The organism is Enterobacter cloacae complex sp. 277I4 (assembly GCF_050031465.1).
Classification (GTDB): Bacteria; Pseudomonadota; Gammaproteobacteria; order Enterobacterales; family Enterobacteriaceae; genus Enterobacter; species Enterobacter cloacae.
The window spans coordinates 632,108-1,093,480 of the sequence record NZ_JBLGWC010000001.1 but is presented as its reverse complement, the minus strand read 5'-3'; the positions used below and the strand labels follow the sequence as shown (position 1 = coordinate 1,093,480).

Annotated in this window: 401 protein-coding genes, 8 tRNA genes, 3 rRNA genes, 4 pseudogenes, 1 riboswitch and 1 other annotated feature (2 of these 418 only partly in view); of the genes and pseudogenes, 170 read left to right on the top strand and 246 right to left on the bottom strand. The window is 54.1% G+C overall.

Features of this window, described 5'->3' with window-relative positions:
• Positions 1 to 216, top strand: the 3' portion of a protein-coding gene (locus ACQG19_RS05090; protein ID WP_013095805.1) for a DUF2755 family protein. It extends 87 nt beyond the left edge of the window; 216 of the gene's 303 nt are visible here — the last part of the coding sequence; the start codon falls outside the window, past its left edge; it ends in the stop codon at positions 214 to 216.
• Here the strand turns inward: ACQG19_RS05090 and ACQG19_RS05085 are convergent.
• From ACQG19_RS05085 to ACQG19_RS05075, 3 genes are all read right to left on the bottom strand, one after another.
• Positions 213 to 1,310: a DUF1615 domain-containing protein gene (locus ACQG19_RS05085; protein ID WP_045292978.1), complete on the bottom strand. Its 1,098-nt coding sequence runs from the start codon at positions 1,308 to 1,310 to the stop codon at positions 213 to 215. The two genes, ACQG19_RS05090 and ACQG19_RS05085, sit on opposite strands and share 4 nt — an antisense overlap.
• A gap of 14 nt (positions 1,311 to 1,324) precedes the next feature.
• Entirely contained in the window at positions 1,325 to 2,545 is a 1,221-nt protein-coding gene (gene sbmA / locus ACQG19_RS05080; RefSeq protein WP_013095803.1) for a peptide antibiotic transporter SbmA, read from the bottom strand.
• Positions 2,546 to 2,660: 115 nt separating this feature from the next.
• Complete coding sequence (locus tag ACQG19_RS05075; RefSeq protein WP_222169009.1) at positions 2,661 to 3,194, bottom strand: isochorismatase family protein; 534 nt, start codon at positions 3,192 to 3,194, stop codon at positions 2,661 to 2,663.
• A gap of 204 nt (positions 3,195 to 3,398) precedes the next feature.
• Between ACQG19_RS05075 and ampH the strand changes: the two genes are divergently transcribed.
• Positions 3,399 to 4,565 (top strand): D-alanyl-D-alanine-carboxypeptidase/endopeptidase AmpH, encoded by a 1,167-nt coding sequence (gene ampH / locus ACQG19_RS05070; protein WP_222169008.1) that lies wholly within the window; start codon positions 3,399 to 3,401, stop codon positions 4,563 to 4,565.
• Here ampH and ACQG19_RS05065 read toward each other — a convergent pair.
• Positions 4,562 to 5,185, bottom strand: coding sequence for a helix-turn-helix domain-containing protein (locus ACQG19_RS05065; RefSeq protein WP_100168803.1), 624 nt, complete (start codon positions 5,183 to 5,185; stop codon positions 4,562 to 4,564). The genes ampH and ACQG19_RS05065 overlap by 4 nt on opposite strands.
• 87 nt (positions 5,186 to 5,272) lie before the next feature.
• Positions 5,273 to 8,047: an autotransporter outer membrane beta-barrel domain-containing protein gene (locus ACQG19_RS05060; protein WP_246932702.1), complete on the bottom strand. Its 2,775-nt coding sequence runs from the start codon at positions 8,045 to 8,047 to the stop codon at positions 5,273 to 5,275.
• Positions 8,048 to 8,499: 452 nt separating this feature from the next.
• Between ACQG19_RS05060 and hemB the strand changes: the two genes are divergently transcribed.
• Together hemB and ACQG19_RS05050 are read left to right on the top strand one after the other, a co-directional pair.
• The gene (gene hemB / locus ACQG19_RS05055) at positions 8,500 to 9,474 is read left to right on the top strand and encodes a porphobilinogen synthase (protein ID WP_013095798.1); all 975 of its coding nucleotides are present in this window, start codon (positions 8,500 to 8,502) and stop codon (positions 9,472 to 9,474) included.
• Between the two features lie 127 nt (positions 9,475 to 9,601).
• Entirely contained in the window at positions 9,602 to 11,302 is a 1,701-nt protein-coding gene (locus ACQG19_RS05050) for a lysophospholipid acyltransferase family protein (RefSeq protein ID WP_040023332.1), read from the top strand.
• A 105-nt stretch (positions 11,303 to 11,407) separates the two neighbouring features.
• On the opposite strand, the gene tauD is transcribed toward ACQG19_RS05050, so the two are convergent.
• Genes tauD through tauA form a run of 4 tightly spaced genes read right to left on the bottom strand, consistent with a single transcriptional unit; the run spans position 11,408 to position 14,817 of the window.
• Positions 11,408 to 12,256 carry a taurine dioxygenase gene (tauD, locus tag ACQG19_RS05045; RefSeq protein ID WP_062935291.1) on the bottom strand — a complete coding sequence of 283 codons (849 nt, stop codon included), beginning with the start codon at positions 12,254 to 12,256 and terminating at the stop codon, positions 11,408 to 11,410.
• The gene (gene tauC, locus ACQG19_RS05040) at positions 12,253 to 13,080 is read right to left on the bottom strand and encodes a taurine ABC transporter permease TauC (protein WP_020686348.1); all 828 of its coding nucleotides are present in this window, start codon (positions 13,078 to 13,080) and stop codon (positions 12,253 to 12,255) included. Before tauC ends, tauD begins: the two co-directional genes overlap by 4 nt.
• On the bottom strand, positions 13,077 to 13,844 hold the full coding sequence (gene tauB, locus ACQG19_RS05035) for a taurine ABC transporter ATP-binding subunit (protein ID WP_013095794.1): 768 nt from the start codon (positions 13,842 to 13,844) through the stop codon (positions 13,077 to 13,079). Before tauB ends, tauC begins: the two co-directional genes overlap by 4 nt.
• 10 nt (positions 13,845 to 13,854) lie before the next feature.
• Positions 13,855 to 14,817, bottom strand: a complete 963-nt coding sequence (gene tauA / locus ACQG19_RS05030) for a taurine ABC transporter substrate-binding protein (protein ID WP_246932701.1) — start codon at positions 14,815 to 14,817, stop codon at positions 13,855 to 13,857.
• 241 nt (positions 14,818 to 15,058) lie between these two features.
• On the opposite strand from tauA, the gene ACQG19_RS05025 reads away from it, so the two are divergent.
• The 6 genes from ACQG19_RS05025 (at position 15,059) to fbpC (ending at position 22,856) form a co-directional block, all read left to right on the top strand.
• Positions 15,059 to 15,688, top strand: a complete 630-nt coding sequence (locus tag ACQG19_RS05025) for a response regulator transcription factor (protein WP_013095792.1) — start codon at positions 15,059 to 15,061, stop codon at positions 15,686 to 15,688.
• Positions 15,688 to 17,229, top strand: coding sequence for an MASE1 domain-containing sensor histidine kinase (locus ACQG19_RS05020; protein ID WP_038982880.1), 1,542 nt, complete (start codon positions 15,688 to 15,690; stop codon positions 17,227 to 17,229). Before ACQG19_RS05025 ends, ACQG19_RS05020 begins: the two co-directional genes overlap by 1 nt.
• A gap of 85 nt (positions 17,230 to 17,314) precedes the next feature.
• Positions 17,315 to 18,616, top strand: coding sequence for an MFS transporter family glucose-6-phosphate receptor UhpC (gene uhpC, locus ACQG19_RS05015; protein ID WP_100168805.1), 1,302 nt, complete (start codon positions 17,315 to 17,317; stop codon positions 18,614 to 18,616).
• A gap of 13 nt (positions 18,617 to 18,629) precedes the next feature.
• Complete coding sequence (locus ACQG19_RS05010; RefSeq protein ID WP_013095789.1) at positions 18,630 to 19,661, top strand: ABC transporter substrate-binding protein; 1,032 nt, start codon at positions 18,630 to 18,632, stop codon at positions 19,659 to 19,661.
• A 65-nt stretch (positions 19,662 to 19,726) separates the two neighbouring features.
• Positions 19,727 to 21,805 (top strand): ABC transporter permease, encoded by a 2,079-nt coding sequence (locus tag ACQG19_RS05005; RefSeq protein WP_151347684.1) that lies wholly within the window; start codon positions 19,727 to 19,729, stop codon positions 21,803 to 21,805.
• 4 nt (positions 21,806 to 21,809) lie between these two features.
• Positions 21,810 to 22,856, top strand: coding sequence for a ferric ABC transporter ATP-binding protein (gene fbpC / locus ACQG19_RS05000; RefSeq protein WP_038982882.1), 1,047 nt, complete (start codon positions 21,810 to 21,812; stop codon positions 22,854 to 22,856).
• A gap of 46 nt (positions 22,857 to 22,902) precedes the next feature.
• Here fbpC and ACQG19_RS04995 read toward each other — a convergent pair whose 3' ends face one another.
• From ACQG19_RS04995 to ACQG19_RS04930, 14 genes are all read right to left on the bottom strand, one after another.
• The gene (locus tag ACQG19_RS04995) at positions 22,903 to 23,349 is read right to left on the bottom strand and encodes a hypothetical protein (protein ID WP_222169003.1); all 447 of its coding nucleotides are present in this window, start codon (positions 23,347 to 23,349) and stop codon (positions 22,903 to 22,905) included.
• A 233-nt stretch (positions 23,350 to 23,582) separates the two neighbouring features.
• Complete coding sequence (locus tag ACQG19_RS04990) at positions 23,583 to 24,023, bottom strand: hypothetical protein (RefSeq protein WP_072193804.1); 441 nt, start codon at positions 24,021 to 24,023, stop codon at positions 23,583 to 23,585.
• Between the two features lie 7 nt (positions 24,024 to 24,030).
• Entirely contained in the window at positions 24,031 to 24,768 is a 738-nt protein-coding gene (locus ACQG19_RS04985; RefSeq protein WP_038418769.1) for a winged helix-turn-helix domain-containing protein, read from the bottom strand.
• Between the two features lie 163 nt (positions 24,769 to 24,931).
• Positions 24,932 to 25,732 carry an EAL domain-containing protein gene (locus ACQG19_RS04980; protein WP_038420889.1) on the bottom strand — a complete coding sequence of 267 codons (801 nt, stop codon included), beginning with the start codon at positions 25,730 to 25,732 and terminating at the stop codon, positions 24,932 to 24,934.
• A 5-nt stretch (positions 25,733 to 25,737) separates the two neighbouring features.
• Positions 25,738 to 26,598: a hypothetical protein gene (locus ACQG19_RS04975; RefSeq protein ID WP_246932699.1), complete on the bottom strand. Its 861-nt coding sequence runs from the start codon at positions 26,596 to 26,598 to the stop codon at positions 25,738 to 25,740.
• A gap of 11 nt (positions 26,599 to 26,609) precedes the next feature.
• Positions 26,610 to 27,086: a fimbrial protein gene (locus ACQG19_RS04970; RefSeq protein ID WP_013095780.1), complete on the bottom strand. Its 477-nt coding sequence runs from the start codon at positions 27,084 to 27,086 to the stop codon at positions 26,610 to 26,612.
• Complete coding sequence (locus ACQG19_RS04965; protein ID WP_222169002.1) at positions 27,079 to 27,660, bottom strand: fimbrial protein; 582 nt, start codon at positions 27,658 to 27,660, stop codon at positions 27,079 to 27,081. Before ACQG19_RS04965 ends, ACQG19_RS04970 begins: the two co-directional genes overlap by 8 nt.
• A 16-nt stretch (positions 27,661 to 27,676) precedes the next feature.
• Positions 27,677 to 28,423, bottom strand: a complete 747-nt coding sequence (locus tag ACQG19_RS04960; protein ID WP_013095778.1) for a fimbria/pilus periplasmic chaperone — start codon at positions 28,421 to 28,423, stop codon at positions 27,677 to 27,679.
• Between the two features lie 31 nt (positions 28,424 to 28,454).
• The gene (locus tag ACQG19_RS04955; RefSeq protein WP_062729908.1) at positions 28,455 to 30,938 is read right to left on the bottom strand and encodes an outer membrane usher protein; all 2,484 of its coding nucleotides are present in this window, start codon (positions 30,936 to 30,938) and stop codon (positions 28,455 to 28,457) included.
• A 1-nt stretch (position 30,939) separates the two neighbouring features.
• Positions 30,940 to 31,491: a fimbrial protein gene (locus tag ACQG19_RS04950; RefSeq protein ID WP_048970425.1), complete on the bottom strand. Its 552-nt coding sequence runs from the start codon at positions 31,489 to 31,491 to the stop codon at positions 30,940 to 30,942.
• An 88-nt stretch (positions 31,492 to 31,579) separates the two neighbouring features.
• Positions 31,580 to 32,095 carry a fimbrial protein gene (locus ACQG19_RS04945; protein ID WP_013095775.1) on the bottom strand — a complete coding sequence of 172 codons (516 nt, stop codon included), beginning with the start codon at positions 32,093 to 32,095 and terminating at the stop codon, positions 31,580 to 31,582.
• Positions 32,096 to 32,690: 595 nt separating this feature from the next.
• The gene (mmuM, locus tag ACQG19_RS04940) at positions 32,691 to 33,623 is read right to left on the bottom strand and encodes a homocysteine S-methyltransferase (RefSeq protein WP_013095773.1); all 933 of its coding nucleotides are present in this window, start codon (positions 33,621 to 33,623) and stop codon (positions 32,691 to 32,693) included.
• The gene (mmuP, locus tag ACQG19_RS04935; protein WP_013095772.1) at positions 33,610 to 35,010 is read right to left on the bottom strand and encodes an S-methylmethionine permease; all 1,401 of its coding nucleotides are present in this window, start codon (positions 35,008 to 35,010) and stop codon (positions 33,610 to 33,612) included. The genes mmuM and mmuP overlap by 14 nt, the downstream gene beginning before the upstream one ends.
• Before the next feature lie 237 nt (positions 35,011 to 35,247).
• Entirely contained in the window at positions 35,248 to 36,156 is a 909-nt protein-coding gene (locus ACQG19_RS04930; RefSeq protein ID WP_013095771.1) for a LysR substrate-binding domain-containing protein, read from the bottom strand.
• A gap of 127 nt (positions 36,157 to 36,283) precedes the next feature.
• Here ACQG19_RS04930 and ACQG19_RS04925 point away from each other — a divergent pair, with 127 nt between their 5' ends.
• The 4 genes from ACQG19_RS04925 (at position 36,284) to ACQG19_RS04910 (ending at position 41,797) form a co-directional block, all read left to right on the top strand.
• On the top strand, positions 36,284 to 37,471 hold the full coding sequence (locus ACQG19_RS04925) for an MFS transporter (RefSeq protein WP_038418763.1): 1,188 nt from the start codon (positions 36,284 to 36,286) through the stop codon (positions 37,469 to 37,471).
• Positions 37,472 to 37,482: 11 nt separating this feature from the next.
• A complete protein-coding gene (locus ACQG19_RS04920) occupies positions 37,483 to 38,664 on the top strand; it encodes an amidohydrolase (protein WP_029882448.1) in 1,182 nt (393 codons plus the stop codon).
• Between the two features lie 118 nt (positions 38,665 to 38,782).
• Complete coding sequence (locus ACQG19_RS04915) at positions 38,783 to 39,892, top strand: AI-2E family transporter (protein ID WP_013095768.1); 1,110 nt, start codon at positions 38,783 to 38,785, stop codon at positions 39,890 to 39,892.
• Between the two features lie 120 nt (positions 39,893 to 40,012).
• Positions 40,013 to 41,797: a diguanylate cyclase gene (locus ACQG19_RS04910; RefSeq protein WP_058684255.1), complete on the top strand. Its 1,785-nt coding sequence runs from the start codon at positions 40,013 to 40,015 to the stop codon at positions 41,795 to 41,797.
• 23 nt (positions 41,798 to 41,820) lie between these two features.
• On the opposite strand, the gene ACQG19_RS04905 is transcribed toward ACQG19_RS04910, so the two are convergent.
• Together ACQG19_RS04905 and ACQG19_RS04900 are read right to left on the bottom strand one after the other, a co-directional pair.
• Positions 41,821 to 42,339: a hypothetical protein gene (locus tag ACQG19_RS04905; protein WP_426725825.1), complete on the bottom strand. Its 519-nt coding sequence runs from the start codon at positions 42,337 to 42,339 to the stop codon at positions 41,821 to 41,823.
• 16 nt (positions 42,340 to 42,355) lie between these two features.
• Positions 42,356 to 43,255 (bottom strand): LysR family transcriptional regulator, encoded by a 900-nt coding sequence (locus tag ACQG19_RS04900; protein ID WP_050860436.1) that lies wholly within the window; start codon positions 43,253 to 43,255, stop codon positions 42,356 to 42,358.
• Between the two features lie 99 nt (positions 43,256 to 43,354).
• Here ACQG19_RS04900 and ACQG19_RS04895 point away from each other — a divergent pair, with 99 nt between their 5' ends.
• The 3 genes from ACQG19_RS04895 (at position 43,355) to ACQG19_RS04885 (ending at position 46,278) form a co-directional block, all read left to right on the top strand.
• Positions 43,355 to 44,149 carry an SDR family NAD(P)-dependent oxidoreductase gene (locus ACQG19_RS04895; RefSeq protein ID WP_057071505.1) on the top strand — a complete coding sequence of 265 codons (795 nt, stop codon included), beginning with the start codon at positions 43,355 to 43,357 and terminating at the stop codon, positions 44,147 to 44,149.
• Positions 44,150 to 44,173: 24 nt separating this feature from the next.
• Positions 44,174 to 45,388 carry a major royal jelly family protein gene (locus tag ACQG19_RS04890; protein ID WP_246932695.1) on the top strand — a complete coding sequence of 405 codons (1,215 nt, stop codon included), beginning with the start codon at positions 44,174 to 44,176 and terminating at the stop codon, positions 45,386 to 45,388.
• 218 nt (positions 45,389 to 45,606) lie between these two features.
• Entirely contained in the window at positions 45,607 to 46,278 is a 672-nt protein-coding gene (locus ACQG19_RS04885; RefSeq protein ID WP_058661767.1) for a hypothetical protein, read from the top strand.
• A 183-nt stretch (positions 46,279 to 46,461) separates the two neighbouring features.
• Here ACQG19_RS04885 and ACQG19_RS04880 read toward each other — a convergent pair whose 3' ends face one another.
• Positions 46,462 to 46,854, bottom strand: a complete 393-nt coding sequence (locus ACQG19_RS04880; protein ID WP_227440341.1) for a hypothetical protein — start codon at positions 46,852 to 46,854, stop codon at positions 46,462 to 46,464.
• A 341-nt stretch (positions 46,855 to 47,195) separates the two neighbouring features.
• Between ACQG19_RS04880 and ACQG19_RS04875 the strand changes: the two genes are divergently transcribed.
• The 3 genes from ACQG19_RS04875 to ACQG19_RS04865 all read left to right on the top strand — a co-directional run bounded on the left by ACQG19_RS04875 (position 47,196) and on the right by ACQG19_RS04865 (position 49,254).
• Positions 47,196 to 47,453, top strand: coding sequence for a YjhX family toxin (locus tag ACQG19_RS04875; protein ID WP_058661769.1), 258 nt, complete (start codon positions 47,196 to 47,198; stop codon positions 47,451 to 47,453).
• Between the two features lie 10 nt (positions 47,454 to 47,463).
• A complete protein-coding gene (locus ACQG19_RS04870) occupies positions 47,464 to 48,210 on the top strand; it encodes an SAM-dependent methyltransferase (protein ID WP_058661770.1) in 747 nt (248 codons plus the stop codon).
• A gap of 234 nt (positions 48,211 to 48,444) precedes the next feature.
• The gene (locus ACQG19_RS04865) at positions 48,445 to 49,254 is read left to right on the top strand and encodes a DUF4225 domain-containing protein (RefSeq protein ID WP_058661772.1); all 810 of its coding nucleotides are present in this window, start codon (positions 48,445 to 48,447) and stop codon (positions 49,252 to 49,254) included.
• Here ACQG19_RS04865 and ACQG19_RS04860 read toward each other — a convergent pair.
• The 19 genes and pseudogenes from ACQG19_RS04860 to proB all read right to left on the bottom strand — a co-directional run bounded on the left by ACQG19_RS04860 (position 49,251) and on the right by proB (position 65,077).
• The gene (locus ACQG19_RS04860; protein WP_047023471.1) at positions 49,251 to 49,565 is read right to left on the bottom strand and encodes a hypothetical protein; all 315 of its coding nucleotides are present in this window, start codon (positions 49,563 to 49,565) and stop codon (positions 49,251 to 49,253) included. The genes ACQG19_RS04865 and ACQG19_RS04860 overlap by 4 nt on opposite strands.
• Before the next feature lie 874 nt (positions 49,566 to 50,439).
• On the bottom strand, positions 50,440 to 52,275 hold the full coding sequence (locus tag ACQG19_RS04855) for a retron Ec67 family RNA-directed DNA polymerase/endonuclease (RefSeq protein WP_061715902.1): 1,836 nt from the start codon (positions 52,273 to 52,275) through the stop codon (positions 50,440 to 50,442).
• 735 nt (positions 52,276 to 53,010) lie between these two features.
• The gene (locus ACQG19_RS04850; RefSeq protein WP_073961610.1) at positions 53,011 to 53,502 is read right to left on the bottom strand and encodes a helix-turn-helix domain-containing protein; all 492 of its coding nucleotides are present in this window, start codon (positions 53,500 to 53,502) and stop codon (positions 53,011 to 53,013) included.
• A gap of 34 nt (positions 53,503 to 53,536) precedes the next feature.
• On the bottom strand, positions 53,537 to 54,322 hold the full coding sequence (locus tag ACQG19_RS04845) for a hypothetical protein (protein WP_061715903.1): 786 nt from the start codon (positions 54,320 to 54,322) through the stop codon (positions 53,537 to 53,539).
• Positions 54,319 to 54,492: a hypothetical protein gene (locus ACQG19_RS04840; RefSeq protein WP_014830800.1), complete on the bottom strand. Its 174-nt coding sequence runs from the start codon at positions 54,490 to 54,492 to the stop codon at positions 54,319 to 54,321. The genes ACQG19_RS04845 and ACQG19_RS04840 overlap by 4 nt, the downstream gene beginning before the upstream one ends.
• A 413-nt stretch (positions 54,493 to 54,905) precedes the next feature.
• Complete coding sequence (locus tag ACQG19_RS04835; RefSeq protein WP_426725824.1) at positions 54,906 to 56,669, bottom strand: DNA primase family protein; 1,764 nt, start codon at positions 56,667 to 56,669, stop codon at positions 54,906 to 54,908.
• Complete coding sequence (locus tag ACQG19_RS04830) at positions 56,666 to 56,980, bottom strand: DUF4222 domain-containing protein (protein WP_061715905.1); 315 nt, start codon at positions 56,978 to 56,980, stop codon at positions 56,666 to 56,668. Before ACQG19_RS04830 ends, ACQG19_RS04835 begins: the two co-directional genes overlap by 4 nt.
• Positions 56,981 to 56,990: 10 nt before the next feature.
• The gene (locus tag ACQG19_RS04825) at positions 56,991 to 57,194 is read right to left on the bottom strand and encodes a hypothetical protein (RefSeq protein WP_020686326.1); all 204 of its coding nucleotides are present in this window, start codon (positions 57,192 to 57,194) and stop codon (positions 56,991 to 56,993) included.
• Positions 57,195 to 57,309: 115 nt separating this feature from the next.
• Complete coding sequence (locus ACQG19_RS04820) at positions 57,310 to 58,185, bottom strand: tyrosine-type recombinase/integrase (protein ID WP_061715906.1); 876 nt, start codon at positions 58,183 to 58,185, stop codon at positions 57,310 to 57,312.
• Positions 58,178 to 58,423: a host cell division inhibitor Icd-like protein gene (locus ACQG19_RS04815; protein WP_073961631.1), complete on the bottom strand. Its 246-nt coding sequence runs from the start codon at positions 58,421 to 58,423 to the stop codon at positions 58,178 to 58,180. The genes ACQG19_RS04820 and ACQG19_RS04815 overlap by 8 nt, the downstream gene beginning before the upstream one ends.
• Positions 58,424 to 58,470: 47 nt before the next feature.
• Positions 58,471 to 58,560 (bottom strand): annotated as a pseudogene (locus ACQG19_RS04810) (hypothetical protein); the annotation flags it as partial.
• Between the two features lie 322 nt (positions 58,561 to 58,882).
• Complete coding sequence (locus ACQG19_RS04805) at positions 58,883 to 59,491, bottom strand: BRO-N domain-containing protein (RefSeq protein ID WP_061715908.1); 609 nt, start codon at positions 59,489 to 59,491, stop codon at positions 58,883 to 58,885.
• A 21-nt stretch (positions 59,492 to 59,512) separates the two neighbouring features.
• Complete coding sequence (locus ACQG19_RS04800) at positions 59,513 to 59,725, bottom strand: helix-turn-helix transcriptional regulator (protein WP_073961611.1); 213 nt, start codon at positions 59,723 to 59,725, stop codon at positions 59,513 to 59,515.
• 209 nt (positions 59,726 to 59,934) lie between these two features.
• Complete coding sequence (locus ACQG19_RS04795; protein ID WP_228513412.1) at positions 59,935 to 60,618, bottom strand: hypothetical protein; 684 nt, start codon at positions 60,616 to 60,618, stop codon at positions 59,935 to 59,937.
• 9 nt (positions 60,619 to 60,627) lie between these two features.
• Positions 60,628 to 60,999: a hypothetical protein gene (locus tag ACQG19_RS04790; RefSeq protein ID WP_006809974.1), complete on the bottom strand. Its 372-nt coding sequence runs from the start codon at positions 60,997 to 60,999 to the stop codon at positions 60,628 to 60,630.
• Positions 61,000 to 61,140: 141 nt separating this feature from the next.
• Complete coding sequence (locus ACQG19_RS04785; RefSeq protein WP_045143171.1) at positions 61,141 to 62,355, bottom strand: tyrosine-type recombinase/integrase; 1,215 nt, start codon at positions 62,353 to 62,355, stop codon at positions 61,141 to 61,143.
• Between the two features lie 166 nt (positions 62,356 to 62,521).
• Positions 62,522 to 62,597 (bottom strand) — tRNA-Thr (locus ACQG19_RS04780).
• Positions 62,598 to 62,708: 111 nt separating this feature from the next.
• Entirely contained in the window at positions 62,709 to 63,962 is a 1,254-nt protein-coding gene (gene proA / locus ACQG19_RS04775; protein WP_246932691.1) for a glutamate-5-semialdehyde dehydrogenase, read from the bottom strand.
• Positions 63,963 to 63,973: 11 nt separating this feature from the next.
• A complete protein-coding gene (proB, locus tag ACQG19_RS04770) occupies positions 63,974 to 65,077 on the bottom strand; it encodes a glutamate 5-kinase (RefSeq protein ID WP_013095745.1) in 1,104 nt (367 codons plus the stop codon).
• Between the two features lie 304 nt (positions 65,078 to 65,381).
• On the opposite strand from proB, the gene phoE reads away from it, so the two are divergent.
• Positions 65,382 to 66,434 carry a phosphoporin PhoE gene (phoE, locus tag ACQG19_RS04765; protein WP_013095744.1) on the top strand — a complete coding sequence of 351 codons (1,053 nt, stop codon included), beginning with the start codon at positions 65,382 to 65,384 and terminating at the stop codon, positions 66,432 to 66,434.
• Positions 66,435 to 66,535: 101 nt separating this feature from the next.
• On the opposite strand, the gene crl is transcribed toward phoE, so the two are convergent.
• The 3 genes from crl to gpt form a co-directional block, all read right to left on the bottom strand.
• A complete protein-coding gene (gene crl, locus ACQG19_RS04760) occupies positions 66,536 to 66,937 on the bottom strand; it encodes a sigma factor-binding protein Crl (protein WP_023620943.1) in 402 nt (133 codons plus the stop codon).
• 57 nt (positions 66,938 to 66,994) lie between these two features.
• On the bottom strand, positions 66,995 to 68,239 hold the full coding sequence (frsA, locus tag ACQG19_RS04755) for an esterase FrsA (RefSeq protein ID WP_023620942.1): 1,245 nt from the start codon (positions 68,237 to 68,239) through the stop codon (positions 66,995 to 66,997).
• 104 nt (positions 68,240 to 68,343) lie between these two features.
• Complete coding sequence (gpt, locus tag ACQG19_RS04750) at positions 68,344 to 68,802, bottom strand: xanthine phosphoribosyltransferase (protein ID WP_246932689.1); 459 nt, start codon at positions 68,800 to 68,802, stop codon at positions 68,344 to 68,346.
• Between the two features lie 260 nt (positions 68,803 to 69,062).
• On the opposite strand from gpt, the gene pepD reads away from it, so the two are divergent.
• Positions 69,063 to 70,520 carry a cytosol nonspecific dipeptidase gene (gene pepD / locus ACQG19_RS04745; protein WP_246932687.1) on the top strand — a complete coding sequence of 486 codons (1,458 nt, stop codon included), beginning with the start codon at positions 69,063 to 69,065 and terminating at the stop codon, positions 70,518 to 70,520.
• Between the two features lie 52 nt (positions 70,521 to 70,572).
• Here the strand turns inward: pepD and ACQG19_RS04740 are convergent, their stop codons facing one another.
• Positions 70,573 to 71,748, bottom strand: coding sequence for an IS4 family transposase (locus ACQG19_RS04740; protein ID WP_038418736.1), 1,176 nt, complete (start codon positions 71,746 to 71,748; stop codon positions 70,573 to 70,575).
• Positions 71,749 to 71,869: 121 nt separating this feature from the next.
• Complete coding sequence (dinB, locus tag ACQG19_RS04735; RefSeq protein ID WP_246932824.1) at positions 71,870 to 72,928, bottom strand: DNA polymerase IV; 1,059 nt, start codon at positions 72,926 to 72,928, stop codon at positions 71,870 to 71,872.
• A gap of 157 nt (positions 72,929 to 73,085) precedes the next feature.
• Between dinB and ACQG19_RS04730 the strand changes: the two genes are divergently transcribed.
• Positions 73,086 to 73,949, top strand: a complete 864-nt coding sequence (locus tag ACQG19_RS04730) for a glycerophosphodiester phosphodiesterase family protein (protein ID WP_222169259.1) — start codon at positions 73,086 to 73,088, stop codon at positions 73,947 to 73,949.
• A gap of 48 nt (positions 73,950 to 73,997) precedes the next feature.
• On the opposite strand, the gene nqrM is transcribed toward ACQG19_RS04730, so the two are convergent.
• Genes nqrM through ACQG19_RS04695 form a run of 7 tightly spaced genes read right to left on the bottom strand, consistent with a single transcriptional unit; the run spans position 73,998 to position 80,040 of the window.
• Positions 73,998 to 74,204: a (Na+)-NQR maturation NqrM gene (nqrM, locus tag ACQG19_RS04725; RefSeq protein WP_020686315.1), complete on the bottom strand. Its 207-nt coding sequence runs from the start codon at positions 74,202 to 74,204 to the stop codon at positions 73,998 to 74,000.
• Complete coding sequence (nqrF, locus tag ACQG19_RS04720) at positions 74,204 to 75,427, bottom strand: NADH:ubiquinone reductase (Na(+)-transporting) subunit F (protein WP_014830784.1); 1,224 nt, start codon at positions 75,425 to 75,427, stop codon at positions 74,204 to 74,206. Before nqrF ends, nqrM begins: the two co-directional genes overlap by 1 nt.
• Before the next feature lie 10 nt (positions 75,428 to 75,437).
• The gene (gene nqrE / locus ACQG19_RS04715; protein ID WP_013095734.1) at positions 75,438 to 76,034 is read right to left on the bottom strand and encodes an NADH:ubiquinone reductase (Na(+)-transporting) subunit E; all 597 of its coding nucleotides are present in this window, start codon (positions 76,032 to 76,034) and stop codon (positions 75,438 to 75,440) included.
• 6 nt (positions 76,035 to 76,040) lie between these two features.
• Entirely contained in the window at positions 76,041 to 76,679 is a 639-nt protein-coding gene (locus tag ACQG19_RS04710; protein ID WP_013095733.1) for an NADH:ubiquinone reductase (Na(+)-transporting) subunit D, read from the bottom strand.
• Complete coding sequence (locus ACQG19_RS04705) at positions 76,672 to 77,466, bottom strand: Na(+)-translocating NADH-quinone reductase subunit C (RefSeq protein ID WP_013095732.1); 795 nt, start codon at positions 77,464 to 77,466, stop codon at positions 76,672 to 76,674. Before ACQG19_RS04705 ends, ACQG19_RS04710 begins: the two co-directional genes overlap by 8 nt.
• Positions 77,459 to 78,694 carry an NADH:ubiquinone reductase (Na(+)-transporting) subunit B gene (locus ACQG19_RS04700; protein ID WP_013095731.1) on the bottom strand — a complete coding sequence of 412 codons (1,236 nt, stop codon included), beginning with the start codon at positions 78,692 to 78,694 and terminating at the stop codon, positions 77,459 to 77,461. The genes ACQG19_RS04705 and ACQG19_RS04700 overlap by 8 nt, the downstream gene beginning before the upstream one ends.
• Before the next feature lie 2 nt (positions 78,695 to 78,696).
• Positions 78,697 to 80,040: a Na(+)-translocating NADH-quinone reductase subunit A gene (locus tag ACQG19_RS04695; protein ID WP_246932825.1), complete on the bottom strand. Its 1,344-nt coding sequence runs from the start codon at positions 80,038 to 80,040 to the stop codon at positions 78,697 to 78,699.
• A 298-nt stretch (positions 80,041 to 80,338) separates the two neighbouring features.
• Between ACQG19_RS04695 and dpaA the strand changes: the two genes are divergently transcribed.
• Positions 80,339 to 81,079 carry a peptidoglycan meso-diaminopimelic acid protein amidase gene (dpaA, locus tag ACQG19_RS04690; protein WP_013095729.1) on the top strand — a complete coding sequence of 247 codons (741 nt, stop codon included), beginning with the start codon at positions 80,339 to 80,341 and terminating at the stop codon, positions 81,077 to 81,079.
• Here the strand turns inward: dpaA and ACQG19_RS04685 are convergent.
• Both ACQG19_RS04685 and lpcA read right to left on the bottom strand, forming a co-directional pair.
• Positions 81,050 to 81,817 carry a class II glutamine amidotransferase gene (locus ACQG19_RS04685; RefSeq protein WP_246932827.1) on the bottom strand — a complete coding sequence of 256 codons (768 nt, stop codon included), beginning with the start codon at positions 81,815 to 81,817 and terminating at the stop codon, positions 81,050 to 81,052. The two genes, dpaA and ACQG19_RS04685, sit on opposite strands and share 30 nt — an antisense overlap.
• 53 nt (positions 81,818 to 81,870) lie before the next feature.
• Positions 81,871 to 82,449 carry a D-sedoheptulose 7-phosphate isomerase gene (lpcA, locus tag ACQG19_RS04680; protein WP_013095727.1) on the bottom strand — a complete coding sequence of 193 codons (579 nt, stop codon included), beginning with the start codon at positions 82,447 to 82,449 and terminating at the stop codon, positions 81,871 to 81,873.
• Between the two features lie 239 nt (positions 82,450 to 82,688).
• Between lpcA and fadE the strand changes: the two genes are divergently transcribed.
• Both fadE and ACQG19_RS04670 read left to right on the top strand, forming a co-directional pair.
• Entirely contained in the window at positions 82,689 to 85,133 is a 2,445-nt protein-coding gene (gene fadE, locus ACQG19_RS04675; protein ID WP_029882430.1) for an acyl-CoA dehydrogenase FadE, read from the top strand.
• 107 nt (positions 85,134 to 85,240) lie between these two features.
• Positions 85,241 to 86,011, top strand: a complete 771-nt coding sequence (locus tag ACQG19_RS04670; RefSeq protein WP_029882429.1) for an amidohydrolase — start codon at positions 85,241 to 85,243, stop codon at positions 86,009 to 86,011.
• A 51-nt stretch (positions 86,012 to 86,062) separates the two neighbouring features.
• Here the strand turns inward: ACQG19_RS04670 and ACQG19_RS04665 are convergent, their stop codons facing one another.
• From ACQG19_RS04665 to ACQG19_RS04635, 7 genes are read right to left on the bottom strand one after another with little or no spacing between them, the layout of a single operon-like run.
• Positions 86,063 to 87,664, bottom strand: a complete 1,602-nt coding sequence (locus ACQG19_RS04665; RefSeq protein WP_045901791.1) for a gamma-glutamyltransferase family protein — start codon at positions 87,662 to 87,664, stop codon at positions 86,063 to 86,065.
• Between the two features lie 9 nt (positions 87,665 to 87,673).
• On the bottom strand, positions 87,674 to 88,549 hold the full coding sequence (locus tag ACQG19_RS04660; RefSeq protein ID WP_013095723.1) for an ABC transporter permease: 876 nt from the start codon (positions 88,547 to 88,549) through the stop codon (positions 87,674 to 87,676).
• A gap of 2 nt (positions 88,550 to 88,551) precedes the next feature.
• Positions 88,552 to 89,493 (bottom strand): ABC transporter permease, encoded by a 942-nt coding sequence (locus tag ACQG19_RS04655; RefSeq protein ID WP_013095722.1) that lies wholly within the window; start codon positions 89,491 to 89,493, stop codon positions 88,552 to 88,554.
• An 18-nt stretch (positions 89,494 to 89,511) separates the two neighbouring features.
• Complete coding sequence (locus tag ACQG19_RS04650; RefSeq protein WP_013095721.1) at positions 89,512 to 91,026, bottom strand: ABC transporter substrate-binding protein; 1,515 nt, start codon at positions 91,024 to 91,026, stop codon at positions 89,512 to 89,514.
• A 2-nt stretch (positions 91,027 to 91,028) separates the two neighbouring features.
• Positions 91,029 to 92,111 carry an ABC transporter ATP-binding protein gene (locus tag ACQG19_RS04645; protein WP_029882426.1) on the bottom strand — a complete coding sequence of 361 codons (1,083 nt, stop codon included), beginning with the start codon at positions 92,109 to 92,111 and terminating at the stop codon, positions 91,029 to 91,031.
• On the bottom strand, positions 92,108 to 93,121 hold the full coding sequence (locus tag ACQG19_RS04640) for an ABC transporter ATP-binding protein (protein ID WP_020686305.1): 1,014 nt from the start codon (positions 93,119 to 93,121) through the stop codon (positions 92,108 to 92,110). Before ACQG19_RS04640 ends, ACQG19_RS04645 begins: the two co-directional genes overlap by 4 nt.
• Positions 93,118 to 93,837: a FadR/GntR family transcriptional regulator gene (locus tag ACQG19_RS04635; protein WP_246932830.1), complete on the bottom strand. Its 720-nt coding sequence runs from the start codon at positions 93,835 to 93,837 to the stop codon at positions 93,118 to 93,120. Before ACQG19_RS04635 ends, ACQG19_RS04640 begins: the two co-directional genes overlap by 4 nt.
• A gap of 811 nt (positions 93,838 to 94,648) precedes the next feature.
• On the opposite strand from ACQG19_RS04635, the gene ACQG19_RS04630 reads away from it, so the two are divergent.
• The 5 genes from ACQG19_RS04630 (at position 94,649) to ACQG19_RS04610 (ending at position 101,685) form a co-directional block, all read left to right on the top strand.
• Entirely contained in the window at positions 94,649 to 95,311 is a 663-nt protein-coding gene (locus ACQG19_RS04630) for a helix-turn-helix transcriptional regulator (RefSeq protein WP_038418730.1), read from the top strand.
• 155 nt (positions 95,312 to 95,466) lie between these two features.
• Positions 95,467 to 96,102, top strand: a complete 636-nt coding sequence (locus ACQG19_RS04625) for a hypothetical protein (RefSeq protein ID WP_426725823.1) — start codon at positions 95,467 to 95,469, stop codon at positions 96,100 to 96,102.
• Positions 96,103 to 96,360: 258 nt separating this feature from the next.
• Entirely contained in the window at positions 96,361 to 98,610 is a 2,250-nt protein-coding gene (locus ACQG19_RS04620) for a type I secretion system permease/ATPase (RefSeq protein ID WP_128311708.1), read from the top strand.
• The gene (locus ACQG19_RS04615; protein ID WP_013095714.1) at positions 98,607 to 99,959 is read left to right on the top strand and encodes an HlyD family type I secretion periplasmic adaptor subunit; all 1,353 of its coding nucleotides are present in this window, start codon (positions 98,607 to 98,609) and stop codon (positions 99,957 to 99,959) included. The genes ACQG19_RS04620 and ACQG19_RS04615 overlap by 4 nt, the downstream gene beginning before the upstream one ends.
• 4 nt (positions 99,960 to 99,963) lie before the next feature.
• A complete protein-coding gene (locus ACQG19_RS04610) occupies positions 99,964 to 101,685 on the top strand; it encodes a TolC family protein (RefSeq protein ID WP_246932832.1) in 1,722 nt (573 codons plus the stop codon).
• Positions 101,686 to 101,758: 73 nt separating this feature from the next.
• On the opposite strand, the gene ACQG19_RS04605 is transcribed toward ACQG19_RS04610, so the two are convergent.
• The 20 genes from ACQG19_RS04605 to ACQG19_RS04510 form a co-directional block, all read right to left on the bottom strand.
• Positions 101,759 to 102,712, bottom strand: a complete 954-nt coding sequence (locus ACQG19_RS04605; RefSeq protein ID WP_370882416.1) for a hypothetical protein — start codon at positions 102,710 to 102,712, stop codon at positions 101,759 to 101,761.
• A gap of 58 nt (positions 102,713 to 102,770) precedes the next feature.
• Positions 102,771 to 103,703: an ACP S-malonyltransferase gene (locus ACQG19_RS04600; RefSeq protein WP_047352045.1), complete on the bottom strand. Its 933-nt coding sequence runs from the start codon at positions 103,701 to 103,703 to the stop codon at positions 102,771 to 102,773.
• Positions 103,704 to 103,713: 10 nt separating this feature from the next.
• A complete protein-coding gene (locus ACQG19_RS04595; RefSeq protein ID WP_246932833.1) occupies positions 103,714 to 105,102 on the bottom strand; it encodes a hypothetical protein in 1,389 nt (462 codons plus the stop codon).
• Positions 105,099 to 105,887 carry an outer membrane lipoprotein-sorting protein gene (locus ACQG19_RS04590; RefSeq protein ID WP_246932835.1) on the bottom strand — a complete coding sequence of 263 codons (789 nt, stop codon included), beginning with the start codon at positions 105,885 to 105,887 and terminating at the stop codon, positions 105,099 to 105,101. The genes ACQG19_RS04595 and ACQG19_RS04590 overlap by 4 nt, the downstream gene beginning before the upstream one ends.
• A gap of 9 nt (positions 105,888 to 105,896) precedes the next feature.
• Complete coding sequence (locus ACQG19_RS04585) at positions 105,897 to 107,207, bottom strand: ABC transporter permease (RefSeq protein ID WP_029882416.1); 1,311 nt, start codon at positions 107,205 to 107,207, stop codon at positions 105,897 to 105,899.
• The gene (locus ACQG19_RS04580) at positions 107,208 to 107,855 is read right to left on the bottom strand and encodes a hypothetical protein (RefSeq protein WP_161657442.1); all 648 of its coding nucleotides are present in this window, start codon (positions 107,853 to 107,855) and stop codon (positions 107,208 to 107,210) included.
• Positions 107,839 to 108,546 carry an ABC transporter ATP-binding protein gene (locus ACQG19_RS04575; RefSeq protein WP_014830757.1) on the bottom strand — a complete coding sequence of 236 codons (708 nt, stop codon included), beginning with the start codon at positions 108,544 to 108,546 and terminating at the stop codon, positions 107,839 to 107,841. Before ACQG19_RS04575 ends, ACQG19_RS04580 begins: the two co-directional genes overlap by 17 nt.
• Positions 108,547 to 108,556: 10 nt before the next feature.
• Complete coding sequence (locus ACQG19_RS04570) at positions 108,557 to 109,507, bottom strand: ATP-binding protein (RefSeq protein ID WP_045295526.1); 951 nt, start codon at positions 109,505 to 109,507, stop codon at positions 108,557 to 108,559.
• Between the two features lie 18 nt (positions 109,508 to 109,525).
• Positions 109,526 to 110,743, bottom strand: coding sequence for a beta-ketoacyl synthase (locus ACQG19_RS04565; RefSeq protein ID WP_029882413.1), 1,218 nt, complete (start codon positions 110,741 to 110,743; stop codon positions 109,526 to 109,528).
• Between the two features lie 4 nt (positions 110,744 to 110,747).
• A complete protein-coding gene (locus ACQG19_RS04560; RefSeq protein ID WP_222169255.1) occupies positions 110,748 to 113,306 on the bottom strand; it encodes a beta-ketoacyl-[acyl-carrier-protein] synthase family protein in 2,559 nt (852 codons plus the stop codon).
• Positions 113,307 to 113,399: 93 nt separating this feature from the next.
• Positions 113,400 to 114,560, bottom strand: a complete 1,161-nt coding sequence (locus tag ACQG19_RS04555; RefSeq protein ID WP_222169254.1) for an aminomethyltransferase family protein — start codon at positions 114,558 to 114,560, stop codon at positions 113,400 to 113,402.
• A gap of 29 nt (positions 114,561 to 114,589) precedes the next feature.
• Positions 114,590 to 114,871: an acyl carrier protein gene (locus ACQG19_RS04550; protein ID WP_013095701.1), complete on the bottom strand. Its 282-nt coding sequence runs from the start codon at positions 114,869 to 114,871 to the stop codon at positions 114,590 to 114,592.
• Between the two features lie 21 nt (positions 114,872 to 114,892).
• Positions 114,893 to 115,441, bottom strand: coding sequence for a 3-hydroxyacyl-ACP dehydratase FabZ family protein (locus tag ACQG19_RS04545; RefSeq protein WP_013095700.1), 549 nt, complete (start codon positions 115,439 to 115,441; stop codon positions 114,893 to 114,895).
• Positions 115,442 to 115,444: 3 nt separating this feature from the next.
• Positions 115,445 to 116,200 (bottom strand): SDR family oxidoreductase, encoded by a 756-nt coding sequence (locus tag ACQG19_RS04540; protein WP_045295521.1) that lies wholly within the window; start codon positions 116,198 to 116,200, stop codon positions 115,445 to 115,447.
• A 20-nt stretch (positions 116,201 to 116,220) separates the two neighbouring features.
• Positions 116,221 to 116,589, bottom strand: coding sequence for a holo-ACP synthase (acpS, locus tag ACQG19_RS04535; RefSeq protein ID WP_246932837.1), 369 nt, complete (start codon positions 116,587 to 116,589; stop codon positions 116,221 to 116,223).
• Positions 116,590 to 116,605: 16 nt separating this feature from the next.
• Complete coding sequence (locus ACQG19_RS04530; protein ID WP_261313034.1) at positions 116,606 to 118,186, bottom strand: ShlB/FhaC/HecB family hemolysin secretion/activation protein; 1,581 nt, start codon at positions 118,184 to 118,186, stop codon at positions 116,606 to 116,608.
• A 126-nt stretch (positions 118,187 to 118,312) separates the two neighbouring features.
• The gene (locus ACQG19_RS04525) at positions 118,313 to 122,185 is read right to left on the bottom strand and encodes a filamentous hemagglutinin N-terminal domain-containing protein (RefSeq protein WP_246932841.1); all 3,873 of its coding nucleotides are present in this window, start codon (positions 122,183 to 122,185) and stop codon (positions 118,313 to 118,315) included.
• A 296-nt stretch (positions 122,186 to 122,481) separates the two neighbouring features.
• Positions 122,482 to 124,629, bottom strand: a complete 2,148-nt coding sequence (locus ACQG19_RS04520) for a polysaccharide biosynthesis tyrosine autokinase (protein WP_246932843.1) — start codon at positions 124,627 to 124,629, stop codon at positions 122,482 to 122,484.
• A gap of 17 nt (positions 124,630 to 124,646) precedes the next feature.
• Positions 124,647 to 125,096, bottom strand: a complete 450-nt coding sequence (locus ACQG19_RS04515; RefSeq protein WP_246932845.1) for a protein tyrosine phosphatase — start codon at positions 125,094 to 125,096, stop codon at positions 124,647 to 124,649.
• Between the two features lies 1 nt (position 125,097).
• On the bottom strand, positions 125,098 to 126,237 hold the full coding sequence (locus ACQG19_RS04510) for a polysaccharide export protein (RefSeq protein WP_139152677.1): 1,140 nt from the start codon (positions 126,235 to 126,237) through the stop codon (positions 125,098 to 125,100).
• Positions 126,238 to 126,601: 364 nt separating this feature from the next.
• Here ACQG19_RS04510 and ACQG19_RS04505 point away from each other — a divergent pair, with 364 nt between their 5' ends.
• Positions 126,602 to 127,297 (top strand): helix-turn-helix transcriptional regulator, encoded by a 696-nt coding sequence (locus tag ACQG19_RS04505; protein WP_426725822.1) that lies wholly within the window; start codon positions 126,602 to 126,604, stop codon positions 127,295 to 127,297.
• Positions 127,298 to 127,406: 109 nt separating this feature from the next.
• On the opposite strand, the gene ACQG19_RS04500 is transcribed toward ACQG19_RS04505, so the two are convergent.
• The 3 genes from ACQG19_RS04500 to ACQG19_RS04490 all read right to left on the bottom strand — a co-directional run bounded on the left by ACQG19_RS04500 (position 127,407) and on the right by ACQG19_RS04490 (position 146,281).
• Complete coding sequence (locus tag ACQG19_RS04500) at positions 127,407 to 128,348, bottom strand: OmpA family protein (protein WP_023622340.1); 942 nt, start codon at positions 128,346 to 128,348, stop codon at positions 127,407 to 127,409.
• A gap of 99 nt (positions 128,349 to 128,447) precedes the next feature.
• Complete coding sequence (locus ACQG19_RS04495) at positions 128,448 to 143,807, bottom strand: Ig-like domain-containing protein (protein WP_426725990.1); 15,360 nt, start codon at positions 143,805 to 143,807, stop codon at positions 128,448 to 128,450.
• Positions 143,804 to 146,281, bottom strand: coding sequence for an Ig-like domain-containing protein (locus ACQG19_RS04490; protein WP_426725821.1), 2,478 nt, complete (start codon positions 146,279 to 146,281; stop codon positions 143,804 to 143,806). The genes ACQG19_RS04495 and ACQG19_RS04490 overlap by 4 nt, the downstream gene beginning before the upstream one ends.
• A gap of 667 nt (positions 146,282 to 146,948) precedes the next feature.
• On the opposite strand from ACQG19_RS04490, the gene ACQG19_RS04485 reads away from it, so the two are divergent.
• Positions 146,949 to 148,157, top strand: coding sequence for a tyrosine-type recombinase/integrase (locus tag ACQG19_RS04485; protein ID WP_060615163.1), 1,209 nt, complete (start codon positions 146,949 to 146,951; stop codon positions 148,155 to 148,157).
• A gap of 22 nt (positions 148,158 to 148,179) precedes the next feature.
• Entirely contained in the window at positions 148,180 to 148,689 is a 510-nt protein-coding gene (locus ACQG19_RS04480) for a hypothetical protein (RefSeq protein ID WP_163455359.1), read from the top strand.
• Between the two features lie 51 nt (positions 148,690 to 148,740).
• On the opposite strand, the gene ACQG19_RS04475 is transcribed toward ACQG19_RS04480, so the two are convergent.
• From ACQG19_RS04475 to ACQG19_RS04465, 3 genes are all read right to left on the bottom strand, one after another.
• Positions 148,741 to 149,439, bottom strand: coding sequence for an inovirus Gp2 family protein (locus tag ACQG19_RS04475; RefSeq protein WP_001614376.1), 699 nt, complete (start codon positions 149,437 to 149,439; stop codon positions 148,741 to 148,743).
• Between the two features lie 298 nt (positions 149,440 to 149,737).
• The gene (locus tag ACQG19_RS04470; RefSeq protein ID WP_060615164.1) at positions 149,738 to 151,264 is read right to left on the bottom strand and encodes a YfjI family protein; all 1,527 of its coding nucleotides are present in this window, start codon (positions 151,262 to 151,264) and stop codon (positions 149,738 to 149,740) included.
• Positions 151,265 to 151,288: 24 nt separating this feature from the next.
• Positions 151,289 to 151,513 (bottom strand): helix-turn-helix transcriptional regulator, encoded by a 225-nt coding sequence (locus ACQG19_RS04465; RefSeq protein ID WP_001614372.1) that lies wholly within the window; start codon positions 151,511 to 151,513, stop codon positions 151,289 to 151,291.
• Positions 151,514 to 151,616: 103 nt separating this feature from the next.
• Between ACQG19_RS04465 and ACQG19_RS04460 the strand changes: the two genes are divergently transcribed.
• Complete coding sequence (locus ACQG19_RS04460; RefSeq protein WP_246932897.1) at positions 151,617 to 153,464, top strand: hypothetical protein; 1,848 nt, start codon at positions 151,617 to 151,619, stop codon at positions 153,462 to 153,464.
• Positions 153,465 to 154,315: 851 nt separating this feature from the next.
• Here the strand turns inward: ACQG19_RS04460 and ACQG19_RS04455 are convergent.
• The 6 genes and pseudogenes from ACQG19_RS04455 to ACQG19_RS04430 all read right to left on the bottom strand — a co-directional run.
• Positions 154,316 to 154,648, bottom strand: a pseudogene (locus ACQG19_RS04455) (transposase); the annotation flags it as partial.
• 360 nt (positions 154,649 to 155,008) lie between these two features.
• A complete protein-coding gene (locus tag ACQG19_RS04450; RefSeq protein ID WP_001614367.1) occupies positions 155,009 to 158,047 on the bottom strand; it encodes a type III restriction-modification system endonuclease in 3,039 nt (1,012 codons plus the stop codon).
• Between the two features lies 1 nt (position 158,048).
• Positions 158,049 to 159,989: a site-specific DNA-methyltransferase gene (locus ACQG19_RS04445; RefSeq protein WP_001614366.1), complete on the bottom strand. Its 1,941-nt coding sequence runs from the start codon at positions 159,987 to 159,989 to the stop codon at positions 158,049 to 158,051.
• Between the two features lie 50 nt (positions 159,990 to 160,039).
• On the bottom strand, positions 160,040 to 160,894 hold the full coding sequence (locus ACQG19_RS04440; protein WP_001614365.1) for a DUF4391 domain-containing protein: 855 nt from the start codon (positions 160,892 to 160,894) through the stop codon (positions 160,040 to 160,042).
• Positions 160,887 to 164,153, bottom strand: a complete 3,267-nt coding sequence (locus tag ACQG19_RS04435) for a helicase-related protein (protein ID WP_246932896.1) — start codon at positions 164,151 to 164,153, stop codon at positions 160,887 to 160,889. The genes ACQG19_RS04440 and ACQG19_RS04435 overlap by 8 nt, the downstream gene beginning before the upstream one ends.
• A 14-nt stretch (positions 164,154 to 164,167) precedes the next feature.
• Positions 164,168 to 164,332: a helix-turn-helix domain-containing protein gene (locus tag ACQG19_RS04430; protein WP_425531660.1), complete on the bottom strand. Its 165-nt coding sequence runs from the start codon at positions 164,330 to 164,332 to the stop codon at positions 164,168 to 164,170.
• A 303-nt stretch (positions 164,333 to 164,635) separates the two neighbouring features.
• On the opposite strand from ACQG19_RS04430, the pseudogene ACQG19_RS04425 reads away from it, so the two are divergent.
• The 16 genes and pseudogenes from ACQG19_RS04425 to ACQG19_RS04350 all read left to right on the top strand — a co-directional run.
• Positions 164,636 to 164,927: pseudogene (locus ACQG19_RS04425) on the top strand (group II intron reverse transcriptase/maturase); the annotation flags it as partial.
• Positions 164,928 to 165,375: 448 nt separating this feature from the next.
• Positions 165,376 to 166,251 (top strand): GTPase family protein, encoded by an 876-nt coding sequence (locus ACQG19_RS04420; protein ID WP_001614360.1) that lies wholly within the window; start codon positions 165,376 to 165,378, stop codon positions 166,249 to 166,251.
• Between the two features lie 260 nt (positions 166,252 to 166,511).
• The gene (locus ACQG19_RS04415) at positions 166,512 to 167,225 is read left to right on the top strand and encodes a WYL domain-containing protein (RefSeq protein ID WP_040207089.1); all 714 of its coding nucleotides are present in this window, start codon (positions 166,512 to 166,514) and stop codon (positions 167,223 to 167,225) included.
• Complete coding sequence (locus ACQG19_RS04410) at positions 167,222 to 167,857, top strand: hypothetical protein (protein WP_000772020.1); 636 nt, start codon at positions 167,222 to 167,224, stop codon at positions 167,855 to 167,857. The genes ACQG19_RS04415 and ACQG19_RS04410 overlap by 4 nt, the downstream gene beginning before the upstream one ends.
• A 35-nt stretch (positions 167,858 to 167,892) precedes the next feature.
• Positions 167,893 to 168,345 carry a YfjS/YafY family lipoprotein gene (locus ACQG19_RS04405; RefSeq protein ID WP_246932894.1) on the top strand — a complete coding sequence of 151 codons (453 nt, stop codon included), beginning with the start codon at positions 167,893 to 167,895 and terminating at the stop codon, positions 168,343 to 168,345.
• Entirely contained in the window at positions 168,342 to 168,791 is a 450-nt protein-coding gene (locus ACQG19_RS04400) for an IrmA family protein (RefSeq protein WP_040220400.1), read from the top strand. Before ACQG19_RS04405 ends, ACQG19_RS04400 begins: the two co-directional genes overlap by 4 nt.
• 76 nt (positions 168,792 to 168,867) lie before the next feature.
• Positions 168,868 to 169,101, top strand: coding sequence for a DUF905 domain-containing protein (locus tag ACQG19_RS04395; protein ID WP_001114682.1), 234 nt, complete (start codon positions 168,868 to 168,870; stop codon positions 169,099 to 169,101).
• Positions 169,102 to 169,220: 119 nt separating this feature from the next.
• Positions 169,221 to 170,039, top strand: a complete 819-nt coding sequence (locus ACQG19_RS04390) for a DUF932 domain-containing protein (protein WP_172700835.1) — start codon at positions 169,221 to 169,223, stop codon at positions 170,037 to 170,039.
• Positions 170,040 to 170,306: 267 nt separating this feature from the next.
• Positions 170,307 to 170,777 carry an antirestriction protein gene (locus ACQG19_RS04385; RefSeq protein ID WP_060615265.1) on the top strand — a complete coding sequence of 157 codons (471 nt, stop codon included), beginning with the start codon at positions 170,307 to 170,309 and terminating at the stop codon, positions 170,775 to 170,777.
• Between the two features lie 11 nt (positions 170,778 to 170,788).
• Complete coding sequence (gene radC, locus ACQG19_RS04380) at positions 170,789 to 171,268, top strand: RadC family protein (RefSeq protein ID WP_000437750.1); 480 nt, start codon at positions 170,789 to 170,791, stop codon at positions 171,266 to 171,268.
• Positions 171,269 to 171,288: 20 nt separating this feature from the next.
• Positions 171,289 to 171,510, top strand: coding sequence for a DUF987 domain-containing protein (locus ACQG19_RS04375; protein WP_000691981.1), 222 nt, complete (start codon positions 171,289 to 171,291; stop codon positions 171,508 to 171,510).
• A 23-nt stretch (positions 171,511 to 171,533) separates the two neighbouring features.
• Positions 171,534 to 171,893 (top strand): type IV toxin-antitoxin system YeeU family antitoxin, encoded by a 360-nt coding sequence (locus tag ACQG19_RS04370; RefSeq protein WP_000066236.1) that lies wholly within the window; start codon positions 171,534 to 171,536, stop codon positions 171,891 to 171,893.
• A 50-nt stretch (positions 171,894 to 171,943) separates the two neighbouring features.
• Positions 171,944 to 172,321: a TA system toxin CbtA family protein gene (locus ACQG19_RS04365; protein ID WP_426725820.1), complete on the top strand. Its 378-nt coding sequence runs from the start codon at positions 171,944 to 171,946 to the stop codon at positions 172,319 to 172,321.
• Positions 172,318 to 172,809, top strand: coding sequence for a DUF5983 family protein (locus tag ACQG19_RS04360; RefSeq protein ID WP_060615263.1), 492 nt, complete (start codon positions 172,318 to 172,320; stop codon positions 172,807 to 172,809). The genes ACQG19_RS04365 and ACQG19_RS04360 overlap by 4 nt, the downstream gene beginning before the upstream one ends.
• Before the next feature lie 31 nt (positions 172,810 to 172,840).
• Positions 172,841 to 173,044 (top strand): DUF957 domain-containing protein, encoded by a 204-nt coding sequence (locus ACQG19_RS04355; RefSeq protein ID WP_060615262.1) that lies wholly within the window; start codon positions 172,841 to 172,843, stop codon positions 173,042 to 173,044.
• Between the two features lie 80 nt (positions 173,045 to 173,124).
• The gene (locus ACQG19_RS04350; protein WP_060615261.1) at positions 173,125 to 173,976 is read left to right on the top strand and encodes a DUF4942 domain-containing protein; all 852 of its coding nucleotides are present in this window, start codon (positions 173,125 to 173,127) and stop codon (positions 173,974 to 173,976) included.
• 121 nt (positions 173,977 to 174,097) lie between these two features.
• Here ACQG19_RS04350 and ACQG19_RS04345 read toward each other — a convergent pair.
• A tRNA-Asp gene (locus ACQG19_RS04345) sits at positions 174,098 to 174,174 on the bottom strand.
• Between the two features lie 130 nt (positions 174,175 to 174,304).
• Positions 174,305 to 175,036 (bottom strand): DNA polymerase III subunit epsilon, encoded by a 732-nt coding sequence (gene dnaQ, locus ACQG19_RS04340; protein ID WP_013095690.1) that lies wholly within the window; start codon positions 175,034 to 175,036, stop codon positions 174,305 to 174,307.
• 64 nt (positions 175,037 to 175,100) lie between these two features.
• Here dnaQ and rnhA point away from each other — a divergent pair, with 64 nt between their 5' ends.
• Positions 175,101 to 175,568: a ribonuclease HI gene (gene rnhA, locus ACQG19_RS04335; protein WP_013095689.1), complete on the top strand. Its 468-nt coding sequence runs from the start codon at positions 175,101 to 175,103 to the stop codon at positions 175,566 to 175,568.
• Here rnhA and ACQG19_RS04330 read toward each other — a convergent pair whose 3' ends face one another.
• Positions 175,569 to 176,285 (bottom strand): class I SAM-dependent methyltransferase, encoded by a 717-nt coding sequence (locus tag ACQG19_RS04330; RefSeq protein ID WP_013095688.1) that lies wholly within the window; start codon positions 176,283 to 176,285, stop codon positions 175,569 to 175,571.
• A 32-nt stretch (positions 176,286 to 176,317) separates the two neighbouring features.
• On the opposite strand from ACQG19_RS04330, the gene gloB reads away from it, so the two are divergent.
• Complete coding sequence (gene gloB, locus ACQG19_RS04325) at positions 176,318 to 177,076, top strand: hydroxyacylglutathione hydrolase (RefSeq protein WP_029882852.1); 759 nt, start codon at positions 176,318 to 176,320, stop codon at positions 177,074 to 177,076.
• Positions 177,077 to 177,144: 68 nt separating this feature from the next.
• Positions 177,145 to 178,509 carry a murein transglycosylase D gene (gene mltD / locus ACQG19_RS04320; RefSeq protein WP_013095686.1) on the top strand — a complete coding sequence of 455 codons (1,365 nt, stop codon included), beginning with the start codon at positions 177,145 to 177,147 and terminating at the stop codon, positions 178,507 to 178,509.
• A 50-nt stretch (positions 178,510 to 178,559) separates the two neighbouring features.
• On the opposite strand, the gene ACQG19_RS04315 is transcribed toward mltD, so the two are convergent.
• From ACQG19_RS04315 to ACQG19_RS04305, 3 genes are all read right to left on the bottom strand, one after another.
• Positions 178,560 to 179,333 carry a class I SAM-dependent methyltransferase gene (locus ACQG19_RS04315; RefSeq protein WP_246932892.1) on the bottom strand — a complete coding sequence of 258 codons (774 nt, stop codon included), beginning with the start codon at positions 179,331 to 179,333 and terminating at the stop codon, positions 178,560 to 178,562.
• Positions 179,334 to 179,409: 76 nt separating this feature from the next.
• Positions 179,410 to 180,207 (bottom strand): endonuclease/exonuclease/phosphatase family protein, encoded by a 798-nt coding sequence (locus ACQG19_RS04310; protein ID WP_013095684.1) that lies wholly within the window; start codon positions 180,205 to 180,207, stop codon positions 179,410 to 179,412.
• A gap of 137 nt (positions 180,208 to 180,344) precedes the next feature.
• Positions 180,345 to 181,520 carry an MFS transporter gene (locus ACQG19_RS04305; RefSeq protein ID WP_029882849.1) on the bottom strand — a complete coding sequence of 392 codons (1,176 nt, stop codon included), beginning with the start codon at positions 181,518 to 181,520 and terminating at the stop codon, positions 180,345 to 180,347.
• Positions 181,521 to 181,624: 104 nt separating this feature from the next.
• Between ACQG19_RS04305 and yafC the strand changes: the two genes are divergently transcribed.
• The gene (gene yafC, locus ACQG19_RS04300; RefSeq protein ID WP_013095682.1) at positions 181,625 to 182,530 is read left to right on the top strand and encodes a DNA-binding transcriptional regulator YafC; all 906 of its coding nucleotides are present in this window, start codon (positions 181,625 to 181,627) and stop codon (positions 182,528 to 182,530) included.
• Positions 182,531 to 182,559: 29 nt separating this feature from the next.
• Here the strand turns inward: yafC and dkgB are convergent, their stop codons facing one another.
• The 8 genes from dkgB to gmhB form a co-directional block, all read right to left on the bottom strand.
• On the bottom strand, positions 182,560 to 183,363 hold the full coding sequence (gene dkgB / locus ACQG19_RS04295) for a 2,5-didehydrogluconate reductase DkgB (RefSeq protein ID WP_013095681.1): 804 nt from the start codon (positions 183,361 to 183,363) through the stop codon (positions 182,560 to 182,562).
• A gap of 163 nt (positions 183,364 to 183,526) precedes the next feature.
• Positions 183,527 to 183,603 (bottom strand) — tRNA-Asp (locus ACQG19_RS04290).
• A 55-nt stretch (positions 183,604 to 183,658) separates the two neighbouring features.
• Positions 183,659 to 183,774 (bottom strand): 5S ribosomal RNA (rrf, locus tag ACQG19_RS04285).
• 187 nt (positions 183,775 to 183,961) lie between these two features.
• Positions 183,962 to 186,864, bottom strand: a 23S ribosomal RNA gene (locus ACQG19_RS04280).
• Between the two features lie 170 nt (positions 186,865 to 187,034).
• Positions 187,035 to 187,110: transfer RNA gene (locus ACQG19_RS04275), tRNA-Ala, on the bottom strand.
• 107 nt (positions 187,111 to 187,217) lie between these two features.
• A tRNA-Ile gene (locus tag ACQG19_RS04270) sits at positions 187,218 to 187,294 on the bottom strand.
• A 69-nt stretch (positions 187,295 to 187,363) separates the two neighbouring features.
• Positions 187,364 to 188,903: ribosomal RNA gene (locus ACQG19_RS04265) — 16S ribosomal RNA — on the bottom strand.
• The 16S, 23S and 5S rRNA genes sit together here with 3 tRNA genes alongside, the layout of an rRNA operon.
• Positions 188,904 to 189,275: 372 nt before the next feature.
• Entirely contained in the window at positions 189,276 to 189,842 is a 567-nt protein-coding gene (gene gmhB, locus ACQG19_RS04260; RefSeq protein ID WP_246932931.1) for a D-glycero-beta-D-manno-heptose 1,7-bisphosphate 7-phosphatase, read from the bottom strand.
• Positions 189,843 to 190,030: 188 nt separating this feature from the next.
• Here gmhB and metN point away from each other — a divergent pair, with 188 nt between their 5' ends.
• From metN to proS, 6 genes are all read left to right on the top strand, one after another.
• Positions 190,031 to 191,062, top strand: a complete 1,032-nt coding sequence (metN, locus tag ACQG19_RS04255; protein WP_023621751.1) for a methionine ABC transporter ATP-binding protein MetN — start codon at positions 190,031 to 190,033, stop codon at positions 191,060 to 191,062.
• Positions 191,055 to 191,708 (top strand): methionine ABC transporter permease MetI, encoded by a 654-nt coding sequence (locus ACQG19_RS04250; RefSeq protein ID WP_003856130.1) that lies wholly within the window; start codon positions 191,055 to 191,057, stop codon positions 191,706 to 191,708. Before metN ends, ACQG19_RS04250 begins: the two co-directional genes overlap by 8 nt.
• Positions 191,709 to 191,749: 41 nt before the next feature.
• Positions 191,750 to 192,565 carry a methionine ABC transporter substrate-binding lipoprotein MetQ gene (gene metQ / locus ACQG19_RS04245; RefSeq protein ID WP_013095678.1) on the top strand — a complete coding sequence of 272 codons (816 nt, stop codon included), beginning with the start codon at positions 191,750 to 191,752 and terminating at the stop codon, positions 192,563 to 192,565.
• 106 nt (positions 192,566 to 192,671) lie between these two features.
• Positions 192,672 to 193,076, top strand: a complete 405-nt coding sequence (rcsF, locus tag ACQG19_RS04240) for an Rcs stress response system protein RcsF (protein WP_023621752.1) — start codon at positions 192,672 to 192,674, stop codon at positions 193,074 to 193,076.
• Entirely contained in the window at positions 193,073 to 193,780 is a 708-nt protein-coding gene (gene tsaA / locus ACQG19_RS04235) for a tRNA (N6-threonylcarbamoyladenosine(37)-N6)-methyltransferase TrmO (protein WP_020688560.1), read from the top strand. The genes rcsF and tsaA overlap by 4 nt, the downstream gene beginning before the upstream one ends.
• 112 nt (positions 193,781 to 193,892) lie before the next feature.
• The gene (gene proS / locus ACQG19_RS04230) at positions 193,893 to 195,611 is read left to right on the top strand and encodes a proline--tRNA ligase (protein WP_222169219.1); all 1,719 of its coding nucleotides are present in this window, start codon (positions 193,893 to 193,895) and stop codon (positions 195,609 to 195,611) included.
• Positions 195,612 to 195,659: 48 nt separating this feature from the next.
• On the opposite strand, the gene nlpE is transcribed toward proS, so the two are convergent.
• From nlpE to ACQG19_RS04215, 3 genes are read right to left on the bottom strand one after another with little or no spacing between them, the layout of a single operon-like run.
• Positions 195,660 to 196,358: an envelope stress response activation lipoprotein NlpE gene (nlpE, locus tag ACQG19_RS04225; protein WP_013095674.1), complete on the bottom strand. Its 699-nt coding sequence runs from the start codon at positions 196,356 to 196,358 to the stop codon at positions 195,660 to 195,662.
• Positions 196,359 to 196,391: 33 nt separating this feature from the next.
• The gene (arfB, locus tag ACQG19_RS04220) at positions 196,392 to 196,814 is read right to left on the bottom strand and encodes an alternative ribosome rescue aminoacyl-tRNA hydrolase ArfB (RefSeq protein WP_020688557.1); all 423 of its coding nucleotides are present in this window, start codon (positions 196,812 to 196,814) and stop codon (positions 196,392 to 196,394) included.
• On the bottom strand, positions 196,811 to 197,356 hold the full coding sequence (locus tag ACQG19_RS04215; protein WP_040022781.1) for a YaeQ family protein: 546 nt from the start codon (positions 197,354 to 197,356) through the stop codon (positions 196,811 to 196,813). The genes arfB and ACQG19_RS04215 overlap by 4 nt, the downstream gene beginning before the upstream one ends.
• Before the next feature lie 196 nt (positions 197,357 to 197,552).
• On the opposite strand from ACQG19_RS04215, the gene ACQG19_RS04210 reads away from it, so the two are divergent.
• Together ACQG19_RS04210 and rof are read left to right on the top strand one after the other, a co-directional pair.
• Entirely contained in the window at positions 197,553 to 197,753 is a 201-nt protein-coding gene (locus ACQG19_RS04210) for a YaeP family protein (protein ID WP_008501889.1), read from the top strand.
• Entirely contained in the window at positions 197,740 to 198,000 is a 261-nt protein-coding gene (gene rof / locus ACQG19_RS04205) for a Rho-binding antiterminator (RefSeq protein WP_014830722.1), read from the top strand. The genes ACQG19_RS04210 and rof overlap by 14 nt, the downstream gene beginning before the upstream one ends.
• A gap of 28 nt (positions 198,001 to 198,028) precedes the next feature.
• Here rof and tilS read toward each other — a convergent pair whose 3' ends face one another.
• From tilS to rpsB, 20 genes are all read right to left on the bottom strand, one after another.
• Entirely contained in the window at positions 198,029 to 199,315 is a 1,287-nt protein-coding gene (tilS, locus tag ACQG19_RS04200) for a tRNA lysidine(34) synthetase TilS (protein ID WP_139937164.1), read from the bottom strand.
• Positions 199,316 to 199,373: 58 nt separating this feature from the next.
• Positions 199,374 to 199,763, bottom strand: a complete 390-nt coding sequence (locus ACQG19_RS04195; protein ID WP_013095668.1) for a VOC family protein — start codon at positions 199,761 to 199,763, stop codon at positions 199,374 to 199,376.
• Positions 199,764 to 199,828: 65 nt separating this feature from the next.
• Entirely contained in the window at positions 199,829 to 201,961 is a 2,133-nt protein-coding gene (locus ACQG19_RS04190; RefSeq protein ID WP_029883819.1) for a lysine decarboxylase LdcC, read from the bottom strand.
• A gap of 100 nt (positions 201,962 to 202,061) precedes the next feature.
• Entirely contained in the window at positions 202,062 to 203,021 is a 960-nt protein-coding gene (gene accA / locus ACQG19_RS04185) for an acetyl-CoA carboxylase carboxyl transferase subunit alpha (RefSeq protein WP_013095666.1), read from the bottom strand.
• Positions 203,022 to 203,033: 12 nt separating this feature from the next.
• Positions 203,034 to 206,516 (bottom strand): DNA polymerase III subunit alpha, encoded by a 3,483-nt coding sequence (dnaE, locus tag ACQG19_RS04180; protein ID WP_246932929.1) that lies wholly within the window; start codon positions 206,514 to 206,516, stop codon positions 203,034 to 203,036.
• 38 nt (positions 206,517 to 206,554) lie between these two features.
• A complete protein-coding gene (rnhB, locus tag ACQG19_RS04175) occupies positions 206,555 to 207,151 on the bottom strand; it encodes a ribonuclease HII (protein WP_222169220.1) in 597 nt (198 codons plus the stop codon).
• Positions 207,148 to 208,296, bottom strand: a complete 1,149-nt coding sequence (gene lpxB / locus ACQG19_RS04170; protein ID WP_222169221.1) for a lipid-A-disaccharide synthase — start codon at positions 208,294 to 208,296, stop codon at positions 207,148 to 207,150. Before lpxB ends, rnhB begins: the two co-directional genes overlap by 4 nt.
• Entirely contained in the window at positions 208,296 to 209,084 is a 789-nt protein-coding gene (gene lpxA / locus ACQG19_RS04165; RefSeq protein ID WP_013095662.1) for an acyl-ACP--UDP-N-acetylglucosamine O-acyltransferase, read from the bottom strand. The genes lpxB and lpxA overlap by 1 nt, the downstream gene beginning before the upstream one ends.
• Positions 209,085 to 209,087: 3 nt before the next feature.
• Positions 209,088 to 209,543: a 3-hydroxyacyl-ACP dehydratase FabZ gene (gene fabZ / locus ACQG19_RS04160; protein ID WP_010426706.1), complete on the bottom strand. Its 456-nt coding sequence runs from the start codon at positions 209,541 to 209,543 to the stop codon at positions 209,088 to 209,090.
• Positions 209,544 to 209,647: 104 nt separating this feature from the next.
• Entirely contained in the window at positions 209,648 to 210,673 is a 1,026-nt protein-coding gene (gene lpxD / locus ACQG19_RS04155) for a UDP-3-O-(3-hydroxymyristoyl)glucosamine N-acyltransferase (RefSeq protein WP_013095661.1), read from the bottom strand.
• 3 nt (positions 210,674 to 210,676) lie between these two features.
• Positions 210,677 to 211,171 carry a molecular chaperone Skp gene (gene skp / locus ACQG19_RS04150; RefSeq protein ID WP_013095660.1) on the bottom strand — a complete coding sequence of 165 codons (495 nt, stop codon included), beginning with the start codon at positions 211,169 to 211,171 and terminating at the stop codon, positions 210,677 to 210,679.
• Between the two features lie 122 nt (positions 211,172 to 211,293).
• Complete coding sequence (bamA, locus tag ACQG19_RS04145) at positions 211,294 to 213,711, bottom strand: outer membrane protein assembly factor BamA (protein ID WP_013095659.1); 2,418 nt, start codon at positions 213,709 to 213,711, stop codon at positions 211,294 to 211,296.
• Positions 213,712 to 213,742: 31 nt separating this feature from the next.
• Positions 213,743 to 215,095 (bottom strand): sigma E protease regulator RseP, encoded by a 1,353-nt coding sequence (gene rseP / locus ACQG19_RS04140; RefSeq protein WP_014830712.1) that lies wholly within the window; start codon positions 215,093 to 215,095, stop codon positions 213,743 to 213,745.
• An 11-nt stretch (positions 215,096 to 215,106) separates the two neighbouring features.
• Positions 215,107 to 215,964: a phosphatidate cytidylyltransferase gene (cdsA, locus tag ACQG19_RS04135; RefSeq protein ID WP_013095657.1), complete on the bottom strand. Its 858-nt coding sequence runs from the start codon at positions 215,962 to 215,964 to the stop codon at positions 215,107 to 215,109.
• A 12-nt stretch (positions 215,965 to 215,976) separates the two neighbouring features.
• On the bottom strand, positions 215,977 to 216,735 hold the full coding sequence (gene ispU / locus ACQG19_RS04130) for a (2E,6E)-farnesyl-diphosphate-specific ditrans,polycis-undecaprenyl-diphosphate synthase (protein ID WP_028028110.1): 759 nt from the start codon (positions 216,733 to 216,735) through the stop codon (positions 215,977 to 215,979).
• Positions 216,736 to 216,921: 186 nt separating this feature from the next.
• Positions 216,922 to 218,121, bottom strand: coding sequence for a 1-deoxy-D-xylulose-5-phosphate reductoisomerase (gene ispC / locus ACQG19_RS04125; protein WP_040022771.1), 1,200 nt, complete (start codon positions 218,119 to 218,121; stop codon positions 216,922 to 216,924).
• A 95-nt stretch (positions 218,122 to 218,216) separates the two neighbouring features.
• A complete protein-coding gene (gene frr, locus ACQG19_RS04120; protein ID WP_008501909.1) occupies positions 218,217 to 218,774 on the bottom strand; it encodes a ribosome recycling factor in 558 nt (185 codons plus the stop codon).
• Between the two features lie 167 nt (positions 218,775 to 218,941).
• A complete protein-coding gene (pyrH, locus tag ACQG19_RS04115; RefSeq protein ID WP_003856194.1) occupies positions 218,942 to 219,667 on the bottom strand; it encodes a UMP kinase in 726 nt (241 codons plus the stop codon).
• 151 nt (positions 219,668 to 219,818) lie between these two features.
• Positions 219,819 to 220,670 carry a translation elongation factor Ts gene (gene tsf / locus ACQG19_RS04110; protein WP_008501911.1) on the bottom strand — a complete coding sequence of 284 codons (852 nt, stop codon included), beginning with the start codon at positions 220,668 to 220,670 and terminating at the stop codon, positions 219,819 to 219,821.
• Positions 220,671 to 220,787: 117 nt separating this feature from the next.
• Positions 220,788 to 221,513, bottom strand: a complete 726-nt coding sequence (rpsB, locus tag ACQG19_RS04105; RefSeq protein WP_013095653.1) for a 30S ribosomal protein S2 — start codon at positions 221,511 to 221,513, stop codon at positions 220,788 to 220,790.
• Between the two features lie 321 nt (positions 221,514 to 221,834).
• Between rpsB and map the strand changes: the two genes are divergently transcribed.
• From map to ACQG19_RS04080, 5 genes are all read left to right on the top strand, one after another.
• Positions 221,835 to 222,629 carry a type I methionyl aminopeptidase gene (gene map / locus ACQG19_RS04100; RefSeq protein ID WP_013095652.1) on the top strand — a complete coding sequence of 265 codons (795 nt, stop codon included), beginning with the start codon at positions 221,835 to 221,837 and terminating at the stop codon, positions 222,627 to 222,629.
• 63 nt (positions 222,630 to 222,692) lie between these two features.
• Positions 222,693 to 225,368, top strand: coding sequence for a bifunctional uridylyltransferase/uridylyl-removing protein GlnD (gene glnD / locus ACQG19_RS04095; RefSeq protein ID WP_013095651.1), 2,676 nt, complete (start codon positions 222,693 to 222,695; stop codon positions 225,366 to 225,368).
• A 32-nt stretch (positions 225,369 to 225,400) separates the two neighbouring features.
• A complete protein-coding gene (dapD, locus tag ACQG19_RS04090; protein WP_013095650.1) occupies positions 225,401 to 226,225 on the top strand; it encodes a 2,3,4,5-tetrahydropyridine-2,6-dicarboxylate N-succinyltransferase in 825 nt (274 codons plus the stop codon).
• A gap of 111 nt (positions 226,226 to 226,336) precedes the next feature.
• Positions 226,337 to 226,726 carry a DUF3461 family protein gene (locus tag ACQG19_RS04085; RefSeq protein WP_008501916.1) on the top strand — a complete coding sequence of 130 codons (390 nt, stop codon included), beginning with the start codon at positions 226,337 to 226,339 and terminating at the stop codon, positions 226,724 to 226,726.
• A gap of 125 nt (positions 226,727 to 226,851) precedes the next feature.
• On the top strand, positions 226,852 to 228,027 hold the full coding sequence (locus tag ACQG19_RS04080) for an IS4 family transposase (protein WP_044157718.1): 1,176 nt from the start codon (positions 226,852 to 226,854) through the stop codon (positions 228,025 to 228,027).
• 91 nt (positions 228,028 to 228,118) lie between these two features.
• Here ACQG19_RS04080 and cdaR read toward each other — a convergent pair whose 3' ends face one another.
• The 3 genes from cdaR to dgt form a co-directional block, all read right to left on the bottom strand.
• Positions 228,119 to 229,276, bottom strand: a complete 1,158-nt coding sequence (cdaR, locus tag ACQG19_RS04075) for a DNA-binding transcriptional regulator CdaR (RefSeq protein ID WP_013095649.1) — start codon at positions 229,274 to 229,276, stop codon at positions 228,119 to 228,121.
• Between the two features lie 153 nt (positions 229,277 to 229,429).
• Positions 229,430 to 230,866, bottom strand: coding sequence for a serine endoprotease DegP (gene degP / locus ACQG19_RS04070; protein WP_013095648.1), 1,437 nt, complete (start codon positions 230,864 to 230,866; stop codon positions 229,430 to 229,432).
• Between the two features lie 131 nt (positions 230,867 to 230,997).
• A complete protein-coding gene (gene dgt, locus ACQG19_RS04065) occupies positions 230,998 to 232,512 on the bottom strand; it encodes a dGTPase (RefSeq protein ID WP_013095647.1) in 1,515 nt (504 codons plus the stop codon).
• Positions 232,513 to 232,594: 82 nt separating this feature from the next.
• Here dgt and mtnN point away from each other — a divergent pair, with 82 nt between their 5' ends.
• From mtnN to ACQG19_RS04050, 3 genes are read left to right on the top strand one after another with little or no spacing between them, the layout of a single operon-like run.
• On the top strand, positions 232,595 to 233,293 hold the full coding sequence (gene mtnN, locus ACQG19_RS04060) for a 5'-methylthioadenosine/S-adenosylhomocysteine nucleosidase (protein ID WP_222169222.1): 699 nt from the start codon (positions 232,595 to 232,597) through the stop codon (positions 233,291 to 233,293).
• A complete protein-coding gene (btuF, locus tag ACQG19_RS04055) occupies positions 233,286 to 234,086 on the top strand; it encodes a vitamin B12 ABC transporter substrate-binding protein BtuF (protein ID WP_023620756.1) in 801 nt (266 codons plus the stop codon). Before mtnN ends, btuF begins: the two co-directional genes overlap by 8 nt.
• Before the next feature lie 27 nt (positions 234,087 to 234,113).
• Positions 234,114 to 234,737 carry a TRIC cation channel family protein gene (locus ACQG19_RS04050; RefSeq protein ID WP_013095644.1) on the top strand — a complete coding sequence of 208 codons (624 nt, stop codon included), beginning with the start codon at positions 234,114 to 234,116 and terminating at the stop codon, positions 234,735 to 234,737.
• Positions 234,738 to 234,830: 93 nt separating this feature from the next.
• Here ACQG19_RS04050 and erpA read toward each other — a convergent pair whose 3' ends face one another.
• A complete protein-coding gene (gene erpA, locus ACQG19_RS04045; protein WP_013095643.1) occupies positions 234,831 to 235,175 on the bottom strand; it encodes an iron-sulfur cluster insertion protein ErpA in 345 nt (114 codons plus the stop codon).
• A gap of 85 nt (positions 235,176 to 235,260) precedes the next feature.
• Positions 235,261 to 236,661, bottom strand: a complete 1,401-nt coding sequence (gene clcA, locus ACQG19_RS04040; RefSeq protein WP_023620753.1) for a H(+)/Cl(-) exchange transporter ClcA — start codon at positions 236,659 to 236,661, stop codon at positions 235,261 to 235,263.
• Positions 236,662 to 236,838: 177 nt separating this feature from the next.
• Here clcA and hemL point away from each other — a divergent pair, with 177 nt between their 5' ends.
• Positions 236,839 to 238,119 carry a glutamate-1-semialdehyde 2,1-aminomutase gene (gene hemL, locus ACQG19_RS04035; protein ID WP_246932882.1) on the top strand — a complete coding sequence of 427 codons (1,281 nt, stop codon included), beginning with the start codon at positions 236,839 to 236,841 and terminating at the stop codon, positions 238,117 to 238,119.
• 94 nt (positions 238,120 to 238,213) lie between these two features.
• Here hemL and fhuB read toward each other — a convergent pair whose 3' ends face one another.
• The 6 genes from fhuB to hrpB all read right to left on the bottom strand — a co-directional run bounded on the left by fhuB (position 238,214) and on the right by hrpB (position 249,471).
• On the bottom strand, positions 238,214 to 240,196 hold the full coding sequence (gene fhuB, locus ACQG19_RS04030; RefSeq protein ID WP_013095640.1) for a Fe(3+)-hydroxamate ABC transporter permease FhuB: 1,983 nt from the start codon (positions 240,194 to 240,196) through the stop codon (positions 238,214 to 238,216).
• Positions 240,193 to 241,083, bottom strand: a complete 891-nt coding sequence (gene fhuD, locus ACQG19_RS04025) for a Fe(3+)-hydroxamate ABC transporter substrate-binding protein FhuD (protein ID WP_058679361.1) — start codon at positions 241,081 to 241,083, stop codon at positions 240,193 to 240,195. Before fhuD ends, fhuB begins: the two co-directional genes overlap by 4 nt.
• The gene (fhuC, locus tag ACQG19_RS04020; protein WP_023620747.1) at positions 241,083 to 241,880 is read right to left on the bottom strand and encodes a Fe3+-hydroxamate ABC transporter ATP-binding protein FhuC; all 798 of its coding nucleotides are present in this window, start codon (positions 241,878 to 241,880) and stop codon (positions 241,083 to 241,085) included. The genes fhuD and fhuC overlap by 1 nt, the downstream gene beginning before the upstream one ends.
• A gap of 50 nt (positions 241,881 to 241,930) precedes the next feature.
• Positions 241,931 to 244,141, bottom strand: coding sequence for a ferrichrome porin FhuA (fhuA, locus tag ACQG19_RS04015; RefSeq protein ID WP_038981238.1), 2,211 nt, complete (start codon positions 244,139 to 244,141; stop codon positions 241,931 to 241,933).
• 231 nt (positions 244,142 to 244,372) lie between these two features.
• Positions 244,373 to 246,898 (bottom strand): bifunctional glycosyl transferase/transpeptidase, encoded by a 2,526-nt coding sequence (gene mrcB, locus ACQG19_RS04010; protein WP_013095636.1) that lies wholly within the window; start codon positions 246,896 to 246,898, stop codon positions 244,373 to 244,375.
• A gap of 143 nt (positions 246,899 to 247,041) precedes the next feature.
• Positions 247,042 to 249,471 carry an ATP-dependent helicase HrpB gene (gene hrpB / locus ACQG19_RS04005; RefSeq protein ID WP_222169224.1) on the bottom strand — a complete coding sequence of 810 codons (2,430 nt, stop codon included), beginning with the start codon at positions 249,469 to 249,471 and terminating at the stop codon, positions 247,042 to 247,044.
• A 73-nt stretch (positions 249,472 to 249,544) separates the two neighbouring features.
• On the opposite strand from hrpB, the gene thpR reads away from it, so the two are divergent.
• The 16 genes from thpR to ACQG19_RS03925 all read left to right on the top strand — a co-directional run bounded on the left by thpR (position 249,545) and on the right by ACQG19_RS03925 (position 263,829).
• Positions 249,545 to 250,099, top strand: coding sequence for an RNA 2',3'-cyclic phosphodiesterase (gene thpR, locus ACQG19_RS04000; RefSeq protein ID WP_040022753.1), 555 nt, complete (start codon positions 249,545 to 249,547; stop codon positions 250,097 to 250,099).
• Positions 250,089 to 250,793 (top strand): DNA/RNA nuclease SfsA, encoded by a 705-nt coding sequence (gene sfsA / locus ACQG19_RS03995; protein ID WP_013095633.1) that lies wholly within the window; start codon positions 250,089 to 250,091, stop codon positions 250,791 to 250,793. The genes thpR and sfsA overlap by 11 nt, the downstream gene beginning before the upstream one ends.
• Before the next feature lie 176 nt (positions 250,794 to 250,969).
• On the top strand, positions 250,970 to 251,425 hold the full coding sequence (gene dksA, locus ACQG19_RS03990) for an RNA polymerase-binding protein DksA (protein ID WP_013095632.1): 456 nt from the start codon (positions 250,970 to 250,972) through the stop codon (positions 251,423 to 251,425).
• A gap of 59 nt (positions 251,426 to 251,484) precedes the next feature.
• Positions 251,485 to 252,375, top strand: a complete 891-nt coding sequence (gluQRS, locus tag ACQG19_RS03985; protein WP_040022751.1) for a tRNA glutamyl-Q(34) synthetase GluQRS — start codon at positions 251,485 to 251,487, stop codon at positions 252,373 to 252,375.
• Positions 252,376 to 252,417: 42 nt separating this feature from the next.
• Positions 252,418 to 253,815, top strand: a complete 1,398-nt coding sequence (pcnB, locus tag ACQG19_RS03980) for a polynucleotide adenylyltransferase PcnB (protein WP_246932890.1) — start codon at positions 252,418 to 252,420, stop codon at positions 253,813 to 253,815.
• Positions 253,812 to 254,291 (top strand): 2-amino-4-hydroxy-6-hydroxymethyldihydropteridine diphosphokinase, encoded by a 480-nt coding sequence (folK, locus tag ACQG19_RS03975; RefSeq protein ID WP_047352019.1) that lies wholly within the window; start codon positions 253,812 to 253,814, stop codon positions 254,289 to 254,291. Before pcnB ends, folK begins: the two co-directional genes overlap by 4 nt.
• 122 nt (positions 254,292 to 254,413) lie before the next feature.
• Positions 254,414 to 255,205, top strand: a complete 792-nt coding sequence (panB, locus tag ACQG19_RS03970) for a 3-methyl-2-oxobutanoate hydroxymethyltransferase (RefSeq protein ID WP_038418704.1) — start codon at positions 254,414 to 254,416, stop codon at positions 255,203 to 255,205.
• Between the two features lie 11 nt (positions 255,206 to 255,216).
• A complete protein-coding gene (gene panC / locus ACQG19_RS03965; protein ID WP_246932884.1) occupies positions 255,217 to 256,068 on the top strand; it encodes a pantoate--beta-alanine ligase in 852 nt (283 codons plus the stop codon).
• 56 nt (positions 256,069 to 256,124) lie between these two features.
• The gene (gene panD / locus ACQG19_RS03960; protein WP_003856284.1) at positions 256,125 to 256,505 is read left to right on the top strand and encodes an aspartate 1-decarboxylase; all 381 of its coding nucleotides are present in this window, start codon (positions 256,125 to 256,127) and stop codon (positions 256,503 to 256,505) included.
• A 395-nt stretch (positions 256,506 to 256,900) separates the two neighbouring features.
• Positions 256,901 to 257,488 (top strand): fimbrial protein, encoded by a 588-nt coding sequence (locus ACQG19_RS03955; protein WP_013095626.1) that lies wholly within the window; start codon positions 256,901 to 256,903, stop codon positions 257,486 to 257,488.
• Positions 257,489 to 257,550: 62 nt separating this feature from the next.
• Positions 257,551 to 258,288 carry a fimbrial chaperone gene (locus tag ACQG19_RS03950; protein ID WP_148790721.1) on the top strand — a complete coding sequence of 246 codons (738 nt, stop codon included), beginning with the start codon at positions 257,551 to 257,553 and terminating at the stop codon, positions 258,286 to 258,288.
• A 65-nt stretch (positions 258,289 to 258,353) separates the two neighbouring features.
• The gene (locus ACQG19_RS03945; protein WP_222169226.1) at positions 258,354 to 260,933 is read left to right on the top strand and encodes an outer membrane usher protein; all 2,580 of its coding nucleotides are present in this window, start codon (positions 258,354 to 258,356) and stop codon (positions 260,931 to 260,933) included.
• 13 nt (positions 260,934 to 260,946) lie between these two features.
• A complete protein-coding gene (locus ACQG19_RS03940; protein ID WP_047023393.1) occupies positions 260,947 to 261,525 on the top strand; it encodes a fimbrial protein in 579 nt (192 codons plus the stop codon).
• Between the two features lie 24 nt (positions 261,526 to 261,549).
• On the top strand, positions 261,550 to 262,092 hold the full coding sequence (locus ACQG19_RS03935) for a fimbrial protein (protein ID WP_052123593.1): 543 nt from the start codon (positions 261,550 to 261,552) through the stop codon (positions 262,090 to 262,092).
• A 29-nt stretch (positions 262,093 to 262,121) separates the two neighbouring features.
• Positions 262,122 to 262,727 (top strand): fimbrial-like protein, encoded by a 606-nt coding sequence (locus ACQG19_RS03930; RefSeq protein ID WP_222169227.1) that lies wholly within the window; start codon positions 262,122 to 262,124, stop codon positions 262,725 to 262,727.
• Between the two features lie 25 nt (positions 262,728 to 262,752).
• Positions 262,753 to 263,829, top strand: a complete 1,077-nt coding sequence (locus tag ACQG19_RS03925) for a fimbrial protein StkG (protein ID WP_246932886.1) — start codon at positions 262,753 to 262,755, stop codon at positions 263,827 to 263,829.
• A 1-nt stretch (position 263,830) separates the two neighbouring features.
• Here ACQG19_RS03925 and ACQG19_RS03920 read toward each other — a convergent pair whose 3' ends face one another.
• From ACQG19_RS03920 to ACQG19_RS03905, 4 genes are all read right to left on the bottom strand, one after another.
• Positions 263,831 to 265,078 carry a polysaccharide deacetylase family protein gene (locus ACQG19_RS03920; protein ID WP_426725819.1) on the bottom strand — a complete coding sequence of 416 codons (1,248 nt, stop codon included), beginning with the start codon at positions 265,076 to 265,078 and terminating at the stop codon, positions 263,831 to 263,833.
• A gap of 63 nt (positions 265,079 to 265,141) precedes the next feature.
• Positions 265,142 to 265,582 carry a PTS sugar transporter subunit IIA gene (locus tag ACQG19_RS03915; protein WP_246932888.1) on the bottom strand — a complete coding sequence of 147 codons (441 nt, stop codon included), beginning with the start codon at positions 265,580 to 265,582 and terminating at the stop codon, positions 265,142 to 265,144.
• A 104-nt stretch (positions 265,583 to 265,686) separates the two neighbouring features.
• Positions 265,687 to 266,457 carry an ABC transporter permease gene (locus tag ACQG19_RS03910; protein ID WP_426725818.1) on the bottom strand — a complete coding sequence of 257 codons (771 nt, stop codon included), beginning with the start codon at positions 266,455 to 266,457 and terminating at the stop codon, positions 265,687 to 265,689.
• Positions 266,454 to 267,380 carry an ABC transporter ATP-binding protein gene (locus ACQG19_RS03905; protein ID WP_013095616.1) on the bottom strand — a complete coding sequence of 309 codons (927 nt, stop codon included), beginning with the start codon at positions 267,378 to 267,380 and terminating at the stop codon, positions 266,454 to 266,456. The genes ACQG19_RS03910 and ACQG19_RS03905 overlap by 4 nt, the downstream gene beginning before the upstream one ends.
• Positions 267,381 to 267,487: 107 nt before the next feature.
• On the opposite strand from ACQG19_RS03905, the gene can reads away from it, so the two are divergent.
• Positions 267,488 to 268,150, top strand: coding sequence for a carbonate dehydratase (can, locus tag ACQG19_RS03900; protein WP_013095615.1), 663 nt, complete (start codon positions 267,488 to 267,490; stop codon positions 268,148 to 268,150).
• Between the two features lie 59 nt (positions 268,151 to 268,209).
• Here can and hpt read toward each other — a convergent pair whose 3' ends face one another.
• The gene (gene hpt, locus ACQG19_RS03895) at positions 268,210 to 268,746 is read right to left on the bottom strand and encodes a hypoxanthine phosphoribosyltransferase (protein WP_013095614.1); all 537 of its coding nucleotides are present in this window, start codon (positions 268,744 to 268,746) and stop codon (positions 268,210 to 268,212) included.
• Between the two features lie 208 nt (positions 268,747 to 268,954).
• Here hpt and ACQG19_RS03890 point away from each other — a divergent pair, with 208 nt between their 5' ends.
• Together ACQG19_RS03890 and ACQG19_RS03885 are read left to right on the top strand one after the other, a co-directional pair.
• Complete coding sequence (locus ACQG19_RS03890; protein ID WP_013095613.1) at positions 268,955 to 271,345, top strand: glucose/quinate/shikimate family membrane-bound PQQ-dependent dehydrogenase; 2,391 nt, start codon at positions 268,955 to 268,957, stop codon at positions 271,343 to 271,345.
• A gap of 136 nt (positions 271,346 to 271,481) precedes the next feature.
• The gene (locus ACQG19_RS03885) at positions 271,482 to 272,657 is read left to right on the top strand and encodes an IS4 family transposase (RefSeq protein WP_054442369.1); all 1,176 of its coding nucleotides are present in this window, start codon (positions 271,482 to 271,484) and stop codon (positions 272,655 to 272,657) included.
• A gap of 108 nt (positions 272,658 to 272,765) precedes the next feature.
• Here ACQG19_RS03885 and cueO read toward each other — a convergent pair whose 3' ends face one another.
• The gene (gene cueO, locus ACQG19_RS03880) at positions 272,766 to 274,325 is read right to left on the bottom strand and encodes a multicopper oxidase CueO (protein WP_222169087.1); all 1,560 of its coding nucleotides are present in this window, start codon (positions 274,323 to 274,325) and stop codon (positions 272,766 to 272,768) included.
• A 145-nt stretch (positions 274,326 to 274,470) separates the two neighbouring features.
• Between cueO and ACQG19_RS03875 the strand changes: the two genes are divergently transcribed.
• The 3 genes from ACQG19_RS03875 to speD all read left to right on the top strand — a co-directional run bounded on the left by ACQG19_RS03875 (position 274,471) and on the right by speD (position 276,597).
• Positions 274,471 to 274,818, top strand: a complete 348-nt coding sequence (locus ACQG19_RS03875; RefSeq protein WP_014830675.1) for a YacC family pilotin-like protein — start codon at positions 274,471 to 274,473, stop codon at positions 274,816 to 274,818.
• Between the two features lie 114 nt (positions 274,819 to 274,932).
• Complete coding sequence (gene speE / locus ACQG19_RS03870; RefSeq protein WP_013095610.1) at positions 274,933 to 275,802, top strand: polyamine aminopropyltransferase; 870 nt, start codon at positions 274,933 to 274,935, stop codon at positions 275,800 to 275,802.
• The gene (gene speD / locus ACQG19_RS03865; RefSeq protein WP_013095609.1) at positions 275,803 to 276,597 is read left to right on the top strand and encodes an adenosylmethionine decarboxylase; all 795 of its coding nucleotides are present in this window, start codon (positions 275,803 to 275,805) and stop codon (positions 276,595 to 276,597) included.
• 67 nt (positions 276,598 to 276,664) lie between these two features.
• Here speD and ACQG19_RS03860 read toward each other — a convergent pair whose 3' ends face one another.
• A complete protein-coding gene (locus ACQG19_RS03860) occupies positions 276,665 to 277,285 on the bottom strand; it encodes a LuxR C-terminal-related transcriptional regulator (RefSeq protein WP_013095608.1) in 621 nt (206 codons plus the stop codon).
• Positions 277,286 to 277,595: 310 nt separating this feature from the next.
• Here ACQG19_RS03860 and ACQG19_RS03855 point away from each other — a divergent pair, with 310 nt between their 5' ends.
• From ACQG19_RS03855 to ACQG19_RS03840, 4 genes are all read left to right on the top strand, one after another.
• Positions 277,596 to 278,261: a DUF2589 domain-containing protein gene (locus tag ACQG19_RS03855; protein ID WP_040022115.1), complete on the top strand. Its 666-nt coding sequence runs from the start codon at positions 277,596 to 277,598 to the stop codon at positions 278,259 to 278,261.
• A 79-nt stretch (positions 278,262 to 278,340) separates the two neighbouring features.
• Positions 278,341 to 279,048: a DUF2589 domain-containing protein gene (locus ACQG19_RS03850; protein WP_013095606.1), complete on the top strand. Its 708-nt coding sequence runs from the start codon at positions 278,341 to 278,343 to the stop codon at positions 279,046 to 279,048.
• Complete coding sequence (locus ACQG19_RS03845; protein WP_013095605.1) at positions 279,041 to 279,490, top strand: lysozyme; 450 nt, start codon at positions 279,041 to 279,043, stop codon at positions 279,488 to 279,490. Before ACQG19_RS03850 ends, ACQG19_RS03845 begins: the two co-directional genes overlap by 8 nt.
• An 18-nt stretch (positions 279,491 to 279,508) precedes the next feature.
• Complete coding sequence (locus ACQG19_RS03840; protein ID WP_095440133.1) at positions 279,509 to 280,480, top strand: hypothetical protein; 972 nt, start codon at positions 279,509 to 279,511, stop codon at positions 280,478 to 280,480.
• Positions 280,481 to 280,527: 47 nt separating this feature from the next.
• Here the strand turns inward: ACQG19_RS03840 and yacL are convergent, their stop codons facing one another.
• Both yacL and acnB read right to left on the bottom strand, forming a co-directional pair.
• Positions 280,528 to 280,890, bottom strand: coding sequence for a protein YacL (gene yacL, locus ACQG19_RS03835; RefSeq protein ID WP_013095603.1), 363 nt, complete (start codon positions 280,888 to 280,890; stop codon positions 280,528 to 280,530).
• A 189-nt stretch (positions 280,891 to 281,079) separates the two neighbouring features.
• Positions 281,080 to 283,677, bottom strand: a complete 2,598-nt coding sequence (gene acnB / locus ACQG19_RS03830) for a bifunctional aconitate hydratase 2/2-methylisocitrate dehydratase (protein ID WP_013095602.1) — start codon at positions 283,675 to 283,677, stop codon at positions 281,080 to 281,082.
• Between the two features lie 891 nt (positions 283,678 to 284,568).
• On the opposite strand from acnB, the gene ACQG19_RS03825 reads away from it, so the two are divergent.
• Positions 284,569 to 286,113 (top strand): DUF3300 domain-containing protein, encoded by a 1,545-nt coding sequence (locus tag ACQG19_RS03825; RefSeq protein ID WP_246932378.1) that lies wholly within the window; start codon positions 284,569 to 284,571, stop codon positions 286,111 to 286,113.
• A gap of 10 nt (positions 286,114 to 286,123) precedes the next feature.
• On the top strand, positions 286,124 to 286,915 hold the full coding sequence (locus ACQG19_RS03820; RefSeq protein ID WP_222169084.1) for a DUF2950 family protein: 792 nt from the start codon (positions 286,124 to 286,126) through the stop codon (positions 286,913 to 286,915).
• Between the two features lie 52 nt (positions 286,916 to 286,967).
• Here the strand turns inward: ACQG19_RS03820 and lpdA are convergent, their stop codons facing one another.
• From lpdA to pdhR, 4 genes are all read right to left on the bottom strand, one after another.
• Complete coding sequence (gene lpdA, locus ACQG19_RS03815) at positions 286,968 to 288,392, bottom strand: dihydrolipoyl dehydrogenase (RefSeq protein ID WP_014830669.1); 1,425 nt, start codon at positions 288,390 to 288,392, stop codon at positions 286,968 to 286,970.
• 197 nt (positions 288,393 to 288,589) lie between these two features.
• Complete coding sequence (gene aceF, locus ACQG19_RS03810) at positions 288,590 to 290,482, bottom strand: pyruvate dehydrogenase complex dihydrolipoyllysine-residue acetyltransferase (RefSeq protein WP_013095598.1); 1,893 nt, start codon at positions 290,480 to 290,482, stop codon at positions 288,590 to 288,592.
• Positions 290,483 to 290,496: 14 nt separating this feature from the next.
• The gene (gene aceE / locus ACQG19_RS03805; RefSeq protein ID WP_013095597.1) at positions 290,497 to 293,160 is read right to left on the bottom strand and encodes a pyruvate dehydrogenase (acetyl-transferring), homodimeric type; all 2,664 of its coding nucleotides are present in this window, start codon (positions 293,158 to 293,160) and stop codon (positions 290,497 to 290,499) included.
• Between the two features lie 123 nt (positions 293,161 to 293,283).
• Entirely contained in the window at positions 293,284 to 294,048 is a 765-nt protein-coding gene (gene pdhR / locus ACQG19_RS03800) for a pyruvate dehydrogenase complex transcriptional repressor PdhR (protein ID WP_013095596.1), read from the bottom strand.
• A 537-nt stretch (positions 294,049 to 294,585) separates the two neighbouring features.
• Here pdhR and aroP point away from each other — a divergent pair.
• From aroP to ACQG19_RS03785, 3 genes are all read left to right on the top strand, one after another.
• Positions 294,586 to 295,956, top strand: coding sequence for an aromatic amino acid transporter AroP (aroP, locus tag ACQG19_RS03795; protein WP_013095594.1), 1,371 nt, complete (start codon positions 294,586 to 294,588; stop codon positions 295,954 to 295,956).
• 166 nt (positions 295,957 to 296,122) lie between these two features.
• A complete protein-coding gene (locus ACQG19_RS03790; RefSeq protein WP_020688510.1) occupies positions 296,123 to 297,535 on the top strand; it encodes a glycoside-pentoside-hexuronide (GPH):cation symporter in 1,413 nt (470 codons plus the stop codon).
• Positions 297,528 to 298,478: a glycoside hydrolase family 43 protein gene (locus tag ACQG19_RS03785; protein ID WP_023619996.1), complete on the top strand. Its 951-nt coding sequence runs from the start codon at positions 297,528 to 297,530 to the stop codon at positions 298,476 to 298,478. Before ACQG19_RS03790 ends, ACQG19_RS03785 begins: the two co-directional genes overlap by 8 nt.
• An 18-nt stretch (positions 298,479 to 298,496) precedes the next feature.
• Here the strand turns inward: ACQG19_RS03785 and ampE are convergent, their stop codons facing one another.
• Both ampE and ampD read right to left on the bottom strand, forming a co-directional pair.
• Complete coding sequence (ampE, locus tag ACQG19_RS03780) at positions 298,497 to 299,351, bottom strand: beta-lactamase regulator AmpE (protein ID WP_013095591.1); 855 nt, start codon at positions 299,349 to 299,351, stop codon at positions 298,497 to 298,499.
• 9 nt (positions 299,352 to 299,360) lie between these two features.
• Positions 299,361 to 299,912 (bottom strand): 1,6-anhydro-N-acetylmuramyl-L-alanine amidase AmpD, encoded by a 552-nt coding sequence (ampD, locus tag ACQG19_RS03775; protein ID WP_038981220.1) that lies wholly within the window; start codon positions 299,910 to 299,912, stop codon positions 299,361 to 299,363.
• Between the two features lie 87 nt (positions 299,913 to 299,999).
• On the opposite strand from ampD, the gene nadC reads away from it, so the two are divergent.
• The 4 genes from nadC to hofC all read left to right on the top strand — a co-directional run bounded on the left by nadC (position 300,000) and on the right by hofC (position 304,076).
• Entirely contained in the window at positions 300,000 to 300,893 is an 894-nt protein-coding gene (gene nadC / locus ACQG19_RS03770; RefSeq protein ID WP_246932377.1) for a carboxylating nicotinate-nucleotide diphosphorylase, read from the top strand.
• A 176-nt stretch (positions 300,894 to 301,069) separates the two neighbouring features.
• Positions 301,070 to 301,507, top strand: a complete 438-nt coding sequence (gene ppdD / locus ACQG19_RS03765; protein ID WP_023620000.1) for a prepilin peptidase-dependent pilin — start codon at positions 301,070 to 301,072, stop codon at positions 301,505 to 301,507.
• A 12-nt stretch (positions 301,508 to 301,519) separates the two neighbouring features.
• Positions 301,520 to 302,902, top strand: a complete 1,383-nt coding sequence (gspE, locus tag ACQG19_RS03760) for a type II secretion system protein GspE (protein ID WP_094916207.1) — start codon at positions 301,520 to 301,522, stop codon at positions 302,900 to 302,902.
• Positions 302,892 to 304,076, top strand: a complete 1,185-nt coding sequence (gene hofC, locus ACQG19_RS03755) for a protein transport protein HofC (protein ID WP_246932374.1) — start codon at positions 302,892 to 302,894, stop codon at positions 304,074 to 304,076. Before gspE ends, hofC begins: the two co-directional genes overlap by 11 nt.
• Before the next feature lie 32 nt (positions 304,077 to 304,108).
• Here the strand turns inward: hofC and ACQG19_RS03750 are convergent, their stop codons facing one another.
• Positions 304,109 to 305,152 carry a GMP reductase gene (locus tag ACQG19_RS03750; RefSeq protein WP_013095585.1) on the bottom strand — a complete coding sequence of 348 codons (1,044 nt, stop codon included), beginning with the start codon at positions 305,150 to 305,152 and terminating at the stop codon, positions 304,109 to 304,111.
• A 228-nt stretch (positions 305,153 to 305,380) separates the two neighbouring features.
• Between ACQG19_RS03750 and coaE the strand changes: the two genes are divergently transcribed.
• The 3 genes from coaE to yacG are packed head-to-tail and all read left to right on the top strand — an operon-like array spanning position 305,381 to position 306,948.
• On the top strand, positions 305,381 to 306,001 hold the full coding sequence (gene coaE, locus ACQG19_RS03745; protein WP_014830656.1) for a dephospho-CoA kinase: 621 nt from the start codon (positions 305,381 to 305,383) through the stop codon (positions 305,999 to 306,001).
• The gene (zapD, locus tag ACQG19_RS03740; protein WP_047352027.1) at positions 306,001 to 306,744 is read left to right on the top strand and encodes a cell division protein ZapD; all 744 of its coding nucleotides are present in this window, start codon (positions 306,001 to 306,003) and stop codon (positions 306,742 to 306,744) included. Before coaE ends, zapD begins: the two co-directional genes overlap by 1 nt.
• A gap of 9 nt (positions 306,745 to 306,753) precedes the next feature.
• Positions 306,754 to 306,948: a DNA gyrase inhibitor YacG gene (yacG, locus tag ACQG19_RS03735; RefSeq protein ID WP_003856332.1), complete on the top strand. Its 195-nt coding sequence runs from the start codon at positions 306,754 to 306,756 to the stop codon at positions 306,946 to 306,948.
• Positions 306,949 to 306,982: 34 nt separating this feature from the next.
• Here the strand turns inward: yacG and mutT are convergent, their stop codons facing one another.
• From mutT to leuO, 23 genes are all read right to left on the bottom strand, one after another.
• Positions 306,983 to 307,375 (bottom strand): 8-oxo-dGTP diphosphatase MutT, encoded by a 393-nt coding sequence (gene mutT, locus ACQG19_RS03730; RefSeq protein ID WP_047352028.1) that lies wholly within the window; start codon positions 307,373 to 307,375, stop codon positions 306,983 to 306,985.
• 56 nt (positions 307,376 to 307,431) lie between these two features.
• The gene (secA, locus tag ACQG19_RS03725) at positions 307,432 to 310,137 is read right to left on the bottom strand and encodes a preprotein translocase subunit SecA (RefSeq protein WP_013095581.1); all 2,706 of its coding nucleotides are present in this window, start codon (positions 310,135 to 310,137) and stop codon (positions 307,432 to 307,434) included.
• 59 nt (positions 310,138 to 310,196) lie between these two features.
• Entirely contained in the window at positions 310,197 to 310,700 is a 504-nt protein-coding gene (gene secM / locus ACQG19_RS03720; RefSeq protein WP_214553940.1) for a secA translation cis-regulator SecM, read from the bottom strand.
• Between the two features lie 279 nt (positions 310,701 to 310,979).
• Positions 310,980 to 311,897, bottom strand: coding sequence for a UDP-3-O-acyl-N-acetylglucosamine deacetylase (gene lpxC, locus ACQG19_RS03715; protein WP_013095578.1), 918 nt, complete (start codon positions 311,895 to 311,897; stop codon positions 310,980 to 310,982).
• A gap of 101 nt (positions 311,898 to 311,998) precedes the next feature.
• Positions 311,999 to 313,150 carry a cell division protein FtsZ gene (gene ftsZ / locus ACQG19_RS03710; protein ID WP_008501978.1) on the bottom strand — a complete coding sequence of 384 codons (1,152 nt, stop codon included), beginning with the start codon at positions 313,148 to 313,150 and terminating at the stop codon, positions 311,999 to 312,001.
• Between the two features lie 63 nt (positions 313,151 to 313,213).
• Positions 313,214 to 314,470 carry a cell division protein FtsA gene (gene ftsA / locus ACQG19_RS03705; RefSeq protein ID WP_006173845.1) on the bottom strand — a complete coding sequence of 419 codons (1,257 nt, stop codon included), beginning with the start codon at positions 314,468 to 314,470 and terminating at the stop codon, positions 313,214 to 313,216.
• Positions 314,467 to 315,309: a cell division protein FtsQ gene (ftsQ, locus tag ACQG19_RS03700; RefSeq protein ID WP_013095577.1), complete on the bottom strand. Its 843-nt coding sequence runs from the start codon at positions 315,307 to 315,309 to the stop codon at positions 314,467 to 314,469. Before ftsQ ends, ftsA begins: the two co-directional genes overlap by 4 nt.
• A gap of 1 nt (position 315,310) precedes the next feature.
• Positions 315,311 to 316,231, bottom strand: a complete 921-nt coding sequence (locus ACQG19_RS03695) for a D-alanine--D-alanine ligase (RefSeq protein WP_057071073.1) — start codon at positions 316,229 to 316,231, stop codon at positions 315,311 to 315,313.
• The gene (gene murC / locus ACQG19_RS03690) at positions 316,224 to 317,699 is read right to left on the bottom strand and encodes a UDP-N-acetylmuramate--L-alanine ligase (protein ID WP_095440124.1); all 1,476 of its coding nucleotides are present in this window, start codon (positions 317,697 to 317,699) and stop codon (positions 316,224 to 316,226) included. Before murC ends, ACQG19_RS03695 begins: the two co-directional genes overlap by 8 nt.
• 58 nt (positions 317,700 to 317,757) lie before the next feature.
• Complete coding sequence (gene murG / locus ACQG19_RS03685; protein ID WP_038981204.1) at positions 317,758 to 318,822, bottom strand: undecaprenyldiphospho-muramoylpentapeptide beta-N-acetylglucosaminyltransferase; 1,065 nt, start codon at positions 318,820 to 318,822, stop codon at positions 317,758 to 317,760.
• Positions 318,819 to 320,063 carry a cell division protein FtsW gene (gene ftsW / locus ACQG19_RS03680; protein WP_013095573.1) on the bottom strand — a complete coding sequence of 415 codons (1,245 nt, stop codon included), beginning with the start codon at positions 320,061 to 320,063 and terminating at the stop codon, positions 318,819 to 318,821. The genes murG and ftsW overlap by 4 nt, the downstream gene beginning before the upstream one ends.
• The gene (murD, locus tag ACQG19_RS03675; RefSeq protein ID WP_023620010.1) at positions 320,063 to 321,379 is read right to left on the bottom strand and encodes a UDP-N-acetylmuramoyl-L-alanine--D-glutamate ligase; all 1,317 of its coding nucleotides are present in this window, start codon (positions 321,377 to 321,379) and stop codon (positions 320,063 to 320,065) included. Before murD ends, ftsW begins: the two co-directional genes overlap by 1 nt.
• Before the next feature lie 2 nt (positions 321,380 to 321,381).
• The gene (gene mraY / locus ACQG19_RS03670; protein WP_008501985.1) at positions 321,382 to 322,464 is read right to left on the bottom strand and encodes a phospho-N-acetylmuramoyl-pentapeptide-transferase; all 1,083 of its coding nucleotides are present in this window, start codon (positions 322,462 to 322,464) and stop codon (positions 321,382 to 321,384) included.
• Positions 322,458 to 323,816: a UDP-N-acetylmuramoyl-tripeptide--D-alanyl-D-alanine ligase gene (gene murF, locus ACQG19_RS03665; protein ID WP_246932373.1), complete on the bottom strand. Its 1,359-nt coding sequence runs from the start codon at positions 323,814 to 323,816 to the stop codon at positions 322,458 to 322,460. Before murF ends, mraY begins: the two co-directional genes overlap by 7 nt.
• Positions 323,813 to 325,300 (bottom strand): UDP-N-acetylmuramoyl-L-alanyl-D-glutamate--2,6-diaminopimelate ligase, encoded by a 1,488-nt coding sequence (gene murE, locus ACQG19_RS03660; protein ID WP_246932371.1) that lies wholly within the window; start codon positions 325,298 to 325,300, stop codon positions 323,813 to 323,815. The genes murF and murE overlap by 4 nt, the downstream gene beginning before the upstream one ends.
• Positions 325,287 to 327,053, bottom strand: a complete 1,767-nt coding sequence (locus ACQG19_RS03655) for a peptidoglycan glycosyltransferase FtsI (RefSeq protein WP_023620014.1) — start codon at positions 327,051 to 327,053, stop codon at positions 325,287 to 325,289. The genes murE and ACQG19_RS03655 overlap by 14 nt, the downstream gene beginning before the upstream one ends.
• A gap of 15 nt (positions 327,054 to 327,068) precedes the next feature.
• Complete coding sequence (gene ftsL, locus ACQG19_RS03650; RefSeq protein WP_008501989.1) at positions 327,069 to 327,434, bottom strand: cell division protein FtsL; 366 nt, start codon at positions 327,432 to 327,434, stop codon at positions 327,069 to 327,071.
• On the bottom strand, positions 327,431 to 328,372 hold the full coding sequence (gene rsmH / locus ACQG19_RS03645; RefSeq protein ID WP_013095568.1) for a 16S rRNA (cytosine(1402)-N(4))-methyltransferase RsmH: 942 nt from the start codon (positions 328,370 to 328,372) through the stop codon (positions 327,431 to 327,433). Before rsmH ends, ftsL begins: the two co-directional genes overlap by 4 nt.
• A 2-nt stretch (positions 328,373 to 328,374) precedes the next feature.
• Entirely contained in the window at positions 328,375 to 328,833 is a 459-nt protein-coding gene (gene mraZ / locus ACQG19_RS03640) for a division/cell wall cluster transcriptional repressor MraZ (RefSeq protein ID WP_014830641.1), read from the bottom strand.
• Between the two features lie 604 nt (positions 328,834 to 329,437).
• A complete protein-coding gene (cra, locus tag ACQG19_RS03635) occupies positions 329,438 to 330,442 on the bottom strand; it encodes a catabolite repressor/activator (RefSeq protein ID WP_013095565.1) in 1,005 nt (334 codons plus the stop codon).
• Positions 330,443 to 330,621: 179 nt separating this feature from the next.
• The gene (gene ilvN, locus ACQG19_RS03630; RefSeq protein ID WP_008501994.1) at positions 330,622 to 331,113 is read right to left on the bottom strand and encodes an acetolactate synthase small subunit; all 492 of its coding nucleotides are present in this window, start codon (positions 331,111 to 331,113) and stop codon (positions 330,622 to 330,624) included.
• Position 331,114: 1 nt separating this feature from the next.
• The gene (gene ilvI / locus ACQG19_RS03625; RefSeq protein ID WP_013095564.1) at positions 331,115 to 332,839 is read right to left on the bottom strand and encodes an acetolactate synthase 3 large subunit; all 1,725 of its coding nucleotides are present in this window, start codon (positions 332,837 to 332,839) and stop codon (positions 331,115 to 331,117) included.
• Between the two features lie 379 nt (positions 332,840 to 333,218).
• On the bottom strand, positions 333,219 to 334,163 hold the full coding sequence (gene leuO / locus ACQG19_RS03620) for a transcriptional regulator LeuO (protein ID WP_013095563.1): 945 nt from the start codon (positions 334,161 to 334,163) through the stop codon (positions 333,219 to 333,221).
• A 636-nt stretch (positions 334,164 to 334,799) separates the two neighbouring features.
• On the opposite strand from leuO, the gene leuL reads away from it, so the two are divergent.
• The 5 genes from leuL to leuD all read left to right on the top strand — a co-directional run bounded on the left by leuL (position 334,800) and on the right by leuD (position 339,659).
• Positions 334,800 to 334,886: a leu operon leader peptide gene (leuL, locus tag ACQG19_RS03615; protein ID WP_071830037.1), complete on the top strand. Its 87-nt coding sequence runs from the start codon at positions 334,800 to 334,802 to the stop codon at positions 334,884 to 334,886.
• Between the two features lie 91 nt (positions 334,887 to 334,977).
• Positions 334,978 to 336,549, top strand: a complete 1,572-nt coding sequence (leuA, locus tag ACQG19_RS03610; protein WP_013095562.1) for a 2-isopropylmalate synthase — start codon at positions 334,978 to 334,980, stop codon at positions 336,547 to 336,549.
• Positions 336,549 to 337,640, top strand: a complete 1,092-nt coding sequence (gene leuB / locus ACQG19_RS03605) for a 3-isopropylmalate dehydrogenase (RefSeq protein WP_013095561.1) — start codon at positions 336,549 to 336,551, stop codon at positions 337,638 to 337,640. Before leuA ends, leuB begins: the two co-directional genes overlap by 1 nt.
• 2 nt (positions 337,641 to 337,642) lie before the next feature.
• Positions 337,643 to 339,043, top strand: a complete 1,401-nt coding sequence (gene leuC, locus ACQG19_RS03600) for a 3-isopropylmalate dehydratase large subunit (protein WP_045292743.1) — start codon at positions 337,643 to 337,645, stop codon at positions 339,041 to 339,043.
• 10 nt (positions 339,044 to 339,053) lie between these two features.
• The gene (leuD, locus tag ACQG19_RS03595; RefSeq protein ID WP_013095559.1) at positions 339,054 to 339,659 is read left to right on the top strand and encodes a 3-isopropylmalate dehydratase small subunit; all 606 of its coding nucleotides are present in this window, start codon (positions 339,054 to 339,056) and stop codon (positions 339,657 to 339,659) included.
• 91 nt (positions 339,660 to 339,750) lie between these two features.
• On the opposite strand, the gene ACQG19_RS03590 is transcribed toward leuD, so the two are convergent.
• The 3 genes from ACQG19_RS03590 to sgrT all read right to left on the bottom strand — a co-directional run bounded on the left by ACQG19_RS03590 (position 339,751) and on the right by sgrT (position 341,571).
• Positions 339,751 to 339,903: a Hok/Gef family protein gene (locus tag ACQG19_RS03590; RefSeq protein WP_010427008.1), complete on the bottom strand. Its 153-nt coding sequence runs from the start codon at positions 339,901 to 339,903 to the stop codon at positions 339,751 to 339,753.
• Positions 339,904 to 340,119: 216 nt separating this feature from the next.
• Positions 340,120 to 341,298 (bottom strand): sugar efflux transporter, encoded by a 1,179-nt coding sequence (locus ACQG19_RS03585; protein WP_013095558.1) that lies wholly within the window; start codon positions 341,296 to 341,298, stop codon positions 340,120 to 340,122.
• Positions 341,299 to 341,418: 120 nt separating this feature from the next.
• Positions 341,419 to 341,571, bottom strand: coding sequence for a glucose uptake inhibitor SgrT (gene sgrT, locus ACQG19_RS03580; protein WP_013095557.1), 153 nt, complete (start codon positions 341,569 to 341,571; stop codon positions 341,419 to 341,421).
• 88 nt (positions 341,572 to 341,659) lie between these two features.
• Here sgrT and sgrR point away from each other — a divergent pair, with 88 nt between their 5' ends.
• The 4 genes from sgrR (at position 341,660) to thiQ (ending at position 346,738) form a co-directional block, all read left to right on the top strand.
• Entirely contained in the window at positions 341,660 to 343,315 is a 1,656-nt protein-coding gene (sgrR, locus tag ACQG19_RS03575; RefSeq protein WP_246932370.1) for an HTH-type transcriptional regulator SgrR, read from the top strand.
• 36 nt (positions 343,316 to 343,351) lie between these two features.
• Positions 343,352 to 343,452, top strand: a riboswitch (TPP riboswitch).
• 31 nt (positions 343,453 to 343,483) lie between these two features.
• Entirely contained in the window at positions 343,484 to 344,467 is a 984-nt protein-coding gene (gene thiB, locus ACQG19_RS03570; RefSeq protein WP_013095555.1) for a thiamine ABC transporter substrate binding subunit, read from the top strand.
• Entirely contained in the window at positions 344,443 to 346,053 is a 1,611-nt protein-coding gene (thiP, locus tag ACQG19_RS03565; RefSeq protein WP_045292748.1) for a thiamine/thiamine pyrophosphate ABC transporter permease ThiP, read from the top strand. The genes thiB and thiP overlap by 25 nt, the downstream gene beginning before the upstream one ends.
• Positions 346,037 to 346,738, top strand: a complete 702-nt coding sequence (gene thiQ, locus ACQG19_RS03560) for a thiamine ABC transporter ATP-binding protein ThiQ (RefSeq protein WP_038981187.1) — start codon at positions 346,037 to 346,039, stop codon at positions 346,736 to 346,738. The genes thiP and thiQ overlap by 17 nt, the downstream gene beginning before the upstream one ends.
• Here the strand turns inward: thiQ and ACQG19_RS03555 are convergent.
• Complete coding sequence (locus ACQG19_RS03555; protein ID WP_013095552.1) at positions 346,728 to 347,495, bottom strand: DedA family protein; 768 nt, start codon at positions 347,493 to 347,495, stop codon at positions 346,728 to 346,730. The genes thiQ and ACQG19_RS03555 overlap by 11 nt on opposite strands.
• 128 nt (positions 347,496 to 347,623) lie before the next feature.
• Positions 347,624 to 348,469 carry an arabinose operon transcriptional regulator AraC gene (araC, locus tag ACQG19_RS03550; RefSeq protein WP_097533934.1) on the bottom strand — a complete coding sequence of 282 codons (846 nt, stop codon included), beginning with the start codon at positions 348,467 to 348,469 and terminating at the stop codon, positions 347,624 to 347,626.
• A gap of 336 nt (positions 348,470 to 348,805) precedes the next feature.
• Here araC and araB point away from each other — a divergent pair, with 336 nt between their 5' ends.
• From araB to rluA, 6 genes are all read left to right on the top strand, one after another.
• Positions 348,806 to 350,515 (top strand): ribulokinase, encoded by a 1,710-nt coding sequence (araB, locus tag ACQG19_RS03545; RefSeq protein ID WP_246932368.1) that lies wholly within the window; start codon positions 348,806 to 348,808, stop codon positions 350,513 to 350,515.
• Between the two features lie 10 nt (positions 350,516 to 350,525).
• A complete protein-coding gene (araA, locus tag ACQG19_RS03540; RefSeq protein ID WP_020688483.1) occupies positions 350,526 to 352,028 on the top strand; it encodes an L-arabinose isomerase in 1,503 nt (500 codons plus the stop codon).
• Between the two features lie 86 nt (positions 352,029 to 352,114).
• Positions 352,115 to 352,810, top strand: coding sequence for an L-ribulose-5-phosphate 4-epimerase (gene araD, locus ACQG19_RS03535; protein ID WP_246932366.1), 696 nt, complete (start codon positions 352,115 to 352,117; stop codon positions 352,808 to 352,810).
• A gap of 74 nt (positions 352,811 to 352,884) precedes the next feature.
• Positions 352,885 to 355,242 carry a DNA polymerase II gene (gene polB / locus ACQG19_RS03530; protein WP_246932364.1) on the top strand — a complete coding sequence of 786 codons (2,358 nt, stop codon included), beginning with the start codon at positions 352,885 to 352,887 and terminating at the stop codon, positions 355,240 to 355,242.
• 128 nt (positions 355,243 to 355,370) lie between these two features.
• Complete coding sequence (gene rapA / locus ACQG19_RS03525; RefSeq protein ID WP_222169071.1) at positions 355,371 to 358,277, top strand: RNA polymerase-associated protein RapA; 2,907 nt, start codon at positions 355,371 to 355,373, stop codon at positions 358,275 to 358,277.
• Positions 358,278 to 358,289: 12 nt separating this feature from the next.
• On the top strand, positions 358,290 to 358,949 hold the full coding sequence (rluA, locus tag ACQG19_RS03520; protein ID WP_194500962.1) for a bifunctional tRNA pseudouridine(32) synthase/23S rRNA pseudouridine(746) synthase RluA: 660 nt from the start codon (positions 358,290 to 358,292) through the stop codon (positions 358,947 to 358,949).
• A gap of 31 nt (positions 358,950 to 358,980) precedes the next feature.
• Here rluA and djlA read toward each other — a convergent pair whose 3' ends face one another.
• The gene (djlA, locus tag ACQG19_RS03515; protein WP_013095544.1) at positions 358,981 to 359,799 is read right to left on the bottom strand and encodes a co-chaperone DjlA; all 819 of its coding nucleotides are present in this window, start codon (positions 359,797 to 359,799) and stop codon (positions 358,981 to 358,983) included.
• Positions 359,800 to 360,038: 239 nt separating this feature from the next.
• On the opposite strand from djlA, the gene lptD reads away from it, so the two are divergent.
• The 6 genes from lptD to apaH are packed head-to-tail and all read left to right on the top strand — an operon-like array spanning position 360,039 to position 366,768.
• Entirely contained in the window at positions 360,039 to 362,390 is a 2,352-nt protein-coding gene (lptD, locus tag ACQG19_RS03510; RefSeq protein ID WP_013095543.1) for an LPS assembly protein LptD, read from the top strand.
• A gap of 53 nt (positions 362,391 to 362,443) precedes the next feature.
• Complete coding sequence (surA, locus tag ACQG19_RS03505) at positions 362,444 to 363,730, top strand: peptidylprolyl isomerase SurA (protein ID WP_013095542.1); 1,287 nt, start codon at positions 362,444 to 362,446, stop codon at positions 363,728 to 363,730.
• Positions 363,730 to 364,716, top strand: a complete 987-nt coding sequence (pdxA, locus tag ACQG19_RS03500; protein WP_057071063.1) for a 4-hydroxythreonine-4-phosphate dehydrogenase PdxA — start codon at positions 363,730 to 363,732, stop codon at positions 364,714 to 364,716. Before surA ends, pdxA begins: the two co-directional genes overlap by 1 nt.
• Entirely contained in the window at positions 364,713 to 365,534 is an 822-nt protein-coding gene (gene rsmA, locus ACQG19_RS03495; protein WP_013095540.1) for a 16S rRNA (adenine(1518)-N(6)/adenine(1519)-N(6))-dimethyltransferase RsmA, read from the top strand. Before pdxA ends, rsmA begins: the two co-directional genes overlap by 4 nt.
• Positions 365,535 to 365,537: 3 nt before the next feature.
• A complete protein-coding gene (apaG, locus tag ACQG19_RS03490; protein ID WP_013095539.1) occupies positions 365,538 to 365,915 on the top strand; it encodes a Co2+/Mg2+ efflux protein ApaG in 378 nt (125 codons plus the stop codon).
• A 4-nt stretch (positions 365,916 to 365,919) separates the two neighbouring features.
• Complete coding sequence (gene apaH / locus ACQG19_RS03485) at positions 365,920 to 366,768, top strand: bis(5'-nucleosyl)-tetraphosphatase (symmetrical) ApaH (RefSeq protein ID WP_020688477.1); 849 nt, start codon at positions 365,920 to 365,922, stop codon at positions 366,766 to 366,768.
• A gap of 39 nt (positions 366,769 to 366,807) precedes the next feature.
• Here the strand turns inward: apaH and folA are convergent, their stop codons facing one another.
• The 4 genes from folA to ACQG19_RS03465 all read right to left on the bottom strand — a co-directional run bounded on the left by folA (position 366,808) and on the right by ACQG19_RS03465 (position 370,635).
• The gene (folA, locus tag ACQG19_RS03480) at positions 366,808 to 367,287 is read right to left on the bottom strand and encodes a type 3 dihydrofolate reductase (protein WP_008502023.1); all 480 of its coding nucleotides are present in this window, start codon (positions 367,285 to 367,287) and stop codon (positions 366,808 to 366,810) included.
• A gap of 114 nt (positions 367,288 to 367,401) precedes the next feature.
• On the bottom strand, positions 367,402 to 369,267 hold the full coding sequence (gene kefC / locus ACQG19_RS03475; protein WP_222169070.1) for a glutathione-regulated potassium-efflux system protein KefC: 1,866 nt from the start codon (positions 369,265 to 369,267) through the stop codon (positions 367,402 to 367,404).
• Positions 369,260 to 369,790 carry a glutathione-regulated potassium-efflux system oxidoreductase KefF gene (gene kefF, locus ACQG19_RS03470; protein ID WP_023620041.1) on the bottom strand — a complete coding sequence of 177 codons (531 nt, stop codon included), beginning with the start codon at positions 369,788 to 369,790 and terminating at the stop codon, positions 369,260 to 369,262. Before kefF ends, kefC begins: the two co-directional genes overlap by 8 nt.
• Before the next feature lie 353 nt (positions 369,791 to 370,143).
• On the bottom strand, positions 370,144 to 370,635 hold the full coding sequence (locus ACQG19_RS03465) for a hypothetical protein (protein ID WP_170942758.1): 492 nt from the start codon (positions 370,633 to 370,635) through the stop codon (positions 370,144 to 370,146).
• On the opposite strand from ACQG19_RS03465, the gene ACQG19_RS03460 reads away from it, so the two are divergent.
• A complete protein-coding gene (locus ACQG19_RS03460) occupies positions 370,526 to 373,069 on the top strand; it encodes an autotransporter outer membrane beta-barrel domain-containing protein (RefSeq protein ID WP_246932362.1) in 2,544 nt (847 codons plus the stop codon). The two genes, ACQG19_RS03465 and ACQG19_RS03460, sit on opposite strands and share 110 nt — an antisense overlap.
• Positions 373,070 to 373,116: 47 nt before the next feature.
• Here ACQG19_RS03460 and ACQG19_RS03455 read toward each other — a convergent pair whose 3' ends face one another.
• The 10 genes and pseudogenes from ACQG19_RS03455 to ACQG19_RS03410 form a co-directional block, all read right to left on the bottom strand.
• Positions 373,117 to 373,350 (bottom strand): YgdI/YgdR family lipoprotein, encoded by a 234-nt coding sequence (locus ACQG19_RS03455; RefSeq protein ID WP_013095533.1) that lies wholly within the window; start codon positions 373,348 to 373,350, stop codon positions 373,117 to 373,119.
• A 139-nt stretch (positions 373,351 to 373,489) separates the two neighbouring features.
• Positions 373,490 to 376,714, bottom strand: a complete 3,225-nt coding sequence (gene carB, locus ACQG19_RS03450) for a carbamoyl-phosphate synthase large subunit (protein WP_013095532.1) — start codon at positions 376,712 to 376,714, stop codon at positions 373,490 to 373,492.
• Positions 376,715 to 376,732: 18 nt separating this feature from the next.
• Positions 376,733 to 377,881, bottom strand: coding sequence for a glutamine-hydrolyzing carbamoyl-phosphate synthase small subunit (gene carA, locus ACQG19_RS03445; protein ID WP_023620045.1), 1,149 nt, complete (start codon positions 377,879 to 377,881; stop codon positions 376,733 to 376,735).
• A gap of 454 nt (positions 377,882 to 378,335) precedes the next feature.
• On the bottom strand, positions 378,336 to 379,157 hold the full coding sequence (gene dapB, locus ACQG19_RS03440; protein ID WP_062729709.1) for a 4-hydroxy-tetrahydrodipicolinate reductase: 822 nt from the start codon (positions 379,155 to 379,157) through the stop codon (positions 378,336 to 378,338).
• A 205-nt stretch (positions 379,158 to 379,362) separates the two neighbouring features.
• On the bottom strand, positions 379,363 to 380,313 hold the full coding sequence (gene ispH / locus ACQG19_RS03435; protein WP_013095529.1) for a 4-hydroxy-3-methylbut-2-enyl diphosphate reductase: 951 nt from the start codon (positions 380,311 to 380,313) through the stop codon (positions 379,363 to 379,365).
• Between the two features lies 1 nt (position 380,314).
• Complete coding sequence (fkpB, locus tag ACQG19_RS03430; RefSeq protein ID WP_013095528.1) at positions 380,315 to 380,764, bottom strand: FKBP-type peptidyl-prolyl cis-trans isomerase; 450 nt, start codon at positions 380,762 to 380,764, stop codon at positions 380,315 to 380,317.
• A 117-nt stretch (positions 380,765 to 380,881) separates the two neighbouring features.
• The gene (gene lspA, locus ACQG19_RS03425) at positions 380,882 to 381,382 is read right to left on the bottom strand and encodes a signal peptidase II (protein ID WP_013095527.1); all 501 of its coding nucleotides are present in this window, start codon (positions 381,380 to 381,382) and stop codon (positions 380,882 to 380,884) included.
• Complete coding sequence (gene ileS, locus ACQG19_RS03420; protein ID WP_246932360.1) at positions 381,382 to 384,198, bottom strand: isoleucine--tRNA ligase; 2,817 nt, start codon at positions 384,196 to 384,198, stop codon at positions 381,382 to 381,384. Before ileS ends, lspA begins: the two co-directional genes overlap by 1 nt.
• 45 nt (positions 384,199 to 384,243) lie before the next feature.
• A complete protein-coding gene (ribF, locus tag ACQG19_RS03415; protein ID WP_020688470.1) occupies positions 384,244 to 385,170 on the bottom strand; it encodes a bifunctional riboflavin kinase/FAD synthetase in 927 nt (308 codons plus the stop codon).
• Positions 385,171 to 385,177: 7 nt separating this feature from the next.
• Positions 385,178 to 385,396 (bottom strand): annotated as a pseudogene (locus ACQG19_RS03410) (DUF2575 domain-containing protein).
• A gap of 101 nt (positions 385,397 to 385,497) precedes the next feature.
• Between ACQG19_RS03410 and rpsT the strand changes: the two are divergent.
• Positions 385,498 to 385,761 (top strand): 30S ribosomal protein S20, encoded by a 264-nt coding sequence (rpsT, locus tag ACQG19_RS03405; protein ID WP_003856458.1) that lies wholly within the window; start codon positions 385,498 to 385,500, stop codon positions 385,759 to 385,761.
• A gap of 57 nt (positions 385,762 to 385,818) precedes the next feature.
• Here rpsT and nhaR read toward each other — a convergent pair whose 3' ends face one another.
• From nhaR to dnaK, 4 genes are all read right to left on the bottom strand, one after another.
• Positions 385,819 to 386,718 carry a transcriptional activator NhaR gene (gene nhaR / locus ACQG19_RS03400; RefSeq protein ID WP_020688469.1) on the bottom strand — a complete coding sequence of 300 codons (900 nt, stop codon included), beginning with the start codon at positions 386,716 to 386,718 and terminating at the stop codon, positions 385,819 to 385,821.
• Positions 386,719 to 386,774: 56 nt separating this feature from the next.
• Positions 386,775 to 387,950 carry a Na+/H+ antiporter NhaA gene (gene nhaA, locus ACQG19_RS03395; protein WP_038981162.1) on the bottom strand — a complete coding sequence of 392 codons (1,176 nt, stop codon included), beginning with the start codon at positions 387,948 to 387,950 and terminating at the stop codon, positions 386,775 to 386,777.
• A 173-nt stretch (positions 387,951 to 388,123) separates the two neighbouring features.
• A complete protein-coding gene (dnaJ, locus tag ACQG19_RS03390) occupies positions 388,124 to 389,269 on the bottom strand; it encodes a molecular chaperone DnaJ (protein ID WP_095440279.1) in 1,146 nt (381 codons plus the stop codon).
• Positions 389,270 to 389,356: 87 nt separating this feature from the next.
• Complete coding sequence (gene dnaK, locus ACQG19_RS03385; protein WP_013095521.1) at positions 389,357 to 391,270, bottom strand: molecular chaperone DnaK; 1,914 nt, start codon at positions 391,268 to 391,270, stop codon at positions 389,357 to 389,359.
• A gap of 297 nt (positions 391,271 to 391,567) precedes the next feature.
• On the opposite strand from dnaK, the gene satP reads away from it, so the two are divergent.
• Entirely contained in the window at positions 391,568 to 392,134 is a 567-nt protein-coding gene (satP, locus tag ACQG19_RS03380; RefSeq protein ID WP_013095518.1) for an acetate uptake transporter, read from the top strand.
• Here satP and ACQG19_RS03375 read toward each other — a convergent pair.
• The 3 genes from ACQG19_RS03375 to tal form a co-directional block, all read right to left on the bottom strand.
• Positions 392,111 to 393,433 (bottom strand): MFS transporter, encoded by a 1,323-nt coding sequence (locus ACQG19_RS03375; protein ID WP_013095517.1) that lies wholly within the window; start codon positions 393,431 to 393,433, stop codon positions 392,111 to 392,113. The genes satP and ACQG19_RS03375 overlap by 24 nt on opposite strands.
• 122 nt (positions 393,434 to 393,555) lie before the next feature.
• Complete coding sequence (mog, locus tag ACQG19_RS03370) at positions 393,556 to 394,143, bottom strand: molybdopterin adenylyltransferase (protein ID WP_013095516.1); 588 nt, start codon at positions 394,141 to 394,143, stop codon at positions 393,556 to 393,558.
• Between the two features lie 110 nt (positions 394,144 to 394,253).
• Positions 394,254 to 395,207, bottom strand: a complete 954-nt coding sequence (tal, locus tag ACQG19_RS03365; protein ID WP_013095515.1) for a transaldolase — start codon at positions 395,205 to 395,207, stop codon at positions 394,254 to 394,256.
• A 262-nt stretch (positions 395,208 to 395,469) separates the two neighbouring features.
• Between tal and ACQG19_RS03360 the strand changes: the two genes are divergently transcribed.
• Entirely contained in the window at positions 395,470 to 396,900 is a 1,431-nt protein-coding gene (locus tag ACQG19_RS03360) for an alanine/glycine:cation symporter family protein (RefSeq protein ID WP_020688464.1), read from the top strand.
• Positions 396,901 to 396,966: 66 nt separating this feature from the next.
• Positions 396,967 to 397,740: a peroxide stress protein YaaA gene (yaaA, locus tag ACQG19_RS03355; protein WP_246932357.1), complete on the top strand. Its 774-nt coding sequence runs from the start codon at positions 396,967 to 396,969 to the stop codon at positions 397,738 to 397,740.
• Between the two features lie 32 nt (positions 397,741 to 397,772).
• Here yaaA and ACQG19_RS03350 read toward each other — a convergent pair whose 3' ends face one another.
• The 7 genes from ACQG19_RS03350 to yjjY all read right to left on the bottom strand — a co-directional run bounded on the left by ACQG19_RS03350 (position 397,773) and on the right by yjjY (position 404,580).
• Complete coding sequence (locus tag ACQG19_RS03350; protein WP_013095512.1) at positions 397,773 to 398,066, bottom strand: DUF2502 domain-containing protein; 294 nt, start codon at positions 398,064 to 398,066, stop codon at positions 397,773 to 397,775.
• A 243-nt stretch (positions 398,067 to 398,309) separates the two neighbouring features.
• Positions 398,310 to 399,596 carry a threonine synthase gene (gene thrC / locus ACQG19_RS03345; RefSeq protein ID WP_040020120.1) on the bottom strand — a complete coding sequence of 429 codons (1,287 nt, stop codon included), beginning with the start codon at positions 399,594 to 399,596 and terminating at the stop codon, positions 398,310 to 398,312.
• A gap of 3 nt (positions 399,597 to 399,599) precedes the next feature.
• Positions 399,600 to 400,529, bottom strand: coding sequence for a homoserine kinase (gene thrB / locus ACQG19_RS03340; RefSeq protein WP_013095510.1), 930 nt, complete (start codon positions 400,527 to 400,529; stop codon positions 399,600 to 399,602).
• A 1-nt stretch (position 400,530) separates the two neighbouring features.
• Entirely contained in the window at positions 400,531 to 402,993 is a 2,463-nt protein-coding gene (gene thrA / locus ACQG19_RS03335; protein ID WP_013095509.1) for a bifunctional aspartate kinase/homoserine dehydrogenase I, read from the bottom strand.
• A 24-nt stretch (positions 402,994 to 403,017) separates the two neighbouring features.
• Positions 403,018 to 403,135: a sequence feature (Thr leader region), on the bottom strand.
• Positions 403,074 to 403,142, bottom strand: coding sequence for a thr operon leader peptide (gene thrL / locus ACQG19_RS03330; protein ID WP_015572623.1), 69 nt, complete (start codon positions 403,140 to 403,142; stop codon positions 403,074 to 403,076). (Overlaps the previous feature by 62 nt.)
• A gap of 211 nt (positions 403,143 to 403,353) precedes the next feature.
• Positions 403,354 to 404,040 carry a tRNA/rRNA methyltransferase gene (locus ACQG19_RS03325; protein ID WP_246932355.1) on the bottom strand — a complete coding sequence of 229 codons (687 nt, stop codon included), beginning with the start codon at positions 404,038 to 404,040 and terminating at the stop codon, positions 403,354 to 403,356.
• 399 nt (positions 404,041 to 404,439) lie between these two features.
• On the bottom strand, positions 404,440 to 404,580 hold the full coding sequence (yjjY, locus tag ACQG19_RS03320; protein WP_001541509.1) for a protein YjjY: 141 nt from the start codon (positions 404,578 to 404,580) through the stop codon (positions 404,440 to 404,442).
• Positions 404,581 to 404,675: 95 nt separating this feature from the next.
• On the opposite strand from yjjY, the gene arcA reads away from it, so the two are divergent.
• Entirely contained in the window at positions 404,676 to 405,392 is a 717-nt protein-coding gene (gene arcA / locus ACQG19_RS03315) for a two-component system response regulator ArcA (protein ID WP_003856501.1), read from the top strand.
• A 45-nt stretch (positions 405,393 to 405,437) separates the two neighbouring features.
• Here arcA and creA read toward each other — a convergent pair whose 3' ends face one another.
• On the bottom strand, positions 405,438 to 405,911 hold the full coding sequence (creA, locus tag ACQG19_RS03310) for a protein CreA (RefSeq protein ID WP_040020122.1): 474 nt from the start codon (positions 405,909 to 405,911) through the stop codon (positions 405,438 to 405,440).
• A 211-nt stretch (positions 405,912 to 406,122) separates the two neighbouring features.
• Here creA and robA point away from each other — a divergent pair, with 211 nt between their 5' ends.
• A complete protein-coding gene (gene robA / locus ACQG19_RS03305) occupies positions 406,123 to 406,992 on the top strand; it encodes an MDR efflux pump AcrAB transcriptional activator RobA (RefSeq protein WP_013095505.1) in 870 nt (289 codons plus the stop codon).
• Here robA and gpmB read toward each other — a convergent pair.
• Complete coding sequence (gpmB, locus tag ACQG19_RS03300; protein ID WP_013095504.1) at positions 406,989 to 407,636, bottom strand: 2,3-diphosphoglycerate-dependent phosphoglycerate mutase GpmB; 648 nt, start codon at positions 407,634 to 407,636, stop codon at positions 406,989 to 406,991. The two genes, robA and gpmB, sit on opposite strands and share 4 nt — an antisense overlap.
• Before the next feature lie 49 nt (positions 407,637 to 407,685).
• Here gpmB and yjjX point away from each other — a divergent pair, with 49 nt between their 5' ends.
• On the top strand, positions 407,686 to 408,201 hold the full coding sequence (gene yjjX / locus ACQG19_RS03295) for an inosine/xanthosine triphosphatase (protein WP_029882672.1): 516 nt from the start codon (positions 407,686 to 407,688) through the stop codon (positions 408,199 to 408,201).
• 27 nt (positions 408,202 to 408,228) lie between these two features.
• Here yjjX and trpR read toward each other — a convergent pair whose 3' ends face one another.
• Entirely contained in the window at positions 408,229 to 408,558 is a 330-nt protein-coding gene (gene trpR / locus ACQG19_RS03290) for a trp operon repressor (RefSeq protein WP_013095502.1), read from the bottom strand.
• Positions 408,559 to 408,613: 55 nt separating this feature from the next.
• Entirely contained in the window at positions 408,614 to 410,551 is a 1,938-nt protein-coding gene (sltY, locus tag ACQG19_RS03285; RefSeq protein ID WP_246932353.1) for a murein transglycosylase, read from the bottom strand.
• Between the two features lie 227 nt (positions 410,552 to 410,778).
• Between sltY and ettA the strand changes: the two genes are divergently transcribed.
• Positions 410,779 to 412,446: an energy-dependent translational throttle protein EttA gene (gene ettA / locus ACQG19_RS03280; protein ID WP_013095500.1), complete on the top strand. Its 1,668-nt coding sequence runs from the start codon at positions 410,779 to 410,781 to the stop codon at positions 412,444 to 412,446.
• Positions 412,447 to 412,537: 91 nt separating this feature from the next.
• Here ettA and ACQG19_RS03275 read toward each other — a convergent pair whose 3' ends face one another.
• Positions 412,538 to 413,437, bottom strand: coding sequence for a LysR family transcriptional regulator (locus ACQG19_RS03275; protein ID WP_047023421.1), 900 nt, complete (start codon positions 413,435 to 413,437; stop codon positions 412,538 to 412,540).
• 108 nt (positions 413,438 to 413,545) lie between these two features.
• Between ACQG19_RS03275 and ACQG19_RS03270 the strand changes: the two genes are divergently transcribed.
• The gene (locus ACQG19_RS03270) at positions 413,546 to 414,547 is read left to right on the top strand and encodes a zinc-binding alcohol dehydrogenase family protein (protein WP_129327055.1); all 1,002 of its coding nucleotides are present in this window, start codon (positions 413,546 to 413,548) and stop codon (positions 414,545 to 414,547) included.
• Positions 414,548 to 414,663: 116 nt separating this feature from the next.
• Here the strand turns inward: ACQG19_RS03270 and nadR are convergent, their stop codons facing one another.
• From nadR to serB, 3 genes are all read right to left on the bottom strand, one after another.
• Positions 414,664 to 415,896, bottom strand: a complete 1,233-nt coding sequence (gene nadR / locus ACQG19_RS03265) for a multifunctional transcriptional regulator/nicotinamide-nucleotide adenylyltransferase/ribosylnicotinamide kinase NadR (protein ID WP_013095497.1) — start codon at positions 415,894 to 415,896, stop codon at positions 414,664 to 414,666.
• A gap of 35 nt (positions 415,897 to 415,931) precedes the next feature.
• Positions 415,932 to 417,317, bottom strand: coding sequence for a DNA repair protein RadA (gene radA / locus ACQG19_RS03260; protein WP_013095496.1), 1,386 nt, complete (start codon positions 417,315 to 417,317; stop codon positions 415,932 to 415,934).
• A gap of 75 nt (positions 417,318 to 417,392) precedes the next feature.
• Positions 417,393 to 418,361, bottom strand: a complete 969-nt coding sequence (serB, locus tag ACQG19_RS03255; RefSeq protein ID WP_013095495.1) for a phosphoserine phosphatase — start codon at positions 418,359 to 418,361, stop codon at positions 417,393 to 417,395.
• Between the two features lie 117 nt (positions 418,362 to 418,478).
• On the opposite strand from serB, the gene ACQG19_RS03250 reads away from it, so the two are divergent.
• Positions 418,479 to 419,123, top strand: a complete 645-nt coding sequence (locus ACQG19_RS03250; RefSeq protein WP_013095494.1) for a YtjB family periplasmic protein — start codon at positions 418,479 to 418,481, stop codon at positions 419,121 to 419,123.
• A 39-nt stretch (positions 419,124 to 419,162) separates the two neighbouring features.
• Entirely contained in the window at positions 419,163 to 420,179 is a 1,017-nt protein-coding gene (lplA, locus tag ACQG19_RS03245; protein WP_057071048.1) for a lipoate--protein ligase LplA, read from the top strand.
• Positions 420,180 to 420,240: 61 nt separating this feature from the next.
• On the opposite strand, the gene deoD is transcribed toward lplA, so the two are convergent.
• The 4 genes from deoD to deoC form a co-directional block, all read right to left on the bottom strand.
• Positions 420,241 to 420,963 carry a purine-nucleoside phosphorylase gene (deoD, locus tag ACQG19_RS03240; protein WP_013095492.1) on the bottom strand — a complete coding sequence of 241 codons (723 nt, stop codon included), beginning with the start codon at positions 420,961 to 420,963 and terminating at the stop codon, positions 420,241 to 420,243.
• Positions 420,964 to 421,046: 83 nt separating this feature from the next.
• On the bottom strand, positions 421,047 to 422,270 hold the full coding sequence (gene deoB, locus ACQG19_RS03235; protein ID WP_013095491.1) for a phosphopentomutase: 1,224 nt from the start codon (positions 422,268 to 422,270) through the stop codon (positions 421,047 to 421,049).
• Between the two features lie 51 nt (positions 422,271 to 422,321).
• Positions 422,322 to 423,644 carry a thymidine phosphorylase gene (gene deoA / locus ACQG19_RS03230; protein WP_246932351.1) on the bottom strand — a complete coding sequence of 441 codons (1,323 nt, stop codon included), beginning with the start codon at positions 423,642 to 423,644 and terminating at the stop codon, positions 422,322 to 422,324.
• Positions 423,645 to 423,744: 100 nt separating this feature from the next.
• Entirely contained in the window at positions 423,745 to 424,524 is a 780-nt protein-coding gene (gene deoC, locus ACQG19_RS03225) for a deoxyribose-phosphate aldolase (RefSeq protein ID WP_013095489.1), read from the bottom strand.
• A gap of 262 nt (positions 424,525 to 424,786) precedes the next feature.
• Between deoC and ACQG19_RS03220 the strand changes: the two genes are divergently transcribed.
• Positions 424,787 to 426,334 (top strand): YjjI family glycine radical enzyme, encoded by a 1,548-nt coding sequence (locus ACQG19_RS03220; protein WP_246932349.1) that lies wholly within the window; start codon positions 424,787 to 424,789, stop codon positions 426,332 to 426,334.
• The gene (locus tag ACQG19_RS03215; protein ID WP_045902517.1) at positions 426,309 to 427,169 is read left to right on the top strand and encodes a YjjW family glycine radical enzyme activase; all 861 of its coding nucleotides are present in this window, start codon (positions 426,309 to 426,311) and stop codon (positions 427,167 to 427,169) included. The genes ACQG19_RS03220 and ACQG19_RS03215 overlap by 26 nt, the downstream gene beginning before the upstream one ends.
• On the opposite strand, the gene ACQG19_RS03210 is transcribed toward ACQG19_RS03215, so the two are convergent.
• From ACQG19_RS03210 to ACQG19_RS03175, 8 genes are all read right to left on the bottom strand, one after another.
• Complete coding sequence (locus ACQG19_RS03210; RefSeq protein ID WP_013095486.1) at positions 427,164 to 427,946, bottom strand: metal-dependent hydrolase; 783 nt, start codon at positions 427,944 to 427,946, stop codon at positions 427,164 to 427,166. The two genes, ACQG19_RS03215 and ACQG19_RS03210, sit on opposite strands and share 6 nt — an antisense overlap.
• Positions 427,943 to 428,995: a patatin-like phospholipase family protein gene (locus ACQG19_RS03205; protein WP_020684448.1), complete on the bottom strand. Its 1,053-nt coding sequence runs from the start codon at positions 428,993 to 428,995 to the stop codon at positions 427,943 to 427,945. Before ACQG19_RS03205 ends, ACQG19_RS03210 begins: the two co-directional genes overlap by 4 nt.
• Before the next feature lie 120 nt (positions 428,996 to 429,115).
• Positions 429,116 to 429,277 (bottom strand): DUF1328 domain-containing protein, encoded by a 162-nt coding sequence (locus ACQG19_RS03200; RefSeq protein WP_003856556.1) that lies wholly within the window; start codon positions 429,275 to 429,277, stop codon positions 429,116 to 429,118.
• 126 nt (positions 429,278 to 429,403) lie between these two features.
• Positions 429,404 to 430,021, bottom strand: coding sequence for a molecular chaperone OsmY (osmY, locus tag ACQG19_RS03195; RefSeq protein WP_013095484.1), 618 nt, complete (start codon positions 430,019 to 430,021; stop codon positions 429,404 to 429,406).
• A gap of 300 nt (positions 430,022 to 430,321) precedes the next feature.
• Positions 430,322 to 431,911 carry a peptide chain release factor 3 gene (gene prfC / locus ACQG19_RS03190; RefSeq protein WP_023621922.1) on the bottom strand — a complete coding sequence of 530 codons (1,590 nt, stop codon included), beginning with the start codon at positions 431,909 to 431,911 and terminating at the stop codon, positions 430,322 to 430,324.
• 92 nt (positions 431,912 to 432,003) lie between these two features.
• Positions 432,004 to 432,681, bottom strand: coding sequence for a pyrimidine 5'-nucleotidase (gene yjjG, locus ACQG19_RS03185; RefSeq protein ID WP_058683642.1), 678 nt, complete (start codon positions 432,679 to 432,681; stop codon positions 432,004 to 432,006).
• A gap of 20 nt (positions 432,682 to 432,701) precedes the next feature.
• Complete coding sequence (gene rimI, locus ACQG19_RS03180) at positions 432,702 to 433,145, bottom strand: ribosomal protein S18-alanine N-acetyltransferase (protein ID WP_013095481.1); 444 nt, start codon at positions 433,143 to 433,145, stop codon at positions 432,702 to 432,704.
• Entirely contained in the window at positions 433,114 to 433,527 is a 414-nt protein-coding gene (locus tag ACQG19_RS03175) for a DNA polymerase III subunit psi (protein WP_029882663.1), read from the bottom strand. The genes rimI and ACQG19_RS03175 overlap by 32 nt, the downstream gene beginning before the upstream one ends.
• 102 nt (positions 433,528 to 433,629) lie before the next feature.
• Here ACQG19_RS03175 and rsmC point away from each other — a divergent pair, with 102 nt between their 5' ends.
• From rsmC to ACQG19_RS03155, 4 genes are all read left to right on the top strand, one after another.
• Positions 433,630 to 434,658, top strand: coding sequence for a 16S rRNA (guanine(1207)-N(2))-methyltransferase RsmC (gene rsmC / locus ACQG19_RS03170; RefSeq protein WP_023621919.1), 1,029 nt, complete (start codon positions 433,630 to 433,632; stop codon positions 434,656 to 434,658).
• 151 nt (positions 434,659 to 434,809) lie between these two features.
• Positions 434,810 to 434,896, top strand: a tRNA-Leu gene (locus tag ACQG19_RS03165).
• A 28-nt stretch (positions 434,897 to 434,924) separates the two neighbouring features.
• Positions 434,925 to 435,011: transfer RNA gene (locus ACQG19_RS03160), tRNA-Leu, on the top strand.
• 31 nt (positions 435,012 to 435,042) lie between these two features.
• A tRNA-Leu gene (locus tag ACQG19_RS03155) sits at positions 435,043 to 435,129 on the top strand.
• Between the two features lie 42 nt (positions 435,130 to 435,171).
• Here ACQG19_RS03155 and ACQG19_RS03150 read toward each other — a convergent pair.
• Positions 435,172 to 435,441 (bottom strand): DUF1435 domain-containing protein, encoded by a 270-nt coding sequence (locus ACQG19_RS03150; RefSeq protein WP_058681502.1) that lies wholly within the window; start codon positions 435,439 to 435,441, stop codon positions 435,172 to 435,174.
• A gap of 216 nt (positions 435,442 to 435,657) precedes the next feature.
• Here ACQG19_RS03150 and ACQG19_RS03145 point away from each other — a divergent pair, with 216 nt between their 5' ends.
• On the top strand, positions 435,658 to 436,722 hold the full coding sequence (locus ACQG19_RS03145) for a GGDEF domain-containing protein (protein WP_058678925.1): 1,065 nt from the start codon (positions 435,658 to 435,660) through the stop codon (positions 436,720 to 436,722).
• Positions 436,723 to 436,814: 92 nt separating this feature from the next.
• The gene (fhuF, locus tag ACQG19_RS03140) at positions 436,815 to 437,603 is read left to right on the top strand and encodes a siderophore-iron reductase FhuF (RefSeq protein ID WP_222169061.1); all 789 of its coding nucleotides are present in this window, start codon (positions 436,815 to 436,817) and stop codon (positions 437,601 to 437,603) included.
• A 95-nt stretch (positions 437,604 to 437,698) separates the two neighbouring features.
• On the opposite strand, the gene ACQG19_RS03135 is transcribed toward fhuF, so the two are convergent.
• A complete protein-coding gene (locus tag ACQG19_RS03135; RefSeq protein ID WP_013095475.1) occupies positions 437,699 to 439,045 on the bottom strand; it encodes a PTS cellobiose transporter subunit IIC in 1,347 nt (448 codons plus the stop codon).
• Between the two features lie 328 nt (positions 439,046 to 439,373).
• Here ACQG19_RS03135 and ACQG19_RS03130 point away from each other — a divergent pair, with 328 nt between their 5' ends.
• The gene (locus tag ACQG19_RS03130) at positions 439,374 to 439,832 is read left to right on the top strand and encodes a YbaK/EbsC family protein (protein WP_013095474.1); all 459 of its coding nucleotides are present in this window, start codon (positions 439,374 to 439,376) and stop codon (positions 439,830 to 439,832) included.
• A gap of 42 nt (positions 439,833 to 439,874) precedes the next feature.
• Here the strand turns inward: ACQG19_RS03130 and bglJ are convergent, their stop codons facing one another.
• Both bglJ and ACQG19_RS03120 read right to left on the bottom strand, forming a co-directional pair.
• The gene (bglJ, locus tag ACQG19_RS03125) at positions 439,875 to 440,510 is read right to left on the bottom strand and encodes a DNA-binding transcriptional activator BglJ (RefSeq protein ID WP_013095473.1); all 636 of its coding nucleotides are present in this window, start codon (positions 440,508 to 440,510) and stop codon (positions 439,875 to 439,877) included.
• Positions 440,507 to 441,244 carry a helix-turn-helix transcriptional regulator gene (locus ACQG19_RS03120; protein ID WP_020688833.1) on the bottom strand — a complete coding sequence of 246 codons (738 nt, stop codon included), beginning with the start codon at positions 441,242 to 441,244 and terminating at the stop codon, positions 440,507 to 440,509. Before ACQG19_RS03120 ends, bglJ begins: the two co-directional genes overlap by 4 nt.
• Positions 441,245 to 441,656: 412 nt before the next feature.
• Here ACQG19_RS03120 and ACQG19_RS03115 point away from each other — a divergent pair, with 412 nt between their 5' ends.
• From ACQG19_RS03115 to ACQG19_RS03070, 10 genes are all read left to right on the top strand, one after another.
• Positions 441,657 to 442,433, top strand: coding sequence for a threonine/serine ThrE exporter family protein (locus ACQG19_RS03115; protein WP_029882175.1), 777 nt, complete (start codon positions 441,657 to 441,659; stop codon positions 442,431 to 442,433).
• Entirely contained in the window at positions 442,424 to 442,897 is a 474-nt protein-coding gene (locus ACQG19_RS03110; RefSeq protein WP_013095466.1) for a threonine/serine exporter, read from the top strand. The genes ACQG19_RS03115 and ACQG19_RS03110 overlap by 10 nt, the downstream gene beginning before the upstream one ends.
• 67 nt (positions 442,898 to 442,964) lie before the next feature.
• Complete coding sequence (locus ACQG19_RS03105) at positions 442,965 to 443,606, top strand: TetR family transcriptional regulator (protein WP_013095465.1); 642 nt, start codon at positions 442,965 to 442,967, stop codon at positions 443,604 to 443,606.
• Positions 443,607 to 443,647: 41 nt separating this feature from the next.
• Positions 443,648 to 444,100 carry a MarR family winged helix-turn-helix transcriptional regulator gene (locus ACQG19_RS03100; RefSeq protein WP_013095464.1) on the top strand — a complete coding sequence of 151 codons (453 nt, stop codon included), beginning with the start codon at positions 443,648 to 443,650 and terminating at the stop codon, positions 444,098 to 444,100.
• An 84-nt stretch (positions 444,101 to 444,184) separates the two neighbouring features.
• Positions 444,185 to 444,613, top strand: coding sequence for an organic hydroperoxide resistance protein (locus ACQG19_RS03095; protein WP_013095463.1), 429 nt, complete (start codon positions 444,185 to 444,187; stop codon positions 444,611 to 444,613).
• 148 nt (positions 444,614 to 444,761) lie between these two features.
• Complete coding sequence (dnaT, locus tag ACQG19_RS03090) at positions 444,762 to 445,307, top strand: primosomal protein DnaT (RefSeq protein WP_222169216.1); 546 nt, start codon at positions 444,762 to 444,764, stop codon at positions 445,305 to 445,307.
• The gene (gene dnaC, locus ACQG19_RS03085) at positions 445,304 to 446,041 is read left to right on the top strand and encodes a DNA replication protein DnaC (RefSeq protein ID WP_013095461.1); all 738 of its coding nucleotides are present in this window, start codon (positions 445,304 to 445,306) and stop codon (positions 446,039 to 446,041) included. The genes dnaT and dnaC overlap by 4 nt, the downstream gene beginning before the upstream one ends.
• Positions 446,042 to 446,124: 83 nt before the next feature.
• The gene (locus tag ACQG19_RS03080; RefSeq protein WP_013095460.1) at positions 446,125 to 446,607 is read left to right on the top strand and encodes a DUF2501 domain-containing protein; all 483 of its coding nucleotides are present in this window, start codon (positions 446,125 to 446,127) and stop codon (positions 446,605 to 446,607) included.
• A 270-nt stretch (positions 446,608 to 446,877) separates the two neighbouring features.
• Positions 446,878 to 449,169, top strand: a complete 2,292-nt coding sequence (opgB, locus tag ACQG19_RS03075) for a phosphatidylglycerol--membrane-oligosaccharide glycerophosphotransferase (protein WP_038420877.1) — start codon at positions 446,878 to 446,880, stop codon at positions 449,167 to 449,169.
• On the top strand, positions 449,169 to 449,687 hold the full coding sequence (locus ACQG19_RS03070; RefSeq protein WP_246932347.1) for a GNAT family N-acetyltransferase: 519 nt from the start codon (positions 449,169 to 449,171) through the stop codon (positions 449,685 to 449,687). The genes opgB and ACQG19_RS03070 overlap by 1 nt, the downstream gene beginning before the upstream one ends.
• A 72-nt stretch (positions 449,688 to 449,759) precedes the next feature.
• On the opposite strand, the gene tsr is transcribed toward ACQG19_RS03070, so the two are convergent.
• A complete protein-coding gene (gene tsr, locus ACQG19_RS03065) occupies positions 449,760 to 451,424 on the bottom strand; it encodes a methyl-accepting chemotaxis protein (protein ID WP_013095457.1) in 1,665 nt (554 codons plus the stop codon).
• 83 nt (positions 451,425 to 451,507) lie between these two features.
• Entirely contained in the window at positions 451,508 to 451,948 is a 441-nt protein-coding gene (gene hpaR, locus ACQG19_RS03060) for a homoprotocatechuate degradation operon regulator HpaR (RefSeq protein ID WP_013095456.1), read from the bottom strand.
• A 268-nt stretch (positions 451,949 to 452,216) separates the two neighbouring features.
• Between hpaR and hpaG the strand changes: the two genes are divergently transcribed.
• The 8 genes from hpaG (at position 452,217) to hpaA (ending at position 460,243) form a co-directional block, all read left to right on the top strand.
• On the top strand, positions 452,217 to 453,494 hold the full coding sequence (hpaG, locus tag ACQG19_RS03055) for a 4-hydroxyphenylacetate degradation bifunctional isomerase/decarboxylase (protein WP_013095455.1): 1,278 nt from the start codon (positions 452,217 to 452,219) through the stop codon (positions 453,492 to 453,494).
• Positions 453,491 to 454,957, top strand: coding sequence for a 5-carboxymethyl-2-hydroxymuconate semialdehyde dehydrogenase (gene hpaE / locus ACQG19_RS03050; protein ID WP_222169213.1), 1,467 nt, complete (start codon positions 453,491 to 453,493; stop codon positions 454,955 to 454,957). Before hpaG ends, hpaE begins: the two co-directional genes overlap by 4 nt.
• Before the next feature lies 1 nt (position 454,958).
• Positions 454,959 to 455,810: a 3,4-dihydroxyphenylacetate 2,3-dioxygenase gene (gene hpaD / locus ACQG19_RS03045; RefSeq protein ID WP_013095453.1), complete on the top strand. Its 852-nt coding sequence runs from the start codon at positions 454,959 to 454,961 to the stop codon at positions 455,808 to 455,810.
• 9 nt (positions 455,811 to 455,819) lie between these two features.
• Positions 455,820 to 456,200, top strand: coding sequence for a 5-carboxymethyl-2-hydroxymuconate Delta-isomerase (locus tag ACQG19_RS03040; protein ID WP_045295471.1), 381 nt, complete (start codon positions 455,820 to 455,822; stop codon positions 456,198 to 456,200).
• A gap of 122 nt (positions 456,201 to 456,322) precedes the next feature.
• Complete coding sequence (hpaH, locus tag ACQG19_RS03035; RefSeq protein WP_038981112.1) at positions 456,323 to 457,126, top strand: 2-oxo-hept-4-ene-1,7-dioate hydratase; 804 nt, start codon at positions 456,323 to 456,325, stop codon at positions 457,124 to 457,126.
• Positions 457,127 to 457,135: 9 nt separating this feature from the next.
• Positions 457,136 to 457,933 (top strand): 4-hydroxy-2-oxoheptanedioate aldolase, encoded by a 798-nt coding sequence (hpaI, locus tag ACQG19_RS03030; RefSeq protein WP_023620767.1) that lies wholly within the window; start codon positions 457,136 to 457,138, stop codon positions 457,931 to 457,933.
• Positions 457,934 to 457,954: 21 nt separating this feature from the next.
• Entirely contained in the window at positions 457,955 to 459,301 is a 1,347-nt protein-coding gene (hpaX, locus tag ACQG19_RS03025; protein ID WP_013095449.1) for a 4-hydroxyphenylacetate permease, read from the top strand.
• A 9-nt stretch (positions 459,302 to 459,310) separates the two neighbouring features.
• Complete coding sequence (hpaA, locus tag ACQG19_RS03020) at positions 459,311 to 460,243, top strand: 4-hydroxyphenylacetate catabolism regulatory protein HpaA (RefSeq protein ID WP_058678932.1); 933 nt, start codon at positions 459,311 to 459,313, stop codon at positions 460,241 to 460,243.
• A gap of 43 nt (positions 460,244 to 460,286) precedes the next feature.
• On the opposite strand, the gene ACQG19_RS03015 is transcribed toward hpaA, so the two are convergent.
• Positions 460,287 to 461,373 carry the 3' portion of an IS4 family transposase gene (locus ACQG19_RS03015; protein ID WP_054442369.1) on the bottom strand. Its footprint extends 89 nt past the window's final position, so the window shows 1,087 of its 1,176 coding nt (coding positions 90–1,176); the start codon falls outside the window, past its right edge; the stop codon is at positions 460,287 to 460,289.

Below are 461,373 nucleotides of genomic sequence, written 5' to 3'. Positions count from 1 at the left end.
GTCCTGTTCTGCTTCTGGGCAGGCTCTCAGCTTCTCAACATGCTGGTTCACGCGCCTGGCGTCTATGAACATCTGATGCAGGTGCAGGATAACGGACGCCCACGGGTTGAGATTGGTTTGGGTGTGAGCACCTTGTTTGGCCTTGTCCCCTTCCTCGCGGGTTGTCTGATTCTTGGTGTTGTCGCGTTAGTCGTACGCCTGCGTCGTCGCCATTAACGTCCCATACAACGAGCCCGACGATCGTCGACGCGTTTGGCGAACCATGCCGTTGTCAGGTTACGCGTGATTTTCGGGCTTTCCAGTTGAATACCCGGCAGGATTGCCCGCGGTAACGCTTTTCCACTCTTCTTCTCGGCCAGCGCGAAAACCTTGTTGTAGAGATCCGTCTTCTCGAACGCCAGGCTATCCCCTTTCTCCAGCTGACGGCGAATGTCGCTATCGCTCATGCCAAGCGTTGCTGACAGTTTGCGCACCGCCAGTTCCGTTGTCCCCGCCTTGCTGCTGCCGTAGGCGATGAGATCGCCGTCCAGCGCCAGTTTCACCCCGCTGGCACGGCTGACTGCACTCTGAAACGCCGCGTTTCGGCTGGCATACCAGCCCGCGTTAAAGTCAGCAAAGCGGTACAACGGCTCGCTGTAGCTCGCCGGATAGTTCAGCAGATGGTACGTGCCAAACCACAGTCCGCCACGCAGGGAGAAGACTTCCTGGCGCACCGTCCCGTCGATTTTCCACGGATAACCGTCCGTATGCTGCTCGGCAAACGCAATGCTGACCTGCATCGGGCCGCCGGTATGCACCGGGTTAAGCGAGCCGAACAGTTTCTGCCCCATCGGCACCATGTTGATGAAATCATCAAAAATGGCGCTCAGCTGTTTCTCGGTTTTCACCGTGTCCAGCCGATCGCTGTAGCTTTTGCCGTTTGGCGAGGTGATTTTAAGGGCGGTATGCACCAGGAACACCGGGATATGCATCGATTCCGCGCGACGGTCGATCTCTTTCCAGGCAATTTTGTTCAGCCCCGGCACCACCGGATCTGACTGGTACATCGACTCCTGCTGCGCCACTGCCAGCACCGAGCAGATATTCTCCTCGGTAGGGGCAATTTTCTGACTTTCAAAGGTCTTCGCTAACGCCTCGGCCCACGCATTGCGGTCTTTCACCGTAGAGGGCATTTTTTGCCGCACCACGCTCGCCACATCTACAGGTTTCTCACCTTTTTTAAGCGGGGCGGCCCCTTTTTCGGCACACCCCGCCAGCACGAGTGCGGCGAGTAAAGAGAGCGATAATGTACGCGGTACGGCAAAAGACATAGCAATTCCCTGTTTTAGCTAAATGTATTGGTGACTTCCTGCAGATCACGATCGTCCAGCTCGCGTTCAAAGCTGCGCAGACGTTTGTAGATAGACATCAGTTCCACCAGCGTGGTCCAGGAGCTAATCAGATACTGGAACGACCCGCGAACCTGACCAAATACGTTGGTGATCTGTGTCATCAGACCCAGCGTTATCGTACCCGCAACAATGGACGGGAACAGCAGGAACAAACCGAAAACGTTATCCACCTGCAGATACAAAATGCGCGCAATGTTGAAGTACATATAGTGGAAGTAAAGACGGAAATAGTTGCGACGCACGGCGCCAAACAGTTCACGTACGGTTGGCGGCGAGGCGCGGTTGGCGTCATCTTCACCATACACCAGCTCTTTACGATACGCCGCTTCAACGCGCTGATTTTTAAACTCCAGCCCAGGCAGCTTGATCCCCACCACGGCCAGCAACCCCGTTCCCATTAATGACCAGACAATAGCGGCAATCACCAGGCCATACGGCAGATGACCAACAATCGGCAGGTCCGGCACGTGCGCCGAGAGCGTCACCAGAACCGGCAGGAAGGCAATCAGGGTCATAATGGCATTGATAAAGCTCACGCCCATGTCTTCAAGGGTCGAGGCGAAACGCATGGTGTCTTCCTGCACACGCTGTGCGGCGCCTTCGATATGACGCAGGTGTTGCCAGTGCGCCATATAATGTTCGTTCATCGCGGTACGCCAGCGGAAGACGTAGTGGCTGACAAAGAAATTGTTCATGACGCCAATCACCACCGCAATAAGGGCAATACCGAGGAAGATGCCAACTTCATGGTAGAACTGATTGATAGTCACCTTATGCGGTGAACTCAGCGCACTCTGGATCAGATCGTAGAACGGGGCATACCAGGCGTTAACCGCCACCCCCACTTCCACCAGAAACCAGGTGACAAAGATGATCAGCGACGTGCCCAGAATCGACCAGTACTGCCAGCGATGTGGCGAATAGACAAACCAGAACAGGGCAAAAAGCCCTACGCAGACCATGTAGTAGGCATAAAACAGCAGATAGCTCAGCGACCAGAAACGCGCCGCGCTAATGGGAACCTCGCCCGTCGCGCCCGTGATGCGCGTCAACCACGCTCCGCCGCCGGCCTGCCAGAAAATGACAGCGATCAGTGCCCAAATAAATGCCGACAGGAAAAATGGCCCCGGCTTTGGGAAAAAAGACTTAAACATGATACATCCTTCTTGTTGTTATGGCTGTTGCTGTGCTCAACACATCACCACACGAAAATCTTGCCTGGGCCAGGTGCCTGGCGCAGGCAAAAAGGTCAGACCCGAGGGTTTATTATTAGTTCGTTTTCCAGTTTTCAAGAATTGTTTCGGTGCGTTTCACCGCGGGCGGGTTTGCGGGCGCAATGAAGTTGCGCCAGACGTCGTTGTAGTGGTTAATCAGAATGCGAGCTTCGGCCGCCGGGCGATTCGCGGTGGTATGCGCATCCTCCGCCACGGTGATGTGGTAGCCCCGGCTGACGCCATTCTTGAACGTGGCATCGACACAGTAATCAGTAGCACAACCGCAGATGACAAACTCCCGGATCCCCTGCTCGCGGAGCAGCGTTTCAAGCGAGGTGTTATAGAACGCATCGCAGGCCGTCTTGGTCACGTAGAGGGCATCAGCAGGCTGATGCAGTTCAGGCAACAAGGTAAACCCGTCACTGCCCTCTTCCAGACCGCCGGGCTCGGTATGCTGAATAAAAATCACCCGATCGGCTGCCTGCGTAAGCTGATTGATCAATGAAACACATTTTTCACGCTGATGACGAGGCGTTTCGAACACCCCCTGCTGCATATCGACAACCATAACCACACGCTTTCCGGACATACTCTTCTCCGCAAGATTGAGTAACACAGCCCTCTATCATAAGGCCGATGTCACAAAATGGGAGACTGACGGTAAGTAAATTCTTCTGATTTACTCGCAGTTACGTTTTTCTGGTTATCGTTATGTAATTCGGGGCATTGCACCGTACGGTTTAGTAGTATAAATACCCATTACTTTCCTCATTCACACTATGGATGCTTTTCGTTGAAACGTTGTCTGCTCTTTTTCGCCGTGCTGTGTGCGGTGAGCTTCTCAACCGCCCAGGCAGCCCAACCGCTGACGGCGCCCGTTCTGGCATCAGATATTGCCGATCGCTACGCGAACCTGATTTATTACGGCAGCGGCGCGACGGGAATGGCGATGGTCGTCATCGACGGTAATCAGCGCGTGTTTCGCAGTTTCGGTGAAACGCGTCCCGGTAATAATGTTCATCCGCAGCTGGATTCCGTCATCCGCATCGCGTCCCTGACCAAGCTGATGACCAGCGAAATGCTGGTGAAATTGCTGGACCAGGGCGTGGTGAAACTCGACGATCCGCTCAGCAAGTATGCTCCGCCGGGCGCACGTGTCCCGACGTATCAGGGAACGCCGATAAGGCTGGTCAACCTGGCAACGCATACCAGCGCCCTGCCTCGCGAGCAGCCAGGGGGTGCGGCGCATCGCGACGTTTTTGTCTGGCCAACGCGTGAACAGCGCTGGAACTACCTGAGCAAAGCCACGTTGAAGTCCGCGCCCGGTTCTCAGGCCTCTTACTCCAACCTGGCGTTTGACCTGCTGGCCGATGCGCTGTCGACGGCAGCGGGCAAACCGTATACGCAGCTGTTTGAAGAGCAGATCACGCGCCCGCTGGGCATGAAGGACACCACCTTCACCCCATCACCGGATCAGTGCCGCCGTCTGATGGTCGCCGAAAAAGGTGCCAGCCCGTGTAACAACACGCTGGCAGCCATCGGCAGCGGCGGGGTTTATTCCACCCCTGGCGACATGATGCGCTGGATGCAGCAGTTCCTCTCATCAGACTTCTACTCACGTAGCCATCAGGCCGACCGAATGCAGACGCTGATTTACCAGCGCAGCCAGTTGCACCGCGTGATCGGTATGGACGTGCCGGGCAAAGCCGACGCCCTCGGTCTGGGCTGGGTATATATGGCACCTAAAAATGGCCGTCCGGGCATTATTCAGAAAACGGGGGGTGGTGGAGGATTCATTACCTATATGGCAATGATCCCCCAGTCCAACGTGGGCGCTTTTGTGGTGGTCACCCGCTCGCCAAATACCCGTTTCGTCAATATGAGCGATGGCATCAATAACTTAGTGGCTGAGCTCAGCGCCAATAAAGCCCAGGTGCTTACCGCCTCCGTCCAGCCTTAATATTCCGTGGGCAAACGGTTGATGCTAACCAGTTTGCCCCGGCTCATATTGATGTAGTTACCCTGTCGAAGCGCAGCGAGCACCTCTGCCACAACCGAACGCGAAATGCGCGTGCTTTGTTGAATATGATTCATCACACCAATTTTTGAGCGCAGGGTTTCATCCCATTCGGCCATATTCAGCAGCATGGCGCGGATTTGGTGATAGGAGTTATTTCCTACCAGTTGCCTGTCCCGCTTTTCCAGAATGGATTTAATCCAGGACAGCCAGCAGAAAGCTTCTTTCCAGAGAGAACTTTGCTGAATAAGCTGCAGAGAGGTCGAAGCAGGTAAATAAAAGCCTGTGCACGGATTTTTGGCAACGACCCGATATTCCTTGCTGTAATCAAGCATGCCTGCAGTCAGCCCCAGAATAAAGGGCGCAGTAGCAATGCCAATCAGCAACTCGTCTGAACGGCGATAGATTTCAATTACGCCGGTCTGTAATACAAAGGTGCTGGGTTCATCATTATCATCATTTGAAATAACCTGCTGGGGAGCAGATTTAAATGGGGTACTGGCTACTTTCAAACACTGTTCGAGCCGGCTTAATTCAGAAAGTGGTTTCGCATTAACTTTCATGCAGACCTCTGGACATCCGTATTTGTCGGTTCAATATTATTTTTTTTAGATGACAAAGCGGGGGATATATTCCCCCGCTTTTATACTTTACCAGGTATATTTAACACCCAAATTGGCGCCCCAGTTCTGGTCAACGTCACCGCCGCCCAGGTAAGTGGCATCCGTGTACGCACTGAAGTTTTTGGTGAAGCTGAACTGTGTGCCCAGGCCCACACGCACCGCAGAGCCTTCAACGCCGTTATCAATGCTGTCGCCATTCACGTTCGCATTGTTATCAGCATCGTCATACACATATGCCAGTTTGACGTATGGCGTCAGAGCCTGATCGCCGCCGTAGTTGAAGGTATACCCTGCATCGACACCGAGTTCATAGCGCAGGCTGTCGTAAGACTGGCCATCAATTCGCATGTCGTTGCTCAAGCGGTAGTCGTCACCCGACTGGAACAGCCCAGACACTGCCGCATAAGGCGTGACGTAGCCGGACAGGTTTGGTTTCCAGTCATAACCAAGTTTCATACCGAAACCAACCGCATCTGTCGTGGTATTACCGTCCACGTACTGACCGTTACTCATGGTCGCGGAGAGATCGTTATTGAAGCGGGTGTAGCTCAGGGAGCTGTCGAGGAAGACATCGTTGGCAAACTTCGCAGAGGCATAGATCATCGCCGTCTGGCTATCCTGATCAACCTGACCGGTACGATCGCTGATATCCCCCTTCGCGAAACCTGCCGCGCCACCCACGATCCACTTCGCGTTGTTACCGTCAATCTGCGTATCCAGACCAACCATAATCCCGCTTACGTCCTGATCGTAGCTGATAACACCATTGTCAGCGTCAAAGTTGCCGCCGAAGTAGCTCACCCACGCCCCGCCGTTATCGGCCAGACCGTGACGGCTGTTAGTCAGACGGGTTCCAACGGTATCCTGCTGCAGATCCCAGATATTGGTATTCGCTGACGGAATGCTCAGCGCCATATTGGCGTAGTCAGTCAGCGCTTTCTGCTGCAGAACAACCGTGTCACCCTTCTGCTGCGCCTGGTAGGTATAGGCACCTAAATCGGCTTTGTTTGCTGCCGTAAAGCGGGCCGCAGTGTCTGCGTTATTGTCATAAACGCGGATGATCTCTTTGTTTTTATAATCAGCAACAGAACCGGCGCCGGTTGCATCATCGATACGCACGGTGTAGTTACCTGCCACATCACCGTTCACCGCCAGATGACCGTCTGAGTTAAGCGCCACGACGCCATAGTCGTAATCTGCTTTGCTCTTGTCGTTGGTGATAAAGCGGGCGTTGTTCAGATCGCTGTTCAGCACGTAGTCACGGCTGGCAACGTTCAGCACACCGCCATCGGTCAGCACCATGTTGTGCGTGTCCACCTGACCCAGGCCCAGTGCCAGTTCCGCACCGTTGTCGACGGTGATGGTGTTGGCATACAGTTCAGCCGTTTCTTCCGTCAGCGCGGCACGGCTATAGCTGTCCAGATACAGGCTGTCTGTCGCCACTGCACCGCTGTCGCCAATATTCAGGGTAGAGGCGTTGGTCAGGGTGATGGAATCCGCCAGCAGGCCAGAGTTTTCAACATAAACCTGCGACTGGTTATTCACTGCCAGCGTGTCGATATTAGACAGTTTGCGGGTATCCCACTCTGAACCGTTGTTCAGGGTGACGTTGAACAGACCGCTCTGGTAGACCTCTTCACCTGCAACGTGACCGTTGGTGTCGTAGGTGGAATCAGGCCAGATGCTGTTTGGCGACAAGGTTCTCCAGTCAACGCTGCTGTAACCCTCACCATACATCTGCGCGGTGCCGATCGCTTCAACGCTGGATTGTGCTGCGCCAACCCATTTGCTGCCGTTGGTCAGTGTGACATCCAGCTTATCGGTACCATCCCAGCCGTTGGTGGTTGGGTTATACACACCGTCTTCGGTGGTATCGGTTGCCGGGTCGCCATTCTCGTAGAAGTTATTGTCGAAGGTGCTGGAGAACAGGATATCGCCGGTAACGGTAGAGTGATCGAAGGTGGCGGTGGTTTGCATGGCGTTGTCAGACGCGCTGGCCGCGACGATCAGTGCCGCGTCATCTGCGCCGGTCGCGTTGGTTTCACCGTAGTCGCTCGGCTTCGCGGTTTGACCATAGAACCCGCTGGTACCCAGATCGCTGTATGCGCCAGAGGTCAGAACAGAGTCTTTGACCACCAGGGTGTTAGTAAAGACATTACTGCTATCCGCAACGCCTTCAACGCCGTCATACGGGGTATTGTCCAGCTCATGGTAACCCTGAGTCAGCGTAATACCTGCAACGTGGGAGTTGTTCTGGATAACAATATCCGATTCCACATCCAGCGTAATCGCATTACCCAGTCCATAGGTATCCAGATAGTGGGTTTCAGTGTTGTCACCATTCAGAACATCATACGCATAATGCTCATAGGTATCGTTAATGGTGGAGTGATCTACTGTCAGGCTAAAACGATCGTACTGCGTATGGGTCGTGCCGTCCGTATCAACCCCATCAGCACACGTGGTGGTCATGCACTTTGAGGTGATCATGCCATTAATGGTGCTGTTAGAAATGCTCAGCGCATTCGCTCTTCCATTGACACCATCGTCAAGGTAGTACGTCGAAATAACACCGTTCACCGTTGACTTATTAATCACCGGATAAATATCACCGTCGTGGGTGGCATCCGAGTAATCCCAGTCAGCGTAGCCATAATACCAGGGTGTTGATGCTGAATTATCATATCCGAAGGTATTATATGTGGCACCAGAAATATCTTTCGCATTGGCCTGAGAAGCGATAGCCAGGGTGCAGGCTAATGCAAGTTGTGATACAACCAGTTTCTTTTTCCATGTTTGCATTGGGTCATCCCTCCTCAGGGACGTAAGCAAGTTTGTCCATCAAATCATTTGGCAACATTGTATTGCGGAGGGAATTATGCATTTTCATTTCGAAAAGGTTCAATGAATGATTCCATTAAGTCCGTATCCAGACTAATAACATGAAAAAAAATGCAACGACATTAAAAATTATAAATAAACACTATAAAAACAGCGAATTAAAATCATCTGATATAAATATAGAAAATATAATAAAGAATAATAGATCATTATTAATGATATATTTACTTCAATTTAGAAATCGCACCAATATCTCGAGCGTGTGAAAAACAGGCTGACGCTGGTTATATATATTGACCATGTGAAACATCGCAAACCCCATTTCGCATTAACAAAAAGCCTACTTTCGTAAAACCCTCTCCCCCACTTTCATGTACACTAGCCTTCTTTGTTCCACAAACGTCAGGCATATCATGACCGATTTAATTGCTCGTCCCCGTCGTCTGCGCAAGTCACCTGCACTGCGCGCTATGTTTGAAGAGACAACACTGACCTTAAACGATCTGGTGTTGCCGATTTTTGTTGAAGAAGAGATCGATGACTACAAAGCCATCGACGCCATGCCAGGCGTGATGCGCATTCCGGAAAAATATCTGGCGCGTGAGATCGAACGTATCGCCAACGCGGGGATCCGCTCGGTGATGACCTTTGGCATCTCCCACCACACTGACGCTACCGGCAGCGATGCCTGGAAAGAGGACGGTCTGGTCGCCCGGATGTCGCGGATCTGCAAAGAGACCGTGCCGGAAATGATCGTCATGTCAGACACCTGTTTCTGTGAATATACCTCTCATGGCCACTGCGGTGTGCTGTGCGATCACGGTGTCGATAACGACGCCACTTTGCTGAATCTCGGCAAGCAGGCGGTGGTAGCTGCAGCAGCCGGTGCGGATTTCATCGCACCTTCCGCTGCCATGGACGGGCAGGTTCAGGCGATCCGCCAGGCGCTTGATGCGGCCGGATTCACCGATACCGCCATCATGTCCTACTCCACCAAGTTTGCATCTTCGTTCTACGGTCCGTTCCGTGAAGCGGCCGGTACAGCGCTGAAAGGCGATCGCAAAACCTATCAGATGAACCCGCTGAACCGCCGTGAAGCCATCCGTGAATCGCTGCTGGACGAAGCCCAGGGCGCAGATTGCCTGATGGTGAAACCGGCTGGCGCGTATCTGGATATCCTGCGCGACATTCGCGAGCGCACCGAACTGCCGCTGGGTGCATACCAGGTGAGCGGCGAGTACGCGATGATCAAATTCGCCGCGCAGGCGGGTGCGATCGACGAAGAGAAAGTGATCCTGGAAAGCCTGGGCGCGATCAAACGTGCCGGCGCGGATCTGATCTTCAGCTACTTTGCGCTGGATCTGGCCGAGAAGAAAATTCTGCGTTAATCCGCTTTAGCGCCGGGTGGCGGCTTCGCCTTACCCGGCCTCCTCTCTGCGCTAATCTTCACCAAACTGCAATACAACCGACATCTCTCCCTTCTACTGTCTGAGCAAGACGGCAGGAGGAGTAACCATGTTTAGTCTCGATAGCGTTCTCGACGACCTTTGGCCTCAGGCGAGGCCTGCACCCTGGCAAAAAAGTCTGTTAAAAAGACTGTTCTACGAAGAAGAATTCCAGCAATTTGCCGCGACACACCGCCATCTGAAAGGCCTGGATATGGTGGAGCAGGTTCTGGAGCACCTCGATATACTCTGCACCGTTTCCGCCCGCGATCTCGAACAAATTCCTGAACATGGCCCGCTGGTCATTATTGCCAACCACCCAACCGGAACGCTGGACGGGCTGGCGCTGATGTATGCCGTTTCCCGTGTACGGCGCGATGTGAAAGTCGTCACTAACCGGATGCTGACCCACCTTGAACCGCTTAGCTCACTGTTTATTCCGGTGGACAATATGGGCGGCAGAACGGCAAAAACGTCCCTGATGCAGATGGAACAGCATCTGCAAAACGCAGGGGTGCTGATCTTCTTCCCGGCGGGAGAAGTGTCCCGTCCTACGCGCAAAGGGATCCGCGATAAAAAATGGCACCCCGGCTTTATTAAACTCGCCAGTAAGCTGCGCGTACCGCTGCTGCCGGTGCATATTCAGGCACACAACAGCCTGCTCTTTTATGCCAGCACGCTGGTGTCCCCCACCGTATCGATGCTCTTGCTGATGCAGCAGATGTTCCGCCGCCGCCACAGCCAGCTACCGATAAAGATCGGCCAGCAGATAGCCTGGCATCACTGGTATAGCACAACCCTTTCATCGCGTGAGATGGCCGAGCAGTGCCGTCAGCACGTGATACGTCTTGGCAAGGGAGTGCCTGGCGTCTTTAAAACCCAATGCGCCATTGCCCGTCCGGAAGACCGGGCCACGCTGAAGCGCGAACTGGCCCTGGCCGAATGTCTGGGCAAAACCAGCGATGGCAAAACCATTTATCTATGGCAACGCAACGGGCAGGAAGAGGCTCCCCTGCTGCGCGAGCTGGGACGCCTGCGCGAGATCGCGTTTCGCGCCGTGGAGGAAGGGAGCGGTAAACGTCGGGACACCGACAGTTACGACGATGACTATCTGCACCTGATCCTGTGGGATGAAGACGATCTGGAGATCGTCGGCGCCTATCGCTTTATGCCCACTGCCAGACAGGTCGAGCAACGCGGTCTGGAAGGGCTTTATAGCTACAGTCTGTTCCACTACGACGATAAAATGCAGGACGTGCTGGAACACGGTATTGAACTGGGGCGCAGCTTTATTCAACCGCGCTACTGGGGTCGTCGCGGTCTGGACTATCTGTGGTCCGGTATTGGTGCCTATCTGGCACGTTATCCGCACTACCGCTACCTCTTTGGCCCGGTCTCGATTTCCGGTGGCTTACCGCCTGCCGCACGGGATCTGCTGGTGGCGTTTTACCGCCTCTGGTTCCCGGCGACACATCCCTTAGCCGCATCACGTCAGCCTTATCCGGCCTCCCTGCCGGACGTGTTGGCGCAGTTTGGCGGGGTCGATTACGTGGATGACCTGACGAAGCTGAAATCCTTGCTCGGTAATCTGGGGTGCGGTATTCCACCGCTCTACAAACAGTATTCCGAGCTGTGTGAACCCGGCGGCGTGCAGTTTATCGATTTTGGCAGCGATCCGGCGTTCAACAACTGCATCGACGGGCTGGTGCTGGTGGACTTGTGCTACCTCAAGGCAAACCGCTATCAGCGGTATATTGAGGCGCACCTTTAACTGTGCGGTTTTTTGTAGGCCGGGTAAGCGCAGCGCCACCCGGCAAGAACGGTGCACATTTGCCGGGTGGCGGCTACGCCTTACCCGGCCTACGGGAGCGATGGTTCAAGGACGGTAAAACGGCTTATCCCCCAAAATTGTCGCCCGCTGCATAATCCGACGCTGTGGCAGATAATCCGCATTCGCATAGTGCTGCGTCACGCGGTTATCCCAGATCGCCAGATCGTTCTCCTGCCAGCGCCAGCGCACCTGAAACTCCGGTTTGGTGATATGCGCAAACAGGAAACGTAACAGCGCCTCGCTCTCTTTTTCCGTCACGTCCACAATCCGCGTCGTGAATCCCTCATTCACAAACAACGCCTGCTTGCCGGTTACCGGATGGGTACGCACGACCGGGTGGAGCAGCGGCGGATGTTTCGCAACCGCCTCCTGCCAGCGCTGATGCTCCTCTTCTGTTTTGCGGTACTTGTACTCCTGGAATGATTTTTTAAAGTCATGCTCCGCCCGCAGGCCGCTCAGCAGGGTACGGAAGGGTGCGGACAGCGCCTCAAAGGCCGCAATGCCGCTGGCCCACAGCGTATCGCCGCCCGTCTCCGGCAGCAGCTTCGCCGAAAGAATCGCCCCTGCAGGTGGCGTCTCGATAAACGTCACATCCGTGTGCCAGTTGTCGTTGTCCGGCGGATTATCGTTATGCGTGTCGAGCACAATAATCTCCTCCACCCCTTCCGCATGCGGATAAACCGGATGGATATGCAGATCGCCAAAGCGCAGTGCCAGGGCGCGCTGCTGCTGCGGGGTGATTGCCTGTTCGCGCAGGAATACCACCTGATGGCGCAGCACCGCATGATAAAGCTGCTCAAACTGGTTATCGCTCAGCGGACGGGTCACATCCAGGCCCGACACCTGCGCACCAATATATGGCCCCAGCGGGGTAATGGTCAGACGTTCACTCATTGTATTTCTCCATGCCAGGGCGTCAGACGACGCTGCAGCGCACGCAGCCCCAGTTCTAATCCAAAGGCGATCACGGCGATAACCGCAATCCCGGCCAGTACCACGTCAGTCGCCAGAAACTCCCCCGCCGACTGCACCATAAACCCTAACCCTCGGGTGGCGGCGATCAGCTCTGCCGCCACCAGCGTTGACCAGCCCACGCCAAGGCCGATGCGTAATCCGGTTAAAATCTCCGGCAGTGCGCCCGGTAAAATCACAAACAGCAGCACCTGTGTCCGGCTGGCTCCCAGCGATTGCGCTGCGCGGATCCGCACCTGCTGAGCGCTTTTAACACCTGCTAGGGCCGACATGGCAACCGGGGCGAAAATCGCCAGATAAATCAGCAGGATTTTTGACGTTTCACCGATGCCGAACCAGATCACCATCAGCGGCAGATAGGCCAGCGGCGGCACCGGACGGTAAAGCTCAATCAGCGGGTCGAGGATGCCGCGCACCGTCGGGCTTAAGCCCATCGCGATCCCGACCGGAATGCCGATTATCACCGCCGCCAGTAGCGCCACCAGAATGCGCGCCAGGCTTGCACCTAAGTGCTGCCAGAGCGTAGCGTCCATAAAGCCCTGCGGCCCGGCAATGGTGATGAGTTTTGCCAGCACCTGCCCCGGCGGCGGCAGAAACAGCGGGCTGATCCATGCCTGCGCGGCAACCAGCCACCACACCGCCAGCAGCACCAGCAGCGTGCCGACACTGAGTGTTATCTGGCGCGAAAAAGGCCAGCGTAATGCCGGGCGCGCGCGTCGCGTTTTCTCGCTGAAGACGATGCTCATGAGAAGGCCTCCCGTTGTTCAAACACACGGCTTAAGACGTATTCACGCTGTTCAATAAACCGCGGATCGGATTTGATGCTGCGCACCGGCTCCCCCGCGACATAGCGACGGGCAAACTCAAGCGGCAGCCGCTCCAGCACGCGCCCCGGGCCTGGGGACAGCAGCACCAGCTCGGTCGCCATAAACACCGCCTCTTCGATATCGTGGGTGATCAGCAGCACCTGTTTACCCGTTTCATGCCACAGGCGTAAAAGCAGGGTTTGCATCTGCTCGCGGGTAAAGGCATCCAGCGCCCCGAACGGCTCATCCAACAGCAAAAGCTGCGGATTGGCCGCCAGCGCGCGGGCAATTCCAACCCGCTGACGCTGGCCGCCGGAAAGCTGCCAGATAAACCGTTTTTCAGCCCCTTCAAGACCGACCTTTTTGAGCATGTCCCGTGCTGTTGCCAGCCGTTGCTCGCGGCTTACACCCGCCAGTTGCAACCCAAACGCTACGTTTTCCTGCACGTTGCGCCAGGGAAGCAGACCTTCGTTCTGAAAGACCACCCCGCGCTCAGCGCCCGGGCCCTCCACTTTTTTCCCTTCCAGTTGAATGGAGCCATGCTGATATGGCACAAACCCGGCAATCAGATTCAGCAGCGTGGTTTTCCCGCACCCGGACGGGCCAAGCACAACCAGCAGCTCACCGCTCTCCAGCGTCAGGTTGATGTTCTCCAGGGCCGGTTTGCCACCGTAATCAGCAGACAGATTTGTAATAGTCAGCATCGCAGCCCCCCTATTTCACAAAGCGATCGGTCACGTACTGGCTATAGTCCGCCGCCACCGCCGGCACTTTGCCCTGCTCTTTCAGGAACGTGGCGGTATCGACAATCGCTTTGTTTACCGGCCCGGTCAGCTGTTTTACCTGCTGGGCAGGCGTGAGATAGGTATTCCCTTTCACCAGCCCCGGAACGTCTGCTTGCGGCACGCCACTCAGACGGGACAGTTTTTCGAGATTGGCAGGCTGCTTCAGCCATGCATCCGGGTTGCTGATATAGGGCTGCTGAGCGTCGATGGCGCTTTTGGCAAAGGCCTTCACGACCTCAGGATGTTTCTCGGCAAAATCTTTGCGCACCACCCACACGTCGAGCGTTGGCGCGCCCCACTGGCCCACTTTTTCGGAGTCCGTCAGCACGGTGCCGTCTTTTTCCAGCTCATTGACAGCCGGTGCCCAGACGTATGCGCCATCAATATCGCCGCGCTGCCAGGCCGCAATAATCGCCGGTGGCTGCAGATTTATGATTTGCACCTGGCCTGGCTTGATGCCCCAGTGTTTCAGCGCCGCCAGCAGGCTGTAGTGAGTGGTCGAAATGAACGGCACGGCGATGCGCTTGCCGATCAGGTCTTCCGGTTTGGTGATGTTTTTCTTCACCACCAGCGCTTCGGAGTTACCCAGCTGTGAAGCGAGGAGGAAAACTTCAATCGGCACCTGCTGGCTGGCCGCTACCGCCAGCGGGCTGGAGCCGATATTACCAATCTGCACGTCGCCGGACGCAAGCGCACGCACCACGGCCGCCCCGCTGTCGAACTTACGCCAGTCGACGTTTGCGCCGCTCTCTTTGGCAAAGGTGTTATCCGCCTGCGCGACTTTCGCAGGCTCTGCGGAGGTCTGATACGCGACGGTGACGTCCACCGCCTGCGCCTGAAATGCCCACAGCGCCAGCGCGCCGAGTAATGTAATTCGCGATGTAATTGCCATCCTGTCTGCTCCCCTTGTTGTTATGAGGGCAGTATTTCCGGCGCGGGAATTTTGATAAAGGAATTAAAACGAATCGCTAATAACGATTCGTTTTTAGAAAAAAAGCGGGAAAGGATAGTTAAAAAAGTGGGCTGTGGCTTTATTGCAATTTTGTTACATCGATTCCATAACCGCAGCCGCAGTATTGCCAGCCCGTCGGCAACGGGCATCATAGGTCAACGAATGAGCAAAAGGTGTCGAGATGATTAAAGTGGTGCTGGTGGACGATCACGTGGTGGTGCGTTCCGGTTTCGCCCAACTGTTAAATCTGGAAGAGGATTTAGTCGTAGAGGGTCAGTTCAGCAGCGCTGCAGAGGCGTGGCCCGTCCTGTCGCGTAACGATATCGACGTGGCGGTGATGGATGTTGCGATGCCGGACGAAAACGGTCTTAGCCTGCTCAAGCGCCTGCGCCAGCAGCGGCCAACGTTTCGCGCCATCATCCTGAGCATCTACGATACCCCGGCCTTTGTGCAAAGTGCTCTTGACGCGGGTGCAAGCGGCTATCTGACCAAGCGCTGCGGCCCGGAGGAACTGGTGCAGGCCGTGCGCACCGTCGGCATGGGCGGGCATTATCTGTGTGCCGATGCGGTAAAAGCGCTGCGCGGCGGCGAGCCGATGCCAAAAGTGCTTGAGGCACTCACCCCGCGCGAACGCGAAGTGTTTGAACTGCTGGTGAAAGGAGAAAGCGTGAAGGAGATCGCCTATACGCTTGCGCTGAGCCATAAAACAGTACACGTTCATCGTGCCAATGTACTGGGCAAGCTTCAGTGCAACAGCACCATCGACCTGGTGCACTTTGCGCTTGATAACCAACTGCTGACGGGTCACTGATGCGGCGCGCTGTCCGGCATCTGATCCTGTCCCTGTTCATTATGCTGGCCTGGGGAACCGGCTGGCTGATGCTGTGGACGCTGAGTTTCTACCTTACCCACAACGGCCAGCAGGCGGTGCTGTTTCTGCCGCAGGGGGTGTGGCTGGCGCTGATGATTTTACTTTCACGCCACTACTGGCCTGCATTAATTCTTCCCCCCCTTGCCGCCATTCTGTGGCTGCACGGCGAGCAACTCCTCACACGTTATATGATGCTAACTGTGCCGCTTATCGGCATAGTCAGCGCCTGGCTGGCGCAGCGGTACTGGCACCGTTTCCCGCTCTACTGGCAGCGGCTGTCGACCCTGATTGCGGCGGTGACAGTGAATGCCCTACTGCAAACCTTGCTCCTGTCGCCCTTTCTGGACAGCCCGGCCACGCTGCTTTTGCTCGGCTCATTTACGGGTGGCGTGCTGCTTACGCCGTTCGTCTATCTGGTCTTCGAATTTTTACGCCAGCAGCATCGTTACCATCTGCTGGGGCTGGACACCAGCAATCCGCCGCTGCGCACCTCGCTGATTATCTGGTGCAGCCTGTTTTTCATTATCGGCATCGGCACGCAGATGGTGCTCTCCCCGGCGCTGGAGCGGCTGCTGCTGATTATCGTGTTCCTGCCCAACGTGGTGATGGCGTGGAAATTCGGCTGGCAGGGTGGTGTCCTTTCCGGGCTGCTCGGCAGCATGATGATCACCATTGCCCGCCAGGTGGGCGTCGGATTTAGCGACCTTCTCGAACTGGAAATTTTTCTCTCTACCCAGTCGTTGCTGGGGATTGGCCTGGGAATCGCTATCAGCCGCCAGCAGCATCTGGCGATGAACCTCGAACGCTATCGCCATCGGCTTGAGAATGAACTTCAGGCCAGGCGGGCGCTGGCGGAGAAACTGATCCATTCCGAAGAGGACACCCGCAAGCTGCTGGCGCGCGAGCTTCATGATGAGATTGGCCAGAACATCACCGCTATCCAGATTCAGTCTCAGTTGATGAAGCGGACGAGCGATACGCCGCTCGCCATTGAGGCCGCTGGACAGATCAACGATCTCGCGCGGCGTATTCACCACTCCACACGCCAGCTTTTGCGCCAGCTTCGCCCCCCCGTGCTGGAAGAGCTGTCGCTCCACGAGGCTCTGCACCACCTGGTCAACGAGTTCGCCTTTGCTGAACGCGGGATCCGCTGCCACTTTGACTACCGGCTTCCCACGCCGCCGGAGAGCGAAACGCTGGTCTTTACGCTATATCGCCTGCTTCAGGAGCTGCTCAACAACGTCTGCAAACACGCCAACGCAAGCGAAGTCACAATTCTGCTCTGCCAGCGGCACGCGCGGCTGTACCTTGAGGTGCACGATAACGGTAGCGGCATTAGCCCGCAGCAGCAGCCCGGCTTTGGCATTCAGGGTATGCGCGAGCGCGTCTCTGCGCTCGGCGGCGAACTGACGCTGGAATCCCTTCCTGGGACGCGCGTAATTGTTAACCTGCCCACAAATTTGCAACAAACGCCGCTCTGACCAGGAAAAAGTCTTAGTCACTCCAGACTTTGTCTCATCCCATTTATGCCGCACTTCCCTACAGTCATCTCAAACGGAGAACGCCATGCACGCACTGTCTGCTGAAGAGGTTTCACAACGTTACCGGGCGCTGCGCCCCAGGCTGCTCCTTTGTATGGCGATTGGCTACGCCGCGTTTTACCTGACGCGAAAAAGTCTGAACTATGTTTTACCCGCGCTGCAGCTGGATCTGGGGCTGAGCAAGGGCGATATCGGGCTTATCGGTTCGCTGTTTTATCTCAGCTACGGGCTGTCCAAATTCGCCGCCGGGCTCTGGCACGACAGCCACGGACAGCGCGCGTTTATGGGCATCGGGCTGCTGGCTACGGGCGTGCTGAACGTGCTGTTCAGCTTTAGCGATGCGTTCCCGCTGCTTCTGTTTATCTGGACGCTGAACGGCTTCTTTCAGGGCTGGGGCTGGCCGCCCTGCGCCAGGCTGCTGACCCACTGGTATTCGCGTAACGAACGCGGCTTCTGGTGGGGCTGCTGGAATACCTCCATCAATATCGGTGGCGCGATTATTCCGTTGATTTGCGCCGTTGCCGCCCATCGATGGGGGTGGCAGGCGGCGATGCTGACACCGGGGATCATCAGCATCGTGCTCGGCCTGTGGCTGACCATACAACTGCGGGGTACACCGCAGGAAGAGGGTCTGCCCACGGTCGGGGAGTGGCGTAGCGATCCGCTGGAGCTGCGCCAGCAGCAGCAAAGCCCGCCGATGGGGTTATGGCAGATGTTGCGTACCACCATGCTGCAAAACCCGATGATCTGGCTGCTCGGGGCGTCGTATGTGCTGGTGTATCTCATCCGCATCGCCCTGAACGACTGGGGCAATATTTGGCTGGCAGAAAGCCACGGCGTGAACCTGCTTAGCGCCAACGCCACGGTGATGCTGTTCGAAGTGGGTGGGTTACTGGGCGCGTTATTTGCTGGATGGGGATCAGATCTGCTGTTCAGCGGCCAGCGTGCACCGATGATTTTGCTGTTCACGCTGGGGCTGATGGTGTCTGTCGCTGCGCTGTGGCTGGCACCGGTTCATCACTATGCCCTGCTGGCGATGTGTTTTTTTACGGTCGGATTTTTCGTCTTCGGTCCGCAGATGCTCATTGGCCTTGCCGCCGTTGAGTGTGGACACAAACAGGCGGCAGGCTCGATTACCGGCTTTCTCGGCGTATTTGCCTATCTGGGCGCCTCGCTGGCCGGGTGGCCGCTGTCGCAGGTGATTGAACGCTACGGCTGGTCAGGGATGTTCAGTTTGCTCTCGATTGCCGCCGTCCTGATGGGTTTATTACTGATGCCCTTGCTGATGGCGGGCATCACCGCTTCTCGCAGTCACATAACGTCATAAAAAGGGCTGAATAATGAAAACAACGCTTCTCTCTACCCTCATTGCTTCCGGGATCGCACTGGCTACCTTAACCGGTGCCGCACAGGCCAAAGGCCGTCTGGTGGTGTACTGCAGCGCCACTAACGAAATGTGCGAAGTGGAAACCAAAGCATTCGGTGAAAAGTACGATGTTAAAACCTCGTTTATCCGCAACGGTTCCGGCAGCACGCTGGCGAAGGTGGATGCCGAGAAGAAAAACCCGCAGGCCGATGTCTGGTACGGCGGCACGCTGGATCCGCAGTCCCAGGCCGGTGAGATGGGGTTACTCCAGCCCTATAAATCGGAAAACCTGGAACAGATCATGGAGAAATTCCGCGATCCGGCCAAGGTGAAGGGCAACCTCTCCTCTGCGGTCTATGTCGGGATCTTAGGCTTTGGCGTTAACACCCAGCGCCTGAAAGAGAAAAATCTGCCGGTGCCCAAATGCTGGAAGGATCTGACCAAACCGGAATACAAGGGCGAGATCCAGATTGCCGATCCACAAAGCTCCGGCACCGCCTATACCGCGCTGGCGACCTTCGTCCAGCTGTGGGGGGAAGATCAGGCCTTCGACTACCTGAAACAGCTGAACGGCAACGTGTCTCAGTACACCAAATCCGGCATTGCCCCGGCGCGTAACGCCGCACGTGGTGAAACCGCCATCGGCATCGGCTTCCTGCACGACTACTCGCTGGAAAAAGAGCAGGGTGCACCGCTGGAACTGATCTCTCCCTGCGAAGGCACCGGGTATGAAATTGGCGGTGTAAGCATTCTGAAGGGCGCGCGCAACGAAGAGAACGCGAAGCTGTTCGTGGACTGGGTGCTCTCCAAAGAAGCGCAGGAGCTGGCGTGGAAGAAGGGCAAATCCTACCAAATCCTGACCAACACCACAGCCGAGACCTCACCGAACTCGCTCAAGCTCGATGACCTCAAGCTCATCAGCTATGACATGGACAAGTACGGCTCCACGGACGTGCGTAAAGCGCTGATCAATAAATGGGTCAGCGACGTGAAGATGGGTAAATAAGCCCGCGAACAGTGGTCATCGCCCGGCATCATTCATTTGCCGGGCATCCAACACCCGGAAAATTTATGTCACAGACACATGCTCTTCATCCCGCCAAAAAACGGGATGCGGTATTCCTGTGGGTTTTACTCGGCTGGCTGGCCTTTGCCCTGCTGCCGAGCTGGAGCCTTGATTACGGCCTGCTGGAGTCGACCGGGGATGAGATCCTCGACGCCTACGGCTGGTCCCATTTCAACATCAGCTGGCTGTGGTACCTGCTGCCGAGCTTGCTGCTGGTACGCCCGTTTAACGAAGCAAAGCGCGAGCAGCGCAGCCGCCACTATCTTGACGCGGGCTGGGCACTGCTGTGTATGGCGTTCGTGGTCATCAGCGCCACCGTCGAAGGACGCGGTTTAGGCTATGCCACCATCGTGCTGTTTGTCGCCCTGGGCGCCATCATGACGCTGGCCCTCACCCGCCTGGAGTGGCTGGGCGGCGATCGTTTTGTCATCGGCTCGCTGATTACCATCGTAGCGTTGATCGGGATTTTTATCGTCTGGCCGAGCATCGCCATTTTCATTCCGATGTTCACCAACGACGCAGGTGAATTCGCCCCGCTGGCGTTCATGAATGTGCTGTCCCAGGCGCACATTATTCAGGTCATCATCAATTCGATTATGCTGTCGATTGCCGTCGGGATCGGCTGCACCTTCTTTGGGCTGGTGTTGGCGATATACACCACGCGCATCGCCAAACGCAGCGCCATCATTGGCCGTATCTTCTCGATTCTGCCCATCGTTACCCCGCCGTTCGTGGTGGGGTTGGGCGTTACACTTATGATGGGGCGCTCTGGCTATATTACGGAGCTGATGGTGGACTGGTTTGGGTTAACCAACACTAACTGGCTGTACGGCTTCACCGGCATCTGGTTGGCGCAGGTGCTGGCCTTCACGCCGATGGCCTTTATGATCCTCGACGGCGCAATCAAAACCATCCACCCGTCGCTGGAAGAGGCCTCGTACACCCTACGCGCCAGCCGCTGGCAGACCTTTAACGGCGTCTTCGTGCCGCTGCTGAAACCGGCGCTGGCAAATGCGTTCTTAATCGTGGTTGTACAGTCGCTGGCCGACTTCAGTAACCCGCTGGTGCTGGGCGGGAACTTCGACGTGCTGGCCACGCAGATTTACTTCTACATTACCGGCTCACAGTTGGATTATCAGGCGGCGAGTACCCTCGGAGCCTTCCTCCTGCTGTTCTCGCTGCTGGTGTTCTGCATTCAGTACATGTGGATCGGCAAGCGATCCTACGTAACCGTGTCCGGTAAATCGTACCGCGGAGACGTGCAGCCGCTGCCGGTGACGCTGGTGTGGAGCGTGATCGCCCTGCTGGCGGTGTGGATCGCCTTTAACGCCCTGCTCTACGGCAGCATTTTCTACGGCAGCTTTACCGTCAACTGGGGCGTGGATTACACCCTGACGCTGGATAACTTTATCAAGCTGTTCGGGCAGGGGATGAGCGACGGCGCGTGGCCTTCGCTGCTCGATACCCTGCTCTACGCCGGGATTGCCGCGCCGATCACCGCCGCCTTCGGCCTGCTGATTGCCTGGGTTGTAGTGCGCCAGCAGTTCCGGGGTAAAAAGACCATCGAGTTCACTACCATGCTGTGCTTTGCCGTACCGGGTACCGTGGCGGGCGTGTCGTACATTCTGGCCTTTAACAGCGCGCCGGTGTACCTCACGGGCACCGCCGCCATCGTGATTATTTCCATGGTAATGCGTAACGTGCCGGTGGGCATTCGCGCCGGGATCGCGGGATTAGGGCAGATCGACAAGTCGCTGGACGAGGCTTCGCTGAGCCTGCGTGCCGGAAGCCTGCGCACCATCACCCACATCCTGCTGCCGCTGCTGCGTCCGGCCATTTTATCGGCACTGATTTACAGCTTTGTGCGTGCCATTACCACCGTCAGCGCCATTGTGTTCCTCGTCACGCCGGATACCCGCGTGGCAACGGCCTACATTCTGAACCGTGTGGAAGACGGTGAATACGGCGTGGCGATTGCCTACGGCTCGATCCTGATTGTGGTCATGCTGGCGATCATTTTCCTCTTTGACTGGCTGATCGGCGAGGCGCGTATCTCCCGTTCTAAAGCCAAAAACCAGGCATAACACTATGACTGAGAAACATTTTGTTGAACTGCGCAACGTGACCAAACGCTTTGGCGCAAACACAGTAATTGAAAACATCAACCTGGCGATCCCGCAGGGACAAATGGTAACGCTGCTCGGCCCGTCCGGCTGCGGTAAAACTACCGTGCTGCGCCTGGTCGCCGGGCTGGAAAAACCGACCGAAGGACAGATTTACATTGATGGAGAGGATGTGACCCACCGCTCCATTCAGCAGCGCGATATCTGTATGGTGTTTCAGTCCTACGCGCTCTTCCCACATATGTCGCTGGGCGAGAACGTGGGCTACGGTCTGAAGATGCTGGGCGTTTCGCGTCCGGAGATAAAATCACGGGTCAAAGAAGCCCTGGCGATGGTTGACCTGGAGGGGTTTGAAGATCGCTACGTGGATCAGATTTCTGGCGGCCAGCAGCAGCGCGTGGCTCTGGCCCGCGCTCTGATCCTCAAACCCAAAGTGTTGCTATTTGATGAACCGCTGAGCAACCTCGATGCGAACCTCAGGCGCAGCATGCGGGACAAAATTCGCGAACTGCAAAAGCAGTTCAACATCACCTCGCTGTACGTGACGCACGATCAAAGCGAGGCGTTTGCGGTCTCCGACACCGTGCTGGTGATGAACAAGGGCAACATTATGCAGATTGGCTCGCCTCAGGATCTCTATCGACAGCCGGCGTCTCGCTTTATGGCGAGTTTTATGGGGGATGCCAACCTCTTCCCGGCGCGCTTCAGCGAGGATATCGTGGAAATCTACGGCTACCGTCTGCCGCGACCGCTGCATTTTGCTACGCAGGGCGAAGGTACGGTCGGTGTGCGTCCGGAGGCGATTACGCTAAGCCAGCGCGGCGAGGAGAGCCAGCGCTGCACTATCCGCCACGTCGCATATATGGGGCCGCAGTATGAGGTGATTGTCGACTGGCACGGGCAGGAGATTTTACTTCAGGTGAACGCCACGCGCCTGCAGCCGGACGTGGGCGATGCGTACTACCTTGAGATCCATCCGTACGGGATGTTTATGTTGGCGGAGGCTGCGTAATGAAATGCGAAACGGTGACGCGGGTTACCGTTTCGCGTCTTCGCTTTTAATACCATAACCAGGTTTCGGGTAACGTATAAGACCGTTGCAGTAACCCGTGGCGAAAAATATATAAACAAGCAATATAAAAATGCCTGACGTTAAGCCGCTGGCAAACTTTGTCTCTAAGCTTATAGACCTCCTTTTGAGAACAACAAAACATCGTTGCCATCTCTTCGATATCCTTTCCGCACAGAAACGCATTAATTAATGCAACCTCTCTTTCTTCTATTTTTATTCGCACCGGCGGTGACCATTTATCCGGCATTGCAATAGAGATTTTATTAAGGATCATCAGCGATATATTTTCTGGGCTGGCTTTCATATCAACAGTGTCTCCACAGGGTTTTACGCTGAAGGGCAAGCTCACGGGTTGATTCATACAAAGCATAATAGCCTTAGTTCGCTCAAACATAGCCGAGAGAAACCGCCACCCGTGCTCAAGGTCGTTCATCGGCATTCTGCTGTCTACCAGAACCACACACTCTCGATGTGAGGTTTCAAGTAGTGTAAGATCCTGAATATGTTTAAGAGAAATACAGTGTTTCAACCCATGAAAGAGATAACTATCCTGTGTTATCAGAACGTTTAATGGCATGAAATTTACACCCAAATGCATTTTAAAGACAAAAAGACTCCAGCCTCTCAACATTAAGAGGCGGAGATATAATTAAAAAAATAACGGCATCAGTCTGATTTAGCGCACACTAATACCGTACGCCGCAAATCGCTAATGCTCCATATTTCACCCTGTAACTTCCGCACCTTAAATAAAAAGACCTTTTGTGCTGAAGTGAGTTTTTCAGATAAAGAGTCAGGTAGTGTTTCACTAATATTCTTCTCTATCCCTTCTCTTTTAAATTCATTAAAAGAGTGACGGTTATCTCCAGAATAACGCAGTCGGGCATAGCGATCGACGATATAGCGCTGGTTGTTGTAGGTCACGACCCCATACTCGGTAATGTAGCTGAGCTCATCTGGAACGAAGTGAACGACGAGATGGATGTTGGCGACGATCTTGTCATGGTCTTTACCCAGCTCAAGATTCATATCTGCTGTGCAATCCAGCACGCGGGTATCCTTGGGCACATACAGCAACGCACCAATAAATACCGCGATCAACAACATAGCAAGGCTAGCCCACTTTAGTCGAGACGAAGTTTTTACATTCACTAAATTCCCCTTCACTATCGACCGTACATTTTGCGACAAAGATTTCAAGAAGCTCAGTTTTCTCATGCACTTTACTGTCATCGTAAAAAATATAGGCAGGCGTTGAACACTTCGTCAGCAATTTCATCCCGTTTCCTTCAGAGAAATAGTGTTCCACTCTCTTTGCATTCACTTTGCTGTGATAAAAGATCTTGCACTGCTGCACTTGTTTTAAAAGCGTGACATCCTCACGTTTGTCGAAAAAATTGAGATATAAAGCGATTGCTAATCCAATAATAATGAACAACACGCCGGTCCATTTAATCAACCGGGTCTTATGTACACTGGGCTCTTTTTCAGGTTTTGAAATCGCCTGCATCACCAAATAGTCTCTGGACTTTTCATTGACCTGAAGATTTTCCAGCGCCAACTCAAAGCCTTGTTTAGGGACAGTTTTGAGCACATCATGAATTCCAAACTCAGTGAAAATCTTACGCAATATACTGATATTATTATTCAAACTATTACTGGATGGGGTTAATCCAAAATCGCCCCAAACCTTCTGCAAAAGTTCTTCTCTGGTCATTAGCCGGTTATTATTCTCCAGGAGTACGAGAAGAAGCCTGCATGCCGGATTAGAAAGCACATGTTGCGTTTTTCCATCCGACACTGTCCTTTCAGCAACGTTGAAAGAGACATTATTGTTTAATATGAAATGCATAACACTGTCACCAGCTCCAATATTAATCCACACTCTTCATGGCGTTAATGCCGATAGCTAGTTTAGCGTATTGGAATAAAGTGACAAAATACCCGTTCAATTGCGTATCATACTGTCTAGAAATTTTTACTTACGTCATGACAAATTATAATCAACGACTCTCTTATTTCCTGTTTTTCATCTGAAAATGTAACCGTCTGGCGGCAAGATACTCCCGTAACTGCGACTGACTTAATGCGCAGGAAAAGAGATAGCCCTGCTGAATAACAATCCCCATATCGCGCAGCAGCTGTGATTGTTCTGGGGTTTCAACCCCTTCAGCAATGATGCCAAGACCCCGCGCTTTCGCCAGGCCAGCAACCATCGCTGCAATGGATGTTGACGCTTTATCAGAGGAAAGATGCTTAACGAAAAGCTGGTCCACCTTCACCCCGTCCACGCTAAATTGCTCAAGGTATTCCAGATTAGAGCAGCCGGTACCAAAATCATCCAGATAGATCTCGACCCCCGCCAGCTGCAACTTCAGAAAAGCGCCCGTAACCTCAGGCGTAGGCGGCAATGGTTGCTCTTCGGTGACCTCGACCACCAGACAATATTTTTCCAGAGGAATGGATGCCAGAAACGAGAGCGTATCAAACACAAAGCCGGGCTTCGCGACCTGTGAAGAGCTCACATTGAGCGAAAGATGAAGCCCAACAGGCAGCAATGCATCCAGTTCGTTAATATCTGCCGCAACCTTGCGCATCAGGTGTTGCATCATTTCAGGCAACAGACCATTCTCGTCAAATGCGCGGATAAGCGCCAGGGGTGAGGCATTCTCCTCAGAGAGTGACCAGCGCATTAATATTTCCAGCCCGTACAAACGCTGGGTCCGGCTGTTAATCAGCGGCTGATAATAGGGAACGATCTCCCCCATCATAAGCGCGCAGTAGAGATCGATATTGTTCAAGGGCAACGCAGTCATTTTCATCACTCCACCGTAATCAGCATCACAGTGGAGCCCGAAAACTCACCTGCCGCCACGCTGCCATTTGTATGAAGAACTGATTTCACAACGACATTTTCCTGTTCGGCGACGTCCAGAGTGAAGCCCGACGTGCCGAGTACGTTGTCATTCATATAAAGCTCGGAATAGAGACTGCCGTCGTCACGCAGCTGCACGTTGTCTGCGGAGTAGATATACAGCTTGAGCGTCTGTGATGTCGTACAGTTAATACTGACGTTTTCACTGACCTCATGCCCATCAAGCTCCTGACGCGTCAGCGTGCCGTGGTCGAGGGTCAGTACGTCCTGATTGAAATCGCAGGAACCGCTGGGCTGTGGAGCAACACCACAAATACTCCCAGGCATCATAGGGTGGCCCTGAAAAGCGCTTTGGTTGACGTTTGACGCGTTGTTACCAAGGTTTTTGCCCGCTGCGTAAAAAAAACCCACGCACTCTTCCCAATTGACAGCCACACCGCTGTGCCGCGTCGTGGACGAATAAGGGAACGTGAAAATGGTTTTAAACTGCTGACTTACCTCACCCATTGTCTCTGCGGTGATCAAAAACGGATAGGACCCCGCGTCCCAGGAACGCTCTATTCCTGGTCCTGAAGTCCCCGCAACATTATGTCTGTGTCCGATGATCAGAGTACAGGCCGAGAGCTGATAGCATGGATTTGGCGTTGCGTCATTTTCATCCCAGTCAGCAATCGTGAAAGTGTAGTCGTAGCAGGAGTTCGAGCCGCACGATTTGAGGGTGTCGATCCAACTCCAGATTGAGGCTGAAGCGGTGTAACTAAATGCCATGCCGAGAAACAGAAGAAGCGCAAAGAGCATTTTTTTCATGGAGTTTTCTCCTACTGATACTGAATTTTCAGCGTGGCTGACGCGCTAAACACGCCCGTTTCCACGGTTGATGCGCCATCTTTAATCGGCGCGGCCTGCAAAACGGGCACCTCCGGCCAGGTAAACGGCATCCAGGTATTTAGCGGCATCGATTCTCCGTTCATATACAATTTGATCCCCAGCCCTTCGCGGTCTGTGGCCAGATAGTCGTCGCTAAACGAGGCTGCCGCGCCTTCAAACTGCATCTCCAGATCGTTGGAGGTCAGATCTTCGCAGACCAGCGAATAGTCGATGGTTTTCATAAAGTTCTCACCGTCCAGCTGGCGCGCCTGCAGGTTGCTACCAAAATCCACGTGGACGGTTTCACCGTTGTTGATTTCACACACTCCCTCCACGACCACGCCGGTGACGTTTACCGTCAGGGATGACCAGGCCACTGGATTGGCCAGCAACAAAGCGATAAGCAGAGCAAAACGTGAACTAGTCATAATTAAGCCTGAAGTGGATCAGCGCCTGCCATGCCCCCGCCACCAGCGGTGCAGAGGTACGTTCCGGCGTGAGATAATAAAAAAGCGTGTTGTCATCTGACTCCAGCAACAGCGGATGCCCCTCATCGTTAAGACGAACCGAACGGTGCAGTCTGTCGGTCAGGTGTAGCCCTAACCCGCTGGCCCCGGTCACGCGGACCAGGCCCGGATTAAACAACTCTCCCGGCGCAACAAAGCTGACCGTGACCGAAGGCTGATCCCGACTCCAGAGCAAATCGCCGCTCCACGCATCGCGTACTGAGGTGGGTGATGGCATACAATCCTCCAGATGGATCTCCACCCGCACCGGCGTACCCTGGTCGCCTGGATTTTTAAGCGCACCCGTTGCCGTCGTCCCCATGTCCACCTCCTGCCACGCGGAGTCCATCTCCAGACGGCAGGCGCTTTCCGTCAGCGCACCGCGCACGTGCAGCAGCCCATAGTTGCCATCGACCAATTCGTCCGCGGCATTTAGCGATCCTGCCAGCAGCATCAGAGCGAGCCCGCTCCCCTTTTTCCAGTACGCGATAGTCATGCCACTCTCCCGACGGTTATTTTTTCTTTTCCTGCGGAACGGCTTTGCACTCGTTGCCGCCACAGCTGAAGATCAGCTTTGCGCGGCCACCGAAGTCGTTGACGTAAGTCAGCACTGGTGCGCTGCCGAGCGCAGCAGCAGAAGGTGTCAGCACCAGCTGACCTTTCGGCTCAACCATAATCGGCTTGAAGCCTGCCGCCGCTTTGCCAGTGAGCGTCGAAGACGCATTCACCAGCGAGATGTAATACGGCGTCGGATTATTCACGCGGTATTTATCCCCTACCCGCGTCAGGGTCAGCTGTTCCTGAAACGGCGTGGAATAATCGGCACGCTGCACTTCAATAGCGGCCGGGCGATAAAAGAGCTTGATGCGGGTCTGGAGCGCCAGTTGCAGCGTATTAGGCTTGCTGCTTTTGGGCGGGATCTCGCGCAGATTGAAATAGAACAGCGACTCCCTGTCCTGTGGCAGGCGCTGGATCCCCGCGGTGGATTGCACCTTGATCTGACTCTGCTCGCCTGGTTCAATGCGCTGAACCGGCGGCAGCAGCACCAGCGGATCGGTGATTTTTTTACCCTGAGCATCTTCCACCCATCCCTGCGCCAGATACGGCAGTGTTTTATTTTCATTGGTCAGGCGCAGGCTGACGGATTTTGCCGCGCCGTCAAAAATCACCCGAGTTCTGTCCAGCGATATGGCGGCTGTCGCCACGCCTGAAACCATCAGTGCCAGGCCCGTCAGGGCGGAAATTCGCACAATTGTCATCTTGATTAACTCATCTCGTTGTTCAGGCCGGTTATTCCGGCGCACAGGTTAAAAGCAAATTCTCCAGCACGGCTGGCAGCACGGCCGGCAGGTTTACCACGCAGCGGGCTTGTCCATCCCATTTGACGGTCATTTTGCCGTTTGGCTGAATGCCGCTTAGCCAGACGCTTCCTTCGTCATTCACCACCCCCGTTTCCTGGTTTTTCTCGTTCATCACCGAGGCCCCAAATGGCGGGAAGCTCCCGTCAGCCTTGCGGATAAAGGCCATCGCTTTACCACCTGCAATCACGTCAAACTGTCGATAGCCGATCGCCCCTTCGGTGAGCGTGGCCTGTGAGACCGATCGGGTGACGTCAGCGTTTTCATCAAGCTTGTCAACGTCAATGCGGATCGGATTGCGGTAGTAGCTGTTCACATCGCCAATCACCGCTTTCCCGAATCGGTTGGTTTTCACCGAGGCGCCGAATCCCTTCACGGGCACGCCGTCGACGCCTGCGGTATCCACCAGTACGCGGCTGCCGCCCCGCGCGTTCGAGCGGTGCGCTGCGCCCCCTTCGGTGGTCAGGGTCAGACCGCCGGTCACGTTCATGCCCAGCGCGGTATAACTGCCGGACTGATAGCTGGCGTTGGTCTGTACCTGCGCGCTATCGCCCTGCCAGGTGTAGTAGCCGTACGCCGTCGGGCCGCTGCGGGAAAGGCCGCTGCTGACCTGGAAGCTATTGTGTTCATCCACCCGGCCGTAATAGCTCACGCGATGTGTGTTATCGGTGCGGTTAATTGTGGCGCCATAGCTGAGCGAGGTGCCGTTACCTATCGGCAACGACACGGAAATGTATGCCCCGTCGTCTTTCAGGGAGTAGTACTCGCTGCGGTAGGCCGTAAGCGATACGCTCATGTTCTTGAATGGACCGAGATCGACATAGCGCGATAGCGACAGGCTTACGCGATCGTTATCCGCGCTGTTCCAGTAGGTCTGATGGCTGTAGTTGAGGTAAGCGCTCAGCCCGACATCACGGAAGCGTTTGTTAAACGACACCGTGTATTTTTCTTTCGGGCTGTGCGACGTGCCGCTGCCGTAGCGGGTATCGAGGTACTCCGACATACTCATAAAGTCGCGTTCGGAGAAACGATACCCGGCAAAGGTGACCTGGCTATCGTACTCGTCGAAGGTTTTTGAGTAGCTCACCCGGTAAGAGGTACCGGACAGCGTTCCTTCAGAAGGCAATACCGCCCGCGACTGCGTTACGTCGAAGGCCAGCGCGCCGAGGATGAAGAGATCGCGCCCGATCCCCACCGACAGGGCATTATAGTCACCGCCGATCACCGAGCCGCCGTACAGCGTCCAGCCGTTGGCCACGCCCCAGGAGATTTCTCCCGAGGTGAACATCGGCCCGATCATGCTGTGCCCCCACTCGGAGGGTTTACCCGCTGCCAGCTTGTAGCGCACCGCACCCGGGCGCGTCAGGTAGGGAACCGAAGCCGTCGTGACCTGAAAGACCTGCACGCTGCCGTCCAGCTCTTCCACCCTTACGTCGAGCGTGCCAGAGATGGCATCATTCAGTTCCTGAATACGAAATGCCCCGGCGGCCACCTGCGTTTCGTGTATTACGCGTCCCTGCTGGCTGATGGTCACTTTACCGCCTGAACGGGAGATCCCCGTCACTTCTGGCGCGTAGCCACGCAGGCTCGGCGGCAACATGCTGAGATCGGAATTCAGGCTAACGCCGCTAAAGCGGAAGGTATCGAAGATATCGGAGCTGAGGTAATCTTCCCCCACCGTCAGCTTCGCTTTCAGTGAAGGAATGGCGCGGTAGAGGTAGTAACGGCTAAAGGCGAAATCCTTGTCCGTTTTCCCGTCACGCTTGTACCAGCTGGTCTGCCAGTCGGCGCGGGCACGCCATGGTCCCAGGTTGGCCCCCAGGACCCCATTCCCGCTGATATTTTGGCTGTCTGAACCGGTTTTATTCTGCTGCGCCTGAACATTGAGGTTGTAGTCGGCAATCACACCAGGGATACCCTCATCCCAGCGCGAAGGCGGATCCCAGTTTGGCGCAGTGTACTCCAGCCACGCCTGTGGGATCGCCAGATAAAGCGTGTCCTTTGCAAGGTCGACGCGCATATCCAGCCCTTCGAGACTGGCTTTGTCCAGACACTCACCGTCGCGCAGCCAGCGAAGATCGTCCATGACGCTGGCCTTCAGGTTGAAGCGAGAGAGCTGCTCTGGCGTCAGGCAAATCAGGCTGTCCCGGCCGTTTTCACCCTCGGGATAGACCACAATTCGCTCTTCGCGCAGGATGTCTTTGTTCACCATGATGCTGAAGGTGTAGTCGCCGGGCATGACGTAGCCTCGACGCGAAAAGTGGCTAAGATCGATATTGCTCTTGTCCTGCGTGTCCAGCACGTCGGTATTGAACTGAATATCATCGTCGGCCCAGCTTTTCGCCACCGGCACGATTAAAGCCAAAATCAGCACGCTGAGCGTTGAGCGTCGGAATGTCCGTATCGTTTTTTTCATCTCAGTAGTAATCCATTCTGAAGCGGATCAGAGACTGGTAATCCCCGGCTTTAAGCGGCTGTCCGTTGCTGACAAGCTGAAGCGAATAATTCAGGTTCATACTGCCCGCCGTGACCTCTCTGGCGGGAAACGCCACACCAGGCGCGGCGATATTGCCGTCAATATCGCGGATCGCCAGTTCAATGCCCTGCGCGTCTCCATGTACTGAAAATCGCTCTGTGCCGATCATGGGCTCGAACGTTATCTGGTAGTACTCGGAGTCATATTTGCTGTTCCCGGGTGTTGGCAGCATCAGGCAATTAATTAAGCGAACGGTGAAGGCACGGGTGGGGCCGTAGCCTTTAGTCGCAATTTCCGACACGGGTGTATCGCCCATATCAATCGTTTGATCACGGCTATCGAGATCAATTGCACAGGGTGTGTAGAGCACCGCCCCCTGAATCAGGACGGCACCCTCCCCCTGGTTTGCAGCGAATAAAGGCAGGCAATAACCAGACAGGAGAAAAGGGAGTGTTTTAACTAATTTTGTTGTATTCGAAAATATATAACCCATAGCAAACCCTTTTCACTTATTCAGTCGGTATCGAATATCAGACGGCCTGCAAAGGCCGTCTGACGAATCATCGAAATAAGGTCAGGGCTTATTCGTAAGCCAGAGTCCAGTTAGTCACAGCGGTGAAATCACCTTCGGTTGGTGCTTCTCCACCGATGATGTATGCGGAATAGGTCAGAGTGTTGTCGCCATTAACCACGTTCTGTCCACTCGTGGCTTCACCCAGGGTGATAGTGTTGCTGTCGCCATCGGTCATCACGATGCCAACATCGGTTGCATTACCGGTTACGCCCAGTACTGCACCGTCAACGCTGGAATCCGCGCCGGAGAAGGTAGTGGTCACAGTGGTAGCGGTCTCAACAGAGCAGTTTTCCAGGTGAATGTAAAACGGAACCGGCGTAGAGGTACCGCCGTTCGCCACCGCGGAACTGGAAACCTGGCCGAGGCTAATGGTCTGATCTTCATCACCTGCCGCGATTGAACATGGCGCATCGATAACGGAACCGGTGAAGGTCACAACGCCGCTACCCTGGTCAGCCTGAGCACCGAAAGCAGCCATACCAGACGCCAGAACCAGTGCAGTAAAGAGTTTGTTCATTTTCATAAATATCGTCCTGTAAATTAAGTGAATGACACACACATAAGATTTGTGATGGCTGAATTTGGGCAATAGACGCCCCGCCCGAAAATTGGGCTTAATTAAATTATTCAGCAATCAAATAATCTCTTAAACATCATCATCAGCAAATTCAGTTGAACTTACGCATATCTCCCTGCGCTTCGCTGATGCAACAAATAATAACCCGACGATGAAAAAACAAAAGGCAAAATAAGCCATCAGATCAAAAACAAAAGACATTCTCAAATAAGAGATTTAATTAGAATAATAAAAATGAATTATACATCGATTAGTTTTTTATACTTCATTAAATGATAGTGATAGATTATCATTCTAAAGCTTAATCTTTTAACCCACACCAACAGTCATAAACACGAGATTATCAAAGTAGATTTGTTGCTGGAGTGTGAAAATTAATTACATAAACTCAAAAAGTATCTGTGTCAGGAGACAATATCATTCGCACGCGAACAGAAATTATCTAGTTGGGATAGGCATCTGAATTTGTCAGAAAGAAATAATGGGAAGGGTATAAAGAGAATTATTCCCGGCCTGCATAACTGCTGACCGGGAATCAGGATTATCGCTGCGCGTTAAGCTCAGCAATATCTTTCGGCGTGGTGCGACAGCATCCACCGATTAATCTGGCACCGGCCTCCAGCCACTGGGGCAAATACCCCGCCAGCGTCTCGCACGCTTCACCGTGATGGTGCCAGGTTTTGGTCACCGCATCATAATGCTCGCCCGAGTTCGGATAGACCACCAGCGGCAGTGCCGTCAGGCTGTGCAGGTGTTTCAGCGCCGCGGTGGTGTTTTCCAGCGCGATACAGTTGATGCCCAGCGCCACGACCTGCGAATTATCTTTCAGGGCCGCGACAACTTCCAGCAGCGGTGTCCCGTCGCTCAGGTGCTCGCTGTCGCGCAGGGTAAACGAGAACCATGCCCGGGCGCGGGGATACTCAGCCACAAGTGCTGCCAGCGCCTTGATCTCCTCAAAGGAGGGTAGCGTTTCGCAAGCCAGCAGATCCGCCCCCGCATCCAGCAACGCCTCAATGCGCGGACGATGAAACGCGGTAAACTCTTCGGCGCGACGCACATAATCTCCGCGATACTCAGAGCCATCCGCCAGATAGGCGCCATACGGCCCAACGGACCCCGCCACCAGCAGCGTGCCCGCATGCGGATTTTCCGCCAGATACGCTTCACGCGCCTTACGCGCCAGCTCCACGCTTTTGCCGATCAACGCGCGGGACTGCGCCTCATCCAGACCGCGCGCCGCAAAGCCCGCAGGCGTGGCCTGATAGCTGGCGGTGATCGCCACCTGCGCACCCGCACGGTAGTAGTCGAGGTGGACTTCACGGATAAGCTCCGGGTTTTCCATCAATACTTTGGCAGACCAGAGGTTGTCTGCCAGGTTGCACCCGCGCGCTTCCAGTTCAGTTGCCATTGCGCCATCCAGCACCACAAACGGCTGCTTTTCAAGGAGGGCGGTAAGCGGATTATTCTGCGACATGTTCAGGCTCCTGCGATGTCAGGTTTCGGGTCAGGTAGTAGGCACCATAACACAGGGCGACGAACGGCAGGCCACAATAAAGGGCAATGCGCTGGCTCGGATCAAACCACAGGCCGATACATGCCACCACGCAGAGGATAAACCCGAGCACCGGCACCAGCGGATACCACGGCGCGCGATAGTGCAGAGCAGACAGCGGCTGTCCGGACTGCAGATGACGACGACGGAAGACAAAGTGCGACGCGCAGATGCTGATCCATACCGCCACCACCGCAAAACCGGAAATGGCCGACAGCGCCACAAACACCGTGTCTGGCGCAACCACGCTTGAGAAGAGCGCCAGCACGCCACCGAGCATGGAAACGGAGAGCGCCGTCAGCGGCACGCCGTTTTTATTGACGCGGGCAAAGCAGCGCGGCAGCGTTTTCTCGTTAGAAAGCGACCACAGCATGCGCCCTGAGGCGTACAGTCCGGAGTTTGCCGCCGAGAGGATCGCTGTCAAAATCACAAAGTTAAAGATATCTGCCGCATACGGGATCCCGACTTTTTCAAACACCAGCACAAACGGGCTCTTTTCCACCCCGGCCTGCTGCATCGGGATCAGCGCCGCCAGCACAAACACGGTGCCGATAAAGAAGATGATCAACCGGGCAATGGTCGCGCGGATCGCCACCGGAATAACCTTATGCGGGTTTTCCGTTTCGCCCGCCGCAATGCCGATAAGCTCGGTGCCGGAGAAGGCAAAGTTCACCGCCACCATGGTCATCAGGATCGGCAGGCCACCATGCGGGAACCAGCCTTCAGCGGTAATGTTGCTCAGACCCGGCGCAGGCGAACCGTCCTGCATCGGAATAAAGCCAAAGATCGCTGCGCCGCCAAGAATAATAAAGGCGATGATGGTGATAACTTTCACCAGCGAGAACCAGAATTCGCCCTCGGCAAAGAAACGCGTGGAGATAACGTTAAGGCCAAAAATCACCACGCAGAAGACCACGCACCATACCCAGACGGGCACCTGTGGGAACCAGTACTGCATACAGAACCCGGCGGCGGTAAAGCTCGATCCTAGCGCCACCGTCCAGGTGAGCCAGTACAGCCACGCCACGGTATAGCCCGTCGCCGGGCCGAGGTAACGAGCGGCATAGACGTGAAACGCGCCGGTTTCCGGCATCGCCACCGACAGTTCGCCCAGACACTGCATCACCAGCCAGACCACCAGTGCGCCAATGAGATAGGCCAGCAGCGTGCCTGCTGCCCCGGTTGTCGAAATGATATAACCGGTATTAAAGAATAACCCTGTGCCAATCACGCCACCCAGCGAGAGCATAATCAGGTGGCGTGTTTTCATGGTGCGCTTTAGCTGCCCATTTTCTTGTTGTGTTTGCATATTACCTTCTATACGTATGGACATCTAAACATCCAAAGAAGGTGTGTTATACCGCGATTAACATAAAAAAGCTAGACGACCAGACGCAACCGGGCGCGTCGCGCACTGAGTCGGGGATGGGTTGTGAGGATCACATACAGAATCGGACGCCAGGCCATAAGCACCTCCGCAAGCAGATACTTACAGCATGGCGCGGACGGCTGTGATTCTGGCTCAGACAAAAGTTGTATCTTTCCCCTACCAGCTAAACCCTCTGCATGCTTCGCGCAGGCGAATCAAAAACTGGCGCGCGTTGGTGGTCATCGCCGACTTTTGCGACCACACCGCGCAATACTGCGCCGACGGCAGTTGGGTGATGGGCAACGCCACCAGCTTGTCATCAAGCTGTAGCGGCTGACACATCGCCCGCGCGACCACCGTCAGATAGTCCGCGTTAAGCACCATATTCAGCCCCGTGATGACGGAATCGGTGCGCAGTGGGGTGATATCCACCTGTCGATAAAAATGGCTGAGCTCATTTTGTAGCTGCTGGTAGTAGCCCATGGATGACTCCGGCAGTAGCCATTTAGCCTGACGCAGCGCCATCAGATCGCGGGCTTCTGCCAGTGGGTGCCCCTTGCGCGCGATGATGCAAAACGGCGAGGTAAACAGCGGTTCGATCATCACCCCTTCCGGCGGCGCCATCGGATCCACCGAGCCGATAGCCATATCTATTTCACCGTTTCGTACGCCAGGCAGGAGCGAGGAGAGCTGCCCCTCCTTCACCGTCAGCAAGACCTGGGGCAGCGTTTTCTTGAATGCCTCGGCCACATCGGGAAAGACGGTCAGCGCAATAAGCGAAGAGAACCCCACCGTCAGACGCCCGTGAGTAAAATGGTTAATCTGCTCCACTTCATCCGCCGCACGCCGCAGCTCTTCAAGCACCCACTCCGCCCGTTGGGAAAACGCCATTCCCGCCTCGGTAAGGGCAATCCCCTCTTTGCTGCGCAATAAAAGTTGGGTGCCTAAAGTTTGCTCAAGCTCACGCAATGTACGGCTCAATCCGGGCTGCGAAACGCCCAGTTCCCGTGCGGCCGAACGGATACTGCCGCTGCGAGCCACCTGACGAAAGGCCTGAAGATGGCCGAGTTTTGGCAGATATTTCATCGCTCGCCCTATAACAAAAAAGCATCACCTATAGCAAAATTATATCTTCCCGCCTGTCTGGTAAACCCCTAGATTCAGAGTGCACACAACCATTCTCATCACACTCTGACGTCAGGCGGAAAACACAATGAAAAGCCAGTCACAGATGATTTTTTTGCTTTTTATCGGCTATGTCGTGGTCTACATCGATAAAACCGTAATGGGTTTTGCCCTGCTGCCGATCGAAAAAGAGTTCGGGCTTACCACCGCGCAGCTGGGCTATATCACCGGGATCTTCTTTCTCGCCTACTCTCTCTTTCAGGTGCCTGCTGGCTGGCTAAACGACCGAATCGGCTACAAAACCATGCTGATCCTTTCTCTGTGTGCACTGGGGATCTTCGCCCTCTGCTTTGGCGCGCTGGGTATGAGCGTTGGCCTGCTGCTGGTGTTTCGCTTTCTCTCCGGCGTGGGGCATTCCGGCTATCCCTGCTCCTGCGCGAAAGCGGTGGTCAGCAATTTTACGCTGGAAAAACGCACCTTCGCCCAGTCGGTCCTGCTCTCCTCCGCCGGGCTGGCGATGACTGTCGGGCCGATTGTGGCCGTCTCGGCGCTGGAACACCTGGGCTGGCACGCCTCCTTTGTGGCATTAGGGATCGTTGCCTGCGCCATCGCCCTGTTGATCGCCTTGCGCGTGCCGTATCAGAAACCCGCGCCACGCCAGGCCGCGCATGGGCAACGCGAGGCGCTGTGGCGTAACCCCACGGTGCTGCTGCTGTTTTTCTCGGTGTTTTGCATCAATATCCCAAGCTATGGCCTGTTGGCCTGGCTGCCTAAGTTCTTTGTCCAGAGCATGGGCATGCCGATTGAGGTGTCCGGTTATATCGTGGCGGCTGGCGGCGCGGGGATCTGGCTTTCGTCGTTGTGCACCGGCTGGCTGGTCGGAAAATACTTCCACCACCGCGAGCCACAGGTGATTTTGATCTGCGCACTGGTGAGCGCTGCTGCCATTCTCGGCATCTTCCACACCGCCACGGCGGTGAGTGCCAGCATCCTGCTGTTTGTGGGGGAGATCTTCCTGATGGCCACCTTTGTGACCGCATTTACCCTGCCAATGAAACGCCTGCCGGAGAACATCATGGGCGCGGCCATCGGGCTGATAAACACCGGAGGGACGCTGGGGGGCTTCGTTTCACCTGTTGTTATTGGCTATCTCGTTGGAAAAAGCCACAGTTATGAAAGCGCATTTATTTTCTTGTCACTGGCAATGGTGTGCGCGGGCGTGGCGATAGTGCCATTGATAAAAAAACCTGCGCCCTCACTGCCGGTGACTGACTGAAGGAGACTGTCATGAAAAGTAGCACTGAAAACCTTATCCGCGACGTTCACGACGAGGTGATCCGCTGGCGCAGGCATATTCATGCCAACCCGGATCTCTCATTTCAGGAAAAGCCGACCGCAGATTTTATCGCCCGTGAACTGGCGAATCTGCCGGAGCTGACAATTAGCCGCCCGCTGGAGAACAGCGTGGTGGCGGTATTACAGGGTGAAAAACCCGGCCCGATGTGGGCACTGCGTGCTGATATCGACGCCCTGCCGCTGCAGGAAGAGAGCGGTGAAGCATTCAGCTCAACCAAACCCGGCGTAATGCACGCCTGCGGTCACGATGCCCACACCGCCATGCTGATGGGCGCGGCGAAAGTGCTTTGCCACCTGCGCAGCCAGCTGTGCGGCAGCATCAAGTTTATCTTCCAGCCTGCCGAAGAAGTGCCGCCGGGCGGCGCGCGCGAACTGGTGGAGAAAGGTGTGGTTGACGATGTCGAGAAGATCTTCGGTCTGCACGTTTTCCCGACCAGTCCTACCGGTAACATTACGCTGAAAGAAGGGGTCTATGTCGCCTCCAGCGATAATTTTGATATCACAATTTTCGGCCGGGGCGGACATGGCTCAATGCCGCAGTTCTGCATCGACCCGGTGGTAATCGGCGCTGAAGTTGTCACCGCGCTGCAAAACGTAGTGGCGCGTAATCTCGACCCGATTAACGCCCCGGTGCTGACCATCGCGACCTTCCAGGCCGGTGACAGCTATAACGTGATTCCGGACAGCGCCCGCCTGGCCGGAACGGTGCGTACTCATAATCAGCAGGTACGCGAGCAGGTACCGCAGCTGGTGCAGCGTATTGTCGAGGGCGTCGTCAGTGCCCACGGCGCGCGCTGTGAGATCCGCTGGCAGCAGGGTTACGCCGTTGGCAACAACCATGCCGACACCAATGCCATCGCCAAAGCGGCGATTGCAGCGCACTTCGAAGAAGGAACGTTGCAGCTTGCCGATCGGGCCCTGTTCGGCAGCGAGGATTTCTCCTCGTATCAGGAGAAAGTCCCGGGAACGTTTCTGTTCATCGGCTGCGGCAACGAGGAAAAAGGCGCGGTCTGGAACGTCCACAATCCACACTTTCGCATCGACGAGGCCGCGCTGGCAGTGGGGGTGAAAACGCACGTTGCGCTGGTGAGCCCGCTGTTTGAGGAGATTTGACCCCTCCCATCCTGACATTGCCCGGCGGCGCGTCGCCTGCGCAGGCCGGCGCAATGGTTGGTAAATCCGTCAATCAGTTCTATAGTCGTCACAGTTTCTTAGTAACCAGGACTGACTGATGCGCTTTAACGGACTGACCAAAGGTTTCTTTATCTTTATTCTCGCCCTCGTGACGTGGGCGTTTTTCGACGTGCTATCGCCCTACTTCTCCGCCATTCTGTGGGCCGCCATTCTGACCGTTATCTTTAACCCGGTAAAAAACAAGCTGCGCGCCGCGCTGGGAGATCGCAACGGGCTGGCCTCGCTGCTGACCATCGGCATTATCTGCCTGATTGTCTTTATCCCGTTGATGGTGATCTTCTCCTCGCTCGCCATAGAGCTGAACGTGGTGTACACCAAACTGCAGGAGAACAACACCCAGTTCCCGGAGGTGGTGGCGAGCATCTTTAACCATCTGCCGGACTGGGCCAGCGGTTTCCTCGCGGATCACAACCTGACCAACGCCGCGCAGATCCAGAAAAAACTCTCCGATGTCGCTCTGCAGGGCGGGCAGTATCTGGCGGGCAGCGCGTTTCTGATCGGCAAAGGGACGTTCGGCTTTGCCATTAGCTTCGGCATCATGCTGTATCTGCTGTTCTTCCTGCTGAAAGACGGGCCGTTCCTGGTGCGCCAGATCCTCGACTCCCTGCCTCTGTCCGATTTCGCCAAGCAGCACCTGTTCGCCAAGTTTGTCGGCGTCTCGCGGGCGACGGTAAAAGGCACGGCGGTTGTCGCGGTGGTTCAGGGCACGCTCGGCGGGATTGCGTTTGCCATTGCCGGTATCGACGGCAGCATCCTCTGGGGAGCGCTGATGGCCTTCCTCTCCCTGGTGCCTGCGGTGGGGTCGGCGATTGTCTGGGTTCCGGCTGCCATTTTCCTCTTCGCGACGCATCAGATCTGGCAGGGGCTGTTCATTGTCGGCTTCTTCGTGATTATCGTCGGGCTGGTGGACAATATCCTGCGCCCGCTGCTGGTAGGCAAAGACACCAAAATGCCGGACTACCTGATCCTGATCTCAACGCTTGGCGGCATGGAGCTGTACGGCATTAACGGCTTCGTGATTGGCCCGCTGATTGCCGCGCTGTTTATCGCCTGCTGGAACCTCTTCTCCGGTCGCGATCATGCGGGTAACGCCGAAGAGCTGGATGCCGCGTTTATTGAAGAAGGGAAAAATCCTCCAGATTTATAAACCGCTGACGATAACCTTCCCAACAGGCGGCGCTGTGCCGCCTTTTTTTTCGCCTTAAATCAAACGTTTTCTATAATTTGAAAGAACGCCATCCTTCTTTGGTCGTAAAAGGATCACCAGGTGCGAATCGCGACGATAACAAACTGGGCCTACGGTGCCACGGTCTGCCTGACCCTCGCTTCCGGCATCATCATGCTGATGGCGTCCAATGCTGACACCCTTGAGCGTCAGGCCGTTGAACAGCGGCAGAAATTTGATGCGCTCACGGAAGATATCGAAACCGATATCTGGGCGCAGTCTGATTTAGCCCGCCTGTACGTAATTAAAAAAGACCCGCAGATCCTCAGGGAATACAACCAGTCAGAGAACAAGCTGAAGAGTACCGAACTCCGGCTGGAAAAACTGCAGGATGTCGGCGCGTCAGATGATGAGCTGTCTCTGCTGCATGAAGGGATAAAAATCGTCGATGAACTACAGGACGAACAGCAGGCCGCCCTCACCCACACGGCGCAGGGAGAAGATGCGCAGGCCATCGCCCTGCTCTACGGTGCGCCCTATGAACAGGAGCTGGAACGCGCCCAGAATCAGATCGATCACTTCCGCCAGATACTCGACAAGCGGGTGATCGCTTCCGTTCAGGAGGCAACCAAAAAATCGAAAACGCTGCGGACAGTCTCTGAAATGATGGTTGGCCTGACCGCCCTGCTGTTCCTGTTTGTGCTTGGTTTTATCTTAAAACGGCGCGTACTGCGCCCGGTGGTACGCCTGAGCGATGTGGTGCATCGCCTGGCGTCGCAGGACTATGCCGTAGAAACACCCAATTTCAACCAGATCGATGAGATTGGCGATATGGCGCAGGCGATTCGTATCTTTCGTGAAAATGGCCTTGCGCGGCAACGTCTGGAAAAAGAGCGCGACGCCGACTGGGCCATCCGCGAGCTGCTGGCGCGCATGACCCAGCGGCTGCAGGGGTGTGAGAACTTTGCGGACGTGATTAACGTAGCGGAGCTGTTCGCCCCCAATATCGCGCCGGGAATTGCCGGGCGGCTCTATATCCTCGACCGCGATCCGTGGCAGATGCGCTGCGTCGCACAGTGGCTTTCGCCGCCAGGAGAGGATACGCCTTTTCATCCCGATGAGTGCTGGGCGGTCAGACGTGGGCAGAGCCATCCTCCGGTGAATGGCGAGCCGGATATCGCCTGCTACCATCTGCCGGCGTCGCACACGCATACGTCGCTCTGCGTTCCTATGATTGCCCAGGGCGAAGCCATTGGGTTGCTCTCCTTCCAGAACATCACTGCGGAAAATGCCCCTTCCCGCGCCTATCTGGAGCTGATGGCTGAAGCGCTCGGTCTGGCGCTGGCCAACCAACGTCTGCGCGATGCCCTGCTGGAAAAAGCCCTCTTCGATCCGCTCACCGGCTTGCGTAACCGCCATCATCTGGAAGATACCCTGCGCACCCAAATGGCGCAGGCGGTGCGCAATGAAGAGCCGGTAAGCTGCCTGATGATCGACATCGACCACTTCAAAAGCATCAATGACCGCTTTGGTCATGAAGCGGGCGATCAGGTCATCAAAAGCGTGGCCACCATCATACAACGCGCCGTACACGACAGCGGGCTGGCATTCCGCTATGGCGGCGAAGAGTTTCTGGTGTTGCTTTCCGGCGTCGATGAAGAGGCGGCGCAGGCGTGCGCCAAAGAGATTTATAACGGCGTGCATGAACTGTCGCTGCGCTATGGGCTTTCAGAGATTGGCCCTGTGGATGTGTCGATTGGCGTCGCCAGCTATCCGCAGCACGCTCAGAGCGATAACCTGCTGCGCGCTGCCGACGTGGCCTTATACCGGGCGAAAGAGCTGGGCCGTTCGCGTATTGTGAGCTTTGGGATGCTGGAGGCGGGCTGACGGTGATTTTCGCGCCCTGAGCTTCACCGATTCAGGCGCGCGTGATCCGCCCAGAGCACCACAATCCCCAGCGGATTACTCCGCTTTTCCACGTACAGGGTAGAGTTGGAATAGACGTTACCCTTCGGGTTACAGATGCGGATCTCTTTTTTTAACTCCGGCTCGTAGACTTCTGCCCCCGAGCAGCTGTGGCGGGTACTGGATTCATACCGGTAAGGTTTGCTCCATGAGGAATAGTCTCCCTCCAGTAGCCAGGCCGTTGTAAAAATCGCGAACATGGCAACCGGCAGGCTGCAAATGAAGAAGCCAAGGTATAGTTTTATCGCGCCAGCAACACGCTTGCCTTTGAGTCGTCCCTTTCTGATAAAAATAACCATCGGCACCAGCGCCAGCAGCAACGCCCCTCCGGCCAGATACTGCTCCCCGCGGATCGTAAGGTATGTCACGCGATAAACGTTAACTGACCAGACCACAAAACCAGATAGCAGGGCTATACCGCCCGCGATGAGTGGGAGCCAAAAGGTATAAGTCTCTTTTTTCATGGTGGACATATCCTTGTCATTTTTGGGTGGTGAGAAGATCAATCATCGCCCGGGTGGCCGCCGACTGGCGTCGATGTGGCGCGAAGAGCACGGAGAACGGCCGCGACCGTCCACGCAGGTGTGGCAGCACCTCAACTAACTGACCGCGCTGTATCCTGTCGCGGACGATAAATTCATAGCTCTGGCAGATCCCCATCCCCTGTTCCGCCAGCGAAACCACGCCGAGTACATCGTCTGAGATTTCGATAGTTGAACCCGGCAGCCAGTCAATATCACGTTCCTCATCACGAAACACCCAGGGGGCAATGCGCCCGGTACGCGGCATGATAAAGGGCAGACAGGTGTGACGATGCAACTCCTCCAGCGTCTGCGGGCTCCCCATGCGGTGCAGGTAATCAGGCGATGCGACCAGCAGCAGCGCCGCGTCCTCCAGCTTGCGTGCGACTAACCCACTGTCGGGCAACTGACCGAGGCGAATCGCCAGATCGAATCCCTCCGCAATCAGATCCACGTTGCGATTGGTGATGTTCAGCTCCACCTTTACGCGTGGATAGTGTTGGGCAAAGCGCGCCAGCAGCGGCGGCAGACGGTAGTGCCCATAGGTGGTTGGAACGCTCATTCGCACGCGACCGGTCAGATCGCCTTCCTGGCCCCGCCCCTCGCGTTCGGCGTCATCAAGCAGTGCAAACGCAGACCGCGCCTGCTCCAGATAAACGCGTCCGGCCTCCGTCAGCCCCACGCGGCGGGTCGTTCGCTGTAATAACTGCCGTCCAAGCCGCGCTTCCAGGCGGGAAACCGCGCGACTCAGGACAGAGGGTGTGGTGGAAAGGACAACCGCTGCGGCCGTAAAAGAGCCGTGTTCAACGACAGTAATGAAGACTTCAACGTCTCCGAGATAATCGAATTTGCGGCTCATTTTGCTCTTTCAGGAACAAATGTTTTTCAATCTGGCTAATTTATCCCCTCCGGAGTGATGAGTAAAGTGAGCTGCATTCATCACCAGAGGGTAAACACTATGGATCTTCAACTCACCGGTAAGACCGCGCTGGTTACGGGCGCAACCGCAGGCATTGGTTTGGCCATCGCCCGCACGCTCGCTCAAGAAGGGGTTGCCGTCACCCTTACCGGACGCGACCCGGCAAAGCTGCAAAAAGCCGCGGCCACCATCACCGACGCGACGCCTGACGCACAGGTCTCCACCGTTGTCGTTGACCTCGGTACCATGAATGGAGCAGAAACCCTGTTCGCCGCCTGCCCTGATACCGATATTCTGATTAATAACCTGGGGTTCTACGAAGCCAAAGCCTTCGCGGATATTAACGACGAAGACTGGCTGCGCATGTTCAACACCAATGTGATGTCCGGCGTCCGCCTCTCACGCCACTACTTCCCGCGCATGCTGGAACGGAACTGGGGACGGGTGATTTTTATATCCAGCGAAGTGGGTGCCTTTACGCCGCCAGACATGGTGCATTACGGCGTCAGCAAATCAGCGCAGCTTGCTGTTTCGCGCGGTATGGCCGAACTGACCCGGGGAACCGGCGTGACGGTTAACAGCGTGCTGCCGTCGGCGACGCGCTCGGACGGCATTATTGAGTACCTACGCCAGACCGCGCCTGCACCGGATATGACCGATCGGGAGATCGAAGCGCATTTCTTCCAGACCTACCGCCCCAGCTCGTTGATCGCAAGAATGATTGAGGCAGACGAGATCGCAGCGATGGTCGCTCTGTTAGCCAGCCCACTGGGCGCGGCATCCAACGGGGCGGCTGTACGCGTTGAGGGCGGCACGTTCCGTTCCATCCTTTAATGCTGAACTCACCGGAGCCTTTTCATGTTCATTCGCACCCGTAGTCTGTCCGCCATTGCGCTGGCAGCGCTGATCGCTTTCCCGAGTCTCGCCAGTGCGGCGACGCTCCAGCCCCTTGAACGCTGGCGCAGCTATGCTGGCGTGAGCTGGGATACCCCGCAGAATGGGCAAACGCCGACGCGCTTTTCCGGCTCGGTTAACGCGCCCATTGCCGGTATCCATTTTGATGCAAAGGGCCGGGCCTTTGTCAGTACTCCCCGGCTGGTTTCAGCCGCCGCCCCCGCCACGCTGAGCATTCTGGATACGACTGTTCAGTCCGGCCCTGCCCGCCTGACGGCGTTTCCGTCACGCGAGGGGAACGCGGTAAACACCGATCCCGCGCAGAACCTGCGCAACGTGCTTGGCTTTTATATTGATCGTCAAAACAGCTGGCTATGGGCGCTGGACATGGGGTTTGTCGCAGGCGAAGCGGAGTCGCCCGTGGGCTCGCAGAAACTGGTCGTGCTGGATCTCAACACAGGCCGCACCCTTAAACGTATCGCCCTGGATGGCGTGGCGGACCGCAAAGCCAGCTTCCTGAACGATGTGGTTGTCGATGAGAAACGCCGCGTCGCCTATATCTCCGACAGCGGCTCGCGGAGCGCACCGGAAAACCGCGTGGGCCTTATCGTCGTTGATTTCGCCACCGGCACGGCGCGACGCGTGCTCGACCGTCACCCTGCGCTACAGATTGAGCCGGGCGTCAACGTGGTTTCACACGGTGCGGAAGTCTGGCCGGGTAAACCCTTATTGATTGGCATCAACGGTATTGCGCTCTCCCCGGATGCGGACACGCTGTACTGGACGGTCACAACGGGAACCCATGCCTGGGCAGTGCCCACGGCATTGCTGAGGCAGGCAGGATCAACCGATGCGCAGATTGCCGCCAGTATCCAGGATCTTGGCGTGGTGGGCGGTAACACCGACGGTCTTGTAACCGATGCAAAGGGCAACCTTTATATCACGGATGTCACCCGCAACGGCATTGTCCGGTTTGATCCGAAGCACCACGCTATGTCGCTTATCGCCGCCAGCGAAGACGTTTACTGGCCAGACACACCGGCAATCCGTCCGGACGGGGATTTGATCTTTACCTCGAGTCGCCTCAATGACCATTTCGCGGGAGCCGTTAAACCCGGAGAGGAACGCTATGATTTGTGGCGTTTGCCTCTCGGTGCGTCACATAATACGGGCGAATAATAAAATACCCGTGGCTGGATAATCGCGAACGATTATTGATGCGGGTCAAAGGAATGTGGCTGATTGACTAAAGAACAAGGTCAGGGAGTCGATATTTATCTGGATAGTTGTCAGCCTGTGTCTGCAGGCTGGCAACTCTGCCGGGCAAGATAAACGGCCCTTTTCGGCTCAGGAACATCCACGCAGCCACCTAAATAAAATTATCTCATGGAGAGAAAATGAAAGTTCGTCTTCTAGCGATTGTATCTGCATCCTTAATTCTTGCGGGCTGTGCTGGCTCGGTAAAACCCGACACCGTGAAAGCGGCAAATGGCAGCGCAATTGATATTTATAGCGTATCAGCACTGCCGGAACTGAATGACAACCGTATCGCCGACAACACATTGCGCGAAGTGACCCCGACTCATGCTGCAGCCGGTATGGGGCTTGCCGTTCTCGGCGCGTTAACCGGTAACATTAACTCCGGTGACTTTGATAAAGAGAACTATAAAGGGACAGCGATCGAAACCCTGCAAAACCCGACGAACAGCTGGTTTGTTCCTAAAGCGAAACAAAATATCAGCAAGTGGCTGAACGAAAAAGGCAATGGCCACGTTTACAAGCAGCCGCTCTATATTGGTAAAGCAACCTGGGCGCTGATCTATAAAGACGCCACCGCGACCACGCCTCTCTATCAGCTGAAATATAAAGTCCTCTTCTATAAGCGCCCGGAAAGCGGAAATATGTTCTCTGCATTTACGGTAGCGGAATGCGCCCCTACGCCAGTTGAAGCGCCACTGAGCGAGTGGAGTGCAAATAATTACCAAAAAGTGACCAGCCAAACTGAAAGCTACATGAAAAGCTGCCTGCTTGAGCTGGACAACCAGCTGCCGCGTTTGCTGAAGCTGTGATGTGATGTGCTGTACGGCCCGCTTCGTGCGGGCTTGTATCGTAGTACGCTCATCCTGAAATACCATGAGGTTTCAGGATGAGAAAGATTAATACCATTAGCCTGACAACCCAGGCAATTAAAGGTGCCAAGAGTGGGCATACTTTTAATCAGTTGCAACGTGACAAAAAACGTTGTGAGACACCTACCGGCCTTTCATGATTTTATGCGCTTTCCATGCAAGGCTAATAGGTATGAGATACCAAACCGCAATAACGCCAAAAACTGCAACAGGTAAGTAATATAACAAAAGAGAGGATGCATAGAAGACGGGAAGGAAAATCAGCGGTGTTAGAATAAGAACCAGACAAATAACCCCGCCAGAAAAACGCTTGCTTAGATCATCCACTAATGTTGAAAGCGTTTCGTTGGCATTTTCATCTCTGCTCAGTACGCCTTTCAGACGAGATAATTGCTTATTAGTGAAACCACTATCTTGCAGGTCCTTTTCTGTCAGTTCACTGGCCACATGCCCGCCTTGTTCATGATTATTATGCTTATAAAGAATAACTTGAAGGTGAGCCTTTTTAAACAGCATCGTAACTCTCTGGCTAGCGTTTGTGCATTACGTTCTCGCGGCCTGACAGATTCATTGCCCGGTGTCATGCCTGCCGGGAATACAACATTCTGGCGCCGCGCCTCCCCTTCGTGATCACACTTTTTATCCCTGGCTATTCACTTACCAAAAAGCGGTGTTATCATTCGCCTCGTAAATACCTTTCAACTCTACCCGAGGCTTTGATGCTGGAGAATGTAATCATCTGATAATCAGCACCCCGACCTTTCAGGCCGGACTGATTATCAATGCGCCGAAATCGAATGCGGACACCGCTGTGTGTTTGCACGTTTTGCACATGATGATTAAACAGGTTTTCCAGTATGAATTTATCCCGTCAGGAACAACGTACCTTACACGTTCTCGCTAAAGGTGGACGTATTGTGCACGTCCGCGATGCATCTGGCCGCGTCACTTCCGTTGAATGCTACAGCCGGGAAGGGCTTCTGCTCACCGACTGCACACTCGCCGTCTTTAAAAAACTCAAAACCAAAAAGCTGATCAAATCCGTCAACGGTCAGCCCTACCGCATCAATACCACCGGGCTGAACAACGTTCGCGCCCAGTCTGATAATCGATAAGGAGAGGATTATGGATATCCCACGTATTTTTACTATCAGCGAAAGTGAACACCGCATTCACAACCCCTTCACGCCTGAAAAGTACGCCACGCTGGGCCGCGTGTTACGCATGAAGCAAGGCGCGCGCATTCTCGATCTCGGCAGCGGCTCGGGAGAGATGCTGTGTACCTGGGCACGTGACTATGGCATTACCGGTACCGGCATCGACATGAGCCCGCTCTTCACCGCTCAGGCAAAGCTGCGCGCAGAAGAGCTTGGCGTCAGTGAACGCGTTCATTTTATTCATAACGACGCGGCGGGCTATGTCGCGGATGAAAAATGCGACGTGGCGGCCTGCGTAGGGGCCACCTGGATTGCGGGCGGCGTCGCCGGGACGATCGAACTGCTGGCAAAGAGCCTTAAGCCAGGCGGACTGGTGCTTATCGGCGAACCGTACTGGCGTCAGGTACCTGCAACGGAAGAGATTGCCCAGGCCTGTGGCGTTTCATCGGTGGCCGATTTCCTCACCCTGCCCGACCTTGTCGCCTCTTTCGATGAACAGGGCTATGACCTGGTCGAAATGGTACTGGCAGACCAGGAAGGCTGGGATCGGTATGAAGCGGCTAAATGGCTGACCATGCGCCGCTGGCTGGAGGAGAACCCTGACGATAACTTTGCGCATGAGGTTCGGGCAGAGCTGACGAATGCGCCTAAACGCCATGTGACATATACGCGGGAGTATTTTGGCTGGGGCGTGTTTGCGTTAATCGCACGATAAAAAGGAGCAGGCGATATAACCCAGAGGTTATATCGCCTTTTTGCAGGGTGCGCACAATATTATGCCTGTCGTATTTAATTATCGTTAATTGTTCCCTTTATTCATCATCGTAATTACACGTGATTATTCTTTTACTGGCGTGAGATGAATACCAGGGGATCGTCTATTGAGAAAAACCGATGAGGCGAATATATTGCCCGTAAAACAGCCAGGCACATTAATGAAGGAAGCATGATGGATATTGCGCTGCTTAACAGGGGATGGAACAGAACCTGGTCAGATACGATGGTGAATCTGGAAGCCCGAAAGGTCATCGAAACTGCAAATCGACTGTCAGCTTACTATTTACAAGATGGTCTAACACGTATCAAGTTTGTTGAGGAAATAAAACAGGTCGTAGAAAAAGAGTTCGCGACAGCACGGCGGGCGAAAGCCGATGAAGAATGCATTGAGTGCATCCAAAATCTGCGTGCTGAAAAAGAGAATCTTCTTGAGCAAGAGCGCTTGTTAAGGACCAGGTCCGCTCAGCTTTATGCGAAAGTCGAGTTCGTCAGAGAAAATAACAAGATAGTCGGATATGTTATTTCAGCTGTGAATGTTGTGCTTTCAGGGATGGTTTTCTTTGGTGGTTTTATGATGTTATCCACTATGGGGCCAATTGGTATGCTGGCTGGGGCAGTCCTGATTGCCGATGGTATGAACGGATTAACGAAAGAAGTGCTCAACTTTGATCAGCCAGCAGGACATAAACCCTCGCAAGGTATCATTGCTGACTCCGCGATGCATACCGCCCAATTTATGGGATTTAATCCTAACACGGGCCTGGCTCTCTATAATGGTGTTTCTCTTGTAGCCAGTGTGTACAGCATTGTAGGACTCGCTCGAAAAACTGGAGCCTGGAGATTATTCCGCTGGCTTACACACGATTACTATCGCAAAGTCAGCACAATGAGCACTCCTACGCTAACAATGAAGATTGTCGGTTATGGTGTTAAAGCAAAAGTGATTTTCGACCTGGTGACAACAGAAAATGGAACCAGTTAATCCTTGATAGCTTTTCGGTAACGCCAGGATTTATAGGAAATTACCGGCGGCTGTGCAAAGGACATAATGGCAACCCCAAAGATCATCGCCAGCCCCCATGCAATTACTCTATCAGGTGAGCTGAAGACAATAAGTAGTAATAGGATAAAGGTACAAACAGCCACCACTCCCGCCAAGGTGACAAATCGTCTGGCGAGGTCATTTATGGCCTCTCCAAGCGTTCCTCCATATTTTTCAATATTGCTTTTTATCTTCTGCAATTCGGGCTGCGTAAACCCTGAACGTAACAAAGCCTCATCAGTCACTTTCATATCGTCTCGTCCCTTATCTCCCAGAAGTGTTTTCTCATCCGCTGATTGTGAAAATAATCATACTGACGAACTTTACAGCAATCCACATGATGTTTGTGCAATGTATTAGATTTCAGACAATAGAAGCCATAAAGCCCCGTTAGTGTTACAAGCAACAAGCGGAGCGTAGCGGCTGCATCAGTGTTCAGAAGGATCACTCCTTATCAGGGTGATCGTGTACCTTTCGGAGCGTGAGCGAAGCGCTGGCAGAGCCTGCGTATCGTGTGCAGGTACGTTTACCTGTTTGCGTGGCTCACAGGCCACACATCGAGCTTAAATACGTGTGATCAATCTGTTTCGGGATGGTTTAGAGACGTTGGCGACGTCATCAGCTTCGAGTTGATAGCGGTTCGTGGGGAGTGTTCACGCTTTCTACCTGTTCGAGCTTTTCAACTACAGGCCGCTAGGTACAAACATACCTGAATAGCCACTGTTAACCATAGCGGCAATTGTTGGTCACAGAATCCCTTAAAAAAAACCGTAACTTGAGAGCAAAAATCGTCTTAAACTGTTGTTTTTAATGGTTTTGTTGTGTGAGTGCCGATAATAGGAACCATACTAACCATTCAAGAAATTGATATTTATAATTTTTTTCTTTATTGACTTATGAGATACCCCCATAGATACCCCCAAACTAATTTCTCTAACCCAAGTTAATACCTAAAAGGAATCCAACTAGTTCTTGTATTCACAAAGAAGCACATTGTAATAAATTACAGTTGAATGTTCATTTGCCACTAACATTCTGATAATAGTTGCAAGCAAAGCTATAACGTTATTTAAGAGTTGACAATTTTGTATCACATCCCTCATACAAGATTCCAAATGCTTGTAATTACTTAATTAAGTTATAGTGATCTATCACTTTTTCTAACCGTTCCAGTAGACTAGTAAATCTCGAAAAATCAATATCATTTTTATGTGCATTGACTATGTGCGTTGCAAATGCCTCCTTGCTCAAATCATTGCTTGGATCACGATCAGCAACTGTATTAAAACATTTACCTTTATGTTGCTTAAGTCGATCAACATTGCTAAAGAAATACTCTATGTCAGTTTCAGGACACCCTTCAACTTGAGGTGTGAGCACTAGATATAAATTGCAAAAAATATGAACAAAATCGGATTGACGAATATCTGCAACACCCGCTGGAAAAATCTGTATACCCTCAACTCCATTCACGTAATTGATCAGATTCTTAGGCCCAGAGTCATTATCTACGAATATAATAACCGGATTAGACGGTTTAGGGGCTTTGTAATCATGAAAGTAATGTCTGTAATGTATAACAAAGTCCTTAAGGTAATCAGTGCCACCAAAAAGCTCTAACAAATATTTGGTACGTTCATTGTACTCGACGAACTGCGTTAATAACTTATACGGTGCTAGGGCGGTTTTTTCAATTGCTAATTTAGGGAATAACGCTGCTAATTTGTGAATGGCTGCTTTCAAATACACATTATCAGTTTTACCTTCTGTGAGAATAGTCGGTTTTTTATTACCATAGAACATACGATAAAACAGAAATTTACTAAATGTTTTTTCTCTCGAAGTATGTAAGTAACGTCTGCTTTTGGCATGACCATTTTTGAGAGCATCTTTTTTCAAATGATACTTCGGATTCAGCTTCTCGCTTTGTCGAAGCCGATTATAATGATCAACTTGGTCGATGAAATTTAACTTCCCTTCCAACCTATTTATATTGCCAACTACTTCAACACCATCGACAATCTCTTTAAACTGACCAGTTCTGAAGAGATGATTGCATTGAGCACGCACAAGACGCCAATACTCTTTCTTAGTGTTAGGTTTTTTATTTACGACTAACCCCGTCACTTCCTGCCGTGAATCTTTATATTGATTTCTAGTTTTAGTTTCATTAATTGAAAATCCTGAGCGCTTAATCTCACTTTTAATTACCTTACCGGCTACAAATGTATGATTATCGGATTTTGCTATTGACGAGGGTAAACTATCCTTCCTTGTGGAAAAGGTTATATCGTCTGCATACCTTGAATACGTACATGAATATTTTGATGCAACAGCAGCCAATTTAATGTCTAAAGCATGTGTTATCAAATTAGAAATAACTGGGGAACAAGGGCTACCCTGTGGTAGTTCATTATTATAACATGCAATCTTTGCAATCACTGTAGCTATTTCTGGCTCGAGTAAGAAATTCTTGTTTTTTATGAAAAAACCTCTTACTCTTCCGAAATTAAAACTACCGAAAAAGTTTTCTAAATCTATATTGAAAACGTGTTTCTTACCTAAATGCATCATTGCATTAGTTATTATAGAACGTTTCCTTTCAAAGCCATGCGACAATGAAGGCTGTTTAATTTCCGAACCAGAGCATTTTAATTTTAAAATTATGGAGTTTTTTGCTTTTTGCCTTGCTATCTCTGAGTTTGGAAATTTATCAATAATAATTTCATCTAAGCAATCTAGCAATAATTCAGAAAGAGATGCCTGTATATTTTTTAACATACCAGAGGGGGCACTAATAATTCTATTGCCACCATTTTTCTTTGGTATCTCGAATTGAACGTATTGAGTCTCGGGCTTAGTTTTATATAAGCAATAGGTTAATGCTGAAGGCTTAACGCCTAAAAGCTTAGCCAAATCCGGCTTTGTTTTTGCAGCTTTTAATAAATCCAATTTTTTCATGATATGTCACCATTGAAAATGGTTTATGGGCACTCTTACGCAAACTTGACAAGAATTCAAGAAACGCCAGGACAATGAGTTCCTGAAAGGCAATCCTATCGGACATTTTTTTCACTGATCGCGAAACGCGACCCAAAATCTGCCCATAAACCGTCTTTAACTTACCAAAATTTGAACAAGTTGCAATTTCTAATTTTATTCCAAACCCTATCAAAAATAGTAGCGTGATTAATATCGCATTATCTTAAATTAATTTTGCATTTTACGTTGAATAACCGATGTCAGTTTGAAGCAACTGTAACTTAGAGCGCGTTCTGCCAAAAATCCCCACTGGCGCTGACGGTGGGTGACAACTTTTGACAACTCAATCTGAACGCCAGCGTCCGGGCAAACCAGAACAGCGATCTGAAAGATGCTCGAGGATGGTTGCAAAGGGGGAGTGCTTAACACCTCCCCTTCACGAGTTCGTGTACCTGAAGTTTTCTGAAGCGGTAGCGGTTGACACTTTCCCCCTAGTTTTCCCTAGTAAGGCATAACAAACCATAACAGGCTGACACCTGCCCTGCTTCGCATCAGGATTAACAAAAGCTAACAGCCAAGGCTCAACAAATCTCAACGCCAGCCCTTTACACTTCTGCTGTAGCTGCTGTTCGTAGGCGTCAGGATCCGTTAGGTTGGGTTGACACTTTTCCCAGTTTCTCGCGAAAAAGTGTCAAGTTTGAGGGGCTGGGGGGTTTACAGTTTTTCGCCGTCCAGCAGGCAGAGTGACATTAAACCAGTTTTGTTCCAGTCATCCAGCGTATCGGGGTGCATTGTGGCAACGTAAGCCAACTCAGAACGAAGAAACCGTAAAGCGCCTGCTGCACGGTCTTTGCCATAGAAGCTGTGGGTTTCTTCATCCAGCCGGAAGAGAATCAGCAGTTGCTCTTCGGGCTCGTGCTGAACATCAAAACCCAGCTCAGCGGCTGCGGCCTCTATCCTCTGGCCAGCATCAATATCAGCCGGCAGCTTTTTCCCGCTGTCATGCCCCCATACCCATGCGGCGGCCTGCGCCCACGTCATTTCAGTCTGGTGTTCACCAGCACCAGCAGAATTTTGTTTAGCCTGCGATGCGTCAACATCCACTTTATCGCCTGAAATTACAATTTCACCGCGGGCTATCCAGCCGTAAACAGTTTGCCGGCTGACGCCCATATGCCTGGCGTAGGCTGATTTACTTAACAGCATCCTGTGTTTCCCTCCGGGCAGAAAAAAGCCGCCCTCAGGCGGCCTGCTTCTCTTCTGAATGTGTCTGCCGCTGGCTGCCTTTGAGCATCGCGCTGACATGTTCGCTTAACTGATCAAGGCCGGTCATGCGGGGGAGAACTTCTGATGGATCGTCGTTCTTCCCGTAAACGAGATTGTTATACCAGGTTCGGACAGCTGTAATTTGTGCGACGTCTTTCCTTACCGCGTCGACCAGCTCGGCAACCGCGCTAATCACCTGCCCGTTCTCTGATGCGATACGGGAGAAGCCGAGACGTTTTAGCTGTTCCGTATCGAGTCCCGAACACACTGCGTGCGCCCTCAGTAAGGCGTCCGCCAGATCCGGATGCTTTCCACTGTGCATCGACAGCAGCATTTTTTCCTGACTGCGGCGATCCAGTCGGGCGAATGCCTGGCGCATTTCACTGTCACGCATGAATCCCTGAACATCATCAGATGCCAGTGGATTAACCGGAGCGAGCTTATTCTTCAGGTAATCGAGAATGTTTGCGGCCTGCTCGCTTACAGCTGCCACCCCGCGGGTAAAGTCTTTGAGCGTGTCCGGGTTCCGGGCTTCACCTGCCCTGCGGTTTTTTGCCTGTTCGTTCAGATCCGGATCGTTGCGGATAACGTCCAGCAAATCCGCCTCAGCTTCGGCCTGCTGCGCCGTTGTCCTCAGGCTGGTGAGTTCGCCCGCCATACCACGGAATAAAGCGGCCATCTGAGTATTTGGCGCAACAACCTTACCGGCATAACCCGCCAGCTCGATACTGTGTTTCCCTATTTTGATTGAGTAGCTCACTGGCCAGCCTCCATTTTTGACAGCCCTGCATCAAATACCTTGCGTGCAACAGCATGGATTGACGGCGCGATCCCCATGCCCGACTTCTGGCGCTCCCTCTCCTGGATGGTTTTCAGAGCCTGAATCTGCTCCCCGTTCAGCAGAACGGGCTTAACGTTAACCTTGCTCATAATGCCCCCTGTTATAGCGACTGTTAAAGTTCCATTAATCGCAACAATCAATTTATTAGTTGCGATTTATGAAACGATATTAATGAAATAGCAGGGGTCCACAACGTGAAAAGAGTGGATGCGTTTTAAAGATTTTGCCCTCAAGGTGTTCATGGTGTTCATAAAGGCGATAAATTACATACAAAACAATAAATTAACCTATGAACACCGGTCTACATACAGGGTTTACAAGTGTTCATGGTGTTCATATTTCTGTTTATTTAATGAGCACAGAGTTAAAGTGACCTATGAACACTATGAATACCCTATGAATACCTTACACAAAGGTGTTCATAGTCAATCTTATTGATTTATTTGAACTTTACCAAATCAATGAACACTATGAACACCTTTCGCCATATTTAGCTAAACATTCATCTTTTTTCCTCAGGTAACGGGTGCGCCTGCGGCAGCCAGTCCTCCGCACTCTCTGAAAGTTCGACGTTCGTCACCACGCCGCGGGTCTTTCTCTCCTTGCGGTACTCGTGATTAAACTCCCGCATGGCGCTTTCCATTCCCTCAGAGAATTTATTCAGCGTCAGCGGCTTCTCGAAACCGTTCGCCTCAAGAAACGTCAGATAAGCGTGATAGAGGTAAATGCGGGGGCGATGAGGCGGATTACGATTGCCCACCAGCATTCCCACGCAATCAGCCAGGTGCTCCAGATGCGCACAGAAGGCGTACAGGGGATCCGTTTTCTGCTTCACCTCCAACGCTTCTTCGCTGTTCCGTTGCTCCAGCAGCAGCGCCCGCGCTTTTTCCGGGTTCGCAAAGTTCGCCAGCAGCCGGCGAACAATCACCGGAATTTCAGCGGATATCTTTTCTGCCAGTTCGGGATCCTTATCCTCTTCGCTGACGCGCCGGTTAAACTGGAAAATTACGCGGCGCCGGGAAACGCCGCCGGCACGCTCGGTGAAAATCATCGGCGTGTTGTTCGTGGCCACAACCACCGCCCGCAGAACGGCGGTGTACTGGTGCTCGTGTTTCGGGTCTATCTCCACGGCATCCCCGCCGGTTAACGCTTTTATCCCGGTGCCCTCTCCTGAATATTTGGGCTGGTCAGGAAGCGTTATCATGCTCTTGCCGACGAACTGCGCCCGCCCGCGCGCGCTGTCGAGCGCCGCCATGTTCCCGCTGGCGGTGTTATGCACGCCGGCCAGCATCGTCGCGATATGGGTGAAGACGCTTTTCCCGCTGCCGCCCTCCCCGGTTATCTCGAGGAACAGTTGCCAGTCGTACCGGTTCGCCAGCACCATAAAGAGCGCTGCAGCGATGCGCTGCATCTTAATTGCGTCTCTATCTGATGCGTAACTTAGCCACTTATGGAAGTTCGGCGCGTGGTCGCGGAGGTTTTCGCCCGGCACCGCCGGCGTATAGGTCACGCCGTTATGGTTGGTCAGCCAGTTATTCTGGCTGTGTTCGGAGAAAACGCCGGTTTCCATATCGTAGACGCCATTAGCAAAGGGGATCAGGCTGCGCCGCGGCTCCCCCATTACCGGGATAACGATTTTCAGGGCGTCGATAACGTTGTTGATCGCGCGCTTGCTGAAGTTGGTTTTGTTCTCGTTGTAGATAGCCACCATTTCGCGGCTCAGCTCGAGCAGTGACGTTTTCTCCCAGATGCCGGCGCGGTAGACGTACACACCTTCGCTGTTTTCGTTGATTGCAATGCCGGTGTAACGCGCCGCCAGTATGAGCGCCTTTTCGTTATCAGCCAGGTCGCGGAGGTTTACATCCGTCAGCGGTTTGCCGATCACCATGCTTTTGCCGGCTTCAGCATCGGCTTTGAGGCGAGGCAGCTGCGGCGTCCAGTCCTCCAGCAGCTGATAACCTTCAGAGTAGAATTGCGCGCGCTCCACGCCGGCCACCGCCAGCTTTGTGGCGAGAATGGTTATCTGCCGTTCGGTCAGATGCCCGCCGCGGCAAACCCGGGCATAGAGCCGGCCATCATCCACAATGCGGATATTCTCCAGCTCTGCCAGCTGCTTTTTATCCAGCACAACCGGCGGCACCGTGTCGCCAATCGGGTTCATTTCCTGCCATGCTTTGGCGAACGTCCAGGCATCAGCGCCGGCAAAGATGATTGACTCCTCCATGAGATCCGCCGGCTGCTTTTTAAGGTTTGGTGCATTCTTCATTTTCTGTTCCCTCGCTCCCTGATGATTTCCCGCATGACACGAATTCGCTCGATGCCCTGTACCCGCATAATCCGATCGATATCTTTTTCGCCGGTGACCGGCGCCGAAGAAACAAATTCAAATTCCCGCACCAGTCTTTCTGGCGTGCAAAAACACGGTGAGCTGTACCCCTCGCGGCAATATGTCACTCTGTCGAATCGGTAACTTTCGATAATTACGATGTTGCCCCGACTGTCCTTCCATTTATCGCCCGGCCTGATTTCAGGGTGAGCGCGGCCACCAGCAGCTAAGCCGGAATTTTTAATCGTCATATTTTTTACCTCACGCCGCTGGCGGGATTACCTGATAACCAATTTTCCTCAGAAAGCGCGCGGCACTCTCCACCGTAAAAATGATCTCGTCGTCCATAAGGGGGCGCATCGACTGAAGACCATTTGACGTGTCCACCAGATAGCGGCCGCCGGCCGGGAAACTGAAAACGTTTTTGCCGTCGGCCCGGCGAACCAGATCGTAAACAGGAGTCATAATTTCACCTCCCCGTCCCTTAATGACTGGCTGGCAAAACAATATCGCGCACTATTTAATTGCTCAGATACGTGATCGGCAAAAACGCCGAGACGGCAAAATTGGATAACCATTTTCATACAGATACCTCCATGGCCAGACGGGATTGAATGGCGGAGGCTTTACTGCCTAACTGGAGGTAAGTTCGGGTGATTGCCGGGTTACTGTGCCCTAGCATTTCAGAGGCGACCAGCAAACCCTGTTCGCCCCCGGCGGACATGAGATTAAAGGCGGCAATCTTGCGGCTGGAATAGGCACTCAGGCGCAGACGCGTGTTTACCACTCGGGTAAACCACACCATTACGTTGTGCAGTTTCTTCCAGATCGTCTGGCGGCTCACGCTACCTTCCAGAGACTGGCAACGATTACTTTCAATCTGGCTGCGGGAAAATACCAGGTCGTCACCGATAAGATTGCGCTCCATGCGTTCACGCAGTCGTTTGATGATGCCCGGCGGCAGCTGTTTGGTATCGTGCTTAACCTCAGCCTTTGCCACCAGCTCAAACACGATCGCCTGTTCCTCTTCCGTCATGCCGGCGGCCAGCTCGTCGCAGCTCACGCTATCCCAGTGCATGTACCCAATGTGATCGCCAGCAAGCCGGGCAGCGTCCTTACGATGCTGGCGAACAATCTCGATCCCCTTCCGGGTCGCTCTGGCTTCCGCTGCTTTGGTCTGCTTCGCTACGATGATTGTTGCAATGCCGGTTTCCCAGTTGATGCAGGAGTAACGGAAGTTGCACACGTCGCTGGTACGCCAGCCGGTAACGGTCGCAATATCCCACCAGAGTAAAACCCAGTCCGGCTGGGTCTGCTGGATGCGTTCGCGCAGTTTGCGCTGCTCTTCCCGTTCATAAACAGGGGTCATGGTGCGAGTGCCTTTCGTGGTAGTGGCTTTTACCACGTTGCCGCGCAGCTCGCGAGCTTTAGCTGTCAGGGTCTGGAGGTTAAACATGGCTACCTCCCAATTTCGCAACATCCAGTTCAAACGCGCCGCTGCTGTACTGATAAAGCGAACATTCAGAGCGAATTTTAGCGGCAAAGATAAGATCCCAGCGGGAATACCACTCGCGGGCTTCTTGCTCACTATCGGCAACAATGCGGATAACAATGGGAGGGCACGTTTGGCCTTTCGGCGTACCGAGGAAAAGCCAGGTGAATTTGGGTAGTTTTTGGGTTGGGGTAGTAGCCATGTGGCAGCCTCCATACAGTGGTCTAGATAACCACCACCGGAAACGCCAATTTCACTGGTGGTGGACTGAGCAGGGTTGGCGTAACCGGACTGTATGGACTCCGGCGCGGATTTCTCCGCCCCCACCCAGCCCACCATAATTTTGCTAGCAGAGCGGTTTTGAACCACAACGCGTGAAAATAGGTGAGACGGATCAACGGCACAAAGACGCTTGGCGCGTCATGTGTCGCCATACAGTCATTCAGGACGCCAATCCTGGCACCAGATTTTGCTGGTGCTTTTAAAGCATACCCTTCAGCGGAATAACAAGGCAAGGAGTTTTTGGGGTGAGCGAAGCCCTGCCCCAGATGGGCATAAATGTTCTTCATGGCATTAACCTTTTCGAATTGTTTAGTGAGCTGTCGCGACAAACTTATTTTGAGTGCTCAACATCGCAAGAGCACGCAAGTTATTCACGAACTCAATTTTTTTCATCCGTTAAAGGGCGAACTTCAGTAAACGGCTCATGATCATCTTCGCCTAACAGCTCGGGCTGATACTTACGCCATAGCTGGCTCTCCTCCCGCACAAGAGCCTCTTTTACTGCCTTACACTGCTGCAACTTATACCCGCGTTTGCTGGCCTCCTGCTGATAAGCAGCCATGCGCCGGCTGAAGTCGTTCAGGAACACGAACGGCACTCCATAGAAGCCAGTTTTACGAATTGAGGGAATGACCTCACGGAATACCCAATTACTGAACTGGTGCGCAAAGGTGCCGGGAGTAGTCGCCTTACGACTACGTGAGATCAGTTTGTAGAATCCTGACTCGCAGACAGTTCGCATAGTCTGCTTTCCACCAGGGGTGGGTATTAAACACTCCCCCTTTTCATCATCATCCAGACGTCGCAAAGCAACCTTGTGATCAGTTATTTCCAGAGCTGCGCATACATCTGCCGCGACAAACCATGGCTCACCCAATATCTTAACAATTCGTACTTTTGCATCCTCAAATTTAATGATCGAAATATCATCACTGCTGTTTTCAGGGTGAGCAAAACCCTGCCCGGCACGGGCATTTTTGATAGTCATATTAGTTTTCCCCGGGCTAAGTTACAGTTTTGGCTTTGTGGAAATTAACGCATCACGCTCTTCGATCCTCTGGCTTATCCATTCGTCAATTTCACTTTCAACAAATGCGATAGATCGGGCTCCAATTTTAACTGATTGTGGAAAGCGATTTTCTTTAAGGAGACGATAGATCCACGCTTTGCTATAGCCTGTTCGTTTCTGTACTTCTGCAAATCTAATTAATGAATAAGACATATATACCTCGTGTCGTCTAATGAAGTTCACGAGAATAATTTAATCAGAACTAGAACTATGATTGTGGAAACCGATATAAGATTGTTGGAAGGGATGATAGATAGCCTACAGGCCATAAAATCGTTTTTTTTAGTGCGTTTGGAAATGACTAAAGCATGAACGCGAGACTTTGGAAGTTGAGACCCGCGTTCACATTAACTTTGGAAATGCTAACCATCGCTTTCTGGAAATGTGACTTCCAAAGCCTCCTTTATGAGGTTTGTCATCTGTTTTTCCGTCACTACCATCCCTTGATATCCCAGAGTAGCCAGGTTCTGTGCAACCGCACGAGCAATTGCCAGTTTGTTCAGGCGCTCACCATTTCGATAGCTCTTACTTGATTTTTCGAGGGCGATAGCCATACCTGCAATCATCATCAATGCAGTGTTTTTACCGGGGAACTCCCCCCATTGATCTAGATAGACCTGATTTGTTTGTTCATTTACAGTTGGTTGCTGTAAGGGTAAAGGCCAGTTGAAATTATGTTCTGTAACCCATTTTTCAACCTCACTACGCACGAGCATACAATCACGTCGATCATGATCCATGTTATCGTAGTGGAAAATATCCCTTGCGGTTAGTTTTGAATTATCAATCGCATCCCAGAGAGATTCTTTATAAGCTTCATATTCGTGAGATTTTTCACCTGTAATATTTTCTCTTGGATTTGCGCCAACAATTAAACGTGCAGAGTCACTAAGAGAGATGCTATCTCTTGAAAGATATGGAATAAGCCAACTTGGTAAATTTTTCTTTAAACCAATGTTATATTCCAATAAATTATCATGCAGATTAAGGCCTAACGTTTTCTCAATCTCCGAACGATTAAATCCTATAAAATCAAATGAATTCATAGCATCACCTTAAAATGGAATATCATCATGAAAATTCAGATCTGAAGAGCTAGAGGTTTGCTCTTGGCCTTCTTGTGTCATAGATGGAGTCCATCCCTCGTAAGGAGGTTCATCCATAGTAGGGTTTGCCATAACACTGCTAAGCATTTCATAGGCACTAAAAGAAGGATCACCGAAGGTTGGTCGTCTGGTGATTCCACGAGAGTCTTGTATTAATAGACTCGGCGCGTATTCTTGTTCTTCGTCAAGTTTAATGATTATCCAGTTTGCGATTTGATCCCTTGTCATGTCAGGGAATTTTGCCTCAATTCGAGCAATCAATTCCCTAATGCTTATAAACTGCTGTTTTTTTGCTTTGAGCTCTACTGCTGGATTAAGCATACGCCACCTCGCGTCCTCTATCTGATGGCATTGCCAGCCCGCAGAGGTGCGCGGGTTTTCGGTGATCAGCCTAGACAATGCCTAATTATTGTTCGGCTACTGAAGTCTACTACTGTCAATTAGCACTGTCTATACATACAGTTAAGCGCTTTTTCCAAACGTTCCATGCACTACATTTTCGCCGTTTTCCAACGCTTCCATATAGTCGGCATACCACTGAAGCATTTCACGCCGGCCGTCTATGTACTGAGCGTGGTTGTACGTCCCTCGAATAGAGTTTTTATCGACGTGTGCCAGCTGCGTTTCTATCCACGCGGTGTTGTAGCCCTGTTCGTGCAGGATGGTACTCATAGTGTGCCGGAAACCGTGCCCGGTGACTTTTCCGTCATAGCCAATCCGCTTAAAGACTTGGTTTATGCTGGCTTCACTCATTGTTTTTCGCGGATCGTTACGGCCAGGGAACATAAGCGGGTAATTGCCTGTTAGCTCTTGGAGCTGGCCAATAAGCGTAAGAGCTTGACTGGACAACGGCACCACATGAGGGCGACGCATTTTCATGCGTGAGGCTGGTATTTCCCAGACCGCCTTACTGATATTGATTTCATCCCAAAATGCCCCGCGGAGTTCGCCGGTACGCAAGCCGGTGATAATCAGCAGACGAGCGGCCAAAACTACTAAAGCGCTTCCTGTATATCCTGACAACGCCTTGAAGAAATCAGGCAATTCTTTCGGTGTGAGGAAAGGATAATGATTGGACTCATGCCCTTGCATGGCGCTGGTGAGATCCGGAGCGGGGTTATACTCAGCACGGCCGGTGACTATTGCGTAACGGAAAACTTCCCCGCAGCGCTGCCTAACTTTTTTGGCCTTTTCTGTAGCGCCGCGCCCCTCAATGCGCCGCAGCACATTCAACAGTTCAAGCGGTTTGATATCAGCTATTGGTTTTTTGCCAATGTAAGGGAACACATCTTTGTTGAAAGCCTCCAGGATGTCTGAAGCATACCCAGCAGACCATTTTTTTAGTTTGCTGCTGTGCCACTCAAGGGCAATATCTTTGAAGGTGTTGTTTAACTGCGTTTCACGGGCGATCTTCTCTTCCCGTTTCGCTTCCATAGGATCGATACCCCCAGCGATACCCCTTTTGGCTTCTACACGTTTTGCCCGAGCATCGGCCAATGTGACTTCAGGATACACACCCAGCGCTAACAGCTTCTCTTTGCCGGCTACACGATACTTGAGCCGCCAGTATTTGCCGCCATTAGGTTTAATCAGGAGATACAAACCACCACCATCAGCCAGCTTGTAAGGCTTATCTTTAGGTTTGGCGGTGTCCACCTGCCGGGCGTTTAGTTTCACTTGGGGGTACCTCCTCTAGACCGAACAGCAAATACCCCCATAAGTACCCCCAAACGACCGTAGATTTCAGGGAACTTTAGTAGACGTAGAAATACTAAAAGGGGCTGCAAGTCGCAGAGTATAAGGGGTTTCAGTGAACTTTAGTAGACTTGGGGAGACGTTAGAATGGTGCCGATAATAGGAGTCGAACCTACGACCTTCGCATTACGAATGCGCTGCTCTACCAACTGAGCTATATCGGCCCTGAGAGGCCGGTTACGAGCGTAACCACGGGGCAAAAGGTTAGATCTATCCGGGTGATGCGTCAATGCCCTTTTGAATCAAACGGCTATTTTTGCATCACCCGTGATTATTTACGCACGAATCGTATCGTCGCCGATGCCGATCCACTTGTACGTAGTCAACGCTTCCAGGCCCATCGGACCCCGCGCGTGCAGTTTCTGCGTGCTCACGGCCACTTCCGCGCCCAGACCAAACTGTCCACCGTCGGTGAAGCGGGTTGATGCGTTCACGTACACGGCAGAAGAATCCACTTCGTTTATAAAGCGGTCGGCATTGCGCAGCGTGCGCGTCAGGATGGCGTCAGAGTGCTGAGTACCATGCTCACGGATGTGCGCGATAGCGTCGTCGAGATCGGCTACGATCTTCACGTTCAGATCCAAAGACAGGAACTCGTCGTCATACTGCTCCGCGTTTACCGGCACCACCGTTGCCGGGCCGTCTTTCAGCAGCGCCAGCGCCTTCTCGTCCGCGTGCAGCGTGACGCCACTCTCGGCCATCTGCTTGCTCAGGGCTGGCAGGAAGGTGTTCGCGATACCCTGATGCACCAGCAACGTTTCCACCGTATTACAGGTGCTTGGACGCTGGGTCTTGGCATTCACGATAACCTTCAGCGCCGGTGTAATTTCGGCGCTCTCGTCCACCACGATATGGCACACGCCGATACCACCGGTGATCACCGGGATCGTCGACTGCTCGCGGCACAGCTTGTGCAGGCCCGCGCCACCGCGTGGGATCAGCATGTCGATGTATTTGTCCATGCGCAGCATCTCGTTCACCAGCGCACGGTCCGGGCTTTCGATAGCCTGCACGGCACCTGCCGGTAAGCCGCACTCCTGCAGCGCCTGCTGGATGACCTTCACCGTCGCGGCGTTGGTGCGCCAGGTCTCTTTCCCGCCGCGCAGAATAGCGGCGTTACCGGTCTTCAGGCACAGGGAAGCGACATCCACCGTCACGTTCGGACGGGCTTCATAAATCACGCCGATAACGCCGAGCGGCACGCGACGGCGCTCCAGACGTAAACCGCTGTCGAGCAATCCGCCGTCAATCACCTGCCCGACCGGGTCGGCCAGATTACAAACCTGACGGACATCGTCGGCGATGCCTTTCAGGCGTGCCGGGGTCAGCGCCAGACGGTCAAGCATGGCTTCGCTCAGACCATTGCGGCGCGCTTCCAGCAGATCCTGTTCGTTGGCGAGGAGGATTTCCTGCGACTGCGATTCCAGATAATCAGCGATTTTTTCCAGCACGCGGTTTTTCTCGCGGCTGGAAAGGAGCGCCAGTTTGTAAGAGGCGGCCTTGGCGGCGGCACCCATTTGTTCCAGCATTTTCTGGCTCCTTAACGAATAATCATGTCGTCACGATGCACGGCAACCGGGCCATACTCGTAACCCAGAATGGCGTCGATCTGCTGCGAGTGGTGACCCGCAATACGGCGCAGAGCATCGCTGTTATAGCGGCTGACGCCGTGAGCGATGTCGCGACCTTCAAGGTTACGGATACGGATCACTTCACCACGGGAGAAGTTGCCTGTCACGTTTTTAATTCCTTTAGGAAGCAATGAACTCCCTCTTTCCAGAATCGCGGCGGTCGCCCCTTCATCCACGGTCAGTTCACCTGCCGGCGGCGCGCCGAAAATCCAGCGTTTGCGGTTTTCCAGCGGGGATTCCTGGGCGTGGAAGCGCGTGCCAACGGAAATGCCTTCCATCACGTCGCCAATGACGCCAGGACGGCTGCCCGCCGCAATGATGGTGTCGATCCCGGCGCGGCAGGCCACATCCGCCGCCTGCAGTTTAGTGCCCATGCCGCCCGTTCCCAGGCCAGAGACGCTGTCGCCGGCGATGGCGCGCAGCGCATCGTCAATGCCGTGGACATCGGTAATCAGCTCAGCTTCCGGGTTGGAGCGCGGGTCTGCGGTAAACAGCCCCTGCTGGTCGGTCAGGAGCAAGAGCTTGTCGGCACCGGCCAGGATCGCCGCCAGCGCAGAAAGGTTATCGTTGTCACCCACTTTGATTTCAGCGGTAGCCACGGCGTCGTTTTCGTTAATCACCGGGACGATATTGTTGTCCAGCAGCGCGCGCAGCGTATCGCGGGCGTTCAGGAAGCGTTCTCTGTCTTCCATATCCGCGCGCGTCAGCAGCATCTGCCCGACGTGAATGCCATAGATTGAGAACAACTGTTCCCAGAGTTGAATGAGTCGGCTTTGTCCCACGGCGGCCAGCAGCTGTTTAGAGGCGATCGTCGCGGGGAGTTCGGGGTAACCCAGATGTTCACGCCCGGCGGCAATCGCCCCGGAGGTCACAATAACAATACGATGCCCTGCGGCATGCAGCTGAGCGCACTGACGTACAAGCTCAACAATGTGGGCGCGATTTAGGCGGCGCGATCCGCCTGTTAAAACACTGGTGCCGAGTTTTACCACCAGCGTCTGGCTGTCACTCATGATTCTCTGCCGTTCAACGATAAGGGAAAGTGATGTCGAACGAACGTTTTAACAGGTGTCAGGCCCGTTGCCAACTGCCACAGCACATCGCGAAACACTTTGTTGCGCGGGATCAGGAAGCGTAGCGGCGGATTTTGACAATTTTATTACCGAAATAATAAATCACAGTTTTTTAAAATTAATCTTAATTTGTCATAAAAGTTTCATTCCGTAACGTTAAAACCCTTTCTGTTTTTTCACGGGACTTAAGCATGAGCTTATCGTCCAGCGAATTTTTAAGCGCGTTTATAAGACAGGATCGAAAATGAAAAAGAGCACTCTGGCATTAATGGTTATGGGCGTCGTGGCTTCCGCATCTGTTCACGCTGCCGAAGTTTATAATAAAAACGGCAACAAACTGGACGTGTACGGCAAAGTTAAAGCAATGCACTACATCAGCGATGACGATTCAAAAGATGGTGACCAGACATACGTGCGTTTCGGTTTTAAAGGTGAAACTCAGATTAACGATCAGCTGACGGGCTATGGCCGTTGGGAAGCGGAATTTGCGGGCAACAAAGCAGAGAGCGATTCCACTCAGAAAACACGTCTGGCATTCGCCGGTCTGAAGCTGAAAGACTTTGGTTCTCTGGATTACGGTCGTAACCTGGGCGCGCTGTATGACGTGGAAGCGTGGACCGATATGTTCCCTGAGTTTGGCGGCGACTCTTCCGCGCAGACCGATAACTTCATGACCAAGCGTGCAAGCGGTCTTGCCACTTACCGTAACACCGACTTCTTTGGCGCGGTTGATGGTCTGGATATGACCCTGCAATACCAGGGTAAAAACGAAAACCGCGACGTCAAAAAACAGAACGGTGACGGTTTTGGTACGTCTCTGACCTATGACTTTGGCGGCAGCGATTTCGCGGTAAGCGGCGCGTACACCAACTCTGACCGTACCAACGCGCAGAACCTGCTGACCCGCGGCGAAGGCAAAAAAGCCGAAGCCTGGGCAACCGGTCTGAAATATGATGCGAACGATATCTACCTGGCGGCGATGTACTCCGAAACCCGCAATATGACCCCAATTTCGGGCGGCTTTGCCAATAAAGCGCAGAACTTTGAAGTGGTCGCACAATATCAGTTCGATTTCGGTCTGCGTCCATCCCTGGGCTATGTCCAGTCTAAAGGCAAGGATATCGAAGGTATTGGCGATGAAGATCTGGTGAAATATATCGACGTCGGCGCGACCTATTATTTCAACAAAAATATGTCCGCGTTTGTTGATTATAAAATCAACCAGATTGATGACGATAACAAACTGGGCGTGAGCAGCGATGATATCGTTGCCCTGGGTATGACCTACCAGTTCTGAGTCGGCAGTAATAAAAAAACCGGCATTAAGCCGGTTTTTTTGTGCCCGGAGGCGCTGCGCTTACCGGGCCTACGGGATCATCACCCGGCATTATTTCATCTTTACGCCGTCAATTTCGCCTTTTCACTGGAAAAATCATCGGCAGGCTCAAGCTTCAGGTCCAGCGTGGCCAGTAAATCGCGCGCCTTGTCGTGGAACTCTTTCAGGGTATATTCCAGGCGGTCAATCACTTCCTGATCTTTGATGGTAGTGGCCTGCCAGTTGCCGTCTTTATTAAACAGGCCAAACTGGTAGCTATAGGTAAAACGTTTCTCTTCTGCTTCCATTTCCATCCACCAGCCCCAGAATTCACGTTTTTCGGGTGCAGGCTTCACGTTGACGCATACAGCCAGGCAGTCGAAAAAAAAGCGATTCTCTTCACACTGCTCTTCTCGAATATACGGGCCAAGAGCCATGAACTTCTTAATCAATCTACTTTTCGGGTGTCCACTCGGTAACGTCATTACGATCTCCTTTTGTGAAGCCACTGTTTTACCAAACCATCAAAATTTAGCAATCTCTTAACACAATCTCTGGGCGATCCAACGCGTAATCTCTTTTAATGCTTTGTCAAAATTCTGATACACCGGGCTGAAGGGAACTTCCAGCAATTTGCCATCCGCAGATGACGATGTGATTAAGCGTGACTCCTCTTCCGGGCTGAACGGATCGTTTTTCCAGAAGCCGGACAGCATCGGCGTTGGACACCGGCGTCCCAGCAGGCCCTGCGTTTTTAACGAATAGCGATTGAGTTCCACGCGCAGCGCTTCGTCTGAAGCATCATGCATGCCAAGGCGGCTGGCCAGCACGTCGAGGTACATTTCCGGCACGCTGCCCTGACGGGCAGGATCGCTGAGCAGAGCGTGAACCACCGGCCCAAGACAGGCTACGGCCTTCAGGCGTGACGCCTCAAGATAGGCCAGACGCACGGCCACGTTCGCCCCAAAGCGGAAACCAAACGCCGCGACGCGGGTGTGGTCGACCCAGGGAATGTTTTCCAGCGCTTTCAGCGCATGCTGGTGCAGAAGACTGGAATCCTGCGTCAGTTTCCATTTGGAGGAAAAACCGATAGAGGGCATATCAAGCGTCAGCATCGCGATCCCTTTTGGGGCGAAGTAACGCTCATACAGGCTGTAATAGTCGATTTGCAGCGAATCCAGCCCACCGCACATCAGCACGGTCGGAAACGGGCCGTCGCCTTCAGGCATATGCAGGAACCCAGTCACGGGCGCGCCGCCGGGGATGGTGAACTCAAGCTCGCGCATCCGGCCCGGCAAGCGTTGGGCAGCCTCTTCATAGGCACGGTTTGCCAGCGCCTGCGCCTGCTCTGCCAGCTCATCCCCTTTTAAGTGCGGATAGGCGGCAATGGCGTAAAGATTGGCTGCGTGCAGCCAGTGCTTGCCGCTGAGGGTGGCGTCCTCTTCCTGGCTGGCTTTTTGCTGCCAGAGCATCGCCTGTTTCGACCATTCGTAGATCCAGTTGCCGCCGCGGTAACCCACCACCGTATCGTAGAGTTCGCTGTCGGTACGCTCGGCTTCACTCATGACGATACGCGCCTGCACATCGAGGATTTCACGCGGATCAATACCACGCCAGATCCACATCAGGCGGTTAATCATGCGATACCAGTGAGGCACGTTTTTACCGTCTAATGCAGACTGGACGGCAGGCTGGTTCCCCGGATTGAAGCGACGCACCAGCGTCGAGGTTTCAGGGTGCTTGAAACGGGGTTTGAAGAGTGTCTCGGTGAGATTCGCCTGCGTCATTGCGTTGCCTCCATGGATACGTCATATAGTGTCCATTGTAACGCGTGGCAGAATAAAAAGAACAACGCCCGGCATAGCCGGGCGTGTAAAGTTACGTACGGAAATTAACGGCCGGAAATAGGCGGTACAAAGACCACGCCCATGTCCCATGGCTGTTCAATCCAGGTATCCTGTGGGATATCAATCACGTAATCATCCACCAGTGGGCGGCCCGCTGGTTTCGCGAAGATGGTGACGAAGTGCGCTTTTGGGTACATTTCGCGGATAGCCACCGCGGTACCGCCGGTATCCACCAGGTCATCAATAACGATGAAACCTTCACCGTCGCCTTCCGCGCGTTTCAGCACTTTCAGCTCACGCTGGTTGTCGTGGTCATAGCTGGAGATGCAGACGGTATCGACATGACGAATACCCATCTCACGCGCCAGCAGCGCCCCCGGTACCAGACCGCCACGGCTAACGGCAATAATGCCTTTCCACTGTTCAGAAGGCATCAGACGCGCGGCCAGTTTGCGTGCGTGGATCTGCAACATGTCCCAGGTGACGACGTATTTTTCGCTCATGTGAAGTGTCCCAGCCTGTTTTTATACGGCTTAAAAAGTGTTCGAGGGGGAAATAGGTTGCGCGAGATTATAGAGATCTGACGCACTAAAAACCAGTGTTTAGCGCCCTCTGCCTGAGTTTTTACATGCTTTATGCTACCAGCCATCGGAGAAAGTGGTATTCTCAGTTGCATCTCGCAAGCCTGACTTGTGGTAACTATTAACCTGCTAACCCTGTGACCTGCAACTCGCTTTGCAGGGCATCGACAAGGAGACTTATCGTGTCTGAACTGTCTCAATTATCTCCCCAGCCGCTGTGGGATATTTTTGCCAAAATCTGCTCCATTCCACACCCGTCTTACCATGAAGAACAGCTTGCCGAACATATTATGGGTTGGGCGAAGGAAAAAGGTCTGCACGCTGAACGCGACCAGGTTGGCAACATTCTGATCCGCAAACCGGCGACCGCAGGCATGGAAAACCGTAAACCGGTTGTGCTGCAGGCGCACCTGGACATGGTGCCACAGAAAAACAACGACACCGTTCACGACTTCACGAAAGACCCGATCCAGCCGTACATCGACGGCGACTGGGTGAAAGCGCGCGGTACCACGCTGGGTGCAGATAACGGTATCGGTATGGCCTCTGCGCTGGCGGTACTGGCGGACGACAGCGTTCAGCACGGTCCACTGGAAGTGCTGCTGACCATGACCGAAGAAGCGGGCATGGACGGTGCGTTCGGTCTGCAGGCGAACTGGCTGCAGGCGGATATTCTGATCAACACCGACTCCGAAGAAGAAGGCGAGGTCTACATGGGCTGCGCGGGCGGGATTGATTTTATCTCTACCCTGCCGCTCTCCCGTGAAGCGGTGCCAGCTGACTTCCAGACCTTCAAGCTGACGCTGAAAGGGCTGAAAGGCGGCCACTCCGGCGGTGATATTCACTTAGGCCTGGGCAACGCCAACAAACTGCTGGCACGCTTCCTGGCGGGCCACGCGGCTGAGCTGGACCTGCGTCTGGTCGATTTCAACGGCGGTACGCTGCGCAACGCAATCCCACGTGAAGCGTTCGCGACGGTAGCCGTTCCAGCTGCCAAAGCGGACGAGCTGAAAAAGCTCTCCAGCGTCTATCTGGATATCCTGAAAAACGAACTGTCCGCGAAAGAGAAGAACCTGACCGTGGTGCTGGAGTCCGTGTCCACGGATAAAGCCGCGCTGACCACCCAGTCTCGTGACACCTTTATTCAGCTGTTAAACGCGACGCCAAACGGCGTGATCCGCAACTCAGACGTCGCGAAAGGCGTGGTTGAAACCTCTCTGAACGTGGGCGTGGTCACCATGGGCGACGACAGCGCAGAGATCATCTGCCTGATCCGATCGCTTATCGACACAGGTAAAGAGTATGTGGTGAGCATGCTGGAATCTCTGGGCACGCTGGCCGGAGCGAAAACCTCTGCCAAAGGCAGCTACCCAGGCTGGCAGCCGGACGCAAGCTCTCCGGTGATGGCACTGGTGCGTGAAACATACCAGCGTCTGTTCAACAGCACCCCGAACATTCAGGTGATCCACGCGGGTCTGGAATGTGGTCTGTTCAAGAAGCCGTACCCGAACATGGATATGGTCTCCATTGGGCCAACCATTACCGGGCCGCACTCGCCGGATGAGCAGGTTCACATTGAAAGCGTGGGCCATTACTGGACCCTGCTGACTGAACTGCTGAAAGCGATTCCTGCTAAGTAATACCCTCACCCCAGCCCTCTCCCAAAGGGCTGAGGGATCCCCAGTAATATGGTCATGCCACCATGACCATATTACTGTACTCTTTTCCCAGCTTTTTCATCTCGTTAACTATATTCAGCCGTCTCACTTTCCCGGGCTCATGCCGGATGACTTCTTCTGCCAGACTCAGGTATGACAGCACCCGTCTGTGCCTGATGCTGCTTGCCTGATAGTGCCAGTGTAAACACTGCCTTTCTGCCCTGTAACCTGCCAGCCACATCACCAGGCTTGCCATTGCCGCGACCATATTCAGCACTTCCAGTCGCCCTTTTCCCTGACTCCGGCTCAGCCTCAGACCGAACCCGAAGCGTGGACTTTTGTCGTCCCGGAAGTTTTGTTCTATCTGCATTCTGCGGCTGTACAGGGCCATTATCTGGTGCGGCTCCAGTCCCTCTGCATTACTGAACAGCAGCCAGGGCTCCCGCGCGCTACTGCGGTGTTCCCGCTGTGTTTTCGGCATCCCCCCTTTTCCCTGACGCCCTGCGTCAGGGCGCTTATGCAGATAGAACCGGCCGTAACAGGGCGTTCGTGGTTTACGGGACAGGACACCGTAACCCACGCAGACCGGTTGTCCGGTAGCCTCAAGCTCACTGATTTTCATCCATTTTTTATCTCCGTCCAGCCGGAAGCTGATGCAGCCCCTGACCCTGCCGGTGAAGCTCCAGCCCAGCTGGCTGACATGCCGGAACCAGTCTGTCCGGAAGCCTGCATCCGTAATGATGGTGACGGCTTTATCTTTCGGGATGGCATCATGCAGGCGGTCAAGGAAGCGGCACTGTACATCGCTGTTCTGCGCCAGCTCTGCGGGGACAACCTCACTCATAAGCGGCAGTGAGCGACCATTACAGACCAGGCTTGCCCGCAGAAGATACCAGTTCCTGTCATGCCAGCCTGTCCAGTCGACAGCAATCACACAGAAGGGCATCAGGGAGGTGATGGTATGTGTGAGCAGGTGCTGAATACGGGGAATATCCCGGTGAAGGGCGGTATTACCCAGGGCACGGTCAACACGTTTAATTTTATTTTTGACGTGCGCTCTGCCGGGAAGAGTGCGACCAAGGCTGGTCAGGGTCAGATCCGCACCGTGCGTGAGGGCAACGGCCATGGAAACAAGGACATTAATCCGGAAGCTGTGAACATCCGGTAAAGACGCGGAGAAAAATTTCTGGCAGACTGTCTGTAAAGGCACGATGAAGTCTCTTCTGATTTGTTAGCGCAACCAGTAGATCACACTTCATCGTGCTTTTCATTTTTCTGGGGAACCCTCAGCCCAAAGGGAGAGGGTGAACAACGTCGCGCCACTGGCCTTTTTACAATCCCAATACCAGCTGACGTTCCAGCTGCGGATCCAGCAAGGTAACGTGTAACCCCACCAGCCTGACCCCTCGCCCGCCCCGACGTTCATCCCAGGCCCTTTTCGCCGTCGCGATGAGATCCTCTTTATTCAGGCGCGGCCAGACGTGCTCCTGAGTCGTCTGCTGAAAATCATTGAACTTAAGCTTCACGCCCTGACGGGCAATCAGCAGGTCCGGTTTGACCTTGATTAAGCGCCGTTCCAGCTCAGGATAGAGCTGCTCCGTAATGATGGTTTCGCATTCAGACCAGTCATCAATATCTTCAATCAGTGTACGTTCAACTCCAACCGACTTTCGCAGCCGCTCGCTGCTGACACTGCGCTCGTCTATCCCCTGACTGCGCTCCCACAGCACGCGGCCAAATTTTCCGAAGCGTTTAAGCAGCATGGCTAAATCGCTGCGCTGCACATCTTCGCAGGTTCGCAACCCCATGCTTTCCAGCTTTGCCGCAGAGACTTTGCCTACGCCCGGGATTTTGCCGAGCGGCAGCGTTTTTAAAAACGCCGGGACCTCTTCCGGGGTAATAACGTACTGGCCGTCGGGCTTGTTGAGATCGGACGCTATTTTGGCGAGGAACTTCACCGGTGCGACACCTGCCGACGCGGTCAGATTCAGCTCCTGGAAGATAGTCCGGCGGATCTCCTGCGCCATCAGCGTCGCGGAGCCGTGACAGTGCACGCTGTCGGTGACATCAAGATAAGCTTCGTCCAGCGACAGAGGTTCAATCAGTGAGGTGTAGCGAGAGAAGATTTCGCGGATATGCAGGGACGCTTCTTTGTACGCCTCAAAGCGACCGGGTAAAAGCGTGAGATGAGGACAAAGCTTAAGCGCCATGGCGGTAGGCATGGCGCTGCGCACGCCAAATTTGCGCGCAGGATAGTTGGCGGTGCTGATTACACCGCGCTGGACACGGCTACCGCCAATGGCAATAGGAATATCCCGCAGCGCCGGGTTGTCACGCATCTCCACTGCGGCAAAAAAACAGTCCATATCAACATGGATTATTTTGCGCATTACGACCACCACACATGTATTTATATACAGTATATCAAAATCTAAAAAATGCGACAGCAGATTTACCTTCTCTTATTTGTCATAAAAATATGATACAAAAAACAACACGTAACTTGTTGTATATATTAATTTTTTATGTGAATAAGGATATAAATTCATGAGAAAAATACTCGCGCTCTCTCTGCTGCTCGTGACGGGAACGAGCTTCGCTGGCCCACAGATCGTTGCCCACCGGGGCGGAACAGCCGACGCACCAGAAAACACAGTACAAGCGATCAAACTGGCCTTAGAGAATCAGGCTCAGGCAGTCTGGATAACCGTGCAGCTCAGTAAAGATGGCGTTCCGGTCCTGTATCGTCCTTCTGATTTAAAAGCGCTGACGAACAAAACAGGCAAAATCTCGGACTACACGCTTGCGGAGTTATCGGCAGTTGACGCTGGCTGGAGCTGGGGCGGTGAAACCCATCCGTGGCGTGGCAAAGGGGTGACGATCCCCACCCTGAAAAGCGTACTGGAAACCTGGCCACAAACCCGGTTTTATATTGATATCAAATCACCTGATGCCGATCCGGCCACGATGGGAAAAGCGCTTCTTGCGGTGCTTAATGAGACCCAGAGTCTGGGGCGGGTGAGGGTTTATTCTACTGAGGACCGTTATCTTGCCTCGCTTCCGGCAGCAATCCCACGCTTTGTTACCCGCAGTGAAACGCGCTCCCGGCTGGTAACGGTATCGCTGAGCCACCAGTGCCTGCCACCAGAGCAGACGATGCAGGAGTACTGGTACGCGCTAGAGCTGAACAGAACCGTTGACGTGGTTGAGAAATTTACCCTTGGTGAAGGGGTGTCCCGCTCAACCCTCACATGGGATAAAGAATCCATGGACTGTTTCCGCTCGCAGAGCAACAGTCACGTTATCTTGCTGGGGGTGAACACCGCCGAAGATTATAAAAAGGCAGAGGCGCTGCAGGCGGATGCGGTGATGGTCGACTCGCCCGCCGCCGCAAAAGCATGGGCTAAATAAGCCAGCAGGCCGCAATAATGCGGCCTGCTGTTATCGTTACGTCGCGATTTACAAAATTCGGCGCTGCTGCTCCCGCGCCATCCTTTTTTTACGGGCATCGCACGGTTCCGGGCAGTCGCAGACTTTTTCCATGCCAATGGACGAGATCCCACCGCAGCTGCCCTGAATGCTTTTGCGCTTGATGATCCAGCCTAACGACATGCCGAATATGACCAGTACAAAGACCGCGAAGGTTGCCAGAAACGTCAGCATCATCAGCCTCCAAAATCATCCAGCAGGATGTTCTCATCTTCCACGCCCAGATCTTTAAGCATTTTGATCACTGCGGCGTTCATCACTGGCGGACCACACATATAAAACTCGCAGTCTTCCGGCGCAGGATGCTGTTTGAGGTAGTTTTCATACAGCACGTTGTGGATGAAGCCCGTATGGCCGGTCCAGTTATCTTCCGGCTGCGGATCGGAGAGCGCCACATGGAAGGTGAAGTTAGGGTTTTCACGCGCCAGCTGTTCGAACTCATCGTCATAGAACATCTCACGCAGCGAACGCGCCCCGTACCAGAAGCTGATTTTACGCTGACTGCCAAGCCGCTTGAGCTGGTCGAAAATGTGCGAACGCATCGGCGCCATACCTGCACCACCGCCGATAAATACCATTTCGGCATCGGTCTCTTTCGCAAAGAACTCGCCAAACGGGCCAGAGATGGTCACCTTGTCACCCGGTTTTAATGACCAGATATACGATGACATGACGCCCGGCGGCGCATGCGGTACCGCTGGCGGCGGCGTGGCGATACGCACGTTAAGCATGATGATACCCTTCTCTTCCGGGTAGTTCGCCATGGAGTAAGCACGAAGCGCGGGCTCTTTAACCTCAGAGACAAAGCGGAAGAGGTTGAATTTATCCCAGTCGGCACGGTATTCATCAGGCACGTCGAAGTCAGCATAAGCTACGGTGTGCTCCGGACATTCAATCTGGATATAGCCCCCCGCCCGGAACGGAACGCTCTCTCCTTCAGGCACCCGCAGTTTAAGCTCTTTGATAAAGGTGGCTTTGTTATCGTTGGAGATAACTTCGCATTCCCATTTTTTAACGCCGAAAATCTCCTCCGGCAGTTCAATTTTCATGTTCTGGCGCACCGCGACCTGGCAGGCCAGACGGCAGCCCTCTTTCGCCTCACGCTTGGTGATGTGCGACAGCTCAGTGGGCAGAATATCGCCACCGCCCTCTTTCACCTTTACGCGGCACTGCCCGCAGGAGCCACCGCCGCCGCAGGCCGAAGAGACGAAGATGCCGTTGCCGGCAAGCGTATTCAGCAGTTTATCGCCGGCTGGTGTGCGGATCTGGTTTTGCGGTTCATCGTTGATATCGATAATGACATCGCCGGAATTCACCAGCTTCGCGCGCGCCACCAGAATCAACCCCGACAGCACCAGTACAATCAGCGTGAACATCGCCACGCCAAGCATAATTTCCATCAGTTAGCCCTTATAGCTGCACACCGGAGAAGGACATAAAGCCCAGCGCCATGAGACCGGTGGTGATAAAGGTGATCCCTAAGCCACGCAGGCCTGCAGGCACGTTGGCATATTTCATTTTTTCGCGGATCCCCGCCATGGTGACGATAGCCAGCATCCAGCCGATCCCGGAGCCGAAACCATACACAATTGATTCGCTGAAGTTGTAATCACGCTGAACCATAAACGAGACGCCACCGAAGATGGCGCAGTTCACCGCGATCAACGGCAGGAAGATCCCCAGCGCGTTGTAGAGTGACGGGAAATACTTATCAAGGATCATCTCAAGGATTTGCACCAGCGCCGCAATCACACCGATAAAGGTGATGAAGTTCAGGAAGCTGAGATCCACTCCCTCCACCAGCGCGCTGTCGCGCAGGACAAAGTTGTACACCAGGTTGTTGATCGGCACCGACAGGCCAAGCACCACGGTAACCGCTATGCCCAGGCCAAATGCTGTCGATACCTTTTTGGACACGGCAAGGAACGTACACATGCCGAGGAAGAACGCGAGCGCCATGTTTTCAACAAACACCGCGCGCACAAATAAACTCAGGTAATGAGCCATTGTCGGTTACTCCTTTTCCTGCTGTTCTGGCTTCAGGGTACGAATCAGCCAGATCAGCAAACCGATAATGAAAAATGCGCTTGGAGCCAGCAGGAACAGGCCGTTTGGCAGATACCAGCCGCCGTTCTGTACCGTGTCCAGCACCGTGATGCCAAACAGCTTACCGCTGCCAATCAACTCACGCAGGAACCCTACGGACAGCAGGATCACGCCGTAGCCGAGGCCGTTGCCGATGCCGTCCATAAAGCTCGCCAGCGGGGGCATTTTCATGGCATAGCCTTCTGCACGTCCCATAACGATACAGTTGGTGATAATCAGGCCCACAAATACCGAAAGCTGTTTCGATATTTCATAGGCAAAGGCTCGCAGCAGCTGATCGACCACGATCACCAGCGAGGCGATGATCGCCATCTGCACGATGATCCTCACGCTGTTGGGGATATGGTGGCGGATCATCGAGATAAACATGCTGGAAAACGCGGTTACCAGCGTTACTGCCAGCGTCATCACCACCGCCGTTTCCAGCTTGGTGGTCACCGCCAGGGCTGAACACACACCCAGCACCTGCAGCGTTATCGGGTTATTGGCTAAAAGTGGGCCAATCAGCACCTTTTTAACTTCTTTCAGTTCACCCGTATCAGCCATGGTTCAGCGCTCCTTCACGTACATTTTTCAGGAAAGGACCAAAACCGAGTTCGCCCATCCAGAAATCAAAACTGTGCTGCACCCCTTTGGAGGTGAGCGTGGCCCCGGATAGCCCGTCAACGGCATAGACATCGTCAGGACGCGCAGACCCTTTCATCACCTTCAGCGCAGGCGCTCCGCTGTCGTCGAGCACTTTCTTCCCAACAAACTGCGCGCGCCAGTTAGGGTTCTCTACTTCTCCACCGAGCCCCGGCGTTTCACCCTGGTCATAGTAGGTGATGCCTTTCACGGTGCGGCCATCCGTATCAAGCGCCACGAAGGCGTACATCATTGACCACAGGCCGTTGCCGTAGATGGGCAGCACCACTTCCTGCACCTGTTTTTGCTCATCACGTACGAGGTAGATTTCAGCCAGATTGCTGCGACGCTTAATGCCCGCCGGATCCTGAGATGCGTCCAGCGTCATGCTCATCTGCGGGTCTTTTAATGCCAGCGCCTGGTTATATTTCGCCGGATCTTTATCCAGCAGTTGACCCGTTTTTAAATCCACCAGACGCGCGGTGATGCGCTCAGCAAAGACGGCCGACACATCGTCTGCACTCATCCCTTCCTGCATCAGCCCGGCGACGGCCAGGATGTTGCGCTGTTTATCCAGCGCGCGCTGCTCCTGCTGTCGCGGCTTTAACCCCACGGCAGAACCAGCCACCACAATGGAACAGACCAGACACAGGACCAGCACCACCAGCAGCGTTTTGCCGATGCTGTCGTTATTTTTGATTTCAGCCACGTGCCTTCCTCCGCTTAATGTTGGCGCGCACGACCAGATAATCGAACAGTGGTGCAAACAGGTTGGCAAACAGAATGGCCAACATCATCCCTTCCGGATAGGCCGGGTTGACCACACGAATCAGGACACACATCACCCCGATGAGCACGCCATAGCTCCATTTCCCTCTGTCAGTAAAGGAAGCAGAAACCGGATCGGTGGCCATGAACATCATGCCGAAGGCGAAACCGCCCAGCACCAGATGCCAGTACCAGGGCATGGAGAACATCGGGTTGGTGGCGGAACCGATAAGATTGAACAGTGTGGCAGTCAGCACCATGCCGATCATGACACCGGCGACAATCCGCCAGGAGGCCACGCGACCAAACAGGATGATCGCCCCGCCAATCAAAATCATCAGCGTGGAGACCTCCCCAATGGAGCCCGGGATGTTGCCCATAAACGCATCAAACCAGGTGACGGGTTGGCCTGTCGCATTGTTCACCAGCGTTTCACCGCCGTGCGCTGCCCATTGTGAAAGCGGTGTCGCCCCAGAGAAGCCGTCCGCAGCGGTCCAGACCAGATCGCCGGAAATTTGTGCCGGATAGGCAAAGAACAAGAACGCACGCCCTGCCAGCGCAGGGTTGAGGAAGTTACGCCCGGTTCCCCCGAAGATCTCTTTCGCGATGACCACACCAAAGCTGATCCCCAGCGCGGCCTGCCAGAGCGGTAACGTTGGCGGGACAATCAGGGCAAACAGAATGGAAGTAACAAAGAAGCCTTCGTTGATCTCATGTTTACGAATAATGGCAAACAGCACTTCCCAGAACCCACCCACGATAAATACCGTGATGTAGATCGGCAGGAAGAACACCGCCCCCAGCGTCATCATGCTGATCCAGCCCGCGTCTGGGGCAAAACTTACGCCAAGCGACTGTGCCAGACGGTAATGCCAGTCAGACTGGATCACCTGCGCCAGTTGCTGAGCATCGTACAGATGATGCAGCGCCGGAATGGTCTGCAGCCCCACGTTGTACATGCCCCAGAACATTGCCGGGAAGACGGCAAACCAGACCAGAATCATCATTCGCTTCAGGTCGATGGCGTCACGAACGTGCGCCGCGCCTTTCGTCACCAGACCTGGCGTGTAGAAAATGGTCGTCGTCGCTTCATACAGCGGGTAGTACTTCTTCAGTTTACCCTCGGTAAAATGCGGCTCTATTTTTTCAAAGAGGTGTTTTAAGCCCATGGTTATCCTTCCTGCTCAATGCGGGTTAACACCTCGCGCAATACCGGTCCATATTCGTATTTTCCCGGACAGACATAGGTACAGAGCGCCAGATCTTCTTCGTCCAGCTCCAGGCAACCCAGCGCCTGGGCGCTGTCGGTGTCCCCGGCAAGCAGATCGCGCAGCAGCACGGTGGGCAGAATATCGAGCGGCATAACACGCTCGTAGTTGCCAATCGGCACCATGGCGCGCTCACCGCCGTTTGTGCTGGTGGAGAAGTTGAACAGCTTATGACGCAGGAAGTGGCCGAGCGTGGTGCGGGTGACGGAATACTTTTCTGCACCTGGCAGCACCCAGCCGAAGAGCTCTTTCTCACGCCCTTCCAGCACAATGCTCACCTGCAGATGGAAGCGCCCCAGATAGGCCTGCGGCCCAACGGCATGACGGCCGCTGAGTACCGAACCGGAAATCAGACGGTTTTCACCCGCTTTGGTTTCGTCGTCCAGCAGTTCATTGATATCCGCACCCAACAGCGTTGTCACCAGGCGCGGGTTTGCCGCCTGCGGCCCGCCAATCGCGATCACTCGCTCTGTGCAGAGCTTACCGGTGGTAAAGAGTTTGCCGATGGCAATCACGTCCTGATAGTTAAGGTGCCAGACCTGTTTTGTCAGGCTGACCGGCTCAAGGAAGTGAATATGCGTTCCCGCCAGACCCGCCGGATGCGGGCCTGCAAATTCATTGAACGTCACCTGTCCCTGTGGATGGCCGCCAAGTTTACCGGCACTGGCCTGGCACACGTGGACTTTCCCGGGCGTCAGCCGCGTGAGAACGGTCAGCCCGGCATCAAAGGCCTGGCGTTGTGCCAGAATAACCGGCTGCGGGTCTGCACTGAGTGGGTTGGTGTCGATTGCCGTAACGAAGATAGCGGCCGGAACCGTGCCAGGCACAGGCGTTTTGCTGAAAGGGCGTGTGCGAAATGCGGTCCACAAACCGGCGTCCAGCAGTTGCGCCTGAACGGTTTCACGGCTCAACGCCGCGAGGTCTGCGGCCTCATAATGGGCAAACTCACGCTGTTCATCCCCTTCAATGCGGATAACCACCGACTGCAACACGCGGCGTTCGCCACGGTTGATCGCCACAACGGTGCCGCTGGCAGGGGCGGTAAACATCACGCCGGGATTTTTTTTATCTTCGAAGAGCGCCTGCCCTTTAATGACGCGATCGTCCTGCTGGACCAGCATTGAGGGGCGCATCCCCACGTAATCGTTGCCCAGAATGGCAACATGGCGAACGCTTGCGCCTGCCGAAACGTGCTGTTCGGGCACGCCTGCGATGGGCAGGTCAAGTCCTTTTCTTATTTTAAACATGTGGTTAGCAAGTTTCCGTGAACAACTATTCTGAGGGCGTGAAGTGTACCATTTCCGGCGTTTTCCGGGCAGATAAAACGCCGCTGCAGGTGTCAAATTGCGAACTGATACGCAAAGTTCCTGGAGCCAGCGCGATTTTGATGGGTTATAAAGTAAAACTAATTTGTAAACTAACAGCTCCGCTCTTGCGAAAATCTATAGCGGTGCTAATGTGAGCGCTCCTAACAGATTAACCTGATTTCGGGTCTCTTTTGCCGTTCTGGCAAGTTGGTCTTAGTTTTATCAAGGAACTTGTAGTATGCGTAAAATCGCATTGTTCATTGCGATGCTCCTGATTCCGTGCGTGTCGTTTGCCGGGCTGCTCAGCAGCAACAGTTCAACCACGCCTGTGAGCAAAGAATATAAACAGCAGCTAATGGGATCCCCCGTTTATATTCAAATCTTCAAGGAAGAACGCACACTCGACCTGTTTGTGAAAATGGGTGAGACATATCAGCTGCTCGACAGCTACAAGATTTGTAACTACTCCGGTGGTCTGGGGCCAAAACAGCGTCAGGGCGATTTCAAAAGCCCGGAAGGGTTTTACAACGTTCAGCGTAACCAGCTAAAACCGGATAGCCGTTTCTATAAAGCGATTAATATCGGCTTCCCGAATGCCTTTGACCGTGCGCACGGTTACGAAGGTAAATATCTGATGATCCACGGTGCCTGTGTGTCCATCGGCTGTTACGCGATGACCGATTCCGGCATTGATGAGATTTTCCAGTTTGTCACGGGCGCACTGGTCTTTGGTCAGCCAAACGTTCAGGTCAGCATCTATCCGTTCCGCATGACCGATGCCAACATGGCGCGTCACAAGTACTCTTACTACGCGGATTTCTGGAAACAGCTAAAACCGGGCTATGACTATTTCGAGCAGACGCACAAGCCGCCTGTCGTCTCGGTTGTGGATGGCCGTTATGTGGTCAGCAAACCGCTGAGCCACGAAGTTGTCCACCCACAGCTGGCATCAAATTACACGGTCCCCGAGACAAAATAACACCCACTCGCCTGGCATAATCTTCTGCCAGGTCTCGTTGCCGGTCAGCGGCTGCGTGGCGATAACAGTGACCACATCATTTGGTGTGGTCTCTTTCTGAAAATCAATTTCCACATCCTGATCGAGCAGTTTTGCCACGCCAAACGGTGCACGGCGGGTGATCCAGAACAGGTTCGTCGAGCAGAACGCCATCACATAGCGCCCGTCAGACAACAGCATGTTAAACACGCCCTTCTCGCGCAGTTCAGACGCCAGCGACGCAATAAATTTAAATACCGCCGCCATGTTGCCAGGGGTGCGCGGATAACGCTCTGTCAGCTTATGCAACAGCCAGCAAAAGGCTTTTTCGCTGTCGGTTTCGCCAACCGGGCGAAAATTACCGGTCTCCAGCGACTTATAGCCCGTAAGTTGCCCGTTATGCGCGTAGGTCCAGTTACGGCCCCACAGCTCACGGGTAAACGGATGGGTGTTTTCGAGCGCCACTTCGCCGCGGTTTGCCTGACGAATATGGGCGATTACCGAACAGGATTTAATGGGGTAATCCTGCACCAGTTTGGCAATCGGTGAGTTAAAGCTGGGTTGTGGATCCTTGAACGTGCGACACCCTTTGCCTTCGTAGAAGGTGATACCCCAGCCGTCTTTATGCGGCCCGGTTCCCCCACCGCGCTGTACCAGCCCGGTGAAACTAAAGCAGATATCGGTTGGCACATTGGCGCTCATCCCGAGCAGTTCGCACATAGATTACCTCCACTCCACAACTGCGGGGGGCACCGGTGCCCCCCAGCGAAGCCTTACTTAACCATCTCTTTTTCGATCAGCTGGATCAGGATGTGGATCACTTTGATGTGAATTTCCTGAATGCGGTCAGCATAACCGAAGTGCGGAACACGGATTTCAACGTCCGCGGTACCGTCCATCTTACCGCCATCTTTGCCCGTCAGGGTGATGACTTTCATCCCTTTTTCACGCGCCGCCGCAATCGCTTTGATCACGTTACCAGAGTTGCCCGAAGTGGAGATACCCAGCAGCACGTCACCTTCACGACCAACCGCTTCAACGTAGCGGGAGAAGATGTAGTCGTAACCGAAATCGTTGCCCACGCAGGAGATATGGCTCACGTCGGAGATCGCAATCGCCGGGTAGCCCGGACGGTTTTCACGATAACGCCCGGTCAGCTCTTCTGCGAAGTGCATAGCGTCGCAGTGGGACCCCCCGTTACCGCAGGAGAGCACTTTGCCACCGGCTTTGAAACTGTCGGCCAGCAGGACCGCCGCGCGCTGAATAGCGTGAATATTGGCATCATCTTTCAGAAAGTTAGCCAGCGTTTCCGCCGCTTCGTTCAGTTCGTTACGAATAAGATCCTGGTACATGAGGATAATCCTTCAGTATTGATGAGATAACACAGTGGAGTGTACCGGATAGCAATAAAAGCGAGAAGCTAAAGGGATGCGAATCGTCTGACGTTTTGCGTTTTCGTGCCGGCAAACAAACGAACAATGTGAACCAGGTTGTAATTATTTTGTAAACACATTGCTAAAGGAAATAACATCAACTACAACCATATCATCACAAGTGGTCAGACCTCCTACAAGCAAGGGAGCTTTTCTTTATGATGATTTTGAGCATTCTCGCAACCGTTGTCCTGCTCGGTGTGCTGTTCTATCACCGTGTAAGTTTATTCCTGAGCAGCCTGATTCTTCTGGCCTGGACGGCTGCGCTTGGCGTCGCAGGTCTCTGGAATATCTGGCTTTTAGTGCCGCTGGCCATCATCCTTCTGCCGTTTAACTTTGCCCCGATGCGTAAGTCGATGATCTCCGCGCCGGTGTTCAAAGGTTTCCGCAAAGTGATGCCACCGATGTCGCGCACCGAGAAAGAAGCGATTGACGCCGGTACCACCTGGTGGGAAGGCGATCTGTTCCAGGGCAACCCGGACTGGAAAAAACTGCATAACTACCCGCAGCCGCGTCTGACAGCGGAAGAACAAGCCTTTATTGACGGCCCGGTAGAAGAAGCCTGCCGTATGGCCAATGACTTTGCCATCACCCATGAAATGGCCGACCTGCCGCCGGAGCTGTGGGCATACCTGAAAGAGCATCGCTTCTTCGCGATGATCATCAAAAAAGAGTACGGCGGTCTGGAATTCTCCGCGTACGCTCAGGCTCGCGTGCTGCAAAAACTGGCTGGCGTCTCCGGGATCCTGGCGATCACCGTGGGCGTACCTAACTCCTTAGGCCCGGGCGAACTGCTGCAGCATTACGGTACAAAAGAGCAGAAAGATCACTATCTGCCGCGTCTGGCACGCGGTCAGGAAATTCCATGCTTCGCACTGACCAGCCCGGAAGCGGGTTCCGATGCAGGCGCCATCCCGGATACCGGTGTGGTCTGCATGGGCGAATGGCAGGGCGAACAGGTGCTGGGTATGCGCCTGACCTGGAACAAACGTTACATTACGCTCGCGCCTGTCGCTACCGTGCTGGGCCTGGCGTTTAAACTCTCCGACCCGGAAAAACTGCTGGGTGGTGAAGAAGATCTGGGCATTACCTGTGCGCTGATCCCCACCTCTACCCCGGGCGTTGAAATTGGTCGTCGCCACTTCCCGCTGAACGTGCCGTTCCAGAACGGTCCGACCCGCGGTCAGGATATCTTTGTCCCGATTGATTACATCATCGGTGGGCCGAAAATGGCCGGTCAGGGCTGGCGTATGCTGGTGGAATGTCTGTCCGTTGGTCGCGGCATTACCCTGCCGTCGAACTCAACCGGCGGGCTGAAATCGGTGGCGATGGGGATTGGTGCCTACGCGCACATCCGTCGTCAGTTCAAAATCTCCATCGGCAAGATGGAAGGGATCGAAGAGCCGCTGGCGCGTATCGCAGGCAACGCCTACGTGATGGATGCCGCCGCGTCGTTAATTACCTACGGCATTATGCTGGGTGAAAAACCGGCCGTACTGTCCGCGATTGTGAAGTACCACTGCACCCACCGCGCACAACAGTCGATCATTGATGCAATGGATATCGCAGGTGGTAAAGGCATTATGCTCGGCGAAGGCAACTTCCTGGCGCGTGGCTATCAGGGCGCACCGATCGCCATCACCGTAGAAGGGGCAAACATCCTGACCCGCAGCATGATGATCTTCGGCCAGGGGGCGATTCGCTGCCATCCGTACGTGCTGGAAGAGATGGCCGCCGCGCAGAACAACGACGTGGATGCCTTCGACAAGCTGCTGTTCAAACATATCGGTCATGTAGGCAGCAATAAAGTGCGCAGCTTCTGGCTGGGTCTGACCCGCGGGCTGACCAGCGCCACGCCAACCCATGATGCAACAAAACGTTATTACCAGCATCTGAACCGGCTGAGCGCCAACCTGGCGCTGCTGTCCGACGTCTCCATGGCAGTGCTGGGCGGTAGCCTGAAGCGTCGCGAGCGCATCTCTGCCCGTCTGGGTGATGTGCTGAGCCAGCTCTACCTGGCTTCTGCGGTACTGAAACGCTACGACGACGAAGGCCGTCAGGAAGCGGATCTGCCGCTGGTGCACTGGGGCGTGCAGGATGCGCTGTATCAGGCCGAGCAGGCGATTGACGATCTGCTGGTGAACTTCCCTAACCGTCTGGTGGCAGGTGCCCTGCGCGTGGCGATCTTCCCGACCGGTCGTCATCATCTGGCGCCGTCTGACAAGCTGGATCATAAAGTGGCGAAGATCCTGCAGGTACCGAGCGCAACCCGCTCACGTATCGGCCGCGGTCAGTATCTGGCGCCAACGCCACATAACCCGGTGGGTCTGCTGGAAGAGGCGCTGCTGGACGTGATGGCCGCCGACCCGATTCACCAGAAGATCTGTAAACAGCTGGGCAAAAACCTGCCGTTTACCCGCCTGGATGAACTGGCGAAACAGGCACTGGCGGGTGGCATCATTGACAACAGCGAAGCCGCACTCCTGGTGAAAGCCGAAGAGAGCCGTCTGCGCAGCATTAACGTCGATGATTTCGAACCGGACGAGCTGGCGACACAGCCGGTAAAGCTGCCGGAGAAACACCGCAAACCTGAAGCCGCTTAACGCGTTTCATCCTGAAAAACCCCGCCACGTGCGGGGTTTTTTATTGCCATCTTTTCTCTTTATGTCGTGCTACAGTGTCAAAAAGGGTCGTTTGAGGAGTCTGAATTGTGCCTGGTCTGAAGATTTCTATTTTGCAGCAACCTTTAGTGTGGATGGATGGCCCTGCCAACCTGCGCCACTTTGATCGTCAACTGGAAGGCATTACCGGGCGCGATGTGATTGTCCTGCCGGAGATGTTCACCACGGGCTTCGCGATGGAAGCCGCACAACAGTCGATGCCGCAGGATGAGGTGGTCGCCTGGATGCACGCCAAAGCGCAGCAGACCAACGCGCTGATCGCCGGTAGCGCCGCCCTGCAAACGGAACGCGGCCCGGTGAACCGCTTCCTGCTGGTTGAGCCGGAGGGGAAGGTCCATTTTTACGATAAGCGCCACCTGTTCCGCATGGCCGATGAGCATCATCATTATCAAGCCGGCAACGAACGCGTGGTGTTTGAATGGCGCGGCTGGCGTATTCTGCCGCTGGTCTGCTACGACCTGCGCTTCCCGGTCTGGTCGCGCAACCGCAACGATTACGACCTGGCGCTGTATGTCGCCAACTGGCCTGCGCCGCGCTCCCTGCACTGGCAATCGCTGCTGGTGGCACGCGCAATTGAAAACCAGGCGTACGTGGTGGGGTGTAACCGCGTGGGAACAGACGGCAACGGACATCACTACCGGGGCGATAGCCGGGTGGTGAATCCGCAGGGCGAGATCATCGCCACCGCCGAACCGCATCAGGCGACGCGCATTGATGCCGAGCTGTCGTTGACGGCGCTGAAGGAGTATCGCGAGAAGTTCCCCGCATGGCAGGATGCGGATCCGTTTAGTATTGGGTGACATTTTCCCCTCACCCCAACCCTCTCCCAAAGGGAGAGGGAGGATAAAAGATCAACTCACCAGCGCCTGCCCGTCTTTGCGGCTCTCCGTCGCGGCCACGTAGTGCCCTTCCGGCATCCGGTAAATCACCTGCGCACCGCCAAAGTTATACTCCTGGAGCGGATCTTCCACGACGATGTGGTGGCCACGTTCACGCAGGGCAGCAATGGTGTTGCGATCGAACGTCGATTCGACGATCACCTCCCGGCCCTGCACCACGCGCCAGCGCGGGGCGTCGATTGCCGCCTGCGGGTTTTGCCCGTGCAGCATGATGCGCAGCGCCATCTGCATATGCCCTTGCGCCTGCATTGGCCCACCCATCACACCAAAAGACATCAGCGGCTGGCCGTTGCCGTCCATCGCAAAACCCGGAATGATGGTGTGGAACGGACGCTTGCTGCCCGCCAGCGCGTTCGGGTGCTTCGGATCCAGCACAAATCCGCAGCCGCGGTTTTGCAGGCTGATGCCGGTATCCGGCACCACAATTCCTGAACCAAAGCCCATATAGTTGGACTGGATAAACGAAACCATCATCCCGCTGGCATCTGCGGTGCTGATGTAGACCGTGCCGCTCTGCGTCGGCGAACCGTACTCAAAATCCGAGGCTTTATCAGGGTCGATAAGCGCCGCGCGCGATTTCAGATAATGGTCGCTCAGCAGCTCTTTAGCCGCAAACTCCATGTGCGCTTCATCCGCCACGTAGCGGTCGAGATCCGCCAGCGCCAGCTTCATCGCCTCAATGGATAAATGCAGGGATTGCACGGAGTCCGGATGATGGTGCTCAATGCCGCACTGCTCCAGAATGCCGAGCGCAATCAACGTGGCGATCCCCTGCCCGTTCGGCGGTAGCTCCTGCACCGAACCGCCGGCAAAGTCGCGCGACAACAGCTCCACCCAGTCCACACGATGGTTCGCCAGATCTTCAGCCGTCAGATGTGCGCCGTGCGCTTTGGCGAAGGCGGCAATTTTCTGCGCCAGCTCGCCCCGATAAAACGCCTCGCCGTTGGTTTTTGCAATCAGCTCCAGCGAGTTCGCCTGCGCCGGGTTACGGAAGATCTCCCCTACGCGCGGGGCGCGGCCTTCCGGTGCGAAGCAGGCGCTAAAGCCCGGCTGGTCTTTGAGTTTGTTATAACCGCGCTGCCAGAGATGGCCAATCAACGGTGAGACGGGGAAACCGTTACGCGCATACTCAATGGCAGGCTGCGCCAGCGTGGTCAGCGGCAGCGTGCCAAAACGTTCCGCCAGCGCCACCCAGCCCGATACCGCACCGGGCACGGTTACCGCATCCCAGCCGATTTCCGGCATCGCCGTTTTGCCAGCGAACAGATCCGCATGCCAGCTCGCAGGCGAGCGGCCAGAGGCGTTCAGGCCGTGGAGCTTTTCGCCATCCCAGACGATGGCGAAGGCATCGCTGCCAATCCCGTTACCGGTGGGTTCAACCACCGTCAGCGCCATCGCGGTGGCGACAGCCGCATCAACGGCGTTGCCGCCCAGCTGCAGCATCTTCATCCCCGCCTGCGCCGCCAGCGGCTGCGAGGTGGCAACCGCGTTATGGCCCATCATCGGCGGGCGTCGTGAAGCGTAACCGGACGTAAAATCAAGCGCTTTGGTCATCATGACTCCTTAGTCGTGGCGCGGATCGAGCGCATCGCGCAGCCCGTCGCCGAGTAAATTAAAGCCCTGCACGGCAAGGAAAATCGCCACGCCGGGAAAGACGGACATCCAGGGCGCCTGCTCAAGGAAGCCTTTGGCGGTGTTAAGCATTGAGCCCCAGGAGGGGTTTGGCGGCTGCTGCCCCAGACCCAGAAACGAGAGACTGGCTTCGGCGATAATCGCCGAGGCAATGGCCAGCGTGGCCTGCACCAGAATGGGTGACATGACGTTCGGCAGGACATATTTGATGATGATCCAGCGATCCGGCAGGCCAATTGCCCGCGCGCCGTCGATGTACTCTTCGTTGCGAATGGCGATCACCTGGCCGCGCGTGAGACGGGCGAAGATCGGCATCGCGGAAAGGCCAATGGCGATCATGGCGTTGGTCAGGCTTGGCCCTAAAAACGCCCCGAGGGCGATCGCCATGATCAGGAACGGACAGGCCAGCAGCGCTTCGATAACGCGTGAGATCACCCCATCCCACATCTTCTGAAAGTAACCAGCCACCAGCCCCAGCGGCACGCCGATGACCACGGCGATGACTACCGACATACACCCCGCCATCAGCGAGGTTCTGGCTCCCCAGATAATGCGGGATAAAATATCGCGCCCCAGCTCGTCGGTGCCGAACCAGTACATCGCCGAGGGCGCTTTGCGCACCGCGAGGAAATTCGCCTTCACCGGATCGAACGGCGCGATCCACGGTGCAAGCAGCGCCACCAGCACAAAGAAGCCCACAATCACCGCGCCGATCACCGCGCTTTTATTGGCGAGAAATTTCTTCAGCACCCGGTTCTGCGCGCGGGGCAGAACCGGCGCAACGGTTTGAGTTGTCAGTTCCGCCATGGTTAACCTCGCATTTTCGGATTGATGAGAACGTACAGCACATCGGCCAGCAGGTTCAGCAGCAGGAAGCCAATCGCCACGATCAGCACCACGCCCTGCACCACCGCGTAGTCGCGGTTAAACACCGAGTCGACGATCATTTTGCCAAATCCCGGAATGGTGAAGACCTGCTCGGTCAGCACCGCGCCGCCCAGCAGCTCGCCGAACAGCAGCGTGGTAAGCGTGATCACCGGTACCAGCGCGTTGCGAAACGCATGCTTGATAATGACGGCTTTTGGCAGCAGCCCTTTGGCCCGCGCGGTGCGGATGTAGTCAGCTTTGAGCACGGCGATCATGGAGGCGCGGGTATGGCGCATCAGCGTGGCCGCCAGCCCGGTGCCGAGCACGGCGGCAGGCAGCAGCAACGTCCGCAGGTTCTGCACCGGATCTTCACTAAACGGCACAAACCCGGACGCTGGCAGCCACTGCAGATTGACCGAAAAGACCAGTATCAGCAGGATCCCGAGCCAGAAGTGCGGTATCGAGATCCCGGAGATCGCCACAAAGTTCGCCCCGTGATCGACCCAGCTGTTTTTGTTCACCGCCGCGAGGATCCCCATGCTGATGCCGAACACCAGGGCGATGATCATCGCCAGCAGCGACAGCTCCAGCGTGACCGGCAGTTTGCTGGCGATAAGCTCGGTCACCGGTTCGTGCGTGCGTAAGGAGACCCCTAGATCGCCCTGCAGCGCGCGCGTCAGCCAGTGGAAATACTGCACCGGGATGGGCGCATCCAGATTGAGCTCAGCGCGCAGCTGGGCGATCACCGCCGGATCGCGCTCCTCGCCCGCCATGGCGATGAGCGGATCGCCGGGCAGCAGCTTCTGCAGCCCGAAAACCATCATACTCACCAGCAATAGCGTCGGAATGGCCAGCAGCAGACGTTTGCAAATCAGTTCCAGCATGGTCTCTCCTCGGGACGGTTATTTCGCCAGCGTCACACCGGCCAGACGCACGATGCCGTCCGGGTATGGCTTAAAGCCCTGTACGCTTTTGTTCAGGCCGAAAATGCGCGGCTCAAAGTAGAGGTAGGCAACAGGCATATCGGTTTGCAGCTGCTTCACTACCTTGTCGTACAGCGGCTGGCGAACGGCTTTATCGTTGCTGAGGCGCGCCTGGGTCAGCCACTCATCGACCTGCGCATTGCTGTAACGGCCGTCGTTAAGCGTCCCTTTGCTGTGGATAAAACCGTAGATGCTGCCATCCGGGTCCGGGCGTCCTGACCAGCCGGAGAAGCTCAGCTGGTAATCACCGCTCTGCTGGCGATCGAGCAGCGTGGCGAACTCGGTCATCTGCAGATTCAGGGTAAAGCCCGCCTCAGCCACCATCGCCTGCAATACCTGGCCGACCTGCTGCGAGGTTGGGTTGTTCGGCACCAGCAGATTCACGTTCAGCGGCGTCGCGACGCCTGCGGCTTTAAGCAGCGCTTTCGCCTTGTCGACGTCACGCGGGGGCACCGGCAGATTGACGTGATACGGGCTTACCGTCGAAAAGGGCTGGTTGGCAGGCGTATAGAGTCCTTCAAAGACCACCTGATTGAGCGCATCGCGGTCAATGGCCTGAGAGAACGCTTCACGCACGCGGGCGTCCTTGAACGGATCGTTCGCTGGCACCTTGCCATTATTGATATTGAAGGTGATGCCCTGATACCCGAGCCCCGTCACCTTCGCCAGCGCCAGCTTGCTGTCGGCTTCGACGGTTTTAACGTCGCTGGCAGCAATGCCCTCGGTCAGATCGAGATCGCCCGCGCGCAGGTTCGCCAGACGCACGGAGGCATCCGGGATCGGCAGGTAGATGATTTTGTCGAAGTGGTAAGCGTCTTTATTCCAGTAGTTGTCGAAACGAGTCAGAACAATGCGATCCTGGGAGACGCGGCTGTCGAACTTATAAGGACCGGAGCAGACGGGATGGGCGGCAAAGTCCGGCTTTTTCGCCGCTTCGGGGGCCATCATCGCCCCGGCGCGGTCGGTGAGCTGCATTAACAGGGCAGCATCGGGGGTTTTCAGGTGCAGGGCGATCTGCATCGGGCCGGTGACCTCAACGGACTCCACGGACGATATTTCACTTTTACGCAGAGAGCCTTTTAAGGTCAGCGCCCGGTCGAGGTTGTATTTTGCCGCTGCCGCATCGAATTTTTCGCCATCATGGAAGGTGACGCCCTCACGCAAATTGAAGGTCAGGGTTTTGCCATCCTCGCTCCAGGTCCACTCTTTCGCCAGACCTGGCACCACTTTCAGGTTTTCGTCCACATCCACCAGCCTGTCGCACAGGGAGGCAAAAACGAAGCGGCCATAATAGGTGCGCGCCAGATGCGGATCGAGCATGTCCGGGTCTGCACCCAGCCCTACTCGCAGCACGCTTTCTGCCTGGGCGGGCAGCGCCGCGCCGAGCAACATAACACTTCCCAGTACGGTCAAAAGAGAATTACGCATTGTCATTATCATGAGTTCCTTGAAGGAAGGGAGGAGTGAGAGGCCGCGTGTTCAAACAGCGCGCGGCGGCGCAGAAAGGCGGCAGACGGCGGTGCTATCTGGATAACACTGCGATCGCGGTTAATCTCCTGCCAGCGGTGGCAGGCAATCTGGCGTCCGCCTTCCAGCACCTGGTTAATGGGCTCGGCAAGGCGACATTCATCCGTGGCATACGGACAACGGGTATGGAATCGGCACCCGGACGGGGGATCGGCCGGGTTCGGTAAATCCCCTTGCAGCAACGGGGCTGCGCGTCGGGCGCCCGGCTGCATCTGCGGTGCAGAGGCGATGAGCGCCTGGGTGTAAGGATGGAGAGGCGCGTCAAAGATCTCGTCGACGCTGGCAAGCTCAACGATCTGCCCGAGATACATCACTGCCACGCGGTCGCTCATATGGCGGATGACCGCCAGGCCGTGGGCAACAATCACCATCGTTAGCCCCAGCTGATGCTTCAGGCTTTCCAGCAGATTGATCACCTGCGCCTGCACGGAAACATCCAGCGCCGAGACGGGCTCGTCACCCAGCAGCAGTTTTGGCCCGGAGGCCAGCGCACGCGCAATACCAATGCGCTGGCGTTGCCCACCTGAAAACTCGTGCGGAAAACGCGCCGCCCAGGCGGCAGGCAGACCCACGGTTTTAAGCAGTTCCGCAACGCGATAGTGACGATCGGCTTTTTTCATTTCCTGATGCAGCCACAGCGGCTCACCCACAATCTGCTCAACCGTCATGCGCGGGTTTAGCGACGCAAAAGGATCCTGAAAAATAATCTGTAATTCCCGGCGCAGCTGGTTGAGACGAGCTCCTGAGGCGTGTGTGATCTCTTCCCCCTGATAAAACACGCGTCCTTCGCTGGCAGCCAGCAAACGCAGCAGCAGACGGCCGAGCGTGGATTTGCCGGACCCGGACTCCCCGACAATCGCCAGCGTTTCGCCGGGCATCACGGAGAGGGAGACTCGATCCACCGCCGTCACAAAGCGGGCTGGAGTAAAAAGCTTCTTCGGGCCGGGGAAGCGCTTGCTCAGGTCACGGGCTTCAAGAATGGGCGTGGTCATGCGATCTCTCCCAGCGCAATGTGTTGTTCCAGCGGCACGCGGAAGCAGGCGACCAGATGGTCAGCCCCCTGCGCCGTGAGCGACGGTTTTTCGTTATGGCAGCGCGTTTGCGCGAAGGGGCAGCGGGTCGCAAAGCGGCAGCCTTTCGGCATGGATTCCGCCAGGGGAACCGCGCCGGGAATGGTGGCGAGCGGCCCTTTACGCGCGCCCGCGGACGGAATAGAGCCCATCAGACCAATGGTGTACGGGTGCTGCGGATCGGCAAAGATGGCCTCGACGCTCCCCTGCTCCACCACCTGCCCGGCATACATCACCGCCACCTGCTGCGCCACTTCCGCCACCACGCCTAAATCATGGGTGATCATCAGCACCGCCGTACCGGTCTCCTCTTTTAAGGTGTTGAGCAGCGCGAGGATTTGCGCCTGAATGGTGACGTCCAGCGCGGTGGTCGGCTCGTCGGCAATCAACAAACGCGGATGGTTAATCAGCGCCATCGCAATCATCACGCGCTGGCGCATGCCGCCAGAAAGCTGGTGCGGATACGCTTTCAGGCGCATCTCTGCCGCCGGGATCTGCACCTTCTCCAGGATTTGCAGCGCGGTATTCATCGCCTGCGCACGCGAAACGTTCTGATGGCGCATAACCGCTTCGCTGAGCTGGTCCCCAAGGGTAAAGGCGGGGTTGAGCGACGTCATCGGCTCCTGGAAAATCATCGCCAGCTCGTTACCACGGAGATCGGCATATTCCCGCGGGGAAAGCTTTCGCAGATCGTGGCGACGAAACTGCATATCGCCGCTGACAATCTGCGCGCTGGCGGGCAATAGCCCCATCAGCGCTAAGGAGGTGATACTTTTCCCGCAGCCGGACTCCCCCACCAGCGCCAGCGTTTCACCCGCTTTGACCGTCAGCGAGATACCGTCAAGCACGCTCACCGGCGATCCGGCGAACTTAACGTTGAGGTTTTGCAGGCGCAGTACCGGAGTGGCTTCCTTAAACGGAATCGTCGTCATAGCGTGATGTCGTCCTCAAGGTGGATCGCCTGTATCAGGGCGTTTTGCAGGCTAAGCAGATGTTCGCGCATGGCGGCCGCTGCTTCGTTGGGCTGGCGATGGATAATCGCGGACATGATTTTATGATGATGGTCGTTGTAGACATCGACCCGTTCGGGGGTTCGGGCAAGCTCACGCAAATGCTGCCAGCCTGGCTCACGCCTGACGGCATCAATGGCATCAAAAAGACCGAGCATCAGGCGATTGCCTGCGGCCTCCGCAATGGCGCGGTGAAAGGCGCTGTCCCACAGTTCATTCAGATCGCGGTCGTCCGGGCTGACCTTATCGATGCGTTCCAGCATGCGCTGCATGAGCGCGAGGTTTTCCCTGGTGGCACGCAGTGCCGCAAGCCGGGCTAAGCCGGGTTCGAGCTGTAGACGAGCTTCCATCACTTCCAGAAGGTTGGTTTGCTGAACCAATCCCTGAAGGGCCAGCGGTTCCACAGGCGCAGCAGGACCAATAAAGGTGCCTTTGCCCTGCTTACGCCAGATCCGCCCCTCTTCTTCCAGCACATCCAGCGCACGACGTATTTCACGTCGTCCTACGCCGAGAGTTTCCGACAGCTCACGTTCCGTGGGCAGCGGAAGGCCTGGTGTTGACTCGTGCTGGTGAATAAGACCGCGCAATTGTTCAAGCGCGGTGCTGGAATTTGCCAGAAACCGTGACGGTTTTTCCATATTGGTTCGCTCGCTTTCATCATGACTTTATTGTTATTAACGATAAGTTATTGATATGAGGCGCTACTTATCGTGCTAATGATTAAGCAATAAACGAACCAATTTTATATTGGTTCAAAATTTCGCAGTGTAAAGGGTAATAACCTGTTAATTTATAAGCAAAACATCAAAAACGAACTGGCACGTCAAACGTTACGCCAGCACATTAGCCACCCCGCTCACTGCACAAAAACAGTGCGTCAAACGCACCAAAAACGATCAAATGTTAAATAAATGCACTAGTTATGTATATTCTTTGTTAACTAAAGATTATGTAACCGATAAAACAGGCAAAGATGCCGCCGGTTGGTAACGCCGGGCACTGATATAACGGACGACGAGTCACAAGAAACAGGTAAATAATACGCTTTATAAACAGGACAACTATTTTCCCCGGCGATATTTAAATGCGTATTTTATTGCTCCACGCCGCTTACTTTAGTTAATAAAGTCCGTGCTTTTTCGGCTTATTAAACCGTGTCTTTCACCCGGTATTTCAGAAAGTAAACGACTCTGCCAAAAATTAACCAAAAAACAACAATTACAGCATTTTAGATAAAAATAAATGAATCTCACTCTCATTTAAGAACTTATACAACCCCTTGTTTTATATAAAATTATTTCTTAAATCGCATTCATAATAGTCAGTTCAGACTATTTAATTAAGATTATTGCCTGGTCCAGCATATGATTATTCCTAAAGAACGACGGCGTTTGTCAGACTCCGGCTTAATATCATTAACGTAAGAAAACATCGCGTGTGAGGTATAATATGTACTGTGCAACTAACAATCCTGGCTATTTATCTCATACGGGTGGACAACCTGTTTGTCATACCCCTGACATGCGTTGTTATGGTTGCGAAAAGCAATGCCGCTTTAATACGTCTGAAGATGGCCAAAACCGTGATTGCCACGCGCTTGAATATTATATCTGGCCTGATAATAATACCTTTTTGGTTGAAGGCATTCGTCATCACTTTGGCGAGGTAAATGATAAATATATTTCGCAGCCGGTTGTCATCATCGACTTCAGTCATAAAAACATCAATTATTTTTTATCTGAAAACTGGTTAGATCAGTTCAAAAACATGAGACTGATTCTTGTCACTGATAAAAAGATGACGGCAATTGCGCACTACTGGTTTTACAACGACACGTTAGAAACTACTATCAGTTCAATTATCTTTTATGACGATAGCGCAGAAGAAGTCTCGACGAAACTGAAAAAAACGTTCCTGGCAAAAACGATTAAACCGACAGGTAACAGACCCAAACTGAGTCAGAATGAATACAGCCTGTTTTCATTCCTCTTTAACGGATGGTCGCCAAAGAAAATCGCCTACCGGAACGGCACCAGTGTTAAAAACACCTACGCCATGAAGAACCGCATTGAACGCAAGCTGGGCGTGTCCATCACACGGCTTGCAAGTTAGTGTAAAACTGACAATACGCTCTGTCGAAAATTCCTGGACGAACAGAGCGTATTCTGACTGTCACTCGTGTTTTTCCGTAATGCATAATTTATCTGATTGTTGATATATTACATAATATTTTACATATATTATATGGACGCGTAGCGTTTGATCACATGAACATTATTACTATTAAACAAAATGAGAATGACAACTACACTATGCGTTGTTACGGATGTGTGCATAAATGCGCCTATGCTTCCATTCGCAGCACAAAGTGCGATGAATGTTCAGGAACAGAATTTTATATTTGGCCAGAAAATAACTCATTTCTGATAGAAGGCATTTTACAATACTTTGCTGATATTAATTCAAAAATAATTTCACAACCCATTGTCGTGATAGACTTTAATTACAAAAATATAAATTACTTCTTATCAAACAATTGGTTATCCCAGTTCAGAAACTCGCGCCTGATTCTGATCACCGACAAAAAAATGGCGGCCATTGCCCACTACTGGTTCTACAACGACACGGCAGACACGATCATCAGTACGGTCATTTTTCATGATGACCTGGCCGAGGATATCAAAATGAAGATCAGTCAGTCCTTTATGGGAAAAATAATACGGCCTTCAGAAAAAAGAGCCAAACTTAGCGCAAATGAATATGCACTCTTTTCTGAACTTTATAAGGGCCAACTGCCTAAAAAGATTACCATGAAAAATGCCACGAATGTCAAAAACATTTACGCCATGAAAATAAGAATTGAAACAAAGCTGGGCGTTCCCATTTCAAGGCTGGCGAGCTAATACGTCCACGTTAGAAAGAGACGTTAAAACATCAGCATAGCAAATATGACGTAGAATATTCTTAAAGGAATAGTTACTTTTCCTTATTGTGTGTAAGAGGGATAAAACCCTACACTACGATATTACCAGTGCTTGTATTTTTACATAATCCACCCGCGTCACCCGTTGTATTTACGGATGCCCATGGTCGTTTTTAAATAACATATTCTTTACTTTTTAATTCTAAGTGAGGAACGCAACTACAGGTCTGAATTCAAAATGAATACGCATCTCTCCACGGTAAAAATTAATTCAGAGCATACTCTTGATGATATTGAAGCCCCTGAAAAAGATTCTCTTCTGTGGGGCGTTGAATGGCTTTGTGGGCATCATTCTAAGTATGCCAGCAAAGAGGTGCTGTATGCAGGCCTGCCAAAAAGCGACAAGCTGGAGCCTGAAATGGCATTACGTATGCTTGAGCAGATGGGCATATCCGCCGGTTGGGTTAAGCGCGATCTGAATTCGCTTTCCTCCTGGCTGTTCCCTTTGCTTATTGCACGCAAAGACGGGACATACTGCATTCTTACCGCACGCAAGGGAAAGCGCGGGCAACATACGTATCAGATTGTGGTACCTGAAAACGACGGAACGCTCCTCGTTGCAGAGGCGGATTTACACGAGGCTTATGGCGGTTATGCCCTTGTGACGACGCCAAAACCCACGCTGGACGCGCGTGCTGAAGACCAGCTGTTACCGAAAGCCCAGGATGAAGGTCACTGGCTCTATTCGACGCTGTGGCGCTACCGGCATTACTTCTACAGCGCGGCACTGGCGGCGCTGCTGGCGAACATTCTTACGCTGGCCGGTACCTTCTTCACCATGAACGTCTATGACCGCGTGATCCCCACCCAGGCGTACGTCACCCTGTGGTCGCTGGCGATTGGCGTGGTGATTGCCATTATTTTTGAATTTGCCAGCCGACAAATCCGCGCCTATTTGATCGACATCGCCGGTAAAAAAGCAGATCTGATCCTCGGAGCGAAGCTGTTTCGCCAGGTGATGTCGATGCGCATGGAATACAAGCCGCAATCCTCCGGAACCTTTGCGAACCAGTTACGCGATTTTGAGGCCGTCCGCGACTTTATCACCTCTGCGACCCTCGCCACGCTGTCCGATTTGCCGTTCTGTCTGCTGTTCATGTTCATCATTTACATGATTGGCGGCCCACTGGCCGTTGTACCGCTGGTCGCCATGCCACTGATTTTGATTGTCAGCGTCATTATCCAGTGGCCACTGGGTCGCTACATGGAAGAAAACGTCCGGGAAATTTCGCTTAAGCAGGGTCTGCTGATCGAGAGCATCGAAGGGCTTGAGGCCTTAAAAGCCGCTCAGGGCGAAGGGGTGATGCAAAAGCGCTGGAATGATTTCAGCGCACTGGCTGCGGCGTCCTCGATGAAAACCCGCTATCTCTCCATGCTGACCACCAACTTTGTCTCTTTTGTGCAGCAAATCACCACCGTCTGCATCGTGGTGCTCGGCGTCTATTTAATCCACGCCGGAGAGCTAACCATGGGGGCCATGATTGGGGTGGTGATCCTCTCCAGCCGTTCGCTCGCGCCTCTGGCCTCTGTGGTCGGTCTGGCGCTGCGTTATCAGCACGCCAAAACCGCGCTGAAATCCCTTAACCAGCTGATGGAAACGCCGACCGAGCGCGATGCGCTGATCAATTATCTGCCGACGCCCAATTTCACCGGCAGCCTGCGTCTGAAAAAGGTGGGATTCACCTATCCAGTACCGGGAATGATGGTCGCGCCACGCATTCTGGACAACATCAATATCAACATCGAGGCCGGGGAACAGGTGGCCGTGCTGGGCAAAATTGGCAGCGGGAAGTCGACCCTGCTGCGCGTGATGGCGCGCCTGTACCAGCAGAGCAGCGGACAGCTTTTCATTGATGGTGTGGATGCGACACAGGTTGATCCCGCCGACTGGCGCGCTGCGGTGGGCTACGTCGGGCAGGACTGCCGCCTGTTTTACGGCACCCTGCGCCATAACATCATCATTGGCAACCCGGGCGTGAGCACGGAAGAGTTTCTGCGGGTGGTTCGCCTGACCGGGCTTGATCACGTGGCGGCCAGACATCCACTGGGTTTTGACATGCCTATCGGCGAAATGGGCAATTGCCTTTCCGGTGGACAAAAACAGCTCGTCGCCCTCGCCCGCTGCCTGTTGCTGCGACCAAAGATTTTGCTGATGGATGAACCCACCAGCTCAATGGATGCGATGACGGAAACCCTGTTCCTTCGTCGGCTCAAAGAAGCGACGCAAGGACAAACGCTGGTCATTGTGACCCACCGCATGTCCGTACTGAGCCTGGTAGAGCGTCTGATCGTCATGGAAGACGGACACGTAGTGAAAGACGGTCCCAAAGATCAGGTGATGGCCAGCCTGAATGAGAATGTCATGAAGAAAAAGCAAGCAATGCATTCAGTCGAAGAGAAGCAACAGAAACAAGGTGTGAATGAATGATGAACGAGGACGAAGTGAATCATAACGCCTCAAAGGGAGAGGCCGAAACGGATGCAGGCGTACCCTCAACGGCACTGGAAAACGTGAACGCTACGCAGAGAGCGGGCACCGGGCTGGCATTACACCCTGCACAGCCAACGGGGAAAGTGAAAGCCGACGATCTGAAATTCATGCACGACCTGCAGGGCGCGCTGATCGCACAGAAGACCCCTTTCAGCATGATCATGCTCTACACCATCACCCTGGTTGTGGTGGTGGCGCTGGTCTGGGCGCATTTCGCCCGGGTTGAGGAGATTACCCGTGGCGACGGGAAAGTGATCCCCGCCAGCCGCGAGCAGCTCATTCAAAGCCTGGAAGGCGGCATTCTCGAAGAGCTGAATGTGCAGGAAGGCGACATCGTCGAGAAAGGCCAGATTCTGCTGAAGATTGATCCGACTCGCGCCGGGGCCAGCTATGGCGAATCGTTGTCCAAAGTGCAGGGGCTGAAAGGCAGCATTGCCCGTCTCAGGGCGGAAGCCTACGACACGCCACTGACCTTCCCGCCGGATATCGCCGGGATTGAGTCAATCGTGCGTGATGAGACCCAGGCCTATAACGCCCGCCTGAAAACCCTGAATGAAAGCGTAGAGGCCTTAAAACGGAGCCTGACGCTGGCGCAAAACGAGGTCAGTCTGTCGGAGCCGCTGGCGCGCCGAGGGTTAATGTCGGATGTCGAAATCCTGCGCCTCAAGCGCCAGGCGAACGAATTCAGCCTGCAGATCACCGAGCGTACCAACCGCTTCCGCTCTGATGCCAACAGCGAACTGAACCGACTGGAATCCGAGCTGGCGCAGGCGGAAGAAATTCTGCGCGGACGCCAGGACGTAATGAACCGTACCACGGTGGTGGCGCCCGTGCGCGGCACCGTCAACAACATCCGGGTGACGACCCGTGGCGGCGTCATTCAGCAGGGGGCGGAGATCATGACCCTCATTCCGCTTGAAGATAACCTGCTGGTTGAAGCCAAAATCAAACCCTCTGATGTGGCCTTTATCCATCCGGGCCTGCCCGCCACGGTAAAAATTACCGCCTACGACTATGCCATTTATGGCGGATTAAACGGTGTCGTTGAACACCTCAGTTCAGACACCCTGATCGATGAAGAGAAAGCCCGTCAGGGGCGTGGAGATTCTACCTATTACCGGGTGTTCGTCCGCACCGACCGTGCCGCGTTACAGGTAAAAGACAAGTCGTTCCCGATCATGCCGGGAATGGTGGCAAACGTAGAAATCAGAACGGGGGAGAAGACCATTTTGTCTTACATCCTCAAACCGATACTGAAAGCGCGCGAAGCCTTCAGGGAGAGATAATTATATGGTTAAGGCACGTAAAGAGCGTCGTTGGGCAAGGGTAGCAACCGCAGTTGCACTCTGCTTGCCCTGCTCTTCTTTTGTCATTCCGCTGCACGCGGCTGACATTGCTCAGGCTAAAAGCAGCCTGGCGTCATTGCCGCCGATGCGCACACAGTCACAGCTCAACCGCGAAGTGCAGCCTGTGCAGCGGACGGTGTCGCACAGTGCGGCATCGCCACGTTCGCTGCCCGCCATGCGTACCCAGTCGCAATACGTCAGTACGCAAAAGGCGATGCCAACGCAAGCCACTGCGCGCCCTGAACGTTACGCCTCTGCACCGACAGCCAGGGAGTTTGCCCCCGCCCCGTCAAAACCGGCGGAAAGCCGGGCTACGCTGAAGAAAAACGCAGACTTCTTCCCGCCCGTCACCGAGTATTACAAACCGGACCCGGCGTACGCCGGGGTGCGTCGTGACGGCAGTGCGCGTCAAGCCATCAGCGGCATGTCGCAGGGCTACCGTGCCGGCAGTCAGGATTCGCTTGTTTTCCTGCGCAGCATGGTGGCCAGAGCGCTGGCGTATAGCCCGGAACTGCGGGCCGCCTCAGCAGAGGTGATGGCGTCTGACTACATGGTCGATCAGGTAAAAGGCCAGCGCATGCCCCAGGTACGTCTGGGCGTAACCTCGCCGCTGTCGACCGTGGGCGGCGATCGCCAGTCGTCATCCAACAATAGCCATATCGGCGACTCTAGTGGCACGGTCTCCGTTAATACACCGATTATTGACTGGGGAAGGATCAGTAACCAGGTGGACAACTCTCTGGAAACGGCAAAAGCAGCCCGTTATTCAAAAGAGTATTCCCGCGAACAGCTGGCCTACAACACCGTGTCCGAGCTGATGAACATGGGGCGTTACCAGCACAGTAAGGTTGTGGCGAAACAGTATGTTGGCCGCATGAAAGAGCTGGTCACCATGCTGTCGCAAATTACCCAGGCAGACCGCGGCAGAGAAAGTGAACTGGTGCAGGCCAAAGCAAAACTGATGTCGGCCCAGGCAAGTCTCGACAACATTGAGCATCAGCTGAGTGCCAGCAAAATTAAACTGGTGCGTCTGCTGGGGATCGAGCCTGAATTACCGGAAGGCATAAGCTGGCACGACACGGTCATCCCGGCGTCGGTGGCGCTTTCTGGGCTGGATAAGAACCCGATGATGCTGAACCTGCAGTCCAAAGTCCGGGCGGCGGAGTATGAGGCAGAAAGCATTAAATCGTCGGCCCTGCCGCAGGTGAATTGGGTCATCTCCAAAAGCACCGCCAAAGACAGCAACGGCAACGAAGCGGGTTGGTATACGGGTTTAAACGTCGAGTGGGAGGCGTTTAGCGGCGGCTCTCAGCGTGCCGCTGAGATGTCGGCACGGGCGAAAGCCAATATGGCGCAGCAGCAATATGAAGTGAGTTACAAAGATCTGGAGTATCAGATTAACTATCAGATTCAGGTACGTGACTCCTCTTTCCTGCGCGCCGATGATTACGATCGCCTGACAAGTGAAACGGATCGGGTGCGTCGTATGTTCTACGAACAGTGGTATCACCTTGGCAAACGCACCTTGCTCGACGTGCTGACGGCAGAAAACGATCATTTTAATAATCAGCTTTCTGCCATTAACAACCGCTACGACGGCTATATTTCCAACATTAACGTCATTGCCAGCGCCTCCATGCTGCTGTCATGGATGAAAATGAGCTAAGCGAAACAGACGTAATAAAAAGCCAGACCGTCAGTGATGAGGGTCTGGCTTTTTTATGTCTTTCAGAAGGCGACTACCAGGGGGTGTCCTCTCTGCTGATCTCCGCCCAGCGCAGATACATATCGCTCGACATCATAAAATCGGTATGCCATTTCCACCAGGTGTGCAGCGTGTAGTACACCAGACATGGCAGATAGCAAAGCAGGAAATAGACCTCAAACCAGACCTGCCATCCCGAAAGCGTAAGCAGCACGCCGATAACAGCCGACCAGACACATTCCACGCCCACCAGCATCACCAGCCGCAGCCATAATGGTTTCTCAGACAGCGTCCTCCACGGGATTGACGGGGAGAAATAGAGATCAATCTCGTTAAGGAACAGATGGCCCAGAAACACATAGCGTCGGGTAAAGCGCAAGAACAGCAGATTGATTCCCAGCACCACCACGCAGAGCACCACCATGGTAATGATGGCGGTTAAGGTGAAGTAGCGCCCATAGAGATCAAACTGCGCACTGTTGCGTAAGGGGCTGATGGTCAGGAGATTCATCACCACACTCATCACGACAGCAACGGCCACATACTGTGAAAGCTGCGTGTATTTTGCCTTGTCTCTGGCTGAGGCAACGACCTGCTGAATATAGACATGACGCAGTGCGGCAAAGATCCCCCAGATAATCAGCGGCGCCACGAAAACCATGATCAGCAGCGTGATGCCTGGCGTGGTCAGCGCAAGGAAGAGCCCCGTGATGCCCGCGAAAATCAGGATCGAGACGGCAAGCACAACGAACGGTTCGAAGATGATCGAATTCGTTTTCGGGCTCTCTTTGCCGACAAATACCGACAAATCAACATTCTTGACGACGCATTTATAGGCCCAGAAGGCCTTAAGGTCGGCAATGAAGCTATACCCGATCAGCGCGAAAATACCGCTCGCGACCCAGGCATCCTGCCGGGAAAAAGAGAAACCGGCATTTTTCCAGTAAAAGCCCAGCAGGATAAACGTCACGATATAGATAAAAAGCACGTTCCTTTTATCCTGATAGCGGATGAAGGTTAAATAATCTGGAATCATAGCTCGGCCATTACATCCCTAACACTTTTCTGCAGTGCAGGACACGCCCGGCAGAAAAACCGGAAAAATCATTTAGCATCTGTCCCAGATAGGGTTTGTTGCTCATCTCCAGGAACAGCGGCTGGTCTGGATGATGGATGAATCTGGCCATGGAATCGGCCCATTTCACCGTCTGCGTCAGATGCAGGGAGAGGTTCTCTTTGATATTGTCCGGCACCGTTTCGACTCTGGCGGTCACATTCATCAGCACGTCATAGGCTGGCGAGGTGAAGGGCTGTCCCGCCAGGAAGTCACGCATCAATTGCACGCCCTCAGCCATTAAACGGGTATGCCAGGCCCCGCTGACGCCGAGCTTGATCGGCTCATAGCCTTCATCGGCCAGCACTTTGGCAAAATCACTCAGCGCAGACGGGGTCCCGCCAATCACCTGCTGACGCGGGGTGTTGTCGCAGCTGATATCCAGCGCGATCCCGGAACGGGTGATGATGTCACTCAGCGTGGCAAAATCGGCCCCCTTCAGCGCCAGCATCGCGCCTTTCTGCTTTTTACTCACCGCATCCATGGTGCTGGCACGAAAATGCAGCGTACGGAACAGGGTCTCCAGCGAGATCGCGCCTGCCGCGTACAGGGCACTGTATTCGCCAACGCTATGGCCGCAGGCACCCACGACGCGCAGCGCCGGGAAGCGCTCGCGGCAGAGGCTATAAAGCGATACGTTGATCGCCGTAACGGCCAGCTGTTGTACCGTGGTCTGGATCAGCCTGTTCATCGGCCCCTTAAGGCAGAGTCGGCGCAGATCGAGGCCCGACACATCGCTGGCACAATCCCAGATCTGTTTCGTCGTTGCATTGAGATCCCACAGATCGCTGCCCATACCAATCACCGGGTTTCCCTGGCCGGAAAACAGCAGCACCACAGGCTGCGATGGATTATCAAGCGTCATAGTCATTTCCTTATAAGTAATACTTAAAGCCAACATAGCCACCGGCAACATCGCCGAAGAAAGCAAACTCAGAATTTGCGCTACCCAGTGCTGAATAGACGCCGGTATACGCTTCCAGCTGGTCATCAATAAAGGTCAGCGGTGCGCTGATGTGGAGCCCCGACAGGGTGCTTTTATCCATCAGATTGACGACAAAATAAGGCTGCACGGCGATCTGATGCGTGAGCTGCACGCTGGACCAGGCGTTGAGATAGTGTTTCCCCTGCAACATGCCTTTGTTGCCCGTATTGCTGATTTCAGACGCCATCAGGTACTTATAGGAATCAAACGCCCTGTCGAGCGGCGCATAACCTGTCGGCGTATTCAAAAAGGTCATCAGCTCGCGCTGTTTGCGCCATTCCGTGCGGGAGTAGCCTTCGCTCTGGTAATAATATTCCAGGCCGAAAACGTTAAAGGTATCAGTGGTATATTGCCCGCCCACCGCCAGCTCTACGCCATTTTTGTCCTCGGTCTCATACAGCGATGAAGGAAATGCATAGTTCTGGACTTCTGCACTTTTCTCCTCAGAGAGATGACGCCAGCGCTGCTCCCGGTGCCAGGCCATCCCGGCATTCAGGGTCAGCTGTGGGGTGTAGTGATAGCTGTCAGAGACGGCAACCGACTGCAAGTCTCCCAGCAGAATGCGCATCCCCGGCGTATGTTGACGGAAGGCATGTGAGGTATAGCTCAGAAGCCAGGCCTCGCTGCTGTTGCCACGCTGGTTCGCGGACCAGTTGCTGGAGGTCAGATAGTATTTATCGATCGTCGCCAGCTTCGGAATCATGGTCAGCGAGAGCGACTCATCCCGGTTGTCCATTGACAGCGTCGCGGCCCAGGACGAGGACTGATACGCAGTGCGAAGCGCGGGATCGTAAAGCCGCGTCGGTTTGAACCCGGCGTAGTAATGCGGAGTCAGATCGGAAGGTGAGCGCAGGAAAAAGAGACCCTGCTTCGCCTGAAGTTTTCCCACTTCAAGCTGCACGCTGTCTGAAACGGCGTAAACCAGTCTCAGACGCTCAATCAGCAGCTGAGAGCGGCTGTCGTCCTCTTCAAATGCCCCCACCTTACGCGGTGAGTACCAGGTGAGCCCGTAGAGAGACAAATCCAGATCCAGCGCATTATCAACGATCGCGCACTTGCTGGTGAGATTCACGCCCGCGTCATTGTAGATATTGTGTCTGGTATACGGATTTCGGCCGTTAATTCGCCAGTCTGAAATTTGTTTTTTGACCAGCGACACTTGCTCATACAGCGTGACAGTGCTGTTTTTTGCAAAGTCGGAACCGGACAGGCAGTCCGCCAGTGCGCTCACGGGCAGAGCGGAGAGTGCCAGGGTTAACCCCAGTAATGTGCGTTTCAATTGGCACCTCGCTGAATAGACTCGCGAGTAAAGTGGGATTCGGGCAAGGACTCCAGGCGAACATCGCTGTACTCCATCACGGAGTAGCTGTTGCCGTGACGGGCCTCCTTCACAATAATTTTCATCGGACGCATCTTCCCTAATACCATCTCAAAATCCTGGTACAGCACTTCTTTCATCAATTTATTATCCAGAGAGTAATACGACGCTTTAAAAGGACGGTTCTCCCCCTCTTTTTCAACGTAATAGATGACTTTTGGCCACGTGACGTCATCCGTTTTGCGCACCAACTCCAGCTTATAGCACTGCGTATCGCCGCATGCTTCCTCGCCCAGCAGCGTGGCGTGGTAGGCATACTCAAAATTGGTGACAATGACGTCGCCATTGGAAATTTGTCCAATCAGGCGCTGCTGGCGCGAAACGGGCACCGGTCGACGCAGTTCTGGCGTGTAGAACCAAAGATCGTACCAGTCAGAGAGCAGCACTTTGCCTTTGTCCCGCGGGGGATAAATAAAACGCGCCAGCGAACGGGCATCGGCTTTCATTCCCCCTTCGGGTTTCATAAAGCGCATGGAAATATCCAGCACCTGCTTATTGTCAGGCTGAGATGCGCCCGACTTATATTCATAAATGGTCAGGGTGTAGCGAAAAGGTTTATTCGGGGAACGAACCTCATCGGCACGACGAATAATCTCTGATGCTTCGTTATCCACCGGCGCTGATAATACCGCCGAGGAAAACAGGCACAGACAAAAGAGCAGTTTTGTGATGACAACGCGTTTCATATCGCTTCCTTACGAAAATTTAAAAGCATCTGAAATATTCAGCCGTGAAGCACGTAATGCAGGCAGCACAGAGGCGCCGGTTGCGGCCAGGATCGGTAATACGAGGGTTATCCAGGTCAGTGCTACGCTGTCGGTTTTAATAAAGGCCGTATAGCCCAGCGATTGCCCCGGTGACGGCGGCATCGCAATACCGTAAAGATTGATGGCAGAGGCAATGGCATAACCTGTCGCCAGACTGCCAAGGGCGCCGATAAGACCAATGAAAATCCCTTCCAGTAAAAACAGCCGGGTGACGTGCAGGGGTTTCAGGCCAATCGCCCTGAGGGTGGTTATTTCCCGGGTACGTTCGATAATATTCATGGTCATCGAATTGCCGATCATAAAGATCACGATCAATCCGACGATGAGCTTAATGAAGAAATAGATCCCGGATAATAAGCCTTCGACTTGCTGATAAAAGATCGAGGTCTCTTTCCAGTCTTTGACCAGCAGCGGTAAATGATGCTTCGCAATAAACTGGCGCAGTTTGGCGCTAAAGACGGCGGTATCGTCGTCCTTCAGCAGGATTAATACCTTACTGACGCTGTTGGTTCCCATGATGCGCTGTGCGGTATCAAGCGGGATTTTCATCGCCACATCATCGTAATCCTTAATACCGGACTCAAAGATGCCGCGAAGCTTCATCGATAACGCGCCCTGCCCGCCCTCGGTATTCACCACCAGCACATCCAGCCAGTCGTCGTAGTGGGCATTGAGCGTTTTCGCCAGCCCACTGCCCAGCGTGATTTCGTCGGTACGCACCCGGGAGAGATCGCTGCCGGAAATTAATTTATCAAACGATCCCAACTTTAACGCGGGCAGCGGCTCCACACCCAGGGCGGAAAAATAGCTGGACGTTTCGCTTTCATATTGCGAAATCACCCCGGTAAATTCCAGCTGACCGGACAGCGTCGAAATATGCGGTGCAAGATCCGGATCGTTGAGAATCGCCTTTTTCAGGGATGCATAATCGGCAATCAGGCTTTTGTTTTTATTCGACGTCTGGAAATAATTTTCATTATAAATTTGCACGTGACCAATATTGGTTCGAATCGTTTGCTCTTTCAAAATCCAGAAAGAGTAATCGATAAACCCGCCATACAGAAAAATCGACACGCCACCGAGCATAATGGCGGCAATGGTTGAATAAGATCGTCTCTTGTGGCGAAAGAGGTTTAAAAAAGCAAACTTCACATCCCGCGAGCGGAATAATACGCACCAGAGGACAAAAATCAGAATCAGTACAACAACACTATTCGCTAACACCATAACCCCGGACATTTAGTTCCCTTTCACCAGCGGTAACAAGACCTCTGTCACTTCGTTGATATCCCACTCTGGCGCGTCGCCAGAAGCCAGTGGTAATGCAGAGTTGGCGTGATGCAGTTCTGTTTGCGCCAGCAGCGCGTCTGCCTCGGCGGTACGGTTACAGCTCAACAGCGCGCGATAACGCATTTCGTCAATGTGCTTCATCAACCCGGCATTGAATACGTCAGGGCTTTTCGCCATCTGTTCCGTATCTTTTAACGTCACCACACAGCGGCCAATATCGGCTGGCAGGTACGCGTCCACACGGGCACGCATGTAGCGCACCCGTTGATTGCCCTCGTAGAGGTCCACCGCTTCATCGAGATAGAAAAAGCCCGTTTTGCCATACTCAGACGCCCGAATGACGTCATTGGTATTGAGGGCATGCTCCGCCTGGCGCAGCATGCCGTAGGCATAAAAAACCAGCGACAGCGCGTTATCATTGGCCTTGTATTCGGTAAACAACGCACGGGTGATATCGGCTAGCTTATCGGCCTGCGTCGGGAAGCCATTTTTTATCACCTGCTCAGCCACGGGGGCCGCGGCGGCTTTAACGCTCCCGGCATAGGCCATGCAGATCAGCAGCCAGCAGAGAATGAAGAAATTACGATTGTGAATCATGAACTAATACTCCGTCCTTAATTTCAACCACACGCCGCGCGCGCTCTTTCAGCTGGCTTGAGTGCGTCGAAATAATGAAAGTGGTGCGTGTCTCCCGGTTGATTTTCAGCAGCAGATCGAGAATGGCCTCACCGGTGACCAGGTCGAGGTTTCCGGTTGGCTCATCGGCAATCACGACCTGAGGGTCATGCGCCAGTGCACGGGCAATAGCCACACGCTGCTGTTGTCCACCCGAAAGCTGGCCCGGCTTACGTTCGGTATATCCCGCCAGTCCTACGCTCTCGATAAAATGCAGCGCCCGCTCTTTCGCCTCTTTTTTGCCAATGTGCCCATTCAACACCAGCGGGTAAAAAACGTTATCAAATACGCTCAGCACGGGGATGAGGTTAAAAAACTGAAATATGAACCCCAGATGCTTGCCACGAATTTCTGATAATTGTTCTTCCGGTAAATTGTTGAGTAATTTTCGTAAAAACATCACCGAACCAAATCCCGGCTTATCAATACCCGACAGGATATTTAACAGCGTACTTTTACCGCTGCCGGAGGGGCCGCACAGTGCCAGAAATTCGCCTTTCTCTATTTCAAGATTGATATTTTTCAGGGCATCGACTTTGCCTTCGCCCGAGCCATAACTCTTATAGATATTGTTCAGCGATATCATTGGGAGTTCTTTAATCATTCCGCTCATGGGGGTGTCGTTATTCCTTGCAATAGTCAATGTCGAAATAGCTGTAACCGAACTGTTTATCGGGAACGACAGTTCTTAATTTTCCCGCAAAATGAGGAGCCTGCTGGAGATACGCAAAGCTTAATGCTGGCGTCAGACAGCCACTGGCACCAAAGGTATCGACCAGATCTAGCGTCTTTTGCGGCGCAACGGTTGAGCGAGACAGCATCTCTTTACGCAGACCGGCAAACGCCACGCGATCAGCTGCCTGCATGTCCTCAAGGGTATCGGCCATCACGTATTGACCGCCGTTCACCCGGATTGCACTTTCATGCTGACTAAAGATGAAACAGCCCGCGCGCTCAACGGTTAAATTGACATCCTGGGCTTTCCCCCTGCGCTTCTCTCCCCACTTCAGCGCGATATCTTCGTCCGAAAACACCAGCACCGGGATCGCACGGTAGGCGGCGCAGATCACCACGTAATCAAACACATCCCAGCTCAGATAATCCTTTGCCAGACTCATGGCCTGGATGAAGGATTGCCTTTCACCCCGGATTTTGCACGTCGGTGAATTCACAGAGAATTTCTTCACCAGGTTTTTTGGCAGCGTATCAATCATTGAGATGTGTAATGCGCTGGAGATATTTTCAAACGGCCCGGATTCCCCCCAGGAGTCGACATAAATAAATGCCGTACGCTGCTTTAGCAGCTTCATTCGCTCTTTCGCCGGCAGCGCCATGAGCGCGTCATCCGCCGCTTGCTCCATCGCATCCAGGTATTTTTGATACTGAGGATTGCGGATCATCTCACCGGCATATAACTCCGGCTGCGTACCAAAACGTTTCAGACCCCAGCCGTTTGCATGGGTTGATTTGAGCGCTTTATTAAATAAATGCGACTCCCACGCGTTTAGCCAGCTGGGCTGATAGAAATAAAATTTATCTTCCGGCTCAATGAGCGAAAATGAGGATAAATACATGTTACTCTCCATGATCGTTCAACAGCCTGGATGACCCGTAGACATGACGGCGCCAATAATGGATCCATCCACGCCAACCCCGACTTTAAGCAGGTGGTTTTTGTGATGACCAATAACGCCACGGTCAATCAAAACATGCTGAGCAACGGCATCAATAATGGTGTCATTACCAACGGGGGAAATAAGCTCCTGCTGGGTGAGCGAATGATGACCAATAATTAAATCGACAATCCCAGAGCCGGTGGCGGTATAGCCAATCTGGCCTTTATAAGCCAGAACCGGAACCGGATGTCCTTCCGTCAACATCGCTATTGCTTTGGCTTCCGCTTTATCGCTGACGGATGAACCGTTACCGTGAGGGATAATCGCGCACAGTGCCTCAACGTCCAGTTCGGCTTTTTTCATTGTGGCCTGCATCACTTTTAAAATATTGGTGCTGAGCCATGAGCTGTCGTTGCTTCTGCCTGCGCTGATTTGGGTATAGGTTGTTTGCAACCGCACGCCGCCCTTCGCCTTTCTGGCGCGACGGTGGCGGGAATTTTCCAGCAGAATGGCGCTATAGCCTTCCGCAAAAAGCACCCCCTGGCTGTTTTCACCAAAGGGCTGAACAAGATGGCTATCCAGCATGGATTGCGTATCCAGAAACCAGATATCCTGCGTTTTAATTTTTGAGCAGTTCACCACCAGGACAATATCTACGCCGCCATGCTCGATGGCCTGGCAACCTAAATGCACGGCTGTCATGGATGAATTACTGGTGCAATTCATATTCGGGGGTAAATACTGCAGGTTATATTTACGCGCAAGGTGACCGGCAATACGATCCTGCGACATATTATCCACATGCAGCTGCATTAATGATTTTGAAAGATAAATATCTTCCACATCATTTTTGTTATAGAAACTCTTAAAGGCCATGCCATCGACCCGCGGGCCAATACCGGTTAAATAAACCCGGGCATTGCACCCGGCCAGCCATTGAACATCCAGGTCGGCCTGGTCGAGTGCATCGTCAATCAGACGATAAAGCAGATCTAATGCGCTATCATCCGTATGATCCAGCGTGGCAATATGTTTATTGCCATCGAACCCACATTTAATTGCCTCGTCGTCGGATTTAAACCAGGGCTTTCTTTCAACGCGTTTGCCCAGCTTCAGATTTTGAATAAGCTGAAGACTGTCTTCGGCAAACGGCAGACAAGAACTGAACCCCGAAATGATAGCGGCATTATCCACAATATTATCCTTTAATCACAAACGCGTAGTAGTTACCGCCTTCCGTCGCACCCACCAGCAATACGTGCTTCAGGGCAAGTTTTAACGGTTCACGAACGAAGTTAATTCGCTTATCGAAAAACTCGACGGTATGAGGAATAGCGGGAACCGCCTGCGTCTTAAAACAGTCAATGATGACGGCCAGGTTAAGCAGTCCGGCAGCAGACGCGACAAAGCCAAAGCAGGCGTTGTAGTTCACGACCGGTACGTCCGGTTTTGCCTGGGCGAAGGTGGCGTAAATCGCATCGATTTCAATGCGTGAGCTCTCATCGCTACCGTTGCTGGTACCACAGACCAGGTCGATCTCCTGCGCCGTTACGCCGGCATCCGCCAGCGCACGGGCGATAGCCAGCGCCATGGAGGAGGATTTCTCGTCCCGCTGAGAGGCATCAAAATAGCTGTTGCTACAGGCTTTACCGTAACCTGCCACTTCCGCCAGCACTTCTGCACCACGCGCGGCTGCACGCTGCGGATCTTCCAGCAGCAACATGCAAGCACCTTCGCCAGGAATGTAACCCTTCGGATCGTTACCGTAGATCTGATATTCCCTGGCGTCGGAGGTCATATGCAGCTTGCGGGTAACGGCGTCCATATAGAGTGACATGGACGGGAAATACTCGTCCGCGCCGCCCACCAGCACCTGCGGCTGCAGATCCTGACGCACGATTTCGTAGCCGTAGGTTAATGCGCCTAATGCCGCATTCTCGCCGGTCGCCAGCGTAGTGGTGTAGCCCTTGATCCCTTCCGAAATACCGCAGAACGTCGGGATGGAGTTCATCAACGATCCCGGGAATTCAGAGGTTCTGACTTTACGTGGGTCTGGCTTAAGGCTCTGCAGATATTTGTAGGTCGTCTCCTGCGGGCCACTGGACATTCCCATGACCATACCAAGCTCATCGCCATCACGCTTGATTTTACGCTTCGCCTGCTCCAGCGCTTCGGACAGGGCAATCAATGCGAACGTACCGCCACGCGTGGCCTTGCGAGGGTCAAAGCGGCGCAGATGTTTACGCGGTTCCAGCCCGGAAACCTGGAAGGTTTTAAAGTGTTCATTCGCTTCCGGCAGCGTTTCGGCCAGCGCGTTGAAATCGTCACCAAACAGCGCTTCGAACTGACGGGTGGTTTCCAGCACATCCAGTAACTCTTTTGCCTCTTCCAGCGTGTCTTCCGGGAAGGTGACGCCGCCCAGCTCAACGGTATGGTTCTGTTGCCATACGTTGTCGAGGATCTCGTGAACGGTGTGACCAATCGCGGAAACAGCACCCAGGCCGGTGATCGCCACGCGCTTTTCGTCGTAGGTACTGATCGGGATCGAACAAGGCTCCATGCTGATAATCATGCTGCAGTTGTTACCGCCGAAGGCATAATTGTTCTTCATGAAGAGGTTGATTTTCTGGTCACGGAAGTCGTTTGGTACGTAATCCAGATCGCAATTTGGACGCGCGTTGGTGAAGTTCAGCGTCGGCAGCACGCGGTTATCCGGCAGCGTGACCAGGCAGGCGATCAGTTCGACGATCCCCGCCGCGCCGATGTTATGACCAAAATAAGACTTGGTAGAGCTCACCAACAGTTTCTCATTGTTGGCAAACACCTTTTTCATCGCCAGCGTTTCGATACGGTCGTTGGCTTCTGTTCCGGTACCGTGGGCGTTGACGTATTCGATCTGATCCGGGGTGACGCCGGCATTTTCCATCGCCTTATGCATCACCTGTACCGCGCCGCTGGCGCGTGGATCCGGTCCGGTTTCGTGGAACGCATCGCAGGAGGTGGCATAAGAGAGAATTTCACCGTAAATGGTGGCGCCACGTGCGACAGCATGTTCGTACTCTTCAAGCACGATCGCCCCAGCCCCTTCACCGATGGACATACCCGAATTGCCGGAGAACGGCGTGCAGGCGTCCGGATGCATCACGTTCAGGGCATAAAAGCCCGCGAAGGTGGGCAGGTAGATAGGTTCTGTCCCGACGGCCAGCATGGTTTTGCTTTTGCCGTTCTGGATGTAGTCAAACGCCATGCCGACCGCGTTAGGGCTGGCCGTACAGGCGGTCGCGACCAGTTCAACACCGCCCTGTAACCCAAGCAGCGTGGAGACGCTGGAACAGCAGGAGGAGAAACCGCCAGAGAACAGCGCCTTACGCAGGGAAAAGTCTTCCATGCGTTGCTCAAACAGCGGCAGAAATGCCTCGGTCCCGGCAGATGACACGCCAACAATTAAACCGGTTTCTTTGAGGTGCGCTTTGTTCTCAGCCAGTCCCGCCTGATTGAGCGCATCTTTACCCACTTTGTAGGCCCAGAGTGCGGCATTATCCAGGGAGGCGATAACGTCGTCCGGTAATTCCGAATAGTCAATGTCATGCAAGACTTCAGCGGCTCTGGCGTTTTCAAACCATTTTGAAAAACGCACGCTGTCCGTGACGCCATTTTTTTTATTCAGTAAGGCGTTTCTGAAATCCTGCAGGTTTTCAGCCAGCGAAGAGAGAATACCGATCCCGGTAATGACAACCCGTTTTCTGTTTGTCTTCATAAATATATGTACCGCCATGTACAGGCAATGAGCAGCGAAAAGGATCCGTGGTGTTATTCCCACGGATTCGCTTCTCGCTGTTTCGATTAATAATTACAGTGCGCTTTTCGCTTTAGAGGCATCCACAAAACTGTGTTCAGTTGGATTAACCAGCATGCTCAGGTTATAAATAAATGGCATACCTTTGGTTTTCGCAGCTACCGTTTCAGAGCGCGTTTGAATAGCAAAGCCGCTAATATCAGACCATGCATATTCATTGTCGATCAGCGCCAGAGCAATAAAGCACTGCAGGGCTGGAGAATAGATAGCCTTAGCGACTTTCCCTACCACCTGACCCTCAACCAGTACGTTATCGCCGGATTCAATGCCCGAACATTCGCCCTCGACAATCATGCCGATCACCTTGCGTGCGCCTTCGCGGTGAGAGAGCTCTTCGGCCGCGTCTTTACCCACAAAGCCCTCTTTGTCGTACTGCACAGCCCATTGCAGCTGCAGCTCTACCGGATTGAGGTTGTACTCAGCCCACAGCGCGTCATCCCAGCCTGGGTTTTCGATACGTACAATTTTCTGGTAGTCCAGCCCACCGGTCTGCAGCAGGTATTTGCCGCCGTGCTCCAGCAGTTGCTGCCACTGATCCAGCAGCTGTTCCTGCTGGCCAACAACCATATAGGCGAATTCACCGTGTTTACCGCAGCGGAATACCATCAGCTCGTCGTCGGTATTCATGTACTCGTAGTAAGGCAGACCAATCACGTCGAAACCGTGGATTTCAGACATCAGCTCCCAGGAGTACGGCCCTTCTACCATGATCGCGCCCCAGTTCTGCTCGCGCATGTCAGCTATTTCAGGGGTTTCCTGGATATCCAGTTCGTCGGCTTTTTCCAGAAGGGCGTTCAGGCCAGCGATAATTTCCACCGCCGGAATGTTCTCGGACATGATGTAGTAGCCGTCGGATGAGCAGAGCACATACACATCACCGCGCACCGTACCGTCTTCATTCAGTACCAGCGAGTAGATCCCTTGCTCGTCACGGATAATTGAAACATCGGCAGAGACATAATAATTCACCAGTGCCCAGGCATCATCACCCATCACGCTGACAATGGACATATGTGAATAGTCCACCAGCAGGGCATTTTCACGTACGGCTTTATATTCCACCATCGGATCGTGATAGGCAGAAGGAACGTTGGCATTGTTGTAAATGCCCATTTTCGCATTGTTTTTTAAATGAAAATCATAAAGAGACTTCATAACGTGATCCTGTTATTCGCAATGATAAATTAAGCTTTTTTCTTCTGGATGATAAACGTCGCCAGATTGTTGATACTTCTCATATAAGAAGGATCATCGCTTTCGCTCACTTTGATATCGAAAACTTTATCCAGCATGACCACGATTTCCGTTGCATCAACGGAGTCCAGTTTTAAACCATTACCAAACAGGGCGGTATCATCATCAATTTGAGACTCATCGCGCTGAATATTTAAACGCTGAATAATCTCAGTTTTAATTGTCATCAGCACGTCCTTGCGCTGGTCAATTTCGTTTTTCATTGTAGACATGGTTTTAACTCTCTCAGGGGTTTACTTTGTTTCGCGGAAATTAATAATGGTGCCATGGCTAATTAACCGCTTACCGACGTTAGCCGTCACGGAATAATGCTTAAAGCCATGGGCATCAGAAAATGCCAGCTTGCTGGTCACTTCAATCGAATCACCTGGGTAGGCAATATCTTTAAATTTCAAATTCTGGGCCGCCAGAACACCGCGAACCTGCGCGCGGCGCGTGCGAATGATCTCCCGCATCTCGTCACGCTGAATGAGCGCATGAATATCGCGTAACGATTTCAGTTCCGTACCGTATGTCTGGTTGTAGATATCGCAAATATCGGTGAGGAACGAGAGGTACTCGCTGGCCTGACCAAAAATCTCAGAAATAATAACCCCAGGCATGATCGGATCGTCCGGGAAATGCCCGAGCAAATAGGGCTCGTTGTAGGTGATGTGTTTGGTCACCTTCACAAAGCCATTTTCGCCATATTTGAAGTCATCAATTCTGTCGACCATCAGCAGCGGCTGACGCCAGCCGCCCATTTCCAGAAAGATCTTCGAGGGGATAACGTATTTAGACATAAATCACCGCATCACCAGGCCGCCATCGATAACGATGGTTTGACCCACAATGTAGCTGGAGGCAGTGGAGCCCAGATAAACGACGGTATTGGCAACCTCGTCGCATTTACCCAGACGACGCAATGGAATAGATGCCGTTACGCCACGCACCACCGTGCGGGATACTTTTTTCACCATTTTGGATTCAATCATCCCCGGCGCGATGGCATTTACGCGCACGCCATACGGCGCCAGTTCCGCCGCCAGCGTGCGGGTGAATCCCAGGATTGCGCCCTTCGACGCGCTGTAGTTCGCCTGCCCGACGCTTGGGATAATGGCCGCAATGGACGCCACATTGATGATGGCCGGGTTTTCTGCGGAGCGCAGCAGCATTAAGGCTTCTTTCGTCAGACGGAAAATACTGAACAGGTTGGTGTCTACCACCTGGCTGAAGTCATCAAAGCTCATCGAGGCAAACAGGCTGTCTTTTACAATCCCGGCGTTGTTAACCAGCACATCAAGCTTGCCCGCTTCCTCGGTCAGGCGTGAACAGAGTGCAGTGACACTCTGCGCATCGGCGAGATCGCACTGAATGACAGTGAGCTTGCTTCCTGCCGGATGCGTTTCTTTCAGTTCCGTTAATTGCGTGGCATTGGATTTATACAGCGCATAAACATCGCAATTCTGGTCAAGGAATTTAGCGCAGATCGCCAGGCCAATATCACCACTGGCGCCGGTGACCAGAACCGTCTTTTCCTTAAGATCATTATATTGATACATAATATTCACAATTAGTTAGGTTAATAAAGTATGACAACGGCTGTCGCATAGTGCTGACAATGCGAAATACTGAGCGAGGCATTCGCCATCTGCTTTTCAATAAGCAGCTCTTTGACTCGCCCAGAGAAAATCAGATGGGGACAACCCAGTTCGTCATGGTTTATTTCAATATCCTTAAAGGTGATGCCGTCGCGATATCCACAGCCAAGCGCCTTAACAACCGCCTCTTTTGCGGCCCAGAAACCTGATGCGCGCTCATAGTTAGGATCTTCCCGGTTAATTTTTATATTTTCGTGCGGGGTAAAGACGCGCTGTAAAAAATCGCTTTGCCAGTTTGTTATCGCTCGCTGTATGCGCGAAACTTCCACAATGTCCGTGCCGATACGCATTTATCGTGCTTCCCTTTCAAAGCTGATAAGAAAGATTCAGATTAAAATTAAATTTATTCACGTCCATGCTGCCAGGATATTTAACCGGCATGGAGACTGATGAATCGTACGCCAGGCTTTTCACATTCCCCTGAATACCCAGGGTGCTGCCGACGATAATCTCTTCGCCATGGACACTGTCCCGTCTTATATGACCGGCATCTACGCCAACATAATAATTTGCGTTCATTCCTCGCACCGGGCGATAAAATGTATTTTGCAGGTAGTACCCGCTGTTCCCGGTCAGGCCAACGCTGTTTTCAAACCCGCGCACGCTCCAGCGATCGCCCATCGTCATTTGATCCTGCAGCGTCAGCTCACGCGGTGCGTATTGCGCCAAAAAAAAAGCGCTATAGGCGGTTTGAGAAAATTGTCGGGTATAGCGACTTTCCACATTCACCAGCTGACTGACGGGACTGACATTGCCATACACCATATCCGGCGTTTTTTCGGCGCCGAACCAGGTGACAAAACGCTGCCAGGATACCGTTGAATCCCATTGTGCATTTGCCAGCTGCTGCGTGTAATTCACGCCAAACCTGACGTTATCCATGTCACGCTTCTGTAAGACAAGTTCCTCGCCATTAAGGGTATAGCTGGCTTTTCGACGGATCAGCTCGGCATTCCCCGTCACCTTCCGGCTTTTATCCCGGTAGACCGTGCGCGTCGCCTTCACGCTGCCGTACTCACTCTTACCGGCGTAATCCACCGTGGTGTAATAGAGCGGTATCGCCTGACGTGACTTGCTGCTGCTATAAAACAGCGAATAGTTCCAGTAGCCTACCGGCAGGGCATAGTAACCACTTACACTCTGATACTGACCCGTTGTGCTCTTCGTTCCGGCGAGATAAAACAGATCGCTAAACCGGGCGATGTTATAGAGATAGCCCACCACAGAGGTCAGGTGTTCTCCTGTCGCTTTATCGCCCCAGTTGTTATAGCTCGCCCGCACGCTCCACTGTTTTTCCCGGTTGGTGCTGATGCGAATGGTGCTATACCCGTGCTTCGTACCCGGCTCGATATTGATCTTCACATCCACGCCGGGTTCTTGCTGCAGGTTTTCCAGACCCTGCTCGATATCGCGAATATTAAGGATGTCTTCTTTCGCAAACGGCAGCATCCATGGATTAATATCATTATGCTCGACAATAATTTTTTCTATTTTCCCCGCATTGACGTCAAGCTTCAGCGTGCCAGACGAAATATTCTGCGAAGGGATCGTAATGCGGGTCGTGATGTAACCGGCATCGATATAAAAATCCTGTAACGCGGCGGCGATTTTCACCACACCGATGCTGCCCACGCAGCGTCCGACGATCTCTTTTTTTATCGCCTTTTCGGTTTTACGTTTCAAAAAATCATTATCAAGAACAAGTGCTTTAAGGGTAAAACAGTTTTTCTCCTCAGGTAATTTGTCCAGTCTAAATACTTTACGTTCGGTGCTGGAGAAAACATCCTGCCGATACACCTTGTGTTCTTTGAAAGTATTTAGATCTGCATTTTGCTGCTGTTTAATCAGGGCATTAATATCGTCAACTGCAAACGCTTGAGACGACATTACCAGCAATGACAGTAAAAATTTAAATCGCAGTTCCATTCACTTTCTCAGAAAAAAAGGCAGCAGGGTCTCGTGCTGACTTTGCGCTATCAGACAATAGCTGCTGCCTTTTGTTACACCTTTAGATTACATACCAACAATCGTGCCGGTATTGGTCACTTTATTGGTAATCAGTTCCATACCGTATAAGCCACCAAATACTGCATCCTGACCGCTGTTTGTCACGTTATTCGCAGTGACACCCGCAACGCCATAAGTCAGCATATTGAGGTAGTTATAGATATTCCCTGCTGTTTTCACAGACAGCGTATAATCGCTCACAATATTACCGCGGTTGTTAATGTCGGCACCGGCATTAATCACGATATTCTGTGCAAGGATATTGCCGTTGGCATTATTGGTAACATGACGCTGAGTATCAATTTTCGCGCTGGCCACACCCACGATGTCTTTAAAGTTCTCAACACCGTTCAGGGCATTAATCGCCAGAGCGTTACCTGAAGAGATTGCATTGCGGTTAGTCAGTGCACCTTTCAGGATAGTGAAGTTCAGATCGCCTTTACCGCTGATCCAACCGTAGTTGGTGACGTTGTTATCAACCGTCAGATTGAGATTCTTATCTGACGCGATAACGCCGGTCGCCGTGTTGCTCTCCATGCTGCCATCGCTGTAGTTGTTCAGCGTACCCGCAGTGATATCCAGGTTGCCTGCACTGTAGGTAGTGGCATAGTTGTTATAGAACGTACCGGCCGCTTTGATGATGGCGTCAGCGCCGCTCACCAGCATAGCGCGGGTGTTGTCCAGCGTCCCTTTAGACAGCACGCTCAGCGCACCGTTATCAGCGATGATGCTACTGTTGTTGTTATAGACGTTTTGACCGGAAACAGCGACACCTTCACGGCCAATCATGCCACCCACATCGCCCGTCACACCGAAGGTTTCGCCATGATTACGTACGAAGTTGTTACCGTCACGGTTTTCAACATTCCCTGCCGCGTTCACGGAGAGCTTTTTGTCCGCCACGATCATGGCAGTGTTGTTGTAAACCGCACCTTTTGACTCGACGGTGACATTCTTACCGGCAATCAGACCGTTGTTGTTATCAACGGTGTTGGCAGCCAGTGTGATATCACCCGTCTGAGAAAGGACGGAACCACGGTTGCTGTCGAAATACCCCGTCAGCGCCAGATCGATATTGCCGTAAGCGGCAACCCGACCGTAGTCGTTGTTCAGACGGTTCGCTTTCAGCGCAATATCGCTACCGGACAGGAGCTGGCCGTAGTAGTTATCTACGGTGCCACCCGCATTGATAGTGATATCGCCAGTCTCAGAGCTGATTTCGCCGCGGCTGTTGCTCACATTCCCGGCCGCTGTCAGCGTGACATCACCCACCGCTTTGATTTTACGCGAGGCGTTATCAATGTTATTGGCACTTAACGCAATGTCACCATAGCTGATCATATTCAGATCGTTATAGATATTGCCTTTAGCGCTCATCGCCAGGCTGCTGTCAGCGACGATATTGCCACGGTTGTTAATATCATAGACCGCAGAGATCGTGACCTTATCACCCACCATATTGCTGTTGGAGTTGTTGGTCACACCACGCTGGCTGTTCACCACCAGATTCTCGCCCGCGGCGATATCTTTCAGGTTTTCAACCCCGGTCTGTGCAGACACGGTCAGAGACTTCTCAGCGGAGAGCGTATTACGGTTAGTTAAAGAACCGTTCAGAATATTGAGAATGGCATCACCGAGGCTGCTGATCCAGCCATAGTTGGTGAAGCTGTTCTTCACATTCATGGTCAGTTTTTTATCTGCCGCGATAACGCCAGTCGCGTTGTTATCTTCCAGCGCACCGTTGCTGTAGTTGCTCACGCTGTTGGCATCAATCAGCAGGTCGCCCATGCTGTAGATGGTTGCGTAGTTGTTCGTCAGAGTGCTTCCCGCTTTGATGGAGGCATCCCCGCCGCTGACCAGCAACGAACGCGCGTTATCAATGCTGCCTCGTGCCTGCATTGTAAGCGGGCCATTTTCAGCAATGATGCGGCTTTCGCCGTTATAGATATAGTTCCCGGACAGCGAGACACCTTCTTTACCAACCATACCGCCGTTCTGCTGCGGCATGCCGAAGTAGGTACCAAATGTGGATCCGAAATCGATACCGTAACGGTTTTCGATGTTATCGCCTGCAGTGACGCTCAATACCTTACTGGCAACGATGAACGCGGTATTGTTGTTCACCCCTGCGTTGGCATTAATGGTGACGTTTTGTCCCATAATGAAGCCACCGCGGTTGTTCAGGGCATTCGATGCCAGGGCAACATCCCCTTCTTCAGAGCTGAAGACGCCGATGTAGTTGGTGATGTTTCCACCCACTGCGGCACTCACACCGGTACGACCCGCAACACCGCCGTTGTCGTTACGCATAGAGGCCGCTTTGGCAATAACCTTGCTGTTTGAGTTCAGTTTGCCCGAGTAGTTATCAATCGCGCCGGCACTTTCAAGGGAGATATCGCCATTTGACGCCATCTGCCCACCGTTGTTATTGATGCTGTTCGCGGCAATCTGCACGCCCTTCTCAGCGATAATGCCTAACGAGTCATTGCTGGCGGTATCTGCGGTTTTGGTCGCGCCGTTGTTAATCGTACCTTTCGCGGCAATCTTGGTGAAACCGCCCGCAGAACGGATCATGCCCCGGTTGTTATCGACGTTACCGCCGCTCACCACGTTCACATCGCCCAGGGAGTCGACTAAACCGCTGTTGTTGTTCACAGCAGCAGATTCAAGACCCACATACCCGCCCTTGATCTGGCCGTTGCTGTTATTCAGGGTACCGGTTTTTAACGCCACGATACCGGCTTCAATACCGACAGTATTCCCTTTACCGTAGTTGGTTAAGGTGTTGCCGTTGGTATCCGCAGCCAGCATGCCTGCCGCCGCCATTTTGCCGTTGGTGTTATCAATGGCGCCGCTATTGACATAGAGGTCTCCCATTGTCGAAATGTTGCCTGAACGGCTGTTGTTGAGGCTGTTTTTATTGGTGTCCAGCGCGATGGTACCCACAGAGGTAATATCCCCGGTGACGTTGCTCAGTGCGCCGTTGGTTTTAATATTGATCTGACCAGAGGACTCAATGCGCGCAGTGTTGTTCAGCAACTGACCGTTAGCGTCAATATTTACGCCGTTGATGCCACCCGCAATAATGCCCTGGTTACGCACGCCGACCCCGCTTTCGGTGCTGACGAGGTTAATCTTATTGGCATACATACCGCCCAGCGCAGCAACGTCAATGCTGTTGGCATTACGCGTTCCGGCTGCGGTTACTGAACCGGTCACCTGACCTGCAGCGTTAACGTAGTTATTACCGGCGACAACGTTCAGCTCGTTAGCTGTGACTTTATCGGTCACGACAACATTGCGAGACAAAATTTCCGTCGGGCTGGCGTTATTCAGTTTACCCAGCGTAATGGTGCCACCGTTAACAGAATAACCGGCTAACTGATCGTTCTGAATATCCGGCGTACCGGTTGTCAGGGTCAGTTTACTGGTGTTAATGGCGCCGCCACCGTTAACGGTAATACCGTTCGGGTTAGCAATAATTAAATCGGCTTTATCACCGGCCACTTCCATCATGCCGTTAATCGCAGAGGCATTTTTAGACGTGACTTCGTTCAGGATGACTTTCGCCGTCCCGGACGTCAGGTTGCTGTTCCCCTGAATTTTACCCGCCAGAACGGTATTTGATTCAGTCATGCTGTTATTGAAGATAAGCCCATTCTTATCAACGTTTAAGTTGTCATAGACATTATGAGAAAGCCCCTTATCGTTGGCTTTATTAATGTTAATGACAGGCACATTCCCGGCAGTATAAACCACGCCGTTCTTGATGTTGATCTCTGCTGAGTGCGCAACAAATGGCAGAGCGAGTAGCACAGAAGCGGCAACAGGATGCCACTTCAACTCGAGTTGAAAGACTTTATTTTTATTACTATTCATTTAATCGACTCTTTATTTCGGAATTATTACATTTTTTCAAAATATAACATCACCACTCTAAATAACTACTTCACATCCGTTGATTACTGTTTATCCCCCCTTGTGGTTCCCTGATGGTTCATTAATTTAGATTTTAAGAGCATTACTTGATATTAATTCTGGCATTTTTATCTGGAATTAGCATTCAGACTGCATAACATAAAGGGAACTTTTAACCAGGAACAAGTCCACAGGCATTAGGAATATTATACATTCCCGGCCTGTCAAGACTTATTCCTTATAAGATGAGAGATGAATTACTCCTGATATGAGTAATCGCCATAGCTATAGGTGGCCGAAGCGCGTTTTTCAACGCCGTTGAATATGACCCCCTGGATGGCAATCCCGTTTTGATTGAATCGACGCAGCCCCGCTTCCACCTCCTGGACCGAGTTCTGTTCGAATCTGACGACCATCAGAGACGTTGAGGCAAATCGGCCAATAATCGCGGCATCCGTGACGCTCAGAATAGGCGGCGTATCGAGAATAATGACATCGTATTGCGCTGAACAGGCGTCAACGAGTGTCTGGAATTTCTCCGTCATAAACAGCTCGGCGGGGTTATTGACCATTCTTCCCCGTCCAATAAAATCGACGCCCTGGTACTCTGTCTCTTCTATCCCCTGGGACACCGCCACATTCGCTGAGAGATAATCGGCAAGCCCGGCATGGCCTTCCGCCTGGGAGAAGATGCTGTGCAAATATCCCCTTCTCAGATCGCAATCAACCAGCAGCACCCGTGAACCGGCCTGCGCCATCAGCACCGCCAGGTTTGAACTGACGAAGGATTTACCCACCCCCGGAGAGGTGCCTGAAATCATTAATATTTTATTTTCTGACTTCAGCATGGAGAAATGAAGGCTGGTCCGCAGCCCTCTTATCGCCTCGACCGCCAGCGAGGTTGGCGACGATTTCACTAACAGCTCATCAGACTGATAGGTGGTAATCGCCCGGCAGCGTCTGCTCTTTGTCAGTTCAGGTGCCAGCGGTACGACGGCGTGGACAGGGATGCCCCGTTTTTCCAGCTCCGCGGGTTGTTTGATCCCTTTAATTAACATGTTGCGTAGCAGAATCACACCGGAGGCGAACAGGAAGCCCAACAGCGCCGACAGGATGACAATCAACGTTTTTTTCGGTTTAATCGGCTTATGCTGCGTGACGGCATTGTCAATAATGCGAACATTGCCCAGCGTGCTGGCCTTATTGATATTGAGTTCATGCTGCTTATTCAACAGCACCATATAGATATCATTTCCCATCTGCACATCACGGGTCATGCTCAAAATTTCTTGCTGAGTCCGCGGCATCGTACTGATACGTTGATTGAGCTTCTCTTTCTCTTCCTGCAGTACCGCACGTTTTTCTGACAGCGCTTTATAAGCCGGATGCGAACGTTTATAGAGCTTTGATATTTCAGCTTCTTTAAAGGTTAATTCATTCAGTTGGGTATCAATGGACACCACATTGTCTAAAATGAATTTCGCTTCAAGGGATAAATCCACCGACTCATTATTCTTTCTGAAATCATTGAGTTTCGTTTCTGCCGTCACCAGATTGTTTTTGATTTGCAGTAATTGTTCGTTCACAAAGGCCAGACTCTTGCTGGCCTCTTCTGACTTACGCTCAACGTCCTGGGCAAGATAATTGTGGCTGATGGTTTCAAGGATTTTACTGATCATGACCGGATCGGTGCCGGTCATGCTCAGATGCAGCATCCCATTGCCACCGGATTTTCCATCCACGACGATATTGTTTTTGATCTCATCAATTACCGAATATTCATTGTGCTTACGTAAAATGAACACGGTGTCCTGGGTCAGTTCGGCACGTTCAATCATAAAATCAATGCCGTGCGCGTGAAGAGGAACACCCACTTTACCGTGCAAAACGGCCTCGCCGACCTGCAGGGTGTACTCACCCGCAGCAGTTATCGTCAGGATCAACGCTTCGTTCAGGAACTCCTCGGGCACAGTTAAGGTTGAAACCTCAATGTTACCCGTGGGTTTGCCAAACAGGCGCAGGAGCAGGCCATTCGCAAACGGATAGCGTTTTTCAGTCACGGAGATATCCAGCCCCAGATCGCGCACGGTTTTACCGATCACCATCCGCGATTTAATTAACGAAATTTCAGATTCTGAAGCGACCCCGGAACCTTCAGGCAGCATCGTAGAGAGCTTATTCAACAGCCCCGTAGATGCATTTCTCTCAACCTGAATTAACGCATCACTTTTATAGACCGGCGCTAAGGTGTAAGCAATAACGATACCGAACGCGATAAACAGTAATGTCGTCGCCGCTATCCAGACCTTACTGTAATATAAGACTTTGAGGAGTTGAACGATGTCAATATCCTCCTGCCGCGGAACATTATCGGTTTGCGAATTGCTAATCTGTTTGTCAAACATGCTCTAATCAGCCCTGATTATTTAACCTGCTGGAAAACCTTGCCCCATTCTTCGGCAGCGGAAAAAAGTTGTTGAAAAATAACACCTGAGATATCTCGACCCCGACGATAAGGATCAGGAATTTCCATTTGCTGGAGCCAATATCCGAATAAAAATGCCTTTCCCCGGGCTTCCATTGCCAGGCGGGTCACGGCTTCAATATGGTTTTGCTCCATGGCCAGAATCAAATCATATTCACGACACATCAGCGGTGTAAGTTGTTTGGCACAATGCCCCTCTAACGAGAGGCCATTCTCACGTGCAGTGTTAACCATTACGGGATCTGCCGCTTCCCCCGTTAACGCAGCAATCCCGGCGGAATCTACGATCATATTGGGCAAGCGTGAACGCAAAATGCGTTCCCCCACCGGGGAACGACAAATATTGCCTGTGCAGACGACAAGAATGGACTGATACCTGCCATTCATATCAATTACTCCAGTTTCTGATGAAGCGCGTCGTTTCAGTCAGGCTGTAGACACCACTAATGGTTGGCATTAATTGATTAATGACTCTGTTCCAGCGCGCAATCGGTGCGCTCGTCACATACACAATATCGTACGGCTTGAGCCTGAATTCGGTGCCAAGCACCAGCGCCGTCGCATCCCTGGCATCAAGCTGATAAATATTTGCCTGTTTTCCCTTTGACGCATCCGGTTTGTTTTCCGAACGGATCACAAAAATACCGCTGGCATCACTGGTTAATTGATTCATGCCCTCCGCATTACCCAACGCTTCGGTCAGCGTCATGCCTGAGCGATCCATTTTCATGGTGGTTTGCTTCACCACATCGCCCATGACAAAGACTTTTAAATCATCATTACGCGGGATATACAGAATATCGCCGGAATAGAGCAACCTGTTCTGCTGCAGATCGCCATACTGCATAAGCGCTTGCAGCGAAATGATTGATTTTTTACCCCCCTGGGTTAAAACAGCATTCCCCCAGTCTGCGTTTTCAGTCAGCCCACCCGCCAGATTAACCGCATCAATGATGGTCAATGGAACGTTAGTGATGGGCTGCTGCCCGGACTGATTAACTTCACCAGAGACATATACTTTCTGAGAGCGAAACGCGGCAATCCCCACATCGACCTGTGGGGACTCAATGTATTTCGCCAGGTGTTCGGTAATCAGCTCTCTGACTTCAGTGACCGTTTTATCCTTAACATGGATTTTCCCGATGTACGGATAAAAAATAGTGCCGTCTGAATGGACCCAGTTTCCCGTATCGCTGGCGCTACGATACTGGCCAGACGGGGTGGTAAGCTCAGGATGTTCCCACACCGTGACCATAATGATGTCCCCAACCCCAATACGGTACTCATACGCTTCGAGTCGTTTATTCAGCTCCGCATTGGCGTGGGCGACCACGACGTTTTCACGTAATTTCTCAATCAGCGCCGGCGTAACGGGGTAAACATTCACCTTTACGTCATTGATATTATCGGGGTCGGGCGTTTCGACAACCGTTTTTCCGTCGGTATCAATATGGCTTCCGGGGGTTATCTGACACCCTGCCAGTAAAAATAGCGTGGTGAAAATAAACAGAGCTGGCAATTTTCTCATACTTTTCTTTATGCCATTTCGGTGAAATGACATTTCCTTATAATTAATCAATCACCCATGGCGGTGCAGAGAGAATGAAGCGTGGCATTCCACAATTGATTAAATGATAAACCTTAAAAGTATGCATGTCCTGTAGACGTGGAGTAATCCTAACCCCTGACATCTCTTTCTTATCATTAATATAGAAAGCGGTCCAATCATCAGGCACGTAAACAATTCCCATTTATGCGGGGACTATTCTCACATATTAACCCTGAGACATCGTGTAAAATGAAAATATATACATACCGTATCATAAGATCGTTAGCATGCAAATCTTACACCAAAAAGAGGCGTGCAGAATACATTAACCAAAGGGATAAAAATGGATACGTCGCGGGTCATATTATCAAGATGTCATTTCAGCAACATCGGATTGCGCCATTTACTTTCCAATACGTTCAAAAAAGAAGAGATTCTCTCTTTTTATAATCAGCACCATTTTCATGACTGGGTAAAAGGTATGAAAAAAGAGAGTTTTTTTACCTTGTACCTGGTGCTTCCTGACTCTATTTATAGCAACATCATCTACTTTCAGTGGCTTATCTCACTAAAACAGAAAACAAACCTCCACGCCATTGAAGAGATCATTATCGCTTACCACTCGGATATCTTTCCGGAGCTTTTCGCCTGCATTTGCTCGCATTACAAACATCGTCTCGTGAATATCAATAATCTGACCAACGATGAAATCGTCAGGAAAATGCATACCCAGCGTCACCCCAGCAAAAGCGGGATCGTCAAAAAACATATCGAACTGACGCACATGGAGTTCTGTGTCCTGAAGTTAATGATCTCAGGCTACACGATTGATGACATCAGTACCTTATATAACATCAAGCCAAAAACCACCTATACCTACAGCAACAGCATAATGAAACAGTTGGGGTTTAACTCTTTAAAGAAAATCTATTCCTGCGGCGAAATCATTAAATCCTCGATTGACCATGACATTATCAAAGAAAAGAAAAAGTACTACAGCATTGCCCACATTAAGATGTACGAACCACAAACTGCTTAATCCCTCACCGCCTCTAACACGCCCCCGTGTCTCCATAACACCGTCAAATTATTCACAAAAAAAATACGGAAAGCGTCTCCGCAATCCGTATTTTTGTATCGATGCTGACTTAGTGGCTTTTCACTAAAATTTCTACGCGACGGCTATTGACGTTACATCCTGCCGCTTGCTGGCTGGCAGAGGTACCGCAGCCTTCAGCGCTTTGTGCTATTCCCTTACCCGTCGTGTTATTGATCAGTTCCGGTTTAATCCCTTTCTCGATCAGCAATGAACGAACGGTATCGGCACGTGCTTCAGACAGGCGCTGGTTAGCCTCACGGCTACCAATTGCGTCGGTATAACCCACAATCTGGATCTCACTGACGTTATTCGCCTTTTTGGTAAATTTCACCACCTCGTCCAGCTTATTGCGGGATTCAGCAAAAATCCCTGCCGCATTACTTGCCGCAAAGCGGAACAGGACTTGCTCCTGAATAAGCACCACACCGCTGTTATTAACGTAATCACAGGTTTTTACCTGCGATGCACGGTTAATAATTTTGGTCTGTTTATGCATCTTACTCAACAGAGCTTCAGCCCGGGAACGCTCTTCCAGGGCCGCCGTATTTCCTGACGTACCTGGATTAACCTGAATAAAATAGGTTTGCGCACTCTCGGCATTGAGCTGTTGCAGAGGATTTTGTTTCCCCTGATAAGCAGGGTGATCGTTGAACCAGGACTCCACCGCGTGCGCGCCTGGCGCGGCGCACAGGACAGTAAATTGCCCCGGCAGCAGTACCGACTGCAGCTCGCGGTCGACGTAGATCGTCGCGGGTACGCTCCCCTCAGGGTAATAAACCACAATTTGTGCCTGTTCCGGTGTCACATCCGCGACCGGACGGTAGGGCTGTGGTGCCGTCTTCCCTGAAGCGGTTTTGACGTCTGCCGGTATATCGATGACGTGCTTCACTCGTTCTGCTGAATATGCAGTGCTGGATATCAATACGCTGAGCGCGGCAGTAATCGCACACGCCAGGTTTATTTTTTTAAACTTATTAAGGGTTACTTTCATTTATCAAATTCCCGATTAACCCAGTGAATGACTGTGTAACAACGATTGGTAGATGCGTGCAGAAAGCCCGCCATCCGAAGATGGCGGGTATTTACTGGGTTACATCATGATTTGGTTATTCTGTAGCAGCGTCACCAAATCCGTTTGCACGTCAGCCAGCGTGACAACCTGCGTAAATCCATGCTGTCCGCCCTGACCGTCGATATCGACACTGATCACGGTGTCGTTACCTACCACATCTACTTTCAGGTAGTCCTCCAGACCTTTTGATTCCGCGTCCAGTTCCATCTTCCCGTTGTTCTCGAAGAAGGTTACCGGACCGCTGTAATCGACAAGGTCGCTGAGGTTGAGCGTATCGGCATCACTGTCTTTCTCCACGTTGCCCACTTTAAAGCCGTGAACCGTGTCGTGACCGTTGCCGCCAGTCGCATCGTTTTCCATCCCTTCCAGCACGTTGTACATCAATACATCGTTTCCACCGTTCATCAGGTAGAAGGTGTCATTTCCACCCTCTCCTGCAATCACGTTGCTAAACGAGTTATCCGTAATGGTGTCGTCCGTCTGGGTACCGACAATCTTCACGATGTCTTCCAGCTTACCGCCCGCAGAGGTGAATCCAGTCCACATGTTGACGGTTACCCCTTCGTTCAGTGCGCTGTAGTTCATCGTTGAGACATCCGGGCCTTTGATAACCAGCTGATGGTTAGCCAGCAGGGTTTCAAGGTCAACTTTGGTATCCGCGATGGTCAGCACCTGACTTGCGCCGAAACCGGAACCGCTGCCGTCACGGTCAATGCTCAGGATGGTGTCCTTACCGTTGTAGGTAACGGACAGATACTGAGCAATTGCATCACCCGCATCGATGGTAGCAACACCATTGATATAGTGCGCAGCACCGTCAGCATCACCTGCATAGCCGACCAACAGGCTGCTGATATCGATGATATCCGCTTTCCGGGTCGCTTCCACGGTACCGACAACAAAGCCATGGACCACATCGCTGCCATTACCGCCGGTGCCGTTGGTTCTACCATTCTCCTGGACCTGGTATTTCAACGTATCCTGACCACCGCCTTTCCCGTCATTGTCGAGATAGAAGGTGTCCGCACCCGCACGGCCTTCGAAGTAGTTGTTAGCCGCATTACCGGTAAAGGTGTCGTTTCCACTACCGCCAGCCAGACCTTCGACATTCACAAACTGTGCGCTACCGAAGCCCGTATTCTGCATACCGGTCTTATTCAGATCGATATTCAGAGGCGTGCTTCCCGCCAGTTTGTAGTCAACAATGTCCAGGCCACCGGTATTGTTCCACGACTTCACGCCGGAAACGGTTTCTGTACCACCTGCCCCGTTGTAGAGGTCATTGCCCAACGTTGCGAAGAAGGTGTCGTTATAACCCGTTCCCACGATACCTGTGGTATTGGTGCCACCCGATGCGCTGGCGTTTGCCACGTTATTTTCTGACTCGGTCGTCAGCACATACGCGTGGTTACCTTCCGCCGCGGTCAGGCCGCCCCAGGCCTTGTTCACGTTCTGAACGGCCTTGCCGTCTACCGTAGCAACCCCACCAACGTTAGATACGGCTCCCCCCGTAGAACGCAGAATGACCGCGCTGTACGACTTGGTCGCATCCAGATTGTAGAAGTCCACGATAGCGGTACTGTCGTTCGTCTGGTTACCTGACTGGGCGTTGATGATCTGGGTGGAAACCACCTGACCAGTCGCTTCATCAATCAGCTGTACGGTGTTACCGAACAGGGTGTTGATGCCGCCTTCGTCAAGAATACGCAGATGAATCGACGTACCGTGCGCCACCTCGTTCTTGTTCTCGATGTAGGTTGTCGTGCCACCGCTGGTAAAGGCCAGCAGATCGCGATCGCCATCCCAGTCGACGTCAATCGCGATTGCGCCAGTCACCTGCTGAGCCGTAGACGAACCACCGATGGTGCTCTTACCGACCTGCGTTAACAGGTTGGAGGTCGTGAAGCTCGTGTTACCGTTCACCGAGGTGTTGGTATACAGGTTGATTGGCCCTGTCGCCGCCGCATCGTTGATACCGCCAGAGGAAGACTCCATACCCGGCAGTTCGATGACGTCCGTCTTACCGTCGTGGTTCCAGTCCAGCGCCAGAGAGGCACCACCCGCCAACGTATCGTTGAAGGTATACATACCCGTCGGGTTGCCGATACCGTTATTGTCTCCATCATCGGACAGTAACTTGCCGTTGCCATCGTTGAAGTGAATACGGCTGGCATATTCCCCGGCGTTGTTGCCCGCACTCGAATCGGAGGTTGTGCTTTCGCTTCCTCGGCCCAGGAACAGGTCCAGATAACCATCGCCGTTGTAATCACCCCAGGTCATGGCCACACCGTTACCGATATCCGGGTCACTGTCGGAACCACGCTGGAAGACGTTGTCAACAATCTGCGTGACCTTCCAGTTGCCGTTGTTGGTACCGTTAACCACGACCAGACGCGCCTGGTTAGTACTGCGCGCAGCCGAACTGTCGGTCGCACCATTGGCATCGATACGCGAACCATCCGCAACGATGTTTTGACTGTGCATTACAAAGTCAACGATACCGTCGTTGTTGATGTCCACGCCGGACAGTTCCATATCCGGTTGCGACTGATCCAGACCAATTGGATCGTAGCCAGAATCTGCCGCATAGTCGGTCGCGAAGGTCCCGTCTTTGCTCATACCGACAACGGTACCATCGTTGTTCAGTACGATTTGCGAACCATAGCCACCGCGGATAGCACTGTCGTTAGGCGTCTGGTCACCGTTGATCATATCAACGTAACCGTCACCGTTCTTATCGATAGCAACAATACCGCCGTACCAGCTCCAGGTGTTCGCACTGCCGTCCGTGTTCGCATCACCGGCAAACTCGCCGGTCTGCGGAGCTCGTTCAAAGGCCCCCACCTGGTAGGCGGTATAGGTCGAACCGTTGTAGTAGAACATCTGCTGGCCGTCGTCATAGTTACTGTCAACGGTAAACAGATCCATCATGCCATCGCGGTTATAGTCGATGAATGTGGCGTTCTGCACATAGTTGTTCGAGCTGTAGCCCGTGCCGGAGTTACTCTGCAAGCGGGTTGTAGAGAAATCGCCCAGAGAAGACGACGACGTTGCCGTCGAATCCAGCATGGTCTGGTTAGAGTGAATACGCCATACGCCGTCTTCACTCAGGGTTACGGAAGTCGCTTTCTGATCCGGATCGCCGCCACCTGCACCGACACTTACCTTCGGTGTTGGAGAAACGACCAGTTCATTCGACGAATCATCCGCCGCGATCTGCACACCTGCAGCGTCGAACAGCACAGCCTTAACGTCATATGTCCCCACGTTCAGCGCATCAGCATCCGGGATTTGTACATACCAGGTGTTGTTACGCATATCGACCACAACCTGCCCGTTCTGGGAGCTGTAGGTCTTACCGTTTACGGTGACTTCAACGTATTCACCCTGCTGGATCTCAAAGCCCGTAGAGCCAGAAACGATTGGCGTTGTGTCCAGCGTATCCTGCTTATTCACGAGGAGATTCAGGTCGACAGTGATCGCAAAGTCACTGGACGGCGTCCCTTCGTTGCCGACGTTATCCGCCACAACCGCACGGAAGGTGTGGGTCATGTTGTCATCCAGCGGCGGCAGCTCGAAGCTCCAGGTGCCATCAGAGTTAACCGTCGCGGTGCCCAGCATGGTGTTGCTGCTCACATCATAGATGCGAACTTCATCACCGGCTTCCAGCGGCGTGCCCGTTACCTTACCGTTCAGGACAGGCTGACGGTCATCCGTCGAGGTGTTACCCGGCATGTTACCCGTTACCAGACCCACATCATCGGTGTAGCTGGTGATGCTCACGGTCTGAGTCGGCGCGTCCTGATCGATGGTCAGCGCGAACTCAGCAGAAGGTGCTGATTCGTTGCCTGCCACGTCCACTGCCACAACAGTAAACTTGTAGGTGTTGGCATTGACCAACCCATTTACGGCCATCGTCCAGGTATGGTTAGCGCGATCCAGCACGGCCAGGCCGAGCAGGATGCCATCCTGATAAACACGGATAGACTCTGTGGTTTCAAGATCGCCGCTCCAGCTACCCTGCAGGATCGGGGACGTATCGTCAGTACTGGTACCGCTGCCCAGGATCAGGCCGGTATTCGTACCCACATCGTCGTGATAGCCATCGATTGACAGGGCAACCGTAGACCCCTGCGTATCAACCGTGATATTCACCACACCTGTTGGTGCGCTGGTGTTACCCGCTTTATCCGTAACGGTTGTCGTGAAGGCGTGATCGCCATCCGCCAATGCCGTACCTGGCGTCCAGTCCCAGTTGCCAGTGCTGTCAACCGTGGTGCTGCCAATGACTTTGCCGCCATCAAGGATGTTGACCGTACTTCCCGCCTCAGCTTTACCGCTAAAGGTAGGTTTATTGTCATCGGTCACATCACCGTCTTGCAGATTACCCGTAATCGGTGACACATCATCCGCGATCAGGATATCCGTGGCAGGATTTGGGGCTGTTGCATCAACATCAATGCTATAGACCTGGCTCTTCTCACTTTCCTGACCGGCCGTGTTGGTCACCGTCACAGTAAAGTGATAGCTGCCATCTGCCAGTGCCGTACCCGGCGTGAAGCTCCAGTGACCATTCGCATCCAATGTTGTGGTGCCCACAACCTGGCTGCCGTTGTAGATTGTAACGGTATTACCCGCAACGCCGGACGCCGTACCGTGCAGTGTCGGTGTGGTGTCTTTGGTCAGGCCGCCATTACTCAGCTCGACGTTTGCGCTGCCCGCATCATCCGTAATGCCATCAATCACAGGCACACCCGGCGCAGAGGACAACGTGACATCGTAGCTCGTAGACGGTTTCGCGGTGTTACCCGTCGTATCCGTTTCCGTTACGGTCAGTTTGTTCAGGTCGGCATACAGCGCATCCGATACCGTCAGCGTCCATGTACCATTGGCATCGACCTTCGTCGTACCCAGTACTTTCGTCGCGCCGCTGGCATCCGTGGTGTAAACGGTAATCACGTTACCGATTTCAGCCCCGGTACCTTTAATGACAGGACGACTGTCATCCAGTACACCGCCGCTTTCCACTTTACCGGTGACGCTGCCATAGTTATCGATCACTTCCGTGATCGCCACTTTGCTCCCATCCGGCGCGGTGTAGTCGGTGGTCAGAATGAAGTCCGCAGACTTGTCACTGACGTTGCCGGCTTCATCCGTGGCCGTCACGTAGAAGGTGTTTTTGCCTTCCGGTAACTTGCTGCCCGGTTTGAAGTTCCATGCACCGTTGCTGTTCGCGGTGACTGAACCCAGCAGGGTGCCGTCAACGGTGTAAATATTGACGGTGCTGCCCGCTTCAGCCGTACCGTGCAGGATTGGCTGCGGATCGTCAGTGACATCGTTGCTGTTCAGATCGTCCTTGACCGTCCCCACCTGATCTTCCGCGTAATCGATACTCGGACGGTTCGGTGCTTTACTGTCAATTTCGAAGCTGAAGGTGCTGGAGGTATCCTCTTTACCCGTCAGATCTTTCGCGGTTGCCGTAATGTTATGTACGCCATCGCCCAGATCGCTGGTAGGCGTAAATACCCAGGTGCCACTGGCATCGGCCTTGACGCTGCCCAACACCACGTTGCCATCCATGATGGTGACAGTGCTGCCTGCTTTCGCCTTACCGCTGATTTCCGGACGTGCGTCGTCAGTGACGTCGTTCGCCTTCAGTTCACCCGTGACGCTGCCTTTATCATCCATTACGCGGACGATGGTGACCGGAACGCTGGAGGTATCAAGCGTGACGGTAACACCGGCATTTTCAGCCCCCAGGTTGCCTGCTGAATCTTCAGCACGCGCGGTGAAGGTGTATTCTCCATCCACCAGAGAACCGGTGGTGTAAGTCCAGTTACCGTTCGCGTCTGCAACCGCAGTACCGTTTTCCTGGCCGTTCACATAGATGTGAACAACGCTGCCTGGCTCTGCTTTACCGCTGATCGTCGGTGTCGCATCGTCAGTGGTATCGCCATTGGACAATGTACCGGTCTGTGGACCTTCGTTATCGCTCACGATAAAGCCTGTGACCTCACCCGGCGCGCTGGTATCTACCGTGATTGGGAAGCCGCCAGTCTGCGGGCTTACCTGACCAATGTCGTTAATCGCTTCCGCGACAAACGTATGAACGCCGTCCGCCAGTTTCGGCGTATTGAAGCTCCATTTGCCCTGGGCATCGGCCTTGGTTTCACCCAGCAGGGTGGTACCGTTCGGGCCGCCATAAATGCGAACCGTGACACCGGCTTCAGCCGTACCCGTCAACAACAAGGTGTTGTCGTTGGTTGTCGCATCCTTTTGTAATGGCCCGGTATGCGGCGCAACATCATCTTCCACACTGCTCAGGGTCGGTGGCAGCGGCTGACCGCCAGCATCGATCTGAATAATGTATTCCGGTGATGCCGCCGTGGTGTTACCCACGCTGTCGGTCTCTTTCACCGTCAGGTTGTACGTCCCGTCAGGCAGGGCTTTCGTGACCTGAAGTTCCCAGGTGCCGTCAGCCTGTACTTTCGCGGTGCCGATCACCTTGTCGCCGTTATAGACGGTGATGGTGTTACCCGGCTCTGCGCCCGTACCCTTGATCAACGGCGTGTTATCGTCCGTCTTACCACCCGAAGCAATCGATCCGGTGACGGAACCAAAATCATCCACCACATCGGTAATGCTCACTTTGCTCACGTCCGGGGCGGTGAAGTCCAGGGTCAGGACGAAGTCGTCCGATGCCACACTGGTGTTGCCCGCCTTGTCGGTGGTCGTCACGTGGAAGCGGTGCTCGCCTTCCGGCAGTTTCGCCACCGGTGAGAAGCTCCAGGTGCCGTCAGTTTTCGCCGTCACTTCGCCCAGCAGGCCGTTCTGATCGTAGATCTTCACGGTGCTGCCCGCTTCCGCCTTGCCGCTCAGGGTCGGGGTCGGATCGTCGGTGGTGCCGCCGTTCGCCAGGTTACCCTGCACGCTGCCCACGTCGTCCAGCGCCGCGTCGATGGTCGGTTTCACCGGTGCATCGGTGTCGATGGTCACGGTCCAGCTGCTGCTGGCTGACTCGTTGCCCATCGGGTCCTTCGCCGTGGCGGTGAAGGTGTGGTCCCCGCGGCCCAGGTCCACGCTCGGCGTGAAGCTCCAGGTGCCGTCCGCGCCCGCGGTGGTGGTGCCCAGCACGTTGCTGCCGTCCATGATGGTCACGGTGCTGCCCGCCTTCGCCGTGCCGCTGATTTGCGGACGGGTGTCGTCGGTGAGCGCGCCCTGCGACAGGCTGCCGGTCACGCTGCCGGTGTCATCGGTCACGGCGGTGATTTCCACCTTGCCCGGGACCACGTCAACGGTGATGACCACGTGCGAGCCTTCCGGCCCGGTGTTGCCCGACGGATCGGTGACGGTGGTGGTCAGGTCGTGTGCGCCGTTCGCCAGCGGCTGGTCCGGGGTGTAGCTCCAGGTGCCGTCCGGGTTCACCTTCGCGGTGCCGATGACCTGGCCGTTGTCGATGATGTTCACCGTGCTGCCCGGCTCGGCCTTACCGCTCAGGGTCGGGGTGTTGTCATCGGTGGTGTCGCCGCTCACGACCGGGCCCTGGTACGCACCGACGTTGTCGGTGACCAGCAGGTCAGAGGCCGCGTCCGGGGCTTTTGTATCGATAACGATACCGAAGCCGCCGGTTGGCTCACTGGTGCGCCCCACGCCGTCGGTGACGGTGGCGGTGAAGTTATGGCTGCCGTCTGCCAGCGCCGTACCCGGCGTGAAGCTCCAGCTGCCGTTGCCGGCCACGGTGGTGGTGCCAATCAGACGACCGTTGTCGTAGATACTGATGGTACCGCCCGCCACGCCGCTGCTGCCGCTCAGGGTCGGGGTGGTGTCGTTGGTGACATCGCCCTTCTGCAGGTAGTCCGCATGCGGGGCCACGTCGTCATAGACGGTGTCCAGCGTCGGTGCCTGCGGCGGTACGGTAGCCACGTTGATGATGTACTCGCCGGACGGACCGGAGACGTTGCCCACGCCGTCGGTCTCTTTCGCCGTCAGGGTGTACTTCCCGTCCGGCAGCGGCGTGGTCGGCTCCAGGGACCAGGTGCCGTCAGCCTGTACTTTCGCGGTGCCAATCACCTTGTCGCCGTTATACACGGTGATGGTGTTGCCCGGCTCTGCGCCCGTCCCCTTGATCAGCGGACGGTTGTCGTCGGTTTCTTCGCCGGAGGCAATCACGCCTGCGGTGTTCACGTCGTCATAGACTTCGGTGATCGCCAGCTTGCTCGCGTCAGGCGCGGTGTAGTCCAGGGTCAGGACAAAGTCGTCTGACGCAGAACTGGTGTTGCCCGCCTTGTCGGTGGCCGTCACGTGGAAGCGGTGCTCGCCTTCCGGCAGTTTCGCCACCGGTGAGAAGCTCCAGGTGCCGTCGGCTTTCGCCGTCACTTCGCCCAGCAGGCCGTTCTGATCGTAGATCTTCACGGTGCTGCCCGCTTCCGCCTTGCCGCTCAGGGTCGGGGTCGGATCGTCGGTGGTGCCGCCGTTCGCCAGGTTACCCTGCACGCTGCCCACGTCGTCCAGCGCCGCGTCGATGGTCGGTTTCACCGGTGCATCGGTGTCGATGGTCACGGTCCAGCTGCTGCTGGCTGACTCGTTGCCCATCGGGTCCTTCGCCGTGGCGGTGAAGGTGTGGTCCCCGCGGCCCAGGTCCACGCTCGGCGTGAAGCTCCAGGTGCCGTCCGCGCCCGCGGTGGTGGTGCCCAGCACGTTGCTGCCGTCCATGATGGTCACGGTGCTGCCCGCCTTCGCCGTGCCGCTGATTTGCGGACGGGTGTCGTCGGTGAGCGCGCCCTGCGACAGGCTGCCGGTCACGCTGCCGGTGTCATCGGTCACGGCGGTGATTTCCACCTTGCCCGGGACCACGTCAACGGTGATGACCACGTGCGAGCCTTCCGGCCCGGTGTTGCCCGACGGATCGGTGACGGTGGTGGTCAGGTCGTGTGCGCCGTTCGCCAGCGGCTGGTCCGGGGTGTAGCTCCAGGTGCCGTCCGGGTTCACCTTCGCGGTGCCGATGACCTGGCCGTTGTCGATGATGTTCACCGTGCTGCCCGGCTCGGCCTTACCGCTCAGGGTCGGGGTGTTGTCATCGGTGGTGTCGCCGCTCACGACCGGGCCCTGGTACGCACCGACGTTGTCGGTGACCAGCAGGTCAGAGGCCGCGTCCGGGGCTTTTGTATCGATAACGATACCGAAGCCGCCGGTTGGCTCACTGGTGCGGCCCACGCCGTCGGTGACGGTGGCGGTGAAGTTATGGCTGCCGTCTGCCAGCGCCGTACCCGGCGTGAAGCTCCAGCTGCCGTTGCTGCCCACGGAGGTGGTGCCAATCAGACGACCGTTGTCGTAGATACTGATGGTGCCGCCCGCCACGCCGCTGCTGCCGCTCAGGGTCGGGGTGGTGTCGTTGGTGACATCGCCCTTCTGCAGGTAGTCCGCATGCGGGGCCACGTCGTCATAGACGGTGTCCAGCGTCGGTGCCTGCGGCGGTACGGTAGCCACGTTGATGATGTACTCACCGGACGGACCGGAGACATTGCCCACGCCGTCGGTCTCTTTCGCCGTCAGGGTGTACTTCCCGTCCGGCAGCGGAGTGGTCGGCTCCAGGGACCAGGTGCCGTCGGCCTGTACTTTCGCGGTGCCAATCACCTTGTCGCCGTTGTAGACGGTGATGGTGTTGCCCGGCTCTGCGCCCGTCCCCTTGATCAGCGGACGGTTGTCGTCGGTTTCTTCGCCGGAGGCAATCACGCCTGCGGTGTTCACGTCGTCATAGACTTCGGTGATCGCCAGCTTGCTCGCATCCGGGGCGGTGTAGTCCAGGGTCAGGACGAAGTCGTCCGATGCCACACTGGTGTTGCCCGCCTTGTCGGTGGTCGTCACGTGGAAGCGGTGCTCGCCTTCCGGCAGTTTCGCCACCGGTGAGAAGCTCCAGGTGCCGTCAGTTTTCGCCGTCACTTCGCCCAGCAGGCCGTTCTGATCGTAGATCTTCACGGTGCTGCCCGCTTCCGCCTTGCCGCTCAGGGTCGGGGTCGGATCGTCGGTGGTGCCGCCGTTCGCCAGGTTACCCTGCACGCTGCCCACGTCGTCCAGCGCCGCGTCGATGGTCGGTTTCACCGGTGCATCGGTGTCGATGGTCACGGTCCAGCTGCTGCTGGCTGACTCGTTGCCCATCGGGTCCTTCGCCGTGGCGGTGAAGGTGTGGTCCCCGCGGCCCAGGTCCACGCTCGGCGTGAAGCTCCAGGTGCCGTCCGCGCCCGCGGTGGTGGTGCCCAGCACGTTGCTGCCGTCCATGATGGTCACGGTGCTGCCCGCCTTCGCCGTGCCGCTGATTTGCGGACGGGTGTCGTCGGTGAGCGCGCCCTGCGACAGGCTGCCGGTCACGCTGCCGGTGTCATCGGTCACGGCGGTGATTTCCACCTTGCCCGGGACCACGTCAACGGTGATGACCACGTGCGAGCCTTCCGGCCCGGTGTTGCCCGACGGATCGGTGACGGTGGTGGTCAGGTCGTGTGCGCCGTTCGCCAGCGGCTGGTCCGGGGTGTAGCTCCAGGTGCCGTCCGGGTTCACCTTCGCGGTGCCGATGACCTGGCCGTTGTCGATGATGTTCACCGTGCTGCCCGGCTCGGCCTTACCGCTCAGGGTCGGGGTGTTGTCATCGGTGGTGTCGCCGCTCACGACCGGGCCCTGGTACGCACCGACGTTGTCGGTGACCAGCAGGTCAGAGGCCGCGTCCGGGGCTTTTGTATCGATAACGATACCGAAGCCGCCGGTTGGCTCACTGGTGCGCCCCACGCCGTCGGTGACGGTGGCGGTGAAGTTATGGCTGCCGTCTGCCAGCGCCGTACCCGGCGTGAAGCTCCAGCTGCCGTTGCCGGCCACGGTGGTGGTGCCAATCAGACGACCGTTGTCGTAGATACTGATGGTACCGCCCGCCACGCCGCTGCTGCCGCTCAGGGTCGGGGTGGTGTCGTTGGTGACATCGCCCTTCTGCAGGTAGTCCGCATGCGGGGCCACGTCGTCATAGACGGTGTCCAGCGTCGGTGCCTGCGGCGGTACGGTGGCCACGTTGATGATGTACTCGCCGGACGGACCGGAGACGTTGCCCACGCCGTCGGTCTCTTTCGCCGTCAGGGTGTACTTCCCGTCCGGCAGCGGCGTGGTCGGCTCCAGGGACCAGGTGCCGTCAGCCTGCACTTTCGCGGTGCCAATCACCTTGTCGCCGTTGTAGACGGTGATGGTGTTGCCCGGCTCTGCGCCCGTCCCCTTGATCAGCGGACGGTTGTCGTCGGTTTCTTCGCCGGAGGCAATCACGCCTGCGGTGTTCACGTCGTCATAGACTTCGGTGATCGCCAGCTTGCTCGCGTCAGGCGCGGTGTAGTCCAGGGTCAGGACAAAGTCGTCTGACGCAGAACTGGTGTTGCCCGCCTTGTCGGTGGCCGTCACGTGGAAGCGGTGCTCGCCTTCCGGCAGTTTCGCCACCGGTGAGAAGCTCCAGGTGCCGTCAGCTTTCGCCGTCACTTCGCCCAGCAGACCGTTCTGATCGTAGATCTTCACGGTGCTGCCCGCTTCCGCCTTGCCGCTCAGGGTCGGGGTCGGATCGTCGGTGGTGCCGCCGTTCGCCAGGTTACCCTGCACGCTGCCCACGTCGTCCAGCGCCGCGTCGATGGTCGGTTTCACCGGTGCATCGGTGTCGATGGTCACGGTCCAGCTGCTGCTGGCTGACTCGTTGCCCATCGGGTCCTTCGCCGTGGCGGTGAAGGTGTGGTCCCCGCGGCCCAGGTCCACGCTCGGCGTGAAGCTCCAGGTGCCGTCCGCGCCCGCGGTGGTGGTGCCCAGCACGTTGCTGCCGTCCATGATGGTCACGGTGCTGCCCGCCTTCGCCGTGCCGCTGATTTGCGGACGGGTGTCGTCGGTGAGCGCGCCCTGCGACAGGCTGCCGGTCACGCTGCCGGTGTCATCGGTCACGGCGGTGATTTCCACCTTGCCCGGGACCACGTCAACGGTGATGACCACGTGCGAGCCTTCCGGCCCGGTGTTGCCCGACGGATCGGTGACGGTGGTGGTCAGGTCGTGTGCGCCGTTCGCCAGCGGCTGGTCCGGGGTGTAGCTCCAGGTGCCGTCCGGGTTCACCTTCGCGGTGCCGATGACCTGGCCGTTGTCGATGATGTTCACCGTGCTGCCCGGCTCGGCCTTACCGCTCAGGGTCGGGGTGTTGTCATCGGTGGTGTCGCCGCTCACGACCGGGCCCTGGTACGCACCGACGTTGTCGGTGACCAGCAGGTCAGAGGCCGCGTCCGGGGCTTTTGTATCGATAACGATACCGAAGCCGCCGGTTGGCTCACTGGTGCGGCCCACGCCGTCGGTGACGGTGGCGGTGAAGTTATGGCTGCCGTCTGCCAGCGCCGTACCCGGCGTGAAGCTCCAGCTGCCGTTGCTGCCCACGGAGGTGGTGCCAATCAGACGACCGTTGTCGTAGATACTGATGGTGCCGCCTGCCACGCCGCTGCTGCCGCTCAGGGTCGGGGTGGTGTCGTTGGTGACGTCGCCCTTCTGCAGGTAGTCCGCATGCGGGGCCACGTCGTCATAGACGGTGTCCAGCGTCGGTGCCTGCGGCGGTACGGTGGCCACGTTGATGATGTACTCACCGGACGGGCCGGAGACGTTGCCCACGCCGTCGGTCTCTTTCGCCGTCAGGGTGTACTTCCCGTCCGGCAGCGGCGTGGTCGGCTCCAGGGACCAGGTGCCGTCAGCCTGCACTTTCGCGGTGCCAATCACCTTGTCGCCGTTGTAGACGGTGATGGTGTTGCCCGGCTCTGCGCCCGTCCCCTTGATCAGCGGACGGTTGTCGTCGGTTTCCCCGCCGGAGGCAATCACGCCTGCGGTGTTCACGTCGTCGTAGACTTCGGTGATCGCCACTTTGCTGGCGTCAGGCGCGGTGTAGTCGGTGATCAGTACAAAATCATCTGATTCCGGACCCGTGTTACCGGCCTTATCGGTTGCGGTAGTGGTGATATGGTGCTCACCCTCTGGCAGCGCGGTGGTTGGCGTAAATTGCCAGCCGCCATTTTCGTCCACCACGGTAGAACCAATCAGCTCCCCGTTATCATAGATATCGACACGGCTGCCCGGCTCTGCGGAACCTTTAAAGGTTGGGTTCGCATCATCGGTGGTGCTGCCGCTGCTCAGATCGCCACGGCTGGAGCCGACGTCATCAGTCGCAACACCAATAACCGGTTTTTCCGGTGCCACGGTATCGACAGAGATATCAAAGGACGGAGAGGTCACGTCGTTTCCGGCCGGGTCTTTGGAAATCACGGTCAGGCTGTGATCGCCATCGGCCAGATCCTGTTCAGGAGTGAAGGTCCAGTTGCCGTCCGGATCCACCACAGTGGAGCCCAGTACATCGTCACCATCCATGATGGTCACGGTGCTGCCTGGCTTACCTTTACCGCTCAGTTCAGGACGTGCGTCATCGGTCACGGTGCCTGGCTTCAGGTTGCCCACGATCGGCCCCTGATCATCCACCACTTCACCCACGGTCACCTGGTTTGGATCCGGGTCGACGGTGAAGGAGATCCCCGGAGACGGTTCACTGGTATTGCCAGACGGATCGGTCACGGTGGTGGTGATCTCATGCTCGCCTTTAGCCAGAGGCTTATCTGGCGTGTAGGACCATTTACCTTCGTCATCAACGATGACGGAACCGATCTTCTCGTCGTTATCATAGATGTCCACCACGCTGCCCGGCTCGGCTTCGCCGCTCAGGGTCGGGGACTGATCGTCGGTGGTGTCGCCTGGACCTACCGGCCCCTGCTTGTCGCCCACGTTATCATTGATAACGATATTTTCTGCCGGAGACGGTGCCGCAGTGTCAATCACGATCGGGAAGCTGCCGCTGGTGCGCGCGTTGCCCGCTGCGTCAGTCGCAGTGACGGTGAAGGTGTGCTGACCATCCGCCAGCGCAGTATCCGGGGTGAACGACCACTTACCGCTGCTGTCCGCCTTGACGGTGCCAATCACTTTCCCGTTGTCGAGGATAGACACAACGTCGCCCGGTGCAGCGCTGCCGCTCAGGGTTGGGGTGGTGTCGTTGGTGGTTTCGCCTTTCTGCATTGGGCCGACGTGCGGCTCGGCGTTGTCCACAACGCTGTTGATGGACGGCTCGGTGCTGACCGGGATCAGAACGGTAATGTCGTAAGACGGTGCTTCACCCGCTACGCGGTTGCCTACTGCGTCCTGGGTTTCCAGCGTCAGCTGATTAAGCCCTTCCACCAGCGGTGTATCCAGTGCCAGCGTCCAGGTGCCTTCACTGTTGACCACGGCTGAGCCCAGCAGATGTTTGCCGTTAGCATCCGTGCTGTAAACAAAGACGGTGCTTCCCGCTTCACCAATACCATTGATAACCGGTTTGCTGTCATCGGTGATTTCACCGCTGGCCACGTTACCCTGACGGCCGCCGACATCATCCATTACGGACGTAATGTTCAGTACATCGCTGCTTGCCACTGGTGGGGTGTAGTCGGTCACCAGCACAAAATCATCCGATTCCGGACCGGTGTTGCCCGCTTCATCCGTTGCGGTGGTGGTGATATGGTGCTCACCTTCTGGCAGAGGTGTGGTTGGCGTGAACTGCCAGGCGCCGTTGTCGTCCGCAATCGTCGAACCAATATGCTCACCGTTGTCATAAATATCGACACGGCTGCCCGGCTCTGCAGAGCCGTTGAAGGTTGGGTTTGCGTCGTCGGTGGTGCCGCCGTTGCTCAGATCGCCACGAATTGTTCCCACATCATCCGTTGCGGATCCCAGTACAGGTTTTTCCGGGGCGGTCGCATCAACGGTAATATCAAAGGAAGGAGAGGTCACCTCGTTTCCGGCCGGGTCTTTGGAAATCACGGTCAGGCTGTGATCGCCATCGGCCAGATCCTGTTCAGGGGTGAAGGTCCAGTTGCCGTCCGGATCCACTACGGTGGAGCCCAGTACATCGTCGCCATCCATGATGGTTACGGTGCTGCCTGGCTTACCTTTACCGCTCAGTTCAGGGCGGACATCATCGGTCACGGTGCCTGGCTTCAGGTTGCCCACGATCGGCCCCTGGTCATCCACCACCTCACCCACGGTCACCTGGTTTGGATCCGGATCGACGGTGAAGGAGATCCCCGGAGACGGTTCACTGGTGTTGCCAGACGGATCGGTCACGGTAGTGGTGATCTCATGATCGCCTTTAGCCAGAGGCGTGTCTGGCGTATAGGACCATTTACCTTCGTCATCAACGATGACGGAACCGATCTTCTCGTCGTTATCGTAGATGTCCACCACGCTGCCCGGCTCAGCTTCGCCGCTCAGGGTCGGGGGACCATTGTCGGTGGTGTCGCCGACCCACCGGCCCCTGCTTATGCCACGTTATCATTGATAACGATATTTTCTGCCGGAGACGGTGCCGCAGTATCGATCACGATCGGGAAGCTGCCGCTGGTGCGCACGTTGCCCGCTGCGTCAGTCGCCGTGACGGTGAAGGTGTGCTTGCCATCCGCCAGCGCTGTATCCGGGGTGAACGCCCACTTCCCGTTGCTGTCCGCCGTGACGGTACCAATCACTTTCCCGTTGTCGAGGATAGACACAACGTCGCCCGGTGCAGCGCTGCCGCTCAGGGTTGGGGTGGTGTCGTTGGTGGATTCGCCTTTCTGCATTGGACCGACGTGCGGCTCGGCGTTGTCCACAACGCTGTTGATGGACGGTGCAGTACTCACCGGGATCAGCAGATTGATGTCGTAAGACGGCGCTTCACCGGCAACGCGGTTGCCCGCCGGGTCCTGCGTCTCCAGGGTCAGCTTGTTCAGGCCTTCCGTCAGTGGAGTTTCTGGTGTCAGGCTCCAGGTGCCATCACTGCCTACCACCGCTGTACCAATCAGGTGTTTGCCGGAAGAGTCGGTGGTGTAGACAAAGACGGTGTTCCCGGCTTCACCGATACCACTGATGAGCGGTTTGCTGTCATCGGTGATGTCACCGCTGGCTACATTGCCCTGACGATCGCCTACGTCATCCGCAACGGCGGTAATATTCAGAACATTTGCTGAAGCATCAGGCGCGGTAGTGTCAACTTCAAACTCCAGCGCTTCCGAGGGGTCGCTGGTATTGCCCGCCTTATCCGTCTGCGTAACGGTGATGCTGTGATCGCCTTCACCCAGCGGTTTCTCTGGTTTCAGCGTCCAGTTGCCTTTATCGTCAATAACGGTTGTGCCAAGCACCTCGTCACCATCATAAATGGTCACGGTGTCGCCCGGTTCGCCTTTACCGCTGAATACCGGACGGGTTTCATCCGTGACGTCACCGCCTTTCAGCTGGCCCGTAATCGGCCCGGTATTATCCTGGGCATCGGCCATATCCGGTTTGGCTGGCGGCGTGGTATCCACAATAATCTGAATCGGATCGGAAGGATCGCCTTCATTGCCGAGCGGATCTTCCTCAACGACCACGACATTATGTTCACCCTCGGCAAGTTCATCCTTAGGTGTAAATGACCATTTACCTTCGTCGTCGACGATAACCGAGCCGATCTCTTTATCATTGTCTTTGATAATGATGGTATTGCCCGGTGTTCCCTCTCCACTGAAAGAAGGCTGACTGTCATCCGTCAAATCGCCCGGTTTGAGCGGACCGGTTACCGGACCGGTATTGTCAATGACCTCAGGCGTTTCTGCTTTTCCCGGAGGTTCAGTCAATACAATAAAATCACGCTCATCAGACGGTTCGCTGACGTTACCCGCTTTATCCGTCTGGCTGACCGTGATGCTGTGGCTACCGTCAGTGAGGTTTTCGGACGGTTTGAAATACCAACGGCCATCCTCGTTAACGGTGGTTTCGCCGATCTTTTTACCGTTATCGTAAATTGCGATCGTTGCGCCAGCTTCACCGGTGCCGCTCATTTCCGGTTGAGGATCGTCGGTGTAAGCATCATCATGAATTTCACCGGTGGTTTTACCCACTTTGTCCATGATGTGTTCAATCGTCGGCGCTTTTGGCGCAACCGTATCAACGACGATGACAATCGGGTCTGATGGAGGACTCGCGTTGCCGTCAGGATCTTTTTCCACGACGGTCAGCTCGTGCTCGCCTTCGCCCAGTGGCTTATCAGGCGTATAGCTCCACTCGCCTTCATCATCGACGATAACGGAGCCGATCTCTTTGTCGTTATCGTAGATATGGATGGTGTCACCAGGCTTACCTTTACCGGTCAGCGTCGGCGTTGAGTCATCGGTTGTATCACCTGATTTTAACGGGCCTTTGATTGAGCCTTCATCATCCATTGTGGTGCCGATGCTCGGCTTATCAGGCGTGGAGTGGTTATCGCCGTCGTCTTTGTCCATCTCAGACAGCGCGAAAGCAGCCCCTACACCCGCCGCCGCAAGTGCAAACCATCCCAGCATGCCAAACAGCATGTCGTTGTCGTCATCCGGTGCCGTCAGAAGAGGCCCACCCGCGCCTAACGGTTCTCCGCCTAACGCCACAGGAGACATGCTGCCGTCAGCCATCAGATAGCCGGTGTCGTAGCTTTCGCCCGACAGAGGAACATAGGCGTAGAGTAATCCATCTTCCGCCATGCCCATCAGCACCGGGTTGTTAGGATCACCATTGAAGTAATCTTCAATAATTATGCTTGGCTGTGTATCGCCTTCCTGGATAATGTGCAGCGCCTTGTCTACGCGCTGCAGCGTAATATTTTCTGGAGCGAAGTCGTCGTTAATATTCTTCAATAAATATTTATTGCCGGGGATAAGTTTTACCTTAACCGTCCGGCCTGCATCTGCGGTCAACAACCGAGTTTTTCCGTCTCCGTTATTGACCGCTAAAATGACTTTATTGTCCGTCATACTTAAAGTCCTTGGTGAATTTCACTCACTAAATTGTGGATATATAAACATTTTTGTTGATACACCCTGAACTGCCTTACGTTGAAACCTTTCTGAGATAATTCATGTCCACAGGGTTCATCGACATGATGCTTAAAACTATCATGTCTGACCTCTTTATATGGGTAGGAAAAAACCACGCAACGCTCTACGCCGCATTAGGAATAGTTGACATCAAAAAGCTATTAATGAGTGAACAAAGAAGAAGGAGGGAAAGAATAATTAACGGTTAAGAACTTACACGAAAAGAATAATAAATCAAATTGATTATTTTAATAAAAATAACAGAATGAGATTTTTAATTAAAAATAAATTCAACAGGAACTCAGCCGTTCACCGCGTGACGACAGCAACGGGCCGGGTAGACGAGAGAAATTCAGGATTGAAGAAACGCAGAAATGAAAAAGGCCCACGTTATAAATAACGTGGGCCTGAATAGTGGCGGAACGGACGTCCGCTTGATATAAATCCGATTTTGTACGTTCCCATCAATAAAACCCGCACATATACAGTAAATCACACCATTCACCGTCCGATGTATGTTAGTCCCATCCAAAGAAAGCTTCAATTAATGGCATACCAGATGGCATACTGAAGGCATACTCAGATTTAAAGGAAGCCACCACTTATGGCCTTACTCACTGATACCAAAGCCCGTCATATCAAACCCAATGACAAACCGATTTCGCATGGTGGTGTCACTGGCCTAACACTACATCCATCTTCCACTAAAGGACGCGGAAAGTGGGTGCTACGCTACGTCAGCCCTGTAACTCAGAAACGACGTAATGCCGGTCTTGGCTCTTACCCCGAAGTCAGTATTGCTGAAGCGGCTAAACTCGCGCAAACCATGCGAGAACAATTATCGGCTGGAGATGACCCTCTTGAACTTAAAAAAGCGGAGACGACCAAAATCGTAATTCCGACTTTTGAAGAGGCTGCACGAAAAGTTCATACTGAGTTGCTTCCAGGATGGCGTAACAAAAAGCATGCCCGGCAGTGGATATCTACACTCGAACAGCATGTGTTTCCAGCTATGGGGACCGTTCCTCTTGATGCGATTACACCTGCCAATGTTGCGGATGTTTTGCGTCCTTCGTGGATGACTATCCCCGAAACCGCTGGACGGGTAAAACAACGTATTCATAAAGTAATGCAGTGGGCCTGGGCTCATGGGTTCTGCTCAGCCAATCCTGTTGATGTAGTCGACCACCTCCTTCCCCAGCAGGTCAGCGCCAGTATACGTACTGAACATCAGCCTGCTATGCCCTGGAAAGTCATACCGTTATACATCGCAAGCCGCGTTTACACTGAAGATCGTTACAACGTTACCCGAGGACTACTATTATTTGTCATACTGACAGCATGTCGTTCGGGTGAAGCTCGTGCGATGGAATGGTGCGAAATTGATTTTAAACGCCAGATCTGGACCATCCCACCAGGTCGAATGAAAGGCGGTGTCCGGCACAGAGTACCACTGTCAACTCAGGCGCTTGAGTTGCTTGAACAGATGAGAGGATTACATGAAACGCTGGTATTCCCTTCCCCCAGAAAACAAACCGTTCTCTCTGATATGGTTTTGACATCATTTTTACGCAAAACAAAGGCTATCAGCGATACCCAGGGACGATTTGCGGTCGCACATGGATTTCGCTCCAGTTTTCGTGACTGGTGTAGCGAACAGCATTACCCACATGATTTGGCTGAACGTGCACTGGCTCACACTATCAGGAACAAATCTGAAGCTGCCTACCATCGTACAGATTTGTTAAATGAACGAAGGCCTATGATGCAGGCATGGGGAGATTACGTTATGTCTGCGATCTCCAAGACCTGATAAACAAGCCTTGTCGCAGGGTATGTCTAAACACTCATATAATAGACTTGGGGGAATTTTGTTTACCATTCAGGCTGCACGTGAAGAGGCGAATAGATTTCGAGAACTACTCGAAAAATGCGATCCCTCAACAACATACCTCATCCCTCATGGCTTTCCTGTCATGAGCTGCAAACTTTGCTCAATGCTACTTTCCTTCCACTTTCTGAAATTATGGCCTGATCTGGAATTGAAAGGTGTTTCAGGAGCCACTGGTAAAAATGGCGCGATTACTCACTACTGGCTGGAAGTGGGTGATTACGTTATTGATATCACAGGGGATCAATATAATGTCATCAGCACCAGCAAACTAAACGAAGCTATCGTCAAAAACAGGCCTTTTTTGCCTGTTCACGTTGCTCACAGAAAGGATAGCTATCTCTATATTTTATTTAAAATTCAAGGGAGAGAACTCTTAACCTATGGTTTTCCTACAATCGGTAATGATTTTATTGATGAGATGGAATGCGATTATCGCCAGCTAGTCGGGTGAGGGCGAGCAATGCAGACCTGCGCTTATATCGGCAAGTCTGCAACTGAAGTTCTATTTGTCGCTCAAGGGGGGCTGTATTAGCTGGCTTGTGCCAAAGTTGCGATAACCGTCATGGAAGTCTTTACTGTATTCTTTGCTCAGATAGGCTACCCGTAGCAGAAAGTCATAATAATCAGCACTTAACGTTAACGCATCATCCCGAGTGAACCACGCGCTGTGATTCTTCGGAAAATGCGGGAGATAAGCATATTCAGGATAATCAAGCCCAATGGCGCTGCACCAGGCTTTCTGTATCCGGGTCCCCATATTATCAGCGTCAGGCTTTGTATAATCTCCCAGATAGGCATAGGCCTCTCTGTCAAACAGCAGAACCAGATGGTAGTGAGGATGTTCCCCGGTAACACGCTCTCTGGCCCAGATATAGCCGAGTGGCACAGGCTCACCAGGCCTGCCAAAACGCTTGTGTTCTTCCCTTAACCGGCTTTTAAGGGATTCCATAGCCCGAGTAATGGCTTTCTCATCATCCTTCTGAAAGCATATCGGCAAGTCCGGCTCTCCTGGCACATGGGACTGAGCAAACCTCAGGTCAGCGCGTAATGCGAATATCCGGTTATAGTTTTCCAGATAATTAGATATTACAGCCAGCGATCGACGAAGCATATGTCCTGATATTCTCGAATCATATTTACCTTCAGCTTCCTTCTGCAGGAATTCAAACTCTTTCTCAGTTAAACCATAAGGTGATTTCATAATAATACCTTTCAGCAAAATTCATTAGATATTGGGTAGCAAGCTGCTACCCAATTAAGCGTACAGGTTACCCTGCAGGGATTTATTATCTCTGCTGATACTCAGGTTTGATTATTGTGTTGGCATATACCGATATTTAGTGTATTGACGCAAGAGCACCTACCAGCAATGATAAATATATTACATATACCGACTAATCAATACGGATAATAATCCCACTATCAACAACGAAACCCGCAGCACACTAAGGGTTATGAGATCCATAACCACCTGATAAATCGTAAAAATCACTCTGAAGTTATTCTCTCAGCGGGATGCTACTGATAGCACTACCTCCCCCATGATATTCTGGTATACCTTTCAAAGCCTTGTGTTCTGTATCCAGTTCTGAAGGTGCTATTTCGGAAGCTAGGTATTTGACATAATGCGTTCCGCTTGCGTCTTCCCACAACTGGACTTTCCCTTCATCAGCAAGCTGTTCCAGAACAGGCTCAAGATCAGCTTTTTTTCTGAGCGAACGATGTATATCTTGCATCATGTCACGCCTTAAAAAATCATAAGACCCATTTTTAACAAGATGGTTTTCAAGCCAACTGAGTACTCTTTCAGAATGGGAAGGTCCCCTGACCACATCCATTTTTACAATAAAATGATTAAGGTGCCATTCCGATATTAACAATGCAGCTTCCAGAGTTTCCAGCGTAATAACGGTTGAGTCAGGAGTGATAAACAGCTGCATCACAGCAGCACTCCTCGCGGTATGTTCGCAGTACCGCGCAGCCCAGTCGTTATGATGGTACAGTTTTCCCCCCGGCTGCATCAGACGCTTTACGTCCCTACCAACATCACGCAACCGCTTCTTTGCGTCAGGAGCAAAAGTCATACAGATTCGGGGTTGATTTTTTTTTCTGCGTTCCATCCCGGCAAGTAAATGTTTTTTCTGAATGGCATAAAACTTTTCCAGATCGGACTCATCGCCAGAAACCAGCTCATCAATATCAATCTGTCTGGTGAGTAACGTAAGATCCATAGTTAACGTACGCGCATAAATTCCCGTTGCTCGTATTGCGTTACCCAGTGATTTCAGTGTGCAGTCATGTGGCTCCGGCTGTGTCATTAACAGCATACCAAGCCGGGGATCTTTAATATCTGTGATACCCGTTGACGCACGACTGACCCGATAATCATCACCACACCATAGCGTATTATTAATTGCGATCTTACGGCGCATGATGCTTTCATACAGAGCACTTCCCTCGTCAGAGGTGATACCCAGACTGGAGTATTGCCCCAGCTCTTTCAGAAGGGCTTCCGGCGTGGGATCCGTTACCGTCAGATGCACCCTTACAGGCTTAACCGGTTCATTTCTGAGACATTCATCCAGTTCATTTCTGGCCGTCTCCACTCCCTCTTTCTGGCGCACTGCTTTCTGAAGCGATTTCTTAAGGCTCTTACATTCTTCATCCCATAGCACGTATTGCCGTTCATATTTCTTCAGCATGACTAAAAACACCTCAGCCAACTCACGTTCAGTTTGATGAATTTGCGCCATGATGAGCCTGTATACCGTCGTTTTTTTGCTTCCGGACCTTGCCAGTATTATGTGAAAATGCGATACAGGAACGATAATATCATCATCAATTTCAACATCATACATATCCTGGCAGGCCAGAGCCATGCTCCCCAGGAGGGTTGCAAAGATAAGCTCAACCGCCGCGCTGGTTTTGCCGTAAATGAAAGAAATGATTTGTTGAAAAAAAGTCAAAATTGCTCTTGTGTTCAGATTAACATGATGATTTTCAGTTTTTTTATGGGTAAGTTTCATTGCATAGTCTCTTTTGAGAAAAAATTAAACGCTTCTGGAAGCGATCCACTCATCAACGGAAGTGGAACGCCATCCAACGGAAGCAGCACCAAGTCTCACGGGTTTTGGAAACGTTTCGTCGTAATACCTGGATTCGGGATTTAGCTTTTCATAGATAGTTGACCGGGACAGGCCAACTATCTTCGTCAGCTCTCTCATGCGCAGAATGCGCTGTTGTGGCTCTGGTTGTCTGGTGTAAACAGATGACATTTTCGATTCTCCTGTTGGATGTCTCTGGCTGTGGTCGCAATTTTCCACAGGAACTGAAATACTGTCCCCGTAAAAAAAACGAAACCAACCACAGGGAGTGACAATGCACACTTTTGCCAGTCTGATGTACGATGTTTACGAGTCCTTCGGCCTGTTCCAGAAAGGGGCTCGCCAAGCAGACATACGTGGATCCGCTAACTTTTCAGGTCACCAGCGTTTTTTCGATAACAATGATGACGAAGAGCTGATGGAAGAGAAACGCTATGATGAAATCATCAGACACCTTGATGAGGAGGGGGTGTTCAGTACGGAGCAAAGAAGGAAGATTTTTTATAAATATGAGCAACTTTATAATGCTCTGATGACTCGGCCTGTTTTTACTGAACTAAGTCGCAAACAAGTACAAATCCGCTACGCCCAGTATATACTCCCCAGGCTCATCGCACTTGATATCTATAAAACTTACAACTCTGAAAACAAAAATAGCTTCTATCACCACATACACATTTTCTTGCAAAAAGATTATTGCCCATGCTGGCAGGAGAAAAAAGAAGGGGCTTTTTCTGCTGTTCGGCAGTATCTGAAGAATTTAGTAAGAAAACAAATTTTCTCTCGTACAGACTCAGATAATCTGGCACCTCTTTTAAAAGTCATTGAAAATATCCGCACTGGTAACACACAGAAAAAAGGTGCGCTGGATACATCAATTATAGAATGCCTTGAGGCGTATTCTGGTATTGTCGACGATAAGACACTGAACAGCATCAGAGTCAACCTTGACAATATAAAAAAAGCCCATTACTCCCTGACCGTACTCCTGAATGCTGAGCGAAAACTCCCTGTCATTAATATCATCTCACGGTACTACAGAAACTATGTAGACAATGGAATAAAACCCGGCAATATATCAGCAATGTTATGCAGACTACTGTATGAACCAGAACCCCAAGATTTTATCCATCATGATACCATGATTAACTCAATTGCGAATTATTATCATAAGAGAATAAAACCGATCTCCCTGAATATAAACGAGGAATGTTTACAGAGTATCAGCGCATTAAAAAACATCGTTTTCAACTTCAATGATAAAACCATTATCTCCGAAGCACAGTTAACTGACATCGCTGTAAAATTAAAAAAAGAACCCCATAAACAGCTTGTTCAACCGTATTTTGAACTCTGGAAGCTTATAGATTTAATCAGTAAAGGGGAAACAGAGGAAGCCTATGAGAAAGTCAAAATTATTCCTCTGGATGATTTACCTGTAGGATACCTGGCATCTGCTTTTTTAGTTATCCATATTGCATTACGCATAAAGTTCGAGAGGAAAACCGTTAAAAAAGGTGTTTTCTCATCAGCTGTAACAACTATTCTTGAAAATCAGGGAATTTATACTGACTATATTCCCGTCAGTTGGGCTTATACAGAAACCCACAGTGACGGCTCTGATATGAAAAGCATCCATCTTTCTGAATCCATTTTATCAGATGCCAACAATCTGACCATCATGCGTTCGGTAAGGATGTATAATAACATGGTCAGGAGAATAAGTGACTGGAATGACCTTGAGCTGGAAGGTATTTATCCTGAGTCTGTTTACGGGCTTCTTGATAAAGTTGACACTATCCTGGGTAAGATACTCAACATTATCTTTGTTGAAAAAATTACTTCCTGCCAGGATTTAGCTTTCATTCTGAAAAATAAAAAAGTTCTGGCTCGAGGTGAACTGAATGATAGCCTTATCGGCATACTGATTAACTGTCCTCTTTTGGCGTGCGTACGGGACCTGGAGAGCTTAACAAAATATCTTCGCTGTCCGGGAGAGGAAATAAAAAATATAATTCTTTCAGTTGACAAAAAAAACTGGAATTTGACATATGGAGCCCTGAAGATTCTGGAGGAAGAAAGAAAGATACAGGCGGGGAAAACACAGGGAGGTGGAAAATAAGTGCATATTTTTGCATCTCCCCCGGCTACAGTGGCTACGCGTAGCCACTGTAGCCGGGGGGCTTACATTGAAAGTAACATTTTACAGTTCAGAAAAAGTAGGTAAATCAAGACCCAAGGCTACCTTGGCTTTTTTTGTGCTCTATCAATACCCGAACCAGGTCGCTGCTGCTCCCAGGCGAATAATTGGTTCGTAGCAATTCGTTTATTACTGGAATAATTCCAATAATTTATAAAACGCTTCGTTACCCACTCTATTTAGTCAGTCGAGGCTAGCACCACCCCATGATTATGCCGTGACAAACAACAATACCGGGTAATTTTAAGTGATTATATAAGGTTCATTTGTGCGGCAGAGAGGTTACGACTATAATGTAAGCAACCCCCAGAGCGTCAGTATCAGCAGGATAAACAGATTTAACTGCATCAAGATTTTTATTGCTGGATAATAATAGCTTTCACGAATTTGCAGAATATATTTTTGTAAGGATCTTTAACCTCCACTCTGACGATTCCGGTAGTCCTAACAGGATAAAAAATTATACCAACTCTGCGGTATGAAAAATTAATTGACTGAGCATTAATATATTGAACATGGATACACTCGTTTTATCATTAGTTGTAATGATAACAGGCTTGTTCTCGAAGAGTTATTAACTTTCCATGGAAAGCTCATTGCTTCATGCATTATATCCATCTCCAGCAAAAATTGATTTACTCAGGATTAACTTCAGCTATATCCTGGACTGCTCCACTTCCCTGAAAACTGCAAATACGTGCTGGACTGCTACTCTCCAGAGTATATCCAAGAGTTCGAAGAGCTGGTTCATCGTCAGTGTAAATAGACCCGCTTTAGTTCCATGCATTTTTTGAGATCCCAGCCAAATAATGGTGTTGTCGATATTCCTCCGGCGTCATATTGTTCAGTGATTCATGCGGGCGTTCACAGTTATATTCTGACAACCATTTTTCCGTGATTTCCCGCACTTCATTCAGCGTTCTGAACAGATAAAAATCGAGTATTTCCGTACGGCATGTCCGGTTAAAGCGCTCAATGAAAGCGTTCTGCGTCGGCTTACCCGGCTGGATAAATTCCAGTTTTACTGCATGTTTCTCTGCCCATTCAGCCAGCGCCAGAGAGATAAATTCCGGGCCGTTATCCATGCGAAGCATGGCCGGATAACCAGTAGTGTGGAAACCTGCTTGGAGCTATAACTTTCGTCGTAGGAATTAATGACCATTATTTGGCCAGCATCAACAGGCTGGCCATCTAAAGTAACAAGTCGTTTAGTTGCACGCTCTGGAAAGATAATATCCTTTGACTGCCTTTCTTCTTCAATGTCCTTTAGTACCTTAGCCAAGGAGGTTTTCAATGTTCCATTGGGCGCATACAAAGAGCACACGCCGTCAATGCTATTAATTCTGGTAAAGTCTAACTACTCCACCAGTTTATTGATGCTGTAACAGTTCTCCAGATCCAGTCCAAGTTTCATTTCGACTTCTTTTTCAAATCGTTCATTTCAAAAAACTGTGAATTAACACTGCTCACGCATACCTGCTTGAAAACTCGTCCATCGAATTAGATACCGTAAACTTCACCTCATCACCCAGTGCTTCAAAATGTGCATAACCACATTTTATTTTGGCATTTTCCTCCGGACGTCGTTCCACCGAGAAGAGCGTGCTTTTGGTTTCGACAACGAAATAGAGCTTTTCTTTTCCGTCCTTTTCGATCAGCACCGCCCAGTCGGGGTTGTAACCGCCTAATGGGGTATCGATTTTGAACCAACCAGGGAGTTTGGCGTAAAGTTTGATATCCTCGTTTCGCTCGAAGGCCGAGGCGAACTCCAATTCGATATCAGAGTCGTAAACCACGTGGTCGAAGACGGACTTCTCGGCTTTAACCATGTTGTCTTTCAAGTAGCCGAACAACTCGTTCTGTTGGAATAACTCCTGAGCATAGAACTGATCATCACCAATCTTTTGGTACTTGATGCCGTCGACAATAAACAGGCGCATCTGACTTTTGATAATGTTGGCAGACTGCTCAATAAACTTCTGCGGGTTGTTCTTGAATGATTCCAGGCGGCCACTTTTGTTGATAATGGCAACTATGGTGCGACGCGTCAGGTTGGTTTCATTCTGTAAATAAGTGATCAAATCGGGCAAATCGAACGCGCGGGATTCGTACACACTGGTTGTTTCCTGAACCTGTTGTGTATGCACTCCACTACGGTCTATTTCAGTCTTCGCCTTGCGGTAAGTGAAACGAGCCTTGCCCACCTGAAGGTTAACTTTGATCTCTTCGGCGCACTTTTCGATCAGCGCGTTGGTATCAAAGTCCACACGGAACGTGGTTTTGTATTTAATACGATCCCACAGAGCCTGGAACTCGGGACTCAGATAGACCGCTTTGTTCAAGGAAACCTTGGCTTTGTCATCACGGTTCTTGATGTTCAGGTTACCGGATACTTTTTTCAGTACCGACACAATCTGTGCTGCATGGGGCTGGAATGCCTCAGGCAACGCCAGAGTACCGTTCTTCAATGACGCCTTGAGGCTATCCTGCACTTTACCCTTGCTGTCAATGTGGCCTTCGCTCTGCAAGTGTTCCCACAACTGCTTCGACGCCTCGGCACCTAAGTATTCGTGATTGTGGTCGTCAACCGGTACCACGATATTGGCAAACAGGTGCTTCTCGACCACGCCAAACTTGATGCCTTCCTCGTTTTCTATTTCCTTCTGCAATTGCTCTGCAAATTGCTCGTAGGATTCATTAGCCATCACAGTGAGGGTATTCACCGCAAAGCCATGCACCCGCTCGCCATCCTGATTCACACAAATGCGCAAGCCACGACCGATCTCCTGACGTTTTTTAATGACCGATGTGGTTTCGTTCAGGGTGCAAATCTGGAACACGTTGGGGTTGTCCCAGCCTTCCTTGAGCGCTGAATGGGAAAAAATGAATTTCAGTTTGCAATCAAAACTCAACAACCATTCCTTGTCTTTCATAATGGTGTTGTAAGCACTGCCATCAGATTCGCTGCTTGCCGCCTTGCCATCTTTTCCAATTTTAGATTCTTTGAGCATTTCCTTGCCTGACGAATCTTTTTTCTTATCGATCGCAAAATAACCGTTATGCACGCCTTGTGCAGCTGTATCCAGATCGGCACCTTCAAATAACTGGCTGTACTTGGGTTTGCGAATGGCGCGATCGTATTCTTCCTCAAACATCAGGGCGAACTTACCCTTTTGCGGGTTACCGTCTTCGTCATACCAGCGGTAGTTGGCGACCTTGTCGATAAAAAACAGGCTCAGCACCTTAATGCCCTGTGGGCGCAGGCGCATTTCTTTATCGAGATGCTCTTCAATGGTTTTGCGGATCTGCAGGCGTTTAAATTCATCCGGATCAACTTCTCCCAAGGCCTGACCCAGTTTCAGAATATCGGGCTTACTGGTAAAGCTGATGTATTCATTGCCCTGTTCGCAGTAGATGTCATCAATAATGTAGCCGTCATATACATCGCGGCCACCGCTGTACCTGGCATCCAGCAAATCCGCTCCGCTGGTCACCGTGACTTCCTTGCGCTTAATGCTGCCATTCTTCAGGCGAGCATCAATTTCGATTTTGGCACTGATCGGGCTTTTTTTATTGTTCACACTGACCAGCTTGATAAAGGCCTTATTGTGGCCGTCCTTAACCTCAATGCCTGCCACTTCAATCTGCTTAACCAGTTTTTGCTCGTAGGCATCAACTGAATCAAGCTTGTAGAGCATATGGTGCTTTTCCACATGGGTAGCTGAATAACGCAGTGTACACATGGGATTAAGCGAGGCGATGGCCTCTTTACTCTTATCTGTGGTGTCAACACTCTGCGGCTCATCGACAATCACAATTGGGTTGGTTTGCTGGATAAATTCGATCGGCTTGGCACCGGTCATCCGGTCGTGTGCCCGGTGAATGATGTTGGCTTTGTTCTCTTGCTCCGGGTCGCTAAAGCTTTTCCGGAAGGCATCGATATTGATGACCATGATCTGAATGTCAGGGCTGGTCGCAAAGTTACGCACATCCGACAGCTTACTGGAATCGTAGGTGAAATAGTCGAAGGCAACGTTTTCGTACAGCTCTTTAAAATGAGTCGCCGTAATTTCCAGTGACTTCTGCACTCCTTCTTTAATGGCGATGGACGGCACCACGATAATAAACTTGGTAAAGCCATAGAGCCGGTTCATTTCGAAAACTGTACGCAGGTAAACATAGGTTTTACCCGTTCCGGTTTCCATTTCCACGGTTAAGTGAATGCCGTATTTCGAGTCAAATGACTCTGACGGCGCGAGGCCATTTTTCAGCTGTATTTTGCGGATATTGGCATGGATGTCTTCATCCAGCAGGCGTAGGCGGTTACCAATACCCAGGGTATCTTCCTGAATACCATGAAACAGCGAGCCTTCTTCCCAGGAATGCAGCGGTGCTACCGTAAAGTTGGTCTGGCAGATTTCCTGGCCGGCGAATACGCCCGTTACTGACTCAATCGCATCACGCTGATAATCCAGATTGGCATCGAACTGAATCTTCATGCTCATATTACAGGCTCCTTACGTCTTCAATTCCGGCCTGCTTGAGAATCTGTACCGCGTTGGTTTTTACCACGTCGTCGGCAAACCCGGCGTCTTTGAAAACCACCCGTATAATTTCTGGGTTGAGTTCGTCTTTGAGCTTGACAATCCCTTCCACCACATCGAGGGTAATATCATCCGACAGGCAAATCACGAGCGCGCCCATACCGATATCAAACACCTTATGGCCAGCCACACTGTGCTCGGCAATTGGCAAGGTCAGATCCAGACCGTACTTCAGCAGCACCTCGTAGAGCACATCCTCTTCTTTACGACCATGTTTAATATTGGATATCTGATCTTCCAGATCCTGCTCCGTAAGATCGAAATCCAGCTCCCAAGGTTTGATATTGGTGGAATCAAGTTTGAAGACTTTAAAGCCAAGGTCACCCTGATAATCTGGGTTTTCATCTTTAATTTGACACGCCGCTCGGCGAATGCGTTCTTTGCTGATATCCGAGATGGTTTTATAACCAGCTTTGAATGCCTCTGATTTTTCGTCAGTAATTTCCGGGAGTTGAACCATTACAAATCGATTCGCTTTACTTCTCCTTACATTCAATTCAATGCATGCATGCGCAAAAGCTGAAGATCCAGCAAAGAAATCAAGAACCAAATCACTCTCCCCTGTGAAAGTGTCAATCAGACGAGCAAGAACGGAAATGTCTTTTGGAAAGTCGAAAAACTCACCACCCATTAGTGCAGACAAACTCTTCGATGCAGCTCGTCTGTCTTTATATAGAAAAGTGCTAGGCGCCCATGTCTCCGTGTGATGCAAATATCTTTTGTACTGAATTCGGCTCTCTTTTGAGGATGGAAATATCAAAAGTCCTTCCCGATCTAGACGAGCCATTGCCTCTTGGTTATACCTCCAACCGTTTTTTGGTGGCTTATAACCTTTGTATTCAAATATCAGGTTCTCTCTATAATTCGGACTACTGATATTGTCGCCATAATAAACGCCGCCTTCATCCATTTTTGAATAATGTGAATGTTCCTTGGAAGGATCATTTTCACCCAAATCATTGAACCACTCTTTTAGTTCCTTAGATGCTTCGTCGTAATTGGAGCCGTGCTTTTTTAGCAGAGCTTTATGCTTTTCATATACCTGATCGAGTCCTTCTTTCCTCTCTCGCCATTTGACTTCTCTCGCTGATAGATAATTTTCATTTTTAACATAAACCAAAATATAGTCATGTACTACAGAGAATCTACGGGAGTCATTTTTCCGGCCGCCTTGCCATACAATGCTAGCGATAAAGTTTTCTTCGCCAAAAATCTCATCGGCAATTTTCCTTATATTGGCAAACTCATTGTCGTCAATACTGATAAAAATAACCCCATCATCCTTTAGTAGATTACGAGCAAGTTTCAGGCGTGGGTACATCATGTTCAGCCAGTCAGTGTGATAGCGCCCACTCGTCTCCGGATTGTTAGATAAGTTTCGCCCCTCACCATCCACCTGACCAGTGATCTCTTTGTAGTTTTTGATATTGTCTTTAAAGTTATCTTTATAAACAAAATCCTTGCCTGTGTTGTAGGGCGGATCGATATAGATCATTTTGACTTTTTTGTGATAGCTCTTTTGCAGTAGCTTGAGTACTTCGAGGTTATCGCCTTCGATAAAGAGATTTTGAGTATTATCCCAATCAACGGATTCTTCTTTACAGGGACGTAAGGTTCCAGCGCTTGGTGTTTGTGCCAGCATGCGGGCTTTGCTTTTGCCATTCCAGGTGAAGCTGTAGCGTTCTTCGCGACCATCGACATAGTCACCGAGCACTTCTTTCAGGGCATCGAAGTCGACTTTGCCTTCGATAAAGGCTTCTGGAAACAGCTCTTTGAGTTTACTGATATTATCAGCGACGATGTCCATGCTCTGTGAATCCATTTCTGGTATGACGTTTTTCACTGTGTTTCCTCTTAATTCTTTTGTTTTCGGCTTCTACTTTTTCAATTCGGTTAAAGCGTATTAGCGATCTGCCTGAGCCGCTGTTCCTGCTGTTTAATCTGGGTATTCAACACAACCTGCTGGCTGAACTCGGCCTGTTTTATCTGGGCGCGTAGTTTTTTAATGTCCTGCTCGATTTGACGGTAATGTTGCAATTGTTGCCGCTGCTGCTCTGCAGCTTCGCCATTCACTAAACCATCCACCAAACAAAAGCGCCCACTGACTTCAGCACACTGAAGCGCTTGTACACGGTACATAAAGGCTTGGTAGAACTGCCAGAAATTACTGTGCGGCAAGCTGGTAAAGTTCAGGCTGTTAAAAAACGCTTGTTCACTTTGAGTCTTGCAGCCCAACCCTAGCCAAGGTGATAGCTGTAACTCTTCAATGACCCACTTTGCTTGATCCGCTCTGTTTATGCGCTTGTCCGCCAGGCAGATAGCCAGTTGTTCTTTGTCGTGTTGTTTTTCGCGTACGTTTGAATCCGAATCGCCAGTGCCCTCTGTGCCTTTGTTTTCAGCGTGCACAAAGAAAATTACTAATGGGTAAGGTATCGCCCTGTTGATCAGCTGACCAATTCGTTCTGCGCTTTTGGTATTGCTTAATTCCACGTGCAGAAAGGCCAGCTCACCATAGTCGCGCAGGTCGTCACTAAAAGGCGCGATATTGATGGTGCTGGGCTTTAGGGTGTAGAGCCAACGGATTTTATCAACATCGTCCTTCAGAGCCTTTTTGTCTTTAGCGTCCAGGTCGGCGTGCTCCTGAAACATCTTTTTGAACAGGGGCTTATTGAGCACACAGCTATTGGGCACGTTCAAGCCTTCCAGAAAGGCTTCGAATTGTGGCAAGCCTAACCTCATATCAGACATCACGCTCTCCTTGACCTTCTGTTCCCTGAGTAACGGCTGTCAATATCAGGTAGGACACCACCATAAAGTCTTCAATGCCCTGACTGGAGGTGGCGGTAAGTACAGTACCGCCTTTGGCAAACAGGCTTTCAATGCCTTTTTCTTCGCTCTTCCCGGCAATGCTATCTACAGCGACAGCTAATAGGTGCTGAAAGTGGCTCATATCACACCCGTGGCGTGTCATGCGGTTAACTTCGGTGATGGCGGGTTGATCGGGCACTTTGTGCTTAAAGGCTTCACGCTTGAGCAGATCGAGTATCTTTTTACTTTGGGTGAAGTTCAGCTCAACTACAGTGCTGCCTTCGGCATCAGCGGTCACGTAGATCAGGAAGTAAGGTGCCAGCGGGTAATTATCATCTACCTGAACCGCTTCTTTACCGCTGCGGATATTCTTCAGGCAGAAGATGACGCCGGGTTTGATGCCATCGGCGACCATATCTTCGTCAATGCTGACGGCGGCATACAGGCCTAGCGGTGTTTGCTCCAGCGTTGCGAGACGGGCCTTATCGTTCATGTAGCCTGACAGATCCATGCGGAAGTCATTGAGGGTAAGGTCGGTAATGGATACACCGCCGCTCATGTCCTCCAGATCGACTACTGCGTCTTTGAGTTGCTGTAGTTGTCTGCGCCGATATTCAAGGTCATTCATGTCTTTGGCGTTTTCATCGATGACGTTCTCTTCGCCAGTTGCAGATATATCCAGCAACACCATACGCCCCGAGACACGCGCTTCCAGATTGATGTATTCATCCAGCTCCATGTTGGGCCAGAAGTTGATGAGCTGGATTTGCGTGTTTTTACTGCCAAGACGGTCGATACGGCCAAAACGCTGAATGATACGTACCGGATTCCAGTGAATGTCGTAGTTGATGAGCGTATCGCAATCCTGCAGGTTCTGACCCTCACTGATGCAGTCGGTGGCTATCAGTAAATCCAGTTCGGTAGTAGCGGTTGGGTCTACTTTGCCGCGCTCTTTGGATACCGGAGAGAAGGCGGTCAGAATATTGTTGAGGTCAGAACCTAAGCCCGTCATGGTGGTTTTATTGGTACCGCCGCCCGTCACCAATGCACTGTGAATGCCCAGTTCGGAATGCGCCCATTGCGCCAGATGGACATACAGGTATTGAGCCGTGTCGGCGAACGCGGTAAAGACGATCACCTTTTTATTGCCAGGATTTAGCGGATTAGCCACCTTGCTGGCAATGGTTTTTTTAAGCAGCTCTAGCTTTGCATCACGGCCTGCGTTCACACTTTGTGCTGTTTTGGCAATGTGGCTTAAAAACTCACGGTCGGCCTCCAGTTCCTGCCTAAAGCGGATGAGATCCATATCCTGCAGCAACACTTTGGTTTTGTTGCCCACCATGTAACTTTCCAGCTCCGTGGACTCCAGCTCAAAGTCGTGGATATCTTCGATATTCAGCTCGGACAGTTCTTCTGATTCGTGGGCATCAATTTTGGCCAGTAGTCGGTCGACTTGCTGAGCAAGCTTTGTGGCCGTAAGCGTGAACGAATGAATTGAGCTTTCCATTCGCTTGAGTAAATTGACGCGCATGAGGTGAATCAGGCTTTCTTCACGGTCTACCTGTTTGAACACGCCTTTACCTGCGCCTACGGCTTTATCGTAACGACGGGCGTATTCGGCTTTTTTAGCTTCGCGCACGAATTTCAGCGGAGAATAACCCGCTAGGGATAGCCGCCGGATGGTTTTGTTGACCTCTTTTAACGGCGGAAACTCGCCGGATGCGTCAATGTCGGCATAGATGTTTTTCGGTGGCAAGCGAGTTGGGAAGCGGCCGATATCTTCGGTGCCGTAGTACTTTTCTATGTGTTTGCGGGAACGGGCAATGGTAACGATATCGAGCAGTTTGAAGTAGTCAAAGCTCATAATGTCGAGCAAGGCTGCGGTGGTACGCTTTTCGACCGGCTCACTGACCCATTTGTTAAATTGCTTCTGGGCAAGCCGCAGAGTGGATTCAATATTTTTAATACCCTGTTCGGCAAAGGCATCGTCCCGACCTTCAGTAATGAAGGCGACCTGATTTTTCAGATCGTTCATGCGGTTGTTGACCGGCGTTGCCGACAACATCAGCACCTTGGTTTTTACGCCTGAGCGGATAATGTCGTTCATCAGGTGCTCATAGCGGCTTTTACCTTCCGCCTTGCTCGGTGTATTACGGAAGTTGTGGGATTCGTCGATGACCACCAGGTCGTAATTGGCCCAGTTCACTGTCTCCAGATTGATTTCGCCCGAGTAGCCTTTCGGTCGAGTCAGATCGGTATGGTTCAGTACGTCGTAATTAAAGCGGTCAGTTGCGAGCAGGTTGCGCTTATCGTTGACCGTGTACATGGTCCAGTTGTCACGAAGCTTTTTCGGGCATAGAACAAGCACCCGATCGTTACGCAGTTCGTAGTATTTGATCACAGCCAAGGCTTCAAAGGTTTTACCCAAACCCACGCTATCGGCAATGATGCAACCGTTGTGCTTTTCGAGCTTATCTATTGCACCCAGCACTCCGTCTTTCTGGAATTTGTAGAGTTTGCTCCAGACTAGGGTATCTTTAAAGCCGGTTTTACTGCGGATGATGTTGTCTTCGTCGATGTCTTCGAGGAAGTCTTTGAACAAATGATATAACGTGAGGAAATAGATAAAATTGGCCGATTGATCGACGGCGATTGCATCCAATTTGGCAATCAGATCATTCTTTATGTCACGAAGATTCTGTGCATCAGCCCAGACATTATCAAACCACGTCAAAAGCTGCCGGGTGCTCTCAAGGTCAGACAAGCCTATGTTCATGTGCAGGGAGTCGCAGCGCACGTCGCCGAGCCCAGTTGGACTGAGCGTGGCACTGCCGCTGATGGCAAAACTTTGCTCGGTAGCCCCAAGATGAATAATATTCTGCCCCGGCTGAGGTCTTACACTGGCTTTCACTTCAGCCTTGTTTGCCAGCCATTGCGAAAACTCACTGGCGATGCGTTTTTGTTGCAGCTGATTCAGCAGGCGAACGTCTGAATCAGAACCAACCAGGTTCTGCAGATTGGTCGAATCCCATTCGCTGAAAATAATCCTTGCAGACTCCAGCTGCTTCAACTCGTGCTTCAGCGAGGCAAAGCCATATAAGGTAAACAGGCTGGACAGAACAGAGAGCTTGGAACCAGAAAAGGTATGTTTTTTCAGTTCGATACCAACATGACCGCTAGTTTTGTTATCCAGTAACACCCCGAAATTCCCTATTATTGTCTGTCATTCTTTTGTTCTTCTATCCACTTTTCGATGTCTTCACGCTTGAAACGCCAGGATGTGCCCACTTTGAAGGCAGGTATTTTCACTGACATTACCATACGGTAAACAGCTCGCTCGTTGAGCTTGAGGTACGACGCGACATCCTTGACGGTCATTATTTGCACACTCATTTGCGTTATCCGCACTCTGTTGAGGGTAATGTTTCAGTGTCGAAATAGTACAAGGTTGCCATCATACGTTCAACATTATCACCCGTTGTCAAGCAGATAGAAGCCATCTAGGTCAGGGGGAATGACTAGGAATTACTCCCCAAGGGTAGCGTACGTCTACACACATCAAATTAGCTCCCGCACAGGGACATAGTAGAAATCTTGTGTATTGCAATTATGGATACTGTCATCGTCTAGGTAGTTCGCCAGCTTTGTAGTGTTTTACTGAATTTGGCCACCTGAGCAGAGGTGAAATGGGAGAGTGATTTTCATACGCTCTCGTATGGCTTCCGGCCTGAATGCAGTGTTCATCACGCGATCCGCACGGTGAAATTACAGCTCACTGACTGTGGGGAAACCCGGGGCGCTGGGTGATTGAAGACGACCTGTCCAGTTACTTCGACACCGTACACCATCGACTGCTGATAAAAGCCGTACGCCGCAGGATCAGTGACACACGTTTTATGGCCCTCCTGTGGAAAACCATCAAGGCGGGCACATCGAGGTCGGTCTCTTTCGGGCGGTAAGTGACGCCGCGCCTGCTGACGTTGCCACGAATATTCGCCAATACGCTGCCAGACTTCGGTATGAAAGCGCAGAATCAATGACCGGTAATCGGCCATGCTTTCGCGGTACGGCAGCGTCAACGTAAAGCAGAACACCACGAGTCGTGGGTAATGGTCAACGGCCTGTTGCAGAAAGGCTCGTGTATTTGTCGTGTCAGTCGAATTGCCGGAGACGATGGAGGGAGAATAAGGATTCATAACGGCGCTCTCAATGAACACTGGTGTGATGGACAGGAGTGTGATGTTGCAGGTGTGCTGCTCATCATCGATCCCATATCATTACGTTCGCTCACTAAGACGGAGTGCCTTTCGTCATTTAACCTGTCACAATCCAAATAATTTCAGACAGATATTATCTCCGTGAATCCCCCGCCTCCTTAACCGGAGCGCGGGGATTTTTCTTTTTCACGTTGAGAACCCTGTATGACTAAACCTCACGGCCTTCAGGCCCTTGAACAACCGCTGGCGTCGCTTCCCGATACGCTTCGCCAGCTTATTCTTGAACGTATTAAGAATCTCACCCACTACGAGCCGGTGATTGGTATCATGGGCAAAAGCGGTGCCGGTAAGTCTTCGCTCTGTAACGAACTCTTCCGGGGTGAGGTCTCCCCCGTCAGTGATGTGAACGCCTGTACCCGTGAAGTGCTGCGCTTCCGGCTGCGCAGCGGGCGTCACAGTCTGGTGATTGTTGATTTACCGGGTGTGGGAGAGAACGGGCAACGGGACCATGAATACCGTGCCCTGTACCGGCGTATGCTGCCGGAACTGGACCTGGTTCTGTGGGTCATTAAGGCCGATGACCGGGCGCTGTCGGTGGACGAGCAGTTCTGGCGCGGTGTGATGCAGCCTTACCAGCAGCAGGTGGTGTTCGTGATTAACCAGGCCGACAAAATAGAACCCAGCCATGAATGGGATACCCGTTCGGGTACTCCCTCAGCACAGCAACAGAAAAATCTTCAGGAAAAGCAGGTTGCCATTACCACGATGTTTAAGCCACATCACCCGGTCTGCGTGGTATCCGCCTGTACCGGATGGGGCGTGGAGGATATGGTAGCAACCATGATGCGCTGTCTGCCGGACCGCGCCACCAGCCCAGTAGCGACACAGTTGCACGGGAGGCTCTGCACGGAGCCGGTAAAGTCGCAGGCCCGTGACGGCTTCGGTGAGGCGGTGGGGCGGGTGTTCGATACGGCAGAGTCATCGTCATTCCTGCCTGCGCCGCTGAAGACGGTGATACGTACCGTGCGTGATGCGGTGGTGTCTGTAGCCCGCGCGGTCTGGGACTGGATCTTCTTCTGAATGAGTAAAAGGTCATCAGCGTTGTAGTGGATGGCTCTGTTTATTCACAGCCTGGTGGATGATTATTTTAAAGCAGACACAACCTGTCCTGACCAGCAAAAGATATCACCAGTCATAAGCGCGTCACCACTGCCGACGTTGCATCCACGCAGTCTTCTCGCGCCAGGCGTTTCGCTACGTATCACGGACATAACCTGTCAGTCTCATCCTTTACAGTAATACCTTCTTAATTAATCAATTACCAAACACGGAGATAATACATGTCTCAGACTGAGCGTCGTTATGACCGCCTGTCTGTCCGGCTTTCTCTGATTATCAGCCGTCTGCTCGCGGGTGAAACGCTGAATATGCGCAAACTGGCCGCTGAGTTTGGCGTCTCGGAGCGTACCCTACATCGTGATTTCCGCGAGCGTCTGATTTATCTCGACCTCGAATATCAGGATGGCTGCTGCCGTCTGCTGACCGGAGGCCGTCAGGAGATTCGGGAGGAGGCCGCAATGCAGTTTGCCCGTCAGTCAGGCACTGGCGCGTTGTTTCCTGATATGGACCACCATCTGGTCAGTTCATTGCTGAGCAGCAAGGACTCCTCGCCATGCCTTATCTGGCATCCGGGGACATCCGTAACGTCTTCCCGCCCAGGCATCTTCACACGACTGGTCAGGGCGGTATCAGAAAACAGGAAGGTAACCCTGCTGGCTGACGGATGCCGTTGCGACAACCTTGCCCCCTACCGACTGATTTTCAGCGCCGGTGAGTGGTTTCTGGTGGGGGAACACCTTGCCCGGATAACCGTTTTTGCACTGCACACAGTTCACTCCGTGACGTTTCACGCGGAAACCTTCACACCAGACGGACATTTCACCCGCATTCTGTCACACCCGGATTTTTTACAGGCGTTACCTCATTTTCATGTTTTTCATTCACTACTCGCTGACGGCAGTTACGGGCAGCTTACCCATAAGGAACAGGCATGAAATTACTCACCTCGGCGGCGCTGGCCGCCAGCCTCTGCATTACCTCTGTGACCCCGGCCATCGCAGAAAATATCGTGGGTTCAGTTAAGGCCTGGCAGTACATGCAGGCTGATGGCTGGAAATCCGCTGATGGATACGATGATAACCGCATGCATAACGAGTTATACCAGGCGGTCGTTCTTGATAATTATCCCTGGACGAATCACTTTCTGCTTCGTAGCAGAGGCGGTAGTTCGCTTTATCTGGCAGACAAGAAAGCTAAAACTGTCAAATACATCGATATAAAACCTCGCGACGAGTATCCGTTACATCTTCAGGTAGTTTATCGGGGAATTGATGACGGGAGTGGCTGTTATTTCGCCATTGTAGATGACCGAATGGCAAACTACTGGACGATTGTTGAAGATCGTCTTCTCTATCAGGACCCACCTGTTGAAGACGTCGATGCGAAAGCTGCTGAGCTTAGAAAACAACTCACGCCGGAAGTCGTGATGATGGTGAAGGATAATTGTATTGACAAACAGCAGCAGGCTGCACTGGCAGCTAAGCGTTCTGAAAAAGATCGAGAGTTGCAACAGTGGGTAGCGAAACAGAGCCTGGCGGAATTATGTCGTCGTACCGGCAACTGCTGACCCGCTGAAAACAACCATAACAGGGAGTTTTTAACATGAATATATTTACTACGCGTCTGACGACCTCTCTGGTGGTCATCGGCACTCTGCTGCTCTCCGGCTGCGACAGCAAGGAAGATGTAGGCGTGAAGACGATTGCCCGATTTAAGGACCTGACTCCGCCGCCCTTCAGCGACGTGGTGGCGCATAAATCCGATATCGAGCAGGAATGGGTAAAAAAGGATGCCTTCGGCACACCGCTATACACGGTAATGAAAACCCGCCAGTCGCCGGAAGGCTGTGAGTCCGGCAGTTATTACTACATTGCTGATATGCAGCAGAAAACTGTGCAGCCGCTGATAGCCGCCCTGTGTCTCGCGGACAATATTACTCTGAGCTTCCGGATCGAGACCGACAGCTACACGGGTGAGAAATCGGTGGTGTATTCGCACGATGGCAAGGAAATGGGGAAACTCTTGCTGCCGGATAACCAGGAGAACCATCCATGAAGAAGCTGAAAAGTGTTATTTCCGCTGCGACCCTGAGTCTGTGTCTGCTGACACCCGCTCATGCAGAAGAGCAACGTTATATCAGTATCCGCAATACGGACACTGTGTGGGTGCCTGGTAATATCTGTGTTTACCGGTTCCGCCTTGACAACGGCGGCAGCGGGGAAGGCTTCGGGCCACTGACCCTTTCCCTGCGCCTGAAAGACAAACAGGGTAATACACTGGCTGTGGGGGAGATGGGCGTTGAGCCGTTTGGCGACAGCGATGCCTCCCGAACTCAGGATGCCTCACTGGAACATGAATGTGTGGAAAACGTCAGTTCCGTCGAAATCATGAAGGCGACGGAAGCCTCTGAGGGTTACCAGACTGACCTGCCGCTGTCCGTGTTTGACCCGCAGTATTATCGTCCACTACCGGTGTCGGTTGCCGGAGGTAAGGCATCCTGATGCCATCATTACCCGGCTGTTCCAGCCCCTGTCGCTTATGCAACAGGGGCTTTTTGTTATTAAGGAAACAATCTGTATGCCAGAACTTACTGTACTGCCTTATGGTCCGTTTACCCGCCAGCAGTCAGCGGCTGTGGCGTCACAATACACCAACGTTGCTACAGAGGATGACCAGAACACACATTTTCGCCTGGTGGTCCGGGATACCGACGGCAGGATGCACTGGCGGGCCAGGAACTTTGAGCCGGAGGCGGGTTACTGGCTGAACCGCTATCTCACCAGCGATGGCATTCGCAGAGCCACAACGTAATACATACTACCGTTACCTTCAGCATACCACCCGCAACGATGTTATAAACAGAGCTAGGCCACACCTCCTTCGGGAAGTGTGGCCTTTCGTATTTTTATCGAGAGAATAAGGAGTTATCCATGCGACTCGCCAGCCGCTTTGGCCGTATCAATCAGATCCGCCGCGACCGCCCCTTAACCCATGAAGAATTAATGCAGGTTGTTCCCAGCGTCTTCGGGGAAGGTAAGCACGTGTCCCGTTCAGACCATTACAGCTACATACCGACCATTACCCTGCTGGAGAACCTGCAGCGTGAAGGATTCCAGCCGTTCTTTGCCTGCCAGACCCGCGTCAGGGACCAGAGCCGCCGTGAGCATACGAAACATATGCTGCGCCTGCGTCGCTCCGGGCAGATAACCGGTCAGCAGGTGCCGGAAATTATCCTGCTCAATTCGCATGACGGTTCGTCCAGTTACCAGATGTTGCCGGGGTATTTCCGTGCCATCTGTACCAACGGTCTCGTCTGCGGGCAGTCATTTGGCGAGGTGCGAGTGCCACACCGGGGAAATGTCGTGGAGAAAGTGATTGAAGGCGCTTACGAAGTCCTCGGTGTGTTCGACCGGGTGGAAGAGAAGCGTGATGCGATGCAGTCGCTTTTACTCCCGCCACCGGCACAACAGGCTTTTGCCAGAGCCGCGCTGACGTACCGCTTCGGGGAAGAGCACCAGCCGGTGACGGAAGCGCAGATACTGACACCCCGCCGCTATGAAGACCGTCAGGATGACCTGTGGTCAATTTTTAATCGGTGCCAGGAGAACCTGCTCAAAGGGGGGCTGCCAGGACGTACTGCCAAAGGCAAACGCAGCCATACCCGCGCGGTGAAAGGCATCGACGGCGACGTTAAGCTCAACCGGGCACTCTGGGTGATGGCGGAAAAACTGCAGCAGGCGCTGAGCTGATGCCACCACTGCCTGATAACGCCCACCCGGCCGCCATTAATCCTGCCCCCTGGAGAACAACCCCGGCAGCCGCCCCATCTCCGATGACGACCTGTGCGCCTGTGCTCACACCTTCTTTATCGTCCCGGTGAACTCAGTTTCTGCCGGTTAAGTCTCGCTGACGGCCACTGGCCCTCACACTGTGATGAAGACGGCTATGCGCAGTCCTGTCCGTCACTCCGATTGAACCGGTATCCCCAACACAATGAATGAAAGAGGAAAAACAACATGACCGATAACATTCTGCCACTGTTCACACCCGCAGCAGATGCTCCTGCTGCGGCTCAGCATCAGATTATCGCTATACCGGTAACCGATGAGAACCGCATCAGCTTCTGGCCGCAGCACTTTGGCAGCATTCCGCAGTGGATAATCCTTGAGCCGACCATCTTCGCGTGGATGGACCGCTTCTGCACGGACTACAGCGGCGGCATCTGGAATTTTTACACGCTGAGCAACGGCGGCGCGTTTATGGCCCCGGAAGTGGAGAACGATGAACTCTGGTCGCTGTTTAACACGATGAACGGCAACGGCGGTGACATGAGTGCCGAAGCTGCAGGGATTGCGGTCTGTCTGATGGCTTTCAGCCACCATGCCTGCCGTACCGAATGCGACGCCATGACGGAGCACTACTACCGCCTGCGGGACTACGCGCTCAACCACGCGGAATGCAACGCCATCATGCACATCATCGACTGAGGTCAGCCGCTATGGAGCAACAGTTACCGTTGTTTGCCCGTGAATTAGCCCCTGCCGACCAGCAGACAGTCAGGAAAGCCTTATCTCTGCTGGAGTGCCAGCTACGTGAAACCGGCGCATCATTTACTTCCAGCCATGCCGTCCGCGACTGGCTGCGCCTGCAGCTCGCGTCACTGGAGCGGGAAGAGTTTACCGCGCTCTTTCTCGATAACCAGCATCGCCTGATAGCCCACGAAACGCTATTTACCGGCACCATCAACCATACGCAGGTCCATCCCCGCGAAGTGGTGAAGGCCGGTCTGAAGCATAACTGCGCCGCTGTCATTGTCGCCCATAGCCATCCCTCCGGGGAGGCTGAACCCAGCAAGGCAGACCGTCAGGTCACTACGCGTATTCAGCAGGCGCTGGACCTGGTTGATATCCGCTTGCTGGACCACCTGGTGGTCGGCGGCATGGAGATCACCTCGTTTGCAGATCGTGGCTGGCTGTAGCACAACAGGAGAATAACCGAATGAAAATTATCAGTAAACGTCAGGCTATGGCGATATACCGCCAGCATCCGCAGTCCCGGTTGTTTCCCTTCTGCACGGGTAAATACAAATGGTCTGGCAGCATCTGCCACTACGCTGGGCAGGAGGTTCAGGATATCAGCGGTGTGCTCGCGGTCTTCGCTGAACGCCGTCAGAACCGCAACGGCCCCTATGTCGTATTACGCAGCGTCACGCTGAATTAACACACGTTTAAGGAAGGCTAAAATTGTCGAATAAAATACCGACAGTAAACCACGATATCACTGAACCCTGGTGGGGGCTTAAACGCAGTATCACGCCCTGTTTTGGCGCACGGCTGGTGCAGTCGGGCAACTGTCTGCATTATCTCGCTGACCGGGCCAGCATCACCGGACAGTTCAGCGACGGGGATTTACGGCATCTCGACCAGGCATTTCCACTGCTGCTCAAACAGCTTGAACTGATGCTCACCAGCGGTGAACTCACTCCCCGCCATCAGCACTGTGTCACGCTCTATGCAAAAGGGCTGACCTGCGAGGCCGACTCCCTCGGCTCGCATGGTTACGTATACCTGGCGATTTATCCGACACCAGCGGCAACCGCGTAAAGCTTCTTACTACTTACCCTCGTTTTACCCATCAACAAAGAGATCCCACTATGCAAACCCAACCACTATCCTCAACGCAGGAGGCTACATCACGCCCGTCACCGGTGGAGATCTGGCAACGGCTTCTGAGCCACCTGTTGGATCGTCACTACGGTCTGACACTCAACGACACTCCGTTCGGCAACGATGGCGTGATTCAGGAGCATATCGATGCCGGTATCTCACTGTGCGACGCGATGAATTTTATCGTGGAGAAATACGATCTGGTACGAACCGACCGTCGCGGTTTTAACGCAGAAACACAGTCGCCTCTTCTCAGCAGTATCGATATTCTCCGCGCCCGCAAAGCCACCGGACTGATGACCCGAAACGATTACAGAACGGTGACCGACATCACCACCGGTAAATACCGTGGGGGGCATCGATGAAGTTATCCCTGACGGTAGAAGCCGACGCCATCAACGTTCTGGCCCTGAATGCGGGCCGAATCGCTGTGGATATTGACGGCATTGAACTGGCTGCGCTGATCGATGTGGTCTGTGATAACGGTTATTCCCTTCGCGTTGCTGACTCCCCCGGAAAGCTGGTCGTTGAAGATCCGCTTCCACCCGTCGCCCGCGTTAATGGCATCCAGTGCAGTACCGCGCATATTACGGAGGAAGACAACGCTCTGCTGTTTACTCTTTCACACCAGAATGAAGACTTTGGTGAGTCGGAATGGATTAGTTACACCGGGTCGGGTTATCTGCTCCACCTGGGTGCCTGGTCATTTCCGGTCTTACGCCTCAAACGTCTCGGTCTGTCGAAAGCCTGCCGTCGGTTAGTAGTGACGCTTATCCGTCGCTACGCCGTTGGCATTGTTCATCTGGATGCCTTTGGCGCAGTGCTGCCGGGCTTTGACATTTTCGACTGGTAAATCTTCTCACCAATAAGCACAGGATATTCTCATGGAGAAATTAACCACCGAAGTGGCTCTCAACGTTCTGATTGACTGGCTGCAGGACAACATCGATTGTGGGAACATGATTATTTTCGACAACGACGAAGACAACACCGATTCAGCAGTGCTGTTGCCCTGGATTGAACGTGCGCGTCAGGACGTTCGCGATCTCCGTCATCTTCAACTTCTGCGACAGACCAGTACAAATTAACCACCGAACAGTACTCATCACTTACTCATAATCGCCAGCCCTCACCGGCTGGCGCTTTGCTTTATATAAGGAACGAAATAATGTCAGAGCTTACTCTCACCAAACCCGAAGTATTAACCGGCCACACCGACGTGATTTGCTCCACCAGCATTGAGCGTATTGTCACCGGACGTAATGCCGCACTGGCGCAGGTTGAAGCGCTGATACAACAACTTGACACTATTTCAACGCTGACCCGCAGTATCGGGGGAAAAACCGCGTTGGACTGGGCTATGAAGCAGGATTTCCGTTGTGGCTGCTGGCTGATGGAGAAACCAGAAGCAGCGCTGAAGGCCATTACCCGTAATCTCGATCGCAGCATATGGCGAGACCTGATGAAGAAGTCGGGCATGCTTTCGCTCATGGATGCTCAGGCTCGTGAGCAGTGGTACAACAGCCTGGAAAAGGACGATATTCCCGCTGTCAGTGAAGCCAATATCCTCAGTACGTTTGAGCAGTTGCACCAGAGCAAAGGCGAGGTGTTTGAGCGTGGGGCGATCAACGTGTTTAAAGGGCTGAGCTGGGATTTTAAGAGCAATAGCCCATGTAAGTTCGGGAAAAAGATCATCGTTACGGGACTGGTCAAATGTGATCGGTGGGGATTTGGGCTTAACTGGGGCTGGCAACGTGATCGGCTTGCAGACCTTGAACGCATGCTGATGCTTCTTGATGGCAAACCGGTTCCCGACAACCGCGCTGACGTTACCCGTCGTCTCAGCGATCATATCCATGCTAATCGGCACAGCAATCGTTACGAGGACGAGATGTTTGCGATCAAGTACTTTCAGAAGGGGACAGCGCATATCATCTTCAAACGACCAGAGCTGGTTGATAAGCTGAACGACATCATCGCCCGACACTATCCGGGAGCACTGCCAGCGAGAAGAGAGTGAGTTGTCCGATGCTATCTCAGGTAAGCCAGTGCAAGCCGGACGGTAATGGCATACTGGATGGCATACCGAAAAAAACAGATATAAAAAAGGCCATGCTAATCAATAGCATGGCCTAGAATAGTGGCGGAACGGACGGGACTCGAACCCGCGACCCCCTGCGTGACAGGCAGGTATTCTAACCGACTGAACTACCGCTCCGCTGTGTTCCCTTGGGAACGAGGCGCATATTACGGTTTGCCTCTGAACTCGTCAACGCTTTTTCTCACGTTTTGAATCGTTTGCTGCAAAAATCACCCGAACGGTGATTTTACAGGCATTCTGGCATGCCTTACGCACGCCACATACAGCTTCCGCCCTTCTTCTGGACCAGATCCAGACGAGATTCGTGGTTGAGAAGCTCTTCATCACTCGCTAAAACAACCCGCAAGCGGCTGGCCTGGCGAACAACACGCTGAATTCCCGCTTCGCCCTGCGTCTGCTGAGATTCATTCTCCATGCTGAACTTCATTGACGTTTGACCGCCGGTCATCGCCAGATAGACATCCGCCAGGATCTGGGCATCGAGCAATGCCCCGTGCAGCGTTCGCTTGGTGTTGTCTATTTCATAACGTGAACAGAGCGCATCGAGGCTGTTACGCTTGCCGGGGAACATCTTCCTGGCCAGCGCCAGGCTGTCAGTGACCTTGCAGAAGGTGTTCGTTTTGGGGATATCGCGCTGGAGCTTACTAAACTCGTAGTCCATAAAGCCGATATCGAACGAGGCGTTGTGAATGACGAGCTCTGCGCCTTTAATGTAGTCCAGAAATTCGTCCGCCACCTCCGCGAAGGTCGGTTTATCCAGCAAGAACTCATCGGCAATACCATGAACGCCGAACGCTTCGGGATCCACCAGCCGATCGGGTTTGAGATAGACGTGGAAGTTGTTCCCCGTCAGACGACGGTTCACCACTTCAACAGCACCGATCTCAATGATCTTGTGCCCTTCGTAGTGCGCGCCGATCTGGTTCATACCGGTGGTTTCGGTATCAAGAACAATCTGGCGAGTAATTGCAGTGCTCATAGCGGTCATTTATGTCAGACTTATCGTTTAACTGAACGTTTCAAATACAGGAAGTCTACCAGAGATGCGTAAACAGGTAGAAATTTTCACCGATGGATCTTGTCTCGGTAACCCAGGGCCTGGCGGCTATGGCGCGATTATGCGCTATCGTCAGCACGAAAAAACTTTTAGTGAAGGGTATTTCCTGACCACCAACAACCGCATGGAGTTGATGGCGGCCATCGTGGCGCTGGAAGCCTTAAAAGAACATTGTGACGTGGTGCTCAGTACCGACAGCCAGTACGTGCGCCAGGGGATCACCCAGTGGATCCACAACTGGAAAAAACGCGGCTGGAAGACGGCAGATAAGAAGCCCGTCAAGAATGTCGATCTCTGGAAACGGCTGGATGCGGCGCTGGGCCAGCATAATATTAAGTGGGAATGGGTAAAAGGCCATGCCGGCCACCCGGAAAACGAGCGCTGCGATGAACTGGCGCGGACGGCGGCCGCTAACCCGGCACATGAGGACGCGGGCTATCAGCCTGAATCCTGATTACGGTTTTCTGTACTGCCGCGTGGCCCCCACGGTCTGGCGGATCGGCGTTTTGGTTTTGCTCTGCTTCATCGGGTTAAGCGTCAGGGGAATGGTTCGCTTACGCGCAACGATAAACTGCATGCAGCCTAATGCGGGCAAATGGGTACTCAGCAAAACGCCCCCTTTTCTGGCCCAGGGCAGTACCTGAAATCCGCCGTAGCTGAGCACTTCAAAATTCAGCAGCGAAAGCCAGTCCAGCTGGCGCATCATGGTGAACATCCGGCTGTTATAAGGAGGAGTGCGGCGTAATACGGGCACCAGCTTGCGCAGCCCCATCAGGCTCAGCGGATTAAACCCGCTTATCACCAGCCAGCCGTCATCTATCAGCACGCGATCGGCTTCACGCAGCATGCGATGAGGATCGCTGCACCAGGGTATCGTATGCGCCAGCAGGCACGCATCAACCGACTTTTCCGCAAACGGCAGATGTAAAGGGTCTGCCTTCACCTGAACGGGCGATCCGCCGAGAGAGACATGGACCTGATGTGAGATAGCGCAGCTTTCGGTATTGATTTCCGCGCTGAGATTGCCAATCTTAAGCAGGTGAAAGCCATACATTTTCGCGAGCCAGGGCTTAAGCTGTAGTTCTAACGCCTCGCGATAGTATTCACCCCAGGGCAATTCCGCCCAACGTTCCGGTGCTGCGACAGTCTGAGGTATCCTTGCCGGTTTCATCAAAACACCCGCCACGCTATAAGAGGTAATGTATGAATCTTATCAGTATTCCTGCCTTTGAGGACAATTACATCTGGGTTTTAGTCGATGACGCGCGTCGATGCGTCATTGTCGACCCCGGAGAGGCCGCCCCGGTTCTGCAGGCAATAAAAGAGAACGGCTGGCAGCCTGAAGCCATCCTCCTGACCCACCATCACCACGATCATACCGGCGGTGTGCCTGAGCTGCGCGCCCGGTTCCCGCATCTGGTGGTTTACGGACCGGCAGAGGCACAAGATAAGGGAATCACGCAAGTAGTCGAAGAAGGCAAAAATATCCTCATACGTGAGTGGGAGTTTTCCGTATTTGCTACACCAGGTCACACTTTGGGACATCTGTGTTTCTACAGCAAACCTTATCTGTTTTGTGGCGATACGCTGTTTTCTGGCGGCTGTGGAAGACTGTTTGAAGGCACGCCAGCCCAGATGTACCAATCTTTACAAAAAATTAATGCCCTGCCTGACGATACTGTAATTTGTTGCGCGCATGAGTATACATTAGGAAATATGAAGTTTTCTGCCAGCATTTTACCTGAGGATCGTGCGATTCAGGATTACTATCAGAAAGTGAAGGAGTTACGTGCAAAAAACCAAAAAACACTACCCGTAATTCTGAAAAACGAGCGTAAAATTAATTTATTTCTTAGAACAGATGACATTGATTTAATTAATAAAATTAACCAAGAAACAAAATTGCAACAACCAGAACAGCGATTTGCATGGTTAAGGTCAAAGAAAGATAACTTCAGATAATTGCGGGTTGCCTTTTCAAAATTTCGCCGTTATCATCGCTCGTCTTTTAAGCAACTATTGACACACACATGAAGGCAAAAGCGATCTTACTCGCCTCTGTCCTGCTTGTTGGTTGCCAGTCGCAGAACGGCAGCAACGTACAACAGCACGCACAGAGCCTTTCTGCAGCTGGTCAAGGGGAAGCAGGGAAGTTTACAAGCTCAGCGCGTTGGTTGGACGATGGGACATCTTTCGCGCAGGATCAAAACTTGTGGACCTCTATTGGCGACGAGCTAAAGATGGGAATTCCGGAAAACAGCCGGATTCGCGAACAGAAACAGAAGTATTTAAGAAATAAGAGCTATCTCCACGATGTAACGTTACGGGCAGAGCCGTATATGTACTGGATAGCCGGGCAAGTTAAGAAACGTAACATGCCTATGGAGCTGGTACTCCTACCCATAGTGGAGAGCGCTTTTGACCCACACGCGACGTCTGGCGCCAATGCTGCAGGTATTTGGCAGATCATTCCGAGCACGGGGCGAAATTACGGTTTGAAACAGACCCGTAACTATGATGCGCGTCGCGATGTTGTCGCTTCCACGACAGCCGCTCTCGACATGATGCAACGTCTGAACAAGATGTTTGACGGCGACTGGTTGTTAACGGTTGCGGCGTATAATAGTGGCGAAGGTCGTGTACTGAAGGCAATGAAAGCGAATAAAGCACGGGGTAAATCCACCGATTTTTGGTCGCTCTCACTGCCACAGGAAACGAAGATTTACGTACCGAAGATGCTGGCATTGAGTGATATTCTCAAAAACAGCAAGCGTTACGGTGTACAACTGCCAACACCAGACGAAAGTCGTGCACTGGCGCGCGTTCGCCTCAGCAACCCGGTTGATATTCAACAGGTTGCCGATATGACGGGTATGTCGGTAAGTAAACTTAAAACCTTTAACGCGGGTGTTAAAGGCTCAACGCTGGGGGCGAGTGGCCCACAGTATGTGATGGTTCCGCAGAAACATGCTGAACAATTACGTGAGTCTTTAGCGTCTGGTGAAATTGCCGCCGTTCAGTCAACGCTGATTGCGGATGCATCATCAGTCAACAGCCGCAGCTATAAGGTTCGTAGCGGTGATACGCTTTCGGGCATTGCATCACGTCTTGGCGTGACAGCAAAAGATCTGCAGCAGTGGAATAACCTGCGCAGCTCAGGCCTGAGAGTGGGTCAGACACTGACGGTGGGTGCGGGTAGCAGCGCACAGCGTCTCGCCAATAACAGCGATAGCATTACCTATCGCGTGCGTAAAGGCGATTCACTGTCCAGTATCGCAAAACGACACGGCGTGAACATTAAGGATGTGATGCGCTGGAATAATGATACTGACAATCTGCAACCAGGCGACCAGCTGACACTGTTTGTAAAAAACAGCGCCACGCCAGACTCCTGATTACACGATACAGAGATAAAAAGGCACCGATTCCCCTCGGTGCTTTTTTTTTACTTCGCTTTTTGCGCTTCAACCATGATGGTATCGCTGGTAAACGAACCGTCATCCTGCAATTCAAAGTAGGCCTTCACCTCTGAGGAAGCACTGTCCTGATACAACCGGATGGCCTGGCTTAACGCGTCCGGGGTGCGCATACGGGCGATCCACGAACTAAATTCCAGCGGTAAGCGATCGGTTATCAGTGAACGTGAAATTAAACCGGCCTCAGTAATAAACGTTAACCACTCCCCACTGGAATAATCCTGCACGTGCGAGGTGTCACGCAGCGCTTCAACCGTCTGCAGCCAGATGTTCCGTACAGGGTGACCCGGAGACATAACGTCCATAATGATGACGGTTCCGCCCGTCTTCAGCACGCGTTTGACTTCCCGTAATGCCTGGCCGACATCATGCCAGTGGTGCGCGGAGTAACGGCTGATAACAACGTCAAACGACGCCTCTTCGAAAGGTAAGGATTCGGCATAGCCCTGGCGCGTATCGACATTGTTGAGCCCTTTGGCTTTTGCCGCCTCCGCCACTACCTCCAGCATCTGGCTGGATAAATCATACGCCGTAACCTGAGCCACATGCTGCGCTGCTGTAAAGCTGGCATGCCCTGCTCCGCAGCCTAAATCCAGCACCGTCGCCTGCGGAAACGCCGAGAGACGCTCGCCGAGACGCACCAGATCGCGGCCGGAAGCATGTACGGCGCTGGTCAGATAGGCGCTTGCCTGGGAACCAAACTGTTTTTCGACGTTGTCGTGATGAGAGTGTGTTGTTGTCATTGTACTGTCCTTGCGTTGGTTAAAGTAAAGGGCAGCACTCAACCGGCCTGCCCCACGGCAGACCTGACTCACCGTGTTAATCAGGTTTGCCGGGACTGAATTCCACTAGTAGCGGGTTGTGATCGGAGGCGCGAGTGACCAGAACAGAGGCATCATGCACGCTCAAACCACGATAGAAAACGAAATCGAGAGGACGACCGAACGCTTTCTTGCGCTGGTCATCACTAAAACGAACTTCACGCAGCGACATCTCCCGCGCAAAGCGATACAGCGCGTTCATGCGTGGACGGCTCCAGGCATTGAAATCCCCGGCCATAATAATAGGTCCACTGTGATGGGCTATCTGGTCACCAATAGGAAGTAACTGCTTACTATATACATCCACGCCCAGACTGAAGTTTACCGCATGGATGTTCACGACCATCAGCAGCCGCGTGTCAGGCAGTGGATAGACCGTCACCAGCGCCGATTTTGCCAGTCGCAGGATAGGCTCGCGCTCGCGCAGCGGGCAGCAGTAAACCGGATGCGCGGCAGAAAGGGTCATCACGCCAGAGGGATGTTGCGGCAATACAAATGCGGGCACCTGGTCGGCGGCGAGATAGTTAGTGGTCGCAAACCTTACCAGCTCAGGCGTGGTTTGCGCCTCCTGCAGCAGAACCAGATGGGCATCTTTACCAAAGTTCTTGAGGACGGATAACCAATCCGCGCGCTGCTGTTTAAAGATATTCCATACCAGCACCCGAATTTTTTCATCGCTGCTTAACGGTGTACCGGCAGGTAATGCCTGGCTGATGCTCGCAAACGACCCGGGAGGCAAGATCCTCTCCGCGGGCATTCCGGCAACATAACGCATGGCATAGGTATTTTTTCGCACTTTTGGAAACAACCTCTGTAACATGAACCAGCCCGGAAAACGGACTGGTTCTAATGTTATAGGGATTTTAGGTCACACTTTCAACGCAATTACTGAGAAACCTCTTTCCAGTTTTGTAAGCAAGCACTTACTGAGGTTTAACCAAGCGCTACGCGAGAGGGTTTATCAAGGCGCCCGCTCAGACCAATCAGCAGGAAGGCAACGAGCACAATAACGGCACCAATCCACGGGGTTTGGGTTAATCCAAAGTGCTCCACCGTCTGCCCGCCAACGATAGAGCCGATCGCGATACCAATGTTGAAGGCGGCAATGTTCAGACCAGAAGCCACATCCACCGCATTTGGCGTATAGCGTTCGGCTTTTTGTACCACGTAGACCTGCAGGCCGGGTACATTACCAAAGGCAAAGATGCCCATGACCAGTACCGTTACCAGCGCGGCGTACTGAATCGATGCCGTGAACTGGAAGAGCATCAGCAGAATCACCAGTGCCGCGAAGATAAACTTAAGCGCTGGTACAGCACCATGCTTATCCGCGAGCTTACCTCCCCAGATGTTGCCAATCGCCACAGAGATACCGTACCCCAGTAAAATCCAGCTTACCGCTGCAGGAGAGAAGCCGGCCAGATCCTGCATCATTGGAGCGAGGAAGGTGAATGCCGTGAACACGCCGCCGTAGCCCAGCGCCGTAACGGCATAGATGAGCAGCAAACGAGGATGCGTGAGCACCTTAATCTGATCGCTCAGTCTTGCGCTTGTACGGCCGGGAATATTCGACGGTACCAGCAGCAGACTGGCCACCAGTGCAATCACGCCCAGTAAAGAAACGGCGAGGAAGGTTTCACGCCAGCCGAAATGTTGCCCGATGAACGTCCCTAATGGTACGCCGGTGACCAGTGCGACGGTCAATCCGCCAAACATAATCGCAATGGCTGATGCGGCTTTCTCTTTAGGTACCAGGCTGGTTGCAATGGTGGAGCCAATTGAGAAGAACACCCCATGAGCAAGGCCAGTCAGCAGGCGGGCAATGACCAGCGTCGTGTAGTCCGGCGCCTGCCAGGCCAGTATATTGCCGGCCGTGAAGAGCACCATCAGCGCGACCAACAGTTGCTTACGCGGGAATCGCCCGGTTAACGCCGTCAGGACGGGTGCGCCGACAGCGACACCCAAAGCATAGATGGAGACCAACAGCCCGGCTGAAGGTAATGAGATAGCAAGCTGGTTAGCGATGGTAGGAACCAGTCCTACGATAACAAATTCGGTCGTGCCAATTGCAAAGGCACTGATCGTCAGGGCAAGTAGCGCCAGTGGCATAAAATACTCCGTATCATCAGGATTAAGATGACAGGCAGTATGCGCCAGTGGTTAAATAACAAAAATGGTCAAAATCTCAATAGAATTTTGCAGGTGATGCAACAATGAAAGCAACCTCGGAAGAGCTGACAATCTTTGTCGCCGTCGTCGAAAGTGGCAGTTTTAGCCGCGCGGCAGAGCAGTTAGGGCAGGCAAACTCTGCTGTAAGCCGCTCGGTGAAAAAGCTTGAGATGAAGCTTGGGGTGAGTCTTCTCAACCGCACGACAAGGCAGTTGAGCCTGACGGAAGAAGGTGAACGGTACTTCCGCCGGGTGCAGTCTGTCTTACAGGAGATGGCTGCAGCAGAGACTGAGATCATGGAAACGCGCAGCACACCGCGTGGGCTATTGCGTATTGATGCGGCCACACCGGTAGTTCTGCACTTTCTGATGCCGCTGATTAAACCTTTCCGTGAACGCTATCCGGAGATGACGCTCTCTTTGGTCTCCTCCGAGACCTTTATCAATCTTATCGAACGTAAAGTCGATGTGGCGATCCGGGCGGGAACCCTGACGGACTCAAGCCTGCGCGCGCGTCCTCTGTTTGCCAGCTACCGTAAAATCATCGCCTCACCACAATACATCGCTGAACACGGCAAACCTGAAACCGTTGAAGAGCTGAAGCAGCATCTATGTCTGGGTTTCACCGAGCCGGTATCACTGAATACCTGGCCTGTCGCCTGCCCTGATGGTCAGCTGCATGAGATCACCTGCGGGTTGTCGTCCAACAGCGGGGAAACGCTGAAGCAGTTGTGTCTTGAAGGAAACGGGATCGCCTGTTTGTCTGATTACATGATTGATAAAGAAATTGCGCGCGGTGATCTCGTGGAGTTAATGGCGGACAAGCGTCTGCCGGTAGAGATGCCCTTCAGTGCGGTTTACTACAGTGACAGAGCGGTGAGCACGCGTATCCGTGCCTTTATCGACTTTCTGAGCGAGCATATAAAAACAGCTCCCGAAGGAGCTGTGTGAGGGTTAAGCGTACAGAGGGTAAGTCAATATTAATCCCAGTCTGGCGCTAAACCTTCCGGGCTCACCAGGCGATCGTTACACTCCAGGGCAGCGATCGCTTTTTTGTCTTCGTCATCCAGCTGGAGATCCACAGCTAACAGGTTGCTGGCCAGGTTTTCACGCTTCGTTGAAGATGGAATAACGGCATAACCTTCGCCCATCGCCCAGGCCAGGATCACCTGTGCAGCCGTTGCGTTATGTTTATTTGCAATACGTGCAATGACCTCATCTTTCAGCGCTTTACCGTATGCCAGCGTCATATAAGAAGTGATGTGAATGCCGTGCTGTTTGGCCCACGCCACCACGTTGCGGTTTTGCAGATAAGGGGAGAGCTCAATCTGGTTGGTCGCAATGTTCTCTGCGCCAACGGCAGCAATGGCTTTTTCCATCAACGGAATAGTGAAGTTCGAAATACCAATTTGACGGGTTAAGCCCTGCTCTTTCGCTTCCAGCAGCGCCTGCATAAATTCTTCTACAGAAACGGCATCATTCGGAGATGGCCAGTGGATCAGGGTCAGATCGACATAGTCAGTACGCAGCTTCTTCAGGCTCTCTTTCAGGCTTGGGATCAGCTTGTCTTTACTGAGGTTCTCGATCCAGATTTTGGTGGTGATAAACAGTTCGTTACGCGGTACACCGCTTTCTTCAATCGCCTGGCCAACCGCAGCTTCATTTTCATAAATCTGCGCGGTATCAATTGCGCGATAGCCAAGCTCAAGGGCGGTTTTGACCGATGCGATAACAACGTCGTCTTTCAGGCGGAAAGTGCCCAAGCCTAATGCAGGGATAGTCATGTCATTCCTCGTTATTCGTAATGTTCGTTAACTGAGGAAGATTATCGCTGCTGGCGTTATGCTGAAAAAGGTCGTAAAACGCAGAGGATTTTTGCTGATTTAGCAATAATTGGGAAGCAGATAAGAAAAAAGCCCTGAGCGTTAACTCAGGGCTTTTAATAAGTGGCGGAACGGACGGGACTCGAACCCGCGACCCCCTGCGTGACAGGCAGGTATTCTAACCGACTGAACTACCGCTCCACCGAAGACTGCTGTAACCACCGGATTGATGCACCGGCTTACTACTTAATTTGATGCCTGGCAGTTCCCTACTCTCACATGGGGAGACCCCACACTACCATCGGCGCTACGGCGTTTCACTTCTGAGTTCGGCATGGGGTCAGGTGGGACCACCGCGCTAAAGCCGCCAGGCAAATTCCTGTGCTCTGTCCTGTGTCTTTTGGGCTGATACTGCGTTGGCTGCTCTCGTAAAGTCAGTCACATACCTCAGTATGCTCCTTCCTTTCCTTCGCTTGCCGCCTTGTCTCAGCGCAAAATCCTTCGGACTCTGAATCAAAGCTGAAATTCTGTCTCTTCGCCAAAACATCTTCGGCGTTGTAAGGTTAAGCCTCACGGTTCATTAGTATCGGTTAGCTCAACGCATCGCTGCGCTTACACACCCGACCTATCAACGTCATCGTCTTTAACGTTCCTTCAGGAGACTTTAAGTCTCAGGGAGAACTCATCTCGGGGCAAGTTTCGTGCTTAGATGCTTTCAGCACTTATCTCTTCCGCATTTAGCTACCGGGCAGTGCCATTGGCATGACAACCCGAACACCAGTGATGCGTCCACTCCGGTCCTCTCGTACTAGGAGCAGCCCCCCTCAATTCTCCAGCGCCCACGGCAGATAGGGACCGAACTGTCTCACGACGTTCTAAACCCAGCTCGCGTACCACTTTAAATGGCGAACAGCCATACCCTTGGGACCTACTTCAGCCCCAGGATGTGATGAGCCGACATCGAGGTGCCAAACACCGCCGTCGATATGAACTCTTGGGCGGTATCAGCCTGTTATCCCCGGAGTACCTTTTATCCGTTGAGCGATGGCCCTTCCATTCAGAACCACCGGATCACTATGACCTGCTTTCGCACCTGCTCGAGCCGTCACTCTCGCAGTCAAGCTAGCTTATGCCATTGCACTAACCTCCTGATGTCCGACCAGGATTAGCTAACCTTCGTGCTCCTCCGTTACTCTTTGGGAGGAGACCGCCCCAGTCAAACTACCCACCAGACACTGTCCGCAACCCGGATTACGGGTCTACGTTAGAACACCAGCCATTAAAGGGTGGTATTTCAAGGACGGCTCCACGCAGACTGGCGTCCACGCTTCAAAGCCTCCCACCTATCCTACACATCAAGGACCAGTGTTCAGTGTCAAGCTATAGTAAAGGTTCACGGGGTCTTTCCGTCTTGCCGCGGGTACACTGCATCTTCACAGCGAGTTCAATTTCACTGAGTCTCGGGTGGAGACAGCCTGGCCATCATTACGCCATTCGTGCAGGTCGGAACTTACCCGACAAGGAATTTCGCTACCTTAGGACCGTTATAGTTACGGCCGCCGTTTACCGGGGCTTCGATCAAGAGCTTCGCGTTACCGCTAACCCCATCAATTAACCTTCCGGCACCGGGCAGGCGTCACACCGTATACGTCCACTTTCGTGTTTGCACAGTGCTGTGTTTTTAATAAACAGTTGCAGCCAGCTGGTATCTTCGACTGATTTCAGCTCCACCCGCAGGGGCTTCACCTACATATCAGCGTGCCTTCTCCCGAAGTTACGGCACCATTTTGCCTAGTTCCTTCACCCGAGTTCTCTCAAGCGCCTTGGTATTCTCTACCTGACCACCTGTGTCGGTTTGGGGTACGATTTCGTGTTACCTGATGCTTAGAGGCTTTTCCTGGAAGCAGGGCATTTGTTACTTCAGCACCGTAGTGCCTCGTCATCACACCTCAGCGTTAAAAGGTACCGGATTTACCTGGAACCTCCGCCTACATGCTTAAACCGGGACAACCGTCGCCCGGCTAACATAGCCTTCTCCGTCCCCCCTTCGCAGTAACACCAAGTACAGGAATATTAACCTGTTTCCCATCGACTACGCCTTTCGGCCTCGCCTTAGGGGTCGACTCACCCTGCCCCGATTAACGTTGGACAGGAACCCTTGGTCTTCCGGCGAGCGGGCTTTTCACCCGCTTTATCGTTACTTATGTCAGCATTCGCACTTCTGATACCTCCAGCAACCCTCACAGGCCACCTTCAACGGCTTACAGAACGCTCCCCTACCCAACAACACATAGTGTCGCTGCCGCAGCTTCGGTGCATGGTTTAGCCCCGTTACATCTTCCGCGCAGGCCGACTCGACCAGTGAGCTATTACGCTTTCTTTAAATGATGGCTGCTTCTAAGCCAACATCCTGGCTGTCTGGGCCTTCCCACATCGTTTCCCACTTAACCATGACTTTGGGACCTTAGCTGGCGGTCTGGGTTGTTTCCCTCTTCACGACGGACGTTAGCACCCGCCGTGTGTCTCCCGTGATAACATTCTTCGGTATTCGTAGTTTGCATCGGGTTGGTAAGCCGGGATGGCCCCCTAGCCGAAACAGTGCTCTACCCCCGAAGATGAGTTCACGAGGCGCTACCTAAATAGCTTTCGGGGAGAACCAGCTATCTCCCGGTTTGATTGGCCTTTCACCCCCAGCCACAGGTCATCCGCTAATTTTTCAACATTAGTCGGTTCGGTCCTCCAGTTAGTGTTACCCAACCTTCAACCTGCCCATGGCTAGATCACCGGGTTTCGGGTCTATACCCTGCAACTTAACGCCCAGTTAAGACTCGGTTTCCCTTCGGCTCCCCTATACGGTTAACCTTGCTACAGAATATAAGTCGCTGACCCATTATACAAAAGGTACGCAGTCACACCCGAAGGTGCTCCCACTGCTTGTACGTACACGGTTTCAGGTTCTTTTTCACTCCCCTCGCCGGGGTTCTTTTCGCCTTTCCCTCACGGTACTGGTTCACTATCGGTCAGTCAGGAGTATTTAGCCTTGGAGGATGGTCCCCCCATATTCAGACAGGATACCACGTGTCCCGCCCTACTCTTCGAGTTCACAGCCTGTGCATTTTCGTGTACGGGACTTTCACCCTGTACCGTGCGACTTTCCAGACGCTTCCACTAACACACAAGCTGATTCAGACTCTGGGCTGCTCCCCGTTCGCTCGCCGCTACTGGGGGAATCTCGGTTGATTTCTTTTCCTCGGGGTACTTAGATGTTTCAGTTCCCCCGGTTCGCCTCGTTAACCTATGTATTCAGTTAACGATAGTGTGACGAATCACACTGGGTTTCCCCATTCGGACATCGCCGGGTCAAGGGTTCATATCACCTCGCCGGCGCTTTTCGCAGATTAGCACGTCCTTCATCGCCTCTGACTGCCAGGGCATCCACCGTGTACGCTTAGTCGCTTAACCTCACAACCCGAAGATGTTTCACTTCTGATTGCGAAAATTTGAGAGACTCGAACACACATTAACTGTGTGTCGTTTCAATTTTCAGCTTGATCCAGATTTTTAAAGAGCAAAACTTCGCAGTGCACCTTTTCAGGTTCACTCTGAAGTTTTCTAGTGTTCGCAGTAAAAGATGGTGGAGCTATGCGGGATCGAACCGCAGACCTCCTGCGTGCAAAGCAGGCGCTCTCCCAGCTGAGCTATAGCCCCATCGTTTGCAAACCTCTGTACCGGTAATTTTTCCTGAGACAAGGCGTGGTAACGCGACGCATACATCAGTATGTGAGCGTTGCCGCAACGCAGTATCAGGGAAAATTTGGTAGGCCTGAGTGGACTTGAACCACCGACCTCACCCTTATCAGGGGTGCGCTCTAACCACCTGAGCTACAAGCCTGTAGAGGTTTTTACTGCTGTTTTTCATCAGACAATCTGTGTGAGCACTGCAAAGGCAGGTTCTTTAAGGTAAGGAGGTGATCCAACCGCAGGTTCCCCTACGGTTACCTTGTTACGACTTCACCCCAGTCATGAATCACAAAGTGGTAAGCGCCCTCCCGAAGGTTAAGCTACCTACTTCTTTTGCAACCCACTCCCATGGTGTGACGGGCGGTGTGTACAAGGCCCGGGAACGTATTCACCGTAGCATTCTGATCTACGATTACTAGCGATTCCGACTTCATGGAGTCGAGTTGCAGACTCCAATCCGGACTACGACGCACTTTATGAGGTCCGCTTGCTCTCGCGAGGTCGCTTCTCTTTGTATGCGCCATTGTAGCACGTGTGTAGCCCTGGTCGTAAGGGCCATGATGACTTGACGTCATCCCCACCTTCCTCCAGTTTATCACTGGCAGTCTCCTTTGAGTTCCCGGCCGGACCGCTGGCAACAAAGGATAAGGGTTGCGCTCGTTGCGGGACTTAACCCAACATTTCACAACACGAGCTGACGACAGCCATGCAGCACCTGTCTCACAGTTCCCGAAGGCACCAATCCATCTCTGGAAAGTTCTGTGGATGTCAAGACCAGGTAAGGTTCTTCGCGTTGCATCGAATTAAACCACATGCTCCACCGCTTGTGCGGGCCCCCGTCAATTCATTTGAGTTTTAACCTTGCGGCCGTACTCCCCAGGCGGTCGATTTAACGCGTTAGCTCCGGAAGCCACGCCTCAAGGGCACAACCTCCAAATCGACATCGTTTACGGCGTGGACTACCAGGGTATCTAATCCTGTTTGCTCCCCACGCTTTCGCACCTGAGCGTCAGTCTTTGTCCAGGGGGCCGCCTTCGCCACCGGTATTCCTCCAGATCTCTACGCATTTCACCGCTACACCTGGAATTCTACCCCCCTCTACAAGACTCCAGCCTGCCAGTTTCGAATGCAGTTCCCAGGTTGAGCCCGGGGATTTCACATCCGACTTGACAGACCGCCTGCGTGCGCTTTACGCCCAGTAATTCCGATTAACGCTTGCACCCTCCGTATTACCGCGGCTGCTGGCACGGAGTTAGCCGGTGCTTCTTCTGCGGGTAACGTCAATTGCTGCGGTTATTAACCACAACACCTTCCTCCCCGCTGAAAGTACTTTACAACCCGAAGGCCTTCTTCATACACGCGGCATGGCTGCATCAGGCTTGCGCCCATTGTGCAATATTCCCCACTGCTGCCTCCCGTAGGAGTCTGGACCGTGTCTCAGTTCCAGTGTGGCTGGTCATCCTCTCAGACCAGCTAGGGATCGTCGCCTAGGTGAGCCGTTACCCCACCTACTAGCTAATCCCATCTGGGCACATCTGATGGCAAGAGGCCCGAAGGTCCCCCTCTTTGGTCTTGCGACGTTATGCGGTATTAGCTACCGTTTCCAGTAGTTATCCCCCTCCATCAGGCAGTTTCCCAGACATTACTCACCCGTCCGCCACTCGTCACCCGAGAGCAAGCTCTCTGTGCTACCGTTCGACTTGCATGTGTTAGGCCTGCCGCCAGCGTTCAATCTGAGCCATGATCAAACTCTTCAATTTAAAAGTTTGATGCTCAATGAATTAAACTTCGTAATGAATTACGTGTTCACTCGTTGAGACTTGGTATTCATTTTTTCGTCCGAGGACGTTAAGAATCCATGTCACTTTGAGTGCCCACACAGATTGTCTGATAAATTGTTAAAGAGCAGTTGCGACGCGCTTCAGCGCTCTGTCGCGAGGTGGCGTATATTACGCTTTCCTCTTTCAGAGTCAACCCTGAATTTCAGGATTTTTTCTCTTCAACCGACCGGGTTGTTTGTGAAGTGATTCACATCCGCCGTGTCGATGGAGGCGCATTATAGGGGGCCTCCGGGGAATGACAAGCGGAAATATGCATTTTTATTTCAACCGCTCATCTTTTCGCCAAAAAGCCTATTTTTGGTGCTTTTTGATCGTTTCAGGCAGATCGGCCAGGCTATTAATCACCCAATCCGCTGCAGTCTCTGCTTCTGGCGTCACGGGTTTGCCGGTGCGAACTAATACTTTGGTACCCACACCCGCCGCGGTTGCCGCCTGCATATCTTCCATTTTATCGCCCACCATATAAGAAGCGGCCATATCAATATGCAAAAATTCCTGCGCCGAGATAAACATCCCCGGGTGCGGCTTACGGCAATCACAGGTCTGGCGATACTCTTCTACCGTTCCCTGCGGGTGATGAGGACAATAATAGATGCCATCAAGATCAACACCGCGGTCGGCAAGAGACCAGTCCATCCATTCCGTCAGCGTTTCGAATTGCGCTTCGGTAAATTTGCCACGCGCGATACCAGACTGGTTGGTGACAACCACCAGCGCATAGCCCATCTCTTTTAGCTGGCGCATGGCATCGATAACGCCTTCGATAAATTCGAACTCGTCAATCTCGTGAACATAACCGTGATCCACATTAATAGTGCCATCACGATCGAGAAAAATTGCGGGTACTGATTTTGCCACCGGTTTGCTCCTGAAAAAGGCGTGTTCAGCTAGTATCTCATGAATCGCAGCGCAATAAAGTGCTCATCGCACAGAGTTGGATTGATTTAGACGTCTGGATGCCTTAACATCCGTTTTGTTTACGGGCATCACCCGTATCTGGCAGACGAAAATGCCACGGCTAACTTACATACGATAAAAATAATCTAATGATTAAACTTTCCAATATCACCAAAGTGTTCCAGCAGGGGAACCGAACCATTCAGGCGCTGAACAATGTCAGCCTGCATGTTCCTGCTGGTCAGATTTATGGCGTCATTGGCGCATCGGGTGCAGGTAAAAGTACACTGATCCGTTGTGTTAACCTGCTTGAGCGCCCAACCCAGGGCAGCGTAGAAGTTGGCGGACAAGAACTGACCGCGCTCTCAGAAAAAGAACTGACCAAAGCGCGTCGCCAGATTGGCATGATCTTCCAGCACTTTAACCTGCTGGCGTCACGCACAGTGTTCGGCAACGTCGCCTTACCGCTGGAGCTCGACAACACGCCTAAAGATGAGGTTAAGCGTCGCGTAACCGAGCTGCTGGATCTCGTCGGTCTGGGTGATAAACATGATAGCTACCCGGCCAATCTGTCTGGCGGACAAAAACAGCGTGTAGCCATTGCCCGTGCGCTGGCAAGCAATCCCAAAGTGCTGCTGTGCGATGAAGCCACCAGCGCATTAGACCCGGCCACCACCCGTTCTATTCTGGAACTGCTGAAAGACATTAACCGTCGTCTCGGCCTGACGATCCTCCTTATTACCCACGAGATGGATGTCGTAAAACGCATCTGTGACTGTGTTGCCGTGATCAGCAACGGTGAACTGATTGAGCAGGACACGGTAAGTGAAGTGTTTTCACATCCTAAGACCCCGCTGGCGCAGCAATTTATTCAGTCCACACTGCATCTGGATATTCCGGAAGATTATCTGGAGCGTTTGAAAACCGAACCCACGACGGACAGCGTCCCGATGCTGCGAATGGAGTTCACCGGTCAGTCCGTTGATGCCCCGCTGCTTTCCGAAACCGCGCGCCGCTTCAATGTGAACAACAACATCATCAGCGCGCAGATGGATTACGCCGGTGGCGTGAAGTTCGGCATCATGCTGACGGAAATGCACGGCACACAAGAAGAAACCCAGGCGGCAATTGCCTGGCTGCAAGAACATCACGTAAAAATAGAGGTACTGGGTTATGTCTGAGCCGATGATGTGGCTGCTGGTTCGCGGCGTTTGGGAAACGCTGGCAATGACCTTTGTATCCGGTTTCTTTGGTTTTGTGATTGGCCTGCCGGTCGGCGTACTGCTGTACGTGACGCGTCCGGGTCAAATCATTGAGAACGCGAAGTTGTACCGTACGCTCTCTGCGCTGGTGAACATCTTCCGTTCTATCCCGTTTATTATTCTGCTGGTATGGATGATTCCATTCACCCGCGTGATTGTCGGCACCTCTATTGGTCTGCAGGCGGCCATTGTTCCCCTGACGGTTGGCGCCGCGCCGTTTATCGCGCGTATGGTGGAAAACGCCCTGCTTGAAATTCCAACCGGGTTGATCGAAGCTTCCCGCGCAATGGGCGCAACGCCGATGCAGATCGTGCGCAAGGTTCTGCTGCCGGAAGCACTGCCAGGCCTGGTGAATGCGGCAACCATTACGCTTATCACCCTGGTCGGTTATTCCGCGATGGGCGGTGCCGTTGGCGCTGGCGGTTTAGGCCAGATTGGTTACCAGTACGGCTATATTGGTTATAACGCTACCGTAATGAATACCGTTCTGGTATTGCTGGTTGTACTGGTTTATCTCATCCAGTTCTCTGGCGATCGCATCGTCCGGGCTGTTACGCACAAATAACGTTACACACAACACAAACTCGACGAGTTAAGGATAAAAACATGGCGTTTAAATTAAAGACCTTTGCTGCAGCAGGCGCGCTGATCGGCTCTCTGGCACTGGTGGGTTGTGGTCAGGACGAAAAAGATCCAAACCACATTAAAGTGGGCGTTATCGTGGGTGCAGAACAGCAGGTTGCTGAAACCGCTCAGAAAGTGGCAAAAGAGAAGTATGGCCTTGATGTTGAGCTGGTGACCTTCAACGATTACGTTCTGCCGAACGAAGCGCTGAGCAAAGGCGATATTGACGCCAACGCCTTCCAGCACAAACCGTATCTGGATCAGCAGATCAAGGATCGCGGTTACAAACTGGTTGCTGTGGGTAACACCTTCGTTTACCCAATCGCGGGCTACTCCAAGAAGATTAAATCGCTGGACGAACTGCAGCCAGGCTCTCAGGTTGCTGTGCCAAACGACCCAACTAACCTGGGCCGTTCCCTGCTGCTGCTGCAGAAAGTGGGCCTGATTAAACTGAAAGACGGCGTTGGCCTGCTGCCGACCGTTCTCGACGTGACCGAGAACCCGAAAAATCTGAAAATTGTTGAGCTGGAAGCGCCACAGCTGCCACGCTCTCTGGACGATGCGCAGATCGCCCTGGCTGTTATCAACACTACCTACGCCAGCCAGATTGGCCTGACCCCGGCAAAAGACGGCATCTTTGTGGAAGACAAAGATTCCCCGTACGTTAACCTGATCGTGACCCGTGAAGACAACAAAGACGCGGAAAACGTGAAGAAATTCGTTCAGGCTTATCAGTCTGAAGAAGTTTACCAGGAAGCCAACAAAGTGTTTAACGGCGGCGCGGTTAAAGGCTGGTAATCTGACCTCAGTGTAATATCATCAAGACGGGCTTCTGCCCGTCTTGTCATTTGTGCAGTCAACTGATTCAATATCTGACGTTTTGATTATCCACTGAGGAATTATTATGCGTGCTTTACCGATCTGTCTTTTAGCACTGATGCTGAGCGGCTGTTCTATGCTAAGCAGATCTCCAGTTGAACCCGTTCAAAGCACTGCAACCCCGCCAAAAGCAGAGCCCGTTAAACCTAAAGCGCCTCGCCCTGCGCCGGTACGTATCATTACCAAAGCCGACGACCTCGTGGGCAAGCCTTTCCGTGAGCTCGGTGAGGTGAGCGGTGAATCCTGTCAGGCTACCAATCAGGACTCCCCACCCAACATTCCGACAGCCCGTAAACGTATGCAGATCAACGCGGCCAAAATGAAAGCTAACGCGGTACTGTTGCACAGCTGTGAAGTCACCAGCGGGACACCAGGCTGCTATCGTCAGGCGGTGTGTATTGGTTCGGCGCTGACCATTTCGGCGAAATGAGTGCCTTTCATTTCGAACAGATAGGCGTTATCCGCTCTCCTTACAAAGAGAAGTTTGCCGTGCCACGCCAGCCGGGTCTGGTCACCAGCGGCAGCGGTGAACTTCACTTGATTGCGCCCTATAATCAGGCCGATGCGGTGCGCGGGCTTGAGGCGTTCAGCCATCTATGGGTTGTTTTTGTGTTTCACCAGACGATGGACGGTGGCTGGCGTCCTACGGTGCGCCCTCCTCGTCTGGGCGGAAATGCCCGGATGGGGGTATTCGCGACTCGCTCAACCTTTCGTCCAAACCCGATCGGCATGTCGCTGGTTGAACTGAAAGGAATACGCTGTCAGAAAGATCAGGTGATACTGGAGTTAGGCAGCCTTGACCTGGTTGATGGCACCCCGGTTATCGACATTAAACCCTATCTGCCTTTTGCCGAAGCGTTGCCAGATGCCCGGGCCAGCTACGCCCAGCAAGCACCGCAGGCGGATATGCCTGTTCACTTTACGCCAGAACTGCTTACGCAAATTGGCCAACTGGAAAAGCGCTATCCCCGTTTGCGGGACTTTATCGTAGACGTTCTGGCGCAGGATCCGCGTCCAGCCTACCGTAAAGAAGAGGAAGCCGGGAAAACCTACGCCGTCTGGCTGCTGGATTTTAATGTCCGCTGGCGCGTGACAGAGACCGGTTTTGAAGTGTTTGCCCTGGAACCCAGGTAATTTTCTTCTCCTCTCTTTTGGCATCTTTGCCACACTGGTAAACTAAACCACTTTTTTTGTGTCAGGCTGGCGTTTCAGCCTGTTCCAATCGTCGAAATGGAACCGTAACAACATGCGTACTAGCCAATATCTGCTCTCCACACTGAAGGAGACACCTGCCGACGCCGAAGTCATCAGCCACCAGCTGATGCTGCGCGCCGGGATGATCCGCAAGCTGGCCTCCGGGTTGTACACCTGGCTGCCGACCGGCGTGCGCGTCCTGAAAAAAGTCGAAAACATCGTGCGTGAAGAGATGAATAACGCCGGTGCTATCGAGGTGTCCATGCCCGTGGTTCAGCCCGCTGACCTGTGGCAGGAGAGCGGCCGTTGGGAGCAATATGGCCCTGAACTGCTGCGCTTCGTTGACCGTGGCGAGCGTCCGTTCGTCCTCGGCCCGACGCATGAAGAAGTGATCACCGATCTGATTCGCAATGAGCTGAGCTCTTACAAACAGCTGCCGCTGAACTTCTTCCAGATCCAGACCAAGTTCCGTGACGAAGTTCGCCCACGTTTCGGCGTTATGCGTTCTCGCGAATTCCTGATGAAAGATGCTTACTCTTTCCATACTTCTCAGGAATCTCTGCAAGAGACCTACGACAAAATGTACGAGGCTTACAGCAAAATCTTCTCCCGCATGGGTCTGGATTTCCGTGCTGTGCAGGCCGATACCGGCTCTATCGGTGGTAGCGCGTCCCATGAGTTCCAGGTTCTGGCGCAGAGCGGTGAAGACGATGTGATCTTCTCTGACTCCTCTGACTACGCGGCAAACATTGAATTTGCTGAAGCACTGGCACCAAAAGAACCACGCGGCGCGGCAACCCAGGAAATGACGCTGGTTGACACGCCAAATGCCAAAACCATTGCCGAGCTGGTTGAGCAGTTTGCGCTGCCGATCGAAAAAACCGTTAAAACGCTGCTGGTGAAATCCACTGAAGGCAGTGCATACCCGCTGGTTGCCCTGCTGGTACGCGGTGATCACGAGCTGAACGAAGTGAAAGCTGAGAAGCTGCCACAGGTTGCCAGCCCACTGACCTTCGCAACGGAAGCAGAAATCCGCGCCGTCGTAAACGCAGGCCCAGGCTCTCTGGGTCCGGTGAATATGCCTGTGCCTGTTGTGATTGACCGCACGGTTGCGGCGATGAGCGACTTCGCTGCAGGCGCTAACATTGATGGTAAACACTACTTTGGCATCAACTGGGATCGCGATGTGGCAACGCCAGAAGTGGCGGATATTCGCAACGTTGTTGCAGGCGATCCAAGCCCGGATGGCCAGGGCACCCTGATGATTAAACGCGGCATCGAAGTGGGCCATATCTTCCAGCTGGGCGATAAATATTCCCGTGCGCTGAACGCTGCCGTTCAGGGTGAAGATGGCCGTAACCAGATCCTGACCATGGGTTGCTACGGTATCGGGGTAACGCGCGTGGTGGCTGCGGCGATTGAGCAGAACTACGACGAGCGTGGCATTGTCTGGCCGGATAACATCGCGCCGTTCCAGGTGGCGATCCTGCCAATGAACATGCACAAGTCTTACCGTGTGCAGGAGCTGGCTGAGAAACTGTACGCAGAGCTGCGCGCGCAGGGTATCGAAGTGCTGATGGACGACCGTAAAGAACGTCCGGGCGTGATGTTTGCTGATATGGAACTGGTTGGTATTCCTCATACCATCGTTATCGGTGACCGTAACCTCGACAGCGACGAGATTGAATATAAATACCGTCGTAGCGGCGAAAAACAGATGATCAAGACTGGTGATATCCTTGATTACCTGGTAAAAGCCATCAAAGGTTAAATAAAAAACCCCGCTCAGGCGGGGTTTTTTCATGGCGCAAAGCCATCGTTATTTACTGTTACAGTCTTTGCCTGCCGCGAACTTCGCGTCTTTATCTGCCACAAGGGTTTTCACCAACTCGCCGCTATCCGGGTTTGGCTCCAGCGTAAAGTGACCGTCGACCGTCAATAATACCGGCTTACTGTCATTTCCGCGTGCGACCGCATAATCCCGTTCCAGCTGGGCATTGTTCGCCACGCTCACTTTCTTACCCGTTGCGCAGTCTGTAAAGATGGCCGCATCAGCCATATAGAAATACATGCCCCGCATCGGCATCGGCGTGGCCGGCAGCGCCGCTTTCACCGGAGCCAGCGTGTAGTTGAACTGGGATTCAATCGGGTTGCCTTCACGGTCGAGCATCTCCATCCCCTCGCCTTTGGCGCGGAAATACGTTTTCTCGCCGCTCGTATCGGTCAACACCAGCTTCTCGGCCGTGCGTGCCCATGTCCCGTAAGTCGCAAAAGAGGAGGGTTCTTTCGCGCCCTGATACCGCTGATTCATGACCCACGTACCGTCTTTTTGCAGGAACAGCGACGTCTCAATGCCTTCACAGTCGGCACAAGGCAGTACGCCGCGCCAGCTCTGCTGCATTGGCTTTAACTCTTCATTCTGCGTGGGCTGCAGGACCTGCGTTTCCGAACGGTTGTTACATCCGAAAAGCGCAAAGAGCGTACTCACTGCCAACGCTGACCATAATGCTTTTTTCACAATGAATTCCTTATGAAATAGTGTTCCTTTTCGTCAATCCAAAGGGCGACGAACTTTACCGCGTAGTGCTTTCACTGTGGATTTCTGAGCCTTTGACGACAACCGACGCTCTTTCGATGCGCGGGTTGGCCGCGTTGCCCGACGGCTTTTTTGCACCGCAGTTAATTCTTTTATCACCGCCACCAGTCTGGCAATTGCCGCTTCCCGGTTTAACTCCTGGCTACGGTACTCCTGCGCCTTGATCACAATGACACCGTCGCTGGTGATCAGATGATGGCTGGCAGCGAGCAGACTTTCCTTATAATACTCTGGCAGGCTTGAGGCCCGAATGTCAAAGCGCAAATGGATAGCGGTTGAAGCCTTGTTAACGTGCTGTCCCCCCGCCCCCTGCGCACGGATGGCGGTGATCTCCAGCTCATTGTCCGGGATGCTGACGTTTCGGGACAACACGATCATGAAGCAGGCTGCCACGCCGTCAGATGAATTTCCAGATTATTCTGAGAGTCAGAAAGCCAGATAGCGCCGTCCTGGATCGTCGCCTGCAGAGTCATCGTCCGGCTGGCGAATTCGCTCAGCTGCGCCAGTTGTTCATCATCCAGATACCAGACCGTGAGGTTTTTAAACTGACCGCACTTGCTCTTGGTTTGCTGCCACCAGATTTCCGCAGCGCGTTGGTTGTACGCGAATAGCGCCACTTCCGCAGACTGGGTACACGCCTTTTTAAGGCGGCGCTCATCCGGCAGACCAAGTTCAATCCATAAATCGATACCCAGATGATCGTTACGCAGCCAGGCTTCCGGCTCGTCTTCTGCGCTTAAGCCACGGGTAAACTGCAGACGCTCGTCGGCATATTTAATCCACGCCAGCAGGCGCAGCATCATGCGCTCCTGGGTTTCAGAGGGGTGACGCGCCAGCGTCAGTGACGCATCCAGAAACTGGTTGCGGTCAAGGTCAGCCACATTGACCACCGCTTTATAAATTGTCGCTTTCAGCGCCATGGGTGAACTCCTTTCGAATCAGGCGCACATTGTAGCGAAAACAGCGGCAAAAGGCTGTTACGCCGTGATGAATACGGCGCCATCAAGGCTCTGATATTGCTTAAATGAGTATGGTATAGTCACCTTGCTAAACCGAGTTTATCTTCGTAGGCTTAATGATATCTCACAGTAAGTCAGTGCGCTGGCGGGAGGGGATGTGAATAATTATTGTGAGCTAATTCGCAAACGGTATGCGGAAATCGCCAGCGGAGATCTGGGATATGTCCCGGATGCGTTGGGCTGTGTATTGAAAGTGCTTAATGAAGTGGCCTCTGATGAGAGCCTTTCAGAATCGGTCAGGGAAAAAGCAGCGTATGCTGCGGCGAATTTACTGGTGAGCGATTATGTCGATGAATGATACTTATCAACCCATCAATTGTGATGACTATGACAACCTCGAACTCGCCTGCCAGCATCATTTAATACTGACGCTGGAGTTAAAAGATGGCGAAGTGTTGAAGGCGAAAGCCAGCGACCTGGTTTCACGTAAGAATGTGGAATATCTGATAGTGGAAGACGCCGGTGCGACGCGTGAGCTACGCCTGGACAAAATTGCCAGCTTCAGCCACCCGCAAATCGGCACCGTCGTGGTGAGCGAATCCTGATGACACTAACGGGCAGCCTGGCTGCCCGTTACGCTTTCCACTCCAGACCCACGCCCGATTCTGCCCAGCCCTCTTCTGTAATGAACACCCCTGCCGCCGCAATCAGCGTTTCACCGTAAAAAAGTAACGGCGTGGTATCGCGCAACCAGGGCGGCACATTGCACTCCTGCCAGATTTTTTTGAGCTTCCTTCCACCGTTACGTCCGACAATGTGCAGCATACCGCTGGCCTTAAAGCGCACGGTGACCGGTTCATCGGCTTTCGGTAAACGCACATGGCCTGGCGTCTCCAGAGACAAGCTTCCCATATCCCAGGGCAACAGCAGCGGTTTCGCAGGCGATGGCCAGCCGAGCACCACATCTGCAAGCGAGGGGGTTGATTTCACCCACCACAGCTGGCCTTTATAGCGCCTGACGTCAAAACCGTTCAGGTGCACGCACGGCGTTGCATCCTCCCGCGCCTGGGCGACTTCGTCCCAGATACGTCCCAGCATGGCACGCGATGGCATCGTGGCACGGTGAGAGGCCAGCCAACGGCGCAGCAGCGCGGCCCGACGAACCGGACTCATCGCCTCCAGCGGTGCGATCGCCAACGCCCCGTTTACCGAAATCAGTTCAGCCAGTTCTTCACTCAGCAGTTCATCCAGCAGGCTCTCCTGTTCGGCACACAGCAGGGCGCTTCGTGCTGTCGCGTCTGCAAAGTGCGGCCAGCGTGCGGTCAGTAACGGCAAAACACGCAGACGCAGGAAATTACGATCGTAGCCATCGTCCTGATTGCTCTCATCTTCAATCCAGCTCAGCTGATATTGCTGCGCCCAGGCCTCCAGCGATGCGCGCGACTCGCCAAGCAGCGGACGTAATAATTGCGTCCCGGCAAAATCAGAGCGTTCAGGCATGGCGGAGAGCCCCGCCGGGCCACTTCCCCGTTTTAACGCCAGCAAAAAGGTTTCGCACTGGTCGTCAAGGTGCTGTGCCGTGACCAGCGCTTCACCGGGCTGTAATGCCGCGGTAAATGCGGCATAGCGCGCTTTACGCGCGTGCGCTTCAATACCGAGCCCTTCATCTCTGAGCACCACCCGTTTAATCTCAAGCGGGATCGCCCAGGCCGAGCACACCGCTTCACAGTGCGCAACCCAGGCGTCGGCATGAGGACTCAGCCCATGATGGATATGCATCGCCCGGAGCTGAACGTCAGGCTGTTGATCGCGCCAGAGTTTGAGGCGATGGAGCAACACCGTGGAATCCAGGCCACCGCTAAATCCCACCAGCAGTTGGCGGTACGGTGAAACGGCTTGCGCAATAGCGGGTAGGGTCATAGAGAATTACACATAAAAAATGCCCGAACAGAGCGGGTATTATCACACAGGATGGCGCTTACTGCTGGTAAAGCTCCAGCGGAAGACCGTCCGGATCGTTGAAAAAAGTAAAACGCTTATCGGTAAACGGATCGACACGAATCGCTTCGCACTTCACGCCATGTTCTTCAAGATGTTTTACCGCACGGTCAAGATCATCCACGCTAAAAGCCAGATGGCGCAGGCCGCAGGCTTCCGGACGGGACGGACGCGCAGGTGGGAAAGGAAAAGAGAAAAGTTCAATGACATACTGCCCGTTTAACGCCAGATCGCCTTTCCAGGAGTCGCGCTCCACACGATAGGCCTCGCTTAACAGCGTAAAGCCCAGAATGTCGCAATAAAAGGCCTTACTTTTGGCGTAATCGGTGGCAATGATCGCAATATGATGAACCTGTTTTAAACCCAGCATAGCTTCTCCTTTTTATGATGCCTGAACGTTACAACCGAAAACCCGCCCCTGGCAAGCAGCCACCTTTATTTTAGGACTCGCACCCAGTAAACCCCATTTTCATCACGTTTCGCACCGTGGATATCCGTCTCGAAGCCCGGGTAGTGACGCCCGACAGAACAGAGCATCAGCAGAAAATCGAGCACCGCACGGCTCTCTTCGGTGATCATCTCTCCCGGCATCAGCAGCGGTACGCCCGGTGGATAAGGCAGGATCATATTGGCCGAGACGCGTCCCACCAGATTTTCCAGCTCAACGGTTTCTACCTCCCCTTTCACCTGTCGCTGCCAGGCTTTGTGCGGCGTCAGTTTCATCTCAGGCAAGACGTCAAACGCCTGCAGCATCAGGCGCGGCAGATCGTGCTGGCGGATCAGTTTGTGGATCCCCTGGGCCAGATCCTGTATACGCATATTGCGATAAAAATCAGGATCCTCCGCATAGAGATCCGGCAGCATGTTCTTCACGCGCAGGTTCAGATCGTACGCACGCTTAAACTCCATCAGCCCACGTAGCAAACCCATCGCGCGGGTTTTATCAATCCCAATGCTGAACAGGAACAACAGGTTATACGGTCCGGTTTTCTCCACCACCACGCCGCGCTCATCAAGGAATTTCGCCACCAGCGCGGCCGGAATACCTTCGTCGCTCATGTTACCCTGTTCATCCATGCCCGGCGTCAGGATGGTCACTTTTACCGGGTCGAGGAACATGTGGTCGGCATCGGCATCACGGAAGCCGTGCCACTCTTCACCCGGCGCGACCGGCCAGCACTCCGCCTCGTCAATCTCTTCCGGCTGCCAGATATCAAAGAACCAGCCCTCAGCCTCATCTTTTAACCGCTGAACCTCTTTGCGGAAATGCAGCGCGCGCTCTACAGAGCGATTGATAAGACGTTTACCCGGATTGCCGCGCAGCATCGCCGCAGCCGTTTCAATGGAGGCCACCAGCGGATAACTTGGTGAGGTGGTGGTGTGCATCATAAACGCTTCGTTAAACGTCTCTTCGTCGTACTCACCTTTGATATGGATAAGCGAGGCCTGGGAAAACGCAGCCAGCATTTTGTGCGTCGATTGCGTTTCGAAAAACACTTTGCCCGGCACACGTTCGCCACTCATTCCACTTTTACCCGCGTAGATGGGGTGAAAATTGGTATAAGGCACCCACGCGGAATCAAAGTGGATCGAGGGGACATCCAGCGTCTGTTTGATCCAGTTGGTGTTATACAGCAATCCGTCATAGGTGGAGTTGGTGATCACCGCGTGGATCGGCCAGCTTGCGCCGGGGATCGCCGCCACCTTATTTTCTATGGCTGAATGGGTGAATTCACGGCGCGGAATTCCCCCCAGGATCCCCAGCGCGTTACGCGTGGGTGACAGCCAGAGCGGTACGACATCGCTCATCATCAGCAGATGCGCCAGCGACTTATGGCAGTTACGGTCGATGAGTAACGTACTTCCGGCCGGGGCGGCATACATGCCGACGATTTTGTTTGACGTCGACGTACCGTTGGTCACCATATAGCTCTGCTCGGCCCCAAAGGTGCGGGCGATGTACTCTTCGGCTTCCAGATGTGGACCGGTGTGATCCAGCAATGAGCCAAGCTCGGTAACCGAAATCGATACATCCGCTTTCAGGGTGTTACCGCCGAAGAAATCATAGAACAGACAGCCAACCGGGCTTTTTTGATAAGCCGTCCCCGCCATATGACCAGGCGTGCAAAAGGTGTACTTCCCTTCCTTCACATAGGTAAACAGCGCCCGGGTAAACGGTGGCGTGATGTTATCCAGATATTCGCCGGTATATTGCTGAATGCGGGCCGCAATATCTTCGGCCACGCCGAGTGAGTATTCGAAAAACCACAGCGCCATCCGCATATCCTGGGCACTGACGTCCATGGTCGAGTGGGTATTGATAAACGCATACAGCGGGAGATATTCATTCAGCTTGTTGATATCGCTGCACAGCTCCAGGTCGTACTCATCCCAGTCGAAGATCACGCCACAGATCCGCGGGTTGTGCTCAATGAACTTCAGCAGGTCAGCGCTGTTGTGCGGCCAGATCAGCTGATAGCCACGTGACTGCAGGGCCTGCTCCAGCTCCTTGATGGGCTCATCTTTATAAAAGACGCCGTGTGGCCCCATAATGGCAATAATATTCACGGGCTTCCTCCTTAAAAAACATTAGCTAAGCATAGCCAGGGTAAACCGCAGGTATAAAAAAAGCCGCAACAGTGTGCGGCTTTTCAGATAATTGTGAAGCTTACGCGTAACCGTAGGTCATCAGACGCTGGTAACGACGATTGAGCAGGTCTTCTTTGCTCAGCACATCCAGGTCCGCCAGATCGGCCAGCAGCTGCGCTTTCAGGGAAGCGGCCATCACTTCCGGCTTACGATGCGCACCACCCAGAGGTTCAGGGATGACGGTATCGATCAGCTTCAGCTCTTTCAGGCGTGGGGCAATGATGCCCATCGCTTCTGCAGCCAGAGGCGCTTTATCGGCGCTCTTCCACAGGATAGAGGCACACCCTTCCGGAGAGATAACGGAATAGGTGCTGTACTGCAGCATATTCACTTTATCGCCCACGCCAATCGCCAGCGCACCACCGGAACCACCTTCACCGATGACGGTACAGATGACAGGCACCTTCAGGCGAGACATCTCACGCAGGTTACGTGCGATGGCTTCAGACTGACCGCGCTCTTCCGCGCCCACGCCTGGGTAAGCACCCGGGGTGTCGATAAAAGTGATGATGGGCATATTGAAACGCTCAGCCATCTCCATCAGACGCAGAGCTTTACGGTAGCCTTCTGGTGCCGGCATACCAAAGTTACGACGGATCTTCTCTTTGGTTTCACGGCCTTTCTGATGGCCAATGATCATCACCGGACGTCCATCCAGACGAGCGATACCACCGACGATAGCTTTATCGTCAGCGTAAGCGCGGTCGCCTGCCAGTTCGTCAAATTCGTCAAACGCCAGGCGGACATAATCCAGGGTGTACGGACGCTGTGGGTGACGCGCCAACTGGGCGATCTGCCATGCGCCGAGATCGGCAAAGATTTTGCGCGTCAGTTCTACGCTTTTTTCGCGCAGACGATGCACTTCTTCGTCGATGTTAATATCCAGTTTTTCATCCTGACGGCTTACCGCTGTCAGAGAATCGATTTTCGCTTCCAGCTCAGCAATCGGCTGTTCGAAATCAAGGAAATTCAGACTCATAGTATTCCTGTATTAGTCAAACTCCAGTTCCACCTGCTCCGAACCAATGAGGCCACGGAGATCGTTCAGTAAACGATCGCTCGGAGAGACACGCCACGTTGCACCAAAGCGCAACCGCGCACGTGCATCCGCCCTCTGATAGTAGAGATGTACTGGAATTGTCCCCGAGCGGTGGGGTTCCAGAGACTGACGGAGTCGGTTTAAAAGCTGGTCATCAATTTGCCTGTCCGTCAGCGAGATAGCAAGCCCGCGAGCATATTTTTCCCGGGCTTCGTCAATGTCCATCACTTCGCGGGCGGTCATTTTAAGCCCCCCGCTGAAGTCATCAAAGCTGACCTGTCCGCTGACGATAAGTATGCGGTCTTTTTCCAGCAATTGCTGGTATTTATCCAGCGCGTCGGTGAATAACATCACCTCCAGACGCCCGGAACGGTCATCCAGGGTACAGATGCCGATACGATTGCCGCGCTTGGTGACCATAACCCTTGCAGCAATCACGAGCCCCGCAGCCGTGGTGATTTTACCACGTTCTGTCGGATGCATGTCTTTCAGCCTGTAGCCTCCGACATAGCGCTCAATTTCTTTGATGTACTGATTGATCGGGTGCCCCGTCAGGTACAAGCCTAACGTTTCACGCTCACCATCCAGCACCACCTGTTCTGGCCACGGCAGACAGCTGGCGTAAGACTGCTCGATCTGCTCTGGCTCTTCCGCCAGCACGCCGAACATGTCCGCCTGGCCAATGGCTTCCGCTTTTGCGTGCTGATCCGCGGCTTTCAGCGCGTCGCCAAGCGAGTTCATCAGCGCGGCGCGGTGCGGCCCCAGCCTGTCGAACGCGCCGGACATGATCAGTTTTTCCAGCACGCGGCGGTTCAGTTTTTTGGTATCGGTGCGGGCGCACAGATCAAACAGCTCGCGGAAATAACCACCGTTATTACGCGCTTCGATGATCGCCTCGATCGGCCCTTCACCTACGCCTTTGATCGCGCCGATCCCGTACACGATCTCTCCGTCGTCGTTAACGTGGAAATGGTAAAGACCCGAGTTAATGTCCGGCGGCAGGATCTTCAGTCCCATGCGCCAGCACTCATCCACCAGGCCAACCACCTTCTCGGTGTTATCCATATCGGCGGTCATTACCGCCGCCATAAATTCAGCGGGATAGTGCGCCTTCAGCCACAGGGTTTGATACGACACCAAAGCATAGGCGGCAGAGTGCGATTTGTTAAATCCGTACCCGGCGAATTTCTCCACCAGGTCGAAGATTTTCATTGCCAGTTCGCCGTCAATGCCGTTTTTCTTCGCGCCATCTTCAAAAATAAAGCGCTGCTTGGCCATCTCCTCCGGCTTTTTCTTACCCATTGCACGACGCAGCATATCCGCGCCGCCGAGGGTATAGCCGGAGAGCACCTGAGCAATCTGCATGACCTGTTCCTGATACAGGATAATGCCGTAGGTTGGCTCCAGTACCGGCTTCAGGCTTTCGTGCTGCCACTGAACGTCCGGGTAGGAAATCTCTTCCCGACCATGCTTACGGTCGATAAAGTTATCTACCATCCCCGACTGCAGCGGTCCCGGACGGAACAGCGCCACCAGTGCGATCATATCTTCGAAGCAGTCAGGCTGCAGACGTTTAATCAGATCTTTCATGCCACGGGATTCAAGCTGGAAGACCGCGGTGGTCTCCGAGCGCTGCAGCATGTCGAAACTTTTCTTGTCATCCAGCGGGATAGCCGCGATATCCAGCGGCGGCTCGCCGTTCTTCTCGCGGCGGGCGTTGATCATCTCCAGCGCCCAGTTGATGATGGTAAGCGTACGCAGACCGAGGAAGTCGAACTTCACCAGCCCGGCGTATTCAACGTCGTTCTTATCAAACTGGGTAACCGGGTGCTGCCCCGCTTCGTCACAATAGAGCGGCGCAAAGTCGGTAATTTTGGTCGGGGCGATAACCACACCACCCGCGTGTTTACCGGCGTTACGCGTGACGCCTTCCAGCTTACGCGCCATGTCGATCAGCGCTTTGACTTCTTCGTCAGCTTCGTAGATTTCCGGCAGCTGCGGCTCGGCTTCAAACGCTTTTGCCAGCGTCATCCCCGGATCGGGCGGCACCAGCTTAGAGATGCGATCGACGAAGCCGTACGGATGCCCCAGCACGCGGCCCACGTCGCGGATAACCGCTTTTGCCGCCATCGTACCGAAGGTAATGATCTGCGATACCGCGTCACGGCCATACATATCCGCCACGTGCTCAATAACCTGGTCACGTTTTTCCATACAGAAGTCGACGTCGAAGTCGGGCATGGAGACACGTTCCGGGTTAAGGAAACGTTCGAACAGCAGGTCAAATTCCAGCGGGTCGAGGTCAGTGATCTTAAGCGCATAGGCCACCAGTGACCCGGCACCGGAACCACGTCCTGGACCAACCGGCACGCCGTTATCCTTCGACCACTGGATAAACTCCATTACGATCAGGAAGTAGCCCGGGAAGCCCATCTGGTTGATAACCTGAAGTTCAATATCCAGGCGCTCGTCATACTCCGGACGGCGTTTTTTACGCTCTTCTTCATCCGGGAAAAGGAATTCAAGGCGTTCTTCCAGACCTTCTTTGGATTTCATGACCAGGAAGTCTTCCGTGGTCATTTCCCCGGTCGGGAACTGCGGCAGGAAATACTCACCCAAACGCACGGTAACGTTACAGCGCTTGGCGATTTCAACGCTGTTTTCCAGCGCTTCCGGGATGTCAGAGAAGAGTTCACACATCTCCTCTTCGCTGCGCATGTACTGCTGAGCAGAATAATTACGCGGGCGCTTCGGATCGTCGAGGGTGAAGCCATCATGGATCGCCACGCGAATCTCGTGAGCGTCGAAATCCCCGGCCTCAAGGAAGCGTACATCGTTGGTTGCCACCACGGGCAGCCCGCGCGCTTCCGCAAGCGCCACGGCGGCATGGAGATAACTCTCTTCATCCGGGCGGCCGGTGCGGATCAGCTCCAGATAATAACGATCCGGGAAGTACTCTTCGTAGAATGATACGCACTGATCCACCAGCGCACTATTGCCGCGCAGCAGGCATTTGCCCACATCACCCATGCGGCCGCCGGAGATCAGCAATAACCCTTCGTTCAGCTCCGCCAGCCAGTCCCGGTCAATCCATGGCCCCAGGGCGCCGTAGCCTCGCTGGTAGGCTTTGGAGATAAGCAGGGTGAGATTCTGATAACCCGTGTTGTTCATCGCTAACACGGAAATTTGCGTCATTTCGTCGCCGAGCAGTTCGCTCTGCACATGAAAATCAGCTCCGACGATGGGTTTCATCCCCGCGCCATGCGCCGTTCCGTAGAACTTCACCAGACCACACAGGTTGGTAAAATCGGTGATCGCCAGCGCAGGCATACCCAGTGAGGCCGCCTTTTTTACCAGCGGCCCGGTTTTCGCCAGCCCATCGATCATGGAGTAGTCGCTATGCACCCGCAGGTGTACGAAACGTGGTTCAGCCATCTTCAGATTCCGCGTTACTTAATTGCTTGCGTATTGATTCAGGACACCAGTCCCAGCGCGCGTTTCACCGGGCCAAAACTGCGCCGGTGGTGCTCGGTTGCGCCATGTTCAGCCAGCTTTTCCAGGTGGAAGGCAGTAGGATACCCTTTATGCTGAGCGAAGCCATACTGAGGGTAAGTGAGATCCAGCGCGGCCATTTCAGCATCGCGAGTCACTTTGGCAATAATAGAAGCCGCACTGATTTCCGCGACCCGGCTATCCCCTTTTACTACCGCCATGGAAGGCACTGGTAATGCAGGGCAACGGTTGCCGTCAATAAGAACATACTCCGGGGCAATTTTCAGCCCCGCCACCGCACGCTGCATCGCCAGCATTGTGGCATGCAGGATGTTCAGCTCGTCAATTTCATGCGCTTCAGCACGCCCAAGGCTCCAGGCTAATGCTTTTTCCTGAATCTCATCAAATAACGCCAGTCGGCGCTTTTCTGAAAGCTTTTTGGAGTCATTCAACCCGATAATCGGACGGGCAGGATCGAGGATCACCGCCGCGGTCACAACAGCGCCCACTAACGGGCCACGGCCCACTTCGTCCACACCCGCAACAAGGTGGGTGTGAGGATAAATAAATTCCATCATCTTGCTAACTCCAGCACCGCATCAGCCGCTTGCTCATCGGCATTACAGCGGATCTGCTGATGCAGTTCGCGGAACGTATCATGCATCTGGTGGCTGGTCTTGCCGTTGGCAAGCAGCGGTAGCAGCGCGTCGGCCAGCGCCTGAGGCTGACACTCGTCCTGCAGAAGCTCTTTCACCAGTTCACGCCCGGCGAGCAGGTTTGGCAGCGAAACGTACTCCGTCTTCACCAGGCGTTTGGCCAGCCAGAAGGTGAACGGTTTCATGCGATAGCCTACCACCATCGGACATTTCGCCAGCATGCACTCCAGGGCTGCCGTACCGGAGGCCAGCAGCGCGGCGTCGCTCGCAACCATCGCCTCACGGCCTTTTCCATCCAGCAGATGGATGTGAAGATCCGGTGCAACCTCGGCTTTGATACGCTCAAACTGCTCGCGGCGCTTGGCGTTCACCAGCGGCACAACCACTTCGAGATCGGGATACGTATCGCGCAGAATTTGCGCGGTTTTCAGGAAGTCCGCGCTAAGCATCTCTACTTCTGCGCCACGGCTACCCGGCAGAAGAGCCAGACAGTGCGCATCGTGAGGGATCTCCAGCACGTCACGCGCTGCGTTTTTATCCGGATCCAGCGGCATCGCATCCGCCATGGTATGCCCGATAAAACGGCACGGAACGTTAAATTTGTCGTAAAACGCTTTTTCGAAAGGCAGGAAAGCCAGCACCAGATTGGTTGACCGTCCGATTTTGAAAACGCGTTTCTGTCGCCACGCCCAGACGGACGGACTGACGTAGTGAATAGTTTTAATGCCCTGCTTTTTCAGATTCCCTTCGAGGGTAATGTTGAAGTCAGGCGCATCAATACCGACAAAGACATCGGGTTTAAGCTCGGTGAAGCGGCGGGTAAGATCGGCGCGGATATGCAGCAGACGACGCAGTCGCCCCAGCACTTCAACAATGCCCATCACGGCCAGCTCTTCCATTTCGTACCAGGCTTCGCAGCCTTCAGCCTGCATTAGCGGGCCTGCAACGCCAACAAAGCGAGCATCAGGTACGCGAGCCTTAAGCGCGCGGATAAGACCGGCACCAAGAATATCGCCGGAGGTTTCTCCGGCGACCAAGGCTATCGTAAGCGGACGACTGTCGACCATTAACGAATCAGACCCCTTGTGGAACGGTCAAAGAATTCCATGAACGCGTTCACTTCAGGGTGCTTTTCCGCCAGTTCGGCAATTTCCGGCTTCGCCTCTTCCAGCGTTTTGCCGCTACGGTACAGTAACTTATACGCGTTGCGGATAGCCGTAATCGCTTCGCGACTAAAGCCACGACGCTTGAGGCCTTCGATGTTCACGCCGAATGGCGTGGCATGGTTGCCCTGCGCAATTACATACGGTGGGACGTCCTGCGCCACACCAGAGCATCCGCCGACCATCACGTGTGCACCAATGATGCAGAACTGATGGACTGCGGTCATACCGCCAATAATTGCGAAATCATCAACCGATACGTGTCCTGCCAGCGTTGCGTTGTTGGCAAGAATACAGCGGTCACCTACGGTACAGTCGTGCGCGATGTGCGCATTAACCATAAACAGGTTATCGCTGCCCACCTTCGTCAACCCACCACCCTGTACTGTTCCACGATGAATGGTGACGCTTTCGCGGATACGGTTACGATCGCCAATTTCCAGACGGGTCGACTCACCAGCATATTTTAAATCCTGGTTAACTTCGCCGATGGAGGCGAACTGATAGATCTCATTGTTGCTGCCAATGGTCGTATGACCATTCACGACAACGTGAGATTTCAGTACTGTACCCTCACCAATTTCGACATGGGGACCAACAATACAGAACGGGCCAATGTGGACATTAGCACCAATAATGGCGCCGGTTTCCACAATAGCGGTAGGATGAATAAAGGCAGATTTATCAATCACGTATCAGGACTCCCGGCTACGAGCACACATCATCGTCGCTTCGCAAACAACTTTGCCGTCAACCAGCGCTACGCCTTTAAAGCGAGTCAGGCCACGACGCGTTTTTTCAAAAGTGACTTCCATGATCATCTGATCACCAGGCACAACAGGGCGCTTGAAGCGCGCTTCATCGATACCCGCGAAGTAGTACAGTTCACCCGGCTCCAGTTTACCTACGCTTTTAAACGCAAGAATACCGGTAGCTTGTGCCATCGCTTCCAGGATCAACACACCCGGGAAGATGGGTTTACCAGGGAAGTGCCCCTGGAAGAATGGCTCGTTAACGGAGACATTTTTCACTGCGCGCAGAAAACGACCTTCTTCAAAATCCAGCACACGGTCTACCAGCAAAAACGGGTAGCGGTGCGGCAGAAGTTCTAAAATCTCTTCAATATGCAGAGTATGAGTGTCGGTAGTCAAAATACTCTTCCTGTCAAAATGTACTGATTAGCAATAATAACACGGCCTGCCGGTTTAAAAGAAAGCCGACAGGCCGGGAAATTAAGCGTTAAAAAGATGAACGCTTAGTCTTGTTGATCGATCTTACGCTCAAGGGACTTGAGTCGCTTGCTCATATCATCAATATTCATCACCAGAGCTGCTGTTTTACGCCATACCTTGTTAGGTTGCAGCGGGATGCCTGAGGAATAGACGCCTGGCTCAGTGATAGGACGCATTACCATGCCCATTCCCGTCACGGTGACCTTGTCGCATATTTCCATATGACCATTGATCACGCTGGCACCGCCAATCATGCAGTAACGGCCAATTTTCAGACTGCCTGCCATGATGACGCCACCTGCAACCGCGGTATTGTCGCCAATCACAACGTTATGCGCAATCTGGCACTGATTATCGATAATAACACCGTTGCCGATAATGGTATCGTCAAGCGCACCACGGTCAATGGTGGTACAGGCTCCGATCTCAACGCGATCGCCAATGATAACGCGACCAAGTTGCGGGATCTTAACCCAATTACCACGATCGTTAGCGTAGCCAAAACCGTCAGAACCAATCACTGTGCTGGACTGAACGAGGCAATTTTCGCCGATTTCAACTTCGTGGTAGACGGACACATTGGCCCACAAACGGGTCCCGGCGCCGATTTTTGTGTTTTTCCCAACGAAGCAGCCCGGGCCGATGACGACGTTATCGCCCAGTACGACGCCAGACTCGATCACGGCATTTGCGCCGACTGCTACGTTGTTACCCAGCTGAGCCGTCGGATCGATTGCTGCACTGGCAGCAATGTTTTGCGCCGGCTGCGGCGTGGTATCAAGAATTTGTGCCATGCGAGCATACGTCAGGTAGGGATTTTTCACTACCAGTGCCGCACCAGTGGCAAACGGAAGATCGTCCTGCGTCAGAACAACAGCCGACGCCTGGCATTGAGCCAGATGTTCACGGTACTTAGGGCTTACCATGAAGGTAATATTGCCAGCTTTAGCAGATTGCATGGACGCAACAGCGGTGATGACGATATCGCCATCACCGTGTAATTCTGCATCCAACTGCTGAGCTAAATCAGCCAGTCGAATTGAAGGCATTACTTATTTAACCTGTTTCAGAACATCAGCGGTGATGTCTTTAACATCGCTGCTGTTGAAAGCAACGGCGTTCGCATCAACAACCAGATCGATGTTCTGATCGGCAGCAACTGCTTTAACAGCAGTCTGAATGCGAGTCACCAGCTTGCCACGCTCTTCGTTAGAACGACGCTGACGATCCTGCTCGAAAGCCTGCGCTTTCTGGGAGAACGTCTGGCGCTGAGCCATTACGTCTTTTTCCAGTTTGCTGCGCTCGCTTGATTTCATGGTAGAACCATCACGCTGCAGACGCTGCATTTTGGACTGAAGATCGTTTTCCATACCCTGCAGTTCGCTTGCACGGCCTTTGAATTCGTTTTCCAGAGTCGCAGAAACGCCAGTTTTCTGTGCAACCTGCTGGAACAAATTACCCATGTTGACGATTGCAATTTTGTCTGCTGCCTGAGCAGAAGTTGCCATCGCTAAACCGAGACCTGCAGCTAATAACCACTTTTTCACAATTAACTCCTTACCATCCCATTGGCACCAGAAGGTACCGTTCTTTGCGTGGCAAGGCGATCGTTTTACCGATCGCCGGTTGTCAGCGCTACACTGCCAACGCATTCCTTTGCAGCGGAGAATTACCAGGTTTTACCAATGTTAAACTGGAATTGCTCCGACTTATCTCCATCATATTTCTTAAACGGCTGGGCGTAAGAGAAGACCAACGGCCCCAGCGGTGACATCCATTGTAATGCGATACCTGCAGACATGCGAATATTGCCCGGATCGCTGTAGTCTGGAACACCTGCCGCACGCATCTGGGCAGTGTTCTCCCAGTTGGTATCCCACACGGTACCGGCATCCCAGAAGAAGGACGTACGGACTGAGTTCGCGTATTTATCACTGATGAATGGCGTTGGCGTGATGAACTCAAGGCTCGCCACGGCCATGGCGTTACCGCCTACCGCATCATCAGAGCTACAAACCTGTTTTGGATCCCGGCTTGCGCAGTTATCTTCGTCATTACCGCCGTAATAAACCGCTTTCGGACCAATGTTGTTGGACTGGAAGCCACGAACGGTACTGGAACCACCGGCGTAGAAGTTCTCATAGAACGGCATCTCTTTGCCGCCTAAACCATCGCCATAGCCCCAACGGGTACGACCCAGAACCACCCACTTATGATCGTCATCGATCGGGAAGTACGAGGCAGTATCGAGCGTTAACTTGTAGAACTCGTTATCAGAACCAGGAATAGTCACTTTACCATTCAGGTTGACACGTGAACCTTCCGTTGGGAAGTACCCACGGTCAAGGCGGTTATACGTCCAGCCGTAGTTGAAGGTGAAGTCATCCGCCGCAAAACCGTTGTTATCGCTGGAGGTGCTCGCCGACTGGCCGATAGAGTCGAGATAACGCCACATTGCCACCTGCGGTTGCATATTGGACAGGTCGTTATGCACGTAACCTAAGCCCGCACGCAGGGTGTTGTATTCGTTAACCGGGAATCCAAGCGTACCGTCTACACCGTAGCTCTTGTTGGTGTACGAGGACAGATCCGCGTCGTCTGCTTTAAAGTCGTTATAGAAGATACGACCACCCAGGCTCACACCGTCGACGGTGAAGTATGGGTTAGTGACAGAGAACTCAGAGTAGGTCTGGTAGTCGTTTTTGGTACCGTTGATACCCACCGAGTAACCCGTACCCAGCCAGTTATCCTGCTGAACGCCAACCTGGAAGCTCACGCCGCTTTCAGTACCGTAGCCCACACCGAAGTTAAAGCTACCGGTATTACGCTCTTTCACTTTGTACACGACATCAACCTGGTCCGGGCTGCCTGGCACACGCTGGGTATCGGTATCAACCGTCTCAAAATAGCCCAGTCGGTTCAGACGTTCTTTACCCTGGTCAACGAGGTCGCTACCCAACCATGCCCCTTCCATCTGGCGCATTTCGCGACGCAGAACGGAATCTTTGGAGGTGTCGTTACCTTCGAAGCGGATCTTACGCACGTAGAAACGGTTGCCCGCATCAACGTTGACGTGAAGCTTAACGGTTTTATCCGCGTCGTTGATTTCCGGCTGAGTTTGCACACGCGGATAGGCATAACCATAGCGGCCGAGCAGCTTTTTAATGCCGTCTTCCATTTTGGTTACTTTAGAACCGCTGTACAGATCGCCTGGCTGAATTTTGGTCAGCGATTCGATCTCGGCAGAATGCCCCGCCAGGTTGCCACTTACTTCAACACCCGAAAGCTTGTACTGATCGCCTTCTGTAATGTTAATCGTAATGTAGATCCCTTTCTTGTCCGGGGTCAGACTCACCTGAGTCGAGTCGATGTTGAAACGGGCATAACCGCGATCCAGATAGTAGCTGCGCAGGGTTTCGAGGTCGCCCGCCAGTTTCTGTTTCTGGTATTTGCGATCGCCCACCACGTTCCACCACGGCACTTCGTCACGCAGCTGGAAGGTGGAGATCAGTTCGTCGGTAGTGAACGCGTGGTTCCCGACGATGTTGATCTGTTGGATCTTCGCCGAGACGCCTTCCTGGAAGACCAGCTTCAGGTCAACACGGTTACGCGGCAGCGGAGTCACCACCGCTTTCACGCTGGCGCTGTACTTACCGACGCTGTAATAGAAGTCTTCCAGACCTTTTTCAATGTCTGAAAGGGTGGTGCGGTCCAGAGATTCCCCCACACGAACACCGGATGCTTCAAGGTTTTGCTTGAGCATGTCATCTTTCACCGACTTGTTACCGGAGAAAGTGATACTGGCGATCGTTGGACGTTCTTTTACCTGAACCAGCAGCGTATCACCATCGCGCAGGACGCGGACATCCTCAAAGTTGCCGGTGGCAAACAGAGCACGGATGGTGTTACTGATGTCATCATCATTAACCGTATCGCCGGGGCGCACAGGCATACTGAGGAGGGCCGCACCAACGGCGACACGCTGAAGGCCTTCGAAATGAATGTCTTTCACTACGAACCCGTCAGCACCGTATACGGTGGCGCTGCTAAACAGCAGCGACGCTATGAGCAACTTTTTCATCGCCATCGTTATTATGCGTTCTTCCTAACTAACTCTCTTACAACCGAGAGAAATCATTGAAAAGTGCAAGCCCCATTAACAGCACCAGCAAAATCGAGCCAATGCGATAACTAAAGTCTTGAACTCGCTCGGATACCGGCCCGCCTTTTAGCTTTTCAATCGCTAAAAACAGCAGATGACCCCCGTCTAAAACGGGAAGCGGGAACAGGTTGATGATCCCAAGGTTCACGCTAATGAGCGCGAGAAACATGAGATAGTAAATCACCCCGAACTCCGCTGACATCCCAGCCCCCTGAGCTATCGAAATTGGCCCACTGAGGTTGTTCAGTTTCACATCACCGGTTATCAATTTCCCCAACATGTTTACCGTCAGCTTCATCAGTTGCCATGTTTTATCCGTGGCTTCAAGGATGGCGCTAAACGGCCCATACTGGCGTATTGTCTTGTACTCATCTGGCAGCGGGATCACTTTAGGCACAACGCCTGCAAACCCTTCTGCCTTTTTGCCGACCGATTTGCTATCCGGGATCAGCGTCAGCGAGAGTGGACTACCCTGCCTTTCAACTTCCAGCGCGAGCGACGTACCCGGATTATCGCGCACCAGAGTAACAAAGGTCATCCACTGTGTTAATGGCTGACCATCGACTTTAACGATCCTGTCGCCAGCTTGCAAACCCGCTTTGCTCGCCGCCGAATTTGCCTGAACTTCGGCTAATATCGGTTCGATCTGCGCACCACGTGGGCGAATCCCCAGCGCAGAGACGGGATCTTCTTTGTCTGGCTCGAAACTCCAGTGACGCAAATCCAGCACTTTATTCTGTCGCTGGTCAGAACCAAACGGTGACACGCTGACCGTGGTCTGCTCATCACCGATTTTGGCTACCAGTTGCAGTCGCACGGCATCCCAATCAGGGGTTTCGATACCATCAATCGCTTTAAGTTCCATCCCCGGCGTAATTTGCGCACTCGCCGCGATGGAATTGGGGGCGATTTCACCGACAACCGGACGCACGCCCGGAACGCCGATGATAAACACCAGCCAGTAAGCGAAGATAGCAAAGATGAAATTGGCTACCGGTCCGGCAGCAATGATGGCGGCACGTTGTCCAACGGTTTTGTTGTTAAACGCGCTGTGTCGAAGCTCAGGGGCCACAGGCTCAACACGTTCGTCGAGCATTTTGACGTAGCCACCGAGCGGGATAAGGGCGATGACAAATTCCGTGCCGTGACGGTCGGTACGCGTCCAGAGTGATTTGCCAAAACCGATGGAGAACCGCTCTACGCGCACACCGCAACGGCGAGCAACCCAGAAATGGCCAAATTCATGCACGGTAATCAGTACACCCAGTGCAACAATGAACGCCGCCAGATTCCAGAGAATGCTCAGCATAAAACCTTCCGTTAAATCGTCCCGAATACCAGTAAAAGCAGACAAGCAAACACGGGAACAGCCGCTGTCAGGCTGTCAATGCGATCCAGTATCCCGCCATGCCCTGGAATCAGGTGTCCGCTGTCCTTAATCCCTGCTTCTCGCTTGAACATACTTTCGGTTAAATCACCGAGTACCGAGGCCAGCGCGGCAAAAATCGAACACACCAGCAGTATTGACGGTGCAATGTCCAGATTCGCCCAGACGCCATAGCCCCAGGAGATAATCGCTGCCGTAAACAGGCCGCCGATGAATCCTTGCCAGGTTTTACCAGGCGACACCTTCGGAGCCAGTTTATGTTTGCCGAACAGTTTACCAAACATATAGGCCCCAGAGTCAGCCCCCCAGACCAGAATCATCACATAAAGCAGCCAAATCGCACCGCTGTAGTGGTTTTCGTCGTAGTGCCAGGCGCGCAGAGCCACCATGCCCCAGAAAAAAGGCACGATGGTAAGAAGACCAAATATAAGGCGCAGCACTTTTGAGTTGCGCCATAACGCCGCGGATCCTGGATAAAAAAGCACCAAAACAAGGGCGGCGATCCACCAGGCCAACGATACCCACAGGGACCCGGCAACCAGTGGTTGGTGAATATCATGGTGATATTCCGGCAAGGTAAACAGCATCAGGGCCAGGATCAAGCCACAGAGTACCGCCAGCCATACCCGCTGACTGCGCGACGTAAAGCCGCTAAACTGTCCCCATTCCCACGCGGCCAGCATACACACCACCAGCGTGACAATAGCAAATCCCACCGGGGGCAGTAAAAACAGCGCCGCAATGACAATGGGTATTAATACAAAAGCGGAAATCAGGCGATACTTCAGCAAAAGCTACCCCCATCAGGCTTTGTCGCCACCAGGCTCGGTGCCGCCGAAACGACGCTCTCGATTGGCAAAGGCATGCAGCGCACCTTCAAAGTCTTGTTCATCAAAATCGGGCCAAAGCACATCCGTAAAGTAAAGTTCGGCATAGGCAATTTGCCACAGCAAAAAGTTACTTATGCGATGTTCTCCCCCTGTCCTAATTACCAAATCCACAGGTGCCAGTTCATTCATGCAGATTTGCTTGCTCAGCGCGTCTTCATCAATTTGGTCGGGTCTCAACAACCCTTCCTGAACCTGTTCGGCCAGGTGCCGAACCCCCTGGATAATATCCCAGCGTCCACCGTAATTCGCCGCGATATTCAGCGTCAGACCCGTGTTATTTTCAGTCAGCGCTTCTGCTTTACGAATCCGTTCCTGCAAACGTGAGTTAAAACGACTGGTTTCGCCAATGACACGCAGGCGCACATTGTGGCGGTGCAGGCTTTTTACTTCGCTGTCGAGCGCCCACACAAACAGTTCCATCAACGCAGTCACTTCCTGCGCAGGTCGATTCCAGTTTTCACTGCTAAAAGCATAGAGCGTTAACGCATCAATGCCGTTATTGGCGGCAAAAGAGACGGCGCGGCGAACAGATTTCGCCCCAGCTTTATGCCCAAAGGCTCGTATCTTCCCTTGTCTTTTCGCCCAGCGGCCATTGCCATCCATGATGATTGCTACATGACGGCAGCCATGAGCTGGCAAGTTTTCGCTTATTGGTTGATTCGCAGACAACATAACGCGTTTTTAGTCCCTGAAAAGGATTTAACGGTACTCAGGAATACTGAAGCCTATACGTAAAAAAGCCGTGTCAAACCACGGCTTACCTGACCACTTAAAGTCAAATACCTGCGATCAGGTGGCGCAGACTATATCACCGAAGCCCAACGCTAACAAATAGCACGACGACTAGTGCTTGCTTTATCACCAGCTTGCGAGGCGTGTCACCTGTTTGCGCGCAATAGTACGAGCCTGCTCATCCACCGCCAGCACCTCTTCCACACTTTGTGGTTCGCGCAGATCCATCAACTCCAGTACCGACAAATTCAGCATAGCGATATCGGTGAAACGGATCTGCTGATTCAGAAATGCTTCAACGGTAATTTCATTGGCTGCATTGAGTGCCGTCGTCGCCGCCTGCCCCTGGTCAAAGGCATTCATTGCAAGCTTAAGACACGGATAACGATCGTAGTCAGGTTCACTGAACGTCAGAGAACTCAGCTTGCAAAAATCGAGTGGCTTCACGCCAGATTTCACGCGTTCAGGCCATGCCATTGCATGTGCAATTGGCGTACGCATATCCGGCTCTCCCAGCTGTGCCAGCACGCTGCCGTCCTGATAGCGCACCATCGAGTGAATCACCGATTGCGGGTGGATCAGCACTTCCATCTGTTTCGCCGACGCGTTAAACAGCCAGCGAGCTTCAATGTATTCCAGACCTTTGTTCATCATAGTGGCAGAGTCAACGGAGATCTTACGCCCCATTGACCAGTTCGGATGACGGCACGCCTGATCCGGCGTCATTGCGCTCAGTTCAGACAGTGGCGTTTCACGGAACGGGCCACCAGACCCGGTAAGCAAAATCGATACAACCCCATTCTGCTCCAGGTCAGCGTACCCCAGGTTCTGCTGAAAAGGTTGCGGTAAACTCTGAAAAATGGCGTTGTGCTCGCTGTCGACCGGCAAAAGACGTGCTCCGCGCTGCTTAACCGCCTCCATAAACAGACGTCCGCAGGTTACCAGCGACTCTTTATTCGCCAGCAGAACATCTTTACCGGCATCGATGGCGGCCAGCGTCGGCAGCAACCCGGCCGCGCCAACAATGGCGGCCATCACCTGATCGACCTCGTCCAACGCGGCCATCTCACAGGCAGCCTGCTGCCCGCTCAGAACCTCAGTACGACTGCCCTTCTCTTGCAGAGCGGCTTTCAGCTGGCGGGCGCTCTCTTCGTCATCCATTACCGCATAGCGGGGCGTAAACTCCAGACACTGCTCGACCATTCGCTGCACATTCTTCCCGGCCACCAGTGCTGTCACGGTGTAAAGCGCAGGGTTGTGGCGTACAACGTCGAGAGTGCTGCAACCGATAGATCCGGTTGAGCCAAGGAGAGTTAAATGCTTCATGAGATGCCCGAAAAAAGTTAGACCAGATAAAAGCAAAACGCCGCCAGCAAGACCCGAAGTCCCTCTGAACGGCGTTTATCAGTGTAAGACAGAAATCAGAACTGCATCAGTTCCGCTTCTTTATCTGCCAGCGCCGCATCAATTTTCTTGATGGCAGCGTCAGTCATTTTCTGAATGTCGTCCTGTGAACGACGATCGTCATCTTCACTGATCTCTTTTTCTTTCAGCAGCGCTTTCACTTTATCGTTAGCGTCGCGACGGACGTTACGCACGGAAACACGACCCTGCTCAGCTTCGCCACGCACCACTTTGATCAGGTCTTTACGACGCTCTTCGGTCAGCGGAGGCAGTGGAACACGGATATCAGCACCCGCAGAGCTTGGGTTCAGACCGAGGTCAGATGCCATGATCGCTTTCTCAACCGCCGGGCCCATAGAGCGATCGAACACGTTGATTTTCAGCGTACGGGTATCTTCTACGGTCACGCTCGCCAGCTGGCGCAGAGGGGTAGGCGTACCGTAGTACTCTACGATGATGCCATCCAGCAGGCTTGGAGAAGCACGGCCAGTACGGATTTTGCTGATTTGGGTTTTGAACGCTTCTACGCATTTTTCCATGCGTACTTCAGCATCTTTTCTGATGTCGTTAATCACGTTACGAATCCTTGAAAACTTGTCTCAGGCAGACTATCCGCCAGCACAGTGCTACAGGTGTGCTAAGTATAGTCGCGTTTAATTCATGGCAACGCCAATGGCGCGTCCGGGTAAGATACCACTTCAAAATAAAGCGGAATCTTACCTGTATTTATCGCCGACGGAAATTATTCCGTGATCAATGTGCCTTCTTTTTCGCCCATGACCACGCGGCGCAGTGCGCCAGGCTTATTCATATTGAAGACACGGATCGGCAGTTTGTGGTCGCGAGCCAGCGTGAAGGCGGCAAGATCCATCACTTTCAGCTCCTTTTCCAGCACTTCGCTGTAGGACAGCTGATCGTACATGGTGGCAGAGGGATCTTTTGCCGGGTCGGCGGTAAACACGCCATCCACTTTGGTTGCTTTCAGCACCACGTCGGCTTCGATTTCGATACCGCGCAGGCAGGCAGCGGAATCGGTTGTAAAGAACGGGTTACCCGTACCGGCGGAGAGGATCACCACGCGGTTGTTGCGCAGCAGGCTGATCGCTTCTGCCCAGCTGTAGTTATCGCAAACGCCATTCAAAGGAATAGCGGACATCAGGCGGGCATTCACATAGGCACGATGCAACGCATCACGCATTGCCAGACCGTTCATCACGGTTGCCAGCATACCCATATGGTCGCCCACAACGCGGTTCATCCCCGCTTTCGCCAGACCAGCACCACGGAAAAGGTTGCCACCGCCAATGACCACGCCGACCTGAATACCCAGTTCGACAAGTTCTTTGATCTCCTGTGCCATGCGGTCGAGAATGCTTGCGTCAATACCGAAGCCTTCCGATCCCTGCAGCGCTTCGCCACTCAGCTTAAGCAGAATGCGTTTGTACACGGGTTTTGCATTGGTAGCCATGTTTCTTTCCTGAGACTGTCAACGATTAAGATGGGGGTTAATTCTGGCGACATAGTAAGTCGCATACCAGCACAGCGATACGGGATCCTGTCTGATTTTCGTCTGACGGGTGACAAAAAGAAGCCGCCCTCAGGCGGCTCCTTTTTCATCATTAAGACTGCTTGGACATTGCAGCAACTTCTGCTGCGAAGTCAGTCTCAACTTTCTCGATGCCTTCGCCCACTTCGAAGCGGATGAAGCCAGTTACGTCAGCGTTGTGCTCTTTCAGCAGCTGAGCAACGGATTTGCTTGGATCCATAACGAAAGGCTGGCCAGTCAGAGAAACTTCGCCGGTGAATTTCTTCATGCGGCCTTCAACCATTTTCTCTGCGATTTCTTTTGGCTTACCAGACTGCATCGCGATGTCCAGCTGAACCTGGTACTCTTTCTCTACCACTTCAGCAGACACGTCTTCTGGCTTAACGAATTCTGGTTTGCTTGCAGCGATGTGCATTGCCAGCTGTTTAACCAGCTCTTCGTCAGCGCCTTTAGCCGCAACCAGAACACCGATACGCGCACCGTGCTGGTAAGAACCCAGAACGTCGCCTTCCAGGGACGCTACGCGACGGATGTTGATGTTCTCACCGATTTTAGCAACCAGCGCAACACGTTCTTCTTCGAACTGTGCTTTCAGAACTTCAACGTCAGTGATTTTGCCAGCAACAGCTGCGTCCAGAACTTTGTTAGCAAATGCCTGGAAACCACCATCTTTAGCAACGAAGTCAGTCTGGCAGTTAACTTCCAGAATGATGCCGTAGTTGCCATCGATTTTAGTGATGATCACGCCGTCAGCAGCAACGTTGCCTGCTTTTTTAGCTGCTTTGATCGCACCGGATTTACGCATGTTTTCGATTGCCAGCTCGATGTCGCCGTTCGCTTCAGTCAGCGCTTTTTTGCAATCCATCATGCCTGCGCCAGTACGCTCGCGCAGCTCTTTTACCAGGGATGCGGTAATTTCAGCCATTCTTAAATCCTCGGGAGATGTGAACTGCCCGGCCTGCGGCCAAACAGTATAAATTGAAAAAAGGGGCCGATAATGGGCCCCTATTCATACACGGTACTAATAAGGGGTGAAACCTTATTATTCAGCTTCTACGAAGCTTTCTTCCGCCTGAGAAGCCAGATCCTGGGAACGGCCTTCACGAACGGTAGCAGCTACAGCGCTCAGGTACAGGCTAACAGCACGGATTGCGTCGTCGTTACCCGGGATAACGAAGTCAACACCGTCCGGATCGGAGTTGGTATCAACGATAGCGAATACCGGGATACCCAGGTTGTTAGCTTCTTTGATTGCGATGTGCTCGTGGTCTGCATCGATTACGAACAGCGCGTCTGGCAGGCCGCCCATATCTTTGATACCGCCCAGGCTGTTTTCCAGCTTGTCCAGCTCACGAGTGCGCATCAGCGCTTCTTTCTTAGTCAGCTTGTCGAAAGTACCGTCCTGAGACTGGGTTTCCAGATCTTTCAGGCGCTTGATGGACTGACGAACAGTTTTCCAGTTGGTCAGCATGCCGCCCAACCAGCGATGGTTCACGAAGAACTGGTCGCAGCTGTTAGCAGCATCTTTCACAGCTTCGCTTGCAGCGCGCTTAGTACCAACGAACAGAATCTTACCTTTACGGGAAGCGATCTTGTTCAGCTCAGCCAGGGCTTCGTTGAACATTGGTACAGTTTTCTCAAGGTTGATGATGTGAACTTTGTTACGCGCGCCGAAGATGAAAGGCTTCATTTTCGGGTTCCAGTAACGGGTCTGGTGACCGAAGTGAACACCAGCCTTGAGCATGTCGCGCATGGAAACAGTTGCCATGTTTAAAACCTCTATATTGAAAGTTGGGGTTATGCCTCCACGTATCCCATATTACCGACCCCGAAGGGCACCCCGGAATATGTGCCGATACGTGTGTGTTGTTACACAAAGTGAGATATATCGCTCCCGTCCAGCCTGTGTATCTGAGATGGATCGGAAGTCCGGCGCGCTTTATACCACAAATCACGACCAGAAACCAATAATTGTTGGCGTAGTGTGCTGTTAATGATTCTCAGTTTGGCACGGGGTGCGCCTGACTGATACCATTGACGGTACTTAGACTAGTATTGTCGAAAAAATCGACACCGATGGACAGATTACATGGCTATCTCTATTAAGACCCCTGAAGAAATTGAAAAGATGCGCGTCGCCGGTCGTCTGGCCGCGGAAGTGCTGGAAATGATCGAGCCGTTCGTGAAACCGGGCGTCAGCACCGGCGAGCTGGACCGCATCTGTAACGACTATATCGTTAACGAGCAGCACGCGGTCTCCGCCTGCCTCGGCTACCACGGTTTCCCGAAATCCGTCTGCATTTCTATAAATGAAGTGGTGTGCCACGGTATTCCGGATGACGAAAAACTGCTGAAAGATGGCGACATCGTCAACATCGACGTCACCGTCATTAAAGATGATTACCACGGTGACACCTCGAAGATGTTTATCGTGGGCAAGCCAACCATCCTGGGTGAGCGCCTGTGTAAAGTGACGCAGGAGAGCCTCTACCTGGCGCTGAAGATGGTGAAACCGGGCATTCGCCTGCGCACCATTGGTGCCGCTATCCAGAAGTTTGTCGAAGCGGAAGGTTTCTCCGTGGTTCGCGAATATTGTGGCCACGGCATTGGCCGCGTCTTCCACGAAGAGCCGCAGGTTCTGCACTACGATGCGGATGACGGCGGCGTGGTGCTGCAAAAAGGGATGACCTTCACCATCGAGCCGATGGTCAACGCGGGTGACTACCGTATCCGTACCATGAAAGATGGCTGGACGGTGAAAACCAAAGACAGAAGCTTGTCTGCACAGTACGAGCATACTATTGTGGTAACAGACAACGGCTGCGAAATTATGACGTTGCGCAAGGATGACACCATCCCGGCAATACTGACGCACGATGAATGATAAAAAAGCCGGCAAATGCCGGCTTTTTTAATGGCGATAGCTTTTTCTTATGGGTGGCACACGATGAGTAATCTATTACCCGAACAGTATGCTAACACAGCACTTCCCACCCTCCCCGACCAGCCCGATAACCCGGGCGTCTGGCCGCAGCACGAGCTGAGCTGTGCCGGCATCAAAGCCCATATGGATGTCTTCCAGCGCTGGCTGGGAAGCGCGTTTGATGCGGGCATTTCCGCCGAACAGCTCATTGAAGCGCGCACCGAATTTATTGACCAGCTTCTGCAACGCCTGTGGATTGAGTACGGGTTCGGGCAGGTCAGCGACGTGGCGCTGGTTGCCGTCGGGGGCTATGGCCGCGGTGAGCTGCATCCGCTTTCCGATATTGACCTGCTGATCTTAAGCCGCAAAAAACTGCCGGACGAACAGGCGCAGAAGATTGGCGAACTGCTGACGCTGCTCTGGGATGTGAAGCTGGAAGTCGGCCACAGCGTACGCACCCTGGAAGAGTGCCTGCTGGAGGGGCTATCGGATCTGACCGTTGCCACCAACCTGATTGAAACCCGCCTGCTGATCGGCGATGTCGCGCTGTTCCTGGAACTGCAAAAACACATTTTCAGCGACGGCTTCTGGCCATCAGAAAAGTTCTTCGCCGCTAAGGTTGAGGAACAAAATCAGCGCCACCAGCGCTATCACGGCACAAGCTATAACCTTGAACCGGATATCAAAAGCAGCCCCGGCGGCCTGCGCGATATCCACACATTACAGTGGGTAGCCCGTCGCCACTTTGGCGCCACCTCGCTGGATGAAATGGTGGGTTTTGGCTTTTTAACCGAAGCCGAGCGAAACGAGCTCAACGAGTGTCTGCATCTACTGTGGCGCATTCGTTTTGCCCTCCATCTTGAACTTAATCGCTACGATAACCGTCTGTTGTTCGACCGCCAGCTCAGCGTGGCCCAGCGCCTTCACTACAGCGGCGAGGGTAACGAACCGGTTGAGCACATGATGAAGGATTTCTTCCGCGTGACCCGACGCGTTACCGAACTCAACCAGATGCTATTGCAGCTGTTCGACGAAGCTATTCTGGCGCTGACGGCCGACGAAAAACCGCGCCCCATTGATGACGAGTTTCAGCTACGCGGTACGCTTATCGATCTGCGCGACGAAACGCTGTTTATGCGCGAGCCGGAAGCGATCCTGCGGATGTTCTATACCATGGTCCGCAACAGCACGATCACCGGGATCTACTCCACCACCCTGCGCCATTTGCGCCATGCGCGCCGCCATCTGACGCAGCCGCTGTGCTATATCCCGGAAGCGCGTTCGCTGTTCCTGAGCATGCTCCGCCATCCGGGCGCCGTCAGTCGCGGGCTGCTGCCAATGCACCGTCACAGCGTACTGTGGGCCTATATGCCGCAATGGTCGCACATTGTCGGGCAGATGCAGTTCGATCTGTTCCATGCCTATACGGTGGATGAACACACGATCCGCGTCATGCTCAAGCTGGAGAGTTTTGCGAAAGAAGAGACGCGCTCCCGCCACCCGCTGTGCGTTGAGCTGTGGCCACGGCTGACCCATCCGGAGCTGATCCTGATTGCCGCCCTGTTCCACGATATCGCCAAAGGCCGCGGCGGTGACCACTCGGTGCTCGGCGCGCAGGACGTGCTGAAATTTGCCGAACTGCACGGTCTGAACTCACGTGAAACACAGCTGGTGGCCTGGCTGGTGCGCCATCACCTGCTGATGTCGGTCACCGCACAGCGTCGTGACATTCAGGACCCTGAAGTGATCAAGCAGTTTGCAGAAGAGGTACAAACAGAAAACCGTCTGCGCTATCTGGTCTGCCTGACGGTGGCCGATATCTGCGCCACCAACGAAACGCTGTGGAACAGCTGGAAGCAGAGCCTGCTGCGTGAACTGTACTTTGCGACCGAAAAACAGCTGCGCCGCGGAATGCAAAACACGCCCGACATGCGCGAGCGCGTGCGCCACCATCAGTTGCAGGCTCTGGCCCTGCTGCGGATGGACAACATTGATGAAGAGGCGTTGCATCAGATTTGGGCCCGCTGTCGTGCCAACTACTTTGTCCGTCACAGTCCAAACCAGCTCGCCTGGCATGCGCGGCATCTGCTGCAGCATGATTTGTCGCAGCCGATGATCCTGCTCAGCCCGCAGGCGACGCGCGGTGGTACCGAGATCTTTATCTGGAGCCCGGACCGCCCTTATCTGTTTGCTGCGGTATGCGCTGAACTGGACAGACGAAACCTGAGCGTGCACGACGCGCAGATTTTCACCACCCGGGACGGCATGGCGATGGACACCTTTATTGTGCTGGAGCCGGACGGCAGCCCGCTGTCGTCGGATCGTCATGAGGGGATACGTTTTGGTCTGGAGCAGGCCATCACTCAGCGCAGCTGGCAGCCGCCGCAGCCGCGTCGTCAGCCCGCTAAACTGCGCCACTTTACCGTCGATACCGAGGTCAATTTCCTGCCAACCCACACCGATCGTAAATCGTTCCTGGAGCTCATTGCCCTGGATCAGCCAGGTCTGCTCGCCCGCGTCGGCCAGGTCTTTGCCGATCTGGGAATTTCGCTTCACGGGGCCCGAATTACAACCATTGGCGAGCGAGTAGAAGATTTATTTATAATCGCAACAGCGGACCGGCGTGCCCTTAATAATGACCTGCAACTTGAAGTGCAACAACGGTTGACAGCAGCCCTCAATCCAAACGATAAAGGGTGACGTGTTTTTTAGTGAAATGGAAAGAGTAAACAATGCAGCAGTTACAGAACGTTATTGAGTCCGCTTTTGAGCGTCGCGCCGAGATTACCCCGGCAAATGTGGATACCGTTACCCGCGAAGCGGTTAACCAGGTGATTTCTCTGCTGGATTCCGGCGCGCTGCGTGTAGCAGAAAAAATCGACGGTCAGTGGGTCACTCATCAATGGCTGAAGAAAGCCGTGCTGCTCTCTTTCCGTATCAACGATAACCAGGTTATCGACGGAGCTGAAAGCCGCTACTTCGATAAAGTGCCAATGAAATTCGCTGATTACGACGAAGCGCGTTTCCAGAAAGAAGGCTTCCGCGTAGTGCCACCTGCTGCGGTGCGTCAGGGCGCGTTCATCGCCCGTAACACCGTACTGATGCCGTCCTACGTAAACATCGGTGCCTATGTAGACGAAGGCACCATGGTGGATACCTGGGCTACCGTGGGCTCCTGCGCGCAGATCGGTAAAAACGTTCACCTGTCCGGCGGCGTCGGCATCGGTGGCGTACTGGAACCCCTGCAGGCTAACCCAACCATCATCGAAGACAACTGCTTCATCGGCGCGCGCTCTGAAGTGGTAGAAGGCGTGATCGTTGAAGAAGGCTCAGTAATCTCTATGGGCGTTTACATCGGTCAGAGCACCCGTATTTATGACCGTGAAACCGGCGAAATCCATTACGGCCGTGTTCCGGCAGGCTCCGTGGTTGTTTCCGGCAACCTGCCGTCTAAAGATGGTAAGTACAGCCTGTACTGTGCGGTTATCGTGAAGAAAGTGGACGCGAAAACCCGCGGTAAAGTGGGCATCAACGAATTGCTGCGCACCATCGATTAATCGGATATAACAAAAAGCGGGGGCAACCCCGCTTTTTTCATATCTGAGGGTGGCGAAAATAGATTTTTTCGTTAATTATTCAAAGGTTATGTTGAGATCAAGGGTACCGCTATGTACGATAATCTGAAAAGTCTGGGCATTACCAATCCTGATGAAATTGATCGTTACAGCCTTCGCCAGGAAGCCAACAACGACATTTTAAAAATCTATTTTCACAAGGACAAAGGAGAGTTTTTCGCCAAGAGCGTGAAGTTTAAATATCCACGCCAGCGTAAGACCGTCGTCGCAGACGGTGTAGGACAGGGATACAAAGAGGTTCAGGAAATCAGCCCCAACCTGCGCTATGTGATCGATGAACTCGATCAGATCTGCCAGCGCGACCGTACCGAAGTCGATCTCAAGCGTAAGATCCTTGACGATCTGCGTCACCTTGAAAGCGTTGTGACTAATAAGATCAGCGAGATTGAAGCGGATCTTGAGAAATTAACGCGTAACAAATAAGTTGGGTGCGGCCTGATGCCCTCACCCCGGCCCTCTCCCACAGGGCTGAGGGTTCCCCAGAAAAATGAAAAGCACGATGAAGTGTGATCTACTGGTTGCGCTAACAAATCAGAAGAGACCTCATCGTGCCTTTACAGACAGTCTGCCAGAAATTTTTCTCCGCGTCTTTACCGGATGTTCACAGCTTCCGGATTAATGTCCTTGTTTCCATGGCCGTTGCCCTCACGCACGGTGCGGATCTGACCCTGACCAGCCTTGGTCGCACTCTTCCCGGCAGAGCGCACGTCAAAAATAAAATTAAACGTGTTGACCGTGCCCTGGGTAATACCGCCCTTCACCGGGATATTCCCCGTATTCAGCACCTGCTCACACATACCATCACCTCCCTGATGCCCTTCTGTGTGATTGCTGTCGACTGGACAGGCTGGCATGACAGGAACTGGTATCTTCTGCGGGCAAGCCTGGTCTGTAATGGTCGCTCACTGCCGCTTATGAGTGAGGTTGTCCCCGCAGAGCTGGCGCAGAACAGCGATGTACAGTGCCGCTTCCTTGACCGCCTGCATGATGCCATCCCGAAAGATAAAGCCGTCACCATCATTACGGATGCAGGCTTCCGGACAGACTGGTTCCGGCATGTCAGCCAGCTGGGCTGGAGCTTCACCGGCAGGGTCAGGGGCTGCATCAGCTTCCGGCTGGACGGAGATAAAAAATGGATGAAAATCAGTGAGCTTGAGGCTACCGGACAACCGGTCTGCGTGGGTTACGGTGTCCTGTCCCGTAAACCACGAACGCCCTGTTACGGCCGGTTCTATCTGCATAAGCGCCCTGACGCAGGGCGTCAGGGAAAAGGGGGGATGCCGAAAACACAGCGGGAACACCGCAGTAGCGCGCGGGAGCCCTGGCTGCTGTTCAGTAATGCAGAGGGACTGGAGCCGCACCAGATAATGGCCCTGTACAGCCGCAGAATGCAGATAGAACAAAACTTCCGGGACGACAAAAGTCCACGCTTCGGGTTCGGTCTGAGGCTGAGCCGGAGTCAGGGAAAAGGGCGACTGGAAGTGCTGAATATGGTCGCGGCAATGGCAAGCCTGGTGATGTGGCTGGCAGGTTACAGGGCAGAAAGGCAGTGTTTACACTGGCACTATCAGGCAAGCAGCATCAGGCACAGACGGGTTCTGTCATACCTGAGTCTGGCAGAAGAAGTCATCCGGCATGAGCCCGGGAAAGTAAGACGCCTGAATATAGTTAACGAGATGAAAAAGCTGGGAAAAGAGTACAGTAATATGGTCATGGTGACATGACCATATTACTGGGGATCCCTCAGCCCACAGGGAGAGGGAGAAAACCATCATGTAGGCCGGGTAAGGCGAAGCCGCCACCCGGCAAACAGCATCATCGCTGTTCATCCAGCTGCAACGCCACATACAGCAGCAGCCTGTCGTCAAAACTTCCCAGATCCAGCCCTGTCAGCTCCGAAATCCGGTTGAGCCGATACTCCAGCGTGTTGCGGTGAATGAACAGCGCTTTCGACGTCGCCAGCGGCTGCACGTTATGCCGGAACCACGCCTGTAGCGTCCGGCGCAGCAGGCCATTGTTGTCCATCGCTTTCAGACGCGCGAGCGGACGCGCCAGCTCATTGGCCTGCCAGCCACCGCGCAGGCTGTCGAGCAGTACCGGCAGCATCAGATCCTGATAAAAATAGCTGCGGCTTTCCGGCATTCGCTGTTTACCCACCATCATCGTGGTACGCGCCGTACGCCATGAGCGGGCGATACTGCCAGGCCCGGTAAAGTAATTCCCCAGGGCGACGCGAAAACGCAGCTGACCATTCTCTTTCATACGGGAAATTAACTGCTCCACACGACGACGGTGATCTTCCGCATCCCAGCGACCGAACGCGTTAAGCGCCGGCTTGAGTACCACCATTTCCGTCAGGGATACAATCGCCACCAGGTTGTCGCGCTCCGGCGTTGCCAGCGCGTTTTGTAGCTGCTGCAATTCAGCCATCGCGCTATCGACCCCCAGTTGGCCGCTATCCACCTCAATCACCGCCACGACGCGCGGTTGGTTCAGGTCAATACCCAGACGCTGCGCCCACTCGCTCAGCGCAGGCGTATGCTCCTCTGCCTGAATCAGATTCATCACCAGCTCTTCGCGCAGACGGCTGTCCTGGGCCAGCAGGTGCATCAGGCGCGACTGCTCCAGCATCATCTCCGCCGTCATGCAGACCAGCTCGCCATATTTACGCAGTGATTCGGGTTCACCGGTCAGGCCTATTACGCCAACAATTTCCCCTTCAAGGCGCAGCGGTAAATTGATGCCCTGACGGACGCCGTGCAGGTGTTTCGCCACGGCATCATCGATATCCACGACCCGCCCCTGGGAAAGCACCAGCAGTGCACCTTCGTGCAATTCCCCAATACGCTCGCGATCGCCGCTGCCAATAATGCGCCCGCGGGCATCCATTACGTTGATATTGGTATCGATGATGCGCATGGTGCGCGCCACGATATCCTGCGCCATTTTGGTATCAAGATGCCAGCCAGCCATGTAACCCTCCTGTGAGCAGAGCTCAAGCATAGGGGAGTTCGGTTACGGCCGCATTGTGCGAATGCACAAAATCAGGCAGTGAAGTATGGACTTGTGGGAAGGGTCACAGAAACAAAAAAGCCCCTGCTTACATCACGCAGGGGCTTACGAGGATTACTGCATCAGAAGATAGATAGAAGTATCACCACGCTGAATATTCAGCGCCAGCACGGATGGTTTGCTGTCGAGAATTTTACGCAGTTCAGCGATGTTTTTCACTGGCTGCTGGTTAGCACCCATGATCACATCACCTTTTTTCAGGCCGATACGGGCTGCCGGGGAATTCGCTTTCACGTTATTCACCACCACGCCTTTATCTGCACCTTTGTTGCTCATCTCCGCCCCTTCAATACCGCTGAAGATGGTGCTGGAATCAACCTGATTCTGACTGCTCTGCTGCAGCTCCAGACTCACGTTAACCGCCTTACCGTCACGCAGCAGGCCGAGGGTGACTTTGCTGCCAATTGGCATTGAACCCACTTCGGCACGCAGGGCGGCAAAACTGCTGATCGGTTTACCGTTCAGGGAGGTGATCACATCCCCGGCTTTAATCCCCGCTTTTGCTGCGGAGGAGTTCGGCATAACCTGGCTCACGAACGCGCCGCGCTGGGCGTCAACTTTCATCGCTTTCGCCAGCTCAGAGTTCAGCTCAGTACCCATGATACCCAGCTCACCGCGTTTCACCTGGCCGTACTGCACCATCTGCGCGGTCAGGTTTTTCACCATATTACTTGGGATAGCAAAACCGATACCGATGTTGCCGCCGTCCGGTGCCAGGATGGCAGTGTTAATACCAATCAGCTCACCGTTCAGGTTCACCAGCGCACCGCCGGAGTTACCGCGGTTGATCGCTGCATCCGTCTGGATGAAGTTTTCATAGTTCTCCGCGTTCAGGCCGCTACGGCCCAGCGCAGAAACAATCCCCGAGGTCACGGTTTCGCCCAGACCGAACGGGTTACCGATGGCCACGGTGTAGTCACCGACACGCAGCGCGTCGGAGTCGGCAATTTTAATCGCCGTCAGGTTTTTAGGATCCTGAATCTGGATCAGTGCGATATCAGAGCGTGGGTCCTTGCCCACCACTTTGGCGTCAAATTTACGCCCGTCGCTCAGCTGAACCTTAATGCTGTTGGCGTTATCCACCACGTGGTTATTGGTGACGACATACCCTTTCGCGGCATCAATAATAACCCCCGAGCCAAGCGCCATGAATTTCTGCTGCTGGCCGCCGCCCTGGCCGTCATCCCCTGCGCCACCGCCCTGACAGAACGGAGAACTCTGGAATGGCGAACCGTCCTGGCAGAACGGCGAGTTATCGCCGAAGAACTGCTGGAAGTTACGCGGCATACGCGGCGTATTGACGGTCGTGCTGCCCTCAACGTTAATACTCACCACCGATGGCATCACTTTTTCGAGCATCGGTGCCAGGCTTGGCATCTGCTGCGCGGTTGCTGCCGACGACGCGGTCTCGGCTGCAGTAGCAGTCAGAGGAGACAGCGCTAAACCTAAACTCAGAGCCAGTGCACTCATTGCTAATGTGGTTTTTTTCATGTTTCTCAATCTCGATTTACAGATAACGCAAAATTGCTGTGTAACTCAGATTCGTTTTATACCGCTTAGTTCCGGCGATAAGTTTATGGAAAAAGTAAAAATTTATTGGTCGTCTTTACAAAACTCCGGGATTATTCCACCGCCATCAGCTTGCGGTACTCATCCCAGGCATACAAATCGGTCATTCCGCTGATATAGTCCTGGATGAGACGACAGCGATAATAATATTCGAGCACCGGCCACTGCGGTGAGTGGCGATCCAGTTTGCCGATGGCTTCAACGTAAGCCAGACGATGACGGGTAGAAAGTTTCTGATAAAGCCGGGACTCAATCGGTATTCGTCGCACGCGCTCTTGTTCCACCAGCTCGCTGAATTCATCGACCGACAATTGCAGCAGAGGGCGATATATTTCCAGTAAGCCGCTGATTACCCGGTATCCCTGCAGCTCTAACTGTTCAACATCCGGGTGGCTGAATACATGACGCATCGCGACATGTTTATATAACTCAAGCAACTGGCTGAAGCTACTGTCATCCTCCAGCAAGGCATGATTGAACTCGCCGCTAAAAATCATCGGCAAATTATCAATAAAGCGCGAGGCGGCGTAAGGCACCAGTTTATTTAATGTATTGACCCGCAAATACATAAAGAACTGATCTTCGGTGCTCCGGCTTAATGTATTTGCACGCGATTTTTCCCAGGCATTTTCAACCACCTGGGCAAACAGCGAACCTTTTTCATGTTTCCCCCATGCATCATAAAGATGCTGATAAAGCTCCTCTACGCTAAATATTCTTTTTTCAACCGCGTCTTCCAGGTCAGCAACGCAATAGGAGATGTCATCGGCGGCTTCCATAATCCACGTCAACGGGAAGCGGCCATTTGCAGTCAATGAAAGTTCTTTACGTAACCGCTCGATATAGGCCTCTTCGGAGAGGTAATAGCCCGGCTTTTTCATCAGATAGCTGTGCGAAGCGGGCGTTTCGCCCATCCACCAGGCGGGACGGGTATATTTGAGGATGCATCCCACCTGTGCCCAGGTCAGATTCATGCGCATCAGGGAGTGCACCAGCCGTATCCCCTGCGCATTGCCTTCAAAATGACAGAGATCCTGACGCACCTTACGACGCAGATCGTTTAGCCCGTCTTCGCCTTCACGCAGGCGTAAATCCCGCACCACGCAGCGGTCATCACTGAGCGGCTGGCTGACGGCATCCGACGGGAAGAGTCGCTGCCTGAACCAGTCGTTGATCGCCGCCTCGCCAAAGTGACCAAACGGCGGGTTGCCGATGTCGTGCATCAGGCAGGCCATCTCAACAATACTTTCAAAGGGCCCGGTCAACTCATCCAGACCGTAGGTTTCCAGCAAGCGCTGCTCTTTGAGACGGCTTAAAATCTCTTTGGCAATGTAGCGCCCCACCTGCTGAACTTCCATTGAGTGGGTAAGGCGTGTGCGCACGGCAGCGTTACGCTCAAGCGGAAACACCTGGGTCTTTTGCTGCAGACGACGAATGGCAGGCGAGTTAATGATCCGCCCGCGATCGCTTTCGAAGATACGCAGGATCTCATGTTCGCTCTTTTCACCCTGCGGCGAACGGAAACGTCGGTGCCAGTTAATTTTGGTGCGAAAATCGATCTGTGACATGTGCTCCCCCGCGTGAGAATGCGTTTCCCCTTAAGCGCATGATAGACTATGCATCTTAACAAGGCACATCGCGAGTAAATCTATGAAAATCGGCATTATTGGTGCAATGGAAGAAGAAGTTACGCTGCTGCGTGACAAAATTGAGAACCGTCAGACTCTCTCTCTGGGGGGGTGTGAGATCTATACCGGTCAACTGAACGGTGTTGACGTGGCTCTGCTGAAATCAGGCATCGGTAAGGTTGCTGCTGCGCTGGGCGCAACGCTGTTGCTTGAGCGCTGCAAACCAGACGTGATCGTTAACACCGGCTCTGCGGGCGGTCTGGCACCGACCCTGAAAGTGGGTGATATCGTCGTCTCCGATGAAGCGCGTTACCACGACGCAGACGTTACCGCATTCGGCTACGAATACGGTCAGCTTCCAGGTTGCCCGGCCGGCTTTAAGGCCGACGATAAGCTGGTTGCGGCGGCAGAAGAGTGCATTGCTGAGCTGAACCTCAACGCCGTACGCGGCCTGATTGTGAGCGGTGATGCCTTCATCAATGGCTCCGTCGGCCTGGCAAAAATCCGTCACAACTTCCCGCAGGCTATCGCCGTTGAGATGGAAGCGACCGCGATTGCCCACGTTTGCCATACTTTCAACGTCCCGTTCGTGGTGGTCCGCGCCATCTCTGACGTGGCCGATCAGCAGTCTCATATCAGCTTCGACGAATTCCTGGTTGTCGCGGCAAAACAGTCCACCGTGATGGTGGAGAGCCTTGTGCAGAAACTGGCTCGTGGCTAAACATGCCATCAGGGCGCTGGTCGCCCTGCTTCTGCTCGCACCGGCCTGGCTCTGCGCCGCGCCGCGTGTGATTACCCTCTCCCCCGCTAACACCGAACTGGCGTTTGCTGCCGGTATCACCCCGGTTGGTGTAAGCAGCTTTTCCAATTACCCACCGCAGGCCGCGCATATTGAACAGGTCGCAACCTGGCAAGGGATGAACCTTGAGCGCATCGTGGCGCTTAAGCCCGATCTCGTGCTCGCCTGGCGTGGCGGCAATGCAGAGCGGCAGGTTAATCAACTGACGTCGCTTGGGATCAAGGTCATGTGGGTGGATGCCGTGAGCATTGAGCAGGTCGCTCAGGCGTTACGCGCTCTGGCGCCCTACAGCCCAACCCCGGCCAAAGCCGAGGATGCGGCAAAACAACTGCTCAGCGACTATGCGGCACTCAAAGCAAAATACGATACCCCCGTTAAAAAGCGCATCTTTTTGCAGTTTGGCAGCCAGCCGCTGTTCACCACCGGGAAAGGCTCCATTCAGAATCAGGTCCTGGAAGTGTGCGGCGGAGAAAATATCTTTGCGGCCAGCCGGATACCGTGGCCTCAGGTCAGCCGGGAACAGGTACTGGCTCGCCGACCACAGGCGATCGTTGTGGTCGGAAATGCGAGCGAGATTCCTAAAATTGAACAATTCTGGCAAAGCCAGCTAAAAATTCCGGTGATCCCCCTCACCAGCGACTGGTTTGAACGCGCCAGCCCGCGTATTATCCTCGCCGCAAAACAACTCTGTGCCGCACTGGCCGAGAGTCATTAACATAAGACCCCCCTCGAGGATTTAACGATGCTCGTTTATTGGCTGGATATTCTTGGCACAGCCGTTTTTGCTATCTCCGGCGTCCTGCTCGCCGGAAAGCTGCGCATGGATCCGTTTGGCGTGCTGGTGCTTGGCGTGGTGACCGCCGTAGGCGGTGGAACGATCCGCGATATGGCGCTGGATAATGGCCCGGTATTTTGGGTGAAAGATCCCACCGATCTGGTGGTGGCGATGGTCACCTGCCTGTTAACCATCGTGCTGGTTCGCCAGCCCCGCCGCTTACCAAAATGGATCCTCCCGGTGCTGGATGCCGTCGGGCTGGCTGTGTTTGTCGGCATTGGGGTGAATAAAGCCTTTAATGCGGGTACAGGGCCCATGGTTGCCATCTGCATGGGCGTGCTGACTGGCGTAGGCGGCGGGATTATTCGCGATATTCTGGCACGAGAAGTGCCGATGATCCTGCGTACCGAAATCTATGCTACGGCCTGCATTATTGGCGGGATTGTACACGCCACGGCGTACTATACCTTTGCGATACCGCTGGAAAATTCAGCCATGCTGGGAATGGTGGTGACGCTGGCGATACGTCTGGCGGCGATACGCTGGCACCTTAAATTGCCGACGTTCGCGCTGGATGAGAATGGAAGATAAACGCAAAACGGTAACCGCAAGGTTACCGTTTTTAATCTTTTCTCCCTCTCCCTGTGGGAGAGGGCCGGTGTGAGGGCATCAGCCCGCCCCCGCTTAAATACTGAACGAAGACCCACACCCGCAGGTGCTGGTGGCATTTGGGTTCGTCACCACAAAGCGTGAACCTTCCAGACCTTCTGTGTAATCTACCGAACCGCCCACCAGATATTGCAGGCTCATCGGGTCAACCACCAGCGCGACGCCCTGTTTCTCGATAGTCATATCGCCGTCGTTAACCTGGTCGTCAAAGGTAAAACCATACTGGAAGCCGCTGCAGCCGCCACCGGTAATATAGACACGCAGTTTCAGATCCGGATTGTCTTCGTCGGCAATCAGGGTTTTCACTTTGTTGGCTGCTGCTTCGGTAAACTCCAGCGGCAACGCTACGTCATCACTCATCTTATGCTCCCATGAATACTGCTACTGCAATTGGGTAAAATTCACCCAATTCTTTTTGTCATTATCTAATACCCTGGTAATTCATTCAAGTATTCTGCATTGCGGCCCGTTCTGCCTCCTGCTTCGCCAGGGTGCGTGCAAGAATGGTGGAGTATAGCGGTTTTCCACCCAGGAATTGGGCTAATAGTGTCGCGCCGAGACAGGTAATGATCATTGGCAAAATGAGCTGGTAATTATCCGTCATCTCCAGCACCAGCACGATGCCGGTGAGCGGCGCGCGCAGGGAGGCCGCCAGCAGCGCCCCCATTCCGGCAACGGCAAAGGTGCCCGCATCCAGATGGTATGCCGGAAAACTGACCTCAGCGGCCATGCCAAAGGCAGTACCAAGCAGCGTTCCCAGCGCCAGCATCGGAGCAAAGATACCGCCAGGCGCGCCGGAGGAAAAACAGAGCACCGTCGTGATGACGCGAGAAATAAACATAAACAGAAGCAGACCCACGCTGAAGTTGCCCGCAGCCGCAATCGGGATCAGCCCGAACCCGCCCCCCGCCGCGTTCGGTTCAATGAACCCCAGCACGCCGCACAGGCCGCCCAGCAGACCGCCCATCAACACCCACTTCGTGGTATTCCCGCCGTGGATGCGCTGGAACATATCCTGCATACGCAGAATAAAGGTGTTAAACAGCGGGCCGACAATGCCGAATATCATGCCGAGGATCAGGTACAGCCACAGCGTGTTGACCGGCGCATTGGTCAGTTTGCCCACTTCGATCACCGGGCTTTCGCCATTGAAAATGCGAAACACAATGCTCGACATGATCACACCGGTAAAGACCGCTTTGATCGAGATAAGGTTGTAACGGAACTGGGCGCGCATCTCTTCGATGATAAACAGGATCCCCGCCAGCGGCGCGTTAAACGCCGCCGAAAGCCCCGCTGCGGCACCTGTCGCCAGCAGCGTATGGCGCGCTTCCGCGCTGCGCATCCGGAACAGATCCCCCACCATGCGCCCGACGTTCCCGCCCAACTGCACGGTTGGCCCCTCTCGGCCCAGCACCATACCCGCACCAAGCGTTCCCATGCCGCCGATAAACTTCACCGGGATGACGCGCCACCAGCGCACCGGGCGCAGCTCTTCCAGCGCGCCTTCAATTTCAGGGATCCCGGAACCGCCCGCTTCCGGCGCAAATTTACGCACCAGAAAGTAGCCCACCATGGCAAATAGCGCGGACAACCCGAACGCCCAGACCCAGACCAGCCATCCTTTGTCGGCGAAACCGGCCACCGTACCAATACGCCAGTTCAGCACCGCATTGACTGCCTTTTCAAAGGCGACGCCCGCCAGCCCGGCGAGCGTACCGACTACAGCGGCGGCCAGTAAAATTGCCAGCGGTGTCTTATCGCGGTTAAGCAAGCGCCGGATGCTGATCCGGTGTTGCGCGCGCCGGAATTGTTGTTCTTCAAAAGAGGGAGAGTCTGCTTTCATTACCATGTCTTTTCGTCATACAAATCGCCGCAGGGATTTTACCAGAGTGCATCAGGTCGTCCCGTGAAAAATACTTAAAAATTGTTTAGCAATGAAAGGGGGCAAAAATTTCATTACCTTCCGCGGATCACTTAGAATAGTGTGCTTAATCATTTTATACGAACCAGGAACGACGCCATGAGCAAGTCTGAAAACCTCTACAGTGCAGCCCGCGAGCTTATCCCGGGCGGCGTGAACTCGCCTGTTCGCGCCTTTACCGGCGTAGGCGGAACGCCGCTGTTTATTGAACGTGCTGATGGCGCGTACCTGTTTGATGTCGACGGCAAGGCCTATATCGATTACGTCGGCTCCTGGGGCCCGATGGTGCTGGGTCACAACCACCCTGCCATCCGCAATGCGGTGATTGAAGCGGCCCAGCGCGGCCTGAGCTTCGGCGCGCCTACCGAGATGGAAGTCAAAATGGCGGAGCTGGTGACCGAGCTGGTGCCAACCATGGACATGGTGCGTATGGTGAACTCCGGTACCGAAGCCACCATGAGCGCTATTCGTCTGGCGCGCGGCTTTACCGGTCGTGACAAAATCATCAAATTTGAAGGCTGCTACCACGGCCATGCGGACTGCCTGCTGGTGAAAGCGGGTTCCGGCGCACTGACCCTTGGCCAGCCAAACTCCCCGGGCGTACCGGCTGATTTCGCGAAACACACCCTGACCTGCACCTATAACGATCTGAACACCGTTCGTGCGGCATTCGAGCAGTATCCACAGGAGATCGCCTGCATCATCGTTGAGCCGGTTGCGGGCAACATGAACTGCATTCCACCGCAGCCCGATTTCCTGCCGGGCCTGCGCGCCCTGTGCGATGAATTTGGCGCGCTGCTGATTATCGACGAAGTGATGACCGGTTTCCGCGTTGCGCTCGCGGGTGCCCAGTCTTATTACGGCGTAGAGCCGGATCTGACCTGTCTCGGCAAAATCATCGGCGGCGGTATGCCGGTGGGCGCGTTCGGGGGGCGCAAGGATGTGATGGAAGTCCTGGCACCAACGGGGCCGGTTTACCAGGCGGGTACGCTCTCCGGTAACCCGATTGCTATGGCGGCGGGCTTCGCCTGCCTGACAGAAGTCTCCCAGCCTGGCATTCACGAAACCCTGACTGAGCGCACGACGCAGCTGGCAAACGGTCTGCTGGAAGCGGCTGAAGAGGCGGGTATTCCGCTGGTGGTAAACCACGTGGGCGGGATGTTCGGGATCTTCTTCACGGAAGCCCAAACAGTGACAAGCTATCAGGACGTGGTGAAGTGCGACGTTGAACGCTTCAAGCGTTTCTTCCACCTGATGCTGGAAGAAGGTGTCTACCTGGCACCGTCTGCTTTTGAAGCTGGCTTTATGTCCGTCGCGCACAGCGAAGAGGATATCAATAACACCATCGACGCGGCGCGTAAGGTGTTTGCGAAGTTGTAAGCACGTGCGGCGTGATGCCCTCACCCCGGCCCTCTCCCCGTGGGAGAGGGAGCAACCCCTAAAACGTCAATCTTAGGATTGACGTTTACTTTTATTACCGACTCTGCTTTCTCAACAGATAAATAAAATACGGCGCGCCGATAAAGGTCGACAGCAAACCCGCCGGGATCTGATACGGGAACAGCACCATTCTTCCGCACCAGTCCGCCACCACCAGCATCACCCCGCCCGTCAGGGCAGACATCACGATATGCGGCATCGTCCGACGGAATCCCATCATTCTGGCGATATGCGGCGCCATCAACCCAACAAAACTCAGTGGACCAATGGTCATGGTGGCCGTGGCCGTCAGGCACGCCGCCAGCAGTAACAGCGCGACGCGCGTTGGCGTTAACGCCATGCCGACCGCACGTGCGGTTTCGCCCCCCAGCGGCAGGATCGTCATCCAGCGGCGGCACAGGGGCACAATCGCCAGCAGCACGATCATTACGATCCCGGAATGCACCACCTGACTGCCGGTGGCGTTGTACGTTGAGCCGGAGATCCAGGTCAGGATCTTCGCCATCCGCGGATCGCCGCTCGCCTGCAGCATCATCAGCAGCATGGTAAAGGCGGTGCTGAGCGCCATCCCGGCCAGCAGCATCCGGTGAGGCGAAAACCCGCCGCGGCCTGACGCAATCAGGATAATCATCAGCGTCACCGCCGCCCCGATGCTTCCGGCAGGCATCAGCCAGCCAAAGGCATTTCCCGGCACAAGGAACAGCATCAGCACCACGCCAAACGCGGCTCCCGAACTGATACCCAGCACTTCCGGGCTGGCCATCGGGTTGCCGGTCAGGCGCTGGATAATACAGCCCGCGACCGCCAGCATCACCCCGGCAATCAACGCCGAGAGGATCCGCGGCCAGCGCCACTGCAGCAGTTCCTGGAGCAAATCGCCCGTTGCCCAGTGCCAGCCCGTCGCATCGCGCCCGAAAGCAAGCGCCACAAACGAGACGATAATCAGCACCGCCAGCCCGGCGAGGCTGAACCACAGCACCGACTGACGCTCGGCATAAACTTTATCCCCAGCGTCCATCGCGGGAGCGCTCATGCTGCGCAGACGTGGCAACAGCCACAGCAACAGCGGCGCGCCAACCAGTGCCGTTACCGACCCGGTAGAGACTTCCATCCAGACACGCGCCAGCCAGAGAATGATTTGATCGGAAAGCCAGAGGATCAGCGCTCCAATTAGCGGGGCCAGCAGCAGTCGCGCCAGCAGGCGACGCGCACCGAGCATTTTTGCCAGCAGCGGGGCAAACAGCCCGATAAAGCCGATAATCCCAACCGCATTAACCAGCAATGCGCTGAGGACAATCGCCAGCGTCAGCGCCGCCAGACGCGCCAGGGAGAGCGCCAGCCCCAGATTGCGGGCTACACCGTCATCCAGCCCCATCAGCGTCAGCGGACGTAACAACAGCAGCGTCAACATGGCGCCGCCAACAAGCTGCGGCCACAGACGCTGCACAATACTCCAGTCGGTCTGGGTCAGCGTGCCGGTACTCCACAGAAACATGCTTTGCAGCTGATCGTGATGAAACAGCACCAGCAGCTGGTTGATTGCCCCACAGTAGAGGCTCACCACCAGCCCTGCGAGGATCAGCGTCACTGGCGAGAGGCGTTTCCCCCACGCCACGCCGAAGACCAGCGCGCCTACCACGCACGCGCCCGCAAGCGCGGCAAACTGCGAGGTTAACGCCCCAGGCAGTGCCCACAGCGTGGTCACCGTGATCCCAAGCTGGGCACCGGTCGCGACGCCAAGCGTTGTAGGCTCGGCCAGCGGGTTACGCAAAACCTGCTGGAACAGGACGCCCACCAGCCCTAACCCGGCCCCGACCAGCAGCGAAATCGCCAGACGCGGCAGCAGGCTGTAGTGGAACAGCATTTGCTGAATATTATCGATATCCGGCGCAGCCAGGGCCGCGCCCCACTGCCCGCGCGGTAAGGCGGTCGAGAGGTTAAACCAGGTCAAAGCCAGCGCGGTCAGGAAAATCAGAGCCAGCAACAGCGCCGGGAAACGGGCAATACGCGTACTCATGCTTTTCCCCCCAGCGCGTTATCCAGCACCCGGGCGAAGTGCATGGCCGACAGCGTCGCGCCGTAGAACCAGACCGCCGGTGCACGCGTAAAGCGTTGCTCACGCACGAACGGCATCGCCTGCCACAACGGTGTCGCCATCAGCGCCTGCATTTCACGCTCGTTGCCGTGATCGAAGCACAATACGTCCACATCGCGGAACGCCGCCAGACGGTCGATACCGACGGCGGTGCTGCCCCAGAAGGTCATCTCCCCTTCCCAGGCATTAGGAATGCCAAAGCTATCGAGCACTTCCTGGAACAGACAGTTTTTGCCGAAGACCAGCATATGGCGCGCATCCAGCAGCGTCACCATCAGCAGCGGGCGGTCTCCGCGATGGGCAAAACGCGGCTTCAGGGCGTCAATCAGAGCATCAAACTCTGCGAAATGTTGTTTGGCTTCCGCCTCACGGTTGAGGAAATGCGCCATCTCGTTGATGGATTTTTTCGCCATCGTCAGCGGTTTTTTACCGTCACTGAAGGAGAACCCCCGCCCAGGGGCAATACGCGCCATTGTCTCTTCTGACGGGCCATACCCCGCGGACCAGAACAGAAATGACGGCTTCATCTGCGTCAGCAGCTCAAGGTTAGGCTCCGTACGCAAACCAATATCAATGACCGAATCGGGTAGCGCCGGCTCGTTCACCCACAGCCGGTAGTTGGGAATATCGGCCACGCCATACGGCGTGACGCCCAGCGCCATCATCAGTTCAACAGGCAGCCACTCCAGCGCCACAATACGGTGCGGATCGACGGCAGCAGCCCGCGCGAGGTTCATCTTTAACAGCAGCGGTGAAAGTGCCATGGCCGTCAGCAGGCGACGGCGGCTCAACAAGGTAGAATTCAGCATCAGTAAACAAAGCTCACCGGAGCAGCCCCGCCAGGATGAGGCAGGATCCCCATAGGAATACCGTAGATGTGTTCCAGCGTTTCGCTCCGCATCAGTTCAGACGGCGAACCCTCGGCAATCATCTCCCCGCCGCGAAGAGCGACAAGATAATCACAATAGCGCGCCGCCATGTTGATATCGTGCAGCACCGCAATAACCGTCAGGCCACGCTGCTGGCTCAGGCGATGAACCAGCGCGAGAACATCAACCTGGTGAGCAATATCCAGTGCGGAAGTGGGTTCGTCGAGCAGCAGGCAGCGGCTGTCCTGCGCGACCAGCATCGCAATCCAGGCTCGCTGACGTTCGCCCCCGGAAAGGCTGTCAACCAGACGGTGCGCCAGCGGCTTTAATCCTACCAGCGCAATCGCTTCTTCCACTTTTTCTCTGTCGGCGACACCGAAGCGCCCGAGTGCGCCATGCCACGGATAACGCCCGATTGCCACCAGCTCACGCACCGTCATCCCTTCCGCCTGAGGCAATTGCTGCGGCAGATAGGCGACTTTGCGCGCAAAGGCTTTACTGCTCCAGCTCTCCAGAGGCTGTTCGTCCAGCAAAATATCCCCTTCAGAAGGCGGCTGATGACGGCCCAGCATTTTAAGTAACGTCGATTTACCGGAACCATTGTGACCAATCAAGCCGGTAACTTTACCTGCGGGGAACGTCAACGAGAGCGGATGCAGCAAGGTGCGCCCGGGAACACGAAAGGAGAGTTGATTGAGCGTAAAGGTGGTATCGGATTGCGTTTTATTATCCTGCATATCAGCCAACTTAAATAAAAAGGGCACGGCGAACCGTGCCCGAAGAGAGATTAGAAGCGGAAGGTCGCGGTAGCCACAACCTGACGTCCTGCTCCCCAGTAGCATGCGTATTCGCTATAGCAGCTGGAAACGTACTCGCGGTCAAAGATATTGTTCACGTTAACGCCAACTGAAGAGCCTGGCAGCCCAAAACGCGCCAGATCGTATTTCACCGTCGCGTCCGCCAGCGCGTAACCCGCGACGTTAAACGATTCGTAGGCTTTCGGAGACGTTGAGGAGTAGTAGGAAACGGTGTTGCCGATATAGCGCGCACCCGCCCCCAGCGTCAGACCGCTCAGTGCCGTCTCGTGGAAGGTGTAATCCGCCCACAGAGAGGCCATGTTACGTGGCACTTCCGCCGGGCGGCGGCCTTCAAACCAGGTATCGTGAGTGTATTTCGCATCGGTGAAGCTGTACGAGGCCGTCACGTTCACATTGGCTGATACGGCCGCTTTCGCTTCCAGCTCAACACCACGGGAACGAATTTCGCCCCCTTGTACGCTGAAGCCGCTGGTCGGGTTGGCCGGATCGGCCGTCAGATTATTGTTTTTGGTCAGCTGATACACCGCTGCCGTGACCACAACAGGCAGATCTTTCGGTACGTATTTCACACCGGCTTCATACTGCTTGCCGCGTGCCGGATCGAACGGTTTTCCGCCCTGAGTGGTACCCGAAATCGGTTCGAATGATTCGCTATAGCTGAAGTACGGCGTGATACCGTTGTCGAACAGGTAGTTAATCCCGCCACGCCAGGTGAATGCCTGATCGTTAATTTCCGCGGTAGTACCGGTAGTACGGGTCAGCGCAGAGGTTTTCGCAAAATCATAGCGACCACCCATTGTCAGTACCCACTTATCCCACTCAGCCTGATCCTGAGCGTACAGACCAGTTTGTTCCTGACGATTAAGCACTTTGTACAGGTAGTAAACATCGACGTTCGGATTGCCGTACGCAGGCTTTGTCATGCTGATCGGATCGGCAGTACCGTAGTCTGCGTTGATGTCATTACGCATACGAAGGTAATCGACCCCGGTTAAGAGGGTATGATCCACAGCGCCGGTCGCGAATTTTGACTGAAGCTGAGTATCCACGGTGAACGAGTTGAGATCTTCGTCTGAACGTACATACGCGCGGCTGATTTGCGCCGGGGCAATATAGCCGTTGCCGTAGACGGAACGATACAGCGTGTTGATTTTGGTGTAGCGCAGGTTTTGACGCAGGGTAAAGGTGTCATCAAACGCATGCGAGAAGCTGTATCCCACCATTTTCTGGCGACGGGCGATCTTATTGTCCTCTTCCCCTTCGTTGAAATTGGTCGGCAGCTTGTGCGCTTTACCGTTGGCATCATAGTAAGGCACAACGGTACCTTCCCGCGGCAGCCAGCCGTAATAGCCCGCATCCGGATCGCTCTGGAAGTTGCTCAGGAAAGTGAAATCGGTTTTATCGTCAGGACGCCAGCTGAAAGCCGGTGCAATGGCATAGCGGGTGGATTTGGCCATCTCCTGCTGCGCATTTTCACTACGTCCCAGACCGGTCAGGCGGTATGACCACACGCCGTCATCATCAATTGCATCGCTGAAATCAAACCCGGTCTGCCACAGGTTATCGGTGCCCATCTTGAACTGAATTTCTTTCAGCGGCTCAGTGGTCGGTCGCTTGCTGACCATGCTCACAACACCGCCCGGATGGCTTTTGCCGTACAGTACAGATGTTGGGCCACGTAGCAGCTCCACGCGCTCAAGGAAGTACGGATCCATGGACGCTTCAGAATAGTTATCGCCCTGCAGCTTCATCCCATCGAGATACTGGTTGGTATTCACGGTGCTGGAAGTGGTGAAACCACGAATCGACACCACATCATATGTCGTTGAGGCGCCGCGGGTGGCAAAAACGCTCGGCGTATAAGCCAGCGCTTGCTTCACCGTTCCCGGCTGCTTCATGTCAATTTCTTCACGCGTGACGACGGAAATCGACTGCGGCGTCTTTTCTATAGGTGTATCGGTCTTGGTTGCCGTTGCGGTACGTTTCGCCGCAATCGTTGGTGCAGGCCCCCAGGCACTTTCCTGTGCAGCCGGAGCGGCAGTGACAGTGATGGTTTCTTCTTTTTTCGGGGTTTCGGCAGCATGGGTATAAGCAGACATGCCGGCAACCGCTGTGGCTACGACAACTGCGATTTTACGCAGCGACGTGTTAATTGGCTGAGCAGTATTGGAAAGCGCCATGGTGTATCTCTGATAGAAAAGTGAATGATAACGTAAACGAGAATTATTATTATGACCGCAGCATAATAGGCGAAACGTTGGCTGCATAGCAAGCAGGAAGCGGCCCTACGAGAATTAAGGGTTTAAGAAATAACCAGGAGAAAACGAAGGGTTAATCAGAATTAAAACGAGGGTTAATAAAATGGGGAAAACGGGTAAAAAAATCCCCCCTTTCGGGGGGACCTTGAACGGTTAGTTACCGCCGAACATATCTCTAATCCAGCCCGCGACACCGTCGCTGTCTTTCTTCTCGTTCTGCTGCTGCGGCTGTTGTTGCTGCGGCTGCTGAGGCTGAGAAGACTGGTCGAACGGGTTGCCCGTCGGCTGCTCTGGCTGACTCTGCTGGCACAGGGAATCCGGGTTCGTTGTCCAGACAGGCAAGGTACGCATACCGCCGCCACAGACAAAGTTTCCGGAACTGTCCACGCCCATATCCACGATATCCTCCGGCGCAACCAGGTTTAGCGGCACCGGAGACTGATTCGCCAGATAACGCTGGTAAATCGACATCGCCCCGCTCGCACCATACAGTTTGGTTGGCTGGTTGTTGTCGCGGCCCACCCAGGTGATCACCACTTCACGACCATCGATACCGGCAAACCAGGTATCGACGTTGTTGTTGGTCGTCCCGGTTTTGCCCGCCAGATGCAGGCCCGGATACTTCGCCCCCAGCTGACGGCCGGTACCACGCTGCACAACCTGCTGCATCGTCCACAGCGTCATGTAGGCTGCCTGCGCCGGAACGGCGCGTTCCGCCTGCGGGAAGCTCTGATACAGCACGGAGCCATCTTCGGCAATCACCGAGCGCAGGGCTGACAGCGGTGCACGGTTACCACCGCTGGCAATGGTCTGGAACGCCTGTGCCACTTCGATTGGCGTCAGGTTTAACGCCCCCAGGATCATGGCTGGCACAGGGTGCAGCTGATCTTTAGCGACGCCCAGCTTCTGCCAGGTATCAACTATCGCAGGCAGACCCAGTGCCATCCCAAGGTTTACCGTCGGCACGTTCATGGAGCGGGTCAACGCATCCACCAGCATTACCTGGCCGCTGAACTGTTTATCATCGTTCTGCGGTGACCAGACCTGGCCGTTAGGCTGACGCAGGGAGATCGGCGCGTCGGCAATCCAGGTATTCAGGCGATACAGATTTGGCTGGCTCAGGGCAGTGAGATAGGTTGCTGGCTTCGCCAGTGAACCGATCGAACGACGCGCCTGCATAGCACGGTTGTAACCTGCAAACTGCGGCTCAGCCCCGCCCACCATCGCACGGACTTCACCCGTGTTACGGTCAACCACCACCATCGCGGTTTCCAGATCGCTCAGCTTACGCTGTTTCTTCAGCGCCGGAATGCCCTCAACGGCCGCTTTTTCTGCCGCATCCTGCGCCACGGAGTCAAAGGTGGTAAAGATCTTCACGCCGGAGAGATCTTTCACTTTATCACCGAGCTTGCTCTGCAGCTCCTGACGCACCAGCTGCATAAACGCAGGCTGAGGCGAAATCACACCGCCGCGCGGCTGGACGCCAAGCGGACGTGCGCTCAGCATGTCGTACAGCTCCTGGTCAATCACCTGCTGTTGTTGCAGCAGACGCAGCACCAGGTTACGACGCTCCAGCGCCAGTTTCGGGTTACGCCACGGGTTATAGATGGACGCCCCTTTCACCATACCCACCAGCAGCGCCTGCTGGTCCAGGCTCAGCTCTTCCACCGGACGGCCAAAGTAGTACAGGCTCGCCAGCGGGAAACCGCGGATTTCGTTATCACCGCTCTGACCGAGATAGACCTCGTTCATATACAGCTCAAGGATACGATCCTTGCTGTAACGCGCATCCATCAGCACGGCCATGTACGCTTCGTTGGCTTTACGCCAGTATGAGCGCTCGCTGGAGAGGAACAGGTTCTTCACCAGCTGCTGGGTAAGCGTACTCGCCCCCTGTACCGTACGGCCCGCCGTCAGGTTGGCCAGCACCGCACGACCAATGGAGTAGAGGCTGATACCATCGTGCTCATAGAAGTGACGGTCTTCGGTTGCCAGCAGCGTGTCCACCAGCAGGTCCGGGAAACCGTTACGGGCGACGAACAGACGCTGTTCACCATTCGCCGAAGAGAGCATGGTGATAAGACGCGGATCGAGACGGAAGAAACCGAACTGGCGGTTGTTATCCATGTTCTCGATGGTTTCCAGACGATCGCCGTCAAAAGTCAGACGCGCACGCACCTGCCCCTCTTTGCTGTCCGGGAAATCGAACGGACGACGGATCATCTCAATGCTTTTCGCCTGCACGGTAAATTCGCCAGGACGCGTCATTTTCGACACCTGACGATACTGGGTGGCCTCCAGCAGTTTCACCATCTCGTTCTTACTGATCGACATGTCAGGCTCAAGGTTCACCATGCGGCCATACACTGCCGCAGGCAATTGCCAGACTTTTCCGTCGATACGGCTGCGGATCTTCTGATCCAGATAAACGCCGTAGATCGCCATCAGTACAACAAAAACAATGAACAGCTTCAGCAGCAGCCAGAACCAGCCGCGTTTACCCCGAGGCTTACGCCCTTTGCCTTTTCCTTTACGCGGCATCGGTTCTTCATCCTCATAATCGTCTTCATAGTCATCGTCATAATCCTCATCTCTGAGGCGACGACGGCTCACCTTTTCTTTGGCCGGACGCGTTGGTTTTCCCTTACGCCCAATTGGCTCGCGGTCATTCCCCGCCATGCTTTTTCTCCGCAACGTTCAGGCGCAAAGGCCCGATTCTCATTTCTTCCACTGACCTGTGAAAGAAGAAATCTCTCAAAATTGCTTTTCTCCCTCTCCCTGTGGGAGAGGGTCGGGGTGAGGGCATCAGGCCGCACTCCCCTTTACGAATATTTCTTCGTCCGCCGTGTCGGTGCCGTATTTGCCGGATCGTCCGGCCAGACATGTTTGGGATAACGCCCTTTCATCTCTTTTTGCACTTCACGGTAGCTCCCCGCCCAGAATGCGCCCAGATCGCGGGTAATCTGCAGCGGGCGATGCGCAGGTGACAACAGCTCAAGCACCACGGGCACGCGCCCTTCGGCAATGGATGGCGTGGTCGCCTCGCCAAACATCTCCTGCATCCGTACCGCCAGCGCCGGTGGATTATCCTCGTGATAACGAATGGCAATCCGGCTGCCGGTCGGCACAGTGTAATGCTCTGGCAGTTCACTATCCAGACGTTGACGTAACGACCAGTCGAGTAAATTCTGTAACGCGACCTTAACATCAAGCGCTTTTAGCGCCCGCAGCGAGTGTACACCGCTCATTTGCGGCAGGAGCCAGGTTTCCAGCGACGCAAGTAACGAGTCATCATCCACCGCCGGCCAGGCATACTCGGGCAACCAGCGCGCGGCGCAGTGCAGACGAATACGGTACTGCTCGGCCTCCGGGGTCCAGTTCAGAACACCTAAACCTTTTTCGCGAATACCGTTTAGCATCGCCTGGTGCAACTCCTCTTCCGATGGCTTTGCCAGCGGCTTCGTCCCCAGGGTCAGTTTACCTATCTGGCTACGACGAAATGCCTTCAGGGTGCCCTGCTCATCATCCCACTCGACGATGTCGGACTGCTGAAGCAACTGCGGACATGCGCGCGTGAGGGCATCGATATCCACAGCCACGGCCTGCAAAATTCGGGCATCGGGCGAGTGGCTACCCTGCAGTAAGAGCGGCGCAATCAGCCATTCATGGCGCGTCAGGGCGTCATCGCTGTCCAGCATCGCACCCATGCCGTTTGCCAGCTGGTAGCGTCCATCCAGCCCGCGACGACGCGCGATCCTGTCGGCAAATGCCTGCGCCAGGAGAGGCGCAATGCTGTCAGCGTCCGGCGTACCACCACGGCTGTTAAGCCGTTTACAGAGCTGCTGCGCGCGCTGCTGCCAGTTCCCCTGATTACGTGAAAAGGCCTGCGCCAGATCGCAATTTGCACCACGCGGCGGCTCCTCAAGGATAGCCGCCAGTTTCGCCGCCGTGGCAATTTCATCATCCCCCTGAGCGGCCACCAGCATCGCGGCCAGCCGGGGATCGTTACCCAGCGCGGCCATTTTCTGCCCACGTGATGATAGCCTTTCGCCGTCCAGCGCCCCTAGCTGGGTCAGCAACGCGCGCGCCGCCGCCAGGTTTACCGCGGGAGGTGCATTGAGCCAGGTTAACTGCGCGGGATCGGGGCAACCCCACTGCAACAGTTCCATGATCAGCCCCGAAAGATCGCTTTGTAAAATTTCCGGCGTGCTCTGCACAGCCGCGCGTTCGGCCTGTTCTGCGCTGATGAGATGCACACAGATGCCCGGCTCAAGACGCCCGGCACGGCCAGCTCGCTGAACCATCGACGCCTGGCTGATGCGTTGCGTTAGCAGCTTTGTCAGCCCGGTGCGCGGGTCAAAACTGGCTACTCTCTCCTGGGCGCTGTCCACCACCAGGCGAATGCCTTCAATGGTCAGACTGGTTTCGGCAATATTGGTGGCCAGTACCACTTTACGCTGCCCCGTTGGCGCGGGAAGGATGGCCTTGCGCTGGTCACTCAACGACAGTGCGCCGTAGAGCGGGCAGAGCAATACGTCGCTGCCCACCCGGGCGGCAAGCTGCTCCTGCACCCGCTGGATTTCGCCAACGCCCGGCAAAAACAGCAGCAGCGAACCGGATTCCTGCCGGAGCAAATCAGCCGTGGCGATCGCCACCGCTTCATCGAAACGCTGATGGGCAGGAAGCGGCTGATAGCGGCGCTCAACCGGAAACGCGCGCCCTTCGGAGGTGATGACCGGCGCATCCGGTAACGTCTGCTGTAGCCGCTCGTTATCCAGCGTGGCCGACATGATGAGCAGTCGGAGATCGTCCCGTAACCCCTGCTGGACGTCCAGCAACAGCGCCAGCGCCAGATCCGCCTGCAGGCTGCGCTCGTGGAACTCATCCAGAATCACCAGCCCGATGCCGGACAGTTCCGGATCGTTTTGCAGCATACGGGTGAGGATCCCTTCGGTCACCACTTCAAGCCGCGTGGACGGGCCGACGCAGGTTTCGGCGCGCATACGGTAGCCTACCGTCTCGCCCGGTTTTTCATTCAGCAGTTCCGCCAGGCGCTGCGCCACGTTGCGCGCGGCCAGCCTGCGCGGCTCCAGCAGGATAATCTTCCCGCTGATAATGCCTGCGTTGAGAATGTGCAGCGGTAGCCAGGTGGATTTACCGGCACCCGTAGGGGCGTTAAGTAAAACCTGCGGGGCATCCTGCAAGGCAGCGAGCAGTTCAGGAAGGGCGACGGCGACCGGCAATGAGGACACTAACAGCTCCAGAGGGTTAACATTAGTCGGCGTACATTGTAGCATCGGCGCATATCATTACCGAGTCCCCTGTATGTCTGAGTCGAAACGACTGTTTTTCGCCATTGAGCTGCCCGTGCCGATCCAACGGCAAATTGTTCGCTGGCGCGCCGAACACTTCCCGCCCGAAGCGGGCCGCCCGGTTGCTGCGGCAAACCTCCACCTGACGCTGGCTTTTCTGGGCGACGTCAGCGGCGAGAAACAGCGCGCCCTGGCGGCGATGGCCAGTCGGATTTCCCAGCCGGGATTTACGCTGACCCTTGACGATGCGGGGCAGTGGCTCCGCTCCCGCGTCGTCTGGCTGGGCACGCGCCAGCCGCCGCGCGGATTATTACAGCTTGCGAATATGCTGCGCGCCCAGGCGGCACGCAGCGGCTGTTACCAGAGCCCGCAGCCGTTTCATCCTCACATTACGCTGCTGCGCGATGCCGGTCAGGCCGTTGCTATCCCGCCACCGGGCTTTCACTGGGCCTTTCCGGTGACCTCTTTCGCGCTGTACGAATCTGTTTTTTCACAAGGACGCACCCGCTATACGCCGCTCCAGCGCTGGACGCTGGGCGATACCCTAAGGAATTCTGATGAAGTTTAGTCCTGCACTGCAACACGCCACGCTTATTCAACGCTACAAGCGTTTTCTCGCTGATGTCGTCACCCCTGAAGGGGAGCCGTTAACGCTGCACTGCCCCAACACCGGGGCAATGACGGGATGTGCGACACCGGGTGACACGGTCTGGTATTCGACTTCAGAAAATACTAAACGCAAATATCCTCACACCTGGGAAATGACGCAAACCCAACAAGGGGCTTTTATTTGCGTTAACACCCTGCGCGCGAATCAATTAGTTAAGGAGGCTCTGACTAACGGAACCCTTCCCGAACTGGTGGGTTATGGCACCCATAAATCTGAAGTGAAATATGGCGATGAAGGCAGCAGAATTGACTTTATGTTACAGGCGGAAGACCGTCCCGAGTGCTATATTGAAGTCAAATCAGTCACGTTAGCGGATCAGGAAAATGGCTATTTCCCGGATGCAGTCACGCTACGGGGACAAAAGCATCTGCGGGAGCTGATGAGTGTTGCGGCGGCGGGCAAACGCGCCGTACTGCTGTTTGCGGTTTTGCACTCAGCCATTGAACGGTTTTCTCCAGCCCGCCATATTGATCTCAAATACGCGCAATTGTTGAATGAGGCACAAAAGCAGGGGGTAGAGGTTTTGGCTTATAAAGCGGAACTTTCTGCCGATAATATGACTCTGAGATCCTCTCTTCCCATTGTCTTATAAGGGAATAGACGATTGATGAATAAGTGTTCTGGCCGCGTGCGCAAATACGCTTTTCCTCACAGGCTTGTCAAGTGTTACGTTTAGATAATTGCCATACGGAAAAGCATCTGCTATTTATAGCGACCTGATTTTTCCCCCAACACGGGGATCGATAGTGCGTGTTAAGGAGAAGCAACATGCAAGAAGGGCAAAACCGTAAAACATCGTCCCTGAGTATTCTCGCCATCGCTGGGGTGGAGCCGTATCAAGAGAAACCGGGCGAAGAGTATATGAATGAAGCCCAGCTGTCGCACTTCAAGCGTATTCTTGAAGCATGGCGTAATCAACTCAGGGATGAAGTCGATCGCACCGTTAGTCATATGCAGGATGAAGCGGCTAACTTCCCGGATCCGGTAGACCGTGCCGCTCAGGAAGAAGAGTTCAGCCTTGAACTGCGTAACCGTGACCGCGAGCGCAAACTGATCAAAAAGATCGAAAAAACGCTGAAGAAGGTCGAGGACGAAGATTTTGGCTACTGCGAATCCTGTGGTGTTGAAATTGGCATTCGTCGCCTGGAAGCGCGTCCGACCGCCGATCTGTGCATCGACTGTAAAACGCTGGCAGAAATCCGCGAAAAACAGATGGCGGGTTAATCCCGGTCCTGTTTACCCACTCCAAAGGCGGGAGTCTCTCCCGCCTTATTACTGTTGATATGTCTGAATCTCACTATATCGGGCGCTTCGCGCCATCCCCCTCCGGTGAATTACATTTCGGCTCGTTAATTGCCGCTCTCGGCAGCTACCTGCAGGCTCACGCACGCCTGGGTAAATGGCTCGTCCGCATTGAAGATATTGATCCTCCACGTGAAGTTCCCGGTGCAGCAGACACCATTCTGCGTCAGCTGGAACATTACGGTCTTCACTGGGACGGCGAAGTTGTCTGGCAATCAACACGTCACGACGCCTACCGGGAACGTCTGGCCTGGCTCGCTGAGCAAGGGCTCTCATATAACTGCACCTGTACCCGCGCGCGCATACAGAGCGTGGGGGGCGTCTATGACGGCCACTGCCGCACGCTCAACCACGGCCCGGAAAACGCCGCCGTTCGTCTGATCCAGTGTGCTCCAGTGCTCCACTTTAACGACCTGCTCTCTGGCGACATTCATGCGGATGAACGGCTGGCGCGAGAGGATTTTATTATCCACCGCCGTGACGGGCTGTTTGCCTATAACCTGGCGGTGGTGGTGGATGACCACTTTCAGGGCGTCACCGAAATTGTGCGCGGAGCCGATCTGGTTGAACCTACGGTGCGGCAAATAGCGTTGTATCACCAGTTTGGCTGGACGGCACCGGATTACATTCATCTGCCGCTGGCCGTCAACGAGCGGGGCGATAAGCTGTCGAAGCAAAACCACGCCCCCGCCCTGCCAGATGGCGATCCGCGCCCCGTTTTGATCGACGCGTTACGATTTCTCAACCAGAATGTAACCAACGAATGGCAGGATCTTTCCATTGACGAATTGCTGAAACAGGCTGTTGCCACCTGGTCGCTCACGAGCGTGCCAAAAATCCAGCATTCTCAAATGCGTTGCGCTGAGCTATGATTAGCCGCTTTTTTCATAACAAAACACACTACGAGGTGTACCATTTTTACCCGAGTCGCTAATTTTTGCCGTAAAGTGCTGAGCCGCGAAGAGAGCATGGCGAATGACGCTATTGCGCAACCACAGATGTCGGTTATCCCGCGTGAGCAGCACAATATTTCCCGCAAAGATATCAGTGAAAATGCCCTCAAGGTGCTCTATCGTCTGAATAAAGCGGGCTACGAGGCCTATCTCGTTGGCGGTGGAGTACGTGATTTACTGCTGGGCAAAAAACCCAAAGATTTCGACGTGACGACCAGCGCCACGCCCGAACAGGTGCGTAAATTATTCCGCAATTGCCGTCTCGTTGGCCGCCGTTTCCGTCTGGCACACGTCATGTTTGGGCCGGAAATTATTGAGGTGGCGACGTTCCGTGGTCACCACGAAGCGGGCGCATCCGATCGCACAACTTCCCAGCGTGGCCAGAACGGTATGCTGCTGCGCGACAACATCTTCGGTTCGATCGAAGAAGATGCCCAGCGTCGCGATTTCACCATCAACAGCCTTTACTACAGCGTGGCGGATTTCACCGTGCGTGATTACGTCGGCGGCATGCAGGATCTGAAAGAGGGCCTGATTCGCCTGATCGGCACGCCGGAAACCCGGTATCGCGAAGATCCAGTGCGTATGCTGCGCGCCGTGCGTTTCGCCGCCAAGCTGGATATGCGCATCAGCCCGGAGACGGCAGAGCCGATCCCGCGTCTGGCGACGCTTATCAATGACGTACCGCCAGCCCGCCTGTTCGAAGAAGCGCTCAAACTGCTGCAAGCCGGTCACGGATTTGCCACCTATAACCTGCTGCGCGAATACAACCTTTTCCAGCCGTTATTCCCGTCCATTACCCGCTACTTCACCGAAAATGGTGACAGCCCAATGGAACGCATGATTGCGCAGGTGCTGAAGAATACCGACACCCGTATCCGCAACGATATGCGTGTGAACCCGGCGTTCCTGTTTGCGGCGATGTTCTGGTATCCGCTGCTGGAAACGGCTCAGCGTATTACCCAGGAAAGCGGCCTCGCCTATTATGACGCTTTCGCCCTGGCGGCAAACGACGTGCTGGACGAAGGCTGCCGTACGCTGGCCATTCCGAAACGTATTACCACGCTGGTGCGTGATATCTGGCAGCTTCAGCTGCGTATGTCCCGTCGTCAGGGCAAACGCGCCTGGAAGCTGATGGAGCATCCTAAGTTCCGCGCGGCCTTTGATCTGCTCTCTCTGCGTGCTGAAATTGAACGCAACCAGGAGTTGCAGCGTCTGGCGCGGTGGTGGGCCGAGTTCCAGGTCTCCGCACCGCCGGAGCAGAAAGACATGCTCACTGGCCTTGATGAAGAGCCGGCGCCGCGTCGTCGTCACCGTCGTCCGCGCAAGCGCGCACCGCGTCGCGAAGGCACGGCATGACCCTCGCGTATATCGCTATCGGCAGCAATCTGGCCTCTCCTCTGGAGCAGGTTAATGCTGCCGTTCAGGCGCTGGGTGAGATCCCCCAGAGCCGCATTGTGGCGATCTCCTCGTTTTACCGTACACCGCCGCTCGGCCCGCAGGATCAGCCTGATTACCTGAATGCCGCCGTGGTGCTGGACACCGCGCTGGATGCCGAAACGTTGCTGGATAACACCCAGCGCATTGAGCTGCAACAGGGTCGCGTGCGTAAAGCAGAGCGCTGGGGGCCACGTACCCTTGACCTCGACATCATGCTGTTTGGCAACGAGGTGATTAACACTTCACGCCTGACGGTGCCGCATTACGACATGAAAAATCGCGGATTTATGCTCTGGCCGCTGTTTGAAGTCGCCCCCGATCTCACCTTCCCGGACGGCATCCCGCTCAGGGAGATCCTGGACAACCTCCACGCAGAAAAACCCGCTCGCTGGTAAGCCTGTGCCCCCGCGCATTAGCCACAAAATAATTATGGCTAATAGACGACCTAAAATCATTGTTCCCTCGAATGTTACTGTTAGAATGCGCAAAGATTCGCTTTGGGTTATCAGGAAACAGTATGAAACCAACCACCATCTCCTTACTGCAGAAATGCAAACAGGAAAAGAGACGCTTCGCCACCATCACCGCATATGACTACAGCTTCGCCAAACTGTTTGCCGAAGAGGGGATCAACGTCATGCTGGTCGGGGACTCGTTAGGGATGACGGTACAAGGACATGACTCTACCCTGCCGGTCACGGTCGAGGATATTGCTTACCACACCCGAGCCGTGCGCCGTGGTGCACCTGCCTGTCTTCTGCTTTCCGATCTGCCGTTTATGGCCTACGCCACGCCAGAGCAGGCTTTCGACAATGCGGCGGCCGTGATGCGCGCCGGTGCTAATATGGTCAAAATCGAAGGTGGCGCCTGGCTGGTGGAGACGGTAAGAATGCTCACCGAACGCGCCGTGCCGGTGTGCGGACATCTGGGCCTTACGCCACAGTCCGTCAATATCTTTGGCGGTTACAAGGTGCAGGGCCGCGGTGATGCCGCGCAGACGCTGTTTGACGATGCCCTCGCGCTGGAAGCAGCAGGCGCACAGCTGCTGGTGCTGGAATGTGTACCGGTTGAGCTGGCAAAACGCATCACCGACGCGCTGTCTATTCCGGTCATCGGGATTGGGGCTGGCAACGTGACCGACGGTCAGATTCTGGTGATGCACGACGCCTTTGGCATCACCGGCGGCCATATCCCGAAATTCGCCAAAAATTTCCTTACTGAAGCGGGCGACATGCGCGCCGCGGTCAGGCAGTATATTGCCGACGTCGAATCCGGTGTTTACCCGGGTGAAGAACACAGTTTCCATTAAGGAGTCTCGTTGTGCTAATCATTGAAACCCTGCCGCTGCTTCGCCAGCATATTCGCCGTGCACGACAGGAAGGTAAACGTATCGCACTGGTCCCGACCATGGGTAACCTGCATGACGGCCATATGAAACTGGTCGACGAAGCGAAAGCCCGTGCAGATATCGTGGTGGTCAGTATCTTCGTTAATCCGATGCAGTTTGACCGCGCGGACGACCTGGCGCGCTATCCTCGTACGCTGCAGGAAGATTGCGAGAAACTGAAAAAGCGCCATGCGGACTTCGTCTTTGCGCCGGCACCTGCAGATGTCTACCCTCAGGGTACGGAAGAGTCCACGTACGTTGATGTCCCGGGCATTTCGACCATGCTCGAAGGGGCCAGCCGTCCAGGCCACTTCCGCGGCGTATCCACTATCGTCAGCAAGCTGTTCAACCTGGTGCAGCCGGACGTTGCCTGCTTTGGTGAGAAAGATTTCCAGCAGCTGACTCTGATCCGTAAGATGGTTGCCGACATGGGTTATGATATCGAGATCGTGGGCGTGCCGATTGTACGTGCCAAAGACGGTCTGGCGCTCAGCTCCCGTAACGGCTATCTGACCGCTGACCAGCGTAAGATTGCCCCAGGATTAAGCAAAGTCATGAATAGCATGGCAGAGCAACTGTCGGCGAAAGAGTTGACCGCTGAAGAGATCGTGGCCCTGGCTGAACAAGCGCTGAACGATAAAGGCTTCCGCGCTGACGATATTCAAATCCGTGATGCTGACACGCTGCTTGAGTTAACCGACGCCAGCAAGCGCGCGGTTATTCTGGTGGCTGCATGGCTCGGCCAGGCGCGCCTTATCGACAACAAAGTGGTTGAACTGGCATAACCTTCTTACCCTCCCCTCTTACAGGAGGGGTTAACGCATGATTAAAGGTACACGTAATGATTCGCAAAATGCTGCAAGGTAAGCTTCACCGTGTGAAAGTCACGCAGGCCGACCTGCACTATGAAGGCTCCTGCGCGATCGATCAGGATTTTCTCGACGCGGCGGGTATTCTTGAAAACGAAGCGATTGATATCTGGAACGTGAACAACGGCAAACGCTTCTCCACCTACGCGATTGCCGCAGAGCGCGGGTCTAAGATCATCTCCGTTAACGGTGCCGCCGCGCACTGTGCAGACGTAGGGGATATTGTGATCATCGCGAGCTTCGTCATGATGTCCGACGAAGAGGCGCGCCGCTGGCAGCCTAAAGTCGCCTATTTTGAAGGCGACAACGAGATGAAACGCACTGCGAAGGCGATTCCGGTGCAGGTTGCCTGATGCCGCCAGGAGCGGAGCCTTCAGGTTCCGCTCCTCAAAGGTAAAGAAAACATCTTTTTTTTGTATACATAGCCTCTCCTCTATTTATTTCCCCTATTTTCTCCTCTCTCAGCGTTTCTCTTGGTTTAAAAAAAACATTATTCTGAATGATATAATTAAAGGAATGATCTTTGTCATTTATAATCTAAACAATCCAATATAATTTGGCTGCAATAAAAATCGTCTCTCTCCGTTCATTCAAAACAAATTTAAAGATCATTTTCAATAACTTATCAAACTTTCAATTTTTCTAATAATGGCTTTTAGCAATTTTAAATACCCAACCCATTCATAGATCCCTATCATCATTTTGCTTAAATTAAATCTGTACAATGTTTTTAAATGGAATTTAAATTATGTTAAAAAAAACGTTATTAGCTTCAGCTGTAACTTTGTTTGCAATGGGTTCTTTTTCAGCAATAGCAGACACCGATATCGGTTTAATCACCTTTGACGGTGCGGTAACAGACACAACGTGTAATATTTCCACCGCCAATGGCGAATCACAAAATAATATTACTATTACCTTACCGGTTGTTAAAAAATCTGATGTTGAATCAACCACCGTCGATACCGGTGTCGGCTCTAAGAATTTTGAACTGCTGCTCACCAACTGCCCAGGAACATTAAAGACTGCTTCAGCAAGCTTTATGTCAAAAAATATGGGTGCCATTGCAAACGGTACTATTGAACCTGACGCCAACGTAGCAGGCTCAGCAACCAACGTTGCACTTGCCTTGTATAATAATGCCCCTACCGAATCTTCTCGTATTATGGTCGGCCAGCCTGCTAATAATACGCAGAAAGCCAATCTCACCGCCGGTTCCGGCAAGCTGTTCTACCGCGTTGCATACGTTCCGGGCTCCAACTGGGTGAAAGACACGAACCCAGTGCAGTCAGGTAAAGTCAGCGCCAACGCGTACTTCACCATGAGCTACGAATAATTTTATCCCTCCCGTTAATGTGCCCTGTTGGGCACATTTTTGCGTATTTATTGAGAGTTTACATGTACGTACTGAATATTAAGAGCGGATTAAAAGCCCTGCTGCTGGCCTCGATGAGCGTTTTTGCTCTCAACGCCAATGCAGATATTGTGATTTCCGGCACCCGTGTCATTTATCCTGAATCGGCAAAAGACGTAACGGTGTCAATGGATAACCGTGGCACCCGGCCTCTGCTGGTACAGACCTGGCTCGATGATGGAAGAGATACCACTAACCCTCAGGAGCTGAAACTGCCTTTTATTGTGACGCCGCCTGTTTCGCGTGTTGAACCGCAAAAAGGGCAAACCGTCAGAATCACCTGGCTGGGTCAGGCATTGCCAAAAGATAAAGAGTCGCTGTTCTGGTTTAACGTTCTGGAAGTTCCGCCGAAGGCTAAGGAGAGCGATAACCAAAGTATGCTTCAGCTTGCTTTCCGCACCCGTATTAAACTCTTTTTCCGTCCCACTGGGTTAAAAGGGGAACCGACAGACGCGGCCAAAAATCTTAAGTGGTCCCAAACCCGACAAGGGCAAAAAATCGTTTTAAGTGCGAAAAATGACTCGCCTTATTATGTGTCGCTGGCAAGTGCGGCGCTTATTTCAGGCGGTAAAAGTTACGAGATCGAAACGCATTATATTGAACCGTTCTCAAGCCAGACGATGAATGTGAAAAATTACACTTCATCCGGAAATAGCAAAATAACCTGGCAAGCCATTAATGATTTCGGTGGAATTGATAAGTATGAGTCTATACCGCATTGATTCCCTGTCAGCTTCAGAACATTCACAAAAACTATAATTAGCGTTGCCCTGGGACAGAGTTCATCATGCACTTTAGACGTTCGCTACTATGTTTATCGATAAGTGCGGTATTGCCGTTATGTGCATTTGCTGCTGAAAATAATAACGAAGAAGACGTGCAATTTAACGAGCAGTTTCTTTATAACACTGGCGCATCCATTGATATCAGTCGTTTTTCAAAAGGCAACCCTGTTATTGCCGGAACCTATAAGGTGAAGATGATCGTAAACGGGAAACCTTCCGTTACCACGGATCTTCTGTTTAAGGAGAATGGCACACCGCGCGCCACTCCCTGCATCACTCCGAAACGACTCACGCAGGCAAATGTCACCACCGAGCAACTGAAACACCCTGAGGAGGATTCAGCTGACACCTGTGTCTCTATGCCAGACGCCTATCCCGGCTCGCGTGTGGCTTACGATCCCTCCACACAGGAGTTAGACCTTTCCATTCCTCAGGCTTTCGTCATTCAGCGTCCAGCGGGATTTGTCGATCCTTCACTGTGGGAAGACGGGATCCCGGTGGCCATGCTCTCATGGGATCTTAACGGCTGGCACGCAGACATGCCGGATTCCAGCACTGATACGGCCTATGCTGGTCTGCGCTATGGGGCAAACCTGGGGCCATGGCGACTCCGGGCGCGAGGCAACCTGAACTGGGATCAGGATTCCGGTACTCATTACGCCAGCCAGGATATCTATCTTCAGCGTGATATCACGCCGCTGAAAGCGCAGTTTATCGCCGGCGATTCCTATACCCGTGGCGACGCCTTCGATTCCATTAGCCTGCGCGGGGCGCGTTTATATAACGATGACCGTATGCTTCCGAATGGTATATCGACCTATGCGCCGGTGATCCGAGGGGTTGCAAACAGCAACGCCAAAGTCACGATCGCCCAAAGCGGCAATACGATTTACGAAACCTCCGTCCCCCCAGGACCGTTTGAAATCACCGATCTCAGTACAACAGGTTACGGTAGCGATCTCATCGTCACGGTAGAAGAGACGGATGGGAGCAAACGTTCCTTCTCAGTCGCCTATTCTTCCGTCGCACAAATGCTTCGTCCTGGCTACTCCCGATGGGATGTTGGCGTGGGTGAACTGCGTGACGACAGCCTGCGTGACAAACCAAAGGTGGGATATGCAACGGGCTACTATGGCTTAACCAATACCTTCACGGGGTATGCGGGCCTGGAATATACCGATAGCGATTTCTACGCCACATTGTTGGGTATTGCCATGAATACCGGAGCTGGCGCATTCGCTCTTGATGTCACGCATTCGGATGCCCGGATAGACGGCTTACGACATCTCACGGGCGAAAGTTATCGCATCTCCTACAGCAAACTCATGGAAGCCACGAATACCTCTTTCAACGTCGCCGCCTACCGGTTTTCGACGTCTGACTATCTCAGCCTGAACGATGCGGCATCGTTGACCAATGAGATCAAATACCGTGACAGGGAGCGTAACCCGGAACGTAACAATAGCGACGTGTATCAGACCTTCCAGCGCATGAAAAACCAGATCCAGGTGAATATCAGCCAACCGCTGAATATTGCCGATCTTGATTTGGGATCGCTGTATGTCAACTCAACCTGGCAGGACTACTGGAATGAAAGCAGTTCATCGGCGCAATACTCGGTTGGCCACAGTCATTCGTTAAGCTGGGGAAGTTATAGCCTCACCGTGCAGCGCACCTACAATGAGTTTGGGGAAAAAGATGACAGCGTCTATCTGAACCTCACGATTCCATTCGACACGCTGATGGGTAACAGCAAGCGAGCGGGTGGATTCTCCTCACTCACGACGGGCATCGGCAGCGATTTAAAAGGCGGCAGTAGCTTTAACGCCAGCGCCAATGGCAACACCGAAGATAACCGTTTCAGTTACAGCATTACCGAAAGCACCACGCGTTACGACGATACGTTAAATCAGTTAAGCGGGTACGGCAGTTACAACGGCCCGCATGGACCGCTAAGCCTTTCCGTCTCCGCCTCAGATGACGGTACACGACAATATTCTGCCAGCTATAGCGGCGGAATGGTTCTGCACTCGGGTGGCGTAACACTTGCTCCAGGCAGCATCAGCGAAAGCGATACGCTTGCCTTAATTAAAGCTGAGGGGGCAGAAGGCGCCCGCATCTCTATCGGAAACGGTGAAATCGGCGCCTCAGGCTATGCCCTTATGCCCTATCTGTCCGCCTACCGTGAAAACAGCGTTGGTCTTGATATCAGCGAAATGCACTCTGACGTGGAAGTGAAAAATACCCGCTCCACCACCATCCCCCGTAGCGGTGCCGTTGTGCTGGTTAACTTTGAAACCGATCAGGGGCGCTCAGTGTTAATGGAACTGATGCGTGACGATGGCGGGTTTATCCCGTTAGGCGCCGATGTGCAAACCGACCAAGGCGTATCCGTGGGTAGCGTGGGTCAGGCCGGGCAAGCCTGGATCCGCGGAATTGAAGATAAAGGGACGTTAAACATCGTCTGGGGAAATGAGCCCGGCACATCCTGTACCGTCTCCTACCACATTCCACCGGATGCGAAAAAGATTGGACCGACAACGCTGCTGACGGGCCAGACCTGCCGCGTCACAGCCTTATAAAGGGAGTTAAAACATGCTTTTTAGAGCCTGGAAAAAAACAGGGTTAGTTATTTTAAGCACGGGGCTAATGGCGCTGTCGCTGGAAACACACGCCGATAATCTCGATATTACCTTTACCGCAAATATCCGTGACACCACCTGCGATATGAAAATCGAAGGCGGCAGCGGTGATGGCACCAGCAACGTTATCCCCATTGGGACTAACGGCAAGGTGCGCCTGGATTACATCATCCTGAAAAATGCCAAAGCCACGACCAACTTTAAACTCAAAATGGTCTCATGCCCGCCGAGTCTGGCATCGCTGAAAACCACCATCAGCGGTAGCGCCAGCCCGCTGACGACGGCAATTAAGAACTCACTCTCCGGCGACGGCAGTGCGGAAAATATTGGCGTGGCGATTTCCCGTACCGCCACCCCGAATACCCCCTTTGTCATTAATTCATCCACCGATACACAGCGCCTCGTCTGGTCGAGCGGAGAGATAAGTGCTGGCGAGGTACCACTTCTGGCAACGCTGGTGGAAACCGCAAACGGTCAGGGCACGACCGGCAATTTTAGCGGTATCGCTACGTTTAATTTCACCTATGAATAACTGGCAGCAATGCGGAGCGTTGATATGAAAATGAAAATGACATTACTGGTGCTTGCAATAACTGCCACCCTGCCTTCCGTTGCGTTAAGTGCGATTACGGGGACGACGAGCGTGCAGGCAACGTTTACATCCACCATTGAGGCCGGGACCTGTAACGCGGAGATTCAAAACGCCAGCGGAGCCCCCATTGACATTTTGCCGTTTGGCGATGTGTTTAAGTCTGACCTGGTGAGCCAGAGCCGACGAGAAACCTTCAAAATCGCCTTCACGAACTGTGCCGGGGTAAAAAACGCCGCCATTCAGGCCATGCCGGGTGCAGGCGGGTCGTGTACCGGTAACGCATATGCAGCCGGGCATAACGTCGGTTTTGAAATCTGGAAAGGCTCTGTCGACTCAGGCTCCATATTGAACTGCGCCACTGTCCCGACGTCTGTCATCAACCTGTCTAACGGGACGGGGAATTTTGAAATGGATGCGCGCATCGTCATTGCAAATGGTAAAACGATTTCGGACGTGACGACAGGTTCGGTCAATGCGCCCGTGACGTTTACCGTGACCTATCAATAATGTTTATTCAGACAGGTAGCTTAAACAGGATGTTCCAGTCCCGCTTAATCTTAAGAAATGCGATGTCATGGCTGGCCCTCTGCATGGGGTTTCCCGCAGCGGGTTTTGCCTCCAGCCTGGAAATGGATATGACGGCAAATATTATCAACAATACGTGCCAGGTCAGTATTCCAGAAAGTGGAAACGTAACGCTGCCAACGGTGGGAAAAACGTGGTTTTATACCGCGGAGGGCACCGATCGACTTCAACCAGCAGACCCCGCGGGAGGAACACGCTTTATGGTTCAGGTTGTGGACTGCAGCGGGGATGAATCGGGATCCGGACAAGCGCTGCACTTTACCTTTAAACCGCAGTCTGCCCAAATTGATGGGATTTCAAAACAGATATTCAGTAATGAAACATCCGCCCTTGCTGGCGGCGCTGAAAACGTGGGGATTGTTATTTTTTCTGAATCCAATAATCAAAACGTCCTCGACAGCGAGGGGCAGTCTGATGTGGAGGTCAAAATAGCGACCCCATCAGACCAACAAAGCTATTTGAAAGCGTATAACTTTTACGCCCGCTACCAAAATTACGGCCCGGTCAGCGCAGGAAAAGTGACCGCGCGCGCATTAGTCAGCGTGACATATCGCTAACAGGCAACGCTAAAAAGGAACAATTATGGCACAGCGTCCTGGGATAACCGTGTCCCCACGTTTTAACGGTTTTATCATTTTATTTATGTTTTTAACCATGAACGCTTTTTACGCCCATGCAGATATTGAGTGTAAATTTCGATTTGGCGACACGCAGTCCATCGGCGACTATAATGGCGCAAAGCCGACCCTGCAAATCGTGGATAATGTCGCTGTTCCTACAAAAATCAGCTCGCTATATCGCCTGAATCTGAGCCCCGGATTAAGTAGTAAATGCACGATAGGAAAACATGGCGAAAACATTTTCACCCTGGCAGACGCCAGTCTGTTAGTCGGCAGTATTGATGGTAAAGCTTTATTCAAAACCAATGTAACCGGAATAGCCTATGCTCTGGCTTTTGGCACAGTAGACAATACCGCCACGGCCTATTTCGCTCCCAGTACGAGCTGGTTTCTTGCATTACACATGAATGACCAGGATGAGCTGCTGGATAATCGCGCCTGGCGGGCCATGGTCGAATTTTACCAACTTCCCACGTTTGCCGGTATTCCTGCTAACGTAGTATCTATTGGCCCGGTTGGTGGAACAATTGGAAAAATTACCATTGGAGACCCGGTGGGATCCGATCCAGACGATCATCCCAAACCGACCATTACCATAGCCAATATGGCCTTCATTACACCAATAGAAAAACCCACCTGCACGCTCACGGCTCCCAAAACCGTAGACCTGGGGGATTATGGTGTATCCGATATCGAGAACGATAAAACCATAAACGCCGATTTTGGGGTGACTGGGAATTGCACCAACACCCGTAAAGTCACCGTGAAGTTGACCACCAGTAAAACAACCGGGACTGATGGCTCATTACTCGCCAACACCGCATCGTCGAACGCGGCAAAAGGCGTGGGCGTGTTACTGAAGTGGCCGAACAACAGGCAGATAGTGCCTAATTCAACTAGCAGCTTTACCGCACAAGAGAACACTACCCTTGCCCTATTCAGCTTGTTACTTACGGCCCGGTTAGTTAAGTCTGGTACAGAAAAAGTCACCTCTGGCACGTTCAGCGCCATCGGCACCCTGCAGTTCACCTACGAGTAGCTTACCCCTGCGGCTGGTTGCTGATCAGCCGCGACATGGTCTCCAGCGAATCCGTTCTTAAGATGTACAGCCGTTTCAGTAAGAACGGATTATCCCCCGGCTTGACCTTCCCTTTTACCGTTGTCACTGCGAGGTGAAAACCGGCGTCATTCGCGGTTTTTATGGCTTTATTGTCATAGCCACCAAACGGATAAGAGAGATACAGCACGCGCGGGTTAAACTGCGCCAGCGCCCGGCGCGAGCGTTCGAAATCAAACAAAATCACGTGGTAGCTGCGGCTCAGTAGAATCGGATGCTTGTTACCATCCACGCGGTGCAGGAAGTGCGTGTGGGACTGAATGTCAAACACGTCCTGGATGCCCTTCAACTCCTGAACGCTCATAAATTGAAGTGATTTCGGATCCCACTTTTGCGGATGTCGCTTAATGCGGGATGAGATGATAAACGCCGTGGCGTTAAACCCGTACTCTTTCAGAATCGGGTAAGCATAGCGGCTTACGGATTTCAGTCCGTCATCAAACGTGATCACTACCGATTTGGCCGGCAGGTTCAGTTTGTTACGCACATACCCTTCCAGCTGATACATCGTCAGGGTGGTATACCCCTGGTCACGCAGCCAGGCCATCTGGTTATTGAACGCGCGCACGCTGGTGGTGGTAGAGGTATGCCGGAAGCGCGTGTTCTCTTCATCACGCAGAATATGATGGTAGGTCAGCACCGGGAGGCCATTATCTTCCTGCGCGTCCAGGCTGCTGATCCATGCCAGTCGGTTGCCGATACGGATCTGGTACCACGTCTGGTTTAAGCGGTCTTTGAGTTTGCTTAAAACCGGATACCGAAGATTGGCGCTCAGCGTACCGAATGGCGCACTGCCGCTGGACGGCGCGTTGTAGACCGGTGTGTCTTTCCAGGTGATCAGGTTTTGATTACTGAGCGGCTTATTAAGATCGCCAAGGCTGTCCTCAACGCGCTGCTTTCCCTGCACCTGCTCCAGATGGCCTTTATCGATAAATCCAGTCCCGAAGCCGAAGCGAAACTCGTAATAATCCGCAGCGGTAGGCACAACGGCAAGGATCTGTCCGGCCCTGACATGGCCGACGTTAACGACCTCGTTTCCCACCTGCGCCCAGATAGCCGCATCTTCAGTGGTTTGCATGTACTGGGCTGGAAGACCTTGCTGACTTAATAAACTGGCTGATGCCCCGCCAGAGAGAACCAGCAGGCACAGGAACAAAATACGCGTGAACATGTATGTGATATCGGTACGAATAAACTGGTGCCATTGTAACAAATGCACCATCAATACCAATGTTTAATTCTTATACAGGTCGTGAAGAAGAACGAAGGGGGGATTTTTCTGCTGCTGATGCCACAAGCTGCTGACGCCCGGCTCACCCTGCGCCACGATGGCATCGCGAAACTCTGCACTGCTTAATAATTCACGCCGTGGATACATTAACTCAAGCAGGGTAAGATCAATACCGGAGATCACTTCGCAGCAGTCGTGTTTGTGGCTCAACAGAGCAGCCGCGCGATACGGCGCAGCGCCAGATTTATCGGTGAGAAAGATAACGCCTTCGCCAGTGTCGGTTTCATGCAGGGCATCGCACATCATCCGACTTAGCATGTTGGTGCTCAGCCCTTGCCAGTAATTCACCGCACGACACTGCGCCAGTGGACCAAACCTGGCTTCAAGCTTTATTAACATCTCCTGCGCCTGTTCATCGTGGCAGGTAATGACCCATCCCAGCATAACTCTCTCCTTAGCAGGCGAGTAGTTTAGCGAAGTGAAGATTAGCTTACGGTGATAACAGTCAAAGAAAAGGCCCGGCAACCAGAAAGTCACCGGGCGGAAGGTTAGCTGCGCAGTCCGCGTCCGCGCTGGATTAAGTACCAGCACAGCAGGTAGAAGGCGACGATAAATACCACCAGCACCGCAACGGTAGTGAACAGCGGTACGTCAGTAATGCCGAGGAAGCCGAAGCGGAAACCACTGATCATGTAGACAATCGGGTTCAGGTGTGACAACGCCTGCCAGAACGGCGGCAGCAGCGTCAGGGAATAAAACACCCCACCCAGATAGGTCAGCGGCGTCAGCACAAAGGTCGGGATCAGGCTGATATCGTCAAACGTTTTGGCAAACACCGCGTTCAGCAGACCGGCAAGCGAAAACAGGATCGCCGTCAACAGCAGCGTCAGCCCCACGAACAGCCAGGAGTGCACCTGGAACGGCACGAAGAACAAGGAGATAGCCGTCACCAGGATCCCGACGCACAGGCCGCGCGCCACACCACCGCCAACGTAACCCGCGATGATTACATGCGTTGGCACCGGTGCCACCGGCAGCTCCTCAATGTTGCGCTGGAACTTAGCGCTAAAGAAAGACGAAGCCACGTTGGCATAGGCGTTGGTGATCACCGCCATCATGATCAAACCCGGAACGATAAACTGCATATAGGTAAAGCCATGCATCTCACCAATGCGGGAACCAATCAGATTACCGAAGATGATGAAATAGAGCGTCATGGTGATCACCGGCGGCACCAGGGTTTGTACCCAGATGCGCATAAAGCGGTTAATCTCTTTCGCCCAGATGCTTTTCAGCGCGACCCAATAAAGATGCGTCATGCCTTGTCTCCTTGTTTATCCTGCACCAGAGAGACAAACAGCTCTTCCAGTCGGTTCGCTTTGTTACGCATACTTAAAACCTGAATGCCCTGAGCACTCAGCTGGGAGAAGACGCTGTTAATGCCCTGCTCCCGCAATACTTCCACCTCCAGCGTGGAGGTGTCGACCAGGCGATACTGGTACCCTTCAAGCTTCGGCAGCGCGCTTTTTGCCGCCAGATCCAGAATGAACGTTTCTGATTTGAGCTTCGAGAGCAGATCCTTCATTGAGGTATTTTCCACCAGCTCGCCGTTCTGAATGATGCCGATGTTGCGGCACAGCATTTCCGCTTCTTCAAGGTAGTGCGTCGTCAAAATAATGGTGGTGCCTTTGTCGTTGAGATCTTTCAGGAACCCCCACATTGAGCGACGAAGCTCAATATCTACCCCAGCGGTGGGCTCGTCGAGGATCAACAGTTTTGGCTCATGCATCAGCGCACGGGCAATCATCAGACGCCGCTTCATGCCGCCAGACAACATACGCGCACGTTCGTTACGTTTTTCCCATAGATCAAGCTGCTTCAGATACTTTTCGCTGCGAGCTAACGCTTCTTTTCGCTCAACGCCGTAGTAGCCCGCCTGGTTAACGACGATCTGCTGCACCGTCTCAAACGGGTTGAAGTTGAACTCCTGCGGTACCAGACCGAGCTGACGTTTGGCGTTGACCACATCTTTTTGCAGATCGTAGCCAAACACGCAGACCCGGCCAGAGGTCTTATTGACCAGCGAGCTGATAATGCCGATGGTCGTCGATTTCCCCGCGCCGTTCGGCCCCAGAAGCGCATAGAAATCCCCCGCTTCTACTTTGAGATCTATCCCGCGTAGCGCCTGAACGCCGCCCGGATAGGTTTTTTTAAGCTGCTCAAGCTCCAGTGCAATCGCCATGAATTAAACTTACCTTAGGTTCTGACACACGTTGTGTGGTTTCATTAAAAGTCGGGTTACCCTATAGTAGCGCAACGCAATCACTTGGTTACAGGTCGCTAACCTCCATGAACAACATAGATACACTCATCAGCAACAATGCACTATGGTCAAAAATGCTGGTGGAGGAAGACCCCGGTTTTTTTGGAAAGCTCGCGCAAGCGCAGAATCCACGCTTTCTCTGGATTGGATGTTCCGACAGCCGTGTTCCGGCTGAGCGACTGACGGGCCTTGAGCCCGGCGAACTGTTTGTTCACCGTAACGTTGCCAACCTGGTGATTCATACCGATCTCAACTGCCTGTCTGTCGTTCAGTACGCCGTAGACGTCCTGGAGGTCGAGCACATCATTATTTGCGGTCACTACGGCTGCGGCGGCGTGCAGGCCGCTGTGGAAAACCCGGAACTGGGGCTCATCGATAACTGGCTGCTGCACATCCGCGATATCTGGTTCAAACATAGCTCACTGCTGGGTGAAATGCCGCAGGAGCGCCGGATGGACACGCTGTGTGAACTGAACGTGATGGAGCAGGTGTATAACCTGGGTCATTCAACGATCATGCAGTCAGCGTGGAAGCGCGGGCAGAAGGTCTCTATCCACGGCTGGGCGTACGGCATTCACGACGGCCTGCTGCGCAATCTGGAAGTGACCGCCACCAACCGCGAAACGCTGGAGCAGCGTTACCGTTCGGGCATTGCCAACCTCAAGCTTAAGCATGTGAACCATAAATAAAGCGGGGATTTTCTCCCTCTCCCTGTGGGAGAGGGCTGGGGTGAGGGCACCAGGCCGCACTACTCGTCCAGAAGCACAACCTTCCCAACATAAGGCAGATGGCGGTAACGCTGCGCGTAGTCAATACCGTAACCGACGACGAACTCGTCCGGAATAGAGAAACCAACAAACTCCACCGGTACCTGCACTTCACGGCGGTCTGGTTTATCCAGCAGAGTACAGATGGCCAGGGATTTCGGCTCACGCAGGCTCAGGATCTCGCGCACTTTAGAAAGCGTGTTACCGGAGTCGATGATGTCTTCGACGATCAACACATCTTTGCCACGAATATCTTCATCCAGATCTTTCAGGATTTTCACATCACGGGTTGTGGACATGCCGCTGCCATAGCTGGAGGCGGTCATAAAATCGACCTCATGTGACACCTGCACTTCACGGCACAGGTCTGCCATGAACATGAAAGAGCCACGCAACAGACCGACCAACACCATTTCGCTGCCGCTGTCCTTGTAATGTTCGGTGATTTGACGACCCAGTTCGGCGATACGCGCTTTGATCTCGGCTTCCGGGATCATCACTTCAACAGTATGTTTCATATTACTAACCATATGATTTTAATGAAAATCTCTCAATGCGGATGAATGTTATTCCGGCATCGATACGCAAGCCAGCCATTATATCAGTAAATGGCTAAGCCTGGCGTATGAGTTATAAAAAGCAAATATTGTGATTCCGATCACACTTGTTAATACCTATAATTAGTTGCTAGCAAATTATTAACAAAAACTGACGAGTACACTTTCTATGGCTGAAACAAACTCTAAACAGCCGCGTCTACTGGTGACACTAACAGCGTTATTCGCCGCCTTCTGCGGCCTGTACCTGTTAATCGGTGGCGTCTGGCTGGTCGCAATTGGCGGCTCCTGGTACTACCCCATTGCGGGCCTGGTTATGCTTGGCGTAACTGTTCTGCTCTGGCGTAGAAAACAATCCGCACTGTGGCTTTATGCGGCATTACTCCTCGCAACCATGATCTGGGGCGTCTGGGAAGTCGGGTTCGACTTCTGGGCACTGACGCCACGCAGCGACATTCTGGTCTTCTTCGGTATCTGGCTGATCCTGCCGTTCGTCTGGCGTCGCCTGATTGTGCCTTCCAGCGGTGCCGTTGCGGCGCTACTTGTCGCTCTGCTAATCAGTGGCGGTATCCTGACCTGGGCCGGCTTTAACGACCCGCAGGAGATCAACGGTACGCTGAATGCGGAATCCACCCCTGCGGCGGCTATCTCGCAGGTGGCTGACGGCGACTGGCCAGCGTATGGCCGTAACCAGGAAGGTCAGCGCTACTCCCCGCTGAAGCAGATCAACGCGGACAACGTGAAAAACCTGAAAGAAGCCTGGGTATTCCGTACCGGCGATCTGAAGATGCCAAACGATCCGGGTGAACTGACCAACGAAGTGACGCCAATTAAAGTGGGCAACATGCTTTATCTGTGTACGGCGCACCAGCGTCTGTTCGCGCTCGACGCGGCCACCGGTAAAGAGAAATGGCACTTCGATCCGCAGCTGAACTCCAACCCGTCGTTCCAGCACATCACCTGCCGCGGTGTCTCTTACCACGAAGCGCGTGCGGATAATGCCAGCCCGGACGTCATTGCCGACTGTCCTCGCCGCATTATGCTGCCGGTGAACGATGGCCGCCTGTTCGCGATTAACGCCGAAACGGGCAAGCTGTGCGAAACCTTCGCCAACAAAGGTATCCTGAACCTGCAGACCAACATGCCGGACACCACGCCGGGTCTGTATGAACCCACCTCACCGCCAATCATCACTGATAAAACCATCGTGATTGCTGGTTCGGTCACGGATAACTTCTCCACCCGCGAAACCTCTGGCGTTATCCGTGGTTTCGACGTGAATACCGGTAAACTGCTGTGGGCCTTCGATCCGGGCGCGAAAGATCCTAACGCGATCCCGTCTGATGAACACACCTTTACCTTCAACTCGCCAAACTCCTGGGCACCGGCTGCGTATGATGCGAAGCTGGATCTGGTCTACCTGCCAATGGGCGTGACCACGCCTGATATCTGGGGCGGTAACCGTACCCCTGAGCAGGAACGTTATGCCAGCTCCATTCTGGCGCTGAACGCGACCACCGGGAAACTGGCGTGGAGCTACCAGACCGTACACCACGATCTGTGGGATATGGATATGCCGTCCCAGCCAACGCTGGCAGACATTACCGTTAACGGCAAAACCGTTCCGGTGATTTATGCTCCGGCGAAAACCGGTAACATCTTCGTACTGGACCGTCGTAACGGCGAGCTGGTTGTGCCTGCACCGGAAAAACCGGTTCCTCAGGGCGCGGCTAAAGGCGATTACGTCACTAAAACGCAGCCGTTCTCCGAACTGAGCTTCCGTCCGAAGAAAGACCTCAGCGGCGCAGACATGTGGGGTGCCACCATGTTTGACCAGCTGGTGTGCCGCGTAATGTTCCATCAGCTGCGCTATGAAGGCATCTTTACCCCGCCTTCTGAGCAGGGCACGCTGGTCTTCCCGGGTAACCTTGGGATGTTCGAATGGGGCGGGATCTCCGTTGACCCTAACCGCCAGGTAGCGATCGCCAACCCGATGGCGCTGCCGTTTGTCTCTAAACTGATCCCACGTGGTCCAGGTAACCCGATGGAGCAGCCGAAAGACGCGAAAGGCAGCGGTACCGAAGCCGGTATTCAGCCGCAGTATGGCGTACCGTTTGGCGTGACCCTGAATCCGTTCCTGTCTCCGTTTGGTCTGCCGTGTAAACAGCCTGCCTGGGGATATATCTCCGGTCTGGATCTGAAAACCAACCAGATCGTGTGGAAAAAACGTATTGGTACCCCGCAGGACAGCATGCCGTTCCCGATGCCGGTTCCGGTGCCGTTCAACATGGGTATGCCAATGCTGGGTGGCCCAATTTCCACCGCCGGTAACGTGCTGTTCATCGCGGCAACCGCAGATAACTACCTGCGCGCGTACAACATGACCAACGGTGAGAAACTGTGGCAAGGCCGTCTGCCAGCCGGTGGACAGGCAACGCCGATGACCTATGAAGTGAATGGCAAGCAGTACGTAGTCATCTCTGCGGGCGGTCACGGTTCGTTTGGCACGAAGATGGGCGACTATATTGTCGCGTATGCGTTGCCGGATGACGCAAAATAAATGCAAAACGGCAACCTCGGTTGCCGTTTTTTATGTTTGTTCCCTCTCCCACCGGGCTGAGGGTTCCCCAGAAAAATGAAAAGCACGATGAAGTGTGATCTACTGGTTGCGCTAACAAATCAGAAGAGACCTCATCGTGCCTTTACAGACAGTCTGCCAGAAATTTTTCTCCGCGTCTTTACCGGACGTTCACAGCTTCCGGATTAATGTCCTTGTTTCCATGGCCGTTGCCCTCACGCACGGTGCGGATCTGACCCTGACCAGCCTTGGTCGCTCTCTTCCCGGCAGGGCGCACGTCAAAAATAAAATTAAACGTGTTGACCGTGCCCTGGGTAATACCGCCCTTCACCGGGATATTCCCCGTATTCAGCACCTGCTCACACATACCATCACCTCCCTGATGCCCTTCTGTGTGATTGCTGTCGACTGGACAGGCTGGCATGACAGGAACTGGTATCTTCTGCGGGCAAGCCTGGTCTGTAATGGTCGCTCACTGCCGCTTATGAGTGAGGTTGTCCCCGCAGAGCTGGCGCAGAACAGCGATGTACAGTGCCGCTTCCTTGACCGCCTGCATGATGCCATCCCGAAAGATAAAGCCGTCACCATCATTACGGATGCAGGCTTCCGGACAGACTGGTTCCGGCATGTCAGCCAGCTGGGCTGGAGCTTCACCGGCAGGGTCAGGGGCTGCATCAGCTTCCGGCTGGACGGAGATAAAAAATGGATGAAAATCAGTGAGCTTGAGGCTACCGGACAACCGGTCTGCGTGGGTTACGGTGTCCTGTCCCGTAAACCACGAACGCCCTGTTACGGCCGGTTCTATCTGCATAAGCGCCCTGACGCAGGGCGTCAGGGAAAAGGGGGGATGCCGAAAACACAGCGGGAACACCGCAGTAGCGCGCGGGAGCCCTGGCTGCTGTTCAGTAATGCAGAGGGACTGGAGCCGCACCAGATAATGGCCCTGTACAGCCGCAGAATGCAGATAGAACAAAACTTCCGGGACGACAAAAGTCCACGCTTCGGGTTCGGTCTGAGGCTGAGCCGGAGTCAGGGAAAAGGGCGACTGGAAGTGCTGAATATGGTCGCGGCAATGGCAAGCCTGGTGATGTGGCTGGCAGGTTACAGGGCAGAAAGGCAGTGTTTACACTGGCACTATCAGGCAAGCAGCATCAGGCACAGACGGGTTCTGTCATACCTGAGTCTGGCAGAAGAAGTCATCCGGCATGAGCCCGGGAAAGTAAGACGCCTGAATATAGTTAACGAGATGAAAAAGCTGGGAAAAGAGTACAGTAATATGGTCATGGTGACATGACCATATTACTGGGGATCCCTCAGCCCACCGGGAGAGGGCCAGGGTGAGGGCATCAGGCCGCACCTGCGAAATGTAGGCCGGGTAAGGCGAAGCCGCCACCCGGCTTTTTTATACGGTAAAACCCAGCATCATCCCCGTATCTTCATGCTCCAGCAGATGACAGTGCGCCATATAGGCAAACTCCTTTGGCGCCTCGTGGTCAAACTTCACCAGCACCTCGCTGACGCCGCCTTCCACTCTCACTGTATCTTTCCAGCCCGCGCGATGCGCATCCGGCGTTTTGCCGTTCTCTGAAAGAATACGGAACTGGGTGCCGTGAATATGGAACGGATGCAGCATCATGTCGCCTTCGCCTGAAATCACCCAGCGCTCAAACTGCCCTTTTGTAGCAGCAAACATTGGCGTGTTCATATCGAACGCTTTGCCGTTGATCATATTGGCATTGTGGAAATCAAACCCGTGACCGCCGTGATTCATACCGCCCATCTTGCCGTGATCCATGTTCATATGGCCCATCATCTGCCCGTGGTGCATCCCCACCATCGCCTGATCGCCATACTTTTTCATCAGCACCTGCATGCCCATCATGTCGAGCATCGGATCCATGGAGAGCTGCAGCTTACGTTGCGTAAGCCCAGCCAGCGACGGAAGTCCCGGCAGCGTGGTTAAGGTGTCCGGCAGCGTACCGGAGGCGGTGATCTGCAGCGGCTGAATACGTAAAACCGGGTACGGCTTATCGAATGGCGCAACGGCCATCCCCATCTGGCTGACCGGGAGCGTCACCAGGTCAAATGATTTACCGTCGCTGATGTCCACCAGCACCTCAAAGCGCTCGCCCATCAGCACAGGGAGTTCATTCACTTTGACCGGCTCAGGCAGCAGTCCTCCGTCGCTCGCCACGACGTACAGCGGACGATTATCGCTGGTGGCAAAGTTCAGCGAGCGCGCGTTGCATCCGTTGAGCAGACGTAACCGCAGCCAGCCTTTTGGTGCAGCGTGCTGGGGGTAGATCGCGCCATTGGTCAGCAGCGTATCGCCAAACCAGCCTACCGCCGCGGTCATCACATCCAGCTGATAATCAATCTGACCGTCTGTGGAGAATTTTTTGTCCTGCACAATGACCGGCACATCGTCGATACCCCACTGTTTGGGCAGACGCAGCAAGCGACTTTCGTCATCTTCAATCAGCACCAGGCCTGCCAGCCCCATGGCCACCTGATGGCCCGTTTTACCATGCTGATGCGGGTGGAACCAGCAGGTCGCCGCCCGCTGCTCGGGGGTAAAGGTCACGGTACGCTTCCCACCCGCTTTTATAATCCCTTGCGGGCCGCCGTCGACCTCACCCGGCACTTCCAGCCCGTGCCAGTGCAGCGTCGTCTCTTCTGCCAGCGTGTTGTGAATATCAACGGTGACGGCTTTTCCTCTGCGCAACTGCAACGCCGGGCCAAGCACATTGCCGTTATAGCCCCAGGTGGTGGCGTTATTTTTACCAAACGCCGTTTTACCGGACTGAACCACCAGCTGGATACGGCCACGGGCATCGGCGGTCAATAAATCAGGAATGGGTAAGGCAGGTCTGTCAGCCGCCAGAACCGCGCGACTCCACAGTGGTAATGCGCTGGCAACCCCCAACGCAACGGAATATTTTAGAAATTCACGACGTTGCATATTCATTTCCTTATTTCGTGCAGACGATCTTTTGAGCATAAACCCTCCCCTTACCGGAAGGTCAAGTTACGCGGCAATAATAAAGATCGTCGCACTGGCACCAAATATGCTAACGTTAATTTTCCGTGATGCAGTGGTAGAAGCAATGAAGACGTTTTTCAGGACAATTTTGTTCACCAGCCTGATGGCAATGTGTGCGAACAGCTATGCGCTCAGTGAAAATGAAGCGGAAGATATGGCCGATCTGACGGCGGTTTTTGTGTTCCTGAAAAATGATTGTGGCTACCAGAATTTACCCAACGGGCAAATTCGTCGCGCACTGGTCTTTTTTGCCCAGCAGAACCAATGGGACCTCAGCAACTACGACAGCTTCGACATGAAAGCGCTCGGTGAAGACAGTTACCGTGATTTAAGCGGTATTGGCATCCCAACGGCAAAAAAATGCAAAGCGCTGGCCCGCGATTCGCTTAGCCTGCTCGCCTACGTGAAATAACCTTCCCGACGCCTCTTGTTTCGCCTGGAACCGTGCAACCACGGTTATAGTTAGCTATCATGTTTCGCTCATTTTTCGTGAGTGTAACGGATGTTAACGAAGAGGAGTCTGCGTATGGCCGACCACACGTTGTGGCATGAAACACTGCATGACCAGTTTGGTCAGTACTTTGCCGTTGATAACGTGCTTTATCATGAGAAAACCGATCATCAGGATCTGATCATCTTCGAGAATGCCGCTTTTGGCCGCGTGATGGCGCTGGACGGCGTGGTGCAAACCACCGAGCGAGATGAGTTTATCTATCATGAGATGATGACCCACGTCCCGCTGCTGGCTCATGGTCACGCGAAGCACGTGCTGATTATCGGCGGCGGCGACGGGGCGATGCTGCGCGAAGTCTCCCGCCACCAGTCCATTGAAACCATCACCATGGTAGAGATCGACGCGGGCGTGGTCTCATTCTGTCGTCAGTACCTGCCTAACCATAATGCGGGTAGCTACGACGATCCGCGCTTTAAGCTGGTGATTGACGATGGCGTGAACTTCGTCAACCAGACGACCCAGACGTTTGACGTTATTATCTCCGACTGTACCGACCCTATCGGCCCGGGAGCCTCGCTATTTACCTCATCGTTCTACGAGGGTTGCAAGCGTTGTCTGAACCCTGGCGGTATCTTCGTGGCGCAAAATGGCGTCTGCTTCCTGCAGCAGGATGAAGCGCTCGACAGCCACCGCAAACTGAGCACCTATTTTGGCGATGTTAGCTTCTATCAGGCTGCCATTCCGACCTACTACGGCGGGATCATGACCTTTGCCTGGGCGACGGATAACGACGTCCTGCGTCATCTCTCCACGGAGATTATCCAGGCGCGCTTCCATCAGGCAGGTCTCCAGTGCCGTTACTACAATCCGGCGGTCCATACCGCAGCCTTCGCCTTGCCGCAGTACCTGCAAGATGCACTGTCCTCCCAGGGGGTGAACTAATTGAAAAAGCTTAAACTGCATGGCTTTAACAACCTGACCAAAAGCCTGAGTTTTTGTATTTACGATATCTGCTATGCCAAAACAGCGGAAGAGCGCGATGGCTACATCGCCTATATCGATGAACTCTACAATGCCAACCGACTGACCGAGATCCTGTCGGAAACCTGCTCTATTATCGGCGCAAATATTCTGAACATCGCCCGCCAGGATTATGAACCTCAGGGCGCTAGCGTGACCATTCTGGTCAGCGAAGAGCCGGTCGATCCTAAGCTTATCGACAAAACCGAACACCCGGGCCCGCTGCCTGAAGTGGTTGTCGCCCACCTCGATAAAAGCCATATCTGCGTGCACACCTACCCGGAAAGCCACCCGGAAGGCGGCCTGTGTACGTTCCGCGCCGATATTGAAGTATCCACCTGCGGCGTGATCTCCCCGCTAAACGCGCTGAACTATTTAATTCACCAGCTGGAATCCGATATCGTCACCATTGATTATCGTGTGCGTGGTTTTACGCGCGATATCAACGGCATGAAGCACTTTATCGATCACGAGATCAACTCCATTCAGAACTTTATGTCCGAGGACATGAAATCGCTGTACGACATGATGGACGTGAACGTGTATCAGGAGAACATCTTCCACACCAAGATGCTGCTTAAGGAGTTTGACCTTAAGCACTACATGTTCCACACAAAGCCAGAAGATTTAAGCGAAGAAGAGCGTAAGGTCATTACCGACCTGCTCTGGAAAGAGATGCGCGAAATCTACTACGGCCGCAATATTCCGGCCGTGTAAGACGCAGGTAAGCAGACAAAGAAGGAAAAGTGATGATTTTTCCTTCTTTATCATGCTGGTTATTTTCCTAAACAGTCGTTTGGGCCAGTATCATCGCTGCTTCCGTGCGGTTTCTGACTCCCAGTTGACGAAACAGGGCGTGAAGGTGATTTTTAACCGTTCCTTCCGCAATCCCAAGTACACGACAAATTTGCTTATTGCTATTTCCCTGAACAACAAGATGCAGAATCTCACGTTGTCGGGGTGATAGTGTGCACAGCGGGGATGGATAATTCTGCATGCGTATTAATTTATGTTCGCGCAGGCAACTATCCGGTAAATATATTCTCCCTTGCCGCACCCATTCAATTGCCTGCAATAACTCTTCCGACTCCATTTTCTTGGTTAAAATCCCTGCCGCACCACATTCCAGAAAATAAATCGGGTTGACATTATCCAGCCGTGAAAAATTCATCAACACTAAAATAGTGTCCGCCTGCGATTTTAGCTGGGTTAATAACGCTCTTTTTTTCTCTATTTCATAATCCGCATCCAGAATAACAACATCCGTCCTGACTTTTATTAAACCTTTCCAGACCTCATCTTCGGTATGTGCTGCTGTGATGTGTAATGCGGGCGCAAGTTCCGCCCAACGGCATCGGATGCCATGAATGAACAGCGGCAATTCATCATAAATAAGTATATTCATTGTCGTCCCACTTAAATAATCGTTATCTTGTTAGCGGCACTTAAACCCTTCAAACAAACCTTAAACAACGGTTGCTGCGGGATGAAAAGTAATAACACCAGGAGAAACTTTCAATTGCAGGAGTAATGCCGGTTTAATTTATTAAGCACAGCCCGTCTCATTTCGCCATGTAACTTTCGATACAGACCATTCCATACAGACACAATGATTTCCGAAAACATAACTTTAAGCGCATGGATGCTTTTTTAATCGATATCCATGATTAATGGGCAGACATATTCTGCTCCCCCCAAACATCGAGGAATGAATTATGCCAGATGCAAATGTTGATGCCGGATTTATTGGTTCAGTTATTAGTTCATTGCCGCTAGACAGTATGATTTCCGCGCCATTACAGGCAATGATTAAAGCCCAAACCCAGGCAGCCAAAAGTTATACCGATTTCTTATTAAGCGTCTGTATTAAAGATGGCAAAGCCGTTTCGGTACAGTTTGATTATGAGGAGACCCTCGTCGATGAGAAAGGCGTGACGACCGGTACGCAAACCAAAGTCATGCGTATTCCTCTGCTGGCGGCAGTGGTGCACCCCATCATCTGTATCGAAGAAGGGACCATCGACTTCGAGCTTGAGATCCATCAGAGCGCAGCCAGCAATGAAAGCAGCAGCCAGGAAGGCTCCCTGGAGGGCAAAATCGGCTGGGGTCCATTCTCCGTTAGCGTCAAGGGCAGCGTGAGCCATAAGTCAGAACAGACCCGTTCGACCGATACCCGTGCCAAATACTCCATCCACACCTCCGTTAAACGTCAGCCGATGCCGGAAGCACTTAGCCGCGTGGTCGATTATCTGACCAATGCTGCTACCAAACCGGCACAACGCGCTGGAGATCAACCCGCTGAGCTGCCTGCAACCAACAGTTCAGGTCTGATTACACCAGCACCAGCCCCAGCCGCGCCTGCTCAGGGGGGTAACGGCTAACCCGTACAACGCATTCAAACGCATTTATTACCCCTAACAGGTGTCCGGTTAACGGGCACCTGCCTGATGGAGAAAAAATATGCCTGATTCACGTCGATTCTGGTTCAGCCGTAAAACGCCCGGCGATGTAAAGCCTGAAGCCAGTACCGAACCCCCGGCAGATAAACCGATGACGGTATCGTCAGATCCCCCCTCTGCCGCAACTCCGTCTCCTTCTCCTGCCGGGGAGGAGGAGAACGCCGGAAGCAATGACGGAGGTGGCGGCGGGGGCGATGACGGAACGCCGCCGCCCCCTGCCGGCAACAAGGGCAACCACGCGATGGGATTAGATGCCCTGGTACAAGGGCTCCAGCACGCTGCCTTTAGCGCCAACCAGTATATGGCCCATCAGTACGTTGCCGTGCTCTCGCAGCTATTTGAGCAGGCCCCGGACGGCAGCTACAAACCCGACTATGCCGAGCTTCAGCTGGATGACGGGCATCGATTGAACGTACCGCTGGTGACACTTGCTCCACCGCGCAATCTGTCAATGGAGAGAATGAAGATGCGCCTGACCGTTCGCGGTGATGCCACAGAAGCCATCAGCACGCTGACAGGACAGGGAGAGCGGGGTCACTTCCACGTCACGATGGCGCCCCAGCCCCATGAGGGCAAAACGGACAGCCAGAACATTGATATTGAAATTGATTTTGTCGCTCAGGAACCGCCGGAAGCGGTGCTGCGGCTGCTTGATGAATTTATCCACCGTATGACCCCCGTCCCCGTAAAGGAGAATAGCCATGAGTAATGCCTTGAAAACAACCGGCAATGGCGGCATTGCCCTTATCAAACAGTACGAAGGCCTGCGTTTAACCACCTACAAAGACGCAGTCGGTATTCCGACTATCGGTTATGGTCACGTCGAAAACCCGATCCCGCCAGGCGGCACGCGGACCATCACCGCAGAAGCCGCAGAACAGCTCCTTCGTGATGACCTGCAGCGTTTTGAGCACGAGGTTAACAACATGCTGACTGTGGAGGTGACGCAGAACCAGTTCGATGCTCTGGTGAGCTTCGCCTTCAATCTGGGCCCGGCCAATCTGAAGAGTTCAACCCTGTTACGCAAAGTGAACAGCGGAGACGTTAACGGCGCCGCCGACGAATTTCTGAAATGGAACCATGCGGGTGGTCAGGTCCTGGCGGGCCTGACAGCACGTCGTAACGCTGAAAAAACTCTTTTTTTATCCTGATCAATCACGAGGTGTAAAATGACAATTCGAATTCTTTCCTGGCGTGCTGACTCCTTTACGCACGAGGCAGACGACGTGCGAAGTGCGGATAACGATCTTCTGACTCACGCCAAAGAGCGGATGGAGTTTCGTCTGAGCCAGGTTATTGCTGAGCTCGAAGCGGTGCTGGAAACTGACACCGGTAGCTGGGACCATACCTTTGTCACGCTTCCGGAATTTTTCTGGAATACCCGCTGGAGTAATGTGCTCAGTGAAGATGAACTCATGCAACTCGGTGACTTCTACATGGACCATGTCAGCGACTACGTTAACAGGCTGATTGATGCCTTCCCGGCCCGTTCCGGGGATCCCTCTTCTGCCATCACGTTTCTGGCGGGAACATGTGCCATCCTCTACCGCGACGATAAGGAGAGTGAGAAGACGCCCTGCCACGATCCCGTTTTTCACGCTGTGAATTGGCTGCTGTGCGGGCAGAATACCCGTAGCGATAAATCTCTGACGATGTGGCCAAAACGCTACGTTTCCACAATTGATTTCTTTCCTCAGGTGAACGGTCACGCGATCCCAGGTCATATTTCAGCCCAATTGCCGAATGGTCAAATCATTCATATTGGCAGCAACAGTGAAGTGTCGGCAGAATCAGTGCATGGGATCGTCATCACCGATTACTTCACCAATACTTATGCTGACGATAAGCCATTTAGCATTGATATCTGCCTGGATTATTTTACCCAGAAAGGTGTTCGCCCGGCGGGCTGGGAACAGCGGGTAGCGGAGCTGCGGAGTAAACAAAGTGACATTGATTTCCTGATAGCCTGCGGAATGCCGGCTGGCGATCCGCCGCAAAACCCTGGCGGCGTACAATTCCTTGTACGCAACGATGGTATGCCAGGCGTTTCCCAATGTCAGGCGTGGTCGTTCAGCGCCAGGGGGGCGTCACCCGTTGCGGCGACCAACCCGACCGCTAATTTTGTGAGATTTTTGCTGTAGAGCGATACCAGCGAATTCCCTCCGACACGCTTCGGAGGGAATTTCATTTATTTCTGTTTCATAAACTCCCGGTACGCCGCCACGACCTGCAGAAAGTCCTCCACGCCGCACAGCGACAGGCTCTCTTCGTCGTAGTAGCTCATCCCCTCTTCCATCTCGTCGCCCGAGAATTCCAGCTGGTTGGCCCGCACCATCACCTCTTCGCCATCCATCCACAGCGTGTATTCATGACCCGCACGTTGCCAGGAACGTTCACTGCCTTTTATCGTATTCGCCGCCTGTTCAACTTCATCAAGAAGCGCTAGATTTTCTTTCACTTCTTCGTTAAACCAGTGTCCAACGGCTTCGTGGCCCATCGACATACGCACTTTCACCACCCCGGTGATGTCGCGCAGAAATTCGTAATCCATAGTGTTTTCCTCTGCAAAGCCATTACGGTAATTATCGCAGCAGAGAGGAAGAAAAAAAGCGTGTGAGGTGGGAGGAATGAAAATAAAAAGGTGAGAGCAAGGCCCTGCGGCCTGATGCCCTCACCCCGGCCCTCTCCCATGGGAGAGGGTGCAAACACTAAAAACCGTCTCGTGGAGACGGTTTTGCTTTTATACCGCCGTCTGGAAGATCACCCCGTCAGCTTTCTCGGTGTACTGAGAGAGCTGGTCGAAGTTCAGATAGCGATAGGTATCCACCGCCGTCTTATCAACCTGAGCAACGAAGGTCTGGTACTCTTCCGGCGTTGGCAGTTTGCCAATCAGCGCCGCAACCGCCGCCAGCTCAGCAGACGCCAGGTAGACGTTCGCACCGGTACCTAAACGGTTCGGGAAGTTACGGGTAGAGGTGGAGACCACCGTCGCACCGTCAGCCACGCGCGCCTGGTTACCCATACACAGGGAACAGCCAGGGATTTCGATGCGCGCACCGCTCTTACCAAACACGCTGTAGTAACCCTCTTCAGTCAGCTGCGCCGCATCCATACGGGTTGGTGGCGCTACCCACAGGCGGGTTGGCAGCTGGCCTTTGTGAGTATCCAGCAGTTTACCGGCAGCACGGAAGTGACCGATATTGGTCATACAGGAACCGATGAACACTTCGTCGATCTTATCGCCCTGCACGTCAGACAGCAGACGCGCATCGTCAGGATCGTTCGGTGCACAGAGAATTGGCTCTTTAATGTCTGCCAGATCGATGTCGATCACCGCCGCATATTCTGCGTCAGCATCGGCTTCCAGCAGCTGCGGATCCGCCAGCCATTTCTCCATCCCCTGAATACGACGCTCCAGCGTACGACGGTCGCCGTAGCCTTCCGCAATCATCCACTTCAGCAGGACGATGTTAGAGTTCAGATACTCAATGATCGGCTCTTTGTTCAGCTTGATGGTACAACCCGCGGCGGAACGCTCTGCAGACGCATCGGTCAGCTCGAATGCCTGCTCAACTTTGAGGTCCGGCAACCCTTCAATTTCCAGGATGCGGCCAGAGAAGATGTTTTTCTTACCTTTCTTCTCAACGGTCAGCAGGCCCTGTTTGATGGCATACAGCGGGATAGCGTGAACCAGGTCGCGCAGGGTGATACCCGGCTGCATTTTACCTTTGAAGCGCACCAGTACCGATTCCGGCATATCCAGCGGCATCACGCCGGTCGCTGCGGCAAACGCCACCAGACCGGAGCCCGCCGGGAAGGAGATACCAATCGGGAAACGGGTATGGGAGTCACCGCCGGTACCAACAGTATCCGGCAGCAGCATACGGTTCAGCCAGGAGTGGATAACGCCGTCGCCCGGACGCAGGGAGACGCCGCCACGGTTCATAATGAAGTCTGGCAGTGTGTGGTGCGTGGTTACGTCAACCGGCTTCGGATACGCCGCCGTGTGACAGAAGGACTGCATGACCAGATCGGACGAGAAGCCCAGGCACGCCAGGTCTTTCAGCTCGTCACGGGTCATTGGACCGGTGGTGTCCTGAGAGCCCACAGAGGTCATCTTCGGCTCGCAGTAAGCGCCAGGACGGATACCGGCCACGCCGCACGCACGGCCAACCATTTTCTGCGCCAGCGAGAAGCCACGATTGCTTTCCGCTACGTCTTTCGCATGACGGAACACGTCTGAGTGCGGCAGACCCAGCGCTTCACGCGCTTTGGTGGTCAGGCCACGACCGATGATCAGCGGGATACGGCCACCGGCACGCACTTCGTCGATCAGCACATCGGTTTTCAGCTCGAAGCTCGCCAGCAGCTCGTTGGTGTCGTGGTTACGGACTTCACCTTTATACGGGTAAACGTCAATCACGTCGCCCATGTTCAGGTTAGAGACATCCACTTCGATTGGCAGTGCGCCAGCATCTTCCATGGTGTTGAAGAAGATTGGGGCAATCTTACCGCCCAGGCACAGGCCGCCACCGCGTTTGTTCGGCACATGCGGAATATCGTCACCCATAAACCACAGGACGGAGTTAGTGGCGGATTTACGGGAAGAACCGGTACCGACTACGTCACCGACGTAAGCCAGCGGGAACCCTTTTTTCTGCAACGCTTCGATCTGTTTGATCGGGCCGACAACGCCTGGCTGATCCGGCTCAATGCCTTCACGGGCGTTTTTCAACATCGCCAGAGCATGCAGCGGGATATCCGGACGAGACCATGCATCCGGTGCCGGAGAGAGGTCATCGGTGTTGGTCTCACCGGTGACTTTGAATACGGTAACGGTAATTTTTTCAGCCAGCGCAGGACGGTTCAGGAACCATTCGGCATCGGCCCAGGACTGCATCACCTGCTTCGCATAGACGTTGCCTGCTTTGGCTTTTTCTTCCACATCGTAGAAGTTATCGAACATCAGCAGCGTTGAAGAGAGCGCTTTAGCGGCAATCGGTGCCAGCTTGTCGTTATCCAGCGCGTCAATCAGCGGATGAATGTTATAACCACCCTGCATGGTGCCGAGCAGTTCAATGGCTTTTTCAGGAGTAACCAGTGGGGAGGTGGCTTCGCCTTTGGCGATAGCAGCAAGGAATCCGGCTTTTACGTAGGCAGCTTCATCTACGCCAGGCGGTACGCGGTTGATCAGCAGATCTAACAGGAATTCTTCTTCGCCCTTAGGCGGGTTTTTCAGCAGCTCGACGAGCGCGGCCATTTGGGTTGCATCTAACGGTTTGGGTACAATTCCCTCGGCGGCACGTTCTGCTACGTGCTTACGGTATTCTTCTAGCACGACGGTTCTCCTCGCTCTCATTGTCATATGCGGCGGGCGTTCTCTTCACGCTCCTGTGAGACAGCAGTTTGTAGGGTAAATGCCCGATACCGCGTCGGGCAGCATAGCAGGATTTCTGCACAGTGTTAATCCGTTTACAAAAAAGCAACATTAAAAAATTTGCTGAATCGTTAAGCATGGTGTAGAGGGCTGACGGGGGGAATGTTGGCAACAAAAAAACCGCCTGAAAGCGGTTTATTTGTTGCCTTGCGGTGGTAGCACACCGGGTTGGCAGATTTGCGGCAACACCAACGTGAAATATTGTGCATCACTCCCTGTGGGCTTGCAAGCTGCTATCACGATTTTGCGTAGCGCCTTCCCATTTCGTATGAAAGCCCATGTAATTGCATTTTTTGCCTTCTTCAGATCCATTGAATTGACTATTCTTCTCCGCGGCCTGCTCCGCTGGTGTAGCAACCAGTCACCGGGCCCGGGAGCAGTTCCGTCATCTACGCGGCAACATCAACTTGCCAGGTTCTGCCTTTCCCGGTGAAGAATGAACCCGCGTAGCCTGTACAGGAACGCACGCAATGGAGATGCGAATCACTGCGCTGATCGTTGCGCTCGGTTTACTGCTTACGGCACTGCACGGTGGCTGGAACATATCCGACATCACAGTGCTGTTTGTTGTCAACCTCGGCAACTAGCTGCTGGCCGCTCGCAAGAGCGGCCTTCTGAAATCCCAGCGGCTTTTCAGCTATCACATATAATTGTGTAATAAATACTCACACTCTTTATCCGGACGTACCGGCAGTTCCCCAACAAAAGTCAAAACAGTAAAAGGCGAGTGAATAATACTCACGCCAACCGTAACGCCTCACGGCACAGCGCCTGTCTCGTTGGAGTCATTTTATGAAGTTGCCCTTTAAACCACATCTGCTTGTTCTTCTGTGCAGTGCCGGGCTGTTTGCCGCCTCAGGCGTCATGTTTGTCAAAAGTCGAGCGACAGAGCCTGTCGTCCCCACTCCCGTCGCACAACAACCGGTAACCCCCGCAGCAGCGCAACCCGCCCCCGTCGTCGCCCCAGCCTATACGGCCGCGCAAATCGATCAGTGGGTTGCTCCCATCGCGCTCTATCCGGATGCCCTGCTGTCACAAATTTTAATGGCCTCGACCTACCCGGCCAACGTCATCCAGGCGGCGCAGTGGTCCAAAGACAACCCTAAAATGGAAGGAGACGCCGCTATCCAGGCCGTTGCCAGCCAGCCCTGGGATCCCAGCGTAAAATCGCTGGTCGCGTTTCCTCAACTGATGTCGCTGATGGGTGAAAACCCGCCGTGGGTACAAAATCTGGGGGATGCATTTCTCGCACAACCGAAAGATGTCATGGATTCCGTCCAACGCCTGCGCGCGCTGGCTCAAAAGACCGGCGCCTTACAATCGACGCCTCAGCAGACGGTCACCACCGTGACGAAACCTGCCCCGGCGAAATCGGCCACCAGCGAATCGACGACTTCCACCACGCCTGCCCCGACGGTGATCAAAATTGAATCCGCGGATCCGCAGGTCGTTTACGTCCCCACCTATAACCCCAATACCGTTTACGGTACCTGGCCAAACACGGCTTACCCGCCAACCTATCTTCCTCCTTCTCCGGGAGAGCAGTTTACGGACAGTCTGGTCAAAGGCTTAGGCTTCAGCCTGGGTGTGGCGACAACCTACGCCATCTTCAGCAACATCGACTGGGATGATGACGACGACTGGGACCACCATCATGACGATGACTGGAATCACGGCGGCTATAACCGCAACGGTGATAACAATATCAATATCAACGTTGAGAACTTCAACAAAATCAGTGGTCAACGCCTGACGGATGCCAACCGCACCTGGCAGCATAACCCGGCGTATCGGGAAGGTGTGCCCTACCCCACCAGCCAGCTTAATAACCGCTTCCATTCCACTAACACGGTAACGGGGCTCAGTTCTACGCAGCAAAAACCGGTTAACCGCGACAGCCAGCGTCAGGCGGCCCTGAGCCAGATGGAGAAATCGACGGGTAAAACCTTCCCGCAAACCGCGCGTCCGGGAACCAAAGATGCACAGCGCCAGGCTTCAGGCGAACAGTTGAAGCAGATATCCCAGCGCAACAACTACCGTGGCTACGACACCAGACCGCAAACGGCAAAGCGAACCACCTCGCAGCAGCGTGATAATCACCCTGCCGTAACCCAGCGACAGGAGAAACGGATCGCGCAGCCAGCCCAGCAACGCCATATCCCGCAGCGAACCAGCCAGCCTCGCGCAAATGCCTTGAGCGGCAACGACAGCCGCTCTGCCAACTGGCAAGCCCAGCAGCAACGGGGGGCGCAAAGCAGACAACTGGCTGCCCGTCATCAGCAGCCGCGTCAGGCCCCTGCCGGACGTGCTGAACACCGTGAATTCCGTCATCGTTAAGGGAGCCAACATGAAAAAGAATCTTGTCTGTGGAATGGTGTTGTTCATGATGTCCGCCGCTGCGATGGCACAGCAATCCTTCAGCACGCCCGCTCAGGCGACCGATGCGCTGGCGCATGCCATCAGTGAGCAGAATGAAACGGCAATGAACAATCTGCTTGGAGAGAACTGGCGCGATTTTCTGCCGCCTGAAGGGGCCGATCCTGATGCTGTCGATCGTTTCCTGCGCGACTGGAAGGTGCGGCACAACACGGTTATCGACGGTAATACGGCGCATCTGGTCGTCGGAAATAACGGCTGGCAGTTGCCCATCCCGGTTGTCAAAACCGCTGCCGGATGGCAATTCGATATCAAGGAGGGCGCCGAGGAGATCCTGACCCGCGAGATCGGGCGTAACGAGCTTGCCGCCATCGAAGCATTACATGCCTATGTGGATGCCCAGCAGAGCTATTTCGCCATGAATCAAAAATACGCGCAGAAAATTGTCAGCTCTGAAGGGAAAAAAGATGGTCTCTACTGGCCCGTTTCGCCGGGTGAAGCCCCCAGCCCGCTGGGGCCGGCCTTCAGCCCCAAAGAGCCCGGTGCAGGCTATCACGGCTATCGGTTCCGTATCCTGCCTGATGAGAAAGGCTTTGCGATGGTGGCATGGCCCGTCAGCTATGGCCAGACAGGCGTCATGAGCTTTGTGATAAACCAGGATGACAAAGTGTACCAGGCCGATCTCGGCAATGACTCTGAGCAGAAAGCCCAGGCGTTAACCGCCTATAACCCGGATAAAACCTGGCAGCCTGTGGCTCCCTGAATCCAGCACATAAAAAAAGCGGCCACAGGCCGCTTTTTTTGTCTGAAGAAACTTATTTCTTCTTCGCTTTCGCGTTTGGCAGGTCGGTGATGCTACCTTCAAACACTTCTGCCGCCAAGCCCACGGACTCGTGCAGAGTTGGGTGTGCGTGGATGGTCAGCGCGATGTCTTCCGCGTCGCAACCCATTTCGATCGCCAGACCGATTTCACCCAGCAGCTCGCCGCCGTTGGTACCGACAATCGCACCACCGATAACGCGGTGAGTCTCTTTGTCGAAGATGAGTTTGGTCATACCGTCTGCGCAGTCGGAAGCGATAGCACGGCCAGAAGCAGCCCACGGGAAGGTGGCGGTTTCGTAGCTGATGCCTTTCTCTTTCGCTTCTTTCTCGGTCAGACCGACCCATGCCACTTCTGGCTCGGTGTACGCGATAGATGGGATCACTTTCGGATCGAAGTAGTGTTTCATGCCGGCGATAACTTCAGCGGCAACGTGACCTTCGTGAACACCTTTGTGCGCCAGCATTGGCTGACCGACGATATCGCCGATAGCAAAGATGTGCGGCACGTTAGTGCGCAGCTGTTTGTCAACGCGGATGAAGCCACGGTCGTCCACTTCCACGCCAGCTTTGCCCGCGTCGAGGTTCTTACCGTTCGGCACACGGCCGATCGCCACCAGCACGGCGTCGTAACGCTGTGGTTCGGATGGCGCTTTTTTACCTTCCATGGAAACGTAAATACCGTCTTCTTTCGCTTCAACGGCAGTCACTTTGGTTTCCAGCATCAGGTTGAATTTCTTGCTGATACGCTTGGTGAAGACTTTAACGATGTCTTTATCCGCAGCCGGGATAACCTGGTCGAACATTTCAACCACGTCAATGTCTGAACCCAGTGCATGGTACACGGTACCCATTTCCAGACCGATGATACCGCCGCCCATAACCAGCAGACGTTTTGGAACGGTTTTCAGTTCCAGGGCATCGGTGGAATCCCACACGCGTGGATCTTCATGTGGAATGAATGGCAGTTCGATTGGACGAGAGCCCGCCGCGATGATCGCGTTGTCGAAGTTGATTACGGTTTTGCCGTTTTCGCCTTCCACTTCAAGGGTGTTCGCGCCGGTGAATTTACCCAGACCGTTAACCACTTTCACTTTACGGCCTTTCGCCATGCCAGCCAGACCACCGGTCAGCTGAGTGATAACTTTCTCTTTCCAGGTACGGATTTTATCGATATCGGTTTTCGGCTCGCCGAAGACGATACCGTGTTCAGCCAGCGCTTTGGCTTCTTCGATAACTTTCGCTACGTGCAGCAGCGCTTTAGAAGGGATACAACCTACGTTCAGACAAACACCACCAAGGGTGTTGTAACGTTCTACGATGACGGTTTCCAGACCTAAATCAGCGCAACGGAAGGCTGCAGAGTAACCTGCGGGACCTGCCCCAAGTACCACGACCTGAGTTTTGATTTCAGTACTCATCATGACCTCTTATTGATTTCCGGCGGTCCAGGTACTTGTCGCCCTTCATCCACCGGGACGTTCTATCCGCTCGCAGTTTACAAAATTGTTAACAATTTTGAAACAACAAACGGCTCACGAATTGTCGCTTTCGCCAATAACCTCACAAACCACATGAGATTAACAGAAAAAAGCCGGCCGACTGGCCGGCTTTTCACTTACATCACCAGGCGGCGAATGTCACTCAGCATGTTGTTGATGATGGTGATGAAACGCGCACCATCAGCACCGTCGATCACGCGGTGGTCGAAGGACAGAGAGATTGGCATCATCAGACGCGGCACGAACTCTTTGCCATTCCACACCGGCTCCATCGCGGACTTGGACACACCGAGGATAGCCACTTCCGGCGCGTTAACAATCGGTGCGAAGTGGGTAGTACCCAGGCCGCCGATGCTGGAGATAGTGAAGCAACCGCCCTGCATTTCGCCGGCAGTCAGCTTACCATCACGCGCTTTTTTGGAGATGGTGGTCAGTTCACGGGACAGCTCAGTGATGCTCTTCTTATTCACGTCTTTGAAGACCGGAACAACCAGACCATTTGGCGTATCAACCGCAACACCGATGTTGATGTATTTCTTCAGCGTCAGCTTCTGGCCATCTTCGGACAGGGAGCTGTTGAAGCGTGGCATCTGCTCCAGGGCAGCGGCAACGGCTTTCATGATGAAGACCACTGGGGTGAATTTCACGTCCAGTTTACGCTTCTCAGCTTCGGCGTTCTGCTGTTTACGGAACGCTTCCAGATCGGTGATATCGGTTTTGTCGAAGTGCGTAACGTGCGGGATCATGACCCAGTTACGGCTCAGGTTAGCACCAGAGATTTTCTGGATGCGGCCCAGTTCCACTTCTTCAATTTCACCGAACTTGCTGAAGTCCACTTTCGGCCATGGCAGCATGCCCGGGATACCGCCGCCTGCGGCTGCAGCTGGTGCAGCTTCAGCGCGTTTCACCGCGTCTTTCACATAAGCCTGAACGTCTTCGCGCAGGATACGACCTTTACGGCCAGTCCCTTTCACTTTCGCCAGGTTCACGCCGAATTCGCGCGCCAGGCGACGAATCAGCGGGGTCGCGTGGACGTAAGCGTCGTTTTCAGCGAACTCAGATTTGCTTTCCGCTTTTGCAGCAGGTGCCGCTGGTTTAGCAGCCTGAGCCGGTGCAGCAGCCGGTGCTGGAGCAGCCGCGGCAGCCGGAGCGGCTGCAGGCGCAGCGCCTTCCACTTCGAAGACCATGATCAGAGAGCCGGTAGAGACTTTGTCGCCGGTGCTGATTTTGATCTCTTTAACGGTACCCGCGAACGGCGCAGGCACTTCCATAGAGGCTTTGTCGCCTTCAACGGTGATCAGTGACTGTTCAGCGGCAACTTTGTCGCCCACTTTCACCATCACTTCGGTCACTTCGACTTCGTCACCGCCGATGTCAGGAACGTTAACGTCTTTCACGCCGCCTGCTGCTGGTGCAGCCGCTGGAGCCGGAGCTGCAGCCTGAGCTGGCGCAGCGGCAGGTGCAGCACCCGCCACTTCGAAGATCATGATCAGAGAGCCGGTAGACACTTTGTCACCGGTGTTGATCTTGATCTCTTTAACGGTGCCCGCGAACGGCGCCGGCACTTCCATAGACGCTTTATCGCCTTCTACGGTGATCAGAGACTGCTCAGCTGCAACGGTATCGCCCACTTTCACCAGGATTTCAGTGACTTCAACTTCGTCACCGCCGATGTCAGGCACGTTAACTTCTTTCGCTGCCGCGGCAGCTGCTGGAGCAGCGGCGGCCGGAGCGTCTTTCTTCTCTTCCTGCGCAGGTGCAGCAGCTGCTGCACCGTCGGCGGAATCGAAAATCATGATCAGTTTGCCAGTCTCGGTTTTATCGCCAACAGAGACTTTGATCTCTTTAACGATGCCAGCCTGAGGAGACGGGACTTCCATAGAGGCTTTGTCGCCTTCTACGGTGATCAGCGACTGTTCAGCTTCAACTTTGTCGCCTACTTTGACCAGGATCTCGGTGATTTCAACTTCATCAGCCCCGATGTCCGGTACATTGATTTCGATAGCCATTATTCTTTTACCTCTTACGCCAGACGCGGGTTAACTTTTTCTGCATCGATGTTGAATTTGGTAATTGCGTCCGCAACCACTTTCTTATCGATTTCGCCACGTTTAGCCAGTTCGCCCAGTGCTGCTACAACCACGTAAGAAGCATCAACTTCGAAGTGGTGACGCAGGTTTTCGCGGCTGTCAGAACGACCGAAGCCGTCAGTACCCAGTACGCGATAATCATCAGCTGGAACGTAAGTACGAACCTGCTCAGCGAACAGTTTCATATAGTCAGTAGACGCCACCGCTGGCGCGTCGTTCATCACCTGAGCGATGTACGGAACGCGTGGGGTTTCCATTGGGTGCAGCATGTTCCAGCGCTCACAATCCTGGCCATCACGCGCCAGTTCAGTGAAGGAGGTCACGCTGTACACGTCGGAACCCACACCGTAGTCTTTCGCCAGGATCTGCGCTGCTTCACGAACGTGACGCAGAATAGAACCGGAGCCCAGCAGCTGAACTTTACCTTTGCTACCTTCAATGGTTTCGAGTTTATAGATACCTTTACGGATACCTTCCTCGGCACCTGCTGGCATTGCCGGCATGTGGTAGTTTTCGTTCAGGGTGGTGATGTAGTAGTAAATGTTCTCTTGCGCTTCGCCGTACATGCGCTGCAGACCGTCATGCATGATGACTGCCACTTCGTACGCGTAAGACGGGTCGTAAGAGATACAGTTAGGGATAGTCAGAGACTGAATGTGGCTGTGGCCATCTTCGTGCTGCAGACCTTCACCGTTCAGGGTCGTACGACCGGAAGTACCACCAATCAGGAAGCCGCGAGCCTGCTGGTCGCCTGCCTGCCAGCACAGGTCACCGATACGCTGGAACCCGAACATGGAGTAGTAAATGTAGAACGGGATCATCGGCAGGTTGTTGGTGCTGTAGGAGGTCGCAGCAGCCAGCCAGGATGCGCCTGCGCCCAGCTCGTTGATACCTTCCTGCAGGATCTGACCTTTCTCGTCTTCTTTGTAGTATGCAACCTGCTCACGGTCCTGCGGGGTGTACTGCTGGCCGTTCGGGCTGTAGATACCGATCTGACGGAACAGACCTTCCATACCGAAAGTACGCGCTTCGTCAGCGATGATTGGCACCAGACGATCTTTGATCGACTTGTTCTTCAGCATCACGTTCAGGGCACGAACGAAAGCGATAGTGGTGGAGATCTCTTTGTTCTGCTCTTCCAGCAGCTGAGAGAAGTCTTCCAGCGCTGGCAGTTCCAGTTTCTCGGTGAAGTTAGGCTGACGAGCTGGCAGGTAGCCTTTCAGCGCCTGACGACGTTCGTGCAGGTACTTGTACTCTTCAGAACCTTCCGGGAAGGTGATGTAAGACAGGTTTTCTACCTGCTCATCGGTCACTGGCACGTTGAAGCGGTCGCGGATGTAGCGCACGCCGTCCATGTTCATTTTCTTAACCTGGTGAGCGATGTTTTTACCTTCTGCGGTATCACCCATGCCGTAACCTTTGATGGTGTGGGCCAGGATTACAGTCGCTTTACCTTTGGTTTCGCGCGCTTTTTTCAGTGCAGCGTAGATTTTCTTCGGATCGTGACCACCACGGTTCAGCGCCCAGATCTGCTCGTCAGTCCAGTCTGCAACCAGTGCGGCGGTTTCAGGATATTTGCCGAAGAAGTGCTCACGAACGTAGGCACCGTCTTTGGATTTGAAGGTCTGGTAGTCACCGTCAACGGTTTCGTTCATCAGCTGGATCAGTTTACCGCTGGTGTCTTTACGCAGCAGTTCGTCCCAACGGGAACCCCACATTACTTTGATAACGTTCCAGCCAGCACCTGCGAAGATGCCTTCCAGTTCGTTGATGATCTTACCGTTACCGGTTACCGGACCATCCAGACGCTGCAGGTTACAGTTGATGATGAAGCACAGGTTGTCCAGCTTCTCACGGGTAGCGATGGTGATCGCACCTTTAGATTCTGGCTCATCCATCTCACCGTCGCCCAGGAAGGCGTAAACGGTTTGCTCAGAGGTATCTTTAAGACCACGGTGTTCCAGGTACTTCAGGAATTTCGCCTGATAGATTGCACCGATTGGGCCCAGACCCATGGATACGGTCGGGAACTGCCAGAATTCAGGCATCAGTTTAGGGTGCGGGTAAGAAGACAGACCTTTACCGTGAACTTCCTGACGGAAGTTGTTCATCTGCTCTTCAGTCAGACGACCTTCCAGGAATGCACGTGCATAGATGCCCGGAGAGATGTGGCCCTGGAAGTACACCAGGTCGCCGCCGTCTTTCTCGTTAGCAGCACGGAAGAAGTGGTTGAAGCACACTTCGTAAACGGTCGCAGAGGACTGGAAGGACGCCATGTGGCCACCCAGCTCCAGATCTTTCTTGGACGCACGCAGAACGGTCATGATGGCGTTCCAGCGGATGGCAGAACGGATACGGCGTTCCAGATCCAGATTGCCCGGGTATTCCGGTTCGTCTTCAACGGCAATCGTGTTTACGTAGTTGCTAGCCCCTGCACCTGAAGCAACCTTCACGCCGCCTTTGCGGGCTTCAGAAAGCAGCTGATCAATCAGATACTGAGCGCGCTCAACACCTTCTTCACGGATGACCGATTCGATCGCCTGTAGCCAGTCGCGAGTTTCGATCGGATCCACGTCATTTTGGAGACGTTCTGACATGGGGGTATTCCTTATCTATCTAATACGTTGATTTGTCTGGAACCTGTCCCATTGTATTTTCGTCAGAAAACACAATAAGACAGGTTCTGCGTTTAGTTGCCGCGCTCTAAAAGTACCTGGCGCTTAATCCTTTCGTTGCTGTATGCGGCGTAATGAACGTTCGCGACGCGATTGTTCTCGGCTGCGGTCCAGCAAGATTTCCTCAATGAAAGCCAGATGTCGGTGCGACGCTTCGCGCGCCTGCTCCGGTTCCCCGGCCATTATCGCCTCGAATACTCGGGTGCGATGGTTGCTTACCAGCGGGAGCATGTCCCGACGGGCATACAACAATTCAAAATTTTGACGAACGTTCTGGGCCAGCATCGGCTCCATGCAGCGTAGCAGATGGAGGAGCACTACGTTGTGTGCCGCTTCGGTGACGGCAATCTGATACTGGACGACGGCATTGGACTCGGCGTCTAAATCGCCGGACTGCTGTGCCCGTTCAATGGCCTGATGCAGTTCGCGGATACGCACGCGATCTTCATCAGTGCTGCGAAGGGCGGCGTAATAGGCCGCGATACCTTCAAGCGCGTGACGGGTCTCAAGCAGATCAAACTGGGATTCTGGGTGGTCAGAGAGAAGTTCTACCAGCGGATCGCTGAAGCTCTGCCACAGGCTGTTTTGAACAAAGGTTCCGCCGCCCTGGCGACGAAGCAGCAAGCCCTTTGCTTCGAGGCGTTGAATCGCCTCACGCAGAGAGGGGCGGGATACGTCGAACTGTTTAGCCAGCTCGCGTTCTGGCGGAAGTTTCTCACCCGGGCGCAGTGTCCCCTCGAGGATTAAAAACTCCAGCTGCTGCTCAATCACATCGGATAGTTTTGGTTGGCGAATTTTGCTGTAGGCCATATTCCCTGTCTTACGCCTTTTTGCCCGGAGTCAATTGGTCTTACCAATTTCAAGTTCGTATCGCTAAAGTAACAAAGTATTCACCTTCTGTCCATATTGGTTTTGATTGAAATCAGTAAACCCTGCACATTTTAACAACCTTACAGAAATAACGTTTCAGAAATGTAACTTTGCACAAATGAGCTGATTACTACCAAAGAGGGAGTTTTAACCATAATGAAACGAGGGTTTTTGCAATCTGAAGCGATTCAACAACGCAAAAAATGAAAATTCGCCCACTTTTAAGGCATTTCTATTCTATAGGTTGGGGTAGTAAGAATTAACGGTGCGATTTACAAATGCTTTATTTTTATTCAACTCGTCATCAGCCCTTCATAAAGCAGGTGCATTCACAGGCGCTTACCACTATTCTTGCGCTTAAGGAAGACATCTCCGCTTTTTTCGGTCTTATTAACCGTAAAGAAATAAATACAGAAAACGGATATTCATAATTACACACGCACAGCGTGAACATAACAACCACACACGAGGTTTCAAATGGAAGCTCAACAGCACGGCGATCAGCTAAAGCGCGGCCTTAAAAACCGCCATATACAGCTCATCGCATTGGGTGGTGCTATCGGCACAGGCCTGTTTCTGGGAAGCGCATCCGTCATCCAGTCGGCCGGTCCAGGCATTATTTTGGGTTACGCTATCGCAGGTTTTATTGCGTTTCTGATCATGCGCCAGTTAGGTGAGATGGTCGTTGAAGAGCCGGTTGCAGGCTCGTTCAGCCACTTTGCCTACAAATACTGGGGCAGTTTTGCCGGTTTCGCTTCCGGCTGGAACTACTGGGTGCTTTACGTTCTGGTGGCCATGGCAGAACTGACCGCCGTGGGGAAATACATTCAGTTCTGGTATCCCGAGATCCCAACCTGGGTTTCTGCGGCAGCGTTCTTCGTCATTATCAACGCCATCAACCTGACCAACGTAAAAGTGTTCGGTGAGATGGAGTTCTGGTTTGCCATCATCAAAGTCATTGCCGTGGTGGCGATGATTATCTTTGGCGGCTGGCTGCTGTTCAGCGGCAACGGTGGCCCACAGGCCACGGTGCGTAACCTCTGGGAGCAAGGTGGATTCTTGCCTCACGGGATGACCGGTCTGGTGATGATGATGGCCATTATTATGTTTTCCTTCGGGGGGCTGGAGCTGGTGGGGATCACCGCCGCTGAAGCCGACAACCCGGAGCAAAGCATCCCGAAAGCGACGAATCAGGTTATCTACCGAATTCTGATCTTCTATGTGGGTTCACTGGCCGTTCTGCTCTCGCTGCTGCCGTGGACACGCGTCACGGCCGACACCAGCCCGTTCGTCCTTATCTTCCACGAACTGGGCGATACCTTCGTGGCGAATGCGCTCAATATCGTCGTGCTGACGGCGGCGCTTTCCGTGTACAACAGCTGCGTGTACTGCAACAGCCGCATGCTGTTCGGCCTTGCGCAGCAGGGTAACGCACCAAAAGCCCTGCTGAACGTCGATAAGCGCGGCGTGCCGGTCAATACCATCATTGTTTCGGCTATCGTGACGGCGCTTTGCGTGCTGATTAACTACATGGCCCCCGAATCGGCGTTTGGCCTGCTGATGGCCCTGGTGGTCTCGGCTCTGGTGATTAACTGGGCGATGATCAGCCTGGCGCACATCAAGTTCCGCCGCGCTAAACAGCAGCAGGGCGTAACCACACGCTTCCCTGCCCTGCTCTATCCGCTGGGTAACTGGGTTTGCCTGCTGTTTATGGCGGGCGTGCTGGTGATTATGCTGCTCACCCCAGGCATGGCGATTTCCGTTTACCTGATCCCGGTCTGGATTGCGATCCTCGGCGTGGGGTATCTGGTAAAACAGAAAAACGGTAAAACCGTAAAAGCACATTAATAGCCCTCCAGCTCAGCACTCGTTTCGCGGGTGCTGAGCGTTTGTTACCTTCCTCACAAATTCACCTCGTCAACCGCTTTATCCATATCACCGCCCTGATACTGCAACGCATATATCGATTAGCCAGCAAATAATTCTCTCCATACCGTCACCCGGAGAGCAGTCAATGGATAACAATAAACTGTCAGTAAAAGAGAAGATCGGCTATGGGATGGGCGATGCAGGATGCAACATCATCTTCGGCGCCATCATGTTGTTTGTTAATTATTTTTATACCGATATTTTTGGGCTGGCACCTGCGCTGGTCGGCGTGTTGCTGCTGTCTGTGCGCGTCATTGATGCCGTTACGGACCCGATCATGGGGGCCATCGCGGACCGTACCCGCAGTAAATATGGGCGGTTTCGTCCATGGCTTTTGTGGATTGCGTTCCCCTATGCGCTGTTCAGTATCCTGATGTTCACCACACCAGACTGGAGCTATAACAGCAAAGTTATCTATGCCTTTGTGACCTACTTCCTGCTCTCGTTAACCTATACGGCCATCAACATTCCCTACTGCTCGTTGGGCGGCGTGATCACCAATGACCCAAAAGAGCGCGTGGCCTGCCAGTCCTATCGCTTTGTGATGGTGGGTATTGCCACGCTTTTACTGTCGCTCACGCTCCTGCCGATGGCGGACTGGTTTGGTGGCGATAACAAAGCCAAAGGCTACCAGATGGCGATGACCGTGCTGGCGCTGATTGGTACCTGTATGTTCCTGTTCTGCTTCGCCACCGTGCGCGAGCGCGTACGTCCGGCGGTGCAGACCCATGATGAGCTAAAAAACGATCTGAAGGACGTGTGGAAAAACGACCAGTGGGTACGCATTCTGCTGCTGACCCTCTGCAACGTCTGCCCGGGCTTTATCCGCATGGCGGCCACCATGTATTACGTCACCTGGGTAATGGGCCAGAGCACTCACTTTGCCACCCTGTTTATCAGCCTGGGCGTGGTGGGGATGATGCTCGGCAGTATGCTGGCGAAAGTGCTGACCGACCGCTGGTGTAAACTGAAAGTGTTCTTCTGGACCAACATCGTGCTGGCGCTGTTCTCCTGCGCGTTCTATTTCTTCGACCCGAAAGCGACCGTCACCATCGTGGTGCTCTACTTCCTGCTTAACATTCTTCACCAGATCCCATCTCCGCTGCACTGGTCATTGATGGCCGATGTGGACGACTATGGCGAGTGGAAAACCGGTAAACGCATCACCGGGATCAGCTTCTCGGGCAATATCTTCTTCCTCAAGCTGGGGCTGGCGATTGCTGGCGCGATGGTGGGCTTCCTGCTCTCCTGGTATGGCTACGACGCCGGTGCGAAAGCGCAAAGTGCAGAGGCCATTAACGGGATCGTTCTGCTGTTTACCGTGATCCCGGGTGTGGGGTATTTGATCACTGCGGGCGTAGTGCGACTGCTGAAAGTGGATCGGGAAACCATGAAACAGATCCAGCTCGACCTGGAGAAACGCCGCACCAACTACAGCGAACTGAACGCCTGGCAGGAAACGAGAGCCGAAACAAAAGAAGGAACGCCACATGCATAACTGGCCTAACCCGTTTATAGAACAACGCGCTGACCCGTACATTCTGCGTCATGAAGGGCAATATTATTTTATCGCCTCCGTGCCGGAATACGACAGGCTGGCGATCCGCCGGGCAGCGTCGCTGGAAGGTTTGCGCAGTGCCGACGAGGTGGTCGTATGGCGCAAACCGGAGACCGGCCCAATGAGCCAGCTTATCTGGGCACCGGAACTGCATCATATCGACGGTAAGTGGTACATCTATTTTGCCGCCGCGCACACCCAGGCGCTGGATGGTCTGGGCATGTTCCAGCACCGCATGTTTGTGCTGGAGTGTGCCGACCGCGACCCGCTAACCGGCACGTGGACTGAAAAAGGCCAGGTAAAAACGCCATTCGACACCTTTGCGCTGGACGCGACCACGTTCGTGCATCAGGGGAAACGCTGGTATCTGTGGGCGCAAAAAGCCCCGGATATCTCCGGCAACTCCAATCTCTATTTATGTGAAATGGAGAACCCGTGGACGCTGAAAGGCGAGCCGGTGATGCTCAGTAAACCGGAATATGACTGGGAGTGTCGGGGCTTCTGGGTCAACGAAGGCCCGGCGGTGCTGTTCCACGGCGACAAGTTGTTTATCAGCTATTCCGCCAGCGCGACCGACGAGAACTACTGCATGGGACTGCTGTGGACAGAGATCAATGCCGATCCGCAAAATCCTGCGAACTGGCACAAGGCCTCGCGCCCGGTCTTCGTCACCAGCTACGAAAACCGCCAGTATGGGCCAGGCCATAACAGCTTTACACAAACGCCGGAAGGAGAAGATGTGCTGGTGTATCACGCGCGAAATTACACCGAAATTGAAGGCGATCCGCTTTATGATCCCAATCGTCATACCCGCCTGAAGCTCGTCCGCTGGCACGAAAACGGGATGCCTGATTTTGGCATCCCGCCTGCAGATACGCCGTAACCGCTACGGCACGCGGGTTCAGACCAGCGTGCCGTAAATGGTCAGCAACGCCACGATAACGACCACCACAAACGACGTTTTCTTCGCCATCGAGACCGCCGCTTTCGGCGTTTCTATCTTGTCGGTATGCGGCTCACGCGCCAGTGAGAACTGCGCCAGGCGTGTCAGCACCTGGTACTGCGAGGTATGACGGTCGCCAAGCGACGCGAACCACGCCGGGAGCGCTTTTTCGCCGTGGCCAATAAGCGCGTAGACCACACCCACCAGACGAACCGGAAGCCAGTCGAGCACGTGCAGGATCGCATCAATGCCGGAGAGCAAACGTTCATGCGGGGTGAGATAGCGGGCAAGCCAGGTCTGCCAGGCGCGCAGGAACGCATATCCCATCAGCAGTACCGGTCCCCACGGGCCACCCACCACAAACCAGAACAGCGGCGCCAGGTAGTAGCGGAAGTTAATCCACAGCAGCGCGTTTTGCAGTTCACGCAGGAACTCGCGTTCATCGCAATCCGGCGGCACGCCGTGGATCATCGTCAGCTCGGTGGCCATGGCGCTACGTGCATGCGCATCATCACGGGAAGCGGCTTTCAGATAAGCGTGATAGTGCATACGCACCTTGCCTGCGCCAATACACAGCACGCCGAGCAGGATCCACACCACCAGTAGCGGCACGTTGAAAAAGAGGCCGTATAACGAGCGCAGCAGCAAGAACGTAATCACCATCACGCCCGCGGTCATCAGCAGCGTACGCAGCATGGAAAAATGGTTAATCCGGCGGAAAAGCACCTCCAGCCGGTGATCCAGATGCCAGTGCTCACCGAGTTTGAACAAGCGTTCAGCGATGATAACCAGCAGCATGGTAAACAACGTCATGTTATCTCCTTATTCTGACGACGCGGTAAGCATGGCGCGAAACCGGGGCCAGTCAAATGCAGGCCCAGGATCGGTTTTTCGCGCCGGGGCGATATCACAGTGTCCCGTAATGTTCTCTGCAATCGCTGGGTAAAGCCTGATGAGCGTTTGGGTGATATCCGCCAACCGCTGGTACTGTGCATCGGTATAAGGGGTGGTGTCCGTGCCTTCCAGTTCAATCCCAATAGAGAAGTCATTGCAACGCTCGCGCCCCTGATACATCGAGACACCCGCATGCCAGGCGCGCTTATCAAAAGGAACATACTGAACCACTTCGCCATCGCGACGGATCAGGCAGTGCGCCGATACGCGCAGATGCGCAATCTCAGCAAAGAAAGGATGGGCATCGGGATCTATCGTTCCCGTGAATAACGCATCGATCCACGGACCGCCAAACTCACCCGGCGGGAGACTAATGTTATGAACCACCAGCAGTGTGGGCTTTTCATCCTCCGGGCGGCCATCGTGGTGCGGCGAGGGTACACGCCGCGCATCCACCAGCCATCCCTCTTCTAACAACATGCTGGAACTCCTTATGTATGGTGCTGTTACTCGGTTCAGAGTAGCATGTTTCAATATTATGATTCGTTACCAATTTGGAGTTTTATCATGCCGCCTCGCCGCTACAACCCCGACCACCGACGTGAAGCGCTTCTGGAACGTATTAATATGGATATTCCGGCAAGCGTTGCCCATGCTTTGAAAGAAGATCTGGGCGGTGACGTCAGCGCGGACAACGATATTACCGCACAATTATTGCCGAAAGAGACACGCTCACACGCCGTGATCATCACCCGTGAAGATGGCGTGTTTTGCGGCAAGCGCTGGGTTGAAGAGGTCTTTACTCAACTGGCTGGCGATGAGGTGCAAATCACCTGGCATGTTGAAGACGGTGACGCCATTACCGCAAACCAGCCGCTGTTTGAGCTTGAAGGCCCGTCCCGCATGCTGCTGACCGGTGAACGTACCGCGCTTAACTTTGTGCAGACCCTTTCAGGGGTGGCAAGTGAAGTGCGTCGTTACGTTGACCTGCTGGCCGGTACCCATACGCAACTGCTGGACACCCGTAAAACGCTGCCAGGTCTGCGCACGGCATTAAAGTACGCGGTGCTTTGTGGCGGGGGAGCCAACCACCGTCTGGGGTTGTCCGACGCCTTCCTGATTAAAGAGAACCACATTATTGCCTCTGGCTCCGTGCGTCAGGCGGTGGAGAAAGCCTTCTGGCTGCACCCGGATGTGCCGGTTGAAGTGGAAGTTGAAAACCTCGAAGAGCTGGAGCAGGCCATCAAGGCCGGTGCCGATATCATCATGCTCGATAACTTTGAAACAGCACAGATGCGCGAGGCGGTGAAGCTCACCAACGGCCAGGCACAGCTCGAAGTTTCAGGGAACGTCACCTTCGAAACGATCCGTGAATTCGCCGAAACCGGCGTGGACTACATTTCTGTCGGGGCGCTGACCAAGCACGTTCGCGCCCTCGATCTCTCCATGCGCTTCAAATAACGTCGTCTCCCCTCTCTGCCTGGAGAGGGGAAATTTCAGCCCTCCTCGCAATCTCTCTGTTCTTCTCTGCAAGTAAGTACAAATTCCCTGAACGCCGCTTCACGTTCCATTTTTTGCCCCTCGTCTGCTTTTTTCCCCGCTGTCAGAGTAGCGCCACTTAACCCTGAGGAGCAGATATGAACAGACAACAAGGCTTCACGCTCATTGAGCTGATGGTGGTAATCGGCATTATTGCCATCCTGAGCGCCATTGGTATTCCCGCCTACCAGAACTACCTGCGAAAAGCGGCCCTGACCGACATGCTGCAAACGTTCGTGCCCTATCGCACGGCGATTGAACTTTGTGCCCTGGAACATGGCGGCGTGACGAGCTGCGACGGCGGCAGTAACGGTATCCCTTCTCCAACGACAACACGCTATGTCTCGGGAATGAGCGTGACGCAGGGCGTCGTGTCGTTAACCGGGCAGGAGAGCCTTAACGGACTTGAGGTGGTGGTGACGCCGCAATGGAGTAGTGGCAACGGTATGACGGGCTGGAAACGTAGCTGCAATATCAGCAATGACGGTGCGCTCAAAGAGGCCTGCGAAGATGTTTTCCGTTTCGACAGTAACTGACAGGAGCGGATAATGAATTCAGATCAACTCGTCACCCTGTGCCAACGCCACCATGCTTTGCTGCTGACCAGCGACGCTGACATGATTAGCATCGCCGTCGTGGGAAATCCCGCCGCTGAAATGATGGAAGCGCTACGTTTCGCCACGCAAAAACGTATTGATATTGAATGCTGGACAGCGGAGCGCATGGAAAAACACCGGCAGTTAACCGCGCAATCACACCTCCCGGTTGTTTTAACGCCGCACAACACGGTGGATATTCTCAACCACACCCTGCAGCAGGCGATAAACCAGCGCGCATCTGACATTCATATCGAACCGATGGGGGATATCTGTCAGGTCCGCTTGCGTGTTGACGGTGTGCTTTGCCCGCTGCCTCCGCTTTCTGCAGCGGTGGCAAATACCCTCACCGCTCGCTTAAAAGTGCTGGGCCAACTGGATATTGCGGAGCGCCGTTTACCACAGGATGGTCAATTTACGATTGAACTGGCAAGCGAGCCGGTCTCTTTTCGCATCGCCACGCTTCCCTGCAGCGGCGGAGAGAAAATTGTGCTGCGCCTGCTGCATCAGGTTCATCAGGCGCTGGAACCCGAAAAACTGGGAATGAGTGCGAAACAGCTGGCCCGCTTTAACGAGATCCTCCATCAACCGCAGGGGCTGATTTTGGTCACGGGCCCCACTGGCAGCGGAAAAACGGTCACGCTCTATAGCGCATTGCAGGCGCGTAATACCCCTGACGTTAACATCTGCAGCGTGGAAGATCCGATCGAGATCCCGCTTGCGGGGCTGAACCAAACGCAGATTAATCCCCGTGCGGGCTTAACCTTTCAGAGCGTTCTGCGGGCGCTCCTGCGCCAGGATCCGGACATCATTATGGTAGGCGAAATCCGCGATAGTGAAACGGCAGAGATTGCCATTAACGCCGCACAGACCGGGCATCTGGTGCTGTCGACGCTGCACACCAACTCCACGACGGAAACCGTCATTCGCCTGCAGCAGATGGGAGTCGCACGCTGGATGATCTCCTCTGCGCTTTCGCTGGTGATTGCCCAGCGACTGGTGCGTCGTCTGTGTCCTCACTGTCGGCAGGAAGCCAACAGCCGCGCAGAATTACCGCGCACCGTATGGCCCCGGCCGCTTCCTCGCTGGCAACCTGGCGGCTGCGATCGCTGCTATCACGGCTTTTATGGCCGCGTCGCCATTTTTGAAGTCCTCGCCATCGACACCACGCTCCGGCAGGCCATCGCCAGTGGCGCCTCGATAGAGGTCATCGAAGCCAGCGCCCGTCAGGCGGGAATGACATCGTTATTTGAGCAGGGTTGTCTGGCCGTTGAGCAAGGACTGACCTCGCTCGAAGAGTTGCTGCGCGTGCTGGGAATGCCCAATGAGTGTTAATCATCTCTGGCGCTGGCGGGCGCTATCCAGTGAAGGCGAATCTCTGTGTGGGGTGCTGTGGGCGCCAGATCGCGAAACGGCCTTCGTCAGGCTGATGCGTAAAGAGTTACACCCACTTTCGCTCACCCGATGCTCGCTGACGCACCGCTGGCAACCCCATCATTGCTATGAGATGTTTCGCCAGCTTGCCACGCTGTTGCAGGCTGGCCTGACGTTATCGCAAAGTCTGCAAATGCTGGCCGAGCAGCATCCTGTCAAACACTGGCAGGCGCTGCTGGAAAACATGAATGATGATCTGAGCGAGGGATGCGCCTTTTCAGAGGCGCTGAAGCGATGGCCTGCGGTATTTAGCCCACTGTATGTCTCGATGGTAAAAACAGGTGAGCTAACGGGGAAGCTGGAAACGTGCTGCCGCCAGCTCGCTCAGCAGCAACAATCCCAGCAGCAACTCACGGCAAAAGTGAAGAAGGCGTTGAGCTATCCGACGATCATCCTGGCGCTGGCCGTTCTGGTCGTTCTGGCCATGGTCACCCTGGTCTTGCCGGAGTTCGCGGCCATCTACAAAACGTTCAATACTCCCCTGCCGCTGCTGACACAGATGGTCATGGGCCTGTCGGCGTTTATCCAGACATACGCCATCGCCCTGTTCGTGCTGCTGCTTATTCCCGTGGCCATCGCCTGGGCGCTGCGACAGGATCCGCGCTGGCAACGTATCCTGATGCATATTCCCGTGACGGGAAGGCTGGCAAGAGGGCAAAAACTGGGGCAGATCTTTACCGTACTGTCACTCACGCAGCAGGCGGGCATCCCCTTTTTACAGGGATTACAGAGCGCGGAAGAAACTGTTGATAGCCGGTACTGGCAAGGTATATTGCGCAGCGTTCGTGGGGACATTGAACAAGGCTTTACCGTCTGGTCTTCATTTCAGAAAGCGGCCGTCTTTACCCCGCTGTGCATTCAACTCATACGCACCGGGGAAGTCTCTGGGTCACTCGACATTATGCTGGAAAACCTTGCCCGCCATCATACGGAGCAAACCTTTCAACTGGCAGATAATCTGGCCGCGCTTCTGGAGCCAGTGCTGCTGATTGTGACAGGGGTGATTATCGGTACGCTGGTGGTGGCGATGTATCTGCCCATTTTCCATCTCGGGGATGCAATGAGCGCGGGATAACGCTGGCGTACGGACATACGCCAGCAGAAACATTACAGGCTATTGAAAACGCGGTTTTCCTGCTCCTGAACGCGGATAAACGTCGTACGTTTTGTCAGCTCTTTCAGACGGGATGCCCCAACGTAGGTACATGCGGAACGCAGGCCGCCCAGAATGTCACGAGCCGTGTTTTCGACCGGGCCACGCAGAGGCAACTTCACGGTTTTGCCTTCCGCAGCACGGTATTTTGCCACGCCACCTACGTGACGGGTCATTGCTGATTCTGAGCTCATGCCGTAGAACAGCATGAACTTCTCGCCGTTCTCTTCAACCACGGTACCGCCGCTCTCTTCATGACCCGCCAGCATGCCGCCAAGCATCACGAAATCCGCGCCGCCGCCAAAGGCTTTCGCGACATCACCCGGCATGGTGCAACCGCCGTCGCTGATGATCTGGCCACCCAGACCGTGCGCGGCATCAGCACACTCAATCACCGCAGAAAGTTGCGGGTAACCCACACCGGTCTTCACACGCGTGGTACACACGGAACCCGGGCCAATGCCCACTTTTACGATGTCTGCACCGGAAAGGATCAGCTCTTCACACATTTCACCGGTTACCACGTTGCCCGCGATAATGGTTTTGGTGGGCCAGGCCTCACGCGCCTTGCTGACAAACTGCACGAAGTGCTCGGAGTAACCATTTGCCACATCAATACAGACAAAATTGAGCGCCGGGTTAGCGTTAAGAATCTGTTTGGTCTTCTCGAAATCGGCATCGGAGGTACCGGTGGAAACCATGACATGCTTCACCACATCGTCCGATGCAGAGGCGATAAAGGTATTCCACTCTTCCGGGCTGTAGTGCTTATGCACAGCGGTAAGGATATCGAATTTCGCCAGCGCGGTCGCCATCTCGAAGGTTCCCACCGTATCCATATTGGCTGCGATGATCGGCACGCCAGACCAGGTCTGACCGGAATGTTTAAAGGTGAATTGACGTTCGAGTTCAACGTCTGAGCGACTTTTCAGTGTAGAGCGTTTAGGGCGGATAAGAACGTCTTTGAAACCTAACTTCAGATCTTCTTCGATACGCATGTGCGGATTCCTGGGGTTAGAGGCAAATATGTTAAAAGCACAACTCCAGTGACGTTATCATACGCACTAATACCTGCTCCGCAAGACTGCGAAATTCTCTTTTTTTACGCTACAATCCTATAAATTTACCTGGTAAAAAGCCGGTAAAGAGAGCCAAACAGTGGCTGGCGCACGTTTGAATTTTAACCAACTGATTTTAATAATGAATAATTCCCAGGATTTGATTTAATGGGGTATATCGTCGCATTAACCGGCGGCATCGGTAGCGGGAAAAGTACCGTTGCGGACGCATTTTCTCGTCTGGGTATCACCATAATCGATGCCGATATCATTGCCCGTCAGGTGGTAGAGCCAGATACACCCGCACTAAACGCCATTAAGGCACATTTTGGTCAGGCAATTATCAACGCGGATGGCACGCTAAATCGCCGCAAGCTTCGTGAGTGCATTTTTTCTGATTCTTCAGAAAAGGCCTGGCTTAATGCTCTGCTCCACCCCATTATCCACCAGGAAACCCAGCGTCAGATTGCCGCAGCCCGCTCGCCGTATGTTCTGTGGGTGGTTCCGCTGCTGGTAGAGAATCAACTGCACAATAAAGCGGACCGGGTACTGGTCATTGATGTCTCACCCGAAACGCAAATCCAGCGCACCGTGGCGCGCGACCATGTCTCGCGCGAACAGGCTGAACAAATTCTTGCCGCTCAGGCCACGCGCGCTCAGCGCCTTGCCGTTGCGGATGATGTTATTGATAATAACGGCGCACCAGATGCCATTGCATCGGATGTTGCCCGCCTGCACGCGCAGTATCTGACGTATGCCGCGCAGGCCGTTGCACAGGAAAAACCATAATGTCGACCCACATCCTTTTTGAGCATCCACTCAACGAAAAAATGCGTACCTGGCTGCGTATCGAATTTCTGATTCAACAACTCTCACAACATTTGCCCATCAACGATCATGCGACGGCGCTGCACTTCTTCCGCAATGTGGGCGATCTTCTGGATGTGATTGAGCGAGGCGACGTTCGCACCGAGCTACTGAAAGAGCTGGAGCGCCAGCAGCGTAAACTACAGGCCTGGGCCGAAGTACCGGGCGTTGACCAGAGCCGAATTGATTCACTCCGTCAACAGCTTAAAAACAGCAGCAGTACGCTGATGGCCGCTCCCCGCGTTGGGCAGTTTTTGCGCGAAGACCGCTTAATCGGGCTGGTGCGCCAGCGCCTGAGTATCCCGGGCGGCTGCTGCAGCTTTGACCTGCCGACACTGCATATGTGGTTGCATATGCCGCAGCTCCAGCGTGATGCACAGGTGAAAAGCTGGCTGGACAGCCTGGAGCCGATGCATCAGACGTTATCCCTGATCCTCGATCTCATCCGTAACTCGGCGCCATTCCGCAAGCAAACCAGCCTGAACGGTTTCTACCAGGACAACGGTGATGATGCGGATCTGCTGCGTCTGAACCTCTCTTTGGGTGAACAGCTTTACCCGCAAATCTCCGGGCATAAGAGTCGTTTTGCGATTCGCTTTATGCCGCTGGATAGTGAAAATGGCACCGTGCCGGAACGCCTCGATTTTGAACTGGCCTGTTGTTAAGGAGTGCCTATGTCTGATGTAACCACCGTAAACTGCCCAACCTGTGGCAAAACTGTTGTCTGGGGAGAGGTGAGTCCGTTTCGCCCATTCTGCTGTAAGCGCTGTCAGTTAATTGACCTGGGCGAATGGGCGGCGGAAGAGAAACGCATTCCAAGTGAAGGCGACCTCTCAGACAGCGATGACTGGAGCGAAAACCAGCAGTAGCGGTAGATGCCTGCTGGCGCTTCGCCTAGCAGGCCTACAGGTTGCCCGTTAGCCGGGATATGACGGGCGCATTTGCCGGAGGAAATTTTTCGGCATCACTCGCGTGAAGCGAAACCCAGCCACCCGGTTGACCCTCTTTCCCCCAGGGTTCCCCCTGCCAGCTTTCCACAAGCCAGAACCACAGCGTGATGTGACGATCCGGAAACTGGTATTCCAGCTTATCAAACAGCGTTGCGCCAATCGGAGTGATGCCGACCTCTTCCTGAAGCTCACGCACCAGCGCCTGCTCCGGCGTTTCACCGGACTCGATTTTCCCGCCAGGAAACTCCCACTTGTTTGCCATGTGGGCGTCAGCGGCACGTTGCGTGATGAAGATTTGGTTTTGCGGGTTGCGAATAATCCCGACAGCAATTTGCAGTATTTTCATATTGTCACTTCCATAAAAAAGGCGCAGATTTCTGCGCCTTTTCGTTTTTTATGAACTTAGCTCAGACGGCCGTGGCACGCCTTATATTTTTTACCGGAGCCGCATGGGCACGGATCGTTACGCCCCACTTTGCGATCGCCAGTTTGCGCGGCGATCGCCGCAGCGGCTTCGCTATCGTCAGTCTGGTGGCTGAGCTGCTGCATCTGTGCCAGACGCTCGGCTTCCTCACGACGCTGTTGCTCCATCGCTTCCACTTCTTCCGGCATACGCACCTGCACTTTGCTCAGGGTGCTGATAACTTCATATTTCAGCGACTCCAGCATGGAGGCAAACATCGAGAAGGATTCGCGCTTGTACTCCTGCTTAGGATCTTTCTGCGCATAGCCACGCAGGTGGATCCCCTGACGCAGGTAGTCCATCGCCGCCAGGTGCTCTTTCCACAGTGAGTCCAGCGTCTGCAGCATCACCCCTTTTTCGAAATGACGCATCATCTCAGCGCCAACAACCTCTTCCTTACGCTTATATACCTCCAGCGCGGTTTCGTAGATACGCTCGCGCAGGGTCTCTTCGTGCAGCTCAGGCTCTTTATCCAGCCACTCTTTGATTGGCAGGTCGAGGTCGAAGTCGTTTTTCAGGCGCTCCTGAAGGCCTTCGATATCCCACATCTCTTCCAGAGACTGAGGCGGAATGTGCGCATCGATAGTCGCTTTGAACACATCTTCACGAATGCTGTTGATGGTTTCGCTCACGTCGGATACGTCCAGCAGTTCGTTACGCTGGGTATAGATAGCACGACGCTGATCGTTGGCGACGTCGTCATATTCCAGCAGCTGCTTACGAATATCGAAGTTGCGGCTTTCCACTTTACGCTGCGCGTTGGCAATCGCTTTGGTCACCCATGGGTGCTCAATGGCTTCACCAGGTTTCATCCCCAGCTTACGCATCATGCCGGAAACACGGTCAGAGGCGAAGATACGCATCAGCGCATCTTCCATCGACAGGTAGAAGCGGGAAGAACCGGCATCCCCCTGACGACCTGCACGACCACGCAGCTGGTTATCGATACGACGTGATTCGTGACGCTCGGTACCAATGATATGCAGACCACCAGATGCCAGAACCGCGTCATGACGCACCTGCCAGTCGGCTTTGATCTGCGCAATCTGTTCCGGCGTTGGGTTTTCCAGCTCAGCCACTTCGGCCTGCCAGCTACCGCCCAGCATAATATCGGTACCACGACCCGCCATGTTGGTGGCGATGGTCACAGCCGCCGGATAACCCGCCTGCGCAACGATATCTGCTTCTTTGGCGTGGAATTTGGCGTTCAGTACGTTGTGCTTGATACCCGCTTTGGTCAGCTCATTAGACACCACTTCGGATTTCTCGATGGAGATGGTCCCCACCAGAACCGGCTGGCCTTTAGCTGTACGCTCGCGAATATCTTCGATGATTGCCTGAATTTTTTCCGCTTCGGTCATGTAGACCAGGTCCGGCATGTCCTTACGGATCATTGGACGGTTGGTTGGAACGACAACGGTATCCAGTTTGTAGATGGAGCTGAATTCAAACGCTTCGGTATCTGCTGTACCGGTCATCCCTGCCAGCTTCTCGTACAGACGGAAGTAGTTCTGGAAGGTAATAGACGCCAGCGTCTGGTTTTCGTTTTGAATATCCACGCCTTCTTTGGCTTCAACGGCCTGGTGCAGACCGTCAGACCAGCGACGACCCTGCATGGTACGGCCGGTGTGCTCATCAACGATGATGACTTCGCCGTCTTTGACGATGTAGTCGACGTCGCGAGTGAACAGCGCATGGGCGCGCAGTGCGGCAGTCACGTGGTGCATCAGCATGATGTTGCTCGGGGAGTAAAGAGACTCGCCCTCTTCCATGATGCCTTCAGCCACTAACAGCTCTTCAATTTTAACCAGACCACGTTCAGTCAGGTTCACCTGGCGCGCTTTTTCATCAACGGAGAAGTGGCCTTCACCCTGGAAGGTATCGGAGTCTTCTTTCTCCTGACGCAGCAGATGTGGAATGATTTTGTCGACTTTACGGTACATATCAGAGCTGTCTTCGGCCGGACCGGAGATGATCAGCGGGGTACGCGCTTCATCGATCAGAATGGAGTCCACCTCATCCACCAGCGCATAATGCAGTTTACGCTGCACACGTTCTTCAGGGCTGAACGCCATGTTGTCACGCAGGTAGTCGAAGCCGTATTCGTTGTTGGTACCGTAGGTGATATCGGCGTTATACGCTTCGCGCTTGGCTGGCGCAGGAAGACCGGACATGTTGATGCCGACGGTCATCCCTAGGAATTCGAACAATGGACGGTTATTTTCGGCGTCACGCTGTGCCAGATAGTCGTTGACGGTCACGACGTGCACGCCTTTACCGGTCAGTGCATTCAGGTAGGCAGGCAGCGTCGCGGTCAGGGTTTTACCTTCACCGGTACGCATTTCCGCGATGCAGCGCTCGTTAAGCACCATACCGCCCAGCAGCTGCACGTCGAAGTGACGCATCCCGAATACACGTTTACTCGCTTCACGCACAACCGCGAAGGCTTCCGGGATCAGGCTTTCTAAGGTTTCGCCTTTTTCCAGGCGTGCGCGGAATTCTGCGGTTTTCGCTTTCAGCTCGTCATCAGACAGCTTTTCCATCGCCGGTTCCATACCGTTGATGACAGCGACAGCTTTGCGCATACGGCGCAGGGTACGATCGTTACGACTACCAAAAACTTTGGTTAATAATTTGATTAGCATAATAAATTCTCAAACGCCCCATAACGGGCAGATAAATTAAGGTATTGAAAACGGTTAATTTAACTGAGGCGCTGAGGCCCGGCGCGGATGCCGTGAACCTGGCTTATCCACGTCGATACAGAGAATGTGGCGGGTGAAACAACGACGGATTGCGCTGTCTGCGGAGCGCTAACAGCTGGCTGGCTGTCCTGCGTCAACAGCGCGTTGAGCGTATCCAGCAGCGCAAGGTGTTGCGCCTGAACCGGGAGCGTCTCTTCAGCAACCGGTATGGCCTGCGGCGCCATTGCAAATGACAGATGGCGGATAACCGTGCGGATGGCGTGCTGCTGCCAGTAATCTACCGAAAAGTTAGGACGGCGGCTGGCTTCAAGCCACGCAAGATTGGTGAAGTGAACGCGCGCGGTGAGATCGTGTTTGGTGGTTGACGTCTTTGCCGGTGTGGCAGCTTCAGCGCTGTTGCTGAGCGCAGGCAAGCCGAAACTCGCCGCGACCATCCCTAATAAGAGATGCGGCCAGAAGTAACGTCTGCCAAATTGTCGCCAGCGCGTCAGAATTCCGCTCACTTGCTCCACCACATAAGCCCGTCTTACACAGGCTGATTTCAGTTATTCTTTTAAGCGCCCAGATATTACCACTAAAGCCAATACACAGCAGCAGGAATGACGTACTGCAGCGGGGAAAAACGGTCAAGAATGCAGCTAACGCACAGATTTTCTACGCCTGCTAAGCGAAAGGGGAAGCTGGGGCAAAATGAAGAAAGGTGAAAATAAAAACGACTGGTTTCCCTGGTCGGAGAGAGTACCAGGTTAACCAGTCGATTTTTTACGAAACGGCTTGAACCGTTACGCCAGAACCAGGCCAGGGGCTTTGAAGGCCAGCGGCAGTTCAGCTTCGTCTTCGAAGGTCACATACTCCCAGGCTTCCTGTTTTGCCAGGACGGCCTGCAAGAGTTTGTTATTCAGCGCATGACCGGATTTGAACGCGGTAAATGCACCAATAATGTTGTGACCACACATGAACAGGTCGCCAATTGCATCAAGCATTTTGTGGCGAACGAATTCATCTTCGAAACGCAGACCGTCTTCGTTCAGTACGCGATAATCGTCAACAACGATGGCACAATCGAAGCTGCCGCCCAGGCACAGGCCGCGGGACTGCAGATATTCGATATCACGCATGAAGCCGAAAGTACGAGCACGGCTGATCTGGCGCATAAACGCATCAGCAGAGAAGTTCATCGCATAGCGCTGGGTACTGGCATCAATCGCCGGATGGTTAAAATCGATGGTGAAGTCCAACGAGAAACCATTGTACGGTTTGAATTCAGCCCACTTGTCGCCATCTTCGACGCGAACGGTCTCTTTGATGCGAACAAATTTCTTCGCGCAGTTCAGTTCTTCGATGCCGGCATCCAGCAACAGATAAACGAACGGAGCAGCACTACCATCCATGATCGGGATTTCTGGCGCATCGACTTCAACAATAATGTTGTCGATACCCAGACCCGCCAGGGCGGCGTTCAGGTGCTCTACGGTAGAAATCCGCACGTCATGCTCGTTCACCAGACAAGTACAGAGCATAGTATCACGCACAGATTTGGCATCGGCCGGAAAATCTACCGGTGGATTCAAGTCGGTGCGACGATAGATGACCCCGGTATTGGCCGGCGCAGGGCGTAACGTCAGGGTGACTTTCTTGCCGGTATGTAAACCGACACCCGTCGCCTGAACGATACGTTTAAGTGTCCTTTGTTTGATCATCGTATAATCTCGCCAAATTAACTATCCAACCGAGAGTGTATATCACTAACGGTGGGCCAGTTTAGCACAAAGAGCGGAAATCCCCAAATTCCAGCCAATTCTTAGTCAGCTTGCTTACGCAGGAACGCCGGGATATCCAGATAATCTGGCTCTTTCGCCGTTTGCGGCGTTGGGTCATTAACCACTTTCGCGGCCGGTTTTTGCTCCTGAGTCAGAGGAGACATACCGTGCTGCTGGTAACGATCCATTACCGGTTGCTGAGTCTGCTTGTTCGTCACCAGAGTGATTTCAGGACGCTTGTCCATACCGATACCGGTAGCAACAACCGTTACACGCAGCTCGTCGTTCATTTCCGGATCAAGGGAGGTACCGATTACCACGGTCGCGTTGTCAGAGGCGAACGCACGGATGGTGTTACCCACGGTTTCGAACTCATCCAGACGCAGGTCGAAGCCAGCGGTGATGTTGACCAGCACGCCACGCGCACCCGACAGATCGATATCTTCCAGCAGCGGAGAAGAGATAGCCATTTCAGCCGCTTCTTCCGCACGGTCTTCACCGCTCGCCACGCCGGAGCCCATCATCGCGTAGCCCATTTCGGACATCACGGTGCGAACGTCAGCAAAGTCAACGTTCATCAGGCCAGGACGGGTAATCAGTTCAGCGATACCCTGAACCGCGCCTTTCAGCACGTCGTTTGCTGCGCCAAAGGCATCCAGCAGAGAGATACCGCGACCCAGCACTTTCAGCAGTTTGTCGTTCGGGATGGTGATCAGCGAGTCCACATGCTTGGACAGCTCGGTGATACCCTGCTCCGCGAAGGCCATACGTTTCTTGCCTTCAAAATTGAAAGGCTTGGTCACGACAGCAACGGTCAGGATACCTAAATCTTTAGCCACTTCAGCCACAACAGGTGCTGCGCCGGTACCTGTACCGCCACCCATACCTGCTGCGATGAAGACCATGTCCGCACCTTCCAGTGCAGCACGTAACGCTTCACGATCTTCTTCAGCCGCATTGCGACCTACTTCCGGGTTAGCTCCTGCGCCCAGACCTTTGGTGATGCCACCACCAATCTGAATAGTCTGGCCGACTGCCGTCTTACGCAGTGCCTGTGCATCGGTGTTAACCGCAAAGAATTCAACACCTTCAATGCGCTCGCGCACCATATGCTCTACGGCGTTACCGCCGCCGCCACCGACGCCGATGACTTTAATCACCGCGTCGTTGGTCAGTTCCATAGGTTCAAACATAATTTCTCTCTCCGTTGTGCCTGTCGCCCGAGACCGTTAATTCTCTCCGGTCTCTTAAAAAAATTAAAACTCTTTTCGCAGCCAGTTGTTCAGTCGTTTGACCCACGACCCCACTGAGACGCGTTTTTCCACTTCTGCTTCACCACTGAGATGGGATTCTTTCCCGTAGTGGAGCAGGCCCACAGCCGTTGAATAGTAAGGCTCCTGGGCATAATCCGTTAAACCGGTAATATTCAGCGGTGCGCCAATACGCACCTGCGTATGGAACACACGCTGCGCACAGGCCGCAAGACCTTCAATTTGCGCTGCACCGCCGGTTAATACAATCCCCGCCGCAAGATGATGTTTTACTCCCTGCTGGCGAAGCTGTTCCTGTAACTGCAAAATCTCTTCGTTGACCAGGTTGAGCAGCTCGGTATAGCGTGGCTCAATCACCTCTGCCAACGTCTGGCGCTGCAGGCTACGCGGCGGACGGCCGCCCACGCTTGGCACTTCAACGCTCTCATCTTTGCCAACGATAGACCCCAGCGCACAACCGTGGCGCACTTTAATCGCTTCTGCATCGCTTGGCGGCGTACCAAACGCGTAGGCAATATCGCTGGTCACCACGTTCCCCGCGTAAGGGATCACTTTGGTGTGGCGCAGGGCACCGCCGGTATACACGGCCATATCCATTGTACCACCACCAATATCGACCACACAGACGCCCAGTTCACGTTCATCTTCGGTCAGCACGGAATAGCTTGCCGCCAGACCGGCGAAAATAAGTTGGTCAACTTTCAGGCCACAACGTTCAACGGCTTTTACGATGTTCTTCGCCATATCGTTATGACATGTGATCAGGTGCACTTTTGCCTGCATACGCACGCCAGACAGACCAACCGGGTTCTTGATCCCTTCCTGGTAGTCGATCGCATATTCCTGCGGGATCACGTGCAGCACGCGATGCTCATCGCGAACGCGCACGGACTTCGCCGTATGCACTACGTTTTCAACGTCTTCCTGCGTCACTTCTTCTTCAGAAATGGGCACCATGCCGATTTCGTTCTGGCAGCTGATATGCTTACCAGAGAGGGCCAGATAGACAGAGGAAATCTGGCAATCTGCCATTAATTCAGCCTGATCGATGGCGCGCTGCACGCATTTCACCACCGACTCAAGATCGTTTACCCCACCTTTATCCATACCACGGGACGGGCAGCTGCCCACGCCAATGATATTGACCATACCGTCGGGCAGAACTTCCCCTACTAAAGCGGCAACCTTCGCGGTGCCAATCTCCAGTCCAACTACCAGTTTTCTGTCCGTCGCCTTGATCATTGTTGTTCTGCCTGTACCTGTGCCTGATTCTGTTGCTGATTAGGTTCCTCGACCGGAGCCGGTACCCAACCGACTGCTGCGCCTGAGTCATAGCGCAAATCAACGTAGCTTATCCGTTTGCCGTCAGTCTGTGCCTGCTGCTGTAAAACCGGGTAAAGTTCTACAAAACGCGCCAGACGCTTCATCGTGTCGCCGCGGCCAAGGTTGAGCTTAATGCCATTCGTTAAGGTGAGCTGCCACGAACGGCGCGCCGTCATCGCAGCTTCTTTTAACGTAAACCTGTCCTTCGCCAGCACTTGCCCCATCTCGCGAAAACCCTGTAACACTTCGTTTTCGCTGCCTTCAGGACCATACAACATCGGTAAATTTTGCTTGTTGACACGATCGGCCGGGACGCTGAAGGAATTTCCGTCTACGTCAACCATGTGCTGATCATTCCAACGCGCAATGGGCACATATTCAACCAGATGAATCTTCAATTCATCAGGCCATTGCTTTCTTACACTCGCCTGTTTTATCCAGGGCAGACGTTCAATCTGACTCTGGATAATGTTGACATCCTGCGTCATAAAGGTGCCTGGCGACCCCAGTGCCAGAATCGACTGGCGAATATCATCGTTACGCGTGTAGTGGCGTTCACCGGTGACCACCAGCTTCGACAGCGGCAACCGCTGCGCATCTTCCATCCAGCCCAGTACCATCCAGCCGCTGATAAACACGGTGCACAGCACCCCGAGCAGGAAAATAATCCCTGCAAGACGCGTTCCATTACTCCGGCGTGAAGAAGAATATTCTTCCTCGTCATCGCGGTTGCGCGTGTTCAATGCAGCCTGAGACATATCAGCCCGCCTGGTCCAGAATACGTACGACTAACTGCGAGAAGCTCATCCCCGCCTGACGCGCGGCCATCGGCACAAGGCTGTGGCTGGTCATGCCTGGAGAAGTATTCGCTTCCAGCAAATAAAATTGCCCATCGCTGTCGAGCATCACATCAATGCGTCCCCAGCCACTGCAACCAAGAACATGCCAGGCTTTAAGCACCAGGGACTGTAAATCCGCTTCACGTTCTGCTTCAAGACCTGCTGGGCAGAAATATTGCGTCTCGTCAGAGAGATACTTCGCCTCATAATCATAGAAGACGCCAGCAGGTTGGATGCGAATCGACGGTAAAATTTCTTCACCAAGCATCGCCACGGTAAATTCCGGCCCGCTGAGCCATTTTTCAATCAGAACTTCTTCATCGTGTTGAAATGCCAGCGCTAAAGCAGACGATAAATCGTCAGCTTTATCAACTTTGGACATCCCAACGCTCGACCCTTCACGGCTGGGCTTTACAATAACCGGTAAGCCCAGCTCAGCAATGCGTGCATTAACGCTATCCTGAAGGCCCATTTCAAATTCGCGGCGCGTCAACGCAACCCACGGCGCAACCGGCAAACCCGCCCCCTGCCACAGCAGTTTACTGCGCAGTTTATCCATTGAGATGGCGGAGGCCATCACGCCGCTGCCGGTGTAGGGCATACCGATGAGATCCAGCAACCCTTGCAGGGTACCGTCTTCCCCCCCACGACCGTGCAGAGCAATAAAGACTTTATCGAAGCCCATTGCTTTCAGCTGCGTTACATCGACCTCTTTCGGATCGACCAGATGTGCATTAACGCCAGCCTCACGCAGGCCCGCCAGTACCGCAGCGCCTGAATTCAGGGAAACCTCGCGCTCGGCGGAGGTGCCGCCAGACAGGACAGCAATCTTATCAGCCATGATGCTCATCCTCCTGAGTTTGCGGCTTCAGTTTGATTTCAGCTAAGGTACGGGCGATTTTGCCGATATTTCCCGCGCCCTGAATCAGAATCAAATCGTTACCTGTCAGTACCGGCGCCAGAATTTCGGCGACCTGAGCAGGATCCGAAACCAAAATAGGGTCTACTTTACCGCGTCCGCGAATGGTTCGACACAGAGAACGGCTGTCCGCGCCCGGGATCGGCGTTTCACCTGCAGAATAAACATCCAGCATCAGCAATGTGTCCACCTGGGACAGCACGCTGGCGAAATCGTCATACAGATCGCGCGTACGCGTAAAACGGTGTGGCTGGAAGATCATCACCAGGTTCTTCTCTGGCCATCCCGCACGTGCGGCCTTAATGGTCGCGTCCACTTCGGTTGGATGGTGGCCATAGTCGTCTACCAGCATGGCAGTACCCGGTTTACCGTTTACCGCATCCAGCGGGAATTCGCCAAGGAAGTCGAAACGACGCCCGGTTCCCTGGAAGCTTTCCAGAGCACGCAGGATCGCATCGTCATCAATGCCTTCTTCTGTTGCGACGGCCACCGCCGCGGCTGCGTTCAGGGCGTTATGACGGCCTGGTGCGTTCAGCGTCACGTGCAGCAGCTCTTTGTCCTGACGCGTCAGGGTGAAATGTCCCTGCGCACCAATCTGTTTGTACTCTTCCACGCGGACATCCGCGTCTTCACTGAAGCCATAGGTAGTGATCTGACGACCAACCCGCGGCAACAACTCGCGAATGACCGGATCGTCCACACACATTACCGCGCGTCCATAGAACGGCAGGTTATGCAGGAAGTTGATAAAGGTCTGCTTTAAGTTCTCGAAGTCGCCCTGGTAGGTATCCATGTGGTCAGCTTCGATGTTAGTGACAATCGCCACCATCGGCTGCAGATGCAGGAACGACGCATCGCTCTCATCCGCTTCCGCTATCAGATAACGGCTGTGGCCCAGACGCGCATGCACACCTGCTGCTTTTACCAGACCGCCGTTGACGAACGTCGGGTCGAGACCCGCTTCGGCATAAATACTGGAAACCATCGCCGTGGTCGTGGTTTTACCGTGCGTCCCGGCAATCGCAATCCCGTGACGAAAACGCATCAGCTCTGCCAGCATTTCCGCGCGGCGGATCACCGGAATACGCGCTTCATGCGCGGCCACGATTTCCGGGTTATCAGAGGAGATGGCGCTGGATACCACCACCACACTCGCATCGCGCACGTTTTCCGGGCGATGGTTGAAATAGATAGTCGCCCCAAGCGACGCCAGTTGCTGCGTGACAGGGTTTGGCGCCAGGTCAGACCCGCTGATCTGATAGCCTTCGTTAGCTAACACTTCGGCAATACCGCCCATGCCAGCACCACCGATGCCAACAAAGTGAATGTGCCGGACGCGACGCATCTCGGGCACGATTGAACGCAGTTTTGCCAGTTGTTGTGTATTCATTCTCTAAACGCCATCGACTACTTAAAAAATTCGTGCAGCGCAACACGCGCTGCGAGGGTTAAGCCTGGGCTGCCAGACTCACTTCTTTTGCCACCCGCTCCGTTGCATCAGGAATGGCCGCCGCACGTGCACGTTGCGCCATCTCCATTAATGTTTCCCGGTTCCAGCCCGCCAGGGTGGTGGCGACCGCATCGGCGGTAAATTGTGGCTGCTCGAATATTTTCGCGGCACCGGCTTTTTCAAGCGGCAGCGCATTCCAGTACTGCTGACGATCTTTGTGCTGGAACGGCACAAACAGAGCCGGTAAACCCGCGGCGGCAATTTCACTCACCGTTAATGCACCGGAGCGACAGACCACGACATCGGCCCAGGCGTACGCTGCCGCCATATCGTCGATAAATTCCGTCACTTTGTGCTGCGGCTGACCTTCTGCCGCATAAGCCTGCTCAACGGTCTGCTGAGCGCCTTTTCCGCTTTGATGCCAGATGGTCACGGCATCACCCAGCTTTGCGGCAACCTGCGGCATCGTCTGGTTCAGGATGCGTGCGCCCTGCGATCCGCCGACGACCAGCACGCGAACAGGGCCTTCACGGCCAGCCATGCGGGCATCCGGCAACGGCAGCGCCAGCACATCCACACGCACCGGGTTCCCGACGACGTCCGCTTTCGGGAACGCACCAGGAAATGCCTGCATCACTTTGGTGGCGATTTTCGCCAGCCACTTGTTGGTCAGTCCGGCAATACCATTCTGCTCATGCAACACAACAGGAATGCCCAACGACCACGCGGCAAGTCCGCCCGGACCGGAAACATAACCGCCCATGCCCAGCACCACATCCGGCTGAAAGCGCTTCATGATGCTGCGCGCCTGACGCCATGCGTTGAAAATGCGCACCGGCGCCAGAAGCTGGGCCTTAATGCCTTTGCCACGAAGGCCAGAAATACGAATAAAGTCGATCTCAATACCGTGCTTCGGTACCAGGTCGGCCTCCATGCGGTCTGCGGTTCCCAGCCAGCGTACCTGCCAGCCCTGATCCATTAAATGGTGCGCAACCGCCAGCCCCGGGAACACATGTCCACCGGTACCGCCTGCCATCACCATTAACCGCTTCGGTTGATTCATCGTGAACCTCGTGTAAACGCCTGGGCTTTTTCCAGACGCGTTTCATAATCTATACGTAACAACATCATGATGGCCGTCGACATGATCAACAGACTGGAACCACCATAACTGATCAACGGCAACGTCAGGCCCTTGGTCGGCAGCATACCCGCTGCGGCCCCGACGTTAACCAATGCCTGGAAGCTAAACCAGATACCAATTGAACAGGCTAAGAAACCTGAGAAGCGGTGATCGATCTCCAGTGCTTTCCGCCCAATCGACATGGCGCGGAAAGCGACGAAGAATACCATTAATAGCGCTAATACCACACCGATATAACCCAGTTCTTCCGCAATAATGGAGAAGATGAAGTCAGTATGCGCTTCGGGTAAATACTCCAGTTTCTGAACCGAGTTGCCCAGGCCTTGTCCCCAGACTTCACCGCGGCCAAACGCCATGAGTGACTGCGTCAGCTGATAGCCACTGCCAAACGGGTCTTCCCACGGGTTCCAGAACGAGGTCACACGGCGGATACGGTATGGTTCAGCAAGGATCAGCAGGACAACTGCTGAAATACCCATCCCGATAATGGCGATGAACTGCCACAGTTTCGCCCCCGCCAGGAACAGCATCGCCAGCGTCGTCACAAACAGAACCACCACGGTACCGAGGTCAGGCTGCGCCAGCAGTAAGACCGCCAGCACCAGAATCACGCCCATCGGTTTCAGGAAGCCGCGAAGGTTGTTACGCACTTCATCTACTTTGCGCACCAGGTAGTTCGCCAGGTAGCAGAACAGGGACAGTTTGGTAAATTCTGCAGGCTGAATACGCAGCGGACCAAAGGCGATCCAGCGCGATGCCCCGTTTACGGAACTCCCCACCACCAGCACGATCAGCAGCATGATGATCGAGGCGATCAGCATCGCGGTACTGTGTCGCTGCCAGAACGCCATTGGCAGACGTAAGGTTATCAGCGCAAGACAGAACGCCAGGATGATGTACAGACCATCACGCTTGGCAAACAGGAAAGGATCGTTCGCCAGTCGCTGCCCGACGGGCATTGATGCTGACGTCACCATAATAAAGCCGACCGCCGCCAGCCCCAGCGTGAGCCAGAAGAGCGTGCGATCGTACATGATCAGGCTGTCGTTATCTTTCTGACGAGAGCCCATCACCCAGCCTTTCAGTGCCGCAAACAACCACACCAGGACACCAAATCCTGGGAAACGCGGCATTTTCAGGCGAGGGAGAGATAAACGCATCAGCCTAACTCCTTCGCCAGGCGGGTAAAGAGATCACCACGCTGTTCGAAATTCTTGAATTGATCGAGGCTGGCGCATGCCGGAGAGAGCAGTACCATATCGCCCGGCTTCACGCGAGGAGCAATCAGGCGCATTGCCTGTTCCATGGTTTCGGTCTGCTCGGCGATCTCAGGACGCAATTCCGCCAGTTCCCTGCCATCACGACCAAAGCAGTAGAGACGGATGTTATCGCCGGAGAGATACTGCTTCAGGGAGGTGAAATCGGCGGACTTACCGTCGCCACCCAGCAGCAGATGCAGAGTACCTTCCACCTGCAAACCATTCAGCGCGGCCTCTGTACTGCCTACGTTGGTAGCTTTGGAATCATTGATCCAGCGTACGCCGTTATGCTCCAGCGCCAGCTGGAAACGGTGCGCCAGTCCGGTAAAGGTGGTTAGGGCCTGCAGGCTGGAGGAGCGTGGCAGACCGACGGCATCCGCCAGCGCCAGCGCCGCCAGCGCATTGGTGTAGTTATGCTGACCGGAAAGCTTCATCTCCTTCACGTTCAGCACTTTCTCACCTTTCACCCGCAGCCAGGTTTCACCCAGCTGACGGTTCAGATGATAATCCCCCATGGTGATACCAAAGCTGATGCAGCGGTCATCGGCACCGCGTACCGGCATGGTCAGGGCATCATCGGCGTTAACGACGCAGACTTTGGCATTTTCATAAATACGCAGTTTGGCTGCGCGATACTGCTGTAGACCAAATGGATACCTGTCCATATGATCTTCGGTCACGTTCAGGATTGTGGCCGCGGCCGCATGCAGGCTGGAGGTGGTTTCCAGCTGGAAGCTGGAGAGTTCTAGTACGTACAGCTCGCAGCCTTTGTCCAGCAGCATCAGCGCCGGCAAACCAATGTTGCCGCCAACGCCGACATTTTTGCCCGCCGCTTTCGCCATCTCACCCACCAGGGTAGTGACGGTGCTTTTTCCGTTAGAGCCGGTAATGGCGATAACAGGTGCCTGCGCTTCGCGGCAGAACAGCTCGATATCACCGACAATCTCAACGCCCGCATCGGCTGCGGCGCTCAGTGAAGGGTGCGCCAGCGCCATACCGGGGCTGGCCACAATCAGATCGGCTGCCAGCAGCCAGTCATCATTCAGACCACCAAGGTGGCGTTCAACCTGTTCCGGCAGTTTGTCCAGACCCGGCGGAGAAACACGCGTATCCATCACCCGCGGCGTCACGCCGCGCGCAAGGAAAAAGTCCACGCAGGACAGGCCAGTAAGGCCCAACCCGATGATAACGACTTTTTTGCCCTGGTAATCTGCCATGATTAACGTACCTTCAGCGTTGCCAGGCCAATCAGCACCAGCATCAGCGAAATAATCCAGAAGCGCACGATGACGCGCGGCTCTGGCCAGCCTTTCAGTTCATAGTGATGGTGAATCGGTGCCATACGGAAGATGCGCTGACCGCGCAGCTTAAAGGAACCGACCTGCAGGATCACCGACAGGGTCTCAACCACGAATACCCCACCCATGATGACCAGCAGGAACTCCTGGCGCAGCAGCACGGCAATAATACCCAGCGCGCCGCCCAGAGCCAGTGAACCGACGTCACCCATAAAGACCTGGGCCGGATAGGTATTGAACCACAGGAAGCCCAGCCCCGCCCCGACAATGGCCGTACAGACGATCACCAGCTCGCCTGCGTGACGCAGATAAGGAATGTGCAGATAGTTGGCAAAGTTCATGTTGCCGGTCGCCCACGCCACCAGCGCGAAACCTGCGGCCACGAACACCGTTGGCATAATGGCCAGGCCATCCAGACCATCGGTCAGGTTCACCGCGTTACCGGTGCCCACAATCACGAAGTACGCCAGCAGAATGTAGAACAGCCCCAGTTGCGGCATGACGTCTTTAAAGAACGGCACCACCAGCTCGGTAGCGGGAGTGTCTTTTCCGGCCAGATACAGCGCGAAGGCCACGCCCAGCGCAATTACCGACATCCAGAAATATTTCCAGCGGGCGATCAGACCTTTCGTATCTTTACGTACCACTTTGCGGTAATCATCAACAAATCCAATGATTCCGTAGCCCACCAGCACAGTCAGCACACACCAAACGTACGGGTTGGATGGATAGGCCCACAGCAGCACGGAAACCACGATCGCGGTCAGGATCATAATCCCGCCCATGGTTGGCGTACCGCGCTTGCTGAAGTGCGATTCCGGACCATCGTTACGCACAACCTGGCCGAAAGAGAGTTTTTGCAGACGGGCAATCATGCGCGGGCCCATCCACAACGAGATGAACAGCGCAGTCAACAGGCTGACGATGGCGCGAAACGTCAGATAGGAAAAGACGTTAAAGCCTGAGTAATATTTGACCAAATGTTCGGCCAGCCAAACTAACATGTCCCGTTCTCCTGTAATGCGTGCACTACCTCTTCCATGGCGGCACTACGTGAACCTTTCACTAACACAGTCACAATTTGTTTTTCAGCAATCAACGTCTTCAGACGTTCAATCAGTGCGGCTTTATCGGCAAAATGTTCGCCAACACCGCTGGCATGGCTAATCGCCTGGCTCAGTTTTCCTGCGCTCAGTACGCAATCCAGCCCGGCCGCTTTCGCGGCTTCACCCACCTGGATATGACAGGCTTCGCTCTCATCGCCCAACTCGGCCATATCGCCAACCACCATCACGCGATAGCCTGGCATTTCGGACAACACCTGTACGGCTGCCGTCATCGAACCGACGTTCGCGTTGTAGGAGTCATCCAGCAGCAGTTTGTTTTCTGCAAACTGGACTGGGAACAGACGTCCCGGTACGGCTTTTAAATTCGCAAGGCCAGTTTTGATCGCGTCATGTGTTGCGCCGACGGCCATCGACAGCGCCGCGGCAGCAAGCGCATTGGCGATGTTATGGCGACCCGGCAGCGGCAGCAGAACCTCAATGCCTCCCGTTGGGGTATTGAGCGTGAATTCCGTGCCATGCGAAGTCACATGGATCTGGGTCGCGGTAAAATCACTGTCTGCCGCATTAGGCGAGAAGCGCCACGTCTTACGTGAACCGATGATGCTCTGCCAGTTCAACCAGTCGTTATTATCGGCATTCATAATGGCGATACCGTTATCCGGCAGGCCGGTATAGATCTCACCTTTGGCTTTCGCCACGCCTTCAAGTGAACCGAAACCTTCCAGATGCGCGGCGGCCAGGTTGTTCACCAGCGCAGCCTCCGGACGCGTCAGGCTGACCGTCCAGGCAATTTCACCCTGGTGGTTTGCCCCTAATTCAATCACCGCAAAGTCATGCTCTTTGGTGAGGCGAAGCAATGTCATCGGCACGCCGATGTCATTATTTAGATTGCCTGCGGTGTAAAGCGTGTTACCGCACTGACTGAGGATCGCCGCCGTCATCTCTTTTACTGACGTTTTGCCCGAAGACCCCGTCAGAGCAACAACGCGAGCTGGCACCTGCTGACGAACCCATGCTGCCAGCTCACCGAAGGCAAGGCGCGTATCCTTCACCACAATCTGCGGTAAATCGATATCGAGTTTGCGGTTCACCAGCAGCGCACCCGCACCATTCTCTTTCGCCTGTTCAGCAAAATCGTGGGCGTCAAAACGTTCGCCCTTCAGCGCCACAAACAGGCACCCGGCGGTCACTTTGCGGGTATCTGTCGTCACGGCGTCGATGGTCAGATCCTGACCATGTAACGTACCCTGCAGGAGGGTTGCCGCCTTGCCGAGCGTTAAGCTGATCATGCCACCACTCCCAACAGACGCGCTGCCGTTACACGGTCCGAATAGTCCAGACGACGATTGCCAACAATCTGATAATCTTCATGGCCTTTACCCGCCAGGAGCACGACGTCGTTCTCCTGCGCCTGCATGATGGCGTTGGTCACGGCTTCCGCACGGCCTTCCACCACGCGGGCACGTCCTGCGTCCAGCATACCGGCCAGGATATCGTTGATAATGGCGCGCGGCTCTTCAGTACGCGGGTTGTCATCGGTCACAACCGGAATATCCGCGAACTGTTCGGCGATGGCACCCATCAACGGACGCTTGCCCTTGTCGCGATCGCCCCCACAGCCAAACACACACCAGAGCTTACCGGCGCAGTGCAGACGTGCCGCTTCAAGCGCTTTTTCCAGCGCATCCGGCGTGTGGGCATAATCGACTACAACGGTCGGTTTACCGGGTGCACTGAACACTTCCATACGGCCACAGACGGGCTGCAGACGCTCTGCAGTGTTGAGCAGTTCGGCCATCGGATAGCCCAACGCCAGCAGCGTTGCCAGCGCCAGCAGGAGGTTGCTGACGTTAAACGCCCCCATCAGGCGGCTTTCAATTTCGCCTTCACCCCAGGAAGAGGCAAAGCGAATCGTCGCGCCGCTGTCGTGATAATTAACCTCAACCGCCTTCAGCCAGCGGCCATGGCAGTTCGGATTGATATGGTCTTCCATCGACACCGCAACCGCATCCGGCAGCTTCGCAAGCCAGCGGCGCCCCACTTCGTCATCAGCGTTGATAATGGCCTGTCCATAGTGATGCGTGGAGAAGAGCAGCCATTTCGCGGCCTCGTAATGCTCCATATCACCATGATAATCAAGATGATCGCGACTCAGGTTCGTGAACACGGAGGCGGCAAATTTCAACGCCGCCACACGATGCTGTACCAGACCATGAGAGGAGACTTCCATCGCGGCAAAGGTCGCACCCTGCCCTGCCAGACCGGCAATCACATGTTGTACGTCAACCGCGGAGCCGGTGGTGTTTTCCGTCGGGCTCACTTTACCCAGCAGCCCATTCCCCACGGTGCCCATTACGGCACCGGTTTCTCCCAGCAGTTGCGCCCATTGCGCCATCAATTGGGTGGTCGTCGTTTTACCGTTAGTGCCCGTCACGCCCACCAGACGCAGCTGGTCTGAAGGCTCGTTATAAAAACGTCCCGCCAGTGCGGAGAGTCGCTCATTCAACTGGCTAAGGTAGATAACCGGCACACCGTGCATTTCACGGATTTCACCGTCGGTTGCCTCATCTTTAGCCTCAGCAATAATGGCAGCTACACCTTGCGCAATCGCCTGCGGGATATATCGACGCCCGTCCGCCTGATGACCAACTACAGCCACAAAAAGATCGCTGGAAGCAGCCACACGGCTGTCCAGTACCATCTCCCGTAGCGCTCGCTCAGGTGCGTTTGGCACCCACGGAGCGAGAAGGTCGCGCAAATTACGATCTGCCACCTGTACCCTCGCCTTGATTAATTACAAATTCACTTTTTTCGCCCGTTGCCAGCGCGTCCGGTTCAACGTTCATGGTGCGTAATACGCCGCCCATGATGGCGCCGAACACAGGCGCTGAAACGGCGCCGCCGTAGTATTTACCCGCCTGTGGATCGTTAATGACGACCACCAGCGCAAAACGCGGATTGCTTGCAGGCGCAACGCCTGCGGTATAGGCAATGTATTTGTTGATGTAGCGGCCATCTGGCCCCACTTTTTTCGCCGTACCGGTTTTAATGGCGATGCGATAGCCTTTGATCGCCGCCTTCACGCCGCCACCGCCAGGTAGCGCCACACTTTCCATCATATGCACAACGGTACGAACGATAGATTCCGGGAAGATACGCTCGCCCGGAACCGGTGGATCAACTTTGGTAATCGACAGTGGGCGATAGACGCCATAGCTGCCAATCGTTGCGTAGACTCGCGCTAACTGTAACGGGGTTACCATTAGCCCGTAGCCGAAAGAGAAGGTGGCCCTCTCTATGTCAGACCACCGTTGTTTTTGAGGATATAAGCCACTGCGTTCTCCGACCAACCCCAAATTGGTCGCCTTTCCTAGCCCAAAACGTGAGTAAGTCTCTACTAACGCTGAGGACGGCATCGCTAACGCCAGCTTTGAAACACCGACGTTACTCGACTTCTGTAATACCCCGGTCAGGGTCAATTCGCTGTAGCGCGCCACGTCTTTAATCTCGTGGCCGTTGATTCGGTAAGGGATCGTATTCAGAACCGTGTTCTCATTGACGATGCCGCGTTGCAGCGCCGTCATCACCACCATCGGCTTCACCGTGGAGCCAGGTTCGAACACGTCGGTAATGGCCCGGTTGCGCATTGCATCTTTGGCGGTACCGGTAAAGTTGTTCGGGTTGTAGGACGGGCTGTTGGCCATCGCCAGCACTTCACCAGTGCTGACATCCACCAGCACGGCGCTGCCCGACTCCGCCTTGTTAAAGGCCACGGCATTGTTCAGCTCGCGATACACCAGCGCCTGCAGGCGTTCATCAATGCTCAACGCCAGGTTATGCGCGGCCTGGCTGTCTGTGGAAGAGATATCTTCAATCACGCGACCATAGCGGTCTTTACGCACGATTCGCTCACCCGGCTGACCGGTAAGCCACTTATCGAAGCTTTTTTCAACCCCTTCAATCCCCTGGCTGTCGACGTTTGTAAAACCAATGAGGTGAGCGGTTACTTCGCCGGAAGGATAGTAACGGCGAGACTCTTCTCGCAGATGGATACCCGGGAGCTTCAGTTTTCTGATGTAATCGGCCATGTCAGGGTTAACCTGACGCGCCAGATAGATAAAGCGCCCTTTCGGGTTGGCATTAACGCGGGAGGCAAGCTGATCCAGCGGCATTTTCAGGGCGTCAGACAGCGCTTTCCAGCGGTTGTCGAGCGTGATACCACCGGCATCGTGCAGCTCTTTCGGATCGGCCCAGATCGCCTTCACCGGTACGCTCACCGCCAGCGGACGACCGGAACGATCGGTGATCATCCCGCGAGATGTGGAGACTTCCTGTACGCGCAGAGAGCGCATATCGCCCTGGCGCACCAGCATGTCAGGCGCGATGATTTGTAGCCACGCCACACGTCCCAGCAGGAAGCCCAGCGCGAGTAAAATGCAGCCGCAAAGCAACGCAAAACGCCAACTGATAAAGTTGGCCTGTTCTTCCTGACGTTTTGGTTTTAGCGTTTTTGCCGCTGCTCTCATGCGTCGCGTTTTCCCTTATTTTTGTACTACGATATTTTCCTGGGAAGGATCAACATGCTGCAATTGCAGCTTTTCTGTTGCGATCCGCTCGACCCGGCTGTGATCGCCGAGGGCGTTTTCTTCAAGGATCAGGTTTCGCCATTCAATATCCAGCGCATCGCGTTCCAGTACCATCTGCTCGCGTTGCGCAGTCAATAAACGTGTGTGGTGGGCTGTCGTCACCACCGTTACTGCCGTCACAATGATGCAAATGAACAAGCAGAGTGGCAGCTTCCCAAACCGCAAAAGATCGTCGCCGATCACGCCAGGCAAGGCATGGCGCTCGTTGCTTCCTAACGAATCCTTAACTTTGCTTAGGGTCTCTGTCACTCTGCCGATCATGCGTTCGTCCTCTCTGCAATACGCAGCACTGAACTACGGGCGCGTGGATTCTCTGCCACCTCTTCTTCGCCCGGCATCAACTTGCCTAATGCTCGCAACTGACGGCCACCCAGCTTCCTGAGTTGTTCTTCCGTCATCGGCAGCCCTGCTGGCACCTGTGGACCGCGGCTTTGTTCACGCATAAAGCGTTTCACAATACGGTCCTCCAGCGAATGGAAGCTGATGATGGACAACCGCCCTCCCGGGGCCAGCACGTCGAGCGAGCTTTTTAGCGCCAGCTCTATTTCCTCCAGTTCACTGTTTACCCAGATGCGAACCGCCTGGAAGGTACGGGTCGCGGGGTGTTTGTGTTTATCCTTCACCGGTGTTGCCGCCGCAATCACCTCGGCCAGCTCTTTCGTGCGGGTCATCGGCTCAATACGATTGCGCTCAACAATGGCGCGCGCGATGCGCTTGCCAAAACGTTCTTCGCCAAAGGTTTTGATCACCCAGGCGATATCAGCTTCATCTGCGGTCTGTAACCACTCGGCGGCAGACTGACCGCGCGTGGGATCCATGCGCATGTCAAGCGGGCCGTCGCGCATAAAGGAGAAGCCGCGTTCAGCATCATCAAGTTGGGGTGAAGAGACGCCAAGATCGAGAAGAATCCCGTCGATCTTGCCCGTCAGACCGCGCTCAGCTACGTAATCCGCCAGCGCAGAGAAAGGTCCATGCACGATGGAAAAGCGTGGGTCATCGATGGTTTGCGCAACAGCAATCGCCTGCGGATCGCGATCAATTGCCAGCAGACGTCCTTCCGCTCCAAGCTGGGAGAGGATCAAACGCGAGTGGCCACCGCGACCAAAAGTGCCATCAATGTAGATGCCGTCCGGACGAATATTCAGGCCGTTGACGGCCTCATCCAGCAACACCGTTGTATGTTTATAATTTTCCATCATATTTATAGAGACAAGTCCTGCAGCCGTTCCGACAAGGTAGCGGAATCAGACTGCTCAGCGTCGATATCTTCCTTGACCTGTTGATACCAGGTCGTTTCGTCCCACAGTTCAAACTTGTTGAACTGACCGACCAGCATCACTTCTTTGGTCAGACCGGCATGCTGCCGCAGCACGGGCGCAATCAGTAATCGCCCTGCACTATCCATCTGACACTCACTGGCATGCCCCAATAACAACCGCTGCACGCGGCGTTCCTGTGGGTTCATGCTCGACAGTCGCGACAGCTTTTGCTCAATAATTTCCCATTCAGGTAAAGGGTAAAGCAGCAGGCAGGGGGAGTTGATGTCAATGGTGCAAACCAGTTGACCCGAAGCGTTCTCGATCAGCTGGTCGCGGTATCGGGTTGGTACCGATAAACGCCCCTTACTGTCGAGATTGACTAACGTTGCTCCACGGAACATGCCAGTCTCACCCCTCCTCACCACTTTAACCCACAAATTCCCACCTAAAGGAGTTTACGGAGCGAGGGAAAAGCTTGTCAAGCCAGGACTCTCTCTATACGAACCCGAAAGGGCTCTATTTACAGAGATAAACAGTCCTGGTTAATAACTGCACAACTGGCGAGGCAAAATTAACGTTATGAATATTTGTAGAAAAAAAACCGAATATGCACACTAGCGTTAAGGCTCACTCAATATCATCGCATCGAAATATAAAGTGTCAGTTTGCGACGCGGGCAGCATTTTAAGACATATTCACAGGGGATAACAGCGCCACATTCACCACAATGCGCAATGAACGAACCGGCTGGCAGGCAAGCACGCTGGAGCAGGGGAAAAACGTCTGAATATTCATCGACCGGGCAGCTTTGTAACAAAACAATACAAAGACAGGCTTTATAAATCGTATAAATGTTCTTTCAAAGGCATTTTAAAACGCCTGAAAGAATAAAAAAAATAGCAGGTTCTGATTCCTAAGGAATCGTCCTAATTTTTCTCCGGGAATTATTTGACAGAATTATCCAGAAAAAAGAGGGGACAGTTTTCGCTGCCCCGTCTCATTTCATTAATGGCGGCTTAAAATTCCGCGACGGTAGAGATTACGTTTGATGCGCGTCAGCCCCGGCTTCGGTTTACGTGGTTCATCAAGGCTCGCGAGAACGATCTCCAGCACGCGCTCCGCCACATCACGATGGCGCTGCGCGACGGCCAGGACCGGACATTGCAGGAAGTCGAGCAGTTCGTTATCACCGAAGGTGGCGATAGCCAGATCGGAAGGCAGCTTACCATCCCGACGCAAAGTGACATCCATCACCCCCTGCAGCAACGCAAATGAAGTGGTGAACAGCGCCTGAGGCATCGGGTGCGTCTCCAGCCATTTCTCGAACAGCTGCGCAGCGGCTTCGCGTTCATAACTGTTGGCATAAAGGTAGTGAACCTCGCGCGGGTCGTCTTTCCATGCCGTTCTGAAGCCTTGCTCACGCAGGAAACTCACAGAGAGCTCAGGCAACGCCCCAAGATAGAGCACGGTTTCAGCCGGGAAGGTTCTCAGCTCCGCGGCCAGCATTTCCGCGTCATCCTGATCGGCACCGACGACACTGGTAAAATGCTCTCTGTCCAGGGCGCGATCCAGTGCAACGATTGGGAACGGATCGTTCGCCCAGCGTTGATAGAAGGGATGCTCGGGTGGCAAGGAGGTCGAAACGATGATCGCATCAACCTGACGCTGGAGCAGATGCTCAATACAGCGCATTTCGTTATCAGGCTGATCTTCAGAGCAGGCAATCAGGAGCTGATAGCCACGCTGGCGAGCCTGACGTTCAAGATAGTTAGCGATGCGGGTGTAGCTGGTGTTTTCCAGATCGGGGATCACCAGACCAATCGATCGGGTGCGCCCGGCACGTAAGCCCGCTGCGACAGCATTCGGGTGGTAGTTGTGCTCACGAACCACCGCCATGACTTTCTCAACGGTTTTGTCGCTGACACGGTACTGCTTTGCTTTACCGTTAATCACATAGCTGGCCGTAGTTCGTGACACGCCGGCTAGCCGGGCGATTTCATCCAGTTTCACAATTGCCCCTTAAAAAAAGAAAAGAGTCCATGGCCCTGTCAAGGTTATGGTTAAATCTTTTAACATCTAAACGCAGAATAGCTTTCGCGGCAACCGCTTTTATCTGTGTTATCGGCGTATTACGCAAAAAAAAGCCCGGCTTTGGTGACCGGGCTGAAAGAGGCGAACCTTATTGCCTGCTAACGCATGATTTTCTCGCCGCGCGAAAGACCGACAACGCCCGACCGCGCAACTTCAACAATTTTTGCTACATCCCTTACGGACGCCAGGAATGCGTCCAGCTTGTCACTCGTTCCCACCAGTTGAACCGTATATAAAGAAGGGGTAACGTCGATAATCTGCCCACGGAAGATATCCGCGTTGCGTTTAACCTCTTCACGGCCGTAACCGCTGGCCTGAATTTTCACCAGCATGACCTCACGTTCTACATAGGCCCCCTGCCCCAGTTCGCTCACGCGCAGAACATCGACAAGTTTGTGTAACTGTTTCTCGATCTGCTCAAGCACCTTGGCGTCGCCGACGGTCTGAATCGTCATGCGCGACAGCGTAGGATCCTCGGTAGGGGCAACGGTCAGGCTCTCAATGTTGTAGCCGCGTTGTGCAAAGAGTCCAATAACGCGTGACAGTGCGCCAGACTCGTTTTCCAGTAATACAGATAATATCCGGCGCATATCAGGTTCTCTCCGTTTTACTTAACCACATTTCGTCCATACCACCACCGCGAATATGCATCGGGTAAACGTGCTCTGTGCCATCAACAATGACATCCATGAAAACAAGGCGGTTATTTTTGACGTGTTCAAGCGCTTCAGCAAGTTTCGCTTCCAGCTCTGCTGGCTCGGTCACCCGCATCCCGACATGACCATAGGCTTCGGCCAGACGAACAAAATCCGGCAGCGATTTCATGTAGGAGTGAGAATGGCGGCCAGAGTAGATCATATCCTGCCACTGCTTCACCATACCGAGATAACCGTTATTCAGGTTGAGTACCAGGACCGGCAGTTCATATTGCAACGCGGTGGAGAGTTCCTGGATATTCATCTGAATGCTGCCGTCTCCTGTCACGCAAACGACGGTTTCATTCGGCAGCGCAAGCTTCACCCCCAGTGCGGCAGGTAACCCAAAGCCCATTGTCCCCAGACCACCAGAGTTGATCCAGTGACGTGGTTTATCAAACGGATAATAAAGCGCGGCAAACATCTGATGCTGACCTACATCAGAGGTGACATAGGCTTCACCTTTCGTCAGACGCCAGAGGGTTTCGATCACCGCCTGCGGCTTAATGTTTTCGCTTTGGGTATCGTATTTCAGACACTGACGTGCTCGCCACTGCTCGATCTGTTGCCACCAGTCGCGGATCTCATCCAACGGTTGTGAAGGGGTTTCCTGCGATAGCAGATCCAGCATTTGCTCCAGAACCTGTCGCGCATCCCCAACGATCGGCACATCCGCCGGCACCGTTTTCGAAATAGACGTAGGATCGATATCAATATGCAGCACGGTGGCGTTCGGGCAGTACTTCGCCAGATTGTTGGTCGTGCGATCGTCAAAGCGCACGCCAACGGCAAAGATCACATCCGAATGATGCATCGTCATGTTAGCTTCATAGGTACCGTGCATGCCCAACATACCCAGAGCCTGGCGGTGCGTTGCCGGGAAGGCGCCCAGTCCCATCAGTGACGAGGCGACAGGAAGATTCAATTTTTCGATCAGCTCACGCAGTTGCGCTTCACAGGCTGAGTTAACCGCGCCACCTCCGACATAGACCACCGGCTTTTTCGCAGCCAGAAGCGTGTGTAATGCACGTTTGATCTGGCCTTTGTGGCCCTGTGTCGTTGGGTTGTAGGAGCGCATGCTTACCGTTTCCGGCCAGACATACGGCAGCTTGTTTGCCGGGTTAAGAATATCTTTTGGCAGATCGACCACCACAGGACCAGGACGCCCACTGGCTGCCAGCCAGAAGGCTTTTTTCAGTACGCCGGGAATGTCTTCGGTTTGCTTCACCAGGAAACTGTGCTTCACAACGGGGCGTGAAATTCCAACCATGTCGCACTCCTGAAATGCATCGTAGCCAATCAGTGACGTTGCAACCTGCCCGGATAGAATGACCAGCGGGATGGAGTCCATATAGGCTGTCGCAATGCCGGTAATTGCATTCGTCGCGCCGGGGCCGGAGGTGACCAATACCACGCCCACTTCACCCGTCGCACGCGCCAGTCCGTCAGCCATGTGCACCGCCGCCTGCTCGTGGCGCACCAAAACATGGTCAATGCCGCCTACCGTATGAAGCGCATCATAAATATCCAGAACTGCGCCTCCAGGGTAGCCGAACACCTGCTTAACGCCCTGATCGATTAACGATCGGACGACCATTTCCGCGCCAGACAACATCTCCATGCTTTGCCTCCAGGCATTTTGTTATAGACGGACTGCAGAATTCATTTCCACACCGTCTTACGATCGTGATGAACCAATCTTATATATTGCAGAGTGATCGTTACCTTAACCGCTCGTTTTGAGGCAGGCAATTAGCAAACAGGACGTGGCAAACGGGGTCAGAAGCACAAAAAGCAGCGTTACAGGGAGGATATGGTTAATTCCACTGTAATTCGTTCGTGAGGTGATAAATCATCGCTGAAAAGCGCAACCTTTCAGTAAATCATCTATTTTTGCGAAGCTGGCAGCAGCCAGAAAAAATAACAACAGCACAAAATACCGCAAATGAAAAAATACGCAGGATAAACCACACACGCCGATGTGATTTATCCTGACGCGCTTATCGGCGGCAAATGCTAATAAGCAGCTCTTCCATCCACTGATGGCCTTTATCCCGGCCTGCGGCTTCATGCCAGGAAAGATAACAGGTACGGCTATTGAGTTTGAGTGGCAACGGCAGGATTTGCAGATTTAAGGGTTCCGAAAACTCCTCCGCCAGCCAACGCGGGGCAATAGCGACCAAATGGGTCTGGGAAACCACATTTAAGACGCTGACCATGGCCATTCCCTGATAAGCCACGCTCGCCTGTTTATCCGCAGTGTCATACCACGGCAGACTAAATGAGGCGTATCGGTCGAGGGCAACAACAGCGTGCTGCTCGTTATAAACATCACTTTCGCGCAGCGGCATATTCATTCGTGGATGTTTTTTGCTGGCGACCAGTACCATTTCATCTTTAAACAGAGGCACACAGGAAAATTCCGGACGACGGAACTCTTCGTATCCCAGAACGAATTCTGTTTCCTGATACCGAAGCTGATGTTCTGTGTTCTGATTAAGAGAAGATTTAAATACCAGTTGAATATTGGGCGCAATTTCTTCCACTTTATTGTAGATCACGGACGTCAAATAATTATCTAACGGGCTACATACACAAAGATGGAAAACACGCTCACTGCTTAAGGGCTCAAAACCCGATCCCGGCAGCTCATTTTGCACCAACTGTAACGCCTGGCGGATAGAGCCAAACAGCTGAAATGCACGCGCCGTGGGTTGAATCCCCCTGCCATAACGAACAAACAATTCGTCATTAAACATCACTTTAAGCCGGGATACCGCATTGCTGACGGCAGGCTGCGACATCCCCAGAGACTGCGCTGCCCGCGTGATATTCTGTTCCTGCATCACCGCGTCAAACACGGTCAACAGATTGAGATCCACGGTGCGTAACTGAGGTTTAACCCCATTATAACCCTGAGGTTGATTAATATTATTTTCTGGCACTCCTGGCTCCACTGTCACGCTAAACTCCCTTTGCCAAATTACAGTAATAATTTCGAAAAATATGATTTACCATGCAGATACAACCAGCGAAAGAGAATTGTTTAAAATTCGGAAAATATAAAGAGCGCATCATCAAAAGGGTGACTTCGCCCAGGTCATTGATGGTGAGATGAAATTCCGCATAAATGATATCAATGACATTATGGTTTGCATGAAACCATAATCAAGACAAATACACAATCGCCCTTCGGTTAATGATAACTTAAGTATTATTAAACTATTCACGTGAGCCATGCCAAACAATTAACAAACTCGCATCATTGCTCACGCTTTATTTACTGCATTTTTATTTGCAGCACTAATAAATCAATGAAATTAAAAACAATTCTTCTCAGGGCTCATCCATTACAGACGTATGTTGAATTGATACTAATTATATTTAAATCGTTCCGGAGATGAATCTCCAGTCCAAAAATAGACTTTTCAAAAGGCATGAAAGATAAAAACCAGCACAATTAGCTAAATCAAATTCTCTGGAACGCCGTGCGAACGGGGTCGTTTTTGTTGTCAGGGGTTGACATCAACCCCCATATCCAGTACCACTAAAAGCATATTGAATTTAACGGAGCACGATTCATGATTCGCACCATTCGTTTCACCGGTCTACTACTACTAAACGCATCCTCTGTGCGCGGTAGACTGGCGGGCGAAATTCAGCGTTGAATCGTCACCAGTAAGACTAAAAACCCGCGCCACTGCGCGGGTTTTTTTATGCTCGTAGCAAGGCGCCCTAAGACTGACAAGGACCTAACCCATGAGCCAGCAAGTCATTATTTTTGATACCACTTTACGTGACGGTGAACAGGCATTACAGGCGAGCCTGAGTGTGAAAGAGAAGCTGCAAATTGCGCTGGCTCTCGAACGTATGGGTGTCGACGTGATGGAGGTGGGTTTCCCGGTCTCTTCTCCGGGTGATTTCGAATCGGTACAGACCATCGCCCGTACCATCAAAAACAGCCGCGTCTGTGGCCTGGCACGCTGCGTTGAGAAAGATATCGACGTTGCCGCCGAGTCACTGAAAGTGGCTGAAGCATTCCGTATTCATACTTTTATTGCCACCTCCCCCATGCATATTGCCACCAAGTTGCGCAGCACCCTCGACGAGGTGATTGAGCGCGCGGTATACATGGTCAAACGCGCGCGCAACTACACGGATGATGTTGAATTCTCATGTGAAGACGCAGGCCGCACGCCAATTGAGGATCTGGCACGCGTGGTGGAAGCCGCCATTAATGCCGGGGCCAAAACCATCAACATCCCGGACACCGTCGGCTACACCATGCCGTTTGAGTTCTCCAACATCATTACTGGCTTGTATGATCGTGTGCCAAACATTGATAAGGCAATTATCTCTGTTCATACCCACGACGATTTAGGCCTGGCCGTCGGCAACGCCATCGCCGCTGTTCACGCTGGTGCCCGTCAGGTAGAAGGTGCGATGAACGGTATCGGGGAACGCGCAGGCAACTGTTCCCTGGAAGAAGTGATCATGGCGATCAAAGTGCGCAAAGACATCATGAACGTGCACACCCGCATCAATCACAATGAAATCTGGCGTACCAGCCAGACCGTCAGCCAGATTTGCAACATGCCGATCCCCGCCAACAAGGCGATTGTCGGTACCGGCGCATTCGCGCACTCTTCCGGTATCCACCAGGATGGCGTACTGAAAAACCGCGAAAACTACGAAATCATGACCCCGGAATCGATCGGTCTGAACCAGGTTCAGTTGAATCTGACCTCCCGCTCCGGCCGTGCGGCAGTGAAACATCGTATGGAAGAGATGGGTTACAAGGACAGCGATTACAACATGGATCAGTTGTACGACGCGTTCCTGAAGCTGGCCGACAAAAAAGGTCAGGTGTTCGACTATGACCTGGAAGCACTGGCCTTCATTAATAAGCAGCAGGAAGAGCCAGAGCATTTCCGTCTGGATTACTTCAGCGTGCAGTCCGGCTCCAGCGATATCGCCACGGCATCCATCAAGCTGGCCTGCGGGGATGAGATAAAAGCGGAAGCGGCAAACGGCAATGGTCCTGTCGATGCTATCTACCAGGCGATTAACCGCGTCACCGAATACGACGTGGAGCTGGTCAAATATGACCTGACGGCCAAAGGCCATGGCAAAGATGCACTCGGTCAGGTGGATATCGTGGTCAATTATAACGGCCGTCGCTTCCACGGCGTGGGTCTGGCGACCGATATCGTCGAATCCTCTGCAAAAGCGATGGTGCATGTCCTGAACAATATCTGGCGCGCCGCTGAAGTCGAAAAAGAGTTGCAACGCAAAGCTCAGAATAAAGAGAACAACAAGGAAACCGTGTAATGTCGAAGAATTACCATATTGCTGTGTTGCCGGGTGACGGTATTGGCCCGGAAGTGATGGCACAGGCGCTGAAAGTACTGGAAGCCGTTCGCTCGCGTTTTGCGATGAAAATTACCACCAGCCACTACGACGTGGGCGGTATTGCTATCGATAATCACGGTACGCCGCTGCCAAAAGCAACGGTAGAGGGCTGCGAGAACGCCGATGCCGTCCTGTTTGGTTCCGTGGGTGGCCCGAAATGGGAACACCTGCCACCCGCAGAGCAGCCAGAGCGCGGCGCGTTGCTGCCGCTGCGTAAACATTTCAAGCTGTTCAGTAACCTGCGTCCGGCAAAGCTGTATCAGGGTCTGGAAGAGTTCTGCCCGCTGCGCGCGGATATCGCCGCTAACGGCTTCGACATTCTGTGCGTGCGTGAGCTGACCGGCGGGATCTATTTCGGTCAGCCAAAAGGCCGTGAAGGCAGCGGCCAGCATGAAAAAGCGTTCGACACCGAGGTCTATCACCGTTTCGAAATTGAACGTATCGCCCATATCGCTTTTGAGTCTGCACGCAAACGCCGCCATAAAGTGACCTCTATCGACAAAGCGAATGTGCTGCAGTCTTCCATCTTATGGCGTGAGATCGTCAGCGAAGTTGCTAAGCATTATCCTGACGTTGAGCTGTCGCATATGTACATCGATAACGCGACAATGCAGCTGATTAAAGATCCGTCCCAGTTTGACGTGCTGCTGTGCTCCAACCTGTTCGGCGATATCCTCTCGGATGAGTGCGCGATGATCACCGGCTCCATGGGCATGCTGCCGTCAGCGAGCCTGAACGAAGAAGGCTTTGGCCTGTACGAGCCTGCTGGCGGCTCCGCGCCGGATATCGCAGGTAAAAACATCGCTAACCCGATTGCGCAGATCCTCTCCCTGGCTCTGCTGCTGCGCTACAGCCTGGATGCAGGCGATGCGGCAACCGCAATTGAGAACGCCATTAATCGCGCGTTAGAAGAAGGCGTCCGTACCGGTGATTTAGCACGCGGCACGGCGGCAGTCAGTACCGATGAAATGGGCGACATCATTGCCCGCTATGTCGCTGAAGGGGTGTAATCATGGCGAAGACGTTATATGAAAAATTGTTTGATGCACACGTTGTCTATGAGGCACCAAACGAAACCCCACTGCTCTATATCGACAGGCATCTGGTACACGAAGTGACCTCCCCACAGGCATTTGATGGGTTGCGTGCGCACAAACGCCCGGTACGTCAGCCGGGTAAAACCTTCGCGACAATGGATCACAACGTTTCCACCCAGACCAAAGATATCAATGCGTCGGGCGAAATGGCGCGTATCCAGATGCAAGAGTTGATCAAGAACTGTAACGAGTTTGGCGTCGAGCTCTACGATCTGAACCATCCGTATCAGGGTATCGTTCACGTGATGGGACCTGAGCAAGGGATCACCCTGCCCGGCATGACCATCGTCTGCGGCGACTCCCATACCGCAACGCACGGCGCGTTTGGTGCACTGGCGTTCGGTATTGGCACCTCTGAAGTTGAGCATGTTCTGGCTACGCAGACCCTGAAACAGGGCCGAGCCAAAACCATGAAGATTGAAGTGAAAGGCAAAGCCGCGCCGGGGATCACCGCGAAAGACATCGTGCTGGCCATCATCGGTAAAACGGGCAGTGCCGGCGGCACCGGGCACGTAGTTGAGTTCTGCGGTGACGCTATTCAGGCGCTGAGCATGGAAGGTCGTATGACTCTGTGCAATATGGCCATCGAGATGGGGGCCAAAGCAGGCCTGGTGGCGCCGGATGAAACCACCTTCAACTATGTAAAAGGGCGTCTGCACGCGCCAAAAGATCAGGATTACGCTGACGCCGTCGCGTACTGGAAAACCCTGAAAACCGATGATGACGCGGTTTTTGACACCGTTGTTACCTTGCAGGCGGAGGAGATTGCCCCGCAGGTGACCTGGGGAACCAATCCGGGTCAGGTCATTTCCGTGAATGACACTATTCCCGATCCGGCCTCATTTACCGATCCGGTCGAACGCGCCAGTGCCGAAAAAGCGCTGGCGTATATGGGTCTCAAACCCGGTGTGCCGTTGACCGATGTGACCATCGACAAAGTCTTTATTGGCTCCTGCACCAACTCGCGTATCGAAGATTTACGCGCTGCGGCGGAGATCGCCAAAGGCCGTAAAGTGGCACCCGGCGTGCAGGCGCTGGTTGTGCCAGGCTCCGGCCCGGTAAAAGCGCAGGCGGAAGCCGAAGGCCTGGATAAGATCTTTATCGAAGCAGGCTTCGAGTGGCGCTTGCCTGGTTGCTCCATGTGTCTGGCCATGAACAATGACCGCCTGAATCCGGGCGAACGTTGTGCCTCCACCAGTAACCGTAACTTTGAAGGTCGTCAGGGCCGCGGTGGACGCACCCACCTGGTCAGCCCGGCGATGGCCGCCGCTGCGGCAGTTACCGGCCATTTCGCCGATATTCGCAGCCTGAAATAAGGAGACAATCATGGCAGAGAAATTTACCCAACATACAGGCCGGGTTGTCCCTCTGGACGCCGCTAACGTCGATACCGATGCGATCATCCCGAAGCAATTTTTGCAGAAGGTCACCCGCACCGGATTTGGTGCTCATCTGTTTAACGACTGGCGTTTTCTGGATGATAAAGGTCAGGTACCTGACCCGGAATTTGTGCTGAATTTCCCGGAATATAAAGGCGCCTCCATTCTGCTGGCACGGGAAAACTTTGGCTGCGGCTCCTCACGCGAGCACGCGCCATGGGCGCTGACCGATTACGGCTTTAAAGTGGTGATCGCCCCGAGCTTTGCAGATATCTTCTACGGCAACAGCTTCAACAACCAGCTGCTGCCGGTGACGCTGAGTGACGAGCAAGTGGATGAATTGTTCGCGCTGGTTAAGGCAAATCCGGGCATGTCGTTTGAAGTGGATCTGGAAGCGGAAGTGGTGAAAGCCGGGGATAAGACCTACAGCTTCAGCATCGATGCCTTCCGTCGCCACTGCATGCTGAACGGTCTGGACAGCATTGGCCTGACGCTTCAGCATGAAGACGCCATCTCCGCATACGAGAAAAAACAGCCTGCGTTTATGGGCTAAAGGCAATGGCCCGCACGATGCGGGCCATTGATAAGGGTGCGTTGAGGCTCAACCACTCTGGAGGGGCGGGGAACTTTCCCCGCCCATACCGCTAACGTTTTGCTTCGTAAGCCAACACTGCTGCCAGCTCTGTTTTCTCCTGTCTGAAATGCAGTTCACACAGTGAATCACGCACCATCCAGGTGAAGATCAACAGCGTTGTACAGATCAGAAACAAACCTAACAGCAGAGTACGTTTTGGCATTCCAGCCTCCTTATTGCTTTTCGGCAATGAAGAGACTAACCTCGCAATGTTGGTTGTGAAGTTGGTCTCCCCATCAGTTTTTTGATGTGGGACTCTCCACTGTTTGCCTCTTGCGAAAGCCTGAGGCAAACAGCCTCAAGCACCCGCCACGCACTCTATGTGTCTTCTTAAACTCTGTCAGAAAATGGTTTCATTTCGTGAAGGCGCCTTCCAGAATCAGACGTCTTTTACGCGCCAGGTCAGCATCAGCGTGACAATCGACGTTAGTGCAATCATCCAGTACACCGACCCATGTCCATAGCTTTGCGACAACGCCCCCTGAATCACCCCCGCCAGAATTACCCCCGTGGAGATACTGTTGGTAAAGAGTGTGGTCGCCGACCCCGCCCGCCCGGGCATTAAATCCTGGAACCAGAGCATCCCTATCCCGGCCACGATCCCAATAAACACAGCATTAAACAGCTGCAGCGCCAGCAACGCCTCTCGTGAATGGAAGAAAATCAGCCCCAGGTAAAAAAGCACTCCGGCCGCTACGGCTATCAGCATCATCCGGCGTTTCCCGAGATGTTTGACGTAGTATCCCGCCAGAATCATCGCCGGAATTTCCAGCCCGGCGGCCGTCCCCATTAAGATCCCCGCGAGCTTATCCGGCAGACCCAGATCGCTGCTGATCCACAGCGGCATATCGATGATATACATGGTGTTGCAGGTCCACATCAGCGTGGAGGCGATAAACAGCATACGGACGTTTTTATCCTGCCAGCCGCTCACCTGAGTAATGGGTTTATCCGCTGTCTGTTCGACACGCGCCACTGACGGCAGCACGAAGGCAATCAATGCCAGGCTAATGGCAAAAATCCCCGCAGCGATGGAAAACATGGCGGTAAAACCGTAATTCAACGCCAGCATAAAGGCCAGCGGCGGACCAATGACCCATGCAAGAGAGAGCTGCGCACGCATCACCGAGCTAAACATCACCACTTCCCGCGCCGAGTTGTCGGCATATTCCCGGGCAAGCGCGAACAGCTGCGGCATGGCGGTGTTCGCCAGCGAGGCCAGCAGCACGCCGCAGGTGATCAGCGTCAGGTAGTGACGATTAAAGGCAAACAGCAGTGCGTTACCCACAGCCATGGCGCAACAAAATAGGATCAACTTGCGGCGATCGCCCTGGCTGTCGGATCGTTTCGCCAGCCCCAGGCTCACCAAGATCCCGGCGATGGCGTTCACGGTATAAAACAGGCCGACCCAAAACGGCTGCGCCCCCACCTCCCGGCTGAGAAAAAGACTCAGCGTCGGTGCCTGCAGCGCCCCCGCCACGCCCATCATAAAGGCCACCAGCATAAAAGCGGCATACACGCCGTTCAGGCGTCGCCCCATCGTCATTAACCAGAGCATCTGCAAGTCCTTGTGAAAGCGAATCGAATTGGGTGAAAGAATAAACGAAAAAAGCCAGCAAAAAACATTTTGCTGGCGGGTGATAAGCACCAATACTCAGTCACACATGATCGAGGCGAGTTAGCGAGAAGAGGTCGGTTTCGTAACGTCCCACTGCATCAGTTCTTCTAACATTTTCAGCCGTTGCTCAGCACACTGACGGGCCAGCCAGGACGTTCCTTTTGTCGCTGAAAAGTACTGCTGATAAAACTGACGTGCGGTAGACCTCTTCATAATGTACCTCCTCACTTCATCGGGAATCATTATTGGCTTAATATAGGGATTAATAAATTGCTGATTTTTTGTCAGGAGTTCCCCTTTTATGCCTTCTGGTCGTCTGCAACAACAATTCATCCGCCTCTGGCAGTGCTGCGAAGGGCAATCGCAGGAGACCACGCTTAACGAACTGGCTGAGCTCCTTAACTGCTCCCGACGTCATATGCGCACGCTGCTTAACACCATGCAGCAACAGGGCTGGTTAAACTGGGAAGCCGAAGCGGGACGCGGCAAACGCTCACGCCTGACCTTTCTCTATACCGGGCTGGCCTTGCAGCAACAGCGAGCAGAAGACCTGCTGGAACAGGACAGAATCGATCAGCTGGTGCAACTGGTTGGCGATAAAGCCGCAGTGCGTCAGATGCTGGTCTCCCATCTTGGGCGGAGTTTTCGTCAGGGCCGCCACATTCTGCGGGTGCTCTACTATCGCCCGATGAAGAATCTGCTCCCCGGCACGGCCTTGCGCCGCTCAGAAACCCATATGGCGCGACAAATATTCAGCGGCCTGACGCGAATAAATGAGGAAAACGGGGAACTGGAAGCTGATATTGCGCACCACTGGCAGCAACTCTCCCCACGTCACTGGCGCTTCTTCTTACGTCCCGGCATCCACTTTCACCACGGCCGCGAGCTGGAAATGCGCGATGTCATCGCCTCACTGGAGCGTGCCCGCAAGCTTCCGCTTTATTCGCATATTTCGCGCGTTCACTCCCCCACCGCCTGGACGCTGGATATTGAACTGTCTCAGCCGGATAAATGGCTTCCCTGGCTGCTGGGGTATGTCCCATCAATGATTTTGCCGGGAGAGTGGGAATCGCTGCACAATTTTGCCAGCCAGCCCATTGGCACCGGGCCCTATGCCGTGTCGCGTAACACCAATAACCAGCTGAAAATTCGCGCGTTTGATGATTATTTTGGCTACCGGGCGCTGATCGACGAAGTGAACGTCTGGGTATTACCGGATCTCAATGAAGAGCTCAGCGCCGGGCTGACGCTTGAAGGCCCCACAACGGGCGAAAAGGCGGTGGAAAGCCGCCTTGAGGAGGGCTGCTACTACCTGCTGTTTGACAGCCGCACCCACCGCGGGGCCAATCAGGCGGTACGCAAATGGATCAGCCACGTCTTATCTCCCTCCAATCTGATTTACCATGCGGAAGAACAGTATCAGACGTACTGGTTTCCGGCGTACGGGTTGCTTCCTCGCTGGCATCATGCCCGACCTGCCCACTGTAACAAACCGGCAGGGCTGGAGTCTGTCACCCTGACCTACTACCGCGAGCATGTGGAGCACCGTTTTATTGCCAGGATCATGACCAGACTGCTGGCCGCAGAAGGCGTCCGGCTGGACATCAGGGAAGTGGACTATGACGAATGGCACCAGGGGGAACTGACCAGCGATATCTGGCTGAACAGCGCCAACTTCACCCTGCCGCTCGATTTCTCGCTCTTCTCACACCTGTATGAAGTCCCGCTGATCCAGCACTGTATCGATCGGGACTGGCAGCAGGATGCGGCGCAGTGGCGCGCGGGTGAGATGAACCTGGCCACCTGGTGTCAGGCGCTGCTGGCCGAACAGGCAATCGTGCCGCTGATCCACCACTGGCTGATGATCCAGGGCCAGCGCAGTATGCGGGGGTTACGGATGAATACGCTGGGCTGGTTTGATTTTAAATCCGCCTGGTTTGCGCCACCAGAGCCATAACACTTTCGTAATATTCGCCAAATCATTACAATAGCGCCGTTCTCAACGGGGTGCTGCATCACTGATGTGCGCTGAGATAATACCCGTCGAACCTGATCCGGATAACGCCGGCGAAGGGATTTGAGGCTGTCGCTCAAAATCCTTTGCCACTCAACCTTGAGGTGCAAAGTGTTAAAAAAAGTGCTTCCCCTGCTGGCGCTGTTTGCGCTGCCTGCTTTCGCAAAACCCGTCCTGACGGTCTACACCTACGACTCCTTTTCTGCCGACTGGGGCCCAGGCCCGGTCGTCAAAAAAGCCTTTGAAGCCGACTGCAACTGCGAACTGAAATTCGTGGCGCTGGAAGATGGCGTCTCGCTGCTTAACCGTCTGCGTATGGAAGGTAAAAACAGCAAGGCCGACGTGGTACTCGGCCTGGATAACAACCTGCTGGATGCGGCCTCGCAAACGAAACTGTTCGCCAAAAGCGGCGTAGCGGCAGATGCGGTTAACGTGCCGGGCGGCTGGAAAAACGACACCTTTGTGCCGTTCGATTACGGATATTTTGCGTTTGTTTATGACAAAAACAAGCTGAAGAACCCGCCGAAAAGCCTGAAGGAGCTGGTGGAAAGCGACCAGAAATGGCGCGTGATTTATGAAGATCCGCGCACCAGCACACCGGGTCTGGGCCTGCTGCTGTGGATGCAGAAGGTATACGGTGATAAAACGCCGGAGGCGTGGCAGAAGCTGGCCGCCAAAACCGTGACCGTCACCAAAGGCTGGAGCGAAGCCTATGGCCTGTTCCTGAAAGGGGAGAGCGACCTGGTGCTGAGCTACACCACCTCCCCGGCTTATCACATTATCGCCGAGAAGAAAGACAACTACGCCGCCGCTGATTTCGCTGAAGGTCATTATCTGCAGGTGGAAGTGGCTGCCCGCACTGCCGCCAGCAAGCAGCCGGAACTGGCCGAGAAGTTTCTGAAATTCATGGTCTCCCCGGCGTTCCAGAATGCGATCCCTACGGGTAACTGGATGTATCCGGTGACCAACGTGACGCTACCTGCGGGCTTTGAGCAACTGACCAAACCGCAAACCTCGCTGGAGTTTACGCCGCAGCAGGTCGCCGCGCAGCGAGCAGCATGGGTAAGTGAATGGCAACGCGCCGTCAGCCGCTAATTCCCGGCTGGTTATTTCCCGGACTGCTCGCCGCTGTAGTGATGGTGGCGGTCAGTCTGGGTGCTTTTCTGGCATTGTGGTTTAACGCGCCAGAGAGTGATCTGCTCTCCCTCTGGCACGACAGCTATCTCTGGCACGTCATCCGGTTCTCTTTCTGGCAGGCGTTTCTCTCTGCCCTGCTGTCGGTGATCCCGGCCATTTTTCTCGCGCGGGCGCTCTACCGCAGACGCTTCCCCGGCAGGGAGGCGCTGTTGAGACTGTGCGCCATGACGCTGATCCTGCCCGTCCTGGTGGCGGTGTTTGGGATCCTGAGCGTGTATGGTCGTCAGGGCTGGCTGGCCGCCCTCTTTAACCTGCTTGGTCTGGAGTGGACCTTCTCCCCTTACGGACTCAAAGGTATTCTGCTGGCGCACATCTTTTTCAACATGCCCATGGCGACCCGGCTTTTTTTACAGGCGCTGGAGGCTATCCCCGGCGAGCAGCGTCAGCTTGCGGCACAGCTGGGCATGCGCGGCTGGTCATTCTTCCGCTTTGTCGAATGGCCGTGGCTGCGCCGTCAAATCCCTCCGGTTGCGGCGCTGATCTTCATGCTCTGTTTTGCCAGTTTCGCCACCGTGCTTTCTCTTGGTGGTGGACCACAGGCGACCACCATCGAACTGGCGATTTACCAGGCGCTGAGTTACGACTACGACCCCGGCCGCGCTGCGCTTCTGGCTCTGGTACAGATGCTGTGCTGTCTTGTGCTGGTCCTGCTGAGTCAGCGTCTGAGCAAAGCCATTCCACCGGGCAGTCATCAGATTACAGGCTGGCGCGATCCTCAGGACAGCCTGCACAGCCGAATCGCGGATGTGATGTTGATCGTACTGGCCCTGCTGCTGCTGCTGCCACCGCTGATGGCCGTTATCGTTGATGGCGTTAACCTTAACCTCGTCTCCGTGTTGCAACAGCCCGTCCTCTGGCAGGCGACCTGGACATCCTTGCGCATCGCACTGGCTGCCGGGCTATTGTGTGTCGTGCTGACCATGATGCTGCTGTGGAGCAGTCGCGAACTTTATGCGCGCCAGGCGCGCAAAGCCGGACAAGCGCTGGAGCTGACGGGGATGTTAATCCTCGCAATGCCGGGCATCGTCCTGGCAACCGGCTTCTTTTTATTGTTCAACAGTACGGTTGGTCTGCCGGAAAGCGCCGACGGAATCGTGATTTTTACCAACGCCCTGATGGCCATTCCCTATGCGCTGAAGGTGCTGGAAAACCCCATGCGCGACGTCAACAGCCGTTACGCTTTGCTGTGTCAGTCGCTTGGTATACAGGGCTGGCGCCGGTTAAAGGTGGTTGAACTGCGTGCGCTGAAACGCCCGCTTGCTCAGGCGCTGGCCTTCGCTTGTGTGCTCTCCATTGGAGATTTTGGTGTGGTGGCGCTCTTCGGCAATGAAGATTTCCGCACGCTGCCATACTGGTTGTATCAGCAGATCGGCTCCTACCGCAGTCAGGAGGGGGCCGTCACGGCGCTGTTGCTGCTGTTGCTGTGCTTTGCCTTATTTACCGTTATCGAAAAACTTCCGGGGCGCAATGTTAAAACTGACTGATGTCACCTGGCTCTACCAGCACCTGCCTATGCGGTTCAGCCTGTCGGTACGCCCGGGTGAGATGATTGCCGTGCTTGGCCCAAGCGGGGCAGGGAAAAGTACCTTACTCAATCTGATTGCCGGTTTTCTGCAACCGGCAAGCGGGTCGATAATCATTGAAAACAACGACCATACCTACACCCCGCCCGCCAGGCGTCCGGTCTCGATGCTGTTCCAGGAAAATAACCTGTTCACCCATCTGACGGTGCGGCAAAACATCGCGCTGGGTATGGATCCGGGGCTGAAACTGAACGACGCACAGCGCCAGAAGCTGGAAAAGATTGCCGGGCAGATGGGCATTACCACGTTTATTGACCGACTCCCCGGAGAGCTCTCTGGCGGACAACGTCAGCGCGTGGCGCTGGCTCGCTGCCTGGTTCGCGAGCAGCCGATACTGCTGCTGGATGAGCCCTTCTCTGCACTCGATCCCGCGCTGCGCCAGGAGATGCTCGCCCTGGTACAGGAGGTCTGCCAGCGTCAGCAGCTGACGATGCTGATGGTGTCACACAGTATTGAAGATGCCGCACGCATCGCCCCGCGATCGGTGGTGATCGCGGAGGGTCGTATCGTGTGGGAGGGTGAAACCGAAGAGTTGATGAGTGGCAAAGCAAGCGCGTCGCACCTGCTGGGGATCCTTAACGGCTGACCACCTTCAGCAGGATCTCACCGTACACCGGCATCAGCGGATGGCGAATCAGCGCGATCAGCGCCACGACGGCAACGCCCAGCGTCAGCGGCGCCAGCCACAGCAAGCGCGAGCGAGGCAGATAGCGCGTCAGACGATCGACATTCGCTTTCGCGCTGCGCCATAGCCGCCAGCACAACCATGCAGCGAGCCATAACAGCAGCGCTGTTGCCAGCAATAACCATTTAAAGCCACCGCTCTGCACATCGTCAGGAATATCAATTGCCGCCCCCGCCAGGATCCCCGGCAGGAAGTAGAACGGCGGCCAGAAGACGCAGCCGATAATGTTCGGCAAAACGAATTTTGCGACGGGCAGATCCAGCATCCCGGCGACCATCGGCACCAGCGGACGCGTTGGCCCGACAAAGCGTCCGACGAGGATCGTAAACATGCTGTGCTGATGCAACGCATGCTCAGTTTTATCCAGCAACGCTTTGTTCTTCTTCATGAAAGACCAGCGGTGCAGCGGCTTCTTGAAACGCCAGCCCAGCCAGAAGGAGATCCAGTCGCCCAGTAAGCAGCCGATCATACCGGCCAGCCACGCCTGCCAGAAATTGACCTCACCGCTGCCAATCAACGCGCCCAACGCCGCCATCATCACCGTACCAGGCAGGATCAGCCCAACCAGCGCCAGCGATTCCAGAAACGCCACCAGCGCAACGGCGATAAGCGAATACATAACGGACTGGGTAATAAAATGTTCCAGCAATGCCTGCATAACTATTCCGGTCAGAAAACGAATCAGGGATTCTGCTTAGCGCCCTGCATCGCGTCAAGACAACAATTGTCTGAATAGTTTACAGGTTGCTTCCGTTGTTCACCTGCTTGTTTATCTTTTTTTACCGTTTATTCACATCCCGCCCGGAATTCACTGGGGCTGGCGCCAGTGCATTTTTTAAATACGCGGGAAAAATAGAGCTGATCTTCAAAGCCCACATTGCGCCCGACGGTGGCAATGGGCATCCGGGTGGTGCTGAGCAGCAGTTTCGCCTGGCTGATGCGCTGATCTTCGCGCCAGCTCAGCACGCTGACACCCAACTGCTGCCGGAACAAATGCGACAGCCGCGACGGCGACAGACAGACATGCTGGGCCACGCTGGCGATATCAAACTGGCTGTCGGCCAGGTGGTCGCTGATGTACTGGCAGGCATCACGCACACGGTTATCCAGCGGCGGATTAAGCGACGCGTTAATCGCCTCCATCCGGCGCAGTAATACCTGTTCAAGCAAATTAATTGCCAGCAGCTCAGCGTAGCGCCCACCGGCCTGCCCTGCCTCTATGATCTGGGCAAACAGCTCGCGGAACTGGGCCAGATGAGTGTCGTCCGGGCGGTAAAAACCGGTGTGCGCAAAAATGGCTGGCCACGAAAGCCACTCCTGCCAGTAGGCGCGGGGGCGGAAGTAGACCCACTGGTGATACCACTCTTTGGCATCCGGATGACGCCCATAATGGTGGATCTCACCAGGCGGAAACAGCAGCATATCGCCGGGACGACAGACGAACTGCTGATCGTTGTTTTTGATTATCCCTTCCCCACGCACGGTCAGGTTCAGAATGTACCCTTTCATCCCGAGCGGACGGTCAACGTAAAAATCGAGATATCCCTCAGCCTCGATAGGGGTCAGCCCCGCCACCAGGTGGGCGTTAAACGAATAACCCGGCAGTAAGGGATCGTTTTGCGTTTCGGCCATAGATTCAGTTCTCCCAACGGTACTGAAGGAAACCAATTGTCCATATCGTTAAAAGCCGTATAAAAATGGCCTGCGACGAGATCCAAAAAGCATCACGTCTCTTTTACGTCCGCCATGTTTCAGCCTTTCCCCCTGATTTCTCCGCCAGAGTGGGCAGATAAGCAGTAACAAAAGTGTCTATAAGTGCGGCAGAAATGTCCACATTGAATATTTGCACGGCGTCACACTTTCCATCTCAACAGCAATTTAGTCCATAAGATTAGCGGATCCTGCCTGACGATTTTCGCCCCCAGTCTCTAATGTTCTCTCATACCTGTTTTCTGATGGAGCAACACCATGGCAATTGCGATTGGCCTCGATTTTGGCAGCGACTCGGTTCGCGCCCTGGCAGTGGACTGTACGTCCGGCCAGGAGATAGCAACCAGCGTTAAGTGGTACCCACGCTGGCAAGAGGGGCGCTACTGCGATGCGCCAAACAACCAGTTCCGTCACCATCCACGCGACTACATCGAGTCGATGGAAGCGGCAATCAAAACCGTGCTGGCAAAGCTGTCTGACGCCCAGCGTGCAGAGGTGGTTGGGATCGGCGTAGACAGCACCGGTTCTACCCCCGCGCCAGTGGATGCGGAAGGCCGGGTGCTCGCGCTACGTCCTGAGTTCGCCGACAACCCGAACGCCATGTTTGTGCTGTGGAAAGACCATACCGCCGTCGAAGAGGCCGAAGCCATCACCCGGTTGTGCCACCAGCCGGGCAAAACCGACTATTCGCGCTACATCGGCGGAATTTATTCCAGTGAATGGTTCTGGGCCAAGATCCTGCATGTCACCCGCGCTGACGCAGCGGTTGCACAGGCAGCCGCATCGTGGATTGAACTGTGTGACTGGGTTCCTGCCCTGCTCTCAGGTACCACCCGCCCGCAGGATATTCGCCGCGGCCGCTGCAGCGCCGGGCATAAATCCCTGTGGCATGAAAGCTGGGGCGGTCTGCCACCGGCAGCCTTCTTCGATGAACTCGATCCGATTATCAACAAGAGCCTGAAGTACCCGCTCTTTACCGACACCTTTACCGCCGATATTCCGGTGGGCACGCTCTGTGAAGAGTGGGCAACACGCCTGGGCCTGCCGCAAAACGTGGCAATCTCCGGCGGTGCGTTTGACTGCCATATGGGCGCGGTGGGCGCTGGCGCCCAACCCAATACGCTGGTGAAAGTGATCGGCACCTCCACCTGCGACATCCTGACGGCGGATAAAGCCAGCGTCGGTGACCGCGCAGTAAAAGGTATCTGCGGACAGGTCGACGGCAGCGTGGTGCCGGACTTTATCGGTCTGGAAGCCGGGCAGTCTGCGTTTGGCGATATTTACGCCTGGTTTGGTCGGGTACTGGGCTGGCCGCTGGACCAGCTGGCGACCGCGCACCCGGAACTGAAAACCCAGATTGCCGAAAGTAAGAAACAGCTGCTGCCCCAGCTCACCGCCGCGTGGGCGAAAAATCCGTCTCTTGAACACCTGCCGGTGGTGCTCGACTGGTTCAACGGCCGCCGTACGCCATTTGCCAACCAGCGTCTTAAAGGTGTTATCACCGATCTCAATCTGGCGACCGATGCCCCGGCCCTGTTTGGCGGCCTGATTGCAGCCACCGCCTTTGGTGCCCGCGCGATTATGGAGTGCTTCACCGAACAGGGCATCGACGTCAACAACGTCATGGCGCTGGGCGGTATCGCCCGTAAAAACCCGGTGATCATGCAGGCCTGCTGCGACGTGCTGAACCGTCCGCTGCAGATTGTCGCGTCCGATCAATGCTGCGCGCTGGGCGCGGCTATTTTCGCCGCCGTTGCCGCGGGCGTACACGCCGATATCCCGACTGCACAGCAGCATATGGCAAGCGCGGTCGAAAATACCCTTCAGCCGCGTGCTCAACAGGCGCAACGCTTTGAACAGCTTTATCAGCGCTACCAGCAATGGGCAAAAAGCGCCGAACTTCACTATCTCCCTGTCGCCGCCCCGTCAAAACACACCGCGGATACGACGGCAACCCTGACCCATTAAGGACACGACGATGACCATTTTTGATAATTATGAAGTGTGGTTTGTGATTGGCAGCCAGCATTTGTACGGACCGCAAGCGTTGCAACAGGTGACGAAACATGCGGAACACGTCGTGAACGCGCTGAATGCTGAGGCCAAACTGCCATGCAAACTGGTGCTGAAGCCGCTGGGCACGACGCCGGATGAGATCACCCATATCTGCCGTGACGCAAACTACGACGATAAATGTGCGGGTCTGGTGGTGTGGCTGCACACCTTCTCACCCGCCAAAATGTGGATCAACGGTCTGTCTATCCTCAACAAACCGCTGCTGCAATTCCATACCCAGTTCAACGCCTCCCTGCCATGGGACAGCATTGATATGGACTTTATGAACCTGAACCAGACCGCACACGGCGGCCGTGAGTTCGGCTTCATCGGCGCCCGTATGCGTCAGCAGCACGCCGTAGTGACCGGACACTGGCAGGATCAACATGCGCAGAAACGCATCGGCTCCTGGATGCGTCAGGCCGTTTCCAAACAGGATACCCGCCATCTGAAAGTGGTGCGATTTGGCGACAACATGCGTGAAGTGGCAGTCACCGACGGTGATAAAGTTGCCGCGCAGATCAAGTTCGGTTTTTCCGTGAACACCTGGGCCGTGGGTGACCTGGTGCAGGTCGTCAATGAGATCGGCGATGGCGACGTGAGCGCGCTGGTTGACGAATACGAAAGCAGCTACCGCCTCACCGCAGCGGCGCAGGTGAAGGGTGACAAACGCCAGAACGTGCTGGACGCGGCGCGCATTGAACTGGGGATGAAACGCTTCCTGGAACAGGGTGGCTTCCACGCCTTTACCACGACATTTGAAGATCTCCATGGTCTGAAACAACTGCCGGGTCTGGCAGTACAACGTCTGATGCAGCAGGGCTACGGCTTCGCGGGCGAAGGCGACTGGAAAACTGCCGCTCTGCTTCGCATCATGAAAGTGATGTCAACCGGTCTGCAGGGCGGCACCTCCTTTATGGAGGACTACACCTACCACTTCGAAAATGGCAACGACCTGGTACTCGGTTCACACATGCTGGAAGTGTGCCCGTCCATTGCCGTTGAAGAGAAACCGATCCTCGACGTGCAGCACCTCGGCATTGGCGGTAAAGCGGATCCGGCACGTTTGATCTTCAACACCCGTACCGGCCCGGCCATCAACGCCAGCCTGATCGACCTGGGCGATCGTTTCCGCCTGCTGGTGAACTGTGTGGATGCGGTTGAAACGCCACACGCGCTGCCAAAACTGCCGGTCGCCAACGCCCTGTGGAAAGCGCAGCCCGATCTGCCAACCGCCTCCGAAGCCTGGATCGTCGCCGGTGGCGCGCACCATACCGTCTTCAGTCACGCGCTGGATCTCAACGATATGCGTCAGTTCGCTGAACTGCACGACATCGAACTGACCGTGATCGATAACGATACCCGCCTGCCCGCGTTTAAAGACGCGCTGCGCTGGAATGAAGTCTATTACGGTTCGAAACGTTAAGTACGACGTGCCCGGTGGCACTGCGTTTACCGGGCCTACGATTGTGTATGCCGGATAAGCGAAACGCCATCCGGCGGGAGACAACAATGCTAGAAGATCTCAAACGCCAGGTACTCGAAGCCAACCTGGCGCTGCCTAAACATAATCTGGTGACCCTGACCTGGGGCAACGTCAGCGCCGTTGACCGCGAAAAAGGGGTGTTCGTCATCAAGCCTTCCGGCGTGGATTATACGGTGATGACCGTTGACGATATGGTTGTGGTCAGCATTGCAACCGGTGAAGTGGTGGAAGGGAAGAAAAAACCCTCCTCCGATACCCCCACCCATCGCCTGCTGTATCAGGCATTTCCGACCATCGGCGGCATTGTGCATACCCACTCGCGTCATGCGACTATCTGGGCGCAGGCAGGCCAGTCCATCCCGGCTACCGGTACCACGCACGCAGACTACTTTTACGGCACCATCCCCTGCACCCGCCTGATGACCGATGCGGAAATCAACGGCGAGTACGAGTGGGAAACCGGCAATGTGATTGTCGAAACCTTTGAAAAACAGGGAATCGACGCAGCACAGATGCCCGGGGTGCTGGTGCATTCTCACGGCCCGTTTGCGTGGGGCAAAAATGCGGAGGATGCAGTGCATAACGCGATTGTGCTGGAAGAGGTGGCCTATATGGGCATCTTCTGTCGTCAACTGGCACCAGAGTTGCCGGATATGCAACAGACGCTGCTGGACAAACACTACCTGCGCAAGCACGGTGCAAAAGCCTATTACGGGCAATAAACTGTATATAAACCCAGCATAAAACCGCTAACCAGGCTATAATCAGGCCTGGTTTTGTTTTATGGGATAACGGCGTGACGCAGGCGCAAGAAGGTTTTTTACTGACCCGACACTGGCGGGATACGCCTCAGGGAACAGAGGTGGAGTTCTGGCTGGCGACGGACAACGGCCCGCTGCGCGTTACCCTGCCGCCACAGGAGTCCGTGGCATTTATTCCTGAAGTCCACATCGACAAAGCAAAGCAGCTACTGCGCGGTGAAAACAACTGGCGCATCACGCCACTTGAGCTAAAAGATTTCCATCGCCAGCCGGTTTACGGTCTCTATTGTCGCGCCCATCGCCAGTTGATGCGCTATGAAAAACTGCTGCGCGAGGCGGGCGTCACCCTGTACGAGGCCGATATTCGTCCCCCGGAACGTTTTCTGATGGAGCGGTTTATTACCGCCCCTGTCTGGGTTGATGGCACAGCGCACAACGGCGGGCTGATTAACGCCCGCCTGAAACCCAACCCGCACTACCGTCCGCCGTTGAAATGGGTCTCACTGGACATCGAAACCACCCGTCACGGTGAACTGTACTGTATTGGTCTTGAAGGCTGCGGCGACCGGGTTGTCTATATGCTCGGGCCACCGAATGGCGATGCCTCCGCGCTGGACTTCCGGCTGGAGTACGTCAACAGTCGGCCACAGCTGCTGGAAAAACTGAACCAGTGGTTTGCCGATCGCGATCCCGATGTCCTGATCGGCTGGAACGTGGTGCAGTTCGACCTGCGGGTACTGCAAAAACACGCCGAGCGTTACCGCATCCCGCTCATGCTTGGGCGGGGTCATAGCGAACTGGAATGGCGCGAGCACGGTTTCAAAAACGGCGTCTTCTTCGCGCAGGCCAACGGTCACCTGATTATCGACGGCATCGAGGCGCTGAAATCCGCATTCTGGAATTTTTCTTCCTTCTCGCTGGAGGCAGTGGCGCAGGAGCTGCTGGGGGAAGGGAAATCCATCGATAACCCGTGGGACCGAATGGATGAGATCGACCGCCGCTTCAACGAAGACAAACCGGCACTTGCCACCTATAACCTGAAAGATTGTGAGCTGGTTACGCAGATTTTCCACAAAACCGAGATCATGCCTTTTCTGCTGGAACGCGCCACAGTAAATGGTCTTGCCGCTGATCGGCACGGCGGTTCCGTGGCGGCATTCAGCCATCTGTACTTTCCCCGCATGCACCGGGCAGGCTACGTCGCACCGAACCTGGGGGACGTGCCGCCGCAGGCAAGCCCTGGCGGCTACGTGATGGATTCCCGGCCGGGACTGTATGACTCCGTGCTGGTACTGGACTACAAAAGCCTCTACCCCTCGATTATCCGCACCTTTTTGATTGATCCGGTGGGGCTGGTAGAGGGGATGGCGCAGCCGGACGATATGCACAGCACCGACGGGTTTCTGGGGGCGCGTTTCTCACGGGAGAAACACTGCCTGCCGGAGATCGTGGGACAGATCTGGCACGGGCGCGACGAGGCCAAGCGCCACGGCAACAAGCCGCTTTCTCAGGCGCTGAAAATTATCATGAATGCCTTTTACGGTGTGCTGGGCACCAGCGCCTGTCGCTTCTTCGACCCGCGTCTCGCCTCGTCTATTACCATGCGCGGGCATGAGATCATGCGCCAGACAAAGGCGCTGATCGAATCCCAGGGCTATGAAGTGATCTATGGCGATACCGACTCCACCTTCGTCTGGTTGAAGGGCGCGCACGCCGAAGAGAAAGCCGCGCGAATTGGCAAACAGCTGGTGGCCTTCGTGAACGACTGGTGGCAAGCGCATTTGCAAAAAGAGCGGTTAACCAGTGCGTTAGAGCTGGAGTATGAAACCCATTTCAGCCGCTTTTTAATGCCCACTATCCGTGGAACCGATCAGGGCAGCAAGAAACGCTACGCCGGACTGATTCAGGAAGGTGAAAAGCAACGCATGGTGTTTAAAGGGCTGGAGACGGTACGCACAGACTGGACTCCGCTGGCGCAGCAGTTCCAGCAAACGCTCTATTTGCGGATCTTTCGTAATGAGCCTTATCAGGACTACGTCCGCGAGACGATAGCCAGCCTGATGGCTGGCGAGCTCGACAACCAGCTGGTGTATCGCAAACGCCTGCGCCGCCCGCTGGCCGAGTATCAGCGTAACGTTCCGCCACACGTCCGCGCCGCGCGTCTGGCGGATGAAGAGAACGTCCGTCGGGGGCGCGCCCCGCAGTATCAGAACCGGGGCACCATCAAGTATGTCTGGACGACAAACGGGCCAGAGCCCGTGGATTATCAACACTCTGCGCTGGACTACGACCACTACCTGACGCGCCAGCTTCAGCCCGTCGCGGATGGAATTTTGCCGTTCATTGACGACGATTTTGCTACACTAGTGACAGGGCAGCTTGGCCTATTTTGACACGTGACGAAATCGCTGCCATCCAGTACCATAGCGCCCTTTCCACTCCCGGACCCATTTTTCGATGACCGTCTTTTTTGACGGTGGTTGAACTATTGCCTGCAATTAAAGATTAGAGCCGAACACATATGCCTTTTACACTTGGTCAACGCTGGATCAGCGATACAGAAAGCGAACTTGGATTGGGAACCGTGGTTGCAGTCGATGCACGCATGGTCACCCTCCTTTTCCCTGCTACCGGTGAAAACCGCCTGTACGCTCGCAATGACTCCCCTGTTACCCGCGTGATGTTCAATCCAGGTGACACCGTGACCAGCCACGACGGCTGGCAGCTAAAGGTTGAAGACGTAAAAGAAGAGAATGGTCTGCTCGCCTACATTGGGACTCGCCTCGACACTGACGAGAGCAATGTCATCCTGCGTGAAGTGCTGCTCGACAGCAAACTGGTTTTCAGCAAGCCGCAGGATCGCCTGTTTGCCGGGCAAATCGACCGTATGGATCGCTTCTCCCTGCGCTATCGCGCACGTAAATTCCAGAGTGAACAGTACCGCATGCCGTGGAGCGGCCTGCGTGGTCAACGCACCAGCCTGATCCCTCATCAGTTGAATATCGCCCATGACGTTGGTCGTCGTCATGCGCCTCGCGTACTGCTGGCAGACGAAGTGGGCCTCGGTAAAACCATTGAAGCCGGTATGATCCTGCATCAACAGTTGCTTTCTGGCGCCGCCGAGCGCGTGCTGATCGTGGTACCGGAAACGCTGCAACATCAGTGGCTGGTTGAGATGCTGCGCCGCTTTAACCTTCGTTTCTCGCTGTTTGACGACGAGCGCTACGCCGAAGCCCAGCATGACGCGGACAACCCGTTTGAAACCGAACAGCTGGTCATCTGCTCCCTGGACTTCGTGCGCCGCAGCAAGCAGCGTCTTGAGCATCTGTGCGACGCAGAGTGGGATCTGCTGGTGGTCGACGAAGCGCACCACCTTGTCTGGAGCGAAGAGGCACCGAGCCGTGAATACATGGCGATTGAACAGCTTGCCGAGCGCGTGCCGGGCGTCCTGCTGCTGACCGCAACGCCGGAGCAGCTGGGGCTGGAGAGCCACTTCGCCCGTCTGCGCCTGCTCGATCCAAACCGTTTCCATGACTTTGAGCAGTTTGTCGAAGAACAGAATAATTACCGCCCGGTTGCCGATGCTGTCGCCATGCTGCTGGCGGGCAAACGCCTCTCGAATGACGAACTCAACACCCTGAGCGATCTGATTGGCGAACAGGATATTGAGCCGCTGCTACAGGCAGCCAACAGTGACAGCGACAACGCGGGTTCCGCGCGTAAAGAGCTGATCGATATGCTGATGGACCGCCACGGCACCAGCCGCGTGCTGTTCCGTAACACCCGTAACGGCGTGAAGGGCTTCCCGAAACGCGAACTGCATACCATCAAGCTGCCGCTGCCGACGCAGTATCAGACGGCGATAAAAGTCTCCGGCATTATGGGGGCGCGTAAAAGCCAGGAAGAACGTGCGCGCGACATGCTCTACCCGGAGCAGATTTATCAGGAATTTGAAGGCGATACCGGAACCTGGTGGAACTTCGACCCGCGTGTTGAATGGCTGATGGGTTACTTAACGGCTCATCGTTCACAGAAAGTGCTGGTGATCTGCGCCAAGGCGGCCACCGCGCTGCAGCTGGAGCAGGTTCTGCGCGAGCGCGAAGGTATTCGAGCCGCCGTGTTCCATGAGGGCATGTCCATTGTCGAGCGTGACCGCGCCGCGGCCTGGTTCAGTGAAGAAGACAGCGGCGCACAGGTTCTGTTGTGCTCTGAAATCGGTTCTGAAGGGCGTAACTTCCAGTTCGCCAGCAACCTGGTGATGTTCGATCTGCCGTTCAACCCCGACCTGCTGGAACAGCGTATCGGCCGTCTGGACCGTATCGGTCAGGCGCATGATATTCAGATCCACGTCCCTTACCTGGAAAAAACCGCTCAGTCGGTGCTGGTACGCTGGTTCCACGAAGGTCTGGACGCGTTCGAACATACCTGTCCGACGGGACGCACCATTTACGATCAGGTGCATACGGATCTGATCGGTTACCTGGCAGCGCCGGAAAATACGGACGGTTTTGATGAGCTGATCAAATCCTGTCGCGAAAAGCATGAGGCTCTGAAAGCGCAGCTGGAGCAGGGACGTGACCGCCTGCTGGAAATCCACTCCAACGGTGGCGAGAAAGCGCAGGCGCTTGCCGAAAGCATTGAAGAGCAGGATGACGACACCAGCCTGATCAGCTTCGCCATGAACCTATTCGACATCGTCGGGATTAACCAGGACGATCGCGGCGAGAACATGATCGTGCTGACCCCATCCGATCATATGCTGGTTCCGGATTTCCCGGGCCTGCCGGAGGATGGTTGCACCATCACCTTTGAGCGTGACGTGGCGCTGTCTCGCGAAGACGCTCAGTTCATCACCTGGGAACACCCGTTGATCCGCAACGGCCTCGACCTGATCCTTTCCGGCGACACGGGTAGCAGCACGATTTCCTTGTTGAAAAACAAAGCATTACCCGTTGGTACGCTGCTGGTTGAGCTGATCTATGTTGTGGAAGCGCAAGCGCCGAAACAGCTGCAGCTCACCCGCTTCCTGCCGCCAACGCCAGTGCGTCTGCTGCTGGATAAAAACGGCACCAACCTGGCTACACAGGTTGAATTCGAGAGTTTCAACCGCCAGCTGAGCGCAGTAAACCGCCACACGGGCAGCAAACTGGTCAACGCCGTACAACAGGACGTGCACGCCATTCTGCAGTTGGGTGAAACGCAGATCGAAAAAGCGGCCAGGACGCTGATTGATGCCGCACGCGAGGAAGCCGATGAGAAACTGTCTGCAGAGCTGTCTCGTCTGGAAGCGTTAAAAGCGGTGAACCCAAACATCCGTGATGACGAACTGACCGCGATTGAGAGCAACCGTCAGCAGGTGCTGGAAAGCCTGAATCAGGCAAGCTGGCGTCTGGATGCCCTGCGTCTTATTGTTGTGACGCATCAGTAAACGGAGCACAAGATGGTGATGCAGCCTTACAATCCGCCGCAAGACCCGTGGCTGGTTATCCTTTATCAGGATGAGCACATTATGGTGGTCAACAAGCCAAGCGGCCTGTTGTCCGTGCCGGGGCGTCTGGATGAGCACAAAGACAGCGTGATGACACGTATTCAGCGTGATTATCCCCAGGCGGAGTCCGTTCATCGCCTGGACATGGCAACCAGCGGTGTGATTGTGGTGGCGATGAACAAAGCGGCTGAACGTGAACTCAAACGCCAGTTCCGCGAGCGTGAACCGAAAAAGCAGTATGTCGCACGCGTCTGGGGCCATCCCGCGCAGGCGGAAGGGCTGGTGGATCTGCCGCTGATTTGCGACTGGCCAAATCGACCAAAGCAGAAGGTGTGCTATGAGACGGGCAAGGCCGCGCAAACCGAGTATGAAGTGCTGGAGTACGCGCCGGATAACACCGCGCGCGTGCTGCTAAAGCCCATTACCGGGCGTTCACATCAGCTGCGTGTGCATATGCTCGCGCTGGGGCACCCGATTCTGGGAGACCGTTTTTACGCACCACCGGAGGCGCTGGCTTCAGCGCCGCGTTTGCAGCTTCATGCCCAGACGCTCACCATCACCCACCCGGCGTTTGGCAACGCAATGACGTTTAAAGCCCCGGTGGACTTCTAAAAAATATGGCCCGACTGTGTCGGGCCATTTTTTATTTGAAATTTTTCTGCTCTTTTATCAGCTCGTACGCTTTCTGGATTTCCTGCGCTTTTTGCTTCGCCATCTCCATCATCTCTGGCGGTAAGCCCTTCGCGACCAGTTTATCCGGGTGATGTTCACTCATCAGCTTACGATAGGCACGCTTGATGGTTGTTGCATCATCAGAAGGTTTCACGCCAAGCACGTTACAGGCATCTTCCAGCGTCGGGCCACGCTGCGCCTGCTGCCAGCCGCCGCCAGAGGATTGATGCTGTTGATAGCCGCCACCAAAGTGTGCGCCGCCCTGCATCATGCGCAGGAACTGGTCGAACTGCATGCGGGAGATCCCCAGCTCTTCGGCAATCACGTATAACACATCGCGTTCATTCGGATGAAGAGACCCGTCGGCAAACGCCGCCTGAATCTGGATCTCCAGAAACATCCGAATTAAATCAAAACGGCCGAAACAGATACTGCGGAACTGACGCATTTTTTCGCGCAGCGGATAGTTATCCGATTTACCGATGCGAAATGCATTTTGCGCCGCCACACGAGATTCCCCGTGCAGATTCATGCGGTCCATAAATACGCTGGCAATTTGGATATCGGCTTCCGTTACCCGCCCTTTTGATTTGGTTAAGTGCCCCATCACCTCAAAGGTGGTGGAGAAAAAGAGGGACTGACGCTCGCGCTGGTTGGCGAACCACGCCATTTTGCGGCTGCGTGCCTTATCGAACATATGGCCAATAATCAGGCCAAGTACGATGCCCCAAAACCCGGCACCCATGATGATGGCGAACGCAACGCCGATGATTTTACCCCAATACTGCATATACTCCCCGGATAGTCATGTCCCTTGTCGACGCAACGCCATCATTACAGTGGTCGAGCCACGGTCAATTGAGGGACATCGCCTATAATTTGCATTATCATACTCGTCATTCGATAGCGAGCCTAACACTCTGGCACGCAAACGGGCAGGATTAACGCTGGTACTGCGCTGATGAGTAAGATAGTCTCTGAGCGTTTGTAAGCCGTAGCCACTGATGACGGAACACTAAAATATAACGTATGAAAAAACGTATCCCCACCCTCCTGGCCACAATGATTGGCACCGCCCTGTACAGTCAACAGGGGCTGGCGGCCGATCTTGCCTCGCAGTGTATGCTTGGCGTCCCAAGTTATAATCGCCCACTGGTGAGTGGCGATACAAATAGCTTGCCGGTAACCATTACTGCCGACAGTTCTAAAGGAACCTATCCTGACAATGCCACGTTTACGGGCAGTGTGGATATTAATCAGGGCAATAGCCGCCTGCAGGCAGATGAAGTGCAGTTGCACCAGAAGCAGCCGGAAGGTGCGGCCGAACCGGTACGAACGGTGGATGCGCTGGGTAATGTGCACTATGACGACAATCAGGTCATCCTGAAAGGTCCGAAAGCATGGTCAAACCTGAACACCAAAGATACGAACGTCTGGGAAGGTGATTACCAGATGGTGGGTCGTCAGGGGCGTGGTAAAGCAGATCTGATGAAACAGCGCGGTGAAAACCGCTATACGATTCTGGAAAACGGTTCCTTCACCTCCTGTCTGCCGGGTTCGAATACCTGGAGCGTGGTGGGAAGTGAGGTAATTCACGACCGTGAAGAACAGGTCGCAGAAATCTGGAACGCCCGGTTTAAACTCGGCCCGGTGCCGGTTTTCTATAGCCCGTACCTGCAACTTCCCGTGGGCGACAAACGTCGTTCAGGCTTCCTGATCCCAAATGCCAAATACAGCACCTCGAACTATTTTGAGTTCTATCTGCCGTATTACTGGAACATCGCGCCCAACATGGACGCCACGATCACGCCGCACTATATCCATAAGCGCGGCAACGTCATGTGGGAAAACGAGTTCCGCTATCTGACCCAGGCGGGTACCGGTTTGATGGAACTGGATTATCTGCCATCAGATAAAGTCTTCCAGGATGAGCACCCAACAGAAGGTGATAAACACCGTTGGATGTACTTCTGGCGTCACGCTGGCGTCATGGACCAGGTCTGGCGTTTTAACGTCGACTACACCAAAGTCAGCGATCCTTACTATTTCAACGACTTCGATTCCAAGTACGGTTCCAGTACCGATGGTTACGCCACGCAGAAATTTAGCGTTGGCTATGCTATTCAGAACTTCAACGCTACGGTGTCGACGAAGCAGTTCCAGGTGTTTGATAGCCAGACGCGAAGCACTTACGGTGCAGAACCGCAGCTGGATGTGAACTGGTATCAGAACGATGTTGGTCCATTCGATACCCGCGTCTACGCTCAGGCAGTGCATTTCGTCAATACCAACTCGGACATGCCGGAAGCCACGCGTGTTCATTTAGAACCGACGATCAATTTACCGGTGTCGAACAACTGGTCGAGTCTGAATACCGAAGCCAAACTGATGGCGACCCATTACCAGCAGAAAAATGTGGACTGGTATAACAACCGTTATGGTACCGACCTCGACGAATCCGTGAATCGCGTTCTTCCACAATTCAAAATGGACGGTAAGCTGATCTTCGAGCGCGATATGGGTCTGCTGGCGGATGGGTATACGCAGACGCTTGAGCCACGTATGCAGTATTTGTACGTGCCTTATCGCGATCAGAGCAAAATCCAGAACTATGACTCCGCTTTCCTGCAGTCTGACTACAGCGGCCTGTTCCGTGACCGTACCTACGGCGGTCTTGACCGTATTGCTTCCGCGAACCAGTTAACGACCGGCGTCACAACGCGCGTTTATGATGAATCTGCCGTTGAACGTTTTAACGTTTCTGTTGGTCAAATCTACTATTTCACCGAGTCTCGTACCGGTGATGACAATATCAACTGGGAGAAAGACAACAAAACAGGTTCGCTGGTGTGGGCGGGCGATACCTACTGGCGCATGACCGATCGCTGGGGCTTACGCGGGGGTCTGCAGTACGACACGCGTCTCGACAATATTGCGACCAGCAGTGCAGCCGTCGAGTACCGTCGCGATGAAGATCGTATGGTGCAGTTGACCTATCGTTACGCCAGCCCGGAATATATTCAGGCAACATTGCCGAACTATGCCACCAGTGAACAGTATAAAGACGGGATTTCGCAGGTGGGGGGTGCAGCCAGTTGGCCAATCGCTGACCGCTGGTCAATTGTGGGCGCATACTACTTTGACACTAACGCCAACAAGCCTGCTGACCAGATGGTTGGTCTGCAATATAACTCCTGCTGTTACGCGCTGCGTGTCGGCTACGAACGCAAGCTTAACGGCTGGGATACTCAAAACAATCAGAGCAAATACGATAACGTGATTGGCTTTAATGTCGAATTGCGCGGCCTGAGCTCCAACTACGGCCTGGGCACGCAGCAGATGCTGCGCTCGAACATTCTGCCGTACCGCAGTTCCTTGTAATGTGCTTGTTTTGCAACGTAATCCGCTTTGCGGTTAATTGAAATGGAAAAAGTATGAAGAACTGGAAAACGCTGCTGCTCGGTGTCGCTATGGTTGCGAATACCAGCTTCGCGGCCCCCCAGGTTGTTGATAAGGTCGCCGCTGTGGTTAACAACGGTGTCGTGCTCGAAAGTGACGTTGACGGTTTGATGAAATCTGTGAAGCTCAATTCGGGCCAGGCGGGTCAGCAACTTCCTGATGACGCAACGCTGCGCCATCAGATCCTGGAACGTCTGATCATGGATCAGATTGTCCTGCAAATGGGTCAGAAAATGGGCGTGAAGATCACTGACGAGCAGCTCGATCAGGCGATCGCTAACATCGCTAAGCAGAACAATATGACCCTGGATCAGATGCGTAGTCGTCTGGCTTATGATGGCATCAGCTATTCAACCTACCGTAATCAGATCCGTAAAGAGATGCTGATCTCAGAAGTGCGTAACAATGAAGTTCGTCGCCGCGTCACCATCCTGCCGCAGGAAGTCGACGCGCTGGCAAAACAGGTGGGCAACCAGAACGATGCCAGCACCGAGCTGAACCTGAGCCACATTCTGATCCCGCTGCCAGAGAACCCAACGTCTGACCAGGCCGCTGAAGCGGAAAGCCAGGCGCGCGCTATCGTTGAGCAGGCACGTAACGGCAGTGACTTTGGCAAGCTGGCCATTACCTACTCTGCCGACCAACAGGCGCTGAAAGGCGGCCAGATGGGCTGGGGACGTATTCAGGAACTGCCATCCATCTTTGCCCAGGCGCTGAGCACTGCGAAGAAAGGCGACATCGTGGGTCCAATCCGTTCAGGTGTTGGCTTCCACATCCTGAAAGTCAACGACCTGCGTGGTCAGAGCCAGAACATCTCCGTCACCGAAGTTCATGCTCGCCACATTCTGCTGAAACCGTCACCGATCATGACGGACGATCAGGCGCGTGCGAAGCTGCAACAGATTGCTGCGGACATTAAGAGCGGAAAAACGTCGTTTGCGAATGCCGCAAAAGAGTTCTCTCAGGATCCTGGCTCTGCTAACCAGGGCGGCGACCTGGGCTGGGCGGCTGCGGATATCTACGATCCGGCATTCCGCGATGCGCTGATGAAGCTGAACAAAGGCCAGATGAGTGCACCGGTACACTCCTCCTTTGGCTGGCATCTGATCGAACTGCTGGATACCCGCAACGTTGATAAAACCGACGCAGCGCAGAAAGACAGAGCCTATCGTATGCTGTTCAACCGTAAGTTCTCTGAAGAAGCGGCAACCTGGATGCAGGAACAACGCGCCAGCGCTTACGTGAAAGTTCTGAGCAACTAATGAAACAGCATCGTGTTGTGATCACCCCCGGCGAACCCGCCGGGATTGGGCCTGACCTCGTGGTCCAGCTTGCCCAACGTAGCTGGCCGGTGGAACTGGTCGTCTGTGCTGATGCAACACTGTTACAAGACCGGGCTTCACTGCTCGGTCTGCCTTTAACGCTTATCCCTTACGTTGAAGGTCAGCAGCCTGCACCGCAGCAAGCCGGAACGCTCACGCTTCTTCCCGTCCCTCTTCGTACTCCTGTTATTCCGGGTCAGCTCAGCACTGAAAACGGCCACTATGTTGTCGAAACCCTGGCGCGCGCCTGCGATGGTTGCATAAAGAGTGAATTTGCTGCCCTGATTACGGGCCCCGTGCACAAAGGGGTGATTAACGAAGCCGGTATTCCGTTCACCGGACATACCGAGTTTTTTGAAGAGCGATCGCACACCCCGAAAGTGGTGATGATGCTGGCGACGGAAGCGATGCGGGTGGCTCTGGTAACAACCCATCTGCCGATTAAGGCCATTCCTGACGCCATCACCCCTGAACTGCTGCGGGAGATCATCGGGATACTGCATCACGATCTGCAGACCAAATTCGGTATTAAACAGCCGCACGTTCTGGTCTGTGGCCTGAACCCACACGCCGGTGAAGGCGGGCATATGGGGACTGAAGAGATCGACACCATCATTCCGGTGCTGAATGAAATGCGGGCGAAAGGGATGAACCTGAGCGGGCCATTGCCTGCCGATACCCTTTTCCAGCCCAAATACCTGGATAATGCCGATGCCGTGCTCGCGATGTACCACGATCAGGGCCTGCCCGTGCTAAAATACCAAGGCTTTGGCCGCGGTGTGAATATCACCCTCGGTTTACCTTTTATTCGAACGTCCGTTGACCACGGTACTGCGCTCGATCTGGCAGGCCAGGGAAAAGCGGATGTCGGCAGTTTTATTACGGCGCTTAATCTCGCCATCAAAATGATTGTTAATACTCAATGACTAATCGAGTCCATCAGGGCCACTTAGCCCGTAAACGCTTCGGGCAAAACTTCCTCAACGATCAGTTCGTGATCGACAGTATTGTCTCGGCCATTAATCCGCAAAAAGGCCAGGCGATGGTTGAAATCGGCCCCGGTCTGGCAGCACTGACTGAACCCGTCGGCGAACGTCTGGACGAACTGACCGTTATCGAACTCGACCGCGATCTCGCTGCTCGTCTGCAAACGCACCCGTTCCTTGGGCCGAAGCTGACGATTTATCAGCAAGATGCCATGACCATGAATTTTGGCGAGCTGTCGGAAAAAATGGGTCAGCCGCTGCGCGTATTCGGTAACCTGCCCTATAACATCTCCACGCCGCTGATGTTCCACCTCTTTAGCTATACTGATGCCATTGCCGACATGCACTTCATGTTGCAAAAAGAGGTGGTAAACCGTCTGGTTGCAGGGCCGAACAGTAAAGCGTATGGTCGTTTAAGCGTGATGGCACAATATTTCTGCAATGTGATCCCGGTACTCGAAGTGCCGCCATCTGCCTTCACGCCGCCGCCAAAAGTCGACTCTGCGGTTGTGCGCCTTGTGCCGCATAAAACGATGCCATACCCGGTCAAAGACCTGCGTGTACTGAGCCGCATCACCACAGAAGCCTTTAACCAGCGCCGTAAAACGATCCGTAATAGCCTCGGCAATCTGTTCACCGTTGACGTGCTGGCCGAACTGGGCATTGACCCGGCAATGCGAGCAGAAAACATCTCTGTTGAGCAGTACTGTAAACTGGCTAATTACATTAGCGAAAATGCGCCGCCGAAGGAGAGTTAAGCCATGATTGATTCGCCCCGCGTCTGTGTCCAGGTACAAAGCGTTTACGTTGAGTCGCAGTCCTCACCCGATGAAGAACGTTTTGTTTTCGCCTACACCGTGACCATTCGCAACCTGGGGCGGATGCCTGTGCAACTGCTCGGGCGTTACTGGCTTATCACTAACGGCAATGGCCGTGAAATCGAAGTTCAGGGTGAAGGTGTGGTTGGTGAACAGCCCCACATCGCCCCTGGCGAAGAGTATCAGTACACCAGCGGTGCAGTGATCGAAACGCCGCTGGGTACCATGCAAGGCCATTATGAAATGGTCGACGTCGATGGCAATGTGTTCCGCGTTGCTATTCCTGTGTTCCGTCTCGCCGTTACAACACTCATTCATTAATCTAATGTCTACATATCTGATTGGCGACGTTCACGGTTGCTACGATGAACTGATCGCATTATTAAAACAGGTCGACTTTACGCCAGGACGGGATATTCTCTGGCTGACGGGCGATTTAGTGGCGCGTGGGCCAGGCTCCCTGGAGGTTTTACGCTTCGTCAAATCGCTGGGCGACAGCGTTCGCATGGTGCTGGGCAACCATGATTTGCATCTGCTCGCCGTCTTTGCCGGCATCAGCCGCAATAAGCCGAAAGATCGCCTCACCCCGTTGCTGGAGGCGCCAGACGCCGACGAACTGATCAACTGGCTGCGTCGTCAGCCACTGTTGCAGATCGATGAAGAGAAAAAACTGGTCATGGCACACGCCGGGATCACCCCACAGTGGGATCTTGAGACGGCCAAAACCTGCGCGCGTGACGTAGAAGCCGTGCTGGCGAGCGATTCCTACCCCTTCTTCCTTGATGCCATGTACGGCGACATGCCAAATCACTGGAGTGAAGATCTGAGCGGTCTGGCGCGCCTGCGTTTTATCACGAACGCGTTCACACGGATGCGTTTCTGCTTCCCGAACGGGCAACTGGATATGTATTCCAAAGAGACGCCGGAAAGCGCACCTGCACCGCTTAAACCGTGGTTTGCGATTCCCGGGCCGGTCACCAGTGAGTACAGCGTGGTGTTTGGCCACTGGGCCGCGCTAGAAGGGAAAGGCACGCCAGACGGGATCTACGGTCTTGATACCGGTTGTTGCTGGGGCGGGGATTTAACCTGCTTACGCTGGGAAGATAAAACGTACTTCGTGCAGCCGTCCAACCGACAGTTGGATCTGGGGGAAGGCGAGGCAGTCGCCTCCTGAGAGTGAATTCCCTCTCCCGGCCGGGAGAGGGTCTATCAACTAGCGACGTTCCAGAATCTCGAAGCAGTAGCTGTGTGAGTTCTGCGCATCCGCGTCGTGAAATTCGCTGAATACCGATTCCCACTCGTCCGGATCGTAGTCCGGGAAATGGGTATCGCCTTCCACTTCCGCATCAATATGCGTCAGATAGAGCTTTTGCGCTTTTGGCAGGAACTGCTCATACACACGCCCACCACCAATCACCATGATCTCTTCGGCGTTACCGCACGCGGCAATCGCCTCGTCCACGGATTTCACCCATTCGACGCGATCGTCAGTGCCTGGCTGGCTACTGATCACGATATTCTTACGGCCCGGCAATGGACGACCAATCGACTCCCAGGTCAGGCGGCCCATCACTACCGGCTTGTTTAACGTCGTACGTTTAAACCATGCGAGATCGGCAGGCAGGTTCCACGGCATGGCATTTTCCATACCGATAACACGGTCCACCGCCAGCGCTGCAATCAGACTGATCATTGAAAATTTCCCGGATGCAAAAAATTGCCGCCACTATACGGAAAGCTTAATCTTTCGTCGACTGGCGGCATGGTAAAGAGAGAGAAATTTTTTAATATTGCTGGCAACTCCACTTCACGCGGAAGGTTTACTCTCCGGTTCGTCCGCCGGATCGCCGGTATGCTTGCCCTCCTCCGTTCCCTGCCAGCCATGACGCTGCACCAGCGACAGATGATTACGATCCTCATTAATGATCTCTGTCAGCATCGCACTGGTGCGTTTAAACACCGCCGCACGCTCTGTGGCCGTACTGCCCGCCATCGCCACCATCTCTTCCACCATATCGGTATTGAAGCGGCGGAACAGGTCCGCACGCTCGCGCGCTTCATACGCGCCCAGGCCCAGACTTTCCAGCGCCATGCGGCCAGACTTAAGCGCCCCTTCGAAGGTTTCACGCTCGGGTGCGTCCACCCCCGCCTGTCGCAGCTGGATATAGTGATCCACATCGCGCGCACGGGAGATAATGGTCAGGTTCGGGAAATGCTCCTTCACCAGCTCAACCAGCTGCATACTGGTCTGGGGATCGTCAATCGCGTTGATGAGGACTTCCGCTTTCGCTGCCCCGGCTGATTCCAGCAGATCGACACGTGTTGCATCGCCATAGAAGACTTTCATATCGAACTTACGCAGGGTATCCACATGGTCCGGATCGTGATCGAGGATGACCATTTTTACCCCGCTTGAGAGCAGTAAACGCCCGGTGATCTGCCCAAAGCGACCGAATCCGGCGATGATGACCCGCGGCTGTTCCTCATCGATCTCATCGGCCTCACGTTCCTGTTCGCTGCCGTTTTTTTCCAGACGCGTCAGCAGCACCAGCAGGATCGGCGTCGCCGCCATCGACAGCGCGACCGCCAGCGTCAGCGCTTTCGCCCACTCGGGATCGAGCACATTGGCCATTTGCGCCGCGCCGAAAACCACAAACGCGAATTCGCTTCCCTGTCCAAGCAGCACGGCGAACCAAAGACGCTGTCTGCCAGGCACGTTAAGCGGACGGGCGATCAGCAACAGCATCACCATTTTGATGACCAGGAAACCGACCAGCAGGATGAGGATCCGCAGTGGATGCGTGACCAGCGTGCCAAAGTCGATAGACATCCCGACCCCGATGAAAAACAGCCCCAGTAGCAGTCCTTTAAATGGCTCGATATCACTTTCAAGCGCGTGTCGATACTCTGAACTGGCCAGCAGAACGCCCGCGAGGAAGGCTCCCATCGCCATCGACAGCCCGGCTTCCTCCAGCAGCAGACCAAAACCAAACACCAGGAACAGCGCCACGGCACTGAACACTTCCCGCAGCCCCGAGCGGGCGACGAATCGAAGCAGCGGACGTGTTACATACCGGCCAAGCAGGACAACCAGTGCCAGCGCACCGACCACTTTCAACGCAGAGAGGGCAAAAGCGCCGAGCGTGGTGGAGGTCCCACTTGCGGCCAGTAGCGGGATCATCGCCACCAGCGGAATGGCCGCGATATCCTGAAACAGCAGCACCGAAAACGCACTGCGTCCCATCTGTGAAACGGTCAGGTTTCGCTCGTTCATTGCCTGCATGGCGATCGCCGTCGAAGAGAGTGCCAGCGTCATGCCAATAAGCTCTGCCACTTTCCAGTCCATTCCCAGCAGAATACAGAAGCCGCCCAACAGCAGACCACAGGCCGCCATTTGTAGCGCCCCGCCGCCAAACACTGAGGCGCGCAGCTTCCACAACCGCTGCGGGTCAAGTTCCAGACCAATGACAAACAGCATCAGTACGACACCAATTTCGGCGAAATGCAGGATCGCCTCCGCGTCGGTGACCAGGCGAAATCCCCAGGGTCCGATAACACACCCGGCGATCAGGTAGCCCAGCACGGAGCCCAACCCCAGGCGAACCGCCACGGGCACAATCAGCGCCGCCGCGCCAAGGTAAATCAGCGCCTGTATCAGCGTATGGCTATCCATTATGCGTCTCCTGCCACTCAAGTAAGCGTTGTTTATAATGACGAGCCTGCGCCTGCAACGTCTCATCGTCACAAACAAATGTGCAGTGCATAGCAAATGGAGGAAGCCAGGTAAGACCACAGTAGAGTGCTGTCGCCTGAAGCGGTTGTGCCAGCACCTCAAAACCCGGGAAAGAGCCAATATCGAAGTGGCTTTCTCCACCACCGGTGGTCACAGCCCACATCAGGCTTTTTCCCTTCAGCGCATGCCCGTTGTGACCATACGCCCAGCCGTGGGAAAAGACTTTGTCGATCCACAATTTGAGGAGCGGAGGTGTGCTGTACCACTGCATCGGGTGTTGCCAGATGATCAGATCGGCGCGAGTGAGCGCCTCCTGTTCAGCGGCGATGTCGATGTTAAAATCAGGATAAAGTTGATAGAGGGAACGTATCTCTACGTTGTCGAGTGTCCTTACCTGTTCAAGCATGCGCTTATTCGCATGGGAGTGATGCGGATAGGGATGCGCATAAATTATCAGAATCATGAATCGGCCTGTTTTGACTGTCTTCTCTCTTGTAGATGTGAGTGTAGACAGTTAACCCGCCCGCTGAAAGTGTTCAGTGACGCGTCGGGAGCAAAACGCAAGTATTGCTACTCTTGAGTGCCAGTTCGCAGGGGTTTTCCAGTACTTATTTGAACACCTGAAAATATATTCCTCTCACAAATAATTGACACTGCATTATTTATAACCGTGTCATATTTAGATTTATTAAATTTGCATTTTAATAAATCGAAGTATACATAACACATTGAAAACATAATAATTTCAACCCACTCCTCTCAACGCTTTTCTTTAAAACCTGAAAGAGAATATTTTTCTTCACTTCGAATTTCCTTTTAAATGGATGTGAATATGAAAGTAAAACGTCTGGAATTAAACAGGACCACCCAGTTACTGGGGAGATTATTTCCCGCCCTGCTTGTTTTTACACCAATAATCAGTTCTGCAGGCACCATCGACCAGTCAACCTCTGCCCCGCAAGACTTCTCCGCCGATACCGAATACGTCATCAATAAAGATATTACTGTGTCATCGTCTGGCGATTTAGCCGCTGTTTCCGCCTCAGGATTTAAAGTCAGTTCAATAACAAACAATGGGAATATTTCCGGCACTTCGAATGGACTTGATATAAACACTAGCGCGCAGCCACTCGATATTAATAATAATGCTGGCGCTACCATTTCCTCCGCAACAAAGAACGCTGTAAACATAGTCACGATGCAGGGTAGTTTAACCAACAAAGGAAACATAACCGGCTTTGAAAAGGGTATTTTTGTTAATGAAGATTCCTCTGCAATTAGCATATCAAATACGGAAACAGGCATCATTAAAGGCAATACAGGTCTGGCTACTGACGCCGGAATTGTGATTGATAATAATGGCTCGATTATCGGCACAAGCGAAGATGGTATCAAACTCAGCGGTGGTGGAACCAAAATCATCAATACCGGCACCATTCAGGGTGATCAGAATGGTATCAACGTAACGGATACCGCGAAGGCTGACATCATTAACAATGGCTCAATTGGTGGTGGCAAGACAGCTATAATGTTCGCCAGTAACAAAAATAATACCCTCACCCTCAACACAGGTTCAAACCTGTCTGGCGATGTCATTTCCACGCTTTCAACCGGTAACACCCTGACCCTGGTAGGCACCGGTACAGAAGACAGCAATTTTATCGGGCTGAACGAAGGCGATGGTTTCGCCTCTGTCAAAATGAACGGTGAAGACTGGGCGCTGACGGGTAACGTCGACATCATTGGTGCCGGTGATTCACTGCAGGTGAATAGCGGCAACCTGACCCTGGCGGGTACCGTTTCCAATGCTGGCAATACGCTGGTGGCGAATGAAGCCACGCTCCAGCTGGGCAATGGCGAAGGTATGGCAAGTCTCAGCGGTGGCCTAACCAACAATGGTACGGTTATTTTTAACCAGGGAGGCAATTTCACGTTTTCTACCGACATGACAGGCAGCGGAAACGTAGAGAAAGTTGATGCGAATACGCTGACGCTGACCGGCAACAACAGCTATACCGGCGATACGACCCTGCGAAACGGCACAACGCTGGTAGCGGCAGGCGCAACGTTAGGTGTTGAAAACAGCAATGCCACTCTCACCGTGCAGAACGGGGCAAAGTTTGCCACCGCAGGAACCGTCTACAACAACATCACTATTCTCAGCGGCGGTACGCTGGCAGCGTGGAATGCAATTGAGGGTAATGCAACCCTCAGAAACGCCGGCATTGATACCATTAACGGCAACGTGACCAACAGCGGCACGCTTTTGCTCAGTGCTGCCGACCACAGCGTGGGTAATGACTTTACCATTAATGGTGACTATACCGGCGCAGAAGGTAGCCAGATTGTGTTAAACAGCGAGCTGGGTACTGACACGGCACCTACCGATCATCTCACAATAACCGGCAGCAGTTTTGGCCAGTCCGGTGTGACCGTCAGCAACATGGGTGGACTTGGCGCACAGACCGTGAACGGCATGGAGATTGTCAGCGTCGCCGGCAGCTCTGAAGCACAGCTGACGCTGGCCAAACCGGTTGTGGCAGGCGCATACGAATACTCTCTTTACCAGCATAGTGACGGGAACTGGTACCTGGAATCGAAGGCCACGCCACCTGTCGATCCAACAGATGATACCGATGACGGTGATAATACCGACAACGGTGGCAATACCGACGATGGCGGTAACACTGATAATGGCGGTAACAGTGACAATGGCAGCAATACCGACGATGACGGCAACAGCGGCGGCAATGATAACGGCGACGGTGGTGATAATAGCGATAACGGCGGCGGCAATACCCCAGCACCAGAAGTGATGGCACCTGAAGTGGGCGCGTATTTAGGTAACTATCTGGCTGCTCAGAGTATGTTCCTGCACAAACGTGACGATCGCGATCAGCTCACTTTCCGTAACGAAGACGATCTGAATACCTGGATGTATGTAAAAGGTCGTTACCATGAAAATGATGCAGGCGGCGATAAAGTCAGCTACGACACCACGACCACCGTTCTGCAAGTCGGCAGCGATTTCCTCAGCAAGCCAATGGACAGCGGTATCCTGCGTGCCGGTGGCATGTTCGGTGCAGGCCAGGCGAAGACCCACTCAGATGCGAAACACAACGTGCGTGACGCACAGGGTAAAGTCGATGGCTTCAACGTTGGGCTCTACGCCACCTGGCAGGAAGATCAGAAATTACGCCTGGGCAGTTACATTGATACCTGGGCCGCCTACAGCTGGTACAACAACAAAGTGACCAGCAACCGCAACGATGAGGATTACAACAGCGAAGGTTTTGCCGCGTCTGTTGAAGTCGGCCATGCGTGGGTTATCCCATCTGAAAACGAGCGTACCTGGAAGATCGAGCCTCAGGCGCAGGTGATCTACAGCTATCTTGATCAGGAAAATCATACAGATCGTGATGGCGTCCGGGTGACGACTCTGGATAACGACAGCGTCTTCGGTCGTCTGGGTGTGAAATCCAGCTATTTCCAGCAAAAGGACGTCACGGCCTGGCAGCCATACGTTGCGGTGAACTGGCTGAAGGGTGCAGGTCAAAACGATCTGGCCTTCAACGACGAAACCGTAAGTAATGATACGCCGGAGGATCGTGGTCAGGTAGAGCTGGGTATTACTGGCAATCTTAACGAGACCACGACGATTTCACTTCGCGCCAGCGGCGAATGGGGTGAAAACAACTATGCCGCTTATGGCGGTCATATTTTGTTAAACCACCGCTGGTAATCCATCCGCATCAAGCAAAAAAGCAGTGGCAAATGCCACTGCTTTTTTTAATTATCCAGTTCACCCATGGATTTAACCTGGTCACGGTTAATCTGCTCGGTTTGACCAGTTTCCGCGTTTTTATACGACACCAGACCGGTATCGTCATCCACCTGCGGTTTGCCGTCCGTAATGATGGTGCGGCCATCGGTGGTTTTTACCGCCTGATTAGACGAACACCCCGCTACGGTGAACATTGCAGTGGCAGCCAGAACGGAAGCGATCAGTAGTTTATTTTGCATGGTGTTTTCCCCTGCTCTCAGTTGAATTTCATTATCGACCTAACCATTTTAGGCTAACTGACTGAATGCGGATGGAAAACCAGAAGGTTCTGAAGAGGGGAAGAATGCCCGGTAGCCGAACGGTACCGGGCAATTTGTCTTACTTGTTAATCTGGGCGTGCATTTCCTGGACCGAAATCACCTTCTCGGTGGCATCCGCGTTCAGCGCCATGGCTGTTGCGAAACCGCCGTTCAGGGTGGTGTCGTAATGCACTTTGTACTGCAGCGCGCTGCGGCGAATCAGCTTGGAGTCTTCAATCGCCTGGCGGCCCGCAGTGGTGTTGATGATATAGGTGTATTCGCCATTCTTGATGCGATCCTGAATGTGCGGACGACCTTCATGCACTTTGTTCACCAGACGCGGGTTGATTCCCGCTTCACCCAGCACAATCGCCGTACCGTGGGTTGCATCCAGCTCGAAGCCCTGTTTCAGCAGCTTGGCAGCCAGGTCAACCACGCGCTCTTTATCGCCTTCGCGAACAGAGAGCAGCGCACGGCCAGATTTCTTCATGGTGGAGTTGCTGCCCAGTTGCGCTTTAGCAAACGCTTCTGCAAAGGTGCGGCCCACGCCCATCACTTCCCCGGTAGAGCGCATCTCTGGCCCTAACAGCGGGTCAACGCCCGGGAATTTGTTGAACGGCAGCACCACCTCTTTCACCGAGTAGTACGGCGGGATAATCTCTTTTGTGACGCCCTGCTGTGCCAGCGTCTGGCCAGCCATCACGCGCGCCGCCACTTTTGCCAGCGGAATACCGGTCGCTTTAGAGACGAACGGTACGGTACGTGCCGCACGCGGGTTCACTTCAATCAGGTAGACTTCGTTGTCTTTCACGGCGAACTGGACGTTCATCAGACCACGAACCTGCAGTTCGAAGGCCAGTTTCTGCACCTGCTGACGCATCACGTCCTGAATTTCCTGGCTCAGGGTGTACGCTGGCAGAGAACAGGCGGAGTCGCCTGAGTGCACGCCCGCCTGCTCGATGTGCTCCATGATGCCGCCAATCAGCACCATTTCGCCGTCACAGATAGCATCCACATCCACTTCAACCGCATCGTCGAGGAAGCGATCCAGCAGCACTGGCGCATCGTTGGACACGCTGACTGCCGTCTGGAAGTAACGACGCAGGTCAGCTTCATCGTAGACGATTTCCATCGCGCGGCCGCCCAGCACGTAAGAAGGACGCACCACCAGCGGGTAGCCAATCTCTTTCGCCTTCTCAACCGCTTGTTCAATCGCAGTCACAGTGGCGTTTGCCGGCTGTTTCAGCTTCAGACGGTCAACCGCCTGCTGGAAACGCTCGCGGTCTTCTGCACGGTCAATGGCATCCGGGCTGGTACCGATAACCGGCACACCTGCGGCTTCCAGCGCGCGCGCCAGTTTCAGCGGGGTCTGGCCGCCGTACTGCACGATCACGCCTTTTGGCTTCTCGATGCGCACGATTTCCAGCACGTCTTCCAGAGTTACCGGTTCGAAGTAGAGACGGTCAGAGGTGTCATAGTCGGTAGAGACCGTTTCCGGGTTACAGTTGACCATGATGGTCTCGTAACCGTCTTCGCGCAGCGCCAGAGAGGCGTGTACGCAGCAGTAGTCAAACTCGATGCCCTGGCCGATACGGTTTGGGCCACCGCCCAGTACCATGATTTTGTCGCGGTCAACGGACGGATTCGCTTCACACTCGTCTTCATACGTGGAGTACATGTAAGCCGTATCGGTCGCGAACTCTGCCGCACAGGTATCAACACGCTTGTAGACCGGGTGCAGGTCATACTGGTCGCGCAGCTTGCGGATTTCCGCTTCACGCACGCCGGCCAGTTTTGCCAGACGCGCGTCGGCAAAGCCTTTGCGTTTCAGCATGCGCAGGAAGTCAGCGTCCAGGCCATTGATGCCCAGCTCCGCCACTTTCTCTTCCAGACGCACCAGCTCTTCAATTTGCACCAGGAACCAGCGGTCGATGTTGGTCAGGTTGAACACGCCGTCCACGGACAAGCCTGCGCGGAAGGCGTCGGCGATATACCAGATACGCTCTGCGCCCGCGTCTTTCAGCTCGCGGCGGATTTTGGTCAGTGCTTCCGGGTCGTCCAGGCTCACTTTCGGATCGAAGCCGGTCGCGCCCACTTCGAGGCCGCGCAGCGCTTTCTGCAGGGATTCCTGCTGCGTGCGGCCAATCGCCATCACTTCACCCACAGATTTCATCTGGGTGGTCAGACGGTCGTTCGCGCCAGCAAATTTCTCGAAGTTGAAGCGTGGAATTTTGGTCACAACGTAGTCGATAGACGGTTCGAAGGACGCAGGCGTGCGGCCCCCGGTGATGTCGTTCATCAGCTCGTCAAGGGTGTAACCGACCGCCAGTTTCGCCGCCACCTTCGCAATCGGGAAGCCGGTCGCTTTAGAGGCCAGCGCGGAGGAGCGGGACACGCGCGGGTTCATTTCGATAACAATCAGACGGCCGGTTTTCGGGTTCACCGAGAACTGCACGTTAGAACCACCGGTTTCGACGCCGATTTCACGCAGTACCGCCATCGAGGCGTTACGCATGATTTGGTACTCTTTGTCGGTCAGCGTTTGCGCTGGCGCAACGGTAATGGAGTCGCCGGTGTGGATACCCATCGCATCGAAGTTTTCGATGGAGCAGACGATGATGCAGTTGTCGTTTTTATCACGCACCACTTCCATCTCGTACTCTTTCCAGCCAATCAGCGATTCATCAATCAGCAGCTCTTTGGTTGGGGAGAGATCCAGGCCGCGCTCGCAAATCTCTTCAAACTCTTCGCGGTTGTAGGCGATACCGCCGCCGGTGCCGCCCATGGTGAAGGAAGGACGGATAATGCACGGATAACCCACTTCAGCCGCAACGGCCAGCGCCTCTTCCATGTTGTGAGCGATACCGGAACGCGCGGTGTCGAGGCCGATTTTTTTCATCGCCACGTCGAAGCGACGACGGTCTTCTGCTTTATCAATCGCATCGGCGGTCGCACCAATCATGGTCACGCCGAACTCTTCCAGCACGCCCTGACGCTCCAGCTCCAGCGCGCAGTTCAGTGCAGTCTGGCCACCCATGGTCGGCAGAACTGCATCCGGACGCTCTTTCTCGATGATTTTACGTACCACTTCCCAGTGAATCGGCTCGATGTAGGTTGCATCCGCCATTTCCGGGTCGGTCATGATGGTCGCCGGGTTAGAGTTCACCAGGATGACGCGGTAACCCTCTTCGCGCAAGGCTTTACACGCCTGTGCACCGGAGTAGTCAAATTCACAGGCCTGACCGATAACAATCGGGCCAGCGCCAAGGATCAGGATGCTTTTTATGTCTGTACGTTTTGGCATGGTCTTCTCGGCTCCTGATTATTTAGCGGTCTTACGGTATTGCTCGATAAGTTCGATGAAGTGATCGAACAGCGGTGCGGCATCGTGCGGCCCCGGGCTGGCTTCCGGGTGTCCCTGGAAGCTGAACGCTGGCTTATCGGTACGATGGATCCCCTGCAGGGTGCCATCGAACAGGGATTTGTGCGTCACGCGCAGATTAGCCGGCATTGACGCTTCGTCTACTGCGAAGCCGTGGTTCTGTGCCGTAATCATCACCGTGTTGTTGTCGATGTCTTTCACCGGGTGGTTACCACCGTGGTGACCGAACTTCATCTTAATGGTGTTCGCCCCGCTCGCCAGCGCCAGCAGCTGATGGCCGAGGCAGATGCCGAATACCGGAATATCGGTTTCGAGGAAGGACTTGATGGCATCGATAGCGTAATCGCACGGTGCCGGGTCGCCAGGACCGTTAGAGAGGAAGATGCCATCCGGGTTCATCTTCAGTACGTCTTCGGCAGAGGTTTTCGCCGGCACCACCGTCAGACGGCAGCCGCGATCAACCAGCATGCGCAGGATATTGCGCTTGGCGCCGAAATCGTAGGCGACCACGTGGAACGGCAGCTCGCTCTCTTTTTTCGCTTCCGGCAGGTCATCTGACAGCGTCCAGCTACCTTGCGTCCAGCTGTATGCTTCAGTGGTCGTCACTTCTTTCGCCAGGTCCATGCCATTCAGGCCCGGGAAGGCTTTCGCTTTTTCCAGCGCCAGCGCCGCATCGAGGTTGTCCCCTGCGATGATGCAGCCGTTCTGTGCACCCTTCTCGCGCAGCAGACGCGTTAACTTACGGGTATCGATATCGGCAATCGCCACAATGTTATGGCGCTTCAGGTAGGAAGAGAGGTCTTCGGTATTGCGGAAGTTGCTGGCAATCAGCGGCAGGTCGCGAATGACCAGGCCTTGCGCATGTACCTGAGAAGATTCTTCGTCAGCAGCATTGGTGCCGACATTGCCGATATGAGGATAAGTAAGAGTAACGATTTGGCGAGAATAGGAAGGATCAGTGAGGATTTCTTGATAACCGGTCATTGAAGTATTGAAAACGACTTCCCCAACCGCCGAACCCGTTGCCCCTATGGCCCGACCGATAAACTGGGTTCCGTCTTCCAGAACCAATAGCGCTGACTTAATCAAAACACCCTCCAGAGAATATTCACTCACTTTATTTGCATATTAATTCACAACCATGTCATAAATCAATGCAAATGTGTTGCCAGCGGATTTTTGGCAAACGGCGGCATTCTGGAGATTTGCCAGGTAAAAGTCAACTCAAAACGGATATTTTAATTATCCTTTTGCAAGCCTGGCGGTCTGAAAAGATGTTAAGCGGCAAAAAGATCAGGTAAATCACGACAGAAAACGCTTGCGTGGCAAGTTTATTGGAATTTCTGGTACGCAGATAATAAAAAGTGGACCAAACGGTCAAAATTTACATAACAGCAACACAAAATGGCGGGATAACATCTACTTTTAGCAAAAAAAGACAAAAATAAACATGGAATGGATAAAATAAAAGGGCAATAAATTATTGCCCTATGCAATCAAAAAGTTACGACTGCAATAACCACATCACGATGGGTAATATCTCTTACAATTTGTTGAGATCGAGCACATCACGCATATCAAAAAGACCATTTTCTTTGCCTTTCAGCCACAAAGCAGAGCGAACGGCACCATTCGCAAATGTCATGCGGCTGGATGCTTTATGCGTGATCTCTACACGTTCTCCAATATCGGCGAACATCGCAGTATGTTCCCCGACGATGTCACCCGCTCGCACGGTTGCGAAGCCAATCGTTCCCGGGACGCGTTCGCCCGTATGGCCTTCGCGGGTATATACCGCGCAGTCTTTTAAATCTTTATCCAGTGCATGCGCAATCGCTTCGCCCATTGCCAGCGCCGTGCCGGAGGGAGCATCGACTTTGTAACGGTGGTGAGCTTCGACAATCTCAATGTCGGTATAATCGCCCATCACTTTTGCGGCCTTCTCCAGCAGCTTAAGCATAACGTTGACGCCCACGCTAAAGTTAGCGGCGAAGACAATAGCAATCTCATGTGACGCATCCTGAATGGCTTGTTTACCGGCTTCATCAAACCCGGTGGTGCCAATCACCATGCCTTTGCCGTGCTGACGGCAAAATGCCAGATGGGTCAGCGTGCCTTCTGGCCGGGTGAAATCGATAAACACATCAAAATCATCTTTCACCGCATCAAGGCTGCTTTGAACGGTAACGCCCGTCTTGCCCGCGCCTGCCAGTTCACCGGCATCGGCCCCAAGAAGCGATGAACCTTCACGTTCCAGTGCTGCGCCCAGCGCTACGCCATCCATCTGAAGTGCCGCCTGAATGAGCTGGCGACCCATACGTCCACCCGCGCCCGCAATAGCGACACGGATCTGTGCATCATGCATAGTTATTCTCTTACGTTAAAATGATGTAAACCGTTTTCAGATTAACCAGCCTTTGTCAGGCCTGCCAACTGAAAACACCGATAATTAGAATTTAACGTGAAACGGACTCAAATATCAGTAAAAGACATGATTTTGTCGTCACGATAAAGTAGCAGATAAAAAAAAGGCCAGCACAGGAGGTGCTGGCCTTTCCTCAGAAGAAGGATTATTCCACTTCGCGTGCATCAATACGCAGCTCTTTCGGGACTTCGAAGACGATGTTTTCTTCGCGGCCTTCCAGCGGAACGGCTTCACCACCACCCAGTTCCTGCAGACGGGTGATCACGTTCTGCACCAGGATATCCGGTGCGGAAGCCCCTGCGGTGACACCGACACAGGCCGCGTTTTTCACCCACGCTTCCTGAATGTCCGTCGCGTCGTCAATCAGAAACGCCGCCTTGCCCATGCGCTGCGCCAGTTCGGCCAGACGGTTGGAGTTAGAGGAGTTTTTCGAGCCGACCACCAGCACCACGTCCGCCTGTTCAGCCAGCGCACGCACCGCTTCCTGGCGGTTAGTGGTTGCGTAGCAGATATCATCTTTACGCGGCCCGACGATTTTCGGAAAACGCTGGCGCAATGCGTCAATCACATCCGACGTATCATCAACTGAAAGCGTGGTCTGCGTCATGAACGACAGACGGGCTTCGTTTTTCACGTTCAGCGTCAGAACATCTTCCGGCGACTCCACCAGATACATCCCCCCTTCCGGGTTGCTGTACTGGCCCATAGTGCCTTCGACTTCCGGATGACCCGCATGACCAATCAGGATCGACTCTTCACCGCGACGGCTGGCGCGCGCCACTTCCATATGCACTTTGGTTACCAACGGACAGGTGGCGTCGAACACCGTTAAATCACGGCTTTTCGCTTCGTTACGTACCGCCTGGGAGACACCGTGTGCGGAGAAAATCAGGATCGCGCCGTCCGGCACTTCGCTGATCTGCTCAATGAAGATTGCACCGCGTTCACGCAGGCTGTCGACCACGTAACGGTTATGTACAACTTCGTGACGCACGTAAATCGGCGCGCCGTAAATCTCCAGCGCGTTTTCAACAATGCTGATAGCGCGGTCTACACCGGCGCAGAAGCCGCGCGGGTTAGCCAACAGGATCTGCATTTCAGGCCTCCAGTACCGGATCGATCTCCAGCACTTCAATATCAAAATGGACGGTGCGCCCGGCAAGCGGATGGTTGAAATCTACGGTGATGGAGTCGCCGTTGATTTCGCGGATCACGCCAGGCATTTCGCTGCCATCCATAGCGGTAAAGAGCATAATCGCCCCGATTTCCGGTTCGCCCGCATCCATAAACTCACGACGAGAGAAGTACTGGATAAGATCCGGGCTTGGCACGCCAAACGCCGCATCCGGCTCCAGCGAAAACGCCTTCTTCTCCCCCTCTTTCAGACCCAGAAGCTGCTGCTCCAGACCTTCAGATAACGACGTATCGCCAAGACGAAACAGGGCTGGTTTGCCGTTATTGCGGGTGGATTCGGCCGTTGAGCCGTCATCCAGTTTCAGCGTGAAGTGAACGAGAACCGCGCTATTGCTTTGTACGGATTTAGACATGCAAATTGCTCGCTTGTTTTGGGTCACCTGTTGCCCGGTGGCGCTGCGCTTACCGGGCCTACGGGAGGCCACAAATTCTGTAGGCCGGGTAAGCGCAGCGCCACCCGGCATTTACAATTAAGCCTGCTCTTTCGCGGCGGGTTTCGGCAAGAAACCTTCCAGCACGATTAACGCCGCACCGATACAAATTGCGCTATCGGCTAGGTTAAAGGTCGCAAAGTGCCAGTCGCCAACGTAGAAGTCGATCATATCGACCACAAAGCCATGCCACAGGCGATCGAACAGGTTACCTAACGCGCCACCAATGATCAGCGCATAGGCGATGTTATTCAGCTTTTGCGTCGCTTTCGAACGGTACATCAGCACCGCCAGCACCACACAGATACCGATAGCAATACCCGCAAAGAACCAGCGCTGCCAGCCACCGCTGTCAGCAAGGAAGCTAAACGCTGCACCGTAGTTACGCGCATAGTGCAGGTTAAGCGACGGGAACAGCGGAACCGTATCCCCCAGAGCAAAGTTCTGAAGGATCAGGAACTTGCTGCCCAGATCAATAATCAGCACCACCACAACCAGCCACAGCCAGCGCAGTCCTGTTGAACAGAGAGTTTTACTCATCAGGCAAACTTACGTTTTTCGCCGTCACCGGCGACGTTGCTTACACAGCGTCCGCAGATGTCTGCGTGTTCCGCCACCTGGCCGACATCGGTGGTGTAGTGCCAGCAGCGCGGGCACTTCTCACCTTCGGCTTTGCTCAGTGCGACTTTTAGTCCTTTAAGCAGTTCGCTCTGCTGAGCATCAGCAGAAGCGTCGGCATAATCCGCAACTTTCGCACCGGAGGTCAACAGGACAAATCGTAATTCATCGCCCAGCGCCGTCAGTTTGGCCGCCAGCTCAGGTTCTGCGTACAGGGTCACTGCCGCTTCCAGAGAACCACCGACTTTCTTGTCAGCACGCGCCTGTTCAATGACCTTGTTCACTTCGCCACGCACTTTCAGCAGCTCGTCCCAGAAGGCATCGTTCATCGCTTCGGTAGTGGAGAGATCGAACAGACCTTCATACCACTCGCCGGTGAAGACATACTTCTCACGCTCACCTGGCAGGTAGCCCCAGATTTCATCCGCGGTGAAGGACATAATTGGCGCCATCCAGCGCACCAGTGCTTCTGCGATGTGATACAGCGCAGTCTGGCAGCTACGACGCGCCACGCTGTCCGCTTTCGCGGTGTACTGGCGATCTTTGATGATGTCGAGGTAGAACGAGCCCATCTCGATGGAGCAGAAGCGCATCAGGCGCTGCACCACTTCATGGAAATCGTAAGACTCATATGCCTTAACGATATCTTCCTGCGCCGCTTTCGCACAGCCCACCGCCCAGCGATCCAGCACCACCATCTCTTCCGGTTTCACCATGTCTTTTGCCGGATCGAAACCATTCAGGTTCGCCAGCAGGAAGCGCGCGGTGTTACGGATACGACGATAGCTGTCGGCAGCACGTTTCAGGATCTCATCTGATACCGCCATTTCGCCGGTATAGTCGGTAGATGCCACCCACAGACGCAGAATGTCTGCGCCCAGTTTGTTCATCACGTCCTGCGGAGAAACGGTATTACCGATAGATTTGGACATCTTACGGCCCTGACCATCGACGGTGAAACCGTGGGTCAGTACCTGACGGTAAGGTGCTTTACCTTTCATGGCGGTGGAGATCATCAGGGATGACATGAACCAGCCACGGTGTTGGTCAGAACCTTCCAGATACATATCAGCAGCGTGACCGGCAAACTCAGGACGCACGTCAACCACGGAGGCGTGAGTAGACCCGGAGTCGAACCACACGTCCAGGGTATCTGGCACTTTCTCGTAGTTGTCCGCGTCAGCGCCCAGGATATCGCGGGCGTCGAGATCCCACCACGCCTGAATGCCATCAACTTCAACACGCTTCGCCACTTCTTCCATCAGTTCCAGCGTGTTCGGGTGCAGTTCGTGCGTCTCTTTATGCACGAACAGCGACATCGGCACGCCCCAGGTACGCTGACGGGAGATACACCAGTCAGGACGGTTAGCCACCATGGATTCAATACGCGCCTGGCCCCAGTCCGGGATCCACTGCACGCCTTTGATCTCTTTCAGAGACTGCTCGCGCAGGCCTTTCTGATCCATGCTGACGAACCACTGTGGGGTCGCACGGAAGATGATCGGCGTCTTGTGACGCCAGCAGCACGGGTAGCTGTGCTGCATTTTCTCAACGTGCAACAGCGCGCCGCGCTCACGCAGCATCTCCACAATGATGTCGTTCGCTTTGAAGACGTTGATACCGTCCAGCGATGGATACGTACCAGGCAGGTATGATCCGTCCGGACCAACCGGGTTCGCGATTTCCAGACCGTATTTCAGGCTGATGTTGTAGTCGTCAGGACCGTGACCACCGGCGGTATGTACTGCACCGGTACCGGCTTCCAGCGTCACGTGGTCGCCCAGGATCGCCGGAACGTCGAAGTCCAGGAACGGGTGTTTGAAGCGCATCAGCTCCAGCGCGTCGCCCTTCACGGTGCCCAGCACGGTGTAGTCGGTGATGTTCGCGCGTTTCAGCACGCTTTCCACCAGATCTTTCGCCAGGATCAGCGCCTGACCGTCAATCTGAACCAGTGCATATTCGAACTCACCAGAGAGGGAGATTGCACGGTTAGCAGGCAGCGTCCATGGGGTGGTGGTCCAGATAACCAGCGAGATCGAACCGCTTACGCCCGGCAGGCCGAATTTACCTTTGATCGCATCCTGATCGACCGCTTCGAAGGCCACGTCGATTGAAGGCGAGGTTTTGTCGTAATACTCAACTTCTGCTTCTGCCAGCGCAGAACGGCAGTCCACGCACCAGTGCACCGGCTTCGCGCCTTTGTGCAGGTGGCCATTGCCGATGATTTTACCCAGCGCACGGATGATGTTGGCTTCGGTTTTGAAGTCCATGGTCAGGTACGGATGCGACCAGTCGCCCAGCACGCCCAGACGAATAAAGTCTGCACGCTGGCCGTCAACCTGAGTGGCCGCGTATTCACGGCATTTCGCACGGAATTCCGCCGCGGTGAATTTCTCACCCGGCTTACCAAACTCCTGCTCAACTTTCAGTTCAATCGGCAGACCGTGGCAATCCCAACCCGGAACGTAAGGCGAGTCATATCCCGCGAGTCCTTTGGACTTCACGATAATGTCTTTCAGAATCTTGTTTACAGAGTGACCAATATGAATGCTGCCATTCGCATATGGAGGGCCATCATGCAGAATGAAGGTTTTTTTGCCTTTCTTGGCTGCACGAATGATGCCGTACAGGTCATCATCGGTCCAACGCGCCAGCATTCCCGGTTCGCGCTTGGCGAGATCGCCGCGCATCGGGAACCCTGTTTCCGGCAAATTCAGGGTTGATTTATAGTCACTCATCAGATTCTCGGTTCCGTATTTATCACGTAGGCATTTAAGCCGGGTTCAAAGCCCAAAAAACTCGCGGGCCGTTAATTCATCTCGCGCGATTTGCGCTTTTAGTTCATCCAGCGAGGCAAATCGCTGCTCATTGCGTATTTTTTTACGCAGTATGACATCTATATGGCGACCGTAGAGGTCCATTACAACGTCCAGCAGATGCACTTCCAGCTGCTGTCGCACACCGGCGACCGTAGGACGTGTGCCAATATTGGCGACACCGTAAAAAGGTTTCTCGCCCAGTCCAGCCACTTCCACCGCATATACCCCCTTAACCGGGGAGACCTGACGACGCAGCGGTATATTCGCCGTCGGGAAACCTATCGTACGGCCCAGCGCATCGCCATGAACCACACGACCAGAAATGGTAAACGGATGCCCCAGCAAATTCTCTGCGGTCTCCAGTTCATCATTGGCCAGCGCCTGACGAACCGCCGTACTGCTGACGCGCACGCCACCTTCGCAAAAGGTCATCGCGCTGGTGACGTCAAAACCATATTCCAGGCCAGCCTTCTGTAATAGCAAGAAATCGCCCTGACGACCAGCGCCAAAGCGGAAATCATCACCCACGGCGAGAAACTGCACGCCAAGGCGCTTGACCAACAGGTCGCTGACGAAATTTTGTGCTGTCAGCGCGGCAAAACGACGATCAAAACGGACACACAATACGTAGTCCACACCGGACTGTGCCAGATAGCGCAACTTCTCGCGCAGGCGAGTAAGTCGGGCAGGCGATTTATCGCCCGCGAACAGTTCCAGCGGCTGCGGCTCGAAAATCATCACTACCACGGGCAGGCCACGCGCCTCCCCTTCTTTACGCAATCCCTGCAACAGCGCCTGATGCCCACGATGCACGCCGTCGAAATTACCAATGGTCAGCACGCACCCGTGGGGGGCTTTGCTGAGATTATGTATGCCGCGTATCAGCTTCATGTCTGGCTCAAAACAGTGAAAATCGCCAAAGTATACCTTGTACAGCGATTAAGGTTAACCGACGATTGTCTGCACAAAACAGAAAGCCGTAATGATTTCATCATGCTGACCTTTCACAGCAAAAAAATCTGTCCGGGAACTGCGATTTTTATGCCGAAAAGCTGTATTCACGAAAGACAAGCTGGTAGAATCCTGCGCCATCACTACGTAACGTAGCGTCGCTAATTAACGGCGCTTATTTGCACAAATCCATTGACAAAAGAAGGCAAAGAGGGCATATTCCTCGGCCTTTGAATTGTCCACATAGATCATATTTGGGAGTTGGACTTGGCTAATATCAAATCAGCTAAGAAACGTGCCGTTCAGTCTGAAAAGGCTCGTAAGCACAACGCAAGCCGTCGCTCTATGATGCGTACTTTCATCAAGAAAGTATACGCAGCAATCGAAGCTGGCGACAAAGCTGCAGCGCAGAACGCATTTAACGAAATGCAACCAATCGTGGATCGTCAGGCTGCTAAAGGTCTGATCCACAAAAACAAAGCAGCGCGTCATAAAGCAAACCTGACCGCGCAGATCAACAAACTGGCTTAATCGCCGCTTGTTGTTGCTTGTTTAAAGAACCCGCTTAACGCGGGTTTTTTTATACCTTCAGTTTGCTGGCGGGGTAAACAGCGCCGAGTAGTCGCGGTTACAGATACGCTGCACCGCCGGGTGTTGAATCATCCTTTCGGCGAAGATGGCGTGGTACTCCTCCATGACGTTATCGACTCTGCCAATCTCGGTAATCTTGTTATCCGAATAGAGATCGTGCATGTACAGCGTCGGCGCAACAAAGATTGCGTTGTGCGCCTCACCAAACGCTTTCATCAGTGCTGCATCATCGAACTCACCCAGGATCTCCACGTTCAGCCCCTGAGAGTTAAACCAGTTCTGCAGCTTACGCCCCAGCATGGAGCGCCTTCCCGGCACCAGCAAGCGGCGTTCTTCCAGACAGGCAGGGAACGGTTTTTCCGGAGGCGGGTTGATGCACCAGAAGCTTACCCCGCATTCACCAATCTTGACCGAAAACAGCCCCTCCTGCTGCGTGGAGTCGATGGGGCAATCCGAGATAATCATATCCAGCTTATGCTGGCTCAACTGCTCCAGCAGCATTTCGTGTGTGGATTCAAAACAGCGCAAATGGATCTGCTCGTCTTCAACCACCGCCGCATCCAGCACGCCGCTCACCAGCCGTTTCGAGAGGGCATCCGCCACGCCCACGTCAAACAGCAAATTAGACTCTTTGCGGTAGTTGACGATATCCAGCATCTCCTGGCTCAGGGTAAACATCTTGTCCGCATAGCGAAAAACCAGTTCACCCAACTCGCTTGGCTCTATCCCACGTCCTTTACGCTTGAACAGCTTGCCTTGCAGGCGTTCTTCCAGAGCTTTGATTTGCCCGGTGATAGTTTGTGGCGTCAGAAAAAGAGCTTCTGCCGCCCCGACCACCGAGCCTTGTTTGTAAACATGCCAGAAGTAATAAAGATGGTTGTAATTCAAATGAGACATCGCGTCTTCTCTCCCTGAGTGTATCGGGAGAAGAATGACCTCCTCCCGGTTTTCCGTTATGCCTGGACGGCCTGCCCGGACAACTTCACCTTCAATAAGGTATAACCAATAACTGCGGCCAGTAATGAACCGATAAGAATGGCGAGTTTTGCCCAGATAATCAGCTCAGGCGCGTTTGCACCAAACGCCAGCGTCGAGATAAAGATCGACATGGTAAATCCGATACCGCACAGCACGCCGACCGCCATAATCTGACCAAATGTTGTGCCGTTCGGCAACGATGCCAGCTTAAACTTCAGCGCCAGCCAGCAGAACAGGCTGATCCCCAGCGGTTTACCAATAAACAGCCCGGCAATAATACCCAGCGGCAGCACGGAAGTGAGCCCCTCCAGCGTAACCCCTCCCAGGGAAACGCCCGCGTTGGCAAACGCAAACAGCGGCAGGATCATAAAGGCGACCCACGGGTGCAGCACATGCTCCAGTTGTTTGGCCGGTGATTTACCCTCCTGCGGCTTAAGCGGCACAAAGAAGCCGACGATCACCCCGGCCAGCGTGGCATGGACACCCGATTTCAGCACCGCCGTCCACAACACCATCCCCACAAGGATGTAAATTCCAATGCGACGGACATTGAAAATGTTCAACAGCGCCAGAACGGCAATCGCCCCTGCTGCCACGCTCAGCGACAGAATCGACAGATCGCTGGTGTAGAACAGCGCGATAATGACGATAGCCCCCAGGTCATCAATGATCGCCAGCGCCATCAGGAAGATTTTCAGTGCAACCGGAACCCGGCTCCCGAGCAACGCTAAAACGCCAAGCGCAAACGCGATATCCGTTGCCGCCGGGATCGCCCACCCGTCACGCGCGACAGGATCCTGCCAGGCAAACGCGAGGAAGAGCAGCGCCGGAACAACCATCCCGCCAATGGCGGCGATCACCGGAAACGCTGCACGCTGGCGGCTGGCTAACGAGCCCATCACCAGCTCACGTTTCACCTCAAGCCCCACCAGCAGGAAGAACACCGCCATCAGCGCATCGTTGATCCACAGCAGCATGTTCTTGTTAATTTCCAGCGCGCCGACCTTAAGCTCGACGGGCGTTTCCAGAAATGCGTGATAGAGATCGCGCGTCATGCCCATGTTGGCGAGCAGCATCGCGGCCGCAGCAGCAATAATCAGGATCACGCCGCCGGATGCTTCACTGCTAAAAAAACGGTGTAGTAATTTCACGTTAATTCTCTCTTTTACAACAATACCTCGATAAAACCATAATATCAGCGCAAACAAATCGGTAAAAACAGATTAATATTGAATATATACTCAGTTTAACCGAGCTTTCGAACAAGAAATAAAAAACCCGGAATCGCTTCCGGGTTTTTAAAGGATAGTTACCAGCTAACGATTTAGCGGGTCAAATCATCGAAGAATTTTTTGACGCCATCGAAGAAGCTTTTGGAGCGTGGGCTGTTTTTCTCACCCGTCGGGCCGCCAAAGCTTTCCTGCAGCTCTTTTAACAGCTGTTTCTGCTTGTCGTTCAGGCCAACCGGGGTTTCAACCACCACGCGGCACAGCAGGTCGCCCTGCGCACCACCGCGAACGGATTTCACGCCTTTACCGCGCATGCGGAACAGCTTACCGGTCTGCGTTTCGCCTGGGATTTTCAGGTTCACGCGCCCATCCAGTGTAGGCACTTCAATTTCGCCACCGAGCGCTGCCATAGCAAAGTTGATTGGGACTTCACAGTAGAGGTTGTTGCCTTCACGCTCAAAGATAGCGTGCTGTTTCACCTGCACCTGAACGTACAGATCGCCTGCTGGTGCGCCGTGCTCACCTGCTTCGCCTTCACCTGCCAGACGGATGCGGTCACCCGTATCTACGCCAGCCGGGATTTTAACGGACAGGGTTTTGGTTTTCTCAACGCGACCGTGGCCGTGGCATTTGGTGCATGGATCTTTAATCAGCGTCCCACGACCATGACAGTGCGGACATGCCTGCTGAACGGCGAAAAAGCCCTGACGCATCTGCACCTGACCGGAACCGTGACAGGTTGGACAGGTTTGTGGCTGCGTACCCGCTTTCGCACCGCTGCCATGGCAAACGTCACACTCTTCCAGCGTCGGGATACGGATCTCTTTGGTGACACCGCGAACGGCCTCTTCCAGCGTCAGCTCCATGTTGTAGCGCAGATCCGAACCACGCGCTGCGCGTTGACGACCGCGGCCACCACCGAAGATATCGCCGAAAACGTCGCCAAAGATATCGCTGAAATCAGCGCCGCCGCCAAAGCCGCCGCCACCGAATCCACCGCCACCCATGCCGCCCTGTTCAAAGGCTGCGTGACCGTACTGGTCATAGGCCGCACGTTTTTGTGCATCGGTCAGGACTTCGTAGGCTTCTTTGATCTCTTTAAATTTAGCTTCAGCCTCTTTGTCACCCTGGTTGCGATCCGGGTGGAATTTCATGGCCAGGCGCTTATACGCCTTTTTGATTTCACGCTCTTCCGCAGTTTTCGGAACGCCTAAAATCTCGTAATAGTCTTGCTTTGCCATTGGTTTTTTTAAGCCCCTTAACATGCGAGCACGGGCGTGGAGAGTTCTCCTACGCCCGTGCCGATTAATTACCCTGCATCAGGGCGATTATTTTTTGTCTTTAACTTCTTCGAACTCAGCGTCGACAACGTCGTCGTCTTTCGCGTTGTTCGCTGAAGCGTCAGCGCCTGCCTGCTGCTGGGCATGCTGCTGCTGAGCGATTTCCATCAGCTTCTGAGAAGCCTGTGCCAGCTCCTGCATCTTCGCTTCGATATCCGCTTTGTCTTCGCCTTTCAGAGACGTTTCCAGCGCGCTCAGTGCAGCTTCGATAGCAGTTTTGTCTTCCGCTGGCAGTTTATCGCCTGCTTCTTCAACCTGCTTACGGGTGCTGTGCAGCAGATGGTCACCCTGGTTACGGGTCTGAACCAGTTCTTCGAACTTACGGTCAGATTCCGCGTTGGCTTCCGCTTCACGAACCATTTTCTGGATCTCTTCCTCGTTCAGACCGGAAGAGGCCTTAATGGTGATCTTCTGCTCTTTACCGCTGTTTTTGTCTTTCGCGGAAACGTGCAGAATACCGTCAGCATCGATATCGAAGGTCACTTCGATCTGCGGCATGCCGCGTGGTGCCGGGTTAATACCATCCAGGTTGAACTGACCCAGAGATTTGTTATCAGACGCACGCTTACGCTCACCCTGCAGCACATGGATGGTTACCGCAGACTGGTTATCTTCAGCGGTAGAGAACACCTGGCTGTGCTTGGTTGGGATGGTGGTGTTTTTGCTGATCAGCGCCGTCATTACGCCACCCATGGTCTCGATACCCAGAGACAGTGGGGTAACGTCCAGCAGCAGAACGTCTTTAACATCACCGGTCAACACGCCGCCCTGAACCGCAGCACCAATTGCCACTGCTTCATCCGGGTTAACGTCTTTACGTGGTTCTTTACCAAAGAATTCAGCCACTTTCTTCTGAACCATTGGCATACGGGTCTGGCCACCAACGAGGATAACGTCGTTGATATCAGACACGGACAGGCCAGCATCCTGCAGTGCAACTTTCAGTGGCTCGATAGAACGGTTCACCAGGTCTTCTACCAGGCTTTCCAGTTTCGCACGGGTCACTTTGATGTTCATGTGTTTAGGACCGGTCGCGTCTGCTGTAATGTACGGCAGGTTCACGTCGGTCTGCTGAGCGGAAGAGAGTTCGATCTTCGCTTTCTCAGCGGCTTCTTTCAGGCGCTGCATAGCCAGCGGGTCGTTACGCAGGTCAATGCCCTGATCTTTCTTAAATTCGTCAACGAGATAGTTGATCAGACGGGTATCGAAGTCTTCACCACCCAGGTGCGTATCACCGTTGGTTGCCAGAACTTCGAAGGTTTTTTCGCCGTCTACTTCGTCGATTTCGATAATAGAGATATCGAAGGTACCACCACCCAGGTCGTAAACCGCGATAGTACGGTTGCCAACTTCTTTATCCAGACCGTAAGCCAGAGCAGCAGCGGTTGGTTCGTTGATGATACGTTTTACTTCCAGACCTGCGATACGGCCAGCATCTTTGGTTGCCTGACGCTGAGCATCGTTGAAGTACGCAGGAACGGTGATAACAGCTTCAGTTACCGGCTCACCCAGGTAATCTTCTGCGGTTTTCTTCATTTTTTTCAGCACTTCTGCAGAGATCTGAGGTGGTGCTGTTTTGGTGCCTTTCACATCAAGCCATGCATCGCCGTTATCTGCTGCGATGATTTTGTAAGGCATGATAGAAACGTCACGCTGAACTTCTTCGTCCTGGAAGCGGCGGCCAATCAGGCGTTTAATCGCAAACAGGGTGTTTTGCGGGTTCGTCACTGCCTGACGTTTAGCCGGCTGACCAACCAGAGTTTCACCATCCTGGGTATAGGCAATGATAGAAGGCGTGGTGCGATCGCCCTCGGCGTTCTCCAGCACACGTGCAGTAGTGCCATCCATAATCGCTACACAAGAGTTGGTAGTACCCAGGTCGATACCAATAATTTTACCCATCTAAACGTCTCCACTAAAAATTCAGTCAACATGTGGTTGTGTACCTGTAATAAGGGCAGAACGTGCTTTTTCAACTGCCCAGATTTGATTTTTTTCAGGTCCACACACTGCGGTTGCTTACAAGATGGGGTCGCAACGTCATCCATCAAGGGGGGAAGGATAAAAAAAATTTTAATTTCACCCTGACGAGATCATAGACGGCATCGTTTGCGCCCATTATGATGCCGCGCCCCTTCAGGGAGTACTGTCGCGGGTTTAACCATTTCACCATATTAATGATGATTTTTTTGAGGACTTATGGGCAACACTAAGTTGGCTAATCCGGCTCCGCTGGGCCTGATGGGTTTTGGCATGACCACTATTCTGCTGAACCTGCACAACATCGGGATGTTCCCGATGGACGGCATTATCCTGGCGATGGGCATTTTTTACGGCGGTATCGCGCAAATCTTCGCGGGCCTGCTGGAATATAAGAAAGGCAATACCTTCGGCTTAACCGCCTTTACCTCTTACGGTTCCTTCTGGCTGACCCTGGTCGCCATTCTGCTGATGCCTAAAATGGGCCTGGCAGAGGCGGCAAACGCCCATTTCCTGGGCGTTTACCTGGGCCTGTGGGGTGTCTTCACCCTGTTCATGTTCTTCGGCACCCTCAAGGGTAACCGCGCACTGCAGTTTGTCTTCCTGAGCCTGACCGTGCTGTTCGCCCTGCTGGCGATTGGTCATCTGGTGGACAACGAAGGCATCGTTCACGTTGCAGGCTGGATTGGTCTGGTTTGCGGCGCAAGCGCTATCTACCTGGCAATGGGTGAAGTGCTGAACGAGCAGTTTGACCGCACCATTTTACCGATTGGTGAAAAACACTGATCCCTCTGTCGTGTCCGCCTCGCGGGCACGACATTCTCCCATCTGGCGAAGCCAAATCCCCAACACCAGCCCCATCAGCGACAACGCCAGCACATACCAGGCAGGTGCCAGCGGTGACACGCCCATCAATACCGTAACCGCAATCGGCGTCAGTCCACCGAAGATGGCATATGAAACATTGTATGAGAATGAGATCCCGGTGAAGCGGACTTCTGGCGGGAAGGCCCGAACCATCACATAAGGCACCGCCCCCACCACGCCAACGCACAGCCCTACCACGCCGTATAAAAGGAACAGCACTTCAGGATGACTACCGGCCAGATGGTAAAACGCCCAGCTTGAGCCCGCCAGTAACAGGCTGCCAACGATAAAGGTTACGCTGGCACCGAAACGATCCGCAGCCAGCCCGGCGGCCAGGCAGCCGAAGCAGAGCATAACCGTGGCGATACTGTTCGCCTGTAAAGTCACCGCCGGGGCAAAGCCGTACTGCTTTTGCAGCCAGACCGGCGACATCAAAATCACCACCACAATGCCTGCCGAGAGCAACCAGGTAAGCAGCATCGACACCACCACCGCTTTTTTATGACGCACCACGACGGCTTTAACGGGCAACTCTTGTGCCAGCGCTTTGCGCTGCTGCATTTCGAGGAAAATCGGTGTCTCCTGGAGCCAACGGCGCAGGTACATCGCCACCAGGCCAAACGCCCCGCCCAGCAGGAACGGCAGACGCCAGCCCCAGTCGTGTACGGCCTGTTGCGTCATGCTGGTATTCACAATTGTCGCGACGACGGAACCGAGCAAAATCCCCACCGTTAGCCCCGCGGTTAAGGTTCCGCAGGCGATACCAATGCGGCGCGCCGGAACATGCTCCGCGACAAACACCCACGCCCCCGGCACTTCACCGCCGATGGCCGCCCCCTGAAGAATACGCATCAGCAGCAACAATAACGGGGCGAGAATGCCCATCGAGGCGTAGGTTGGCAGCAGACCAATGGCCAACGTCGGCACGGCCATCAGCAGGATACTGAGGGTAAACATCTTTTTGCGCCCGACAAGATCGCCAAAGTGCGCCATCACAATCCCACCAAGAGGACGCGCCAGATACCCGGCAGCAAAAATACCGAAGGTTTGCACCTGACGCAGCCATTCCGGGATATCCGCCGGGAAGAACAACTCCCCCACCACAGCGGCAAAGAAAACAAAGATGATGAAATCGTAAAACTCCAGCGCGCCGCCCAGGGCCGCGAGCGTAAGAGTTTTGTAGTCCTGTCGATTCAGAGGTCGGGTGTTATGTGACATAGCGAACCATTTAGCGTGTGTTGTGGAATTATTATTACAGCTATCGTAAAGAAAAAATTACTATACCGTAAAACTTTTAGCACACCACAGCAGCTTCAGCTAATGTCACATAATGATTATTTTCAGGAGATTGTTTCGCGGCGTGCGCTTTTAGGACGAAATGCTGCTACTACTTTGTCGTCGGTTTCGACATACGGCCCGTCCAGCAGCTGTATACAATACGGTACACTTGCAAAGATCCCATGGACGATCACGCTGCCGTCATCCGCTTTTAACCCTTCCAGCGTCTCTTTGATCGACTTAGGCTGGCCCGGCAGATTCAGGATCAGCGCCTGCTTGCGAATCACCCCCACCTGACGGGAGAGGATCGCCGTTGGAACAAAGTGCAGGCTAATCTGGCGCATCTGTTCACCGAAGCCCGGCATTTCACGGTCAGCTATAGCAAGCGTAGCATCTGGTGTCACATCACGACGTGCAGGACCGGTTCCGCCGGTGGTCAGCACCAGGTGGCAGCTCATCTCATCCACCAGCTCACACAACGTCTGCTCGATGATCGGCTGTTCGTCCGGGATCAGGCGGGTCTGGATTTCAAACGGGGTGGTCAGCGCGCTACCCAGCCACTCTTCAAGAGCAGGGATGCCTTTATCCTGATAAACACCGCTTGAGGCGCGGTCAGAAATCGACACTAAGCCGATGCGTAAGGTATTCATATCCATTCCATTCAAAAAGTACTGATTAAAGGGAATGATACACGCAGAGGGGAATTTCAGACAGAGTACGAAAGAAGTCGCGTGACCGGGAGCCCGGTCACGCAGAATGATTACAGCAGATCGCCGATCATTTTTTCCAGTTTTTCCTGGTCAATAGCAAACTTACGGATACCGTCAGCCAGTTTGTCTACCGCCATTGGATCCTGGTTGTGCTGCCACAGGAACTCGGATTCAGTGATACGCTCTGGACGCGCTTTCACTTCACCGGTGTAAGACAGTTTACGCTCGATGGTACCTTCGCTTTCAGCCAGCTCTTTCAGCAGCGCTGGTGCGATGGTCAGGCGGTCACAGCCAGCCAGTTCGATGATTTCGCCGACGTTACGGAAGCTTGCGCCCATAACAACGGTCTCATAACCGTGCTGTTTGTAGTATTCGTAGATTTCAGTCACGGAAATCACGCCTGGATCTTCAGACGCGGCGTACTCTTTCTTGTCGGTATTGGCTTTGTACCAGTCCAGAATACGACCCACGAACGGAGAAATCAGGTATACGCCCGCTTCCGCACATGCACGCGCCTGCGCGAAGGAGAACAGCAGCGTCAGGTTACAGTTGATACCGTCTTTTTCCAGCTGTTCAGCAGCGCGGATACCCTGCCAGGTAGAAGCCAGTTTGATCAGGATACGGTCATTGCTGATACCCGCATCGTTATACATTTTGATCAGACGTTTGGCTTTCGCGATAGACGCTTCGGTGTCGTAGGAGAGACGCGCATCCACTTCGGTAGAGATGCGGCCAGGAACCAGTTTAAGGATCTCCAGACCGATGTTCACTGCCAGTTTATCAGTGGCATCCACAACCTGCTGCGCGCGGTCGTTGCTCTGTGCTTTCGCCCAGGTCACAGCGTCGTCAATCAGTTTGCGATACTCAGGGATCTGCGCGGCGTTAAGGATCAGAGAAGGGTTAGTTGTGGCATCCTGCGGCTGGTACAGCTTCATTGCCGCGATATCTCCGGTGTCAGCTACGACAGTGGTGAACTGACGAAGGGAGGTCAATTTATCCGTCATGATAGTGTTTCTCTTTTAACGTGCCCTGGATAATTCACGCTACCGACAGCATGCCTGCAGCGGAAAAATGACAGGTTTACTTGTTAGGGGGATGTAACCGGTCTGCCCTGATGATAACACGCCAGAGGGGTAGCGCAACCGCAGACAGTGCGCTTAGCCAATGTATGATAAACTCGGAATATTAAGAGGCAGCTACGTAACAGTACGCCCAATATGTGGTAGCGCTTACATCCTTACCCTGGCATCAACATGAGGGACGTTAATGCCTGATTTCTTTTTCTTTATTAACGAAGTGCTCTGGGGTTCGATAATGATATACCTGCTTCTGGCAGCAGGTATATGGTTTACGTTACGCAGCGGTTTTATCCAGTTTCGTTATATCCGCAAATTTGGCAGAAGTCTGAAAAACAGCGTCACGCCACAACCCGGTGGATTAACCTCGTTCCAGGCGCTGTGCACCAGCCTTGCGGCAAGGCTTGGCAGCGGTAACCTGGCGGGGGTCGCGCTGGCTATCAGCGCCGGTGGGCCGGGGGCGGTTTTCTGGATGTGGGTGACGGCAATTATCGGCATGGCAACGTCCTTTGCCGAATGCTCTCTCGCCCAGCTCTACAAAGAAAAAGATCATCATGGCCAGTTTCGCGGTGGCCCAGCCTGGTACATGGCGCGCGGCTTAGGGATGCGCTGGATGGGCGTGCTGTTCTCACTTTTCTTACTCGTCGCCTATGGCCTGATTTTCAACACCGTCCAGGCAAATTCTGTCGCCCATGCCCTACGCTATGCCTTCGCCTGTCCGGAATGGCTCACCGGCGCGGGGTTAGCCCTCTGCATACTGCTGACCATCTCTACCGGTCTTAAGGGTACAGCCCGCCTGATGCAGTGGCTGGTTCCCGTTATGGCCTTGCTCTGGGTTGCGGCCAGTCTGCTTGTCGCTGCGTTGCATATCGACCAGGTGCCGGATGTGATTGCGACCATTTTCAGCAGCGCCTTTGGCTGGCGTGAAGCGGCTTCGGGTGCGCTGGGCTATACCTTTAGCCAGGCGCTGATGGCGGGTTTTCAGCGCGGTATGTTCTCTAACGAAGCCGGAATGGGGTCTACCCCCAATGCCGCGGCGGCGGCCGCTTCCTGGCCCCCTCACCCGGCCGCGCAAGGCATTGTGCAAATGATTGGCGTCTTCACGGACACGATTATTATCTGCTCCTCCAGCGCCATGATCTTGCTGCTGGCAGGCCCAATCTCTCACTCAACGGAAGCCGGCGGGATACAGCTTCTTCAGCAGGCGCTGGTGAACCTTACCGGTGGCTGGGGAGCGGGATTTGTTTCGCTCATTCTGCTGTTGTTCGCCTTCAGCTCGATGGTCGTCAATTACCTTTACGCCGAGAACAACCTCATTTTCCTGAAGCTCAACTCTCGCCCCATGCTCAACCTGTTGCGCCTGGGCATGTTGCTGATGGTCATCGTGGGTTCTCTGCTCAGCATGCCGGTGGTCTGGCAACTGGCGGACGTGATTATGGCGCTGATGGCGATCACCAACCTGACGGCGATTTTGCTGCTCTCGCCCGTAGTCACCCTCATCGCCCGGGACTACCTTCGCCAGCGCAAGCTGGGGGTTCCGCCGGTGTTTGACGCCTCGCGCTATCCCGAAATCAAATCGCAGATTGCGCCCGGCACGTGGGATGATTTGCCGCGGCAATAACAGCTATCGATCAATTCAGGGCGATTTTTTGCTAAAGTCGCCTTAAATTTCCTGCAAGGACTGGATATGCTGATTCTGATTTCACCTGCAAAAACGCTCGACTACCAGAGCCCGCTCGCGACCGAGCGTTATACCCAGCCTGAACTGCTGGACTACTCGCAACAGCTGATTCACGAGGCGCGTAAGCTCTCCGCGCCGCAAATCGCCTCTCTGATGAGCATCAGTGATAAGCTCGCCGATCTCAACGCAACCCGCTTCCATGAGTGGCATCCTGACTTTACTCCTGCGAATGCGCGCCAGGCGCTTCTGGCCTTCAAGGGCGATGTCTATACCGGCCTGCAGGCAGAAGAGTTCAGCGAAGCCGATTTCGATTTTGCCCAGCAGCATCTGCGTATGCTTTCAGGCCTGTACGGCGTGCTGCGCCCGCTGGATCTGATGCAGCCCTATCGTCTGGAGATGGGCATCCGCCTGGAAAACGCCAAAGGCAAAGATCTGTACCATTTCTGGGGCGACATTATCACCGATAAGCTGAACGCAGCCCTGCACGCGCAGGGGGATAACGTGGTGATTAACCTCGCCTCCGATGAATACTTCAAATCGGTGAAGCCGAAGAAGCTCGATGCGGATATTATTAAACCGGTCTTCCTTGATGAGAAAAACGGCAAGTTTAAGGTCATCAGCTTCTATGCCAAAAAAGCGCGTGGACTGATGAGCCGCTACATCATTCAAAACCGCCTGACGAAGCCAGAGCAGCTCACCGGATTCAACAGCGAGGGGTATTTCTTTGACGAGGAAGCGTCAGGGAAAGGGGAACTGGTGTTTAAGCGCCACGAACAGTAAAAAAACAACCCCGCCTGCTGGCGGGGTTTGTATTAGTGGTGCTTCCAGTCCGGGCCTGGTCGGTGATCGTCGTGGCGGTGGTCATGACGATCGTCACGATCGCGATGCTCATCATGTGGACGCCAGTGGTTATCGCGCCACTCATAATGCGCCTTCCACCAGTCATGGTCGCGCCAGCGGCCGCCGTCCCAGTAATGGCCGTTATTATCCCGATCGCCAATCTGCAGTTTGACCGCCGGAACCAGGGTGATTTCGGATGCCTGTACCGCCATGGGAGCGACCAGCATCAGTGAAAGCGCAATCAGCGCAGGTTTCAATTTAGACATCGGTGACTCCTTATGATTCTTGCCCAACGTGGGCCGATGTAAGGAGATTACGTGAGGGGAACCGGAGATGTTATTCTCTGCAATCCTAAACGCTAAGTGACCGCATTTATTGGGAATTTCTGCTTTTTCCCTGCTATTTTTCTCCTTATTTTCTTCACAAAAAAGCCGGGTGATGCTTCGCTTACCCGGCCTACGATTGAGATTGTTGCAGGCCCGGTAAGCGCAGCGCCACCGGGCAAAAAATCACGCTCGAGTCATCATCAGCTTACGCAGCGCGGCAAAATCCGCTGGCAGCTCATGAGAGAGCAGCGGCAGGTCAGCGCGATCCGCCAGCTCTTTCGGCAGCGGCAGCGTTTCACCCAGAATCTCTTCCACGCTCTCTTTGAATTTTGCCGGATGCGCCGTCCCCAGGAACAGGCCATACTCGCCAGGATTAAGCTGGTCGCGCAGCGCACGGTAAGCAATCGCCGCATGCGGTTCAGAGGTATACCCCACCGCTTTCAGCTCACGCATAGTGCTTTTGGTGGTTTCATCGGTGACCGCCGCATAGCCCAGATCGCCCAGACGCCACACTTTACGGCGGAACAGCTCTTCCACGCGCGGCCAGTTGTTTGGCTGTGACACGTCCATCGCGTTAGAGAGCGTCGCCTGGGTCGCGTTCGGCGCCCATTTACCGTCTTTCAGGAAGCGTGGCACGGTGTCGTTGGCGTTGGTCGCCGCAATAAAGCGTTTCACCGGCAGCCCCAGGGATTTCGCCAGCAGCCCCGCCGTCAGGTCGCCAAAGTTTCCGCTCGGTACCGAAACCACCAGCTGATTACGCGCCTCTTGCGGCAGTTGGGCAACCGCTTCGAAGTAGTAGCAAATCTGCGCCAGCAGGCGGCTGATGTTAATGGAGTTAGCAGAGTTGAGCCCCAGCGCAGCCTTTAGCTCTTCATCGTCGAAGGCCTGTTTCACCAGTGCCTGACAGGCATCGAAGTCGCCATCTACCGCCACGGTTTCAATGTTGCCGCCGAGGGTGCAGAACAGTTTTTCCTGGAGTGGGCTGATCTTGCCTTTCGGGTAGAGGATCACCACGCGGACATTCTTCAGACCGTAAAAAGCATGCGCCACGGCGGCACCGGTATCCCCGGAGGTGGCGGTCAGAATGGTGACCGGCTTGTCGCCGCTGATGTGGGTAAGCATCTGCGCCATAAAGCGGCCGCCGAAGTCTTTAAACGCCAGCGTTGGGCCGTGGAACAGCTCCAGACAGCCCACATCCGGCTCAACCTGCTGAACCGGTGCCGGGAAGGCGAACGCCGCACGTACGCGCTCTTCCAGCAACTCCTGCGGGATTTCGTCGCCGATAAACGCAGACAAAATTTTTGTGCTGCGAGTGACAAAGTCCTGCTTCAGCAGCTCATCAATGTCGGTCAGCGGGAATTCAGGGAGATCGTGAGGGAAGAACAGCCCCTGATTTTTGCCCAGTCCCTGAGTCACCGCCTGCGCGAAGCTGACCTGCTCGTTATGATCTTTCAGATTGTAGAGTTTCATTCGTTATCCCAGTACTCGTGCGCCAGCCGTGTCCAGACGGCAAATATGAACAAAGCCTTCCTGATTTTGCAGGTAGTGTTTAGAGAGCCAGTCCGCCACGCGCTGCGCGGTGTCTGGCTTATCGCACAGGGCGAACAGCGTCGGGCCGGAGCCGGAGATGCCGCACGCCTGCGCGCCAATATCAAGCGATGCCTGTCGCGCCTCATTAAAGCCAGGCAGCAACTTCGTACGATACGGTTCGGCAATCACATCTTTCATCAATTTCGCCGCCAGCTGTGGCTGACGGGTATAACAGGCGTGAATAAAGCCTGCCAGATGACGCCCGTGGGCGATGCAGTCCTGACGGCGATACTGCGCAGGCAGGATCGCCCGCGCTTCCGCAGTAGACACTTTGATACCCGGGTAGGCCAGCACCCACAGCCACTCATCAAACCCTGGCACCTGCTGGCTGATGATGCCATTTTCTTCGATCATCAACTGCATACCGCCGAGGAAACACGGCGCGACGTTATCGTAGTGGATACTGCCAGAGATGCGGCCTTCCAGCTCACCCATTAACCCCAGCAGACGGCTATTGTTCAGGGGTTTGCCACAGTGCTCATTCATCGCCACCAGCGCGGCCACAACAGAGCAGGCACTTGACCCCAGGCCAGAGCCAATCGGCATACTTTTTTCCAGCGTCATGGCGACCGGCACGTTTTTCCCGATCTCCTGACAGAAGCGCTCCCAGCACTGATAGACAATATTCTCGCGCGGTTCGGACGGCAGCTTGCTGGCAAAACGTCCCACGTTATTCAGGCTGAAACTTTCTGCCGCTTCCACCGTGACCGTATCGCCCAATAGTGAACCGTCCACCGGCGTCACCGCCGCACCCAGCACATCAAACCCGACGCTCATATTGGCGCTGGAAGCCGGGGCATAAACTTTGACCATGTTAAACTCCTAACTTCCATGACAGGGTACGCAGCAGATCGGCAAACACACCCGCCGCCGTAACATCGTTCCCTGCGCCATAGCCGCGAAGCACCAGCGGCAATGGCTGATAATAGTGGCTGTAAAACGCCAGGGCGTTTTCGCCGTTTTTGACTTTGTACAGCGGATCGTTGCCATCGACTTCGGCAATCTTCACCCGGCACACGCCATCTTCTTCAATGTTGCCAACATAGCGCAATACCTTACCTTCATCACGGGCTTTCGCCACGCGTGCGGCAAAAGCGTCATCCAGCTGCGGTAAATTATCCATAAAGGCGCTGACGTCACCGCTGCTGTCAAATTCAGCCGGCAGCACGGGTTCTATCACGATATCGGAAAGCTCCAGCTCACGACCCGTTTCGCGCGCCAGAATAAGCAGTTTGCGCGCCACGTCCATACCGGAGAGATCGTCACGCGGATCCGGCTCGGTGTAGCCCAGTTCACGCGCGGCGCGGGTTGCTTCTGAGAGGCTCATCCCTTCATCCAGCTTACCGAAAATAAAGGACAGCGAGCCGGAGAGAATGCCGGAGAAACGTTGCAGTTCGTCGCCCGCGTTCAGCAGGTTCTGCAGGTTTTCGATAACCGGCAGGCCCGCCCCCACGTTAGTGTCGTACAGGAACTTGCGGCGCGATTTGCTCGCCGCCAGACGCAGCTGGTGATAGTAATCCATCGACGAGGTGTTGGCCTTTTTGTTCGGCGTGACCACATGGAAGCCTTCACGCAGGAAGTCCGCGTACTGATCGGCAACCGCCTGGTTCGACGTACAATCGACAATCACCGGGTTCAGCAGGTGATACTCTTTCACCAGACGGATCAGACGCCCCAGGTTGAACGGCTCTTTTGCCTCGTTCAACTCGGCCTGCCAGTTTTCCAGGTTCAGCCCGTGAACGTTGGTCAACAGCGCTTTTGAGTTGGCGATCCCGCAGACGCGCAGATCGATATGCTTCTTTTTCAGCCACTCCTGCTGACGCTTCACCTGCTCCAGCAGCGCACCGCCAACACCGCCCACGCCAATCAGGAACAGCTCAATCACCTGATCGGTGTTGAACAGCATCTGATGAACCACGCGTACGCCGGTAGTTGCGTCATCGTTATCCACCACCACCGATATAGAACGTTCGGATGAGCCCTGGGCAATCGCAACGATATTAATATTGGCACGCGCCAGCGCGGCAAAGAACTTGGCGGAGATACCGCGCAGCGTGCGCATACCGTCGCCAACCACGGAGATAACCGCAAGACGTTCCTGAATGGATAATGGCTCCAGCAGCTCTTCTTTCAGCTCCAGATAGAACTCTTCTTCCAGCGCACGACGGGCGCGCAGGCAGTCACCCTGCGGCACGCAGAAGCTGATGCTGTATTCCGATGAGGACTGGGTGATCAGCACCACAGAGATCCCATTGCGTGACATTGCGGCAAACACGCGCGCCGCCATGCCAACCATCCCTTTCATACCAGGCCCGGAGACGCTGAACATTGCCATGTTGTTGAGGTTAGAGATACCTTTCACCGGCAGGCCATCTTCGTCGGTGCTGGCGCCAATCAGCGTGCCAGGCGCTTGCGGGTTACCGGTATTTTTAATCAGGCAAGGGATCTGGAACTGGGCAATGGGGGAGATGGTACGAGGGTGAAGCACTTTCGCGCCGAAGTAGGAAAGCTCCATCGCCTCCTGGTAAGACATCGACTTCAGCAGCCTGGCGTCCGGTACCTGGCGCGGGTCGCAGGTGTATACGCCGTCAACGTCAGTCCAGATCTCGCAACAGTCCGCGCGTAAACAGGCGGCCAGCACAGCAGCAGAGTAATCAGAGCCGTTACGGCCCAGCACCACCAGTTCACCCTTTTCATTGCCGGCGGTGAAGCCCGCCATCAGGATCATATGGTCAGAAGGAATTTTGCTCGCAGCGATGCGGCGGGTTGATTCAGCAATATCAACGGTGGATTCGAGGTAGTGGCCCACCGCCAGCAGTTTTTCAACCGGATCAATCACCGTGACGTGATGCCCGCGCGCTTCCAGCAGGCCCGCCATGATGGCGATAGAGAGTTTCTCACCGCGGCAAATTAACGCCGCGTTGATGCTGTCCGGGCACTGACCCAGCAGGCTGATACCGTGCAGCACATGTTTAATCTGGGCAAATTCTTGTTCTACGAAGGCTTTCAGCTGTACGAGCGGGAAACCTGGCTGTGCCTCCGCCAGTCCCTGCAGCAGCTCGGCGAAGATACGCTCGGCATCGCTAATGTTCGGAAGTGCATCCTGACCGCCAATGGTCTTTTCAATCATCGCCACCAGGTGGTTAGTGATTTTTGCCGGCGCAGAGAGAACGGTCGCGACCTGTCCCTGCCTGGCGTTGCTCTCCAGGATATCGGCAACACGCAGAAAGCGTTCTGCATTTGCCACTGATGTACCGCCGAACTTCAACACTCGCATGGTTCTACCTCGTTTCCTTTAGCCGAAAAAAAAGCCCGCACTGTTCAGGTGCGGGCTTTTTTCTGTTTTTCCTGTACGCGTCAGCCCGCATCGTTACCTGTGGTAATGATGATGGTTGTGGTAATGGTGGTGATGCTGATGCGTTTCATGGATGTTGTGTACTCTGTCATTATTATCTGTCTGTGCTGTATTCTTTTAGGGTTAAAGGATCGGGCACCTTAAGTCAATGAATTTTTAATTTGATCACAATTCAGCGGATTCTTACGTCCCGCTGCGTGCAGATTTATTTTCATCCGATTCCGCCAGAGGCAACCCTTAACGTCAGACGCTTACGCCATAGTAAAAACTTATGGCAGCATTTTACTCGGATAATTTTTTTTCGATATCGTGCAGCAAACGGTGCAGCATTGCCGTATCGCGCTGCTCCAGACGCCCAAGACGCTGCTGCAGCCAGTCAGCCATTTTTTGATCATCCGCCACACCAAGTTGCATCAGCAGGTTGTCAACGCGCGTACGCAGCGCGGCCAGTTGGTTTTCGTCGGTACCCACCGCTTGCGGTTGGGGAATTTGTATTAAGGACGCTAATTGATAGCAATAGACCATCACCGCCTGACCTAAATTCAGGGACGGATAATCCGCGACCATCGGAGCCCCTGTCAGCACGTCCGCGAGCGCCAGTTCGTCGTTTGTTAATCCTGAATCTTCCCGCCCAAACACCAGCGCCGCTTTTTCCAGCCACTGGCTTTTCTCGCTCATCATCGGTACCAGTTCCGCTGGCGTGGCGTAATAGTGGAACTTAGCCCGACTGCGCGCCGTGGTCGCAACGGTAAACGAAATATCGTGCAGCGCGTCGGCGAGCGTGTCGTAAGTGGTTATATTATCAAGAATATCGCCCGACCCGTGCGCCACCCAACGCGCCGCGGGCTCCAGGTGAGCAGCGCTGTCCACAATACGCAAATCGGTGAACCCCATGGTCTTCATGGCACGCGCCGCAGCGCCTATATTTTCAGCTCTGGCTGGCCCGACCAGTACAATCGACAGATGCATTTATGCTCTCTTTTTAATCAGTTAGCGGGGATTAATGTGATGCGCGTCAACATATTACGCGGCGCGAATTTACAATTTTGCAACACAAATCACCGAAATAGCGTTTCATAACAAATTAAAAGCGCTAAACTATTTTGTAGCTGAACAATCATTTAGAATGTTAACAGAACCTGATTATCCTTATGTTTTATAATGATAATGACAGGGTGAATACGCGATTTAAGTTGGATTCGTAACGTTTATCAATCAAGATCCGCAACTAGTTGGTTTATTGAAAAATTGTGACAAAGGCTAGCATTTAGCTATGATGATTTCATCAAACTGTTAACGTGCTACAATTGAACTTGATATATGTCAACGAAGCGTAGTTTTATTGGGTGTCAGGTGTCACTTAGCCTGTTATGTTGCTGTTAAAATGGTTAGGATGACAGCCGTTTTTGACACTGTCGGGTCCAAAGGGAAAGTACCCACGACCAAGCTAATGATGTTGTTGACGTTGATGGAAAGTGCATCAAGAACGCAATTACGTACTTTAGTCACGTTAGCCCGGTCATGTTAATTTGCGACATGCATCAGGCAGGTCAGGGACTTTTGTACTTCCTGTTTCGATTTAGTTGGCAATTTAGGTAGCAAACATGCAGACCCCGCACATTCTTATCGTTGAAGACGAGTTGGTAACACGCAACACGTTGAAGAGCATTTTCGAAGCAGAAGGCTACGATGTCTTTGAAGCGACCGATGGCGCAGAGATGCATCAGATCCTTTCTGAAAATGATATCAACCTGGTCATTATGGATATCAATCTGCCAGGTAAAAACGGCCTTCTGCTGGCGCGCGAACTGCGTGAACAGGCGAACGTCGCATTAATGTTCCTGACAGGCCGTGATAACGAAGTTGATAAGATCCTTGGCCTGGAAATCGGTGCGGATGACTACATCACCAAACCGTTTAACCCACGCGAGTTAACCATTCGTGCACGCAACCTGCTGTCCCGCACCATGAACCTGGGCACCGTCAGCGAAGAGCGTCGTAGCGTAGACAGCTACAAATTCAACGGCTGGGAACTTGATATCAATAGCCGTTCACTGATCAGCCCGAACGGTGAGCAGTATAAACTGCCGCGCAGTGAATTCCGCGCGATGCTGCACTTCTGTGAAAACCCGGGCAAAATTCAGTCCCGTGCAGAACTGCTGAAGAAAATGACCGGCCGTGAGCTGAAGCCACACGACCGTACTGTAGACGTGACCATCCGTCGTATTCGTAAACATTTCGAATCTACGCCAGATACGCCGGAAATCATCGCCACGATCCACGGCGAAGGCTATCGTTTCTGCGGTGACCTGCAGGAGTGATCCTGCAGTCAACACCATAAAAAACGGCGCGAAAGCGCCGTTTTTTTATTCCCGCCACGGCATAATCGGCACCGCGCTAATCGCGTTTTTCGGTGAACCTTCCACTACTTTGTCGGAGTAAGCAAGGTAGGCCAGGGTGTTACGTTTAGCATCGTAAAAACGCACCACCTGCAGCTTTTTGAAGACCAGCGACGTCCGTTTCTGGAACACCACATCCCCCTGCGCTTTGCCGTTTTTGATTTTGTCGCTCAGCTCAACCGGCCCGACCTGCTGGCAGGAGATGGCCGCATCGGATGTATCCTCGGCCAGTCCCAGACCGCCTTTAATCCCCCCGGTTTTTGCCCGGCTAACGTAGCAGGTGACGTTTTTCACATCCGGATCGTCAAACGCCTCCACCACAATTTTGTGGTCCGGCCCAAACATTTTAAACACGGTATCGACAGAACCAATCTGTTCCGCCTGCGCCGCGCGGCCCGCTATCAGCAGTAAGGCTGTTAAGAGCAATGTCTTATATTTCATATTGTTACCATTTCTTAATATTACGTTGAGCGATTATTCAACACGTTAGACAAAAATGTAGCAAGATCACAGGATTAGAATATATTCCCCCAAAACGCAGGACAAAAAGCATTAATGAGCAAAAAAAACACTGAATGCTAAAACATCAAAAAATGCTATTATCCGCTAACCTGTTATCAGGCACCTGCTGTTTTAAGGATGAGGATAGTATATGGATCAGGCTGGAATTATTCGCGACCTGCTAACCTGGCTGGAAGGTCATCTTGACCAGCCTTTGTCACTGGATAATGTGGCGGCTAAAGCAGGCTATTCCAAGTGGCATCTGCAAAGGATGTTCAAGGATGTCACCGGTCATGCTATCGGTGCCTATATTCGCGCACGTCGTTTATCTAAATCTGCGGTGGCCTTACGCCTGACCGCGCGGCCCATTCTTGATATTGCCCTGCAGTATCGTTTCGACTCGCAACAAACATTCACCCGAGCTTTTAAAAAACAGTTCTCGTTGACGCCAGCACTCTATCGCCGTTCACCTGACTGGAGCTCATACGGTATGCGCCCGCCGCTGCGTCTGGGCGAGTTCGCCATGCCGAAGTACGAAATCATTACCCTGCCGGAAACCCATTTGATCGGTACGACACAGAGCTACACCTGTTCTCTGGAGCAGATTTCTGAGTTCCGCCATCAAATGCGCGTTCAGTTCTGGCGCGACTTCCTGAGCCATGCCCCGGCGATCCCGCCTATCCTGTATGGTCTCAACGAAACGCATCCAAGCCAGGAAAAAGACGACGAGCAGGAGGTGTTCTACACCACCGCGTTAACGCCGGAGATGGCCAATGGCTATATTCAGGGCTCTAAACCGGTCGTGCTGGAAGGCGGAGAGTATGTGATGTTCTCCTACGAAGGGCTGGGAACGGGCGTACAGGAATTCATCCTGACCGTTTACGGAACATGCATGCCTATGCTGAACCTGAATCGCCGTAAAGGTCAGGATATTGAGCGCTACTACCCGGCAAGCGATGCGAAACCGGAAGAAGGCCCCATTAATCTGCGGATGGAATTCTTAATCCCGATCCGTCGTTAGCGCTGCAGTTCATCCAGTGCAGGGGCATCAAGATGCGAAATGTCCCCTGCCATCTCAACGACCCATCCCGACGCCAGCCACGCGCTTTCCTGATAATCAATACGGGAAATAGAGCAGTTGCGCAGACGCAAACGGCGCTCCGCATAGGCCGGTAACCCCAGAATGGTGCTGACCAGACATCCCAGCGCAATCCCGTGACTCACCAGCAGTGGACGGCTTCCGGCGGGCAGCTTCAGGCATTCCGCCAGCGCAGCATGCATACGCACGCTCAGCTCCTGCATGGATTCGCCCTCAGGGATACGGCCATCTTCGGTACCGTTAACCAGCGTGCGGCGCCAGCCCTCTTCCGTTTCTGTCAGCGTATCGATATGGCGTTTTTCGAGCACCCCCATATCCAGCTCGCGCAGGCGCGGTTCAAGCAGCACATCACAACCACAGGCATCAGCAATAATGCGCGCCGTCTGCTGCGTGCGACCTAAATCGCTGGTGATGACATGGGTAATGCCCAGCGTTCTGGCACGTTCTGCCACCTGCCACGCTTGCTGCACACCCTTTTCAGTGAGAGGACTGTCGGACTGGCCTTGAATACGTCGCTCGGCGTTCCACTGCGTTTCACCGTGGCGAACAAGGTATACCTGTAACATGCTTTTTTTCCGTTATACTGCGATGAGTTTTTTTGAATCGAGCTTAATTATGCACCATGTTGTCTCTGCTACCACCAATCCTGCCAAAATTCAGGCAATTCTAAGGGCATTTGAAGAGATTTTCGGCGAAGGATCCTGCCATATTGATGCCGTCGGCGTCGAGAGTGGCGTTCCTGAACAGCCGTTTGGCAGCGAAGAAACGCGCGCTGGCGCACGAAATCGCGTGTTAAATGCGAAAGCGGCCGCACCCGATGCCGACTTCTGGGTCGCCATTGAAGCGGGAATTGACGAGGGCGCGACGTTTAGCTGGGTGGTTATCGAAAGCCGTGAACAGCGCGGTGAAGCACGCTCGGCCACCCTGCCGCTGCCGGACATCATTCTGGAAAAAGTGCGCGCAGGCGAAGCGCTCGGGCCAGTGATGTCGCAGTACACCGGCATTGATGAAATAGGCCGTAAAGAAGGAGCGATTGGCGTCTTTACTGCTGGCGCGCTTACGCGCTCAAGCGTTTACCATCAGGCGGTGATCCTGGCGTTAAGCCCGTTCCATAACGCCATTTATCGTTGAACGTGTAGGCCGGATAAGGCGCAGCCGTCATCCGGCGTTTTTCAGCAATACCGCTTCCAGCCACTGACGCAGCTCAACCGGCGCAGACTTCAGGCTGTTTGAACCGCGGGTGATCGTCGCGATCCCCGCGCCCAGCTCGTTTTTGAGCTCACGCTGGCTCATCTCACCGCGCAGTAACTCTTCGATGATCCGCACGCGCGTGCCCAACGCCTCACGCTCGTCCGGCGTCAGCATCAGTTGCAGCAGGGGTAAATGCAGATCCTGGTCGTAAGACTGGCGGAGCAACTCCACAAAACGAAGCCACTCCTGATGACGTTGTTCGGCCAGTGCCGAGGAATACGGGGAATGCTGGGTCATGTTATACCGCCTGTTGTACTCATTAACGAGTACAGCATAACACAACCCATCCCAATCAGTAACGTCTCTGCCACTCCGCATCGCTCATCAGGGTATCTTTTTGCCCCATGAAGTAACGGTAATAGGCATCATACGCCAGCACGTTCTTCACGTAGCCGCGCGTTTCTGAGAACGGAATGCTCTCGACAAACGCCACGGCGTCGATGCGTCCGGCGCTGTTACCCAGCCAGGTACGCACACGCCCTGGGCCCGCGTTATACGCCGCAGAGGCGAAAATGCGGTTGTTACCAAACTGCTGATAGACGTACTGCAGATAGCTGGTACCAATGTTGATGTTGGTATCCGGATCCAGCAGCTGTGATGGACTGCTGTATCCCGGGATATTAAACATCTTCACCGTATGCGTCGCCGTGCCCGGCATAATCTGCATCAGGCCGCTGGCCCCTACCGGGGAACGGACTTTCGGGTTCCAGGCGCTCTCCTGACGGGCAATCGCCATGGCATAGCTTTGCGGAATATCTTTACCGCTGGTGTAGCGATCGAACAGATCTTTGTAGGCCAGCGGGAAACGTTCTTCGAGATGATCCCACAGCTTACCGGCGATCGTCGCCTGAACGCTCAGATCCCACCAGTGGTTATCAAAGGCGTAACGGGCAAGCTGGGCTTTCTCATCCGTAGTGCGGCTGGTGACCAGATTCGCCCACTCGCTACGGGCGGTGTTGTCCATATTCCAGTACATCAGCTCGCGCACGCGCGCCATTTCCGGCCCCTGGGTCAACGCCGGGCTGGCGTTACCCGGCGCTTTATCAATGCGGAAGGTGTACTCCTCACCCAGACGCTGCGCGGCCACCATTGGGTAGAAGCCTCGCTGCTGCATCAGCGCGTGGAGGATCTCTTTGGCTTCGTCATCGCGTCCCCGCTCCATCAGCAGATCCGCCTGCCAGTAGCGCCATTCGTCTTTCTCTTTGGCTTCCATCGGCAGACGCGCAAGCCAGGTATTAAGGCCTTTACGATCGCCCGTCCCCAGCGCCATGCGCACGCGACGTTCCACCAGCGACGTGGAGTTGGAACGCATAATGGCATCGTCCCGCCAGCGGGCCTGTTCGTCGGTTACGTCCGAGCCCACCAGTCTCCACGCCACGATGTCGCGCAGTTCCTGGGTTTGCTCTTCATTGAGCTGCTGTGCCTGCACCAGCTGCGGGATCATCAGCCGCGCGTTTTCGACATCGTCACGCGCCACGCTGGCAAAGGCCACCGCCGCCATCTGTCGGGTAAAATCGGTCGCTCCCGTGCTGCGGGCAAAGGTCAGAACGCTGTTGGGGTCGTTTGCCAGCGACATCACGGCCGTGGAAATGGTCTGGTAATCCGACGGCATTTGACCCGCCAGAGCCATCACCAGACGCGTGTTTCCCGCTTTCATCGCCAGACGGATACGTTCAAGGTAAGCCAGCGGATCCTGTTTACCGGAAGCACGCCAGGCACCAAAGAGCGAATCACAGGCGTTAGGCTGGCTTTTCCCGGTCAGCCACAGCTCTTTTGCCCCGGCCCAGGCTTCCTCCTGCTGACCGGTGGCCCATTTTGCATAGTAATAGTTACACTGGGCTTCCGTGGTGTTCGGTTTTTCCGGGCTGAACGCCAGCAGTCCGCGCCAGTCTTCACGACGCGCCAGCTCGTTTACAAAACGAGACTGCAGGTTCCGGGCGGGCGGCAGGGTCGGGTTCGCCTGAATGAAGTTATTCACGGTGACCGTGGGTTGATTCATGAGATCGTCAGTAATCTGGCGATACTCCAGATAGGGATAGAGAGGATAGTCTTTCAGCGTCGGCATCAACGCCTGCACAGTATCCATCTGTTTGTTGTCCCACGCCTGTTTAATCTGGGCGTAGCGGTTACGTTGTTCATCCAGTGAATCGGCATGCACCGCCTGGCTTACCGCCATTACGCATACGCTGGCCGCCAGCAGACGCCAGACCACCCGTTTGGCTTTTTCCACAAGCTCTTCCTCATTGTTTTTTCGTCAATTGCAGCGTCTTGCCACGTCAAAGTCTAATTAACTTATGCTAACCAGGCATCCCGGAACGCGCCACGTTACGGACACTTTTTTACCTTTCCTGCGCGTTTTAACACTCCCGACGTTCCTGGCTGGGATTAGGGCGGGAAAAAGGCTACACTTCGAGGCTGAAATTCCTTTTCATCACGATAAAAGAGGCGAAGTCCAACGTGGCTCAATTCGTTTATACCATGCATCGTGTCGGCAAAGTGGTACCGCCGAAACGTCATATTCTTAAAAATATCTCGCTGAGCTTCTTCCCGGGCGCAAAAATCGGTGTTCTGGGCCTCAACGGTGCCGGTAAGTCCACCCTGCTGCGCATCATGGCCGGCATCGATACAGACATCGAAGGTGAAGCCCGTCCGCAGCCAGGCATCAAAATTGGCTACCTGCCGCAGGAACCTCAGCTGAACCCTGAACACACCGTTCGTGAATCGGTTGAAGAAGCGGTATCCGAAGTGGTTAACGCGCTGAAAGGTCTGGATGAAGTGTATGCCAAATACGCCGAGCCAGATGCGGACTTCGATAAACTGGCCGCCCAGCAAGGCAAATTTGAAGAGATTATCCAGGCGCACGACGGTCACAACCTGAACGTGCAGCTGGAGCGCGCCGCTGACGCCCTGCGTCTGCCAGACTGGGATGCGAAAATCGCCAACCTCTCCGGTGGTGAGCGTCGCCGCGTGGCGCTGTGCCGTCTGCTGCTGGAAAAACCAGACATGCTGCTGCTCGACGAACCCACTAACCACCTGGATGCGGAATCCGTGGCGTGGCTGGAACGCTTCCTGCACGACTTCGAAGGCACCGTGGTGGCGATCACCCACGACCGTTACTTCCTCGACAACGTGGCGGGCTGGATCCTGGAGCTGGACCGCGGCGAGGGTATCCCATGGGAAGGCAACTACTCTTCATGGCTGGAGCAGAAAGATCAGCGTCTGGCGCAGGAAGCGTCTGCTGAAGCAGCACGCCGTAAGTCTATTGAGAAAGAGCTGGAGTGGGTACGTCAGGGCACGAAGGGCCGTCAGTCTAAGGGCAAAGCCCGTCTGGCACGCTTCGAAGAGCTGAACAACACCGAATACCAGAAACGTAACGAAACCAACGAACTGTTTATTCCACCTGGCGCGCGTCTGGGGGATAAAGTGGTCGAAGTCAGCAACCTGCGTAAATCTTACGGTGACCGCGTGCTGATCGACGATCTCTCCTTCTCCGTACCGAAGGGTGCCATCGTCGGTATCATCGGTCCGAACGGCGCGGGTAAATCCACCCTGTTCCGTATGATGTCCGGTCAGGAGCAGCCAGACAGCGGTTCTATCACCCTGGGTGAAACGGTGAAACTGGCGTCCGTTGACCAGTTCCGTGACGCAATGGATAACAGCAAAACCGTGTGGGAAGAAGTGTCCGGCGGGCTGGATATCATGCGTATCGGCAACACCGAGATGCCAAGCCGTGCCTACGTTGGCCGCTTTAACTTCAAAGGTACCGATCAGGGTAAACGCGTCGGCGAGTTGTCCGGTGGTGAGCGTGGTCGTCTGCATCTGGCGAAGCTGCTGCAGGTTGGCGGTAACGTACTGCTGCTCGATGAACCAACCAACGACCTCGACATCGAAACCCTGCGCGCGCTGGAAAACGCCCTTCTGGAGTTCCCGGGCTGTGCCATGGTTATCTCGCACGACCGTTGGTTCCTTGACCGTATCGCCACCCACATTCTGGACTACCAGGATGAAGGGAAAGTGGAGTTCTTCGAAGGTAACTTCACCGAATACGAAGAGTACAAGAAACGCACGCTGGGCGCAGACGCGCTGGAGCCGAAGCGTATTAAGTACAAGCGTATCGCGAAATAAAAGCACAACGGCAACTTCGGTTGCCGTTTTTTATGTTTGTGCCCTCTCCCCGTGGGAGAGGGTCAGGGTGAGGGCATCAGGCCACACATAATCACCCACCCACATAAAACCGCTTCACCTCATCACACTGCATCGCAAAGTCGATATAGCTCATCAGCGCAGGCGAATTGAGCTTACGGCTCGGATAGGCGAGCCAGAGATCGTTTCCTTCAACGTTCCACTCCGGTAGCACCTGCACCAGCGCCCCTTTTTCAATTTTATCTTCCAGCAAAAAAGCGGGTAAGAGTGTGATTCCCGCACCAGCTACCGCGCACTCACGAGCATACACAAGATTATCCGTCATATGCGCATTGTCCGGCAGATAGCGGTAATCCTCACTCTCGCTTTGCAGGAGCCATTCAGACCAGGCCTTGTGGGTAATACAGCGGTGATCCACCAGCTGGCGGGGATGATACAGCGGCTCCCGGCGTGCCAGATATTCCGGTGAGGCCAGCATATAGCGCGGACAGTGGCCAATCATGCGGCCAATCAGCGAGGAGTCCTGCGGTTTACCGGTACGCAGCGCCACGTCAAAGCCAGACTCCACCAGATCGAGCACATCGTCAGAAATAGAGACATCCAGCGAAACGTCAGGATAGCGGAGCTGAAACTCGGCATTCAGGTGTGCCAGTAACGTCGCGCCAATGCCCGCCGGGCAGGTGATACGAAGCCGCCCGCTGGGGTTTTCACGCAGCCGCTGAATGGCATACTCCGCCCTTTCGCTGGCCGCCAGCATCTCGCGACAATGCACCAGATAGTGCTCCCCCGCAAAGGTCAGATTCAGCCTGCGCGTGGTGCGGTTTAGCAGGCGGATCCCCACCTGCTGCTCAAGCTGGCTAATCCGCTGGCTAACGCTGGATTTCGGCAGGTCTGCTTTCTGCGCTGCGGCGGTAAAACTCCCCATCTCTGCCACCAGCGCAAACAGCGCCATATCCTGCAGCTGTTTAAACATGATTGTTCACCCCATACGAACACTCCGTTCTTGATTGTCCATCTTATCATGCGCATGACCACTTAATAGACTAGCCTCAACAAAACGCATTCCATTGAGGAGTTGATCATGTCTGTTAAAGCAATTGCCGTTAATCCTGAAAATCCCGCAGCTTTTATTGAGATCACCCAACCGATGCCACAGCCCGGTGAACACGATCTGCTGGTGGAAGTAAAAGCCGTTTCCATCAACCCGGTCGATACCAAAGTGCATGCGAGTCTTGTTAAAAACGGCCTGCAGGCGCCACGCATTCTCGGCTGGGATGCCAGCGGTGTCGTCAAAGCGGTGGGGACAAGCGTCACCGGCTTCAAGCCGGGCGACGAAGTATGGTACGCGGGCGACATTACCCGTCCGGGCAGTAATGCCACGCACCAGCTGATTGATGCGCGTATTGTGGGACACAAACCGACAAGCCTTGGCTGGGATGCCGCTGCCGCACTGCCGCTGACCGCGCTCACCGCCTGGGAAGGGCTGTTTGAGCGCCTGAATATTCAGGATGCCGGGTCGGACAAAACGCTGCTGATCATCGGCGGTGCCGGCGGCGTAGGCTCCCTTGCGATCCCGTTTGCGAAGCACAACAGCAAGGTCAGGGTCATCGCCACCGCGTCGCGGGAAGACTCAGCCCAGTGGTGTCGCGATCGCGGCGCGGATCTGGTGGTGAATTATCGCGATCTGCAAGGTGAACTGGCCAAACAGGGCATCACCTTTGTGGATTATATTTTCATCCTCAATGATACCGATGGCCACTGGGATGCGGTCAGCGAACTGATTGCGCCGCAGGGACACATCTGCTCCATCGTCGAAAATGCGCACCCGCTGAACCAGGACAAGCTGAAATCTAAATCCGCCGCCCTGCACTGGGAATTCATGTATACCCGCAGCATGTATCAGACTGCCGATATGGCGCGTCAGGGTGAGATCTTAAACGAGGTGGCGAAGCTGGTGGATAACCGCGTGGTGGAGAGTTCGCTCAGCGAAACGCTGCACGGGCTGAGCGTGGAAAGCATTACCGAGGCCCACCGCAAAGTGCTGGACGGGCATATGCGCGGGAAGGTGGTGGTTGCGTTCTGAGTGGATAATTCCCCCTCACCCTGCCCTCTTCCCACGGGGGAGAGGGTAAAGACAGCTCCGTACGATCCCCTCTCCCCCATGGGGAGAGGGTTAGGGAGAGGGGCAAGCCTGTGAATTTACCCCTGCTCCCCCATCATCTCCTTCACCAACTCGACGCAGCGCAGGAAACGGGTGTCGTAATCTGACGCTTCAACGTGGACAAACTCCACGTTGTTCTCATGAAGCATCTCCACCAGCATCGTCTGGAACTCTTTTCTGTCCACTGAGCTACCGAGGCTGCGCATCCCGTCGGCGACCCACGGCGTGTTGTTTTCCAGCAGGATCACCAGGTCGAAGCGATATTCATCGATCAGCGCCTGTACGAACGGGTGCTCGCGTCCTTCATACTTCTTACAGAAGGCTTGTGTGGTGACAAAATCGGTGTCGATGAAGGCCACTTTGTTGGCGTATTTCACCGCGAAATCAATGTACTGAGCATGGCCTAGCGCGATTTTATCGTAATCAGAATACTGCAGCGCCATCTCGTCTCCCCCCAGATGGGAAAAGACATAATCACGTCCGTATTCCCACGCGCTGGTGGTATTGAAGATATTTGCCAGCTTGTTAACCAGCGTCGATTTCCCGCTGGATTCACCGCCCAGAATCGCAACTGTGCGCACAAAGAACGGCTTCACTTCGGTCGGGATGTAATCCCAGTAGCGGAACGGGTTTTCGCGGATCTGCGCCCCGCTGATGTTCATGAATGTACGCTTAGGATCGATCAGCACCGTTTCAATGCCCAGATGCTCGCGGAACTGCGGTGCGTCGGACTCTTCAGAGGTGTAGATCCAGTTGGGCGCAATCCCTTTCTCTTCCATAAACGCTTTAATGCCATTGCTCCACACGTCCCAGCCGTGTGGATACGGCTCCATGCCCTCTTCGTTAAAGGCATGAATGCGAATGTTTTTCTGATATTTGAAGGTCTGAAGCAGCCAGCGCAGGCGATCCGGCACCGTCGGCTGCTGCGACATGGCGCTGTCTTCAAACAGCTGACGGTCACGGGCTTCATCGTAACCCATGATGATGTGCAGTTCGTCGACCTGGCTACAGGCGCGCTGGATCAGGTAGATATGGCCGGTATGCAGCGGGTAAAACTTACCAAACACCACGCCGATGTTCTTTTGCATACGCGGGAATTCAAGCCCCAGAAAGCGATGTAACGCTTCCAGCTTTTGCGCGCTGGGGCTTTTGATTTTAGCGTTCAGCAACTGGCTAAGATAGCCTTTCGTCATGCCGCTGGCGTCAGCCACCTGCTGTAGCGTGCAGCCTTTCTGACGGATTGCGGTCTTGATGTAGTCAAATGATGACATAAATTACGGTGCCTCCTGCAAAATCGAATACGTAATTATAAGTCGTCAAAGACATTTAACGCATCTGCGAGTTTTTTAACGCCAAAGACCTGCATCCCTTCGGGGATCTTCTTCGGCACGTTGGCCGCCGGCACAATCGCCCGGCGGAAGCCATGTTTCGCCGCCTCGGAGATGCGCTCCTGGCCGCTGGGCACGGGACGGATCTCCCCGGCCAGCCCCACTTCGCCGAAGACCACCAAATCCTGCGGCAGCGGTCTGTCGCGCAGACTGGAGACCATCGCCAGCAGCAGCGCCAGATCGGCACTGGTCTCTGAAACTTTCACGCCCCCGACCACGTTGACGAAGACATCCTGATCGGCCATTTGCAGGCCACCATGACGGTGTAGCACCGCCAGCAGGATCGCCAGACGGTTCTGTTCCAGACCGACCGCCACGCGCCGCGGGTTACCCATCATCGAGTGATCCACCAGCGCCTGAATTTCAACGAGCAGCGGGCGCGTCCCCTCCCACAGCACCATCACCGAACTGCCGGAGGTGACTTCATCCCCCCGGCTCAGGAAGATGGCCGACGGGTTGCTGACTTCGCGCAGCCCCTGCTCGGTCATGGCAAATACGCCTAGCTCGTTCACCGCACCAAAGCGGTTTTTGTGGCTGCGCAGGGTACGGAAGCGGGAGTCTGCGTCGCCGTCCAGCATCACGGAGCAGTCGATACAGTGCTCAAGCACTTTTGGCCCCGCCAGGGAACCATCTTTTGTAACGTGGCCGACCATGACGATCGCCACGCCGCGGGTTTTGGCAAAACGCGTCAGATACGCGGCGGTCTCACGCACCTGCGCCACGCTGCCCGGCGAGGACTGAATATCCGCCATGTGCATCACCTGGATGGAGTCAATCACCATCAGCTTCGGCTGCTCTTCTTCGGCAATCATGCAGATCTGCTCAATGCTGGTTTCCGACAGCATATTCAGATTGCCGGTAGGCAGACCCAGACGGTGTGCTCGCATCGCCACCTGCTGCAGGGACTCTTCGCCAGTGACGTACAGGGTTTTCATCTGCTCGGCGAGCTTGCAGAGCGTTTGCAGCAGCAGGGTCGATTTACCCGCTCCCGGATTACCGCCGATCAGGATCGCACTGCCCGGCACCACGCCGCCGCCAAGCACGCGGTCAAATTCTTTGAAGCCGGTGGAGAAGCGCGGCAACGCTTCCAGACTGATTTCTGACAGTTTTTGGACTTTTGCCACACCGGCATTACCCGCATAGCCGCTCAGGCGTTCATTGCGGGCCACGCTCGGCGAAGCCGCCACACCACGCACTTCGGTGATGGTGTTCCAGGCATGGCAGGCGCTGCATTGCCCCTGCCAGCGCGGATAATCCGCACCACATTCATTACAGACAAATGCGCGTTTTGGGGCTTTAGCCACGGTTTACCTCGTTATTTCAGTGCGGCCTGCGCGCCGGGTGGCGCTAACGCTTACCCGGCCTACAATCGCATACCGTTATTTCTGATTCAGGCTGCCGGAGAGGATGCAGAACACCCCCATCAGGTCAGCGTGACGGATAGTCACTTCCGTCTTTTCATTCACTTTTGGCTTGGCATGGTAGGCAATGCCAAGACCGGCAACTTTGATCATCGGCAGATCGTTTGCGCCATCGCCAATGGCAACGGTCTGGGCAACCGGAATTTCATATTTCTCGGCCAGTCGGCTCAGCGTATTGGCTTTATACTGCGCATCCACGATATCGCCGAGCACCTGCCCGGTCAGCTTACCGTCCATGATCTCCAGCTCGTTGGCGACCACGGTGGTCAGATGCAGTTTTTCCCGCAGGTAATCCGCGAAGAAGGTAAAGCCACCGGAAGCGATCGCCACTTTCCAGCCCAGCGACTGGAGCTTCAGCACCAGTTGCGTCAGCCCGGGCATCAGCGGCAGTTCATCGCGCACCTGACGCAGGATATTGGCATCGGCCCCTTTGAGGGTCGCCACGCGCTGTCTCAGGCTGGCAGTAAAATCCAGCTCGCCGCGCATCGCGCGCTCGGTCACTTCCGCCACCAGCTCGCCGCTGCCCGCCAGTTTGGCAATCTCATCGATACACTCAATCTGGATGGCGGTAGAGTCCATATCCATCACCAGCAGACCCGGCGTTTTCAGATGCGGGATTTTACCCAGCGGGGCAACGTCCAGCCCGGCGTCGTGCGCCAGACGCGTCGCGCGCTGCGTCAGGGAACCGGCCAGGCGAATGACCTGATAATCTTCCACACACCAGGCGGCGACAATCACCATCGCCGCACCCAGTTTAGTTTGATATTGGGTAAGGCGTTGCTTATCCAGGCCGCGTCCGTACAGCAGCCAGCCGCTACGGCCAGCGTGGTAATCCAGAGGCATCACCTCATCGCCACTTAAAGAGAGCGGCAATCCTGGCCATAAAGAGACATCCGTTGGCAGGTCGCACCAGGTAATGTTCGGCATTGAAGCTCCTGTAATTTCGTTCGCGCCGGAAGGTTCCAGAGGGAAAATAACGCATGAGGCTACCCTGTAACCATCACTTCTGGCAACATTAAGCCGTAAATTTTCAGCAGGTGGAATATGGCTCGCGCAAAACTGAAATTCCGGCTTCATCGCGCCGTGATCGTCCTTTTCTGTCTCGCCCTGTTAGTGGTGCTGATGCAAGGGGCGTCGTGGTTTAGCCAGAATCATCAACGGCAACGGAATCCGCAGTTTGAGGAGCTGGCCCGCACGCTGGCGCGTCAGGTTACGCTTAACGTCGCGCCCGCTATGCGTACCGAAACGCCGGATGACAAACGCATCAGCCAGGTTTTGCGTCAGTTAACCGAGAACAGCCGTATCCTGGATGCCGGTGTCTACGATGAAAAAGGCGATCTGATTGCCCGCGCGGGCGAACATGTCGACGTACGCGACAGGCTGGCGCTGGACGGTAAAAAAGCCGGGGGCTACTTTAACCAGCAGATCGTCGAACCTATTCAGGGCAAAAATGGTCCGCTGGGGTATCTGCGCCTGACGCTCGACACCCATACCCTGCCCACGGAAGCCAAACAGGTGGATAACACCACCAATATACTCCGTCTGATGCTCCTGCTCTCCCTCGCCATTGGCGTGGTACTGGCCCGCACCTTGCTGCAGGGCAAGCGCACCCGCTGGCAGCAGTCGCCCTTCCTGCTGACCGCCAGCAAATCCGTTCCTGAAGACGAAGAGAGCGAAAAGAAAGATTAGTGATAAAGTAAGCTGATGATTCGGAAAAGGAACTCTGCCATGACGACGTTACGCCTGCTGCTCTCTGACTCTTACGATCCGTGGTTTAATCTTGCGGTGGAAGAGTGCATCTTCCGCCAGATGCCCGCCACCCAACGCGTGCTGTTTCTCTGGCGCAATGCCGACACGGTGGTCATTGGCCGCGCGCAGAATCCGTGGAAAGAGTGTAACACCCGGCGTATGGAAGAGGACAACGTCCGTCTGGCGCGCCGCAGCAGCGGCGGTGGTGCGGTATTCCACGATCTGGGCAATACCTGCTTTACCTTTATGGCGGGTAAACCGGAATACGACAAGACCATCTCAACGTCCATTGTCCTCAACGCGCTCAATTCGCTCGGCGTGACGGCAGAAGCCTCCGGGCGTAACGATCTGGTGGTCAAAACCCCCGATGGAGATCGCAAAGTGTCAGGCTCAGCCTATCGCGAAACACTGGATCGCGGCTTCCACCACGGCACCCTTCTTCTTAACGCCGATCTCAGCCGTCTGGCGAACTACCTGAATCCCGACAAGAAAAAACTGCAGGCCAAAGGGATCACTTCCGTGCGGGGGCGCGTGGCCAACCTGGTTGAGCTTCTGCCGGACATCACTCACGCGCAAATCTGCGAGGCGATCCAGGAAGCCTTCTTTGCCCATTACGGTGAGCGCGTAGAGGCAGAGGTGATCTCCCCGGATAAAACCCCGGATCTGCCCAATTTCGCCGAGACTTTTGCCCGCCAGAGCAGCTGGGAGTGGAACTTTGGCCAGGCGCCTGCCTTTTCGCATCTGCTTGACGAACGCTTTACCTGGGGCGGCGTGGAGCTACACTTTGACGTAGAGAAAGGTCATATCACCCGCACGCAGGTATTTACGGACAGCCTTAACCCGGCGCCGTTAGAGGCGCTGGCGGCTCGTTTGCAGGGCTGTTTGTATCGGGCGGATATGCTGCAGCAGGAATGCGATGCGTTGATCGGGGATTTCCCGGGGCAGGAAAATGAGCTGAGGGAGTTGTCAGCGTGGATTGCACGGGCCGTGCGCTAGGTGCGGCCTGGTGCTCTCACCCCAACCCTCTCCCACAGGGAGAGGGTCGGAAGAGACAGAATTACTCTTTATCGCCCAGCAGAACGGATTCCAGCGCGATTTTGATCATGTCGTTGAAGGTGGTCTGACGCTCAGCAGCCGTGGTCTGCTCGTGGGTACGGATGTGGTCAGAGACGGTGCAGATGGTCAGCGCTTTCGCACCGAACTCAGCCGCGACGCCGTAGATGCCCGCCGCTTCCATTTCCACGCCCAGGATGCCGTATTTTTCCATCACGTCGAACATCTCGCCGCCGTCCGGCGCATAGAACAGATCCGCAGAGAACAGGTTACCCACGCGAGCATCAACGCCCAGCGCTTTAGCCGCGTCAACCGCGTTACGCACCATGCCGAAATCAGCAATCGCCGCGAAGTCGTGATCTTTGAAACGCATACGGTTGACTTTGGAATCGGTGCAGGCACCCATACCAATCACCACATCACGCAGTTTAACGTCCATGCGCACCGCGCCGCAGGAGCCAACACGGATGATTTTCTTCACGCCGAAATCGGTGATCAGCTCTTTGGTGTAGATGGAGCAGGATGGGATACCCATACCGTGGCCCATCACGGAGATTTTGCGGCCTTTGTACGTTCCGGTGAAGCCCAGCATGCCGCGAACGTTGTTCACTTCACGCACGTCTTCCAGGAAAGTTTCTGCAATGTGTTTCGCGCGCAGCGGGTCGCCCGGCATCAATACGACGTCAGCGAAATCACCCATTTCTGCGTTAATGTGAGGAGTTGCCATCTTCAGTTCCTTTTCATTGTAAATTCTCCCTCTCCCCGTGGGAGAGGGTTGGGGTGAGGGCATCAGGCCGCACCCAACATAACTCAGAACATCGCCTTGCCATATTCCATGTCAGACGTGCCAAAATATTTCGCAATCGTCTGGCCGATGTCCGCGAAGGTTTCACGGTGACCCAGCGAGCCCGGTTTCACTTTCGGGCCGTACACCAGCACCGGAATATGCTCACGGGTGTGGTCAGTACCGGTCCAGGTTGGGTCACAGCCGTGATCAGCGGTCAGGATCAGAATGTCATCTTCACCCACCAGCTCCATCAGTTCTGGCAGACGACGGTCGAACAGCTCCAGACCGGCCGCATAACCCGCCACGTCGCGACGGTGGCCCCAGGAGGAGTCGAAGTCGACGAAGTTGGTGAAGACGATGGTGTTATCACCCGCTTCTTTCATCTCTTTGACGGTCGCGTCAAACAGCGCATCCAGGCCGGTGGCTTTCACCTTTTTGGTGATACCACAGTTGGCGTAGATATCGGCGATTTTACCCACGGAAACCACGTGACCGCCTTTCTCATCAACCAGTTTCTGCAGCACGGTAGGTGCCGGTGGCTCAACGGCCAGGTCGTGACGGTTACCGGTACGCTGGAAGTTACCCGCTTTGTCGCCGATAAACGGACGCGCGATAACACGACCAATGTTGTAGCCGCCTTCGGTCAGCTCTTCACGGGCGATTTCGCACAGCTCGTACAGTTTATCCAGGCCAAACGTCTCTTCGTGGCAGGCAATCTGGAATACGGAGTCAGCAGAGGTGTAGAAAATCGGCTTACCGGTTTTCATGTGCTCTTCGCCGAGCTGATCCAGAATCACAGTACCGGAAGAGTGGCAGTTACCGAGGTAGCCCGGCAGGTTGGCGCGTTTCACCAGCTTATCAAGCAGTTCCTGCGGGAAGCTGTTCTCGTGATCGGAGAAATAGCCCCAGTCAAACAGAACCGGCACACCGGCGATTTCCCAGTGTCCAGACGGGGTGTCTTTACCGGAAGAGAGCTCATGCGCCCAGGCGTAAGCGCCCACCACTTCCGCGTTGCCGTCCATACCGGCAGCGATTTTACCGGTAGAACCTTCATGCGCTTTCACCAGACCGAGGCGGGTCAGATTGGGCAGAGTCAGAGGGCCTTTACGACCGTTGTCCGCTTCGCCTTTCGCACAGGCTTCCGCGATGTGACCCATGGTATCGGAACCCACGTCACCAAAACGTTCTGCATCTTCGGTTGCGCCGATGCCGAATGAGTCCAGCACCATAATAAATGCACGTTTCATAATTGTTCTCCGTACGTAGTGCTAAAAATGATTGATCAGATCAGTATACCGCTATTCGGTGATACGACGATAGACCGAAGGCGAGCTTTCTGGTGCTTTATCAGCAAGCGTAATAGCCGCTTTCACCGCCTTCGCCGCCTCCTGCCAGCTGGCTTCGTCTTTGGCGTGGATCACCGCCAGCGGACGTTCTCCGTCAACGCTGTCGCCCAGACGGGCCATATCGGTAAAGCCAACGCTGTAATCAATGGTGTCCGATGCCTGACGACGGCCGCCGCCCATCGAGACCACCGCCATACCCAGTGCACGGGTGTCCATAGCAGAGACGAAACCTTCGCTATCGGCATAAACGGCTTTGCTGAGCGTCGCGGTCGGCAGGTATTTCGCGTAGTTTTCCACGAAGTCGGTCGGGCCTTTTTGCGCCGCCACCATGCGGCCAAAGATCTCTGCCGCTTTGCCGTTATCCAGCACCGCCTGCAGCTTCGCGCGCGCTTCAGCGTCGTCTTTCGCCAGTTTGCCTGAAATCAGCATCTCGACGCACAGCGCCATGGTCACGTCGAACAGTCGTGGGTTGCGGTGTTCGCCTGTCAGGAACTGAACGGCTTCGCGCACTTCGACGGCGTTACCGGCGCTGGAGGCCAGCACCTGATTCATGTCCGTCAGCAGTGCGGTGGTGCGCACGCCTGCGCCGTTGGCAACGCCAACGATCGCTTCAGCAAGCTGAGCAGAGAGTTCATAGGTTGGCATAAACGCGCCGCTACCCACTTTTACGTCCATTACCAGCGCGTCCAGCCCTTCTGCCAGTTTCTTCGCCAGAATAGAGGCGGTGATCAGCGGGATGGAGTCAACGGTTGCGGTGATATCGCGGGTTGCGTAGAAGCGCTTGTCTGCCGGGGCAAGCGAGCTGGTCTGGCCGATGATCGCCACGCCAACGTCTTTAATAATTTCGCGGAAGCGGTTGTCATCCGGGAAGATATCGAAGCCCGGAATGGCTTCCAGTTTGTCGAGCGTACCGCCGGTGTGTCCCAGGCCGCGCCCGGAGATCATCGGGATATAACCGCCGCAGGCCGCCACCATGGGGCCGAGCATCAGAGACGTTACATCGCCTACGCCGCCGGTGGAGTGTTTATCGACAATCGGACCGTTGAGGTTGAGGCTCTTCCAGTCCAGTACGGTTCCTGAATCTCGCATCGCCATGGTCAACGAGACACGCTCAGGCATCGACATATCGTGGAAGAAGATGGTCATCGCCAGGGCTGCAATCTGCCCTTCTGAGATGGTGTTATCTCGAATGCCGTTGATAAAGAAGCGGATCTCTTCGTCGCTTAATGCATGACCATCACGTTTTTTACGAATAATTTCTTGTGCGAGAAACACGGTAACCCCCATGAGGAATCGGGTGAATGATGGCGGGTACGATATACCCGACCACGATCCTGTAGGCCGGGTAAGCGTAGCGCCACCCGGCAATTCAAACTTAGTAGCTGCTGGCGCTCTTACCGTCGCCATGACCCAGCGCTTTCAGCAGGCTTGCCAGCAGGCTGGACGCGCCGAAGCGGTAGTGACGTGAGTCCGCCCACTCTTCGCCGAACAGCTCGTCGGCAATCGCCAGGAACTGCTGCGCGTCTTCCGCAGTACGCACGCCGCCCGCCGGTTTAAAGCCCACAGTTTTGGACACGCCCATATCGCGGATCACTTCCATCATGATGCGCGCGCTTTCCGGGGTCGCATTCACCGGCACTTTACCGGTAGAGGTTTTAATGAAATCCGCACCGGCTTTGATGGAGATTTCGGACGCTTTACGAATCAGCGCTTCTTCTTTCAGTTCGCCGGTTTCGATGATCACTTTCAGCAGCACGTTTGCCGCCGCGCAGGCGTCTTTACAGGCTTTCACCAGGTCAAAGCCCACCTGCTCGTTGCCCGCGATCAGCGCACGGTACGGGAATACCACGTCAACTTCGTCTGCGCCGTAGGCAATCGCCGCGCGGGTTTCCGCCAGCGCGATCTCGATATCGTCGTTGCCGTGCGGGAAGTTAGTTACGGTTGCAATGCGCACGTCCGGGGTACCCTGCTCTTTCAGCGTTTTGCGGGCAATCGGGATAAAGCGCGGATAGATGCAGACAGCGGCAGTGTTGCCCACTGGCGTTTTCGCCTGATGACACAGGGCGATGACTTTTTCATTGGTGTCGTCATCGTTCAGGGTGGTCAGGTCCATCAGTTTCAACGCGCGCAGGCTGCTTGCAGTTAAATCGGTCATAACATTCTCCAACGGCGGTGCCGTATCAATTTTACCTTGCGGGTCTGTGAGTATTCTAACATCCACCCGCATTCACACTTCGACATTCATCACAGTTAATGAAAACTACGTACAAATTTGCATTACTGTAATGAGATCTGATTCAAACTTTAATGCGTGAACTGCTGACGAATGCAGCGATTCCCCTCGTCAGATCAAAAGCCCTGACGGGATGGCTTCCTACAATCCGTTCATCATCCGCAGAACAATCAAGGAAGCGAACATGCCCCACGCCAGCCCCGACGCCCTGCAACAACGTTGCCAGCACATTGTGACAAGCCCGGTATTAACCCCGGAACAGAAGCGTCATTTTCTGGCGCTGGAAGCGGAAAACAATCTGCCTTATCCGGCACTTCCTGAGGCGGCTCGTGCCGCGCTGGACAAGGGATTTATCTGCGACATGTTTGAAGGCCACGCGCCCTATAAACCCCGTTATGTTCTGCCGGATTACGCAACGTTTCTGGCTAAAGGTTCAGAATGGCTGGAGCTGGAGGGGGCGAAAGATCTGGATGACGCGCTCTCGCTGTTAACCATTCTCTACCATCATGTGCCGTCAGTAACATCAATGCCGGTCTATCTCGGTCACCTTGATGCCTTACTGCAACCCTATGTTAGAATTCTAACACAAGAAGCGATCGATAGCCGAATAAAACGTTTCTGGCGCTATCTCGACAGAACGTTGCCGGACGCCTTTACGCACGTCAACATCGGTCCGGCAGATACCCCCATCACCCGCGCCATTTTGCGTGCCGATGCAGAATTGAAGCAGGCTGCACCGAATCTGACGTTTATTTATGACCCGGACGTGACGCCGGACGATCTCCTGCTTGAGGTGGCAAAAAATATCTGTGAATGCAGCAAACTGCATATTTCCCATGGCCCGGTGAATGATAAAATTTTCACAAAAGGCCGCTATGGCATCGTGAGCTGTTACAACTCGCTGCCGCTGGCGGGCGGCGGCAGTACGCTGGTCCGCCTCAATCTGCGGACGATTGCTGAACACAGCGCGTCACCCGACGATTTCTTCACGCGTATGTTGCCGCACTACTGTCAGCAGCAAATGGCCACCATTGATGCCCGCTGCGCGTTTCTCTATCAACAATCCGGCTTCTTTGAGAATAGCTTCCTGGTGAAAGAGGGGCTGATTGATGCCGATCGCTTTGTACCGATGTTTGGCATGTACGGCATGGCAGAGGCGGTGAATACGCTTTGCGAAAAAGCGGGTATCGACGGCCGTTACGGTAAGAGCGAGCAGGCTAACGCGCTGGGCTATCGCATCAGCGAGCAGCTGGCGGCGTTTGTGGAAAACACGCCGGTGAAATACGGCTGGAAACAGCGCGCGATGCTCCATGCACAGTCGGGAATAAGTTCAGATGTCGGTACCACTCCGGGCGCGCGTCTGCCGTACGGCGACGAGCCGGATCCCATCACTCATCTGCTGGCCGTGGCGCCGCATCACCCGCACTACTCCGCCGGGATCAGCGACATTCTAACGCTGGATGAGACGGTAAAACGCAATCCGCAGGCGGTCGTGCAGCTGTGCCTGGGGGCGTTTAAGGCCGGTATGCGGGAATTTACCGCCAACGTAGCCGGTAACGATCTGGTGCGCGTGACCGGCTATATGGTGCGGCTGTCGGATCTGGCACAGTATCGCGAAGCCGGATCGCGCACCAATACCACCTGGCTTGGCGAAGAAGCCGCACGCAATACCCGCATTCTGGAACGTCAGCCGCGCGTGGTCAGCCATGAACAGCAGATGCGCTTTAGTTAGTCAGGTTATCCCCTTCTCCTGCGTGGACGGGCCGGGCAGCCGCCTGGCCCTCTTCCTGCAGGGCTGTAACCTGCGCTGTAAAACCTGCCACAACCCGTGGACCATCGGGCGCTGCAACGACTGCGGCGACTGCGTGCCCCACTGCCCGCACGATGCACTGAACATTCAGGCCGGGCGCGTCTGGTGGCAGGAGAGTCGGTGCCAGCAGTGCGATACCTGCCTGCATCTGTGCCAGCAGCAGGCAACGCCAATGGCGCAGCGCCTGAGCGTGGAAGAGATCCTCGCGCAGGTCCGTAAAGCCGCCCCTTTTATTGAAGGGGTTACCGTGAGCGGCGGCGAAGCCACCACCCAGTTGCCGTTTTTGATCGCCCTGTTCACGGCGATCAAAACGGATCCCGCCCTGCGCCACCTGACGTGTCTGGTGGACAGCAACGGTCTGCTGGGGGAAACCGGCTGGCAAAGGCTGCTGCCGGTACTGGATGGCGCGATGGTGGATCTCAAGGCCTGGGGAAACGAACATCACCGCGTGCTGACCGGACGCGAAAACCCGCAGATTAAGCAAAGCATTCGCTGGCTGGCGCAGCATCAGCGGCTGACGGAACTGCGTTTACTGATGATCCCTGAGCAGTGCGATTATCTGGAGCATCTTAAGCCCCTGACAACATTTATCCTTGGGCTGGGGAATGTGCCGGTGCGCATTAACGCGTTTCACGCGCACGGGGTTTACGGCGAGGCGGCGTCATGGCGCAGCGCTACACCGGAGGACATCGAGCCGCTGGCGCTGGCGCTCGAAAAACAGCACATCACGGTGATCCGCCCGGCACTTTACCTATAGCGTGATGCCAAACAGCGCGCGGGTATTTTCCAGCAGCGCATCTGCAATCTCCGTTTCCGGCTCCTCACGCAGTTCACACAGCGTGGTAAACACGCGTGCCGCCTGTTCCGGGCGGTTCGGCTGTCCCTGAAAACCGTTTAATGGCATATCAGGAGCATCCGTTTCCAGTAACAGAGCAGACAGCGGTAACTGTGCCATTACGTCGCGCGTTTTGCTGGCCCGGGGATAGGTAATGGTACCGCCCACGCCAATCTTATAGCCCAGTTCAATAAAACGCTGCGCCTGCTGCAGGCTACCGGAGAAACCGTGCACTACCCCTTTTCGCGGCAGATCGATGCGTTTCAGGTGCATCGCCAGTTTGTCGTGCGTACGTCGTGAGTGGAGGATCACCGGCAGATCGTGACGCTTTGCCAGCCTGAGCTGGGCATCAAAGATCCTCTGCTGGCGTTCAAACTGCGGATTATCGCGATAGAGATCGAGGCCGATCTCACCCATCGCGACCAGTTTGTTTTCGCGGGTTTGCAGCGCCGCATCCAGTACGTCGAGATGTTCGTCCAGATGGTGTTCTATCACTATAGGATGCAGACCCAGCGCGGCATACAGCGCATCATGGCGGCGGGCGAGATCAAGCACGCGCTCGAATCTGTCCACTTCGATTGCAGGCACAATCATCGCGTGGATACCCGCCTGAGCGGCGCGCTCAATGCTCTGCGTCTCGTCCCCCGTAAACGGCGGAAAATCAAAGTGGCAGTGGGTATCAACAAAACGGTGCGTCACGCCAGATCCTCGTTATCCAGTAAAGCGTCATTCGCCTGCGGGACATCCACCAGTGGCACGGTCAGCGGATCGTTAGCCACAATCGCAGGCGGCGTAATAATGTGTTTATGCCGGTGCAGCGGCGGTTGCTCTGCCAGCATTTTTCCAACCGTCGCCAGGAAGTAGCGTCCGCACAGTCGCCCCGTTTTATAATCTGCACGCAGCGCGGGAACACGGCTGCCGAGCGCCATACTGACCAGCGGTTTCGGCGGATAAATTTCAAAAATACGCAGCTTACCCGGCGGTTTTTCAATAAAGCGTTGCATCGCGCCGTAGGTGGTTTCATGCTGCTTCGCGATATTCACCAGCGGCTGCAGACTGCTGTCGCCCAGCCAGCGCTCCATCCGTTTAAACCACTGCGGCGTGTAGTACATTTGCGACGGCACAGTGCGGATCACCACAATGGTTTTTGCCCCCCGCCGGGCCGCTTCCTGCACCGGCACCGCGTCACTGATGCCGCCGTCGAGATAGCTGATGCCGTCCAGCAGCGCGCCGGTCCGATAAAAGCCGGGAATGGCGCTGGAGGCACGGATGATATCCAGCCAGTTCTCTTTTTGCGGAGAGAAATAGCCCGGGGAATAATCATCGCCCCGGCTGGCGCACATCCAGAATTCTTTGCCGCTATCAAACAGGCGTGCGGCGGTATCCATCGCCAGCGGCATCTGGCTGGAGGTGGATTCCAGCAGCCAGTCGAGATCGATCAGGTTGCCGCCGCGCACGAAGCGCACCGGGTTAAAAAATTCTTTCGCCGTGGTGTAGCGCATAATGACTTTTCGCGCGTAGCCAGGCTGGTTACAGACATAGGCAGACAAGTTCTGCGCCCCGGCAGACGTGCCGAAGTAAAGGTCAAACGGGTTGAATTGCGCGCGCATAAATTCATCCAGCACGCCGGCGGTAAAAATGCCGCGCTGCCCGCCCCCCTCGCAAACCAGCGCAAGTTGACCAGCACGAAACGGTTTTAACGTCAGCGGCGCAATATTGCCGAGCGTAACGGGAATTCGTTGCCCCACCTCTGCTTTCCTGTTTTGATTATTTTCTCTCTCCACAGTAACGCACCCGACCAGCAACGCAAATAAGAAAAAGCCAGTCATAACGACTGGCTTTTTTTTGTTTAAGGAATATTGCGTTTGCTACGGACGTCTGCGTCCCGTAAACAGGCTCACCAGGAACAGGATGATACCGACAACGAAGACAATTTTAGCTGCCCAGGCCGCTGTACCCGCCAGTCCGCCAAAGCCCAAAGCGGCGGCAATTAACGCGATAACCAGAAATATAATGCCCCAACGAAACATAAGCCTCTCCTTTACCATAGTTAATGTCGGCCGCTAAATATGAGCGCTCAGGTCACTCACCGGCGTTTTTCCAGAGTCATTTTTATTTCGCCCGCAGGGCTGGCCTGTCGGGCGAATCGTGCAGGTTTACTTCGTTTTCAGATCGTTTTTAACGCTTTTCACACCATCAATCGCTTTCGCAATGGATTCGGCGCGGTCAATTTGCGCCTGAGAATCTACCGTACCGGAAAGCTGAACCACACCGTCGGTGGTTTCCACTTTGACTTTACGCGATGGCACGATGTCGTCAGCTAACAGTTTAGCTTTGATTTCGCTGGTCGTAGCGGCATCGCCTGCATAGCCTTTCACCGACGCGTTTTTGCTGTCACGGACGTGCAGTTTGTCACTTACAGACGCAACGCCTTCAACTCCCTTCGCCACTTTGACCGCCTGTTCGGCCTGGGCCTGGCTTTCAACAAAGCCACTCAGGGTGACAACTTTTTGCTCGGTTTTTACGGAAATATCGGTGCTCTTGATAGCTTCATCATCTACCAGCGCGGCTTTCACTTTTGCTGTGATTGAGCTGTCATCCATGAAATTACCGACTTTATTCATAGAGCTATCGATTTTTTCCCCTGCGGTATTAGCGGTGTTTTGCGCTTTATCCATGGTGCTGGATTCCGCCAGAGCGGAGCCGCTTACCAGAACGCTACCCAATGTCACCGCCAGCAGAGTTTTAGAAATCTTCAGTCTTGTCATATTCATCGATGTATTCCTGTGTTTTGCCCGTTATTCGGGCTACATACTTCCTTAGTAGTTTTATATATTGCGAATAGACACACGGGCAAAATGGAGAACCTAAAGTCATGCATTGAACAGTTTATTCATCCACGCCCGGAGCTAAACACTGAGTTAAATATAGATCACTCTCACAGAGGTGCTTTCAGTTTCGGGCAAAAAACGAGCAAAAAGCGCGAAAATGCGATGAATTAAGAACATTCCGCAAGGGACTAATAAGACAGGAAATAAAGAAGAGCACGGCGGCTGCCGTGCTCTGAGAGGGGATTAGTGTTCGCGCGTTTTGCGGAACTGTACGTCAGGATAACGTTCCTGCGTCAGATTCAGGTTAACCATGGTTGGGGCGATATAGGTCAGATTATCACCGCCATCCAGCGCCAGCTGAACTTCGTTCTTACGCTTGAACTCTTCGAATTTCTTCACGTCAGCACATTCAACCCAGCGCGCGGTCGCCACGTTGACCGATTCGTAAATCGCTTCCACGTTGTATTCGCTCTTCAGACGCGCAACCACCACGTCGAACTGCAGCACACCCACCGCACCCACGATCAGATCGTTATTCGCGATTGGACGGAAGACCTGCACAGCACCCTCTTCGGAAAGCTGCACCAGCCCTTTCAGCAACTGTTTCTGCTTCAGCGGATCTTTCAGGCGAATGCGGCGGAACAGCTCTGGCGCGAAGTTCGGAATCCCGGTGAACTTCATCATTTCGCCCTGCGTGAAGGTATCGCCGATCTGGATGGTGCCATGGTTATGCAGACCGATAATGTCACCCGGATACGCTTCTTCCACGTGCGAACGGTCGCCCGCCATGAAGGTCAGCGCGTCGGAGATCACCACATCTTTACCGATACGCACCTGACGCAGCTTCATACCCTTTTCATACTTGCCGGACACCACGCGCATAAAGGCCACGCGGTCACGGTGTTTCGGGTCCATATTAGCCTGAATTTTAAAGACGAAGCCGGTGAACTTCTCTTCTTTCGCTTCCACTTCACGGGTGTCGGTTTTACGTGGCATCGGCTGCGGCGCCCACTCCACCAGACCGTCGAGCATATGGTCGACGCCGAAGTTACCCAGAGCGGTACCAAAGAAGACCGGGGTAATTTCGCCGCTCAGGAACAGCTCTTTATCGAACTCATGAGATGCCCCTTTCACCAGCTCCAGCTCGTCACGCAGCTGTGCAGCCAGCTCGTCACCCACCGCGGCGTCCAGATCCGGGTTATCCAGACCTTTCACGATGCGCACTTCCTGAATGGTGTGGCCTTTACCTGTCTGATACAGATAGGTTTCGTCTTTATAAAGGTGGTAAACCCCTTTGAACAATTTACCGCAGCCAATTGGCCAGGTGATGGGCGCACAGGCAATCTTCAGCTCGTTTTCCACTTCATCCATCAGCTCCATCGGATCACGGATGTCACGGTCGAGTTTGTTCATAAAGGTGAGGATTGGCGTATCGCGCAGACGGGTCACTTCCATCAGCTTACGGGTACGGTCTTCTACACCTTTTGCGGCGTCGATCACCATCAGGCAGCAGTCCACCGCCGTCAGCGTACGGTAGGTATCTTCGGAGAAGTCTTCGTGGCCTGGGGTGTCCAGCAGGTTCACCAGGCAGTCGTGATACGGGAACTGCATCACGGAGGTGGTAATCGAAATACCACGCTGTTTTTCCATCTCCATCCAGTCAGATTTTGCGTGCTGGCTGGAGCCACGGCCCTTTACGGTACCGGCGGTCTGGATGGCCTGTCCGAACAGCAGCACCTTCTCGGTGATGGTGGTTTTACCGGCATCCGGGTGCGAGATAATGGCAAAAGTGCGGCGTTTGGCCACCTCTTGCAGATAAGGAGACAACGTCATAATCAAATCTTCTTATATAAGCGCGACAGCAGGCCGCGCATCATGGAATACGAAAAATGCGGCTATTTTACCCATCAATGGGGGGCAGGCAATCATTGTTTACACAGGAGCTGCTCCAGTTCGTTCAACGACGTTACGGTCCAGGTTGGCTCAATACCTTCTGGCTTCATGCGGCCATGCGCATTCAACCAGACGGTCGACAGACCAGAATTCATGCCGCCCAGAATATCCGACTCCGCGGTATCACCCACCATCAGCACACGGTCGCGATCGGGGTTGCCGGCTTGAGCCAGTGCATAATCAAAAATACGCGGATCCGGCTTCGGCACGCCCACCTCTTCTGAGATCACCAGCGCGTCGAAATGATCGCGCAGGCCCGTGCGCTCAAGGCGAATCTGCTGCAGCGCGGTAAAACCGTTGGTGATGATCCCCAGTTTGACCTTGCCTTTCAGCGAATCAAGCAGGGAAACCGCCCCCGGCAGCGGGGCGCAGATATCGGCCATCGCATTGAGGAATGCCTCGTTTAACGTGCCTGGACTTACATTTAACCGTTCGGCCCAGACATCGAAACGCTGGTGCTGCAGTTGTAACGCGGTGATGGCACCGTTCTGGTAATCCACCCATAGCGGTTTATTCACCGCCTGATAGTCCTGAAAATCTTCAGCGGTGAAGGTCACGCTATAGTCCAAAAACATCCGCTGTAAACCACCGAACGAATCGAACGTAAAGAGCGTTTCGTCGGCGTCAAAGAAAATCCAGTCCCATTTCATCGTTACAACCTTATTTTTCGTTATCCAATCGGCAGAGCCATAATAATGGCGTCTTCACGTCCCTCTGCGGTCGGGTAGTAGTTACGGCGAATTGTCGCCTCGTTAAAGCCTAAGCTTTCATAGAGCGCGATGGCGGCGACATTTGACGCGCGCACCTCCAGCCACAGGGTGAAAACGTCACGGGTTTCGAGCTCACGAATGAGATGCGTAAGCAGTTCTCTTCCCAGCCCACGGCGTTGAAACGCGGGATCCACCGCGATATTAAACAGCGTGGCCTCATCCAGAACGACCTGGGTTATCGCAAATGCAGCCAGGGTGCCGTCAACGTCCAGGCGGTAATTTAGATACCGTTCGCCCTGATTGCTGGCGAGTGTCTTTTCGCTCCACGGAAACGCATGGGCGCGTGTTTCAATCGCATACGCCGCAGGCAGATCAGGCGTCGTGAGGGAAGAAATCGTGTTCATATTCGCAGATTTGTTGCCATAGCGCGCTTCGCGCTTTTGGGTTGGCTTTCAGCTCTTCCAGCACGGGGGAGCTGATCTGGCTCCCGGAAAGGGATATGTCGTTTGTCTCGCCCATTCGCCAGCAGTTGCAATGGCTGTCAGGAGGAAGCATGGCGACCCTGTCCGGCGTCAGCTGTAAAACCTGGTCGGCCGTCAGCTTCAGGCTGCGAAGGACATCACCAATCAGGGCATCATTCAGGGCAGGCAGTTCTTCCGCCACCATCACCAGACGCACATGCGCAGGGATGGCGATGGCGATTTCACCCTGCAACGCCGTCGGGCGACGCAAGACCCACTGGGTGATACCCAGCTGCTGCAACTGCCAGTCACGTCGGGATGTCATAGCGAAAACTCCTGTCTCTCAGGCGCGCAAATATAGCAAATGTGTCGAAAGTGCGCCATCTACCTACTATAATCCCCGCCTGAGTTTATTGAGGAACAATTCATGTCTGCATTTACCCCGGCAAGTGAAGTCTTGCTGCGTCACAGTGATGATTTCGAAGAAAGCCGTATTCTGTTTGCCGGAGATATGCAGGATGACCTGCCCGCGCGTTTCGACTGTGCTGAAAGCCGTGCCCACACCCAATACTACCACCACTGGCAGGTGCTGAGCCGCCAGATGGGCGAGCGCGCACGCTTTAGCCTGGTGGCGGAACAGAGTGATGTCGCTGACTGCGACACGCTGATCTACTACTGGCCGAAGAACAAACCGGAAGCGCAGTTCCAGCTGATGAATCTGCTCTCTCTGCTGCCGGTCGGGTGCGATATTTTCGTGGTCGGTGAGAACCGCAGCGGCGTGCGAAGCGCAGAGCAGATGCTGGAAGCGTACGCCCCGCTCAATAAAGTCGACAGCGCCCGTCGCTGCGGCCTGTATCATGGTCGTCTGGAAAACCAGCCTTCCTTTGATGCCGGGACATACTGGGATGCGTATCAGCTTGATAGCCTGACCATTAAAACCCTGCCGGGCGTTTTCAGCCGTGACGGGCTGGACGTGGGCAGTAAGCTGCTGCTCTCCACGCTGACGCCGCACACCAAAGGCAAAGTGCTGGACGTAGGCTGCGGTGCAGGGGTACTGGCCACGGTGCTGGCAAGCCACTCACCAAAAGTCCGCCTGACGCTCTGTGACGTCAGCGCGCCCGCAGTTGAAGCCAGCCGTGCGACGCTTGCCGCAAACGGCTTCGAAGGGGATGTCTTCGCCAGCAACGTCTTCTCGGACGTTACCGGTCGGTTCGACATGATTATTTCAAATCCGCCGTTCCACGATGGCATCGAAACCAGCCTTGAAGCAGCGCAAACGCTGATCCGTGGCGCAGTACGTCACCTGAACAGCGGGGGGGAACTGAGGATCGTCGCCAACGCGTTTCTGCCGTACCCAAAAGTGCTGGATGAAACCTTCGGCTTCCATGAAGTTATCGCGCAAACAGGCCGTTTTAAGGTCTACCGTACCGTGATGACGCGCCAGGCTAAAAAGTAGTCCACGGGTATTGTTTGCCGGAGAAGGGCCATCCCCCTCCGGCCATTTTTGCAGCAATCAAAACAACGCGCGCATTTTTCTATTGACGTAAAGCTCAAAACATCTAGAATGCGCCTCCGTGGTTACGATACTTTTACAGTATCGATGGTATGCGAAGGTGGCGGAATTGGTAGACGCGCTAGCTTCAGGTGTTAGTGTCCTTACGGACGTGGGGGTTCAAGTCCCCCCCCTCGCACCATAAATCACGTTGATATTGCTCGCACTGGGCGAAGGTGGCGGAATTGGTAGACGCGCTAGCTTCAGGTGTTAGTGTTCTTACGGACGTGGGGGTTCAAGTCCCCCCCCTCGCACCAACGAGGCGATATCAAAAAGTAAGATAACTGTGCGAAGGTGGCGGAATTGGTAGACGCGCTAGCTTCAGGTGTTAGTGTCCTTACGGACGTGGGGGTTCAAGTCCCCCCCCTCGCACCAATTATCTTGCATCCCCTCTGAAGTCCTTCTTGTTATTCCCTGTTATTTCAAACTCATCAGTATCACCAGAATTCCACTGACCAGCGCGACGCATGATGGCAACAAAACAAAGTGCCGTAATTGCTTATGCCAGATCATGGCTGAGGTCATCAGCAGCCCTGACACAATGATGGCTTTCCAGAGATCAATGGAGAGATCGGCAAACATCAGACCGCCGAGGATGGCTCCCGGCAGTAATACCCCCCAACCACTTCCTAACACCCGGTTCAACATGGTTTGCCCTTTCGAATCGATAATGATAACCAATATCATATGACAAGAATTATCATTTGTCAGCACCGATAATTAAAAACCGTGGCCGTTTACCTTTCCCGTAATGACAGGCATTGTTTAAGGTGATAAATTGCCCACCTGTTAACTACTCATAAAGTTTCTCTGATAATTACTCGTTGATTTTTTTTGCTTCCATTATTGCGAAACAACACCCATTTATCTGTTTTAATTAAATTTTAATAAAAACGCACTACTATGACATCACAATCCTGGCGGTCTTTGGTCAACAGCAAATATCAATTATCGTTACGTTTATTTTTATTTTTGAACGCAACCTCAGCGGTGTTCTCGGTAACAAATCCGCTCTATTCTGTTCAGCTGTTATCTTTCCCCCTGCTGGCTATTTTTACGCTCAGCACCGGATTGCTGCTCTGGCACTGGCAAAAGAGTACCCGCAAGATAAATATTCCTGTGGTTTCAGCGATATTCGGTATTTTATGGGCCTGGCAAATCGCCTCAAAATTTTCGTTAATTACGCACGATCGGGCGACATATTTGATCATGGCGCTATTAACGGTGCTTTTTATCGGTTCGCTGGCATTCGCCATTAATATCAAAGCGTTTACGCTCCACTCATTACCCGCATTTATTGTCTGCCTGTGGTTAAGCCCCTCTGAACACTGGTTGAGAATGATCTACTCTTTCATTCTTCCGGTCGTAGCTATCGGCGTTCACCACGTACTACAAAGACGTAACGATCGCTTCGCTCAGGAGCTCCTCTCCCGGTTACTGGAAGAACGAGAAACCCTGACCGATCTCAGCATGATGGATCCACTTACCGGCCTGTATAACCGTCGCGGCTTGCAAAGCCGACTGGAGAATCTGCCTGCGGTAGAAAACGGCGAACATTTTGTCCTGCTAATGGATATCGATCACTTCAAGGCCTATAACGACCACTACGGCCATATGATGGGTGACCAGGCGTTAATCCGTGTCTCGGCAGCCATTCGTGATGCCGTACGCTCGCGGGATATTGTGGCGCGGTTTGGCGGGGAAGAGTTTATGGTACTGCTGACGAACATCTCGCTGGAACATGCCCGCCAGACGGCAGAGCGCATTCGTCAGAAAGTGTACGACTTAAAAATCCCCCACATGTTCAATGAGCGCGTCGCGACTAACGTCACCATCAGCATTGGTATTGCCATTTTTGAGAATGAAGACGCAGAAGGCGCGCTGGAAAAAGCAGATAAAGCCCTCTACGAAGCAAAGCATCTTGGGCGGAATAACATTCTGCTCAGCGAAGAGCTACAGGCGGTTTAAGCACAGCATTCTCTCTCCAGGACAAAAGTCTTGCCATCGGTATGAGCAATAGTTAGGATTGGCAATCATTATCATTTAGATTTCTATCTATTATGGCCACTCATACCGTACAGACTGTTGAACCCCTCCTCTGGCGAGCCCGTCTCACCACGGGAGACTCTTCGCTTGCGGAAGCCATACGCGAAAAGATAGCGGCAACCCGAGCCCATCTGCTGGACTTTATCAAACTGGATGAGCCGCATCCGCACCACGCCATGACACTGGCACAGTGGCAGCAGCCGGCAAAACGCCAGTCGCTGCTGGCAACCTATTCTGACCATATCTATCGCAATCAACCCACCCTTACGCGGGAAAATAAGCCCCTGCTCTCTCTCTGGGCGCAATGGTACATCGGCCTGATGGCGCCTCCGCTCATGCTGGCATTGCTCACCCAGGAGACCATGCTGGATCTCTCCCCGGAGTATTTTCACGTTGAGTTCCACGAGACGGGGCGTGCGGCCTGCTTCTGGATCGATCTTCACGAAGACCCAACGGCCATGCATCTTTCTGCCCCGCAGCGGATGGAGAAGCTCGTGACCCGCGCCCTGATGCCGGTGGTGAATGCTCTGGAAGAGACAGGTGAGATCAACGGGAAGCTTATCTGGAGTAATACCGGCTATTTAATCCACTGGTATTTGACGGAAATGAAGCCCCTGCTCGGTGATGAGAAGGTGGATGCCCTGCGTCAGTCCTTGTTCTTTACGAAACAGCTTGCGGATGGCCGCGATAACCCGTTATTCCGTACCGTGGTGCCACGTGACGGGCTTCTGGTGCGCCGCACCTGCTGCCAGCGCTATCGCCTGCCGGACGTTCAGCAGTGCGGGGATTGTACGCTGAAGTAGTCGTATCCGGCCTGATGCCCTCACCCTGCCCCTCTCCCACAGGGAGAGGGAACAAACACTAAAAACGGCAACTTAAGTTGCCGTTTTGCTTTTACCTAGGCCACCTGCTGATTTTCCGCTTCCGCATTACGCTGCGCTTCTTCCGCTTCCTGCTCCAGCAGCTGCTTCTCGTACACTTTAAAGAACGGGAAGTAGATGATGGCGGAGACACACGCAAGCACCACTACCAGAATGGCCGCGCGGAAATCCCAGCCCAGCGCCCATGCGGCACCCACAGGCGCGGGTGCTGTCCATGGCACAACAGAGATCACGCGGCTTATCAAATCAAATTTCATTGCCGCCCAGGCCAGCACGGCGTTGACCATCGGAGCCAGCAGGAACGGAATAAAGAACACCGGGTTCATGACGATCGGCGTACCAAAAATGACCGGTTCGTTGATGTTAAAGATGCTCGGCACCACGCTCAGACGCCCGATTGAGCGCAGATGCGCTGAACGGCTGCGCAGGTAGCAGAACACCAGCCCCATTGTCGCCCCCGAGCCCCCAATCACGATAAAGAACGTCCAGAACGCTTCCATAAAGATATGGGGAAGAGGCTGGCTTGCCGCCAGGGCGGTCTGGTTAGCCCCGAGATTGGTCAGCCAGAACATCTGCAGCATTCCTGAGACAATTGCCGCCCCGTGGATCCCTGCGAACCACAGTAAATGACCAATCAACACCGCCAGCAGAATGGCAGGCAGAGAATCCGCAGCGGAAACCAGCGGTTTGAAGATTGACATAATGGCCTGCGGGATCAGCATGCCAAACTGAGACTGAATCAACAAACTCAGCGGATAGAGCGTCAGTACAACCACCAGCACCGGGATCAGCAGATCAAAGGAGTTTTTGATCATCGGAGGAACCTGGTCCGGCAGACGGATACCGATATTGTGCGCTTTGAGGAAACGCATCATCTCAACGCAGTAGATTGCTACCAGAATCGCAGTGAAGATCCCCGTGCCTCCCAGGCTGTCTACGGGCAGCGTGCCTTTGGTCTTAGGTGCAGCCACCAACAGAAACGCCATCAGCGACAGCATGGCGCACATGAACGGATCTAACTGATGCGATTTCACATAGTGTTTGCCGAGGTTATAGGCAATGGCCGCACAAATATAGATGGACATAATGCCCATCGTCATATCGAACGGCGTCAGGATCTGGCCTTCAAATTGCTTTGCCATGTCCAGCCAGGCGCGCGCGAAGCCCCAGGTGGTGTCTGGCGAAAACGGTGGGTAAGCAAACACTAACAAAAATGAACCGACAATCATGAAGGGCATCGCGGAAATAAATCCATCGCGGATAGCCATAACATGACGCTGGGAAGAGATCCGCCCGGCAATGGGACTGACGTAATTTTCAACGAAACGGAATATCAGATTAAACGCAGCATGGTTGGCAGACATAGCAGATCTCCTGTCAGACGTTCGATACGGGCGTTTTCACGCCACACGTTGTTCCATAAATCAGCTTCACAACCTTGCTGGCTCGTGTACCAGCGGTACTGCTCAGACGGAATGGTTTCATAATGTGCTCTTATTATTGGATACAGGGGACGTTACGTCCTCAGTATTAATCTCTGATTCACGCTCTGCAACCGGTTACTGTAACCGGTTTCCGTGAATGTGAAGGCGATCCAGAAATCGGCCATGTAGGATATTTGTTACTTAAGAGATATTTACAGCAGATAAATTCTTATGACAGATTACGCAGGATATTTGTCAGGAGGAAACAATGAGTTTGCAGTCTGTACAGCAGTTTTTTGCCGACAACGCACCGGATATAGAAATCATTGAACTGAGTCAGAGTACCGCGACCGTTGCGCTGGCTGCTGCCGCTCATCGCGTTGAGCCGGGACAAATCGCCAAGACGTTATCGCTAAAAGTAAAAAATGAGGTGATTCTGGTAGTGGCGAAAGGCGATGCGCGTCTGGACAACAAAAAACTGAAAGATACCTTTGGTGCAAAAGCGCGCATGCTCAGTAGTGATGAAGTGGTGACGATTACAGGCCATCCCGTCGGGGGAGTCTGTCCGTTCGGGCTGGAAAACCCACTTTCTGTTTACTGCGATATTTCGTTAAAACAGTACGCGGAAGTGCTGCCCGCCGCAGGTGCCATCCACAGCGCCGTGCGCATTTCACCCGACCGGATGGCTGAGCTGACGTCCGCAAAGTGGGTCGATGTATGCATTTAATTGATGTGCCAGAATGTATCTGGCGCATCAAAAAATCACCGATTATAAAAATGCCGGCGAGCCTGACACCGAACAGCGCATGTCTCTTGCCGGAAGATGAGTAAGAATATCCGCCGCATCAAGCAACCCTACGTCAGAATTCACCCCCAGTTTAACCATCGCATTAAACTTGTGCGCGCGGATGGTTTTAATATTGCGTTCAAGTTGTGTCGCGATTTCAGGAATGGAAAACCCGAAAGACATATACCGCAATATCGCCCGCTCCGTTGGGCTTAACAATCTGTTTTGATTGACATACCAGTGGTTCAGCATATTGTCATTGATATGATGCGTCTCTCTCAATAGCACCACCAGCTCCTCCTGCAGGTGGCTCAGCGGTACCGATTTACTCACAATGCCATGCAGACGAGAAGGCGACAGATGGCTTATCAGGCGCGCTTCCATGTCATCAGACGCAAGTACAATTCGCTGAATATCGCTATGGGTGAAAGCGAGATCCCGCAGGGAAGCCAGGCAGTTACGACGCTCCTCACGCGCATCCGAGAGCGAATAGATCACCGAGAAAAAAGAGATATTGGTCAGCGCCTTTTTAAAGCTTTCGAACTGACTGAAGAGGTGCAGTCGATAATGGCTGAGCATCGGCATCGCAAAAAGATGCTGCAGCCCAACGGCACTCATTGTGCAATTTTCGATGACAGCGATATGTCCTGGTGTATCGGTTTTTTCCATTCCTCATACTCTCCATAGGCTGACATTAAACTCAGCTCTCTCATTCCCTGTGCACTGTTAATCCAGGCGTACATATCGGCATTGCTGCGCAGCGACAACCGTCGCATCGCACTGTTTTTCTGCGCACTGATTGTTTTGTTGCTCTTCTTGAGCAGGGTAGCAATTTGGTTAATTCCCCAGCCCTTACCTAGCAGGCGTAACACTTTGCGTTCAGAATGGGTAAGCGCAACAAACGGTTCGTCTTCGGTTTCCGCCTCGGCGGGTTCAGGAGACAATAACGTCTGGCTTATCCGCTCCGCCCGCTCGCTACCTGCACGAATAGCATTAATCACGCCTTCAATCGGCTCCATTTCAGAAAGCAACGTGCTTTCCGGGCGCATAAGCAGTTCCACTGCAATGGGATAAAGGGGACGAGAGACCATAAATATCCAGTGAATATCCCGGTATTGGTTCAGTAAGTTGTAATATTCTTCTAACGTTCCCCGGGGTTTCCTGTATTCACCTGAAATATCAGCAATAATGACATTAGCCCGGCGAAGCTGAAGTAACGTTAACTCCTGCAGCGAACGACAATAAGTCAATTCAAATTCTGGGAAATGGTTTGCCATAACGCTGCCTAACCCGTTTTGCATAACGGGTACCCTGCTAATAACTACGCCATGTTTACCATTCAATGACAACATAGACCCTCCGTGTCCATTTTTCATTTGATGAGTAGCGTCTAAACGCATCAAGATTTATGTTTTTTCGTCCCTGAGTGTAGACTGATTAATACAAGCAGAAGATGAGATATGTTCTTAGCTTAAGAAAGGCCTAAAACAACGCTAATATCTCACAAAGCGCAATTAAATTTAATTGCAAGAGCATTAAAATAATGAAAATATAAAATAAGAATAACTTAATATAAATATTCTATATTTCGAATCATATAAATTCATCGCATTTATATTTAAACCTCATTCTCTTTCGCGAACCGGGCTGCAACTGTTTGCAGGAATCTTGATCTGACCCAGAGCAAGGGATACCGCACTCTGTGCTAAAAGTAAGCATCAGGGGCCAACAGGCAAGCGACTCACCAACACTTCGGGACACTACATGCAGGCAGAAATATCGATGCAGCGTGCCACCACGCGGCTGTGTATTCAGTGCGGACTTTTCCTGCTCCAGCACGGGGCGGAAAGCGCCCTGGTCGAGGAGCTTTCGACGCGTCTGGGGCTGGCATTGGGGATGGATAGCGTCGAAAGCGCGATTTCATCGAACGCTATCGTGCTGACCACCATCAAAGATGGCCAGTGCCTCACCTCTACCCGTAAAAACCACGACCGCGGCATTAATATGCATGTGGTAACCGAAGTGCAGCACATCGTCATTCTGGCTGAACATAAGCTACTCGACCTGAAAGAGATAGAAAAACGGTTCAACCAAATTAAACCCCTACGTTATCCGCGCTGGCTGGTGGTGTTGATGGTGGGGTTATCGTGCGCCTGTTTTTGTAAGCTCAATAAAGGGGGCTGGGACGGCGCGTTCGTGACCTTCTGCGCCAGCAGCATCGCCATGTATGTACGCCAGGTACTGACGCACCGGCAGTTGCACCCACAAATTAACTTCTGCATCACCGCGTTTGTTGCCACCACGGTGTCGGGGCTGCTGCTGCGCCTGCCACAGTTTGCCAACACACCCACCATCGCCATGGCCGCCAGCGTGCTCCTGCTGGTTCCGGGCTTCCCGCTGATTAACGCCGTTGCCGATATGTTTAAAGGGCACATCAATACCGGTCTGGCGCGCTGGGCGATTGCCAGCCTGCTTACGCTGGCAACCTGTATCGGCGTAGTGATGGCCATGACGCTGTGGGGGTTACGCGGATGGGCGTGATAACGTTTCTGCTGGCACTGATGCAGGACATGATCCTGGCCGCCATTCCCGCCGTCGGCTTTGCGATGGTCTTCAACGTCCCGCAGCGCGCTTTGCCATGGTGTGCGCTGCTGGGCGCCATCGGTCATGGCTCGAGAATGATAATGATGACCGCTGGTTTTAACATCGAGTGGTCAACTTTTATGGCCTCCATGCTGGTCGGCAGCATTGGTATTCAGTGGTCGCGCTGGTATCTGGCGCACCCTAAGGTGTTCACCGTCGCGGCCGTCATCCCGATGTTCCCCGGCATTTCAGCCTATACGGCCATGATTTCAGCGGTAAAAATCAGCCACTTTGGCTACACCGAGCCACAAATGATCCTGCTTCTGAGCAACTTTCTTAAGGCCTCATCTATTGTTGGCGCACTCTCTATCGGGTTGTCGATCCCAGGACTGTGGCTTTACCGCAAACGCCCGCGCGTTTGATGTTTGTGTTCTTTCGCTGCCATGGGGATAATCTTTCTATTCCGTTTAGTGACGATAAGGAAAGGATGTGGCAAACCCTGGCAGCGAACTCCCTGAGCACAGTGAAGAATCCAGCCTGAAGGAAAAAATCTTTCAGAGCGCTATCGCCCTTTTTGCCGAATATGGGTTGAACGGCGCCCGTATGGAACAGATCGCAGAGAAAGCAGGCACCACTAAACGGATGGTGGTTTACCATTTTAAGAACAAAGAAAATCTGTACCTTCTCGTTCTTGAGTACGTCTACACCCGGATCCGCGCCAGTGAAAAAGCGCTCAGCCTTGCAGACATACCGCCGGTTGAAGCGCTGGTGCACCTGGTGGAAGCCACCTTTGACTACCACGCAGACCACCCGGATTACATTCGTATTATCTGCATGGAGAACATGCAGCGTGGTCGCTTTATGCAGCAATCCAGCTACCTGCGCCAGGTCAACCGCAGCGCGCTCGATCTGCTCGACGATATCCTGCGGCGCGGAAAAGAAAAGCAGTTGTTCAGCCAGTCGGTTGACCCGCGGGATCTTCACCGCCTGATCAGCAGCTTCAGCTTCCACTATGTTGCCAACAGCTACACCTTTACGCTGCTGTTTGAAGAGGGAGCAGACGAGCAAGCTCAGCGCCAGCACTACCGGAAAATGGCCGTTCAGGTGGCGCTTCGTTATACCTGCCCATAAAATTGCTTGCAATTATATCGCGCACTATCTATATTCAACTCATGAACGCAAAAACGAACGACACCACCAACGCGCTTCTGCTGGATAACCAGCTCTGTTTTGCCCTCTATTCGGCAAACCTGGCGCTTAACAAGCTGTACCGGCAACTGCTGGCACCGCTGAACCTGACCTACCCGCAATATCTGGTGATGCTGGTATTGTGGGAGCAGGATGACATTACGGTGTCGGACATCGGTGAGCGTCTGTTCCTTGACTCTGCCACCCTGACGCCGCTGTTGAAGCGTCTGGAAAGCGCCGGGCTGATCAACCGTCAGCGTTCGCGTAAAGACGAACGCCAGGTCGCCGTCACGCTGAGCGATGCGGGACGTGAGCTGCAGCAGCAGGCCTCCGGGATCCCTCACGCGGTGGGATGCGCAGCGCAATGTGACACTGACACCATGCTGGCACTCAAGCAGCAGCTTGAACTTTTGCGACATCAGTTACATCACGCGTAAGGCTATACTTTACGCGTATTTATTTACCCTAATACATCGTGTGCTATTTAATAGCACACATTAACGTAAGATGAGGAACCTGCCATGTCTTTAGAAAAAGTTGTCTACACTGCCAAAGCAAAAGCGACCGGAGGCCGTGACGGCCGCGCAACCTCTTCCGATGGCGTCCTGGACGTCAAACTGGGTGTGCCAAAAGAGATGGGCGGCATGGGTGGCGAAGTGACCAACCCTGAACAGCTGTTTGCTGCCGGCTACTCTGCCTGTTTCCTGGGGGCGATGAAATTTGTGGCTGCGCGCGACAAATTTACGCTGCCAAAAGAGGCCTTCATTGAAGGTGAAGTGGGCATTGGTCCACTGCCAACCGGTTTTGGTATCGAAGCCAAACTGAACATTCACGTTGAAGGTATGGATCCTGCAGAAGCCAAAAAACTGGTGGATGCGGCGCACATTGTGTGCCCGTACTCTAACGCGACCCGCGGCAACATCGACGTGACCCTGAATATCATCGCGTGATAAATGCCTGATGGCGCTGCGCTTATCAGGCCTACGACTGTAGCCCCGGTAAGCGCAGCGCCACCGGGGAAATCCCCTCCATTCCCTCATCCTCTCTGTGCTACCATAAGCCCATATCACGCCCGTAGTAATCAGTAGAGAAAGCGTTATGTCCTCCAGAATTCTGACCACCAGCATTGCTGGTATTGATGCCTTTATGCGCGATCCCCGCGGTGTGTTGACGCACGCCGAAGGCGGCACGCTTGCAGTGTTGGCCGACAACGCCCCGGCGTTTTACGCCCTCACCCCGGAGCGTCTGGCGCAGCTTCTGGAGATAGAAGCGCGGTTGTCGCGCCCGGCAAGTGACGTCACGCTCGATAGCCAGTTCTTTGAAGAGCCGGGTAACGCCCCCGTCACTGTGCCGATGGGGAAATTTGCCCTGTACGCGGGCTGGCATCCGGATGTGGATTTCCAGCGGCAGGCGGCATTGTGGGGCATTGCGCTGACGCAACCGGCTACCCCTGAGGAGCTTGCCGCCTTTATTGCCTGGTGGCAGGCAGAAGGCAAAGTCTTCACCCACATTCAGTGGCAGCAAAAGCTCGCCCGCCATCTGCAAATTAACCGCGCCAGCAATAACGGCCAGCCAAAACGCGATATCAACGCTTTTTCAGAACCGGATAAACAGATCCCTAATGGATTCCGAGGTGCGAAATGAAAAACGTCGGCGACCTGATGAAACGACTGCAAAAGATGATGCCAGCCAATGTGAAGCCTGCCTTCACAACGGGTGAAGAACTTCTGGCGTGGCAAAAAGAACAGGGTGAGATCCGCGCTGCCGCCCTCGCCCGCGAAAACCGGGCGATGAAAATGCAGCGTACCTTTAACCGCTCCGGTATTCGCCCCCTGCATCAGAACTGCTCATTCGATAACTATAAAATTGAGACCAACGGGCAGATGAACGCCCTGGCCGCCGCCCGGCAGTACGTGGACGAATTCGACGGCAACATCGCCAGCTTTATCTTCAGCGGTAAGCCCGGCACCGGTAAAAATCACCTGGCCGCCGCCATCTGCAATGAACTGCTTCTGCGCGGGAAATCGGTGTTAATCATTACCGTGGCCGATATCATGTCTGCCATGAAAGACACCTTCAGCAACCGTGAAACCAGCGAAGAGCAACTGCTTAACGATCTGAGCAATGTGGATTTGCTGGTTATTGACGAGATCGGTGTTCAAACCGAATCCCGCTATGAAAAGGTGATCATTAACCAGATTGTCGATCGCCGCTCTTCTTCCAAGCGTCCCACCGGCATGCTGACCAACCACAATATCGACGAGATGACCCGCTTACTGGGCGAGCGCGTGATGGATCGCATGAAGCTGGGCAACAGCCTCTACGTCATCTTTGACTGGGAAAGCTATCGCAGCCGCGTCACCGGTAAAGAGTATTAAGACAGTTCCAGGAATCGCCGCCGGAGCGGAGGTATATACTGGACCTCTTCCGGCCCAAAACGGACCTTTTTGAGAAAGCCATTATGAAAAAACAGATTCTTTTCAGCACACTTTTAGGCGCCCTGCTGGTCACCGGCATGGCCCATGCCGCGTCATGGCAGGAGTCCCTTTCCAGCGCCGCCAGCGAACTCACCAAAGAGAGCGGCAGCACTCAGGGCGGGCTGTCAGCCTCTTCCCTCACCAGCCTGCTGGGCAATAGCTCCCAGAGTCTGAGTGCCGGCACCATGAACAACGCAGCAGGCATCCTGGAATACTGTGCGAAGCAAAAGCTGGCTTCCGTGACCGATGCGCAAAATGTGAAAAACCAGGTGCTCGGTAAGCTGGGTCTGGACACCCAGGAGCAGAAAGCCGACACCAACTACATGGACGGCATTCAGGGTCTGCTGAACGCGCAAAATGGTCAGCAGCTGAATCTGAGCACCCTTGGCAACTCATCTCTGGCGAAACAGGTGAAAACCAAAGCCTGCGATCTGGTGCTGAAACAAGGCGTTAATTTCATCTCCTGATCGGCCCCATTTCCTGCCACAACACGCCGCGTTTAATACGTTAGTCTTGCAACGCGGCGTGAAACCGGCATTTTCCCCTTCTGTCCTCGTCTCAGCATCCGTACAGCAGGATGCGACCGCCTTCAAAAAAACGATTTTCTAAACCAATTCCTAACAACGGCACACTTTCGTGACACTAAAATTGCAGCTTAGCGACATCGCCATTACATTGTATTACCCAAAAAATAATCAATTAGCCAGCGAAGCACCTGGCGTCATGAGGATATGCTGTTGTCAGAGTTAATGTCCCTTGCCCTTTTTCTGGCCTCCATCGGCGTTTACGCCTGGAAAGCTGGCCGTAATACCTGGTGGTTTATCGCCACGCTGGTGGTGCTCGGCATTTTTATTGTTTTAAACATTACGCTCTACGCCAGCGATTACTTTACCGGAGACGGGATAAACGATGCGGTGCTCTACACCCTGACCAATAGCCTGACGGGCGCGGGCGTGGGTAAGTATATCCTCCCCGGTCTGGGGCTGGTGCTGGCGCTGGTGACCATTTTTGGCGCGCTCGCCTGGGTGCTGCGCCGCCGCCGTCATCTTCCGCACCACCATGGCTACAGCCTGCTGGCGCTTTTCCTTGCGCTGGCCTCAGTGGATGCCAGCCCGGCATTTCATCAGATCACCGAGCTGGTGAAATCCCAGTCGCGCGACGGTGACCCGGATTTCGTGGCGTACTATAAAGAGCCATCGAAAACGATAGCCAACCCGAAGCTTAATCTGGTGTACATCTACGGCGAGAGTCTGGAGAGGACCTATTTTGATAACGACGCCTTCCCGAACCTGACGCCGGATCTGGGCGCGCTGAAAAACGAAGGCCTCGACTTCAGTCACACCATGCAGCTGCCCGGCACCGACTACACCATTGCCGGAATGGTTGCCTCCCAGTGCGGCATTCCTCTGTTTGCCCCCTTTGAAGGCAACGCCTCAGCTTCAATGTCGAGCTTCTTCCCGCAGAATATCTGCCTGGGCGACATCCTGAAAAACTCCGGTTACGAGAACTATTTTGTCCAGGGGGCCAACCTGCGCTTTGCCGGGAAAGATGTGTTCCTGAAATCACACGGGTTTGATCATCTGTACGGCTCAGAAGAGTTAAAAACGACCGTCGCCGACCCCACTTACCGCAACGACTGGGGCTTCTACGACGATACCGTGCTGGATGAGACCTGGAAAAAATTCGAAGAACTGTCCCGCGCCGGGAAACGCTTCTCCCTCTTTGCCCTGACGGTAGATACTCACCATCCTGACGGTTTCGTCTCGCGCACCTGCAAGCGCAAACGCTACGACATTGACGGCAAAGATAATAAATCCTTCAGCGCCGTCACCTGTAGCCAGGAGCATATCGCCGCCCTTGTTCAGAAAATCAAAACCTCACCCTGGTTCAAAAACACGGTGATCGTGGTCTCTTCAGACCATCTGGCGATGAAAAACAGCGCGTGGGATCAGCTGAACAAACAGGATCGCAGCAACCTGTTCTTCGTTCTGCGCGGCGACAAACCGCAGCAGGAGGTAATCGCCACCAAGCGTAATTCGATGGATAACGGTGCCACGGTGCTGGATATTCTTGGCGGTGACAACTTTATTGGTCTGGGCCGCAGCACGCTGTCGGGACAATCGCTGTCCGAAGTGTTCCTCAACATGAAGGAAAAAATCCTCGCCTGGAAGCCGGATATCATACGTCTGTGGAACTTCCCGAAAGAGATGAAAGACTTCACTATCGATCAGGATAAAAAAACGATCGCCTTCTCAGGCAGCCACTTCCGGCTGCCGCTGCTGCTGCGCGTGTCGGATAACCGCGTTGAGCCGCTGCCTGAAAGCGAATACTCGGCGCCGCTGCGCTTCCAGCTGGCGGAGTTTGCCCCGCGTGATAACTTTGTCTGGGTCGATAAGTGCTACAAAATGGGCCAGCTCTGGTCGCCGCCGCTGGCGCTGTCGACGGACTGGTGTGTCTCTCAGGGGCAGCTAGGCGGGGAGCAAACCGTGCAGCACGTAGATAAGCCAGTATGGAAGGGCAAAACCGCCTTCAGGGATACGGTTATCGATACCGCCCGCTATCAGCGCAACATTGATATGCTAAAAATCGTCGACAACGATATTCGCTATAAAGCCGACAGCTTTATCTTCAACGTCGCCGGTGCGCCGGAAGAGGTTAAACAGTTCAGCGGTATCTCTCGTCCGGAGTCCTGGGGACGCTGGTCCAACGCACAGCTGGGCAATGAGGTAAAAATTGAGTATGCCCACCCCTTGCCGCAGAAATTCGACCTGGTGATCACCGCCAAAGCGTATGGCGCTAATGCTAACCGCCCTGTTCCGGTACGGGTGGGCGACAGCGAGCAAACGCTGACCCTTGGCAACGAAGTCAGCACCACCACGCTGCATTTCGATAATCCTTCACGGAGTAATACCCTGGTGATTGTGCCGCCAGAGCCGCAATCTACCAATGAAGGCAATATTCTCGGCCACTCACCGCGCGAGCTCGGGATTGGCATGGTCGAAATTAAAATCGTGGGTAACGCAGGCTAATGCGTGTCGGCCTTAACATCACCGTTCGCCCAACACGCCCCGGTGACGTCACCGCCCTGCCCGCCATAGAACGCGCGGCGGGCGAGCGTTTCCGGGATTACCCGGAACTCGCCTGGCTTGCAGAGGGCGAGGTCATTTCCGCTGAGCAGCATCTCGACTACGCCGAACGCGGACTGAGCTGGCTGGCGCAGGCCAACGACCAGCCGGTCGGTTTTATCCTCGCAGAGACGCACGTTTCGTCGCTGTTCATCGTGGAGCTTTCGGTGCATCTGGACTGGCAGGGAAAAGGGATCGGCCGACGGCTCATCGCCTGTGTCGCTGACCAGGCCCGCAAAAGGGGGCTGGCATCGCTGACGCTGACAACCTTCCGGGACGTGCCGTGGAATGCGCCGTTCTATGCGCGGCTGGGGTTTGAAATGATAACGACGCTGACGCCTGAACTGCGTGAAAAACGCGAAGAAGAGACGGCGCACGGTTTAGCGTATGACGCTCGCTGTGCCATGCGCCTGCCTCTGTAATATCGCCCGACGGCGCACCGTCATTGCGTAGGCCGGGTAAGGCGTAGCCGCCACCCGGCACCACGCACGGCGTTAGAAGGTTTCCCAGTTATCGCCCGCATCCGCGGTCGCCGGTTTACGCATCACCACCGGTGCAGCAACGCTTTTGGCTGCGGCAAACTCACGTGCTTTCATCTGCTCCTGCTGAATACGGAACACCGCGACGGCCTGCGTCAGGCGGCTCGCCTGCTCTTCCAGCGCCGCAGCGGCAGCAGCAGACTCTTCCACCAGCGAGGCGTTCTGCTGAGTCACGCGATCCATCTCCGCCACCGCCAGACCAACCTGATCGATACCGCGGCTCTGCTCATCAGAGGCAGAGGCGATTTCGCCCATGATATCGGTCACGCGGGTCACCGCATTAACGATTTCACCCATCGTTTCACCGGCGCTTTCCACCAGCGTTGAGCCCACTTCCACACGACCGACGGAGTCTTCAATCAGGCTCTTGATCTCACGGGCAGCCTGGGCACTGCGCTGGGCCAGGTTACGTACTTCACCTGCCACGACGGCGAATCCGCGACCCTGCTCACCCGCACGTGCAGCTTCAACCGCCGCGTTCAGTGCCAGAATGTTGGTCTGGAAGGCAATACCGTCAATCACGCTGATAATATCGGCGATTTTCTGCGAACTGCCCGCGATGTCGCGCATGGTTTGCACCACGTTATCCACCACTTTCCCGCCCTTCTGTGCGGTTTCAGACGCGCTCAGCGCCAGGTTGCTCGCCTGGCGGGCATTTTCGGCGTTCTGCTTCACGGTCGCCGTCAGCTGCTCCATGCTGGCAGCGGTCTCTTCCAGGGAAGCGGCCTGCTGTTCAGTACGGGAAGAGAGATCGTTATTGCCCATCGCGATTTCGCTCGCGCCGCTGTAGATGGCGTTTGCGCCGTTACGCACGTCACCAACGGTACGCACCAGTTCGCTCTGCATATGACGCAGCGAGTCGGCCAGTTCACCCATCTCGTTAGCGCCTTCCACTTCAATGCGCTTCACCAGATCGCCGCTGGCGATATGGCGGATGTTGTCGATGAGACGGGTCAGCGGAGAGATCAGCGCCTGCTTGATACCCAGCCACACGCCCACGATGACCACCAGCACAACCATCAGCACGCTGATCAGCACCCAGATCGCCTGGCTGTAAGAGCTGTTGCTGTTTTCCACCGCCATCTGATACAGCTTGTCGTTCTGCAGCAGGTAGTTCACATACTGCTTCTCAAAACCATCCTGATAGCTCTGGGTAGGCTGATCGAAGAAAGCGTTAATTTTGCCTGCACCCAGCAGCTGAATCAGCTCCGCCAACGCGCCGTGATAAATATCGTAGTTACGCTTAATTTCCATCGCTTCAGCGTCGCTCTGACGCGGATCGCGCGGCAGGGCTTCGTAGGCGGCCCAGTTTTTTTCCGCCTGTTTCAGTGACACAGAGGCAATTTGCATCAGATCGTTCACGGTCGCGCCGCTGCCGATATTGTTCTGATCCATCATGTAGCGGATGCCCGCGCGGTTCAGGGTGTTACGGGTTTGCAGCAACGCCACCCAGCTGGCGTTCAGCGTGGATTGTTGCTGGCGAATGGTTTGCAGGACGGTGAAATTCTCTTTGTCATGCTTCAGGGCATTGAAGAAAAGACCACCGGAGGTCAGTTGTAAAAGGCCAAATATCGCTAAAACCAGCATTAAGCTGGTGACAATCTTGATACGGTTTAACATGTTTTCTCTTCCTTCAGACAGATACAGAATTTTCGGCCTGGAAAGGGAAAACTTTACGAAAATCATCCTTTAATTTGTGGTTTTTACTCTTCGTCACGCGCTGCGTTATGGCGGTTTCCCAGCGCGATAAACTCCTCAAGCAGCGCCGTCAGCTGTTTCATCTTCTCCGGCGTATATTCCGCCTCTATTTGCTGGTACGCCTCTTCCACCTGCGCCTGGGCGTGCTCGTACAGCGCGTTGCCCTCTTTGGTCAGCGACACGTACAGTTTGCGCTGGTCATTGACCGGTTTTAAGCGCAGCACCAGACCGTCGCGCTCCATGCGCGTCAGAATGCCCGTCAGACTCGGGCGCAATATGCAGGTCCGAAACGCCAGATCGTGAAAATCCATCGAGGGATGTTCAGCCAGTACACGCACAATGCGCCACTGCTGCTCGGTCAGGTTATGCCGCTTCACAATTGGTCGGAAGTAGGACATTGCCGCTTCCCGCGCCTGCAACAGGGCGATAGTTAAAGAATCATGCATAGCCACTCCCGCTTATTGTTAACAAGTAAACAATTCAAAATCGCTGTTTTAATCAACTGCTTTTTGACCATCGAAAAGTCTAACAGAAACAACAGCACTTTATTAACACGATGATAAATATATTATTTTAAACGAAAATGTAAATTTATTGTTATTCATATCACAAATATTTCACTTCTGATTGCGAAATAATCAGCAAAAGCATAAAACCAGATCATTAACATATTAACAAAATCAACGCCGGCGTTCCGGCCTGAGGAGTATGTCAATGAAAGGTACCGTTTTTGCCGTGGCGCTGAACCACCAAAGCCAGCGCGACGCCTGGGCTGAGGCGTTTGAAAAAGCCCCCTACAACACCCCGCCAAAAACCGCGGTGTGGTTTATCAAGCCACACAACACGGTGATCCGCGCAGGTGAACCCATCCCGTTTCCGCAGGGTGAGACGGTGCTGAGCGGCGCAACCGTCGCGCTGGTGGTGGGCAAAACGGCCAGCAAAGTTCGCGTGGAGGACGCAGCGGCCTACATCGCCGGGTACGCGCTGGCAAACGAGGTAAGCCTGCCGGAAGAGAGCTTTTATCGCCCGGCAATCAAAGCCAAATGCCGGGACGGGTTTTGTCCGCTGGGTGAGCTGGTCGCCGTCGACAACGTAGATAACCTGACTATCATCACTGAAATCAACGGCCGTGAAGCGGACCACTGGAACACCGCCGGGCTACAGCGCAACGCCGCCGAACTGCTGAGCGCCCTGAGCGAGTTCGCGACCCTGAATCCGGGCGATGCGATCTTGCTCGGCACGCCGCAAAGCCGCGTCGAGATCCGCCCTGGCGATCGGGTACGCATTCTGGCGGAAGGGTTCCCGGCACTGGAAAACCCGGTGGTGGATGAACGCGACGTGGCGATGGCTCAGGGCGCGCACCCTCACCCCACGCTGTTCGCCCTCGGCCTGAACTACGCCGATCACGCCAGCGAGCTGGCATTCACGCCACCGACCGAGCCGCTGGTATTTATCAAAGCGCCCAATACCTTCAACGGCGACAACCAGACCTCGGTACGCCCGGACAACGTTGAGTACATGCACTACGAGGCGGAGCTGGTGGTGGTCATCGGCAAAACCGCGCGTAAGGTCAGTGAAGCCGAGGCGATGGATTTTGTTGCGGGCTACACGGTCTGTAACGACTACGCCATTCGCGACTATCTCGAAAATTACTACCGCCCGAATCTGCGGGTCAAAAGCCGCGACGGGTTAACCCCCATCAGCCCCAACATCGTGCCAAAAGCAGCCATTCCCGATCCGCATAACTTAACCCTGCGCACCTTCGTCAACGGTGAATTACGTCAGGAAGGGACCACGGCGGATCTGATCTTCAGCATCCCATACCTGATTGCATACCTGAGCGAATTCATGACTCTGCAGCCGGGCGACATGATCGCCACCGGCACGCCAAAAGGACTGTCCGACGTGGTACCGGGGGATGAAGTGGTGGTGGAAGTGGAAGGCGTGGGTCGCCTGGTAAACCGGATTGTGAGTGAGGAGACGGCAAAATGAAAAAGATTAACCACTGGATCAACGGCAAAAACGTGGCGGGAAGCGACTACTTCCACACCACCAACCCGGCCTCCGGCGAGGTGCTGGCAGAAGTCGCCGCCGGCGGGGAAGCGGAAATCCATCAGGCCGTGGCGGCAGCAAAAGAGGCTTTCCCAAAGTGGGCCAACCTGCCGATGAAAGAGCGTGCGCGTCTGATGCGTCGCCTGGGCGATCTGATTGACCAGAACGTGCCGGACATTGCCGCGATGGAAACCGCCGACACCGGCCTGCCCATCCACCAGACCAAAAACGTGCTTATCCCCCGCGCCTCGCACAACTTCGAGTTCTTCGCCGAAGTGTGCCAGCAGATGAACGGCAAAACCTACCCGGTTGACGACAAGATGCTGAACTACACCCTGGTGCAGCCGGTGGGCGTCTGCGCGCTGGTGTCGCCGTGGAACGTGCCGTTTATGACCGCCACCTGGAAGGTCGCCCCATGCCTGGCGTTGGGGAATACCGCCGTGCTGAAGATGTCTGAACTCTCGCCGCTGACCGCCGACCGTCTGGGCGAACTGGCGCTGGAGGCAGGTATTCCGGCGGGCGTGCTGAACGTGGTGCAGGGCTATGGCGCCACGGCAGGCGATGCGCTGGTGCGCCATCACGACGTGCGGGCCGTCTCCTTCACCGGCGGCACCGCCACCGGGCGCAATATCATGAAAAACGCCGGGCTGAAGAAATACTCCATGGAGCTGGGCGGCAAATCCCCGGTACTGATTTTTGAAGATGCCGACATTGAGCGCGCGCTGGATGCCGCCCTGTTCACCATCTTCTCCATCAACGGCGAGCGCTGCACCGCGGGCTCGCGCATTTTCATCCAGCAGAGCATCTACCCGGAATTCGTCAAACGCTTCGCCGAGCGAGCCAACCGCCTGCGCGTGGGCGATCCGACCGATCCGAACACCCAGATTGGCGCACTGATTAGCCAACAGCACTGGGAGAAAGTCTCCGGCTATATCCGCCTGGGCATTGAGGAGGGCGCGACCCTGCTGGCGGGCGGCCCGGACAAACCGGCCGACCTGCCTGCGCAACTGAAAGGCGGTAACTTCCTGCGCCCGACGGTACTGGCGGATGTCGACAACCGCATGCGCGTGGCGCAGGAGGAGATCTTCGGCCCGGTAGCATGCCTGCTGCCGTTCAAGGACGAAGCGGAAGGGCTACGCCTGGCCAACGACGTGGAGTACGGCCTGGCGTCGTACATCTGGACCCAGGACGTCAGCAAAGTGCTGCGTCTGGCGCGCAATATCGAAGCGGGCATGGTGTTCGTGAATACCCAGAACGTGCGCGATCTGCGCCAGCCGTTTGGCGGCGTGAAGGCCTCCGGCACCGGGCGCGAAGGCGGCGAGTACAGCTTTGAGGTGTTCGCGGAGATGAAGAACGTCTGCATCTCCATGGGCGACCATCCGATTCCAAAATGGGGGATCTAAAATGGGAAAGTTAGCGTTAGCGGCAAAAATCACGCACGTACCGTCAATGTATCTCTCTGAGCTGCCGGGTAAAAACCACGGCTGCCGTCAGGGGGCCATTGACGGGCACAAAGAGATCGGCAAGCGCTGCCGCGAGCTGGGCGTCGATACCATCATCGTCTTCGACACCCACTGGCTGGTGAACAGCGCCTATCACATCAACTGTGCGGACCATTTTTCAGGCATCTACACCAGTAACGAGCTGCCGCACTTTATCCGCGACATGACCTACGACTACGACGGCAACCCGGAGCTCGGGCAGCTGATCGCCGACGAGGCGGTCAAGCTTGGCGTGCGCGCCAAAGCGCACAACATCCCGAGCCTGAAGCTGGAATACGGCACGCTGGTGCCGATGCGCTACATGAACGCGGATAAGCACTTCAAAGTGGTCTCCATCTCGGCGTTCTGCACGGTTCACGACTTCGCCGACAGCCGCAGGCTGGGCGAGGCCATCGTCAGCGCCATCGAAAAGTATGACGGCACCGTGGCGGTGCTCGCCAGCGGCTCGCTGTCGCACCGCTTTATCGACGACCAGCGTGCGGAAGAAGGGATGAACAGCTACACCCGCGAGTTCGACCGCCAGATGGACGAACGGGTGGTGAAGCTATGGCGCGAAGGCCAGTTCAAAGAGTTCTGCAGCATGCTGCCGGAGTACGCCGATTACTGCTACGGCGAGGGCAACATGCACGACACGGTGATGCTGCTGGGTATGCTCGGCTGGGACAAATACGACGGCAAGGTTGAATTCCTCACCGAGCTGTTCGCCAGCTCCGGTACCGGCCAGGTTAACGCCGTTTTCCCGCTGCCCGCGTAAGGAGCCACCATGCCGCATTTTATCGCTGAATGTACCGACAACATCCGCGAGCAGGCCGACCTGCCGGGGCTGTTCGCCAAAGTGAACGAGGCGCTGGCCGCCACCGGTATTTTCCCCATCGGCGGTATCCGCAGCCGCGCCCACTGGCTGGATACCTGGCAGATGGCGGACGGCAAGCAGGAGTACGCCTTTGTGCATATGACGCTGAAGATTGGCGCCGGGCGCAGCCTGGAGAGCCGCGAGGCCGTGGGGGAGATGCTGTTTGCGCTGATCAAAGCGCATTTTGCCAACCTCATGGCGAGCCGCTATCTGGCGCTGTCGTTTGAGCTCGATGAACTGCACCCGACGCTCAATTACAAACAAAACAACGTACACGCGTTGTTTACGTAATACCGTCCCCTCTCCCTTTGGGAGAGGGTTAGGGTGAGGGGAAATCTCTGCGGCCCGATGCCCTCACCCCGTCCCTCTCCCACTGGGAGAGGGAGAAAACAAACATAAAACAGGATATCGCCATGCTCGACAAACACACCCATACCCTGATCGCCCACCGCCTGCATCAGGCGGAGCAGTCCCGGGAGCAGATCCGCGCGATCTCGCTGGAGTACCCGGAGATCACGATTGAAGACGCCTACGCCGTACAGCGCGAATGGGTGAACCTGAAAATCGCCGAAGGCCGCGTGCTGAAAGGCCACAAGATCGGCCTCACCTCAAAAGCGATGCAGGCCAGCTCGCAGATCAGCGAGCCGGACTACGGTGCGCTGCTGGACGATATGTTCTTCCACGACGGCAGCGACATCCCCGTCGATCGCTTTATCGTCCCGCGCATTGAGGTGGAGCTGGCTTTCGTGCTGGCAAAACCGCTGCGCGGCCCGAACTGCACGATCTTCGACGTCTACAACGCCACGGATTACGTGATCCCCGCGCTGGAGCTGATCGACGCCCGCTGCCACAACGTTGACCCGGAAACCCAGCGCCCGCGCAAGGTGTTCGACACCATCTCCGATAACGCCGCCAACGCGGGCGTGATCCTCGGCGGCCGTCCGATTAAGCCCGACGAGCTGGATCTGCGCTGGATCTCCGCCCTGCTCTATCGCAACGGCGTGATCGAAGAGACCGGCGTTGCCGCGGGCGTGCTCAACCACCCGGCTAACGGTGTGGCGTGGCTGGCCAACAAACTTGCCCCCTACGACGTTCAGCTTGAGCCTGGCCAGATCATTCTCGGTGGTTCGTTTACCCGTCCGGTCGCGGCCAGCAGAGGCGATACCTTCCACGTGGACTACGGCAACATGGGCTCCATCAGCTGCCGCTTTGTCTAGGAGATAACCATGCAAAACGCATTCAAAACGGCGCTGAAAGCCGGAAAACCACAGATTGGTTTATGGCTGGGGCTGACCAGCAGCTACAGCGCCGAACTGCTGGCGGGGGCTGGTTTCGACTGGCTGCTGATCGACGCCGAACATGCGCCGAACACCGTGCAGACCGTCCTAACCCAGCTGCAGGCCATCGCCCCTTATCCGAGCCAGCCGGTCGTCCGCCCGTCGTGGAACGATCCGGTGCAGATCAAACAGCTGCTGGATGTGGGCGCGCAAACCCTGCTGGTACCGATGGTACAAAACGCCGAAGAAGCCCGTCTGGCGGTCCGTTCCACGCGCTATCCGCCTGCGGGTATTCGCGGCGTGGGCAGCGCCCTGGCGCGGGCCTCGCGCTGGAACCGCATCCCGGACTACCTGCACCAGGCCAACGACGCCATGTGCGTGCTGGTGCAAATCGAAACCCGCGAGGCGCTAAAAAACCTGCCGCAGATCCTGGATGTGGACGGCGTCGACGGGGTGTTTATCGGCCCGGCGGATCTGAGCGCCGACATGGGCTTTGCCGGTAATCCTCAGCATCCGGAAGTGCAGGCGGCCATTGAACAGGCGATCGCGCAGATCCTGAGCGCCGGCAAAGCGCCCGGCATCCTGATGGCCAACGAGCAGCTGGCCAAACGCTATCTCGAATTCGGCGCGTTGTTTGTCGCCGTCGGCGTCGACACGACCCTGCTCGCCCGCAGCGCCGAAGCGCTGGCGGCACGTTTTATCGATCACCCGGTTACGTCAGTTAATAACAATAAATCCGTCTACTAAACGTAAGATCTGGAGCGCACCATGACGACCTCTACCCTGCAAGATAATAAAGCTGTTGAACATCGCGTTATAAATAAGCTGTTCCGTCGTTTGATCGTGTTTCTCTTCATCCTGTTTGTCTTCTCGTTTCTCGATCGCATCAACATTGGCTTTGCCGGGCTGACGATGGGCAAAGATCTGGGCCTCACCTCCACGATGTTTGGCCTGGCCGCGACGCTCTTTTACGTCACCTACGTGTTGTGCGGGATCCCGAGCAACATCATGCTGGCGAAGATCGGCGCCCGGCGCTGGATCGCCGGGATCATGGTGGTGTGGGGGATCGCGTCCACCTGCACCATGTTCGCCACCAGCCCGGAAACGCTCTATGTGCTGCGCATGCTGGTGGGCATTGCCGAGGCTGGCTTCCTGCCGGGGATTTTGGTCTATCTCACCTGGTGGTTCCCGGCCTATCACCGCGCCCGCGCCAACGCGCTGTTTATGATTGCCATGCCGGTAACCATGATGCTCGGCTCTATTCTTTCCGGCTACATCCTGGCGATGGACGGGCTGTGGAACCTGAAAGGCTGGCAGTGGCTGTTCCTGCTGGAAGGGTTGCCGTCGGTGGTGCTCGGCGTGGTGACCTGGTTCTACCTTAACGACACCCCGGATCAGGCCAGCTGGCTGGATGATGAAGAAAAGCAAACGCTGAAAACCATGATCGCCCGTGAGCAAGAGCTGGCGGTGGCGCATGCCGCCACGCCGCGTTCAACGCTGCGTGAAGTCCTGACCCCGGCGGTACTGCTCTATACGCTGGCCTATTTCTGCCTGACGAACACGCTGAGTGCGATCAACATCTGGACGCCGCAGATCCTGCAAAGCTTCAACACCGGCAGCAGCAACATTGTGATCGGCCTGCTGGCGGCGATCCCGCAGTTTTGCACCATCCTCGGCATGATCTGGTGGAGCCGTCGCTCCGACAGGCTGAAAGAGCGAAAAAAGCACACCATCCTGCCGTATCTCTTCGCGGCGGCGGGATGGATGCTGGCCTCGGCCACCGATCACAGCCTGATCCAGCTGCTTGGCATCATCATGGCCTCAACCGGATCGTTTACCGCCATGGCGATATTCTGGACCACGCCGGATCAGGTTATTAGCCTGCAGTCCCGTGCGGTGGCGCTGGCGGTGATCAACGCTATCGGCAACGTCGGATCCGCCGTCAGCCCGCTGCTGATCGGCATTCTGCGTGATGCCACCGGCAGCTTCAGCTCCGGGCTGTGGTTCGTCGCCGGGCTGCTGGTGGTGGGCGCGCTGGTGCTGACGCGGATCCCAATGACCCGCCAGGAGAGCCTCGGGCGCGATCCGGGGATGGCGGCACAGAAGATCCACTGAGGAGGAGCTATGTGCCAGAGCCCCGTCGCCAATATCGATATCAGCAAAGAGTACGACGAAAGTCTGGGCACCGACGATGTGCACTATCAGTCGTTTGCCCGCATGGCGGCCTTTTTTGGCCGCGACATGCAGGCGCATCGTCACGACCAGTATTTTCAGATGCACTTTCTTGATACCGGGCAGATAGAACTCCAGCTCGACGATCATCGCTACTCGGTGCAGGCTCCGCTGTTCGTCATTACCCCGCCGTCGGTGCCACACGCGTTTATCACCGAATCCGACAGCGATGGCCACGTTCTGACGGTACGCGAGGATCTCATCTGGCCGCTGCTGGAGGTGCTCTACCCCGGCACGCGAGAAGCGTTTGGCCTGCCGGGGATCTGCCTGTCGCTGGCCGATAAGCCCGACGAGCTGGCGGCGCTCAGGCACTACTGGCAGCTGATTGCCAGGGAATCCACCGGGCAACTTCCCGGACGCGAGCATACCCTGGTGCTGCTCGCGCAGGCGGTCTTTACACTGCTGCTGCGTAACGCCAGGCTCGACGACCACGCTTCAGGCGGCATGCGCGGTGAGTTAAAACTGTTCCAGCGCTTTACCCAGTTGATTGACACCCACTATCACCAGCACTGGACGGTGCCGGACTACGCCTGTGAACTCCACCTGACCGAATCCCGCCTGACCGATATCTGCCGCCGCTTCGCCAACCGTCCGCCGAAGCGGCTGATCTTCGACCGCCAGCTGCGCGAAGCCAGACGGCTGTTGCTCTTTTCCGACAGTACGGTCAGCGAGATTGCGTGGCAGTTGGGCTTTAAGGATCCGGCCTATTTTGCCCGCTTTTTCAATCGCCTGACGGGCTGCTCGCCCAGCGCGTATCGGGCGCAGAAAGTACCGGTTTCCCCTGTTGCCCTCACCCCTGCCCTCTCCCAACGGGAGAGGGAGTAACCGTTCCCTCTCCCGTTGGGCTGAGGGATCCCCAGTAATATGGTCATGTCACCATGACCATATTACTGTACTCTTTTCCCAGCTTTTTCATCTCGTTAACTATATTCAGGCGTCTTACTTTCCCGGGCTCATGCCGGATGACTTCTTCTGCCAGACTCAGGTATGACAGAACCCGTCTGTGCCTGATGCTGCTTGCCTGATAGTGCCAGTGTAAACACTGCCTTTCTGCCCTGTAACCTGCCAGCCACATCACCAGGCTTGCCATTGCCGCGACCATATTCAGCACTTCCAGTCGCCCTTTTCCCTGACTCCGGCTCAGCCTCAGACCGAACCCGAAGCGTGGACTTTTGTCGTCCCGGAAGTTTTGTTCTATCTGCATTCTGCGGCTGTACAGGGCCATTATCTGGTGCGGCTCCAGTCCCTCTGCATTACTGAACAGCAGCCAGGGCTCCCGCGCGCTACTGCGGTGTTCCCGCTGTGTTTTCGGCATCCCCCCTTTTCCCTGACGCCCTGCGTCAGGGCGCTTATGCAGATAGAACCGGCCGTAACAGGGCGTTCGTGGTTTACGGGACAGGACACCGTAACCCACGCAGACCGGTTGTCCGGTAGCCTCAAGCTCACTGATTTTCATCCATTTTTTATCTCCGTCCAGCCGGAAGCTGATGCAGCCCCTGACCCTGCCGGTGAAGCTCCAGCCCAGCTGGCTGACATGCCGGAACCAGTCTGTCCGGAAGCCTGCATCCGTAATGATGGTGACGGCTTTATCTTTCGGGATGGCATCATGCAGGCGGTCAAGGAAGCGGCACTGTACATCGCTGTTCTGCGCCAGCTCTGCGGGGACAACCTCACTCATAAGCGGCAGTGAGCGACCATTACAGACCAGGCTTGCCCGCAGAAGATACCAGTTCCTGTCATGCCAGCCTGTCCAGTCGACAGCAATCACACAGAAGGGCATCAGGGAGGTGATGGTATGTGTGAGCAGGTGCTGAATACGGGGAATATCCCGGTGAAGGGCGGTATTACCCAGGGCACGGTCAACACGTTTAATTTTATTTTTGACGTGCGCCCTGCCGGGAAGAGAGCGACCAAGGCTGGTCAGGGTCAGATCCGCACCGTGCGTGAGGGCAACG

Excerpts from the sequence above, each read along its gene's own strand:
- ACQG19_RS05085 (WP_045292978.1), bottom strand. The coding sequence starts at position 1,310 with ATGTCTTTTGCCGTACCGCGTACATTATCGCTCTCTTTACTCGCCGCA.
- sbmA (WP_013095803.1), bottom strand. The coding sequence starts at position 2,545 with ATGTTTAAGTCTTTTTTCCCAAAGCCGGGGCCATTTTTCCTGTCGGCA.
- ACQG19_RS05075 (WP_222169009.1), bottom strand. The coding sequence starts at position 3,194 with ATGTCCGGAAAGCGTGTGGTTATGGTTGTCGATATGCAGCAGGGGGTG.
- ACQG19_RS05065 (WP_100168803.1), bottom strand. The coding sequence starts at position 5,185 with ATGAAAGTTAATGCGAAACCACTTTCTGAATTAAGCCGGCTCGAACAG.
- ACQG19_RS05060 (WP_246932702.1), bottom strand. The coding sequence starts at position 8,047 with ATGCAAACATGGAAAAAGAAACTGGTTGTATCACAACTTGCATTAGCC.
- hemB (WP_013095798.1), top strand. The coding sequence starts at position 8,500 with ATGACCGATTTAATTGCTCGTCCCCGTCGTCTGCGCAAGTCACCTGCA.
- ACQG19_RS05050 (WP_040023332.1), top strand. The coding sequence starts at position 9,602 with ATGTTTAGTCTCGATAGCGTTCTCGACGACCTTTGGCCTCAGGCGAGG.
- tauD (WP_062935291.1), bottom strand. The coding sequence starts at position 12,256 with ATGAGTGAACGTCTGACCATTACCCCGCTGGGGCCATATATTGGTGCG.
- tauC (WP_020686348.1), bottom strand. The coding sequence starts at position 13,080 with ATGAGCATCGTCTTCAGCGAGAAAACGCGACGCGCGCGCCCGGCATTA.
- tauB (WP_013095794.1), bottom strand. The coding sequence starts at position 13,844 with ATGCTGACTATTACAAATCTGTCTGCTGATTACGGTGGCAAACCGGCC.
- tauA (WP_246932701.1), bottom strand. The coding sequence starts at position 14,817 with ATGGCAATTACATCGCGAATTACATTACTCGGCGCGCTGGCGCTGTGG.
- ACQG19_RS05025 (WP_013095792.1), top strand. The coding sequence starts at position 15,059 with ATGATTAAAGTGGTGCTGGTGGACGATCACGTGGTGGTGCGTTCCGGT.
- ACQG19_RS05020 (WP_038982880.1), top strand. The coding sequence starts at position 15,688 with ATGCGGCGCGCTGTCCGGCATCTGATCCTGTCCCTGTTCATTATGCTG.
- uhpC (WP_100168805.1), top strand. The coding sequence starts at position 17,315 with ATGCACGCACTGTCTGCTGAAGAGGTTTCACAACGTTACCGGGCGCTG.
- ACQG19_RS05010 (WP_013095789.1), top strand. The coding sequence starts at position 18,630 with ATGAAAACAACGCTTCTCTCTACCCTCATTGCTTCCGGGATCGCACTG.
- ACQG19_RS05005 (WP_151347684.1), top strand. The coding sequence starts at position 19,727 with ATGTCACAGACACATGCTCTTCATCCCGCCAAAAAACGGGATGCGGTA.
- fbpC (WP_038982882.1), top strand. The coding sequence starts at position 21,810 with ATGACTGAGAAACATTTTGTTGAACTGCGCAACGTGACCAAACGCTTT.
- ACQG19_RS04995 (WP_222169003.1), bottom strand. The coding sequence starts at position 23,349 with ATGAACGACCTTGAGCACGGGTGGCGGTTTCTCTCGGCTATGTTTGAG.
- ACQG19_RS04990 (WP_072193804.1), bottom strand. The coding sequence starts at position 24,023 with ATGTTGTTGATCGCGGTATTTATTGGTGCGTTGCTGTATGTGCCCAAG.
- ACQG19_RS04985 (WP_038418769.1), bottom strand. The coding sequence starts at position 24,768 with ATGCATTTCATATTAAACAATAATGTCTCTTTCAACGTTGCTGAAAGG.
- ACQG19_RS04980 (WP_038420889.1), bottom strand. The coding sequence starts at position 25,732 with ATGACTGCGTTGCCCTTGAACAATATCGATCTCTACTGCGCGCTTATG.
- ACQG19_RS04975 (WP_246932699.1), bottom strand. The coding sequence starts at position 26,598 with ATGAAAAAAATGCTCTTTGCGCTTCTTCTGTTTCTCGGCATGGCATTT.
- ACQG19_RS04970 (WP_013095780.1), bottom strand. The coding sequence starts at position 27,086 with ATGACTAGTTCACGTTTTGCTCTGCTTATCGCTTTGTTGCTGGCCAAT.
- ACQG19_RS04965 (WP_222169002.1), bottom strand. The coding sequence starts at position 27,660 with ATGACTATCGCGTACTGGAAAAAGGGGAGCGGGCTCGCTCTGATGCTG.
- ACQG19_RS04960 (WP_013095778.1), bottom strand. The coding sequence starts at position 28,423 with ATGACAATTGTGCGAATTTCCGCCCTGACGGGCCTGGCACTGATGGTT.
- ACQG19_RS04955 (WP_062729908.1), bottom strand. The coding sequence starts at position 30,938 with ATGAAAAAAACGATACGGACATTCCGACGCTCAACGCTCAGCGTGCTG.
- ACQG19_RS04950 (WP_048970425.1), bottom strand. The coding sequence starts at position 31,491 with ATGGGTTATATATTTTCGAATACAACAAAATTAGTTAAAACACTCCCT.
- ACQG19_RS04945 (WP_013095775.1), bottom strand. The coding sequence starts at position 32,095 with ATGAAAATGAACAAACTCTTTACTGCACTGGTTCTGGCGTCTGGTATG.
- mmuM (WP_013095773.1), bottom strand. The coding sequence starts at position 33,623 with ATGTCGCAGAATAATCCGCTTACCGCCCTCCTTGAAAAGCAGCCGTTT.
- mmuP (WP_013095772.1), bottom strand. The coding sequence starts at position 35,010 with ATGCAAACACAACAAGAAAATGGGCAGCTAAAGCGCACCATGAAAACA.
- ACQG19_RS04930 (WP_013095771.1), bottom strand. The coding sequence starts at position 36,156 with ATGAAATATCTGCCAAAACTCGGCCATCTTCAGGCCTTTCGTCAGGTG.
- ACQG19_RS04925 (WP_038418763.1), top strand. The coding sequence starts at position 36,284 with ATGAAAAGCCAGTCACAGATGATTTTTTTGCTTTTTATCGGCTATGTC.
- ACQG19_RS04920 (WP_029882448.1), top strand. The coding sequence starts at position 37,483 with ATGAAAAGTAGCACTGAAAACCTTATCCGCGACGTTCACGACGAGGTG.
- ACQG19_RS04915 (WP_013095768.1), top strand. The coding sequence starts at position 38,783 with ATGCGCTTTAACGGACTGACCAAAGGTTTCTTTATCTTTATTCTCGCC.
- ACQG19_RS04905 (WP_426725825.1), bottom strand. The coding sequence starts at position 42,339 with ATGAAAAAAGAGACTTATACCTTTTGGCTCCCACTCATCGCGGGCGGT.
- ACQG19_RS04900 (WP_050860436.1), bottom strand. The coding sequence starts at position 43,255 with ATGAGCCGCAAATTCGATTATCTCGGAGACGTTGAAGTCTTCATTACT.
- ACQG19_RS04895 (WP_057071505.1), top strand. The coding sequence starts at position 43,355 with ATGGATCTTCAACTCACCGGTAAGACCGCGCTGGTTACGGGCGCAACC.
- ACQG19_RS04890 (WP_246932695.1), top strand. The coding sequence starts at position 44,174 with ATGTTCATTCGCACCCGTAGTCTGTCCGCCATTGCGCTGGCAGCGCTG.
- ACQG19_RS04885 (WP_058661767.1), top strand. The coding sequence starts at position 45,607 with ATGAAAGTTCGTCTTCTAGCGATTGTATCTGCATCCTTAATTCTTGCG.
- ACQG19_RS04880 (WP_227440341.1), bottom strand. The coding sequence starts at position 46,854 with ATGCTGTTTAAAAAGGCTCACCTTCAAGTTATTCTTTATAAGCATAAT.
- ACQG19_RS04875 (WP_058661769.1), top strand. The coding sequence starts at position 47,196 with ATGAATTTATCCCGTCAGGAACAACGTACCTTACACGTTCTCGCTAAA.
- ACQG19_RS04870 (WP_058661770.1), top strand. The coding sequence starts at position 47,464 with ATGGATATCCCACGTATTTTTACTATCAGCGAAAGTGAACACCGCATT.
- ACQG19_RS04865 (WP_058661772.1), top strand. The coding sequence starts at position 48,445 with ATGGATATTGCGCTGCTTAACAGGGGATGGAACAGAACCTGGTCAGAT.
- ACQG19_RS04860 (WP_047023471.1), bottom strand. The coding sequence starts at position 49,565 with ATGAAAGTGACTGATGAGGCTTTGTTACGTTCAGGGTTTACGCAGCCC.
- ACQG19_RS04855 (WP_061715902.1), bottom strand. The coding sequence starts at position 52,275 with ATGAAAAAATTGGATTTATTAAAAGCTGCAAAAACAAAGCCGGATTTG.
- ACQG19_RS04850 (WP_073961610.1), bottom strand. The coding sequence starts at position 53,502 with ATGCTGTTAAGTAAATCAGCCTACGCCAGGCATATGGGCGTCAGCCGG.
- ACQG19_RS04840 (WP_014830800.1), bottom strand. The coding sequence starts at position 54,492 with ATGAGCAAGGTTAACGTTAAGCCCGTTCTGCTGAACGGGGAGCAGATT.
- ACQG19_RS04835 (WP_426725824.1), bottom strand. The coding sequence starts at position 56,669 with ATGAAGAATGCACCAAACCTTAAAAAGCAGCCGGCGGATCTCATGGAG.
- ACQG19_RS04830 (WP_061715905.1), bottom strand. The coding sequence starts at position 56,980 with ATGACGATTAAAAATTCCGGCTTAGCTGCTGGTGGCCGCGCTCACCCT.
- ACQG19_RS04825 (WP_020686326.1), bottom strand. The coding sequence starts at position 57,194 with ATGACTCCTGTTTACGATCTGGTTCGCCGGGCCGACGGCAAAAACGTT.
- ACQG19_RS04820 (WP_061715906.1), bottom strand. The coding sequence starts at position 58,185 with ATGTTTAACCTCCAGACCCTGACAGCTAAAGCTCGCGAGCTGCGCGGC.
- ACQG19_RS04815 (WP_073961631.1), bottom strand. The coding sequence starts at position 58,423 with ATGGCTACTACCCCAACCCAAAAACTACCCAAATTCACCTGGCTTTTC.
- ACQG19_RS04805 (WP_061715908.1), bottom strand. The coding sequence starts at position 59,491 with ATGACTATCAAAAATGCCCGTGCCGGGCAGGGTTTTGCTCACCCTGAA.
- ACQG19_RS04800 (WP_073961611.1), bottom strand. The coding sequence starts at position 59,725 with ATGTCTTATTCATTAATTAGATTTGCAGAAGTACAGAAACGAACAGGC.
- ACQG19_RS04795 (WP_228513412.1), bottom strand. The coding sequence starts at position 60,618 with ATGAATTCATTTGATTTTATAGGATTTAATCGTTCGGAGATTGAGAAA.
- ACQG19_RS04790 (WP_006809974.1), bottom strand. The coding sequence starts at position 60,999 with ATGCTTAATCCAGCAGTAGAGCTCAAAGCAAAAAAACAGCAGTTTATA.
- proA (WP_246932691.1), bottom strand. The coding sequence starts at position 63,962 with ATGCTGGAACAAATGGGTGCCGCCGCCAAGGCCGCCTCTTACAAACTG.
- proB (WP_013095745.1), bottom strand. The coding sequence starts at position 65,077 with ATGAGTGACAGCCAGACGCTGGTGGTAAAACTCGGCACCAGTGTTTTA.
- phoE (WP_013095744.1), top strand. The coding sequence starts at position 65,382 with ATGAAAAAGAGCACTCTGGCATTAATGGTTATGGGCGTCGTGGCTTCC.
- crl (WP_023620943.1), bottom strand. The coding sequence starts at position 66,937 with ATGACGTTACCGAGTGGACACCCGAAAAGTAGATTGATTAAGAAGTTC.
- frsA (WP_023620942.1), bottom strand. The coding sequence starts at position 68,239 with ATGACGCAGGCGAATCTCACCGAGACACTCTTCAAACCCCGTTTCAAG.
- gpt (WP_246932689.1), bottom strand. The coding sequence starts at position 68,802 with ATGAGCGAAAAATACGTCGTCACCTGGGACATGTTGCAGATCCACGCA.
- dinB (WP_246932824.1), bottom strand. The coding sequence starts at position 72,928 with ATGCGCAAAATAATCCATGTTGATATGGACTGTTTTTTTGCCGCAGTG.
- ACQG19_RS04730 (WP_222169259.1), top strand. The coding sequence starts at position 73,086 with ATGAGAAAAATACTCGCGCTCTCTCTGCTGCTCGTGACGGGAACGAGC.
- nqrM (WP_020686315.1), bottom strand. The coding sequence starts at position 74,204 with ATGATGCTGACGTTTCTGGCAACCTTCGCGGTCTTTGTACTGGTCATA.
- nqrF (WP_014830784.1), bottom strand. The coding sequence starts at position 75,427 with ATGGAAATTATGCTTGGCGTGGCGATGTTCACGCTGATTGTACTGGTG.
- nqrE (WP_013095734.1), bottom strand. The coding sequence starts at position 76,034 with ATGGCTCATTACCTGAGTTTATTTGTGCGCGCGGTGTTTGTTGAAAAC.
- ACQG19_RS04710 (WP_013095733.1), bottom strand. The coding sequence starts at position 76,679 with ATGGCTGATACGGGTGAACTGAAAGAAGTTAAAAAGGTGCTGATTGGC.
- ACQG19_RS04700 (WP_013095731.1), bottom strand. The coding sequence starts at position 78,694 with ATGGGCTTAAAACACCTCTTTGAAAAAATAGAGCCGCATTTTACCGAG.
- ACQG19_RS04695 (WP_246932825.1), bottom strand. The coding sequence starts at position 80,040 with ATGTTTAAAATAAGAAAAGGACTTGACCTGCCCATCGCAGGCGTGCCC.
- dpaA (WP_013095729.1), top strand. The coding sequence starts at position 80,339 with ATGCGTAAAATCGCATTGTTCATTGCGATGCTCCTGATTCCGTGCGTG.
- ACQG19_RS04685 (WP_246932827.1), bottom strand. The coding sequence starts at position 81,817 with ATGTGCGAACTGCTCGGGATGAGCGCCAATGTGCCAACCGATATCTGC.
- lpcA (WP_013095727.1), bottom strand. The coding sequence starts at position 82,449 with ATGTACCAGGATCTTATTCGTAACGAACTGAACGAAGCGGCGGAAACG.
- fadE (WP_029882430.1), top strand. The coding sequence starts at position 82,689 with ATGATGATTTTGAGCATTCTCGCAACCGTTGTCCTGCTCGGTGTGCTG.
- ACQG19_RS04665 (WP_045901791.1), bottom strand. The coding sequence starts at position 87,664 with ATGACCAAAGCGCTTGATTTTACGTCCGGTTACGCTTCACGACGCCCG.
- ACQG19_RS04660 (WP_013095723.1), bottom strand. The coding sequence starts at position 88,549 with ATGGCGGAACTGACAACTCAAACCGTTGCGCCGGTTCTGCCCCGCGCG.
- ACQG19_RS04655 (WP_013095722.1), bottom strand. The coding sequence starts at position 89,493 with ATGCTGGAACTGATTTGCAAACGTCTGCTGCTGGCCATTCCGACGCTA.
- ACQG19_RS04650 (WP_013095721.1), bottom strand. The coding sequence starts at position 91,026 with ATGACAATGCGTAATTCTCTTTTGACCGTACTGGGAAGTGTTATGTTG.
- ACQG19_RS04645 (WP_029882426.1), bottom strand. The coding sequence starts at position 92,111 with ATGACCACGCCCATTCTTGAAGCCCGTGACCTGAGCAAGCGCTTCCCC.
- ACQG19_RS04640 (WP_020686305.1), bottom strand. The coding sequence starts at position 93,121 with ATGACGACGATTCCGTTTAAGGAAGCCACTCCGGTACTGCGCCTGCAA.
- ACQG19_RS04635 (WP_246932830.1), bottom strand. The coding sequence starts at position 93,837 with ATGGAAAAACCGTCACGGTTTCTGGCAAATTCCAGCACCGCGCTTGAA.
- ACQG19_RS04630 (WP_038418730.1), top strand. The coding sequence starts at position 94,649 with ATGTACTGTGCAACTAACAATCCTGGCTATTTATCTCATACGGGTGGA.
- ACQG19_RS04625 (WP_426725823.1), top strand. The coding sequence starts at position 95,467 with ATGAACATTATTACTATTAAACAAAATGAGAATGACAACTACACTATG.
- ACQG19_RS04620 (WP_128311708.1), top strand. The coding sequence starts at position 96,361 with ATGAATACGCATCTCTCCACGGTAAAAATTAATTCAGAGCATACTCTT.
- ACQG19_RS04615 (WP_013095714.1), top strand. The coding sequence starts at position 98,607 with ATGATGAACGAGGACGAAGTGAATCATAACGCCTCAAAGGGAGAGGCC.
- ACQG19_RS04610 (WP_246932832.1), top strand. The coding sequence starts at position 99,964 with ATGGTTAAGGCACGTAAAGAGCGTCGTTGGGCAAGGGTAGCAACCGCA.
- ACQG19_RS04600 (WP_047352045.1), bottom strand. The coding sequence starts at position 103,703 with ATGACGCTTGATAATCCATCGCAGCCTGTGGTGCTGCTGTTTTCCGGC.
- ACQG19_RS04590 (WP_246932835.1), bottom strand. The coding sequence starts at position 105,887 with ATGAAACGCGTTGTCATCACAAAACTGCTCTTTTGTCTGTGCCTGTTT.
- ACQG19_RS04585 (WP_029882416.1), bottom strand. The coding sequence starts at position 107,207 with ATGTCCGGGGTTATGGTGTTAGCGAATAGTGTTGTTGTACTGATTCTG.
- ACQG19_RS04580 (WP_161657442.1), bottom strand. The coding sequence starts at position 107,855 with ATGATTCACAATCGTAATTTCTTCATTCTCTGCTGGCTGCTGATCTGC.
- ACQG19_RS04575 (WP_014830757.1), bottom strand. The coding sequence starts at position 108,546 with ATGAGCGGAATGATTAAAGAACTCCCAATGATATCGCTGAACAATATC.
- ACQG19_RS04570 (WP_045295526.1), bottom strand. The coding sequence starts at position 109,507 with ATGTATTTATCCTCATTTTCGCTCATTGAGCCGGAAGATAAATTTTAT.
- ACQG19_RS04560 (WP_222169255.1), bottom strand. The coding sequence starts at position 113,306 with ATGAAGACAAACAGAAAACGGGTTGTCATTACCGGGATCGGTATTCTC.
- ACQG19_RS04555 (WP_222169254.1), bottom strand. The coding sequence starts at position 114,560 with ATGAAGTCTCTTTATGATTTTCATTTAAAAAACAATGCGAAAATGGGC.
- ACQG19_RS04550 (WP_013095701.1), bottom strand. The coding sequence starts at position 114,871 with ATGTCTACAATGAAAAACGAAATTGACCAGCGCAAGGACGTGCTGATG.
- ACQG19_RS04545 (WP_013095700.1), bottom strand. The coding sequence starts at position 115,441 with ATGTCTAAATACGTTATCCCCTCGAAGATCTTTCTGGAAATGGGCGGC.
- ACQG19_RS04540 (WP_045295521.1), bottom strand. The coding sequence starts at position 116,200 with ATGTATCAATATAATGATCTTAAGGAAAAGACGGTTCTGGTCACCGGC.
- acpS (WP_246932837.1), bottom strand. The coding sequence starts at position 116,589 with ATGCGTATCGGCACGGACATTGTGGAAGTTTCGCGCATACAGCGAGCG.
- ACQG19_RS04530 (WP_261313034.1), bottom strand. The coding sequence starts at position 118,186 with ATGTCGTCTCAAGCGTTTGCAGTTGACGATATTAATGCCCTGATTAAA.
- ACQG19_RS04525 (WP_246932841.1), bottom strand. The coding sequence starts at position 122,185 with ATGAATAGTAATAAAAATAAAGTCTTTCAACTCGAGTTGAAGTGGCAT.
- ACQG19_RS04520 (WP_246932843.1), bottom strand. The coding sequence starts at position 124,629 with ATGTTTGACAAACAGATTAGCAATTCGCAAACCGATAATGTTCCGCGG.
- ACQG19_RS04515 (WP_246932845.1), bottom strand. The coding sequence starts at position 125,096 with ATGAATGGCAGGTATCAGTCCATTCTTGTCGTCTGCACAGGCAATATT.
- ACQG19_RS04510 (WP_139152677.1), bottom strand. The coding sequence starts at position 126,237 with ATGAGAAAATTGCCAGCTCTGTTTATTTTCACCACGCTATTTTTACTG.
- ACQG19_RS04505 (WP_426725822.1), top strand. The coding sequence starts at position 126,602 with ATGGATACGTCGCGGGTCATATTATCAAGATGTCATTTCAGCAACATC.
- ACQG19_RS04500 (WP_023622340.1), bottom strand. The coding sequence starts at position 128,348 with ATGAAAGTAACCCTTAATAAGTTTAAAAAAATAAACCTGGCGTGTGCG.
- ACQG19_RS04490 (WP_426725821.1), bottom strand. The coding sequence starts at position 146,281 with ATGACGGACAATAAAGTCATTTTAGCGGTCAATAACGGAGACGGAAAA.
- ACQG19_RS04485 (WP_060615163.1), top strand. The coding sequence starts at position 146,949 with ATGGCCTTACTCACTGATACCAAAGCCCGTCATATCAAACCCAATGAC.
- ACQG19_RS04480 (WP_163455359.1), top strand. The coding sequence starts at position 148,180 with ATGTCTAAACACTCATATAATAGACTTGGGGGAATTTTGTTTACCATT.
- ACQG19_RS04475 (WP_001614376.1), bottom strand. The coding sequence starts at position 149,439 with ATGAAATCACCTTATGGTTTAACTGAGAAAGAGTTTGAATTCCTGCAG.
- ACQG19_RS04470 (WP_060615164.1), bottom strand. The coding sequence starts at position 151,264 with ATGAAACTTACCCATAAAAAAACTGAAAATCATCATGTTAATCTGAAC.
- ACQG19_RS04465 (WP_001614372.1), bottom strand. The coding sequence starts at position 151,513 with ATGTCATCTGTTTACACCAGACAACCAGAGCCACAACAGCGCATTCTG.
- ACQG19_RS04460 (WP_246932897.1), top strand. The coding sequence starts at position 151,617 with ATGCACACTTTTGCCAGTCTGATGTACGATGTTTACGAGTCCTTCGGC.
- ACQG19_RS04450 (WP_001614367.1), bottom strand. The coding sequence starts at position 158,047 with ATGAGCATGAAGATTCAGTTCGATGCCAATCTGGATTATCAGCGTGAT.
- ACQG19_RS04440 (WP_001614365.1), bottom strand. The coding sequence starts at position 160,894 with ATGTCTGATATGAGGTTAGGCTTGCCACAATTCGAAGCCTTTCTGGAA.
- ACQG19_RS04430 (WP_425531660.1), bottom strand. The coding sequence starts at position 164,332 with ATGACCGTCAAGGATGTCGCGTCGTACCTCAAGCTCAACGAGCGAGCT.
- ACQG19_RS04420 (WP_001614360.1), top strand. The coding sequence starts at position 165,376 with ATGACTAAACCTCACGGCCTTCAGGCCCTTGAACAACCGCTGGCGTCG.
- ACQG19_RS04415 (WP_040207089.1), top strand. The coding sequence starts at position 166,512 with ATGTCTCAGACTGAGCGTCGTTATGACCGCCTGTCTGTCCGGCTTTCT.
- ACQG19_RS04410 (WP_000772020.1), top strand. The coding sequence starts at position 167,222 with ATGAAATTACTCACCTCGGCGGCGCTGGCCGCCAGCCTCTGCATTACC.
- ACQG19_RS04405 (WP_246932894.1), top strand. The coding sequence starts at position 167,893 with ATGAATATATTTACTACGCGTCTGACGACCTCTCTGGTGGTCATCGGC.
- ACQG19_RS04400 (WP_040220400.1), top strand. The coding sequence starts at position 168,342 with ATGAAGAAGCTGAAAAGTGTTATTTCCGCTGCGACCCTGAGTCTGTGT.
- ACQG19_RS04395 (WP_001114682.1), top strand. The coding sequence starts at position 168,868 with ATGCCAGAACTTACTGTACTGCCTTATGGTCCGTTTACCCGCCAGCAG.
- ACQG19_RS04390 (WP_172700835.1), top strand. The coding sequence starts at position 169,221 with ATGCGACTCGCCAGCCGCTTTGGCCGTATCAATCAGATCCGCCGCGAC.
- ACQG19_RS04385 (WP_060615265.1), top strand. The coding sequence starts at position 170,307 with ATGACCGATAACATTCTGCCACTGTTCACACCCGCAGCAGATGCTCCT.
- radC (WP_000437750.1), top strand. The coding sequence starts at position 170,789 with ATGGAGCAACAGTTACCGTTGTTTGCCCGTGAATTAGCCCCTGCCGAC.
- ACQG19_RS04375 (WP_000691981.1), top strand. The coding sequence starts at position 171,289 with ATGAAAATTATCAGTAAACGTCAGGCTATGGCGATATACCGCCAGCAT.
- ACQG19_RS04365 (WP_426725820.1), top strand. The coding sequence starts at position 171,944 with ATGCAAACCCAACCACTATCCTCAACGCAGGAGGCTACATCACGCCCG.
- ACQG19_RS04360 (WP_060615263.1), top strand. The coding sequence starts at position 172,318 with ATGAAGTTATCCCTGACGGTAGAAGCCGACGCCATCAACGTTCTGGCC.
- ACQG19_RS04355 (WP_060615262.1), top strand. The coding sequence starts at position 172,841 with ATGGAGAAATTAACCACCGAAGTGGCTCTCAACGTTCTGATTGACTGG.
- ACQG19_RS04350 (WP_060615261.1), top strand. The coding sequence starts at position 173,125 with ATGTCAGAGCTTACTCTCACCAAACCCGAAGTATTAACCGGCCACACC.
- dnaQ (WP_013095690.1), bottom strand. The coding sequence starts at position 175,036 with ATGAGCACTGCAATTACTCGCCAGATTGTTCTTGATACCGAAACCACC.
- rnhA (WP_013095689.1), top strand. The coding sequence starts at position 175,101 with ATGCGTAAACAGGTAGAAATTTTCACCGATGGATCTTGTCTCGGTAAC.
- ACQG19_RS04330 (WP_013095688.1), bottom strand. The coding sequence starts at position 176,285 with ATGAAACCGGCAAGGATACCTCAGACTGTCGCAGCACCGGAACGTTGG.
- gloB (WP_029882852.1), top strand. The coding sequence starts at position 176,318 with ATGAATCTTATCAGTATTCCTGCCTTTGAGGACAATTACATCTGGGTT.
- mltD (WP_013095686.1), top strand. The coding sequence starts at position 177,145 with ATGAAGGCAAAAGCGATCTTACTCGCCTCTGTCCTGCTTGTTGGTTGC.
- ACQG19_RS04315 (WP_246932892.1), bottom strand. The coding sequence starts at position 179,333 with ATGACAACAACACACTCTCATCACGACAACGTCGAAAAACAGTTTGGT.
- ACQG19_RS04305 (WP_029882849.1), bottom strand. The coding sequence starts at position 181,520 with ATGCCACTGGCGCTACTTGCCCTGACGATCAGTGCCTTTGCAATTGGC.
- yafC (WP_013095682.1), top strand. The coding sequence starts at position 181,625 with ATGAAAGCAACCTCGGAAGAGCTGACAATCTTTGTCGCCGTCGTCGAA.
- dkgB (WP_013095681.1), bottom strand. The coding sequence starts at position 183,363 with ATGACTATCCCTGCATTAGGCTTGGGCACTTTCCGCCTGAAAGACGAC.
- metN (WP_023621751.1), top strand. The coding sequence starts at position 190,031 with ATGATTAAACTTTCCAATATCACCAAAGTGTTCCAGCAGGGGAACCGA.
- ACQG19_RS04250 (WP_003856130.1), top strand. The coding sequence starts at position 191,055 with ATGTCTGAGCCGATGATGTGGCTGCTGGTTCGCGGCGTTTGGGAAACG.
- metQ (WP_013095678.1), top strand. The coding sequence starts at position 191,750 with ATGGCGTTTAAATTAAAGACCTTTGCTGCAGCAGGCGCGCTGATCGGC.
- rcsF (WP_023621752.1), top strand. The coding sequence starts at position 192,672 with ATGCGTGCTTTACCGATCTGTCTTTTAGCACTGATGCTGAGCGGCTGT.
- tsaA (WP_020688560.1), top strand. The coding sequence starts at position 193,073 with ATGAGTGCCTTTCATTTCGAACAGATAGGCGTTATCCGCTCTCCTTAC.
- proS (WP_222169219.1), top strand. The coding sequence starts at position 193,893 with ATGCGTACTAGCCAATATCTGCTCTCCACACTGAAGGAGACACCTGCC.
- arfB (WP_020688557.1), bottom strand. The coding sequence starts at position 196,814 with ATGATCGTGTTGTCCCGAAACGTCAGCATCCCGGACAATGAGCTGGAG.
- ACQG19_RS04215 (WP_040022781.1), bottom strand. The coding sequence starts at position 197,356 with ATGGCGCTGAAAGCGACAATTTATAAAGCGGTGGTCAATGTGGCTGAC.
- rof (WP_014830722.1), top strand. The coding sequence starts at position 197,740 with ATGTCGATGAATGATACTTATCAACCCATCAATTGTGATGACTATGAC.
- tilS (WP_139937164.1), bottom strand. The coding sequence starts at position 199,315 with ATGACCCTACCCGCTATTGCGCAAGCCGTTTCACCGTACCGCCAACTG.
- ACQG19_RS04195 (WP_013095668.1), bottom strand. The coding sequence starts at position 199,763 with ATGCTGGGTTTAAAACAGGTTCATCATATTGCGATCATTGCCACCGAT.
- accA (WP_013095666.1), bottom strand. The coding sequence starts at position 203,021 with ATGAGTCTGAATTTCCTTGATTTCGAACAGCCGATTGCTGAGCTGGAA.
- dnaE (WP_246932929.1), bottom strand. The coding sequence starts at position 206,516 with ATGGCTGAACCACGTTTCGTACACCTGCGGGTGCATAGCGACTACTCC.
- rnhB (WP_222169220.1), bottom strand. The coding sequence starts at position 207,151 with ATGATGGAATTTATTTATCCTCACACCCACCTTGTTGCGGGTGTGGAC.
- lpxB (WP_222169221.1), bottom strand. The coding sequence starts at position 208,296 with ATGGTCGACAGTCGTCCGCTTACGATAGCCTTGGTCGCCGGAGAAACC.
- lpxD (WP_013095661.1), bottom strand. The coding sequence starts at position 210,673 with ATGCCTTCAATTCGACTGGCTGATTTAGCTCAGCAGTTGGATGCAGAA.
- bamA (WP_013095659.1), bottom strand. The coding sequence starts at position 213,711 with ATGGCGATGAAAAAGTTGCTCATAGCGTCGCTGCTGTTTAGCAGCGCC.
- rseP (WP_014830712.1), bottom strand. The coding sequence starts at position 215,095 with ATGCTGAGCATTCTCTGGAATCTGGCGGCGTTCATTGTTGCACTGGGT.
- ispU (WP_028028110.1), bottom strand. The coding sequence starts at position 216,735 with ATGTTGTCTGCGAATCAACCAATAAGCGAAAACTTGCCAGCTCATGGC.
- ispC (WP_040022771.1), bottom strand. The coding sequence starts at position 218,121 with ATGAAGCATTTAACTCTCCTTGGCTCAACCGGATCTATCGGTTGCAGC.
- pyrH (WP_003856194.1), bottom strand. The coding sequence starts at position 219,667 with ATGGCTACCAATGCAAAACCCGTGTACAAACGCATTCTGCTTAAGCTG.
- tsf (WP_008501911.1), bottom strand. The coding sequence starts at position 220,670 with ATGGCTGAAATTACCGCATCCCTGGTAAAAGAGCTGCGCGAGCGTACT.
- rpsB (WP_013095653.1), bottom strand. The coding sequence starts at position 221,513 with ATGGCAACTGTTTCCATGCGCGACATGCTCAAGGCTGGTGTTCACTTC.
- map (WP_013095652.1), top strand. The coding sequence starts at position 221,835 with ATGGCTATCTCTATTAAGACCCCTGAAGAAATTGAAAAGATGCGCGTC.
- glnD (WP_013095651.1), top strand. The coding sequence starts at position 222,693 with ATGAGTAATCTATTACCCGAACAGTATGCTAACACAGCACTTCCCACC.
- dapD (WP_013095650.1), top strand. The coding sequence starts at position 225,401 with ATGCAGCAGTTACAGAACGTTATTGAGTCCGCTTTTGAGCGTCGCGCC.
- ACQG19_RS04085 (WP_008501916.1), top strand. The coding sequence starts at position 226,337 with ATGTACGATAATCTGAAAAGTCTGGGCATTACCAATCCTGATGAAATT.
- cdaR (WP_013095649.1), bottom strand. The coding sequence starts at position 229,276 with ATGGCTGGCTGGCATCTTGATACCAAAATGGCGCAGGATATCGTGGCG.
- degP (WP_013095648.1), bottom strand. The coding sequence starts at position 230,866 with ATGAAAAAAACCACATTAGCAATGAGTGCACTGGCTCTGAGTTTAGGT.
- dgt (WP_013095647.1), bottom strand. The coding sequence starts at position 232,512 with ATGTCACAGATCGATTTTCGCACCAAAATTAACTGGCACCGACGTTTC.
- mtnN (WP_222169222.1), top strand. The coding sequence starts at position 232,595 with ATGAAAATCGGCATTATTGGTGCAATGGAAGAAGAAGTTACGCTGCTG.
- ACQG19_RS04050 (WP_013095644.1), top strand. The coding sequence starts at position 234,114 with ATGCTCGTTTATTGGCTGGATATTCTTGGCACAGCCGTTTTTGCTATC.
- erpA (WP_013095643.1), bottom strand. The coding sequence starts at position 235,175 with ATGAGTGATGACGTAGCGTTGCCGCTGGAGTTTACCGAAGCAGCAGCC.
- clcA (WP_023620753.1), bottom strand. The coding sequence starts at position 236,661 with ATGAAAGCAGACTCTCCCTCTTTTGAAGAACAACAATTCCGGCGCGCG.
- hemL (WP_246932882.1), top strand. The coding sequence starts at position 236,839 with ATGAGCAAGTCTGAAAACCTCTACAGTGCAGCCCGCGAGCTTATCCCG.
- fhuB (WP_013095640.1), bottom strand. The coding sequence starts at position 240,196 with ATGAGTACGCGTATTGCCCGTTTCCCGGCGCTGTTGCTGGCTCTGATT.
- fhuD (WP_058679361.1), bottom strand. The coding sequence starts at position 241,083 with ATGCTGAATTCTACCTTGTTGAGCCGCCGTCGCCTGCTGACGGCCATG.
- fhuC (WP_023620747.1), bottom strand. The coding sequence starts at position 241,880 with ATGCAGGATAATAAAACGCAATCCGATACCACCTTTACGCTCAATCAA.
- fhuA (WP_038981238.1), bottom strand. The coding sequence starts at position 244,141 with ATGGCGCTTTCCAATACTGCTCAGCCAATTAACACGTCGCTGCGTAAA.
- mrcB (WP_013095636.1), bottom strand. The coding sequence starts at position 246,898 with ATGGCGGGGAATGACCGCGAGCCAATTGGGCGTAAGGGAAAACCAACG.
- thpR (WP_040022753.1), top strand. The coding sequence starts at position 249,545 with ATGTCTGAGTCGAAACGACTGTTTTTCGCCATTGAGCTGCCCGTGCCG.
- sfsA (WP_013095633.1), top strand. The coding sequence starts at position 250,089 with ATGAAGTTTAGTCCTGCACTGCAACACGCCACGCTTATTCAACGCTAC.
- dksA (WP_013095632.1), top strand. The coding sequence starts at position 250,970 with ATGCAAGAAGGGCAAAACCGTAAAACATCGTCCCTGAGTATTCTCGCC.
- gluQRS (WP_040022751.1), top strand. The coding sequence starts at position 251,485 with ATGTCTGAATCTCACTATATCGGGCGCTTCGCGCCATCCCCCTCCGGT.
- folK (WP_047352019.1), top strand. The coding sequence starts at position 253,812 with ATGACCCTCGCGTATATCGCTATCGGCAGCAATCTGGCCTCTCCTCTG.
- panB (WP_038418704.1), top strand. The coding sequence starts at position 254,414 with ATGAAACCAACCACCATCTCCTTACTGCAGAAATGCAAACAGGAAAAG.
- panD (WP_003856284.1), top strand. The coding sequence starts at position 256,125 with ATGATTCGCAAAATGCTGCAAGGTAAGCTTCACCGTGTGAAAGTCACG.
- ACQG19_RS03955 (WP_013095626.1), top strand. The coding sequence starts at position 256,901 with ATGTTAAAAAAAACGTTATTAGCTTCAGCTGTAACTTTGTTTGCAATG.
- ACQG19_RS03950 (WP_148790721.1), top strand. The coding sequence starts at position 257,551 with ATGTACGTACTGAATATTAAGAGCGGATTAAAAGCCCTGCTGCTGGCC.
- ACQG19_RS03945 (WP_222169226.1), top strand. The coding sequence starts at position 258,354 with ATGCACTTTAGACGTTCGCTACTATGTTTATCGATAAGTGCGGTATTG.
- ACQG19_RS03940 (WP_047023393.1), top strand. The coding sequence starts at position 260,947 with ATGCTTTTTAGAGCCTGGAAAAAAACAGGGTTAGTTATTTTAAGCACG.
- ACQG19_RS03935 (WP_052123593.1), top strand. The coding sequence starts at position 261,550 with ATGAAAATGAAAATGACATTACTGGTGCTTGCAATAACTGCCACCCTG.
- ACQG19_RS03930 (WP_222169227.1), top strand. The coding sequence starts at position 262,122 with ATGTTCCAGTCCCGCTTAATCTTAAGAAATGCGATGTCATGGCTGGCC.
- ACQG19_RS03925 (WP_246932886.1), top strand. The coding sequence starts at position 262,753 with ATGGCACAGCGTCCTGGGATAACCGTGTCCCCACGTTTTAACGGTTTT.
- ACQG19_RS03920 (WP_426725819.1), bottom strand. The coding sequence starts at position 265,078 with ATGTTCACGCGTATTTTGTTCCTGTGCCTGCTGGTTCTCTCTGGCGGG.
- ACQG19_RS03915 (WP_246932888.1), bottom strand. The coding sequence starts at position 265,582 with ATGCTGGGATGGGTCATTACCTGCCACGATGAACAGGCGCAGGAGATG.
- ACQG19_RS03910 (WP_426725818.1), bottom strand. The coding sequence starts at position 266,457 with ATGACGCATCTTTATTGGGTCGCGCTGAAAAGCATCTGGGCGAAAGAG.
- ACQG19_RS03905 (WP_013095616.1), bottom strand. The coding sequence starts at position 267,380 with ATGGCGATTGCACTGGAGCTTGAGCAGCTTAAAAAAACCTATCCGGGC.
- can (WP_013095615.1), top strand. The coding sequence starts at position 267,488 with ATGAACAACATAGATACACTCATCAGCAACAATGCACTATGGTCAAAA.
- hpt (WP_013095614.1), bottom strand. The coding sequence starts at position 268,746 with ATGAAACATACTGTTGAAGTGATGATCCCGGAAGCCGAGATCAAAGCG.
- ACQG19_RS03890 (WP_013095613.1), top strand. The coding sequence starts at position 268,955 with ATGGCTGAAACAAACTCTAAACAGCCGCGTCTACTGGTGACACTAACA.
- cueO (WP_222169087.1), bottom strand. The coding sequence starts at position 274,325 with ATGCAACGTCGTGAATTTCTAAAATATTCCGTTGCGTTGGGGGTTGCC.
- ACQG19_RS03875 (WP_014830675.1), top strand. The coding sequence starts at position 274,471 with ATGAAGACGTTTTTCAGGACAATTTTGTTCACCAGCCTGATGGCAATG.
- speE (WP_013095610.1), top strand. The coding sequence starts at position 274,933 with ATGGCCGACCACACGTTGTGGCATGAAACACTGCATGACCAGTTTGGT.
- ACQG19_RS03860 (WP_013095608.1), bottom strand. The coding sequence starts at position 277,285 with ATGAATATACTTATTTATGATGAATTGCCGCTGTTCATTCATGGCATC.
- ACQG19_RS03855 (WP_040022115.1), top strand. The coding sequence starts at position 277,596 with ATGCCAGATGCAAATGTTGATGCCGGATTTATTGGTTCAGTTATTAGT.
- ACQG19_RS03850 (WP_013095606.1), top strand. The coding sequence starts at position 278,341 with ATGCCTGATTCACGTCGATTCTGGTTCAGCCGTAAAACGCCCGGCGAT.
- ACQG19_RS03845 (WP_013095605.1), top strand. The coding sequence starts at position 279,041 with ATGAGTAATGCCTTGAAAACAACCGGCAATGGCGGCATTGCCCTTATC.
- ACQG19_RS03840 (WP_095440133.1), top strand. The coding sequence starts at position 279,509 with ATGACAATTCGAATTCTTTCCTGGCGTGCTGACTCCTTTACGCACGAG.
- yacL (WP_013095603.1), bottom strand. The coding sequence starts at position 280,890 with ATGGATTACGAATTTCTGCGCGACATCACCGGGGTGGTGAAAGTGCGT.
- ACQG19_RS03825 (WP_246932378.1), top strand. The coding sequence starts at position 284,569 with ATGAAGTTGCCCTTTAAACCACATCTGCTTGTTCTTCTGTGCAGTGCC.
- ACQG19_RS03820 (WP_222169084.1), top strand. The coding sequence starts at position 286,124 with ATGAAAAAGAATCTTGTCTGTGGAATGGTGTTGTTCATGATGTCCGCC.
- lpdA (WP_014830669.1), bottom strand. The coding sequence starts at position 288,392 with ATGAGTACTGAAATCAAAACTCAGGTCGTGGTACTTGGGGCAGGTCCC.
- aceF (WP_013095598.1), bottom strand. The coding sequence starts at position 290,482 with ATGGCTATCGAAATCAATGTACCGGACATCGGGGCTGATGAAGTTGAA.
- aceE (WP_013095597.1), bottom strand. The coding sequence starts at position 293,160 with ATGTCAGAACGTCTCCAAAATGACGTGGATCCGATCGAAACTCGCGAC.
- pdhR (WP_013095596.1), bottom strand. The coding sequence starts at position 294,048 with ATGGCCTACAGCAAAATTCGCCAACCAAAACTATCCGATGTGATTGAG.
- aroP (WP_013095594.1), top strand. The coding sequence starts at position 294,586 with ATGGAAGCTCAACAGCACGGCGATCAGCTAAAGCGCGGCCTTAAAAAC.
- ACQG19_RS03790 (WP_020688510.1), top strand. The coding sequence starts at position 296,123 with ATGGATAACAATAAACTGTCAGTAAAAGAGAAGATCGGCTATGGGATG.
- ACQG19_RS03785 (WP_023619996.1), top strand. The coding sequence starts at position 297,528 with ATGCATAACTGGCCTAACCCGTTTATAGAACAACGCGCTGACCCGTAC.
- ampE (WP_013095591.1), bottom strand. The coding sequence starts at position 299,351 with ATGACGTTGTTTACCATGCTGCTGGTTATCATCGCTGAACGCTTGTTC.
- ampD (WP_038981220.1), bottom strand. The coding sequence starts at position 299,912 with ATGTTGTTAGAAGAGGGATGGCTGGTGGATGCGCGGCGTGTACCCTCG.
- nadC (WP_246932377.1), top strand. The coding sequence starts at position 300,000 with ATGCCGCCTCGCCGCTACAACCCCGACCACCGACGTGAAGCGCTTCTG.
- ppdD (WP_023620000.1), top strand. The coding sequence starts at position 301,070 with ATGAACAGACAACAAGGCTTCACGCTCATTGAGCTGATGGTGGTAATC.
- gspE (WP_094916207.1), top strand. The coding sequence starts at position 301,520 with ATGAATTCAGATCAACTCGTCACCCTGTGCCAACGCCACCATGCTTTG.
- hofC (WP_246932374.1), top strand. The coding sequence starts at position 302,892 with ATGAGTGTTAATCATCTCTGGCGCTGGCGGGCGCTATCCAGTGAAGGC.
- ACQG19_RS03750 (WP_013095585.1), bottom strand. The coding sequence starts at position 305,152 with ATGCGTATCGAAGAAGATCTGAAGTTAGGTTTCAAAGACGTTCTTATC.
- coaE (WP_014830656.1), top strand. The coding sequence starts at position 305,381 with ATGGGGTATATCGTCGCATTAACCGGCGGCATCGGTAGCGGGAAAAGT.
- zapD (WP_047352027.1), top strand. The coding sequence starts at position 306,001 with ATGTCGACCCACATCCTTTTTGAGCATCCACTCAACGAAAAAATGCGT.
- yacG (WP_003856332.1), top strand. The coding sequence starts at position 306,754 with ATGTCTGATGTAACCACCGTAAACTGCCCAACCTGTGGCAAAACTGTT.
- mutT (WP_047352028.1), bottom strand. The coding sequence starts at position 307,375 with ATGAAAATACTGCAAATTGCTGTCGGGATTATTCGCAACCCGCAAAAC.
- secA (WP_013095581.1), bottom strand. The coding sequence starts at position 310,137 with ATGCTAATCAAATTATTAACCAAAGTTTTTGGTAGTCGTAACGATCGT.
- lpxC (WP_013095578.1), bottom strand. The coding sequence starts at position 311,897 with ATGATCAAACAAAGGACACTTAAACGTATCGTTCAGGCGACGGGTGTC.
- ftsZ (WP_008501978.1), bottom strand. The coding sequence starts at position 313,150 with ATGTTTGAACCTATGGAACTGACCAACGACGCGGTGATTAAAGTCATC.
- ftsA (WP_006173845.1), bottom strand. The coding sequence starts at position 314,470 with ATGATCAAGGCGACGGACAGAAAACTGGTAGTTGGACTGGAGATTGGC.
- ftsQ (WP_013095577.1), bottom strand. The coding sequence starts at position 315,309 with ATGTCTCAGGCTGCATTGAACACGCGCAACCGCGATGACGAGGAAGAA.
- ACQG19_RS03695 (WP_057071073.1), bottom strand. The coding sequence starts at position 316,231 with ATGGCTGATAAGATTGCTGTCCTGTCTGGCGGCACCTCCGCCGAGCGC.
- murC (WP_095440124.1), bottom strand. The coding sequence starts at position 317,699 with ATGAATACACAACAACTGGCAAAACTGCGTTCAATCGTGCCCGAGATG.
- murG (WP_038981204.1), bottom strand. The coding sequence starts at position 318,822 with ATGAATCAACCGAAGCGGTTAATGGTGATGGCAGGCGGTACCGGTGGA.
- ftsW (WP_013095573.1), bottom strand. The coding sequence starts at position 320,063 with ATGCGTTTATCTCTCCCTCGCCTGAAAATGCCGCGTTTCCCAGGATTT.
- murD (WP_023620010.1), bottom strand. The coding sequence starts at position 321,379 with ATGGCAGATTACCAGGGCAAAAAAGTCGTTATCATCGGGTTGGGCCTT.
- mraY (WP_008501985.1), bottom strand. The coding sequence starts at position 322,464 with ATGTTAGTTTGGCTGGCCGAACATTTGGTCAAATATTACTCAGGCTTT.
- murF (WP_246932373.1), bottom strand. The coding sequence starts at position 323,816 with ATGATCAGCTTAACGCTCGGCAAGGCGGCAACCCTCCTGCAGGGTACG.
- ACQG19_RS03655 (WP_023620014.1), bottom strand. The coding sequence starts at position 327,053 with ATGAGAGCAGCGGCAAAAACGCTAAAACCAAAACGTCAGGAAGAACAG.
- ftsL (WP_008501989.1), bottom strand. The coding sequence starts at position 327,434 with ATGATCGGCAGAGTGACAGAGACCCTAAGCAAAGTTAAGGATTCGTTA.
- rsmH (WP_013095568.1), bottom strand. The coding sequence starts at position 328,372 with ATGATGGAAAATTATAAACATACAACGGTGTTGCTGGATGAGGCCGTC.
- mraZ (WP_014830641.1), bottom strand. The coding sequence starts at position 328,833 with ATGTTCCGTGGAGCAACGTTAGTCAATCTCGACAGTAAGGGGCGTTTA.
- ilvN (WP_008501994.1), bottom strand. The coding sequence starts at position 331,113 with ATGCGCCGGATATTATCTGTATTACTGGAAAACGAGTCTGGCGCACTG.
- ilvI (WP_013095564.1), bottom strand. The coding sequence starts at position 332,839 with ATGGAGATGTTGTCTGGCGCGGAAATGGTCGTCCGATCGTTAATCGAT.
- leuL (WP_071830037.1), top strand. The coding sequence starts at position 334,800 with ATGATTCGCACCATTCGTTTCACCGGTCTACTACTACTAAACGCATCC.
- leuA (WP_013095562.1), top strand. The coding sequence starts at position 334,978 with ATGAGCCAGCAAGTCATTATTTTTGATACCACTTTACGTGACGGTGAA.
- leuB (WP_013095561.1), top strand. The coding sequence starts at position 336,549 with ATGTCGAAGAATTACCATATTGCTGTGTTGCCGGGTGACGGTATTGGC.
- leuC (WP_045292743.1), top strand. The coding sequence starts at position 337,643 with ATGGCGAAGACGTTATATGAAAAATTGTTTGATGCACACGTTGTCTAT.
- leuD (WP_013095559.1), top strand. The coding sequence starts at position 339,054 with ATGGCAGAGAAATTTACCCAACATACAGGCCGGGTTGTCCCTCTGGAC.
- ACQG19_RS03590 (WP_010427008.1), bottom strand. The coding sequence starts at position 339,903 with ATGCCAAAACGTACTCTGCTGTTAGGTTTGTTTCTGATCTGTACAACG.
- ACQG19_RS03585 (WP_013095558.1), bottom strand. The coding sequence starts at position 341,298 with ATGCTCTGGTTAATGACGATGGGGCGACGCCTGAACGGCGTGTATGCC.
- sgrT (WP_013095557.1), bottom strand. The coding sequence starts at position 341,571 with ATGAAGAGGTCTACCGCACGTCAGTTTTATCAGCAGTACTTTTCAGCG.
- sgrR (WP_246932370.1), top strand. The coding sequence starts at position 341,660 with ATGCCTTCTGGTCGTCTGCAACAACAATTCATCCGCCTCTGGCAGTGC.
- thiP (WP_045292748.1), top strand. The coding sequence starts at position 344,443 with ATGGCAACGCGCCGTCAGCCGCTAATTCCCGGCTGGTTATTTCCCGGA.
- thiQ (WP_038981187.1), top strand. The coding sequence starts at position 346,037 with ATGTTAAAACTGACTGATGTCACCTGGCTCTACCAGCACCTGCCTATG.
- ACQG19_RS03555 (WP_013095552.1), bottom strand. The coding sequence starts at position 347,495 with ATGCAGGCATTGCTGGAACATTTTATTACCCAGTCCGTTATGTATTCG.
- araC (WP_097533934.1), bottom strand. The coding sequence starts at position 348,469 with ATGGCCGAAACGCAAAACGATCCCTTACTGCCGGGTTATTCGTTTAAC.
- araB (WP_246932368.1), top strand. The coding sequence starts at position 348,806 with ATGGCAATTGCGATTGGCCTCGATTTTGGCAGCGACTCGGTTCGCGCC.
- araA (WP_020688483.1), top strand. The coding sequence starts at position 350,526 with ATGACCATTTTTGATAATTATGAAGTGTGGTTTGTGATTGGCAGCCAG.
- araD (WP_246932366.1), top strand. The coding sequence starts at position 352,115 with ATGCTAGAAGATCTCAAACGCCAGGTACTCGAAGCCAACCTGGCGCTG.
- rapA (WP_222169071.1), top strand. The coding sequence starts at position 355,371 with ATGCCTTTTACACTTGGTCAACGCTGGATCAGCGATACAGAAAGCGAA.
- rluA (WP_194500962.1), top strand. The coding sequence starts at position 358,290 with ATGGTGATGCAGCCTTACAATCCGCCGCAAGACCCGTGGCTGGTTATC.
- djlA (WP_013095544.1), bottom strand. The coding sequence starts at position 359,799 with ATGCAGTATTGGGGTAAAATCATCGGCGTTGCGTTCGCCATCATCATG.
- lptD (WP_013095543.1), top strand. The coding sequence starts at position 360,039 with ATGAAAAAACGTATCCCCACCCTCCTGGCCACAATGATTGGCACCGCC.
- surA (WP_013095542.1), top strand. The coding sequence starts at position 362,444 with ATGAAGAACTGGAAAACGCTGCTGCTCGGTGTCGCTATGGTTGCGAAT.
- pdxA (WP_057071063.1), top strand. The coding sequence starts at position 363,730 with ATGAAACAGCATCGTGTTGTGATCACCCCCGGCGAACCCGCCGGGATT.
- rsmA (WP_013095540.1), top strand. The coding sequence starts at position 364,713 with ATGACTAATCGAGTCCATCAGGGCCACTTAGCCCGTAAACGCTTCGGG.
- apaG (WP_013095539.1), top strand. The coding sequence starts at position 365,538 with ATGATTGATTCGCCCCGCGTCTGTGTCCAGGTACAAAGCGTTTACGTT.
- apaH (WP_020688477.1), top strand. The coding sequence starts at position 365,920 with ATGTCTACATATCTGATTGGCGACGTTCACGGTTGCTACGATGAACTG.
- folA (WP_008502023.1), bottom strand. The coding sequence starts at position 367,287 with ATGATCAGTCTGATTGCAGCGCTGGCGGTGGACCGTGTTATCGGTATG.
- kefC (WP_222169070.1), bottom strand. The coding sequence starts at position 369,267 with ATGGATAGCCATACGCTGATACAGGCGCTGATTTACCTTGGCGCGGCG.
- kefF (WP_023620041.1), bottom strand. The coding sequence starts at position 369,790 with ATGATTCTGATAATTTATGCGCATCCCTATCCGCATCACTCCCATGCG.
- ACQG19_RS03460 (WP_246932362.1), top strand. The coding sequence starts at position 370,526 with ATGCAGGGTAGTTTAACCAACAAAGGAAACATAACCGGCTTTGAAAAG.
- ACQG19_RS03465 (WP_170942758.1), bottom strand. The coding sequence starts at position 370,635 with ATGATGCCTGTTTCCGTATTTGATATGCTAATTGCAGAGGAATCTTCA.
- ACQG19_RS03455 (WP_013095533.1), bottom strand. The coding sequence starts at position 373,350 with ATGCAAAATAAACTACTGATCGCTTCCGTTCTGGCTGCCACTGCAATG.
- carB (WP_013095532.1), bottom strand. The coding sequence starts at position 376,714 with ATGCCAAAACGTACAGACATAAAAAGCATCCTGATCCTTGGCGCTGGC.
- dapB (WP_062729709.1), bottom strand. The coding sequence starts at position 379,157 with ATGCATGATGCACAGATCCGTGTCGCTATTGCGGGCGCGGGTGGACGT.
- ispH (WP_013095529.1), bottom strand. The coding sequence starts at position 380,313 with ATGCAGATCCTGTTGGCTAACCCGCGCGGCTTCTGCGCCGGTGTAGAC.
- fkpB (WP_013095528.1), bottom strand. The coding sequence starts at position 380,764 with ATGTCTAAATCCGTACAAAGCAATAGCGCGGTTCTCGTTCACTTCACG.
- lspA (WP_013095527.1), bottom strand. The coding sequence starts at position 381,382 with ATGAGTAAAACTCTCTGTTCAACAGGACTGCGCTGGCTGTGGCTGGTT.
- ileS (WP_246932360.1), bottom strand. The coding sequence starts at position 384,198 with ATGAGTGACTATAAATCAACCCTGAATTTGCCGGAAACAGGGTTCCCG.
- ribF (WP_020688470.1), bottom strand. The coding sequence starts at position 385,170 with ATGAAGCTGATACGCGGCATACATAATCTCAGCAAAGCCCCCCACGGG.
- nhaR (WP_020688469.1), bottom strand. The coding sequence starts at position 386,718 with ATGTCTCATTTGAATTACAACCATCTTTATTACTTCTGGCATGTTTAC.
- dnaJ (WP_095440279.1), bottom strand. The coding sequence starts at position 389,269 with ATGGCAAAGCAAGACTATTACGAGATTTTAGGCGTTCCGAAAACTGCG.
- dnaK (WP_013095521.1), bottom strand. The coding sequence starts at position 391,270 with ATGGGTAAAATTATTGGTATCGACCTGGGTACTACCAACTCTTGTGTA.
- satP (WP_013095518.1), top strand. The coding sequence starts at position 391,568 with ATGGGCAACACTAAGTTGGCTAATCCGGCTCCGCTGGGCCTGATGGGT.
- ACQG19_RS03375 (WP_013095517.1), bottom strand. The coding sequence starts at position 393,433 with ATGTCACATAACACCCGACCTCTGAATCGACAGGACTACAAAACTCTT.
- mog (WP_013095516.1), bottom strand. The coding sequence starts at position 394,143 with ATGAATACCTTACGCATCGGCTTAGTGTCGATTTCTGACCGCGCCTCA.
- tal (WP_013095515.1), bottom strand. The coding sequence starts at position 395,207 with ATGACGGATAAATTGACCTCCCTTCGTCAGTTCACCACTGTCGTAGCT.
- ACQG19_RS03360 (WP_020688464.1), top strand. The coding sequence starts at position 395,470 with ATGCCTGATTTCTTTTTCTTTATTAACGAAGTGCTCTGGGGTTCGATA.
- yaaA (WP_246932357.1), top strand. The coding sequence starts at position 396,967 with ATGCTGATTCTGATTTCACCTGCAAAAACGCTCGACTACCAGAGCCCG.
- ACQG19_RS03350 (WP_013095512.1), bottom strand. The coding sequence starts at position 398,066 with ATGTCTAAATTGAAACCTGCGCTGATTGCGCTTTCACTGATGCTGGTC.
- thrC (WP_040020120.1), bottom strand. The coding sequence starts at position 399,596 with ATGAAACTCTACAATCTGAAAGATCATAACGAGCAGGTCAGCTTCGCG.
- thrB (WP_013095510.1), bottom strand. The coding sequence starts at position 400,529 with ATGGTCAAAGTTTATGCCCCGGCTTCCAGCGCCAATATGAGCGTCGGG.
- thrA (WP_013095509.1), bottom strand. The coding sequence starts at position 402,993 with ATGCGAGTGTTGAAGTTCGGCGGTACATCAGTGGCAAATGCAGAACGC.
- ACQG19_RS03325 (WP_246932355.1), bottom strand. The coding sequence starts at position 404,040 with ATGCATCTGTCGATTGTACTGGTCGGGCCAGCCAGAGCTGAAAATATA.
- arcA (WP_003856501.1), top strand. The coding sequence starts at position 404,676 with ATGCAGACCCCGCACATTCTTATCGTTGAAGACGAGTTGGTAACACGC.
- creA (WP_040020122.1), bottom strand. The coding sequence starts at position 405,911 with ATGAAATATAAGACATTGCTCTTAACAGCCTTACTGCTGATAGCGGGC.
- robA (WP_013095505.1), top strand. The coding sequence starts at position 406,123 with ATGGATCAGGCTGGAATTATTCGCGACCTGCTAACCTGGCTGGAAGGT.
- gpmB (WP_013095504.1), bottom strand. The coding sequence starts at position 407,636 with ATGTTACAGGTATACCTTGTTCGCCACGGTGAAACGCAGTGGAACGCC.
- yjjX (WP_029882672.1), top strand. The coding sequence starts at position 407,686 with ATGCACCATGTTGTCTCTGCTACCACCAATCCTGCCAAAATTCAGGCA.
- trpR (WP_013095502.1), bottom strand. The coding sequence starts at position 408,558 with ATGACCCAGCATTCCCCGTATTCCTCGGCACTGGCCGAACAACGTCAT.
- ACQG19_RS03275 (WP_047023421.1), bottom strand. The coding sequence starts at position 413,437 with ATGTTTAAACAGCTGCAGGATATGGCGCTGTTTGCGCTGGTGGCAGAG.
- ACQG19_RS03270 (WP_129327055.1), top strand. The coding sequence starts at position 413,546 with ATGTCTGTTAAAGCAATTGCCGTTAATCCTGAAAATCCCGCAGCTTTT.
- nadR (WP_013095497.1), bottom strand. The coding sequence starts at position 415,896 with ATGTCATCATTTGACTACATCAAGACCGCAATCCGTCAGAAAGGCTGC.
- serB (WP_013095495.1), bottom strand. The coding sequence starts at position 418,361 with ATGCCGAACATTACCTGGTGCGACCTGCCAACGGATGTCTCTTTATGG.
- ACQG19_RS03250 (WP_013095494.1), top strand. The coding sequence starts at position 418,479 with ATGGCTCGCGCAAAACTGAAATTCCGGCTTCATCGCGCCGTGATCGTC.
- lplA (WP_057071048.1), top strand. The coding sequence starts at position 419,163 with ATGACGACGTTACGCCTGCTGCTCTCTGACTCTTACGATCCGTGGTTT.
- deoD (WP_013095492.1), bottom strand. The coding sequence starts at position 420,963 with ATGGCAACTCCTCACATTAACGCAGAAATGGGTGATTTCGCTGACGTC.
- deoB (WP_013095491.1), bottom strand. The coding sequence starts at position 422,270 with ATGAAACGTGCATTTATTATGGTGCTGGACTCATTCGGCATCGGCGCA.
- deoC (WP_013095489.1), bottom strand. The coding sequence starts at position 424,524 with ATGACCGATTTAACTGCAAGCAGCCTGCGCGCGTTGAAACTGATGGAC.
- ACQG19_RS03220 (WP_246932349.1), top strand. The coding sequence starts at position 424,787 with ATGCCCCACGCCAGCCCCGACGCCCTGCAACAACGTTGCCAGCACATT.
- ACQG19_RS03215 (WP_045902517.1), top strand. The coding sequence starts at position 426,309 with ATGAACAGCAGATGCGCTTTAGTTAGTCAGGTTATCCCCTTCTCCTGC.
- ACQG19_RS03200 (WP_003856556.1), bottom strand. The coding sequence starts at position 429,277 with ATGTTTCGTTGGGGCATTATATTTCTGGTTATCGCGTTAATTGCCGCC.
- osmY (WP_013095484.1), bottom strand. The coding sequence starts at position 430,021 with ATGAATATGACAAGACTGAAGATTTCTAAAACTCTGCTGGCGGTGACA.
- prfC (WP_023621922.1), bottom strand. The coding sequence starts at position 431,911 with ATGACGTTGTCTCCTTATCTGCAAGAGGTGGCCAAACGCCGCACTTTT.
- yjjG (WP_058683642.1), bottom strand. The coding sequence starts at position 432,681 with ATGAAATGGGACTGGATTTTCTTTGACGCCGACGAAACGCTCTTTACG.
- rimI (WP_013095481.1), bottom strand. The coding sequence starts at position 433,145 with ATGAACACGATTTCTTCCCTCACGACGCCTGATCTGCCTGCGGCGTAT.
- ACQG19_RS03175 (WP_029882663.1), bottom strand. The coding sequence starts at position 433,527 with ATGACATCCCGACGTGACTGGCAGTTGCAGCAGCTGGGTATCACCCAG.
- rsmC (WP_023621919.1), top strand. The coding sequence starts at position 433,630 with ATGTCTGCATTTACCCCGGCAAGTGAAGTCTTGCTGCGTCACAGTGAT.
- ACQG19_RS03150 (WP_058681502.1), bottom strand. The coding sequence starts at position 435,441 with ATGATATTGGTTATCATTATCGATTCGAAAGGGCAAACCATGTTGAAC.
- ACQG19_RS03145 (WP_058678925.1), top strand. The coding sequence starts at position 435,658 with ATGACATCACAATCCTGGCGGTCTTTGGTCAACAGCAAATATCAATTA.
- fhuF (WP_222169061.1), top strand. The coding sequence starts at position 436,815 with ATGGCCACTCATACCGTACAGACTGTTGAACCCCTCCTCTGGCGAGCC.
- ACQG19_RS03135 (WP_013095475.1), bottom strand. The coding sequence starts at position 439,045 with ATGTCTGCCAACCATGCTGCGTTTAATCTGATATTCCGTTTCGTTGAA.
- ACQG19_RS03130 (WP_013095474.1), top strand. The coding sequence starts at position 439,374 with ATGAGTTTGCAGTCTGTACAGCAGTTTTTTGCCGACAACGCACCGGAT.
- bglJ (WP_013095473.1), bottom strand. The coding sequence starts at position 440,510 with ATGAGTGCCGTTGGGCTGCAGCATCTTTTTGCGATGCCGATGCTCAGC.
- ACQG19_RS03120 (WP_020688833.1), bottom strand. The coding sequence starts at position 441,244 with ATGTTGTCATTGAATGGTAAACATGGCGTAGTTATTAGCAGGGTACCC.
- ACQG19_RS03115 (WP_029882175.1), top strand. The coding sequence starts at position 441,657 with ATGCAGGCAGAAATATCGATGCAGCGTGCCACCACGCGGCTGTGTATT.
- ACQG19_RS03110 (WP_013095466.1), top strand. The coding sequence starts at position 442,424 with ATGGGCGTGATAACGTTTCTGCTGGCACTGATGCAGGACATGATCCTG.
- ACQG19_RS03100 (WP_013095464.1), top strand. The coding sequence starts at position 443,648 with ATGAACGCAAAAACGAACGACACCACCAACGCGCTTCTGCTGGATAAC.
- ACQG19_RS03095 (WP_013095463.1), top strand. The coding sequence starts at position 444,185 with ATGTCTTTAGAAAAAGTTGTCTACACTGCCAAAGCAAAAGCGACCGGA.
- dnaT (WP_222169216.1), top strand. The coding sequence starts at position 444,762 with ATGTCCTCCAGAATTCTGACCACCAGCATTGCTGGTATTGATGCCTTT.
- dnaC (WP_013095461.1), top strand. The coding sequence starts at position 445,304 with ATGAAAAACGTCGGCGACCTGATGAAACGACTGCAAAAGATGATGCCA.
- ACQG19_RS03080 (WP_013095460.1), top strand. The coding sequence starts at position 446,125 with ATGAAAAAACAGATTCTTTTCAGCACACTTTTAGGCGCCCTGCTGGTC.
- ACQG19_RS03070 (WP_246932347.1), top strand. The coding sequence starts at position 449,169 with ATGCGTGTCGGCCTTAACATCACCGTTCGCCCAACACGCCCCGGTGAC.
- tsr (WP_013095457.1), bottom strand. The coding sequence starts at position 451,424 with ATGTTAAACCGTATCAAGATTGTCACCAGCTTAATGCTGGTTTTAGCG.
- hpaR (WP_013095456.1), bottom strand. The coding sequence starts at position 451,948 with ATGCATGATTCTTTAACTATCGCCCTGTTGCAGGCGCGGGAAGCGGCA.
- hpaG (WP_013095455.1), top strand. The coding sequence starts at position 452,217 with ATGAAAGGTACCGTTTTTGCCGTGGCGCTGAACCACCAAAGCCAGCGC.
- hpaE (WP_222169213.1), top strand. The coding sequence starts at position 453,491 with ATGAAAAAGATTAACCACTGGATCAACGGCAAAAACGTGGCGGGAAGC.
- hpaD (WP_013095453.1), top strand. The coding sequence starts at position 454,959 with ATGGGAAAGTTAGCGTTAGCGGCAAAAATCACGCACGTACCGTCAATG.
- ACQG19_RS03040 (WP_045295471.1), top strand. The coding sequence starts at position 455,820 with ATGCCGCATTTTATCGCTGAATGTACCGACAACATCCGCGAGCAGGCC.
- hpaH (WP_038981112.1), top strand. The coding sequence starts at position 456,323 with ATGCTCGACAAACACACCCATACCCTGATCGCCCACCGCCTGCATCAG.
- hpaI (WP_023620767.1), top strand. The coding sequence starts at position 457,136 with ATGCAAAACGCATTCAAAACGGCGCTGAAAGCCGGAAAACCACAGATT.
- hpaX (WP_013095449.1), top strand. The coding sequence starts at position 457,955 with ATGACGACCTCTACCCTGCAAGATAATAAAGCTGTTGAACATCGCGTT.
- hpaA (WP_058678932.1), top strand. The coding sequence starts at position 459,311 with ATGTGCCAGAGCCCCGTCGCCAATATCGATATCAGCAAAGAGTACGAC.